This window comes from Paenalcaligenes sp. Me131 (assembly GCF_050487225.1).
Classification (GTDB): domain Bacteria; phylum Pseudomonadota; class Gammaproteobacteria; order Burkholderiales; family Burkholderiaceae_B; genus Paenalcaligenes.
In genome coordinates this window covers 1-455,889 of the sequence record NZ_JBKQGY010000003.1, presented here as the reverse complement: position 1 = coordinate 455,889, position 455,889 = coordinate 1, and the positions used below count along the sequence as shown (strand labels likewise).

Genomic DNA, 455,889 nt, shown 5'->3' with positions numbered 1-455,889 from the left:
CATCGCGTTTATAGGGGGTGGGATATTAGGGCTGGCCGTGGCGTTGGGTAGGGTGTCAGAGCGCTGTTGGCTGAGCCAATCCATGAGGGTATTTATCGAGTTTTTCCGCGGTACTCCTTTGCTGTTGCAGTTGTTCTTGGTGTTCTTTGGTTTACCGGTGCTTGGGTTGGAAATTGGGGTGTGGTATGCCGCAGCCATTGCGTTGATTTTGAATAGTGCCGCGTTTTTGGCAGAAATTTGGCGTGGTTGTATACAGGCTGTTCCGCAAGGGCAAAGCGAGGCGGCTGAAGCGCTGGGTTTAAGCTACGCCCAAAAGATGCGCGACGTGGTCTTACCGCAAGCGCTAAAAATTGCTATTCCACCTACTGTTGGCTACTTGGTGCAGATCATCAAGGCTACATCGTTGACGGCAATTATCGGGTTTACCGAGTTAACCCGTGCAGGACAAATTGTGAATAACGCGACCTTCCAGCCCATGATTGTGTTTGGTCTGGTTGCCTTGATTTACTTCATTCTGTGTTGGCCGTTATCACTGTATGCCAGCCGTTTGGAGCGCAAGCTGAAAGTCAGCTAAGCCTAGGGCCACGTCATTACGCCGTGCGTTGTTCTGATCATGAATATTGAGTAGAAGTGAGTCATGTCTAAACCTATTATTACCATGCGCAATGTCGACAAGTGGTATGGCGAGTACCATGCACTGGTAGACATTAATCTGGAAGTTCAGCCGGGTGAGAAAATCGTTATCTGTGGACCATCGGGATCGGGAAAGTCCACGTTGATACGTTGCATCAATGCGCTAGAACCCATTAAATCGGGTGAGATCGTTGTGGATGGTATGGTGTTAGACCAGAACCCAGCCCACGTGCAGGCGATTCGTCGTGAGGTGGGTATGGTGTTTCAGCAGTTCAACCTGTTCCCCCACAAAACGGTACTAGAAAACTGCATGTTGGCACCGATGCGGGCGCGCAAAATGTCTAAAACTGATGCTGAAGCCATTGCTTTGAAGTACTTAGATCGCGTGCGTATTAAAGCCCATGCGCATAAATACCCCAGCCAGCTATCGGGCGGTCAGCAACAGCGTGTAGCAATTGCCAGAGCACTGTGTATGAGCCCCAAAGTCATGTTGTTTGATGAGCCTACCTCTGCATTAGATCCAGAGATGGTGAAAGAGGTATTGGACACGATGATTGGTTTAGCCGAAGACGGCATGACCATGCTGTGTGTGACTCATGAAATGGGCTTTGCGCGCAGCGTTGCAGATAAAGTGATTTTTATGGCTGATGGGCAAATTCTGGAAGAAGCCGAGCCACAACGCTTTTTTGATAACCCACAGCACCCCAAAACCCAAACATTCCTCAGTCAGATTCTGTAAGAGGAATGGTGCGATAAATAAAAAACTAACCGCCTTGCTACCACTAGACCGGATCTTCTGTATGTTGGAGGATTCGGTCTAGTTTTTTATTCAACTGACGCATGTGCTTGCGTAGTTTCTTTTGCTCGCGGCGAATCTTTTTCAGCTTTTTGTGCAATGCCGATTTGGTGGTTTTAGGCTTGTCTTTAGGGTCGGGCAAAGCCAGCATCGTGCCCCGACAATTGGGGGCATTGCATAAGCACTGGTACTGTTTTCGCAGTGTAGGCGTGATGTCGTCGTCAATGACAAGGGCATAGTCATACAGCAGCTCTTCGTCTTTGGCGATGTCTCGCAAGGCGACGATAAACACACGGGTGCCCGCGCTGTTTTCGTGCCCTTCGCAGTTGGGGGCGCAGGAGTGATTGATGAAGCGCGACTCGTTACCTCCATCACCACCGTCTATGATCTTGCCGCAAGATAGCGAGAAGAAGAAGGTATGAAAGGGGTTGTTAGGGTCTGATGGCTCCATTTCATCAGCTTCTTGGCTACTAATGTGCTTGCCTTCGTATTCCATAATGCTGGTGCCAGCAGGAATATCACGCGCAGCAAAAACCCCCGTCCCGTGTAAGGACGAGGGCTTTACATAGTGCCAAGGCTCAAGGATCGACATGATCATTCGTTGGCGGCCACTTTCTTAGCGGCTTTTTTGGCGACTTTCTTCGCTGCTTTTTTGGCGGCCTTCTTGGCAGCCTTTTTAGCAGAGGATTTTTTCGCGGCGGTTTTACCAGGACGAGGCTCGAATTCAAAGCTCACGGCACCTTTGGCGTCGCGTGTCAGGAAGGCTTTGAACTTGCGGTTCGTGCGGTTGGACACAAAGCCATCCAGCAAATCAGTTTTGCCGTCTGTGAGCAGTTTGTGCATTTGTTCACGTGAGATTTCTTGCTGCAAAATGACTTTGTTGCTGCGGAAATCACATGTTTGTGAAGGGCCTACGGCTTTCTCGCACACAAAACGTATGCCGTGCTCAAACACGTTAGCTTGGCATTTAGGGCAAGCGCCTACCGGTGTTTGGTCAGAGAAGTCGACTTCTTCTTCGTCTTCCTCGTCGTTCTGGCCAAAGTCGAACTCTAGCTTGAACTCGTCGGTGATGCGCAGAATGGCGGCAAAAGGGCGACCCATTTTGCTGATGAAGCCAGTCAACGGGCCAATTTCACGTTTTTGTAGCAGTTCTTCTACTTCAGGCAACTCAAAGGTGCGTCCGCTAGGGTGCTTGCCGAACGAGAAGTCGCAACTGGTGCAAGCAAAACGGCGGTAGTTCTCTTTCACGACGCTGCCACATTTAGGGCAGGGGGTTTGCAAGGTGGCGTAATCACCTGGCACCGTATCGCGTTCGTATTCTTTGGCGCGCTTCACGATGATTTGTGTCATCTGCGCGATTTTGGTCAGGAAGGCCTCGGGGCCTTCTTGGCCTTGTTCTATTTGCTTGAGGCGGAATTCCCACTCACCCGTGAGCTCAGGTGAGGTCAATTCGCTGACATCCAGCCCGGATAACAGGGTCATCAACTGACGGGCTTTGGCGCTAGGCACCAGCTCGCGGCCTTCACGGCGCAAGTAACCTTCGTTCAGCAGGCCCTCAATAATCGAGGCGCGAGTGGCTGGCGTACCCAGACCACGCTCGGACATGGCATCGCGTAGGGACTCGTCGTCAATCAGCTTGCCTGCGCCTTCCATGGCGGACAGCAAGGTAGCCTCAGTAAAGCGTGCAGGCGGTTTAGTGGCCAAGCCGCGCGCTTCAATGTCTTCAGTGAGTACTTCTTCGTTAGGCTGTACAGCAACGAGGTTGTCGTCTTCGCCTTGTGCTTCACGACCGTAAATTGCCAACCAACCGGGGTTGATCAGTACCTTACCTTCGGTCTTGAAGTGGTTGCCAGAGACTTTAGTAATACGTGTGGTGACTCGGAACTCGGCTGCTGGGAAGAAAATCGCCAAGAAGCGTCGTGTGACCAGTTCGTAGATTTTGAACTCGGCATCGCTGAGCTCGCGTGGCACTTGTAACGTAGGAATGATCGCAAAGTGATCAGAAACCTTTTTGTTGTCAAAGACACGGCGGCTAGGTTTCACCCACTGCTGTTCTACCACTTGGCGCGCAAAAGGCTGCACCGAAGCGCTAGCAGAGCTTTGCGAGTCAGCCAACGCGCGCATGGTGTCTTTCACAGTGGCCACGTAGTCTTCAGGCAGATAGCGAGAGTCAGTACGTGGGTAGGTAAGCGCTTTATGGCGTTCGTACAGTGTTTGAGCTAGCGCCAGTGTGGTCTTTGCCGAGAAGCCAAAGCGAGAGTTAGCCTCACGTTGCAGTGTGGTCAAGTCAAACAGAGCAGGTGATTGCTGAGTAGAAGGTTTGGACTCTTCACTCACAATGCCGGGTTTGCCGTCGCAAGCCACTACGATCGTTTTGGCGGCTGTTTCAGACCAGAGACGTGAGTCACGCTTCTCTGGGTCTTTTTCGTCTTTCTTGAATTCGGGATCAAACCATCTACCGTTATACAGGCCAGCACCTGCCACAAACGTGGCGTGTACTTCCCAGTAGTCGCGGGAGACGAATTTGCGAATGGCTTCTTCACGTGCATGCACGATAGCCAACGTAGGGGTTTGCACACGGCCTACGGGTGTTTTAAAGAAGCCACCGTCTTTGCTGTTGAAGGCCGTCATGGCACGTGTGCCATTGATACCGACTAGCCAGTCTGCCTCGGCACGGGCACGGGCAGCGGCTTCAAGCGGTTTCATTTCGTCGTCGTCACGCAGATTCTCAAAGGCTTCGCGTATCGCGGCCTGAGTCATGGAGCGTAACCACAAACGTTGTATAGGTTTGTTTACTTTCGCGTATTGCACAATGTAGCGGAAGATCAGTTCACCCTCACGCCCCGCATCACAGGCATTGATAATGCGGTCTACATCTTTACGTTTTAGCAGTTTGACCAAGAGTTTGAGTCGTTCCGCCGAGCGCTTATCGGCTACATCCAACTCGAACTTTTCAGGAATAACTGGCAGATGAGTAAAACTCCATTTGCCACGTTTAGGGTCGTTGGGCGCGACTAAGCCCAGCAAGTGACCAATACTGGACGAGAGTACGTATTGTTCACTTTCGAAGTAGTCCCCTTCACGGGTAAACCCACCTAACGCTCTGGAAATATCCAAAGCAACAGAGGGTTTTTCAGCAATGATGAGTGTTTTATTCATGTATTTCCAATGACAGCGTGCCCGCAGCAATAGCGCGGATATTACGGGTTGAGCCCCGTATACGCAAGTTCCAGCCACAAGGCCTTACCATTTTTGTATGCGCAACATTGTTTGCTACTGTACGATAGCAGAAAAAAATTATCCACACTCGGAACTATGTCTAACACTAAATCCCCAGTATCTGCCACATTCGGTATGCCTGTTTGGCCTAGGTTTTTATTGCGGGCCTCACTGGCATTAGCCATCTTACTATTATGCAGTGCGCTGATCAGTGTGATTGCAGCGAACTGGTCAGAGTTAAGCAAAACCATACGCATTGCGTTGGTGCAAGGTGTTGTAGTGCTGACGGCCGGGTTGGCGTGGGTATTACACAAACGTGGCCACGGCTGGTGGCCCGAATACTCCCCTGTGCCACTTTTGATGGGGCTATCTGCTGTGGCCGTGGGTGGGCTATGGGCATTGTTAGGCCAAATCTATCAAACGGGTGCTGACCCATGGCAGCTTTTTGCCGTGTGGGCACTGACCATTACGCCATGGCTAGTGGGGCTGCGCTCTATTATCTTAGCTGTGCTGTGGATAGTGATTGTGAACGTAGCAGGCATACTGCTAGGGTTTAACGCACTGAACATGTGGAGCCGGATGTATTGGTGGGTAGAAGGCCCCTTGGCGGTGACGCTGATCGTTGTCGTGCTCAATTTGTGTTTATTAGTGTTGTCCGAGATGTGTCAGCACTATTTACGTGATCCGTTTAGGGTAGTGCCCCGCTTGTTGGCAGCGGTGAGCAGTGTTGCGCTGTTCTATTTGGTCATGGGTGGCCTAATAGAGTGGGAAGATGGCTTCTTACGCTATTGGTTAGGGGCATCAGTTGCGATGGTGGTAATGGCGTGGTACTACCGACAGCGTTGTCCTGATCAAGTCAGCCTGAGCTTTGTATACGGCGCTTTTTTGGCGGCGTTGATACTGTTCTTTATTCGTCTGGGTAGTGATGATGTTGCCGCATGGTTCTTCTTCACGATTGTAGAAATCGCTCTTGCCATTCTGCTGGCTAAAGACTTGTTTCAGCAGTGGCGTCAGCATACAGCGCGGGCGGTAGCGGCAACCGAACAACAAGGCGATGCCGTACCTGCGCATACCGATACAGCGTCACCGCCATGGTTTTTGCGTTTGTTGCGTTTGGGCGCCGTATTGTTGGGCAGTGCCCTAATACTGGTGACGTTAACGCTGCTTACTGACGCCGAAATTTTCAAATATTCTTTCTGGGTAATGCTGTGTTTCGTCGGGGGCGGCTTGTGGTTATCGCGCCAAGCCGGCGAAGAAGGTTTGCAAGACATTCCAGCCCTATTGGTGATCGTTGGCCTCGTGTTCAGCGGTGTGGAATGGGTGATGCAGGTAGAGCAAGAAAATACGATCTACCCCATGCTGCAAGTCGTCCTCGGTGTGGTGTTATATGCCTTATCACCGGTCTGGTTAGTGCGGTTGTTGGCAGCAGCGTGGACGATTATCAGCGCTTTCTTGTGGCTGAATTTTCATGGTTTGGTGACGAGCTACTATTACGAGTTCCCCTGGTTAACTCCCTTTATGCAATGGCAGGTGTTTGCCGTGGTGGTGTTGAGTTTGGTGATTGGCGTTAGAGCACACCAAACGCCAGAGCGCTATCGTTACTGGGCACCTGCGATGTGGGCAGGTTTGGTCGCTAGCTTGCTGGGCATAGGGTTGATGCCACCCGTGTTGATGTTTGGTGAAACCTTGTCAGAGTGGGCATTGGGGTCATGGATACCCAGTTGGTTACTCTTCCCCTTACCCGCTGTGGTGTTGGCTGTAGCGTTGCAACGCCAGAAGGGGTGGTCGGTGGTCACAGCGGTAGGTGTGGCAGTGTGTGTGTTGCTGTCTATCACGTGGGCGGGTGCACCGACTATCTCGTTGACCTTGGCGTGGTTGCTGGTGGCGTATGCATGGCGTAGTCGCCTGTTGTTTGTGGTGATGCTGCTCGCGCTCTTTGTTGCGCTAGGAAAACTGTATTACGACTTCGATATCAGTCTGAATCAAAAAGCGTTATTACTGGCGTGTAGCGCTGTGGTGCTATTGGTCTATACGTTGTTGTTCCGAGGGACGCTGAAGTCCTTAGCGGCCTTGACCGATACAGAGGCCACTACCCCCACGCCTAAAGGTATGAAGTACTTGCGTCCCGGCCCTGTGATTGCGGTGGGCTTGCTGTTGGTGCTGGGTTTAGCGAATTACAACATCTGGAACAAAGAGCGCATTTTGTCGGATGGCAAGGTGGTGGTGTTGGCATTGGCACCGGTAGACCCGCGCTCATTGATGCAAGGCGATTACATGTCACTGGATTTCCAAGTGACCCGAGAAGCCGATAGATTGAATCGTGGCATACAGCAAGGTGATATGGATGCCTACGAGAGTGATGGTTCTACCGTATGGGCGTGGTTGTCGCCACCGAAAACGGGTGAGATTGCGTGGGAGCTACAAGCATTGCAAAGCTCACGTGATGCAGACAAAGCCTATCAGCATCGTTACGTAGAACTAGAAGACGGTAGCAATCAAAGCCAGATCGTGGACGTAGCCGTGCAACCAGATTGGGTGCTGTTACGCTTAGTGCGTAAGAATGGCCAGTGGGCTCCCGGTACCGATGCCTGGTTCTTCAAAGAAGGCCAAGCTTCTGTCTTTGAGCCTGCGAAGTTTGCTGAATTCCGCGTAGAAAATGGTATTCCACTGCTCAAACATATGCTGGATGAGCAGGGGAAAGTCGTAGCGGCTGAGGATTAGTGGTAGAGGCGGTCGCCGTCGTCGGTGACCAACTCTTCAAAGATCAGGTGCTCGACTTCGGCGTCGTTGCTCCAGAGCACGATCAATGTGATGATTTTGATTTTTTCTAAGGCTATAGGTGATTCATCTATAGCCATAGCGCGCTCGATAATGATCTCGCGCAATGTAGGCGGCAACGCGCCGGATTGCTCTAAAAAGCTGATGAAGCCCAAAGCTTCCTGACCTAAAAACTCGTACTCTAAGTCAGTGTAGACGCGCAGGCTTTGCTGATGATGCAACGCCTGCACTGGCTGGTGCTGAGCAGAAGACTCGTGCAAACCGTGTAACCAGCTCAATGCATCGTTGATTTCATCGTCCTCAAACCCGATAGCGGCCAGCTTGTGTGCTAACACTTCAGCTTTAGGACAGGCCTGTGGGTTGTAATAGTTTTCAAACAGATAGACAAGAATATCGAACATAAAGCGTAGTGCCGTACAGAAATAGGAAGCGCTAAACGAAAGAAGCGAAAAACCTAGTAGCCACTTTACGCTGAATTTTGGGTGGGGGCAAATAGCATTAGGCGTGAAAAGTGGCGTTTAGCAGGCAGTACAGTTGGCTTTGGCCGCCGCATGTTGTTGTCTAGTGTGGTTAATCAGATAATCCAAGAAAACGAGGGAGCGTTGCGGTATGTGTTTACGGCTCGGCAACGCGGCATACATGTTGATCTCACCGGCGCTCCAAGGGTGCAGCACACGCACTAATTCGCCACGGTTTAAGTACGGCGCAGCCAAGCTCAATACCACTGAAGTAATGCCCACACCATTTAAAGTTGCCCTCAGTAGCGTGTCGGTGTGATTGGCAACAATCACAGGGTCTACGGGGAGGCTCAGTCGTTCATCGGGCTTTTCAGGATGACGGAAGATCCAGTTTTCCAAGCGATCAGAGTCGCGCAGACGCAAACAGCGATGTTGGGATAATTCTGTAGGGTGTTGCGGCAATGGGTGACGGGCGGCGTAGTCGGGTGAAGCCACCAAAATAACTTCCGATTGCACAATTTTTCGCGCCACGATGTTGGCGTTTTCTTGCACGCTATTGCCCAACAGGGTGATGTCAAAGTCTTCAATAGGCAGTGCGTATTCGGCGCCAACTTGGATTTCTACGCGTATGTCGGGGTAGGCCAAACAAAAGTCGCCCAAAACGGGGGCGATGACGTGATACGACAAGGCAGGGGGCGCATAGACACGTAGCCTGCCAGCCAGTGCATTGGTGTGGGCACTGACTTGGGCATCGGCTTCTTCAATGTCTTGCAGAATGTGCTGTATACGGGCGAGATACACCTCACCCGCATCGGTTAAGTGAACGCGGCGGGTAGTGCGTTGGAATAACCGTGTTCCTAGATGGCTTTCAAGCTCGGCCACATGACGGGTGACGGCCGAGGGGGACATATTGAGCGAGCGTGCTGCAGCAGCAAAACCACCCTCATTTGCCACGCGTTCGAACACGTGCATAGCGAGTAAACGGCTCATAAATTACCTGTAGCAAAAATTTATTATTTCGTTTTTTGAAATAGTGTATGTCTTTTTGTCTGGTTTATCTGTTTTTTTGGTTGACTTAAAGTGTAGCCATGGATGCAGCGATACAAAGCCAAAGAGCATTCATCCCGTGTGAAGTAGTAGGCTACACGCAAGAAAGGGTAGAGTGAAGTTCTGATTTCAGTCGTGCAAAAAAAGCATTGATGGATTCCGATAAACTCACTTTTCTGCACTTCATGCAAATTCTATAGTGATTCTTATTCTTGATTAGAAAGAACCTATTGAGTGTTCTGGGATGTATCGCACAGAGTCCCCTTAATTATTGGAAATGAAAGGAATCATTATTATGAAACGCACACTACCTGCTTTGAGTCTTGCTGTTGCTACCCTGTTTGCTGGCCAAGCGATGGCTTTGAATGTAAATACCACACCAACACGTGCCGATGTACAGGCTGAATTGGCTCAAGCAATCAATGCGGGCGACATGTTGTCTGGCGACTCTAGTCAAACACTGCGTGAGATGTACCCTGCTGTATACCCCGCTCAACCAGCAGCAGTAAAAACACGTGCTGAAGTACGTGCTGAACTGGAACAAGCGGTACGTGAAGGTAACGTAGTACCAGGCGAATCTAGCGCCCGCTTGAATGAAATGTACCCTGCGTTGTACCCAGCCGCTCATCAAGATGTCGCAGCGAAGTCCCGCACTCAAGTACAAGCGGAATTAGCAGAAGCAATTCGTGCTGGTGATATGGTGTCAGGCCAGTCCAGCCAAACACTGAACCAGATGTACCCACAGCAATACCCAACTAACTCCTAATGGTTAGGAAGTGGTGCCAGATTATAGCGAGCCTTTAAGGCTCGCTTTTTTGCGTGGGGGGTTCGGGCCTAGACCATAGCCATAGCAGCACGCATAACATGCAGCTTATGGCGATTAGGCTAATCCCCCAGTGGGGTGCTAGCCAGAGTAATAACACAGCACACACGCTCATGCTAACGAGTGCTGTCCACTTGGCTTTTCGAGTGACCAGCCTGCCGTTTTGCCAGTTGTGCAAGGAGGGACCAAAGAGGCGGTGATTCATGAGCCATTGATGAAAGCGAGGCGAGCTGCGTGCTGCCGCCCACGCCGAAATCAGCACAAACACCGTGGTAGGCATCCCCGGCACAATGACCCCAATGATCGCTAACGCAAAGCTGCACACTGCCAGAATGAACCAGCATGCACGCAAAAAAACGGATTGTGCACGCTGGTCAGAAGGCGGGGGCGCAGGGGGCTGAGTCATAAGTCATCAGGTGATACGTGTACCACCAGGCAGGGTTCGTAATAGGCGAGCCAATAACCACGACAGCATAAAAACCGCAAATGCCATCAAGGGTGTCTGCCAGACTATACCGGTTTGCGCTTGGTATAAACCAGTTTGTTGTGCCAGATCTAAAAAGATAGGATGCACCAGATAAATCCCGAAGGTGAAGGGCGCCAACATGCGCAGTTGTGGCAGGCGGGGGCGATCTAGTATGAGTTGAAATACAGCGAACGACATCACTGGCACGGTAAGGCTGAAGGTGTCGTAAAAGTAGGTGCTGAAATAGTCTTCCGAGGACAACAGCGTTGTACCGACTACCGTGGCAGCAATACTGGCCGCCAGCACCCAGCCGGGGTAGGGAATCACCACGCGACGCTCGAACATCATGCGTCCAGCCAAGAAGTAGCTAATGTAGGGCAGAAACCAGAGCAGGAAAAAGCCGTAGCTATTGTCTTGGGTCTCGCGGTACAGGCTTTGCAGCATGGCGAGCACCAGCATGAACAACAAAATATAGCGGCTTTGGCGTGGGGTGCAGTGTTGGTATAGCAAGCGCAGGTAGGGGGCGAACAAGTACAGCCCTACCAACATATATAAGTACCACAAATGATAGTAGGGCTCGCCGCTGGTGGCTTTGCGTAACCAGGCTTGGGCATCCATGGGCACACCTTGTTGGTGATACATCCATGCACCCCAAAACAGATAAAACACCGACCAAAACAGCAGCGCTGGCAAGATGCGGCGGCCGCGCTTTTTGTAGAACTCCCCAAAGCCTTCGCGTTTGGCAGGGTCTAGCAACAGCACGCCACTGACCATCACGAAAATAGGCACGCACCAGCGGGTAGCGGCATCGTATAGGTTGGCCCAGAACCAGTTTTGTGTGCCGTAATCGGTGGTAGTGGTTAGGGGGACGGCTGCACAGTGCAAGAGCACGACGGCCAAGGCGGCCATCCAGCGGGCAGTATCCAGTTTGGCGTAGTCAGCGTTGGAATAGGTCATAACGGCTAGGTGCAAACTCCATACCCATCACCTTAACAAAAAGGGTTGGACTACACAAAAGCCCGAAGGTTGCTGATCGTAGGTAGCCCTAGATGTTCATATGAACATTTTTACCGTCATAAAAGGTTCATATGGTAGTAATCCGAGCGTAATTTTCGTTTTTTACACTGCTGAGTATTCAAATGAAAGGCAATGCAGTGTTATGAATCTTTCGGTTCGACAAGGTGGGATTGTGGAGTTGTTACGCGTGCAGGGGGCGGTGTCCGTGGATGGACTCGCCACGCACTTTAGCGTGACGCCGCAAACCATCCGACGGGATCTGAATGCACTTTATGAAGCCAACTTAGTGCGTCGCCGTCATGGTGGTGCTGAGTTAGCAGGCCATGAACGCAACGTGTCGTTCCAGACGCGACGCATCACCCACTTTCAAGCCAAAGTACAAATAGGCCGAGCGGTGGCCGCGTTGATCCCGGACGGTGCTAGCGTGTTGCTGGGGTTTGGGACGACGCCTGAGCAAGTGGCCTTGGCCTTGGTGGAGCATCAAGAACTTACCGTAGTCACCAATAACCTTAGTGCAGCGATGCCACTAAGTCAGAATCCCAGCAACAGGGTGGTGGTTGCCGGTGGCGTATTGCGCCAGCCTAATCCAGAGATTCTGGGTCCAGAGGCTGAGCGTTTATTCAATAGTTTCAAGGCGGATTTTGGGGTATCAGGCGTAGGCGGTTTTGACCTAGAAGGGGCGCTGCTGGATTTTGATATTGCTGAGTCTGATTGCCATAAAGCCCTGCGCGGTAATTGTCGCACCCGTATCTTGGTGTTGGATCACTCCAAGTTTGGACGGTTGGCGGCGGTACGCAGCGGGTCCGTAGACGATATAGATGTGCTGGTGACAGACCTGCCTTTGCCCGAGGGTTACAGGCAGCGTATGCCAGCGCACGTACACATAGTAATAGCCAGTGAGGGTGCAGCATGAGTCAAGCCGCCATTCAATTGCAAGGTATAGGCAAATCGTGGGGGGATCATGCGGTACTTAAGCATATAGATCTTTCTATTCCAGAAGGGCAGTTCACCGCATTGTTGGGGCCATCAGGCTGCGGCAAGTCTACCTTGCTGCGCATTATCGCCGGATTAGAACAGCCCACTACAGGTAGGTTGCTGATTGATGGGCAAGATGCGACGTATCAAGAACCAGCTCAGCGCGGGCTGACTATGGTGTTTCAGTCGTACGCGCTGTTTCCGCATTTAAGTGTGGCGCACAACATTCTGTTTGGGTTGCAAGTGCGTCGTGTGAGCAAGGCTGATCAACACAAGCGCTTGCAAGAAGCCTTGGCACTGACGAATTTGGAAGGTTTAGAACATCGCCGACCCGCACAGTTATCGGGCGGACAGCGTCAGCGTGTGGCCTTGGCTCGCAGCATTGTGTCGGGTCACCGTATTTGTTTGATGGATGAGCCGCTGTCTAACTTGGATGCCAAATTACGCCACAGCGTGCGCCATGAAATCCGCGCATTACAGCAGCGGTTGGGTTTAACGGTGGTGTATGTCACGCACGATCAAACCGAAGCCATGGGTATGGCAGATCAGGTGGTGTTGCTGAATGCAGGCAGCATTGCCCAGCAAGGTTCTGCACAAGAACTCTACCAAGAACCTAACAGCATGTTCACAGCAGGTTTTATAGGTAGCCCACCCATGATGCTGATCCATAGCGACTTTGTGCCACTGTCATTGTGGCCCACACGCTATGGCTTTGATTTGCCTCATCGGGTGTCCATTGGGGTACGCCCCGAACAATTGCAGTTGCACGAACCCACCCCTGAAAGTGTGGGGGTTACGGTCGTGCACCACGAGTTTCAAGGTGCTGATGCCTATGTGTATGTACGTCTTAAAGATGGCAATACCTTGATTGTGCGCGCGCCGCACAGCCGACGCTTTATGGCAGGAGAGCGTTGTGGATTGAGTTGGAATCCTGCACATGCTTTTTACTTCAGTCAGGACACCGGGGCGCGTTTGCAGCTGGCCTCGCCCGTGCTGGCCGATTAACGTTTAAGAGAGATAGCTATGTTGAAAAAATTTGTGATGACTACCTCTAGTGCATTGTTGATGGGTCTAAGCGCCCAAGCGCTGAGTGCGGTAGAGCTGACCATGTACTACCCCATTTCGGTAGGTGGTCCGTTGACCGAAGTGGTGGATGGCATGATTAACGATTTCCAAGCCGAAAACCCAGACATCAAAGTGAAAGCGGTGTATTCCGGTAACTACGATGAAACGCGTGTGCGGGCGTTGTCAGCCTTGCGTGCGGGCGAGCCTGTGCAATTGTCGGTGTTGGGTGCGTTGGATACGCATGACTTGGTTGACCAAGGTTTGGTAGAGGCCTTTAGCGATGTAGCGCAAGGCGACCAAAACAAAGCCTGGTTGAGCAGTTTTTACCCTGCATTGATGGCAAACGGTACCTTGGATGGCAAGGTATGGGGCATTCCGTTCCAGCGTTCTACCATCGTGATGTTCTACAACAAAGACATGTTCCGCGAAGCAGGTCTGGACCCAGAACAGCCACCAAAAACACGCGCTGAAATGGTGGAAGCGGCTCAAAAACTGACTACCGACAAACGTTACGGTTTGATGATCCCGTCCACAGGTTACCCCTACTGGATGTTCCAAGCGCTGGCTTTGCAAAATGGCCATCAACTGATGAATGAAGACGGTACGGAAGTCTACTTCAATGACCCTAAAGCCGTAGAAGCGTTGCAGTTCTTCCAAGATTTGGCACAGAAGTACAAAGTCAGCCCAGCAGGCACCATTGAGTGGGGCACACTGCGCCAAGCCTTTGTACAAGGCCAAACAGCCATGATGTGGCACACCACGGGCAACCTGACAGCGGTGAAAAACGAAGCACCGTTTGAGTTTGGTGTAGCCATGTTGCCGGCTAACGAAACGGCAGGTTCACCAACAGGCGGCGGTAACTTCTACCTGTTTAAAGGTGCGAGCGACGAGCAGAAAGCAGCTGCTGTAGAGTTCGTGCGTTGGATGACAGCGCCTGAACGTGCAGCGAAATGGTCGATGGCAACGGGTTATGTGGGTGTGAGCCCAGCGGCCTACGAAACACAGGCGCTGCAAGACTACGCCAAGACTTTCCCACAAGCGACCGTGGCACGTGACCAATTGGCAGTAGCTTCCCCTGAGTTTGCTACCTACGAAACCGCCCGTGTGCGTGAGTTGTTGTCCAACGCTGTGCAGTCTGCGCTGACACAGAGCAAAACACCGCAAGCGGCTTTGGATGAAGCACAAACAGCGGCTGATCGCTTGCTGCGTCCATTTAACTAAGCTGGAACACAGATGAAACCATTGCGTGTGTTGCGAAAGGAATCGGTGTTTGCCTACTTGCTGCTTACACCCTTGTTGGTACTGTTAAGTGTGTTTGCCTTTATTCCTGCGCTGCACACGTTATGGGCAAGTCTGCAAAGTAAGGGGACGGCCCGCCGTGCCTCGCAGTTTGTGGGCATGGACAACTACGACGCCATGCTGGCAGACCCTACCTTCTGGTTGGTACTGAAAAATAACCTGTGGTACGCCGCTGTCACGATTCCAGTGTCTATCGCTTTGGCGTTATTGATGGCGTTGTGGGCAAACCGTGCCATGAGCATGCGGGCGTGGGTGCGCTGTGCGTACTTCACGCCCACCATGCTTCCCATGATTGCAGCCGCTAACTTGTGGTTGTTCTTCTATACCCCTGATCTGGGTTTGTTAGATCAGATCATGAAGTGGTTTGGCGGCGGTTCTACCAACTGGCTGGGTCAACCACAGACGGCGTTAGGCGCAGTGATGGTGGTGACCATCTGGAAAGAAGCTGGTTTTTTCATGATTTTCTATCTGGCAGCGTTGCAAACAGTGCCACCTGAACTGCGCGATGCTGCACGTTTGGAAGGCGCGAGCCGCTGGCAGTACGGCAGACGTGTGTTGTTGCCGTTGTTAGCACCCACGACGTTGTTCATTCTGATTAATGCGTTGATCAACTCGGTGAAGCTGGTGGATCACCTGTTCATTCTGACCAAGGGCGGCCCAAATAACGCGTCCAAATTACTGTTGTATTGGATATGGGAAACCGCATTTGCCTACATGGATACGCCTAGTGCGGCGGTGCTGACCGTGATTCTGTTAGGTGGTTTAGGGCTGATCGCCATTCTTCAATTCCGTTACGCTGAAAAGCGTGTGCACTACCAGTAACCATGATGACTACTGTGTACCCTATTCGTAGTACCCCCGCCTGGCGTCGCGCCATTACCGCTTTCCCGTTGGAAAATGTGGGGGCGTATTTGTTGGCCTTGTTGTGGATATCCCCCTTGTTGTACGCCTGCTGGGCAGCGTTTAGGGACCCTTCCGCGGCCTTGTCGTTAGACATGATGCAGGGCTGGACCTTAGAGAATTTCAGTGCAGCATGGGCGCGTGCGCCGTGGCTACGCTATGTGTTTAATACCACCTTGTTGGTGCTGACTATTTTGGTGGGGCAGTTGGTGATTTGTACCTTGGCTGCCTACGCCTTTGCTCGATTCAAGTTCTTTGGCAGCCAGTTCCTGTTTATGTTGTTGCTGTTGCAGCTGTTTATCTTGCCCGAAGTGCTGATTGTGGAGAATTTCCGTATGGTGTCGGTGTTGGGGTGGACAGACACTGTGTGGGGTATGGGTGTGCCCTATATGGCCAGTGCGTTTGGGGTGTTCTTGTTGCGTCAGGCGTTTAAGCAAGTACCACGCGAACTAGAAGACGCTGCACGCTTAGAAGGGTGTTCTAGATTGGGTGTGCTGTGGCGCGTGTATGTGCCGTTGGTCAAACCGGTGTACTTGGCCTATGCCTTGGTGTCGGTGTCGTCGCACTGGAATAACTTTTTGTGGCCGTTGGTGGTAAGCAGCTCAGAGCACACTCGCCCGTTAACGGTAGGGTTGTCGCTGTTCGGTGCGCCAGAAAGTGGGGTCAGCATCTCGTTGATTAGTGCTGCCACCCTGATGACTATTTTCCCGTTGTTAGTAGGCTTTTTACTGTTCCAAAAGCAATTTATGCAGGCGTTTCTGCGTGCTGGTATACGTTAAGGACGTGTTATGAAAATCATCCATCTCTCCGATCTGCACATTACGCCCGCAGGAAAAAGCTTATTTGGTGAAGACCCTAGCGAGCATTTGTCGCAGTGCATAGACCACATCAATAGACATCACGCCGATGCACAGTACTGTGTACTGACAGGGGATCTTACGCATGCGGGCCACCCTTTGGCCTACCAGCGTTTGGCAGAGTGCTTAACGGCCTTGAAGATGCCTGTGCGCTTTTTGATGGGCAATCACGATGATCGCGCCGCGTTTGCCGAGGTGTTTACCCAGCAGCCTTCAGAAGTGGCTGGTTTTGTGCAGCATGCTGAAGTGTTAGGCGACTACGAAGCCTTGTATTTGGACACGCTACAAGACGGTTATACCGATGGGTATTTGTGTGAGCAGCGTTTAATGTGGCTAGAGCAGAAGTTAGCTGCTGCTACTCGCCCTATCTTGCTGTTCTCGCACCATCCTATGCCTATGCTGCAGTACCCATCCATGGATTGGCTGCGTTTAAGCAATGCCGAGCAAGTCTTGCCGCTGTTAAAGCGCTGTACACAGCCGGTGCATTTGTTCTCTGGGCATGTGCATCGTTGTTCGGCTGGGATGTGGAACGGTATACCGTTCTTCACCGTAAACGGTACTAATCACCAACATGAGTTGGACCTAAACACGCCAGGGGCAGCAACGTCTACCTTTGAACCGGCAAGTTACGCTGTAATCTTGCCCCATGCTGAAGGCGTCACCGTGCACTTCCAGCCCTTTGGCTACGATGACTCCGTACGTTTTCCGTATACCGGCAGTTTAGATGCCTTGAAGTGCAGGCATGTTTAAGCGTGTGATGCAGCCTAGCCTTTACAGCTAGGCTGTTGTGTGTGGATGGCCCAAAACACTTAGGCGGCGTGGCGTTGTATCAGTTGCTGCAATTGTGTTTGGCTCGTCGCACCGATCATCTTATCGATGACCTGCCCATCTTTAAACAGCAGTACAGTGGGGATGCTTTGCACACGGAACTGGCTCGCCAATTCGGGCACGGCATCAATGTCCACTTCTGCAAAGCTTGCTTGCTCATGTAGTGCTGTTGCTGTCTGTTGGAAAATGGGGGCCATCATGCGACAAGGGCCGCACCACTCAGCCCAAAAACGTACAGCATGTAAGCCGGGCGCTTGGGTGATGAGTTGATCGAAATTGTGGGTGTTTACGTCTTGAACCATGATGGCCTACCTTACTCAACAAGAATGAAATTCGGACGCTAGCATTGCCGTGTCAGCAGAAGAGTCTGCATGTTTCATTCATTCAATAAATTAATTGAATGATAGTGAAAAGTACAATCTAGGTCAATTCAAGTAGGCATTGAGGTGTTCTATACGGCAATCTGTCGCATAATAGCTTTTGTACTAGGCGTAGCAGAATTTACCCATTTGCGAAGTGCTTGCAGGGCAGGCATGGCATAACAACTAGGAGCAGAATTATGATGTTCAGACGTGACCCTTTTCATATTCTAGAAGCGTATATTCAGTCTGTTGGGGATATGCAGCAAAACTATGCTCAGCTGAAAACTGCACTGCAAAACATCAACAACATCATTGATTTTGCCGAGCACAAAGTGGGTGCTGCGCTGGAGGCTGAACAGGCTGAGGAAATCAGTGAAGTAGGTTTGCAGTGGTTGGAAGGTGTACATCAGGGCGGCAATATGGATACGCTGCGCGACCAGGCCAAACAAGCGCTGGATTAATCAGACTGCGTACGGCTACACCAAGAATAACGCCCCTGACGGGGCGTTTTTTTATGGCATAACTAGCAGAGTGATATCTACATCCAGTTAAAAGCGATCCACCCTAAACGGATGTATATCCACAGGTAAATGCTCGCGGCAAATCAATCTGGCAATCAGTTCTCCGGTAATAGGGCCTGTGGAAAAACCAATGTGGCCATGTCCGAATGCACACAGCACGTGTTGATGGCGCGGAGCAAAGCCCAATACCGGCAAGCTGTCGGGGGTAGAGGGCCTATTGCCAGACCATAGTTGTGAGGTATCCATACTGGGGGCGAGCCCCAAGGCTTCGCGAGCAGCAGGGTATAGCCGCTCAAGTTGAATAGGGTTCGCACGACTTTGTGGGTGTGCGAGTTCAACGCCGCTTAGTAAGCGCAATTGATCTTGCATAGGGGCAGCCACGTAGCCTGCCGCCACGTCGTACACCGCACGCCGTAAGGCTGGGCCTTCGGGCATAGGTAGGCTGACGTGATAGCCACGTTCTGCCACCAGCGGAATACGGTAGCCCAGTTGTTGGCACAGATGCGCACTTAAGGCTCCCGCTGCAAGCACCACAGTTTGGCTCTTGTAATGCTGCTGTTTACCGTACAGCTGCACGTAGCCTTCGGCGGTATGTAGCTGTTGTATTTGATCGTTTACCCATCGGCCACCTTGTTGCTGGAATAGCTGTTGGTAGGCCAAGAGTAACTCACCAGGTGTGGCGACTGTAGCGGTTTCCGTTAGCCAAATAGCACGGTGAAACGGGTGTTGAATCGCAGGTTCTAGCTCACGTAAGGCATGCGTATCCAGCACGTCGAATTTCACGCCATGACGTTCAAACAGCAGGCGATCGGCCTCGCTACCGGCAAAGCCTTCTGCACTTCTATATAAGCGTAGCCAGCCTTCTTGGCGTATGAGGTGCTCGCTGCTGGTACGTTGCGCCCACTTTTGGTGGTAACTCAGTGCCGTGGCAGTAAAAGGGGCGAGTGCGGCTACGGTTTGTTCGCGTCGCGTCGTGTTGGCGTTCGCCATAAAGCGCAGCAGCCATGGCGTTAGAAAAGGTAGATTGCCATAGCGTATACGCAAGCCGTTATCGCGGTTCAGCGCGTAGCGTGGCAAATGCTTCCAGATACCCGCGCTGGCCATGGGAAAGATAGAGCCATTGCTGATGACGCCGGCGTTGCCAAAACTGGCTTTGTCGCGTTCGTCGCCCGCATCAATAATAGTGACAGATAGCCCACGCTCTTGCAGCGCCAAGCCGCAGGCAGTGCCAACCATGCCGCCACCAATAATGGTGACGGCAGGAGAAGATGAGTAGGGATCCATAGCGGGTGGCTTAGAACACGACGTCCGAAGGGATATCGCTAGGCTCAATGCCCGCTAACTTCAAGCTGTCTAGAATCCAGCCGCTGATTTGGCCCAGATCACGGTTGTAATCTACCCAAACGTTTAAGAAGTCACGCCAGTCGGTATTGGTCTCTTTGGCAAAGGCCAAGTTAGAGGTCAACCCTACGATAGGGTCAGTCAGCATAGAGAACTTGCCGATGCTAGGGTTCTTTTTCACGGCGGTCAGACCCAGCAGCACAGCGAACACAGCGCAGTCTACTTTCTTGCTTTGCAGCGCTAGCATCACTTCATCGCGTGTCGCGAAGGCGGTAATTTGGGCTTGTGGTGCATAGCGGCGTGCGGCCATTTCTTGTGTGGAACCCAAGTCTACGGCGATGCGCACTTCAGGCTTGTTTAGGTCTGCCCATTTACTGGCTTGAACACTTTCCTGCGCCACAATGCCGTAGGGGTGCAGATACGTGGGGTGCGAGAAACCAATGGATAACGCGCGTTGTGGGGTGGGGGTGAGCGCCATCGCCAAGTCCACTTTGCCGGTTTGCAGCTGTATCACCGAGTTGCCGTAGGTGGAATCCACATATTCCAGTTCCACATCCAGAATCTTGGCGATGTCTTTAGCCATTTCTACCGATGCACCCGACCACTCTTTGGTAAAGGGGTCACGGGTGAAGTACGGAGGCTCACCTACCAGCGCTGCAATGCGTAGTTTCTTGGTGCGACGAATACGCTCCAGTGTGGACTCGGTGCCTGAGGGGGCGGACTGAGCACTTGCACTGGCAATAGGTAGGCTCAGACCTAGAGCGGAAGCGGCGGCCAGCTTAGCAAGTTGGCGACGGGACATCTGATGGGGCGCATCGTTATTGTAGTGGTCCATGGTTGTCTCCTAGAGGACTGGTTACAGCGTGGTGTTGATCCCGTTGATGGGCAAAATCAAGAATGGTTTCTATGCGTTGAGCAATGTGTAGCAAAGCATGGTCTTGGTGGTGCTTACCCAGCAGTTGTATGCCCATAGGTAATCCTTCCTCGCTGATTGCACTAGGCAAAGCGATGGCAGGTTGTCCGCTTAAGTTGGCAATGGCATTGAGGTTGGGTTGGGTAAGAAAGTAGAAGGTGTCTACGTGATTCAACGGACCGGCTACCGCCGTGGCTCCCGGCAGTAGCAAAGCATCTACCGCTTGTAAGCTATGTTCTAAGGCTTGGGTCAGTCGTAACTTGTCTTGTGTGGCTTGTAGATAGGCACTGGCAGGGATGTTTTCCCCTACTAAAACTCGACCTCTGAAAATTTGACCGTATGCCTCAAAGTGTTGGCGTACTTTAGGGCCAAATACGTAAGCCACCTCGGCCATCATTAAGAGTGCGCTGCTGGTGTGCAGTGCTTCTAAACTAGGAAGGGACACCGGTACTATCTCTACACCTGCGCTTTGCAACTGTTGTTGTACCCCTTCCATCATGTTGTGTACTTCGGGCTGTAGTAAGGCTTTCAGCCCCCAGTGACTGGTAGGGATCCCTAACCGTATGGGGCGATTGGGCGCAGCAGAGCGTGTAGCCTGTGGGCACAATGCTGTGAAAATTCGCTCGCAGTCTTCCACGCTATGCGCCAAAGGCCCAGCATGGTCCAGACTCACGCTGAGCATACGTACACCGTCCAAGGGCACCGCACCATAGGTGGGTTTTAGTCCCACTAGGCCACAGTTTGTACTGGGTGATCGTATAGAGCCTGCCGTGTCTGTACCAATAGAGGCCAGACAGAGCTCGGCTGCTACGGTGGTGCCAGAACCGCTAGATGATCCACCCGGAAAGTAACCGGCTTTCCAAGGGTTGGTAGCAGGGGGAACTGGTAGGTCAAAGGAGGGGCCGCCAAACGCGAACTCATGGCAGTTGGCTTTGCCCAGAATGATGGCACCAGCAGCGCGTAACCGTGCCACAGCGGTTGCATCTTGCGTGGCTGCAGGTTGATGTTGCTGTGAGAATGAACCGCCACTGGTTTTCATCCCTGCTACATCCATGTTGTCTTTGATGGATAGGCTTACGCCAAACAGCGGGGGTAAGGCATTAGGGTGGGTGTCCAGCTGTTGCTGCTGTAGTGCCGCTTGTTTCAAGGCGCTGTCAGCATGCCAACTGATGTAGGCGTGCAAATGTGGCTGTTGCTCGGCAATGCGATCCAACTGTGTTTGCACCACATCGGTGATACGTAGTTGGCCACTGCGGTAGGCGTTCTGTAAGGCGGCAATATGGCGAGGAATCATGACGTAGACTCCAATACCGATTGCACAGCAATAGGGTTCGTAGGCGTGTGTGTTTGGTGTGCAATCAGTTGGGCAATGAGTTGCAGTCCGCGCTGGAACTCTAGCGTTTCTTCGGCACTAGCCGCATCCGGTAAAACAGTTTCTAGTACCGTGTGTGGAGGTGTTTCAGACATGAGCACCTCGCTGGCTAGCATGGTGGAAGTGGCTAAGAAACGCTTGGGTAGCGGGTTGCTGCGGGCTGTCTATCAGCTGTTTTGCAGGCCCTTCCTCTACCACCACACCGTCTTTCATGAATAGCACTCTATCGGCCATTTCACGGGCAAATTCTATTTCGTGCGTGACGATCACCATGGTCATTCCTTCTTGGGCCAAGGTACGCATCACATTAAGCACTTCACCTACTAGTTCAGGGTCTAGTGCCGAGGTGGCTTCGTCAAACAGCATCACGCTAGGTTGCATTGCCAAGGCACGTGCAATGGCAACACGCTGTTTTTCACCACCCGATAAACGGTTGGGAAAGAACTCAGCCTTGTGTAGTAGCCCCACTTTTTCTAGCAAAATTTTCGCTTGCTCAGCGGCTTGTGCGCGACTGTGTTTGCGCACGGTGATGGGGCCTTCCATCACGTTTTGCAGCACGTTCATGTGAGGGAACAGGTTGAAGTGCTGAAACACCATGCCGGTAGAGGTGCGAAAGCAGGCTTGTTCAGCATCGCTGGGTTGGCGCTTTTTTTGGCTGAAGTCAAAGTGTATGTCGCCTACTTGTACTGTCCCGCCATCGGGCTGTACCAGTAGGTTTAAACAGCGCAACAAAGTGGATTTCCCGGATCCTGATGGGCCTATCAGGGCCAGTACGGCTCCCTTAGGCACCTCTAAGGAAATATCCTTAAGCACCACGTTGTCACCATAGGCTTTACGCAGATTTCGTACATGAATCATGGTCGTGCTCCCTAGTTGCTGCGAGCCAAACGGTTTTCAATGTGCTGCACCAGCAGGGTGGCTGGGAACAGTACAACGAAATACGCCAAGGCCACCACGGTATAGACCTCTAGTGGGCGGTAGGTTTCGTGTGCAATAAGCTGCCCTTGATACACCAAGTCGGGTACAGCCAGCACCGACACCAACGAGGTGTTTTTCAGCTGCAAAATAGACTGGTTCATCAACGGTGGGATCATGCGTTTGAACGCTTGTGGCAAGATCACACGGCGTAAGGCTTGCCACTTTCGCATGCCTAGTGCTTTGGCAGCTTCGACTTGCCCGGGGTCAATAGACACAATCCCCGCACGGATGATCTCCGAGTAGAAGGCTGCGCCATACAACGACAGGGCGAGTAGCGCCGCCATAGGGGCTGACAGATTGATGTCAATCAGTACGGGTAGGGCGTAGTAGAACCAGATCAAGATGACCAGAAACGGGGTGCATCGAAATAGCTCTACGGCTCCGCGTAGCGGGATGCCCAAGGCACGTGGGCTGCTGATGCGACCTAGTGCGACAAACAAACCCAGCACTAGCCCGAAGGCAATGCTGAGCACGGTATAAAACAAGGTGTATTCCAAACCTGCCAGCAGGATTTCCTTGTAGCGCCAGACCTGGCTGAAGTCCCATTGATACATAGGCCTATAGCTCCGTATTACGGCAAACAGAACGGAAAAAAGCGGCGATTACCCTAGACGTAAACCGCCATCTATAGAAAGTTTCTGACCGGTCACATAGCGGGCGTGCGAACTCAGCAAATACGCTACTGCGCCAGCTACGTCATCAGGTTGGCCAAAACGTCCTAGAGGGGGCATGGGCAAGCGATTTTGCCAGTCTACCTGTGGATAACGTTGGCTGTCTTTGAGGGTATAGCCAGGTAATACACAGTTGACGGTCACGCCCGTAGCGGCTAGTTCGGCGGCAAGGCTCATGGCCAAGGCTTCAGCAGTGGCTTTGGCGGCAGCGGTGAGGGGGTAGAGTTCACCCGGTTTGAAGCGGTGCGCCACAAAGGAGCTAGTGAGCACGATGCTGCCACAGGAGGATTTTTCTAAATACGGTCTAGCGCTTTGTACTAGCTCAAGAAATGCCCCTGCCATGCTTTGTACGGCTTCGGCTAAGTCTAGAGACGACGCTTCTTGTAGGTTTTTCTTGCTGGCATGGCCGGCGTTACTGACCAGTTGATCTACGGTGCCAAAGGTTTGCACACAAAACTCGACGATGCGACGTGCTTGTTGGGGCTGGTTCAGGTCAGCAAAGTAGCATTCTGATTTAGCACCTAAGGCGCGTACGCTGTCTAGCACGTGTTGCATGGCTTGTTTGCTACTGTCATCAGCGCCACGCGAATGTAAGAGAAGGGAGGTGTGTTCAGAGGCGAGGGTACGAGCGATGGCCGCACCAATACCTGAACCAGCACCCGTAATGAGGATGACTCTATGTTGTTCCATGTTGCTCCACCGTTGTTATACCTGTATTCAGGTTTTCTTATATCTATGTCGATAAGAATTTTATTAGGGCAGCATAGCATGGAGCCTATGCTTGCAGAAGTGGTGGTGCGTAAATAAATGCTTCGAGTTTACGGCGTAAAAAAAGCCGGGAATCTGGTGGATTTCCCGGCTAGTTATCAGGCGTTTATTTCAGTAATCGCCACTGACCATCTTTCACGATGATCATCTCACGACCACGCTCATCAAAGCCGCTGTGATCTTCAGGCGTCATGTTGTACACACCCTGTGTGGCCACAAGCTCCGTGGTTTGTTCCAGAGCATCACGCAAGGCAGCGCGGAACTCAGGCGTACCGGGTTGCGCTTTTTGTGCGGCAACAGGGATCGCTTTTTCTAGCAACAAACCAGCATCAAATACGTTGGCACCAAACGTAGCTGGGGCTTCACCGTATTTGGCGGTGTAACGGTCAATGTAGTCTTGAGCAATTGCTTTAGACGGGTTGCTGTCGTCGATTTCAGGCAGCACCAACATCAAGCTAGCAGCCAACACTGTACCTTCTACTTCAGGGCCACCCAGCGACAAGAATGCAGGCAGTGCCGCACCGTGAGTTTGGTAGAACTGGCCTTCGTAGCCCAGTTTTGCCAAGGTTACTTGTGGCAGCACAGCGGCAGCGCCAGTACCTGCGATCAGCACGGCATCAGGCTTAGCGGAGAACACTTTCAGTGCTTGGCCAGTTACCGAGTTGTCTGAACGTACATAGCGTTCGGTAGCGACAATCTCAATACCGTTTTCAGCAGCCAGTTGGTTAAACACGTTCAACCAGCTTTCGCCGTAGGCATCGTTAAAGCCAATGAAACCTGCGGTTTTAACGCCGTTGTCCACCATGTGTTTAACCAATGCAGATCCGATGATGTCATCGTTTTGAGTGGTTTTGAAAATCCACTTTTTCTCTGGTGTCATGGGCAAGATCACGGCTGCAGCACCCACGGGTGACAAAATCGGTGTACCGGATTCTGCAGCAAAAGGGATCAAGCTAATCGCATGCGGTGAGCCAGTAGGCCCAATCAACGCATCGATTTGGTGCTCGGAGATCAGCTTGCGGAAAGCCGTCACCGTTTGGTTGGTGACGCTAGCATCGTCCAACGCAATGTATTCGATATCCAGATCGCCAGCTTTCTGAGGGAGCAGAGGAACCGTATTGTTTTGCGGAATGCCAACCATGGCGGTAGAGCCAGTGGAGGAGGTAATGACCCCTACCTTGACTTGGGCAGAGGCGATGGGTGATTGCAGAGCAAAAGCAGTAGCCAGAGTCACCAGCAAGGTACGCAGTAGCATGAGTTCCTCGTAGAGAAAGCGGGATAGATATGGGCAGTAGGAATGCGATTTCCCACTTCAAGCTAACGATTTTAACGCATAACCTGCGTTGCTTTGGTCTTTAGCGTAGTCTCGCTAGGGTTAGCACGGGATATAAGGTGTAGATGTTGCAGGAATGTGTGGAAATTTGGGTTTCTTAGGCCGATAGAGCTACATATATGCATGGTTACTACGTGCTCGCTAATGGAGTATTTCCGCAATCCCCAGCGAGTGCAATGAATACAGCGCTAAAACGAAAAAACCTCTGGCAAAACACCAGAGGTTTTCAGCTCTCTACGCCAGTGTTTTCACACTGGCGTGTAGGTAACAGCAGTGCCGTAAATTACAGCATTTCCACGGCGATAGCGACGGCTTCACCACCACCAATACACAGAGAAGCAATACCGCGTTTCAGGCCTTTGTGTTTCAACGCGCCTACCAGTGTTGCGATCAAGCGAGCGCCGGATGCACCAATAGGGTGACCCAATGCTGTCGCACCACCGTGAACGTTCACTTTGTCGTGAGGGATGTTCAGCTCTTTCATGGCAGCCATGGTGACTACGGCGAAAGCTTCGTTGATTTCAAACAGGTCTACGTCTTCAACTTTCCAGCCGGTTTTTTTCAGCAGTTTTTCAATCGCGCCTACAGGAGCGGTAGTGAACCATTCTGGTTCATGCGCAAACTGTGTGTGGCCTACGATTTTTGCCAAAGGTTTGACACCCAGCTCGCCAGCGGTAGACGAACGCATCAACACCATAGCAGCAGCACCATCCGAAATGGAGGATGAGGTAGCAGCAGTGATGGAACCGTCTTTTTTGAAGGCAGGACGCAGGGTTGGGATTTTTTCAGGCATAGCACGTTGAGGTGCTTCGTCTGTATCCACAACGGTGTCGCCTTTGCGGCCAGCAATGGTTACGGGTGTAATTTCAAACGCAAAGCTGCCATCTTTGCTGGCTTCTGTAGCACGGCGCAGAGATTCTAGGGTGAAGGCATCTTGTTCTTCACGGGTGAATTGGTATTTGTCTACGCAGCTTTCTGCAAAAACACCCATCGCTGTACCTTTTTGGTACGCGTCTTCTAGGCCGTCCAATGCCATGTGGTCATACACGGTGGAGTGACCATAACGGTAGCCTTGACGACCACGCAGCAACAGGTAAGGAGCATTGCTCATGCTTTCTTGACCGCCAGCAACGACGACGTCAGCACTGCCACCTACCAGCATATCGTGGCCAAACATGGCAGCACGCATACCGGAACCACACACTTTGTGGACGGTGGTTGCACCTACGCTTTTCGGCAGACCCGCACCAATAGCGGCTTGGCGTGCAGGCGCTTGGCCTTGGCCAGCTTGCAGTACGTTACCCATGATCACTTCGTCGATCAGGGCAGAATCAATACCAGCGCGCTCTACAGCGGCTTTAATGGCAGCCGCACCCAGTTCGTGAGCGGCTAGGGAAGAAAGACTACCCATCATGGCACCCATAGGGGTACGGGCAATCGAAGCAATCACAACAGGATCTGACATGGCAAGAGCTCCTCGGGTTGTTGTAGTCAGGTTGATGTCACACCATTATCCATTAAATTGCTGCACTGCGGCAATTATCTAATCGCTTAGTAAGGGGATAGGGATAAATATTCTCTAATCTGCCCTGTGCGACACGCTCGCGGCATTGATTCCACCAGTGCGCATCCAGCAATTCTGCATGGTACTTTTTGAAGGCTTCTTTGATACGCGGGTCGCCCAGCAAAAAGTATTCAAACTCTTCGGGAAATACGTCGTTCTTACCAATGGGATACCATGGCTCGCCGGACATTTCAGCCTCTTCGTTGGGCGCGGCTGGAATGGTGCGAAACTGCATTTCCGTCATACGTTGAATTTCATCGTAGTCATAGAAAACAAGGCGTCCTAAGCGGGTAAGGCCAAAGTTTTTGTACAGCATATCACCAGGGAAAATATTGTTTGCTGCCAGTTCGCGTATGGCGTCACCGTATTGTTTGATTGCGCCTTCAATGGCTGTTTCACTGGCACGAGATAAGAACAAGTTCAGTGGCAACATGCGGCGCTCAATGTACACATGACGCAAAACCAGTGAGCCGTCGCTTTCTTCTATTTGTGACGGTACTTCACGGCGTAGTTCTTCCAGTAATTCGGGGTCAAAGCGGTCTAACGGTAAGGCGACTTGTGAGTATTCCCAGGTATCGGCCATACGTCCTGCACGGTCGTGTTTTTTCACCAGTTGATAGCGTTCTTTGACGGTGGCGTGATCCATGCCGCTTTTGCGTATGCGGTCGCGTATAAGTTTGAAGACGTATGGGTATGAGGGCAACGTGAACACGCACATCACCATCCCTTTAATACCGGCTGATAAGGTGAATTGGTCTCTGGAATGCGCTAAATGGTAAAGAAAATCGCGGTAAAACAGTGTTTTCCCTTGTTTTTGCAAACCGATGGCGTTGTAGAACTCGGCCTTGGACTTGCGGGGCAGTAAGGTGACTAAAAAATTCACATAGGCGGAAGGGGTCTCCATATCCACCAAGAAATAGGCGCGGGTAAAGCTGAACAGCGTACTGATGTCGTCACTGGTGTCTAACAAGGCATCCAGCGAAATAGAGCCAGCCGGTGTGTGCGTCAGCGCAATCGCAAAGGGGTGAATGTTGCCGTGGTTAATAAAGCGCCCCACAATATATGCACCCTTGTTACGGAAGAACAGTGAGTTCAAGACTTGGAATTGGCAGTCTGGGCCTAGGCGGTGACCGGGATCATCAGGCAAGCGTTGGCGCAGTGTATGCACAATGCGGCGCGCCAAGATACGTACTTCGGCCGGCAAATCCGCGAAGGGTGCGGCCAAGCCGAAATCCTGAATCATGGTTTTTAGCGTAGCGACTAACCCTTGTTCTAACGGGTAATAGGCACGGTACGACGGGCGGCTACCATCCAGATATTCGGTAGCGATAGCAGGGCGTACAAAGAGAAAATCGTTGTTGAAATAGTTGCGGTGCAGTACGCGGCACGACACCGAGTTAAAAAACGTTTCTGCACATTCTGGCTGATGGTGACGTCGTAACAGCCCTACAAATTCCCGTTTTACCTGATGCCAAAATTGGTGCTGGGGTTCATCCAAATGGGTAAGTTGGCTATGCTCATCTGGTGTGGTGCGGTTTCCTTTAAGCGCTGAGCTAAGGATGGTGGCACATTCGCGTACGCGTATATCGTAATATTCGATACGCTCACGAGACAGATGTTGTATGGCATGCCACGCGGCAGACTCGAACAGCACTTTGGCACGCTGCGCACTGTAACGAAACAGCGCATAGTGGCGGTTAAAGCCATTCAGAATGGTCTGGGCAATATCCAGTGGAGAAGGGCCTTTAGGTGAAACTGGGGTGATGCTGGGACTATCTGACTCAAACATGGCTGCGTGTTACCAAGGTGAAAAGTTCCAGAAAGTGCGCTTCAGCAAACAAAGATTGGCTGAGGCAAGGGGCTGTCCTATTATGCCTGTTGCAAAGCACGAACGTAATGATTGGAGAAGACAGAATGCAAGATACCCAAGAAGCAGTGACCTATCCCTTTGGTGACACACTGCCTGAGCCTAGTCAGATCATGGAAGTTGCCCCTGGCGTTTTTTGGGCGAGATTACCGTTACCGTTTGCCTTAAATCACATCAACGTGTGGTTGCTGCGCGATGAGTATGAAGGGCAGCAAGGGTGGATGATTGTGGATTGCGGCGTGAACAAAGAGGTGATTCGCGAGCAATGGGAGCAGTTGTTTGCCACACAGTTGCAGGGCTTGCCGGTATTGCGCGTGCTGGTCACTCACATGCACCCTGATCACGTGGGCTTGGCAGGCTGGTTGTGTGAGCACTGGAAAGCGCCGTTGTACATGAGCATGACCGATTACACAGTGGCCTGTTTGTGGTCGCAGCGTCGTCATGATGCCAAAGCAGCGCAGCAAAGTGGTGAGAACGCGGCGGCGCACTTTGGGCGTAACGGTTTGAGCGACCCAGAGTCCCAACAAAAAATCAAAGAACGCGCTGGCTATTACCCTGGGTTGGTGTCCGATATGCCCAGCAGCTTCCACCGTTTGATGGCAGGCCACAGCATTACGATTGGTGCTAACCAGTGGGAAATTATTGTGGGTTACGGCCATGCGCCAGAGCATGTATCGCTGTACAGCCCAGCGTTGAATGTACTAATTTCTGGCGACATGATGCTGCCACGTATTTCTACCAACGTCAGCGTGTTTGACCACGAGCCTGAAGCAAATCCATTGCCCTGCTTTTTGACCTCGTTGGATGAATACCGTGTATTGCCGGAAGACGTGTTGATTTTGCCGTCGCATGGCAAAGTATTCCGAGGGTTACATGGGCGTATCGATGATTTGCAACAGCACCATAAAGATCGTTTGGTCGACACCTTAGAAGCCTGTGGTAGTGCTGGCCTGAATGCCGCCGGTTTGGTGCCCGTGTTATTTAAGCGCGAGTTGGATCTGCATCAACTCACCTTTGCGATGGGTGAAGCTTTGGCTCACTTGCATGCGCTGTGGTACGAGGGCAAGTTGCGCCGCGAAAAACGCGCAGATGGCATCTATTATTTCGTGTGTAGCTAATGCCATCGTGGCTGTACCGCCTCTGCAGACTTTATGCTAGCGTATACCTTTAGCTAATTTCTGCAGGGTACAGTCACTATGAGTCAGTCCTCTTACCGTCATCTGGATACGTTGCTTGCTCATTTAGGGTTAGCCGAGTTTGACCCACAAACAGGCGCAGCCCCAGTGGCGATTCCTTCCGTGCGTTCCAGTACGGTGCGATTCCGTTCCTTGGAAGACTTAGACGCTGCCCAAGCAGCCCAAGCGGCAGGCCAACGCAGACCGGCTTACGGCCGGGGCGGGCTAGATACACATGCCGCGTTAGAGCAGGTGTTTTGTGAGTTAGAACAAGGCCAGTACTGTGCGCTTGTGCCCTCTGGTATGGCCTCAATTGCTTTAAGCATTACCGCCTTGGCGCAGCACGGTGACCATGTGTTGGTGACTGACTCTGCCTACGCGCCTGTACGGCTTTATGATTCTGGTTTGGCTAAACGTTTGGGTATAGAGATCACGTATGTGAAACCAGATGCGGAGTCTGTGCGTGCTGCCATACGTCCTAATACCAAAATGCTGTATTTGGAGTCTCCCGGTTCGCTGTTGATGCAAATGCTGGATGTGCCCGCCTTAGTCGCTGTAGCCAAAGAGCATAATCTGGTGACTGTTGCTGATAACACATGGGGCTCTGGCTATGCCTACAGACCATTAGAGCTGGGCGTGGATGTATCGGTGATTGCCGCGACCAAATATGTGGCGGGCCACTCTGATTTGATGATGGGCGCAGTGGTGGTGGGCGATAACCCAGCCCTGATTTCTGCGGTGAAGAAAACGAATTACGCCTTGGGTTATTCGGTGAGTGCCGATGACGTGTGGCTAGCATTGCGCGGTGTGCGTACCTTGTCGGTGCGTATGCGTGAAAGTGCATCCAATGGCCTGAAACTGGCCGAATTCTTGAGTACCTTGCCCGAGGTAGAGCGTGTATTTCACCCCGCCTTGCCTAGCGACCCAGGTCATGCATTATGGAAACGTGATGCCACAGGCTCTAACGGTATGTTGGCCTTCAGTTTGAACCTGCAACCTGAACAGGCGCGTCGCTTTGTGAATGCGTTGACGCTGTTTGGTATTGGCTATTCATGGGGTGGTTTCGAGAGCCTAGTGCAGTATGTAGAGCCTGAACTGGTGACGCCGCACTCCTACTGGAATCGCAACACCAAACCACTGATACGTTTACATGCCGGCTTAGAAAATGCGCAAGATTTAATTGCGGATCTAACCCAAGCATTGGCAGCGGCTAAAGCAGCATGACGACGGTTGTACCAGTCACAGGGCCTGTGTTGATTTTGTACACCGGCGGCACGCTAGGTATGGAACTGGGTGCCGACGGGTGGGCACCTGCAGCCGGGTTTGAGCAACGTATTCAGCAAGCACAAACCGCATGGCCGCAGGCTCAGTCTCTGCCCACGTGGCGTTATGCAGCCATAGACCCGCCTATAGATAGTGCCAACATGACGCAGCAGTTGTGGCTACGCATGCGAGATGCGATTGTGCAGGCCGCCGAGCAGGGGTGTAGTGGTGTCGTGGTACTACATGGCACGGATACATTGGCCTATAGCGCGGCCGCATTAAGTTTTTTGCTGTGCGGTGTAGGTATGCCCGTTGTGTTAACGGGGTCGATGCGACCTGCGGTGCAACCTGATACCGATGCATGGGCCAATGTGTTTGGTGCGTTGTCGGCCATCACTAGCTGTGCAGCGGGTGTGTTTGTGTACTTTCACCAGCGTTTGTTACGTGGCACACAGGTAAGCAAATGGCACAGTGATGCGGATGACGCATTCAGAGCAGTACGCCATGAGGGTGCTGAGTCTATTACTGGTCATGTACCTGCCGCACTGAATTTTCAGGTGCAGCGTCAGCCGGTATCTTTAGCGGTGGTGCCGTTTTACCCCGGCTTTCAGGCTAATGCCTTGCAAAGCATTGTGGATACAGGTGTACAAGGGCTGATTTTGGAGTGCTACGGTACCGGCACTGGCCCAACAGAGGACGCTGAGCTCTTGGCTGTATTACACCGAGCCACCGCACAAGGAGTGGCTGTAGTGGGGATTAGCCAATGCCCAGTGGGTAGCGTGCTGCCAGGGCAATACGCAGCGGGCAGTTTGCTGGTACAGGCCGGCATGCTACCTAGCGGCAGCATGACGCGAGAAGCCGCCTTAGCCAAATTATTTGCCTTGTTGGGGGCGGGCATCACGGCCCGCCAACTGCCCGACTACTGGCTCACCGATTTTTGCGGCGAGTTGGCGTAACGCTTAATAGTCGTCGTGTTTTAAGCGATCAATATTACGTCTATCGCGCTTGGTAGGGCGACCAGTGTGAATGCTTAAGGCAGGCTCTGGCGCTAAGCGGCGCTGTTCAGCAGCGCTTTCGCGAGCATGAATGCTTTCAGGCGTTTCGGCATACAAGGTACGGGCAACGGTAGCCGGGCCACGCACAGCACTAATGGCTTGCACGATCACTACCGTAGCCGGAGGCTGCTTGGTGATGGAAATTTCATCACCCACCTGAATATCGCGTGCCGGTTTTGAGCTCTGGCCATTCACCAGCACTCGGCCTTTATTGATTTCATCTACGGCTAGGCTGCGAGTCTTGTAAAACCGCGCTGCCCATAACCATTTGTCTAAACGGGTCTTGTCCATATCACAAAGTAGGATAAAGATATGATAGAAATCACAGTATAGTAGTAATCACACGGCGCTGTTTCCGCTGTACATTCCGCTCTGCAGTATTCGAGCAATTCATGCGTGACCGAGGAGGTTGAAATGAGTTTTTCGGATTTAAAACAGTTTGGCATCGATCTGGAATTCCCCTATAAAAAACGATACGACAACTACATTGGGGGGCGTTGGGTACCTCCTGTAGCGGGGAATTATTTCGAGAATATCTCGCCCATTACGGGGCAAGTATTCTGCGAAGTCGCACGATCCGATGCAGATGATATTAATTTGGCCTTAGATGCAGCGCACGCGGCGCGCGAGGCGTGGGGTAAAACCTCTGTAGCCGAACGTTCCAATATCTTGTTGCGCATCGCAGATAGGATAGAGCAAAACCTAGAGAAATTAGCGGTGGCGGAGTCCATCGATAACGGTAAACCTGTACGTGAAACACGCGCGGCTGACTTGCCACTGGCAGTAGACCATTTCCGCTATTTTGCGGGCTGCATTCGCGCTCAAGAAGGCGCTATTTCCGACATAGACAGCACTACGGTGGCGTACCATTTCCACGAACCAGTGGGTGTGGTGGGGCAGATTATTCCGTGGAACTTCCCACTACTGATGGCAGCATGGAAACTGGCTCCAGCGTTGGCGGCAGGTTGTCCAATTGTGCTGAAACCAGCTGAGCAAACACCCGCATCCATCTTGGTATTGATGGAAGTTATTGGTGATTTGTTGCCTCCGGGTGTGCTGAACGTGGTGAACGGATTTGGTAAAGAAGCCGGTAACGCGTTGGCCAGCAGCCCACGCATCGCCAAAATTGCGTTCACAGGGTCTACGCCTGTGGGTAAAACCATTTTGCACCATGCGGCTGATTCGCTGATTCCCGCTACGGTAGAGCTGGGCGGTAAAAGTCCTAACATCTTCTTTGAAGACGTGATGCAAAACGACGATGCTTTCCTGAATAAAGCATTGGAAGGTGCCAGCATGTTTGCCCTGAACCAGGGCGAGGTATGTACCGCACCAACCCGTATGCTGGTGCAAGAATCCATTTACGAGCGCTTCATCGAGAAAGTGGTGGCTAGGGTAGAGCGCATTAAAAAAGGTAACCCGTTGGATGCTGCCACGATGGTGGGGGCGCAGGTATCTCAGGCTCAGATGGATCGTATTCTGGGGTACATCAACCTAGGGCGTGAAGAGGGGGCTACGTGCTTAACGGGTGGTGATAGAAACCGCATGCAAGGGCTGGACGCTGGTTTCTATGTGAGCCCCACTATGCTGCGTGGTGATAACTCCATGCGTGTGTTTCAAGAAGAAATCTTTGGCCCAGTTGTGGCCGTGACTACCTTTAAGGACGAAGAAGAAGCCATTGCCATTGCGAATGACACCTCCTATGGTTTGGGCGCAGGGGTATGGAGCCGTGATGGTTCACGCGCCTACCGCGTAGGGCGTGGCGTACAAGCTGGTCGTGTGTGGACCAACTGCTACCACTTATACCCAGCGCACGCCGCGTTTGGTGGGTATAAGCAGTCGGGTATTGGTAGAGAAACGCACAAAATGGCATTGAGTAACTACCAGCAAACCAAGTGTATGTTGGTGAGCTACAGCCCAGACGCGTTGGGCTTCTTCTAACCTTCTGATGAATCAGGCAGCGCAACAGCATTGGTGGTTGCGCTGTGCTCTAACAAACTGATCAATCTGCGAGTCAACAAGGGGTGCGTGAGCGTACCCCTTTCTGCTATCCCAATCTCTCTGGAAAACGCATGTTTGCCTAACGAGAGCATGCGCACGCCTTGAGGAAAGGGGTAATGCGCGGCGGTCACTGGCACAATGCCTACGCCTATACCTTTTTCTACTGCGTGTATTAACCCACCTATTTCATCCAATTCCACGGCGTCATGCACCGATAACTTATGCTGGCGTAAAAATTGTTCTATGCGTCGTCCACCAAAGGACGTGCGCACATAGCGCACAAACGGAGCGTGTTGCAGCAGATGCTGCCAATCGCTGCCGGGATGATGGTCCGAGGCAATCAAGACAAAGGGCTCATGCAGCAAGGTGTGCCATGTGATGTCGGGCGGCAGCGTGTACGGTGGGCGCACCATCACAGCCAAGTCCATATCGCCGGTGTCCACTTGGGCAATGATGTTTAACGAATCCCCGGGTATGACACGTAGCGAAATACCGGGGTATTCCTGCCTGAACGCTGCCATCGCATCAATTAACCACGACTGTTGAGCAGAGGTGATCGCACCCAACACCAAGGTACCTTGTGCGCCATCGCTATAGCTCATGTTCCCTAACTGCTGCATGGCGGTAACGATATGCTCGGCGCGTGAATGTACCTCACGGCCCTCTAAGGTTAGCGTGGCACGTCTGGCGCTGCGGTCAAATAAGCGTAGTCCTACGTGTTGTTCTAACCGTTGAATCTGCGCGCTTACCGCGCCTTGTGTGAGGCCTATGTGCTCACCAGCTTTGGCAAAGCTACCGTAACGCACTACCGCCTGAAAGGTACGTAATTCACTCAGCATAATTGATCAATTAAATTGATGGAAAACATAAAAAATTATAGCTTTCCATTAAAAATAATTGGTGAGAGACTAACTACGTCTACTTACTTTTTTGAAAGGCAGAATATGGCGTTGGATGCTGAAATTGTCAAAACTCTAGAAGGGGTCACTACGGCCACAATCACTACCGTTCTGTTGAAGTTAGGGCTACGTAATACGTGGATACGCGGCACCAAACCGCTGGCGGAAGGGCAGCCGCGCATAGTGGGGCCTGCTTTTACCCTACGTTTTATTCCGGCGCGTGAAGATTTAGCGACAACCGCATCGTGGAGTGCTCCTAACTCTACCCGTGCTGCGATTGAAGCCATGCCCGAAGGGTGTGTGGCGGTCGCGGATGCTTTTGGTGTGACCGATGCCGGTGTGTGGGGCGACATTTTGTGCGAGCGTATGGTGAAGCGCAACATCAAAGCGATGGTGACAGATGGCGTGATGCGGGATGGTGCTGGTGTGAAGGCCTCTGGCTTGCCGGTGTGGAGCCAAGGCCAAGCAGCGTCGCCGTCAGTGGCGAGTATGACGTTTATCGGTTGGGAAGAGCCCATAGGGTGCGGTGGCGTGGCGATTTTCCCCGGCGATATCATCGTGGCCGATCAAGATGGTGCGGTGGCTATCCCCGCTGCGTTCTTGGACAAGGTGTTGGAATTAGCACCTGAGCAAGAGCGTCTAGAAGGTTGGGTGGTAGAGCAAGTGCGGGCAGGGCATCCATTACCCGGCTTGTACCCGGCCAATGAAGAAAACATGGCGCGTTATAGAGCCTACCGTGCTGAGCAGGAAGCTAAAGAGGTAAAAAATGGATAAGTTAGACGAGAAATTCAGTCGCCTGGGTACAGACAATGCGCCAGGCCAAGAAGTACGGCAGCGTGAAGGCGCCGAGTTTCAAGCTTTGCTGCGTGGTGAAACCCTAGAAGGTCGCCCTGTGGATTTCTCACATGGCGATGTGGATGCCTTCCCGCCTGTGGATAACGCCTTGGCGGTGTTTTCCGAGGGCTATCATCAAGGGGGTGCGCAAGCCTATACCGAATATAGAGGCAAGGCAGCGATTCGTCATGAAGTCGCCAAACACCTAGGTACGTTCACGGGTAGTCCTGTTGATGCGGAAGAAGAACTCATCATCACTACAGGCACGCAAGGTGCATTGTTTTTAGCCATTGCGGCGTGTGTCACGCGTGGCACCAAAGTAGCCATCGTGCAGCCCGATTACTTCGCGAACCGCAAACTGGTCAGCTTTATGGAAGGCGAGTTAGTGCCAGTACAGTTGAATTATCATGCGACGCGTACGGCAGCGGGTTTAGATTTGGATCAGCTAGAAGCGGTATTCAAATCTGGTGTAGAAGTATTCTTGTTTTCTAACCCCAACAATCCTACCGGTGTGGTGTATTCACGCGAGGAAATCGTGCGCGTGGCGCAGCTAGCGGCACAGTACAACGTGACCGTCATTGTGGATCAGCTGTATTCCCGTTTGTTATATAGCGGGGAACAGTACACCCACCTGCGTGCGCAACCTGACATGAACAGCGATAACTTGCTGACCATTATGGGGCCATCTAAAACCGAATCGTTGAGCGGTTTCCGTCTAGGCGTTGCATTTGGGGCGGCTCGTTTAATACAGCGCATGGAGAAATTGCAGGCCATTATCGCTCTGCGTGCGGCGGGCTATAACCAAGCAGTGTTGCGTACGTGGTTCAATGAGCCGGATGGGTGGATGTCGCAGCGTATTATTGAGCACCAGCGTATTCGTGATGCTATTCTAGACATCCTGCATGCAGTAGATGGGGTGCAGGTACGGCCATCACAGGCTGGTAGTTATTTGTTTCCCCAGCTACCTGATCTGGTTGTGAAACCAGAAGAATTTGTGCGTATTTTGCGCGTGCAAGCAGGGGTGACAGTCACCCCGGGCAGTGAGTTCGGGCCCAACGTCACCCACAGTATACGTGTTAATTTTTCACAAGATTATGGGGCAACCGTGCAGGCAATGCAGCGTGTCGCCACCTTAATCCAGAGGTATAGAAAATGAGTAGTAACCAATCCGCCACTCCCGCTCCACAAGGTAATTATTCTCCCGCTACGCGCGAAGGGAATTTGATTTTTACAGCTGGCATGACACCACGTCGTGCTGGTGTGTTGATTCGTACTGGCGGTATTAGCAGCAGCGATCCCGTAGATGTACTGCGTGAATCTGCTGAGTTGGCCGTACAAAATGCACTGACAGCCGCTCGTAGCGTGCTGAACGAGTCTGAGCAACTGCGCAAAGTGGTGAGCATGACTGTTTATGTCGCCAGCACGGACCCTGAGTTCGATAAACACCCTAAAGTGGCTGATTTTGCGTCTGACTATTTGGCTGCTGAATTGGGTGCAGCCGGTATTAGTGCACGTGCTGCCGTGGGCGTATTCACTCTACCTAGCAAATCGCCGCTGGAAATTTCTCTGGTCGTCGCGGTTTAACGGTATGAGACTCTAGGCAGGATGTCTTCCTGTCTAGGGTAGAGAAACCGTGTAATCAAGGGTGATGGGCTGCCATCACCCTTGGCTTGTTTTGGTTATAGCAATAACTTCTAATAACTAGAAGATATTATGTTATGGCTAAATGTTCAGTTTTGAAATAAGCAATAGATGCGATAATGAATCGCTCTTTTCGACTGTTTGCTGGGTGGTAAGCAGTCTTGTTCTGAAGTAACCATGCAACCAAAAAATCAAACCAGTGCGTCAACCTTGATACGATTGGACGCCGTAAACAAGACTTTTCCCTTACCGGATGGTTCCACTTTTAATGCCATACGTTCCTTAACGCTAGATATTGCGGAAGGACAGATATTTGGTCTGATTGGTAAAAGTGGTGCGGGTAAATCAACGCTGCTGCGAATGATTAATTTGCTGGAACGCCCTGATAGCGGTCGAGTATTGCTGGCAGGACAAGATTTAACCACGCTGTCCAAGCGCGATTTGCGCATGGCCAGACAAGATTTGGGCATGATTTTTCAGCAGTTCAACTTGCTGCAAAACGCCACTGTCTTTGAGAACGTCGCCTTTCCTCTGACGCTGCACCGCAGAGTGAACAAGAAAGAAGTAGAAGCGCGAGTGCGTGAGTGTTTGGAATTGGTGGGCTTGAGTGACAAGATTCATCACTACCCCGCTCAATTGTCCGGTGGACAAAAGCAGCGTGTGGCGATTGCCCGTGCGTTAGCGCCGCGTCCCAAAGTGATGTTGTGTGACGAGCCTACGTCGGCACTGGATACCGAAACGACGCGCTCGGTGTTAGATACCTTACGTGATATTAATCACCAGTTGGGCGTAACGATTGTGATCGTGACGCATGAGTTGCCAGTGGTGTTGTCGTTGTGTACACGTGCCGCCATTCTGGAAGCTGGCCAGTTGGTAGAAGTCGTTGATGTAGCCGATCAAAACTCCCCACGAGTGAGTGCGTTAGGGCGTGAGTTAGCCGAAGAAGCACGACGTGCTGAGTTATTGCAGAAATTTTATGCCCAAGAAGGGCTAAGTGCCGCGTAAGGGTTGTAGAGTATGTTCGATAATATTATTCCCATTCTTCCTGACTTGTGGCTGGCGATAGGCCAAACCTTCTTAATGTTGGGCATAGGGGTGAGCGCCGCCATTGTCTTAGGTGGACCACTGGGCGTATTGCTGTTTTTGATGAGCCCAGGCCAATCACTGAGCAGTCCAAAAATCTATTTGGTAGTGAGTTGGGTAGTGAACACTATACGTTCTTTCCCGTTCATTATTTTGCTGGTGGTGTTGGCGCCGTTTACACTGAAAATTGTGGGTGAGCCTATTGGCCCCTTGGCAGCATCGGTGCCGTTGTCGGTGGCAGCGATTCCGTATTTAGCTCGTTTGGTAGAACAAAGCCTACGCGAAGTGCCGCGAGGTGTGATCGAAGCTGCTCAAGCTATGGGTGCGTCCGAGCTGCAAATTGTGTGGCGTGTGCTGGCGCGAGAAGCGCGCTCCGGGTTGATCCTAGCGCTCACCGTGCTGGCAGTCAGTTTTCTATCTTACTCCGCCGTTGCTGGCGTGGTGGGTGGCGGTGGTATTGGGGATTTGGCCATTCGTTACGGCTACTACCGCTTCCAAACCGATGTGATGTTGCTGACGGTAGCGATACTGATTGTGATCGTGCAGATCATACAGTTTGGCGGTAATGCCTTGGCACACCGACTGGATAAACGTTCGTAATTTTTGTTGTACTTTTCTCGTATTACTCAAGGGGTATTCTCATGTTGAAGCTACGCCGCCAGCTTATGCTTGGCACCATTGCCGCCATGCTAACTCTGGGCACTAGCGCTGCTCACGCAGCAGATCCCAACAAGCCAAGCTTGGTGTTTGGTGCGACGGCTGGCTATAACTATGATGTGCTGAAGTTGGCTATTGTTCCTCAGTTGGAAGAGCAAGGCTACAAGGTCAAACTGGTAGAGTTCAACGATTACGTGCAGCCAAATATTGCCTTGGCTCATGGTGCGTTGGATGCCAACCTGTTCCAGCACATTGCGTACCTGAACCGTTTTAAAACAGATCAAAACTTGCCGTTGAGCGATTTGGTACAGAGCACGACTGCCCCTATGGGTATTTACGCAACTGGCCGCGACAGCTTGGCTGATGTGCAAGACAAAGACCGCTTCACCGTACCTAACGACCCCAGTAACTTGGCACGTGCTTTGCAACTGCTGCAACAGCACCAAGTGATTGTGGTGAAACAAGACGTAGACCCACTGCGTGTGACCGAGCGTGATGTGGTTGAAAATCCTAAAAACATCCGTTTGCAGCCAGTAGAAGCAGCACAGTTGCCACGTACTATTGGCGGTGTTGAATACGCTGTTGTACCCGGTAACTTTGCGATTGCCTCTGGTTTGGATCTGACCAGCGCGGTAGCGTTGGAGCAGCCTCCAGTAGACTACCAACAGGTAGTGGCTGTACGTACAGAAGACTTGGACAAACCATGGGCTAAAGATTTGGCTGATGCGTTTAAATCCGATGCGTTCAAAGCAGCGTTGGATGAGCACTTCCCAGGCTACGTACGCCCAGCAGGTCTGTAAAAATAGCGATACGCTCACATGGGTTAACCATGTGAAAAGAAAATCCCCCTGATACCAATGGCATCAGGGGGATTTTTTATGAGTAGCGAAGCTAGCGAATCACTTGAAACGTTACAACGCTAGCTGCGCATACTCACTGTGTATTATTGCGCTAACAAACCGTTCGCCAGCTCCAGCATTTGTGGAATACCACGAGCCATGCTTGGGTTGGTGACGTATTTACCGCTCACCGCCAAGCTAGGCGTAGCCTCAATACGGTAGGCACGGGCTAAATCGTTAGCTTTGGAAATCTTGGTGTTCACGCCAAATGAGTTAAACGTATTGGTGAACTCGTCTTTATCAACGCCTTGGTCAACCGCCCATTGGGTCAGTGCTTTGGCATCAAACAGTGGTTTTCTTTCTTGGTGTAGGGCTTTGAACAGTGCTTCGTGCAAGTCCAAACGATCCAAGGCTTCCAAGGTGTAATACATGCGTTGTAGGTCTACCATGCCAGCATTAAAGGCGATAGGCACACGTTGTAGCACCGTGTCTTCAGGAAGTTTGGTGGCCCATTCTGCGACCAGTGGCTCGGCCGTTGCGCAGTGTGGGCAGCTATAGGAGAAAAACTCCAGTACTTCGGTTTTGTTAAGCGTATCCGAGGGCTGAGCCTGCTCCAACGTGACATACGTCTGCGCTTGCTGGGCCATGGAGGGAGCACTGAAAAGGGCGCTCAGTGTAAGTACACTGCTAGCCGCCAGACGAAGAACTGAAGTTTTGTTCATTATAGGATTTCCTTCCTGCTAGGTAATAGGGCTATAAGACAGTGAGGATCGCATAAAGTTCAAGGCTGACGCACGACAGAGGTAGCGATCTGTTCGTTACCCAGTGTGATGCGTGCTTGATTCATGGCATCCAAACCATTGAAAGGGCCTACACGTACACGATTCAATGTGGTGCCGTTCACTTCGGCAACCTGTACTTCGGCAGGTAAGCCCAACATCAAAATACGCGCCTTGGTAGCATCCGCATCGTTAGCAGAACGGAAGGCTCCGGCCTGCAAGAAGTAACGTTGCGACGCAGCCGCCTTAGGCGGTGCGGGTGGCGGTATCATGGCGAGTTGTTTAGGCTCGGCGTTGTTGTTTGCTGCGGGGGCCGCTGACGGCGTAGCAGCGGCAGTCGGTGCCGCTACTGCTGGAGGTTTAGCAGCCTCGGGCAGCGTTGCAATCAATTCACCTAGTACGTCTTTTTCAGGGCGTGTACCACCTGCAGGGGCAACAGGACTCAAGCTATCTGGCTGACCATTGGCAGTGGTGCTAGGGCGAGGATACAGACCTATATTTGGGTCGGGTGCATCACGTACTTCGGGAAGCAGCACATTGGGTGCAGCACGGCTTGCCTTGTCATTAAAAGGCATGGGCGCTTTAGTGATGTAAAACGCGACCAATGCTGCTGCCGCCAAACCCAGTATGAGGCCGATGATGACGCCAAATAGGGTACTGCCTCCGCCACTGGAGGATTTGCTAGATCGGGTATTCTTGCGTCGTGTTGCCATAGTTCCTACATTTTTTCAGGTGCAGACACACCCAGTACACTTAGGCCGTTAGCAATGACTTGCGCGCAAGCAATAGCCAAAGCCAGACGGGCACGTTTCAGCGGCAAGTCGTCTATATTTACGCGCTCGGCGTTATACCAAGCGTGGAAGTCTGCGGCACAATCACGCAACCAGAAGGTAATTTGGTGCGGAGCCAAGTCATTGGCTGCCAATTGCAGCATGGCTGGGTATTCAGCCAGACGTTGCAGCATGGTCAACTCGGTAGGTGCAACCAACAAGCTGATATCAGCTTGTTGAATCTGCTCTGGTGTTTCACCAGATTGGTTCACCATCGAGTGTATACGTGCGTGTGCGTACTGGATGTAGAACACGGGGTTTTCTTCACTGCGTGACAGAGCTAAATCTATATCAAACACGAACTCGGAGTCGGCACGGCGTTGTGCTAGGAAGAAGCGCACAGCGTCTTGGCCTACCCATTCGATCAGTTCGCGCATGGTGACGTAGCTACCTGCACGTTTGGAGATTTTAACTTCTGCGCCATTACGCATGACTTTCACCATGCTGTGCAGAATGTATGCGGGGTAATCTTTAGGGATGCCAATATCCAAGCCTTGCAGACCAGCGCGCACGCGAGCAATCGTGCCGTGGTGGTCTGTACCTTGAATGTTGATAGCGTGGTGGAAACCACGTTCCCATTTAGCGACGTGGTACGCCACATCGGGTACGAAGTAGGTGTAGCCGCCTTCACGCTTGCGCATCACGCGGTCTTTATCGTCGCCTGTGCCCAGTTCGGTAGTGCGCAGCCACAGCGCGCCTTCTTCTTCGTAGGTATGGCCGGCTTTCACCAGCGCATCTACTGTTTTTTCTACGCGGCCGCTGGTGTATAGCGAGCTTTCCAAGTAGTAGTTATCAAACTTCAGACCGAAAGCTTGTAGATCTAAGTCTTGTTCGCGACGCAGATAGGCAACCGCAAAACGGCGGATGTCGTCTAAGTTGTTCACATCGCCAGAGGCTACAACCGTTTCTACGTCAGCTGCGCCTACGCTTTTACCAGCGCAGAAGTCTTCAGCGATGTCTTGGATGTACGAACCACGGTAGCCATCTTTAGGAAATTCTTCGGACTCAGGGTCGATGCCGCGAGCACGGGCTTGCACACTGATCGCCAAATTGTCAATTTGGTTACCCGCATCGTTGTAGTAAAACTCGCGCGTGACATCAAAGCCTTGGGTGGCAAACAGGCGGCAAATGGCGTCACCCAAAGCAGCTTGACGAGCATGGCCTACGTGCAAGGGGCCTGTGGGGTTGGCAGAGACGAACTCCACTAATACTTTATCGGTACGCGCTGGTTGAAAACCATACTGTGTACCTTGTGCGGCGATGGTGTGCAGTACAGCTTGGTGTGCGGCAGTTGTCAGGCGGAAGTTAATAAAACCAGGGCCAGCGACTTCAGCGGAAGCGATAAGCTGTTGTGCATCAGGGTTGGCTGCTACGTGCGCCACGATTTCCTGTGCCAATTCACGAGGGTTTCGTTTTGCTGGACGAGCCAATTGCATAGCAATGTTTGAAGCAACATCACCGTGTGCAGCCACTTTTGGGCGCTCAAGGGTGATCGTAGGTGACGCGTCAGGAACGAGGGCGTGAACGGCGCTTTGAAGCAGCGCGATGAGCTGTTGTTGTTGCTCTGCAAGCATAGAAATCGTGTGTAGTATCAGGTTGCGTGATGGGGAAACGGAGGTTTACCGTGGCCCATACGTATAGAAAGTCCAAGAGTTACATGATAGCGTGATTTGCGCTAGATTTCCTCTTTGATTCAAGGTGCTTGGGCGTTTTGCTGCGCCAACCACTGGTAGTAGGCAGCCATATCGACTTCAGCTACTTGATTGTCGTCGCGTGTACGCCAATCTGAAAAACGTCGTAAGAAGGGCTCGACTTGATCGCGTATGTTTTTTCCCAATTCGGGATGGTCTTGTTGGTATTGATTATGAGCAGGGTGTGACGGAGACTGCACGCGTCGGTCACTGTTGAGCAGATAGCGTTCTATGGCGGAGCGTTCATCATGCAAGATGGGAGTGCTGACGTTAGCGTCATCGGTGTTTAGGTATTTGAAATTCAGACCTACCGCGCGTGCTTGCCAGAGCATCCACATCAGCGCGACGCGACTCAGATCGCCCGGTTCAGGTTCAAGCAGGTCATGGCCACCACCTATATCCGAGTGAGCACCTATAAATGCTTGTTCTAGTCGGTTCAGATTGCTGGGAACGTCTAGGCTGTACAAGGGGAACATCCAGCGGTGCTCGTTAAGGGCTACAGCATGGGCTACCCAACCCCAAACGGGCGATATAGACAAATCGTAGAGATGATTGGCTGATCCCGACAACCCAAACTGGGCAACCGTATCAAACAATCCCATAAAGCGTGTTTGTATGCACAGAGCGAGTAGGCCGCGTTGCGGGTGTTGGTACTGAAACCAGCCGTTTTGTGTGTGCTGCACAATCAGGTTGGCAAAGTGCCTAGCCAATGCAGCACCGCGAGAAAAACCCAGTATATCGATGGGGAGTACGGCTTGCCCCTGTCGCTGACCGCGTTCAATTAGATTGAGCAAATGTGCCCATTGGTTTTGGATGATCTGATGCGCTTGGCTGGCCGTGATGGCATCCCAATCTACGTAATATGGGTTGCCGGGGCCTGATTGATAGAAGCTTTCACCGTCATACAGCCTACTCAATAATTGCACGTTACTTTCGGTGTGCTGGTTTTGGCGTGTGCCGTCAAAGGCAAATAACACCAAACCTGTGGGATCAGCATAATGGCGAGGTTGCTGCTGTGCATAACCTAAGGCTTGTAGCCCAGCAACCGGGCCTAAAGGGTCTGGTTCTACGTAATAGCCTTGTTCCGGTAGATAGGTACGGTAGCCATTATGGTGCCAACCGGTGATCGGATCGGCATACTGCCCGGGTAGGCGTAAGGGTAGGTCAACACGGTTTACCAACACCTGTGCATGACCAAAAGGTGTCAACTGCGCCGCCCAGACTATCTCGCCATGTTGATCGGTCATACTGTGAGGGGCACCCAACCAGTCACTGTGTATGTGGTATAGCTCGGTGCTTTGATCGGGTAGATAGCGCAGCATGGCTATAGGCACATTGTGTGCATAGATATAACGGCGTGATTCATAGACCGGTGCGGTAGGGCTGATGCGGCGCTGCTCTATCTCTAATCGGGTGCCAGTGAAATAGAACGACCGGCTGTCATTGGGGTAGTGTGCGGCAATGAGCTGCCCAAATGCATTGTGCTCATAGGTGGCTAGCAGTTCGTGTTGGTTCCATACTTGTTGCAACTGTCGTTGTGGGCTGTAGCGTAATGACAGGGTTTTGTTGCCATACCGTACTGTGGTGGGTAAGCCAGAGGCATCACGCTCTATGTTAGGTAGAGCGATAGCATTGGTGCGCCAAAGCGCTCCTTCTTCTGACCAGGCATAGTACTTAGGAGAGTCTTGGTTTCGTTGCCAGACTACGGTTTGCTGCTGGTCGTTATACCCAAAGCCATAGCGTTCTTGTGACTGCAAAGTAGGTAAAAGGTGGTGTTCAGCCCGCAACATGCCAGAGGTGGCGTGGTAATAGCGAGTATTTAGGTAATAGAGCGTTTGATCCGAGTGCACCGACAATGTATAAGCTTGGCCAGCTGTGTTGTAGTCCAACTGGGTGATGAGGCCATTTGAGTAGGCATAACCCCCCGGTAAGCTACGCAGTAACGCGGTGTTTTGGCCTGTATTGTCTTGCCATGTGATGCCAAGTAGCTGCGGGGTGGAGTCGGCCCAGACATAGCGCAGGTGGCCTCCTTCAGGCAGTGTATGTGTTTGTAGTCTGCCTTGTGCATCGTAAACGTAGTTGTCTTCAAACGTAGGGAGTAGTGGACGAGTGATGGTACGGGTTAGCACGTTACCCGTTGCGCCTACATGTTGTTCTTGCGTTTCAGCAGGGTGCTCTACACGTAGCTGTGTGGGCTGTAGCCACGCTACGTTGGTTTGGCTACGGGCACGAGCAGAACGGTACTGTAATTGCCAGCGTAGTGGGCTAGTGTGGTGGGAAACCGTGAGCTGATCGCCATTAGCGTGAATTTGACGCAGCGGTAAGCCTGTTAAATCATAAAACCAGCGAGTGGTGCCACTCAGAGTGCTAGACCATTGCTGTAGTTTGCCCTCGGTGTCGTAGTCTAATTGCAGACCTGCCCAACCGGCGTGACGGGGAGTGAGCGTTATACCTTGTGCGTGTTGTTGCAGGTTAAGGGTATTGATCTGTAATTGCCCTTGCCGTGGTGATGACACCTGTAGATCAGGAGGAGGGCAACCTGGGCACGTAGTTCCCGTAGTGCGAATTAAGCGTCCAGAGTGGTTGAGGTATTGCTGCTGTTCTCCGGCTTCGCTTTGTATACGTATAGGTTGTTCAGCAGAGGCAGGGTAGTGGATAGTGACTGACTGCTGGCGATCTTCTTGTGCCGAACTGATGGCGCGCCCTTGCTGGTCATAGGCCCAATACCGTAAGCGGTAGAACTGACCCGTGGGGCTGTGTTGGATGCTAATGCCCGTTAGCGCGAAGGGGTGGCCGTTTTGATGCTCGGCTTCGTATAAATAATGCAGATTACGGCCATCGGGATAGTGCACGCGCTGTAACCGTAACAACTGAGACGAGGCGGGTTGATCATAATGGTAGGTGATGGTGCCTACAGGGCTATGTAGCTGTTGCAGGTAATAACGTGAGCCGTGTTGCAGATAACGTAGCTCCAACTGTGTGTGGGTGGTACGTATTCTGTATAGCTGCGCAGGCCATTGGCTGTTATCGGGGTAGTAGTCAAAATAGGTAGCCTGCTCACCCTGCTGTATATGATGTAGTTTGCCGTTTACAAAGGTATAGCTGTCGCCATTATGGCGGTGCCACGTATAGGTGTCTGGCTTCTGGTCTACCCGTATGAAACCAGAGGGCGATGGTTTTTCTGTCAGTGTGAGATCAGGTTCGCCTGGTAGTTTCACAACATAGCGCCCTGCAGACACAGTAAGACTGAGTTCATAGTTGTGCTGCCATTGGGCTCCTAGACTGCCCAAAATTACACCTTGCGCGCTGTAGTACCGGCTAAAGCCTAGGTTGTCTCTGTGCGGTAGTGCAAAGAGGTCCCAGTTATGGTGGGTTTTGTTGCCAGTGGCCGTATGTATAGGGTTACCTGCCGTGGGGTCAGGTAATTGATAAGGCTGGTTCGGGCTACCTAATCTGGCATTGCAGTGTTGGTCTGCCGTGGGGGCCTGACATTGTTGAGCATTCGCGGCCCCCAGCCAGAAAAGCAATAAGCTGTATAACAGTAGACGCAACATAAGGCTGTGCCCTCAGACATAAAAAAGCAGCTTCTATACTGCAATTTTTTGCCCTAAGCGCGTTACCATAGGAGCCATGATGATCTATTGGAGAAAGTGCTATGTTGCTGGTGTTTAGTTCTAAAGCTGCCCCCAACGTCATGATGTTTGCGGAGCATGCATTGCTGGTATTAAAAGCGGCTGGGCGTCCCTATCTTGATGCACTGCCAGAGCAGGGTGTTATCCCGCATGATCAATTGGCTGCAGCCATTACTGGTATAGAACGTGCTATGTCGTTGGACTCCTCCCATCAAGACTCCGATCAAGACGAGGAAGAAGAAAGCCACAAACACCCTATGCAGTTGCCAGTGAGTTTCAAACAACGTGCTTTCCCATTATTGGATATGATGCGTCGCTCGGCAGAAGCTGATGTGGACGTAATGTGGGAGCCTGCTCACACCGAGTGGTAAGCCAATACGCAAAAACGCCCCTGGTAGGGGCGTTGTAGCGGCACTGCCAGGGTGTCTGGCAGGCGCTTATAGGTAGCGTGCGCTAAACAGGATCACTGTATTAAGCGCATTCAGCTTCTGCACGTTTCGCCAGTTCGTGACGATTAACGGCACTCAAAATCGCTTTGAAGGTAGAGGTCAGGATGTCCTGATGAATACCTACGCCAAAGCCACTTTGGTTGTCTGCAATACGAGTTTCAATATAGGTTGCTGCTTTGGTATCAATACCGCTGCCAATCGCGTGCTCGGTGTAGTCCATGACCTTGATAGGCATATCCAACGCATTGATGAATGCGGCCAAGGCACCGTCGCCTGCGCCTTTCAACTGACGCTCTTCGCCATTTACCTTCACTGTCAGGTCGATGCTGACGCGCTGATTGCCGTCATCATCTTTAGGCGCGCTGCTGATGGTGTGGTTGATCAGTTTCCATGGGCCTTTGGTATCCAAGTACTCGCTTTCGAAAATGCTGTACACGGCTTCTGGTGTAACTTCTTTGCCTGTCTCTTCGGTCACGCGCTGAATGGCACGGCTAAATTCGATTTGCAAACGACGTGGCAATACCAAGCCATGCTCTTGTTCCAGCAAGTACGACACACCGCCTTTACCGGATTGGCTGTTGACGCGAATCACGGCGTCGTAGCTGCGGCCCAAGTCGGCAGGATCGATTGGCAAGTAAGGAATTTCCCAAGGCTCATCGGCTTTCTGTAACACAAAGCCTTTTTTGATGGCGTCTTGGTGGGAGCCAGAGAAGGCAGTAAAGACCAAATCACCAGCATAAGGGTGACGTGGGTGCACCGGAATCTGGTTGCATTCTTCTGCGCATAAGCGGATAGCATCGATATCAGAGAAGTCTAAGCCTGGGTGCACACCTTGGGTGTACAAGTTCAGTGCCAAAGTAACCAAACACACGTTACCAGTACGCTCACCGTTACCAAACAAGCAGCCTTCTACACGATCGGCGCCAGCCATCACGCCGAACTCAGCGGCAGCAACAGCGGTACCGCGGTCGTTGTGGGGGTGCAAACTGATCAAAATGCTGTCGCGACGTGCCAAATTGTTGTGCATCCATTCAATTTGGTCAGCGTACAAGTTAGGCGTAGTGGCTTCAACCGTTGCTGGCAAGTTCAGCACGATTGGATCTTCTGGGCTTGGATCCCACGCTTCTACGACGGCATTACATACGTCTAAGGCGACTTCTGGTTCGGTGGTACTGAATACTTCTGGGGAGTATTCATAGCGCCATTTGGTAGCAGGCTGAGCCTTAATGGCTTCTTTAATCATTTTTGTGCCATTGACTGCCAACTGACGCACTTCGTCTTTGCTCATTTTAAAGACGATTTTGCGGAATGCGGGGGCGCAGGCGTTGTACAGGTGGATCATGGCGGTTTTAGCGCCAGTCATGGCTTCTACGGTGCGCTCAATCAGATCTTGGCGAGATTGAGTCAAACAGATGATGGTGACATCGTCTGGAATGCGTTTTTCGTCTATCAGTGTACGTACAAAGTCGAAGTCAGTTTGTGAGGCAGAGGGAAAGCCTACTTCGATTTCTTTGAAGCCAATGTTGACCAGCATGTCGAAGTAACGCAATTTGCGCGCTACGCTCATGGGCTCAATCAAGGATTGGTTACCATCGCGCAAGTCAGTAGACATCCAAATAGGCGGAGTCTCGATGCGTTTGGATGGCCAAGTACGCTCGGAAAAATCGCGGGCGAAAGGTTTAAATGGAATGTATTTTGAAGCGGGATGGGTAATCATTGATGCACCTGTCAGGCGAAAAAAGTATATAAACTTTTTGCCGTCACCAGAACCACTACGTCATGCTAATGACGGCATATAAACACGTGGCTGAATATTGGCTGCCGAACTACCACTAGGCTCTAGGCCCGGCAACCGGGCGCTAGTAGTAGTGGTAGTAGGCTAATCTGGGACAGGGAAATAATTGCACGCACATCAGCACCGTTGCGACCAGATTGGTCGGCGGAAGCAATGCTGAGAGAAATAGTGCGTGCGTTATCCATAACTATTAGTCAAACATGAAATCCGGCTGATTGCAAGTCATTTTCGGGCACTGTGTCGACATTGCGATGCGTATTCAGCAAAGCGGCTTGTCGTTCTGCCATGCGAATTTTGTCGAACCGGTTGTTGCCCAGCTCTTGGGCAGCACGTTGTAAGTCGCCGATAGTAATGGGGTTACGGCGCTCGGACCATGTCCAATGTATGACCTCACAAGCATCGGGTGACAACTGAGGAACGAGTGTGTTCAGCGTGCTTTCACTCACGGCACGTTGTTGCCATAGCCCGTGTGTAAACACCACAAAGCTGTACAGCATATAGACGATCAATAGCGTGCACAGCAAACCAATGAACCACCATACATAAGTACCGTAGTGTTGAATGAACGATAAACCGTCTGAGCCCAGGGCATGCAGGCCGGAGTAGTCGATGGTGTCGCCAAAACGTACTAGACGTTGCACGAGGGGCCACCATATCAGCGCCACCACGATGACGACGATGAGGCTGAGTAATTTCTGAGGCATGGTCAGGCGCATCAGCGTAGTGCGTAGCAGAGCGCGATCGGAGCGTTGGGTAGCAGAAGCTGTTTTCATGGCAACCTAAATGTGAGAATCCGGGAAAGTCTGACAAGCTGGTATTGTTGCAGAAAGCCCGCCGTGCCCCCAGTTTTTGGCCTCCAGAATTGTTGGTTTTAGCCCACTGTGAAAAAGGGCAAATCGTGTCCAAATATTAGTAGTTGCGTTTTTTAGAACTGCGGATGATAATAGTTCTCATGTATATTTGTATATGTAACGCTATTACAGAGCGTCAGGTCAAAGAAGCTGTAGATAATGGTGTCTCCACCATGTCTGATCTACAAGCTCAACTTGGAGTAGCTACGTGCTGCGGAGCCTGCGCGGACACTGCCGTTGAGTATTTGCCCGGTGGGCAATATGCCAGCGAAGGTTCACTGTTCGCTACGCCAATTGCACGTCAGCCAGAAACTGTAGAAATGGCCGCAAACGAGTCACAATTGCGCCCAGCCCGTACGGTTTCGTACGCTACCTTGTCCTGATTCGACTTCGCTCGCTCTCACTCTCAAGCTAAGTGTTTGAGAATGCTTCTCTTTTTTGCCTTTTTTCGCGCTAATTATTCTGGCTTCAAGCCTCAAGTAATGATGTCCGGGCTGTTATAGTTAGGTCTGTTTGGCTTAACGTAGCTTTCCGGAGGTGAGAAGAATGAAAGGCGACACCAAAGTTATTTATTACCTGAACCAGCAGCTTAAAAATGAGCTGACGGCAATTAACCAGTACTTCTTGCATGCCCGCGTGATGAACCACTGGGGCTTTGGCAAACTGGGGAAGATAGAATACAAAGAGTCCATCGGCGAGATGAAGCATGCCGATTTGCTGATTGAACGTATCTTGTTGCTAGAAGGCCTGCCTAACCTGCAAGACCTGCATAAACTGCGCATTGGCGAAGATGTGCCCGAGATGCTGGCATGTGACCTGGCGCTAGAAAAAGCCGCTCACGTGACGGTAAAAGAAGGCATGGAGTACTGTGAGAGCGTGAGCGATTTCGTTTCTCGCGATTTGCTGCTGACTATTCTGGACGATACAGAAGAGCACATTGATTGGCTGGAAACTCAGCTGGAATTGATAGAAAAAGTCGGCGTACAGAACTACTTGCAATCACAAATGGGCGACGAATAACGCGCTTTTGTGCTGTCAATATAAAAAACGCTACGTAATGTACGTAGCGTTTTTTTGTGTATCCAGATCTTACAAAGCCGAATTATCGGCTTGGGCAGCCTTCCACTTGTCCCCATGCATTGTTGGGACCGCAGTATTTATTACGGGCATCCCATGAGCAACTTGGGCGTTCAAAGAAGCCTTTTTGCGAACATGCAGCGAGTTCACGCTGGAACTGAGGAATCCAACTGCTGTTGCGACCTACGTTAGGCACAGGGGCAGTAGGAGGCGGCGGAGGAATCGTTACATCCACAGGCTGTATGGCTTGCTGCCCAGAGCTGCGGTTGCTACCAGTTGAAGGGCCTATACGAGCGATACCTTGTAAACCGCCCGGTGAGGTGGCGCCTTGTTGCCGCAAATCAGAGAGCGCGCTTGCCGATAGCTTGGTATTGGCTAGCGCGATAGGCGGATTGTATTTGTCAGCAGTTTTTGCGACGATTTTCCATTCGAAACCCTCTAGCTCTTCCGGTATACCCAAACGGCCATTGACCAGTGGTTGGGGAGCAGGAGTGACATATGGCTTGCCATCAGCATCTAGCGTAGGCATGAGCTGAGCAGCCTCTTCAATCGCCACCATATTGGGAGCACGTAATGGGCCATTTTCTACTAGCCAGTTACCCATCTGGATACCGCCCCATACTGAGGCTCCCAAAGCTAGTAACACGATTGCAAGAATTAAACGCCAGGACATAGTAAGTGTTCGCTGTGATGATAGCGGCTGGCCCTTTCAGAGGAAAGGGCCAGAGCTTGAAGTTTACATTGTAGCGAAAACCTGTCCGCCATGTTCACGCATGGCATGGAATTCTATGCCGGGGTTAAGGTCTTGAGCCACACGTAACTGGGCTGGTGAAGAGGCTAAGAACGCGATGGCGTCTACGACATCGTAGGCAATATTGGCCGCGTTGGTCTCTAGAAACTTCTTCATTACTTTTTCGTCAGAAGCTGTAACCCAGCGTGCCAAGTTGTAGCGTGAGGGGGACAAACGGGCATCTACGTTGTATTCAGTGCGTAGTCGGTGAGCAACCACTTCAAACTGCAACTGACCTACCGCACCGAGCAGCAGTACACCACTAGTGAGATGTGGGCGGAATACCTGAATAGCACCTTCCTCGCCCAACTGTGTCAAACCTACGCGCAATTGTTTAGTACGTAGTGGATCTTTAACTTCTACCGCTTGGAATAGCTCGGGTGCGAAGAATGGCAAGCCTGTGAATTGCAGGTTTTCGCCTTCGGTCAGTACGTCACCCAATTGCAGTACGCCATGGTTAGGAATACCGATAATGTCGCCAGCGTAGGCTTCTTCCAGCAGGTCACGACGTTGTGACAGGAAAGACACCACGTTGTTCGGGCGTATTTCTTTGTTCGTACGAGCTACTTTTAAACGCATACCACGTTGGAAGTGGCCAGAGCTTACGCGCACGAACGCTACGCGGTCACGGTGAGCAGGGTCCATGTTGGCTTGGACTTTGAACACTACACCGCTGAATTTTTCTTCGTCGGGCTCAACAGTACGTTGCAACGCAACGCGCGGTCCGGGTGGCGGAGCCATGTCTACCAGAGCATCCAGCACTTCTTGAACACCAAAGTTGTTCAGTGCGGAGCCAAAAAATACAGGCGTTTGTTTACCCGCTAAGAAGGCTTCGTGATCAAAATCGCTAACCGCTTCTTTGATCAGGTGAATTTCATCGCGAGCTTTGCTGAAGTTCTCACCAAAGCGGCGTTCTGCTTCAGGGTTATCTAAACCGGGGAGCTTTTCATCGTTATCGCTGCGGTGTTCTTTGCCAGAGGTAAAGACGTGCAGGTGGTCGGCGCCCAGATTAAATACGCCACCAAAGGCGCGCCCCATCCCTACAGGCCAGGCAAAAGGAATCGCTTCCATGCCCAAGTGGTCTTCAATCTCGGACAGCAGGTTCAATGGTTCTTGAACTTCACGGTCCAACTTGTTGATGAAAGTGATAATGGGGGTGTTACGTGCTCTACAGACCTGCAACAAACGAATGGTTTGTGGCTCTACACCGTTCGCCGCATCAATGACCATCAGCGCCGCATCTACCGCCGTCAGTACGCGATACGTATCTTCGGAGAAGTCTTGGTGACCGGGGGTGTCCAACAGGTTGATCACACAGTCACGGTATTCCATTTGCATCACGGATGAGGCAACTGAAATACCACGTTGTTTTTCGATTTCCATCCAGTCGGATGCGGCATGCCGTTCCGCTTTACGCGATTTCACGCTACCTGCAATTTGGATGGCGCCTGCAAACAGCAGAAGCTTTTCCGTAAGGGTGGTCTTCCCCGCGTCAGGGTGAGAAATAATCGCAAAAGTTCGGCGGCGCGAAGCTTCTTGGGCAAGGGTGGACATCAGCAGATACGGTAAAAGAGGCTAAAGCCTGTAGAAAAAATCAGGCAAAACGTCTATTTTCGCTCAAATCTGCCAGACTCACAATTATCTTGCCGTATTAGACGGTATTTGTCAGGGTAGAAAAGGGAAAAACTATGCACATCATGGTGATAGGAGCCAGTAAAGGGCTAGGGCGAGCCTTGGTAGAAGGTGTGGGTACGGTAGGTGATACCGTGGTTGGTGTGTCACGACAACGGCCACATAGTGTGCAGTCGGCAAATGGGGCTACCGTGACATGGGTAGAGGCCGATATGAGCCATCCCGTAGCAGCAGCGGATGCATTATCTGCTGCCGCTCCACATGCGATTGATGTGCTGATTTATAACGTAGGTATCTGGGAAGCGAAGGCGTTTTCCGAGGACTACAACTTTTTAGACGATAGCGACGAGAGCATTCAACAATTGGTAGGGGTGAACATCACGGCTACCTTGTTGGTGTTGAAACGGTTGCTGCCGCATGTGTTGCGATCTGACAAAGCTCAAGTGATTTTGACCGGCTCTACCTCAGCATTGCGACAAAGCGGGCGGCCTGAAGTGGCATTTGGCGCGAGTAAGTTTGCGTTGAACGGCATTGCCGACTCATTGCGCGAAGGCTTTAGAGAGCAAGGCTTAAAAGTGAGTGTGCTGCAGTTGGGGTATTTAAATACCGAAGATGCTTTGTCGGTGCCTGTGGAAGATGCCGCCGCGCGTGATGAAGGCCATACGGTTCCGGTACACGATGTGGTGAGTGTGGTGCGTACGATGCTGACGTTGTCAGATGCCTCATTTATGCGTGAGGTACTGCTGCCAGCACGCTACGACGAACGCTTCTAAGTAACCATTACAGGCACACACACCATGTGTTCGGCATGTGTGCCTGCAGTGGATTACGAACCGCTGTCTAGGCGTACGGCACGTTTGGCATTGCGCCCACGTAGCCATTCCAATGTCAGCAGTAGAGCCGTTGAAAACACAATCAGAATCGTGGCGATAGCCGCAATAATGGGGCTGATGTTTTCACGAATACCTGTGAACATTTGACGTGGTAACGTGACCTGCTGAGGGCCTGCCAAGAACAAGGTGGTGATCACCTCATCAAAAGAAGTAATGAAGGCAAAGAGTGCACCTGCAATAACCCCAGGGGCAATGATGGGCAGCGTCACTGTGAAAAATGCGCGTAACGGGTTAGCACCCAAGCTGTAGGCAGCGCGCACCAAATTACTATCAAAACCCTGCAACGTGGCCAGTACCGTAGTGAGCACAAATGGCGACCCCAGTGCGGCGTGGGTCAGCACCAGCCCCATGTAGCTGTTGGTAAGGCCGTAAGGGGCAAAGAACAAATACACCCCCACACCCACGACCACTAGTGGCACGATCATGGGGGAAATCAGCATCCCCATTAATAGGCTTTTGCCGATGAAGCTGGCGCGTTGTAAGCCCATGGCTGCCATGGTGCCTAACACCGTGGCAATAATCGTAGACAGTGGCGCGACGATAAAGCTGTTGCGGGTGGCACGTATCCAGTCCTCAGAGTTGAACAACGCTTCATACCAGCGCAATGACAAACCTGGCATGGGGTACAGCAGTAGGCTACCTTCGCTGAACGACAAGGGGATGATCACCAGTATAGGAATCAACAGGAAGATCAAAATCAGCCAGCACAATAACCGCTGTACGATGCGCCAGACGCGTTCTGAGGTAGAAAGATAAGGATTGGGTGTCATAGTCGTTTCCTTTAGCCCAGTCCCAGTTCGCGACCAGATAGGCGACGATACAAGGTGTACAGCACCAAGGTGCCTGCCAACAGCAAGAAGCCCAGCGCACTGGCCATGCCCCAGTTAATGGTCTGGTTGGTAAAGTAGGCCACGTAGTAACTAATCATTTGGTCGTTAGCGCCACCTAGCAAAGCGGGGGTGATGTAATAACCAATGGAAATGATGAATACCAGCAAACAGCCAGCCGCTATACCGGGGTAGGTTTGCGGCACATACACTTTCCAAAATGCGGCAAACGGATGGCTACCTAGTGAAATGGCCGCGCGTTGATACGTAGGTGGAATAGAACGCATCACACTATATATAGGTAAGACCATGAAAGGCAGCATGATGTGAATCATGGCGATGTAGACCCCGATGCGATTGAACAGTAAATCCAAAGGCACATCGATAAGGCCTATTTCCATCAAGGTTTTGTTGATGAGCCCTTGGCGTTGCAGCAATACAATCCATGCGGCAATACGCACCAGCACCGACGTCCAAAAAGGGATCAGTACACAGATCATCACCAGATTGGCGCCACGCGCACTCATGCGGCTCATCCAGTAGGCAAGTGGGAAGCCTAATAGCAAGGCCATCACGGTTACGCCCAGACTGATTTCAAAAGTGCGAGCAAAAATATCTTGGAAAGCAGAACTGCCTTCGGGGACTTTGACGATGTCACCTTGGGTGTCGCGCTTCAAATCCAGCGAGGCTAGCAGGTAATAGTCTGAGTACGCGTTATCGTTGTTGGCAATGGCACGCCAGTAATCCACCTCGCCCCAGCGAGGATCTATCGCAATCAGCTCCTCGCGTATGACCTCAGGTGATTTGTTGTCTATGTCAGCCAATGGCATTTTGCGCACGGTTTTGAAGATCAAGGTGCGATAGCCAGCAATTTCGTAGTTCAAGCGGCGTGCTAATAGACCAGAACCAGTACCGTCTTTGGCGTGTTGCAAGTCTGTAGCTAAGGCAACGAAGCTTTCTGCCGGGGGGGCGCTTTGTTGATCCCAGGTTTTAAGCGCCAGTAACGTGCGTGGCATGTGCTCTATAACCTCTGGGTTATCCACAGCCCTAAATAGCAGCGCCGCAACCGGAATAACAAAAATCACCAATAGAAAGATGGCCAATGGAGCAAGTAAACCAGCCGCTTGCCAGCGCTGTTTGCGGTGTGCTTTGACCACGGCTTTTTTAATGTCCGCTGTGGACAGCGTCATGGAAGAATTCATTCAGATGTACCCGTAAAGGAAGCCGCGCTCTATGTAGAGTACGGCTTCATCACAGAAGGCTTATCGAGTAGACCAAGCAGTGAAACGTTGATCCAGTTCTTCACCGTGATCAGCCCAGTAGTCATAGCTGGACAACAGCGCGTGTTCGGCGTTTTGGGGTGAGTTAGGCATTTGTGCCAAAGTGGCCTCATCCAAGTTGTCTATGGCTGACTTATTGATCGCACCGTAGTTGATGTTCTGAGCATGTTTGATCTGTTGCTCAGGTTGTGCCGAGAAACTGATGAATTCTTCTGCCAGGGCTTTGTTGGGTGAGCCCATAGGGATCACGTAGTAGTCCAAATCGTAGATACTGCCGTTCCAGACGATACGCAGGTCTTGGCCTTCGGCGTTAGCGGCAGCAATACGGCCGTTATAGACTGTGGACATCACTACGTCGCCTGCAGCCAGCATTTGCAAGGGCTGGGCACCGGCTTCCCACCACTGAATATGGGGTTTGAGTTCGTTGAGTTTGTTAAAAGCGCGATCCACACCTTCAGGAGTGCTCAAGACTTGATAGACATCTTTAGGGGCGACGCCATCTGCCATCAACGCAAATTCTAAGTTGTAGCGAGCACCTTTGCGCAGCGCACGTTTACCTGGAAACTTTTCCACATCCCAAAAATCAGCCCAGCCGTTAGGCGCGTCTTTCAGGGATTTACCGTTATAGGCCATAACAGTGGACCAGACGAACACGCCCATGCCGCAGTCATGTACGGCTTCGGGGATCAGTTGATCCTTCGCGATGATGTTGTCCCAATCCAGTGGTTCAAATAAGCCCTCGTCACAGCCACGGCTAAGGTCAGCGGTCTCTACTTCCACCACGTCCCAGACGACGTTGTTGGTGTCTACCATGGCTTTGATTTTTGCCAGTTCACCGTTGTAAGGGACGTTCAGGATTTTGATGTTTTTTTGTTTTTGCAGCGGTTCAACAAAGGCGGTTTGTTGTGCTTCGCCGGCTGCGCCGCCAAAGTTCACAATGGTCAGATCACGCGCGAGGGCGGACTGAGCTCCAACTGCCAACATACTACTGATTACACCAATTGCTACCTTGTGGGATGTTTTCATGGTTGTCTCCGTTATATCTAGGTATAGGATGTACTGCTGCTACTGAGGGTGACTCAGGCGGTAAAAACGCGGGCAAAGGCTGAGGGTAGTTGTAGTGATAGCCATGCGCCCGGAGCAAGACTGGTATCTGAGGACAATTGACTGATCTGCTGTTTGATACTGATCTCTTGCTGATCATGGGTTTTGCAGATCAAGCGTACGTGGTCGCCCAAGTACACGGTGTTGGTGATTTGTGCCTGTAGGCAGTTGTGAGTGGGCTCGGCCATGATCTGAATGCGTTCAGGGCGTATGCTCAACACAGCGGCTTGTCCAGCAGAGGCGTGGTTAACGTTCAACCCGTGGATCACGCTATTGTTGCCCAGTGTGATCTGGCACATGTCGCCGTCGGCCTGCGATACCGTGCCGGTCAACAGGTTGTTATCACCCACAAAGCTTGCTACGAATGGGTTTTGTGGTGCTTCGTATAAGGTATTTACCGACGAAATCTGCTGGATAATGCCGTCGTTAAATACGGCGACGCGATCCGACATCGTTAGGGCTTCGCTTTGATCGTGGGTAACGTATACAAAGGTGATGCCCAGCGATTGATGCAGTGCTTTGAGTTCCAACTGCATGTGTTCGCGTAATTGCTTATCCAATGCGCCCAAGGGTTCATCCATCAATACCAGCTTAGGTTCAAACACCAGAGCACGCGCGAGTGCAATACGTTGTTGCTGACCGCCCGACATTTGAGCGGGATAACGTTTTGCAAACGCCTCCATTTGCACCATTTCCAGTGCTTTGCGTACTTTGGCTTTACGTTCAGATGCCGGTAAGCGGCGAACTTTGAGGGGGTACTCCAAGTTCTTTTCCACAGTCATGTGGGGGAACAGAGCGTAGTTCTGAAACACCATCCCTATATTGCGCTGGTGAGGCGGGACGCGGTTGATGTTTTGTTGGTCTAAATAGATGTTGCCCGTTGTGGGGTATTCAAACCCCGCCAACATCATTAAACAGGTGGTTTTACCAGACCCGGAAGGTCCAAGCAGGGAAAGGAACTCTCCTTGCTGAATATCCAGATTGAGATCTTTAACTACAAATGTCTCGCCGTCATAGGATTTTTGTACCTGCTCAAAGCGCACCAGTGGTCGTGTGGACACTGATTGGTCTCCTTATTTGTCTCGTTTTGATCTTTTAATAAGGGGCAATATAAGTGAAGCCAGTGGACATGACATAGAGCCATTTAGGCTCAAAAGCAGGGGTCCACTTTTGAGATAAAACTTTAGTCGCAGTGCAGTTTTTAGCGCTAAAGGCAGTGATGATGCGGCGCACAACGAAACACGCCCCAAAATGGGGCGTGTTAGCGTACTCATGCAGTAAAGGGTAAATCCCTAGGGTCAGGAAGCCGTGTTGGCGGGGCGTCGTGGACGACGCTGGCCTGCTGGTTTACCTTGGCCTTGAGGCTTGCCTTGACCTTGGCGCGGAGCCGATCGGCGTTGATTGCTACGGGGGCGATCACGTTCGCGCTCTGGGCGAGCAGGGCGGCTACGTTCTTCGGTTGCTGCACTGCGTACTGGAGGTTTGAAGTCAGGGAACTCAATACGAGGGATATCCTGATTGATCATCTTCTCGATGGTTTGCAACATGCGGCTTTCGGTACGATCTACCAAAGACAGTGCCAAGCCATCGCTGCCTGCACGGCCTGTACGGCCAATACGGTGTACGTAATCTTCAGGTACTTGTGGCAGCTCAAAGTTGATCACGTAGGGCAACTGGTCAATATCAATACCACGAGCAGCAATGTCGGTGGCAACTAGCACTACGACCTTACCGCTTTTGAACCCATCCAACGCACGGGTACGGGCAGATTGGCTCTTGTTGCCGTGTAGAGCGGCTGCATTGAGGCCATCTTTGCTCAGTTTCTCGGCCAGTCTATTGGCACCATGTTTAGTACGGCAGAACACCAAGACTTGGTGCCAACCGCTTTCACGGATGATGTGGCTGATCAGCTCACGTTTATGGCTTTGCTCAGTCAGCACCACGTTTTGTGTGATGCGTTCGGCGGTGGTGTTGCGCGGGGCAACCGAGACCTCGATAGGGTCTTTCAGAATTTGGTGTGCTAGCGCACGAATCTCAGACGAGAAGGTGGCCGAGAACAGCAGGTTTTGACGCTGTTTAGGCATCAAGGCGAGCACGCGACGAATATCGCGGATAAAGCCCATGTCTAGCATGCGGTCGGCTTCGTCTAGTACCAAGGTTTCAGTACGAGACAAATCGATGGTTTTTTGACCGCAGTGATCCAACAAGCGGCCAGGTGTGGCAACAACCAAGTCCACGGGTTTTTGCAGCGCACGGATTTGGGGGTTGATGTTCACACCACCAAACAGCACCAGTGAGCGAATGCGGCTATGCGCACCGTATAAACGTACGGATTCTTCTACCTGTGCCGCTAATTCGCGGGTAGGGGTCAGAATCACAACGCGGGGTGAGCCGGGTTGTAGTTTGGGCGCGGGTTGGGTCAACAAACGATGCAGAATAGGCAGCGTAAAACCGGCTGTTTTACCCGTACCCGTTTGCGCGGCGGCGAGCAAATCGCCACCTGTCATCACATGTGGAATAGCCTGGGCTTGAATGGGCGTAGGGTGGGTATAGCCTGCATCAGTGATAGCCTGCAACAAAGGGGCGGCCAATCCTAATGAGGCGAAAGTAGTGTCAGAATTCAAGAGAGTTTCCAGCAACCAACCTTATTGCTTTCAGGGCAATACCAATCCAGGTCAGTGACAAGCAGGTAGATAAACCAGGCGCACTAAATGGCCTGACAGTAGCGCGTTGTAATTGGTAAGAACGCGTAGAGAAGCATAAATTATAACGTGTTCAGTCCGCGGTGTGGAATTGCCGCAGTAGTACCTGTTTCAGGCTATTTGGCGCTGGCCGCATTCAACGGTAGTAATACTTCCAAACACGTATGACCGGGTCGTGACTGCACATGCAAGGTGGCGCCTATATGCTGCATACGATTGGCCATGCTGCGCATACCTATGCTAAGACCGGCTGTTTGCACGGCATCCACATCAAAGCCTATGCCATTATCTTCAATGATGAGCCGCAACGTGTGGTCATCGGGTTGTTGCAAGATAATGTTCAGGTGCGTGGCATGGCTGTGTTTGACGACGTTGGTGAGGGCTTCTTCCACCAGTCGGGTTAAAGCCAGAACCTGCAAGGGTGAGGGGCGTGGATCCCACTGTGGGCCAATGACCCAATCGGCCTTGATATCTAGGGAATCAAACAAATTCCCAAAGCGATAACGCAGGGGGGCAATCCATGTGGATGGTAATTCGGGTACATCCAGTTTGGCGCTGGCCCCTGCATCAATGAGCTGGCGTAAGTCATCCCGCAATAGTTTCAGAATAGAGAGAAACTGTTGGTTGGGTAGTGGCGTTTTCTGCTGCTCAATCATCGCCATAGAACGTATTAATGAACTGCCCAGCCCATCGTGTAAATCTTGGGCAATATGCAAGCGCTCTTGCAGCCTAGAGTTGTTCAGTGCCAGTTCATGCTTGCGTGCTAGTGTGTCTCGCAGTTCTTCTCTGGCTTCAGCGACGCTGTGGGTAAGCTCTTTATTGAACTGTTCAATACGACGCATGGTGTTCACCAAACGCCAGCTTAGCAACGCTGACATGAACAACATGGTGAGTAGGCTGGTGTAAGCGGAGTACAAATGTCCAGAGGAAGACAGCCCTAATATGGTCAGGGTGTCGTACACACTGGTTGCTAAATAAGCCAGTAAGCACAGTGATAGCCATCGTTGTTCAGCCTGTTTGTTACGCCATGCTCGTATGGGGAAAAGTACGCATGTGCCCCAAAAGACGATCAGGGCAATGAAAAATACGGCAAAGAGTACCAAGGGGGCAGTTGTAGGTGAGGCAAGCAGCACTACAGGGGTAGCAAGGCCAAACAGGGCTATGGCCGCAATGCTCAACTTTTTGATGTGTTTGTAATTGCCAAAGCTCCACACAAACAAAGCAAAACTCAGAATAAAACTGAAGAACAGTAAGATGTTTACTCTGGATAATTGCAGTGAATCGCTAAACAGAGGGCCCGTTTCGTGTCGCATCTGTAATGAACAATACAACACCCACAGCAGGCCTTGCAGTGCGTATAACCCATAGCTTTGTTCGTTGCGACGACGTAACCAGATAAAGAAGGCCAGTGTCCCTAATACGCCTGTGACGCCCAAGTTAAGTAACAGTAAGGCTTGGTTTTGCCACCATGAAGCGCGTTGTGTGGCTAGGACGGTAGGGAGAGTGCCTAGCTCTATGTACTGCAATCCTGTGAACTGTGTAGTCGCGCCGCTTACCCATATCCAGATGGTATTTAAGCCGGGTTTTAACAGGGCATCGGGTAGTACCCAATAACGTGGGATACCGATGCTGCGTGATAACGGTTCACTAAGGTTAGCGTCTCGCCAGAGCAAAGAGTGGTTTAAAAATACAGCGCCCGCCACACCCAGAGAGCTAATGTGTAAAGCGAGGGGGTGGTTATCGCAGTTGGGGTTTTGCCACTGCAGCTTGTACCAGGCATTACCTCGGTAGGCGGGCCAGCGGCTAGCCCAGTTTTTGTCGGGCAGAGTCGTTGCGTGCCAACCGTCTTCAGGCGGTGGTGATAAGGGCTCACCTACTGCCTGAGCGACTTCTACCGCGATGAGTCTAGGTTCACAGGTGTTATGGGGCTGAGTTTGCGCTTGCGCTGGAGCAATCAGTACACACAATCCTAGCCACAGAGTGATCACGCTGCAGCAGTGGCGAAGCAAGGTAGCGAGCATGCTGCGGTAGGTGAGACCCATACGTGAAAAGTCGGCGTGTTAGGAAAGCAGCCCCTGTGATCGTGCTTTAACGACAGCGCGGGTGCGGGAAGACACCGCTAGTTTACGGTAGATATGCTTCACGTGGCATTCTACGGTGAATCGGGATAACTCGAGTTTTTCAGCTATTTCGCGATTGGTCAGGCCGTCGGCTACCAACTGCAGTATTTCCTGTTCTCGTGCGGTGAGCGTGGAGTTCGCTGTTTGTGAAGGTTCTGGTGGGGTGGCGACCACTTGTGCGGGCGAGGGTTGTAGCTCGGCAATGATACGTCTGGCCATGAATGGATCAATGGGCGCACCGCCACGCAGCACGCTGCGTATGGACAAGGCCACCTCTACATCTTCACGCTCTTTCAGCACATACCCTGTAGCGCCAGCGCGTAATGCCGCCAAGATAGCGTCTTCGGTGCTCCATGCAGAAATCACCAAAATCCCTAAGGAAGGATCTGCGGCAGATAACTCAGCAATAAGATCTAGACCGTTCCCATCAGGCAATCCCAAATCAACCAACGCTAACGCCACCGGATGCTCAGCCAGTCTAGCGCGTGCTTCGGCTAGGCTAGCGGCAAAGATTAAGGCATCTGAGGTATAGCCCAGTTGTTGCAAGATAAGGTCTAGTCTGTGTTGGACTAAGTTATCGTCTTCCACAATCAGCACGGGGGCAGGTAGCGTGGATTCTGTGGCGATGGGAGCAGAAGGAGACATAAGAGCAGCTTTCAAGAAAATGTCTGGGAACAGCAAGTGACTTCACTATGGCCTAAAACAAGGCGCTCGGATATCCCTGAAAGCAGTGATAACCTGTAAAAATAACAAAAATACACAAAGCTGAAGCCAGCACCATACAGTACAGCGCTGGGTGGGTACAGCATGGCGCTATCTAGGGGGCCGTATGTATCTCTAGAAATGTGTTGACCTGAGTGTGGGTGCTGCGGCGGTCTGGCGATTGGCGACTGATTTGTACCGTATGCCAGCCGTCTTGGCGAGCCGCGTCTAGCTCTTGATGTACGGCAGACACATATAACAATTGTTCGGCTGGGATGCCTAAGGTTTCGCGAATGTTCCGATAGGAGTCGCTATCCCGTTTAGAGCCTACTGAACTATCAAAATGCCCATTGATGAGCGGCAGTACATTGCCATGGTCACTGTGGCCAAACAGTAGCTCTTGTGCGGCAATGGAGCTAGACGAGTACAGGTACACGGCTTTCCCTGCGTTGTGCCAGCGTTTGATTTGCTCATAGGCATCTTCGTAAATATGCCCCGTGAACTGCCCACTGATATAACCCTCTGCCCAAATCATGGCCTGTAGTTGTTTGAGTACAGGAGAGGGCTTATCTATATCTATATAGTGCAGCAGTTCGGCGATGAGCCTATCTAGTCCGGCTAACGGTAAATCAGCCTCGGTACGCAGCGCGAGTAGCGCGCTTTTCACGGCGGGTTGTGCGTGCTGCTGCCGCAGGAAATTGGCGATATGGCGTCTCGCATAGGGAGACAAGGTCTGATGCACAAAGGCAAGGTCTGTCGTGGTGCCTTCTACATCGCAGAGGATTGCAGAAATCATAAGGTGGCGCCAAACATTGGCGTAGTCGTTTACGGTGAAACAAGTACTGACAGCTTAAGGCAGAGAGCCTACGTCATAGTATCATCGAGTTTTATGCCTAGCCAATGTGTCGCTAAGCGATAACCAATGTAAAGAGCCCTTGTTCTGTACAGCGGCTCAAGATACTCTTTTCACTCTACTTTTTTTGCCGTGTGAGCATCATGAAAAACTCTTTACGACTATGGTTGATTTCCGCGATGGCATTGTTGCTAAGCGGTTGTGGGTACAACGAAATTCAGCGTTTGGATGAGCAGGTCAAGGCAGCGTGGTCGCAAACTCTGAATCAGTACGAGCGTAGGGCTGAGTTGGTGCCTAAATTGGTCAGCTCCGTGAATGCGTATATGGTGAATGAGCGTAGCGTGTTGGTGGAGGTCACCGAAGCACGAGCACGTGTAGGCAGCATTCACATTACGGCAGAGGATTTGGATAACCCAGCAGTGATGGAACGTTTCCAGCAAGCACAAGGGCAGTTGTCTTCTGCTTTGTCCCGTTTGTTGGCCGTATCTGAAAATTATCCACAGCTGAAAAGTGATGGTTTGTTCCGTGACTTAATGACGCAGTTGGAAGGCACAGAAAACCGCATTGCTACTGAACGCGGTCGTTATGTGGAAGCGGTACAGGCCTATAACGTGTATATACGTCAGTTCCCCGCTGTTGTAACAGCCAAACTGTTTGGCTACAAAGTGATGGAGAACTACGGAGTAGACCGCGAGTACGACATCCGCCGTGATCCAGAAGTGAAGTTTGATTTGCCTGCCTCGGCAACCGCTCAATAGTCACTGATAGGATATGACTATGCGTCGTAACCCCGCTGTTTTGCTGCGTTATTGGCGTAGCCTCTGGATGGCTTTGCTATTGGTGGTGTGCTTGCCGGTGCAAGCCGCCACCGTGCCTGTGCCTAAGCTGAATGATTGGGTCACCGATACCACGGGTACGTTGAGTAGTGCTCAGCAGCAAGCCATGAGCCAGCAATTACAAGCATTACAGCTGGAGAAGGGCGCGCAGCTTTTTGTGCTAGTCGTACCTACTACGGGTAATGACACCATTGAAAGCTATGCTAGGCGTGTGTTTGATGCCTGGAAAGTCGGGCGCAAAAAGGTAAACGATGGTGTACTGCTATTGGTCGCTAAAGATGATAGGCGTCTACGTATAGAAGTAGGTTATGGGCTAGAAGGTGCGATTACTGACCTGCAGTCCGGCCGTATTATTCGCGAGAACATCACACCTTACTTTGCGCAGGACGACTACGCCGCCGGTATACAGGCGGGGGTGGACAGTTTGGCGGGCCTAATTCGTGGCGAAAGTTTGCCACCGGTAGCGCAAAGCGATGATGACGATGAAAGCCCCGTGATTGTGCTCATCCCCTTGGCATTTTTTGCGTTGGTGATGCCTATGGCAGCAGCGGCGCTGATGTCGGGCGTGTTTGCGTTCATCGTATTTGAAAGCTTGCCATTGGCCATAGTCGGTGCCGTAGTGGGGTTGCTGATCTCGGTTATCGGCTACGTAATAGGCGCAGGTGGGCGTCGCTCCGGAGCAGGCAGAGCATCCAAATATGGCGGAGCCTTAGATGGGCTGGCCAGCCATGGTCGTAAACGCGGTCGCGGAAACTTCCCCGGAGGCGGTGGTGGTTTTGGGGGCGGTGGCTTCGGTGGTGGTGGAGGTTTTGGCGGCGGTGGCTTCGGTGGTGGTGGAGGTTTTGGCGGCGGAGGCGGTGGCGGCAGCGGGGGCGGTGGTGCTTCCGGCAGTTGGTAGGAGATACCCATGTCAAGAATCTTGAAAAATATGATGGGCGTGTCGCAAGTGCAAGGTCATTGGCTACGGCATAAGCACTTCACCGCTCAGGTGCTAGATCAGGTGGCACAACGTATACATGCCAGCGAGCAAGGGCACAGCGGTGAGTTAGTCTTGGCTGTAGAGGCGGTTATGCCTAGCCATGAGACGGATAGCCATTTACGTGCCTTAGAAGTGTTTGGCCGATTACGGGTATGGGATACGCCACTAAACAGTGGCGTGTTGTTGTATTTGGCGTTAGATCAGCGCTACATAGAAATCGTGGCTGATCGCGGCATTACAGCCAGCGCTGAACAGTGGCAAGCAGTGTGCACTAAATTACAGCAAGCATTTGGCCGTAAAGCCTATGTTGAGGGCTTGCTGCAAGCAGTAGAAGACATAGAAGCTATTTTGCGCCGTGCTGCACCACCACTGTCCGTATCGGACGAGCCCAATTATTTACCGGATGAACCTGTGCTGCTGTAAGCATCACGATGCGGTTTCGCCATGATTGGTGTGTTTTCCCCTGTTTTTAGGTTGACATGACTCACGCATTGATTTCACGTACCACGGGCTTCCAGGCGCATTGTCTGGCGGAGGCTGTGCGCTTGAAAGAAAGTGGCTGGGGGCCTTTGGAGGATGCCGCCGAGGTACGACGTGCCATTGCCCAAGGCGGTAGCCTAGAAGATAGGCTGGTGTTCAGAGCCACCTTATTGGCACAGCGGGAAGGTTGGGTAACGGCATATCAGCGGTTATGTCAGATAGGGCGTTGGTTGCTGCCTGCATGGTTGGTATTGGCAGTGGTAGCGGGTTTGAGTGCGGTATGGGGCGTATTGGGTGCTGGCGCCTACATTAATGTGATCACCGCCGTCGTGAGTTTGGTGGGGCTGAATGTCCTGACGCTAGTGCTGTGGTTAACTAGTTTTCTTTTTAAAAGCGATTCGGCACAGCAAGGCAGCGTGCTGGGGAAATTGAGCTTAAAACTATTGGGCCGTTTCGCGCGTGGCGAGGCGGCGACCTTAGTGCTGGGTGCAGGCGTAAACGTGATGGTGCGCCAAAAGTTAGGCCGTTGGGTGTCGGGGCTCATTAGCCACACGTTTTGGCTCTGGGCGACCTTGGTCGCTATTTTGGCATTGTTGTGGGCCTTATCCGCTAGGCGTTACGGTTTTGGTTGGGAAACGACGTTGCTATCGTCTGATAGTTTTGTAGCGTTGGTAGAAGGTTTGGGCCGTGTGCCGCGTTGGTTGGGTTTTGAGGTGCCTTCTGCTGCCTTGATACGCCTGAGTGATGGCTTAACCCCTCTGACACCGGATGATCAACGGGTGTGGTCCAGTTGGTTGTTGGGCTGCTTGGTGTGCTATGGCTTGTTGCCACGTTTGGTGGCGTGGGTATGTAGTGCAGGTGTAGTGCGTTTTCGCTTACGACATCTGTACATAGATAGACAGCTACCGGGCTGGATAGAGCAGCAAGAACGACTATTACCCGTGCATGTACGGGTGGGTATTGATGCCCAAGCCCCTACAGATCAGGTGGCAGTTGCTCAACCTACTCGCTTTGAATTTCCGCACACTACCGATACGGTGTGTGTGGCTGCGATAGAGTACCCACAAGACCGCCCTTGGCCGCCGTTACCGCTGCCAGAGGCGTGGATGAATGCGGGTGTGGTCGATACACGCGCGCAGCGAGAGCAGCTATTGCAACGTCTGCATCAACGTTCGCCCGATTATCTGCTGTTGGTGTGTGATGCGAGCCAGACTCCCGATCGCGGGATTGTGGCATGGTTAGGTGAACTCAGTAGTTATGGTCGTTATTGTGCGATTGTGCTGCAGGCGGCTTCTGAGGTTGCTGTGCTGCCAGAGCGCCTACAAGCATGGCGCGATAGATTGAGCGCGGCCGGTTTTAAACCTGAACAGCTACACATTAACCTGCAGTCCTTATTTCCCCCTTCTGAATGAGCTATGAATAACCAGTCTTCTCTTTTGCGTTTGGCGGTGGTTGGGCACACCAATACCGGTAAAACCTCGTTGTTGCGTACCTTGACGCGAGACACCGAGTTTGGGGAAGTGCGTAATAGCCCGGGGACGACGCGCCATGTAGAAGCAGTCAGGTTGACTAATGATGGCCACGCTGTGGTGGAGTTATTTGATACCCCCGGCATTGAAGACAGCATGGCATTGCGTGATTATTTGGAGCGATTGGTACAGCCAGGTGAGCGCTTAGACGGCCCCAGCGTATTAGAGCGTTTCTTGCAGATGCCAGAGGCCGTTGGCCGCTTCGAGCAAGAAGCTAGGGTGGTGAAGCAATTGTTGGCTTCGGATGCAGGGTTGTATGTGATCGACGTACGCGACCCCGTGCTAGCCAAACACCAAGATGAACTGCGTATTTTGGCGTGGGCAGGTAAACCATTGCTGCCAGTGCTAAATTTCACGCGTAGCGAAGAACAGCGTATTGATGAGTGGCGTGCTGCGCTGGCGAGTGTAGGCCTACATGCGATTAGCGAGTTTGATACTGTCGCACCGCCGTTAAATGGTGAAGAGCAACTGTATGAGCGTTTAGCGTTATTGGTGAAAGACACGCATGCCCAAACGTTGAAGGTATTGATTACGAATGTGCAGCAACAGCGTGTGCAACGTTTAGAAGATGCGTGGCGCTTGTTGGCGGACTTACTCATTGATGTAGCGGCGTGGCGCATGGTGAGCGAGCCAGATGAACGCTCAATGCAAGAAAGTACACGCACTATGCAAGAGCAAGTACGTAAGCGTGAAGAGCGCTGCGTGAAAGCGCTACTCAAACGTTTTAATTTCACCTCTAGAGACTATTTGCCGGATACCCTGTCGTTAGATGGCACGCGTTGGGAAATGGATTTGTTTAATCCTGATGCCTTAAAAGACTTGGGCGTACACATGGGTAAAGGTGTTGCTGCAGGTGCTCTGGCAGGCGCTACGGTGGATTTACTGACGCTAGGCTTTAGCCTAGGTAGTGGTACCGTGATTGGCGCAGCGGCTGGCGGAGTATGGCAGGGTTTGGATAAATGGGGTCAACGCTTGCTAGGGAAATGGCAAGGGAAAATGGAGCTCACGGTAGATGACAGCGTGGTACGCGTTTTGGCATTGCGCCAAACGGCATTGATTCATGCGTTAGAGCGCCGTGGTCATGCTGCACAAGTGCCCATCGCTATTGCACGCTCTGTGGTGGCCTTAGATACAGAAAGTGCGAGTGAGCCAGAGGTGGCGACTTCGGTAGCCGAAGCACCCCAAATATTGGATTGGCGTAAAGGTGGCTTGCCGGTCGAACTCACAGAAGCTAGGTTGCATACTGAATGGAGCACGATGCTGCACATGCAAAACGCATCAGGCCGTAGAGAGCAGGCTGTAGCTGCTCTGGCGGCCCGACTGCGTGTGTAAACGGTGCGTAATTAGCCTTTTTTGCTAATCAGACCATAGATAAAGAGTACAACGATAGCGCCGATGACGGAGCCTATCAGGCCTACTTGCGCGCCTTGCTGATACAAACCTAGGCTTTGGCCTAAAAAGCCACCTACCAGCGAACCTATAATCCCCAGCACGGTGGTCAGGATAATGCCCATGCTTTGGTTGCCAGGCATAATTGCGCGTGCCAGTAAACCTACGATGAAGCCTACGAGTAACATCCAAATAAAGCCCATCTTTTGCTCCTTGTTACATATCAAGAACACCCTATTCTAGGAAATACCGAGAATGTCTGTGTGTTAAATAAGTAATAAACTTTGTCAATTTCTGTTAACTAGATACTGGAGAAGTATTTAAATTACCCAGGTATTTGGTAATACAGATTGACCATAAATAATTATAAATAATGATTGAAAACAGAAATGAGAGCGTGAAGATAATGCGTGGTGGCGGTGGCTGTGCTGTTACGACTTCATAGCATTTATACGTTAGGTAACATGGCAGTGGATACTGCTCACATCTAGTAGGTGCTAAATCCTGCTAGGCTAGGCCACGCAAGGCATAGAGCACTCTTGATGAGTGTTGGTACAGTAGCGTTGTTGTTTTGAAGTGCTGCATTGTAAGGGCTTGTATCTATGCTTGAACGGGAAGGTTTTTTTGGTGGTTTATGTCTTTTCTCCAATAGGAGATGGCAGAAACATAACAATCATTAATTGTGAATAATAGTTAATATCTGGCCAATAAAAGAACTTAATATCTTCAAATATTGTAAATAAGTTTATTGTGTGACAATAAATTGCCATACTGTGATTATAATTTTCGAAAATATTTATCTGCTTCATTTTGTATGCGGCCGGAGACTGTAATGGGTGATATGCCTAATGGGGCGAAGCAAAGGGTAAGACTCTGGTATTGCGTGGGTATCTTTTTATTGATGCTCTTCAGCGCGGGGTTTTCTCAAGCGGAAGAAAATAGCGATGTAGTGCTGACTTTTGTGGGTCAGAAGGCGGGCGACGAAGGGGCCCGTGTTTATACAATGAGCTATGCTGAGCTATACGCTTTCCCCGAACAGAGAATACAAACATCTACACAGGTGACGTACGGTTCCCATATTTTCAGTGGGCCCTTAATACGTAACGTATTAGACAAATTCAACTTTGTGGGCGATACCGTCAGACTAGAAGCGCTAAACGGTTACATCATTGATGTGCCATTAAGTGATTTCAGACGTTTTGATGCTATTTTTGCGCATTCGATGAGCGGGTTGCGCTTATCGGTCAGGCATTTTGGCCCGGTATGGGTGGTGTATCCGCGCGACTCACTGAAAGAGCTGCAAGACATACGCTATGACATGCGTTGGGTATGGCAGCTACGCACTGTGGTGGTCTACGACAGTGCCAATAATCCTAGCCTCAGTAGCTGTTTTTACTGTGACGATGCGTCGCAGGGGTAAGGAATAGACAAGAGTGCAGGTAGCTCCTGCATATGATTGAAGGTGCGTTGTACTCCTAGCTCCAGCAACGGAGCTGGGTTGTGTTTGGGATCATAGGCCCACACGGTTGCACCAGAAGCTACACCAGCCGTAATGCCTGTCACACTATCCTCAATGATTAAGCACTGTTTGGGTGTGCAGCCCAGCACCGACATGGCTTTCAGATACACATCGGGGTAGGGTTTGTTGCGGGGTACATCGCCACCGCTAAAAATCCTATCCTCAAAATACGGCAATAGCCCAGTCATGTCTAATTGCAGATGCAGCTTGTGATATTCACTGGCTGAGGCGCAGGCCATGTTCTTGCCCCAGCGTGCTTGTACAGCTTGCAGCGTAGGAATGATGCCGGGTACAGGTACCAGTTTTTGACGTAGGGACTGCATCAGCCGCAGGTGGAATTCGTCTATCCAGTCTTGTTCTAATTTTTTGCCTGTGCGGGCTTGAATCAGCTGTAGCTCATCGCGGGTGGATTTGCCTACGAACAGTGTTTCACATTCGTCTGTACTCAAATGCCAGCCTAGGTCTGCCAGCATTTCTTGCAGCAGTCGTAAGGCTAGTGGTTCGCTGTCTACTAAGACGCCATCGCAGTCAAAAAGAATGGCCTCATATTGCATGATTCCTGCTACCCCAACAATGTATTACCCATGTGTATTGTTACACAGTACCGTGTAGTGCTGTAGAGCAATGCAAGGTCAGGCCCGTATGTAAACGGGTCTGATTCCTCGTAATGGGCTATAGCAAGATGGCGCGATTGCCTTTATCAAGCAGCACATACAGCACAGGCTGCACCCGCACAGTTATGCAGTACAGAATTGCGTGTGCCTGCTCGTGTGCCAGGGCCGCGTACATCAGGGCCGGCTAGCGCTTGTTGTGGAGTCAGGGCGCGACGTGGACCATCTTTGAATTGCAGGCTACGCGGTGCCGTAATTTTGAGGCTAAGCGTACCCGTTTCGCAATCTGGACAGGTGCTAGGGTCATGGCGACGTGCCATGGGACGTAAGGCGCTGACTATGCTGTCACAGTGGGAGCATTCGTAATCGTAAAGAGGCATTGTGATCTCACCAATCAGTCTGACCACCCTACAACATGACGCTGTAGGGTGGGTTGTAGCAATTACCCGCGAGTGGTTTTCACACCAGGACGGCCAAAACGAGCAGCTTCATTCAGTGCTCCTTTAGGCAGAATATCGGTATCGAAAATTCCGGTAGGAATGGATACCGATGCGGATGCGTTAGGCAGATCAACCACGCCGCCGTAACGGCCTTCAACAGGCGCTGCTGTCAGCAGCATGTAGGCTTGTGCTGGGCTCAGGTCGGTTACACGAGAGATGTAATCGATAGCAGCCAAACAGGCTTGTCGGTAGGCAACGGTGGCATCCAGATAGGTGTTCACACGGTTTTCTACGCTGATACCAGTGAAGCTCAGCCAGTCGTCGTAACGTACATCGTGTTTGCCTGGAACGTAGATAGGTGCAGTGATGCCGTATTTGGCCATTCCGCCTTTGATCAGATCAAAGCCCAGATGTGCTGCGCCATCCATTTCGATCGCACCACAGAAAGAGATCTCGCCGTCCCCTTGTGAGAAGTGCAAATCACCCATGGACAGACCGGCGCCTTTTACGTACACAGGGAAGTAAATGCGTGAACCGATGGTCAGGTTTTTGATGTCCAAGTTACCGCCGTGCTCGCGTGGAGGCACGGTACGAGCGGCTTCAGCGGCAATGCGATCAAACTCAGCGCCTTTCAGACCGCGCAGTACGGCTGTGTCGGCGTAAGGCATATTAGCTTGTTTCTTAGCGCCCAAAGGAGCTTCGCGACGGTTCCACTCACGCAGCAGGTCGTGAGAAGGTAATGTACCGATCAAGCCAGGGTGCATCATTGCGCCAATACGCACACCAGGAATGTGTCGTGATGTAGCGTACATGCCGTGCAAATCCCAAATGGCTTTGTCAGCATCAGGGAAGGTATCTACCAAGAAACCACCACCGTTTTCTTTGGCGAAAATGCCAGAGAAACCTACGGGAGTGATACAGCGAATATCTAGCAGGTCTACAACCAGAATATCGCCAGGTTCTGCGCCTTCTACGTGTACAGGACCAGTTAGTGGGTGAGCACGGGTTAGGTCTACATCGCGTACATCGTTCACGCTGTCGGTGTTTTTGATCTGGGCATCTAAGAAGTCCAGACATTCCAAGATGATTTCTTCACCAGGTTTAACGCTAGTGAGTTCTGGAATGTCGGGGTGCCAGCGGTTATGACCGATTTCTGCCTGTTCAGATAATGGAGCACCAGGTTTAATTTTAATGTGCTGCATAAGGTCTCCTTTTTAGAGCGAAGGACGCTTGCTTGTTTGTTTATAGAAATATATATGCCGCGTAATGTATTACGCTAGCTTCCGTAATAACAGCATGGTGTGATGGGCTTTGTCAAAGAGGGAAAATAGGTGTTGAGTTCTAAAATTTCACCCTCTGAACACATGGCTTATGCCGTCCAGTTTTTGGCATAAAAAAGGTATTACCTCTTATGTCGTTGTGTTTCATACGTTTGAGAGCGTGTTAACGACCGTTAGAGTTTTACATCACCGTGCCCTACGCGTCATTTGGGTGATTTTTGTAGTAGCGTCACCACGAGAATCTAAGGGTAAACACGAATTTCTGGTGCGTTTTTTTATTTGTGTTTATTTTAGTAAATAGGGCGTTTGGCGAGTCCGAGTATTCCTGGAAACAGGCCTCGTGATCGCAAGGTATTTTTTCTCTGGAGCTCTGGCACGCCTGGCGTGCCTGCACATCTTTTTAATGAGCAACAGAGGAAATAATCATGAAGTTGATTACTGCCATTATTAAGCCCTTCAAGTTAGACGATGTTCGAGAAGCATTGTCTATGCTTGGCGTTCAGGGCATGACCATCAGCGAAGCGCGAGGCTTCGGTCGACAAAAAGGGCACACCGAGCAGTACCGAGGTGCCGATTACATTGTCGATTTTCTTCCCAAACTACGAATTGAAATAGCCGTCAGTGACCACGACACCGATAGGGTGATCGAGGGCCTGTGCGCGGCTGCATTCACCGGCAATATTGGCGACGGCAAGGTGTTCGTGCTGCCTTTAGAGCAGGTGGTTCGTATTCGTACGCAAGAGGCAGGGGATGGGGCAATTTAGCGCCCCTCTCACACTAGTGATTTACCTTTCAAGGAATATGTATGAACTCCACAGATTTTGCATGGGTCAGTATGTCGACCCTGCTCGTACTGATGATGGTCGCGCCCGGCCTAGCGCTTTTTTATGGTGGGTTGGTGCGCGGTAAAAATGTACTGTCTATCTCCACGCAAGTATTGGCAACCTTTGGTTTGGCAATCGTGTTGTGGTTTACCTATGGCTACTCGTTAGCCTTTACCGATGGCAATGCCCTTATTGGAGGTTGGTCAAAACTATTTTTATCCGGTGTGTTTAACCTGCCTGAAAACACCTTCGAAGTCGCTGGTAGCATTCCCGAAATTAGCTTTGTGGCCTTCCAGGCTACCTTCGCCGGTATTACATGCGCACTGATTGTGGGTGGTTTTGCAGAACGTGTGCGTTTTGGCGCGGTGATGCTGTTCACAGCAATTTGGATGACTTTTTCCTACCTGCCTATTGCGCATATGGTGTGGTCACCGGGTGGCTGGTTGTTTGAACGCGGTGCGTTGGATTTTGCGGGCGGCACAGTCGTGCACATCAACGCGGGGATGGCTGCTTTAGTGGCGGCGTGGTACACCGGGCGTAGATTAGGCTATGGGCGTGGCGAGGCATTGCGTCCGCATAATCTGACGATGACCATGACTGGGGCGGCATTGCTGTGGGTAGGTTGGTTTGGCTTTAATGCGGGCTCTGCATTGGGTGCCAATACACTGGCAGCGTTGGCATTTTTTAATACGTTGATTGCAGCCGCAGGTGGGATTTTGGCGTGGTTGCTTGTAGAGCGTGTGGCCAAAGGCAAAGCCTCGTTATTGGGGGCGGCGTCAGGTGCTGTGGCTGGATTAGTAGGAATTACGCCGGCAGCGGGCTTCGTCGGGCCATTTGGTGCATTGCTGATTGGTGCGCTGACTGGCGCGGTATGTGTATGGGGTGTGAATGGCTTACGTCATGCGCTGAACGTTGACGATGCATTGGATGTTTTCGGCATTCATGGCGTAGGTGGCATTGTCGGTGCATTGTTGACCGGCGTGTTTAATGCCCAGCTATTGGGTGGCCCAGGTTTGGCGAGTTTTTCTGAAGTGCCTTACCAACTGTGGATACAGGCAGAAGGTGTATTGATCACCATGATCTGGTCTGGCGTGGTCACGTTAGCAGGATGCGTGATTGTGAATGCAGCAATTGGATGGAGAGTAACCCGAGATGAAGAACGCACAGGATTGGATATTTCCTCGCACGGGGAATCCGCATATTCCAGCTGATAGCAGTCGTATCAGTGAAGGAGCAAGGGCAGGCCATTTGGCCTGCCTTTCTCGTATCTGCATAGCTAAGTCTTGGTATCTTGCCCTTGCTTTAGCTATGGTGATCAGAGCAAACACGGCAGACGCAAAAAAGGCCTGAGTTCGGTGTGATACCAGAATCTCAGACCTTAGCTGCGTAGTGACTGACTGCCGATTAGGGGTGTCAGCTCACTATGCGGTCTTGTGTAACGTTAGCCAATAACGAATTATTGGGCTTTGCGTGGAGCAATCATGTTCTCTGGACGCATTACATCAGACAGTACATCTTCAGCCAGCAATTGCTCTTCCTGAACCAGTTCCAATACGCCACGGCCAGTATCCAACGCATGTTTAGCAATACGTGTGGAGTTTTCGTAGCCGATGTATGGGTTCAACGCAGTGATCAGACCAATAGACTGTTTAACCAGTGTTTCACAACGCTCTTGGTTAGCAGTGATATCGTCTATACACAGTGTGCGCATCATGTCGGCAGCGCGTGCCAGCATTTCGATGGAGCTGAACAGTTTGTAAGCAACCAGTGGTTCCATCGCGTTCAACTGCAACTGACCTGCTTCAGCAGCAAATGTCAGAGCTAAGTCATTGCCAATCACTTCGAAAGCTACTTGGCTTACGGCTTCAGGAATTACTGGGTTTACTTTACCTGGCATGATGGAGCTACCGGGCTGACGTGCTGGCAGGTTGATTTCGCCAAAGCCAGTGCGTGGGCCGCTAGACAACAAACGCAAGTCATTGCTGATTTTGGACAGCTTCACGGCTGTACGTTTCAGTTCGCCAGACAGGGAAACGAAGTCGCCCATGTCGGAAGTTGCTTCGATCAAGTCTGGAGCAGCTTTGATGTCAAAACCACTGACGTCAGCCAAGAATTTCACAGCCAACATTTGGTAGTCGGGGTCAGCGTTGATCCCTGTACCAATAGCAGTACCGCCTAGGTTCACGGCTTCCAACAGCTCAGGAGCTTGTTGGCGAATACGACGTGCATCTTCAGCAATGTTGTTCGCGAAAGCGCGGAACTCTTGGCCTACTGTCATAGGCACAGCGTCTTGCATTTGGGTACGGCCCATTTTCAGGATACCGTCAAACGCGTCAGCTTTGCTGTTGAAGGAGGCAACTAACTGATCCAAGCTTTGCGTCAAACGCTCAACGCTCAGCAACAAGCCTACGCGAATCGCGGTAGGGTAGGCATCGTTGGTGGACTGCGCCATGTTCACATCATTATTGGGGTGCAGATGTTTGTACTCCCCTTTTTGATGGCCCATGCTTTCCAGTGCCACGTTTGCAATCACTTCATTGGCATTCATGTTGGTGGATGTACCTGCACCACCCTGAATCATGTCCACAACGAACTGATCCAGATATTCGCCATTAATAATGCGGTTACACGCAGTGGTAATGGCTTGGAATTTTTCGTCACTCAGGCAGCCTAACTTATTGTTGGCTGATGCGGCGGCGTGTTTGACCATTGCCAAGGCGGCGACAAACCTAGGGAAGTTTGCCAGAGTAATACCGGTCAGATTGAAGTTCTCGGCTGCGCGCAGTGTCTGTACACCGTAGTAGGTGTCGGCAGGGATCTCTCGTGTTCCAAGAAGGTCTTTTTCTATACGTGAGAGTGAAGAAGTGCTCATAATTAAATGTTTTTAGACGTAGATGTCCGCGGTGATAAAAAACAAAAAATGAAGTGATCGCCCCTTACCAAACCAATCGATGATGGGCGATGCTTGTGATGAGCATGCAGGTTTTTACGAGTGATGGAGCCGCATTCACAAGATCCTGTGTAGGGAGTGAGCGTAGGACTTCAATGTTCGTCATCTATGTTTTTGGCAAGACGCCGCGATGCCCGCGACCCGTACTTAGTAGGGTAGTAACCATGACATGAACCCTACATACTAACAGGCACAGCTGGGAAGTGACACCGTTCTGTTCATTATAGGGTTCAGATGGAGCAATTGTTTCAGCTGATTTACAAAAAAAACTTCAATCGTTGCGTGAGATTCACTTTTTTGTAACCTAAAGGATTTCATCGTGTTCACCGCATGGACATAGACAAGACACCCGCCTTTTTAGGGGAGGGGCGCGGTGTAGAACAGCGGCAGTGGACGGCTGCATGTAGTAGCTGGGTTGCACTACATGCAGCGTACTGCGATCAGGCGCAACACGTGACACCTGCCGGTTTATGGAGCGAAAGGAGCTGGGTTTACCGACAAAGCGCTGCCGGTCAGCATTTCGCCTAGCAACTGAGCAGAGCCTGCGGCGAGCGTGAAGCCTAGTGCGCCGTGACCAATATTCATCCACACGTTCTGGGTGTTGGGGCAAGTACCGATAATAGGTTTACCGGTTGGTGTGGCTGGGCGCAGGCCAGCCCAAGGCTGTGCGTCACGTAGATTCAATTGTGGGAACGTGCCCTGAATCTGGTTTTTCAGGATGGCGATACGTTCAGGGTCTACAGCGTTGGAAAAGTTCTTGATATCCACCATCGCAGCAATACGCAGTTGTGTACCTATGGGGGCGTACACAATGCGGCGAGCGTAATCCGTCACGCTGATTTTAGGGAATAGCGCGGATTGGTTTTCTTGATCCAGCGTTAGGCTGTAGCCTTTAAGCGGGAAAAGCAGTGGGGAGTAGCCCAGCGGTTTCAACAAACTGCCACTTTGCACACCCGAAGACACCACAAAATGGTCGGCTTGGATTTCGCCAGCAGTGGTGTGTACCGCATTAACGGTAGAGCCTGATTTTTTGAAACCGTGAACTTTTACGCCTGTTAACAGCGTAAAGGTGCTGGTTTGCTGTAATTTCTCTAGCATGGATTTTGCCAATACGTGGCAATCACCCACCTCTTCGTCGGCGGTGTAGACCGCACCAATAGCACGGCCACGCATGCCTTCCATAGCGGGTTCTAACGCAAACAGTTCTTCGGCATTCAGCAGTTTTTGCGATGCACCCAGTTTGGCTTGTTTCTCTACTTGTGCTCGCGCACTGTCCCAGCCTTTTTGGCTCTCATGCACAATTAACTTGCCATTTACCTGATGGTGAAATGACAGCCCATCGTGCTCCAACCAGTGATGAATATTCTTACGGCTAAGGAAAGACAGCGATAGCAATGCCTGCGTAGAGGCACTCTGCACAGAGCTTCGGCACGCCATGAGGAAATGGCTAAGCCAGCGCCATTGCGTGAAGCTGAGTTGCGGGGTGAACTTCAGTGGGGAGTCTTTGCGGCCCAACCATTTAGGTAGGTCTACAAAAACGGAAGGATCCGCCAGCGGAGCGACGTAGCTGTAACTGAGCTGCCCGCCGTTGGCGAAGCTCGCTTTCATCGCAACATCGTGTTCAGCTTCAATCAGGGTGACGTTGATGCCCTGTTTGGTGAGTTGGTAGGCGGAGGCAACACCAATGATCCCGCCACCAATAATGCAGACATGCATGAATATAACCGTAACGTTAAATGGGTAACGCTACGATTCTGACAGTGAAGACTGGATTTTTCCAATAGCCAAGTAGGTATAAGGCATAACCTTAGGCTATGGATGATGGGAAAAGTAGGTTATCCGTATGACCGGGAAATACGTACTGCTTACAGACTTTCTGCAAGGTATCAATCAAGGTACGTTGCACGGCAGATAACGGGTCATTAGCGTGGGTCATCAGGGTAATGGGGATAGTAGTGTGTGGGTTCAAGCGACTAATCATCAACCCTGGGCGAAGCATGGCTTGGGCTGTAATCAGATCTATCACTGTTTCCCCTAAACCCACGGCGACCAGTGAGCAGGCTACATAATGGGTTTGCACTTGAGCGGTGATGGTGGTCTCTACGTTGTACTCATCTAAGACGTTTTGCAGGATACGGCCAGAAGGGTCTCTGGAATCCAATGCAATGTAATTTTTGTGATTCAAATCGGTAATATGCTTGGCGCCTGACTCCCCTTCGGGGCCTAGATGTACCAACTCAATTTGCCCTATATGAGTCAGTTGAATCCCAGGCGATTCTTCGCTAGAAAAAGAAATAATCATATCCAGATCGCGCGATAGCAGGGCTTCACGCAGCTCACCACTGTGATGTGCTCTGAGGTCAAAAGTGATGTGTGGTTGAGCCTTTTGGCTTTGACGCATCACTTCTGGCAGCAGACCCAAACCCATCGTTGGGTTGATGCCTATACGTAAATGTCCATGCTGGCTGTGACGCAAGTTGAAGGCCAAACGACGTACATGGGCTAACTCGTGCTGTAAGTGGGCAACGCGGGGTTCCAAAATGCCGGCTTCACGCGTGGGTTGTAGGCGGCCTTTGATGCGCTCAAACAGCTTAAAACCAAGTTGCTGTTCGGCATTGGCGAGCAGCTTACTGGCAGCAGGCTGTGAAATATGCAGCAGCTTGGCTGCATCGGTCAGCGAACCGGTACGGCAAATGGCATCGAAAATTTCTATATGACGTAAACGCATGGGGGCTGAAAATAGGACATTCAGAGTAGAGTGTTTTCATTATTACATGGCTTTAAGTTATAGGGTGAAGGGGCAAAAGCCTACCGCCGTAGAGACTACCTGTAGTCTGCGTTGCTATAGGAGAAACTAGACTAAATGGCGATTTCTTTTATGGGTAAAGTGAGTAGGATTCATGTGTCTCGCTGTATGAGACTTTCTTGATCTAACGCATTTGGTTTCCAATTTTTTGCCTTATTTAGAGCCTCACGGTTATGTGTACAAAGCATTCTGGTGTATAAGTTGGCTGTGTTCTTCTTAGATGGTTATAAAAAACAAGTCGTTGTTATTCATTGATTTTCCATCATGATTTCCTGATACGTATGTTTCTTATTGGTGTTTTTAAGATTCATTTGTTGTTGTAATCTGCATTGCACATCAGGGATTTCACTTGTTTTTTTCAGGCCAGAGATCTGTACCATCTAGTGGTCCACTCTGAATAAAACCAAGGGTTTGTAACGTCGCAAGACGCGTCAATAGAGGAGTCATATATGAATAAAAAGTTAAAAGTAAAAAGTTCTGCGCTGGCAGTGGGTGCGGCATTCTGCTCTTTGTTGTTGGCTCCTCTGCCAGCAACAGCACAAACAGATTTTGTGAGTATCGGTACAGGTGGCGTAACGGGGGTGTATTACGCGGCTGGTGGTGCGATTTGTCGTTTGGTGAATAAGGATCGCGACGCACACGGTGTACGTTGCTCTGTAGAGTCCACAGGTGGCTCGGTCTTTAACGTCAACACCATTAAAGCGGGTGAGTTGGATCTGGGCGTGGTGCAGTCTGACGTAGGCTATAACGCCTATAACGGTGAAGGTCAGTTCAAAGACGCTGGCGAGTACAAAAAATTGCGTTCTGTTTTCTCGTTGCACCCTGAGCCGTTCACGGTAGTGGCTAGCAAAGAAAGTGGCGTGAAAAATTTTGAAGAGCTTAAAGGTAAGCGCTTTAACGTAGGTAACCCAGGTTCTGGTACGCGTGCTTCGATGGAGCAGTTGCTAGAAAGAATGGGTACTACACCACAAGAGTACTTCGCGTTGGCTTCTGAGCTGCGTCCTGATGAGCACGGTCAAGCCTTATGTGATGGCAAAGTAGATGGCTTTTTCTACGGTGTAGGTCACCCTTCGGCCAATATTCAAGACCCTACCACTACATGCGGCGCGCAGTTGGTAGCCTTGACGGGTGAGGCGGTTGACTCCCTAGTAGAAGAGTTCCCGTACTACGCTAAAGTAGAAATCCCTGGTGGTGTGTATCAAAACAACCCGAATGACGTTCCTACTTACGGTGTATTAGCGACCTTTGTGACATCTGAAGATGTGCCTGACAACCGTGTGTATGAAGTCGTGAAAGCCGTATTTAACAACTTCGAAGACTTCAAACGTTTGCACCCTGCATTTGCTCACCTGAAGAAAGAAGACATGGTGAAAAATGGGCTGTCCGCGCCTTTGCACCCTGGTGCAGAGCGTTTCTATAAAGAGCAGGGCCTGCTGTAATCCTTTGTAGTAAAGAGGGGCGTGCGTCTATGTACCCTCTGTCGTGGGCTGCCCCAAAAGGGTGGCCCACGTTATCTAGATAATCAGAAAAAGGATGGATGATGAGTAGTGATTCCAATCAGCAAGCCTTGCAGCAGATGGTAGAAGAGGTAGATCGAGGGGGGCGTAATGTCAGTGGTGTTGTGGCGCTGATTATTGCGGTAGTAGCGTTGTGCTGGGCGTTTTTCCAGCTCTGGTATGCCTCTCCGCTACCTTTTACCTTTCACGTCGGCATTTTCAATGATACTGAGGCGCGTGCCTTGCACTTAGGCTTTGCCTTGTTTCTAGGTTATGTCTCGTTTCCTGCCAGTAAAAAATCAAAGCGCGATAGTGTCCCCCTAATCGATTGGGTGTTAGCGATTATTGCGGCTTTTTGTGGTGCGTATCTGTTCTTGTTTTACCGGGAACTGGCATTACGCCCCGGTATTCCTACCACCATGGACATTGTGGTGGCCAGTATTGGTTTGGTGTTGCTATTAGAAGCAACGCGCCGTGCGTTGGGCGCGCCAATGGCTGTGTTGGGAACGCTAGTTATTATTTACGTATTTTTAGGCCCGCACTTGCCTGATGTGTTGGCACACCGAGGCGCGTCGCTTGAGCGCTTGGTATCGCACATGTGGCTGACTACCGAAGGTGTGTTCGGTGTGGCGCTGGGTGTATCTGTATCGTATATCTTCATCTTCGTGATGCTGGGTTCTTTGCTAGACCGTTGTGGCGCAGGGAACTACATGATGCAGGTTTCCTTCTCGTTATTGGGCCACTTGCGTGGCGGCCCGGCCAAAGTGTCGGTGGTATCGTCGGCGGTGAACGGTATGGTGTCGGCATCATCCGTGGCGAACGTAGTGACTACGGGTATCTTTACTATCCCGTTGATGAAACGCGCCGGTTACGGCGGTGTACGTGCTGGGGCAATCGAGACGGCTGCGTCGGCAGACGGGCAAATCATGCCGCCCGTAATGGGGGCTGCGGCATTTTTGATGATTGAGTATGTGGGCATTCCCTACACAGAAATTATCAAACACGCACTGTTGCCAGCGATGTTGTCCTACATATCGCTGTTCTATATTGTGCATTTAGAGGCGTTGCGTCTGGGCTTGCAACCTATGCAAGCGGCTATACAAACACGCACTCCTATTCAGCGCATAGGGCGAATAGGGATGGGGATTTCTGCCACCATTATTGTGGTTGCTCTGATCTACTGGATAGGTGTGGGCACCCAGCAATTGTTCCCACAAAAAGCCTTTGGTATTTTGGTCTCCTTACTGGCCGTGCTTTATGTTGGGCTGGTGTGGGTAGCGTCTAAACATGACGATTTACCGGCTCTAGTGAAACAAGACGGTACGATGACGCAGCCTGAAGTATGGGCCACCGTGCGTACAGGTTTGTTTTTCCTAATCCCTATCGGGATTTTGGTATGGTGCTTGACCATAGAGCGTTTCTCGCCTGGTTTGTCAGCTTTCTGGGCAGTGACAACGATGTTGCTGCTGATGCTAACGCGCCGTCCTTTACAAGCATTCTTCCGCCGTCAACAAGTTGGTACGGCCTTAGCGGAAGGTGTTAAAGATACGTTGGTGGGGTTGCAAGAAGGTGCTCGCAACATGGTGGGCATTGCCTTGGCGTGTGGTACGGCAGGTTTGATTGTAGGTACCATCACGCTGACCGGTTTAGGGCTACGCATGACGTCCTTTGTGGAACTGGTGTCCATGGGGAACGTACTGTTGATGCTAGGCTTCACAGCGGTAGTGTGTTTGGTGTTGGGCTTGGGTATGCCAACTACGGCTAACTACATCTTGATGGCAACCTTGATGGCGCCTGTGGTGGTAGAGCTGGGCGCACAAAGCGGCCTGATTATTCCGCTAATAGCAGTGCACATGTTTGTGTTCTATTACGGATTAATGGCTGATATCACGCCACCTGTAGGGTTAGCGACCTTTGCCGCAGCAGCGATTGCGGGTGAGGACCCACTGAAAATCGGTATACAGGGCTTTAAGTATGCAATGCGTACGGCGGTATTGCCGTTCATGTTCGTGTTTAACCCGCTGCTCTTGCTGATTGGTATAGAAAGTTGGTACGAGTTTGTGTTTGTGGTGTTTGGTTCTATTCTGGGATCGCTGGCTTTTGCGGCTGCTACCATGGGTTGGATGCGTATCAAATCCAAATGGTGGGAAATCCTGCTGTGCTTGGTAGTGATGTTTGTTATGTTCCGCCCAGATTGGTTCATGAATCACATCCAAGAGCGTTACTTGAATGCCGAACCTGCACAAATCTACGCAGTGGCGGGCGACTTGCGTCCAGGCCAGCAACTGGTGGTAGAAATTGAAGGGATGACGCTAGAAGGCGATACCATCCGTAAAACCGTTACGGCAGAATTGCCTATGCTGGAAGAGGGTTCTACGCTCACCGGCGAAGCGGCTGGTCGTAAGCGTATGGCCGATGCGGGTATAGGTATCATGGCGTTTGGCGATATGGTACAGATTTCTAATATCGGTTTTGGTAGCCAGGCCAGACGTTCAGGCTGGGAGCAAGGTTGGGATGTGATGGTGGTAAAACAGCCTAATCCCAATGCGTTGATGGACTACTACATGTATTTGCCAGCCCTGCTGATTCTGGCGTTCTTGTGGTGGAACCAAGGCGTACGCATGCGAAAAACAGAGAATGCGTAATCGCAGCGAGTAGTTCAAGCGGTAATCACGATGGCCACCTACGTAGGGTGGCCATCGTGTTTTTAGGCTTGTACGCGCGTGGTCACGCGTTGGCCTAACGCAGGCAATTCAAAACAGCCTTCCACTTCTACGGTGATTTGCAATACGGCGGCACAGTCGCGGGCAATGACTTGAGTCAGCATTTCCACATCGCGCACTGTTTTGTGGCCTATAAAAGCCTGTATGTACGCGCTGAGCGAAAACACTTCCAAAAATCGTTGAGTGGCTTGGTAGCGTATGGCGAGAGTAGAACCGGCCCCAGGGTTACGTGATGCTGGGCATAGCTCAGGCAATGTCAGTACATGCTCTTGCCAGCTTTGAAAATGGGGGTGCGGGTTAGCAATGGTTTTCAACACAGCACCCGTATCCGGCGAAGTGTAGCTGTGAGCATCCGCCGGCACGTAGGTATGATCAGTGGGTGTAGTCATAAGTAAAGTTCGCGAAGAAAGTCAGGGCGACACGGTGCGGCGTTCACGCACAGAAATAAACGGTAAGTATGCGACTGCGGCAGCAATGATGTATTTACCCAGCACATCGGCATAGATAATTTGCACCATGTCATAGGTACTCATCAGGCCAGCAAAGGCCAGCAGAGTGAAGGCCAAGCTGTCCAAAGGGACGCTGACGGCATGGCTAGCGAGCACCCGTTTATGCCAACGATAATGGCGTAAACGCTGGAACATAGCGGTATCGGCGAGTTCGCTAATTAAGATCGCAACAAAGGAGGCGAACAAGAAACGGGGGCTGATTTGGGCAACAAATTGGCCGTATAGCGTTGTGATCAGCACGGCTGACGCTATAGCCAGATATACCGTAGGTAGTCCATACTGATGCAGGCGGTCACGTAGGGTGAAGACTGCTGCAAAAAAGATGGAACCGATACTGAATAACCCAAACCATGGCAGCTCAATAAAGCTGTCCAAGTAGACATTGGCTAAGAGAACGGCGCACGCATACGCCGCTAGCCATGTGGCGCGCAACATAGAAAAACTCCTGCTACCACCAGAAAAATAGTCCGGCGTAGCGTCATAGCGAAGGTCGCAACAGAGGGCAGTGAGCCCAAGCCACGAGTAACCACCAAGTTTAGCGTATTTTATTGAAAAATCACTAAAAAAAGGCGTATGTTATACTAGTAGTCTAATTTTTTAGGAGCAAACTATTGGCTAAAGAAGAAATCCTTGAAATGCGTGGCACTGTGAATGAAGTGCTGCCAGATTCACGCTTCCGTGTGACCTTAGAAAACGGTCACGAATTGATTGCCTACACAGGCGGCAAAATGCGTAAACACCACATTCGCATTTTGGCAGGTGATGATGTTTCATTAGAACTATCACCTTATGACCTGAGCAAAGGTCGTATTACTTTCCGTCACCTTAAAGATCGCGCCCCTCGTCAGCCGCAAAATCGCGCTGCACGTCGTTAATTGAACGCTGCAGGCTGCTGCACAGCAGTTTTGTAAACCTTTTTTATAGTCGTTGCATACGTTCACGTAACGTAGGCAGTGCTAGATCTTTGGTGGATAAAACAGGCTGCTGAATAGGCCAGGGGATGGCTAGATCTGGGTCATCCCAGCGCACACCATCCTCATCGTCTGGGTAATACACGTCCGTACACGAGTACTGTACGTCTGTGACCTCACTTAACACGCAAAAACCATGTGCATAGCCTGGCGGAATCCAGAGCTGGCGGTGGTTTTCGTCGTTGAGTTCCACCCCTATATGTTGTCCATAGGTGGGTGAGTCTGGATTGAGATCTACCGCTACATCAAAGGCTGCACCTCGGCTGACACGTACCAATTTCCCTTGCGGGTGGGTGCGTTGTTGATGCAGGCCACGCAACACACCACGGTGCGACCTGGAATGATTTTCCTGTACAAAAGGCAGCGTCATTCCAGCCTGCTTATAGCGCTCTAGCTGGAAGGTTTCCGTGAAGAAGCCGCGTTCATCACTATAAACCTTGGGTTCTATAATGAGTACGCCGGGTAGGGAAGTAGTAATGATTTTCATGGGTGTGCGTGCAAAGAGAAAGGTGATTTTACCGTATACGTAGGCGGAGCCAGACAGGCTCTGTGCCATAATTCGTATTCATTCATGCCTTGTGGGAAGCTTTACGTCATGCGTACTGGCCCGTCTTTCTTTTACCGTCCCAGTGTAGCAATCTTGATAGGTGTGCTGCTGTTGGTGCTGACTGTTATTGGGTTGGCAAGCTGGCGTTATCACACGCATATACAGGTATTGGAAAAAGAAAGTGTGTTGTTGCAGCGCTTGGCCTCTCAGCGAGCGGGTCAACACGATGCACACTTAACGGCATTGGCGGCGGTAGTACAGACAACGGCCGATCAGCGTGGGCATGAACTGTTTGAAGATGTGGCCCACAGCATCCTGAATTTCTATCCCAGTATTGATGCCATTGAATTGGTCACACAACCCGATGCTACCGAGTTACCCACAGGCGTGGGGGCTGTAGACCCTGATATCCAATCATGGATACAAGAACAAGCATGGACCGGCAATGAGCATATGAAGCTGTTGGTGCACCCCACGCACCCCGGCCATTATTTGCTGATTAAGCGTAATACTAATCTGGATGCATTAGGCTATGCCCTGATGCTAGATATAGATGCCGCGCGCTTGCTAGGCAATGGTGAAGCGTTATGGTCCAAACCAGACGTTATGCTGCGCTTGTCTTTACCTAATGGCACCCCTTTTTTGGGGGCGGCCACAGATGCTTCCACGACATTACATTTCTCTAAAGCACTTAGCAGTGTCACACAGCCTTTGTTACTCGAAACAGGTCTGCAGTTGAAATGGGATGACCTATTACCGCTCTGGCCTACCTTGGGCATGGTGTTGCTGGTAGGGGTAGCATACGCCGGAGTTTGTCTGGCGTGGCGTCAGCGTAGACGCGTTACTGCGGCGGTTGAGCAAGCACGCATCAGCGGTATAGAGTCCAGATTAGCCCACGCTTCCCGAGTAAACGCCTTGGGCGAGATGGCGAGTGGCCTAACCCATGAACTGACCCAACCCTTAACGGCCATCTTGGCGCAAAGCCAAGCAGGTAGGCGGCTGCTTCGCAAAGGCGACACCGAGCGGCTCGCTAAGTCGTTGGATGAAACCGTTATCCAAGCGCAGCGTGCCTCGGCGATTTTGGAACATTTCAGGCATTGGTCGCGTCCACAGCGTTTACCTACGGCAAGTTTTGATCTGCGGGATGCATTGCATAATGTACAGTCATTATTACGCCAAGAAGCACAGAATCAACAGGTACAGATCATTTTGAACGTGCCCGCTGCCCCCTTATTGGTAAAGGCGGACTCCATAGAAATGGAGCAAGTACTGTTTAATCTGCTACGTAACGCCATGGATGCATTGCAGCAGATTACAGGCGATAGACTCATTACGATTACCGCATCAGAACAGGGTAGTCAGGTACGGGTAGATGTGGCGGATAATGGTCCAGGCGTACCGACTCAGTTGCGTAGCGAGCTCTTCACGCCGTTTGTGACCGGAAAAGAAGGCGGCACAGGACTAGGATTGGCATTAAGCCAGCGCCTCGTAGAACGAGCGGGTGGAGAGCTACTGTTACAAGAAACCGCTGATAAAGGGGCGGTATTTAGCATACTCTTAGCCAGCCAACCCGCGACACCGGAGCCTAGTGAATGAGCCACCCTGTTTATTTAGTCGATGATGACCAAGCTGTACGTGACGCATTAGAGCTGCTTCTATCGACGGTAGACATAGCCGTACATAGTTTTGCTGATCCCCAACGATTCTTAGCGTCAGTGAGTCAGCTAGCTCCTGGGTGCATCATTATGGATATACGCATGCCGTGGGTGTCTGGGTTAAAAGTACAAGAAAAACTACTAGAGCAAGGCGTAGACTGGCCCGCCATAGTGATCTCTGGGCACGGTGATATAGAAGCCTGTAGACGTGCCTTCAGAAATGGCGCGATAGACTTCCTCTCTAAACCAGTAGACGAACAAGACTTGATTGATGCCATACAAAAAGGCCAAGAAATCCTAGAGAAACGCCTGCGAGTACAAGCAGAGAAAGAAGAAACCTTAGCCTTATTAGCCAGCCTGACCCCTAGAGAAAAAGAAGTGTTAGGTAGAGTGGCCGCTGGTTTCACATCCAAAGAAATCGCCGAGGGTTTGGGCCTGTCACCACGTACAGTAGAAAGTCATAGAGCGGCATTAGGAGCCAAGTTAGGCACTACCTCACAAGCCGAGATGACGCGCTTGTGGCTGGAAGGCAGAGAATATCCGTAGGACTACGTAGATAATCAGCAAGCACTACGCATAGTGCAAAGAAATGAGCCCGTTTACTCTGTTGTTATCTTTTACTCAGTGGAGACTCACCATGATTCGTACACTCGCGTTAACGTCTGTTTTATTGCTTCCTTTGGCTGCTGGTGCTCAAACCACCTTGCCCACCGCACCGTATTTGCCATTAGAACTCGCTACTCAAGCCGCACAAGCAGCCGTACAAGCATGTGCTACCGAAGGCTATGCAGTAAGCGTTGCGGTTGTGGCGCGAGATGGCGCAACCAAGGTGCTGCTTAAAGCCGATAACTCAGGCCCTCACACTGTAGGCAGTGCGACAGGTAAAGCATTTACCTCTGCCGCAATGGGGCGTGATACTGCTGGGCTGGCTGAGTTCATCGCCTCTAAGCCTGCTAACAATGGTATGCGCGACATGGACGACCGCATGGTGATACAAGGCGGTGGCTTACCTGTGAAGTTTGGTAATGCCTTAGTCGCGGGTATAGGGGTTGGCGGCGCACCGAATGGAGACCTTGATGCGCAATGTGCAGTAGCCGGCCTAAAAGCGATAGGTGCTGATGTATAAATAAGCTTGCAATTGTAACGTTTTGAAAAGCCTGCCTAGTTTTTGCTAGGCAGGCTTTTTAGTATCTAAAGAATGGTCCAGAATAACGCCGTCACTAGGCACAATATCTTTACAATATAACGTTACGACCTATTTATATTTTTAAGTAGGGCCATGTCATCGTACCTGAGTACCAGTAAACACATGAAAATCCTTGTTACCGGTGGGGCCGGCTTTATAGGCTCCGCACTTGTTCGCCACCTGATTCAGCATACAGACGATCAGGTGGTTGTGGTGGACAAGCTGAGTTATGCCAGTAGCTTGGAATCGTTAAGCAGCGTGAGTGGGCATGAACGCTTTGCCTTCGAGCAAGTTGATATTTGCGATCATCAGGCCATGAGCCGCGTCTTTCAGACCCATCAGCCTGATAGCGTGATGCATTTGGCGGCTGAATCCCACGTGGATCGTTCTATATCAGGCCCAGAGGCGTTCATACAGAGCAATATCGTCGGTACATACGTCTTGTTAGACGTTGCTAAGCATTATTGGGTGGCCTTACCAGAAGAAAAAAAATCACAATTTAGGCTGCTGCATGTATCCACGGATGAAGTGTACGGAGACCTAGGGCCAAACAGCAATCACTTAGCGGTAGAACAGAGCCCATATGCGCCTAGTTCACCGTATGCAGCGACTAAGGCCGGCTCAGACCATCTGGTGTGGGCGTGGTGGCGTACCTATGGGTTGCCTGTCATTCTTACCCATTGCTCCAACAACTTTGGCCCTTATCAGTACCCAGAAAAACTTATCCCATTGGTGATTTTGAATGCCCTGTCTGGGCAAACCATCCCTTTATACGGCGATGGTAAACAAGTACGCGACTGGCTATTTGTGGATGATCACGTCAAGGCGCTATGTAGCGTCTTGAAACAAGGGAAACTTGGGGAAAGCTACAATATCAGCGCGCAGACAGAAAAGCAGAATATAGAGATTGCTACCCGGATTTGTACGTTGCTGGACACCTTATATCCAGAATCAGCGTATACCCCTCATGCTCAATTGATTCACTATGTTCAGGATAGGCCTGGGCACGACGTACGTTATGCGCTGGATGCGGAAAAACTGAATACCGAAATAGGTTGGTTGGCCGAAGAAGGATTTGATGCGGGCTTAGCAAAGACCGTTAGTTGGTATGTAGAGAATTTGGCATGGTGCGAACATATACGTGTCGCGCACAATGCAGAGCCCAAGGACAAACATGACTAAGGTGCCGTTTAAAGTCTTGCTGTGTGGTGGTAGCGGCATGCTTGGTCAGGAATTGCTGCACAGCATACCGGATGGCATAGACGTGTGGGCGCCAAGTTCTACTGAGTTGGATATACGTCATAAAGATGTAGTACTGCAGAAGGCGGCTACATACCAACCCGACCTTATTATTAACGCGGCTGCTTATACCAATGTTGATGCAGCAGAAACTAATGAAGCACTAGCATTTGCTATTAACCGTGATGGCCCAGAAAATTTGGGCATCTATGCGGCACAAGCCAATATCCCTGTATTTCATATCTCTACCGACTATGTGTTTGATGGCACCAAAGGTGAGCCCTATACCGAAGAGGATGAGCCTAATCCTATTAATGTGTATGGGAAAAGTAAGTTAGCAGGAGAGCGGGCTTTACAGCAGGTTTGTGAGCGAAGTCTGATACTGCGTACTAGTTGGTTGGTTGGTGTGCATGGAGATTGCTTTATGCGTAGATTTATCAAACTCATGACGGAGAGAGAGCGCATTTTTGTAGTGGCTGATCAGTATTCAGCGCCTACGAGAGCAGACCTCTTCGCTGCATTTATCTGGTGCTTAGCAAGTCGTAGCAAAGAGGCACAGTTTATACCTAGGGGAGCCCTTCATTGTGCAGGCAAGCAGTGTAGTAGTAAGTATGAGTTGATCGAACATCTACGCATACTGCTACTTAAGAAAAAGAAACACCAAAAATGTATGAAGGTAGAGTCAGTTTCATATCGTTTTTTTGAAAATAGTGCAAAAAGGCCAGCTTTCTCTTTGCTAGGAACAACTATATCTAATAAGCGACTGACTGATTCTTACGATTTTCTGGGGGAGGGGCTAGATAAAATTATTGTGCGCTTATATGAGCAGACATACCCAGACCCATAACTCTTTTTAGCCTCTATAAACTGGATAAATTTTTATCGTGATCTAAATAGAGCGAAACTTGAGGGGAATCCTCATTTTTTCAATAAGTTGTAGTGAATTTTGTTATGTAAGGCAAATAGCAGAAGCATAATACCCTGCTTTAACAAGGGGCTTGGCTATAATGTCTGCAATGTAACAGTTGTATTAGTAAGGTCCCAATGAAACCTACCTCCCCTAGACGATTTAAACGTTTGCATGAGCAGATATTGCTTTCTAGAGCTTTTTCATTACTACTTAGCTGGTTGATTGCTGTAGTAGCTCCTTTTGTTATGTTCTGGTCGTGGCAGAGCCTCTTTAATCCGACGGGTGGACAACAGACTGCATTGATAACCACCAGCTTATCCTGTGTGCTATGTTACATCGGTCTTCAGCGTCTTCGACAAATTTACCCTGGTGGCCGGGCTGCTGCATTCATTATTCCGATAGTGCTGCTTATATACGGAGCTGCAACATTAGTTACTTTGTTATTGCGTGTAGAAGTATCGCGTTATTTATTACTCAGTAGCGCTGTCATATCTGTTTTATGGTTTCATATTGAATATACTCTGACCTATAAGTATATGCGCTTGAAGTTGGGAGTAGTGACTGGAGGTCTGTATACGGATGAAATTGTTCAATTGGATTTTATTGATGCTAGACCTCTACCTGAATTGTGCTTGGGTGATCGTCGATATGACGGAGTAGTAGCTGATTTTCGCAGTATTAATGATGATACTCAGCGCTTTTTGACACAGTGTGCGCTTAACCGTATACCTGTATACGACGCTAAACAGATTTATGAGTCACTTACAGGTAAAGTAAAAATAAATCGCATGTCGGAGAATAATATGGGGGCATTATTGCCCTCGCCGGTATACGAACGCATAAAAACCTGCATAGATATATTGCTGGTACTCATCACATTACCAATTGTATTACCCATTGCAGTGGTAACCGCTATTTTGGTACGTTTAGAAAGTCCTGGTCCGGTCATTTACACTCAAACACGTATTGGTCAAGGCAATAAGCCTTTTACTATCTATAAGTTTCGTAGCATGCGTTTTGATCGTGCTGCGCCCGAACAGTTTGCAGGCGAAAATGACCCACGTATCACCAGGGTAGGAAAGGTAATCCGTAAACTACGTATTGATGAGCTACCGCAATTCTTGAATGTGCTCAAAGGCGAAATGAGTTTAGTAGGGCCTAGGCCTGAACAGCCGTCTTTCGTTGCAGAGTATGACCAAAAAATTCCTTTCTATAGCTATAGACATATCGTTAAGCCTGGAATTAGTGGTTGGGCTCAAGTTAGGCATGGCTATACGGCAAGCATGGATGAGACACAAGTCAAAATTGAGCATGATTTTTATTATATTAAAAACTGTTCATTAGGCTTGGATCTAATTATTGCTATCTTAACTATTAAGATAATGCTGACGGGTTTTGGTGCTCGTTGAATCGGATCTGAATCATCTCTTAATACACACTATGTCTCAGTCAAAATCAGAAACAATTTGGTATATCCATCCCTATGCTGGAGGTCCTGGTGTGGGTAGGTATGATCGGCCATACCATCTTGCCAAGCATTGGAAAGAGAAAAATGTCGATTCCATAATTCTGACTCCTACTTTTCATCATCAGGCATCAAGAAAACGATCTGAGGGTGTCGAGGTTATTGATGGAGTCAAATATCATTTTATATATTCACCTGAATACAAAGGTAATGGTTTAGGTAGAATAATAAATATGTTCTACTTTTCTATACGGTTATGGTGGCTAAATAAAAAGTTAGAAAGATTATATGGAAAACCAGATGCAGTGGTTTTTTCTTCACCGCACCCGTACACTTATTTTTCTGCAAAAAAAATAGCAAAAAAGTATTCTTCCAAGTTGATTTTTGAAGTTCGGGACTTATGGCCACTTAGTCTGACAGAATTAGCAGGAGTGAGGGAAAGCCACCCATTGGTAGTCTTGACAAGTTATATAGAAAAACAAGCATATAAGCACTCTGACTATGTTGTTTCATTGTTGCCCTTAACTAAAGAGTATATGGTTAATAAGGGAATGAAAGAAAGTAAGTGGAGTTATATCCCTAATGGAATCAGCGTAAAAAATCATTTGCTTGTATCAGAGGAAGATACATCTCACACAAGCTTGTTACAGGTAAAAAAATGGAAAGAAGAAGGTAAAAGAGTAATTATTTATGCTGGAGCGTTAGGGATTCCAAATAATTTATCAACACTTTTGAAAGCGCTTCCTCAATTAAACCAAGATTCGTATGGAGTAATTATAATTGGTGGGGGGGTTTTAGAAGAAAAGTTAAAGATAGAATCCACTGGCTTGGGATTAAGCAGTAATGTAAAATTCTTCAGCCAAGTAGAGAAGAAAGTCATAAGTTTACTGCTGGAAAAATGTGATATAGCGTATATATCTTTACTTGAGGAATCTATATTTAGATTTGGCATAAGTCCAAATAAAATATTTGATTATATGTATGCTGGGATACCAATATTATCTGCAATAAATGCAGGTAATGATTTTATTACAGAAGCGTCATGCGGGATCAGCACTTCACCTACAGATCACAAGTCACTTAGCGAGGCAATTACTACCTTGTTGATGAAGTCTGATGCTGAGCTAAAGGCTCTTGGAGAAAATGGAAGAAATTATGTAATAGATTTTCATGATTATGAAAACCTTTCAAATAATTATCTTAAGCTTATTAACTGATCCTGTTGATGGAAAGGCTCACTCAAGACATATTCCGAGTGAGCTTCTTTCTTAAAAGTTTTGGATAATATTTGCGATTCGCTGTGCTGCTTTCCCACCGCCATATAGCTTCTGTTCGTCTATGACAACGCGATTCAAGTTATCAGCAACAGCATGTAGGATTCTTTGGGACTCTGCACCTACTAGTGTATTGGCCCCCACCTCTATTAACTCCACCCATTCTGTTTGATCTCTCATCGTGACGCATGCTTTTCCAAAGAAGAAGGCTTCTTTTTGTACACCACCACTATCAGTTAAGACAAGGCTAGAGTGATTGAGTAGCCAGAGCATTTCAAGATAACCAACGGGATCAATTGTATGTACTTTGAGTTCTATACCTTGCTGTTCTATTAGTTTTCGAGTACGTGGATGCAGAGGGAGGACTACAGGAGCTATCTCGTGGTGTGCTCGGTTAAGAGCATCAATTATGTTTTTTAACCTAGCTGGCGAGTCAGTATTTTCAGCGCGGTGCAGTGTGGTAAGTATAAAGTCTGTTTCTACCGCAAAGTCATCAGGTCTTACTGCTTTATTTGCGAATAAAATAGCAGCATCTTGCATAACATCACCAACTAACTCTATATGCTGAGTCAAACCATTTGCAGCAATAAATGGATATCCCTCTTTTTTTAAATTTTCAGTCGCGCTTACTGTAGGGCAGAATAATATATTACTGACTCTATCAGTCAGAATTCTATTAATCTCTTCGGGCATTTGCATGTTAAAACTGCGTAGCCCAGCTTCTATATGAGCAACGGGAATGTGTAGTTTTGCAGCAGCCAAAGCACCAGCTAAAGTAGAATTAGTATCACCATAAACGACTACACAATCAGGTCGTTCAGTAAGTAGTACTTCCTCAATAGCTGAGAGCATGCGACCAGTCATCTGACCATGGGTTCCGCCATGAATATCTAATAAGTAATTTGGCCGTGGAATCCGTAATTGATCAAAAAAAATTTCGCTCATATTGGCATCAAAGTGTTGGCCAGTGTGCAAAATAATCTCATTTATATTATTAGTTTCAGAAAATGCTCTAGAAACTACACTTGCCTTAATAAATTGTGGTCTAGCACCGATAATAGTAAGAATTTTTCTCATTACTGCTCCGAGTATTTTTCAATTGTATTTTGGTAGGTTTTTTCCATGCTTTCTAAGCAAACATGCCAGCTATAGTTTTCTTGTACATGATTTTTTGCTTTTATACCCATTTTTTGTCGTAGCTCTGGGTTCAGAACTAGTGTCTTTAGGGCTTCAGCTGCTGTTTTTTCGTCCTCACGAGGTACAACTAATCCTGTTTCATTGTTAATCGTTACTTCAGGTAGTCCTCCTACATCAGAGACAACTACAGGACGGCCTGCTGCCCCTGCTTCAATTATGGCAACACCAAAACTTTCACTGTCGAGACGACTCAGAGCAACATAAATGTCCATTTTTTCTAATTCGCTTGGGACATTGGCGTGTGGCACTCGCCCTATAAAATCTACCTGTTTAGTTAACTGTAACTGGTCAACTAATAGTGCCAGTTCTTCTTTTTGTGGACCCCCGCCGACCAATCGCAGGCGTAAAGTCTGGACTAGTTCAGGATGCGAGGAGAGTAGGTCTCGATGTAATAAAGCAAAAGCTCTTATCAACGTATCGATACCGTACTTTTTTGCCATTGTTTTGACTGTACCAATGACTAGTGGACTTGCATTGGTATTTCCTGTTAATGGAATAGATGCATAGGCACTCATGTCTACACCAAATGGCGTCACACTAATTTCTGCAATTTCAGGGGCGATTCTCTTGGTTTGTTTAGCCATGCAATAACTTGTAGAGGCAATAGCATCTGCTGCAAGTAGGTTTTTCCTGACTAAATACCGATGTAAGAAGGATATATAAGGAAAATCATAAATATCACTTCCCCAAACTGACAGCACCCATGGATGGTATCCAACAAGGCGTGCTGTCGTAGCGTAGCCACTTGCGTAGTGAGCATTCACGATATCTGGTTTAACTTTAGAAAGAATCCTCTTGGCTTTAGGCACCATAGTGAAATAGCCTAAGACGCCACGATTTGGAAAGGAGTAAACCTTAACGCCGTCATCAAAAGGGTCATTAGATTGATGCTGACTAATAACATGCACCTCATGACCTGCTGCATTCAATCCATTGGCCCACCGAATGGTATGTATAGATGATGCCGCAGAAAAAAGAACAACTTTCATAGTTTGAGGATTTCCTGATCTAGGGCTTGTGATATTAGCTTGCTTCGCAAAATTTCAGGTTTCTCTGTAGAGTTCTCAAAACTTAGATCTAAACAGGAGTCAAAGTAAGAAGTGAAGTTATTAGGTTCGTCAAAATAATTAATAACTGGAATATCTAAAGCTATATAGTCATAAATTTTAGTGCCTACATCGTACTCAGGATCTCTGATAATAGTTAACCCAAAATCTGAGTTTGAAATGGTCTTGTATAAATTTTTTCTATCCATACGTGGTAAGAAGATAACTTTTGCTCGATTCATAGATATCGTATACAGGTATTTTGATATCCATTCATTCTCTTCAAGACTTGATCCTATGAGTTGAATTGTTATTGTTTGTTGTGGGTATCTATTTATTATGACATTTAGTAGTTTTTTTACCTTTTCTTTACCGTATTCTGAAAATTTACCTGCGCATGTGAATGTTAGAGATTTGTTTTTTGTTTCTTTATTTTTGTTTTTTTCTTCATTAATTAAAGATGATAACTTATGATCGTCATCCAATATTCCATTTGGTATCAGAGTTATTTTTCTTTTTGATAAGTTTTCTAAATGTAATTTTAGTCCTAAAGTACAAGTAATTGCTATTTTAGATCTTCTGATAATTATTTTTTCAATTATTTTTGTGATCTTCGCCTTAAAAGGTTTTCTTTCTGTTGTTCCACCATACCCGGTTGCTTGAGCTATAGACCATCCATCCCTGATGTCTAATATAACTTTGACTCCTGGTATAAAGAAATAAAGAAAACCTCGGAATGAAGGCATGGAAATAAATATAAGGTCCTTTTTGTCTTTTTTTATTTTAAGGATTGTATTTATAGTGGTGAGAAAGTTTTTTGGTTTGTTAATAAATTCTACTGAATAGTCATTCTTATTAAAATAATCCTTAAAGGCAAGCATTCTAGAAACTACAGGCAGGCCTTCATTGCCATGCTCAAAAATAAAGGATATTTTATTTTTCATTTTTAAGCCTTTTTATATTAATAGAAAGTAATAATATTATAAAAAATGGAAATATATTATATGCTAATCCTATTGGCCAAACAAAACCAAAGAAACTTGATGCAACATAGTCATGGGAGAAATATAAACCATATACTCCAACAAAAATTATAGATAAGACAGGTGATTTTTTTGTGGATTCAAAAAAAGAATAAAAAATTGAAACTAGAATCCCACTAAGGAGAATACCAAATAAACCAAACAATCCATATGCTTCCCCAGTCACAAAAGACGAGAGAGAGCCAGATGTATCAGCGGATTCAGGCACATAGTATTTAATCAGGTCAGAGTATGGACTCGAGAATTTTTCTCCGAATATTTCCGCCCATAAACTAGAAACTCCGGACATTCCTTTTATATCATGCAAATTAAAATAATGATAAGCCATAACACTACCGACTGATTGAGTATTGATTCTATGTATTAAAATATCTCTAAGGTAGTAATAATCAATAATTCTATCGCCATATGTTATTAGATACATTGTAGAAACTATGGCTATAGATAATATGAAAAAGGCAGGTAGTAAATATTTTTTTAACCTTCTTCCAGAATAAATATAGATTCCTAGAAACCCTAAAAAGTAGAAAAATATAACGGCTTTTTCTAGAAAAAAGATTGAGGCTAATATTCCTGCTAATAAAGTTACTGAAAAAGCGAATTTATGAAAAAATTTGAATAAATTATGATGAGACAAATATAAGAAGAAGAATAGATAACCAAGCATTGGTATCCAGGATTTCATGAAAATTTTATTCAAGGCTAACCAGCCCCCACCTTGTGTTAAAAAGTGCCTTGTTTCAGCAACTTCTGATGGTTGGCTGTTATAAAGTATGAAGAATAATCCTGTCCTATATTTATGAGAGAATGTTATAACTAATATAAAGGAAATTAAACCTAATATAGATATTAGAAAAATTAATCTTTTATGGTTTATGTCGGCAACAATTCTCTTGGCTAATCCATTGAAGATTGGATAGAATATAGAATAAGACGTGATAAATAAAAAAATGAATACCGTGGCTGATATGGCTGCATAAATAAAATAGATATCCGAATCTAGCTGGCCTAATATGTAATGTTCTTTGTATGACCCTGTGTAATAGTAGTAAAGATAAGGGATCATTGTTAGAAATAAAAAATCCCTATAGAAGACCATGCCTTTGAGGTCAGGTGAACAAAGAAAAGAGTCGGTTTTTTTCTTGCATAAATAGTATGTGAGAAACGAGAAAGATATGAGTATTAGGATAAGCATATGTTTTAAATTCGATTGTTTCTCTTTTTTTGAAATTTAGAAATTTCTATTTTTTTATTTTTTTGAAAAAAGTGTATAGATAAGGGTGTATTTTTAGGTAATTTGATACGGGATAGTCTGTGTGCTGTTTTGATTCTGAGTTGATTATGGTATCTAATTCTTCTCTTGACATGTTTAATCTTTTAAGTACTGCAGATATGGTATTCTCCATATCTTCATCTTCATAAAGATCTATTGCATATTGTTTTAATGCATCCTCTCTTGTGATTTGTCCTGAAACAATCATGCTTGAAAGGTGAGATGTTCTTTTGTCAACATTAAATTTCTTGTAGAACCAATATTGCTGGATAAATTTTGTTAACTCATTTTCCAAATGCTTGCTGCCATAGTATTCAAACCCACAATAGTCAATTAAACTCTGCATTGCACTATTTTTATTATAATCTATTAGATCTAATGGTCTGATGGTTTTTATGTTTAGTAAATAAGAGTTTAGGTCTCGTGAAAAAGACGATATTAATGGAAGCTTGTCGATTTTTGCATGGCCAAATTTATTATTTATAGCCTTAAGATTGGTAAGATCATATGCTGTATGAGTATTTCCTCTTTGAAGAATGCATTCTAATGCGTAGTTTGCACCAGAGAGAAAAGTGTTTATCTTACTTTCCTTCATAAATTTATAAATGCAGGCAAATAGAACATTGTCTTGCGGAGCCGCAAGATTGGGAACACCTGCACGTATATAAGCTTTGATTAGCTCATTATATTGGTAAGGATCGGGTTTGATTATGTGTAAGTCAAAATTTGGAAATTGACCAATCCTATCAATATTACGTTCTGAAATCTCTGTATTAAATCCATCATCTACATGAACTGCAAGAATTCGTAGATTCCATTTTACGGAACCTAGATATGCTAAATATGAAGAGTCTAAGCCACCAGAGATTCCCATAATGCAATCATATTTATTATCTTTATTTTTTGTTTTAAGTGCAGATAATAATTTTTCTAATTTTTCTTGACCTATGGAATTGGGAAAGTATACTTTATTCTTAAGTTCTAAAGCGGTTGTACAATAATTGCAACAACCGCTATCATCAAACGTAATAGTGTTGTCTGACTGGTTGTCCATTATGCAGCGTGTGCATTGTTTATAAGAGTCTGGTTTCATGGGAGGCCTTTTTAATTCTTCAGTAATTTCAGGACAATGAAGAAATATAGTAAATAAAAAACAAATCCAGAAACGGCATAAAATTCCGGGATTAGTGATTTATTATAAATAACAGCTATAAATACAAACCCAACCCTAAGCACTAGCCCACCAATTTGTAAAAGCAAAGCGGCTAGCTGATTGTTAGTGATATAGAGTGAAGTAGAAACGGGGGATGTGATGAACTGCATGAAGAACCATGGAGTCATCCAGGTAATCAAAATACCCGTTTTGACCCATTCATTACCTAGAATTATTGGGGTGGCAAAGGGGGAGAATATAGCTAATAGTAATAGTGGTGGAGCAGAGATCTTTGCTAAATTTAGCATTGTTCTCTTAGTGAATTTTTCTAACTCCCCTTTATGGTATCTGTCTGAGCCCTCAGCTAGGTAAACCTGAGAAACTGAACGGCCTATCAAACTCATAGGAATGGAGAGAAGTTGGATAGCTATCATTAGATAGCCAACCTCAGGCCCTGCCGCATAGTAGGCAATAAGAATGATGGGGACTTGTATTCCCGCAGTGTTCGAGAAACTTTCTAACGTAACCAGTTTAGGAAATTTTGCATATCGTTTTGCAGCAAGCCTAAGATGCTTAAACTTTAAATTTTTGAAAATAGTCCAATCATTCTTGTATAGTGAATGACCTAGGCTCAAGAAACCAGATCCTTGTGAAATGAGCTGGCCTAGTATGAGGCCTGCTGTCCAACCATTCATAAGAAAACCGCATCCGAGCTTGATTGTCGTGCCTATTATTGATTGTGTAACACGTGTTTTTGCAATAAGTTTGATTTTCCTTTTTCGAGTAGACCAGTATTGTAAAGAGTTATAAATGCCAATACAGAATATACCGATTGGAAGTAGCCATAGGTAATCATGGATTTTATGATCAGTTAATGAGTTGATTGCTTCTGGTAAAACCCACACGAAAACTGAGCTTAATATGGTAAATAGTAAAACACTTATTACAGAAATAGAGCACAATGCAGCGGCTATCCGATCAGACTGAGGAAGAGGAATAGCATACTCAAAGCACATCCCTGCTATAACAGTTAGCAGAGATAGTGCTGAAACATACACAGCTAGGATTGCAAACGATTCAGGGCCATAAATACGGGTTAATACAGGCAAAGAGAGAACAGTGATAAGTTGACCTATCGCAGTACCACTGACGAGTAAACTCACTTGTCTGAAAAACTGGTTTCCTAGAATTCTTTCTCGGATGCTTTTTATCAATCTTTAATTTCTCAAATCTAATCTTGAAAATTTGTATGCATGAAACTCAATAAGCTATAAATATAAGAAATATTTACTGGTTTATTCCAAAGCATTCACTATTGCATCTGTTACCACTCTTATTGACTCATCATCCATGTAAGGATGCATGGGGAGGCTAATAACCCGTTCTGCAATGCTATCGCCTACTGGCAAGTGGATAGTAGTATCAGCAACAGCTGGCTGCTTATTTAAAGGAATAGGGTAATGAACCGCCGTTGGGATATTTTGTTGCTGTAGTTGTGCTTGTACGTGATCACGTCTATCTATCTGGATGGTGTACTGAGCCCAGGCACTGGTGTTATAGCTTTCAATGAACGGTGTGGTTGTAATACCAGCTTGCTTAAATAGTGAGGAGTAGCGCTTAGCTACCTTGTCTCTTAAGCTCATTTCTTCATCTAGAATGTCTAGCTTGGGCAGCATAATGGCTGCCTGGATCGTGTCTAGACGGCTATTAATGCCTATGCGTACGTGATGGTAGCGTCTATCTTGGCCGTGCCTAGCAACCTGGCGGATAATTTTGGCCAGTTCATCATCATTGGTGAAAATAGCGCCGCCATCACCATAACAACCCAGTGGTTTGCTTGGGAAAAAACTAGTGCAAGAAATGGTGCTCAAATTTCCAGATTTCTTACCTTTATAGGTGGCCCCAAAACTTTGTGCTGCATCCTCAATAACCGGAATTTTGTGTTTGGCAGCGATGGCATTAATAGCATCAAAGTCGGCACACTGCCCGTAGAGAGAAACCGGGATGATGGCTTTAGTGCGAGGGCTAATGGCTGCTTCTAGCTTAGTTGGGTCTAGATTGTAAGTCTGTGGGTCTACATCTACGTAAATAGGCTTAGCCCCTAGTAGAGCAACGGTTTCAGCGGTGGCGATATAGGTAAAACCGGGGGTGATAACCTCATCGTTTGGTCCTACGCCTAGAGCCATTAACGCAATTTGTAGCGCATCCGTACCGTTGGCACACGTAATGCAGTATTTTGAACCTGTATAAGCTACTAGTTTTTCTTCAAACTCTTGAACTTCTGGGCCAAGAATGTACTTGCCGTGCGCTAAGACGCGCTGTATGCCAGCATCAATTTTGTCTTTAATACGGGCTTGTTGAGCTGCCAAGTCAATAAATTGCATTTTGATAGACCAGTTTAGTATTGTATAAATAGCTGCTTAGGAGTTGATAACGTGAAGGACTTGGCCTTGCAGGGAATAGCGTGCACCGGTGTATTGGCAGATAGCTTCTGCTTCGCCACTTAAAGGCAAGTCTAGTTGTTCTCCAAATCGACTCATCCAACCAATTTGTTTAGCTGGTACGCCAACCATCAGCGCATAAGCAGGAACATTCTTGTTGACTACGGCGCCTGCCCCAATAAATGCAAATTCGCCTATAGTGACACCACATACTATGGTGCAGTTTGCGCCTAGCGTAGCCCCTTTCTTGACATGTGTGTCACGGTATTGATCTTTGCGCTCAATGAGGGAACGAGGGTTATACACATTGGTAAATACCATGCTTGGGCCGCAGAAAACCCCTTCCTCTAGATGGACGTTATCATAAACAGAAACGTTATTCTGTATTTTGCATTGGTCGCCAATCGTGACCTTGTTGCCTACAAAAACGTTCTGTCCTAAGGAGACGCCTTTACCTATACGAGCTCCTCCGCATACGTGCACAAAATGCCATACGCGTGAGCCTTCTCCTATTTGTGCGCCATCATCGACGATGGCGCTTTCGTGTTGGTAATAGCTCATTTTGCAAGAAATGGATGGTAGTCACCAGATAATGCAGTCAGTTGTGCATTACGGATATGTGCAACGGTACTGATAGCGACACGATTTTCTTCTAAGCCAAAGCCACGGCCAGCTAGGATCTCTTCATAGCTGCGAGTGTGTAGATCGGTAAAGCCGCCTGAGAACTCAATTTCTTCCCCATCTACGGTAATAGAACGGAAAGTACGTTGCCCTGCCTCACGTTGAGCTTGTGGAACATCTTCAACATCTACAGATAGGAACCAACGAACGCGAGCTTTTTCATACTCTAAATAACCAGCAGCTTTTGTATCGTCAGATCGGTGGACAATGTTGTCTTGTAGTTCGCCGAAGATGAAATGAAGCATGTCGAAGAAATGAACACCAATATTTGTAGCAATACCACCTGATTTTTTTACATCACCCTTCCATGACTGTAGATACCAGTGACCGCGAGAGGTAATGTATGTGAGGTCTACTTCGTGTTTGGTGTTTTTATCTAGTTTTTGGACTTTTTCTTTTAGTGCAATGATAGCGGGGTGAACACGTAATTGCAGAATTGTGTTTACTTTTTTACCTGTGTCTTTTTCAATCTCTTGCAAACCATCGATGTTCCAAGGATTTAGTACTAAAGGTTTTTCGCAAATAGCATCCGCACCTGAACGTAGCGCAAAGCGCATATGAGAATCATGTAGGTAGTTAGGGGAGCAGATAGCGATGTAATCGATTTTTCGGGTATCGCTAGAACGATTCAGTTTGTCGACATGACGGTCAAAACGTTCAAATTCAGTAAAAAAATTAGCCTCTGGAAAGTGGCTATCAATAATACCAACAGAATCATTTGGATCTAGCGCAGCAACTAGAAGATTACCGGTGTCTTTAATTGCTTTCATATGGCGTGGAGCAATGTAACCAGCGGCCCCTATCATGGCAAAATTTTTCATGCTTTACTCAATCTAGTGAAAAAATTAATTACAAACGTATTTCAACTTCATCGGGTTCAAACAAGGATTTAAGGTCATAAATCACATGTTCAGTTTTCCCAAAACGGCGTATGGCCTGAATTCCTAAATCTTTAAACTGTTGGTGAGCTACCGCTAAAACGATAGCATCATAGTTCTTCTCTACCATGTTTTGAGTAGGACGAATACCATATTCTGCTTCTGCTTCGTCTGCATCTGCCCATGGGTCGCATACATCCACTGTGACACCATAGCCTTGTAGTTCTTTGTAAATATCAATAATGCGCGTGTTGCGAAGATCAGGACAGTTTTCTTTGAATGTCAGCCCCATTATTAGTACTCGTGCGCCATCCACTTGGATGCGGCGTTTGACCATGTTTTTGACTAGTTGGGATGCTACATAGGCTCCCATGCCATCGTTCAACCGTCGGCCTGCCAAAATAATCTCAGGGTGATAGCCTATGGCTTGAGCTTTATGTGTTAAATAATAAGGATCTACACCTATGCAGTGGCCGCCTACGAGCCCAGGTTTGAATGGTAGAAAATTCCATTTAGTACCAGCAGCCTCTAGTACAGCTTGTGTATCTATATCTAATTTATTAAAAATAATGGCTAGCTCATTGATCAATGCAATATTGACATCACGCTGAGTGTTTTCAATGACCTTGGCTGCTTCAGCTACACGTATGCTAGGTGCTTTATGGGTACCCGCAACAATGATTTCCTGATAAAGAGAATCAACAACATCAGCTATTTCAGGCGAGGAGCCTGAGGTGACTTTTTTTATGGTGCTGACGCGATGCTCTTTGTCGCCGGGATTAATGCGTTCGGGGCTATATCCAGCATGGAAGTCAGTTTGGTATTTCAGACCAGAAATACGTTCTAGTACGGGAATGCATTCTTCTTCGGTTGCGCCAGGATAGACCGTAGACTCATAGATAACAATATCCCCTTTTTTTAGAACTTTCCCTATTGTTTCACTGGCTTTTATTAGGGGGGTTAAATCAGGTTGCTTGTGTTCGTTGATGGGCGTAGGAACAGTTACGATATAGACGTTAGCTTGTGCTAGCTGCATCAGGTCATCTGTATACTGCAGTCCTGTTGCTTGTTTTAGTTCGCTGTTAGTGAGTTCTAGAGTATGATCAGAGCCGTTCTTTAGTTCTTCAATTCGCTTCCTGTTGATATCAAAGCCTAAAACATTACGTTTCTTGCCAAATTCTACAGCCAAAGGGAGGCCAACATAGCCAAGGCCGATAACGGCTAAAGAAATTTCTTCTGCTCTCATGGTTTTTTATAAAGGTAATGTTTTATTTATTAAGTGGGATTTTTTCTAAATCTGCTTGTAAGGATTCTATTTCCGCTTTTAAAGTTTCATATTCGTTCATTTTTCTTTTTAGGAATTTTATGGTTAGCTCTGTTCTTTCGCTTATTCCTATTGGCGTCAGTAAATAAGCATAAACTAGTTTGTTTTTGTTGTTTCGGAAATTGTTGATTTTTACTAAACCTTTATCTACTAAGGCTTTAATACAGTAATTTGTTTTACCTACGCTAATGCCCAGGGCGTCTGCTAGCTCACGTTGGCTGAGAGTTGGGTTTTTTTCGAGTAAACGCAGTACCTTGAGGTGACTTTCTTCTTGGACTGCAGAGTTTTCAGTATTGAGCATGGTGCAAGGGCCTATGTGGTCCGATCTGCGTTCAAGTATTGAACGAACTATATCACGCACATTTGTGTCTTGGAATATTTCATTAAGAATTCTTTAGTGAAAGTGTCCAAGTGTGTGGGAGTGAGCTGGTTGTTATTGAATCGATACTACCTACATTTTTGATTCTCAAGAGCTGTATCTCTCGTACCCTACTTCACCACCAACATTCATACCATAGGGCTCTCATACACAGCCAGCCACTCGCATAAACATTCGCTGTGGGGATCTAATCCCTTCGTTTTTGTAAGGCTAGCGTATGGTTTGTAATGCGAAAGAAGGGTATTGAACAATAGGCTCAACCACATTGGGAAAACCATAGTCATACCGAATCGTCATGTCGCAATAGCCTTGCCCCTCAACATAACAAAAATAGGAAAAAGTGCGGGATGGCTGCTTTTCTGGTGCTACGATAAGATTTTTGTCAGATGACGGTAATGTGCCGTTATGGAGAAAGTTCTATGTGGAAGGCCATAGCTGCAGTAGCCATTGGGGCAGGTTGTGGCGGCGTTTTACGGTGGATGTTTAGCCTACGGTTAAATGCCTTATGGCCCAATATGCCATTAGGAACCTTAGTCTCCAATTTACTGGCAGGCTATATCGTGGGTGTAGCGGTGGCATGTTTTGCGCAGATGCCAAATTTATCCCCAGAGTGGCGGTTGGTCCTCATCACCGGTTTTTGTGGTGGGCTGTCTACTTTTTCTACGTTTTCCATCGAGGTTGTCACAGCCTTAGAGCGCGGTGCGTATAGCTGGGCGTTAGGGATGGTGACGGTGCACGTTTTGGGCTCTCTGCTGATGACTATCGCCGGGTTGGCGACGGTATGGTGGTTGAAGTCAGTTTGGTAAAGGATATATAAGCATGGGGCTGGTCCCTCTAGAAATCAGCGCCATGGGCAAAGCGCTACCCTCAGAGCCGGTGTTGTCATCGGATCTGGATTCTCAATTAGGCAAACCGACTGGATACGTGCAAAAACGTTCTGGTATTGTGTCCCGTTCGTTGGCGGATGCCTCGGTATTACAGGCGGATCTGGCTGCTCAGGCGCTGCATAATGCCTTAGAGAAAGCTGGTTGGAACATCAGTGAGGTGGACTTGCTGATCAGCGCATCCGCCATTCCCGTACAAGCTTTACCTTGCACGGCCACACACATACTACGTGCGGCACAAGCGCCAGATGGTATGCCAGGTTTTGATGTGAACCTGAGTTGCGGCAGTTTTGTGGCCGCGTTAGAGGTGGCTAGCGGTTTGCTGCAAGTGGGTCGTTACCGACGTATCGCCATTGTGAGTGCTGAGCTGGCCTCGCGCGGCCTGAATTGGGATGACGAGGAATCCTCATACTTGTTTGCGGATGGCGCAGCCTGTGCATTGGTGCAAAAAGGCGATGGTAGCCAAGGTATTCTTGCGACGCGTCTGGAAAACCATATCTTGGAAGGTGATTTTTGTGAAATCCGTGCAGGCGGCACACGCGCTAATCAGCGGGCCGGTATGCAGGAGCATGATTTTTATTTCAAGATGCAGGGGCGCAAGGTGTTTAAGATTGCCTCGCGTTTTATAGATGGCTACCAAGAGGCGTTACTGCAGCAAGCAGGTTTGGGCTTGGATAAGGTGGATTTAGTGATTCCGCACCAAGCTAGCCATTTAGCGATGCAGCATATTCATAAGCAGCTAGGCATTCCTACGCATAAGTTGATGGATATTTATGCGACGCATGGCAATCAGGTGGCCGCTTCTGTACCCACGGCGTTGTACGAGGCTTTTCGTCAGCAGCGCTGTAAGGCGGGTGATGTGGTGATGTTGATTGCGACGGCAGCCAGTGTGTCGTTTGCTGGCATGATTTTGCAACTGTGAACCGTTGATGACGCAACCTTCTTTATTTCCTATTGTATTGGTGACGGGCGCTACCAGTGGTTTGGGGCGAAATGCCGCATTGTGGTTGCAGCAGGCCGGATATACGGTCATAGGTTTAGGTAGAGACCAGCAAGCAGGTGCGGAGCTGGCCAAACAGGGTGTGAAGTTTGTGGCGTGTGACTTATCCACAGCGGAACCGGCAGCCTTACAAGCCTTAGTGCATCAGGTGGATTGGGTATGGCATTGTGCGGCGTTGTCTGCGCCGTGGGGCGATAAGCAAGCGTTTATGGCTGCCAATGTGGTGGCTACCCAGAAGTTAGCGCAGGCAGCGGGGCAAGCTGGGGTACAGCGTTTTGTGCATATCTCTACCCCATCCTTGTATTTCGACTTCCAAAATAGGCAGCAAATTCCAGAAAGCTTTGTAGCGCGCACGTTTGCGAATATGTATGCGCAGACCAAATTTATCGCTGAGGGCTGTATACAGCAGGCGCAGCAGCAGTATCCGAAAACGCGTTTTACGATGCTGCGTCCACGCGGTATTTTTGGGCCCTACGATAGGGTGATTGTGCCGCGTTTACAAGAACAGCTAGCGCGCTTTGATGGGGTGCTGAAACTACCGCGTGGCGGCGAAGCCTACGTGGATCTGACCTTTGCGCTGAATGTAGTGCATGCCATGCAGTTGGCCAGTACCCAGCCTAACTTGCCACCTGCGGCGGTGTACAACATTAGTAATCAAGAACCTATGGTGCTGCGTGACGTGATTGATACCTTGTTCAGGCAAGAACTGGGGCACGATATACGCATTCAGGCGGTGCCGTATCATGTGCTGTATGCGGTGGCTACGGGTATGGAAGCGGTAGCCAAGATCACGGGTAAAGAGCCTATGTTGACACGTTATAGTGTGGGGGCTCTCAGCTTTGATATGACCTTATGCCCGCGTAACGCACAGCAAGAGTTGGGCTATTACCCGTTGTATTCCATGCAGCAAAGTATTGCGTTGACAGCGCAATGGCTGCAACAGCAGCAAAGGTAACTCATGGCTATCTTGCATACGTATGAAGTGGGCTATTGCATGCACCCAGCCTGCGTAGCGTTGAAAGGTAGCGGTTTTAAGCTATGCCGTTTTCCTGCACGTGCCTATGTTATTGAGGTAGGGCGTGAACTATGGGTATGGGATACCGGTTATGCCAGCCATTTTCATACGCGTACAGCGAAAGGGATATATCGCTTATATCCAGCGGTTACTCCTGTGCACTTCCAAAATGAGGAAGCGCTGATTTTGCAGTTAGCTCAGCAAGGTATAACGGGCAAGGATATACGGGGTATGGTGCTGTCGCATTTTCATGGTGACCATATTGCCGGGCTACGAGATTTCCCCGGTGTAGAAATGTATGCCAGTAAGCCGGGCTGGGAGTATCACAAAACCTTGAAAGGCTTACGCGCCGTGCGCAAAGGCTTTGTACCAGGGCTTATTCCCGATGATTTTGAGTCACGCATACAGTTTGTGGAGCAGTGGGAGTCATGTGCGCTGCCACCTGAGTTGGCTCCGTTTGAGTCTGGCTGGGCACTGCCTGATAGTGATGGCGAGGTGTTTGTGGTGTCGTTGCCAGGGCATGCACGAGGGCATATAGGTGCTTTTATCCATACCGAAACAGGGTGGGTGTTATTGGCTGCAGATGCGGCATGGGCACCAGAAAATTACACCGAACTGCGCCAACCAGCGTGGATTGCTCGTTTGATCATGGATGATGCCAGCCAAATGCTGCAAACCTTGCAGAAGCTGCATGCGTTGCATCAGCGTGGCGTGGTAAAGATTTTATTGGCGCATGAGGGCGGTATTCCCTCTACGGTGGAGCCTACCTAATGGTGCAAGGCTTACAAACAGTGTGGCAGTACGCGAAGGCCAAGCGCTTGCAGCAGCGTGTACGGCGTTGGTCACGCGAACAACTGGAACAGTACCAGCAGCAGCAATTTCAGCGGTTTATGCAGCGAGTTCTAGTAAAAAGTCCGTACTTTAGTGCGTATGTAGGGCAGCCTTTATCGGCATGGCCGTTGATGAATAAAGCCAGCATGATGGCGCAATTCGATCAGATGAATACGGCGGGGCTAAGCAGGGATGTTCTGTTGGAAAACGCTTTGCAGGCCGAGCGCAGCCGTGATTTTTCTCAACTGGTGTCGAAGTACAGTGTGGGGTTGTCGTCTGGCACGTCGGGGACTCGTGGGCTGTTTGTGACTAGCCCTGCCGAGCGCGCTTTATGGTCAGCGACGATTCTGTCCAAGTTATTGCCTAAAGGTTTGTTCGCAGGTGAGCGCGTCGCCTTATTTTTACGTGCCGACAATGCGTTATACCAAAACGTTAACAGCCGTTTTCTGAGCTTTAGATTTTTCGATCTGTTGGCTAATTTTGATGAGCAGTGTGCGGCTTTACAGCAGTATCAGCCCACAATTCTGGTGGCTCCTGCCCAAGTGTTGGTGGCCTTGGCACAGAAGTGTCAGGATCGCAGCCTAACGATCAGCCCCGCACGCGTGATCTCCGCTGCCGAGGTGCTAAGCCCGCAAGATAAAAAGGTCTTGCAACAGCAGTTTGGGGATGTGGCCGAGGTGTATCAGGCTACCGAGGGTTTTCTGGGCTCTACGTGTGAGTTGGGGGCCATGCACCTAAATGAGGAATCGTTGGTGGTGGAAACAGAGTGGCTGGATCAGACCCGTTTTGTCCCCATCATTACTGATTTCCGCCGTTCTACACAGCCCGTTGTGCGCTACCGATTAGATGATGTGTTGCATGACGGGGGTTGTGCGTGCCCGTGCGGTAGGCCCACAAGAGTGGTGAGCCATATAGAGGGTAGAGCTGACGATCAACTGCGTTTACCGGGAGTGGGGCAGCCGTGGGTGACGATTTTTGCTGATGCATGCAATAGGGTGCTCGCCACGGTTTTACCGTGGGATGTCGATTACTGTTTAGCGCATACGGTGGCGGATGACACTGAGACCGTTTTGCTACGTTTGCAGGCTCCCTTATCAATCGCCCAACAGCAGCAGGTGCAGCAGGCGTTATGGCAATGGTTTGCGACACAGCAGGTCGATGTACAAAAACTGCGTTGGGAAGGGGTATCACAGGCTGTGGTACGTGATTTCTTACGTAAAAAACGGCGTATCGTCCGTATCAACGATGCAAAAAGGCCTTAACCATGTCGACTAGTAGTGCAAAATCTTTACCAGAATCGTGTTGGCAGTCGTTAGCCTATAGATTGTGGTGGATGGCATGGGGCTGGGGGACGGTAGGCGTGATTTATAGCCTGACGGACTACTGGCAAGGTGCAGGCCATGTGGTACCTGAAACTTGGTTGGATCAGGCTATTTCTTATGACCAAAGTGCGATTGTGGGGTACTTATCGTTCTTTGTATTGATACCTGCGGCCTACTTGTTTGCCGAGCTGCCCAGAGTACGGATGTTGGCACGACAAATGCAGTGGGGGGCATTGTTCTGTGGCGCAGTGTATTTACTGTATCCCACGACGATGGTGTATCCACCTGTAGAGTTGGAAACGTGGACAGGGCCGTGGGTGGCAGGGTTGTTACATATAGATTCCAGTCAAAACTGTGTGCCTTCACTGCATATCTTGTTATCGTTATTAGCGGTGCATGCCGTATGGCAAGGCAAGTGTTGGTGGGTGAAAATCGGGTATGTCGGTTGGTTGGTATGGATTAGTTATACCGTGCTGCAATTAAAACGGCACTTGCTCATCGATGTGATGGCGGCTGTGGTGGTAGCGGTTGTAGTGATTGTCTTAAGTGCGTATTGGCGGGCAAATAGAGCAGGGGTGCAGGGTGACGCAGATTAATCTGATGGTTTTCCCTCTGGCGTTTATGCTGTTTTTTATTGTGGCCGAGATGTTCGTGCTGCAATGGCAGGGTAGAGGATCAGAGTTCAGCTGGAAAGACACTATTTTGAACCTGAATTCCGGGCATGTGGTGTTGTGGCTGTTTAGAGGCTTTGAGGTCTTTGTGTTCGGGTGGGTGGCCAGTCACTGGAGCCTGGATGTGATCTCGCGCTGGCCTTTCGTGTGGCAGTGGGTGTTTGGTTTCATCGTGTGGGATCTGTGCTTTTATGTACTGCATTACACCCACCACAAAATCGGTTTGTTATGGGCCATTCACGAGGTGCACCACGAAGGGCGCTTCTTTAATGTGTCGTTGGGCGCACGTAACTCCTGGTATTCATCATTAAGCTCTATCCCTTTCTTTGTGTGGATGGCCTTTTTAGGACTGCCCGTAGAGATTTTCTTGGTGGTTTCTACCATTCATTATGGCGTACAGCTGTTTAACCATAATGCCGTGACGCCTCGATTACGATGGCTGGAATCCTTTATGGTCACACCTAATCATCATCGTGTGCATCATGGTGACCATCCGGTGTATCACGACACCAATTTTGGTGGCACGTTTCTGATCTGGGACAAGTTATTCGGCACCTATAAAACAGAGCAGCCTGAACACCCTTTGTGTTATGGGGTGACAGGGCACGATGCATCGACGAACCCCCTGCATACCAACCATGACCCGCTACGTAGGTGGCTACGTAAGCCGTTGCTAACACGCGCGGCGATTACAGCGCAATGGCCAGCATGGGTGATTGCGACGGCTGGTGTAGGTTTATTTGTGGTGGTGTTGCTGTACGTGGCGGGGGATGGGTATTGGGAAGTGTGGCAGCAATATTCTATTTTCACGTTATTGGTGCTGGGTACGGTCGCTATTGGGGGGTTATCTGAGGGTAGAAACTGGGCGCGCTGGGGCTGGATTGCGGTAGTAATGGGCCTCGCCGTGTGGGTGATAGGGGTGCTGGCATGGCATCAGTGGTACTGGTGGTTGTGCTTGGGGGCGTTGGGCATACATGCCTTGTGGGTGGCACTGCACCGCCCGTCGCCCGTGGCCTAAATCAGTAGTAGCGGCGCTACTCGCACAGCAGATGAATACCGTATTTCGTTTTCTCTATGTGTGTAGTGTGGTCAGTGCAGCAAGCCTGTTCACCAGTAGTAGCGTCTGCGCGCAACCTTTGCCTGATTGGATAGCCCAAGAAGTAGAGCAGCTAAACCAAGAAGATGTCATGGTGCCCGATGGGGGCGTGATTCCCGGCAGTTATGGCATGCACTTGTACGTGAACAACCGCCTAGTAGACGTACTAGAAATCCCATTTTCCCAAAAAGGCTCAGGTGCAAAACGCAAATTGCTACCTTGCCTATCCGAAGATAGCCTGCGCAATGCAGGCATCTGGCTCTTTAAGCCCTCTACTTTTCAAAGTGGCGAGCGCTCGTGTTTAGACTTAGACCAACTGCGCTACATCACGTATAAAGCGGACTGGGAAGATCGCTCGTTGCTGTTAACCGTGCCGCAAGCCTATTTGGATGTGCAGAAGTTGCAGCAAGTAGAAGAAGGTTTATGGGATGACGGCATAGATAACGTATTTTTGAACTATGCGTATTCAGCGTCCAGTAATGCAAACAAGCGTGAGCAATACCTGAACGTACGACCTGGTATCAATTTTGGGGCATGGCGCTACCGTAATTATTCGGTGTGGCATAAGGACGATGTTTCCCAAAGCTGGGAAAACTTGAATAACACGTTGTCGCGCAATATACGTTCGTTGCACAGTGAGCTGGTATTGGGCGATGTGTACTCGTCAGCGACGGTGTTTGACTCTATCCAGTTCAGGGGCGTGATGCTGCAAAGTAGTGAGCAGATGCGTCCTGTGGGGGAACGAAACTATGTGCCTGCGGTGAGCGGGGTGGCGAGTACGGATGCGCGTGTGACCATACGACAAAATGGCCAAGTGGTGTACCAAAGCTCGGTGCCAGCAGGGCACTTCACCATTACTGATTACTCACCTGCGAGTTATGGTGGCAATCTGCATGTGACGGTACAAGAGTCGGATGGCAGTACCAATGAGTTTATTGTGCCTTTTGCTTCTGTTCCTATCCTAGAGCGTAATGGCGGTGTGAAGTACAGCGTATCCGTAGGGCGCTATCTGGAAGACAGTTGGGATGGGACGCATCACAATGTGGGACAGGCGGAACTAGTCTATGGTTTGAGTGATTTCACCACGCTTTATGGTGGCACACAGGTGACGAACGACTACAAAGCTGCCGCACTGGGTATAGGGTTGAATTTGGGGCAGTTTGGCGCGTTGTCTGGCGGGGTGAAATACGCACGCTACGATACGCGGCATGAAGGCACACGCAGTGGCCGCGCTTTGGTCATGGACTATGCCAAAGGGGTGACGAGCACCAACACAAGGTTCTCGTTTAGTTTGCAGCAGCAGTTGGATAAAAACTATCTGAACTTTAAAGACGCGATTGCTTTTGATAGGCCTGCAGACCAAGAGAAAAACCGAGTGGGGGCGTCTATTGTGCAAGGCTTACCCGATAGCTTGGGGGCGTTGAATGCCGACATGGTGTATCAACGGTTTAGAAGTGGGCGCGACATACGTTCATTAAGTGTGGGCTACACCGGTACTTATAAAGGGATTAATTACGGCCTGTATTTCCGTCGTTATCAAGATACGGGCAGAGAGCGCAGTGCATTGGCCTCGGCAGAGCGTGGCCGTAATTCCAGTGAAGTGATGTTCACCGTAGGCATTCCGTTATCGCGTAAAGGGGAAAACAGTTTGCGGGCGGGCTACACCCTTAGTCATAACAACGATGGTGTGGTGGATCAGAGTGTACGGTTAGATGGCGATGCTTACGATAAACGGTTGAGCTGGGGTGTGCAGCAAGGTTATGGCACGCATGGCACGGCGAATTATGGTGGTGTGAACGCGGTGTATAGAGGTGGTTTTGGTGAAATGAATGCGGCGTTCTCGTACGCGCGGCATAACCACAGTACTGTGAGTTACGGGATGACGGGGGCAGTGACCGCATCGGAGTATGGCGTAGTCTTTTCTCATTCGTTGTCTGAGTCCAATGCGATGGTGGTTGCGCCAGATGCCGAGGGCATACGGGTACTAAATGGTGTGAATGTGCATACGGATACGGACGGCTTGGCTGTTGTGCCGGGCTTATCTGCCTACCGTAATAACACCATTAGGCTAGACAGCCGTAGCTTGCCGCTGAATGTGGATGTGGGTCGTTTATCGCAAACCGATTTGTATCCCACCAAGGGGGCATTGGTGTTGGCAGAGTTCCAAACCACCAAAGGCTACAAAATCATGCTGCTGTTTGGTAATCAGGATATTCCATCTGGTGCACGCGCCTATTTGGAAGATGAGTTGGGGCAGTATTTCACGGTAGGCGCGTTTAACCAGTTGTACATGGTGTCCCCCACTCCTGCTGGCAAGCTTGCTATTTTCTGGCCGGAAGGCGAAGCGTGGCAGCAGTGTTTTGTGGACTTCGACGTGTCCAATATCGAAACCCATAACGACATACATTTGATCACCGTGGATTGTCAGTCTGAGTAGGTGGTAGTTCTGCGAGTTGCCAGCCTATATCGGTGGCGCTGAGGGCATGCGTCAAGGCTAACTGGTCTAGGAAATGGCTATCGTGAGACACCACCATGAGGCTGCCTTGGTAGTGACGCAGCATATGTTCTAGCGCATGTAGGGCGGGCAAATCTAAGTGGTTACTGGGTTCGTCTAACAGCAGCAGTTGAGGTGGCTCATCGGCATACAGCAGGCAAGCCAATGCGGCAGCTCGATTTCTTCTAATATCACGACACGTTGTTGCGTGGGTGGTGCTCCATGCACCGCATGTATAGCTGTGATGCTTTCTTGGGTTAAGTGTTGCTGCGCCTGCTGCACGTGTTGACCAAGCTGCTGCAGCCGGGCGGCTTGTTGTTGGTGAATGCGGCCAGCCGAGCTTTCACTGCGTTCTTTTTGTCTATCCAGCAAAATCTTGGCTTGATTGGCCTCTTTGCCCTGTTTGGCGCCTTGGGCCTGCCTTTTGCTTTGGCGCTCTTGCAGCATTTGCAGACGTTTATGCTCTTGTTTCTGGGTGTGTTGCAGGTGTTCCAACGCCTGTGTGGCTGCGGCGTGAGCAATGGCTTTTTGTTCGCTGTAGAACTGGTAATTACCGCCGTAGCTCTGAATGCGGCTAGGAGTGAGTTCGATGATGTGGTCCACCGTATTTAGCAGAGTTCTATCGTGACTAATGAGCAGTAAGCCGTTGGGCCATTGTTGTAGCTGTCGTTGTAGAGCCGAGCGACTGAGGCTGTCCAAGTGATTAGTGGGTTCGTCCAGAATGAGCAGATCTACGTTGCTCATCAGGGCACCAGCCAGCGCTAAGCGCATACATTCACCGCCACTCAGTTGCTGCGCAGGTGTGTTAGCGTGCAGGTGGCTAAGTCCGGTGTTCTCTAGTGCTTGTTGCAACTGTTGGCGTACATCCCAACGGTCAGCCAGCACATCAAAGTGCAGGCTATCAGTACTGCCTGCCTCTATGTGCTGTAAGGCAGTCAGAGCATCATCTATACCGAGCAAGGATGCGACGGTGGTGCTGTTGTCGATGGGAATGTGTTGGGGTAAGTAGCTGACTGAACCCAAGCGGTGGCAGCGGCCATGACTAGGTGGTAGTTCGCCTGCCATGATACGGGCCAACATGCTTTTGCCCACACCATTACGGCCTACAAGACCGGTGCGGGTACTGTCTAGGCTTACGTTCAGATCAGAAAATAGAATACGTCCGTCGGGTAGGGAGTAGCCGACGTTATCAAGCAAGAGATAAGGAGGTGTCATGCGCGTAACCGTAGCGTAATGCTGTACATCCCCGCTAAGAAGGGGGGCGAAAACAGGCCGTCAATGTGTGAACGGCAGCATTACTGGCGCATGGGCGTAGTACCTCGATGGGGATAAGAGTTTTTAGTATAGAGCGATGAAAACGTCACTGTCTAGAAATGAGGTTTTTTTATAAGGTGGTAAGCCTTTTGTCGTGTATGCTTGGCGACAATCCCTCGTTAAGGACCTAGGGTACGGTAGTAGCCGTGGAATCAATCCCAATGTGGTGTTTGTATGTCATCGAACAATGATCAGAAAAAAAATTGGCAAAGTGATGTAGAGAAGGCCTTAAATGTGGTCACTATCATTTTGACCATCCTGTTGATTATCTGTATTTCCCTAGAAACATTTGAGGATAAGCTGTCTCAAGGGCGTTCTATTTACCTCACCATACAGTTTTGGATCTGCGGGTATTTCTTACTGGATTTTCTCATCCTTTTTTTGTTGGCGAAAAATAGACGGCGGTTCTTCTGGCGCTATTTTGTAGTGATTTTCCTCTCTATACCGTATCTGTATATTTTTGAGTATTTCTCTATAGATTTTTCGCACGAGGTGACGTATTTGCTGCGCTTTGTGCCCGTTTTGCGTGGGGGCGCTGCCTTAGTGGTACTGACGCGTATCGTGGTGCGCAATAGCATTACCAGCTTGTTCATTTCGTACATAGTGATTTTCTTTGCACTGATTTATTCACAGACACTGATCTTTTATATTTTCGAAGTAGGTGTGAATAAGCAGGTGAAAAATTATTACGACGTATTGTGGTGGGCGGCCATGATGGTCACTACTGTAGGTTCCGATATCATTGCGCAAACGCCTATAGGTAAAGTGTCGGCCACCACGTTAGCGGTTATTGGGATGACTACTTTTCCTATTTTCACGGTCTATATCACGTCGGTGATTCAGCGTATGAACCAGGCGGACGAGAAAGTACCCGTTGCCCAGGAAGATAATTAAAAACGGCAATTAGGTCGATTCTTTTTAAAGCTTTACGTTCTTTTACCGTATAGACGTAGTGTGTCCGTTACACTCGGGTGGTTGTTATTTCGCTCGAGGTGGAAAAACTGTTATGCGCCGGATTAAAAACGCCTGCGTAACACGTCAAACTACACGTGCCACATGGCTAGTTTTAGCCGGGTGGCTGCTGTCTGGGTGCAGTTCCATGTTGACCGAAGGTAGTAGTGCAGCCGCGGGTATAGCAGGGGTTGCCATTGCCGACAGAATCACGGATAACGCAGCGGCCGCAACAGGCATAGGTTTAGGGGTGCAAGCCGCAACGCGTGCGGGTGTGCAATACATGCAGCGTACTACCCGAGCAGAAGAGCAAGATGCGATTGCGCTGGCTGCCAGCACTTTGCAAGTAGGTGATGTAGCCGAATGGCAGGTCAGCCATAAAATCCCCATTGAAGAAGATGCTTACGGCCAAGTGACGGTCAGCAGACTCATGGGCGGTATGGGGCTGCAATGCAAAGAAGTGGTGTTCTCGGTGGTGTCGGTAGAGGCAGACGAGCCTGAGCGTGAACAAGAGTTTTATGTCAGCACCATTTGCCAAGACGGTCAGGTGTGGCGCTGGGCGAATGCTGAGCCGGCAACCTCGCGGTGGGGCTCATTGCAATGATGGGATGGCGTGGCCTAGTCGGTATAGGATCACTGGTAGTGGGTTTGTCGGGGTGTGCGTCGTCCAACATTGGTAGTGCTGTAGGGGCAATTACTGGGGTGGCCGGTAGCGCGATTACGGCCAACCCTGCCATCGGCTTTAGTATAGGGGTGACCTTTCAAGCCGCTACCGATGCATTAGTGAAATATGTGCTGCGCGAATGGCAAAACGATCAACAAAATTACATGGCTAACTTGGCCGGTAGCTTAGCTATTGGGCAGACGGTATCGTGGGAAGTGTCTAACACCATTCCCTATGGCAACGAGAAAGGCCAACTAGAAGTTGTGCGCGACATTGACAACGCACTCGCACGTTGCCGTGAAGTCTTATTTACGGTGGAAGGTGCAGAAGAGCAGGTGGTGCCCTACGTCACGTCTATTTGCCATTACCAAGGTGAATGGCATTGGGCGGTGGCTGAACCGTCCGTAGAGCGCTGGCAGGGCCTGCAGTAATTATTTATACGATTCCAAAAACAGCGTGCACAGTGCTTGCATGCCTGCTTCGTCTTCTGGGTTAAAGCGTGCTAACAAAGGGCTGTCTACATCCCAGACGCCTATCAACTCGCCATGGCGTACTAACGGCACCACGAGTTCAGAGTTGGACTCTGCATCACAGGCAATGTGCCCGTCGAAAGTATGTACATCGTCTACGCGTTGAATGCGACGAGTGGCTGCTGCGGTACCGCATACCCCTTTGTTAAGCGCAATGCGTATACAGGCGGGTTTGCCTTGGAAGGGCCCTAACACCAGTTCTTTGCCATCAAAGAAGTAAAAGCCTACCCAGTTCAGGCCGGGGATGGCGTTGTAGACCAGAGCGCTCAGGTTAGCAGCGTTGGCAATCTTGTCGTGCTCGCCTTCGAACAAGCCTTTGGCTTGGGCTAGCAACGAAGCGTAATCGGTGTCAGGCATCATGATGGTTTCCCATGCTGAAGTCAGAAAGCTTTATTGTAGCGTGTGGGGCAAAGAGAGCTAGCGTGCGAATGTATCAGGGATGAGCAACCGTTACAGCGCCCTTTCCAGAACAGAAAGGGCGTGGGTGTTGCGTATTACACTGCAGCAGAAACGATGATTTCTACCAGCAGTTCAGGCGCTGCCAATTTGGCTTCGCAGGTCGCACGTGTAGGCATGTTAGCTTTGTCGGCCCACTCGCCCCATACGGCGTTCATACCAGCGAAATCACGGTCAATGTCTTTCAACCAGATTTGTACGTTCAGTAGACGGGATTTGTCGGTACCTGCTTGTGCCAGGAAGCCGTCAATTTTTTGCAGTACTTCACGTGTTTGTGCACCAATGTCGCCACTGCGGTCAGAGGCGGTCACACCAGCTACGTGGGCTACACCGCCGTGAATCACAATGCGGCTCAGACGTTCGTTACTATCAATGCGTTGAATATCGCTCATGGGATTTCCTATAAATTAAGAAGAATGTTCCCCGTTTTCTTGGAAACGGGTGATGGAAAATGCACGCAGATCCAGCGAAGCGCGGCCATCACAGACCAGTTCGGACACTAAGCGTCCGATCGCGGGGCTTAGCTGGAAGCCGTGAGCAGAAAAACCGAAAGCATGGGTGACGCCTTCTACCGTAGAGCTGGGGCTAATAACGGGGATACTGTCAGGCATAAATGCCTCTACCCCTGCCCAGACGCGGTTAATGGCGACATGCTGTAAATGCGGAAATAAGTCGGTGACGGTTTGTGCGCTTTTATAGAGGGCAGCGGCGTTAGCATCTGCACAGCGTGCGACTTCATCAGCGTCACACATTAAGCTGCCGCCAATGACTACCGTGCCGTTATCAAATTGCTTAAAAGATAATGGTCGGCCTAAAGCCCCTAGAGTGGGGCGTACAAAAGGCGCCACGCGCTGGGTTACCATCAGCATCAACCCGTTGGTTTTGGCGGGTGTTTCTTCGCCTAGTTGGCGAGCAAAACCATTGGCCCACGCACCTGCTGTGTTCACGATATGACCGCAGCGAAATTCTTGGTTGGCTGTGTGTACGACCCAATCTGCGCCATGGGATTCCACCTTCAGCGCAGGGGACTTTTCGTGGATACGAGCACCTAGCTGGCTCGCACTGTGCTTAAAGGCAACCACGGTTTGGAAAGGTAAGGCATAGCCGTCACGCTTTGCCCAGATACCACCGTGTACATGGGGGCTGATGCTGGGCACCAACTTGCGTACATAGGCGGCATCAATCACTTCTTCGTGGTGAAAACCTAAGCTGTTGAGCAAAGCGACGCGCTCAGCCGCCACCTGCATTTCTGCGTCGTTTTCAGCCAGTTGTAATTGGCCGCTGCCTACAAAACCGCAGTCGTGTCCTACTACGTCTGGCATACGATGCCAGTAGTCGTCTAACGCCATCAGCGAAATGGGGATTTCAGCAACGTGTCTACCTAGACTGCGCACGCCACCAGCGTTGACACCAGAGGCGTGGCGGCCACAGTATTCTGCTTCCAGCAGTGTGACGGATAACCCGCGTTTGGCTAAGTGATAGGCGGAAGACAAGCCTTGCAGGCCACCACCTATCACCACGACATCGCAGCGCGTGTGGTCAGAGTTACTCATTGCCCGCTAACTCAGCCAGAGTAATGGGCTTGATAGGTGGGCGTATGCGGTAGTAGCCCACCTCACCGGCTTTACGTTGCAGCTTGTCGGCAATGAGCTCCGTTACGGTAGTACCGCATTGGCGGCCTTGGCAGGGGCCCATGCCACAACGGCCAAAGGCTTTAGCTTGGTTGGGGCCTACACAACCATGTTCTACGTACGAGCTGATGTCGGCCGCTGTGACAGCTTCGCAACGACAGACCACGGTGTCGCCAGTAGGGATGCGGTTGGCTTTTTTAGGCTCGTACAGTGCATCAATAAAGGGACGAATAGCCAGATTACGGTTGAGGTCGTTACGTAACGGTGCCGCTAGGGCGTCGCGTTTGGCGTTGTCCAGTTTGCCCAGTTGTTGGCAGACTTCTAGTGCTGTGATTCTGCCTTGTAGAGCCGCAACGACGGCACCACCAATGCCTGCGCCATCACCAGCAGTATACATACCGGGTACATCGAGGGCACCCCAATCAGAGGTCACAGGTATCCAGCACAACTGCTCGCTATTCCACTCGTGTTCAGCACGTAGTGACCAACTGATTTGGGTGTTGGGAATCACGCCTTGGTGCAGCAACACGACATCGGTTTTCAGGGTGTGCGAACGACCTTGGCTGTTAAAGCGGATGCTGTTGACAGTATCGTCACCGTGAATCGCGATATCAGTACTGCCTTTGTAGACTGGAATATTGGCCTTTTTTATAGCATTAATCATGCTCAAGCCTTTGCGCAGGTAATTGAATGCACGCAAGGCAGGAAACAAATGTGGCAAGGCGGATTTGATGTCGGCGCGACTGCTGGTATCTACGATGGCGGTAATGGCGACATTCGCTTGCAAGTATTGGTAGGCCAATAAGTACAGCAATGGGCCGCAACCAGCCAGAACGACAGAACCGTTAGGCACTACACCGGCGCTTTTTAACAGAATCTGGGCACCGCCACCGCTGAGCACACCGGGGGTAGTCCAACCCGACACTGGGAAAGGGCGTTCCATGGCGCCAGTTGCCAAGATGATGTGGTCAGCCTGTACGGTGACGCTTTTACCGTCTTTTTTATAGCTGACTTGGCGGTCACGGTTAACCTGCCAAACTGTGCTGTTGGGCGAATAGTCTATCAGTGGGTTTTTAGCCGCTTCGGCGATTTTCTCGCCAGCAACGTAGTCTGGCCCCAAGATTGCTTTGCGCTCGGCATTGGTGCGCGTAATGGACCGGTAAATCTGCCCGCCCATGCTGTTTTGCTCATCCAGCAACAGTGTTTTGATGCCGTGTTGTGCGCATTCGCTTGCTGCCGACAAACCGGCTGGGCCAGCTCCAATAATCACCACAGGCACGTGGCGAGAGGGCGCTTTAGCGTGTTGTGGGTTAGCGGTCAGTTCAGTCATGACAGGGTTCCGTCGCATTTACAGTGTTGATACGCATTCCCTCAGTCACCTGGACCATACAGGACTGCACATTAGGTACATCATCAATCTCAACCAGACATTCAAAGCAAACGCCCATCATGCAGTAGGGGCCGCGTGCGCTGTTGTCTGCGAGGTTACGTCGAATGGCAGCGGGGCCTAGGGTGAGCAGTGCAGCGGCAACGGATAGGTCGTTGGTTACACGGTGTGAGGCACCATTCACCACAATGGTGACCGTAGGAGCGTTGTTATCTGTGGCAAGGGGTAGTTTTCTAAATAAAGCTTTAGTGAGCATGTTCTTCTCCCAGCGGGCTGGTGCGTGCTGCGTTGAAACGGTTGGCCGTGAAGGCCTGAATAGCTTCAGGTTTTTGATCGCCTGCAATCCACGGTGCGATAGTGAGTGCGTGATTGGCAGCCAGCGTGACACCGCTATGACAGGTGACCAAGAATGCGCCGGGCATACTGCTGGATTCTTGATAAATAGGGAAACCATCTGGGCTCATAATGCGCAGCGCCGCCCACGATCGCACCACGCGGGTATGAGCAAGCACAGGGAAGCAGCGCACGGCACGTTGCGCAATGTTTTCCAGTACAGGAGTGGTGGTGATGTCGTTGTAGCCTACGTCTTCTAGCGAGTCGCCCAACTGCACCGTGCCTTCATCTGTCTGGCGTACATAGTTAGTGGGGAAGTTCAAGAAGGCAGGCAGACGTTCGGTAATTAATACTTGGCCACGGTTAGGCTCTACCGGAGCATGAATGTCCACCTGTGGCGCTAGTTTCTTGTTAGCTAAGCCGGCTGCTAACACGACTTTTTTAGCGGCAAATTTGCCCGCAGCAGTATGGCAGATGAATAAACCGTCTTTGCGTTCAATACGCTCTACCGCAGCGTTGCTGTGCAAAGATACGCCTTGGTGATGCATACCACGATGTAGCGCCAAGAACAGTTTCAAGGGGTTTACATGCCCATCCATAGGGGAGTAGGTAGCCCCCGGAATGGTGGGGCCAATGCTGGGCACGAGTTCTTTAAGGGCTTTGTTATCCAGCACCTCAAAGTCATAGGGAGCACCCACCTCACCACGTAACCACTCTAGGTTTTTTACCTTGCTTTGCAGGTCGTCTTCGCTCAGGGCAAGGCTCAAGCCGCCCTTTTGTTGCAGGGCGACGTCCACACCAGTCTGTGCTGTCAGTGCGCTGGCGAGCTCAGGCCATTGCGTGGCAGAGCGTAAACTCCAGCGTGCATAGTCTGCCAAACCAGTGCCTTTTCCTTGTACCCATACCAGGCCAAAGTTGCCTCTAGAGGCTCTGAATGTTTGGTCACCCTCGTCCAGAATAGTGACTTTTTGGTCTAGCCGGGACAATCCCCAAGCTAGGGCGCTACCTACCAGTCCGGCGCCTACAACTACGATATCGGATGTGTGCACGTTTGCTTACCTGCTAGAATTTTTACCAATGAGTACGTGGTCCAGACCAACGATCCTATCCAGCAGAACCATCAGGATTAATGTGCCCACAATGAGTACGGTGGATACAGAGGTCACCAGTGGATCAATGGTGTGAGTAATCTGGTTGTACATGGCTACAGGCAAGGTGGTGGTGCCCGGTGTAGCCACGAAGATAGTCATGGTTAACTCATCAAAACTTTGAATGAAGGCCAACATCCAACCACCGACTACGCCTGGCAAAATCAGGGGGATGGTGATGCGTCTGAAGGTAGTCCAGCGCGAAGCACCTAGCGACATGGCGGCGTTTTCAGCGTCGTTACCCATACCGGTGGCAGCCGACAGCACCAAACGCAGGGCATAAGGCATGACCACAATGACGTGGGTGAAGGCCAGCCAGATAAACGAGCCACTGATGCCCACAACGTTGAAAAAGCGTAGAAACGCGACCCCTAATACCACTTGGGGAATCATCAACGGGGACATGAAAAATGCGGTGACTACACCACGGCCAGTAAAGTTGTAGCGCACTAAAGCCAAGGCAGCCGGAATCGCTAACACAATGGCAATGGTGGCTGACACCAAACCAATACCTAGTGATAGCCAGAACGCTGACACGATCTCACGGGCCTCAAAAATGGCGTAGAACCAGCGCAGTGACAAACCGTCCGTAGGCAGCGAGATATAGCCTTTGTCGGTAAAAGAAACCGCGATAACAATCAGTAGCGGAGCTAGGATAAACAGCGTGAACAACGCGTGATAGGTCAGAGCGAGCCAAGAGTTTTTTCTCATGATTCTTCCTTAGGAGCTAAAGACTTGTTTGAAACGGCGTTCAATCAAGCGGTTGGCGCCCAGAATAATGATGATGTTGGCAATCAGCAGAACGATGGCGATGGTGGCGCCCAACGGCCAGTTCAAGGTGCTGAGGAATTCATCGTAGGCAGCGGTAGCAACGACTTTAAGGCGGCGTCCACCCAACAAAGCAGGGGTCGCAAACGCAGAAGCCGACATGGCGAACACGATGATGCTGCCCGATAAAATGCCCGGCAAAATTTGCGGCAAGATAATGCGACGGGTCACGGTAGCGTTAGACGCGCCCAGCGACAATCCTGCGTTTTCGACTTGAGGGTCTAGCTTTTGCAGTGATGCCCAAATAGAAATCACCATAAAAGGCACCATCACATGGGTCATGGCAATGACGACGCCACTCATGGTAAAGACCAAGCGTAGAGGTTCATCCACAATGCCCAGCGCCAGTAGGATTTGGTTAATCAGGCCATTATTGCCGAGCAAGATAGACCAACCTAAGGTACGCACCACGACGGAAATCAACAGTGGAGCCAGAATTAGTACGAGAAACAGCCCACGCCATGGTCGGCGCATGCGGGACAAAATCAGGGTTTCTGGAACCCCAATCAAAATACAGATGAAGGTTACGCCCAACGACATCAGCCCTGTACGTAGGAAGATCTCGTGATAGTAGGGGTCGCCAAAGACGTCCAGATAGTTGGCTAGCGTCAGAGTGTCTTGCACCCCAAACATGCCGTCAAACACCCTAAACGACAATACGGCTGTCAGGCCCAGCGGGACTAGCAGCATGGTCAGAAAAACAGCTAGACCCGGAGCAGATAACAGCCAAGGCGCGCTACGAGATTGCGATGCCGTGGTCATGCCTCGTCTCCTGCTTCTACCAGACGCAGGTCGCTGTCTTCCCACAGTACAGATACTTGGGTACCTTCTTCGGGGGCATAGGCATTTTTGTTAGGAACACTGACGCGTAGTGTGCCCAGCGTGGTGTCTACATCTAGCATCCAGTTTGCACCCAAGAACAAGCGGGTGGTTACCGTACCGGCCAAGCCCTGACCTAGTGTGCTGTCCAGACGAATTTTTTCTGGACGAATATTCACCTGTACCTTCTTACAGGTGAAGTCACGAGTACGTGCAATAGCGACGGTGTAGTCAGGGTGAATTTGTACGTGATGGTGTGAGTCGTCTTGGTTGACGATTTGGCCATCAAACGAATTGGTTTTGCCCAAGAAACCAGAGGCAAAACGGGAAATTGGGTGTTCGTACGCTTCGTAAGGGGTAGCCAACTGCACAATGCGACCACCGTGCATGACGGCGATACGGTCACTCATGGTCATCGCTTCTACCTGATCGTGGGTCACCAAAATGGTGGTGATACCCAGACGACGTTGGATCATGCGCAGCTCTACGTGCATTTCTTCACGCAGTTTGGCATCTAGGTTGGACATGGGTTCGTCCAACAGCAGTACTTCAGGCTTAATGGCCAAGGCCCGAGCAATAGCCACACGTTGGCGTTGCCCACCCGACATTTCTGCTGGGTAGCGTTTACCTAGTCCATCGAGCCGCACCAGTGACAAGGTTTCTTCAATACGTGATTGGCGCTCAGACTTAGGCACGCCGCGCATTTCTAAACCAAAGCCCACGTTCTCGGCCACCGTCATGTGGGGGAATAGGGCGTAGCTTTGAAACACAATCCCCATGCCGCGAGCTTCTGGACGCATACCAGTGATGTCTTTGCCGTTGACGCTGACACTGCCTGAGGTGGGGGAAAGAAAACCAGCGATCATTTGTAGGGTCGTGGTTTTGCCGCAGCCAGAGGGGCCAAGCAAAGAAATGAATTCACCCTTTTCAATGCTCAGGCTTAAATCTTTTACGGCCTGAAAATCGCCAAAGGTCTTTCTAAGGTTTTGGATGGTGATGAAGCTCATGGTGTACCGGAACTGTGCAAAGAAGACAAAAGTGCCGACTTGGGAGTCAAGCCGGCACGTAACTCAAAATTAACGCTCTACTGTACGGTTCCAGCGGTTAGTCCACTGGGCGCGTTCTTTATTGATGATGGTCCAATCTACGGTTTCCAGAGCAGCAATCTGCTCTTCACCGTACGGCACTTTGGCAGCCACTTCCGGACTCAACTCAGTTTTGCTGTTCACAGGACCCCATGCTTGGCCGTCAGCTAGCAATGCTTGGATTTCTGGACTGACCAAGTATTGGATAAAGGCTTGTGCAGTAGGGTTGTTTTCAGCGCGGCCAGCAACAGGACATACGCCGGTCAGCAATACCATCGTGCCTTCTTGTGGGTAAACGAACTCAACTGGAAAACCGGTTTCTTTTAGGGCTTCCACACGACCGCTACCCCATACGCCAAGGATGGCGTCGCCGTTTTGGAACAGCTCTGTCATCTTGCCTGGTGAGGGTTCCCATGCCAGTACATTAGGGCCAACTTGGTCGATGATGGCTTCAAAGCCAGGGTCAATATTGCTTTCGCCACCGCCACGCAGTTTGGCGAACTTGATCAGTGTTTGTAGACCGTAGCCGTTAGAAATAGGTGGGATGACGACTTTGTCTTTGAACTCAGTCTTGGTGAGGTCTTCCCACGACGTAGGAGCAGGCAGCCCGGCTTTGGCAAAGGCTTCTGTGTTGTAGAACAAACCGGTTGCGACTACACCAATCGCGATGCTGGTGTCAGAAATTTTGGCCAGTGGGTACAAATCGTCGTACACCGGAGAGGGCTCAATGCTGCTACAGAGTCCAAACTGATTCGCTTGGGCTAATGGGCCATCATCCAATAGGGCTACGTCAAACTCAGGACGGTTCTTTTGTGCAACCAGTTTGGCCAGTGTGTCGGTGGAGTTGCCCGCGACGTACATGACCTTAACGTTATGTTCTTTTTCAAAGTTTGGAATGATTTTTTCTTTGAACAACGTTTCAGTGGAGCCACCGTAGGCGCCAACGTTAAGAACTTCTTGTGCGGCAAGGTTGGTTGAAAAAGCGGTTAATACAGCAGCAAAGAGAACGGAGGTTCTAAGCATGGTATCTCCTATAGGATAATGTCATGAGTCTGGAAATGGGCCGGGTGCTATGTATAGCTATATATTTCATTGTTTTAATTTATAGTATTAATGAAATTTTAGTGTGACCAATGCTTATTTATAGACCTTGTATGTCTTTTTGCTATGACTGGAAAAATAACCTTACGATTACTAGAGGGTTTTAGGGCGGTAATGCAGGCCAAAACCGTGACTGCTGCGGCTTTGGTGCTAAATGTCTCGCAACCCGTGGTTACGCGCTTGATTCGGGATTTAGAAGAAAATATAGGGTTTTCACTGTTCGTTAGAGAACAGGGAAGACTGAAACCAACAGCCGAAGCGGTGATTTTGTATGAGGAAGTACAACGTTCTTTGATAAGTGTGGACCGCATACTACAAAGCGTGGAGATGTTGCGTGACGGTCACCAAGGCTATTTGCAGATTGCTGCAGCGCCGGCTTTGGCACTGTCTTTTCTGCCCAAAATGATGGCAGGTTTTAGTGCTCAATACCCCGGTGCGCGTCTAACTCTGCACATGCACGGCTCAGAAACCGCCTTGAATATGGTGCTGAGCGGTATGTGTGATATTGCGGTGGTGATGCTATCAATGCGTCAGTCGGGTACCTATGGTGAGCGTATTTTGTCAGGGCGCATGGTGTGTGCGCTACCGGTGGGGCATAGGCTGATACAACAGGCATCGGTGGGGCCGTGGGATTTAAAAGGTGAGACCTTCTTATCGCACCCACACGTATTGGATACGAGGTTGCAGATTGATGGCTTGTTTGCGGCACATGGTATTCAACGTGAAATGCGGTTAGAGTCGCAAATTTCGTATTCGTTGATAGAGTTGGTGGCGGCGGGGGCAGGAGTGGCCTTGGTAGACCCATTAACGGCAACGCTTTACCGGGGCGATGGGGTAGTGTTTGTGCCCTTTGATCCTATAGTCGTGAATCACTACTCGGTGGTCACCAGTTCAGAGCGCCCACCTTCAGTATTGCAAGAGCGCTTTATTGAGCAGTTAAAGACATCACTGTATGACACCTTGGCACCAGAGTATAGGGTAGTAGGTGGCTAGGCTGTGATGCTCAGTAGCCCCCAAGCAGGTTAGGCAACCTTGCTTGGGGCTACTGCTTATTTCACTCTATGCTGTAAAACTGATCAGGCTTAGAAGTTCATCGTGGCCGATAGTAATACCGTACGTGGTGAGCCTTGACCTTGGCTGAGAGGGGCGACCCAATAGGCTTTGTTGGTCAGGTTTTCAATGCTCAGACGCAAGGTGAGCGGGTTACCAGCTAAGGATGTGCGGTAGCGAGCACCTACGTCGTAAGTGGTTACTCCAGGCACATAGTAGCTGTTGGATTTGTCCAGATACTGTTTGGATTGTGACGACAAGTGTGCGCTTAGAGTGAAGCCCTCAAAGAAGGATGGCTCCCATTCTGCGCCCAGCTTGACGCTCCAGCGCGATAGGTTGGTCACGTACTTGTTGTACGAGGCCTCATCACTGGTTTTGTGATAGCGCGGATCCAAATACGCGACACCACCTGTCAGACGCCACTCAGGTGTTACTTGGCCTACTACCTGAATTTCCGCACCACGGTTACGCTGTTCACCGCCATAGCTAAGTGACGGTTTCTCGCCTGCAGGGCCTGGCACTTCATAGGTGTTGGGTTGAGTGATCTGGAACAACGCAGCTGTAATGGCGTAGTCACCAGAGTCGTACTTCAAACCAATTTCATGTTGTTTAGTACGCTGTGGGGGGAAGATCTCACCATCGTTGGAGTAGTCGTCACCCACTTGTGTGCCTTTGGTGAGGCCCTCAATGTAGTTGGCGTAAACCATCCAGTCTTCATCTAAGCGCCATACGCCAGCAACTGCAGGGGTAAGCGCACTTTTATCGTAGCGTACGCCAGAGGATCGGTTATGGGTTTTGACGGTCTGGTGACGTAAACCCAAAATCAATCTAAAGCGGTCGTCGGCAAAAGAGAGCGTATCGGCCAACCCAAAGCTGTACAGTTCGGTGATCGTGGCAGGGCCTAAAGGTGCTTGCGCAAAGTTAGGACGCTCTGGATACACGGGATCGTAGATGTTGATGTCTGCCGTCCAGCCTTTTAGGGCAGTATTCGATATACGGCTGTTTTGGCGATACCAATCTACGCCCATGCTGAGGTTGTGTTTTATCCCACCTGTATCAAACTCATAGAACAACCCCGTATTGGCCGCTACGTTACGACTTTGGTTGTGACGGCGAGTCACTTTAAGGCGTAAGTCGCCTTGGTCGTTCAGCAGCGTACTGCCTTTGGTGTTGTAGTTGTGCATGCTGGATTCGCTATACCCCACCGAGGCATAGGCACTGACTTGCTCGTTGAAGTCATATTCAGCACGCGCCATGGCGGTGTTCTCGCGTATTTGTGCGGACGCCCATGGTGCACTCAGCAACACATCCCCTTTAGGTGCTGTGGGTAGTGGGTTTTTCTGCAACTCTTTAGCCAGACCTATACCGCGGTTTACCCCGCTAATGTACTCGTCCAAGTGATAAAAGTCGGTTTTTAAACGGAAGGCACCACCGTTGTAATCTGCCCCTAGTGAAACAAACTTATCGCGGTTTTTGCGGTGGTCTACCATGCCTTCACCGTCTTTAAATACGGTGTTTAGACGTAGGCCAAGCTCATTGTTCTCACCAAAACGTCGGCCTAAATCCAGATGGCCACCAAACTGTGAAGGGGCCATGTAGGTAGCGGTAAAGTTGGTGATGGGGTCTACGGTGGCACGTTTGGTCACCATGTTGATAGAACCGCCCACATCGCCACTGGCATTCATGCCGTAGAGTAGGGCCGAGGGCCCTTTGAGCACTTCTAAACGTTCGGCCATGGCCATCACGCGTCTGCCGCTGGTTAAGCCTTGCATGCCATTAAGGTATACATCGCCTGCCGAGAAACCACGAATGTAGATGGTGTCTTTACCTGCTGTGCCGCCTGAGCCTGGGGTCTGGACGGATGGATCATTCTTACTGATCAGAATGCGCAGTTCTTGACCTTGCTGGTCTTCAATGTAGGCGCTGGTGTAGTTCACCGTGCTGAACGGTGTTTCCATATTATCCAGATTGCCTAGCAAACCGATGGAGCCGCCTGTGGCCAGATGGTTGCCGCCATAAGCAGGTGCTAACTCTAAAAAATGGTTTGCTTTGACTTCAATGGCTTCTAAGCTACGTACCGATTTATCCTCTTCGGCATGTAGTAGTGGTGCGCAGCCCAAGCCCGCGATCCCCAGCCAGATGGCGTAGCATTGACGTGATGCCACTTTCTTCCCCTTGTTCTCTGAATTGAAATGATAATGATTTTCATTAATTATATTGAAATACGATAATTAATAACCATGCGTTATTTAGGGCTATGAGAGGCAGAGGAGGGGCGATACAAATCTGAATGAATGTGAAGAGTGCACGGCAAACCTATGCACAGCGCCGTATAGCGGTATAGTGTGGTTTGTGCGCACGCCTCAATAATTGCGCCATTTGTTGCAGGTAGGATTTCACCCTCGTAAACAAGGTGCTGTTCTGACGCTACACATCGTAGCTGCTCAGGCGGCTGCTCCGCTTTTATCCTGAGAACTAAGGCCGACATTACTCCATATGGCTACGCAATCTACAGCTACTTCCACGCAAAAAGAGACCTTGGCGTATTACTTCGTCGCCGTACTGATTGGCGTTTTAACGGGCTTGTTGGGCTCGGTGTTTCACATGTTGGTAGGGCATTCACAACAACGTGTGCATCTACTACCTGAGTGGTTAGGGCTAGAAGGTATATGGCAGTACGTGGGTATGGCGGTGTTTTGTGCAGTCATGTTCTGTGGGGCTGTGGCCTTGGTACGTAAATTTGCACCGGAAGCCAGCGGTTCAGGGGTACAAGAAGTAGAAGGCGCTATGGCGGGGCTGCGTACCGTACGCTGGCAACGAGTGTTGCCAGTTAAGTTTGTGGGCGGTTTGATGGCGCTGGGAGCGGGTTTGGTTGGTGGGCGAGAAGGGCCTACTATCCACATGGGAGCATCCATTGCACAAGTGCTGGGGCAACGATTTAAAGAGGCCAGAGCATTGCTGGGAGCCGGTGCAGCAGCGGGTCTAACGGCTGCCTTTAATGCGCCTTTGGCGTCAGCTTTATTTGTGATCGAGGAAGCACGCAATGTGTTTCCTTATAGTGTGCGTGCCTACTGTGCAGTATTGATTGCGTGTGGCTCCAGTGCGGTCATGACCATGTTGGTATCAGGCTCTACCCCGTTTATGCAAATGGCTAGCGTCGCTATGCCCATGTATATGTTGCCTGTCTTTGTCGTGTTAGGCATGATTCTGGGGTGCGCTGGGGTGGTGTTTAACCGCACTATTTTGATGGGGTTGGACCTCTCTCGCCGTATCAGTCTATCGGTGTCGCCGTACCTATTACCCGCATTGATGGGTTTGCTGATTGGGCCACTGGTACTAAGTTTTCCACAGGCCACAGGCGGTGGTGAGAACCTGGCCGTATTTATTGCTAATCACTCTATTAGCATAGGCTTGCTGGGTTTGTTGGTATTGGTACGATTCTTTATGACAACGGCCAGTTACTCCCTCGGTGCACCAGCCGGTATTTTTGCGCCCATTCTGGCCTTGTCTGCGACCTTAAGTGTATTTCTTGGCACGTTATTAGGCGAAGTGATGACCTTGCCGCCTGATGCGACTATTGCTTTTGCGGTGGCAGGGATGGCGGGTATGTTTGCCAGTACCATTCGTGCACCCTTGGTGGGGGTGGTGCTGGTGATAGAACTAACGGGTACATACAGTTTGGCTTTGCCTAGTTTATTGGCAGCGTTAAGTGCATCCGTGGTTGCCGCAAGTTTGGGCGGTAGACCTATTTATGAGCAGTTGCTTGAGCGCACCTTAACCTTGGCTGGCCAGCCGCTGCCTGTACGTAAAGAAGATATGTAAGTCTGAAGGCACAGAGTGTCTGTGCTTTTTTATACGTCATGATCAAAACAGCCCAAAAGCCTATTGGCCTTTGGGCTGTTTTGTTACGTGCTGCTCGTACCGGTAGGTATTAGTTGCCTTGCTTGCGCATGGTTTTTTCTACGGTATCAATGATTTCGCTCAGCACGTGCAGATTGTGGCTATGACCTTTGCTTTGTTCTTCGCTAGGCACTTTACGTAGTTCAACGAGTTTGCGTTTCAGCAGTTCAACAACATGGTTACCGTTGCGTGCAATACCTTCTTCGCTAGACAGTTCAGCGATAACGGAAGTCAGACCTAGTTCTGTGAGTGTGCTTGTCCAATCTGCGTGGAAATTCATAACCTGCTCTCCTTAACGACATAAAGTGACTTGATTAGGTAGATGGTAACGTAAACCGACGTAAGTAAAAGCAAGTAAGCGTAAAGAAGAGGGTTATGGAGTAGGCATATCCATAACGGCATCGCGTTTATCTAATAAATGTTGGCGCAAGATGGCAGCAAGCCGTTTGCCGTCTCTAGCTTCCAGAGCTTTGATCATTTCATCGTGGTCGTGTGCAGCGCTTTCCCATTTGTCATGTTTAAAGTTGGACTTGAACCGCAGTGCTTGTAAGCGTCGGTTCATACTCAAGTACGTATGTTGCAGTACAGAGTTGCGCGATGCTTCACTGATTTTGTTGTGAATGATTTGGTTGCGGCTGTAGTAGCCGGGTAAGTCGCCTTGTGCCTTACAGGCTAGCATGGCGTAATGTAATGCCTTGATTTCAGCAACTTCAACAGCGGTAATGCGCTCGCATGCTAGCTCTCCGGCCAGCGCCTCCAAGCCACTCATCAGTTCAAACGTTTCCCAAATTTCGGTTTCTGTCATTTTGTACACAGAAGCGCCACGGTTGGGGGAGATCTCAATGAGTCCTTCAACGGCTAGTACCTTTAATGCTTCACGTAGAGGGGTACGCGAAATACCCATGGTTTCGCATAGCTCGCGCTCATTGAGTTTGGTGCCAGGAGGCAATACGCCTTCTACGACCAGATTACGCAAGTGTTCAACCACGGTGTCGTGTAAGTGCTGACGTTCTAGCTTAGGAACGTTAGGGCTGACTGCTTGAGTGATAGCCGTGTCGGTCTCTTGATTTTGCATTAAAAATCCTTTTCGTACTGTTTCTTGTCTAAGTTTACCACCTCGCTATACGACTTAGCTAAATGAGAAATGCTACGGTTTGCATGTTTTATTTATCAATTACTTTCAATTATTCAATGGATTACAGAATTTTTTAGGCCTCCTCTGTACCAAAGGTATCGGGTGTCATGTCAAAAAAGTTCTTTACGCTTGTGTATTCGACTGTTAGATTAATTTTGTATGCAAAATACATAATTAATAATCCAGATCTTATGGAGGCAATAATGCTAAAACTGGATTTTCATCCTGCAGGTCGACACTTTTTGCAAATTCCTGGTCCTAGCCCAGTGCCAGACCGCATTTTGCGTGCAGTCAGTTATCCCACTATTGATCACCGGGGCCCCGAGTTTGGCGCTTTAGGTCTTCAGGTGTTGTCTGGAATTAAGAAGATTTTTAAAACAGAGCAGCCAGTCGTGATTTATCCAGCCTCAGGTACAGGGGCTTGGGAGGCTGCGCTGACGAATACGTTGAGCCCTGGTGATCATGTGGTGATGTACGAAACGGGTCATTTTGCGACGCTGTGGAAAAAAATGGCGGAAGCATTAGGGTTAAAAACAGAGTTTTTAGGGCTGCCGGGTATAGAGGGGTGGCGGCGTGGTGTGCAAGCCCAGATGATTGAAGAGCGCTTGCGGCAGGACACCACTCATCAAATCAAAGCAGTGTGCGTGGTGCATAACGAAACCTCTACCGGCGTGACCTCCAATATTGCAGCGGTACGTCAAGCCATAGACGCAGCGGGCCACCCGGCTTTACTGATGGTAGACACCATTTCGGGTTTGGCATCCGCAGACTATAGGCACGATGAATGGGGGGTGGATGTCACGGTTTCAGGCTCTCAAAAGGGGCTGATGCTGCCACCAGGCATTAGTTTTAATGCGGTTTCTCAAAAAGCGATAGCCGCTAGCAAAACCGCAAAACTTCCCAAAGCGTTTTGGGGTTGGGAAGACATCATCGCTATGAATGCCACGGGGTATTGGCCTTACACGCCTAGCACCAACTTGCTTTTTGGTTTGGCCGAAGCATTGGACATGATCATGGGCGAAGGCTTAGACAACACCTTTGCGCGCCATCAGCGTTTAGCGGATGCCTGCCGCCAAGCAGTGAAAGCGTGGGGGCTAGAAATTCAATGTGTGGATACAGAAGCGTACTCACCTGTGCTGACAGGGGTAATGATGCCTGAAGGCATAGATGCGGATGCTGTACGCAAGATTATTTACCAGAATTTCGACATGTCGCTGGGAGCGGGTCTAGGGAAAATGAAAGGCAAGATGTTCCGTATTGGTCATTTGGGGGAGGCAAATGATCTGACGCTCATGGCGACCTTAACAGGGTGCGAAATGGGCTTGCAGTTAGCTGGTGTGAAATTGGCTGGCAGCGGTGTTCAGGCGGCAATGACAGCATTAATGCGTAATAAAAGCCCTGAACGGATGGTGGCTTAATTCATGCGTTTCATAAGTAGTTAATAGCAGTGAGAGCCGACGCAGCGATACGTCTGCGTCGGAACGATATACATGCCATAACCCGTGCTGAAGTCCCATAGAGGACGGATGCTAGATATCCAAATCACGGGTGATACAGGAGACAAAAATGAAGTTTTTACGCATGCGGGCGACTACTGTCGTCCTAATGATGCTGTGCCTGATGTATTTCATTACGTATTTAGACCGCGTTAACGTGAGTACAGCGGCAGCGGGTTTTGGGGAAGAGTTTAATCTCAGTAAAACAGAAATTGGTTTGGTGTTCTCTGCTTTCGCGTATCCCTATTTGGTGTTTCAAATCATAGGAGGATGGGTAAGCGATAAGTTTGGTGCACGTAGAACTTTGATCTGGTGCGGGGTAATTTGGGCTGTTGCCACCATTTTGACGGGCTTCGCTGGCGGATTGGTTTCGCTATTGGTAGCCCGTTTGCTATTGGGGCTAGGTGAAGGGGCGACGTTCCCTGCCGCTACGTCAGCCATGTCCCGCTGGGTCTCTAAGGAAAACCGTGGTTTTGCTCAGGGTATTACCCATGCGTTTGCACGTATAGGGAATGCGGTAGCACCAGCCGCCGTGGTGTACATCATGGCGGTATACGGGTGGCGTGAGTCTTTTTATATTTTTGGGGTGATTAGCTTGCTGTGGGTGGTGGTGTGGGCCTTCGTGTTTACGGAAGACCCTGCAAAACACCCGCGCATTACGGCTCAAGAACTGGCGGAATTGCCACCACCTAAGAAGAAAAACACCCAAGTGCCCTGGGGGCCGCTGTTTCGCCGTATGTTGCCAGTCAGTATTGTGTACTTCTGCTATGGCTGGACACTATGGCTCTTTTTGTCATGGATTCCCCAATACTTCTTACACAGCTACGACTTAGATATCAAAAAATCAGCGCTTTTTGCTTCCAGTGTTTTCTTTGCCGGGGTTGTGGGTGATACGTTGGGCGGCATCGTCAGTGACCGTATCTTGAAGAAATCCGGAAACCTCAAAAAAGCACGTAGCTACATGGTATCGGTGTGCATGTTGTTAACGCTACTGTCGTTGTTGCCTTTGCTGTTTACCCATAATTTGTATGTCTCCATTTTATGTTTGGGAGCCGGTTTTTTCTTTGCCGAAATGACCATTGGGCCTATGTGGGCCATTCCTATGGATATTGCACCGGAACATTCGGGTACGGCGAGCGGGATGATGAACTCTGGCTCGGCGTTGGCCGCGATTATCTCCCCAGTGTTGTCTGGCTACCTGATCGATATTACGGGTAACTGGGAATTGCCTTTCGTGGGCAGCATGGTGTTGATGGGTATAGGGGTGTTCTTAGCTGCCCGACTACAGCCCGACAATAAATTCCACGCCGCCTCTGCAGATATAGAGCATCCAACAGCCACTAAAGTGGGTAGCTAACAGCGCGTATCGTTTTAAGGAAAAGAGATGAAGAACCTATCTACTACGTCAGAGCAACTGGCATCGCTATTAGGTGCTGTGCATGAAGATCCCACACACACAATTGCGGTGCCGCTATTGCTTGAGCCTATTGATGCAGAGCAGGCGTATGCCACCCAGCGACAAGTGCTGGCCTTAGCTAAAGAGCAAGTGGGAGGGTGGAAGGTAGGGGCTAAATCTGCAACAGGTGTTATTCAAGGAGCCCCCCTGCCTAGGCGGGGGGTGTTTCCTAGTGCAGCCGTGTTGCCGCGTAATCGTTTTTCCGCCTTTGGTGTAGAGCTAGAACTACTGTTTACCTTGGGGCGCGATTTTTTGCCTACCGATAGCATGGCTACAGAGCATGAGGTCTTGGCTGCTATTGATGCGATGGGGGTATCGGTAGAGATAGTGTCTAGCCGATTAGCAGGATGGCCGGATGTACCCAAGCTCATGCAGCTCGCCGACTTCCAAAATCATGGCGCGCTTATTGTGGGTGACTTGGTGGCCTACGACCCGGACTTTGACTTCCTTCAGCCCATGGCGTCGTTAACCTTCAACGGTACAGAAGTTTTTAACAGTACAGGAGTTAACCCTGCGGGTGACCCGCGGCGGTTATTGCATTGGGTGGTGAGGCATAGCCAAGAACAAGGTATGCCGTTGCGAGCAGGCACCGTGATTACTACGGGTTCTTATACCGGCATGTTTTTCCCAGAAGCCAAAGGGGTGCTGAGAGGGCAAATTCAACACTTGCCGCCCATTACGTTTGAAATTATTTAACCCCCTCTTTATTTACAACAGGAATACCTATGCAAGAGCAGGCTGTTCATTTGGTGCCATCTGGTGGGCGCATTGGGTCTAGCGTTGAGGCTCAGTTGAGCAAAGAATTACGTGGGGACGTTTTATTTAGTCGCGCAGATAGGGGCAGGTACGCCACGGATGCGTCTATTTATCAGATTATGCCTCTAGGGGTAGTGGTGCCACGGGATCAAGATGATTTGAGTATGGCGTTGGCTATAGCACGGCATCACAACCTGCCCGTCTTGGCGCGTGGTGCGGGGACCAGTCAATGTGGTCAGACCGTTGGTGAGGCTCTGATCATTGATAACACCAAATATCTCAATCAGGTGGTGGCGTTTGATGCAGAGGCCAGAACCATTGTGGTTGAGCCTGGCATGGTGTTAGACCATTTAAATGCGTGGTTGAAACCGCATGGGTTATGGTTTCCGGTGGATGTGTCAACCGCTGCGCAATGCACCATAGGTGGGATGACAGGGAATAACTCGTGTGGATCGCGCTCTATTGAGTACGGCAACATGGTGCATAACGTAATGGGTATAGAGGCTGAATTAGCCGATGGCACTTTAGGGAATTTTACGCGGTTGCCCGAGATGGTAACGCAGGGGCGCATAGGCGATATCGTCGCGGGTTTACAGGCTATTGCCAGACGTGAGCGCACAGAAATTATAGAGCGTGTGCCCAAGGTGCTACGTAGGGTTGCGGGCTACAACATTGATATTTTTGATTGTCAGAACCCTCGTGCTTACACCGACGATGGGGTCGCGAACTTAGCGCATATATTGGTGGGCTCAGAAGGAACATTGGCGTATAGCCGGTATATTACGTTGCAGTTGCAGCCGTTGCCTGTGCATAAAGTATTGGGGGTGGTGAATTTTCCTACCTTCTATCAAGCCATGGACATGACGCAGCACATTGTGAAGTTAGGGCCAGTAGCCGTAGAGTTGGTGGACAGCACCATGATTGGTTTGGCCATGAGCAATCCGGCGTTTAAACCTGTGATAGAAAAAGCCTTGGTGGACCAGCCTGACGCCATTTTATTGGTAGAGTTCGCAGGGGAAGAAAAGGCTGCTCAGTTACAAAAATTAGCGAAATTAGTTGAGCTGATGGCAGATCTGGGATTGCCGGGTTCTGTGGTGGAAATGCCCAGTGCTGCCGAACAAAAGGCGTTGTGGGATGTGCGCAAAGCGGGCCTGAACATCATGATGAGTATGAAAGGGGATGGTAAGCCCGTTTCATTTATCGAAGATTGTGCCGTGCCCCTAGAACATTTGGCCGAGTACACCAGCCAGCTCACGGAAGTGTTTCATGAGTACGGTACAGAAGGTACGTGGTATGCACACGCGAGTGTGGGGACATTGCATGTACGGCCCATTTTGGATATGCGCCATGGCGGGGCAAAAGACATGCGCAAAATTGCCGAGGCGGCAGCGGAATTAGTACGTAAATACAAAGGTGCTTACTCTGGAGAGCATGGGGATGGGCTGTGTCGTGGAGAATGGGTGGCTTGGCAATATGGTCCTACACTGAATGCCGCATTTGGTGAGATTAAGCAGTTATTTGACCCGGATAATCGCTTTAATCCCGAGAAGATAGTGCGACCTCCCAAAATGGATGATGAGCGAAACTTCAGATTTCCTCAGACCTACCGGGAATTGCCTTATCAAGCCGCGTTGGATTGGTCTACGTGGAATGTAACGCGTGACCCACTGACTGGTGTAGAAGGCGAGGTAGGTAGCGGGAGAGATCAAACAGGAGGGTTGGCCAAGCTGGTGGAAATGTGTAATAACAATGGCCATTGCCGTAAATTTGATGCGGGTACTATGTGCCCTAGCTACCGTATTACACGCGACGAAAAACACGTGACGCGGGGGCGTGCTAATACTTTACGACTTGCTATTTCAGGCCAACTGGGCGATGAGGGGTTAGCAAGCCCTGAGGTAAAAGAGGCCTTGGATTTGTGTGTATCTTGCAAAGGGTGCAAGCGCGATTGCCCTACGGGTGTGGATATGGCAAAGATCAAGATTGAAGCGCGTGCGGCATGGTCTAAACGGCACGGCACCCGTTTACGTGAGCGATTAATTGCCCGGTTGCCTGCGTATGCTCCATGGGCCAGTAAGTGGGGCGGTGTGTTGGCAGCGGCAGAGCGTATTCCGGTGTTGTCTGGTTGGGTAAAAAATCGCTTGGGGCTGTCCACACAGCGATCATTACCGCGCTTTCACAGTTCGTTCTTGTCTCAGGCCCAAGCAACCTCAGCGGCCACCACCAAAGAAGTGCTGCTATTTGTGGATACGTTTAATAATTACATGGAGCCAGACAATGCCCGGGCAGCGCAGCGTGTATTAGAGGCCAGTGGTTACCAGGTGCATTTCAGCCAGCCACCCGGCGAACGACCCCTGTGTTGTGGCCGTACGTACTTGGCTGCTGGGATGGTAGATGAAGCTAAAGCAGAAGCGACTCGTACTCTCGAAGCATTGTTACCCTTTGTGGAGCGTGGTGTAGCGTTGGTTGGGTTAGAACCATCGTGTTTGTTGTCACTGCGAGATGAGTTTCTGAATTATGGTTATGGTGAGGCGGCACAAAAACTAGCATCGGCGTCATTTTTGTTAGAGGAGTTCTTAGTTGCAGAGCACAAGGCTGGACGTTTGGCTTTGGATTTGAAACCGTTGCAACACGAGAAAATTCTTGTGCATGGCCATTGCCATCAAAAAGCGTTTGATGCGTTTACGCCAGTGCAGACGGTGTTGAGGTGGATCCCCGATGCGCAGGTAGAGGTGGTGGAGTCATCGTGCTGTGGGATGGCGGGTAGCTTTGGCTATGAGGCAGAGCATTACGAGGCATCGATGGCAATGGCTGAGCTATCGTTGTTGCCTGCTGTACGTAAAGCAGACGACGCCACATTGATTGTGGCAGATGGCACCAGTTGTCGTCACCAAATCCAAGATGGCGCGCAACGCGCTGTGGTACACGTAGCCAGAGTGCTGGAGGCTGCGTTGGACGGTGGGGCAGTGAGATGATCAGTGCGTGATAAAGAAATGCAAAAAGCCCAATCCGAAGATTGGGCTTTTTTAATTCGTGGTGGCCTTGGGCGGAATCGAACCACCGACACAAGGATTTTCAATCCTCTGCTCTACCGACTGAGCTACAAGGCCACGAAGAAAATAATTATAGCACGCAGTTTGGGTTTGTAAACCCCCTGCAACAAAAATTTTACTGGAGACCTGATTTGCCTCAGGGAAGCGGCATTTACAAAGCCCTGGTTTGGGTTCTAGGCTGCGGGCGCTTATAATATGCTCCATACCTAAATTATCCTTATTGGCTCAAGTCAGTGGACGTTCTTACTTTCGGTCTGAATTACGTCTCCGCACCTGTTGCTGTGCGTGAGCGAGTGACGTTTCCTATGGACGTGCTTCGGCCCGCCCTGGAAGGCCTGCGCTCGGCCTTTGGAAAGAGCGTTAGCGAAGCTGCCATTCTGTCTACCTGTAATAGAACAGAGATCTACTGTGCAGCTGAGCCACACGTGGCTGAGCGTTTGCCTGAGTGGATGGCTGAATTTAACAGCCTGAAATCCAGCGAGCTGGTTCCTCATCTTTATCGTTATCAACAAAATGGTGCCGTGCGTCACGCCTTCCGTGTGGCCAGTGGTTTAGATTCCATGGTGTTGGGCGAACCCCAAATTCTGGGGCAGATGAAAGACGCAGTGAAAGCCGCCGAAGAAGCAGGCGCACTGGGCACGTTGTTGCACCAGTTGTTCCAGCGCACATTTTCTGTTGCTAAAGAAGTACGTTCGCAAACCGCGATTGGTGCGCATTCGGTTTCTATGGCCGCTGCAGCGGTGCGGTTGGCTGAGCGTGTGTTTGGTAATTTGGGCGATAGCAAAGTACTGTTTATCGGTGCTGGCGAAATGATTGAACTCTGTGCCACACACTTTGCGGCGGCTAGCCCCAAATCCATGTGTGTAGCTAACCGTAGTTTGGATCGAGCAGAATCCCTAGCAAATCGCTTTTCAGCTCAAACCATGAAGCTGTCCGATTTGCCCGACCATATAGATCAATACGACGTTATTGTGTCCTGTACGGCCAGTTCCTTGCCCATCCTGGGGTTGGGGATGGTAGAGCGGGCGATTCGTGCACGTAAACACCGTCCTATGGTGATGGTGGATTTAGCCGTACCTCGCGATATAGAACCTGAAGTGGCACGCCTGTCTGATGTGTACTTGTACTCAGTGGACGATCTAGGCCGTGTCGTGCAGCAAGGTACTGATGCGCGTAAAGCGGCTGTCGTTCAAGCCGAAGCAATTATTGATACCCAAGTGCAAAACTTTATGCACTGGTTATATAACCGCGAAATTGTGCCTACGCTGATTGATGTACAGCGTAATGCTGATCAGTTACGCCAGCTTGAGCTGGATCGTGCTCGTCGTATGTTGGCACGCGGTGAATCACCTGAAGAGGTGATGGAGTGGCTGGCTCATAGCCTGACACAGAAGTACCTGCACGGCCCCATGGCCGAATTGAACCGCAGCGAAGGCCCGCAACGTGACCAGTTGTTGGATATGCTGCCGCGTTTATTGCCTGATTCGCACCGTCGCCGGTAGCGACGCTCTATTGCGTTCATTCTTGGGCTGTGAGCAGGCAACTCTGCACGGGCCCGTACTTTGGTCCCTACCGTTTTCACACACTATCCCTGCCTTATGAAAGATTCTATGCGTACCCGGTTGGAGCAGTTGGCTCACCGGTTGATTGAAGTGGATGCCCTGTTATCTGAGCCTGAAACGGCTTCAGATATGGACAGCTTCCGTAAATTGTCGCGAGAGCGCTCCGAGTTGGAGCCCGTGGTGGAAGCCTTTAATCGCTATGTAGCCACCGAGGGCGATCTGGAAACCGCACAAGAAATGATGCGTGACCCTGAAATGCGTGAAATGGGTGAAGAAGAGTTCCGTATTGCGCGCGATGGCATTGCTGCGCTCGAAGACGAGCTGCAGTTGTTGTTGCTGCCTAAAGATCCGGATGATGGTCGTGGTATTTATCTAGAGATTCGCGCCGGTGCGGGTGGTGATGAAAGTGCCATTTTTGCGGGCGACTTGTTGCGTATGTACAGCCGCTTTGCTGAACAAAAAGGCTGGCGCGTGGAAATGATTTCTGCACACGATGCGGAAATGGGTGGCTATAAAGAGGTGATCGCACGTATTGAAGGCGATGGCGTGTATGGTCAGTTGAAGTTTGAGTCTGGCGCTCACCGAGTACAACGTGTGCCGGAGACAGAAGCCCAAGGCCGTGTGCATACCTCTACTGCAACCGTTGCGATCATGCCCGAAGCCGATGAGGCCTCTGACATTGTGATCAACAGTAATGACCTGCGTATTGATACCTTCCGCGCCAGTGGTGCGGGTGGTCAGCACGTGAACAAAACCGACTCTGCTGTGCGTATTACTCACTTGCCTACAGGCGTAGTGGTGGAATGTCAGGATGACCGTTCCCAGCACCGTAACCGCGATAAAGCGATGCAGGTTTTGGCGGCAAGGTTGAAAGATCAGCAATTGCGCGAGCAACAACAGAAAGAATCTGATCAGCGTCGTTCGCTGGTGGGTACAGGGGATAGGTCCGAACGTATTCGTACCTATAACTATCCACAGGGCCGCGTGACCGATCACCGTATCAACCTGACGCTGTACAAGCTGGGCTACATCATGGAAGGCGATATGGAAGAAGTGATCAACGCCTTGTTGGCAGAGCACCAAGCTGAACAGCTGGCGGCCTTGGCCAACGCATAATGAATACAGTACGTGCTTGGCAGCGCGCATCACAGCTTCCCCGTTTGGAGCAACAAATGCTCTGGGAGCATGTGTTGGGCGTGAGCCGCGCATGGTTGATTGCGCATGATACCGACGAGCTACCAGACGCCGCTGTGCAAGCGTATGCGCAGCTAGAACAAGAGCGCTTAGCTGGCACGCCAATGGCGTATTTGGTGGGCTGGCGTGAGTTTATGGGCCACAGATTTAGTGTGTCGCCGCATGTGTTGATTCCGCGCCCCGATACCGAAACCTTGGTAGAACACGCGTTGAGTTGCCTAGCAGGCAAGTCGCAACCACGTGTGTTAGATTTAGGTACAGGCAGTGGCGTTGTGGCTATTTCTATTGCATTGGCACGCCCCGATGCTCAGGTGATAGCCACCGATTTCAGTGCTGATGCCTTACTGATGGCGACTAAAAACTCCCACGATTTGTGTGCAAAAGTCGAATTTTTTGCAGGGAGTTGGTACGATGCACTGCAAGGCGTTGAAGGTTTTGATTTAATTGTCTCCAACCCCCCTTACATTGCGGCAAATGATCCCCATCTATCAGAGGGTGACGTGCGCTTTGAGCCAGATATGGCGCTAAGTGATGGGGCAGATGGTTTGACTGATTTGCAGACTATTATTAACGGTGCTTCGCGATTTTTGTTGCCTTCAGGGCAGCTTTGGATGGAGCATGGTTGGGATCAAGCTGTACAGGTACGTCACATGTTGCAGCAGGCCGGTTTCAAGGCGGTGCACAGCAAACAGGATCTAGCCGGAATTGAACGTATATCCGGTGGGTGCATTAACGATTTTTAAGGTGGTATAGACCATGAGCGAAGTTCAAGATTTTATCCGTGAAACCGTGACCGAAAACCCAGTTGTGCTGTTTATGAAAGGTACAGCACAAGCTCCTCAGTGCGGTTTCTCTGCGCGTACTGTGCAAATCTTGCGTGCAGTAGGTTTGAACCAAGTAGTGACCGTAAACGTGCTGGACGACGAAGAAGTACGTCAAGGCATTAAAGATTTCTCTAGCTGGCCTACTATTCCTCAACTGTACATCGGCGGTGAGTTTGTGGGTGGTTCCGATATCGTTTCCGAAATGTTCGAAAATGGCGAACTGGAAACTATGTTGCGTGAGGCTGGGGCTCTGGAATGAGTTCAAGCGTAAGGCAACGCATTATTGTTGCCATGACAGGCGCAACGGGGGCACTGTATACGGTGCGCCTGTTGCAAATGTTACAGCGCTGCGAGGGGGTGGAAAGCCATTTGGTGGTTTCACCCGCCGCAGTACTGAATCTAGATCACGAGTTAGGCATGACACGCCAGCAGTTGTATGATCTGGCCGACGTTGTGCATAGTCATAAAGAAGTGGGCGCAAGCATTGCGAGTGGCAGCTTCAAAACGGCCGGTATGATCATCGTGCCGTGCTCTATGCGTACACTGGGTTCTGTTGCGCATGGGCTAGCTGATAACCTGATTACTCGCGCTGCCGATGTGGTGCTGAAAGAGCGCCGTCGCTTAGTGCTGATGGTCAGGGAAACGCCGTTTAACTTGGCGCACTTGCGCAATATGACAGCGGTGACGGAAATGGGGGCTGTTATTTTCCCACCCTTACCGGCGTTTTATTTCAAACCACAGAATATAGCTGAGCTAGTAGATCACTCGTTGCAACGCGTGTTAGCCATGCTAGATATAGATGTCCCTGGGCCAGAGTGGCAGGGGCTAAAAGAAGAACGGTAAGCCGTTGCGCTTACCGTATATTTTTCAGACCTTCCAAAATCAACGTGGTGGCAAGATCAGCGTATTCTTCGCGACTGATAGGGCCATCTGGTCTAAACCACATATAGACCCAGTTCAACATCCCAAACAGCGACATGGTGACCGGCTTCAGTAGCGGGCGCTCGGCGTTGATATCGGGGTTGATTGCACGGATTGTATCGGCGATCTGCACCACAATCTTGCGTTCCAGCATGTTGATTTCGTGCGTTTCTTCTTCAGGAAGCGAACGCTGGCAATTCAGCTGTACCAAGTGTTTATCATCGGCGTCACGATAACATTCTAGAATTTGGCGCACCAATTTACGCAGGCGTACTTCAGCAGGATCATTCTTGCTTTCTTCGGCAACAATTTCTAGCGCGTCATCCAGTTCTTCGAGGTGACTACGGATGATGTCAAAAATTAAGGCAGTTTTGCTGGGGTAGTAGTGGTACAGCAAAGCCTTGGAAACCTGACTGCGGGCAGCAACTTGCGACATGGAGGCTTTTTCCATGCCCAGCTCTGCAAAAACGGCAGCAGCATTGGTTAAGATGTGCAACTGCTTTTCTTCAAAGTCAGCTGCGCGTGAGCGAGCCATATTTTTCCTATGTAAGTAAAACTATCAGTGTAGCGTATTCTTGTACATCAGCCTGTAACAGGCTGATGTACAAGGGGTAATTATTGCTTGGGTCGGTTATCCACAATGCGCTGCGCTTTGCCTTCGGAACGCAAGGTACCGGGTTGGGCAACGTTGATGTGTGTACTGATCCCGATGATGCTCTTGATGTGGTGTGCCAGTTCTTTGGCAGCACGCTGACGAGAGGCGTCATCTGTGGCTTGAGGCTGGCACTCAACGTGAACGGTCATGTTGTCCATACGACCAGACTTGTTCAGTTCGATTTTGAAGTGGGCAGCCAAACCGTCACATTTCAAAATTTGCTCTTCAATTTGTGTGGGGAATACGTTTACGCCACGCAAAATGATCATGTCATCACTGCGACCGGTGACTTTGGCCATGCGACGCATACTGCGAGCAGTACCTGGCAGCAAACGGGTCAAATCACGAGTGCGGTAACGAATGATAGGCAAGCCTTCTTTGGTCAGAGTGGTGAACACCAGTTCGCCTTCTTCGCCATCAGGCAGTACTTCACCTGTTTCGGGGTCGATAATTTCTGGGTAGAAGTGATCTTCCCAGATGTGCAGACCGTCTTTGGTTTCCACACACTCGTTCGCCACACCTGGGCCCATCACTTCAGACAAGCCATAGATATCCACAGCATGCATATCAAATGCTTGTTCGATTTCCAAACGCATGGCGTTAGTCCATGGCTCAGCGCCGAAAATACCGACTTCCAGTGAGCACTTACGTGGGTCCAAACCTTGGCGGTGGAACTCATCCAAAATAGACAGCATGTAGGATGGGGTCACCATGATGATACGAGGTTTAAAGTCGTTAATCAGGGATACCTGACGTTCGGTCATACCGCCAGAAATAGGTACTACCGTACACCCCAATTTTTCCGCGCCATAGTGAGCACCCAAACCGCCGGTAAACAAACCGTAACCGTAGGCGTTGTGCATGATGTCACCAGGTCTACCGCCAGCGGCCTGAATGCATCGGGCAACCAATGTGGCCCATGTGTCGATGTCATTGCGGGTGTAGCCTACAACGGTAGGTTTGCCCGTGGTGCCAGAAGAGGCGTGAATACGTGCCAGCTTTTCGCGTGGTACTGCAAACATCCCGAAAGGGTACGACTTGCGCAGGTCATCCTTGCAGGTGAAGGGGAACTTGGCCAAGTCAGCCAAGGTTTTTAGATCAGACGGGTGTACGCCGGCTTCGTCAAAACGCGCCTTATAGAAAGGGGAGTTTTCGTAGGCGTGTGTGAGCGACCATTTCATGCGCTCTAATTGCAGTGCGGAAATTTCATCACGCGAAGCCAGTACGATGGGGTCCAGATCAGCTTTGTTAGGAATGATAGGTTCCATGGTTTTGTGTCCTCTACTTCTCTATTTCTTTGTGTAAGCCGTGCCTCTTAGGGCTGGCTATCAGGCAATAATGAACCTTTGATGGTGCGCGAAAGGCCACGGAATTCTGCGATGTGTTCGCCACGTTGATTGTGGAGACTAATGTCGTAGATACCGCTGCGACCAATTCGGCTGACTTCACGTGCCGTAGCCGTGAGTTCGTCGTGTTCGAATGCAGGAGCCAAGTAGCTAATAGAGCATTGTTGGGCCACTGTTCGTTGGTTATAGGTATTGCAGGCGAATGCAAAGCAGGAATCGGCCAGCGTAAACATGTAGCCGCCGTGGCATGTGCCGTGGCCGTTTAGCATGTGCTGAGCAATACGCATGCGGATGGAGGCGGTGCCAGCATCCACAGAGAGCAATTCCATATTCAGATGTTTGGTGGCGTGATCGTCCGCCCACATGGCATCTGCACAGGCTTGTGCTAAAGCCTGAGGGGAGAGAGTCGCTGTGCTCATCTTATTTCCCCTTGAATTCAGGTGCGCGTTTTTCCAAGAAAGCCGTCACGCCTTCTGCGTAATCGTGACTACGTCCTGCACGGCGCTGTAAGTCACGCTCTAAATCAAGCTGTTGATCCAGACTGTTTTCAGAGGCGGCTTGAATGGCTTGTTTGATTAAGCCTAGGCCAAACGTTGGGCCCTGAGCCAGTTGACGTGCCAGTGTCGTGGCGGTGTCTTGCAGTTCGTCATCTTCTACGGCTTGCCAGATCATGCCCCATTCAGCAGCTGTGGTGGCTGTCACCGGGGCTGCAGTCAGTGCCAAGGCTTTGGCACGAGCCTCACCAATGAGGTTAGGCAAGCTCCATGTGCCGCCCGAATCTGGCACCAAACCAATTTTAGAAAACGCCTGGATGAACTTGGCCGAACGTGCGGCCAAAACGATGTCACATACCAGTGCAATATTGGCACCAGCGCCTGCGGCTACACCGTTTACTGCGCAAATGACGGGTTTTTCCAGTGCGCGAATTTGACGAATGAGCGGGTTGTAGAACTGTTCAATCGTCAGCCCTAGATCAGGTGCTGCTTCGGCTTTACGGGGATCCCTATCACCCAAATCTTGCCCGGCACAAAACCCGCGGCCCGCACCCGTCAGCAACACAGCACGTACGTCAGGATCTTGGCTGGCGCGTTCTAATTCGGCGCGCAAGGCCAAATGCATATCGGTGTTAAAGGAATTTAGCTTTTCCGGCCTGTTTAAGGTCAGGTGTAGTACGCCTTGGTCAAGACGACTCAGCACGCAATCGTGTGCAGGGTTCATTGCATGTCTCCTATTGCTTTAGAACCAGTGGTGCCGAACCTTGCTTTGGTAGGCTTTGATTTTTTTGCTTATTTTCTCAAAGTTCGGGTATTCGGGTTGTTACTATTGCATAAACCGTCCGGTCGGTCAATAATATTTGCCAAATGTAGACATAGGAAAAACCAGTATGCAGAGTTTATTTGAACAGCACCGCGCCACCTTAGAAGCGGCGTTAACAGCCCTGCAAAAACGCGGGTTCTGGACAGCATATCCAGAAGTCCCTAGCGGCAAATTTTATGGTGAAACGGCCAAAGATGATGGCTTGGCAGCGTATAACGCTACGCTAAATAGTCACTTCGAATTGCCGGCTCATCCAGGCGCTTATACGGTAGGTCAAGAGCAGTCACCGTATGGTCCGGTGCTGGGCATTACCTACCCTGCTGTCGATGCACAAGCGCTGGTTACTCATTCACAAGCGGCCGCTAAAGCATGGGCTGCAGCGTCGCACGAAGCACGTGCTGGCGTGTGTTTGGAAATTCTGGATCGCCTCAATAAACGTAGTTTCGAAATGGCTCATGCGGTGATGCATACCTCGGGCCAAGCATTTCCTATGGCGTTCCAAGCGGGTGGCCCACATGCACAAGATCGTGGTCTGGAAGCGTTGGCCTATGCGTGGGCAGAAATGGCTCGTATTCCTGCCGAAGCTCAGTGGGTTAAGCCACAAGGCAAAGCCGGTGACTTGGTACTGGAAAAACACTGGCAGATTATTCCGCGCGGTGTGTCGGTACTGATTGGTTGCCAAACTTTCCCTACATGGAACAGCTATTCTGGCCTGTTTGCTAACTTGATGACTGGTAATACGGTTATTGCCAAACCGCACCCCGCAGCCATTTTGCCTATGGCGATTACGGTGCAAGTGGCGCGTGCGGTACTGACAGAGCAAGGTTTCCCTGCAGATGTGGTGCTGTTAGCAGCAGAAGACGCCGGTACTGGGTTGGCCAAGGACTTGGCTGAACACCCCGACGTAGCGCAAATTGATTACACCGGTTCGCATACGTTTGGTAAATGGTTGCGCACCAATGCCGTTACACCGCTGGTCTATACCGAAGAGGCTGGTGTCAACAGCATCGTCGTCTCGGCAACAGATGATTTCAAAGGCATGTGCCAGAACATTGCGTTCTCGTTGGCACTGTACAGCGGCCAGATGTGTACTGCTCCGCAGAATATTTTCATCCCCAAAACCGGTATACGTGCTGGCGACGGCCATAAAACCTTGGAAGAAGTGCAGCAAGGTATTGCCGCCGCGATTGATGGTTTGTTAGCAGACCCAGCACGGGCCGCTATGGTGGCGGGTGCATTGGCAAATACCGACACATTGGAGCGCGTGCAATCCATGCGCAACGTGGCCCCAATTGTGCGTGACTCCGCTCCTATAGAGGGCTTGGAAGGTGCACGTACGGCCACACCATTGCTGTTGTCGGTACAGGCTGAAGATGAAACCTTGTACGGTGCCGAATGCTTTGGCCCCATCGTATTTTTAGTGGCGGTAGACAGTGCAGAAGAGGGTGTACGTCGCGCTGCCTCCTTGGCCAGAACCAAAGGAGCGATTACCGCTGCCTTGTACGAAACCGATGCTGACGCAACTCAAGTGGCTATTCAGGCATTTGCGGCAGCGGGTGTGAACCTGTCTATCAACTTGATGGGCGGTATTTATGTAAACCAGAGCGCTGCATTCAGTGATTTCCACGTCACAGGGGCTAACCCGGCTGGAAACGCATGCGTGGCGGATGCTGCTTTTGTAGCAAACCGCTTCCGTGTGGTGATGTGGCGTAGACCGGTGACACAGTAAGAACAAAGAAATCAGGGAGTGGCCAGCAAGGCCACCCCAATAACAAGTAGTTCACTTCAACAAGCTAGGAGACATGAGATGACTCAATACGCGTCAAAGAAAAACGTGTGCAAACTTGCTGTGGCCGCTGTGCTGTCTTGCATGGCAGTGAGCAGTCAAGCTGAAATCCTGATCGGTTCTTCCGTATCTTCCACGGGTTTTGCATCGTTTTTAGGCGAGCCTGAAGAACAGACACTGAAAATCCTTGTAGAGGATATCAATGCCAGAGGAGGTGTTGGTGTTAAGGGCGAAAAAATCCGTTTGATCTCGTATGACGATGCGAGTGATGCCAACAAAGCGCGTACGTTTGCAACGCGTTTGGTGGAAGATGACGAAGTGGTAGCCATCATCGGCGGTTCTACAACGGGTGCCACAATGGCGATCATGCCTGTAGTAGAAGAGGCTGGTGTGCCATTCATCTCGTTGGCTGGTGCCATTGAAATTACTCAGCCAGTACGTAAACACACGTTCAAAACCCCTCACACTGATCGCATGGCTTGTGCCAAGATCTTTGAGGACATGAAAAAACGTGATCTGCACAACGTAGGCTTGTTGTCCGGTTCGGATAGCTTTGGTTCTTCCATGCGCAAACAGTGCTTGGATATCGTGGATGAGTACGGCATCACTGTTGTGGGCGATGAGGTGTTTGGCCCTACCGATGCGGACATGACTCCACAGCTGACCAACCTGAAAAACAAAGACGGTATCCAAACCATCATGGTGATGGGTTTGGGTTCAGGTCCAGCCATCGTGACACGTAACTACTCACAATTGGCGATTGATCTGCCTTTGTACCAATCTCACGGTGTAGCGTCTGACGCGTTCATCGAGTTGGCTGGTGCTAAAGAAGCTGAAGGCATCCGTTTGCCAGGTACACCGTTGTTGGTAGCAAGTTTGTTGGCTGCTGATGATCCACAACGTCCTGCTGTGCAAGCTTACAAAGAGCGCTACGAAAGCAAAACAGGTAAACCTGTTTCCACATTCGGTGGTTATGCTCATGACGCGCTGTACCTGATTGTTGATGCGATTGAGCGTGCTGGCTCTACTGACCCAGCAGCTATCCGTGATGCCTTGGAAGCCACTCAAGGTTTGGTAGGTACAACAGGTATCTACACCATGACTCCTGAAGACCACTTGGGTCTGGATTTGACAGCATTCCGCATGCTGGAAATCCGCGATGGGAAATGGAAAATCATTGAGTAATACAGTCATCCGTGGGGTGTGGTAGTAGCCACCACCTCACGGTGGGCACGCTGAACGTCTGGAGACAGATATGTCCGAATTTATGCAGTTCCTGTTATCGGGACTGACGGTAGGTGCCGTCTACGCTCTGGTGGCACTGGGCTTTACCATCATTTATAACGCCTCCGATGTGGCGAACTTTGCGCAAGGTGAGTTCGTGATGTTGGGGGGCATGATTACAGCTGCAGCGTATACCGCTGGCGCACCGCTGCCATTGGCTGCTGCGCTGGCCATTGTGGTGACTGCAGCGATTGGGGTGTTGCTGAACAAGTTGGCTATTGAGCCCGCTCGCGGCGCACCGGTAGTAAGCCTGATCATTATTACGATCGGGGCATCCATTTTCGTACGTGGGGTGGTGCAACTGGTTTTTGATAAACAGTTGCATAGATTCCCTGCGTTTTCAGGTGATGATCCCATTAGGCTGCTGGGGGCAACAATTTTGCCGCAGAGTTTGTGGGTGATTGCTGGTGCGTTTGTGGTGTTCTTTGGGTTGTGGCTGTTCTTTACGCGCACCCTGACTGGCCGTGCGGTACTGGCAACGGCAAACAACCGTATTGCAGCGGTGCTGGTGGGAATCAACACTAAATACGTGATGACCTTGTCGTTCGCTCTGTCGGCAGCGATTGGTGCCTTGGCAGGTGTGTTGGTGACTCCTATTACGCTGACCAGCTACGACATTGGTATGACCATGGCGCTTAAAGGGTTTGCCGCTGCGATGTTGGGCGGTATGGGTAACCCTAAAGGTGCGTTAGTGGGCGGTATTTTGCTAGGCGTGTTGGAAGCCATGACGGCTGGCTACATTAGCTCGCAATACAAAGATGCTGCTGCTTTTGTGGTGATTTTGGCGGTGCTGTTCCTGATGCCTCAGGGGCTGTTTGGGCGTAAATCCATGGAGAGGGTGTAAACCATGAAACGATTGTCTCCTAAACATGCCACCCTGTTAATTCTGATCGCGTTGATTGCCATTGCACCGTGGTTCTTCCCTTCCTCTTACTACTTACGCGTGGGTTCACTGGTGTTTGTGAACAGCTTGGCGGTAGTGGGTATTGTGATCCTTACGGGGTTTGTAGGGCAGATCAGTTTGGGACATGCCGGTTTTATCGGTATTGGTGCGTATGCCTGCGCCTTAGCGCCTAAACACTTAGGGATTTCAGTGTTGTCCGCAGCAGTGCTGGGTGCTGTGATTTCCGGCGTGTTAGCGTGGTTGGTAGGGCGTCCTATTTTGCGTCTCAAAGGCTATTACTTGTCTGTCGCTACCTTGGGTTTTGGTGTGCTGATTTCCATGATTCTGACGAACGAGGCATGGTTAACAGGTGGCCCAGATGGCATTGTCGTGGCAGATCCTGGTTTGCGTGCATTGCTGAAAGGGTGGGGCTTGAATCTGAGCAATGCCGAGTTCTGGTACGCCTTTAGCGGTATTGCCTTGGTGATTGGTGCTGCGATTGCATTGAACTTGCAATACAGCGCAACAGGCCGTGCTTTGCGTGCGTTGCATGGTTCAGAAGTGGCTGCACGCACCGTAGGTGTGGACGTCGCGCGCTTCAAATTGCGTGGCTTTGTGATCTCTGCCATTTATGCCTCGTTTGCGGGTTCCATTTTGGCGATGCAAAACCGTTTCGTGACACCTGATGTCGCCGGCTTCATGCACTCTATTGAAATTGTGACCATGGCAGTGCTGGGCGGTGCAGCGTCTGTGTTGGGGGCCGTATTTGGTGCCACATTGCTGACAGCGTTGCCGCAAGTACTGACCTTCTTGCAAGAGTACGAGCAAATTGTGTTGGGCTTGATCATGATGCTGGTCATGATTTTTATGCGCGAAGGCGTGTTGCCTAGCTTGTCACAGAAACTACGTGGGAGAGGCTAATGAGTTTATTAGACGTTAAAAACGTAGGCATCTCTTTCGGTGGTTTGCGTGCCGTGCATGATGTGAGCTTTGCAGTGCGTGAAGGCGAAATCGTCTCGGTGATTGGGCCTAACGGTGCCGGTAAGACCACCCTTTTCAATATGTTGTCGGGGGTGTATCAACCGCAGCAAGGCGAGGTATTACTGAATAACGAGCCTGTTACCGGCATGGCGCCACATTTGTTAGCTCGCCGTGGCATGTCACGTACCTTCCAGAACTTGCAGATTTTTCCTGCTATGACAGCTTTGGAAAACGTGGCGACGGGTTTTCATCTGCAAGAAAATGGTTCGCTATTAGCTGATCTGTTGGGTTTGCCTTCAGCACGTAGACGTACCAAACGTTCCGAAGACCAAGCCCGTGAGCTGCTAGAGCGTGTGGGGCTAGGGCGTGCGGCAGAGTTTGAAGCCGGTTCGCTGTCCTATGGTTCGTTAAAACGCTTGGAAATTGCGCGGGCGTTGGCGTTAGAGCCCAAGCTGTTGTTGCTGGATGAGCCTGCAGCAGGGTGTAACGCCGTAGAAACGGAAGAAATTGAAAAGCTGGTGGCAGAAGTCGCTAGCAGTGGCATTGCGATTTTGCTGGTTGAGCATGACATGAAAATGGTGATGCGTATTTCCAATCAAATTGTAGTGTTGGATCACGGTGAAAAAATTGCCGAAGGTGTGCCTGCAGAGATCGCTAGCCATCCGCGCGTGATCGAAGCGTATCTGGGCGCAGGGGCCAAAGAGGAGGCAGCCAAATATGCTGAGTGTTAATCAATTACGTTCCAGCTATGGCCGCATCGAAGTGCTGCATGGCATAGATCTTGAAATTAGTGCCGGTGAGATTGTCGTTGTGGTCGGTGCTAACGGTGCTGGTAAAACTACCTTGCTACGTTGCTTGTCTGGCATTCAGCCGGTACAAGATGGCACTATTGTGTTTAGGGGTGAAAACCTCAACACCATGCCAGCGTACCAACGTGTAAAACGTGGCTTGGCGCAGTCACCCGAAGGGCGTCAGATTTTTACTAGCTTAACGGTAGAAGAAAATCTGCGATTAGGTGCTTATCTGTACACCGACGACAAAGTAGAACGGGACATGGAAGACGCCTTCAACATGTTCCCTATTTTGCGTGAAAAACGTAATTTGGCGGCGGGTGGTTTATCGGGTGGGCAGCAGCAAATGTTGGCCATTGCCCGTGCATTGCTTAGCCGGCCATCGTGCTTGTTGTTAGATGAGCCCAGTATGGGGTTGGCCCCCATTTTGGTGGCTCAGATTTTTGATGTGGTGAAAAGTCTGAAAGAGTTGGACGTCACCGTATTGTTGGTAGAGCAAAATGCGTTTGGCGCATTGTCAGTTGCAGACAGGGGCTATGTGATGGAAACAGGGCACATCACTTTGTCTGGCCCGGCCCAGCAATTGATTGAAGACCCACGCATACGCTCAGCCTATCTGGGGATGTAAACGATGAATATTTCTATTGAACGTAGTGGGGCTGTTGCGATTGTGCAGGTGGATAATCCACCGGTAAATGCACTGTCCAGAGATGTACGTAGTGGCTTGATTGCTGCCGTACAAACTTTGGATGCAGACCCCTCTGTGCAGGCGGTATTGCTCACTTGCGCAGGGCGTACCTTTATTGCTGGGGCAGATGTAAACGAGTTTGGTAAACCGCCTCAAGCCCCGCACTTGCCTGATGTGATTGCGGCCATTGAGCAAGCCACTAAACCGTGGCTAGCAGCGATTCATGGTAGCGCCTTAGGCGGTGGCTTAGAAGTAGCGTTGGCATGCAGATTCCGTGTGGCGTTGGCGAATGCGCAATTGGGTGTGCCTGAAGTGAATCTGGGTCTGGTACCTGGTGCCGGTGGTTGTGTACGTTTGCCTCGTTTGGTAGGCGCACGCAAGGCGGCCGAAATGGTGGTTAAAGGTGCTCCTATTAAAGCGCCTGCAGCATTGCAAGCAGGTTTGGTCGATGCGGTGTTTGAAAACGATCTACAGCAAAATGCGTTGACGTGGTTGGGTCAGGTATTGGCTCAACCCTTACCTGAGCCTGTGTTACAGCGCCCTGTTTCTGGCGTTGCATTATCGACTGACGAGTGGGAGCAAGTCGCTAAAGAGCTGCTGCCACGTGACAAACGTTTGCAAGCGCCAGCCATGGCGTTGGCGTGCGTGAAGCGTGCGTGTGAGGCACCGGTCGCCGAGGCACAAGCGTTTGAACGCGAAACCTTTTTGACCTTACGTGGTTCAGCACAAGCACGCGCTTTGCGTCATGTGTTCTTTGCCGAACGTGGTGCAACACGTCCACCTGAGATTAAAGGTGTAGAGGTTAAAGAAATACAGCTAGCTGGCGTGGTAGGTGGCGGCACAATGGGTGCAGGCATTGCCATGGCTTTGCGTGATGCGGGCATTAACGTGGTGTTGATGGAGCGTGATACGGAGTCGTTGCAACGTGGTTTGGACCGTATACGTTCCACCTATGAAAGCAGCGTGAAACGTGGCCGTATTAGTGCAGAAACCGCCGAGGCCCGTATAGCAGGTGTGCGCGGTGTAACGGATTACACCGGTTTGGCCGACGTGGATTTGGTCATCGAAGCGGTATTTGAAGATTTGCAGGTCAAGCGTGATGTGTTCGCCCAGTTGTCTGCGGTATGCCGTTTAGACGCCATCTTGGCCACTAACACTTCGTATCTGGATCCCGCTGCCATTGCAGACGGTGTAGTAGCGCCCGAGCGCTTCATTGGCTTGCACTTCTTTAGCCCAGCACAAATCATGAAGCTGCTGGAAATCGTGCCTACTGAGCAAACCTCTATGCAAACGCTGGCGACCAGTTTTGCGTTGGCGGCTAAGCTGCGCAAAATTCCGGTACGTGCTGGCATTTGTGATGGTTTTATTGGTAATCGTATTTTGCGTGTGCTGCGTGCACAGGCAGAGCGCTTGCTGTTGGCAGGGGCTACACCTAGCCAAGTAGACGCTGCAATGCGTGCTTACGGTATGCCTATGGGCCCATTTGAAGCCCAAGATTTGGGTGGTTTGGATATTGCGGCATTCCAGCGCAAAGCAGCGAAGGAACGTGGCGAGGCCGTCTTTGCACCGGTGGCAGAACAACTGTGCGAAATGGGTAGACTGGGTCAAAAAACCAATGGTGGCTGGTACGACTACGTACCCGGTGAGCGTAAGGCTATAGATTCACCAGTAGTGGCTGATGTGATTGCTAAGGTGTCTGCAGGTACTGCCAAACAAGCATGGACTGAGCAAGATATTGCAGATTGCTTGGTATTGCCGATGGTGAATGAAGCTGCCTTGATTTTGCAAGAAGGCATTGCACAGCGTTCTGCGGATGTGGATTTGGTAGAAATTCATGGCTATGGCTTCCCGCGCTGGCGCGGCGGCTTGCTGCAAGACGCTCAAGAGCGTGGTGTGGCCGAGGTAGTGCAACGTTTGCGTCATTTTGCAGCATTGGATATGACACCTGAACCTTGCCAAAAGCTGCTAGCGGTAGCAGAAACTGGTACATTTTGAGGGTTGTAGTCCACTTAATGTCTTTTGAAGCTTATGCCTCTCCTGTCTACCTCTACACAGAACACCAGCAGTAACGCGGGTCTGCAGTTAGTTGATACCTTGCTGCAGAGTTGTCAGCTTAAGGCAGCCGCCTTCATCGTCACCTTATATGGTGATGTGGTGGAGCCTCGGGGTGGTGTAGTGTGGATGGGAAATATCATCGAGTGTTGCGCAGCCGTAGGTATTAGTGAAAATCTGGTACGTACCGCTGTGTCACGCTTGATGGCGGCAGGGCAGTTGCAAGGTGAACGGGCAGGGCGTCGTAGCTTTTACCGTTTAACCAATGCGGCTCGTACAGAGTTCTCGTATGCCACAAAAGTGCTGTATGACTACCAAGCCACCCAACAGTGGCGCTTAGTCTATATAGAAGGCGATGATGCCGACGCCATCATGCGTACGCTGAAACGTTTGGGCTATGCCGCCGTCAGCCCGCGCTTAGCGATGGGGCCAGACGATGTGCCTTTACCCAAGCAAGTACTGGTGTGGCAGGCCGAGGTACTACAGGGGCGCGATAACATGCGCACCTTTGTGGCAGAGCATTGGGATCTACCGCGTTACGCCGAAGCGTACCAAGGTTTTATCTCGCATTTTCAACCGGTGGAAGCGTTGCTGTCGCAGTTAGAGCCAGCCACTGCGCTGACGTTACGGTTGTTGATGGTGCATGAGTTTAGGCATGTGGCCTTACGTGCGCCGCATCTGCCAGTAGAAGCCTTACCGGAAAATTGGGAAGGCCATGCGGCGCGTCAGTTGTTTGCGCGCTTATATTTGGCACTATCGAAAATGGCTGACGCTAAAGTGGTGGCAGACTTTGTCAGTATTGATGGTGAACTGCCAGCGAAGAGTCAGCAAATCAGCCAACGCCTAGAGCGTTTGGCGACAGTGTTGTAGTACGTAGCAAAAAAAATTTAGCCTGAAACATTACAGATTAAGAGAAAACCCTCATTGATCTGTAATGTATTAAATGGCTAAATACTCATATGTTTATATATAACCGTCCGGTCGGTCATTGAATTAGCCGGGGCGGATCCAACAGGAGAAACAGACCTATGTCCGAGGCTTTTATCTGTGACGCTGTACGTACACCCATAGGCAGATATGGTGGCGCTTTGTCGTCAGTACGAGCAGATGATTTGGCGGCAATGCCGTTGGCTGCGTTGATGCAGCGTAATCCTAATGCGGACTGGTCGCTGGTGGACGATCTGATTTTTGGCTGTGCGAACCAAGCGGGTGAAGACAACCGCAACGTGGCGCGTATGGCTGTACTGCTGTCTGGTATGCCCGTGAATGTACCGGCCACTACCATTAATAGACTGTGTGGTTCGGGTTTGGATGCCGTCGGTATGGCAGCCCGTTCTATTAAAGCAGGCGATTGCGATTTCATCGTGGCAGGCGGTGTGGAAAGCATGAGCCGTGCGCCTTTTGTGATGCCCAAAGCAACCAGCGCGTTTTCACGCAGCAATGCGGTGTACGACACCACCATTGGCTGGCGCTTTGTGAACCCCAAATTGGCTGCGGCCTTTGGTGTAGATACGATGCCGCAAACGGCGGACAACGTAGCGGCAGATTTCAATATCAGCCGTGAAGACCAAGACTTGTTTGCAGCGCGCAGCCAAGCACGGTGGGCCGCGGCGCAAGCAGCTGGTGTGTTTAACGACGAACTGATGTCCGTTAGCATCCCTCAGCGTAAAGGCGACCCCATCGTCGTGACAGAAGACGAGCACCCACGTCCTGGTACTGGCGTTGAGCAATTAGCCAAATTGAAAGGCGTAAACGGTGCTGACCTGAGCGTGACAGCCGGTAATGCATCGGGCGTGAACGATGGCGCATGTGCGCTGGTAGTGGCTTCCGAAGCCATGGCTGCACAACAAGGTTTCAAACCGTTGGCTCGCGTCGTAGCTATGGCTGCTGCAGGTGTAGAGCCGCGCGTTATGGGTATTGGCCCAGTAGAAGCCACACGCCGTGTACTGAAACGTGCCGGTTTGCGCTTGGAAGACATGGACCTAATCGAATTGAATGAGGCGTTTGCTGCCCAAGCCCTGGCCGTCACACGCCAACTGGGGCTGGCAGATGATGCGCCACATGTGAATCCCAACGGGGGCGCTATTGCTATAGGTCACCCACTGGGTATGAGTGGTGCTCGTCTGGCAGCGACGGCAGCGTATCAGCTGCATCGCCAAGGCGGCCGCTATGCGCTGTGCACGATGTGCATTGGCGTAGGGCAAGGTATCGCACTGATTATTGAACGAGTATAGAACGCAAGGTGACATCCTATGTATGCACAGGTAATTAATACGGGCAGTGATCGCGTACGCCGCATTGATGAAATGTCGGCAGAAGAACAGGCCTTCATGGAGCGTATAGAACGCGGCGAGAAAATTGAACCCAAAGAGTGGATGCCAGAAGGCTACCGCAAGACCCTGATTCGTCAGATTGGTCAGCACGCGCACTCTGAGGTAGTAGGTCAGTTGCCAGAAGGTAACTGGATTACGCGCGCTCCTACGCTAGAACGCAAAGCAATTTTGTTGGCGAAGGTACAAGATGAGGCCGGTCACGGTTTGTACTTGTACTGTGCGGCCGAAACGTTGGGTGTGAGCCGTGATGAGCTGATGGAATTGCTGAACTCCGGCAAGATGAAGTATTCCTCCATCTTTAACTACCCAACGTTGAACTGGGCAGATATTGGCGCAGTGGGTTGGTTGGTGGATGGTGCTGCCATCATGAACCAAGTGCCACTGCAACGTACCTCGTACGGCCCTTACAGCCGCGCCATGATCCGTATCTGTAAGGAAGAGAGCTTCCACCAACGCCAAGGCTACGACATCATGATGAAGATGTGTTCGGGTAGCCCTGAGCAAAAAGCCATGGCTCAAGATGCGCTGAACCGTTTCTGGTATCCCGCCTTGATGATGTTTGGCCCTTCCGACAAAGACTCCGTGCACTCGGCACAGTCCATGGCATGGAAAATCAAAATCAACACGAACGACGAGCTGCGTCAGAAGTTTGTGGACCAAACCGTGCCACAAGCTAAGTACCTGGGTTTGACCGTGCCAGACGAAAACCTAGTGTGGAACGAAGAGCGTGGTGCACACGATTTCTCTGAACCCGACTGGAACGAATTCTTTGATGTGATTGCGGGCAATGGCCCTTGCAACAAAGAGCGTTTGGGCGCACGAGTTAAAGCGTGGGATGACGGTGCCTGGTTCCGTGAAGGGTTGGCTGTAAACGCCCAGAAAAAACAAAGCAAACAGCGCAAGCAAGCGTAAACACTCTACACGCCGATGGTGACTTTCCCATCGGCACGTACATCTACAACTGTAGCAATAACAAGCGAGATAAGGAGGACTACACCATGTCTCAAGAATGGCCTCTGTGGGAAATTTTTATCCGTGGTCAACACGGTTTGAATCATAGACACGTAGGTAGCTTGCATGCACCTGACGCGGAAATGGCAATTAATAATGCACGTGATGTGTACACCCGTCGTAACGAAGGGGTGAGCATCTGGGCAGTGAAATCTGAAGATGTAGTGGCGAGTGCGCCTTCTAAGCGTGGTCCGTTGTTCGAGCCAGCTAACTCCAAAGTGTACCGTCACCCTACATTTTTCAAGATTCCTGACGAAGTGGGGCACATGTAATGACGACTACCCAGTTAGACACAACGACGGCTTTGCAGCAGCTGTTGCTGCGCATGGGTGATGGCACTTTGATTCTGGGGCATAGGATTTCAGAATGGTGTGGCCATTCACCTATCTTGGAAGAAGATATCGCCATGGCTAACGTGGCACTGGACTTGATTGGCCAGACGCAGTTCTGGTTGGGCTTGGCCGCTGAGTTGCAAGGCGACGGTAAAACGGCAGATCACCTCGCGTATCTGCGCGATGCTATAGATTTCCGCAATGTGTTGTTAGTAGAGCAGCCTAATGGCGACTACGCACACACCTTGATGCGTCAGTTCTTGTTTGATGCTTGGCACTTGTTGCAGTTGCAAGCACTAGAGCAATCGTCCGATAGCCGAGTGGCGGACATCGCCGCCAAAGCACTGAAAGAAGTGAGCTACCACCTAGAGCGCAGTAGCGATTTGTTGGTACGTTTGGGCGATGGCACAGACGAAAGCAACCGACGCATGCAAGAAGCCTTAGACAACTTGTGGGCCTATACCGGTGAGCTGTTTATGGGTGACGAGCACGATGCTGTATTGGCAGAGGCTGGTATTGCACCACACCCTGAAAGTCTGCGTGACGCGTGGTTGGCTTGTGTGCAAGAAGTGATGGCACACGCTACCTTGAAACTGCCTGAGAACCCCTTTATGCACAAGGGTGGCAAGCAAGGCCGTCACACTGAGCACTTGGGTTATATCCTTGCGCAAATGCAATTCTTGCAGCGCGCCTACCCCGGCTGTACGTGGTAAGCATCATGAACACGCTATCTCGTCCCGAACTGGATCAGGTATGGCAATGGCTAGACGCCGTGCCTGATCCTGAAATTCCAGTGATCTCATTAGTGGACCTCGGCATTATCCGTGAGGTGTATTACGAGGAAGACACGCTGGTTGTGGTGGTTACACCTACCTACTCCGGCTGTCCTGCCACAACGGTGATCAACGAGGATATAGAGGCAGCCCTGCGTGCGCAGGGCATAGAACATATACGTCTGGAGCGCCAGCTTTCGCCACCGTGGAGTACTGACTGGATGAGCGAGCGCGGTAAAGAGCGCCTGCGGGGTTACGGCATAGCGCCGCCGGTAGAGCAAAGCACCGATGGCAAGCCTGCCCGCATTTGGTTGCGTGCTGAGGGTGCGCCTACTGTGCCCTGTCCTCGTTGTCAGTCCACACGTACAGAACGGGTTAGTCAATTTGGCTCTACACCCTGTAAGGCTAATTATCGCTGCCAGGATTGTCTGGAACCGTTTGATTATTTCAAATGTATTTAAGCCTAGCCATTGGAGGAAATCATGGCACGCTTTCACCCCCTGCAAGTTGTTGATGTGCGTCGCGAAACACGCGATGCCGTAGTTGTTACGTTAAAGCCGAGTCCCGAAGACGACGCATTGTTTACGTTTATTCCCGGTCAGTACCTCACTTTCCGTCGTGAGTTTGAGGGCGATGAATTGCGCCGTTCCTACTCTATTTGCTCCGGTCTGGAAGAGGGTGTGTTGCGCGTTGGGATTAAACGTGTGGATGGTGGTGCTTTTTCTTCGTGGGCGAACGAAGAGTTAGCCAAAGGTGCGGTGCTGGAAGCGATGCCTCCAATGGGCAATTTCCATATTCCTATGGAGCCAGACAGCAGCCGTCATTACCTGGGTTTTGCGGGTGGTAGTGGGATTACGCCATTGCTATCCATTATCAAAAGCACCTTGTCACGTGAGCCACAAGCCACGTTCACGCTGGTGTACGCCAACCGTCAGATCAGTTCCATGATGTTCCGCGAAGAGTTGGAAGATCTGAAAAACCAGTACATGGAACGCCTATCTATCATTCATATCTTTGATAGAGAAGGCCAAGAAATTGAGTTGTTCACAGGTCGTATTGATCGTGAAAAATGCGATGGTTTGTTTGGTGGCTGGATCAATCTGCCATCCGTTCATACAGCCTTCATTTGTGGCCCAGAGCCCATGATGCTGACTATCGCCGATGCCTTAAAAGATCATGGTTTGGCTAAAGAGCGCATCAAGTTTGAGCTGTTTGCTTCGGCGCAGCCCGGCCGTGCGCGTAAGCAAACCACCAGTTCTGAGGCAGGTAGCGCAGCGAGAACGTGTGCTGCAACCGTGACCTTGGATGGCGTGGCCCGCAGTTTTGACTTCCCCAAAGAGGGTCAGAGCTTGCTGGATGCCGCCTTGGCAAACGACTTGGATGCCCCATATGCCTGTAAAGCTGGCGTGTGCTCTACCTGCAAGGCCAAAGTGCTAGAAGGTGAAGTGGAAATGGCCGTCAACCATGCGTTGGAAGATTACGAAGTTGAGCAGGGTTATGTGCTGAGTTGCCAGTGCTACCCCTTGAGTGACAAGGTGGTAGTGAGTTTTGATGAGTAAGGGGAGTCGCTATGTCCGATACCATGAAAATTGAAGAGTACCTAGAACAAGGCGGTGTGCTGAGCTCACCCGAAAATGCGCCAGCCCGTTACCGTGGCGAATTGATGCGCATGATGTCATCGTTTGTGGACAGCGAATTGGCCGCATCGGCGGGTTTTGCCTCATCCATTAACTACGCACCAAATATTAAAGCTCGCATTGCGGCGAGTCGCATTACGCTTGAAAAAGCCGATCACGCTCAACGTGTGCTGGAAATCATGGGTAGCTTTGGTACCGACGTAGAGCGTTATGAGCAGCACGATTGGGCAGCACGTTTGCCTCGTGATAGTGCGTTGCCTACGGCTAGACAAGGGTCGGACATGCGCTTGTCGGTGTTTTACTTCCCCCTCATTAACTGGACTGATGCCGTGGTGATGAACGTATTGCAAGGTTTGGCTGCTGAAGTGCAGCTAGAAAGCCTAAGCAAGGTGTCATATGGTCCATTGGCTGAAGTGTTTAGAGACATTGCTCCCCGTGAGCAGCGTCACGCCGAACTGGGGCAAGAGGGCTTGGCTGTGCTGGTAAAAGCAGGCCAAGACACCCAACAAATTAAAGAGAGCTTGGCGTACTGGCGACCACGCGTGGCAGCAGGGTTTGGTCAACAAGACTCAGCCCGCTACCCCATGCTCTGTCGTCTGGGCTTACGCCATGACAGCAATAGTGATCAGTTACAGCGTTGGGAGAAGCGCGTGGACGATCATTTGCAGGCCCTTGGACTGACGGCCTGATCAAACTCTATAAAGTAAGGAAAGTTTCATGACCATTTCATCGTCAACGCCTACGCGCCTAGAAAGCTATGTCTGCGGTAGTTGGACCGCAGGCACAGGAAAAGGGCAGACGTTGTTGGATGCGGTTACAGGCGAGGCGGTAGCTGTAGTGGATTCCACCGGTTTGGATTTTGCCGCCATACGTGAGTATGGCCGCCAAACAGGTGGCAAAGCATTGCGTGCCATGACCTTTCATGAGCGTGCAGGCATGCTCAAAGCATTGGGCTTGGCATTGTTAGAGTGCAAAGACGAGCTGTACGCGTTATCTACCCGCACCGGTGCAACACGCCGTGATAGCTGGATTGATATTGAGGGCGGTATTGGAACACTGCTGACCTATTCCTCTAAGGGCAGACGCGAACTGCCTAATACCTCGGTATTGTTGGATGGCGGCATAGAGCGCTTATCCAAAGATAACAGTTTTAGCGCCCAGCACATTTTGACACCGCTGCAAGGCGTGGCTATTCACATTAATGCGTTCAACTTCCCCTGCTGGGGCATGTTGGAAAAACTGGCCCCTACCTGGTTGGCCGGTATGCCTGCCATTGTGAAACCTGCCAGCCAAACTTCGTACCTGACCGAATTGATGGTGCGTCGTATGTTGGATACCGGTGTACTGCCTGAAGGGGCATTGCAGTTGGTATGTGGTTCAGTTGGTGACTTGTTGAGCCATGTAGATGGTCAAGATGTAGTGACTTTTACCGGTTCTGCTTCTACAGGTCGTATGCTACGTAGCAGCCGTGCCATTGTCGAAAATTCCGTACGCTTCACCATGGAAGCCGATAGTCTGAACGCCACTGTGTTAGGCACAGACGTCACACCAGAAAGCCCAGAGTTCACGTTATTTGTGCGTGAAGTCGTGAATGAAATGACGGTGAAAGCAGGTCAGAAATGTACCGCTATACGTCGTGTCATGGTGCCTCGTGCCTTGGTACCTGCGGTGCAAACGGCGCTGTCGGAAGCATTGGGTAAAGTCGTAGTGGGTGATCCTGCTGCTGAAAGCACCAAAATGGGGCCATTGGCTAGCCAAGATCAGCGCAAAGAAGTGCAAGAGCGTGTGCAAGAGTTACTGACAGAAACCCAAGTGTGGTTTGGTCAGCCTGAGCAAAGCGACGCTGGCGCATCGGGTGCATTCTATAACCCGGTATTGCTGTATTGCGATCAGCCTATGAGCGCTAAAAAAGTACACGATGTAGAGGCATTTGGCCCCGTTAGCACGGTGATGCCTTACGACTCTTTGGATGAAGCTGTAGCGTTGGTACGTAAAGGGCAGGGTAGTCTGGTGACGTCCGTGTTCAGCTACGATCCAAGCGTTGTGCAACATGTAGTGCTGGGCATGGCGGCATTCAATGGTCGTATTTTGGTCTCTAACCGCGATAGCGCGAAAAGCTCCACAGGGCACGGTTCACCCGTTCCCGGCGTTGTGCACGGTGGGCCAGGTAGAGCCGGTGGTGGTGAAGAGCTAGGCGGCTTGCGTAGCGTATTCCATTACATGCAGCGTACAGGTGTGCAAGGTCCACCCACCATGTTGTCCGCCGTGACTGGCCGTTGGGTAGCCGGCGCACCTGCACAAACAGAAGGGCCGCACCCTTTCCGTAAATCGTTGGCAGAGCTAAAAATCGGCGATCAGCTGATTACTGCCAAACGTACGGTGAGCTTGGATGATATTGAGCACTTTGCGCATTTCACAGGCGATACCTTCTACGCTCACATGGACGAAGAAGCTGCTAAAGCTAACCCCTTCTTTGATGGTCGTGTTGCGCACGGTTATCTGGTGGTGTCGTTTGCGGCTGGCTTGTTTGTGGAATCGGCACCCGGCCCAGTGTTGGCCAACTACGGTGTGGATAACCTGCGTTTCTTAACACCGGTATACGCTGGCGACACCTTGGGTGTGCAGCTTACATGTAAAGAAATTAATCCACGTAGCAGTGCTGAGCATGGTGAAGTACGTTGGGATTGCGAGGTCACCAATCAAAATGGTGATGTAGTCGCGCTATACGATGTGCTGACCATGGTAGCCAAAAGCTGGGAGAACTAACCTAATGGCTCAAATCTTCTCTTTCGATGGTGTGATCCCCGTTGTAGACCCTTCCGCGTATGTGCACCCGTCGGCAACGCTAATCGGTGATGTCATTATCGGGCCTGCCTGCTATGTGGGGCCGGGCGCGGTATTGCGCGGCGATTTTGGTCGCATACAACTGATGACAGGGGCAAACATCCAAGATAATTGTGTAGCACACAGTTTTCCGGATGCTGACGCCATCGTAGAAGAAGATGGGCACATAGGTCATGGCGCGATTTTGCATGGTTGCCGAGTAGGCAAAAATGCCATGGTAGGGATGAATGCCGTCATCATGGATCGCGCCGTGATTGGTGAGGACTCTATTGTGGGGGCAATGGCTTTTGTTAAAGCCTCTATGGAGATCCCACCGGGGCAGTTAGTGATGGGGGCACCAGCACGCGTTGTGCGCCCGCTTAAGCCTGAAGAAATTGCGTGGAAAAGTGAAGGTACAGCGTTGTACCAGCGCTTGGCATTGGAAGCGGGTCAGACCATGCGTCAAGAAGATGCGCCGTTGGCTGCACCCGAACCGGACAGGCGTAGGGTGCAAGGCCCTGAGTATGATCCGTTGTTGATCACACGTTTAAAACGGGCTGCTGGGATAGAACCCAGCTAACCCTCACCCGACTTATTTGTCTAAACGGGCCACCACAGCAGGACGCTTGGTGGCTTCGTCGTCTTCGTCTTGCCCAAACGCATGGGTAAGAGGCTGATTGAAGTCCTCAGCGTCAAAGGCCATATCGCCCTCAGCATCAGGTTGATTGCTGATGGTTAAGCCTTCAAAGTCGAACAGTTCTTTGTCCATCAAGTGGGATGGCACTACTTTGTTCAGTGCACCAAACATGTTCCATGTACGGCCAGGGAATTTCTTATCCCACTCGGCAATCATACGGTTGGCTTCTTGGCGCTTCAGGTTGACCTGAGAGCCACACAAGTTACAGGGGATGATGGGGAATTCACGTACCTGAGCGTATTCAATAATGTCTTTTTCGGCCACGTACGCCAAGGGGCGGATCACAATGTGTTTGCCGTTATCAGACATCAGTTTGGGTGGCATGGCTTTAAGGCGACCACCGTAAAACAGGTTCAACATGAATGTCGCCAGAATGTCGTCACGGTGGTGGCCCAAGGCAACCTTAGTCGCACCCAGCTCTTCGGCTACACGGTACAAAATACCGCGACGTAGACGAGAACACAGCGAGCAGGTGGTTTTACCTTCGGGGATCACACGTTTCACAATGGAGTACGTGTCTTGCGTTTCGATGTGGTAATCCACACCAATGCTTTCCAAATACTCAGGCAATACGTGCTCAGGAAAACCGGGTTGTTTCTGATCCAGGTTCACTGCCACGATATCAAAGTGAATGGGCGCACGGGCTTTAAGCTTAATCAACAAGTCCAGCAGGGTGTAGGAATCCTTACCACCCGACAAACAGACCATGATTTTGTCGCCGTCTTCAATCATGTTGAAGTCGCCAATCGCACGTCCGGCTTCACGCAGCAGGCGTTTTTCCAGTTGTAGGAAGTTGTGACGTTGTTTTTTTTCTTCGCGGGTCAGGGCAGACGTTTCTTCGCTGACGGCGGCTTCAGAGGAGTGGAGGGTCATGGTGTAACGGTACGGCTTTGTTCAAGTTCAATGCCAACGGCATCGCAATCGGTGAATGCCTGAGGTTTGCTGATGCGCAAGCGTAGGCGCATAAGGTCTGGGAAGTCAGTAAATAGCCGGCGGGCTACTTGTTCAACCAGAGTTTCGAGCAAGTTTACGTGTGCTTGTGTGCACTCTTCAATGATGGCGTTACGCAATTGGCGGTAATCCAACACCGTAGCAATATTGTGATCATCCACCACGTGGTGCGTGAGCACATCGAACTCGGCATCAATATTGATGGGCTGTGTAGCACGTAGCTCATGCTCCAGTATGCCGATGCGGGCACCCAATTCTAGATTGGTAAAGAAAACGCGGCGAACGGAGGGTGGCGGAGGTATGGCCGAAGCGAGTGTCATAACAAAAAGAAGAGTATTTAGAGCAAACTAAAATCGCGTTGTAGGCCCATGAGGTGTTGACCACCATCTACAACGAGAGACGAGCCGGTGATGCTGGTGTTTTCTGCCAGCATTAAGGCGGCGTTGGCGATGTCATCTGGCGTGCTGGCGCGACCCAAAGGAGCTAGAGCATGCGTACGGGCGAAATCGTCTTCGCTTTGCATGTGGCTAGGCATGGTCAGGCCAGGGGCTAATCCTACCACGCGAACAAAGGGAGCTAAGCCTTGTGCCAGCATGGTGGTGGCAGATTGCAACGCTGCTTTGCACAGCGTGTAGGAGAAAAAGTCGGGGTTGTAGCCCCACAGCTTTTGATCCAGTAAGTTGATCACCACACCCTGACGCGCAGGGTGGTGGGGTTGTATATGTTGGTGTAACTGCTGCGCCAACTCTATAGGGGCTACTAAGTTAGGCCCCAAATGTTGGTTTAACAGTGCCGCTGAAAATTCGCTGGCATTGTCATATTCGAACAGCGAGGCATTGTTGATCACTGCATCAACACGGCCTAAAGCTTCAACGCTGCGGGCGAAAATGTCTTTTGGGGCGTGGGCGTCTGAGAGGTCACCTTGTATCAACGCGCACCGTTGCCCCAGAGCTTCTATTTCTGCTTTGCTTGCTAAGGCCTGTTCATGTGAACGATGGTAATGCAGGGCGATATCCCAGCCTTGGCTGGCAAAGCGCAGCGCCATGGCTTTGCCTAAGCGCTGGGCTCCGCCCGTAATCAGTACACATTTACCAGCAGATGAAGCGTGTGTCATGTCAGGAAGTAAGACGTTTAAGCGAGCAAGTCTGTTGTGGGGCCGGGCCTAGTTTGGCGCGGAAGCTGCGTAATTCATCGCGGCGGAATACGTGCAGTTCTACTTTGTCTCCGGCCTGATAGGCAGCAAGTAGTTTGTTTAGTGATGCTTGATCACTGACACGTAAGCCATCCAAAGCCACGATTATATCGTTTGCAGACATTCCTGCGTGGTGTGCCGCACCATCTTCATATGCGGTAGCCACTTGCAGCCCCTGTGGGCTGTTTTTAAGCCGTACGCCTAATGAGGGTAGGGTGCTATCAGCTTGCCACGATAGCGTAATGCCTTGAGCCTCTAGTAGTGCTTGCAATGGCACATCTTCACGCCCATGGGCATAACGCTGTATGAAATCACGCACGTCTACACCAGTGGCTTCTTGTATGAGAGCGGGCATGGCCTCTTCGGGGATGCCTACACCTTGTCCCTGATAGAAGTCACGGCCATAACGTTGCCACATTAAACGTATGACGTCGTCTAGGCTGCGTTCGTCATTGGTGCTTTGGCGCAGTAGCAAGTCTAGGCCCAGTGCCACTAATGCGCCTTTGCTGTAATAGCTCACCAGCGCGTTGGGCGAGTTTTCATCTTGCTTGTAGAAGCGTGTCCACGTATCAAAAGAGCTTTCTGCTACAGATTGTTTGAAACGACCACCAGTGCGGTGCACCACATCAATATTTTTGGCCAACAGGCTGAGGTATTGCTCTTCATTGACGACATTTGCGCGCAGTAGCATCAAATCATCGTAGTACGAGGTAAAGCCCTCAAACACCCACAGCAGTTCGGTGTAGTTGGGTTGCAGATATTGATAAGGGGCAAACGCGGCGGGTTTAATGCGTTTCACATTCCACGTATGGAAGTACTCATGGCTGACCAAACCTAAAAAGGTTTGATAGCCGGCTGTTTTAGGCTGGTCGCGTTGGCTAAGCGTGGGTAAGTCACTACGTGACGCCATCAGCGCCGTAGAGCTGCGGTGTTCCAAGCCGCCATAGTCGTCACCCGTCACCATGGTCATGAAAACATAGCGGTCTGAACTATCTAGGAAAGGAACGCGGTTATCTTCAGGCTCAAATAGACTGATTTGGGCTTCACAAATGGCTTTGGCATCGGCGGCAATACGCTCCAAATCCAGATTAGGAATAACGCCTGTAAACACCATTTCGTGCAGTGCACCATGGGCATGAAAACTGATATGCTGTGGTGTACCTATCTCGACGGGATGATCCAGCAGAGCATCGTAGTCAGGGGCCATGTACACGCCGAACTCATGGTGTTTAGCTGCGCCTTTGATGCGTTTTGGAGCCAGCGGCAAACTGGTATAAACACGCCAGTCTTTTTGTTTTTTGGGTGCTTGTAAATCGACGAAGCAGGGTTGATCCTCTTGGCCGTGTACGCCTAAAAATACGCTGGTGCCATTAAAGAATGCATGGCTTTCATCGACGTGAGCACTACGTACAGAAAGGTCCCACGCGTAAATGGTGTATTCGATATGCAAAGGGCCTTTGGTTGGCGCGCAGCGCCAGCGGTGGCTATCTAATTTGTGTACGGCTATAGGTTTTTTGTCGGCCGTGGCGCTTAAGCTCTCGATTTGGCGGGCAAAGTCCCGAATCAGGTAGCTACCAGGAATCCACGCGGGCAAAAATAGTACTTGTCCCTCGGGATCAGGTTTGGGAATATGCAGGGATACCTGTATACGGTGTCCGGCAAGATCAGGAAAACAAACGCGATACAGTATATTTTTGGCAGTCATCTTTTACTTTCAAGAATGCTTAACGGAGGCAATGTGAGCGAAACATCTTTAATTCTGATCGAAACCCGCGGACGCGTGGGTGTCGTACAGATCAATAGGCCTAAGGCACTGAATGCATTAAATAATGAATTGATTGGCGAGTTAGCGCAAGCCATGCGATCGCTGGATGCGAATCCAGATATTGGTGTGATCGTGTTGGCAGGCAGCCCTAAAGCCTTTGCTGCAGGGGTGGATATTGCAGGGATGAAAGACTGGTTCTTTCACGATGTGTACAGCGCTGACTTCTTGGGTGGTGACTGGGAAGACTTGCGCCGTATACGTAAACCCGTGATTGCTGCCGTATCCGGTTATGCCTTAGGTGGTGGTTGTGAGCTGGCCTTGCAGTGCGACATGATTATTGCTGGTGATAATGCCCAGTTTGGTCAACCCGAAATCAAAATTGGTGTGATCCCCGGTTACGGCGGCACACAACGTTTGCCACGCGCTATTGGTAAAGCCAAAGCCATGGACATGATCCTCACCGCACGCATGATGAAAGCCGACGAAGCCGAGGCATCAGGCTTGGTGTCGCGCGTCGTGCCTGCTGATGCGCTCATGGACGAAGTTATGAAAGTGGCGGAAACCATAGCTAGCATGCCACTGCAGTGTTTGATTATGGCTAAAGAAAACGTCAACCGTGCCTATGAGAGCCCCTTGGCAGAAGGGCTACTCTTTGAGCGTCGAAGTTTCCAGACTTTGTTTGGTACACACGACCAAAAAGAAGGCATGAACGCATTTGTGGAAAAACGACCACCAAAATTCCAACACCGCTAATAGTGTCTTTGCTATTCAGCAAGCTATACGGGGCGCGGCTTTGCGCCCCGTTACCATATATCGTCGCCGTATTATGACTAAAAGAAGGTAACGATTTGTGGCGTGAATGCCTTTGTTAATTTGCGTGAAGCAAAAAAAAGACGCTATACTTTACGGGTTTGGCACCAAGCAACTTAGAGATGAATTGCCATATTTACGCGATTTTTCGCAGGTAAAGTGTTGTCTTGCAAGGAAATCGACCCCATGCAAGATATTCAATCAGGAAGGCTAAGTTATGCAGCGGGCCAACAACACCGATAGCAGTCAGTTACAGGCTGTCGGGCCAGAAACCAACGAAGTACAAGATCACAACAAGCTGGTTCTGACACCAGAACAACGTAGCCGATTGGCAAAGCGTTCTGGAGCAGGGATAGTTCGAGTGCTCATGGCTCAGGCAGTCATGGCAATAGTTGTAATTTTGATTTCGTGGATGGTCGCAGGAGGCAATGCAGCACTCTCAGCTTTGCTAGGGGCAGCAGCCTACTTGATACCGAATGCACTTTTTGCCATGCGGCTATTGCTGAATTTATTCAGCGGTAAGGCAGCAACAGTACAAGCCTTCTTTGTGGGCGAACTGTTCAAGCTTGGTTCTGCGTTAGGTATTTTGGCGCTAGTGGTCTGGTCTGATACAGGTTGGCTGGTATGGCCGGCATTATTGTTCGGGCTATTGGGTGTATTAAAGGGATATGTGCTGCTGCTTGTCGCAGGCAAGTTGCCATAAACGATTAACGGGTCTCGTACCCATAATGTATACGTCACAGGGTAATTCAGATGGCTGCTAGTGGTATTTCGCCTCAGTCTGACTACATTCAGCACCACCTTGTTCACATGAACAGCGTGGGTGAAAAGCAGAGTGTTATAGCCGATTTCAGCATCATCAACTATGACTCGATCTTCTGGTCGTTGTTCATGGGTTTGCTGGTCGTGTTTTTCTTGTACCGCGCAGCGCGCTCTGCCACAGCAGGCGTACCAGGTCGTTTCCAAACTGCCGCTGAAATGCTGGTTGACTGGGTTGCCGATCAGGCTAAATCCATCGTTCACAATGAAGAATCCCGCCGTTTTGTGGCACCAATGGCACTGACAGTGTTCTTGTGGATCATTCTGATGAACGTACTGGACTTGATCCCCGTTGACTTCCTTGGCTGGGTTTTCATCCAGACAGGTCTAGCAAGTGAGCACGGCGATCCTCTGTACTACCACCGTATTTTGCCAACCGCTGACTTGAACATCCCTATGGGTATGTCTCTTGGCGTGTTGCTGATGACACTGTACTACAGCGTCAAAATGCATAAGCCTACTGGCTTTGTGAAATCATTATTTACAGCCCCCTTTACCTTCGGTGGTATTGCTGGTGTGCTGCTGGCTCCGTTCAACTTCTTGCTGAACCTTATCGAGTACGGGGCCAAAACGGTTTCTCTCGGTATGCGACTGTTCGGTAACATGTTCGCGGGTGAGCTGGTTTTCATGTTGATCGCGTTGTTAGGCGGGGCATGGACAGGGTTTAATGGCTCAAGCATTGGCTTGGGTGTGGGTCACGTATTGGCCGGTTCTATATGGGCTATCTTCCATATTCTGATCGTGCTGCTGCAGGCGTTTATTTTCATGATGCTGACACTCGTTTATGTGGGTCAGGCTCACGAAGGCCATTAAACATATTCCGGGTTTGGCGCGGTGTCTGACCCGGGGCTGATCAGTTTTTCTGCTACGCCGTTCCGTTTTTTATTTGTTTTTTTGAACACAAGATTTTTAACCAAGGAGTTGTCATGACCAACGTTGCTTTTGTTGCACTGGCTTGCGGTATTATCGTCGGTCTGGGTGCATTTGGTGCCAGTATCGGTATTGCCCTGATGGGTGGTAAATACTTGGAAGCTTCTGCTCGTCAACCAGAGCTGATGAACGCTTTGCAAACCAAAATGTTCCTGTTGGCTGGTCTGATCGATGCGGCCTTCCTGATTGGCGTTGGTATTGCCATGTTGTTTGCGTTTGCTAACCCATTCGTTGGTTAATAGCGGCGCGTCCGCTGGCCCTACGGCGGACAGGCAGTTGAGGTTGGCGGTGCTGTACATTGCGCCGCTCTCGACTTGAACATAGGGTGTCGGTACATTTTTAGCCCGGCACAAGAGGTATTTAAGGGATACGACCGTGAATTTAAACGCGACTCTCTTTTTCCAGATGATCGTGTTTTTCGTCTTGGCTTGGTTTACGATGAAATTCGTATGGCCACCACTGACGAGAGCAATCGATGATCGTCGCCAAAAGATTGCCGATGGTCTAGCTGCTGCCGATAAAGGCAAAGCTGATCTGGCACAAGCCCAGGCACGTATCAGTCTGATGGAAGCATCCGCGAAGTCCGATAACCATGCACGTTTGGCTGAAGCTGAAAAGCAAGCTGCTGCACTTATCGAACAAGCACGCGCTGAAGCTGAACATGAGAAAGCCCGTATCATCGCCCAGGCTCACCTGGACGCGGTACAGGAAGTGCAGCGTTTGCGTGATCAACTGCGTGGCGATGTGGCCAAATTGGCCGTAATTGGTGCCGAGCAGATTCTGCGACGCGAAGTTGATTCTTCTGTGCATGCCGAGCTGTTGAATCAGCTTGAAGCAGAACTTTAATCTGAAGGTAGGCCATGGCTGAACTATCGACTATTGCCAGACCTTACGCTGAGGCGCTGTTCGAGGCTGTACGCCAAGAACAGGGTGCACTTGAGCAATGGGCGGCCCTCTTGTCCGAAATGGCTCAGGTGGCTGATCTTCCCGACGTTCGTGAAGCACTGGCTACGCCCACGCTGAACAATACGCAGCGTTTTGAGATTTTTTCAGGTCTGCTGAAAACCCCACTGAATGACAAGGCAAGCAATCTGCTGAATTTGCTGATTGCTAACGGACGCCTGCTGCTGTTGCCGCAGGTGGCTGAACAGTTTGACCTTCTGAGACATAAACAAGAAGGTAGTGCTGTAGCTCACATCAGCAGTGCGTTCCCCTTGCAAGGTGATGAGCTGAACAAGCTTGTTGCCGCACTTGAAAAAAAATTCGGTTTGAAGCTAGAGCCTGAAGTAACCGTTGATGCTGATTTGATCGGCGGCGTTCGCGTAGTGGTAGGCGATCAGGTACTTGATACTTCCGTGCAGGCCCGTCTGGCCCGCATGCGCGACACATTGGCAGCTTGATGGCAGGCCAGAATACAGGATTCCAGGAGTCTGAACATGCAACTTAATCCGTCTGAGATCAGCGAACTGCTCAAGAGCCGAATTGAAGGCCTTGGCGCGTCTGCAGACATTCGCACGCAGGGCACGGTAGTTTCCGTGACTGACGGTATTACACGTATCCACGGCTTGTCCGATGTGATGCAAGGGGAAATGCTAGAGTTCCCTAACAACGTATACGGCTTGGCGCTGAACTTGGAGCGTGACTCCGTTGGTGCCGTTATTCTGGGTGAGTACACAGGCGTGTCGGAAGGCGACCCTGTTAAAGCCACAGGTCGTATTCTTGAGGTTCCTGTGGGTCCTGAACTGCGCGGTCGCGTAGTAGACACACTGGGTAACCCAATTGATGGCAAAGGCCCAATCAATGCTAAAGCTACGGACGTAATCGAAAAGGTTGCTCCTGGCGTGATTGCTCGTCAATCCGTTGATCAGCCTCTGCAAACTGGTATTAAAGCGATTGACTCCATGGTGCCAATTGGCCGTGGTCAGCGTGAATTGATTATTGGTGACCGTCAGACTGGTAAAACAGCTGTGGCAGTTGACACCATCATCAACCAGAAAGGCAAAAACGTTACGTGTGTATACGTAGCTGTTGGTCAGAAAGCTTCTACCATCAACAACGTAGTACGCAAATTGGAAGAGCACGGTGCTCTGGAATACACAATCGTGGTTGCAGCGTCGGCTTCCGAGTCCGCAGCGATGCAATACTTGGCTCCTTACGCCGGTTGCACGATGGGTGAATACTTCCGTGACCGTGGTGAAGATGCTCTGATCGTTTACGATGACTTGACCAAACAAGCGTGGGCGTACCGTCAGGTTTCCCTGTTGTTGCGTCGTCCTCCAGGTCGTGAAGCTTACCCAGGTGACGTGTTCTACCTGCACTCACGTTTGCTGGAGCGTGCTGCTCGTGTAAACGCTGAGTACGTAGAGCGTCTGACTAACGGTGAAGTAAAAGGCAAAACAGGTTCTTTGACTGCGCTGCCAATTATTGAAACCCAAGCTGGTGACGTTTCCGCTTTCGTTCCAACCAACGTAATTTCTATTACTGACGGTCAGATCTTCTTGGAAACAGACTTGTTCCACTCCGGTGTACGTCCTGCGATTAACGCTGGTATTTCCGTATCCCGCGTGGGTGGTGCAGCTCAGACCAAAGTGATCAAGAAAATGTCCGGTGGTATTCGTACTAACCTGGCTCAGTACCGTGAATTGGCTGCGTTTGCGCAGTTCTCTTCTGATCTGGATGAAGCTACACGTCGTCAGTTAGAGCGTGGCCGTCGTGCTGTTGAGTTGTTGAAACAGCCTCAGTACGTAACATTGGAAGTGTGGGAAATGGCTGTTAGCTTGTTCTCCATTAACAATGGCTACTTGGATGACCTCGAAGTTGCGCAGATTCTGCCATTCGAAAAAGCTTTGAAAGATTCGCTGCGTAACAAGCATGCTGATCTGGTGAACCGTATCCAAGATACGGCCAACCTGAGCAAAGAAGATGAAGCTGAATTGGCTGCTGCTATTCAGGACTTCAAAAAGCACGGCTCTTTCTAAGTCTGGAGCTAAGGCAGGGGCAGGCTAGTTCTGCCCCATATAGCGGGGCAGGTGCCCTGTCCCGATAACGCCTTTACAGGAAAGTGTGATGGCTGGAATTAAAGAAATTCGTACAAAGATCAAGAGCGTGCAAAACACGAGCAAGATCACCAAAGCCATGGAGATGGTGGCGGCATCCAAAATGCGCAAAGCGCAGGAACGGATGCGTGCAGGCCGTCCTTATGCGACCAAGGTACGCGAAATTGCAGCGCACCTGATGCAGGCACACCCAGACTACGCACACCCATATTTGCTTGAGCGTGAAAAGCTAAACGCAGTTGGGGTGGTTGTAGTTAGTACGGATAAAGGCCTGTGTGGTGGTTTGAATACCAACATTTTGCGTTTGGTACTGGCTCGTCTGCGCGATTTTGAAAATCAAGGTATTAAGGTACAAACCACAGCGCTGGGTAGCAAAGCTGCTTCTACGCTGGCTCGTGTTGGTGCCAACCTGGTGTCTCAAGAAGTGCAGTTGGGTGATGAACCTAACCTTGAGCGTTTGATCGGTGCTGTTAAAGTGCAGATGGACGATTTCGTTGCTGGCAAGATTGATGCAGTCTACCTAGCGACAAGCCGTTTCGTTAACACCATGACGCAAGATCCTACGTTTATTCGTTTATTGCCACTGCCTAGCGGTTTGGCAGATCCTTTCCAGCAAGTGAGTGAGAGTGCCGCCGCTTCTACAGCACTCAAATCTGAGTACGGTTGGGATTACATCTACGAACCCGATTCGAAAACTGTTATTGATGAACTGTTGTTGCGCTATGTAGAAGGTCTGGTATATCAGGCTGTAGCGGAAAACATGGCTTCTGAGCAATCCGCCCGTATGGTGGCGATGAAGGCCGCATCCGATAACGCCAAAAAAGTAATTGGTGAGCTACAGCTGGTTTACAACAAAACCCGTCAAGCTGCTATTACTAAAGAAATTTCTGAAATCGTGGGGGGTGCTGCAGCCGTGTAATCGGTGTGTGGCTAACCATTAAGTTATTATGCAAGGACTAAACATGAGCAACGGTACCATCGTTCAGTGCATCGGCGCCGTGGTGGATATTCAGTTCCCCCGCGACAGCATTCCTAAGGTTTATGACGCCTTGAAGCTTGTCGATACAAGCTCCAAATTCGCCGAAGAAGGTTTGACCTTCGAAGTTCAGCAGCAATTGGGTGACGGCGTTGTCCGTACGATTGCTATGGGTTCCAGCGACGGTTTGCGCCGTGGCATGGAAGTAGGCAACACCAACGCTCCTATCTCCGTTCCAGTTGGCTCCGCCACTCTGGGTCGTATTATGGACGTGCTGGGTCGCCCAATCGACGAAGCTGGCCCAATCCCTACTGAAGAGCGTCGCGCTATTCACCAGGATGCCCCTAAATTTGACGAGCTGTCTCCATCCGTGGAACTGCTTGAAACCGGTATCAAAGTGATTGACTTGGTTTGCCCCTTTGCTAAAGGCGGTAAAGTAGGTCTGTTCGGTGGTGCGGGTGTGGGTAAAACCGTGAACATGCTTGAGCTGATCAACAACATCGCTAAGCAACACAGTGGTTTGTCCGTGTTCGCTGGTGTAGGTGAGCGTACTCGTGAAGGTAACGACTTCTACCACGAAATGGCAGAAGCTGGCGTTATTCAACTGGACAACATCGGCGAATCCAAAGTAGCCATGGTGTTCGGTCAGATGAACGAGCCTCCAGGTAACCGTCTGCGCGTGGCATTGTCCGGTCTGACTATGGCGGAAAAATTCCGTGACGAAGGTCGTGACATCCTGTTCTTCGTAGATAACATCTACCGCTACACCTTGGCCGGTACTGAAGTATCCGCGCTGTTGGGTCGTATGCCTTCCGCCGTGGGTTACCAACCTACACTGGCTGAAGAGATGGGTAAACTGCAAGAGCGTATTACTTCCACTAAAACTGGTTCTATTACCTCTATTCAGGCCGTTTACGTTCCTGCGGATGACTTGACTGACCCATCCCCAGCAACAACCTTCTTGCACTTGGACTCTACAGTTGTGTTGTCTCGCGACATTGCTGCTTTGGGTATCTACCCTGCGGTTGACCCACTGGGTTCTACAAGCCGTCAGTTGGATCCTCAAGTGGTTGGTGAAGAGCACTATGCAATCGCTCGTGGCGTACAGCAAACTCTGCAACGCTACAACGAATTGCGTGACATTATCGCGATTCTGGGTATGGATGAGCTGTCTCCAGAAGACAAACAGATCGTAGCTCGTGCACGTAAGATCCAGCGTTTCCTGTCTCAGCCTTTCCACGTGGCAGAGGTGTTTACAGGTGCTCCTGGTAAATTCGTTACATTGAGCGAAACACTGCGCGGTTTCAAAATGATCGTTGATGGTGAGTGTGATGCACTGCCAGAGCAAGCCTTCTACATGGTTGGCGGCATCGACGAAGCATTCGAAAAAGCGAAAACACTGTAAGGATTACTCATGGCTACACTTCAAGTTGATGTGGTCAGTGCGGAAAAATCGCTGTTCTCCGGTGAAGCCAACTTTGTTGTGCTTCCTGGCGAATCCGGCGAGCTGGGTATTTTGCCCGGCCACACCCCACTGATTTCTCGGATTCGTCCGGGTATGCTGAAGATCGTTATGGCCGACAACAGTGAAGAAGTGATTTTCGTTGCTGGCGGTATTCTCGAGGTTCAGCCTTCCAAAGTAACGGTTCTGTCTGACACAGCGATTCGTGCTGCTGATTTGGATGAAGCCAAAGCTCTGGAAGCCCGCGAGCGCGCCGAAGAAGCTCTGCGCAATACCAAAGATCAAGCGGATATGGCTGTAGTAGAAGCTGAGTTGGCCATGTTGGCTGCTCAAGCAGCTGCAGCACGTCGTTTCAAGCAAAACCCAGGTCACTAAGTAGTGCGTGGGCGATAGCCTGAGCGGTGTATGGTCTACGGATCATAGCGCGATCAACAAAAACCCCTGCTAATGCAAATTAGCGGGGGTTTTTGTTTGTCCCCTTACAAGAAGCATTCGGGGTGATTCTCTGTGCGACAAGGGAAGTGCGTGCGTATAGGTGCGTATCTCTTGTGCGTATTATGTGTTTAGCTTGTTATTTTGTAGGGATACGAGGCGTGACGGATAACGTTGTGACGTAGGAGCTAGGCTAGTTTCGACTTTGAATCCAACCAGAAGCGAAGCCAACCCAACCCAACCCAACCCAACCCAACCCAACTCAACTCAATCCCAGCCCAACACAACCCAACTCAACTCAATCCCAGCCCAACACAACCCAACTCAACACAATACAACTCAGCCAAACCAAACCAAACCAAACCAAACCAAACCAAACCCCAACCCCAAACCCAAACCCCAACATCCACCCTTAACTCGCTCGTCAGCATAGTTAAATGCATTCAGACCTAGAGTAGGTCAGGTATAAGTCGTGCTTACAGATTTGCTTTATGGGTTGTGTTGAGTGGCACGGCTCCGTTGTGCTTGTGTAGCCGGTATCAGCATTTTCACTGCCGTTGATAGTGCTAGTAGCCATGCTGCGTCTCGGCAGAGTATGACGTGTCAAAGAAGCCTGTTTTACGCTTTGCTCATGTGGGTTGTCCACAGATAGTTAGGCCTTTAATAAGGTGCTGTGTATAAGGCTTTTTAGCCTGTTTGAGACGTCTAGACTGATTGTGTGTAGGTAAGGGCTACTTTTACCTATAAAGAGCTTGTAGAGCGTTGTGGCGTGTGCGCGATATTGACTGTCATAAAGCTAGGGATAGTCATAACAATATAACCAGTATGAAGCGGCGTAACGGCAGCGTGTATGCGTGTTTCAGGCGTAATGAGGGTAATGAGCGAATTAATACGCTATGCATAAAAAATGCCCAGCGCATGATGGGCTGGGCATAGTTATCTGGCAAGTTCTAAAAATACGTATTTGTGCTCTAGCAAAGAGAAAGTAGCCGTATTTTTGGTGCGGTATCTGGGGCGCTTGTTTTTTACTTCCCGTCTATCAGCAGCTGTATGTCATCAACAATGTTATCCACAGGCGTGCCGTAGTTAATATACAAGCGTAATTTGCCTTTAGGATCGTACACGTAGGCACCTGCAGAGTGGTCCATAGTGTAGCTATCAGGAGTAGGGCCGGGAACGCGCTGGTAGAACACCTTGAAGTCTTTGGCCATATTTTCTACTTCGTCTGGGCTACCAATCAACGCTTGAGCACTAGGGTCAAAGCTGTCTAAGTAAGCGCGCATGACTTCAGGGGTATCACGCTCTGGGTCTACGGTCACAAAGAGTATTTGTAGCTTGTCGAAGTCTTCACCCAGTTTTTCTTTGACTTCGGCCATTTCTACCATAGTGGTGGGGCAGACGTCAGGGCAGTGGGCAAACCCGAAAAATACGTATACAACTTTGCCTGCGTAGTCGGCAACGCTTTTGTAGTCGCCGTTTTCGTCAGGCATATTCCAGTCTTGGGCGTACTCTACTTGACTGAAATCCATGGCGTGAAAAGTAGGCTTGTCGTCAGAGCAAGCACTCAGCCACAACAAAGGTAAGCACAGCAGTAGGGTACGAATCCAAGGCATAACGCGCAACTTTTATAGCAAGTAGTGATCCAGCAGCAGGGCAAGGAAAATGCCGCTTAGATGCCAGAGAGACCAACGGAAGGTTCTTTTCGCCAAATCGTCGGAATAGTTTTTGTACAGTGCATAGCCGTAGGCACAAAAGATGCCGCTCAGCACAATGGCAGTGAGTAGGTACAGCCATGAACTCATGCCATAGAAAACAGGCAATAAGGTCGTGATAAAGAGCGCAATGGTGTAAAGGAATATGTGGCGCGCAGTATAGTCCATGCCGTGTGTAACAGGCAGCATAGGCAGGCCAGAGCGCTTGTAATCCTCAACTCTATACATCGCCAGCGCCCAGAAATGCGGCGGTGTCCAGACGAAGATAATCAAGAACAGGATGATGGCTTCCATATGCACTTCACCGCGTATGGCTGCCCAGCCTAAGAGGGGAGGCATCGCACCTGAGGCACCACCAATCACAATGTTTTGGGATGTCAGGGGCTTCAGAATAATGGTGTAGATAATGGAGTAGCCAACAAAGGTTGCCAGAGTCAGCCACATGGTGAGCATATTGGCATATGTCACCAGAATAAAGCAGCCCAGCGAACACAGAACGGCAGTGAACAGCAGTGCCTGGCGATCAGAGAGTTCGCCACGAGCAGTAGGACGCCACGCTGTACGTTTCATACGGGCGTCGATGGATTTCTCTACGAAGCAATTCACAACGGCGGCAGCCGACGCTACCAGCCAAATGCCAAAGCAAGACAGCAGAATTCGTACCCATTCAGCGCGGTCAGGCCAATGGGGAAGTGCCAGCATCATTCCGATGAAGGCGCAGAAAGCAATGAGTTGTACCACCTTAGGCTTGGTTAGTACCCAAAATTGGGACCAACGTGAAGCGGTGACGGCAGTGAGGGTCGCATGATTCATAGTGCGCTCCAGTAGCAGGAAGCATCCGGCCAGCCGTAGGGCCGGCCGGGTGCGAAGAGCGAACGGACTAATAGTTCAGGGCTGAACTTATCCGTTGATCATCATGTGGTAATGCATGCTCCAGATGATCCAGATCGACAATGCAATAACGATGAACAAAATAACTAAGGTGAAAACGAAACTGGCCAAATTCCAGCCGTTTTCAGACGAACGGTTCATGTGCAAGAAGAACACCAACTGAACGATTACCTGAATTACCGCAAAGGCAACCACGATCAACAACGTGGCTGGTTTGCTGAGAACAGGGTTCATCACCAAAGCAAAAGGAATAACAGTCAGAATCACGCACAGAACAAACCCAATGCCGTATGACTTGAAGCTGCCGTGGCTTTCTCCTGCGCGGCTTGTGGAGGAATGTGACATGTTAAAGAGCTCCAAACAGGTACACGACGGTGAACACGCAGATCCAAACCAGATCCAGGAAGTGCCAGAAAATGCTCAGGCACGACAGGCGTGTGATGTTGGTCGGTGTCAGGCCGCGTGTAGTCAGTTGATGGATAACCACAGCCATCCAGATCAAACCGGCAGTAACGTGAATACCGTGTGTGCCAACCAATGTGAAGAAGGCACTCCAGTATGCGCTACGGGTAGGACCAGCGCCTTCAGCAATCAGGTGCTGGAACTCGTAGAGCTCCATGCCAATAAAGGAAGCACCCAATAAAAAGGTTACGCATAACCAGCGCAGTGCGGCGGCTTTATCTTGGCGATGTACAGCCAGCATGACAAAGCCGTAAGTAATACTGGAGAACAGCAGAACAAAGGTCTCAACCAGCACGAAAGGCAGTGAGATCAGTTCCTTGCCGGTGGGGCCACCGGCAAACGCATTACTTAATACCGCATAAGAGGCGAACAACGTACCAAACAGCACGAGGTCGGACATGAGGTAAATCCACATGCCCAGGACTTTTGTGGAGCCCTGGTCGTGTGAGTGATCGTCTGCATGGGCGTGGTCGCCGTGTGCAGCCGAATGAGCGGATTGTTGAGTCATAGTCGACATGTTGCTATCAACCTTTCTGTGCAAGCGCAGCTTGATGATGCGCATTCTCTATACGTTCAATTTCATCGGGCTGGACGTAGTAGTCCACATCATCGTTGTAAGAACGAACGATGAAGGTGATGATAGTTGCCGCGAAACTGCCTGCAGCCAACCACCAAATGTGCCAGATAAGCGCGAAACACATCAACAGCAGGAACCCGTTAACAATCATCGGTACACCGGTGTTGCGTGGCATATGAATAGGTTCGTAATGCTTAGGAGGCGGTGGTAAACCACGCTCTTTAGCTTCATGGAACGCATCCAGACCATCAACCACAGGGGTAACAGCGAAGTTGTAGAACGCTGGTGGAGAAGCAGTTGCCCACTCCAATGTACGGCCATCCCATGGGTCGCCAGTAACATCCAGGTTTTTGTTGCGGTCGCGGAAGCTGACGTACAACTGCAGCAGCATAAAGCCAATACCTGCCAACACAAACAATGCACCTACAAAGGCTACGTATAGGTACGGTTGCCATGCAGGGTTGTCGTATTGGTTCAGCCTACGTGTCATGCCCATGAAGCCCAGCATGTACAGTGGCATGAACGCCAAGTAGAAGCCGATGACCCAGCACCAGAAGGAGTAACGACCCAGACGCTCATTGAGCTTGAAGCCGAACATTTTCGGGAACCAGAAGTAGAAACCAGCAAAGTAACCAAACAGCGCACCACCAATAATCGTGTTATGGAAGTGAGCGATCAGGAACAAGCTGTTGTGCAGAACAAAGTCAGCACCAGGAATAGCCAACAACACGCCTGTCATACCGCCGATAGTGAATGTCACCAAGAAAGCGATAGTCCACATCATAGGTACGGAGAACTCTACGCGGCCACGGTACATCGTGAACAGCCATGTAAAGATCTTCACCCCAGTTGGGACGGCGATAATCATGGTCATAATGCCGAAGAACGAGTTAACGCTGGCACCAGAGCCCATGGTGAAGAAGTGGTGTAGCCAAACCACGAAGGACAGCAGACCAATAGCAATGGTCGCACCTACCATGGATTTGTAGCCAAACAGTTTCTTACGTGCAAAGGTAGCGGTCACTTCGGAGAAGATACCGAAAGCTGGCAGCACCAAAATGTACACTTCAGGGTGACCCCATGCCCACACCAAGTTCACGTACATCATGGGGTTGCCGCCCAAGGTGTTGGTGTAGAAGTTGAAGTCAAGGTAACGGTCTAGTGTCAGAGCGCCCAGAGCTACAGTCAGAATTGGGAACGCCGCAATAATAATCGCGCATGTGACAAAAGAGGTCCATGTAAACACGGGCATTTTCATCAGGCTCATGCCTGGTGCGCGCATTTTCAGGATAGTTACAAACAGGTTAACCCCGGTCAGTAATGTACCTAGACCGGATGCCTGTAAGGCCCATATGTAGTAATCCACCCCCACTCCAGGGCTGTATTCAATCCCAGACAATGGTGGATAGGCTACCCAACCAGTTTGCGCAAATTCACCTACACCCAAGGACAACATAACCAGCACAGCGCCGACTACGAAAATCCAGAAGCTGAACGCGTTCAAGAATGGGTAAGCCATATCTCGAGCACCGATCTGCAGAGGCACTACTACGTTCATCAGACCCACAACAAATGGTGTAGCGACGAAGAAGATCATGATTACGCCGTGGGCGGTAAAGATCTGGTCGTAGTGCTCAGGGGGCAGGAAGCCTTCACTACCGGGGCCGGCAGCGGCTAACTGTGCACGCATCATCAGCGCATCGGCAAAACCGCGCACCAGCATGACGATAGCAACCACGATATACATGATACCGATGCGTTTGTGGTCTACAGTCGTGAACCAGTCACGCCAGAGTACGCCCCACTGCTTAAAGTAGGTGATCGCACCTAGTAGGGCGACACCGCCCAACACGATACCGATCAGGGTCACCACGACGATGGGTTCGTGCAGGGGTATGGCGTCCCATGTCAGTTTTCCAAACATGACCTTTACTCCTTGGTTGTATTGGATGGCTCGGCATCCAATGCCGGCGCCGGTGTGGTGTTAGCACCTACACCAATGAACTGGTCTATTACTTTCTTAAACAGTTGAGGTTCAACTGAGCCGAAGTAAGTAATAGGGTAGTAATGACGAGTAGGCTGAGCTAATTGTGCAAAACTGGTCATGTCCAGTGTTTTGTCGGACTCATGTACTTCGTCTACCCATGCATCAAACTCAGCATCCGTCAAAGCGGTTGCCATGAAGTGCATTTGGGAGAAACCGTTACCACTGTAGTTGCCAGACATGCCGCGGAATTCGCCAGTCTCGTCAGCAATCAGGTGCAATTGTGTGCGCATACCCGCCATGGCATAAATCTGACCACCCAACTGAGGGATGAAGAAAGTATTCATGGTGGAGTTAGAAGTGATGCTGAATGCCAAGGGGCGATTCGCAGGGAACTTCAACTGGTTAACGGTAGCAATGCCTTGGTCTGGGTAAACAAAGACCCATTTCCAGTCGGTAGCAATGACTTCCACGTTTAGTGGTGCTACATCAGACTCTAGAGGCTTGTAAGGATCCAATTCGTGGGTGGATTTCCACACAATGAATGCCAGAATGCAAACAATGATGAAGGGAATCCCCCAAACCACAACTTCAATTTTTGTGGAATGAGTCCAGTTTGGTGTGTATTTCGCTTTGTGATTAGATGCCCGGAAACGCCATGCAAAGACAATTGACATGACGATGGCGGGGATCACCACGATAAGCATGAGCGCGACGCAAATAATAATGAGGTCGCGTTGGGCAATGCCTACAGCTCCTTTAGAGTTGAACAGCACCCAGTCGCATCCGCTAAGACCCAGAAGCATAAAAGCCATGAGTGCATAACGGGTACGGTTCCAGCAAGTTTTCATCATGCCTAGACCTTGTGTAATGGTTTTTCCAAGAAGATGAGCGTGTATTGACGCAACAACAGGGACGTTGCACTTACTCTTGGTATGATGGCTATGTAAGAAGAAGAGTCAGCACCATACAAGTGTAAAGAATGTTCCATGCAAGTTCGCTATTGTATGGTAATTTTATGGGGTTTTGTATAGAGGAGGTGACTTTCCGTTATGGAAGTGCCAACCACAATCCGTAAATTAAAAAAACCAAACTCCTCTTGGGTCAGGCCTTTCCAAGACGGAGAAGGATCCCTTTATCAACAGATTTCCAACCAAATCATCAATGCAGTGCAGGATGGCGTATTGCGCCCAGGGGACCGTTTGCCGCCTCAGCGAGAGCTGGCGCAAGCGATGGGTGTAGATCTTACAACGGTTACACGAGCGTATGCAGAGGTGCGCGCGGCCGGTTTAATGGATGCCTACGGAGCAGGGGGCTCCTATATTTCCTGTACGCACGCTGAGGATCACGGGACCGTGGACCTCAGCATGAATACGCCTCCTTTATTGGGCAGTGCGTTGTTTAGTCGCATGATGTTGTCAGCCATGAGCCATGTGCAAAAGCTTATGTCTAATGCTGATTTCATGAGTTACCGCATTGGTGCGGGCCTAAGCCAAGATCGCCAAGCGGCGGCGGCATGGCTAAAACCTATGCTGAGTAACGTGGATGGTGATCGTATTGTGATTTGCTCAGGGGCTCAAGCCGCACTGAGCGCATTGTTATTGGCGCGTACCCAACCCAATGATGTGGTGGTGGTAGACAGTTTGACGCATCCCGGCTTCTTGGCCGCTATACGTGTATTACAGCGCAGAGTGGTCACGGTGCCTGCCGATGCGGATGGTATGTTGCCGGATGAGCTAGAAAAAGTATGCCGGGAGAACAAACCTTCCCTACTGTATTTAGTCCCTACCATTCATAACCCTACTACAGCGACCATGCCGCAATCGCGGCGTGAGGCTATCTATAACGTGATCATGCGCCATGACGTGGCGGTGATTGAAGACGACCCCTATTGGTTATTGGCGGGCGATGCGGCACCACCTATTGCGGCGTTGGGGCTGTCGTCTACATCGGGGCCGCCGGTGTTTTATGTCTCCACGTTGTCCAAGTGTTTGGCGCCTGGGCTGCGTACTGCATACTTAGTAGTGCCACCCTCAGAGCCTATAGAGCCCATTTTGGATGCGTTGCGTTCATTGAGCTTGATGCCTGCGCAAACCATGGTGTCTAGTGTCACGCACTGGATTCAAGAAGGAGCAGCGCAAGAGTGGATGCGCCAAATACGCCAAGATGCAGGCCAGCGACAGAAAATTGCTGCTCGTATTTTGCCAGGTACACCCATTGCTCACCCCTACGGTCTGCACCTGTGGTTAGAGCTATCGCCTAAGTTGGATCAATATAGGCTGATACAAACGGCACAAGAGCAAGGTTTGGGTGTGACCAGCTCGGATGTGTTTTGTCCTTATGAGTCGTCACCAGGAGCTATACGTATCGCTTTAGGTGGAGCGCCAGATCATGCGCGTTTGCAAGTAGCCCTAGAGAAATTGGCAGATATATTGCTATCTGCTGACAAACCGCAGCGAATTGCAGCTATCGTGTAGTCATTTTCGTCCTACATGTTTTTTGTAAATGCATACAAGAATGTCTTGTATGCAGTAAAATAAAAGGCATGTAGGGTTTAAAAAATGGATGAAGTATGTCGTCTCAGCAAGGCCAAGGGCCAAGACGTTCGCGTTTGCACTTTCACATCATTATGGCGGGAAGTGGTCTTTTTATTATTGCGATGTTGGCCGTCTTGGCCTATGTCATGTCTAGGCCACAAACGCCGGCAGTGCAGGCAGCTGAGCAGCAGGCCATACTGAAATGCCGCGAGCGTAGCGTAGACCCTAGCCGTTCCTTGATTGCGCAACAGGAACTGGCGAAGTCCTGCCAAGAAATGACTAAGCAATATGTACGTAAATTTGGGCAGCAGCCGTAAGTAGTGGGTTGGAGTCAGAATGAAAACAACGCCATCGTCTACGGCTGAGCGCCCCAGCTTCGTGCGTCGCAATGCCTTACGTATCTTTGTGAGCGTGTGCTTACTGATTTTGTTTGGTATGGGGGCCGCATTGTGGCGGTACTTCGGAATCAGTGGCTTAAGTTCGTATTCCGAGCAAGCCATCGTGTTTGAAGACACGGCATTGCAACTGCCTATTGAGCTTGCTGGTGCAACAGGGCGTATTCGGATGGTGCATTTCTGGGACCCAGAGTGTACCTATTGCAATAGAGAAACCGGTGCGCACTTGAGCTATTTGATTAGCATGTATAAGCGCTCCAACATCGATTTCTATAGCGTGCAAAAGCCCGGATCTACCGGCGAGTTACCAACGTTTTTGCAAGGTAAGCTCAAGCCGCTGGATTACATTCCTGGTATGGAAAACATTCCGGCCAGCCCTGCAGTAGGCATTTGGGATGAATCTGGGCGCTTGGTATATGCCGGGCCGTATAGCTTGGGTATGGTGTGTACATCGGCCAATAGTTTTGTAGAGCCTATATTAGATAGGTTGGTCGCTGGTGAAACCGTGAACCAACGCGCAGGCTTTTTGGCAGTGGGCTGTTATTGCCCGTGGACTGAACCTGCCAAGCCTTAATTAACGTACGCTAAAGTTCGCAAATAGCCCTGATAAATGTTCTAGTGTGTTGGGGGCTGGAAAGTGTGACTGGCTGACTTGGTTCAGCGTCTGATGATTACAGCCCTCACTACGGAAACGCTGCAAACTCAAGGCAGACACGCCTAGCGATGCCAGTTCATCTGCCATCTCGCACAACTGCTCATCACTATGCAAACTGGCATGTATGGTGGTGCGGCACTCGTAACTGACCCCACTTTTGAGCAAAATCTCCAAGCTACGTTTAGCGGGTTCACCGCTGCGAGGTAGTGTGGTGATGGCTGGATAGTCTGCAAAACGAGTTTTGATGTCCAAGCCTACCCAATCCACCAAGGGCAACACACCCTGCAATGCGTCAGGGTAGGCGCCGCCAGTGTGTAAGCCTATTTTGAAACCACGCTCACGCACTTGTGCCATCGCTACGGGTAATACAGGGTCAAGCAGGGCTTCGCCACCGCTAAATACCACGGCATCCAACAAACCTTGGCGTGTGTCTAGCCATGCCAAGACCTTATCCCACTCCACAGGGCTTTTGGCAGTACGTTCTAGTAAATGCGGGTTATGACAATAATGACAGCGCCACGGGCAGCCTTGGATAAAGATCACCGCTGCCAATTGGCCTGGGTAGTCGGCGGCGCTGAAGGGCGTGAGCCCTCCTATTTTTATCTTGCGCCCAGGTCGTATGGGCCAAGGCGTAACCGTGGCTGTGGTCATCGTGATTAGGCTCGTTTGCGTAGAGATTCAGCTTTCTGCTGTGGATGCTCGGCAAAGTGCAGGCGCTCGTGAAACTCCCCTTGCTTGCCAATATTGAAGGAGGACACCGGGCGGTGATAGCCCATTACCCGCGTCCATACTTCGCACGCTTGTCGGTCTTCGTTACGTAACACAGGATGTTGGTTAGTAGTCATTGTCAGAACTCCAATAGCTTAATGGTGAGTGGTGTGTTGCTGGGCGAACAGTTCGTCATCGCATTTGGGGCAGAACTCATGCCGCCCAGACAGGTAACCATGCTTAGGGCAAATGGAAAAGGTAGGGGTGATGGTGATGTAAGGTAGGCGGAAGTTTTCCAAACTACGTTTAACCAGCGTGCGGCAGGCATCCACCGATGAAACCGCTTCGTTCATATACAGGTGCAGCACGGTGCCGCCGGTGTACTTACATTGCAAGTTGTCTTGGTGCAGCAAGGCCTCAAAGGGATCATCACTAAAACCAACGGGTAATTGCGACGAGTTGGTGTAGTAAGGCATGTCTGCTGTGCCAGCTTGCAGAATGTCGGCATAGAGTTTTTTGTCTTCTTTGGCAAAACGGTACGTGGTACCTTCGGCTGGGGTGGCTTCTAGGTTGTACAAGTGGCCAGTTTCTTCTTGGAATGCCACCATGCGCTCACGTACGTGATCTAACAAACGCAGTGCAAAATCGTGCCCCCATGGGGTGGTGATATCGTGCTTATCTAGTGTGAAGTTACGGATCATCTCGTTAATGCCGTTCACGCCCAAGGTGGAAAAGTGATTACGCAGCGTGCCTAAATACCGTTTGGTGTAAGGGAATAGCCCGTCATCCATATGTTGCTGTATGACCTGACGTTTGATTTCCAGACTTGTTTTACCCAGTTCTAACAGCGCATCTAAACGATTGAAAAGAGCCTGTTCATCACCCGCGTACACATAGCCTAAACGGGCGCAATTAATGGTGACTACACCTACCGAACCCGTTTGTTCGGCTGAACCAAATAATCCATTGCCACGTTTTAGTAGTTCACGCAGATCCAACTGCAACCGGCAACACATGGAGCGCACCATATTGGGTTCTAGTTCTGAATTGAGGAAGTTCTGAAAATAAGGCAGTCCGTAGCGCGCAGTCATGGCAAACAGGCGATCCGCATTGTCGCTGTGCCAATCAAAGTCTTTGGTGATGTTGTAGGTGGGGATGGGGAACGTGAACACGCGGCCTTTGGCATCACCTTGGGTCATGATTTCCATATAGGCGCGGTTGATCATGTCCATTTCGGCTTGCAGATCACCGTAATTAAACGGCATTTCCGTTCCGCCAATCACAGGCGTTTGGTCGCGTAGGTCTTCGGGGCATACCCAATCGAACGTGAGATTGGTAAAGGGAGTTTGCGTCCCCCAACGTGATGGCACGTTGAGGTTGTAGATGAGCTCTTGTATGCACTGCTTTACCTCGTCATAAGGCAAAGCGTCTTTGCGTATGAACGGTGCCATGTAGGTGTCAAAAGAGCTAAAGGCCTGAGCGCCAGCCCATTCATTTTGCAACGTACCCAAGAAGTTCACAATTTGGCCCACAGCACTAGATAAGTGTTTGGGTGGTGCAGACTCTACTTTTCCCGGTACGCCATTGAGTCCCTCATGCAGCAAAGTACGCAGTGACCAGCCCGCACAATAACCAGAAAACACATCCAAGTCGTGTATGTGCAGATCGGCATTGCGGTGAGCCTGACCCACTTCTTGTGGATAAATATGGCTTAGCCAATAATTGGCGACTACCTTGCCTGCGACATTGAGGATTAGTCCTCCCAGTGAGTACCCTTGGTTAGCGTTGGCATTGATACGCCAGTCACGCCTGTGTAGGTATTCCTCCATGGTGTTGCCTACCTCTACAACAGGGGCTAGTGAGGGGTGATGGCCATCATCCAGCGCGTGACCAGGTAGCAGTGTCATAAGGCTCTCCATCTACATATTGTGTTTAAAAGTATTTTTGAAACTATATATAGTGGTTTAGAGCATAGGTGCTAGCGTGATAACAAACCTTGATCTGGATTAAAAACTTGTGGGATTGTGTTTTGTACAGAGGGCGTGAGTAGGGGGATAGGTACGCTCTTTGGGCTCAGTGGTGTGGGAGTCTGACGGTGGCATTCATCGCACGCGCTGGGAACTGCAGGAATACTTTTTGTGATTTGTACACCAAATCAAAAAAGTTTCCTCTCCGTCCCCCGGGTGTTCTGAATGTGGAGAGGTTTACAGCCCTTTATTGTGTGGAGCTTTACTCAAGACTCGTAGCGGCAAGATCTACGTCCTTATCTTGTATGCCTACCTTTGCTAAAACAGGATTGGTACTAAGCAAAGAGTGATGAAACAAACCCTCCCCATTTATCTGCCACAGAAGTAGTAATGTCTAACAGCTACCGTCAATGCAAAAAACGTTGCAAGCGATGAAGGAAAGGCGGAGGGAAGTGTTTTTTTATTTGGTGTACAAATTAAAAAATACTTTCGCAGCCGTAGGCTACGGCAGGCAGTGATTGATCCGTGGGTTTTGACACTCTAGGTATGCAAAGCACACGTCACCAGTTAAATCATGAAAGCTGCATTCATTGCCCATGTTAGAGGACTACGGCAATACAAACAGGGGAGAGTTATCACCCACCCCTGAGTGCTATTTAGCCGTTAACCGAATTACGCAGTGTTTTGCCTGCTTGCCAATCCAGTAAGTTATCCACAGCCAAATCCACCATGCCCAAACGAGTACGTTTGGTGGCGCTGCCTATGTGGGGGGTCAGTACGGCATTGGGGGCGTTGAGTAGTTCTTTGGCAATGTTGGGTTCGTTTTCAAATACATCTATGCCTGCAGCTCCAAGTTTGCCACTTTGCAGCGCATGGGCTAACGCAACATCGTCCACCACACCGCCACGAGCAATGTTGACCAACACCGCTGTAGGTTTCATCAGTGCTAGTTCGTTTGCGCCGATAAGATGATGTGTAGCAGGGGAGTACGGCACGACCAAAATCACATGATCTGCTTCTTTCAGCAGGGTGTCTTTCTCTACCCAAGTCACGCCGGGGGTTTCATCCGCAGGTAGGGCTGTACGGTTGTGATACAGCACACGCATACCAAAACCTATGGCGCGACGGGCAACTGCACCACCTATACGTCCCATGCCGATGATGCCCAATGTACTACCTTGAATATCCACACCTAGCCAGCCATCTAAGGCCATGGATTTCCACTGACCATCGCGTAACCAGCGTTCAGATTCGCTGATGCGACGGGCTGCTGCAAACATCAATGCCCACGCTAAGTCGGCCGTGGTTTCAGTTAATACATCCGGTGTGTTACTGACAGGAATGCCACGGGCGGTAGCGGCGGCTACATCAATGTTGTTATAGCCTACGCCTATGTTGGCGATGACTTTTAGGTTGGGGAGTTGATCCAATATGGAAGCATCTACACGGCTACTAGCAGAAACCAGTAAAGCCTCTGAGTCCTTAGCCCAGGCAACCAATTGCTCACCTTGCAACGCGTTGTCACCTTGGTGGGCGTGTACAGAAAAACCAGCCGCTTCCAGTTTGGCCAGTGACTCAGGAAAAACGCGTGCGCATACAGCAACACGGGGAGAAGAAACACTCATAAGGGCTCCAACAAGCAATTAGCCTAAATAGCGAGGTAAATACAGCGACAGTACAGGGAAGGCGATCAGGATGGCCAAACGGATGATGTCCGCAAACACAAAAGGCATCACACCACGGTACATAGTCGCTAAGGGAACCTCGGGTAATAGGCTGCGTAAAACGATGACGTTCATCCCGAAAGGGGGCGTGATAAAGCTGATTTCGGTGACTACCACCACGATAATGCCAAACCAAATCAGATCAAAACCTAGATACTGCACCAAAGGGTAGAACACCGGTACGGTCAGCAAAATCATGGACATGCTTTCCAGTACAGCACCCAGCACAATATAAAGTAGGCTGATCAGAATAATGACGGTGTAAGGGCTAAGGTCAAACTGCATGACCATAGCTTTTAGGTCGTCAGGCAATGAGGTGAAGTTGATGAAATTGGCGAATAGCAATGCGCCAATAATCACCATAAACAACATACCAGTGGTTTGGGTGGATTCTATTAATACTTCGGACAGGCTGCGCCATGTTAAGGTGCCGCGTAGTAGTGAGAACAGCATGGCTCCGAAAGCGCCAATACCAGCGGCTTCGGTAGAGGTGAAGATACCGCCATAAATGCCGCCCATCACAATGCCGAATAGTACCAGCAAGCCCCATACTTTTTTGATGGCTTGCCAGCGTGCAGGCCACCCTTGGCGTTCGCCTGCTGCGGGGCCAGCATTAGGGTTGCGCCATGTCACCCAGGCCGATGCCAGCAGATACAGCAAGATGGCTAAGGCACCGGGAATCAAGCCTGCTGCAAACATTTTGCCAATGCTTTGCTCGGTCAAAATGCAGTACACCACCATCACAATGGAAGGTGGCAGCAAAATCCCCAACGTACCGCCCGCTGCAATAGAGCCGGTGGCCAGAGCGGGGTCATAACCAAAGCGGCGCATTTCTGGGTAGGCCACTTTGGACATGGTAGCTGCCGTTGCTAAGCTAGAACCACACACAGCACTAAACCCACCACAGGCCAAAATGGTAGAGAGCGACAACCCGCCGCGTCGGTGGCCTAAAAAGGCGTGCGCCGCGTTATACAGCTCTTTGGAAAGTCTGGCCTGAGTGATGAAGTTGCCCATCAAAATGAACAACGGCAACACAGACAAGGTGTATTGGAAACCGCTTTCATACACCATGGAACCCGCCATCGCATAGGCGGAAGACCAGTTACGTATCAGTGCGGTACCCACCAAACCTACCAGTGCCATGGCAAACGCCACGGGTACTTGCAGCATGATGAGGGCAAGCATGGCGGCAAAGCCTAACAGCGCTTCAGTCATGATGGGGCCCTTGGGTAATGGAGTGTAGAAGTTGCAGCAGGTGATACAGTGTTGTCACGCTTAGCATCACCGCCATGAAGTACGCGATAGGGGCAATGGGCAACAGCAATACCGCTGTTTTGTCACCGTAATCGGCGATCTCAGCAGCTTTGCCCCAGCTCACAACGGCGAGCAAACCTATGATGCCTAACGAAATCAGGTCACCCAGAATGCGTTGCAGCCAGCGAGTGCGCCCATGTAGCGCCATGGCCATCAAATCAACCGTGATATGGCCTTTGGAGGCTGATGATAGGGCGATGCCTGAGAAGATCACGCCCACCATCAGCAGTTCGGTGAGTTCTACCGAGCCAATCACCGGGAAATTGAAGAAATAGCGTCCCGCCACGTCCAGCATGGTGAGGCACATCATCAGAAAGAGTGTCACTTCGGCGATGCGTCGCATGACGCATAGCACAGGACGAAGCAGAGCATTCATCATGATTTCCTGATTGAGTCGCAGGGATTAAGGGCGGCTGTCTATTTCCGCATCCAGCTGTTGCAGTTGCTCGCGGAACTCGGCAAGTACTGCTGGGCCATCAATGTTCTTGGCCGCTGCGGCGTCTAACCAGGCTTGTTCAAAGCGTTGCGTGCGCTCGCGTACAGCGGCGACCAGCGCTTCGTCAGCATCGATGATTTCTACGCCTTTTTCTTGACCCGCTTTCAATGAGCCAGCATCTGCACCACCCCATGCCGCACCCGCCATGCGTGCCGCATACTCACCGCTGAGCCTATCCAGAATTTCACGGTCTTGTGGGTCTAGGTTGTCGTAGGCATTTTGGTTCATGATCAGGCCGTGTGAATCGCCATACAGCCCACCGGGGAAGCGAGTGATGTAACGCACCACGTCGTCTAGCTTGAAGGCTGCTAAAGATTCGCCGGGGAAGAACAAGCCATCTACTACACCGGTGCTCAGCAGCTCATAGGAATCGGGAGCGGGTTTGACCACAGGGTTCACATTTAGCGCTTGGGCGACGTCAGCCGCCATACCGCCACCTACGCGTATTTTTAGGCCGTCAAAATCTTCAATGGTGCGGATGGGTTTGCTACCGGTCATCACTAAGCCCGGGCCGTGGCCATACATGCTGAGTAGTTTGACGCCACGGTGTTCACCAGCGTCTTTCAGGTATTGGTCATAAATGCGCCATGCCGCAACGGAGCGGGCTTCACCGTGGTCACCCGTTAAAGGCAACGAAGCCAGCTTGGTCAGCTCAAAGCGACCGGGGTAGTAAGCGTGCGAGATAAAGGTGATGTCTACCAGACCATTACGAGCAGCATCGTAGTGGCCTGCAGGGTTGGTGACTGGTTTGGGGAGCAGACGAGGTTTGATGCGGCCTTCGGTTTGCTCTTCGATTTCGGCTAACCACGGCACGATAAAGCCTGCCACCAGCGAGTGGGTAGGCGGCAGCCAGACAGATACGGTTAATTCGGTGGGGGCGGCATGCGCAACCTGAGCGCTGCTTAGCGAGAGTGCCAAGCCTGAGCAGTACAGAAGTTTTTTACAGAGTTTCAGCATAATAAGTCTCCTTGTGGTCTCTATGTTTTATATGTATCAAGCTGATGGGGTGGTAAGCAGGGCTCTGTGTATCAAGTTTTCAATGTTGTGGTCATGGGTGAAACCAAGCTGATTAGCGAGGGTGGTGTCCAAGGTGGGCCAGCGGCCAAATTGGGCTTCTATGTCGGCGTTAGGTTGCCAGCTCACCAAGTTGTTGCGATCAGTGCCATAACGTTGTGCTAACCCTTGCACCAACTCACCAGTCAGTACGCGTAGCGCAGGTAAGGTCACCACTCTGCTGGGAGGCCATGCTGTGGCAGGGGAGGTGGCTGCATGCACCAGTTGCTCCAAACAGCAGGGTAAGGAGATCAACCAGTTCGAGGCATCCGCAGACACAGGGCAGGTATAGGCCGTGCCAGCCGCCATGTGCTGTACAACGTCGCTGGAAAAGCTGGATAGGGCCGCAATGGCTTGTAGGGGTCTGGCGATAATGCCGGGCAAGCGCACCGAACGACCATCTATATGGCCAAGACGGCTGTAATCAGCAATCAGTAGCTCAACCATGCGCTTATGTGTGCCATAGCTTAAGGTGGGCTGTATGGGGGTTTGGTCATCAATGTGGCTAGGCAGTGGAGTGCCAAACACGCCTATAGAGCTGGTGAATACCACCGTGGCTTTACGTGCTTGATGACGTAGGTCTTCCAGCAAGGCCATCGAGGCCTGTAAATTCACTTCCAAACTTAAACGCAGGTTTTCTTCGGCGCGTTTGCTGGTGATGCCAGCCAGATGAAAGACGTAATCAGCGGGTTCAGCCAATACTTGTTCGCGTACTGTGGCTTGGCAGAAGTCACCCTCTACATCGTGTAGAAGTGCGGGGGCTTGCTCTATGGGTTGTAGGGCCAGATCAGTACGGCTTAAACGTGTGATGGGCTGGCCTGCAAAATGGCTTTGTGTGCATAGCCAACGGGTAAGCGCATGGCCTATATAACCGGCTGCACCGGTGATAACTATGTGCATGAGGTGTGCTCCGGTGTGGTGCATAAGCCTGCTTGCTGCAAAATCACGAGAAACTTCAACCCTTGCTCAAATTTAGCAGCGGGTTTGTATTCGCACCCTATGCTGCCTAGGTAGTGTGTGTTCAACAGGTAGAGCAGGGCTTGCAGCATTTCTGGATGCTGTTGCAGGTTAGGCTCATGGCGTTGAGCCGGATCAGCAATTTGTACATGCGACACCACCTCGCGGCATGACTGCAGGGTTTCAAGCAGCGGTAAGCCTTCGACTAAGCTGTGATAGAAGTCGAATTGCAGCTTTAGTTGCGGGGAGTTCATCGCCTGCACGATGGTCAGTACATCAGCGGGGTTCCAGTAGGCATAGCCAGGTAAATCACGACGGTTGAGTGCCTCCAGTTGCAAGGTGATGCCGGTGCCAGCCGCTTGGTTTAGGGCATAACACAGGTTTTCTTGTAACGTGTCTTGCCAGTGTTGGGCTTCAAGATGCTGGGTAATGCCAGCCATGACGTGGATAGCGGGTACGCCTAGGCTGTGAGCGGTGTGCAAGGCGCGATCAAAATCGGCTTTGAAACGTTCTTTGGCCTCGGGTAGCGCTGCCAGCCCGAAGTGGTCGGCATCAATGGGCGTATTAATCAACAGAGGTTGTAGCCCGTGGTCTTCTAAGGGCAGTAAGTATTCTTGCGGGTGTAAATCGTAGGGAAACAGCATTTCCACATAGCTAAAGCCTTGGGCGGCAACGCGTGCGCAGCGTTCCGCAAAGCTCACATGTTCTGGAAATAACAGGCTGAGATTGGCAGCAAAACGCATGGTAGCTGACTCCTGTGGCTACGCTTGCGCCTGAAATGCAGGCAAGCTGTCAGGGTGGCTCAGGCAAACCAGCGCTGAAATCTCAGCGGCTCCTAACCCTAAGGCACTGGCTAGTCGCAGGTTTTGCTGCACGGTAGCCGCTAACGCGGTAGGGGTACGGGTTTGCTTGGCTAACTCCACAGCGCTGTCTATGTCTTTCAGCATGGTGTCTAAGGCACCCACACTATGGTGTTGTGCTTGCAGCATGCGGGGCGTAAATAAGGGCAGCAATTTGGAGTCGGCCCAGCCACCTTGTAGCGCTTCGGGTAGTTTGGCAGCATCCATACCAGCAGCGCGGGCTAAGCTTAAGGCTTCGGCGATGGCGTTTAGTGTCGCGGCCACAATGGTTTGGTTGCACAGTTTGGCCGTTTGCCCGGTGCCAGAATCACCCATGTGGGTGATGCGAGCGGCATAGGCCAAGATAGCGGGTGATGCCTGCTGTAACGCTGTTGCCTCACCGCCTACCATCACGGTTAATGTGCCTTGCTCGGTGCCTGCCACACCGCCTGATACGGGGGCGTCTAGCCAGTTAGCCTGACACTGTTGTTGTAGCTGTTTCGCCAGTTGTTGAGTGATGGCTGGGGCGATGCTGGAATGGTCTACCACCCATGACAGGGCAGGGGCGTGGGCTACGCCATGTTCACCAAAGACCACCTCCTGTACTGCAGCGGCGTCCAGCAAACACAGTAAGACGCCGTCTACACCTGTAGCAGCCTCTTGAGGTGTACTACATGCCGTAGCACCTAGCGCAACCATTGCCTGGGCTTTAGCCGGGGAGCGATTCCACACATTTACCTGATGACCTGCGGCGAGTAACCGCTTTACCATGGCTGTGCCCATTAAGCCTAAACCGCAGAAAGCGAGTTTCATTCTTCGCCCTCCGCTGGGTCATAAGGCCAATCCAGATTGCCAGAGTGTGTGGTGGCCCCTTCGTTGGCCGGGCCTACCAATTTGGCATATTTTTCCAGCACGCCCGCTAAGGGGGCACGATCTAGAGCGGGCTTGTTGGCGCGACGAAAAGCGAGTTCTTCATCGCTGATCTGCAGGTTTAGGCTGCGGGTAGCGGCATCAATGTGAATGGTGTCGCCGTTTTGAATTAAGCCTATGGCACCACCCATAGCGGCTTCGGGGCTGGCGTAACCAATACACATGCCACGGGTAGCGCCCGAGAAACGGCCGTCTGTGAGTAAGGCTACTTTTTCGCCTTTGCCTTGGCCGTAGATAGCGGCCGTCACGCTCAACATCTCACGCATGCCGGGGCCGCCCATAGGGCCTTCGTTACGTATCACCAGCACATCGCCATCTTGGTAGGCTTGCGTGGAGACCGCTTTCATACAGGATTCTTCGTTTTCAAAAACGCGGGCGGTACCCGTGAACTGTAGCGATTTCAGGCCTGCAATTTTTAGCAGCGCGCCATCGGGGCACAGATTGCCTTTGAGTACGACCACGCCACCAGTGGGGTGCAATGCCTGTGAACAAGGAAAGACGATTTTATTATCAGGGTCGGGGAAGTGTTCCAGTGCTTCAGCCAGTGTGTTGCCCTCTATAGTGAGGGTGTCGCCGTGTAAAAAACCGCCTTGTAACAAGGATTTCAGCACTACTGGTGTGCCGCCGATGCGATCCAGATCACGCGCTAGATACAGGCCACCGGGCTGCAGGTTAGCAATGAGTGGCGTGCGTTCAAACACACGGCCTACATCTTCTAGCGTGAAGCGAATACCGGCTTCGTTGGCAATGGCAGGGATGTGTAGGGCTGCGTTGGTAGAGCCACCAGTCGCGGCGACGACAGCACAGGCATTTTCCAAACTTTTTCTAGTGACTAAATCGCGAGGTAGTGGGCCGCCAGTGGACAAGATAGACATCACTTGTCGGCCAGCACGGCGTGCTAAAGCCAAGCGACTGCTGTACACCGCGGGTGTCATGGAAGAGCCTAGCAATGACAGGCCCAAGGTTTCGCCTACCATCGCCATGGTGTTGGCGGTAAATTGGCCCGGACAGGCACCGGCGGTAGGCGATGAGCTGCATTCAATGCCGCGTAACTGGTCCAAGCTAATGGTGCCACTTTGGTAACGGCCTACTGCTTCGATAGTGGTCAAAATGGTGCTGTCTTGGCCGGTGTCGGCATCAAAGCCGGGCAGCATCGAACCGCCATACACAAATACCGACGGCACATTGGTACGCACCATGCCCATCATGATGCCGGGCAAGGTTTTATCGCATCCCGCAAAGCCCACTAAACCATCGTAGGCATGGCCTCGCACCATCAGTTCTACGCTGTCGGCGATAGTCTCGCGCGACACTAAGCTCATGCGCATACCGGCATGATTCATCGACGTACCATCAGATACCGAAATGGTAGAAAAACTGATGGGTACACCGCCACCTTCGGCCACACCTAAACGGGCGTGGTCAGCTTGCGGGGCTAAAGACATAGAACAGGGCGTGTTGTCGCCTGTGGTGCTCACAATGCCGACAAAAGATTGCTCCAGCGAATGGTCGTCCATCCCAGTGGCGCGTAAGAAAGCACGGTGTGGCGCGCGGGTGGGGCCGCTGGTCACGACGCGGGAACGGTGTTTGTGCAACATGGAATGTCTCCTCCGATGAGGCTTAGGCTGTAGGTTGTTGTAATTGCAGCAACTGTTCAAAAGGCCAACTGATGTCGGCTTGCAAGGCTTCTTGGGCGGCCTTGGCGTCTTTGTTGCGCAGTGCGTTCACGATAGTTTCGTGATGATCATCGATAGGGGTGCGCTCAGGCCCGCAGTGCTCTCGCACTTCACGTAGGTAGGGCCCAGATTGCAGCCATAGGCTTTCAATCATGCCCAACATGACGGGTGATTGCGCATAGCGATAAATGCAGAAGTGGAACTGCCTATTTAGCTCCAAGCTGGTGGTCATGCCATCAGGCTGGCTACGGCTATGGTGTATATCTTTGGCGAGTTGGGTGAGCAGTGCTAAGTCTGCTTCGCTGACATTGCCAGTGGCCCATTGTGTGACAGCGCCTTCAATTAGCACACGTGAGCGGCGTAAATCTTCGAGGCGCTCAAGCGTAATCAGCGGCACACGCGAAGAACGGCTGCGCATGGGTTCCAGTGCTTGTTGAGCCACCAGTCGGCGTAAGGCCTCGCGCACGGGCATGGTGCTGGTATCTAAATTGTCGGCCAACTCTTGTATGCCCAATACCTGCCCCGCGCGGTATACACCATGCATGATGCGGTTGCGCAGCACCTGATACACCGCGTCGTGAACAGAAGTGCGAACAATAGGCCCTGTTGTGCCGGGAAGATGTGCGTCCATATGTACCCACAAAAAAGAATGTGATTTTTGATCTTTGATCAAAGATATAGGGAGACAAAAAAAACCAACACCCGGGATTTCCCTTGATGTTGGTTTTGATGGGGTGCTGTTAAGGCGTTACGCGGCAGGATCGCTTTGCTTGTTTACGTATAGTGTTTGTGTAGGGTAAGCAAAATCGGCACCGTGTTTTTGTACGATATCGATGATCTTCAGATACACATCTTGTTGTATGCCCAACCATTCTGCCCAAGCGGTAGTTTTGGTGAAACAGTAAATCATGATGTTTAACGACGAATCAGCAAAGGCATCGAAATACACCAAAATGGTTTGCGTTTGGTCTATGTCGGTATTGCTTTTTAAATAGGCGTTAATGTCATCCACAATGACGCGAATTTTGCTGGAGTCTTCGTAGCGTAGACCAATTTGCGTATTGATACGGCGATTTGTCATGCGCCCAGGGTTTTGCACGCTAATAGACGAAAACAGTGAATTCGGTACATACAAGGGGCGGTTATCAAAGGTTTTGATTTTGGTGATACGCCAGCCAATTTCTAACACCGTACCTTCGATATTGCGATCAGGCGAGCTAATCCAGTCCCCAATATTGAAGGGCCTATCGTAGTACAGCATGACGCCCGAGAAGAAGTTGCTCAGAATATCTTTACCGGCCATACCGATGGCAATACCACCAATACCCCCGAAGGCCATCAAGCCCGACAAACTTAGCCCGAAGTGCTCCCCAAACATCAACAGCAGCACCACAAACACAGCAATCTTTAGCATTCGGGCAATGACGCGTGTAGAGGTAGGGTCACTACCTTTGCTGATTTGGTGTTTCTCAAAGAGCGTAATCAGCAGTGATATTTGCCGCAAAACAATCAGGGCGATCACCAAAACGGTGAGAAAGTCGACGACACCAGAGCTGGCTGCACGCAGCTTATAGTCAATGATGGCGTATTCAGCGTACTGGTTTACCGTTAAAGCAAGCGAACACAAGAATGCGCTTTGTATAACGTGAAAGGTGATTTTTCGTGTGAGGCTTTGTTTGCGGCGCAATCGCACATCAGCCCAGAACGCACCGGCTAAGCAAAAGATAGCGATACCAAGACCAACAGAGTACTTAATGAGTAAGTCACTGGATACGGGAAGTAAGTCTTCTGGCATGAGCTGCGTATAACCCAAAATAAAAAAAGGAGAATACCACGGCTATGTGCATGCTTAGGTGTCAAAAAGTGTGCAGAAGCAGCCGTCATAGGCGGCATTGTGGGAGTTTGGCTGCGTTATCTCAGGAAGCGCTTGATTTGATGAATGTCGTTCTATATTATGAACTTTATGTTCTATATATAGAACATCGTTCGTTTTACTGAATTGTTAGTGCTTGAGGGGCATGACATCATGGATATTCTTTTTCTAGGTTCTGATTTGGAAGCCTTTAGTGCGTCTTCCTGTCATACGCGCCATTTGGGTGGGTTATTACGACCTGCCAATCTGCATCGTGTTAAACAATGTTCGTCTTCGGATTTGCATACATTGAAAGAACACAGCATTGATGTGATTATTTTGGACGCTACCGTACCCACGATGGAAAAGAATCAGAAAAACGAAGACATGTTGGGCGCGGTATTGCGTGTCGCCAAGCGCGGTTATATCTTCAACACGCCTGTACCAGCTAGCCATGCAAGGCTTAGCAAAGCGGCCTAACGTCGTATAGATTCCACCACTAGCCACGCGGTGGCGGTGGTGTCTCCAACATTACTAATGGTGTGCGGCTGATCCGCTGGATAGCGGGCGGTATCGCCTGTTTGCAGTTGCTGTTCGCTATTGCCTGACTGTACTTTCCAGTGCCCAGAGAGCACGGTTAAGTGTTCTCTGGTGCCAGTTTCATGCGGGTCAGAGGCCAGCACACCGCCGGGTTCTACCGTTAAGGCATACCATTCTGTAGTACCTGCCAAATCGATGGGGCCTAAAATACGCAGCTCACAGGTACCGTCTTTATTTTTGATGACCGGCGTTGCATGTGCAGGTTGCAAGGTAATGCTAGGCTCAGCCGCCGAGACGGCTTCCATGCCTAAACCCAATATATCCCCTACACTGATGTCTAATGCTTGCGCTAATTTCCACAGTACAGCAATCGTAGGGTTGGTGAGATTGCGTTCAATCTGCGAAAGCATAGACTTGGAGACCCCAGAACGTTTAGATAGGGCATCCAAAGAAAGCTTCTGCTGGCTACGAATGGCTTGAATAGCCTGGCCTACAGGAGGCGGATCGTGCGGAAGGGAGGTCAGGTCCCGTGCCATATCTCTACCTTTATATGGGGTGATTCGGTGGGCTGATTTTACTACGGGCTACAAATTAAATTCTGTGACAATGCACACTGCCCCCATTTTGCTTCTTACCGTTAAAATAGCGTGGGCCAAAATACAGGATAGAGTGATATATGGGGCTTACTCAGGATGCCGTCATCGTAACTGAAACCTCTGGGCAAACGACCATCGTGCGTTTGCAAGGCCAGTGGGAGACCGGCGTATTAAGTGACGAGAAGCACGGCAAACGATTGCTGCCCGAATTACGCAAAGTGGCGGGCAGTACAGCGGTTTCCTGGGATCTTACCCAAGCTCAGGGGCTAGACTACGTGGCTGCCCAAATACTATGGGATTGCTGGGGACGGCAATGGCCAGAACAATTACAGACCACCGATATTCAGCAGGCTATTCTGGAACGCGTGGCAGAGTTCACTGTAGAGCCCGTTACTGAGCCTCAATGTTCATTCTTACAGCGTTCGTTTGTTGGACTGGGGAAAATGACGTTTAACGGTCTGAATCACGCTAAAGGCATGATCAGATTGTTGGGGCAGTTATTGTTGGATGTGCTGACGTTGATTCGTCGGCCCTCACGCGGCCCTTGGCACGACTTCTCGGCCCACTTGTTCAGAATGGGGGCGCAGGCCTTACCCATTACCGCGTTGGTAGGTTTCTTGATTGGTGTGGTGGTGGCCTACTTACTGGCACTGCAATTACGCCAGTTTGGGGCAGACGCGTTTATCGTCAATATCTTGGGTATTTCATTAATTCGTGAGCTAGGCCCGTTGTTGGCCGCCATTTTGGTGGCGGGTAGATCGGGTTCTGCCATCACTGCCCAGATAGGGGTGATGCGTGTTAACGAAGAATTAGACGCCATGCAGGTAATGGGCATTTCGCATGGTTATAGGCTAGTGATGCCTAGAGTTTTAGCGCTGGCGGTGGCAATGCCATTGGTCAGTGTATGGACTACCTTGGCGGCATTATTAGGCGGGATGTGGGCATCAGAAGCCAGTTTGGGTTTGTCACCAGCGTATTTTATACAAGCATTACCGAATGCTGTGCAGGTGGCTAACGTGTGGTTAGCCACGGCCAAGTCAGCCGTGTTTGGTGGCGCTATTGCATTAATAGGGTGTTACTGGGGGTTGTGGGTAAAACCCAATACAGAAAGCTTGGGTGCGGGCACGACCGCGTCGGTGGTGACGTCCATTACGGCGGTCATCTTGCTGGATGCCGTGTTTGCCATCTTGTTTAAAAGCGTGGGGTTCTAAGTCATGCAGCCAACACAGGCCCAAGCCGCAGGCAACGCTAGCGATATCTTGGTAGATATTAAAAAGCTGTGGACCGTTTTTGGCACGGGCGACAAAGCCTTTGCCGTGCACCAAGATCTAGATTTACAAATACGTCGCGGTGAAATACTCACGATTGTGGGGGGCTCAGGTACCGGTAAAACCGTGTTGCTGCGCCATATTTTGGGGTTAACACGTCCTACCAAAGGCACGGTACGCATTGATGGACAAGACCCTGCCTCCTTACCCCCAGAAGGCGCATCAGCACGTATAGGGATGCTATTTCAGCGCGGGGCACTGTACTCGGCATTTAATGTGCTGGATAACGTCGCCTTTGCATTGCGTGAGCAACAAAGCTTGCCAGAGCGAGTCATACGCGATGCCGCGATGGTGAAGCTGCAGATGGTGGGGCTAAAACCCGAACACGCCTCACGTATGCCTTCGGATTTATCGGGCGGGATGATCAAGCGTGTGGCATTGGCGCGTTCTTTGATTATGGACCCGCCGTTATTACTGCTGGATGAGCCTACTGCAGGCTTAGACCCGCGTGGGTCAGATGAGTTTTGTGAATTGCTGTTAGCCATGCACAAAGAGTTGGGCTTTACCGTGGTGATGGTGACGCACGATTTGGACACCTTGTATGCATTGAGTGACAGAGTGGCCGTGTTGGCAGAAAAGAAAGTGATTGTGGAAGGTACGGTAGAAGAAGTCGTGCAGTTCAAACATCCTTTTATAGAACAATTTTTTCTGGGTGAACGAGGCCGTCGCGCACGCGAACCCATGCAATCTTCAGCGGCGGCACAGACCGTCTCGACGCAGCATCTGGAGTCGAAGTAAATGGAAAATAAATCACATGCCATGGCAGCTGGCGTTTTTGTGCTGGTTGTTGCAGCACTCTTGAGCTTGCTAGCCTATTGGCTGACCCGTGATCAGGGTACGTACGTGGATTACGAGCTTTCCAGCCCTCAGGCTGTGACAGGCTTACAGCCGCAAGCAGCCGTACGCTACAAAGGCGTAACGGTGGGTCGAGTGGCCTCTATAGGCTTTAATGACGAGCAGCCAGGTCTGGTCATCATCCATATTAAAGTAGAAGAATCCACCCCTATTTCGGCCAAAACCTATGCCACTCTAGGCTACCAAGGCGTGACCGGTTTGGCGTATATAGAGCTGGATGATGACGCCGTGGCGCAGCCGGTATTAGGAACGACGGAAAGCGGGTATAGGCGTTTAGAAATGCGCCCATCGCACTTGAGCCGTTTGGTGGAAATGGGGCCAGAGTTCTTGGGGGAAATCCAAGAAACAGTGATGAGCCTGAACACCTTACTGAGCAAAGAAAATCAGCAAGTATTAATGAAGTCCATCGCCGGGATGGGGGAGGCCGCACAAAATGCTGCTGACGTCATGGAAGGGTTGAAGCCGGTAGTGGCGACCATTGCTAAAGACATTGAAACAGACATGCAGGTCATACGTCAGGCAGCGGGCAATCTGGCCAAAATGGGCCAAGACGTCAGTGGCATTGTGCAAAGTATGCGTGCGCCTGGTGGCGTCATCCCGAATTTGCAGCAAGCAGCGCAGTCGTTGTCAGTCGTAGGTTCAGAGTTGGGTAATGCCACACTGCCAGGCTTGCAGCGCATGATGGAAGAAGTCAGCGGTGCAGTACAAGAAGTCAAAGTATTGATCCATCAAGTGTCCAGCAACCCGCAACGCTTCCTGTATGGCCCAGATAGTAGTCAGCCAGGGCCTGGCGAGCGTGGCTTTAGAACGCCTGCTGCGAACTGATAGGGGGATCACAACATGGTTGCGATACAAGGAAAACTACATTCCATGAAGAAAAGCATAGCTCTCAAGGCAGGCTTGGTAGCAGGGGCAGTATTGCTGTCTGCTTGCTCTGTTTTGCCTAAACCACCTGCCACGGCAACGTTATACGATTTGGGGCCAGCCATTAGCAAACCAGTAGACTTGCCTGTGGGCAAGCGTCCTGTGATGGTGGCTGCGATTACTGGTCAGGGCTTGATCCCCGGTAGCACGGCGATGCTGTACCGCTTTGCCAATGTGGATCAACAGTTGCGTGCGTATCAAGAGGCGCGTTGGAGCCGACCTATTGAACAACTGTTTGGTTTGCAGTTGCGCCAACAGTTAGAGCAAGGTCGCCCTGTTTTGGATACCGAATTCAGCGTGACGCGTATGCGAGCAGGCGATCAGTATCCGCTGGTGCTGCGTGTAGACATAGAAAACTTTGAGCAAATCTTCCAAGATGATCAACACAGCAAAGCCGTTGTGCAATTGCGTGCCACTTTGGTTGAGCCCGGTGCTACGGGCGACAAACTCTTGGCACAGCGTACGTTCGTGAGCACCATTGATGCGCCTGAAGCGAATGCTGCAGGCGGGGCGCAAGCTTTGGCTAATGCTAGCCGTACGTTGGCGGGTGAAATTGATCGTTGGTTACGCAATTACGAGTAATGTAACACACATTCATTGGGTGGGAGCAGCATGAAGTTCGGCTACACGATTATTTATGTGCCTGATGTGGATGCATCTTTGAGCTTTTTTACACAGGCTTTCGGCTTTAAACGCAGGTTTTTGCATGAGTCGGGTGAGTATGGCGAGTTAGAAACCGGCCAAACTACACTGGCTTTCGCCGCGCATTCCTTGGGCGAAACCAATTTCTCAACTGGGCACGTAGAGGCCCATACTTCAGAAAAACCGCTGGGTGTAGAAGTCGCGTTTGTGACCGAAAATGTGCTGAAAGCCCACCGAAAGGCTTTGAAAGCGGGGGCAATAGAGCTTGAGGCGCCTATTATCAAACAGTGGGGGCAGGCGGTATCGTATGTACGCTGCCCCGACGGGACGTTAGTAGAATTGTGTAGCCCTGTTGGCGGCTAAGTCAGTATAGAAAGGGCTAAATCGGTAGCCCTTTTTCTTCTTTTACCCATTCCAACACAAAGCTGGTACGACAATCACGCACGATCTCGTGGCGTAGTAATTTGTCGGATAAAAAGCGTGAAAAATGCGCCATGTCGCGCACCACTACACGCAACATGTAGTCCATTTCGCCTGCTAACGAGACACAGCTCACCACTTCAGACCATGACTGCACCAGTGATCTAAACATTTCACGTGGGCTGTTCTTGGCGTGTGAGCTTTGTTTTTCTAACCGCACACTAATATAAGCCGTAAGCCCTATATCAATGGCTTCGGGCAGAATGGTGGTGCGGTAGTCCAGAATTATCCCTTCGGTTTCTAACCGTTTCACACGACGTAATACGGCAGACGAGGACAGCCCTACTTGCGAAGCTAGCTCGTCAAACGAGGCACGCGCTTGTAGTTGCAGTAGGCGCAATATTTGTATGTCGGTCTTATCAAGCTTAAATTCATTCATTTCTTTAACTAAATGCCTAATTTATGCAGGAATCCTGCATATTATAGGGTTTAACTGAGCTGTTTTTGCATTTTTAGTGCGGTGGTTGAGTCTTAAAATAAAACTATCTAAAAGTCTGTTTTTCAGGAGAAGGTTATGGCGGATTTGTTTGAAAACCCAATGGGTCTGGATGGTTTTGAATTTGTGGAATTTGCGTCCCCAGAACCCGGTCTGCTGGAACGCACTTTTGAATTGATGGGCTTTACCGAGGTGGCTAAGCACCGTTCAAAAGACGTATCGCTGTACCGTCAAGGCGACATTAATTTCATCGTTAACCGTGAGCCCAATAGCGAAGCAGCGTACTTTGCCGCCGAACATGGCCCTAGCGCCTGTGGTATGGCCTTTCGTGTGCGTGATGCACATCATGCGTACAACCGTGCTTTAGAGCTGGGTGCAAGGCCCATTGAGATTGACACCGGCCCTATGGAGCTGCGTTTGCCTGCTATACGCGGTATTGGTGGTGCGCCGTTATACCTGATTGACCGCTACGCCGATGGCCAGTCTATCTATGACATTGACTTTGAGTTTATCGAAGGCGTTGACCGTCACCCTGTTGGTTATGGTTTTAAATTTATCGATCACCTGACGCACAACGTGTACCGTGGTCGCATGTCGTTCTGGGCTGATTTCTACGAGAAACTGTTTAACTTCCGTGAAATCCGCTATTTCGATATCAAAGGTGAGTATACCGGTCTGGTTTCCAAAGCCATGACAGCGCCAGATGGTAGAATTCGTATTCCTCTTAATGAAGAATCGGCTCAAGGGTCAGGGCAGATCGAAGAGTTTTTGCTGCAGTTCAACGGGGAAGGCATACAGCATATTGCGCTGCTGTGTGATGACATCTTCCACGGTGTGGATCAGTTGATTAAAGCCGGTGTGCCGCTGATGAAAGCGCCGCCAGCCACCTACTATCAAATGCTAGAGTCGCGAATTCCCGGGCATGGTGAAAACGCTGACGAATTGAAAGCACGTGGCATCTTGTTGGATGGTACGGCTGAAGGTGGTCAACGACGTCTGTTGCTGCAAATTTTCTCTGGTACGTTACTAGGCCCTGTGTTCTTTGAATTTATCCAACGTAAAGGCGATGAAGGCTTTGGCGAAGGAAACTTTAAAGCACTATTTGAGTCCATTGAGCGTGACCAAATTGAACGCGGTGTGCTGGGCACAGCAACAGCTGAATAAGCCACATCGCATGTAACCATCAAGGAACGATGATCATGTTGAAATTGGATGACCAGGAAAGACAAATAGCATTAGAACAATTGCCTTCCTGGCAGTATGAAGCACAACGTGGCGGGTTGATCCGACGCACGTTTGTGCTGCATGACTTTACTGAAGCTTTTGCATTCATGACGCAAGTGGCTTTGCATGCCGAAAAACATGATCATCACCCCGAGTGGAGCAATGTCTATAACCGAGTAGAGATTGTGTTGACCACACACGATGCCGATGGGTTGAGCCAGCGCGACATTGCACTGGCCCATATTATTGACTCTGTGTTTGCTCGATGCGCGGCATCAGCAGATCAGGCCTGATGCAGGTTTGATAGCAGGAGGATACCCACATGGTAGAAGCACAAAGCAGTACGTTGGATAGCGCCAAGCATGGCTTGGCAGCGGGCGATAACTTTCAGCCAGAACGCGCCGATTGGACCATTGATCAAGGGTGGGATCGCTATACGGCCGACGAGCATGGCGTATGGAAAACACTGTTTGAGCGACAAACCAAATTGTTGCCACAGCGCGCCTGCAAAGAGTTTGTAGAAGGCATGAAAAAGCTGCCTATTTCTGCTGACAAAATCCCGCACTTCGAGCAGTTGAGCGAGGTGCTGATGAAGCACACGGGTTGGCAAGTGGTCGCCGTGCCGGGGTTGGTGCCTGATGATGTGTTTTTTGAGCACTTGGCCAATAGGCGCTTTCCTGCTGGGCAATTTATACGCAAGCCGCATGAACTGGATTACCTAGAAGAACCCGACGTGTTTCACGACGTGTTCGGCCACGTGCCCATGTTGATGAACCCGGCCATTGCCGATTACATTCAAGCCTACGGCAAAGGTGGTTTGCGCGCTAAAGAATTAGGGGTATTGCACCGTTTGGCTCGCGTGTACTGGTACACCGTTGAGTTCGGCTTAGTGCTAGAAGATGGTGCACCACGCATTTACGGTGCGGGTATTGCCTCGTCCCGCACAGAAAGCGTCTTTAGCTTAGAAGACGATTCGCCTAACCGTATAGCGTTTGAGTTAGATAGGGTGATGTGTACCAATTACCGTATCGATGATTTCCAAGAAAGCTATTTTGTGATCAAGGATCTGGATGCGTTGCTGGAATTAGCAGCCATTGATTTCCAGCCGGTCTATGACCGTATTGCAACGCGCCCTGATTTAGACCCCGGTACTATTTTGGCTGAGGATACGGTGTATCACCGTGGCTCTGGCCGTTACCATGCAAACAAAAAGTCTGTGGCGAAATAAGCGTCAGGCTGAATTCTTAACGTAGTCAGGAAGTGAACATGCAAAATACGCACTCACCGGTGGTGATGATTAGTGGCGCTGGTGGTAATTTGGGGCAGGCGGTAGCGCAGCACTTTGCGAAAAAAGGCGCGCGCTTAGTACTGGTGGCACGTAACCGCAAAGCGTTGGAAGCCGTGGCGCCAGAAGGCGATAACGTGTATTACCTGCAGGCTGATTTGATGCAGCCTGAAGCCTTGCAGCAAGGTGTGGCAGACGCTGTGAAGCAGTTTGGCCGCATTGATGTATTGTGCAACGTGGCGGGTGGTTTTCACATGGGTGAACCCGTGCATGCCACGCCATTGGCAGCTTGGCAGCAGCAATACGATATGAACGTTATGACGGTATTGCACACAGTACAGGCTGTGGTACCGCACATGCTGCAACAAGGTAGTGGCAAGGTGGTAAACGTAGGGGCTTTTGCATCACGCCAAGGTTTGGCTGATATGGGCGCCTACATTGCAGCAAAAAGTGCGGTAAGTCGTATCACAGAAAGCATGGCAGCCGAGCTACGTGAGCAGGGCATTAATGTAAATTGTGTATTGCCTACTATCATTGATACGCCACAAAACCGTGACGCTATGCCGGATGCAGACCCAGCTCGTTGGGTCAGTCCAGAGAAGCTGGCGGCAGTCATTGGCTTTTTGGCATCAGAGGATGCCAGTGCTATTCACGGTGCCTGCGTGCCGGTAACTGGGCTGAGCTAATCTACCCTTGGTCCGTAGCGTTTGGGATTGCTAAGTAGAAAGCAAAGACGCTGAAACCTACGGATCAACCACTGTATGCAATAGCCTTTCCTTCATTGCTTGCAACGAGCTTTACGATGGTCGCTGTTGAGATAATAAGTACTTCTGCGACAAGATAAGGGGCATTTTATTCTGCCCCTTTTTGCATCGTGCAAACACGAAGCTAGTATTGCTTCAGAAAGGGCAGTAAACCTATCCACAGTCAGAACAACCGGGGGACGGAGAGGAAACTTTTTTGATTTGGTGTACAAATCACAAAAAGTATTCCGCAGTCCCCAGCGTGTGCGATGAATACGATTTTATGCCTCAGCGTCGGGTTGCTGCGCTGGTGCAGCTTGATGAAACGCGGGTAGCGCTTCGCAAGCGTCTACGATACGGCTAATCGTAGGGTAGTCTTCCATAGGTAGCTTGAAACGCTTAGCGTTGAATACCTGAGGTATCAAGCAGCAGTCGGCAAGTCCGGGTGTATCGCCGTGGCAGAAGGTGCCCGTATGAGGGTCGTTTGCCAGCATGGTTTCTACAGCTGCCAAGCCTTGTTTCAGCCAGTGCAAATACCACTCGGTTTTCTGATCGTTATCCACACCCAAGGTGTTCTGCAAATACTTCAAGATGCGCAGATTGTTGATGGGGTGAATATCGCAGGCAATGGTTAACGCCAAAGCTCGTACACGCGCACGCTCAGCAGGCGTAGCAGGCAGTAAAGCGACGTCTGGGTGGGTCTCATCCAGATACTCGATAATCGCTAACGACTGCGTCAATGTTAGGCCATCATCGGTTTCCAGACTGGGGACTATGCCCATAGGGTTTTTTGCCAAATACGCAGGCTGATATTGCTGTCCGCCATCCCGCAATAGGTGCACAGGGATGATCTCAAAAGGCAGTTTTTTCAATGCGAGGGCAATACGAACCCTATATGCCGCAGAACTGCGGAAATAACTATATAGTTTCATGGGATCTAGGCCGGTGAGGGCTACCCGCCTGCGTCACGCAGACGGGCACACCTAGTGGATTAGGAGTTTGGTACTACGCGTTGTTCAATAGAGCCAAAAATGCTTTGGCCTTGCGCATCCAGCATCTCAATTTTCACAGTGTCGCCGTACTTCAAGAACGGTGTTTGTGGCGCACCGGTTTCAATGGTTTCGTACATACGTACTTCCGCCAAGCAGCAGTAACCTACGCCACCGTTCTCAATGGAAGAACCGTGCAGGTTGCCCTGTTTGTTGGATACCGTACCCGAACCAATGATAGAACCTGCTTCTACTTCGCGTGACTTAGTGACGTGTGCGACCAATTGTGCAAAGTTGAAGGTCATGTCGGTGCCAGCATCTGGGTTACCAAACAGTTTGCCATTCAGGTGCACAGTCAAAGGACGGTGTACTTTGGTGTCTTGCCATGCATCGCCCAGTTCGTCTGGTGTCACCGCTACTGGCGAGAAAGCCGAAGCGGGTTTGGATTGGAAGAAACCAAAACCTTTGGCCAATTCACCTGGAATCAGGTTACGCAGCGATACGTCATTCACCAGCATCAGCAAACGGATAGCACCGGCAGTTTGTTCTGGTGTAGCGCCAATAGGCAAATCGCCAGTGATCACAGCGATCTCGGCTTCCAGATCAATACCCCATTCTTCAGAGGGAACAGGAATATCGTCACGTGGGCCGATGAAAGAGTCGGAACCGCCTTGGTACATCAAGGGGTCAGTCCAGAACGAGGCTGGAAGTTCAGCGCCACGAGCACGACGTACCAATTCAACGTGGTTCACGTAAGCAGAGCCATCTGCCCATTGGTAAGCACGTGGCAGTGGAGAATGTACGGCTTGGCTATCAAAGGGTTTTGCATCAGCCACTTCGTTACGGTTCAATGCGTCGTAAACGGTTTGCAGCTGAGGTGCAACCTGCTCCCAGTTATCCAGGGCAGCTTGCAGGGTGGCAGCGATCTGGGGCACGGGCGTGTAGCGTGTCAATGTCCGGTCTACAACGATCAGGGTACCATCACGGCCACCTTGTTTCAGGGTAGCAAGTTTCATAATGACTTTTCCTTATTCGGAATTGGTGGGGCAGGGCTACGCGGTAGCCCCAGCTGTATTAGTTAGCAGGAGCAGCGCGCAGCTTCTCGATTTCGGAGAAGGTCTCAGCAGCGAACTCAGGGCCGATTTCTGCGTTAAAGCTTTCCCATACAGGCTGCATTTTTTCGCGGAATCGAACCATTTCGGCGTCGCTTACTTCGTTAACTTCTAAACCTTGAGCGGCCAAAGCGGCTTGGGCGTCAGCGGCTTGCTGGCGAGCAATTTCGCGCTGGTAAATACGGGTTTCTTCAGCAGCTTCTTTGATGATCTGTTGATCTGCTTCAGACAGTTTGTCCCAGAATTTTTTGGATGCCAGAGGCAAGAATGCGCCGTAGGAGTGTTTAGTCAACGACAGGTATTTCTGCACTTCACCCAGTTTCAAGGATGACGTTACAGCAGTAGGTGTACCTTGGCCGTCGATGGTGCGAGTTTCCAATGCGGTGTAGATCTCAGGCACAGCTAAGGACACAGGGTTTGCGCCCAGTGCTTTCAGAGTTTCTTGAGAAATCTTGGCTTGTACGGCACGGAATTTCAGGCCTTCGAAGTCTTCAGGCTTAGTAATAGGGTGCTTGCTGTTGGTCGCGTTGAAGAAACCGTTTTCCCAGTACGCCAAACCTACTAAGCCTTTTTCTGGCAATTGATCCAGCAAACGCTGACCAATAGCGCCATCCAAAATGGTGTCAGCTTCTTGTTCGTTAGCGAACAAGAATGGGTAATCCAGAATCTCAAACTCACGCACCATACCGGTCAGGGTAGAGGTTTGTGGCACGGTAAATTCAATGGTGCCGCCTTGCAAAGCCGAGGTTACTTGTACGTCGTTACCCAACGCTGCGTTGTAGTAAGGGCGGATTTTGATGCGGCCATCACTTTTCTCTTTGACCAGATCAATAAACTTCGCCACACCCAAACCTTGGTGTGAAGTTTTAGGCAGTGTTACCGCAAATTTTGCATCAATAGTCTGAGCAACAGCGGCGCTGGACAGCAGGCCGGTAGCCAGTAATACACCCAATTTTTTTAGTAGCGTAGTGCGCATAGGGATATCTCCAGAATAATAAGTATTGTGTTTACCGCCACCACGAAGCAGGTGTGATAACCAGCTGTGGGAACAAAATAAGCAGTATCAAAATCAGTAGCTCAGCGATCAAGAAAGGCATCACACCACGTGTTGCGCGTTCAATGCTGATCTTGCCCAGCGAGCTTACGACGTTCAGTACCACCCCAATTGGGGGCACGATCATGCCAATCGCGCAGTTCATCACAAACAGCACGCCTAGGTACACAGGGTCTACACCAGCATCTACAGCGATAGGCACGAACACGGGTGCAAAAATCAGCACCAATGGGATCATGTCCAACACCATACCTGCGGTGAAGACCACAGCCATCATCACAGCAACCAACAAGATAGGATTGTCGGTAAAGACATCCATCCACTCACCAACTTGGTAAGGAATGTCGGCGATGGTGATCATGTAAGAGGCCACCATAGCCAATGCAGCCAAAATCAATACCACGGCCGATGAACGGGCTGACATCAGCAAGCAGTGATAAATGCGGCTCCAGGTGAGTTCGCGGTAAATCACCGTACCTACAAACAGCGCGTACGCCGCAGCCACTACAGCGGCTTCTGTAGGGGTGAAAATACCAAAGCGCAAACCACCAATAATGATCACGGGCATCAGTAGAGCCCAGAAGCTTTGGTACATCACTTTCAAACGCTCACGCATAGGAACGCGAGGGTTGATAGTGACCGTAGTATCTTTGCGGGACACTAAGTACCACGCTACGATCAGCGATACGGCCATCAAAATACCGGGCACAATACCAGCCATAAACAGGCGGGTAATGGACACGTTGGTCACTACACCAAACAGCAGCAAACCGATGGAAGGTGGCAATACGGGGGCAATAATCCCGCCAGCCGCCATCAAACCACCTGCACGTGCAGGGTCGTAACCAGCTTGGCGCATCATAGGCATCAAGATCGCTGCTAACGCAGCCGTATCTGCCACGGCAGAACCGGACAAACTGGCTAACAGTAGAGCAGCAAAAATCGTGACGTAACCTAGACCACCACGTAGGTGACCAAAGAAGGCGCTAGCCAAATTCACAACACGTTTAGACAAACCGCCGGCGTTCATAAACTCGCCAGCCAGAATGAAAAACGGCACTGCCATCAGAATGAAGTTATCTGCGCCGCCAATAGCGTTCTGTACCACGATTTGGGTATCGAACGAGTCGGTGGCCATCATGATGCTGATGGCAGAAAACAGCAGGGCAAAGGCGATGGGCATGCCGATAAAAATCAGCCCAACCAAAATGCCAAGAAACAATAATACGGCGGTCATGTTATTCGTCTCCGCCTGGGAAGCCTGTGGGGCTAGTAATGCTTTCCCACATATTCAAAATGGTACTCAAAGCTAAACCCACACCAAAAACAATAGCCGTGCCGTACAACCAAGCATAAGAAATGCCCAGCACAGGGTAGCTATTGTCCATATTGATCACGGTTTGCTTCCAACCGCCAATAACGAAAATAATGCCGCCAACCAGCATGAATAAACTGCTGATAGCTACCAAAATCTTGCGGGAGGTAGGCGAGCGTTTGGCCAGAAAGGAATTAAAAGCAATGTGGGCGTGCTGACGAGTTGCCAGCACCGCGCCAAGGAAGATCAGCCAGACAAACAGCAGTCTTGCTAATTCTTCCGAAACAGCAATACCCGAGTCGAAGCCATAGCGCAGAATGACATTACCGAATACCAGTACGGCCATGATGGCAAGGCAAACGACTAGAAACAGCTCTAGCCCCTTGTTGATCCAATGTGTCAGGGATTTAAGAAACATGCGTGATCCAGAGGTTTAGTTGGCCTGATAGCTGCCGTCATGCATCCACTGTGCATGTTGTGGGGCTTTTTTGGTGCGATCCCACTCTTCCAACATTGCCCATTTCACGTCGTCCAGTTTCTTGCTCATGTCTGGGGTCGCAGTGTTTGCAGCCAATTCCAGACGGTGGCCGTTAGGATCAAAGAAATAGATGGATTTGAAAATGGTGTGATCAGTAGGGCCAACCACGGAAATGCCATCGGCTTCCAAAGTGGCTTTAGTGCGCATCAAGTCGTCTACGGAATCTACTTCTAGCGCCAAGTGCTGCACCCAGGTAGGTGTGTTCGTGTCACGACCCATTTCTGGTCGGGTAGGCAGCTCAAAAAACGCCAATACGTTACCGTTACCTGCATCCAAGAATACGTGCATGTAAGGATCGGGTTCTTTAGTGGAAGGCACTTCATTTTCAGCAATAGCTAGGATGAAACGCATGTTCAGGTACTTGCCGTACCACTCCACAGTTTCCTTAGCGTTTTTACAGCGGTAAGCAACGTGGTGAATTTTTTTGATTTGCATGGATGTCCCCTTAAAGGTAGAGCTGTGACCATGTGGGCCTTGTAGCCACATAAGGAGCCAGAAGTGGCCCAGATCACACAGTGACGAACCTATTACAAGGCATAATTACTTATAAAACAAATGATATTTATGGATTGTTATATCAATTTACCTTATAAATTAGGGGTAACCATTAGATAAGGAAAACGTTGTGTCTGCTGATCAATTACAGCTTTTGCGTAGTAAGCGTAACGTGACCTTACGGCAGTTGCGCGCCTTTGTGGCGGTGGCACGCACGGGGAGCTTTTCGTTGGCGGCTGAGAGCTTGTTTGTAAGTCAGTCTGCTGTCAGTGCGCTGATCAAAGAATTAGAGACGGCTTTAGGCTTAGTGCTGATTGATAGAAGCACGCGTAGGCTGCAGTTATCCGAGGTGGGGGAAGATTTATTACCCATTATTGGAAAGGTGCTGAACGATCTAGACCATGCGCTGGATGAGTCGGCTAACTTAAAAGACCTCAAAAGTGGGTTGGTGCGTATTGCCGCTCCACAGTTGATGTCGTCCACCTTATTGCCAGGCATTATCGCGGCTTACACGCAGCGTTACCCCGGCATACGGGTGAAGCTGGTGGATTGCGCCGTAGAAAGCGTGGTGTCGCGGGTGTTTTCGGGTGAAGTAGACATAGGCTTAGGGCCAGAGCGAGACAACAATTCTGATATTCATGCTCAAGCACTCTTTAAAGGGCCGTTTATGGCAGTGTTCCCACCGGGGCACCCATTAGAAAAACTGCGTAGGGTGTGCTGGTCAGATTTGACGCAATACCCGCTGATCTCGTTGCAGGGGCAGTTTATTGAGCGTTTGTCTGAGGATCTGTACGGCGCCATTCGTGGCATGGTGTTAGAGCCAGCCAATGAAGTCACCTTTATGTCTACCGCCTTGGCGATGGTGAATGCCGGTTTGGGTGTGACCATTTGCGTGGCTTATGCCACCCCATTAGTCAAACTGTACCAATTAGAAATGCGGGCCTTATATCGCCCCGTGATCACGCGTAGTTTTTATTTGTTTACCCGACAAGGGCGGGCGTTATCACCAGCGGCGACTAGCTTTATACACTTCTTGCACGAATACATGGGGCAGCACCCTATGTTGAAAGCAACGGGGCGTGGTAAAGCAGCGAAAACGTATGAGCAAGATTAAACGCTAAGCATTTTTTGTATGAGGTCAGCCGTAGAACTGGCCCCAAATTTTTGCATTAGGCGCGAGCGATGGATTTCCACGGTACGGTGGCTAATGCCTAGTTCTTTGCCTATGACTTTGGCGCTTTTACCTTCTAGTACACGGGCGGCCACTTCGCGTTCGCGTGGTGTTAATTGGTGTTCTGAAATAGGGCGTTGCTCGCTGATGTCCTCAAAGCTCCAAATGCCAGCATCGTGCGGTTTTTCACGGTCAAACGAGCGACCTGTTACATGGCACCAGAAGAACTGCCCACATGCACGCTTCATGATGCGGCTGTCTGAATACAGGCCTGTGGCATTCATGATCGGGGGGATACGTAGCCCTAGGCGTTCAAACTCATCTGCCGTGGGGTACAGCGTGAGAAAAGACTGCCCCACTAGTGCCTCACGGGTAGTCTGGAAAATCTCACAGACCCGCTGATTGCACTCCACAATGGTGCGATGACGCGAGATAACGAGACCGATTGGGGCCATTTCAAAGGCCAACCGGTAATCCTCCAGCATTGACAAAGCCTCTCCTGTACGAAAAACTACGTATGCGCTTACGTAGTGCATCTTGGTAAATTATCATAGCAAGCACCTTAAGCTGCCAAGTCTACCTACCATTATCTGTAAAGTGTGGCAGGATAGACTTGATGAATAATTATTGACGGAGGACTTACCTTGAACAAACTCTATCCTTCGGCGGCGGAAGCTCTGAAAGGCGTAGTAGCTGATGGCCAGACTCTGGCTGTAGGCGGCTTTGGCCTATGTGGCATTCCTGAAGCATTGATTGATGCGCTGCGTGACTCTGGTGTGAAAAACCTGACTGCCATTTCCAATAATGCAGGTGTGGATGGCTTCGGTCTAGGCAAACTATTAGAGACCCGACAAATCAAGAAGATGATTTCTTCTTACGTAGGTGAAAACAAGGAGTTCGAACGCCAGTACTTGTCCGGCGAACTGGAACTAGAATTTACCCCCCAAGGTACGTTGGCTGAAAAGCTGCGTGCTGGTGGCGCAGGTATTCCTGCATTCTTCACTAAAACTGGCGTAGGTACCTTGGTAGCAGAAGGTAAAGAGCTGCGTGAGTTCAACGGTGAAACCTACGTAATGGAAGAAGCTCTGGTTGCGGATGTGGCGCTGATTAAAGCCCATAAAGCGGACAAATCCGGAAACCTGCGTTTCCGTTACACCGCACGTAACTTCAACCCAGCGGCAGCTACCGCAGGCAAAATTACCATTGTAGAAGTGGAAGAAATCGTGGAAGTGGGCGAGTTGGCTCCTGACGATGTGCATTTGCCCGGCATTTATGTACATCGCATTGTGCATAACCCCAATCCCGAGAAGCGCATCGAACAGCGCACCATTTCCACCAAGGCAGGAGCTTGATAGTCATGGCATGGACCAAAGATCAAATGGCGGCTCGCGCGGCCAAAGAATTGCAAGATGGTTTCTATGTGAACCTAGGGATTGGTATTCCTACGCTGGTGGCTAACCATGTACCTGAAGGCATTGAGGTTTGGCTGCAAAGCGAAAACGGTATGTTGGGTATTGGCCCATTCCCTACCGAAGACGAAGTGGATGCTGACCTGATCAACGCGGGTAAACAAACCGTGACCACACTGCCAGGTTCGTCTATTTTCGGTAGTGATCAGAGCTTTGCCATGATTCGTGGCGGCAAAGTGAACTTGTCTATTTTGGGCGCTATGCAAGTCACTGCAGCGGGTGACTTAGCTAACTGGATGATTCCAGGCAAAATGGTGAAAGGCATGGGCGGCGCGATGGACTTGGTGGCCGGTGTGAAACGTGTGATTGTGCTGATGGAGCACGTTGCCCGTAAAAAAGATGGCACTACCGACCTTAAAATCCTGCCAGAGTGCACATTGCCTTTGACAGGTGTAGGTGTAGTAGACCGCATCATCACCGACTTGGGTGTGATGGATGTCACGCCAGATGGCCTGAAATTGGTTGAGTTGGCTGAAGGCGTAAGCTTCGACGAAATCCAGTCTCAAACAGGTGTTCCTCTGTTGAGGTAGAATCGCGGCATCCGATGGTGACGGCCACGGGCCGCACAGCGGAATTTATAAGCCATAGCACCAATAAATGGCTGGCCCTCATAAGGGGTCAGCCATTTTTTTGTGCAGTGATGTAATGGTTCTGATCTGTATACACAATAAAATATTCGGAGAAGTTGCATGTCTACATTACAAGAGAGCCGATCGGCTCGTTTTGCCATGCGTTGTGCCAGTTGGGCAGAACGTTGGTTTCCAGACTCATGGGTGTTCGCAACCTTGGCAGTGCTGATCGTAGCAGTGGCGGCATTAGCCATTGGTGCGCCAGTAGGGGCAACCGCTAAAGCATTTGGGGATGGTTTTTGGAGCTTAATACCCTTCACCATGCAGATGGCTTTTGTGGTGATTGGTGGTTATGTGGTGGCCAGTTCAGGGCCTGCTTCTAAGTTAATTGACCTGTGTGCCAGAGTGCCTAAAAATGGTCGCTCAGCGGTGGCATGGGTAGCCATTGTTTCTATGTTGGCATCGCTGCTGAACTGGGGTCTGAGTTTAGTGTTTGGTGGTTTGTTGGTGAAAGCCTTGGCGCGCCGTACAGACATTAAAATGGATTACCGTGCAGCAGGTGCGGCAGCATATTTGGGGTTAGGTGCAGTATGGGCATTGGGCTTGTCATCATCGGCAGCGCAGTTGCAAGCTAACCCAGCTAGTTTGCCACCATCCATTTTGGCTATTACAGGTGTAATTCCGTTTACAGAAACGATTTTCTTGTGGCAATCCGGCGTGATGCTACTGACATTGATCGTGGTATCGGTAATCGTGGCCTACATGACGGCTCCTAGCGATGGTGCTGCTAAAGATGCAGAAGCGTGCGGTGTAGACCCTACGGTTGAAGTGCCTAAAGCCTTTAAACCTACACGCCCAGGTGAGTGGTTAGAGCACAGCCCACTGCTGATCATTGTGTTGGTATTGTTGGCTGGTGGTTGGTTATGGCAAGAGTTCGCCACTAAGCCTGCGATTTTGGCAATTTCTGGTTTGAATACCTATAACCTGTTGTTCTTGATGGCAGGGGCGTTGTTGCACTGGCGTCCACGTAGTTTCTTGGAAGCTGTGGCCAAAGCGGTGCCTACAACTACAGGTGTGTTGATCCAGTTCCCGCTGTATGGCTCTATTGCTGCCATCATGACCACGGTTCAGGGCTCTGGTGATCACACTATTGCGCATTACATTTCCGAGTTCTTTGTGAGCATTGCCTCACACGATACCTATGCATTGTTGATGAGTGTGTACTCGGCAGTACTGGGCTTCTTCATCCCGTCGGGCGGTGGCAAATGGATTATTGAAGCACCGTACGTGATGCTGGTGGCTAACCAATTGGAATACCACTTGGGTTGGGCAGTACAGATCTACAACGCTGCGGAAGCCTTGCCTAACTTAATTAACCCCTTCTATATGTTGCCATTACTAGGGGTATTGGGTGTGAAAGCACGGGATCTGATTGGGTTTACCTTTGTGCAGTTGTTAGTGCATATCCCAGTAGTCTTGCTGTTGCTGTGGGGGCTTGGACAAACGCTGGTTTACTTTGCACCAATACAGCCTTAGTAGGTAGCGCGTGTTTTAACCCGTTGCAATGTTGAATCAAAAAAGGCCAACCCTAATCATGGTTGGCCTTTTTGCTGCGATGTGTGGTGGGGTACTTAGTTAGCATTAACCGCAGCACCGATGTTGGAGACGGCTGGTGTGGTAGCACACAACTCAACGAAATCATGCAGAATTTTCCGCGCGACAGGTGTAGAGCCTAAGGCTGCACACATAGCCGGAATATCGTAGCCTTCAGTGCTAAACAGCGCCTCACGTCGGCTTAAAAAGTAGCTCATCACCTCGGTAGAAAATTCAGGGTGAAATTGCAGCGATAAAGCGTAAGGGCTGTAGCGCAAAATCTGATGGGCATCGTGCTCAGACGATGCCAGTATCGTGGCTTGCTCGGGTGGTTGCAAAACACTTTGTTCATGCGTGAGGTTAGCCATAAAGGTGGGCGGCAAACCAGCCAGCAGAGGGTCGTTTTGAGCTCCGTCATGCAACTGTATGGGCAATTGCCCTATTTCACGCCCAGCAGGGTGGTAATCCACCACGCCACCCAGGGCGTGAGCAATCAATTGATGACCATAGCAAATGCCCAGTAAGGGGAGTTGCTGCTCTATTGCTAGTCGTATCCAGTCGGCGGTGTACTCACTCCATGGCTCACGGTCTGTCACCATCGACGTAGAACCCGTCAAAATAGCACCCGCGAGCAGGTGGGGTTCTGGCAAGGTATCGCCCGAGGCGGGATACAGTACTTTTACGGTAATGGAAGTCTCGGGTAGTGCGGCAATCACCCAATCCGATTGCACGCCCAGTTTTTGCTGTATATCCAGCGGTGGGTCGCCCATTTGTAAAATAGCCAAGACCTTATGTTGCATGATGTGGTGTGTATAAAACGCAAAAAGAAAGGAGTGATCATTGTTATCGGACTACGTAGTGCGCAGTCAGCAATGAATACTATAAGATAGCAGCTTATAGTGTTATGTACATTTTTCTTCTTTCTATAAGTCCCCAACATGTTTTCGATGAGTAAGCAGGAATTAGCTCTGGTCGCAGTGACCATGTTGTGGGGAACTACCTTTCTGATCATACACACAGCCATGCAATACAGCGGTCCGCTGTTTTTTGTGGGGCTGCGCTTTGTGACGGCAGGACTTATAGGGTGGGTAGTATTCAGGCACGCCATGCGTGGCATAACACGCACAGAATTGTTGGCTGGCACGGTCATAGGCGCGAGTATCTTTGCAGGCTATGGCTTGCAAACCTATGGGCTGCAAACCGTCAGCAGCAGCATGTCGGGTTTTATCACCGCGCTTTACGTGCCCATCGTGCCCTTGTTGCAATGGATGGTATGGCGTAAAGCACCTAGCCTCATGACTTTAATAGGGGTCACGTTAGCGTTTGTGGGGTTAGTGTTATTGGCGGGACCAACGACGGCAGGTTTCAGTTTGAGCGCGGGTGAAATTGCGACGCTGATAGGAGCTTTTGCCATTGCGGTAGAAGTGATATTGATCGGTTATTTTGCCGGTAAAGTGAATGTGCAACGCATTACGGTGGTGCAAACAGGGACAGCAGGCGTGTTGTCATTTCTCTGTATGCCCATAGCAGGTGAGTCCATTCCCGAATTTTCGTGGGTGTGGTTGGTGGCAGCGGTAGGGTTGGGCTTAAGTAGTATGGTGATTCAGTTCACCATGAACTGGGCGCAGCGTACGGTGACGCCCACACGGGCCACTCTGATCTATGCCAGCGAACCGGTATGGGCTGGCATAGTAGGGCGAATGGCGGGTGATAGATTGCCTGCTGTTGCCATTATCGGTGGCGCACTGATCGTATTGGGCGTATTGGTCAGTGAATTCAAGTTGCCACGACGAAAAAAACGCGCTCGAACCGAAGCGACCTAGTCGCTGTTGTTTATCTGGAGAAGTCTTTGTCACACGTGACAAATAATCGCTGGCTGGTATTGCTAGCGGTAATGCTGCTGTTCTTTCCTATCGTGCTGGATTTTACGATCCTGCATATTGCTATCCCTTCACTCACCTTGGCGTTGCAAGCCAGTGGCACCGAAGTGTTGTGGATTATTGATCTCTACTCACTGGTGATGGTGAGTATGTTGATTCCTATGGGAACGCTGGCTGACCGTATAGGCCATAGGCTGTTGCTGCTATGGGGTGTGGTGGTGTTTACCGCTATGTCCATCTTGGCGGCCTACGCTTGGTCATCGGTAGTGTTGATTCTGGCGCGTGCCTTAATGGCATGTGGTGCCGCCATGGTGATCCCTTCTTTGTTGGCTATCATCCGACAAAGCTTTGATGACCCCAAAGAGCGTGCCTTAGCATTAGGGCTGTGGAGCGCCGTAGGGTCTGCGGGGGCGGCATTGGGCCCGTTAGTGGGCGGTGCGCTGCTGGAGCATTTCTGGTGGGGCTCGGTGTTTTTAGTGAATGTACCCATTATGCTCGTTGTGGGGCCTATGGCGTATGTACTGATTCCACGTCATTTTGTGACGGGCAAAGGGGACTGGACTATAGGCCAGGCGCTGATCCTCATGGTGGGCCTATTAGCCGCCGTATATGGTGTGAAATCAGGCTTTAAACCGGATGGTGACTGGGGCTACAGTTTGTTGTTCTGCGCCATAGGTGTGGGGCTATTAGCCTGGTTTGTGCAAAAGCAGCGCCATTCTGATGCTCCGATGTTGGACATGGGCTTGTTTGCGCTGCCTGCGCTGCGCACAGGGGTGCTAATGGCCACTGTCGTGATGGGGGCGTTGGCAGGTGTAGAGCTCACCATCGCACAAGAGCTGCAGTTTGTATTGGGTAAAAGTCCGCTTACCGCAGCCTTGGTGATGTTGCCCTTGATGGTGTCCTCGGCTGTAGGTGGGCCGTTGGGAAGTATGCTCTTGGCGCGCGTGGGGCTGCGACCTATTGCTACCTTATCGTTGTTGGTGTCGGCCTTGAGCTTATTCGGTTTGGGGGCCAGCGACTTCAGTCAGGTAGGTCTAGGTATCAATATCATGCTGATCGGTTTGGGGTTGTCGCTAAGCGTGGGTTTAACGGCTTCCTCAGTGGCGATCATGGGTAGCACGCCAGAAGAAAAAGCCGGTGCCGCTGGGGCCCTCAGCGCCAGCAGCTATGATTTGGGTTCCGCGTTGGGGATTGCTGGGTTTGGCTTGGTGTTAACCGCGAATTACGCCAACCACATCCAACTACCCGCAGGGTTGCCGCCCGAGGTAGCCAGCAAAGCTGGTTTGTCTATTGGCGAAACGATGCTGATGGCCCAGCAGTTGGGGGCAGAGCAAGGCCATGCCTTGGTTCTCGCTGCACAAAATGCGTATTCCAGTGCGCATAGCATGGTGCTGTTTTCTGCGGCGGCATTGGTGGCGTTGCTAACGGGTGTGGTGTGGCGTGTATTACGTCATTACCAATCGCCTGAAGATGCCAGCGCCTCTGCTGAGCAGGGCGCTTAAATACAGCACCTTCTTACACAGGGCGTTTTAGCAGTTCGGCAAAGCGTTTCTCAACCCAGCGAGCCGTTGGGTTGAGGGCTTGACCTTGTAACCACAGCATACGCACTGACAAAAGAGGCAAGACCAATGATGGGCAATGCACTTGCTTGAGCGGTTTGGGATAGCTGTCGTCAGTCGCAACGTTTAACGGCAAGATTGCCCAGCCCACATCATCAGCCACCATCTCGGCAATACTGTAGAAACTATCGGAATGCCACAGTCGTGTGCTGTAGGTGGGTTCTTCGTCGCCGTCGGTGTGCATCACCAGTTGCCGATATTGCATCAGGTCTTTGCGGCTAACGGGTTGCTCTTGTAGTAAAGGGTGGCCACTGGCGACGAAAATCCCTTGAGGCACTGTACTGATATGGCGCTGATCAAAGTAGTCGTGCACCGTTTCACGGTCGTAGTGAAAGGCAATTTCGGCGCGTTGCTGTTCTACGTATCCGGCGACTTCGGCGGCTGTGCCATTTAACAACGTCAGTTCAAGCTGCGGAAATCGATCGGAAATTTCGCGTATTAAGGTGCGTATGGCGGTGTAGGGTAGGGCTTCGTCTAACGCCAGAGATAACGAGGCGTCATCCCCTGCTGCCAGTGACTGCGCACGCTGCTCAAGCTCTTGCGCTTGGCGTAGCAATTCGCGGGCTTCCATCAGTAGTACACGCCCCGCTTCGGTCAGTTGGGCGCTGCGTCCGCTGCGTGTAAACAACTCTACGCCAAGGTCTGCTTCCAGCATGGAAATAGCTGTGCTGACCGCCGACTGGGCCTTACCCAAATGTCGTGCCGCAGCACTGATAGACCCCTGCTCGGCAGTGATCACAAATTGTCGAAGTTGCTCTAGGCTCCATTGCATAACGCCATCCTATCTCAAATTCAGATGGGAGTCATCTTTGGGTTTTTGATGAGTGGGAGGAGAATAGCTCCGTGTTCCGCGTTATATGAGGATTATCGTGTTAGTCAAACCTTGGCTGTTCCTGTTGGCAGCCATAGCAGCAGAGATAAGTGGTGTGACCACCATGAAGTTAGTTTCCGACTCTGGATCTTGGGAAGCTCTGTTGTTCATGTATGCCATGATTGGCTTGTCTTTTTATTTCTTAGCAACGACGATGCAGTATTTACCAATGGCTCTGGCTTATGCCACCTGGGAGACTATTGGATTGATCGCCATTGCTTTTATCGGATTCCGATTTTTTGGTGAACAAGTTGGTACGCTAAAGCTGGTTGGTATGGGCGTGCTGATGGTAGGCGTAATGCTGGTAAATCTCGGTGTTCCACATCAGGTGGAGGAGTCATAAACCATGCAAAACGCAGAATGGATTCACTATTTTTTTATGTTGGCCGCTATCCTGTTGGAAGTGACCGCTAACATATTCATCAAATATTCAGATGGTTTCAAGAAGCGCTGGGCTGGGTTTCTTGGCATCGGTAGTATTCTTCTTTCGTTCACTGCACTTTCACAGGCTGTACAGGGCATAGATTTATCTATTGCGTATGCGTTGTGGGGTGGTACCGGTATATTCTTGACCACGATGGCAGGGCGCGTGTTCTTCCAACAACGTTTGAACCGCTCTGGGTATGTGGGTATAGGCTTTATTGTGTTGGGTGCTTCAATCTTGAAACTCGCGTAATTGTTGAGTAAGGCGTCATACGTTAGCAGTAGATGACGGTTGTGCGCTGAGTAAAGTGGGTATTCACACTATATATCTTTGATGCCAAATCGCTACTATGAAACATTACATAGTCAGCAAGGTATGGCATCAAAATGAGAAAAGCGGTTGATGGTTCAGCAGTATCCATCATGGTGGTGTTGTGCCTGATTTGGGCAATGCAACAAATTGCACTAAAAGGTGCTGCAGATTACATGGCACCGGCATTGCAAGTAGCACTGCGCTCTGGCGTGGTAGCCGTTTTAATCTTTGTGATACATCGATGTTGGCTGCACGATGCATGGTTACCCGGTATTTTGGGGCGTTCAGGGCTAGTGGTGGGTTCGCTATTTGGCCTAGAGTTTTTGCTCATTGCTGAAGCGCTGCGTTATACCAGCACGTCTCACGTCGTGGTGTTCTTGTATACAGCCCCCATTTTTGTGGCCATTGGCTTGCATGGTTTCTTGCCGGACGAGCGCTTAAATCGCCTGCAATGGATAGGCATAGCGTTAGCATTTTTAGGGATAGCGTTGGCCTTTTTGTGGCCCACCTTAAGTGGTGCTGCCCCCTCTGATAATGCGCATCCGCTTAGTTGGTTAGGGGATGTCTTGGCGCTGGGTGCTGGTGCATTGTGGGGTGGTACTACCATTGTGTTGCGCACCACCAAACTTAAAACAGCGCCGGTGACACAGGTGTTGTTCTGTCAGATGTGGCTAACCTTTGCCGTTGTTTCGGTCTTTGTGCTGTTCACAGGGCAAACAGACATCACGCTGAGCACAACCTTAGGGGTGAGCCTGATCTTTCAAATTTTGCTGGTGTCCTTGCTTAGCTATTTTGTTTGGTTTTGGTTGCTAGAGCGCTATCTGGCGGCACGATTAGGGGTGTTGACCTTCATGACACCTATATTTGGCCTGATCCTAGGTGCATGGTTATTGGATGAGCGTGTAGAAAAATCATTCTTAGTAGGGGCGTGCTTGGTGTTAGTGGGTGTGTTCCTAGTGAATGGGCAGGCTTGGTTACAGAAAAAAGTGTGGGCAAAAAGCCAGCGTAACTTGTAGCTGTACACCCCTACAGATAAAATTTTCTCAGAGGACGACCTCTCACCATCTAGCGTGTCATGTTTTCCGGGACGGCCCGGCTTTTTAGGAGAAAGCCAAATGGCCTGGTTCTTGTTAATTCTTGCGGGTGCGTTCGAGGTAGTCTGGGCATATTCAATGAAGCTATCCAATGGTTTTACGCGTATAGGTCCTTCAGTCGTGACCATCGTGACCATGATTATTAGCTTCGGGTTACTTGCCGTAGCCATGCGTACACTGCCTTTGGGTACGGCATACACCATTTGGACTGGTATAGGCGCAGTAGGGGCCTTTGTTTTGGGTCTGACTTTACTGGGTGAGCCTGCCTCCGCGATGCGTATTATTGCTGCCATACTGATCGTGTCTGGTCTGGTATTAATGAAATTGTCTTCCTAAGGCTACAGGCGACGAACCTGTAGCGCACTCCTTGTGTAGCAAGGGTTGCATGGTCGTATAGCGACTGTCACAAAGCAGCAGAAGGTAAAGCTTCTGCTGCTTTTTTGTGCGCGTTGGCTGAGCAATAGCGACACGTCCATCACTGCTACTGCGCTCCCTTTACCGCTACCCATTTTCTGTCGTTGTTGGTACAGAGCAGATTTCTATCCGCTGCGTTTTCCTGACTGTTGCACCATGTATATAGGATTACCCTAAGGTGGGTTGTGTTGTTGAAATTTTGTTATTAGTATTAATTAACGAAAAATAAACCACACAATCAATAAATATTAGTAAATTATTCTACGAAGTGAATTTTCACAAGAATTGTTTTCTGGAGAAAAAAGTGGGTGAATCAGGAAGTTCAACGCAGACTATGCTGACGCAGGTAGGCCGGGGAGGGGAATCCTCGTTGCAGTACGTCAACCCACCTATAGTGCGTGGCACGACTGTATTGGCACAAACCTTAGAGCAGTGGCGTCAACGCGCCAAGCTGCCGTTTAATGCAAAGCCGCAAGCTAACTATGGGCGTTTTGGCACATTGACGACGGCCGCATTTGAGTCTGCCATGGCAGAGCTGGAAGGGGCATATCGTTCGTTTTGTTTCCCGTCAGGGCTGGCGGCCTGCACGCATTCATTGTTGGCAGTATGTAAACCAGGCAGTCATGTGTTGCTGACGGATTTTGTGTACTGGCCGCTACGTGAGTTTGCTGAAAACGTACTTACCCAGCTGGGGGTAGAAGTAGAGTTTTTTACTAGCTTGAAGACTGAAGATGTAGTCAGCCGTTTTAAAGAAAACACCTGCGCGTTATACCTAGAAGCACCGGGCTCTATTTCGTTTGAACTGTGTGACGTAGATGAGCTGGCTCGGGCCGCACACCAGCGTGGCGCCATTGTGTTGATGGATAACACATGGGCGACTCCCTTGCTGTTTAAACCCTTAGAGCATGGTGTGGATATCTCTATACAGTCCGTCAGCAAATACATAGGTGGGCATTCAGATTGCATCATGGGGGTAGCGTCGTGTACCGAACAAGCGTGGGATGTGTTGTCTAACTCGGTCACCCGCTTCGGGCAAACGGCTTCGCCTGATGATTTGTACCAGGCACTGCGCGGCTTACGTACCTTAGATGTGCGGTTACGCCAGCATGGGCAGTCGGCATTAAGTGTGGCGCACTGGTTAGAAGCACAACCTGAAGTGCAGCGCGTGTGTTGCCCAGGCTTAGCGTCGCACCCCGGTCATGCCACGTTTAAACGGTTATTTCGTGATGTTTCTGGGCTGTTCTCGTTTGTGTTTGAGCCTATGCCCGAAGAGAAGCTGGCCGTGTTTTTTGATTCTCTGCGCATTGTAGGCATAGGCCTATCGTGGGGAGGTTTTGAGAGTTTAGTGGTGCCATTGGTCGCCAGACCCGCTTCACAAATTCATGATGACTACCGCAAAGAAGGGCAGCTAGTCAGGATTCATGTGGGGCTGGAAAACATCGAAGATCTCACCAACGATCTACAACAAGCCTTTATGCAGATGCGTCGTTACGCGGCTTAATGCGCATAACGGCATGGTTTAGGTTTAGGCGAAACTGGTAAGTCGATATAAGCATATACATAATTCCTCGTTCGGGACTTACCTGTAGGCGTGATAAATTTTTGTAATACCTTTGAGGGTTCTTAGAACTTTTAGATGTATTGGTGATGTTTATTAGCAGTAGGCAGGGGGAAGCAGCATGCTCGACTATTACTCTCAGAGTTATGACGAGGCAAGGTCCGCATTTTTGGCAGCAGCAAAAAATGTGGCACAAACCAGGGTGTTAAGCCAAGAGCTACCAGGTTATCAAGGGGCGATGGGTGAAGCACTAACGCAGGACGCTGTGTATATCGGTGATCCAGACGCGAAGCAGGTACTGGTAATGTTGTGCGGAACCCATGGTTTAGAAGGCTATGCGTCGTCGGCTTTGCTTACTGCTTTTATAGAGGCTGTGCACCAAAGAAGCATTGTGCTGCCTACCGGTGTGGCGGTATTGCTGGTGCATGCTGTGAACCCGTACGGTTTCTCGTACATGTTGCGTACCAACGAGCGCAACGTAGACCTCAATCGTAATTTCATCGACTTTTCTACCGCGACGCCAGTCAATCCGCTGTATGCGCAGATACATCCGTTGTTGTGTGGGGCTACCTCTGCACAACAACAGCAGGATAACGCGCAAGCTTTGCAGCAATGGATAGCAGAACACGGCAAAAACAATTTTTTCCGTGCCTTGTTTGATGGTCAGTACGACATTGAAGAAGGGCTGATTTATGGTGGTCAGGCCCGCCAATGGTCCAATTTGGCCTTGGAAAACGTGGTACACGAATTTCTACAAGATAAAGAAAAGGTGGTGTTCATAGACTGGCACACTGGTCTAGGCGAATACGGCCATGCTTTCTACCTCTGCTTTAATGAGCCCGGCAGCAGCGAGTGGCAAGAATGCTGCGAGATGTGGGGCCAAGACAATATAGAAACCAAAGCAGGCTTTGATGGTAGCGAGCGCCCCAAATACTCTGGTTTGGTTTTTAACGGGGTACGTGGTTTTGTGGGGAAAACACGCTTTGTAGGGGCGGTGATAGAGTTTGGTACTACACCGCCGGAATACACCATCAGTGGTCTACAAGCGGATAACCGTTTGCGTTTTGATAGCACCTTAAGTGACTCGGAACGTGAACAACTCAAGGCCGATGCCTTTGATGCTTTTTGCCCGTTAGCGCCTGAATGGCGATTGGATGTGCTGAAAGAAGGCCTACGTATCAGTGAGCGTGCACTGCACAGTATGAGCAAGTAAAACACCATGCAAACAATTGATCATTTTATGTTTGGCGCCAAGCAATTGCCGCCTCTAGTGGAAGCTTTCGCCTTGAAAACGGGAATGGTGGCTGAAACCGGTGGAAAACACCGTTTATTCGGCACACATAACCAATTAATAGGCGGTGGTTCTAGCCCCTACCTAGAGCTGATTGCGATCGATGAGTCATCGGATGCGAAAAGCGTCTTGCGACACGAGTTGCAAGCGTTAGAGCAGCCTACGTTGCACCGCTTCATCATGCGTAGCTCGTTGGCAAATTTTGATGCGTTAACGGCTGCTTACGCGGCGGTAGGCATTGAAAGCGATGTGGTGCCCCTGTCCAGAGAAAACCAAAGCGGCGAGATGTTGCATTGGCATTTGCTGATACCTAGACCCAATGCATTGGGTGTGTTGGCCCCTTATTTCATTGACTGGGGTGATGCTCAGCATCCTTCAGAACGCTTGGCTGAGCAATTTAGTTTGGTGGCATGCCAAGCAGGGCATCCAGAGCCCGCTGTAGTACAGAGACTGTGGGAGGCATTGGGCGTAAATATTCCCGTTTCCCACGCACAACAACCAGAACTGAACATCACGATTCAGTCGGCAAAGGGCGTGTTTCAGCTCCCTTAACTCATCACAGTAAACAATATTCCTCCAAAGAGGCGGTGTTAGCCATGAAGAAAATCGCATTGAGTGTGGCCTTATTGGCCAGTAGTAACCTGTACGCAGCGGATGGTTTGGAAAAAGTCCGTATAGGCTTTCCTCCAGCGTGGTCAGCCGTAGAAGCGGCCATTCCGTTTGGGGATGCGTTGGGCTTCTTTAAAGAAGAAGGCTTAGAGCTGGAGTACGTATCGGTGCAAGGTACGGCCGTACTGTTGCCACAGGTAGCGAACGGTTCGGTGGAGTTCGGCATTATGAGCCCCGACTTATCTGTGATTGCCGCCGCCAAAGATGAGAAATTCCCTATTCAGTTTTTCTACAACTTTTACCCACGCAATATTTTTGAAATCACGGTCTTGGAAGACAGCGATATCAAAACTTTGTCGGATCTTAAAGGCAAGAAAATGGGTGTGGGCGCATTGAGCTGGGGCAACCTGCCTATGAGCCGCCTGATGCTGGGTGATGCGGGTGTGACCTGGATGAAAGATGTGCAAGTGATGCCTGTGGGTGTAGGCCCTGCGGCATGGCAACGCATGAAATCCGGCAGTGTGGATGCCTTGAATTTGCCTGCGCCGCAAAACGTGATGATGGAAAAAGACGGCACTGCCATTCGTCGCCTGCCTATTCCTGAAGAGTTTGCCAATTTGTTTGCAAACGGCGTAGCGACGAGCGAGCAACTTATTCAATCCAACCCTGAGCTGGTGGAACGCATGGGACGCGCGATTGCCAAGTCGTTTGTGGCGTGCGCAACGGACACCGAAAAGTGCGTGAAAGCGTACTGGCAAATCGACCCAAGCTCTAGACCTGATACAGCCAACGAGGCGAAGTGGGTAGATACCTTCTCGGCGGTGAACGACGGTACGTACAACATTATTGGTTTGTACGACATCAAAGAAAACTTCGGCCAATACAACAAGGCGGATTGGGAAAAATTCGTGCAGAAACTGTACGAAGGTGAGCAGATCTCTACCACAGACGTTGATGTAGAAACCCTCTACACCAACCAGTTCATACCTGGGATCAACAACTTTGATGCAGAAGCCGTACGTAAAACGGTGCAGCAGCTACCCAACTAAGCGCAATAGCCAGGATTGAGTCATGTCGTTAACGTTGAAAGATATTGTGGTCAGCTATCCCAGTAAACGTGGTGAAGTGCTGGCTCTGGATAAGCTGGATCTATCGGTAGAGTCCTCCTCCTTCGTTTCGGTACTGGGCCCATCGGGCTGCGGTAAATCCACGCTGGTGCGTTTGGTCTCGGGGTTGTTAAAGCCTACAGCCGGTCAGGTGGAATTTAACGGTCAGGTCATCAAAGGCGCACGTGACGACGTAGGTGTGGCATTCCAGCAGGCGGCTTTGCTGCCTTGGAAAACCGCACTGGATAACGTCTTGCTGCCGATGAGCTTGACTGGAAAGTCACCACGTCAGCACCAAGAGCAAGCCCGTGATTTGCTGGATTTGGTAGGGCTAAAAGGCTTTCACGACCGTTACCCCTTTGAGCTGTCTGGCGGTATGCAGCAACGGGTATCGCTTGCCCGCTCGCTGATACGCAATCCGTCGGTATTGGTGATGGATGAGCCGTTTTCAGCGTTAGATGCCATGACTAGAGAAAACATGATGGTAGAGCTGCAGCGTATTTGGCTGGAGAAAAAACCATCAGTACTGTTCATTACGCACTCCATACAAGAAGCGGTGTTTTTGTCTGATCGCGTGGTGGTGATGAGTGGTAGACCCGGCAAGATCGTGGCTGACGTGAAGATAGATATTCCCCGACCGCGCAGCATTGATACTTTGTACAGCCCGGAGTTCATCGAGATGTCCAACTATCTGCGATCAATTTTTGATGATCACGAATGAGCTAGGGAGTAGTGATCATGAACCAAGTGTTGAAAAGAGTGCTATTGCCCATAGCGCCAGTGATCGCATTTTTTGTGATCTGGTACTGCGTGATTACGGTGTTTCATATCCCCAATCGTGTGTTCCCAGGGCCTGAAGCTGTCTTAGAGCGTATCTATAACGGGTTGTTTAAAGATGCCGATTTATGGCCGCATTTATCACAGACCTTGCAGAGCACCGTCTTGGGCTTCTTATTGGGCACGCTGCTTGCCGTAGCGTTTGGCAGTGTGTTGGCCATGTACAAGCGGGTAGAGCTGTTTTTGTATCCCGTGGTTGTGGTCTTGCAAGCTGTACCCAAAGTGGCGATTGCCCCGTTGATCTTGCTGTGGCTGGGCTATGAAACTAAAAGCACTGTGGTGCTGGTGGCCTTGATTTGTTTCTTCCCTATTTTTGTAGGCACTTTCGTAGGCATACGGGCAACGTCACCAGTGTTGCTAGATCTATTCAAAAGCCTGAATGCCAACACCTTGAAGCTGTACTGGCATTGCTGCTTGCCTAATGCGGCAGGCTCCATTTTGTCGGGCTTGCAAGTAGGGTGGGGCTTTGCCTTGGTGGGGTGTGTGGTGATGGAGTTTATTGTGGGGATGGGCGGTGCTGGTTTCTTGATTGATAACTCAGCCAACTCATTGGATACCACAACCGCCGTAACCGCGATGGTGCTGCTAGGGGTATTGGGCTATGTAGGTGGCGCATTGCTGACCTATGCCAAAGACAAATTGGTGTTCTGGGAAGGGAGTAAGCGCTCATGAGTGGTAACTATTTTTCCGCACCTAGATGGCAGCGTGTGGTGTTGCCGGTGTTGGGTGTGATCGTCTTGATTGCAGGCTGGTACTACCTAGCGACATACGTAGTGGCGAACCCTGCATTGATGCCTGATCCCATTAGCGTCTTTAAAAACGTAGCAGCGTGGGGAGGCCAAGGGTGGTTTGAAACCCATTTTGTGGCCACAGTGATTGCCACGTTAGTGGGCTTGTTCATCGGTGCTAGTTTGGGTTTTTTGTTTGGCATTGTGGTCAGCGAGGTTGAGGCCTTGTACTGCGTGTTTCATCCCATTGTGCAGGCACTACAAGCTATGCCAGTCGTGGCCATCGCCCCATTGGTGATTGTGTGGTTTGGTATTGGCTTGGCATCCAAGATTGCCTTGGTCGCCATTGGCACATTTTTTGTCATGTTTATTCATACGGTGGCCGGTATGCGATCGGTGTCGTCTGAGTTGGTAGACATGGCTAAAGCCTTTGGCGGTGGACGTTGGCGCATTGTGTTTTTAGTGAAAATTAAGTCGGCGTTGGACTATGTGTTCAGTGGCCTAGAGGTTTGCGCAGCCTTGAGCTTCATTTTGTGTGTAGTAGGCGAGTTTTTGGCCGCCAAAGCAGGGATTGGATATTACCTGCGGGCTGCTTCCTACGATATTGATGCAACAGCCATGTTTTCAGCTGTGTTTGTGCTGGCGCTTTTAGCAACCTTGCTGGCGTTTGCCGTCAGGGTTTTGCATCACCGTTTGGTTTTTTGGAAATACAGCAAATAGTAAGTACAGGAGAGCACTATGAGTCAAGAATTGCGTCAACTTTTTGAGAACCTCATTGAGGAATCCCCCTTCATCCAAAGTTGTGGCATGGAGCTGGTAGATCTTGATGTAGAAGCCGCCACCGTAGACATGAAAATGCCGTTGTTGCCTAATTTGGCCAGAGATCGCGCTGCCACCCAGTTTCACGGCGGGGCGATTGCCTCGCTGATTGATACCGCAGGTGATTTGGCGGTGGCACTCAGCGTAGGTGGTGCTGTACCTACCATCAACTTCCGTGTGGATTTCATTCGTCCTTCCAGTGGGCCATACCTGATTGCTAAGGCTGTAGCACGTCGTGTAGGTCGTTCGGTAGGGGTGGCTGATGTGGATGTGTATGACGAGCAGGGCAGGCTAACGGCGATTGGTCGTGGCTGCTACAGCGCGCAAAAGGGCTAAGCCATGTCTACAGAGCAATTTCCACAAAGCAGTAATCTGGGTGGAGCCATTGCTGAGCAGGTGAGCCCGCAGCAAGCCTGGTTGATAGAGGTGGATGAACGCGGGCAAGAGCGCGTGTTCAGCTACCATGATCTGCACGATCAGGCCGCACGCATTGCGGGTTTTTTGCAGCAGCAAGGCTTGGACAAAGGTTCACGTATTGGCCTGATGGGGCTAAATAGCGCGGAGTATCTGCTGGCGTATTACGGCATTATGCAAGCCGGCTATTGCGCAGTACCCATAGGCTTCAAATTAGCTTCAGACACCATTCACTACATTGTGAGTGATGCACAGGTGCAGACGGTATTTTGCGATAGCGAATTTGAGCATTTACTGCCCAAGGGTACGCCGCACATCAATTTGGCTACGCTGTTGAACACGGTAAGCGGTGCCAGCAACACGACTGAAATCGTCGTGCCACAACCTAGTGATGCCGCAACCATCCTGTATACCTCAGGCTCTACAGGAGTACCTAAGGGCGTGCCGCTTACCCACGGTGGTTATGTGTGGGCACTGCAAAAAATGCGTGTAAATGGGGGCGAGTTTTTCCAGACCCATCAAGCCAACGTATTGTGCGCGGCACCGTTGTCACACATGAATGCGTTGTTCTTGTCTAAGTTGGTCACAGCGTATGGCGGCACCTTGGTGCTGTTGACGAAGTTCACCGCACATAGCTTCTTACAGGCGTGCCAAGACCATCGCTGCCAAGTGGTAACAGCGGTACCAACCATGCTGGCCATGGCCTTGCGTGCGTTGGAAGCAGACCCTGCTACGTATGACTTTAGTGCGGTGCTAAGTGTGGCAATGGGTTCGTCTCCCATTACTGAGGAGTTACATCGCAGTGTCAGTGCGTTGTTCCCTAATGCTACGGTGAACAATAACTGGGGCACCACTGAAACAGGTCCAGCTGTGTTCGGGCCACATCCTGCTGGCCTGACACGCCCAGCGTTGTCATTGGGGCACCCCATTGCCGACGTAGAGGTGCGTTTGGGGCCAGACAACGCCGAGGAAGGTGAGTTGTGGGTACGCAGCAGGGCTGTGATGCCGGGCTATCTAAACCGTGATGATGAAACGGCCAAAGCCTTGCATGACGGCTGGTACAAAACTGGCGATGTCATGCGCAGGGACGCCGATGGCTTTTTCTATTTCGTCGGTAGGGTAGACGACATGTTTGTTTGCGGTGGGGAAAATATTTACCCCAGTGACGTAGAGAAACTGCTGATGAAACACCCTGATGTGGTGCAAGTCGCGGTAGTCGCCGTGGCGGATCCGATTAAAGGTCAGGTGCCTGCTGCATTTGTAGTGAAGCGCCAAGCCTCGCACATCAACGAGGACGACATCAAGCAATTTGCCTTGCAAAACGGACCTGTTTATCAGTACCCGCGTCATGTGCGCTTTATTGATGACATGCCGTTGCTAGCCAATAACAAGCTAGACAAGTTGAGCATCAAAAAAATGGCCGCTGGCTATGCCAAATAATATTTCTCTAGTGAGTGAGGGAACGATGAAAGCACAAGTTATACAGTCCCATGGGGGCATTGAACAAATAACCTTTGAAGCCAATTGGCCTACCCCAACTGCGGATGCAGGTCATGTCATCATCAAAGTGGGGGCATGTTCGCTGAACTACCACGATCTGTTTACGCTGCGTGGTATGCCGGGTATTACCGTGCCTATGCCCATCATCATGGGTATTGATATGGCTGGTAGCATCGCAGAAATTGGCCCGGATGTAGAAGGCTGGAAAGTAGGCGATAGAGTGTTGGTAGACCCGCTGGTATTGAATCCGTACCAGTTGTTAGGCGAAACCGTCAATGGCGGCTTGGCAGAGTACTGCAAAGTGCCAGTCACTCAACTGATTCCTTTGCCTGATAGTGTCAGTTACGAACAAGCGGCAGCCTTGCCAGTTGCTTACGGTACGGCATACCGCATGATGGTGACCCGTGGTGGTTTGCCCTTGGATGGCAGCGCTAAAGGCAAAAAAGTCTTTGTGCTGGGGGCGTCGGGTGGTGTGGGTACATGCTGCGTACAGTTGGCCAAACTTAGCGGTGCCGAAGTGATTGTGGCGGCGTCCAGTGATGACAAGCTAGAAAAACTACGCGAGCTAGGGGCTGATCATGGCATCAACTACAAAGAGCAAGACTTCATCAAAGGGTTGCACGAGCACGTAGGTAAGCCACGTATTAGTGGCACAGGTGGCGTGGACATGATTGTGAACTTCACCGGTGGTGACACCTGGGTGTCGTCCATCAAATCATTGAAAAAAGGCGGCAAGTTACTGACGTGTGGTGCTACGGCTGGTTTTGATCCTAAAACGGATCTGCGCTACATCTGGACGTTTGAGCTGACAGTCTTGGGTTCCAATGGCTGGATGCGTGAAGATTTGCATGCCTTGTTGGCATTGGTAGAAAAAGGCGATTTGAATCCGCCTGTGGACATGCGCTATCCCTTAGAAGACACGGCTCAAGCCTTTGCAGCGCTGGAAAACCGTTCTGCTTTTGGCAAAGTGATTGTTCAACCCTAACGACTACAGGACTACGCACATGGCGCAGCTACACGGAAAAGTGGCTCTAGTTACCGGAGCCAGCCAAGGAATAGGCTATCAAATTGCATTGCGGTTGGCGCGATTAGGCGCTTTTGTGTGTGTGCATGCACACCGATCCAAAGAATCGTTAATGCAGTTGGTGGCGACTATTGAGGCCGAAGGCGGAAAAGCTGCGCCTATTTTTGCAGATTTATCCGATGCAAAAGGGCCATACGAGATTCAAGCACAATTTGATAAAATTGTGACTGACGCCTTTGGCGAAACAAAAGTAGATATATTGGTCAATAATGCGGGTGTATTGAAACGTGAGCCAATTGAAAGTGTGACGTCAGAACAGTTTGACCTGACACTAATGGTGAATTTAAAAGCCCCATTTTTTCTGACACAATGCATGTTGCACCGTTTGCGAGATCACGGGCGGATCATCAATATTTCTTCCATGGGCACGCGCATGGCCTTCCCGGAAATGGCCGTGTATGCGCCGGCTAAAGCGGGGCTAGAAGCATTAACGCGTTTGTTGGCGGCACAGTTAGGGCCACGAGGCATTACCGTCAATACTGTCGCACCGGGCCTGACAGAAACGGCAATGAGCCCTATTGATGAGCAAACGGCAGCACGCGCCATTAGCAGCATCGCCTTAGGGCGCATTGGGGCTCCCGGTGATATTGCCGATGTGGTCGCTTTCTTGGCCAGTGACGAAGCCAAGTGGGTTACCGCGCAGCGCATTGAAGTAAGTGGTGGGCAAAAAATTTGAGTTAAACCATACTTTGCCAATCATTAATATTGATTATTTTAAGGAAAGAAAATTGGATATTATTGATAGGCAAATTCTGCAAATGCTACAAGAAGATGCGGATGTGGCTATTAGCGAAATCGCAGCACGCGTTGGTTTATCCAGCACGCCATGTTGGAAACGAATACAGAAATTAAAAGAAGAAGGGGTAATTCAGAAACGCGTTGTACTGTGTGACCCTGAAAAGCTAGGATTAAATACGACGGTATTTGTGAAAGTATCCACGAATCATCATAATGAAGAATGGATTAAAAAATTTGCCTTATCAGTTCAGGATATTCCTGAAATCGTTGAGGCATATAGAATGAGTGGTGATGTAGATTACTTACTGCGTGTGATCGTGAATGATATTCAAGGCTATGACGCGGTGTATAAAAAACTGATTCAAGCCTGTGACTTACACGATGTAAGTTCCAGCTTTGCGATGGAAGTGATCAAGTATTCCACCGCATTGCCGGTGCAGGATGAGCCTCGCAAAGCCTAAGCAGGCTTTGCTGCCTCTTATGCAGGTTCTATGTCTGTACCGCTTTCTACGATGGCGTGGTTCTCGGTAGAAAGATAATGGCAGATACGCCATACGTGATAAGCGATGCGCTCTAGCCAGCGCATGGAGTCCAGAATATGCAGGGCTTGGGCAGAGTCCCTGTAACCGTTAGCCGTTTCAGTCATGATTTGCGTACGCGCTTGTTGGCGTAACAAGCCCAGCGCTTCATTTTGATGAGCCAATACCTGCAACCAACCGGCTTCTGCTTGCCCAGATACTCCCTCAATGGCCAGTTTCAGTAGATGGTCTGTACTGTTTAAGGCTGCTTGAAGAATGGCCGGCACATTTTCTATGGGCGTCAGGCGTACGTTAACTGTGCGGCCGTATAGACGTAGCAGGTGATCCAGAACATGCATTTGGGCTAAGTGGGTAGGCACTAACGCATCATGTTCGTCGGTCAAGCGTATATCCGCAAAGAACTCCTGCGAGTCGTCTAACGCCTTGTGTAAGCGTTGGCGTTCTGTGGGGCTTAAGGGGGATTCCGTGGGCATCGTGCAGAGCTGGCGGCCTACGGTAAACAGCTCGTTGGAGAGCAAAACCAACGTCTTATGCATAGACCCCAAGGCCAACTCTGGGACTTGCAACTGCGAGTCATCCAGTTGGCTGGTCAGGGTGTTTTCACGCTCTGGCAGTATGCGTTCTATTAACCGCGCAAAGCGTGCAGCATTGGGCAAGAAAATCGCCACACCCACTGAAATAAACAAAGTGTTGAAGGCTGCTAGCGCCACTGCACCCGCTTGCAGATGCATGTAGGTTTGCATGGCATCAATCAGCCAAAGCAGCAGGGGTAGAATCAGCAGCGCAATCAAGCCGCTAGAGAGGTTAAAGAGCACGTGAGTCAGTGCCGTACGGCGGGCCAAAATAGACCCACCAATAGCAGCCAATACCCCTGTCATCGTCGTACCAATGGCCGCACCAATCACCAGAATGGCGGCTTGCTCAAAGCTAATGGCTCCTACGTCTAGGGCGGTTAGCGTGGCGGCAACCATGGCGGCGGACGATTGCAGAATCACGGTCATCACCGTACCGATCAGCATGATAAGAATGCGGTGCCACCAGCTATCGGGTTGCAACGATTCTAGATTCAGCATGCTGCTTAAACCGGTCATACCGGATTGCAGGGTATCAATCCCCACAAACAACATGCCAAAGCCTGCCATCGCTATACCCAAAGCAGGCCAGCGGCCACGACCTAGTAGCTTGATAAAAGCCCCTATGCCGATGAGCGGCAACATGTAGAGCCCTAGGCTGACCTTCAACCCCAATGTGGCGATAATCCAACCTGTACCCGTAGTCCCTAAACTTGCCCCCATGACCACGCCAATGGCTTGTGTGAAGCTAATCAATCCTGCACTGACAAACCCAATCAAGGTGACTGTTGTGGCGGTAGAAGACTGCAGTAAGATGGTAATTAACGCACCTGATGTAAAGGCACGAAACGGCGTTCCGGTAAAACGAGCTAGGGCTTGACGTAAAGAATTACCGGCAAATGTCGTCAGACCGTCGGTAAGCATAGACATACCGATCAGGAACAGGCCTATACCGCCTAATAGCTGGAAAAGGGTGCTAGTCATGAAAAAGAGAAGGGCAAAAATAAGAAACGGTATGTGGTGATCACTATACCGAATGCGCTCTCACATGGTACGTAGAAAGCCGTGCCGCCGCAAGGAGACAGGATCAATGACTGATATAAATAGTAGCGATTAAATTCGCAAAAAACGGGAAAAGAAAGGTAGTCTGGATTGCGGCTTGTTGCGCAATGAGCGTGCGCACTTTTTTCAGCTCAGATTTCTTTTTGTTTTTATATTTTTCTATTTTGGGATTCCGGTATGCATCGTTATAAAGCGGCGCTGATCAGGATGACCATGCTTGGCTTGGGCGCCATAGTTCCTTCTTTGCTCTTTGCCACCGTGTCATGGCAATTCAGTCTATACAGTGAAGAACAGAGGTTACGCAGTGTCGATCACCTTATTGTGATGCGCACAGAAGATACCCTACGTGCAGCCGAAGATGCATTAAAAGCATTGTCAGCGTATCAGGTAGAAGCCTGTTCGCCACTGCATTTGGAGAGGATGCGGCAAGTGGCGGTCAACTCTCCTGCCATTCAAGAACTAGCTTACACCATGCCTGACGGGAAAAAATGTGTCTTGTGGGGGCAAGTAAATGTTTTCATGGGGATACAAGATGTTAGTTTTGGTACGCCTGGCGGACTGGAAGTAACAGCCGGTATAGAGCTCAGTGAGCTGGAAGCAGAGCGAGTATTGCTGCTGCGCTATGGTAATTACGAGGCTATGGTGCGCGAATGGCGATTTATGGATATGTATCTAACTCGCCCTGCATTGTTAGCATTAGCTACCCTAGATGGCACCTTGGTTGCTGCCTCTGCCGCGTTCCCTCAGGAGCTGCTCACCCAGGTGTTCAGCGTTGAAAATGGCGAGGAGTGGCAAGACAAGCGTTACATCACAGTGATGGAGCGCTATGGTAATTGGTTAGCGGTGTCAATGGTGCCTAGGCAGGGCTTTCTGGGTTACTTGAAAGAAAACCGCGAAAGCATGATGCCCACCATATTCATGCTGACGATGCTGAGTCTGCTGTTGACCTTGTATCTGATGTTAAAGCCACGCTCCTTAACAGCCGCATTACGGCTTGCGTTACGACGACGTGAGATGGAAGTGCACTATCAACCTATCATGCACTTAGAAAGTGGCACATGCGTAGGGGCTGAAGCGTTGATGCGCTGGAAGCGGGGTGATGGCTCATGGATCAGTCCGGAAGAGTTTGTGCCTGCCGCAGAAAAAAGCGGCCAAATTGTTGAGCTGACCAACTTATTGGTTGATCGTGTGGTGGTTGAGATGGGCGACGCTTTGGTGATAGACCGAAATCTACACATTAGCTTGAATTTGAGTTCGCACGATGTACGTAGTGGGCGTATCTTGCCCGTGCTACGTGAGAGCTTCCTTGAGCAAGGGGTGAAAGCCGAGCAATTGTGGCTAGAGATCACCGAACGGGTGAGTATGGATATAGAGGCGGCCAGAGACACCTTGAATGCGGCCCGTGATGATGGTTTTGTGGTGGCGATTGATGATTTTGGTACGGGTTATTCCAGCCTGCAATATTTGCAGAGTTTGCCTGTGGATGTGCTCAAAATAGATAAAGCTTTTATTCACTCTATTGGTACGGGCGCGGCCTCTAGTGCGGTGGTGCTGCACATCATCAAAATGGCGCAAAGCCTAGGTTTAGTGATGGTGGCGGAAGGGGTGGAAACTCAAGAGCAAGCGGATTACTTGCGAGCACATGGCGTGGATTTTGTGCAGGGGTGGCTGTACTCCAAGGCACTGAGCTGGTCAGATTTTGTGATGTTCTATAAACGGCATCAACCTGTTAATGGCGCTACCCCTTGGTCTAAGGCGAGTGACGATTCACCTGCAAAGCCAAAGCGTCCTGAGGTGTCAGCAGGGCATATGTTAGAGACTGCCGGAGAGTAGGCCTGTAGATAGGCAATAAAAAAGGGGCATAAAGCCCCTTTTTTATGTGTTGCTGTTCTGGCTAAACACCATGTTGTCACGGTGAATCAGCTCAGAGGCCGACATACTACCCAATATCTCAGCGATTTTATGACTGGGGGTACGCAGGATGCGTCGGGTGTCAGAGCTGGAGTAGTTGATTAGCCCGCGTCCGTACTCCACGCCATGCTCGTCCACGCAGGCTACAACGTCGCCACGCTCGAAGTCGCCCTCAGCATGTATCACGCCTATAGGCAGCAAGCTCTTGTGGCCGTTGGTCAGCGCTTTGATAGCGCCTTCGTCTAGGGTGACGCGACCACGCACACGCAGATGGTTCGCTAACCAGCGTTGACGCGCCGATTTCACCGGTAAGGTGGCTCGCAACTCGGTGCCTATGCACTCGCCTTGAGCTAAGCGGTGTAAGACGTTTTCTTCTCTACCTGAGGCAATCACAGTATGGCCACCGCTGTTGGCAGCGCGTTTAGCAGCCAAGATTTTGGTCAACATGCCGCCTGTGCCAACAGAGCTGCCGGCGCCACCTGCCATTTTCTCCAGTGCAGGATCACCAGCCTGAGCCACCGAAATAAATTCGGCGTCTGGGTTGCTGCGTGGGTCGGCACTGTATAGCCCTTTTTGATCAGTCAAGATGATCAAGGATTCAGCTTCGATTAGGTTAGTAACCAGAGCGCCTAAGGTGTCGTTATCACCCAGACGAATTTCGTCGGTGACTACGGTATCGTTTTCGTTCACGATAGGCACTACACCCAGCGCTAACAGTGTGTAGAGCGTGCTGCGTGCATTCAAATAGCGGTGTCTATCTGCCAAGTCTTCGTGCGTCAGCAGAATTTGTGCAGTACGGATGCCATGTTTAGCAAATGCCACTTCATAGGCTTGAATCAGCCCCATTTGCCCGACGGCCGCTGCGGCTTGCAGTTCGTGCATCACACTAGGTCGGCGTGTCCAGCCCAGTCGAGCAATACCTTCGGCAATCGCGCCACTGGAAACCAGTACAACTTGCTTACCTTGGCGGTGCAGTTCAGCAATTTGTGCCGACCATTGAGCAACGGCATTGCTATCAATACCGCGACCATTATTGGTCACTAGCGACGAGCCTACTTTCACAACCAAGCGCTTGGCCTGGGCAATAACAGAGGTGTTATTAGACGATACAGACATGGGGACGCAGCAAATAAAGAAGTGATACTACAGTCTAGACTAAAACAGGTACCCGAGTAGGTACCTGTGGATTTTAGCGCTGAATGACGCGAGAGCGTCGCCTTTGCTATTCGTTGTCTGCTGCCGGCGGAGGTACATCAATGTTTTGTCGTTTTTCGTCAAACCTAGGGTCGACCTGAACAAACGTACCCGCTGCTTTTTCTTCCGCTTCTTGCTGTTGACGACGTTGCTCGTCTAGCCAGTTTTGGATGTCGCGAACAAGCTCTTCAGTGCCTTGACCTGTTAGCGCAGACATACCATAGATAGGTGCTTTCCAATCTAAGCGTTTCACCAACTCTGCACGTAAGGCTTCGGGGTCATCCACCATGTCGAGTTTGTTTAGCGCTAACCAGCGAGGTTTGTCGCCCAGTTCTTCACTGTACAAGCCCAGTTCAGCCGTAATCACGTTGATTTGCTCTAACGCTGCTTCTACAGGGTCTACGTCTTGGTCTAAGGTGCTAACGTCCACAATGTGTAGCAACAAACGTGTGCGTGACAGGTGACGCAAGAACAAATGACCTAAACCTGCACCTTCGGATGCGCCTTCAATCAGACCAGGAAGGTCGGCAATCACAAAGCTGTGCGAGGCCGAGGTACGTACCACGCCTAAATTAGGGTGCAGTGTCGTAAAGGGGTAATCAGCAATACGTGGGCGAGCATTCGACACTTTACTGATAAAGGTGGATTTCCCTGCATTAGGTAAACCTAACAGACCTACATCAGCCAACACTTTTAGCTCTAAGCGCAGTTTGCGCTGATGACCCATTTCGCCTGGTGTGCATTGACGGGGAGCGCGGTTGATACTGCTTTTAAAGTGCAAGTTACCCAGACCACCTTGACCGCCAGCGGCCAAGATAACTTCTTGATCGTGGTGATCCAGATCGAACAGCAGTTCGCCTGTTTCGGCATCCATAATGGTGGTGCCTACAGGCATACGCAACACAATATCTGTGCCTGCTGCGCCGTACTGGTCTGAACCTCTACCGTTTTCACCGTTACGTGCGCGGTGCAGTCGAGAAAAACGGTAATCAATGAGGGTGTTGACGTTACGGTCGGCAATAGCATACACGTTGCCGCCACGGCCGCCATCACCGCCATCAGGTCCACCTTTAGGGATGAACTTTTCGCGGCGAAAGCTTGCAGCGCCATTGCCGCCGCGACCGCCTATAACCTCAATGGTTGCTTCGTCTACGAATTTCATAAAGTGATTTGACCTGATGTGTAATGTACTAATGTAAAGATAGATAGTGTAAAGCAAAAAGCCCTGCCGGTTTGGGGCAGGGCTTTGATACTGTCAGTAATGATGCTTATTCAGCAGCGATTACGGAAACAGTACGTTTGTTCAGAGCACCAGAGATGCTGAACTTAACATGACCATTCACCAAGGAGTACAGGGTGTGGTCTTTGCCCATGCCGACGTTTACGCCGGGGTGGAATTCAGTACCGCGCTGGCGAACGATGATAGAACCAGCATTGATGGCTTGGCCACCGTAGATTTTGACGCCCAGTCGTTTCGATTGTGAGTCGCGTCCGTTCCGCGTAGAGCCGCCGCCTTTCTTCTGTGCCATTTTTTAAACTCCAGTTATGCCGGAAGTTCCAAAACTGTACGCTACTTAAGCGTTAACAGCTTCGATACGAACTTCGGTGTAATTTTGACGGTGACCTTGTGTTTTGCGATAGCCCTTGCGACGGCGCATTTTGAAGATCTTGATTTTTGGGTGACGGCCTTGTGCAAGAACAGTAGCTTTAACCACGGCACCATTAACAAAAGGAGTACCCACTTGCAGGGACTCACCTTCACCAACGGACAAAACCTGGTCTAGCGAGATTTCTTGCCCAATGTCTGCCGGTATCTGTTCTATTTTCAATTTTTGGCCAGTAGTAACACGATACTGTTTACCACCGGTTTTTATAACCGCGTACATAGGGAAAATCCTAAAAATCTGGCGAAAATCGCCAAAATCATAAAAATAAAATTATTAGCCTTTTAAGCTAAGCCTTTTATTGTAGGGGAAAAACTTAAAATCCGCAATAAAACAAGCACCTGTAAGGCAGCCTTGAGGGCTGCCCTAGGTGGATCAAGAGCGGTAGTCCGCGTTGATCGTCACGTAATCGTGCGAGAAGTCGCAGGTGTAAACCGTTTCATTGTGCGTGCCGCGATTTAAGTCAATGCGCATCACGATTTCAGCTTCTTGCATCACGCGTTGGCCATCTTCCTCTAGGTAGCTGGCGGCGCGACCACCTTCTTCAGCCACCAATACATCGCCCAACCACAGGCGCAGTTTGCTGACATCTAAGTCTTTAATGCCGGCGTAACCAATGGCACACAGAATACGACCCAAGTTTGGATCGGAGGCGTAGAAAGCGGTTTTAACCAGTGGTGACTGAGCAACAGCGTAAGCCACTTTCAGAGCTTCGGCTTCGTTCGCAGCGTTTTCAACCTGAATGGTCATGAACTTAGTCGCGCCCTCGGCATCGCGTACGATCTTTTGCGCCAATTCGGCAGCAGCGGCCGTCAATGCTTGGTACAGCACAGCGTAGTGAGGGCTGGCAACGGAATCCACCATCACGCCATTTTGGCCAGTAGCCATAATGATGAAGGAATCGTTGGTGGAGGTGTCGCCATCAATGGTGATGCGGTTGAAAGAGCGGTTCGCAATAGAGCGAGTCATCTCTTTTAGCAATTCAGGGGCAATACCGGCATCGGTAGCCAAGAAGCCCAGCATGGTTGCCATGTTGGGTTTGATCATGCCTGCACCTTTGCTGATACCAGTAATGGTGGTCAGGGTGTCGCCCAGTGTGATCTGGCTGGAATGAATTTTAGGCTGGGTGTCAGTGGTCATGATGCTGTGTGCTGCATCAAACCAGCGGTTAGCACCAAAGCTGCCTACAGCAGCTGGCAACGCCGCAACCAATTTTTCCACCGGCAGGGGCTCTAGAATCACACCAGTAGAAAAAGGCAGTACTTGTGATGGACGCAAATCCAGCAGTTCAGCCAACTCTGCACATGTGGTACGCGCATTTTGCAAACCACTTTCGCCAGTAGCGGCATTAGCGTTTCCGGTGTTGATCACCAATGCACGTGTGTCGGCATCGGAGTGCAGGTGAGCTTCACTGACCTGCACGGGTGCCGCACGAAAACGGTTGGTGGTAAAGACACCTGCAACCGCACTGTTGGGAGCAAGTTTAAATACAGTCAGGTCAGGGCGACCCGATTTATGAATACCAGCAGCAGTAATACCAATTTCAACGCCAGCAACAGCGTGAATCTCGGATTCAGCGGGAATTTGCAGATTGACAGCCATAACACACCTGTAGGTGAGAGAGATCAAAAATAGGCTTTAATCATACCCGTTTTGCTGAGCGCAGTGCAGCTACTGATAGGGCTTCGTCGGTATGGCGAAGGGGCGATCAGAGTAAACGGCTAGGGTTAAGAGGCCATCTCAGGAATGTGACTGAACAGACGCGCCATCGTTTTAAGTTCGCCCAGCTGTTCATAGAGTTTCTGGTGACTGTTCTTAGACAACGATGCGAACAGTGTGCGAATCCATGACTCGTGTGCTTGGGATATCTTCTGATACAGCTTGCGGCCTTTGGGCGTTAAGCGAATCAACGAGCTACGGCGGTCAGTATCCAGCTTGGTACGCTCTACCAGCCCATCTTTTTCTAGCTGGTCAGCAATGCCCGTAATGTTGCCGTTCGTGACCATCATGCGTCTAGAAAGATCACTCATTTTCATGCCGCCTGCTTCATGCTGCAGTTGAGCCATGAGATCAAAGCGGGGCAATGTGGTTTGAAACTCGCTACGCAGACGGCTACGGATTTCGTTTTCTATAAAAGTGGTGCAGCTGAGCAGTCGTAGCCATAGGCGTATGTCCTGATGGTCACTAGACACCACACGGCTTTCTAGGTCAGGAGCATCAGCTAAGGTCGCAGTAAAGGGTACATCATGCATATTCATGGCGGTATTCCATAAAGAAGCGCTATATGAATTCAAACCCCGTTAAGGGCTCAGACGATGCATTCAATTCTATTAGTGGGGGGTATCTTTGCCTTGCGAATAATCAAGCTTTTAACATTCGACTGTTCACGAAAAAGCCACTGCCCCATGATACGGCAGTGGCTTGAAGCCCGCTAAATACGCCTTTTACAGCGAAACAACTTCAGCATTAAAGTTGTTTAAATACGTGCTCGGCGGCGTTCAGGGTTTGTGCAACGATGGCGTCATCGTGAGTCAACGACACGAAGCTTGCCTCATACGCTGATGGAGCCAAGTACACACCTGCATCCAGCATGCCATGGAAGAAGCGATTAAATTTCTGTGTATCGCTTTTTGATACTTCGGCAAACGATGTAGGTACTGTGTCAGTGAAATACAGGCCCAACATACCGCCCACGTAATCACTAGAAAACGCGTGGCCAGCAGCACGTGCGCGTTCAGCCAAGCCTTCGGCCAGCACGCGAGTTTGTTTTTCCAGCTGATCGTAGACGCCAGGCGCTTGCAGCAGTTTCAGTGTGGCCAGACCTGCTGCAACGGCAACAGGGTTACCGGACAATGTACCAGCTTGGTACACAGAACCTAGTGGTGCAATGCAATCCATGATTTCGGCTTTACCACCAAACGCACCCACGGGCATACCACCACCAATGACTTTAGCCAGTGTGGTCATGTCAGGACGAATGCCGCTAATGCCTTGTACGCCTTTAGCGCCAGCACGGAAGCCTGTCATCACTTCATCAAAAATCAGCACGGCGCCGTGTTCGGTACATTGCTCGCGCAGGGTTTCTAAGAAGCCAGGAATAGGCTTGATCAGGTTCATGTTGCCAGCAACGGGTTCAACAATAATGCAAGCGATGTCGTCAGCGTGTTGAGCAAAGGCTGCTTTAACGCCTTCGATGTCGTTGAAGTTCAGTACCAGTGTGTGTTGGATGAACTCAGCCGGTACGCCAGCAGATGTGGGGTTGCCGAACGTCAGCAGGCCAGAACCCGCTTTCACCAGCAAGCTGTCAGCATGACCGTGGTAGCAGCCTTCAAATTTGATGATTTTGTTGCGGCCAGTGTAGCCACGAGCCAAACGAATAGCACTCATGGTGGCTTCGGTGCCGGAACTGACCAAACGTACTTTTTCAATGGATGGCAGCAATTGGCAAATCAAGTCAGCCAGTTCTACTTCACCTGCTGTAGGTGCGCCAAAGGACAAGCCGTGTGCAGCGCTTTCTTGAACCGCTTTGATCACTTCAGGGTGTGCGTGACCAAGAATAGCAGGGCCCCAAGAGCCTACGTAATCAATGTACTGGGTGCCTTCTGCATCCCATACCCACGGGCCTTGTGCGCGTTGGATAAAGCGTGGGGTACCACCTACCGAGCCAAAAGCTCGCACGGGGGAGTTAACACCACCAGGAATATGGTGGCAGGCACGTTCGAACAAATCTGCATTGCTAGTCATGTGAAGTATCCGGTAAAGATGAGCGTGTTAAGCGAATTTGGCAAAAAGATCCGTAAAAGCTTGAGCTCGCTGGTAAACGTTGGGAGCCTCAAACAGGCTACTAATAACGGCTATTGTATCGGCTCCGGCCTGAATTACGCTGGCAGCATTGTCCAGTGTGATTCCACCAATGGCGACCACTGTGGGTCTGCCTGAGGCTGTCGCATGTGCGCGGCAGTGGGCCAAGCCTTGTTGTAGGTGTTCGGGTAATGCACGAGGGGCGTTAGGTTTGACGCTAGAGGGGAACATGGCACCAAAAGCCACGTAATCCACGCCAGCTTGTATGGCTTGTAATGCCAAACCAGGCTGGTTGTAGCAGGAGGCTCCCACAAATTTGGGGCTAGGCAGTGCGGCTCTGGCCATGCTCAGTGAGCCGTCATCTTTACCCAAATGTGCACCGTCAGCGTGGCATTGCAGTGCCAACTCCCAGTCGTCATTAATGAGCAAGGGTAAGGTGAGTTCGCGGCAACGTGCGAGCAAAGCCTCTAGTTGCTGACTGGCCAACTCAGGCGTAGCCAATTTGCGCCGCCATTGCAGCACAGTCATGCCACCACGGTGCGCGTCAGAGACTGCATCAAGTAATTTAGCGGTGTCATCCCACTCAGGGGTGACACCATACAAGCCACGAGGAAAACGTAATGTTTGGGTCATAGCGTTTGGTTCAAGATGAGTTTGCCCATGCCGGCTTGAAAATGTCGTTCTGCGCTGCTTTCGGTAAAGCGTATAGCGTCAGTGATGGCCCGATTCATGGGTTTGGCTTGTGCTAGCCCTGCAGCAATCGCAACGCTAAGCGTGGAGTCGGTGTCATGCAGACGATGTGGCGTGGCTTGCAATGGCCAGTGCTGGCGTGTGCCGTCTTGGCCTAGCAACTGGTAGCGAGCTGGGTCTGCACCGTTAGCGGTGGTAGCGCTTAGTAATTGGTTAGCGCCTAAATCCAGCACGGCTTGGAACACATCATCTTGCTCAGGCAAATGACCTGAGTTTTGCAACTGTTCCAATAAGGTACTATCGGCCACGACCAAATCGGTTTGTGGCAGTACCAGTTGAAAAATCGCGTCCATGACATCATCTGTATCTATGTCATGATCGGCCAGCATGTGATCCTGCAATGACTGCAACTGCAGCACCAGCGGAATGGCTGTGTAGTCTGCAGCGACTTGAGCCAGTACACTAGCGGCCTCTGCGCTGTATAGCGGGCCAGCCTTGATGGCGCTGATGGGCATATCTTCCAGCAAACAGCGCATCTGGTCATACAGGTGCTCGGGCGGCACAAGTTGCAATTGTTCGCAGGAAATGGTGTCTTGTACGTGCAAACTGGTGACTACACTGAGCGCGTGGCAACCCAAGCGGGCACAGCTGATGCTGTCCGCCATAAGGTGGGCTGCGCCAGTGGGATCCAGAGGGCCAAACAACAACACCAAAGGTGGTGAGGAAGGCGGTAAATCAGTAGCCATGATGTGAAAAATCAATGAAACTTGAGCAAAGTACGCCAGATTGGCGCAGGGTTTAGTATTATGAAGCCCATTTTAATGGATTGCCTGCTTGCGGGGGGTCCAGAGTTTTTTGAAGAGAGAATTTGAGTTATGCGTACCTGGATGTGTTTGATTTGTGGGTGGATCTATGATGAAGAAGCAGGCCTGCCTGAAGAAGGGATTGCGCCTGGTACTCTATGGGAGGATGTGCCGCCAAACTGGGTTTGTCCAGAGTGTGGTGCACGTAAAGAGGATTTTGAGCTGATTGAAGTCTAATTTCAGTCGTGACGCTACGACATTTAGTATTGGGGGGTTCAACATGAGTACAGCGGAGCAGGCGGTGGAAACACCTGAGCGTATTGATCTCTCCAAACAATTGCTGGTGGCGATGCCTGGGATGGTGACCGGTAGCTTAGCAGGCACGGTGATCTATGTGTGTGAACACAATGAAAACGGTGCACTAGGCGTAGTGATCAATAGACCTACCGATATGACCATCGGAGATCTGCTGCAACGTATAGAGTTAGAACTGACTTTAGACTTAGAAGAGCAGCAGCGTGCCGTCTTTTTTGGTGGCCCGGTGCAAACAGACCGAGGGTTTGTCTTGCATGCTCCAGCAGGTAGTTATAACTCTAGCATCGCATTGGGCGACATGGCATTGACCACATCGCGTGATGTATTGCAGGACGTAGCGGGCGGTAAAGGGCCTGAACAAGTTCTGATTGCCTTAGGGTACGCAGGATGGAGCGCAGGGCAGCTAGAGGACGAAATGTCCCAGAATGCATGGTTAAACGTAGACGCAGACGCCAAAATTTTGTTTGAGCTGCCTGCCGGTGAGCGTTACCATGCGGCGCTAGCACAGTTGGGTATAGACCCGGCCATGTTGAGTATGGCTGCTGGTCATGCCTGAGTTAACCGTGCTGGCCTTTGATTACGGCCTGAAGAAAATTGGCGTGGCGCTAGGCAATACGTTGACCTGGCACGCCCGCCCCTTAACTATTTTGCGGCCAGTCACTAAAATTCAACGTTTTGCAGCGATAGAGGCGCTACTCAAAGAGTGGCAGCCGGATCAGTTGGTGGTGGGTTTGCCGCTTACTACCTCTGGCGAGGAGCAATATGCATCCTTGCGTTGCCGACGTTTTGCCAACCAGTTACAAGGACGGTACGGGCTACCTGTAGTTCTGGTGGATGAACGAGGGTCTAGCATGGAAGCTCAGCAAATACTGGGCAATCATGACGATGATGATGCGGTGGCCGCAGCTGTGATTTTGCAGCGTTGGTTGGACGCTGCCCAAGAAGGGCAGCCTATTTCTACACAAGCAGGAATTGAATCTTGAGTGTATTGCGATTTGTCTGGCGCGCTGCCGGGCTACTGTTGTGGTTGATAGGTGGACTGTTGTCCACACTGTTACTTTTCCCCGTTATTGGTTTTTCACGCCGATTATGGATGATTCAGAACTGGTCTAAAGGTTTGCTGGCCATTTGCGGCGTCAAAGTCGTCGTGCAAGGCAAGCCAGTATTAAACGGTTCAGTCTTATGGGTATCCAATCATTGTTCATGGTTGGATATTTTTGTATTAGATAAGGTGCGCGCTACCTGTTTCGTGGCGAAGAGCGAAATTCGTAAATGGCCAGTGATAGGCTGGTTGGTATCTGGTGCGGGTACGGTGTACATAGATCGTACACACCGACATGCCATCAAAGGCGTGAGCGAGCAGATGAATCAACGCTTCGTTCGCTCTGAAGCCGTGGGCTTGTTTCCTGAAGGCACAACGTCTGCGGGTAACGAGGTCAAACCCTTTCACGCCAGCTTGTTTGAAGCCGCCATACGCGTGAAAGTGGATATTCAACCTGTGGCACTGCGCTATTACCAGCATGGCGAGCGTAGTGCTCGTTTTGCGTTCATTGGCGATCAAAGCCTGATGGCCAATATTTGGATCTTACTGTGCTCACGCGGTGCTATGGTGGAGTGCGAGTTCTTAGACGTGTTGCCTGCAGAACATTGCGTTGAAGTAGGTAGGGCAGTCGTTGCGACAGAAACGTGGCAGCAAGTACATGCTGCCGTCGTAGAAAAAACCTAAGTTAAAACGCCAGCGGGTTTAGCGTTTGAGTCTCTTGGTGCGCTACCTGCACAACTTTTCTATCTGGTAAGCGTATGGCGGTCAGTGATTCGCCCCATACGCAGCCGGTATCCAAACACACGGCATCAGGCCGTTGCATCAAGCCCAACGTAGACCAGTGACCAAAGATCACAGGTACTTCTAGTGCGCGATTAGGTAAATCAAACCATGCTGTGTGGCCCTCTTGTAGATCAGGCGGGCCTTTGTGCTTGGTGTTTAATCGTCCGTCTGGGTAGCAGGTACGCATACGGGTCAGAATGTTGATGATCAAGCGTAGTCGGTCTTGCCCTTGCAGCGAGTCGCTCCATACATCGGGGTGATTGCCAAATAAGCCCTCTAACAGGCTTTTCCAGTTAGGTGCTTGCAGGCATTGCTCTACCTCACGCGCATAGGCTAAGGTTTGTGCCAAGGTCCAGCTAGGGGCTACGCCGGCATGTATGATTAAGTGCTCGTGAACCTGTAAGGCTAGGGGGCAATGGCGCAACCAATCTACGAGTTGCTCGGCATCAGGCGCTGCCAAAATCTCTTGGGCTGTATCTGACTTACCTACCTTACGTACGCCCGCAGCAACACCCAACAAATGTATATCGTGATTGCCCAATAAGGTGATGGCTTTATCGCCCATGGACTGTGCTAGTCGCACACAGTCCAAAGATTGTGGACCACGGTTAATGAGATCACCCGCAAAGCAGAATAGGGCGTCGTGATCGGCTTGTATAGTGGGGTGTGCTAACAAGGCCTCTAAGCTTTGGTAGCAACCTTGTACATCGCCAATCACCCAGACTGGTTTGGAGGTTTCAAGAATCATATCAGTCAGTCGACGCGAGCAAGGAGCGACGACGCGCGAAACGGTTACGGTTTTCCATTAACAGCAAGGCTATCAGTGCGCTACCTAGTGCGATGATATTGGGGCCTAACGCCGTAATCCACGGAGCCCATTTGCTAAGCGTACCAATGTTCAGTGCCATTTGGTTGGCCATGAAAAAGCCTACACCAATCAATATCCCTGCAAACACTTTAGTGCCTACACCACCGCGACGGGTTTGCATGAAGCTAATGGGGGCGGCAATGGTAATCATGACTAACAAGGTGAAGGGGTAGGCAATCTTGCGCCACAACGCCACCATCTGTCGGTCAGTCTGCAACTCATTGGCTTGTAGGTAAGCGATGTAGTCCATCAGGTCGCTGGCAGACATCATCTCGGGTGTTAGGATACGAGCGATTAACCGATCCGCCGTTAACGAAGTGCGAATCTCTAGCGTGGGCTCGGTAGCCAGTGTGCTAAGTGGTTTTTCAGGGGCTTGTTCGCCGTGCAATGCCTGTGACGATGCCGGGTCTATAGTGATCACTGTAGCCTGATCTAAGCGCAGGCCTTCACTGTGGAACTGGCCAGTAGGGGCTTGGGTTAAGGTGTCTAAGCTTTGTTCTGGCAGCATTTCCAGTACGGTGACGTTGTCCACTTTGCCGCTGGCTTGAATGCGTTGAATATTGATGATGCGTGAGCCGCCACCCTCAATGTTTTCCTTAAACCAATAGCCACTGCTTAAGCGACCGCCACCGGATCGTCCCAATAACTGTAGTTGTACTTCGCTGGATTTAATCTGTACGGCAGGGGTGATGTATTCGGAAAGCAAGAATGCACCAACCATCAACGGTATGGTGATGACCCATAACATCCCTAGCATCCCTAAGCCGCTCACCCCCGATACGCGCAAGATCACCAACTCGTTACGCTGTGCTAGGCTGGCTAACGCCAATACCGCACCGATGAGTAACCCGATGGGTAACAGCTCGTATAGCCTAGTAGGAAGTTGCAGGCTTTCTAGATAGAACAGGTTCAACAACGTGAAGCTTTTATTCACTTTGTCTAATTCGTCTATCAGAGCAAAAAAGGTGAAGAGTCCCAGTAGGGCGAGAAGCACTACAGCACAGGATCGGTAGATTTCAGAGGCCAAATAGCGGCGAGCAGTGCGCATTGCAGGGACTTACTAAAGGTCAAAATGCTAAAGGGTAAAGCTTAACAAAATTGCTGCGTGACTGCTTAAGGAATCTGCACCAAACGCATACGTTGCTGGATGGTGTTGGTGCGACTGTTTAAGTAGCGAGTATTACGGTGAGTGTCGTAATAAATAGGATTAGGCAGCATGGCAGCCAAGTTGGCCGCTTGTCGGGGGGTAAGCTGATTTGCACCTACACGGAAGTAGTGTCTGGCAGCGGCTTCCGCCCCAAAGGTGGTTGTCCCCCACTGAGCAATATTAAGGTAGATTTCCAAAATACGCTCTTTGCTCATGACGGTTTCAATCATGTAGCTAAGCACCAGCTCTTGGCCTTTACGCCAATAGCTGCGAGAGTTAGATAAAAAGAGGTTTTTGGCGACTTGTTGGGTAATCGTAGAGCCGCCTCTGCGTAAGGCAGAGCCCTTTTCAGCTTGCGAGCGGTTGTAGGCTAAGGCGCGGCGTATAGCTTCCCACTCAATGCCTTCGTGATTGATGAAGTTGGAGTCTTCTGACGCAATCACAGCACGCTTTAAGTTATTGCTGATATCGGCATAAGCCACCCATTGGTGGGTAATGGCAGCCGCTGGGTCGTGGCTGCGCAATTCTTCTATGGTTTGGCGCATCACAGCGCTAGCCGTAGGGTTTTGCACGCTATACCAACACACCATCAGAAACAAATACACCTGATAGAGCAACAACAACGCAATAGGTAGCAGCACAATAAGGCTGACTACCTTGAGCTTGTTCATTCTGCGCGGTGGCAGCGGAGCAGTGTCGTCTAGCATGAAAAAAGGAGGCTTAGAGCGCTTGGCGCAATTGATCCAGTACGTTTTCGGTACGCGGTAGCATACCATGCCAGATTTCAAAACTAACGGCTGCTTGGCCTACTAACATCCCTAAACCGTCTGCTTGCTGCGATGCACCTTGTTGTGCAGCCTCTTGTATGAACAGTGTGGGTTCGGCGCCGTACATCATGTCGTACGCTAACGAATGTGCGCTAAAGCGCAAGGCGGGCAGTGCAATACGCTGTGCTCCTAGGCTGGCCGAGGTGGCATTAATCACAATGTCCCATTCGCTGGTGGCACTGTCTAAACCGCCAGCGCGTAAATGGTTTTGGTAGTCGGGGCAGTGTTGTAGAAATTCGTCTACCAAACTGTGGGCTCGGCTAGCGGTGCGGTTGACCACCTGTACAGTATGGCAACCAGCCTCTAATAACGGCAATAAACAACCGCGCGCAGCACCACCAGCACCAATCATGAGTACACGTTTATCTTTAGGGTCAAAGCCCAAGCGGATAATGTCGTTTAACAAACCTAGTCCATCGGTGTTGCAGCCATGTAAACCATCGTCTTTCATCCACAGCGTGTTGACGGCACCGGCGATGCGAGCGCGTAACGATAGCCGGGATTGGCACTGCGCAAAGGCTTCTTCTTTGAAGGGTACGGTAACGTTTAAGCCCTTGCCACCTTCGGCAAAGAATTGCTGGATGGTGGCATTGAAACCATCCAACGGTGCTAGCAGACGCTCATACACCAAAGAAATGCCACATTGTTCGGCAAATGCGTGATGGATAAAAGGTGAACGGCTGTGGGCAATAGGGTTGCCTATAACCGCATAGCGAGCAGTGTTGGTCATGGTCGTGTGGTCAGTTGATGCTGAGAAAAATGCCAAGTACGTGTGATAGCCAGCCCGTCTGTCTCGTTGCTGAGCTCAGGAGGAAAGGGTGGGAAGGGTGCTGCCAAGCGCACAATGCGCTGTGCCGCTAACGTAAAGAGGGGGTTAGGGTCAGGTTTGTTGATGGCAATGCGTTCTACGCTACCATCTTTGCGTATGAATACCGTCAGTTGCACTGAACCGGATAAACGGCCACGCGCTTCGTCGGGGTAGTGCTCTGCACCCAGTGTTTCAATTTTGTGGCGCCAGTCTTCTAAATACTCGGCTTGAGCCGACTGTCGGGCAGAAGGCGCATCGTATTGATAGCGCGGTTTGCTGTTGTAGAGTTCAACATCATCACGCAAACGTTGCAGTCGTTGAGCCAAGGCTTGTAGGCGCGGGTCTTGGTCAGCCGTGTCAAAGCGCACACTGTCACCGGTGTAGTCCTGCGCGTAACGCGCTTGGGCAACTTCCCACTCTGCCTCTAGTGTGCTGAGTAGTTGTAATTGCTCTTGTTCTAACTGCTGTTGACGGCGCTTAAAGGCTTGTAAAACTAAATCGTCAGGGGTGGGCATAGCCTGAGACTCAGTTGGCGCAGAGGCGCTCACGTCCAGCTCGCTTGAACCACCACCATCAGCTTGCCACTGAGCAAGCAGTTTTGCTTGTAGCGGGGCAGACTCTGTACTGAAGTTGACCAGAGTGACATCTAGCTCTGAAGGTAGTGGGGGCGTAGACACAGGAGTGCGTTGCCACCACCAAATCAAGCCTACATGTATGAGTACAGAAGCCAGAACCGCCCACCACAAAAAGTCTCGGTAGGGTTGTGCCGCAGTAGAGGTGGGCAGGCGGTTCATGGGGGTTAGGCGGCCGCAGGCGGATCCAGCACATCCAACAGACGGCAGGAAACGTCTAGCTGCAGTTCATCAATCTGGCAAATTTCTAGGCGCAGTTGTTGGCCACGCTCCAGTGTGCCCAAACCGCCCACTCGGGTGGTGAAGGGGCAGTTGTTGAACCGGACCAAGTCTTCTTTGATGAAGGTGGCCTCTACCTGATGTATGTCTTGTTGCTGCAGCCAGCGCAAAACCCAGTAGCGTTCAATGGTGTGCTGGAAATCGCCCCATGCAGTGTATTGGGAGTCAAACGCACCAATGATGGCGTATAGATCAGCATCTTTAGGTTTGAACGGGGCAACCAAGCGTGCGGATACGCCGTGTTGGGCAGCAGCCAGAATTTGCCATTGGTTGACCAAGTCAACATAACGGCGCAGTGGTGAGGTAGACCAAATGTATTGGGGTACACCAATACTTTCATGGGGTGCTGCATGGGTAGACATGCGGGTACGCATCGCTTGCTGGGAGCGATAAATTCCCGGTAAACCTAACTGCACCAATAAACCGCCCCACAGGCTATTGGCCATGATCATGTATTCTGCTGTGAGCAACCCTAATGGGGCGTTGCGCACGCGCGGAATCAAATTGATAGGGCTATCGGGGTCATCGGGTGGGCCTTGCAGGTCGAAGGTGTATTCCACGCGATTATTGTTTTCGGGTTTGCCACGCACTTCGTCACGTTTGGCTGATAACTGGCGAGAAAACTGCCACAAAGGGCGTAGCCAATCGCCGTAGGGCAAGTCTACCTCTGGGTTTTCTAGGGCTTCTAGCGTGACGTGGGGGTCTAGATCGCTTTGAACCAGGTTTTCTTGTACGACGATTTTTTCCAGCTTGGTTTCACTATGGAAAATCTCGCCAGTGCTCAGGCTGCCTTCTACATAGAGCGACAGTGTTGGGCGCTCTGCACCCGCTTGCAAAGAAAAGTGCTCAACGAACTCGTGTGGCAGCATGGGGATTTTCTGTCCCGGCATGTACACAGTGGACATGCGCTTGCGTGCCATCTGGTCGAATTCGTTATCACGCAAAATAGCCAAGCCGGGGGTGGCGATGTGCACACCAATGCGTACACGATCATCATCCAGTTGGGTTACAGATAGCGCATCATCAATTTCTATAGTGCCAGCGTCATCAACGGAGTAGGCCTTGGCATCCGTAAGTGGCAAACCTTCTAAGAAGTCGCCGAGTGTCACTGGAGGCAGATCTATGCCGCGTGGGAAATGCTGGGAGAAAAAGCGATAACGGTGCAGCGCCAAGGCACTGGGCCACGCATCCAGTTTCAGCAGCAGCTTTTCAGCGCTAAGGCCAGATTGCGTCACAGCCGCATCAAAAGCTTTCCACTCTTGGGTGTTTTTATCCGGGCTGATCAGTAATGAGCCAGCGACTGCAGCGATTTCAGGAGGCAGCTCGCCATTTAGCATGGCGTCAGTCCATGCTTTTTGTTGAATTTCTTGCAGACGTTTGCGCTCTATGGCTGCCAATGCCGCATTCAGAATTTCAGGTGGAGCGGGTCGGTATAGGCCGCGACCTTTGCGGTGAAAATACGCCGGGGCACTATGTAATGCCAGAATCAGTGCGGTTTTTTCAATGGCGTTCGGTTCATGGCCGAAATAGTCAGCGGCAAACTCGGTGGCTTGAAACTCTTCTTGGGGCGCGCATTCCCACAAAAATTGGATATCCAAGGTTTGAGACAGTGTTTCTGCCTGCTCAAGCAGTGTGCCGGGTTCGGGCTGTTCAAACTCAAAAAAGACAGTGTTTTTTTTGATTTTGCTGCGTTTTCCGCTAGCAGACTCTACTTGCAGAGTGCTGTCTGCATCGGAAAAGATTTTTTCAGCTTTGAACTTACCGCTGTCTTCAAAAAGGACGTACATAAATCGGGTGTAACTTGGAAAACTAGGGGAGGGTAGTAGTGCGGAGTTTCTCGAGAATAAAGGCGAGAATGTCGTCCTCGTACTCTGCGAAATCAGAAATGCCGTGATCACTACCTTGTATGATTTTGCCTTGGCTACCAGCGTAATGGTCAGCCATTTCGTGCCAGTTTAGGACCTCGTCGCCCGTGCAGGCTAATAAATAGTAGCGCTGCGGATCTTTAGGTGGTTGTTCGGCTAATGCTTCAAGCTCAGCGACGTATTGCTCTAGAAAATGAAAGGGTTCGTCGCTATGAAATAAGGTGTGTGAACCCACATGTTTTCGTAGGTCGCGTGCGGCATGTACTACTGGGTTCAATAATACAGCTGGCGCGCGATAATGTTCAGCTAAATGTGCAGCGTAATACCCGCCTAGCGATGAACCCACCACAACCAGAGGTTGTTCTGGCGTGGTGGCTTGGTGTTGTTCAATGAGCTGATGGCACAGAGCGATGGTTTCTGCTGGGCTGGCTGGTAATTGCGGGCATACCCAGGCATCTTCTAGCCCTAATGTTCGTAGCCGTGCCGCCAAGCGCTGAGCCTTGAACGATGAGGGGGAAGAGCGAAATCCATGCAGATAAAGAATCATGATGTGTGCTTTAGGCTGTAGTGGACAACGCGTTCAGTAGTTTTTGGTGTATACCGCCAAAACCACCGTTACTCATCACCACAATATGATCGCCGGGCTGTGCCTGACTGACTATGGCCTGGATCATGCTATCTAAATCATGCCATACCGAGGCTTTGTCACCCAGTGGGGACAGTACGGAGGCCGCATCCCAACCCAACATGTGTTTACCTTGGGCTTCGCCGTAGCAGAAGCTAAGATCGGCCTCTTGTAATGCAGTCGGGAGCCTAGCCGCCATCGCGCCGAGTTTCATGGTGTTAGAGCGTGGTTCTAGCACCGCCAAGATACGGGCTTTGCCCACTTTGGCACGTACGCCTTCTAACGTTAGGGCAATAGCAGTGGGGTGGTGAGCAAAATCGTCGTATACCTTGATACGGTTTACTTCACCACGCAACTCCATGCGACGTTTTACGCCTTTAAAGTTAGACAGGGCCTCACACGCGGCTTCTGCAGAAACGCCCGCGCTTTGTGCCGCAGCAATCGCCGCTAGCGCATTGAGCACGTTATAAGAGCCAGTTAGTTCCCATTGGATACGGCCACACAGTGCTTGTTGGTGGTAGACCAATAGGTCGTCGCCCTCTACTTCTGCATGCCATTCGCCACCGTCACCAAAGCGAGTAACGGGTGTCCAGCAACCGCGTTGCAATACGTGATCTATATTAGAGTCTTGTGCCGGCGCAATGATCAGCCCTTCTGCCGGGATAGTGCGCACCAAATGATGGAATTGGGTTTCGATGGCAGACAAATCCGGGAAAATGTCGGCGTGATCGTATTCCAAGTTGTTCAAAATGGCGGTGCGTGGACGGTAGTGCACGAACTTGGAGCGCTTATCGAAGAATGCCGTATCGTATTCATCAGCTTCAATCACGAAGTAGCGTTGTTCAGGTTGGTAGCGTGCCGATAAGCCCAGATCGGGGGCAACACCACCAATCAAGAAGTTAGGCTGCAAACCTGCGTGTTCAAGAATCCACGCCAACATGGAACTGGTAGTGGTCTTACCGTGTGTGCCAGCTACCGCGAGTACATGTTGGTTGCGCAGTATGTGCTCACCTAGCCATTGAGGGCCAGAGATATAAGGTAGTCCTTGGTTGAGGATAGCCTCCATCAGCGGGTTACCGCGTGACACTACGTTACCAACTATATATAGATCAGGATTAAGTTGTGTCTGGCTAGCATCAAAACCTTCAATCAGTTCTATGCCTTGCTCTTCCAGCTGGGTACTCATGGGGGGATAAACGCCTGCATCACAACCAGTGACGGTCATGCCAGCCGAACGGGCGATCAGGGCCAAACCGCCCATGAATGTGCCGCAAATGCCTAAAATATGTACGTGCATGGGAAACCTCCGGCATTCATTGTAGTCAGTTATGTATTGGCTTGGGTAGAGTGTGTACAGTAGTATTTAGGCAGTTCAAATTGAGTGGAAACATGGATAGACGCAATTTTATGAAAGCCTGTGCGGCAGCCGGGCTCTATGGGTCAACCGTATCATCAGTGTGGGCCACTGATGTGACAGTAAATGATCTCTATCAGCAGTCTTTTACTACGCTAGATGGCGAAAGCCGTGGCATGGAAGATTATCTGGGGAAACCGCTGCTCGTGAATTTCTGGGCAACATGGTGTCCGCCTTGCGTCAAAGAAATGCCAGACCTGGATGCGCTGAGCAAAGAGTTTCCTGATGTGTGTTTTCTAGGAGTTGCCGTCGATACCACGGCAAATGTGAACAAATTCTTGCTAAAAACCCCAGTCAGTTATGACATTTTGGTGGCAGGTCATCGAGGCATACAGATCATGCGCGATTTGGGTAACCGACAAGGTGGTTTACCGTACACGATGCTGTTTGATGCTGCAGGTAGTGAGCAACATCGCGTATTAGGGCAAATTAGTAAGGCATCCTTAGCACTAGAATTGGCAAGCCTCGCCGGGTAGGCGTAGAATTGTGTGGATGCTATGATGCGGTATTTATAGACATTTAGCGCATTTTGGCGTAAAAAGTCGAACTGTCTCCACGAAAAGATAAAGCATGGCGCAAAACATTCTGGTTCTGCATGGGCCCAATCTGAATCTGCTCGGTATGCGTGAACCCGATATTTACGGGCGACAAACCCTGGCTGATATCAATACACATCTGCTGGATGTGGCTACTGGTATGGGAGCTCAATGCCATGTTTTTCAGAGCAATCACGAAGGTGCTCTGGTAGACCGCATTCAAGCGGCTGCTGGTGAACGCATCGATTACATCATCATCAATGCTGGTGCCTACACTCACACCAGTGTGGCGATTCGTGATGCTCTGGCTGCAGTATCCATTCCTTTCGTGGAGGTTCATCTTTCAAACGTATATCAGCGGGAAACCTTTCGCCATCATTCGTATCTGTCTGCGATGGCTAAAGGTGTTATTGTGGGGCTGGGTGCATATGGCTATGAAGCTGCATTGCGCTTTGCTTTGGCACAGTAAGTTTCGCTAATGGATATGTCCGATTTGACCAATTTTTTCCGCACCGTATCAGCTTTGGCCTGAGGCGGTGTAGCAGGAAGCACGCATGGATCTTAGAAAACTCAAAACCCTGATTGACCTGGTAGCAGAATCCGATATTTCTGAGCTGGAAGTAACTGAAGGTGATGGCAAAGTACGCATCGTTAAAGCGTCTGCCGCTGCCCAGCAAGTAGTGTACGCAGCACCTCAAGCTGTTGCTCCTGCTGCTGCACCAGTTGCTCCCGTTGCTGCTGCGCCTGCCGCAGAAGCTGCACCTGCAGCGCCAGCTGGCCATGTGGTGCCTGCACCTATGGTTGGTACTTTCTACCGCGCGCCTAACCCAGGTGCTGCACCGTTTGTAGAAGTAGGTCAGTCCGTGAAAGAGGGTGATGCTCTGTGTATCATCGAAGCCATGAAACTGCTGAACGAAATCGAAGCAGACAAGAGCGGTGTGATTAAAGAAATCCTTATTGAAAACGGTGAGCCCGTTGAATTTGGTCAACCTTTGTTCGTGATCGGCTAAGTCCATGTTTGACAAGATCCTCATTGCCAACCGGGGCGAAATCGCCCTACGTATCCAGCGCGCATGTCGTGAAATGGGCATCAAAACGGTGGTGGTGCACTCGGATGTTGACCGTGAAGCCAAGTATGTACGATTGGCTGACGAGTCCGTGTGTATTGGTCCAGCGCAGGCTCGTGATAGCTACTTGAGCATGCCCGCCATTATTTCTGCCGCCGAAGTTACTGATGCCGAAGCCATTCACCCCGGCTACGGTTTTTTGGCTGAAAATGCCGACTTCGCCGAGCGTGTAGAAAAATCTGGGTTTGTTTTCATCGGTCCACGTCCTGAAACCATTCGCCTGATGGGCGATAAGGTGACTGCCAAGAAAACCATGATCGAAGCAGGTGTACCGGTAGTACCGGGCTCTGCGGGTGCATTGCCGGATGACCCTCAAGAAATTATCCGTATTGCTCGTGATATTGGGTATCCCGTGATTGTTAAAGCCTCTGGTGGTGGTGGTGGCCGCGGTATGCGCGTGGTCTTCACCGAAGGTTCATTGCTGACAGCCGTCGCGACAACGCGTACTGAAGCTGCAGCAGCATTTAACAATCCCGAGGTATACATGGAAAAATACCTCGAGAACCCACGTCACATTGAAATTCAAGTGATGGCTGACGGCGGCCGTAATGCGGTTTGGCTGGGCGAGCGTGATTGCTCCATGCAGCGTCGTCACCAGAAAGTGATTGAAGAAGCACCCGCTCCCGGTATTCCACGCAAACTCATCGAACGTATTGGCGATCGTTGTGTAGAGGCATGTAAAAAACTGGGCTATCGTGGTGCAGGTACATTTGAGTTTTTGTACGAAAACGGCGAGTTCTACTTTATCGAGATGAACACCCGTATTCAGGTTGAGCACACAGTGACAGAAATGATCACAGGCATAGACTTGATTCAAGAGCAAATCAAAATTGCCGCAGGCGAGAAATTCACACTGCGTCAACGCGATATCGTGTTTGAAGGCCACTCTATCGAGTGCCGTATCAACGCTGAAGATCCATTCAAGTTCATTCCTAGCCCAGGGAAAATCACCAACTGGCACACACCAGGTGGCCCAGGCGTGCGTATGGATTCACACGTGTACTCTGGTTACACAGTTCCGCCTAATTATGACTCCATGATTGCGAAGCTGATTACCTACGGTGCAACACGTGAACAGGCTATTGCGCGTATGTCTATCGCGCTGTCTGAAATGGTGGTGGAAGGTATCAAAACCAATATTCCACTGCATCGCGAACTGATGCAAGATGGTGCGTTCTGCGAAGGCGGAGCCAGCATCCACTATTTAGAGCAAAAACTTGCCCAACGCCCATAAGGCAAACGGTAAAATAAGAACAGGGGTTTAGTACCCCTGTTTTCTTTTGGTGGAATAAATTATGCGAGAACTGATACTGCATTGCAGCGAGCAACAGGCTGAGAGCTTGTCCGATGCCTTGCTGGAGCTGGGCGTGCTTTCAGTGTCGGTTGAAGATGCTGATGAGCACACCGATCAAGAAAAGCCGTTGTTTGGTGAGCCAGGCCTAGAGCCTGAGGTATTGGCATGGCAGCGTAACCGCGTGGTAGCGCTATTGCCAGAAGATGTAGAGCCCGAAGATATGGTGGCTCAGTTGCAAGAGCATGTGGACATCTCTGTACCGGCCAATGCATGGTCGGTGCGTGATGTGCCAGATAGCGATTGGGTACGCATTACGCAAGCGCAGTTCGGCCCCATTCGTGTGGGCGAGAAAGTATTGATTGTGCCCAGCTGGCACCGTGATGATCCTGACTTGGTTATGCCAGATCAAGGTGATGAAAGCGGTGTGCGTATAGAGTTGGATCCAGGCTTGGCCTTTGGTACAGGCAGTCACCCCACCACGCACTTGTGCCTACACTGGTTGTCGGATGCCGACTTGGCAGATCAACGCGTTCTGGATTACGGGTGTGGTTCAGGCATTTTGGCCATTGCGGCTAAAAAGCTGGGTGCTAGTTCCGTCGATGCGGTAGACATTGATGAGCAAGCGGTGAGCTCCACCATCTACAACGCGGAAGTGAATCAGGTCGCTGTGAATGCAAGCTTGCCTGACGCCTTGGAAGATGGGCAGTATGATGTGGTTGTGGCCAATATTTTGTCTGGCCCGCTGAAAGTGATGGCATCTATGCTGTGCGGACGTGTACGTCCGGGTGGCTACTTGGCATTGTCCGGTATTTTGGATTGGCAAGCCGAAGACTTGATTAAAACCTATGGGCAGTGGATTCCCATGGAAGTATGGCAAGAGCGCGAAGGCTGGGTATGTTTGGCAGGTCGCCGACCCGCTTGATTAGGTAGTGATGGCTATGGAACTGGTTACGCTTTGCCCACATTGTCAGACACGTTTTACGGTAAACGTTGAGCAGTTGCAACGCCGTAAAGGGTATATACGTTGTCCACAGTGCGCAGCCATCTTTGATGGTTTTGAGCAGGTAGTTCCTGAAGGGCCTCAACCGCAAACGCCACGTTCTGTGACGCAAGCGGATGGCCTGCAACAGTGGCAACCTGCGCCTACTCCAGTTTCTGTTAGCCACACACCTACAGTAGAACGAGCGCAGCCGTTTGTCCCCGCAGTAGACGAAACGCCTGAGTACGATGAAGCAGACTATGTTGATGATCAAGATGATTACGACGACGAGGATGCTCACAACGATACAGACGATCAAGATGCAGAACCAATCGTAGACAGTGTAGAGTGGATTTCTGCGCGCTACGAACCGCCTGCAGACGATGCGCCTCATCAACCTATCTATGAAGATCCTGACGAGCACCGTGAGGATGACGACCCATTTTTTGTATCGCCACGCGCGGGTGCTGCGGCAAGCCGTGAACCAGCATGGCGTATAGGGGTAGAGCAAGACGATACATCACCAGTGTTTATTGCCAGTGGCCGAGATCGTGATGAAGAGCGCCCCTACCACCGCTATGATGAACCCCACGACTTACCGCGCAGCGTTAGATTGGCTAGACTGTTCTGGATGCTCGTCGCGTTGATCTTGGTGGGTGTGTTGGCGGTGCAGGCGTTATACGTGTTTCGCCTGCAGATTGCCAGTGCCGTGCCGATGACACGCCCTGTGCTAGAAGCGTTATGCACCAAACTGGGTTGTACAGTCCCATACGTACGCAATATTGCCGATATTAAAGTGGTGTCGTCGGCGTTGCAGGTGCAGCAAGCCGGTTCAGGTAGTAGTGTGAAGCAGTATCAACTGCGTGTGCGTCTGCGTAATGCGGATAGCCAAGCCCAAGAGTGGCCCAGTTTGGTAGTAACCTTTACTGATGTGGCGGCGGCAGTCGTGGCACGTGTGGAAGTATTACCCGAACAATATTTGACTGTGCAACAGCTGAAACAGCCTTTTGCCGCGCAGTCAGAAATTGAGTTTGTGTTGCCGGTGCAGTCAGCAACGCGTATCAACGGTTATAAAATCGATAAATATTTTAGGTAGGCTTATGTCTGAGCGAATTCTGGTATGTGGGTCGTTGGCTTTTGATACCATCACGGTATTTGAAGGGCACTTTAAAGATCACATTCTGCCTGATAGTGTGAAATCACTGAGTGTGTCTTTCCTGGTTCCTAGCATGCGTAAAGAATACGGCGGTTGTGCAGGGAATATTTCCTATAACCTGAACTTGCTGGGTGCTCAGGCAGTACCGGTGGGCACAATTGGTATAGATGCTCAAGATTACCTGCAATACCTGAACAATTTGGGTATTGATACCAGCATGATTCAGATGCGCCCAGAGACATTCTCGGCGCAGTGTCATATCACTACCGACTTGGATGGCAACCAGATTGCAGCTTTCCACCCCGGTGCGATGCAGTACTCTAGCGAAAACGACTTGTCTGGCCAAGAAGCTGGCTGGGCTATTGTGGCTCCCGACTCCAAAGAGGGCATGTTTGCCAACGCAGAGCGTTTGCACCGTCAAGGCACACCGTTTATTTTTGACTTAGGCCAAGCAATGCCTTTGTTTGATGGTGAAGACCTGAAACGCATGATCAGCATGGCCAGCATTCTGACGGCAAACGACTACGAAGCGGAAGTCATTGAGCAACGCACACAGCGTTCTATTGCAGACATCGCCAAGGAGTTACAAGCGGTAATCATTACGCGTGGTGCCGAAGGTGCTAGCCTGTATACTGACGGGCAGGAAATCACCATTGCTCCTATCGCTGTGAGCGATTTGGCTGATCCTACGGGATGTGGTGATGCTCATCGCGGTGGCTTGCTGTACGGTTTGGCTAAAGGTTGGAGTCTTTACGATTCTTGTTGCTTGGGTAATGTGATGGGTGGGATTAAAATTGCATCCCAAGGTCCTCAGAATCACCAGCCTTCGCGTGTAGAGATCAGTGCATTACTGAAGCAACATTACGACCTGGATGTGACATTCTAAGGCGTAGCGCCTTAAGGGCATCGTTTCCGTATTTAATAATGGAGTACCTATGATTAGTCTAGCAACAAAACAAGGTGCAGCACGACGTTTTGCTGCGGTTGCCTTGGCCGTATCTCCTTTGGTGTTCTTGGCTGGTTGTGCTAACAAATCTGCATCCAGCAATGTGTATACCTATGGGCAAGCCCAACGCGAACAAATTGTACGTATGGGTACAGTCGTCTCTAGCCGTCCTATCGTCATTCAAGATGATCAGAGCTCAGGCGTGGGCATGGGGGCTGGCGCTGCGATTGGTGGCGTTGCTGCGAGCACAATTGGTGGTGGTCGTGGGAAAACGTTAGCAACGATTGGCGGTGCATTGCTGGGTGGCTTGCTAGGTAATGCCGTAGAAAACCGTGTGGGAAAAACCGATGGTTTGGAAATTACCGTACGTTTGGATAACGGTGAGACTCGCGTTATCGCCCAAGAGGCTGATATTCAGTTTGTACCAGGCCAACGCGTACAGTTGCTGAGCGGCACAGGTCCAACTCGCGTGGTACCTGCTCCTGCACAGTACTAATACTGCAGCAGTCACAAAAAACGGGACACTATATAGTGTCCCGTTTTTTTATTCCCGACTGGAAATGGCACGCCCGGCTTCTATCAGTAACGAGGCGATGCGTAGCTCGTCGTCTGCGCCTTTCCAGCGCGATAGTGCCACAGCGATATTGATCGCACCCACAGGCCTATTGTCAGAATTCACAATTGCCACAGCCGTGGAAATATCACCCAGATACAGTTCGTTTTCTGCATGCGCATAACCCTTCATGCGTATGTCTTCTAAACGTTTCAGAATGCTGGGTTTGTCGTAGATGGTGTGCTGTGTATAGGGCACCAGCTCAGAGGCATCCAAAATGGCTCCCGCTTCAGAGGTAGGTAGGGCGGCCAGCATAGCCAACCCTGAGGACGTACAGTAAGCCGGTAGACGTGTACCTACGATTACCTCAGGCGTCAGCACGTGACGGCTCACAATACGCTGCAAATACACAATTTCAGTGTTATCTAACGTGGAAAAGTTGACGGTTTCTTCTGTTTCTATGGCCAGTTGCTGCAAAAACGGCGTGGCGCGGCTCACTGAGTCATTAGAAGAAATGTACTGATGCGATAAGTCCAGCATACGAGGGGACAACTCATAGAGCTTGGACTCCTCATCTTTCATCAAAAAGCCTAAATGCTGCAGCGTAAAGGTAAAGCGCTGTGTAGCACTGAGATCTAGTTTAGACAGTTGCGCAATCTGCGATAAAGACAGCTTGCGATGTTTATGGTTGAACACCGCTAGTACACGAAATGCTTTTTCTACCGAGTTCACGAACAGTGATGACTCGGTAGGGGCTTTGACGGCACGACGACGTTTCGGGGACTGAGTAGCAGTTTGAGAAGAGTTCACAGTCATGTTTGAGTGTTTGTAAATGTTTATCGCATAACAATAACATGTGGTTTTTTCGTTTTCAACGAAAACCATTGTCTACCTTCTTATGTGATTGTTATAGAAGATGTTTTGCTTGTTGTTGAGGTTTTTCCTTTTGTGCATCAGGGAAAGCATATGTCTCTGTTAATGGATTTCCCTAGTTTTTTTACTTTTACTAAGAAAATATCATTGTTTTCACTAATAATTAATCGCTATGCAATAAAAGGTTATTTTATGAGCAATAAGTTTATCGAGACAGAAAAAGTTGGCAACGTTGCAGTGATCCGTTTGAACCGACCAGAGAAGCTAAACGCATGGCATGGCGCGATGCGCGAAGAAATTATGCAGGCGCTAAAAACCTTTGATCACGATGACAGCGTTCGCTCACTGATCATGACGGGCGCAGGTAATCGTGCTTTTAGCGCGGGCCAAGATTTGGAAGAAGCGCAAAACTTTGACGTCAGTGATTCAGGGGTATGGATTCAGTCTTGGGAACGTTTTTACGATGTGCTGCGTAATCTGCAAAAACCATTAGTGATGGCGTTGAACGGTACTGCTGCAGGTTCCGCCTTCCAAGTCACCTTGCTGGGTGACGTACGTGTTGCACACGCAGGCGTGAAAATGGGGCAGCCTGAAATTAACTCTGGGATTGCGAGCGTGACCGGGCCGTGGATCATGAACCTGATGTTGGGTATGTCTAGAACCATTGAGCTCACTTTGACTGGCCGCATGATGGAAGCCGATGAAAGCCATCGTATTGGTCTGATTCATCACTTGGTGGCAGAAGACCAAGTGTTTGCTAAAGCGATGGAAGTAGCACAAGAGTTGGGCGCTAAGCCGCCTGTAGCAATGCGTTTGAACAAGCAGCGCTTTAGAGAAATGTCTGCAGCCAGTTTTGCAGAAACAATGGATGCCGCCACACGCCTACATGCCGAATCGTATGCCAGTGGTGAGCCTGTACGCATGATGGAAGAGTTCTTCAAAGTGCGTAGAGATCGTAAAGCCGCACACTAATCTACATACCTAAAAATCAGTTGTGGCTGTGCTGTGAAGAACCACTAAACGAGTGCACTGGAGAGAGACATGGATACACCTAAAAGTATGATGCGCCGCCGAATACTACAAGCCACAGGCGGTTTGGCATTGGCGGGGACTGGCTTAGGCGCGGCGTGGGCCAAAGACCAAAAACTTATCGTTGCTGACCCGGGTGGTCCGTACTCTGCAGCGTACCGTAAAGCCTTTTACGATCCGTTTGAAAAAGAAACGGGTATACGTGTGGTAAACGTGGCGCGTGAGGCGCAGCCAGTGGCTCAAATTAACGCCATCGTGCAGACCAAAAACTATATTTGGGATGTGACCACGCTAACCTTGTCGGCAGACATCCCTTATTTGGAATCACAGAACTTGCTGGAGCCTTTGGACTTTACGTTAGCTGACGTGCCTGGTCTGATTCCAGAGGCCCTAACGTCTACATGGATGGGGGTGGATATTTACTCCACGGTATTGGCCTATAGAACCGACAAGTACGGTGAGCAAGGTCCGCAGACATGGGCTGATTTCTGGAACGTAGAGAAGTTTCCAGGGCGTCGCTCGCTGCGTCGCAATCCGCTCGACACCTTAGAGCAAGCGCTCATGGCGGATGGCGTGCCGATGGATCAACTCTATCCTCTGGACGTAGACCGTGCTTTCCGTAGCCTAGATAAGATCAAACCGCATATCGCTATTTGGTGGACGTCTGGCGCACAAGCCATGCAAGCCATCCAAAACGGTGATGTAGATATGATTTCTACATGGAATGGTAGGGCTCAAGCAGCTATAGATAATGAGGCACCGGTCAAAATCGTGTGGAATGAAGGGTTGTACTCCATCGAAGGGTGGGGGATTCCTCGCGGCACACCACGCGCTGACATAGCCAAAGAGTTTGTACGTTTTTGTGCCGACAAACAGCGCCAAGCCTTGTTCACCGATGAACTGGCATACGGGCCTACCAACCAAGAAGCGTTTGAGTTTATTTCGCCAGAACGGGCAGAAATTCTTCCTAGCGCACCACAGAACTTTACCAACATGGCATTGCCAAGCCCTGAGTGGTGGGCAGCGAACCGTCAGGAAGTGACGGAGCGCTTTAACAACTGGATTATTTCTTAAGAGTCTCTGGTATGTACAAGTTGGAAACTAAAGGTCTCGCCAAACGTTATGGCGAGACGGACGCTCTGTTGCCTACAGATTTACAAGTGAAGGCGGGTGAGTTCCTGACCTTGCTAGGGCCATCAGGTTCAGGCAAGACTACGTTGCTGATGATGATCGCCGGTTTGGTAGATCCTAGTGGTGGTCAGTTGTTAATCGATGGAAAAGATGCCACTCATGCCGCAGCAGGTCAGCGCGGCATAGGGATGGTGTTCCAAAGCTATGCTTTATTCCCGCATATGAATGTGTGGGAAAACGTCGCCTATGGCTTGCGTATGCGGCAAATCAAAGGTGCTGCATTGAACTCGGCTGTGGAAGATGCCTTGGCCATGGTCAAGATGAGTGACTATGCCAAGCGCTTACCTAAAGAGTTGTCGGGTGGACAGCAACAGAGGGTAGCGTTGGCACGGTGCTTTGCGTATCGCCCATCTGTGGTGTTGTTAGATGAACCCTTAGGAGCATTGGATAAAAAACTGCGGGAACACATGCAGTTAGAAATCCGCCGTTTACACGACGATTTGGGAGCCACTTTTATTTATGTGACTCATGATCAAGACGAAGCGCTGACCATGAGCGATCGCGTGTGCTTGATGAACCAAGCTCGTATTGAACAGTTGGGCACACCACAAGAGCTGTATGACCGTCCTTGCTCACGTTTCGCTGCTGACTTTATTGGACAGTCCAATCTGTTAGATGGGCGTATGACAGCCACGCAAACTTTTGCGGCGGGTGCATACAACCTGTCAGTAGAGTCGGCGTATGTGCCCACTAACCATCATCAAGAGGCTTCTACGTTATTAGTACGTCCAGAAATGGCAGAGCTAGTGACACCAGCAGACGGTTTTGTGCAGGGCACGGTAACAGAAATGGTGTTTCTGGGTTCAGAGATACGCGCACGCGTGAAGTTGGATGGGATGAAGGATTCTGACGAGCTGTTTAGTGTGCGTTGTCATAGACGTCATGCCGCCAGTTTGGGTGACAAGGTGGGCATTCGTTGGGATGTGGCCTCTACCAGTGTGCTGATGCAGTAGGAGCAAGTCATGAACAATAGGGCTGCGACGCTCTCGTTAAGTGAGCCTAGACCATCCAAACTGCGAAAAAACTTACGGGCTTGGTTACCTGCTTTGCCTGCCATCGTTTTTTTGGGTGTGTTTTTTCTATTACCCGTACTGCAAATCTTGCAGGGTGGGTTTATGTCAGCCGAGGACGAGTTCAGCGTTAAACAGTTTGCACGACTGTTTGAAACGCCGGTATACGTCAAAGTGCTGTGGACAACCTTTGGTATTTCCATCCTCACAGCTGTGTTTTCAGTGGTGTTTGGCTATCCCATTGCGTTACTACTGAGTAGCTTCAACGAGCGCCGCAGGAATCGTTGGTTGCTGTGGATTATGCTGCCGTTTTGGACCAGCTATCTGGTGAAAACCTACGCATGGATGCTGTTGCTGTCACGTAGTGGGGTATTGACCAGCGTGGCCGAAGCCTTGGGGCTGATTGATGGCAATGCATCATTGATGCCTTCGTTGTCAGGCGTGCTAGTGGGTATGGTGCATGCCATGTTGCCCTTAGCCGTATTGACCATGCTACCGATTATGCAAGGCATTAGTAGGCAGTTAGGCCAAGCTGCTGAAACGCTGGGAGCCGGTAGGGCAACGGGTTTTCTGACCATCTTCTTGCCGCTTTCTATGCCAGGTGTGGCCGCTGCCGGGTTGTTGGTATTCATTACTAGCTTGGGCTTCTTTATTGTGCCTGCTTTGCTGGGTACGCCACGCGAAACCATGATTGCCCAGTTGGTGATTTCTTCCGTGTTGGAGCTGTTTGACCTGAAGTTTGCCGGGGCGTTATCAACGGTGCTGCTGTTGTGTTCCATTGTGGTGTTCTACGTGTATGACCGAATGGTGGGGCTGACATCGTTGGCAGGTGCCGAGGCTAAACGTAGTAGCAAATCTGGCTCAGGAGTGATGCTGAAGATGTTGCTGTTTATAGGCCAGCGGTTGGATAGATTCTTACCGCTTGCTTCGCCAGCATCCTCCTCATCAAATCGGGCTCTTAGCGGTTATACCTGGTTGATTCTGCTGTTTTTAGTGCTGCCCGTCATTATCGTGGTGCCCATTGCATTTACGAAGAATGCTGTCGTGGCGTTCCCACCTGAACTATTCAGCCTGCGGTGGTTTAAAGAATTCTTTAACTCTTCTGTGTGGCAAGCCGCGGTAATTCGTTCTTTTGGCATAGGGCTGACGACGGCATTTTTGGCGGTGGTATTGGGTTTTGGGGCCACCTTTGCGTTGACTAAATTGCCTTCCAAATGGACCAAGTTGTTATTTGGGGTGTTTGTCGCACCGTTAATCGTGCCACGTATCGTGATTGCTATCGGGTTGCTGTACCTGTTTGCCAGCACTGGCTTAGTGGGCACTGATCTGGGGATGGTGATTGGTCATACCGTGTTGGCACTGCCTTATGCCGTGGTCACGTTATCGGCGGGGTTGCGACTGTTTGATTGGCGCTTGGATGATGCTGCTCGTATTTTGGGTGCGTCGGTGATGGCGCGTCTACGTACGGTGATCTTGCCTTTATTGGCCGGCAGTTTAGCGTCAGCATTTTTGTTTGCGTTCATCGTTTCTTTTGATGACCTGACCATCGCCATTTTTGTCAGTGGCGGTATCAACACCACGTTGCCTAAACAAATGTGGGATGACATTCAGTTGGCCGTAACGCCTACGTTGGCAGCGGTATCGACGGTATTGCTGATTGTGGTAACCGCAGTGATTTCAATTTCTTCCTATTTCAAAAACAGGCGTAGTGGACTATGAACGGTTTTGAGCAGTATTTTGCACAACGTATAGAAAATGATCAGTGGGATGTGGTGCCACTCTTGTACCGAGGGCTGACGCAAACTGCTGAACAAGATGTGATTGAGTTTGAGTCTGTGCCGCTTTCTAGAAAACAGTTGGGGCAACAGGTAGCGGGATTCCAGCAATGGTTGGCGGCGCGTGGCATCAAAAAAGGGGATAGCGTTGCGGTCATGCTGAGCAACACAGCCGAGCATATAGCGTTGCTGTATGCGCTGATGTTGTCTGGGGTGATCTGGATTCCCGTGAATACCAAGGTGAAGGGGCCGGGCGTACGTTACATCGTAGAGCACGCCGTGCCATCCTTAATTATTGCGGAAGCTGAGTTTGCTGAGGTGTTGGCTGATGCCGGAGTCAGTGCAGAGAATTGGGTGGAACTGCAGCAGATACAGATAGCGAGTGATGCAGTGTTACAGAACCCGGTTATAGCGCCATCGGACACTTTATGCATCATCTACACATCGGGCACCACCGGCGCGCCTAAAGGTGTGGTGTTCACCCATAGAATGATGCGCGTCGCCAGTGAGGCAGCTATTCAGGTGGCGGGTGTCAAAGAAGGTGCACGCTTGTTTTTGTGGGAACCCTTATGTCACATAGGGGGCGCACAGATGCTACTGGTACCGTTCTTAGAGTGTGTTTGCCTGCTGATTGTGAAGCGTTTTTCAGCCAGTCGTTTTTGGTCGCAATGGCAAGCAGCCAGAGCTACTCACTTGCACTATCTGGGCGGTATTTTGGATATTCTGGTGCGTTTGCCGCAAGACGAAGTACCAGAGGGCGCGAGCATTCAAACGGCATGGGGTGCTGGTGTATCTAAAAACGCATGGCAAAGTGTGCAAGAGCAGTTAGGCTGCGAGTTACGCGAGTGTTATGGCATGACAGAGTGCTCCAGTTTTGCCACCTTCAATGCGACTGGAAAGCCGGGGTCTATAGGTACAGCATTGCCATGGATTCAGGTAGAACTACTGAATGACGAGGGGCTAGCTGTAGGTGAAGGCGAAATTGGTCAGATAGTGCTGTCCAGCCCGTTAGAGGGCGTGTTTTTACCTGCGTATTTGCATAATCCAGAAGCCACACAAAAAGCGTTAATACAGGGCAAGCTTTATACCGGCGATGCCGCATGGCGTGATACGGATGGTGATCTGTTTTTCGTAGGTAGAAAAACAGATAGCATGCGTGTACGCGGTGAGAACGTCTCGGCATGGGAAATTGAGCGAGTTTTTGCTGAGCACGATGCGGTAGAAGCCTCTGCAGCGGTAGGGGTGGCCAGCGAAATCGGTGAACAAGAAATCTTGTTGTACGTGAAATTCAGACCAGGCAGTGAGGTAGAGTGGGGTACTCTGATAGAGTGGGCAACTAATAAGCTAGCGTCCTACCAAATGCCGCGTTTTTACCGTGCCGTAGATCGTTTCGAGCTAACACCTAGTGAACGTATCAAAAAGCATTGTTTGGACAAAAATAGTGCTCTGGCCTGGGATAGATACGCCACTGTATCTTGAGAGCTGTAACCTAGGCATCAAAAAAGCCCGCAGAAGCGGGCTTTTTTGATGCCTAGGTTACAGCGGGCTAAGCACTTAGAAGACGCCAGCAAAAACACCGAGTTTCAGTCTACCCAAAATAAAGATGCAGATTTGGGCCAGTACCAGCAACGCCAATGGCGAGAAGTCAAAAGCGCCGGTGCGTGGCAATAGTCTGCGTATGGGGTTTAGCAAGGGTGCAGTCAGCGTATTGAGTATAGGCATCACAGGAGCCATTGGATTGATCCAAGACAGCAGAGCTTGAATCAATGTGACCCACAACACCATGTTGGCAATCCAACCCGCTACGGTGAACACGGCAGATAACAACGCACGTAGCCAGAAGTCGCCGGGCACAAACAAACCTGCATCGGTGAGCAGCAGCAACGTCAGGGCGACGTGTACGTAGGCCACGATGTAGGCGGCAGCAAGGCTTGGCCAGTCTACGTATTGCTGATTGGGGATGAGTTTGTGTAAAGGCAGTACCGCCCAGTCAGTCACTTTGAAAATGGCTTGAGAGTACGGGTTAAATGGGTGCAGGCGTATGGCATACAACCATGCACGCAGCACAAAAGCTATGCCCAGTAAGCTGAGGGCAATATTCGCAATAAAGTACAAAATATCAGTGAACATGGCAGAAGGCGAAGAAAAAGCAGAAAGGGTAGATCCGTAAGCTTAAAAAACACGGGCCAGTCTTAATGGCCTGGCCCAGATGTTTTGTGCGCTTACCTTATGGGCGGTTACCAGTAGGAAACGGCCAAGAACCTGCAGGATTCACATCACGCTTTGCTGCGGGTGCTTTCTCGGCAGATTTGGCAGGTTTTTTGGTAGCCGCTGCTTTGCTAGCGGTGGTACTGCTGGCTTTTTTTGCTGTGGCCATAGTGAGGCTACTCCTTGCATGTAAGTCATAGGCAGTGGCGAGGTGGCGAATGCCAGCACACTGGCTATAAAGATTCAATCATGCCTATTTTACAGGCATGAGTCTGCTTTCTAGTGTCCTATTTTAGCCCCCTCTGTGGCGAATGTTTTAGCTACCTACAGAGAAATACCTAGGGCCTCTCTAGGGTAACAAAATGTAGGAGCCTACAGAGTGTAGAGAAATTCTCATAGAGGGCAGGCAAAGCCTATGAGCTGAGGTAGAATATTTTGCTAGGACACAGAGATAGTGCTCTGTTCAACACAGTATTCGCAAAGGTGACTTATGCGTGCAGGCGCACAGATGAAGCGAAAAGGGATGAATTACCTAGCAGGTTTGGCAACACTGGCTTTGGCCGGTTGTGTGACTATGCCTACTGAAACGCCAACAGCTCAACCCAATACAGCCGTGGAAACGCGCCCTGCTGCGTGTACTCCGGCAAGTCCAGAAGATCCTGTGATCGGGAACTGGCTGAGTAAGCGTAATGAAAAAGGTATTCAAGGCGAGCTGCGTACCTTGGTGACGCTGCAGGCAAATGGCCAAATGCAATACACCGAGCAAGTGAAACGCCCACGTCAACCATCCCAAGGTTTATCCGAAGCGGGATGTTGGGTGCGTGATGGCCAAGCTGTGGTGCTGCAAACCTTAGAATCTAATGGTTTGGCAGTAGAGCCAGATGATCCATTGTTCACCAACCGATTCGTCATCGAACGCCAACAGGGTAAGCGATTGGTGGTACGTTCTGAAACCGGTACACGGTACAACCTAGAGCAAGTGTCTCCAGGATACCGACTGCCGTTCTAAGTCAGTCAGTAAGCTGTTTTCATCAAGCCCCTGTTAGCCTATGGTTAACAGGGGTTTTTCTTGGTCATTACACAACACTTTAGTGGTAGATATGTGCTGTTATAGGGGGGATGTTCGTATCGCACAGCAAAAGACTTTATCGCGCACAAAAAATCGTTAATTATTTTAATAGCCTAATCAATAGGTATAGCGCACCGCATAAGGATGATAACGATGAGAATAGGGATACCCAGGGAGACAATACCCGGTGAAACTCGTGTAGCGGCTACACCAAAGAGTGTGGAGCAACTACAGAAGCTGGGCTTTGATGTAGTGATAGAAACTGGCGCAGGAAAAGCCTCCAGTTTTGACGACGCGCTGTACAGCGCTACTGGCGCAACGGTAGCGGATGCAAGCAGCGTATGGGAGTGCGAATTGATTTATAAGGTCAATGCGCCTACTTCCCACGAAATACAGCTTATACAGCCCGGCACTATGCTGGTGTGCTTTATTTGGCCAGCCCAAAACCCCGAGTTGCTGCAGAGCCTGCAAGAAAAGCAGGTTACTGTGTTGGCCATGGATATGGTGCCGCGTATTTCTCGCGCACAAGCGATGGATGCCTTGTCTTCCATGGCGAATATCAGTGGTTATAGAGCCGTAGTAGAAGCTGCTAGTGCATTTGGGCGCTTTTTTACGGGGCAGATTACTGCTGCTGGGAAAATGCCTCCTGCCGAGGTGTTGGTGATTGGCGCGGGCGTAGCAGGGTTAGCTGCCATAGGAGCGGCACGTCAGCTAGGCGCAATTGTGAAAGCCTTCGACACGCGTTTGGAAGTGGCGGAGCAAATCACCTCCATGGGTGGCCAGTTCTTGAAGCTGGATATTCCTGTAGAAAATACGGGCAGTGGTGATGGCTACGCCAAAACCATGAGCGATGAATTTATCGCCGCAGAGATGAAACTGTTTGCCGAGCAGGCCAAACAGGTAGATATCATCATTACGACGGCAGCGATTCCGGGTAAGCCAGCCCCTAAACTGATTACCCGCGAGATGGTAGACAGCATGAAAGCGGGTTCGGTGATTGTGGATTTGGCTGCGCTAACGGGTGGCAACTGTGAGTACACCGTGCCAGGTGAAGCCATTACTACCGCCAATGGCGTGACGGTGATTGGTTATACCGATTTGGCCAACCGTTTAGCAGGCCAAGCATCGCAGTTGTATTCCACTAACTTAGTGAACTTGGCGAAGTTACTCGCACCCGCTAAAGATGGTGTGGCGGTGCTAAACCAAGAAGACGTAGTGCTGCGTAATATGCTGGTCTGTCACCAAGGCGAGCTGCTGTACCCACCGCCACCTATTCAAGTGTCGGCAGCACCCACGCAAGCGAAAGTGGCTAAACCAACTGAGCCTATTGCCGCACCGCCTATGGCGCTGTGGAAGAAATTACTGGCAGTGGGCGTAGGCGGTCTGTGCTTCCTATGGTTGGGGGCGAATGCACCCGCCGCATTCTTGAATCACTTGATTGTGTTTGTGCTGTCGTGCGTGGTGGGCTACTACGTAGTCTGGAATGTCACACACTCGCTGCATACGCCTTTGATGTCAGTGACCAATGCGATCTCCGGCATTATTGTGGTGGGAGCCTTATTGCAGATAGGACAAGGCAATGGTTGGGTGTCGTTTCTTGCTTTTATTGCCATCTTGATTGCGAGCATCAATATTTTCGGCGGGTTTTTTGTGACCCACCGCATGCTCAAGATGTTCCGTAAAGACAAATAAAAGGAAAAGAAATGTCTCAAGGTCTAGTAACAGCTGCTTATATCATCGCAGCCTTGATGTTCATCCTAAGTTTGGCGCGTTTGTCCAAACAGGAAACTGCACGTAGCGGTAATTACTTTGGTGTGGCTGGCATGACGCTGGCGTTGATCGCGACCATTTTTAGCGATCAAGCGTCTGGTTTTGGCTGGATTATTCTGGCCATGCTAATTGGTGCAGCTATTGGTCTGGTTCGTGCGCAGCGTGTAGAAATGACCCAGATGCCCGAGCTGATTGCATTACTGCACAGCTTTGTGGGTTTGGCCGCCGTTTTGGTGGGCTATAACAGCTACGCCAATGCGGGTAGCGTGTCCCCAGATATGCACACTATTCATTTAGTAGAAGTGTTTGTGGGTGTGTTTATCGGTGCTGTGACATGTACCGGTTCGTTGGTAGCGTTTGGCAAATTAAATGGCCGTATTTCCAGCAAACCCTTGGTGCTGCCGCACAAACATAAGCTGAATTTAGCGGCTTTGGTAGTCGCTTTCTTGCTGCTATTGGCGTTTGTGAGTGCCGATGGTTCTACCATTGCTTTACTGTTGATGACGCTGATTGCGCTGGCGTTTGGCTGGCACTTGGTAGCTTCCATTGGTGGTGCGGATATGCCAGTGGTGGTGTCCATGTTGAACTCCTACTCAGGGTGGGCAGCAGCGGCAGCGGGCTTTATGCTAGAAAACGATCTGCTGATCGTGACAGGTGCGTTGGTAGGGTCATCGGGTGCGATTTTGTCGTACATCATGTGTAAAGCCATGAATCGCTCATTCTTGTCGGTGATTGCGGGTGGTTTCGGCACGGAGAGTGGGGTGTCAGATAGTGCAGAGCAAACCGGTGAGCACCGTGAGATTCAGCCTGCCGATGTGGCCGATATGCTGAAAAATGCACGTTCTGTCATCATCACACCCGGCTACGGTATGGCCGTGGCACACGCACAAAATGCCGTGTCAGAAATCACCGAGTTTCTGCGCCAAAAAGGGATCACCGTGCGCTTTGGTATACACCCTGTAGCGGGGCGTTTGCCGGGGCATATGAACGTGTTGTTAGCCGAGGCGCGTGTGCCTTACGACATCGTGTTGGAAATGGACGAGATCAACGACGACTTCGCGAGTACCGACGTGGTGTTGGTGATCGGTGCGAACGATACGGTAAACCCTGCCGCCGCGACGGACCCGCACAGTCCTATTGCTGGCATGCCGGTATTGCATGTGTGGGAGGCGCAGAACGTGATTGTGTTCAAACGTTCGATGAACTCTGGCTATGCCGGCGTACCTAATCCGCTGTTCTATAACGAGAACTCGTTTATGTGCTTTGGGGATGCCAAAGCAACGGTAGAGCAGATATTAAAAGCGCTATAACTGCCTAAATCAGCAACTCACCAAGGCCTGTTTAACAACAGGCCTTTGAGCCTTGTGGGCTGGTCTCTGCATAGTGTATGTAGACGCAATGGCCATGGGCGTCGTGCTGTATGTGTAAAGTCCAGCCTAGTTTTTCACACAATAACGTCACGATATATAGCCCTAGGCCACTACTGCCTTTTTGGAGGGATGACGTAGACAGACTCTGCACAGGCAGCCCAGAGCCTTGGTCGCAAATGCCAATATGCGAGGGTTCTAGGGTGATGGTGATAGGGCCGCTAGTGTGTTGCAACGCATTGTGTATGACATTGCGCAGCAAAATTCTGACCAGCACAGGGTTGCTAACCAGGTGTATCTCCGAGGATGGCGCTAGTACAGTAACGCGCTGGTGGGTATCGTAAAAGTGCGAGGTATCCTGAATGATGGTGTGTATGGCTTCTGCGAGGTTGATCGTCTCTATGGGGATATTGTGTGCGTCTTGACGCGACAATTTCAGCAGTGCATCCACGTTATCGGCCATTTCCACTGAGGCACGGCGAATACGTAATAACGTTTGGCGATCATTGGCTTGTTGTTGGTTGCGTCGCTCAATCACATCGAGCGCACCCGAGATCACGGCAATAGGCGTGCGCAGTTCATGGCTGGCAAGGCTGAGCAGTTGCTGCTCACGCGCAATGAATGCTTCCATCTCGCTTAAAAACAAGTTCATGGTCATAGCAATGTGATGCAACTCACGATCTTGATAGTTAAGGTCTAGTGGCTGTATTTTTTTCCCTGGGCATAGTGCAGCCACTTGCTCGCTAAGAGCCGACAGTGGGGCAATCAGTTTACGACTACTCCAGTAGGCTAAGAGCAAACTCAGTACCACCATGCCCACCATGATCAGGGTGACAGAGATTAATAAGGTGGTCTCTCGTTCTTCAAAGGCCGTGATATTACGTGCCCAATATAACGTCCCTTGGTCCGTTTGCTCGATGTTGATGAGGTATGTTTGATCCCCTAACTCGATTTCCGCTTTTGTATGCTCTAGCGTGGGAGAGAAAGGAACTGGCAACTCATCAGGCACAGTAGCGCCAGTAGGAATAAACGCAATTTTATTGAGTGCACCATCCCAAATAAAAATATGTTGTTGATGCTGCGCACTCAGTAATTCAGGAGGGATGTGATCGGCCTGAGAACCCAATAACACGTCCTCTAGATGCTCATTGGTCAGTAGCACCGTAATGATGGTGACGAGCATGCTGATCAGCGAGAGGGCAAAGAGTGCTTTGTAAACTCTAGAGGCTATGCTTTTCATAGGTTATTCAGCGTTGTGCAAAATATAACCACGGCCATGCAGGGTTTTAACCAAAGGCAGTTGTGTGAATTCGGTGAGCTGCTTACGTAAGGCATACACATGGGTGCGTACGGTGTGATGTTCGGTGGGGCGTCCGTCCCAAACCTGCTCCACCAGTTGTTCATGATTGACGGGTCTGGGGCATGCTCGTAATAGCAACTCAAAAATCTTTGCGCTATAGCCAGTCAGTGTCCCGACTGGCTGCTGCTTCACATATACCGTGTAGGTGTCTGGATCAAAACTCACGTCTTGGAAATGCAGCAGTGGATCGGACGAAACGGTATTACGACGCGCTAACGCTTGCACACGTAGGCTTAGCTCTTTAAGGTCAAAGGGTTTAACCAAATAATCGTCTACGCCCGCATTAAAGCCCTGCGTTTTGTCATCAATATGATCTTTAGCCGTAATCAAGATGATGGGCGTATTACGACGCAAATCGTGGCGTATGCGGTGGCTGATTTCAAAGCCGTTAATACCAGGCAGCATGACATCCAGCACAATGACGTCATACTGGTTGGTGGCCAGCAGGTGTAACGCCGTGAGCCCATCTGAGGCAAAGTCAGGAGAGTACTGGGATTCATCATTAAAGTACTCAAACAGGTTCTCGGCCAGAGAAACATTATCCTCAACGATCAACAAGCGAATTTTGCCAAAATTTTGTGTCATATCAAGGTTGTGAACGCATAAATAACTGATAGCGCTTGGAGTGTGCGATAGCGGTGTAGCGCAGGTCAGTGATAGTTTTCAACATTTGGGTATTGTCGTTCGCAATCACAACAAATGCAGGGGCAGCAGTGGCGTGGTTACTGTTGAATACTGCCGGATCAATTGATGCGGTGCGTTCCTGAGTGTAAAACCTGGCAGAAAAGCTAGGTTTGTCTACGAAGTATAAGGTATCACTAGGGGCGGCTCGTGTTAAAAATTCTTGAGCAATGGGCCGATCAGTCTTGGTCAGGGTGACATCATGTAAGCTCAGGCCGGCCAGCACCAGTCCGGCCACAGGAACTAGGGCTGTAAGGGCGAGCACCATACGTTGTATAGGACGGTTAAGAGGCGGGAAGTAGTATGCCGTCACTATCGCCAAGGGCGCTAAGCCGGGTAACAAATAGGTCCACAGGATATTGCCAGCGGCAGTAAAAAATATCGCGGGGAACAGCGCCAGAATGAGTAGGTATAGGCGGTTGCTAGGGAGCGCCTTGAGGGCGCGCAATCCCTGTTTGCGCCATGCCGTAATCAGCAAGAAAATGCTGAGCAATCCCCACGGGAAGGTGGCGGGGAGCAACGACAGCCAGATACTCCCTAGTGGGGCTTGATGTGCTGTGCCGTATAGGTCGCCTTGCCAGCCAGGTACTAGGAAACGGCTGATATGCTCACCAATCAAGAAGTAATTCAAAAAGCCGGGTGTTTTGAGCTCTGCCAAGATATACCACGGTAGGGAGAGCGCACAAAACAGTAAAATACCGCTCACCCACGGTAGGTGGCCAAGTAAATTCAAGACAAAACGACGTCTGAAAAAAGCCAGCAATACTAAGGGGGCAAAGCAAAATACCAGCGCTAACGGGCCTTTAGAGAGCATACCTATGCTCAGCCCCACAAAAAATGCCCAGCCCCATGCTGTAGACGGCTGAGCCGCTTGCTGTAGCAACGCCACCATGCTGAGGCTTAGCCCCAGATTCAAATAAGGGTCGGTCAGTACGGCACCAGCATTGCTGAATGCTAAACACATGGTGTTGTAGATCACCGCAGCCAGTAGCGGGGTGTAAGACTCAGTGCGGGTAGCGTGTGGTGGCACTGGCATGATGCAGCGTGTGCCATGCATAACCAGTGCGGTAATGGCGATATTGACCAACCACGAAGGCAGCCTACCGGTAAATTCATGGATGCCAAACACCTTGAACGACAAGGCTTGCGCCCAGAATGATAAGGGTGGTTTGCCCCAGAAGGGAACATCAGGGGAAAACCATGGTGTGATCCAGTCATTGCTTTGCACCATGATTTGGGCAATAGCCGCATAACGAGGTTCTGAGCTATCTGCGTACGGCAATGCCCACATGATCAGTAACTGACTACACAGCGTTAACAGCAGAAGCGACCACAGAGTACGCGGCACGCCGTTAGATCTGTGAGGCATGTTTGTAGTCTTGTTGGTAAGACGATAGCAGTGAGCTGTCCGCGCCAATGATGCTTTTAATCAAAAATACAGGGCGTTGTTTGGTTTCTAAATAGGCTTTACCTACATAGTCGCCCACTAACCCTAGTGCGCTCAGTTGCAAGCCACTGAACGTGCCCAACAGCAAAATGCCTAGCGTCAGTGTGGTGATAGGAGTGCCCATGTATAAATGCTCTACCAGCAGCCATAACCCTGTGAGCATGCTGCCGATGAAAATGAGCAAACCACTGAACAAAATCAGCCGTAAGGGTGCGGATGAGAATGAGGTAATGCCATCTAAGGCCAAGTTGCAAAGGTGCAGATAGTTCCATTTGCTGTGGCCTGCAGGGCGCGGCGCACGGTCATACTCAATCACGTGTGTGGTAAAGCCTACCCACGCGAACAACCCTTTGTTGTAGCGGTTGCGCTCTGGCAATTGCAGTATGGCGTTAACGACTTGCCTAGACATTAACCGGAAATCGCCCGTATCTGCAGGAATGCGAATACTGCTCATGCGGTTGAGTAGGCGGTAGTACAGGTGCGCGGTGCTGCGTTTTAGCCAAGAGTCGCCCTGGCGAGTGCGGCGTTTCATCGTGACTACGTCAGCACCTGCTGCCCATGCTAATACCATGTCAGGAATAAGCTCAGGCGGGTCTTGTAAGTCGGCATCCATCACAATGACTGCATCGCCTCTGCAATGCTCTAAACCTGCACTTACGGCAGCTTCTTTACCAAAGTTTCGGCTCAAGACAACGATGCGCAAGGGCAGATCTTGGGCTATAGCTTGTCGTAGTAGGGCAAGGCTATTGTCTTGGCTACCATCGTCTACGAACACGATTTCGTGGGGTAAACCGGTGGTTTGCAAAATGGCTAATAAACGAGGGATCAACAGTGGCAGTACAGCGGCTTCGTTGTACAGTGGGATCACTACGCTCAGCATTTTTGCTGATGAGGTATGTAGTGTTCTCCAGGGTTCAGCAGGAGCGTTCATGAAAGATGATCCTCTGATAAGCAAATAAATTAAGTGTGGCAAGGCTGGCGCTAGTAAGCGCTTGTAGTAATAACGGTTGGAGCGTGGGTAGCACGGCGGTTAGCCCCTGAAAAATAAGCGAGTTCAATCCAATGTTGGTACACACCAGCATCAGGTATCGCAGTACCGCTGAGCGGTGAGCTCGTGTGCTGCGATACACCAAATGGTATTGACACATATAGTTCAGAACCGCACCGCTAATCGCTCCAATAAAGGTTGCCGTTTGAGCGGGAACCGAGTGCTGCAGCAAACCGTAAAACACACAGATATGCAGCAGCGTGGCGGTCACACTACTCAGCAGCGATGCTGAGAGCGTGGGAATACGTGTTTTGGACATCGTGAGTAGTAGCGATGGTATAGCTACGAGAGTCATACATATAGGTAGGCCAGAGCGCATACGCTTTGGCGGTTTCCAGCGCTTGCGGGTGTGTTTCTACTACCTGATAGTCAGCTGGAGCGGTATAGGTAAATTGGCGATGTTTTTTACCTGGTTCCAATACCGTCAACAGGTCTTGCTGCAAGTAGCCAAAGTTCTCGCCATATTGCATGATGGCGCGCTCTACTGTTTGACGTTTGGTTAAGTCTTGACCAATCATCGGGTGCACAATCGAGGCGTCGGCTAATGACAATAAGGTCACAGGCAAATCGATTTGGCTGATGATACGGTCGTCTTGTCTAGCAGCAACAGTACCGCCCAAAATCAAAGCCGGAATATGGAAGTGACGCAGTGGAACCGCATCGGCACCGCCTACACGGGCGTCATGGTCGGCCGCCACCAAGAATACGGTGTTTTCCCAGTAGCTTTCTTGTTTGGCGCGATCAAAGAACTGGCCTATAGCCCAATCAGCATAACGAACGGTGTTTTGTACGCTGGCAGTTTCTCCCTCTGGGGTGATGCGGCCGCTAGGGTATTCCCAAGGCGAGTGATTGCTAACCGAAAACGCCAAGCATAGGGTAGGCGTGTCGTGAGCGTCGCTCAGAATCTCATGCACTTTATTGAACATGTCTTCGTCGCTAGCCCCCCAGGTGCCGACAAAGGCGGGGTCTTTGAACTGCGCACGCTCATGCAATTCGTCAAAGCCGTTGCCCATGAAAAAGCCTTTCATGTTGTCAAAATGGGCTTCGCCGCCATACACAAAGTGTGAACGGTATCCCAAGGGTTTCAAGCCTTGGGCCAAGGTAAAGAAATTCTGTTGAGCACCAGAAAGACGCAGCACAGCATCCGAGGCCGAGGGAGGGAAACCACATACCAGCGCTTCCAAACCGCGTACTGAGCGTGTGCCGGTGGCATAGGCTTTGCGGAAGTTCCACCCTTCGGTAGACAGCTTGTCCAAATTTGGAGTGAGGTCTTGCCCGCCTAAGTTACCCACAAACTGAGCACCTAAGCTTTCTTCCACAATAATGACGATATTCAATGGTCTTGCATGTGAGTGGTTGGCAATGTGTTGATGCAAGCTAGGTAATTCAGGGTGCGTGCTTTGTATGCCAGCGTGATCCAGCACCAAGCGCTGCATGTCTGCCGTGGGCAGGTCGCCATACAGGTCTGCTGCCGAGCGCTCATTTTTTAAGCTGTACAGGGCGTAGGCCACGTTATACGTGGAATTTAAGGCCAAGCTGTTCAATAAGCAGTCACCGCAGTACGCAACGGTAGAAGGGTTCAGGGGGCGATGACGCAGCGTGCCGCGAATGGCTAAGAATGACACCGCAGCACTCGCTAGGCTTAAGCCCAAGGCGGCTGGCCAGCTAAACGATTGTGCGAAGGGGAATGTACGGCCAAATACGGCACTACCGGCATAGCACAGCAGCGCTAACAAGACTAAGGCGCCAAACACAGGCAGCTTATAGCCTTGCCATAACATGCCAGCTACTTCTTTAGGGTGTTTCAGGTAGTCGGTGTACAGACGGTTAGGGCGTACATCGTATTCCATGATGAATTGCACGCTGGATAACTCCGGTAAGAGTATCAACAGCCACATTGCGCTTAAGTACACAGCGGTGATTTGTTGAGCCCACAGAGCATCGTTAAACCAAGGGGCAAGCAGCAAAGGTAGGGCAAGCGCAAAACCAACCGTGGTGGTATCAACGCGCAAACCGCCGAACATAATTGGACGTAAGCCGCCAGCGTTATGAACTCGTTTGTATTGCCAAAGACTTAGCAGTAGTCTGGATAGGCTTAAGCATAGGAATGTGCTGATGCTGAAAAAAAGAATTTGCCAATACATAGTGAGTAACTCGTTTGGTGAGCTAAAAAGCCCAACCTAATCAGGAGAATGTAGGCAAATTGTAGAAAAGCGTTTGGTTGGTATTTATCAAGCAAATATCAAGATTTCATCAAGTTGAAGGTTGAAGTAATCTTTCTGCGTAACAAAACGTGTCATTAAGTGGCTCTGTTTGAGGTGGTAATAGCGCTATGTGTGGCATACCACAACAAAAAAACACCGTGCCTAACGAGAATATGAATACTGGCTTAAAATACGATGTAGTCAGACGCCACAGCGTCTGTATTTATTTGGAATTACGTTGAAATCGCTATGACCACCTCCACTGTTAGAACACGTTTTGCTCCGTCACCAACCGGCTTTTTGCACTTGGGCGGGGCGAGGACTGCTTTGTTTTCCTGGGCATTTGCACGCCATCACAAAGGTACTTTTGTGCTGCGTATTGAAGATACGGATCTGGAGCGTTCTACACCCGAGGCGGTGCAAGCCATTATTGATGGTATGAGCTGGCTGGGCATGCATGCTGATGAAGGCCCGTTCTACCAAATGCAGCGTATTGAGCGTTACCAAGAAATCATCGCTCAGATGCTGGAAAACGGCACAGCTTACTACTGCTACAGCACACCAGAAGAAGTAGAAGCAATGCGCGAGAAAGCACGTGCATTGGGTATGAAACCCCGCTACGACGGCACATGGCGTCCTGAGGCGGGCAAAACATTGCCCGCTATTCCGGCTGACCGCAAACCTGTGGTGCGTTTCAAATGCCCACAAGAAGGCGTGACATCATGGGATGACATGGTGAAAGGCCGTATCAGCTTCAGCAACTCTGAGCTGGATGATCTGATCATTGCGCGCCCAGATGGCACCCCTACCTACAACTTTTGCGTAGTAGTAGATGATTGGGATATGAACATTACCCACGTGATTCGCGGTGACGATCACGTAAATAACACCCCACGTCAGATCACTATTTTGCAAGCGCTGGGTGCAACCGTGCCTGAGTACGGTCACGTGCCGATGATTTTGGGCCCAGACGGCGAGAAATTGTCCAAACGTCACGGCGCAGTGAACATCATGGATTACGACACCCAAGGTTACTTGCCTGACGCTATGGTGAACTACCTAGCTCGTTTGGGCTGGAGCCACGGTGATAACGAGCTGTTCAGCCGCGAGCAGTTGATTGAGTGGTTTGATACACGTAGCTTGAGCCGTTCAGCCTCCCAGTGGGATCCTAAAAAACTGAACTGGGTAAATGCGCATTACATCAAGCAAACCGATAACGACGCACTGGCGGCGGTAGTAGCTCCACGTGTGTTGAAGCTAGATCCAGCGGCTAACGTTAGCCAATTGCCCGAGGTATTAGCGCTGATTAAAGACCGCGCTGAGACCCTGAACGATTTGGCCGAAGGCGCATTGTTGTTCTGCAGCGCGTTTGTTCCAGCACCTGCCGAGTTGCAAGCCGAAGCGCTGACCGAAGAGTCTCGCGCTGTCTTGGCGACCTTTGCTGAAAAAGCCACTGCGCTGACCGAGTGGAACACCGAAGCTTTGGCGCAGGTTATCAAAGACACGTTGGAAGCCCATGGCATCAAAATGCCTAAATTAGGTATTCCGCTGCGCGTGGCTGTAACAGGTCGCAAACAAACCCCAGCGATTGATGCTGTATTGGCGTTGTTAGGTCGAGAGCAAGTGTTGGCTCGTTTGGCACAAGCGGTATAAAACGTCGCTTTTTTGCCTGTTGAGGCAGAAAATAAAACCCCATCTTTATCAACAAAGATGGGGTTTTTGTTTGTAGGACAGACAAAGATTGTTAGCAGCAAATAATCAGCAGATTGAAAGCAATGACTTGGTGGTAGCATAGCGCGACCTAAATTAACTGCCTGTTATCACCAAGGAGCTTCGTGCAATGCAGGTTGATTCTTTTCACAGCTTTACGCTGACAATTTTGTTGCTGTTTATTGGTAAGGGATTAGTAGCTCGCATCAATTTTTTGCGTGCTTATAGTATTCCTGAGTCCTTGGTGGGTGGGTTGATTTGTGCGGTGGGCACGTGCGTCATTTTTTATGGTTTGGGGCTCACAATTGATTTTGACTTGCATCTGCGTGATGTGTTGTTGCTGTATTTCTTTGCCGGTATAGGTCTCAATACCGATATACGTTCGCTGGCCAGTGGCGGTAGGCCGTTAGTGATACTAACGGGGCTATCGGTGTGCTTCATGGTGCTGCAGAACATGACCGGCATGGGGTTGGCGCAAGTCTTTGGTTTGGACCCGCGCGCAGGGCTGATGCTGGGCTCTATATCGTTGACGGGTGGGGTAGGGACTACCTTATCGTGGACTGAGTTCTTTACTGATAAGTTAGGTATTGCCAATGCTAAAGAGCTGGGTTTGGCGGCTAATACTATAGGTTTGATTGCTGCGTGTGTGATTGGTGGGCCTATTGCGGCGGCCCTGATTGGCAAATATAAACTCACTCCTTCCGAAAACGTAGAGTTGGAAGTAGGGAGTATGCACAAAGAAGAAAAAATCGCTCGTATCGACTATTACGGCGTATTGATGGCGCTGTTCTGGCTGAACATGGCGTTGATTTTGGGTAGCTTCATCAACCAAGGCTTAGCGCAAAGCCCTGTGGTGTTGCCAGAGTTTGTAGGGTGTTTGGTGGCCGGGATTGTGATTCGTGCCATAGGCACATTAAGTACCTTACAGCGTCAAGGCAGAATGTGGCAGTGGCCCATTATGCAGCCAGGTTTAGCGCTGATTTCCGATATCTGCTTGGGTGGTTTTATCACCATGGCATTGATGGGGCTACAGTTGTGGACGTTGCAGCCAGTACTGGGTTTCATGCTGGTGTGTATGTTGATTCAAGTCGCCTTGGTGGTACTGTTTATCTTCGTAGTGGTCTTTCGTGTCATGGGTAAAGACTACGAGTCTGCGGTGATGTGTGCTGGTTTTGGTGGTATTACGTTGGGCTCTACTGCCACGGCAATTGCCAACATGACCGCGGTGACACAGCAGTATGGGGCTGCGCACAAAGCCTTTGTCGTTGTGCCCTTGGTATGTGGGTTTTTCATCGACTTAGCAAATGCCTTGGTTATTGGAGTGATGGTGAACATCACTCCGTAATGGTAATGAGAACTGTTGCGTTTACCCGCCAGATGACAGATTGTAGAGCGTTATAGCCTTCATATCTTCCGTAATAGGAATTACTATCATTAACAATCTTGTTGGTGTGCTGTGGTTCTTATACGGAAAATATCGTGACGTTCAAATTAAATCAGACGGTAAGTGGGGTGCTAGCAGCGTTATTTTGCGTAGGCGTGGCAGCCCCTGTGTTAGCTCAGCCTGTACAACAGTTAGAAAGTATTAAGGTGCTGAGCACTGCCGAAGAAGAATTAAAAGAGTCTCTAGGCGTCTCTATCATTACCTCTGCAGATATAGAGAAAAACCCCTCTGTCACTGACCTAACCGATATTCTGCGTAAAGAGCCAGGCGTGAACCTCACGGGTAGTGCCAACTCTGGTATGCGTGGTAATCGCCGACAAATCGATATACGTGGCATGGGGCCAGACAACACCATGGTGTTGATCGATGGTAAACCCGCTACCTCACGCAATGCCTCACGCCAAGGGTGGACGGGCGAGCGCGATACGGATGGCGATACAGGTTGGGTACCGCCTGAAGCCATTGAGCGTGTAGAGGTTTTGCGTGGGCCAGCGGCAGCACGTTATGGCTCTGGTGCTATGGGTGGTGTGGTGAATATTATTACCAAACGCCCTACGGACTCATTCCATGGTTCGGTGACAGCATTTAGACAGATACAAGAAGATGGTAAAGAGGGTGACAACTGGCGCACTAACTTCAATTTATCAGGCCCCATTAGCGACCGCCTTGGCTTTAGGGTATATGGGGGCTATAGCAAAACACAACCTGACGCCATAGACATTAATAAAGGACGTGCGCCCGAGAAAAACGGTTTCGTGGATGCTTCCGGAAAAACGGGTGTACGTGATAAATACATTAATGGTTTATTGGCGTTAGACCTTACACCAGAGCAGCGCCTAGAGCTGAGCTTTGGTAGCAGCAGAAAAAGTGATCTGTATTCGGGTGATACCCAAAACACCATCGGTAGCAGTACCGAAAATGGTGGAAACTTTATTCCCGTTTCAGAGCTTTTTAACTCCGAAACTACCATTGTCTACCGCAATACGGTGGGTTTAAGCCATCACGGTGACTGGTCATGGGGTACCTCTCGCTTAGACGCTAGCTATAGTTACACGCGTAATAATCGTGGTACTGAAGGTTTGTTTGGTGGGCCTGAAGGCGCCTTCTTGTCGGGGCAAGGGACATCTGGCCAGGACTTGCGCTACAACAGCGTACTCAAAGAGTCACGACTAGACGGTGAGGTGAATATCCCGTTCATGGCGGGTGGCATGGACCAAATGCTAACAGTGGGTGGCGAGCTTTTGCATGAGTCACTGAATGACCCAGGTAGCTTGCGTACGCTGATGGTGGGCGGCAATAGCTGGGAGCCAGCAAGTATTGCTGGGCGTGACGGTAAAACCAAAACCTCGTACACCAGTGGTGCGCTGTACCTAGAGAACAATATGCGGATCAGCCCTGATTTCACACTGATTCCTACTATTCGTTTTAACCAACACGAAGAGTTCGGCTTCAACGTTAGCCCAGGTTTAACGGCTTCGTATGCACTGGGTGATTTCTGGTCAGTCAAAGGGGGTATTGCTAGGGCCTATAAAGCGCCTAGCATGTACCAGTCTAATCCTAACTACTTGTTGTACAGCCAAGGTATTGGGTGCAGACCAGGTTACTCTACTGGCGGTTGCTACTTGCAGGGTAATGATGATCTGAAAAGCGAAACCAGTATCAACAAAGAAATTGGTATTGCTTATGACGATGGTGAGTTAAGCACTAGCCTGACGTACTTCCGCAATGATTACAAAAACAAAATCATGGCTGGGGTAGAGTCTTACGGTGTGGTGACCAACGGCCGTGGCCCTGCAGATATCTTGAAATGGGAAAATACCCCTAAGGCGGTAGTGTCTGGCTTGGAAGGTAATTTGTTCATGCCGTTAAGTGAGACGGTAGATTGGAACACCAACTTTACGTATATGTTGGAATCCAAAGACAAAACCTACAACCAACCGTTAAGCATTATTCCTAAGTACACCGTGAACAGCTATGTACGTTGGATGCCTACTGAAAAACTCACCTTGCAAGCTAACGTGACATGGTACGGCAAACAAGAAGCTGCCGACTTTGATATTCGTAAGGGTACAGACGTGTCTGGTCCATCGCTGAACCCTTACGCGTTGGTAGGTTTTAGCGCTGGTTACGAGATCAGCAAAAACGTGTACGTGAAAGCCGGTGTGAACAACTTCTTTGATAAGAAACTGTACCGTTATGGCTTAAGTAATGGTAACCAAGCGTCGGTAACTAACAGTGCGGGCGCTCGTACCTATAACGAACATGGTCGTTCATTGTTTATAGATGTACGAGCCTCGTTCTAAGTAAACAGCAGGTAGACCAAAAATGCCCAGAAGACGTTACTGTCATCTGGGCATTTTTTGCTCAACCCTGCCGTGAGCTAAGGGCTAAAAGGCATAGCGCAGTGCATTCACGCGTTGTCCTCAAACTTATGCACAGCCTCGGTGGACAAGATCTCTGTATTAACAGTGATTTCCTCAGGGCTGAGTACCGCAATTAACACCTGTGCCAGTGCTTTGATCATGGGGTCGGTATTAGGGCGGTGCAAAATTGCCAATTCGAAGGCATCAATACTGGGTAGCCCTTGTGCAGAACCCAGCTCTATATGCTGACTGGTGACTGCCCTACGCGGCAATAAGCTGATGCCCATGCCATGCGCTACCGCGCCTTGAATGCCGCTTAAGCTAGAGCTGGTGAAGCTGATACGCCACCGACGGCCTAAGGACTCTACAGCATTGATGATTTCTTCTCGGTACACCCCTCGATGTGGAAAGGTGACGAGTGGAATAGGGTCTAGGTGAAAGACGGGGTGAGTAGCGCTGTCTACCCATGCTGTATGCTCAGGCAATAGCGCGACTGCAGCGCGATTATGGTGGCGTTGTTTGATTAGAATAAGGTCTAAATCACCTTGGTCGTAATCTAAAAGCAAGTCACGGCTAAGCCCACTGGTGACCTCTAAACGTACCTGCGGATAACGTCGATTAAATGAGGCTAACGCTTGCATAGTGCGGCCACTAGCAAAATCCTCGGGCACCCCTAAACGGGCTGTAACCGTAATTTGTGCCCCTGATAGAGCTTCCGACATCTGGTCATTGAGCATCAGCATTTGCCGCGCATAGCCTAGCAATGTTTGCCCCATTTCAGTGGTAGCAATGCCTTGGTTATTACGTTCTAGTAGGCGATGCCCTGTGTGTTCTTCTAAGCGCCTAATTTTTTGACTAACCGTAGATTGGGTAGAGTGCAGGCGGGTGGCCGCACTGGTAAAGCTGCCACACTCTACGACGGCGAGCAGGGCACGCAATAAATCTAGGTCGTACAACAGTCTATTTGTTTTATCACTGCTGATCATCGTTGTAGTGGAATTCTAAATTGATAGGTGTACAGCGTAATTGAATAAGAGTGGCCAGGCCTGGCCTGGTTTTTAGCGTGAGCAGACTACATAAAGTCATGTAATAACAGTAAGATGCCGAATTTTTGAGCACCGTTTTTTTATCTGTTCTGTGCAAATAATAGCCTACTATCATTCATTCAATAAGTGAATTTACTGAATTAAAACATTTAATTTGCTAATGAATGGGTCTGCCAGTAAGGTATAAGAGTCCCCCGCGCATTGCAGCGACGGCGTGAAAAATGCCGCTACGGCAGGCTTTCCTCGTCCTACACAACGCGACAGGCGTTTCTACTGAATCTCTATCGGAATCGTTATGTCCAAAGTTAATTACTATGCCCCAGCTGGTGGTCATCCACCTCAGACACAGCTGCTGACTGACCGTGCCATGTTCACGGAAGCGTATGCCATCTTGCCTAAAGGTGTGCTGCAAGATATCGTGACCAGCTACTTGCCTTCATGGGAAAAAACCCGTTTGTGGGTGCTGGCTCGCCCATTGTCCGGCTTTGCTGAAACTTTCTCGCAATACATTGTGGAAGTTAGCCCAGGTGGTGGCAGTAACGATCCTGAATCCAATCCAGAAGCCGAAGGCGTGGTGTTCGTCGTTGCAGGTCAGTTAGAACTGGAACTGAATGGCGAAAAACACACCATGGATGAAGGTGGTTACGCTTTTATTCCTCCAGCAAGCAAATGGAAACTGCACAACCGCACCAATGCATTGGCAAGCTTCCATTGGATTCGCAAGCGCTACCAAGAGGTAGAGGGCGTGCCACATCCAAAAGCCTTTGTGACCAACGAGAAAGACATAGAGCCTATCGTGATGCCTCACACCGAAGGCCGTTGGAGCACCACACGCTTTGCAGACATGTCTGACATGAGTCACGACATGCACGTGAACATCGTGAACTTTGAACCCGGTGGCGTGATTCCGTTTGCGGAAACGCACGTGATGGAACACGGCTTGTACGTGTTGGAAGGTAAAGCGGTGTACCGCTTGAACCAAGACTGGGTAGAAGTAGAAGCGGGCGACTTTATGTGGTTGCGCGCATTCTGCCCCCAAGCATGTTATGCCGGTGGCCCTGGCCGCTTCCGCTACTTGCTGTACAAAGATGTGAACCGTCATGCCAACCTCACCATTGGTGGCACACGTTAAGCAGCAGTACTGATTCTCCGTGTCAAAAAAGCCTGAGTTCTGTGTATGCAGACTCAGGCTTTTTTGCAATGTATGGCGTTAATGATGTGGGGCGTTCTCAGACAGTTGGGCGTGATAGGGCTCTAGTTGCATGCCTATGGTTTTGGCCCAGTCATTCAGTGGCAAGGGCGGTGTTGAATGCAGTACGCGATTCATGCCAGCTTTGATCAGCCCGAAATTATGCCAACCTCCAAACTTGTAAGGGGTGACTTCGCGCCAGTTTTGTTGATCATCTTGTTCACCCACCACAAAGCGGAATGAATAGATGCCAGCGCCTGCGCCCATACGTAGATCGCTGACGATCAAGAGATCATCTTGCACATCAAAACGTACCCAGTCACCACTGAACCAGCGTAGACGCTGCAATGACGTGGCGGCAGGAAGATTATCCGCTAAGTGATGGTTATTGGCCGCGCAGAGGTATTCTGATTCAGTGTTATCCAGCAACCCAGTGATCACCTCGCAGTCTATGCCTGAGTCCGTACGCACGATAGAGCGCCACAGCAAGGTGGTGAAAAGCTCTGGTGTCGTGAAGCTGGCTATAGGCGTGTAGCCTAGCTGTTGTACCCGTGCTTGGGCTTGGGTATCCACATGGTGCTGTATGGCTACGGTGAGGGCCAAATAGGCCGTACTTAGCCCTAAGGCCCAGTGGCAGGTCTTGATCACGCCACTACGTCCCCCCCAGCCTAACAACAAAATCGTGGCGACCAATAATGGTAGGGTATAGACCGGATCAACAATAAAAATGCTGGCCCACGATTGCGGTATGGGTTCGAGTGGCCATAGCAGTTGCGTGCCGTAACTGGTGAAAGCATCCAGTAAGGGGTGCGTAATGAGCGTGAGCCACAGCGCTAAAAAGAGGCGGCTGGCACCATAGCGTGGGTCTGGGCGCATCAGTCGCCACAAGCAGGTCAGTAGCAGTGCTAGCCCTGTGAGCACGAACAGCGAGTGGGAGAACCCGCGATGGCTAGTCATAGCCAAAATGGGGTCCTGATAACGCATGACTACGTCCAGATCAGGCAGTGTGGCCAATACGGCACCGGCAATAGCGGCTTTACGACCGTGGTAACGGCCAATGAAACTGCCACAAATGCTGGCACCCAGAACGGCTTGGGTAAGAGAATCCATAAACAACGCGGGGTATAATAGACAACAATGAGTGAGTATCCACCTTGGTCTATTGTACGGACCTTTTCTTGCGCTAACGCAAAGAGCCTGCAGTTTTACTGACATTGGCGGGGTGGATAACGTTATGATTCTAATTTCTTCTTCCTGCCGAGTACCATGGCCAAATATCTTGTTGCTGCCCTCTACCATTTTGCTGAACTAGACGACTACGTCAGTTTGCGTCAGCCGCTCTACGATTTCTGTGCCGAGCGTCAGATCATTGGTACGCTGTTGCTAGCCCGAGAAGGGATCAACGGCACTATTGCTGGTCCTGAGCAAGGCGTGAAGGAAGTGCTGGCGTATTTGCGCTCCGACCCACGTTTGGCCAAATTAGTGCACAAAGAGTCGTGGGCGGACAGCATGCCGTTTTACCGTTTGAAGGTAAAACTGAAAAAAGAAATCGTGACCCTAGGTGTGCCTGATCTGAAAACCGCTGAAATGGTGGGTCAGTATGTGGCGCCAGAAGATTGGAATGCACTGATCGAATCCCCAGATGTGGTGTTAATCGATACCCGTAACGACTACGAAGTGGGTATAGGTACGTTCAAACACGCGATCAACCCCAAGACTGATAGTTTCTCAGAGTTTCCTGAATGGGTAGCGGAGCAACGTAAAGAAGGCGGTGTGTTGGCTGGTAACCCTCGTGTGGCCATGTTCTGCACAGGCGGTATTCGCTGCGAAAAATCCACTGCCTTCATGCGTTCCCAAGGTTTTGAAGACGTCTATCACCTGCAGGGCGGTATTCTGAAATACCTAGAAGACATCACCGAAGACAAAAGCTTGTGGGATGGTGAGTGCTTTGTGTTCGACGAGCGAGTCTCGGTTGGTCATGGCTTGCGCCAAGGTGATTACACCTTCTGCCGTGCATGCCGCATGCCGTTGAACGAAGCAGATCGTCACGATGAACGCTACGAAGAGGGTGTGAGCTGCCGTCATTGTCATGACAGCTTAGACCCAGAAAAAGTTGAACGTTTACGCGAACGTCAGAAACAAGCGCAATTGGCGCAAGAAAGACGTTCTCGTCACATCGGCGCTCCGTTAAGTGAGCTGCGCGAGAAAAAGCATGCGTGGAGACAAGAACTGGCTGAGCGTTCGCGTTTGGCTCAAGAAAAAGCTGAGGCAGAGCGTAATAAGTAAAACACGTATTCACCTACAGCTATAGGCGCTGCGCAGGCGCTATGGTAAAACCGGATGAGCATATCTATGCCATCCGGTTTTCTTTTGCGGGTAGGTTTCTACGACGATGAGTATCGTTGGTGGCGCTTATGTCACACGCCGCACTAGCTGTTTTTGGAGTAATTGTGAGTTTACCGATTTTGTATTCTTTCAGACGCTGCCCGTATGCCATGCGTGCGCGTTTGGCGTGGGCTGCCAGTGGTTTGCAATGTGAGCTACGTGAAGTGGTGCTGCGTGACAAACCGCAGGCATTACGTGATGCATCTCCCAAAGCGACAGTGCCTGTGCTGGTGTTACCCACAGGGAAAATCATCGATGAAAGCATTGATGTGATGTATTGGGCGCTGGGACAACAAGATCCTGAGGGTTTATTGCAGCCAGAACACGAAAACATCATTAAAGAGCTCGTACGTGCTAACGATGGCCCCTTTAAAAAAGCGCTAGACCGCTATAAATATCCACAGCGTCACGAGGCGGAGCACGGTGAGCGTAGTGCAGAAAGTTATGCACAAGAGCAACGTGAGCTCGCCATGCAGCACATTGCCAATTTAGAAGACCGCCTGCAATCTCATACCTACTTATTGGGTGAGAACATCAGCCTAGCAGATCTGGCCTTAGCGCCTTTTGTACGCCAGTTTGCACATACTGATGAGGAATGGTTTGCCGCGCAGCCCGTACCCGCAGTACAGCGTTGGCTGGCCGCATTTATTGCATCGCCTAGGTTAGAGCGAGTGATGAATAAGTATGCGCAGTGGCAAGAAGGGCAAGAGCCGGTGATATTTCCACCGGCTTAAGGAGGGGGTAAGCCTTACATGTGCGATGAATGCAGCACCAACACCTTCACCATTGGCTGCAGTAGCTAGCACTGCGAAAAGTATTTTTTAATTTGACCACCAAATAAAAAAATACTTTCCTCCGTTTTCCCTCCGTCGCTTGCCACGGTTTTTAGTTCGGTAGCAGTTGAGGGTGCGTGGGTTCTTCTGCTGTAGTCTCGTCTGTGCAATATCTGTCGCAGTTACAGACCGACGAGTAGCAAAATGGCTGCTGAAGAAGGGGCAGTAAACCTACCGGCATTCAGACCAACCAGGGGGACGGAGAGGAAACTTTTTTGATTTGGTGTACAAATCACAAAAAGTATGCCTGCAGTTCCCCGGCATGTACGATGAATGCAGCATCAACACGCTCACCACGGTTTTTAGTTTGGTAGCCGTTGAGGGTGCGTGGGTTCTTCTGCAGTAGTCCAGCAAGTGGAATATCTGTAGCAGTTACAGACCGACAAGTAGCAAAATTGGCTGCTAAAGAATGGGCAGTAAACCTACCGGCACTCAGACCAATCGGGGGGACGGAGAGGAAACTTTTTTGATTTGGTGTACAAATCACAAAAAGTATTCCTGCAGTTCCCCGGCGCGTGCGATGAACACAGCCGTCAAGTTGCTAACCCAAATAACTAAAACCGCCACAAACAACAAACCCCCAGCAAAAGCCAGGGGTTTATCAGTGGTCTTCACCTAAGCCTGCATCAGGCAGTAAGTGAGGAATAGGCTAGTAACCTTATTCCACCATACCTGCAGCTACACACGAGAAACCACCATCAACGTGAGTGATCTCGCCAGTAATACCAGCAGCTAGGTCAGACAACATAAACGCAGCTACGTTACCAACGTCTTCGATGGTTACGTTACGGCGAATAGGTGTCACGCTTTCTACGTATTTCAACAACATAGAGAAGTCTTTGATACCGCTTGCTGCCAATGTTTTGATTGGACCAGCAGAAATACCGTTAGCACGAATACCACGTGGGCCCAATGCCGCCGCCAAGTAACGTACGCTAGCTTCCAAAGAAGCTTTAGCCAGACCCATGGTGTTGTAGTTAGGTACAGCACGTTCAGCGCCCAAGTAGGTCAGCGTCAGTACGGAACCTTGTCTACCTTCCATCAAAGGCAAAGCAGCTTTGGCCAATGCAGGGAAGCTGTAGGAGGAAATATCGTGAGCAATTTTGAATGCTTCACGAGACAAACCTTCTAAGAAGTCACCTGCAATGGCTTCGCGTGGAGCAAAACCAATAGAGTGCACCAGACCATCCAAACCGTCCCAGTGGGTACCCAGAGTGGCGATGGCATCGTCAATTTGCTGATCTTCAGCCACATCCAGAGGGATAACGATGTTGCTGCCTAATTCGCTGGCGAATTCTTCCACACGCTCTTTAAAACGCTCGCCCACATAAGTAAGAGCAATTTCTGCACCTTGCTGATGACAGGCCTGGGCGATGCCATAAGCAATGGAGCGATTGGAAATTACGCCGGTGATAAGAATGCGTTTGCCGGTGAGGAAACCCATGCTGAATAGTCCTTTCTTCTCTAAAAAATAACGTGCCAATTTACCAGAACGCGACTCAAGACGGTACGCGTAGCTGTGTACCTGGCTGTATATTGTTGTTGCGTAGTTTATTCAGTTTTTTCAGCTCTGAAACAGAAGTGTTGTATTTACGAGCAATGGCGAAGAGTGTATCGCCTTTTCGTACGCGGTAGTTACGAGCCACTGCACGGCTTGCTGCGGCACGGGGTTGTTGAGCCTGTGCTGCCAAGGTAGCTTGGGCAGTGACAGGTGCGCCTTGAGCCGTCATGGTGATACGCGCATCAGCGGCATCAATAGGCAGTAATAACTGGCTGTTAGCAACGGTTTGTTTGGCATTGAGGCCATTCAAAGAGCGTAGTTCGGCCACTGAAATACCGTGATTCTTGGCAATGGAAGCAAACGATTCGCCACGTTGAGGTTGGTATACCTTCCAGTTACTGAGTTTGCCAGTATATGACGCTAAGTTGCGTTTGAAGGTTTCTACTTTCTCGGTGGGCAGCAGCAATGTTGTGTTGGTCGCTGGGATGACTGGGCGATTATGCGCAGGATTCAGCATGCGTAGTTCATCTACGCTCATCTCTGCCAATTGTGCGGCAACCGTCATGTCTATATCACCGTTACGTGGCACCGAGGTGAAATAGGGTTCATTGCTGATGGGGGGAAGCGTAATACCGTAACGCTTAGGATCAGTGATGATGTTTTTCAGCGCTTGCAACTTAGGTAAGTAGTTGCGCGTTTCTTCTGGCATGGTGAGTGATTGGTAGTCACCCGGTAGGTTTTGGCCTTCATTGCGAGCGATTGCACGTTTTACAGAGCCTTCACCCCAGTTATAAGACGCCAAAGCCAAATACCAGTCGCCTTGGAATTCGTACAGATAGCTAAGATAGGTCAGCGCGGCATCGGTAGAAGCAATAGGATCACGACGTTGATCCATCCACCAGTTTTGCTCTAGGTTGTAGTACTTGCCTGTGCTAGGAATGAACTGCCACAAGCCCGAGGCATGCGCGCGCGAGTAAGCGTCCGGGTTATAGGCACTTTCTACAAACGGTAGCAGCGCTAATTCTGTAGGCAGGCCACGCGCTTCAATTTCATCCACAATGTGGAAGAGGTATTTGCTGGCGCGTTGGCTCATCACCAATAACGATTGTGGACGAGACGCGTAGTAGTCAGTCCAGTAATCCACTAGATCGCTGTTTAGGTTGGGGATGGAGTAGCCCCTACGAATGCGATCCCACATGTCGCGTGGTGGGTGGGTGAGGTCAATAGTGCGCGATGTATCAGCGGCAATGATTGGACCATCATTTGTTTGCACGTGTCGTTGCTGTTGGCTTGCGCAACCAGCAAGCACCATCAGCATACATACGGTAAATAGACGAATTATTCTCATGGGCAGAGTCAGGCTTGATTTTTCCATTCGCGTAAACAGGCAAAAACATCTACAGATGTAGCCAGTGGGGTTTGAGCGCGAGCGGTGGCAGCATGTACAACGTCTGGTTCGCGAATGCGCAGAAACGGATTAGTGGCTAGTTCTGTTTGCAACGAGGTGGGAACGGTAGGCAAGTTGTCTGCGCGTTGCTGCAGAGCCTCTTCGTACCGTGCCAATAAAGCCGGATTATCAGGTTCAACGGTTAAGGCCCATCTAGCGTTAGATAAGGTGTACTCATGTGCACAGCAAATTAACGTATCGGGCGGTAAAGACGTAAGTTTACCCAGAGATGACACCATTTGGGCAGGGGTTCCCTCAAACAATCGTCCACAACCCATGGAAAAAATTGTATCTCCGCAAAAAAGCAGAGGGGGACAGCCTTCGGGTATGCTGTAATACGCCACATGGCCTGCCGTATGACCGGGTATATCTACCACAGTACAGGTAAGCTTTAGATCGGGGATGTGTAGTTGGTCGTCTTGTTTGACGGCTACGTTGCGGGAAGGAATGCGCTCACTGGCGGGGCCATAGACCACTGCATCGGGCGCATAACGTAATAAGTCATTGATGCCACCCGTGTGATCACCATGATGATGTGTGATCAAAATAGCGCTAAGCACTAGATTGCGTTGTTGCAAGGCGAGCAACACTGGCTCAGCCTCACCCGGATCTACAGCTAGAGCATGTCCGGCATATTCAAGTAACCATATATAGTTATCATTGAAGGCAGGAAGTGGCGTGAGCGAATAGCCGGTAGTAGCAAAGGAAGCTAGCACATTCATCATAGTCTAGGACGATCAAAACAATGGAACAGGCCCGAACCGAACAACTGATGCAGTGGCAGCATACGGTACCAGGACGTCATGCTCGAGCCTGGATGCATAGGCAAGTCAATGCACTGGTAGGCAACACATTCGGGTATCATGCCATACAAATTGGTTTGCCTCATTGGGACTTACTACGAGCGAATCGTATCGCTAACAAATTTTGTACGGTGGACTCTCAGGACGTGGACATTGTACGCAAAGGTTTAGTGATCTGTGTGCCAGAACAGTTACCCTTTGAATCAGAGAGTGTGGATCTGATGGTGCTGCCCCATGTGTTGGAGTGTTCGTATCAGCCACACCAGATTTTGCGAGAGGTAGAGCGGGTCTTGCGCCCAGAGGGCAAAGCGGTATTTGCAGGGCTGAACCCCTATAGTTTGTGGGGGTTGCGCGACCGTATCCCCGGTTTAGAATCACAGTTGCCAGTGGCTCCCGCACAGTATGTGTCGCAGGCTCGTCTAGAAGATTGGCTAGAGTTGCTGTCGTTTGACGTGACGCAGGCGAGTCAGGGTGTATATATGCCGTATTGCCAAAGCAAGCAGTGGTTACGCCGCTGGGCATTTATGGATAAATTAGCATTGCGTGGTTGGCCGCTTAGTGGTGCTGTCTATGTGGTAGAGGCGATTAAGCGTGTGAATGCCGCCAAGTTGGTGGGGCTGAAATGGACTCAGGTGCCCCCTAAATTTAAATCCCGTGCAGTCGCTGCTGCGCGCCGGGATGCCAATATGTGAAGTAGTAGCTCATGGAACGAAAAGTGGTCAATATCTGGACAGACGGTGCATGCAAAGGAAACCCCGGGTTAGGTGGGTGGGGCGCATTGCTACGTTATGGCCCTCACCAAAAAGAAATTTTTGGTGGTGAAGAAGATACCACCAACAACCGTATGGAACTTCTGGCCGTGATACGGGCCTTAGAGTTGTTGAAGCGCCCCTGTAATGTGACAGTACATACTGATTCGCAGTATGTACAAAAAGGCATGCTGGAATGGATGTCAGGATGGAAAGCTCGCGGGTGGCGTACAGCGGACAAAAAACCTGTTAAAAATGCAGACTTGTGGCAGGAACTAGATAGCTTGGCGCAGCAACACACCTTGCAATGGCAGTGGGTGCGTGGGCACGCTGGTGATGCAGGTAACGAGCGAGCAGACGTGTTGGCAAACATGGGGGTAGACAGCATGCGACAGCATAATGAGGCGTAAATGAAAAAAAAGTGGGTGATCTGGGGAATTCTTGCCATCCTGATAGTAGGGGTTGGATTGGTGTACGGCGGTGCCAAACTATTGGTTAAAGATGCCAACATCAGGCAACCCAGTAATGCCAAGTTGGTAGAAGCTACCGAAATGGTGGTCACTGAACGGGTAGGCGTACAAGTGGCAGATGCCCAGTTCCACGAGTTACAGCGCTCGCTGAGTGCTGTGGGCTCGTTGAAGGCACGCGATTCGGTAGCGTTGCGGGCCGAAATCACCGGCACGATTAAAGACATCGCTTTTGAAGAAGGCCAGCCTATAGAGCGCGGCCAAATCTTAGTGCGTTTAGATGACAGCATTGCGCAAGCGCAGTTGTCGGAAGCTAAAGCCAAACTGAGTTTAGCCAGTAGCCAATATCAGCGCTCCAGACGCTTAAGTGAACAAGGTTTTATCAGTTCGCAAGCGCGTGATGAGTCGTCCAGTCAGTTGCAGGTTGCCCAAGCAGCAGTCGCCTTGGCCCAAGCGCAATTGGATAAAACGGTCATTTTGGCGCCGTTTTCGGGTTTAGCAGGATTAAAGAATATTTCGGTAGGTGACTACGTAAGCCCTGGCAGCGAATTGCTGTTGCTAGAAGCTGTAGATATGCTGGAAATTGATTTCCGTATTCCAGAGCAATATTTGTCGCGTGTGGTTCCTGGTACGTTAGTGACGGCACGCGTGGATGCTTTCCCTAAAGAAGAATATGACGGCCAAGTCACAGCGATTAACCCAGTGGTAGACGCCGCAGGGCGTTCTATCTGGTTACGCGCCCGTTTGCCTAACGAGTCTTTATTGTTGCGTCCTGGGCTGTTTGCGCGCGTGACCTTGCAATTGGGCACAGATTCGGTGGTGATGGTGCCTGAAAGCGCTATTCAGCCAGCAGGTGAAGCACAGTATGTATTTCTGGTGGTAGAGGGTATTGCTCAGCGTACCGAAGTGAAAGTAGGGTCGCGTGAAGCCGGATGGGTAGAGGTACAAGGCGTTGCGCCTGGTGAAGTCGTGGTGGTGTCCGGCGTGCAAAAGCTCGTTGATGGCACTTCCGTTCTGATTCAACAGCCTTAAGAACGCTTCCAGGAAACCGCTACCATGTTGCTTTCTGATGTTTGTATACGCAGGCCAGTTTTTGCTACGGTTTTATCGCTGTTGATCATTTTAGTAGGCTTGATTTCCTACGATAGGTTGACCGTACGTGAGTACCCCGCGATTGATGAGCCTGTGGTGTCTGTATCCACCACGTATAAAGGGGCATCGCCCGAGGTTATAGAATCACAGATTACTAAGCCGCTAGAAGATCAGTTATCGGGTATTGAGGGGGTAGACGTGATGACCTCACGTAGCCGCTCTGAACGCAGCCACATCAACATTAAGTTTGATTTGAACCGCGACCCTGATGCGGCAGCGGCTGATGTGCGCGATAAGGTGTCACGCGCTCGCCGTTTCTTACCCGATGAGGCCGATGAGCCCATCATTAATAAAGTTGAGGCCGACTCCACCCCTATTGTGTATGTGGGTGTGGATATGGGTACGTTATCACCCATTGAAGCCTCGGATTACATCAACCGTTTTATTAAACCTCGTTTGTCCGTGTTGCCGGGCGCTGCCGAAGTGCGTGTGTTTGGTGAGCGCTTGCCATCCATGCGTATTTTTGTGGATAGAGCACGGTTAGCGGGTTATGGGCTAACGGTACAAGATATAGAAGATGCATTGCGCAGCCAGAACGTGTTGATTCCTGCTGGGCGTATTGAGTCCAACGACAGAGAGTTCACGGTGGTGTCGTCTACGGACTTACAGACCGTAGACGAGTTTAAGCAGATTATCGTGTCGCGCGCCCAAGGCTTCCCTATTCGATTGGGGGATATGGCCGAGGTGCGTATTGCCCCTGCAGAAGAACGCGTATTGGCACGTTTTAACGGTCAGAATAGTTTGACCATTGGTGTGACCAAGCAATCCACGGCTAACCCGTTGGATTTGTCACGTGCTGTGCAGTCAGAACTGGAAGTTATCAATACCAACTTGCCTGGTGAAATGCAGTTGCTGGTGTCTTACGACAGCTCTATTTTCATTGAGCGCTCTATCGCTTCGGTGTACAGCACCATTTTGGAAGCGATCGCCCTCGTGGTGTTGGTGATCTTCTTCTTCCTGCGTAACGTGCGCGCTAGTTTGATTCCTATTGTGACCATTCCTGTGTCGCTGATTGGTGCGCTGGGCCTGATGTACGCCTTTGGTTTTTCCATCAATACGTTGACCTTACTGGCGATGGTGCTGGCGATTGGTCTGGTGGTGGATGATGCGATTGTGGTGCTAGAAAACGTCTATAGGCACATAGAAGAAGGCAAATCCAGCATAGAGGCTTCGTTTATTGGTATTAAGGAAATTGGCGGTGCGGTGATTGCCATGACCTTAACGCTGGTAGCGGTGTTTGCGCCGTTAGCGTTTGCAACCGGTCGTACTGGGCGATTATTTATTGAGTTTGCCTTAACCCTAGCCGGGGGTGTCGGGGTGTCGGGGTTTGTGGCACTGACCTTAACGCCCATGATGTGTTCTCGCCTGCTGAAAGCGCCTACAGGCAACCCTGGTCGTTTATACCAACTGATTGAGGATTGGTTAAATGGCTTAACCCGCCGCTATCGCAAGCTGCTGCTGAAAGCGCTGCGTTATCGCACGGGAGTGATTGTGATGGGCTTGGTGGTAGCACTGTCTAGTGGCTGGTTATTTACCATCATTAAAAGTGAATTGGCCCCTATTGAGGACCGAGGCGTCATCTTTGGCATGGTGACCTCCCCAGATGGGGCGACGTTGGACTACACGCTACGCAACGTATTGGCAGTAGAAGGCATGTACCGTGAGTTGCCAGAAATGCAGGGTATTCAAACCATTATTGGCTTCCCCACGGTAACAGATTCGTTTGCTATTTTGCGTTTGGCTCCATGGGAAGAACGTGATCGTAGTCAGCAACAAATCACCAATCAATTGCACCCCAAGTTCAAGGCCTTAAGTGGTGCGCGTGCTTTTCCAAGTAACCCAGCATCATTGGGGCAGCGTGCTACGTCTAAGCCTGTGCAGTTTGTGATCATGGGGCAAGCACCGTATGTAGAGTTGGATGCGATTGCCAGAGACTTCATGAAAGCGCTAGAGAGCTATCCGGGTTTGCAGAACTTGGATCTAGACTTGCGCTTGAATACACCAGAGCTTCGTGTAGAACTGGATCGTGACAAACTGTCTGACAGTGGTGTGAAAGTGGATGTGGTAGGTCGTACGCTAGAAAGCCTAATTGGCGGGCGACAGGTCACGCGGTATGAAACCGATGGCGAGCAGTACGATGTCATCGTGCAGGTAGATAAGCCAGATCGCACACGTCCTAATGATATTTTGGATATTTATGTGCGCGCTGAAGATGGCAGTATGGCACCGCTGGATAGCTTTTTAAGCATACGAGAAAGCGTATCGCCGCAGTCGCTGAATCACTTTAACCGTTTGCGTGCTGTGATTATTGAGGCAGGTGTGGCACCAGGCTATGCACTGGGCGAGGTGTTAGATCACATGCAGAAGGTAGCGGCAGAGGTATTGCCAGATAGCGTACAAACCGACTTGGACGGGCAGTCACGCGAGTTCAGGGATTCGTCTGGCAGCATGTACTTTATTTTTGCGATGGCATTGATGTTCATCTATTTGGTGATGGCCGCGCAGTTTGAAAGTTGGCGTAACCCGTTTGTGATCATGTTGTCGGTGCCCTTGTCCATGACAGGGGCATTATTGGCACTATGGCTAAGTGGTGGAACCTTATCTATCTATAGCCAGATTGGCCTCATTACCCTAGTGGGATTGATTACCAAACATGGTATTTTGATAGTAGAGTTTGCTACCCAGTTACGGGTACAAGGCGTAGGGCTATACGCAGCCGTGGTGAGAGCCTCTGAGTTGCGCTTGCGTCCTATTCTGATGACCACCGGCGCGATGGTGCTAGGCGTGCTTCCGCTGGCATTTGCGACAGGCGCGGGTGCAGAAAGTAGACACCAGATTGGTTGGGTGTTGGTAGGCGGGTTAACATTCGGTACGTTATTGACGCTTTTCGTGGTGCCAGTTGCGTATACGTTTGTAGCAAAAAAAATGTTGAAGAATTAAGGCCTAGATCGAATACTAGGTAGTCAGGGCAAAACAAAGGATCATCTGGACAATGCGACAAATAGTTTTTGATACGGAAACCACAGGTTTGGACCCCGCAGAGGGGCATAGACTGGTGGAGCTGGCTGGGGTAGAGGTCATTAACCGTACGCTGACTGGTCGACATTTGCATCTGTATGTGAATCCAGGTCGAGACAGTGACCCGGAAGCCCTGGCAGTACACGGACTGACTACTGAGTTTTTATCTGATTATCCGGCGTTTGAACAGGTAGCACCTCAGGTGTTGGAGTTCATCAAAGGGGCTGAAGTCATTATCCATAATGCCCCGTTTGACTTGAAATTCATGGATGCTGAGTTCGCGCGTTGTGGGTTGCAGAAGTTCACGAGCTATTGTGAGCAAGTGACCGACTCCTTGGTGTTTGCGCGTGAGCTGCACCCAGGTAAGCGCAACAACTTGGATGCCCTGTGTGAGCGTTATGGCATTTCGAATGCGCACCGTACCTTGCACGGCGCGCTGCTGGACTCGGAGTTGCTGGCAGATGTCTGGCTAGCCATGACGCGAGGCCAAGAAAGCCTGATGATGAACGCCTATGACGACGGTAGTGGTAATGATGATCAAGCCGCTCGTTTTGGTTCAGTAGACGTTTCAGTATTGCCTATTGTGCGAGCCACGGAACAGGAACTGCAAGAGCATCAGCAGTATCTGGAAGCGTTGGCAAAGGCGAATGGTGAGCCGGCTCTGTGGAGTAGGCTTGCCGATTAATAATGGTTTCATGTGTTGCAGTGGCTGTAGTGCTGCCGTAGTTGAATATTTCCCCTTGTGATGAATTAGGTCGTTTGCGGTAGCTACTACGACAAGGGGGAGTTCATACGTGCTATACGCACTGCTACACCGTGGAGAAGCACGCTTCAATGTTTAGTCGTCAAACTCAGAGCCCCAAAAAAACAGTGTACGGGTATACATTGTTGGTGATGGTGATCTTCCTGGCGCTGGTCTCTTATGCTGTGGTGCAATTGGTCAACCAGCAAAAGAATGTACGCACAGATATGGCTGGTCATATGTTGTGGGCGAGCACCCAGGCTCAACAAGAGGGCTTGCGTCTGATGACTCAGATCGCCATGGTGCGCACGGATAACGGTGCTTCCTACGATAGCCTATTCAATCAGTACGAAATCTTCCTTAGTCGTTTGACGTTGCTGCTGACTGGGCCGCAGAAACGGAATTTGATGCATTCTGGCGAGTTGAATTCTTTGCTGAGTGTGGTGGGAGAATTCGAAGGTAGTGTGATCTGGAGTGATGGCCGAAAGCTGTCTTCAGAAGAGCTGTCTAGCTTAGAGAACAGCCTAAAACCTTTGCTGTCGCAGCTTCAAGTCTCCAGTAATAGGGTATTGCTGTTTGAGCGCGAAAATACCAGTCGCACACGTGAGGTGCAGATCAAGGCTGTGTGGCAACTCGTGATTGGGGTGCTGGGCTTATTGATTAGTGGCGGCTACTTGTTCTTCTGTCAATTGATGGAAGTGCAGCGTGCCCAAAATGCAGAGCGTATGACCATACGCGCCAAAGAGTTCTCAGAGCTTCTTCTGGGTGCTTCGGATGAGGGCGTGTTGGTGCTGGATGAGCGCTTTGTATGCTTGTCCTGTAACCGGGCAGCGCAAAGCATGCTGAACCTAAACCCTGAGCGGGTAGTGGGTAAGAGTGTGCTCTCTATACGCCTGTTCCCGCAGTTAGAGCCTGCGGTGATTGAGGCATTGAATGGTCATAAGGCTGAGTTGAACAACATTGAGTTGATTGATGCCTCTGGCGAGATTCGCTACTTAGACTTTGCGGTATTTCCTTTGCACCTAAAGAACGGCCCGGATGGCGTCGTGGTGTTCGTGCGTGATAATACCGAGCGTTACTCTTCCACATTAGCGATGGAGCGTCAGTGGGATGAGAAGGCCACACGCGCCTGGCGACGCAGTCAAGAGTTGGAAACCGTACAGCGCCAGTTGGTGCGTGTGTTTGATGCAGCGCCAGTTGGGCTGTGTGTATTTGCGTCTACGGGCGAATGTTTGTATTCCAACGTCACCAGCCAAAAAAGGTTGATAGAAGAACTGGGTGGGCAGCAACAGCACGTGACAGTAGGGTTACAAGGGGCATTGGATAGACTGAATTACTTGCTAGAGCAGCAAGGACAGTTAGTGCCCGGGCAAGGGCCATGGTTTGAGGAAGGTAAACGCGCCGACGCCGATGTGCATATGCCGGATGGTACATGGCAGCGTGTGAGTTACGACATGCTAGAAGGGGGCGTGCACTTGTTCTGCCAGACAGATATCAGTGCGTATAAACAAACCTTGTGGTTGCAGCAACAACTGGGCTTGCATACTCAACACCTCAGTACTTTGAGTACGAAATTTGCTGAACAGTTAGGCAGTTTGCTGTCTAGCAGTGAATCTATACGCGGTGATAATAAAACCAGCACGATGCTGCAAACGCAGCGTGAAAATGTGCTGGATATGCAGCACAACGTGCAATGGGTGAATCACCAAATTAATACAGCGCTTGAAACCTTACGCTTTATGAGTGGCGAGGTGCGCGCTATTCCTGCGCCTTATGCTTTATTCGATATGTTAGATCAGGTGTTGGCGCAGTCTAAAAGGCTAGCTCCTGATATATGGATCAATCTGCATACCGATGTGTATAGCGGCTTGATGATCGAGGGTGACGAGCGTTTGATACAAAAAGCGTTACTGGGCTTGTTGCTGCAATATGCAGATAGCTTGGGCAGGCAGCATGCGATTTCACTGCAGGTAGAAGAGCATGCGTTTCAGATCGGCATCGTGTTGCGTCCATTGATGGCCAATGAGCAAGTAGAAGCCTTGCTAGATCTGGGCATGGACAAACTGCAAGACACTAGCCCCGATGTCATGGGTATGGGTATTTACTTGGCGCGCCAAGTCGCCCGCATGCATGGCGGAGATGTGTATTGGGGGCATGACGACGAAGGGTCGCTGTGCCGCTTTACCTTTGATAAGAGCTTTAAAACAATAACGATCTAGGTTATAGCGGCAGGTGGTAGCGACGTTTGTGTCGTTCGCCCATGGCATACATGGGACTGTTGGGTGGCACATCTACGGTATCTACGTAGGTGGCACCCAAGTTTTCACAGGTGCGACGTGATGGTGTGTTGTCAGGGTTGCAGGTGATCCAAATTTCTTCTAACCCGTTTAGCTTGGCCAGTGGCAACAGCAACTGGCAGGCTCGGCGTGCATAGGCCCGGCCGCGAAAGCGCGGGAACACCTCATAGCCTATGTGACCCAGGTGATGCAGTAGATCAGCATGGGTACCAATGCGTAGATGAATCACACCCGCGATTTCTTGCCCGGTTTGCATACTGAATTGATAAAACGGCGCCCAGCCTTTTACAGGGTTGTGGTGGCAGATAATATCAAGTCGCAACTGGAGATCGCGGTCTACAAACTTCAGATGTTCAGGATTGGCCAGCAAGGTGAGGAATCAGGCAAAGTTTTAGAAGAGGGCTACGGCGCAGCGGCCTATAGCGTGGGTTCTAACCAGTATATATCAGCTTGCTAAGATTTTTTTGGTTGTGCTCTTGAATATCGCTATATACATGATAATATAACGGTGCTTGTAGCAATTTTTTTGCTGTACTCTAGTCATGCTCAGCTGTCCCTGTGCAAACATCTGACAGAGTATTCGCCGCAACTCTGTGTATGCAGAGTGCGGCATTTTTTTTCTTAACCTATTGTGAAGCGCTGTAACAATATGGTTAGAAAGTAGAAAATGTATCTACGCGTGGTTTTTTTGTCTGCGTGCCATGACCTGATAAGGCTGACGGCGTAAAATACGCTTCCGTGTTTTTATGCATCACAATCTGTGTAGCGCAGATTTTATTAGGAAGAATTATTTTGGCTACTCGACGGACAGCGCGTTGGAACGGCGAGCTGGAATCGCTTTCCCCAGAGTTTTTGAAAGACGTGATTGAGCGTATGGAGTCTTACGGCGATCGCGTACAGTTTGAATTCCCCGGGCATGCAAAGCGCCCCAATTATCAGGTCATCAACAGTCGTGGTTTCAAGATGGCATTTGACAGCAAAAACCTGTTGATGCAATTGAACGAGAACGGCGAAGTGAGTGATAACCTGTCTGATGTATTCAGTTTGGAGCAGGTTAAACAGGCATTGGTGGCACCTGCAGCACCGGCACGCCGCAGTAGCAGCAGTGGCACACGCAGTAGCTCCGGCACATCTCGTGCTCGTGTAGCGTCTCGTGCCGAGCCGGATCCTGTAGAAGTGGAAAAATACAATTATTTCCGTACACACCGTGAGTTCCTCCCTGACGGCATACAGCAATATTCTGCAGACATTACTCGCCTGATGCGTACTGGGCTGAGTGCAGAAGATGCGTTTAACCAGATCGTAGACGAGCACTTCTAACGTTACGAGTTGATAAAAGCAGGCATGGCATCGCCTTAATGGCGGCCATGTCTGCGACTGATATGCATCAAATACTCACAAAAAAAGCATGTCAGTATCGGGAAATCCCTCTTGTCGCGATAGCCTGAAATGGGCATTGTTATACGGTTATTGGTCATGGGTGTACAACACCTGACCACGTCATATCAACAATACATTCAGGAGGTAGGCGTATGCGTTTTATCAAAACGCTGATGGGGACAGCCTTGGTGGCAACAACACTGGTAGGCGGAGCAGCAACAGCACAAAAGGCAGAGTTCATCAATATCCTCACTGGTGGACAAAGTGGGGTGTATTACCCTATTGGGGTAGCACTTTCGCAGATTTATGCGCAGACCATTCCTAACGTTAAAGCCACAGCACAAGTCACTAAAGCGTCAGCTGAAAACATGAACTTGCTGCAAGCTGGGCGTGGTGAGCTCGCTATGGCGTTGGCTGACTCGGTATCAGATGCATGGGAAGGTAACGAAGAAGCAGGCTTTACCCGTAAATTAGACAAATTGCGCGGTCTATCCGGTACCTACAACAACTACATCCAGATCGTAGCCAATGCTGGCTCTGGCATTAATAGCCTAGAAGATTTGCGCGGCAAGCGTATTTCTGTAGGGGCTGCTCGTTCCGGTACAGAGCTTAATGCTCGCGCTATCTTTAAAGCCGCCGGTATGAGTTACGACGACTTCAGCAAGGTAGAGTATCTGCCGTTTGGTGAGTCCGTAGAACTGATGAAAAACCGTCAGTTGGATGCCACTCTGCAATCTGCTGGGCTGGGCGTATCGTCCATTCGTGACTTGGCAACATCGGTAGATATCGTTGTGGTACCCGTGCCAGTGGAAGTGGTAGAAGCTGTAGGCAGTGAAGCCTACCAGCCTGCTGTGATTCCTGCTGGTACGTATGCGGGTCAAGAGGGCGATGTGGCGACTGCTGCTATTCCTAACTTCTTAGTGACACACTCAGGGGTCTCCGACGACTTGGCCTACGAAATGACCAAGCAGTTATACGAAAACATCGATTCGCTGTATGCCGCACACAATGCAGTGAAGAACATGAAACTGGAAAACGCGGTTAAAGGCATGCCAGTGCCTATACACCCTGGCGCTGAGCGCTATTACCGTGAAAAAGGTGTGATCCAGTAATGTGCTACTGACCTAATAGGTTAGGTAGTGCGTATAGGCAGTGATTCTGATCACTATCAGGAGTCACTGCTTTTTTTGATGTGAGTAATGGGCAATATGAGCATGGATCACGATCAATCCGCGGGGGCGCTCCCACGGTCTATCTTTTGGGTAGCGGTACTGTTTTCTGTTTTCCAGATCTATACCGCTGCATTCAGTCCTATTTCCAGCCAAGTGGTACGTGCCATACACGTGGGCTTTGTGCTGTTGATGATTTTCACCTTGATGCCTACATTTTTTGGCAGAAAAATTCCCGTATTGGGGTGGATTCTGGGCTTAACAGGTTTTGTATTCAGTTTCTATCACTGGGTATTCGAGTCTGATTTGACGGCCAGAGCCGGCGAGATGACGACCGAAGACATGGTGGTGGGGATTGTGATCATTGCGTTGGTGTTTGAAGCAACACGCCGCATGATGGGGATTGCACTGCCTATCATTTGTGGTTTGTTCTTGCTATACGGTTTGTATGGTGAATTTCTACCAGGCAGTTTTGCACACCGAGGCTATGGCTTTGACCAAATCATCAGTACCTTGAGTTTTGGTACTGAAGGTATTTATGGCACGCCTACCTATGTGTCCTCTACCTATATCTTCTTATTCATCTTGTTTGGCTCGTTCTTAGAACGCGCGGGGATGATTACGCTGTTTAGCGATTTGGCTATGGGTACAGTAGGTCACACACGTGGTGGCCCGGCTAAAGTGTCAGTCGTCAGTTCAGGTTTGATGGGTACGATTAACGGTTCTGGTGTGGCCAACGTAGTGACTACGGGGCAGTTCACGATTCCGTTGATGAAACGTTTTGGGTATTCATCGGCCTTTGCGGGCGGTGTGGAGGCCACGTCTAGTATGGGCGGGCAGATCATGCCACCGGTGATGGGGGCTGTGGCCTTTATTATGGCCGAAACCATTAACGTGCCTTATGTGGATATCGTCAAAGCGGCTATTATTCCGGCCATTTTGTACTTCTTCACCGCGTTCTGGACCGTGCACTTGGTGGCCGGTAGAGAAGGGCTGTTTGGTTTACCCAAAGAAGAATGTCCAAACCCCTGGAAAGCCATTCGTACTCACTGGTATTTGCTGATCCCATTGATTGGCCTGGTGTTCTTATTGTTCTCAGGCTATACGCCACTATTTTCGGGAACAGTGGGCTTGGGTTTAACCGTTATCCTGATTTATGGTGCGGCGGCAATTAGTGGTTGTAGCCAAAAGATGATGCGCTATGTCTTTTGGATACTGCTGGGATTGGCGTGTACAGGTTTTGTGAAGTTTGGCGTGATCACTTTCTTTGCGATCATTGCTTTGCTCGCCGCCTTCTTGCTGATACAGCGCCATAGCAAAGACGTATTGCGAGACTCCATACAGTCATTGGCAGATGGTGCTCGTCATGCGTTGCCAGTCGCGATCGCGTGTGCATTGGTAGGGGTGATTATCGGCATTATCAACCTAACCGGTGTGGCGGCAGAGTTTGGTGGTCAAGTGATTGCCATTGGTAAAGACAACCTACTGTTAGCCTTGTTCTTGACCATGATTACGTGCTTGGTATTAGGCATGGGTATTCCTACCATTCCTAACTACATTATTACCAGCTCGTTGGCAGCACCTATCTTGCTGCAATTGGGTGTGCCACTGATCGTCTCGCACATGTTTGTGTTTTATTTCGGGATCATGGCCGATCTGACACCACCGGTAGCGTTGGCGGCTTTTGCAGCAGCGCCTATAGCTAAAACCTCAGGGTTGAAAATCAGTATACAAGCGCTGCGAGTGGCGATTGCTGGCTTCATCGTGCCGTACATGGCGGTGTATAGCCCAGCGTTGATGCTGCAAGATTACACTAGCCCTATCGAGGTGATTTATGTGGTGGCTAAAGCCATATTTGCCATCGTGTTGTGGGGTGTGGCGACAACAGGTTTCATGAAAACCAAAGTGCAAATTTGGGAGCGCATCTATGTGTTTGTCGCTGCAGCCATGTTGGTCTGGGCAGATCCTATTTCTGACCAAATCGGCTGGGGTATGACAGCGCTGTTCTTTGTATGGCACTACATGCGTAGTCGTGGTGTAACGCACAAGGCAGCCTAATGCCCTTAAGTGCAGTAGTAGGCATTTGTTTGCAACTAGCTGGGGCACCGGAAGCGGTGCCCCGCTATGTTCCTACCCAACGCTTTACGTTGGCGTGGGAGCATTCCATTGAAAAAGTACGCTGGGAAGAAGACTACGTGCTGATTCCTGCGGATTCTACCGAAGACATTGCAGACATCACGTTAGTAGAAGCTAGAGTCAAAGGTTCAGCGGCTGGCATGGAGCCGCCTGAAGATGCATATCTGAAAGATGGCTGGTATCACTACACACCTGCCTCTGCCCCCGTGCAAGCGTTGCGGCTTACCCGTTCGGGCTACACCGCTGATTACGATCTGTGCATAGATCAACAGTGCCAACGCTTAGAACATTACTTGGAAACCGATGGCGGCATCACGCTGCTACGGGCGTGTGTGCCCCCGGTTACTGCAGACCGCGTTCCTTCGCAATAAGCTGGCGTTCTAAACGACTGGTGTAGTTTTGTACTAGGTTTTGGGCTGCGCCTTGCAAATTCACAAATGCAGCGCCTATATGATGTATAGGTGTGCCACTAGGCAACAGCAATTCGCGCTCACGAGTGACCTGCAAAGTCGCTGTGACGGTGCCTACGTCGGGTAGATGCAGGGTACAGTCATGCAGCATCATGCCTACACGGAAATTCACGCGTCGGTGTTTGTCCAGTAAGGCCACGCCACCCACACTAATATCGTACAAATCGAACACCACGGGTGGTTGGGTGAGCATGAGCGCGCAGGTGGCGGGGTTAGATACGGGCACAGGCACACGGAAGAATTCACGGCGTTGAATACGGCGCATGAATTCCGGTAGTGCTAAGCACAGCGCCGGTTTTCCCTCAAAATAGGTGGGGGTGATGTGATCGGTGGAGAACTGTACTTTGACGTGATCGATGCTGGTTTCAAAGTCAGCAACACCCGCTTCCAGAAACTGTTGATTGATGGCATCGTGTGACGCGCAGTCAATGAGTAAATGCTCAGCATCCAGATCAATGTCCAGCAGGGTGGTTACCACGGAGACATGAGGGTGTGGCCCCTGCATTTGAATGAGCAAACCATCATCGAGCATGCGTCGTAGCAGACGCAACATTTCATAACGGGAGCTGATCCGATGCGGATCGTGCTCAGTAGCAGGGGAAGTAGACATAGCTGGTTAGTATTCAGCAGAAAGTAAATAAAAGCGCTAAGTGGAGGAGCTTAACACTAACCAGGGGGCTTTAAGGCTTGAACAAGCCGCTACTTGCAGGGCAATAGGCTAGTTTAGGTGCTGACGTGCGCAACGAGCAGCAGCTAAATCCCAAGCGGCGCAACCTATGCTTTTATAAAACAAAGGGCGTGAGGCATGTGGGGCCTGTTGTTGAGCAAGGGCGATAGGTTGTACCTGATCCCAATCTACTTGCGCTTGTATCAGATCCCCCGCCTCATGTGGGCCAGAGGTCTTGTCGTCTATATAGTGTGCGCTCGCACGTACGGTGTCAGCGGCAAACTCAGCCATATCATGACGATAAGCGCCCATCCCTATGAGTAAGCGGTCGGCTCTGGCAGGGTGGTGGTACACCGGGGTTGAGCTGCTGGTGGTGCCAATAACTACATCGGCATCATCCGGTACATGGCTAGCAACATGCAGGGGAATATGCGGTAGAGCTTGTTCCAGTGCTCGTGCTTTCTGGGTGTTGCGAGCAACGATGCTGATACGGCAGTTTGGGTAGAGTGCATGCAGAGCTTGAGCATGACCTTGAGCTTGCACGCCAGAACCCAAAATGGCGACATGCCGGCATTGGTTTTGCCACAGCAGTCGTATGCCCAACATGGAGACGGCGGCAGTACGTCTAGCCGTAACGGTTGGGCCATCCAAGACAAACAGAGGCAGGCCATTTACCCCATCGTAAGCACATACCAACCCTTGAATCACGGCCAAATTGACGGTTGCATTGTCGGGCATGATGTTGACCAGTTTATGTATGCCTATGTCGCGTGCAGTTGCTGGCATGGAGAGCAAGGTAGCCCCATTGGGGTAGTCCACACTTTGGCGAGTAGGGGCATGAATGCGGCCTAGGTGATAGTCCTGTGCAGCGTGTGCCAGTGCGTCTGTGAGTGCGGGGTAAGGCAATGCGCGGGCAGTGGCCTCTGCATCCAGAACAGCAATAGGGTGATGCATAGTCTCCTCCGTGTAGGGGTAGGGCTTGTCTCGTGGACAAACGTTATAGTTCTGCTTTAGTGCTGATCCACATCACCTCTGCATCACCTTCGTTACCGTGGTTGATGACGCGGTGTAGCATGCGGCTATCTATATAAAAACAGTCGCCCTGATGCAGGGTGACTGGTTGGTAAAACTCGGTGTGCAGCTCTATGCTGCCGCTAAGCACGTACACAAATTCCTCGCCTTCGTGTCGGCTCCACCCTTCTTGTGGATCAATATCGTGTGCTTTGATGCGCGAGATAAACGGCATGATGAGTTTATTCGCGAGTTGTGAGCACAGTACGCGGTGTTCGTACATGGGGGTGTCATGCCGTTCGCCATTGCCCGCTCGTTCTATAGTGCGTCGCCCTGCCCCCATATGCTCTTGAGGCGGGGCGAAGAGCTCCGCTATATCAACCTGAAAGCCCCGCGCTAGACGTAGTAGTACATCGTAGGTGGGTGAGCTTAAGCCGTTTTCTATCTTCGACAAACTGGACGAGGCTACACCGGTAGCGCGGCTGGCTTGCTCCAGTGTCCAGCCGTGGTGCTGGCGCAAAGAGCGTATGCGTTCCGCTAACGCAGAGACCGAAGCTTGGACATCTGAATACGTCACGATAGTTTTCCTTATAGGATGCCAGTCAGGCAAAAAACATTAGCGTTTTTTACCGCCTCCCAAGTACGCATCACGCACTTGAGGGTTGGCTAGCAGCTCATCGCCAGAGCCTGTCAGCGTGATTTGTCCATTGGTCATCACGTAACCACGGCGAGACAGCTTGAGCGCGTGGTAGGCATTTTGCTCGACCAGGAAAATCGTTTTCCCCAGCGAGGTGATGTCTTTCAGTATGTCGAAAATTTGCGCCACGATCAGTGGGGCCAACCCCAGACTAGGTTCATCCAGCAGAATCATGTCTGGTCTACCCATTAACGAGCGTGCCATGGCTAGCATTTGTTGCTCACCACCAGACAGCGTGCCAGCACGTTGGTTGCGTCGTTCTTTTAAGCGCGGGAAAAAAGCAAACATATCCGCTTTGTCGGAATCGGCGTGCTCCATGCCTATAGGTAGTGTGCCTATGAGCAGGTTTTCTTCCACCGTCATTGACGGGAAGATGCGACGTCCTTCAGGGACTTGCGACAGCCCTTGGCGTGCAATATGGTGCGGCGGTAGTGCCGCGAGATTGGTACCGTTGAAAATAATCTCGCCTTTGCGAATTTTGGGTAGCCCAAAAATACTCATCAGTAGTGTGCTTTTACCAGCACCGTTAGCACCAATCAAACACACGATTTCGCCACGGTTCACATGCAGCGATACGTCGTGCAGTACTTGAATCGCACCGTAGCCATTACATACGTTTCTAATATCCAATAGGGGTGAGCTCATACTTGCTCCTCTGTGGCCGTGCCTAAGTAAGCGGCAATCACTTTTGGGTTGTTACGTATGTCGTCTGGGCAACCTTGGGCGATAACCTCGCCGTGGTCCAGCACCACAATATGATTGGAAATATCCATCACCAACCCCATGTCGTGCTCAATCAGCAGTACGGTAACGCCGAACTCATCGCGAAGCAGGTGTATCAACGAGGCAAGGTGATCGGTCTCGGAAGGGTTCAAGCCCGCAGCAGGCTCATCCAAGCAGATCAACAACGGTTCGGTGCACATGGCGCGGGCGATTTCTAAAATGCGCTGCGAGCCATAAGGCAGTTCACCGGCCAAACGGTTAGCTTGGTTCGCCATGTTTAAGCGTTCCAGCCATTGCATAGCGGTTTCTACGCCTTGGCGTTCGCGTTCTTCAAAACGATTGGACGCCCACATGCCGCGCCACAAGTTACCGTCTAAGTGGCGGTGTTGAGCAACCAGCAGGTTTTCCAAAACTGTCATGTCTTGGAATAAGCGGATGTTCTGAAAGGTACGGGCGATACCAGCGCGAGTGACTTGGTGTGATCCACCTACTAGGGGGCGGGTCAGCAGTTTGGCCACTTGTGCGCTGCGGCCATCTTCTCTGTGCAAGGTGATGGTGCCTTCGCTAGCACGGTAAAAACCCGTGACGCAGTTAAATACCGTGGTTTTACCCGCGCCATTGGGGCCGATCAGGGCAGTAATAGAATGGCGCTGCACATCAAAGTTCACGTTGTTGTTGGCAATAATGCCGCCAAAACGTTGGGTCAGTTGACGTACTGTCAGGATGGGATCGTTGGCATTAGTCATGTTTGCCTCCGGCAAAAGCGGGGCGTTTGGCACGAATTAATCCATGTGGACGCCAGATCATCATCAGAATCATCAGTACACCAAACATCAAAATACGGTAGTCAGCGAGGTCACGTAGCAGCTCAGGTAATAAGGTCAGAGCCAGCGCAGCAATTACCACACCCAACATAGAGCCCATGCCTCCCAACACCACGATGGACAAAATCAGCACCGACTCAAAGAAGTTAAAGGAAGTAGGGTTGATAAAGCCTTGGTAGGTGGCAAAGAACACCCCCGCAATACCGCCAGCAATGGCGCCAATGGTAAAGGCCGACAGTTTGATGGTGACGTGGTTAATACCCAGTGAGCGGCAGGCAATCTCGTCTTCGCGCAGTGCTTCCCACGATCTGCCCAACGGCATGTAGCGCAAGCGGTTGAAAAAGCGCAGGGTGATGGCGACGACTATAAACAGGACTACGTAAATAAAGAGGAACTTGTAATCGCCGTTGTAGGACAGTCCAAAAAACTCATGGAAAGGCGTATTGCCATTGCTACTGCGACGTGCAAACTCCATGCCAAAGAAGGTGGGCGATGGTGCAGCGGCACCGTTAGGGCCACCAGTGACATCGGCCCAGTTGGTTAATACCAAACGGATGATTTCACCAAAGCCTAGCGTCACGATCGCCAGATAGTCACCGTGCATACGCAAGACGGGAAAGCCCAGCAGCGCGCCGCATGTACCTGCCACGATGGGTACCAGTAACAGTGCAGTCCAAAAACCGAAATCAAAGTACTGTGCACCCAAGGCCAGTAGGTATGCCCCGACGGCATAAAACCCCACAAAACCTAAATCCAGCAAACCAGCCATACCCACAACGATGTTCAGGCCCAGCCCCAGCAGCACGTAAATCAGAGCCAGCGTCAGGTTACTGATCCATACCTTAGGCAGCAGGCCAGTGAGGTTCAACAGTATAGGTAAGCTCAAGCCCGCCAGAAACAGCAGAGGCACGTAGATTTTCCAGGCGTTTTTCTGGCCGCGAGGTTTAGGCAAACTGACGCCAAACACGAACAGCACAAATAAGCTGATCAATACCAATGCGGAGCTCGCGCCTACAGCAATCACTTTTTGCCAACCTAAAAAGCAAGCAAACAGTGCAAACAGCACGCAACTGCCAAACACGCGCAAGTTTTTAATGGCAGAGGGGGCGGAGGTAGACTCTACCGTGATCTCATCTGAGGCATTTTTTTGCTGTAAGCGTTGTAGCAGGCGATTACCTGCAGGCAGTTGTGCTAAGACCGACACGCCAAAGCGCACTACGGTGACTAACAGTGCCAAGTAAATGCCGTTTAGCAGTAGCGGTGTGCGTTCGGGCAGAAACTTGAAGTCGTACTGATTCAACACCAAGTTGGTAATGGGGCCCAGCAGAATCAAGGTCACCACGCCGGCGATGACCGCGTCCTTGATAGAGTGTCCCCAAGAAATGGGAGCATGGGAAGTCGTATGCATGGGTTACACCTTTTCCACAGCAGGGCGTCCCAGCAGGCCACTGGGTTTGAAAATCAACACCAGCACCAATACGCTAAACGCAAACACATCTTTGTAGTCACTGTTGACGAAGCCAGCAAAAATGGACTCCAGCACGCCCAGCAATAACCCGCCCAGCATGGCGCCAGGTAATGAGCCAATTCCGCCCAGCACCGCCGCACTAAATGCTTTTAAGCCAATAATAAATCCCACATAGAAGTCAAAAGAGCCATAACTCAACGTCACCAGCACACCCGCAATTGCGGCCATGACGGAGCCTATGACAAACACCATGGAGACGATGCGAGCACTGTTAATGCCCAAAATCGTGGCCATTTTGCGGTCTTGTTGCACAGCGCGGCACTGGCGACCCAGGCTGGTGCCATGAATCATCCATGTCAGGATAGCCATCGCTGCTACGCTCACCCCGATGATGATCAAGTTCATCAAGCGAATTTGAATGAAGTTGTCGTCGTCGCCCAAACGGAAGCTGCCAGAAATCAAAATAGGCACGCCTTGTACATTAGGGCCTTGGGCAAGTTGCACGTAGTTTTGCAGTACCAGAGACACCCCAATGGCAGTAATCAACGGCGCTAGTCTGGTGGTTCCTGTCAGTGGACGATAAACGGTACGTTCAATAGACCAGCCGTACAACCCCGTGATGGCCATGGTCACAATCAAGGTAGTGAGTAGGGCGAACGGTACAGATTGAATACCGAAAAAAGAAATGACGGCCAAGGTAATGGCGGAGATATAGGCGCTCACCATATAGATGTCACCATGGGCAAAGTTAATCATGCCGATGATGCCGTACACCATGGTGTAGCCGACTGCGATAAGACCATACACCGAGCCCAAGGTCAGGCCGTTGATGATCTGTTGACCAAAGATATAGATGTCCATGGACACAAACTCCAGGTTGGCGGGTAGCGGTTGCTACCCGCCGGGATAAGCGAAATCGGTTTACTTCAGTTCGGCATATCCACCGTTGTCATCCCACTGGTACATGACATAGTTGGCAACTTGTAAGTCACCTTTGCTATCCCATGCCTTAGGGCCCAATACGGTTTGCACCTGATTGGCTTTCATCCAGTCAGCCAACTCTGTACCGCTGGTGGAGTTGGTTCCGGCCAATGCGGCGGCCAAGGCTTGTACGCCAGCGTAGGCATAGAGCGTGAAACCATCGGATTTTTTACCCTCTGCGGTCAGTTTGGCGACCACATCTTTACTGCTATCCATGTTGCGAGGGTCTTGAGGGAAGGTCATGTAGACACCAGTGGCGTACTGTGGGCCGCCCGCAGCGGTTACGAAGGCTGGGTCCACAATACCGTCATCCGAAATGAAGGGTTGTTTCATGCCCTGCTCACGCATTTGGCGTACCAACGTACCGGCTTCACCGTGTAAACCACCGAAAAATACGGCGTCTACATCAGCACTGCGCATACGTGTGACCAGCGCGTTGTAGTCACGCTCACCACGGTTCACACCGTCAAACACAGCAACTTCTACACCCGAGGCTTCTACTGCTTTACGCGTGGCGTCAGCGAGGCCGCGACCATAAGTGTCTTTATCGTGAATCACCGCAATGCGCTTGGCTTTGAGGTCGTTCACAATGAAGTCACCGATCACCAGTGCTTGTTGATCGTCTCTACCCACAATGCGGGTGACGGTAGGCATATCGCGTTCGGTGATGACAGGGTTGGTCGCACCGCATGCCATAGAAAGCACGTCGGCTTCGTCGTAGATTTCAGTGGCGGGAATATGGCTAGACGAGCAGAAGTGGCCTACTACACCGGCCACTTTTTCTTGGTCAACCAAGCGGTTGGCAACGGCGACGGCTTGCTTAGGTTCGCAAGCATCGTCACCTTTTATTAGCTCTAATTGTTTACCGTTAACCCCGCCGTTGGCGTTGATTTGCTCAACAGCAGCCACAGCACCAATCCAAAGCTGATCACCAAATGCAGCGTTTGCCCCGGTGAAGGGGCCTGCAATGGCGATTTTTACGGTTTCGGCGGCAGATGCGGCGAAGGGAAGCGCCAAGCAAAGCGTGGCGGCCATCATGGAAAAAGCAAACTTCCTTTTCATTTCATTGTCTCCTGATTATTGGAATAGTTGTGCTGCGTTATGCCTGGTGGCAAAAAGGAGTGTTAGACGACGTTTTTCTCAATCAATGGCTGATTTTCTAAAATGCGTTGCCAGCCTAAGCGAGTGAGATCTAAAGAGCGGAATTGGCCATAAATAATCAATTCACTAAGCGCTCTACCTACAGCAGGGGCTTGTTGCATGCCGTGCCCGCTTAAGCCATTGGCAAAAAGCAGGTGCTGCATGTGGGGGTGTGGGCCAAGAATCAAGTTCTGGTCCAACAAGTTCATGTCGTAATGACCAGCCCAGCTACGTACCAAACGCAGCGCCTCAAAGCCGGGCACACGTTCAGCCAACAGCGGCCATAACAGGTCATCAAATAATTCGTGCTGCACATCAAAGTCGGTGCAAGGCGGGTCTTGATCGGCGGCGGGCGCAATACCTGCAATAAAACCTTCGCCTTCAGGGCGGAAGTACGCACCAGTAGGATCAATCACCATCGGGCAGCCTGGTACGGCAGCAGGGGACGTGAAGTAAAACACGCTGCGTTTGTGGGATTGCACCGGCAAATCAATGCCCGCTGTCAGAGCCAAACGGGTAGCGTCTGTGCCGGCGGCGTTAATCACAAATTTGGCATGAATCTGCTCGCCGTTATCCAGTTCTACGCCCGTGATATGGCCATTTTGGTGCAGCAGTTTTTGTACACGCGCCGAGCGATAGGTGGCACCTAGCGAGATGGCTTTGCGGCGCATGCCTTGCATCATGCCGTAGGCGTCTAGCCAGCCCTCGCCGCTAAGGCCTAACGAGCCAGCGGCTAAATCACTGGTGTTCATCCACGGGTATTTGGCCGCTAGGTCTGGTGCGTCATACAGGTGAATGTTGGCGCCTTCAGCTTGCTGAACTTGCAGGTTGGAGCGCAGTGTTTCCACACCATCATTGGTGGCCAGAAACAGGTAACCGCCTTCGACGAATGCGGGGTCGGCAGCATCGCCATCCACATCCATGTTGCGTTTGAACTGGCGTAAAAACTCCGTACCAAACATGGACATACGGATGTTTTCCGGGGTGGAGAACTGATGTCGTATAGAGGCTGCGGACAAGGTGGTAGCGCAGTGTTGGTAGCTAGGGTCTTGCTCCAGCACCAGCACCTTACCCTGAAAATCGGGGTTGGAGAGTAGGAAATAGGCGGCTGAACTGCCGGTAGCAGCGCCTCCTACGATCACGACATCAAACAGCTGGGTTTCCATGATGAACAATTCTCCGGTATCGGATACGAGTGGTTGTGCTATGTGATGCTATTATTTTCATAATTGTGAAAATATTTTATTAGTGTTTTCCCTTTGAGTATAAATTTTCCTATACGAAAAATGATATTCTGATTAGAAATACGGTGACCTGCTCGTTGCCGGAACTTTGTCCCCTGTTCATTGGATGGAAATTGCTATGCAAACTGCAGAATTATTAGAAAAGCTGGGTGTGGACGCAGCGAGTATCCGTGGTGGATCGCTGTCGGTTTCTTCACCTGTGGATGGGCAAGAAATTGCTCGTGTCGCGCAGCAAAGCGTGGCCGATGTTGCTGTAGCAGTACGCAAAGCCAAGCAGGCTTACACCGCATGGCGCGCTGTACCCGCACCGCGTCGAGGAGAGCTGGTGCGTTTGTTTGGTGAGGTACTGCGCGAGGAAAAAGAAACCTTGGGCAAGCTGGTGTCCATTGAAGCCGGGAAGATCTTGGCCGAAGGCGCTGGTGAAGTGCAGGAAATGATTGATATCTGCGACTTCGCCGTAGGGTTGTCGCGTCAACTGTATGGTCTGACTATCGCGTCTGAGCGTCCTGGTCACCGCATGATGGAAACGTGGCATCCGCTGGGCGTAGTAGGCGTGATTTCTGCCTTTAACTTCCCCGTTGCTGTGTGGTCATGGAATACCACCTTGGCATTGGTGTGTGGTAATGCCGTGATCTGGAAACCATCCGAGAAAACACCGCTAACCGCCTTGGCTTGCCAAGCGTTGTTTGAGCGTGCGTTGAAACGCTTTGGTGATGCACCAGAAGGCTTGAGCCAAGTGCTGATTGGCGAACGCGATGTAGGCGAAGCCTTGGTAGACAACCACGATGTGGCACTGGTATCGGCAACAGGTTCTACACGTATGGGCCGTGAAGTTGGTCCACGCGTAGCGGCTCGTTTTGGTCGTTCTTTGCTGGAGTTGGGTGGCAATAACGCCATTATCGTGAGCGAATCCGCAGACTTGAATTTGGCCATGCGCGGCATTTTATTTGGCGCTATTGGTACAGCCGGTCAGCGTTGCACCACCACTCGTCGAGTGATCGTGCACGAAAGCGTGGCCGATGATCTGCTGAAACGTTTGCGTAAAGCATACGACAGTGCGGTTATTGGTAGCCCATTGGAAACAGGCACATTGGTAGGCCCATTGATCGATAAAGACTCATTTGATGCCATGCAAACCGCACTGAAAAATGCGCGTGAGCAGGGCGGTACCGTACACGGTGGTGAACGTGTGCTGCAAGACAAATATCCTAATGGCTACTATGTGAAACCTGCCATTGTGGAAATGCCAGAGCAAAGTAGCGTGGTGAAACACGAAACATTCGCTCCTATTCTGTATGTCATGCGTTATACCGATTTCCAAACAGCGGTAGACATGCAAAACGATGTGCCACAAGGCTTGTCATCGGCTATCTTCAGTAACGACCTGCGCGAAGCCGAATACTTCTTGTCCGCTAATGGTTCGGACTGCGGTATTGCTAACGTGAATATCGGTACATCGGGCGCAGAAATTGGTGGCGCATTCGGTGGTGAAAAAGAGACTGGTGGTGGCAGAGAATCTGGCTCCGATGCATGGAAAGTCTATATGCGTCGTGCCACAAACACCATCAACTACTCCCGTGAATTGCCGCTGGCACAGGGTATTCAGTTTGGTGATTAGTCCTAGTGAATGAGTAGGATGAAGGGGTAAAAAAGCGCTGCTTAGGCAGCGCTTTTTTGTGCACGAGCGTGCTATGTAGTGATGTGGCGAGGGCGTTTTGGAGGTCACGAAATCATTCCAAGGCCGGAGGTTTGTTGTCGTTCAGAGCCTTGTTGTAGCCGTGTGACATGTGGATATTTTTAAGTCGCTAGGTCACCACAAAGCCGTCAAGCTCCCTCGGGGAGTAGCGTTTTGTGTAGCAAGATAGCGTGGCGGCATTGAAGGTCGCCGGACTGTCCCAAGACCGTAAAGTTCCCTCGGGGAGTAGCGTCTTGTATAGCAAGAAAGGGTGGGGGCATTGAAGGTCGCCGGGCTGTCCCAAGACCGTCAAGCTCCCTCGGGGAGTAGCGTCTTGTATAGCAAGAAAGGGTGGGGGCATTGAAGGTCGCCGGGCTGTCCCAAGACCGTCAAGCTCCCTCGGGGAGTAGCGTTTTGTGTAGCAAGATAGTGTGGGGGTATTGAAGGTCGCAGGGCCGCCCCAAGACCGTAAAGCCCCCTCGGGGGGCAGCGCCTTGCATAGCAAGGCAGCGTGGGGGTATTTTTTGTTTGCATTTGTTTTTTCTCTAGCGTCTGAAAGCGCGGCACAATGGAGAATCCTTACGTAAAAGAAGCAAATAACGAGGTGTAAACCGTGAGCTTTCTAAACTCTTTGATGTCCGTTGCATCCGCAGCATTAAATCCCGCACAACAAGAACGTGCCAGCTTGATTCCAGCCTTGGTGTCGTTGGTAAATAAGTTTCCTGGTGGCTTGAATGGTTTGATTCAAACATTCAAACAGGGCGGATTAGCCAAGGTAGTGGCATCGTGGATGAGTAGCGGTGAAAAGTTGCCGGTAAGCATGGGACAGCTAGAGCAAGTATTAGGCAATAAAGCCGTAGCGACGATGGCAGATGACAGCGGCTTAAGCGAAAGCAAAGTGCTGTCGCATTTAACTGAACTGCTGCCTACATTGATTGGTGCATTTTCCAGTTCAGGAAATGGTTCAGAGCCCTCTGGATCGTTGGATGTGCAAAGCGTTATCGCGATGCTGATGAAAGATCGTTAAGAAGAAAAGCAGTGCTTTCAACCCTGCGCACAAAGTAGGGTTGAAAGAGGGCGGTTTGCTAAGTGGATCATTCTGTCATATTGTAACTAAACATAAATATAGATAATATTTGTTACATTAAATTAAAGCGGAACAGCTTTTTAGGCAGCAGTTTTACTGCTGTCACACATTGGAGGCTTTGTGATGCAGACACCACTACAAGAAACCGCTACATGGCTTAATCAGCGCTTAACGGCGCGTGAGCTTCAAGTCATGAAATTGGTCATACAGGGATTGCCGAGCAAGTCTATTGCAGCAAAACTAGGAATTTCGCAGCGTACTGTCGATGCTCATCGAGGTAGTATGTACAGCAAATTAAATGTGCGCGGTGCAATGGAGCTAGCACATTTGGTCTTTACGCGGGGGATGCGTAGTCGTTATAGCTTGGCCGAACCGGATGCTGACGCCTACAACGGTTCAGGCCAAACTCAAACCAGCTCGCTTATTGAGCGCGATTACATTGCGGAGCAGGACGATCATCCAGTTCGCTGATTGGATCAATATCAGCTTGGCGGCTCAGTAACGTTTCTAGCGTTGGGCGTTGTTGGTTAAACGTCTGAACTTTCATCTGGTTATTGTTCAAGAAACTGAGCTCAGCCAACGTCGCCTCATTACTTAACTGCAAAATAATTCGATTAGGCTGGCTGCCTACCTGATACCAGCAACCACTGGTGGCATGTGTTGGGGCAGAGCGGTCAGCCGCTTCAATACGCATACGCCATACACCTGAAGGGGCGGTTGTTAACGTGGTACGCAACGGTACGCATAGCGTATCGGTAGGGGAGCACGAAATCGTACCCAAGAATGTGCGTGGCTCTACCAACTCACGTACCTGACGGCTTTCAATCAATTGTTGGTCAGCAGTACGAGGTTGCTCTGCCACGGCATCTTTACCAAAACCAAACTGCAACTGAGACGCTGCGTGGGTATGTTGTGCCCGGGCAGAGTTTTGCGCGTCATTTTCAGTATCAGCGCGACCACTTTGATAGGAAGGGGGCGTGGACTGGCTGGCACAGCCTGCCAATAACGCGCACAGCGCTAGGCCAGTAAGTAGGGAACGGCTTGGGAAAGCAGATGTAGTAGAAGCACGCATAATGCCATCCTGTGCAGGTAAGTGAGCGGATTAAAGAATCATTATAAAGCGGTTCACGATTAAGGAATCCAACAATGCTGTATTTGCTGTGTAGCATCGTGGCGGTAGTTTTGACGGCGTTTGCGCAGGGTTGGGCAACATCGTATGCCCTTATCTTGCAACAGGGTGCAACACCAAATTGCCGCAGTTTATCTAGAGCCGCACAAAAAACGCTAATGAACCCATGGGGGTGGTGGCGTATACCGCGTTGGCCACACTCGTATTGGCATAGAGGTTGTGCTGTGTTTTTTATAGGGTTGGCCGTTTTTCTCTCTATGGCTTATCTACATGCTGTAGCGCAGCGCATGATGCTTGGGCAGCTTTCGTGGGGAATGGGGGTTTGGTACGGCGGCCTGACGTTAGCATTATTATTTCTAGCGTGGTGCGATCTGTATACGCGGTTATTGCCGGATGCTGTAACGATCACACTCATCGTGTTACCGTGGTTGATACAAGGGTGGTTTACGGTAGCTCTGACTACAGCAAGTACAGTGTGGTGGTTAGTGGTAGCACTGTATATAGGCTATAGATGTTGCCTCCCTTTTATACATAAGCCACCTATTGGGGCAGGTGATATCAAGCTGTATTTGGGGTTATGGGCCATAAGCCCGCACTACCATGCTGGTTTTTTACTGATTTTGATTGCTGCGGTGGCGTGTTGGTTCATACAAGCCTGCTGGCAGAAACGCTGTTTACCTCGCGGAGCATGTGCATTTGGGCCATACTTATGCCTAGCGTATAGTGTGATCAATGTATGGGAGTCCGGCCTGCATGTGGGTTTTCCCCCGTACGGGTTTTAAGGATGCAAAGCCTATGCTAAAAATTGGGTTAACAGGTGGAATTGGGTCAGGCAAAAGCCAGGTGGCAACACTGCTGGAAGAGTGGGGTGCCACCATTGTGGATACTGACTTGGTTGCCCATCAACTGTGTCAGCCAGGTGGCTCAGCCATCGCAGCAATTGCTGAACAATTTGGTTCTGCGTTTATCACGGCAGAACAAGGCATGGATAGACAACGCATGCGCGAGCATGTGTTTGCCAACCCGGCAGAGCGTCAACGATTAGAGGCGCTGCTGCACCCATTGATTTGGGATGAAGCACGAAGACAGGTCATGTCTGCTGGCGGTTTGTATGTAGTGGTGGTGGTTCCGCTGTTAATAGAGCGTGGCCGTTGGCGTAATCATGTAGACAGAATTTGTGTAGTGGACTGCGATGAGCTCACCCAGAAACAGCGGGTGCGTGAGCGTAGTGGGCTGACGGATGAAGTCATTGAGCGTATCATGGGTGCGCAGGCAACCAGAGAGCAGCGATTGGCTGTAGCCGACGATGTAATTGTGAACGATGGCAAGACCACTCTCAGCACACTTCGTCAGCAGGCCGAGCAGTTGCACCAACAGTGGTTGCAACAGCGTTGACACATAAAAGTACGTTTTATTTAGCTATTTAAGGGTTTTTTTCACGTGATTCTTTACGAGTATCCCTGTAATGAACGTGTACGGGCCTTCCTGCGGGTCGAATATCTGTTTGATCGTCTCCATTACTTTATGGCGGGCGACGATCCCCATTTGCACCAGATAGCCGTTACTACACTGTTCGAAATACTGGATGTTTGTGAGCGTTCAGATTTACGTGGAATGATTCTGCAGGATATTGAGCGCCAGCGTCTGGCCTTATCCGCGTTGCGTGAGCATCCGGGTGTGTCCAGCAAACTGCTGGACACCATGTTAAATGAATTACAAGAAGTCACAGCGCCGTTGGCGGCCCAAGGGCGTTTAGGGCAAAACCTGAAAGAGAATGATTGGCTAGGCAGTTTGCGTGGTCGATTGTCGGTGCCCGGTGGTTGCTCGCAGGTAGATATTCCCTCTTATTACGCGTGGCAGTCTAGGCCCGTGGCGCAACGCCGCGCCGATCTGCAATCGTGGTCGGAAGCCTTTCAACCCATGCATGCTGCCTTGATGCTGGTATTGCGCTTGTTGCGTGATGCAGGCGATGTGCTTGAACATACGGCCCACGAAGGAAACTATCAGGAAATGTTGGGTGGCAAATCGTTCCAGTTGTTACGCGTCTGGGTGGATGAAGCTGCGGGAGTGTTTCCTGAAATGAGTGCCAATAAGTATGTGCTGTGGGTGCGTTTTGCCTTGCAAGACACCACAAATAAGCCCGTTCCATTAACGCGCGACATACATTTCAAACTGGCTCGCTGCAATATAGGTTAACAATCTGGCACTTTCTCTACTGAGAATGGAACTTATTTCGTTACAGTGAGTCACAAGGTGGGCTAGGGCTTGTTGCAATAGTGACATCAGGCTCCTGCACACGCTACACAATAACTTGGGGCGCATAGCCCCTTACTTAAATAAAAATAGCTTTGCTTGTTGGAGAGCAGTGAATGACCAATTCTGCATCCCGCTCAAAATCCCGTGCACGGGTGATATGGTGGTGCTTGCTGATTCTGATTGTGATAGGGGCCGTTTATTGGTGGCAATCTAGTCGAACAGCGGGTGGGCAGAATGCCCCTAAAGGCCGTCCAGGCATGATGGGCATGATGATGGGGGCAAAAGTACCGGTGCGTGCGGCACAAGCACATTTTGGACAGCTTCCGGTACTCGTTCCAGCTATAGGTACAGTACAAGCCTTTAACGTGGTGACGGTACGTAGCCGTGTAGAGGGCGAGCTGATAGACATCGCCTTTGAAGATGGTCAGTGGATAAAAGAAGGTGAGCTGTTGGCACAAATAGATCCACGAGCCTATCAAATACGTTTAGACCAAGCCAAAGCACAACTGGTGCAAAATGAAGCGCAATTGCGTTTGGCTAGGTTAGATTTGGACCGTTACAAACGCTTGTCCAAGCAAGACTCTATTTCATTACAGCAACTGCAAAATCAAGAAGCGTCGGTTCAGCAATTACAAGGTGCTGTACAAGCAGCCAAAGCAGGTGTGGATGAAGCTCAACTGCAATTGGATTACACCCGCATCACTGCACCGTTAAGTGGCCGTTTGGGCTTGCGTACGGTGGATAAAGGTAACTTGATCTCAGCAGGCAGCACAGAGGGGTTGGTGGTGATTACCCAAACCCAACCTATTGCGACGCATTTTTCATTGCCTCAACAAGACTTGCAGCGTGTACAGGAAGCCGTACACGAGCATGAGTTACTTGCCAATACCGTGTTAGAAAACGGTGAGAAAATCGTTACCGCTACGCGTGCGTCTTACCCCAGTATGGTGTCGGTGACGGTCAGTAACCGTAATGGCGAGTTGCTGGCCTCTGGCGAGTTGATGGCGATTGATAACCAGATAGATGTCAATACGGGTACAGTGCGCATCAAAGCCCGGTTTGATAACGAAGACCATAAGCTTTTCCCCAATCAGTTCGTGAATGTGAATGTGTTGCTGGGTCAGGAAGATGGCGTGATTGTTCCTGCGCGTGCTGTGCAGACCGGTTCTATCGGTGACTACGTATACGTTGTTAATGCCGAGAACAAAGTGGCTGTTCGCGCCGTGCAAACGGGGGTGAGCAACGATGTAGATACCGTCATCCTTAATGGGCTGGAAATAGGCGAGCAAGTGGTCACCGAAGGGATGGACCGTTTGCGAGAAGGTTCTGAAGTGGAATTGATTGCGCCAGAGGGCAAGATACAGTGAACTTCTCACGCCAGTTCATCTTAAGGCCAGTGGCAACCACACTGGCGATGTTGGCCTTGTTAGGGGCTGGGCTGTTAGGCTACCGGTGGTTGCCGGTGGCAGCACTGCCGCAGGTAGATTACCCCACCATTCAGGTGGTGACCTTATACCCCGGTGCTAGCCCTGATGTGATGACGGCATTGGTGACGTCACCCTTAGAGCGGCAGTTTGGACAAATGTCGGGGTTGTCGCAAATGACCTCGTCCAGCTCGGGCGGTGCGTCACGTATTACTTTGCAGTTTGATTTGGGTTTGTCGTTGGACGTGGCCGAGCAAGAGGTGCAAGCGGCGATTAATGCGGCTTCTAATACCTTACCGTCCGACTTGCCTTCGCCACCTATCTATAACAAGGTGAACCCGGCCGATACCCCCGTGATTAGCTTGGCAATTATGTCGCCTACGCTGCCACTCACGGACGTGCGAGATCTGATTGATCTGCGTGTGGCACAGAGGCTTTCGCAAATTACGGGTGTGGGCTTGGTGAGTATTGCGGGTGGTCAACGCCCCGCTGTACGCATACAAGTGAACCCCGAAGCCTTGGCAGCACAGCAATTAACGTTAAGTAATGTGCGTCAAACGGTGGTGGCTGCCAACGTAAATCAGCCTAAAGGGACCTTAAATGGCCCTGTGCGCTCTACCTCTATTAGTGCCAATGAGCAATTACAGTCCGTAGAGGATTACGAGAACCTCATCCTGCGTTATGAAAATGGCTCAGCCCTACGCTTAGGCGATGTGGCGACCGTGGTGCATGCGGCTGAAGATGCGCGCCAATCAGCATGGTTTGGTAGCACTCCTGCTATTTTGCTGAATGTGCAGCGTCAGCCTGGCGCAAACGTAATTGAAGTGGTAGATAAAATCACCGAACTATTACCCAGTTTGCAGCAGGCGATGCCTGCAGGTGTAGACGTAGTGGTTGCGGCGGATCGTACTCGCACTATTCGTGACTCGGTGTCACATGTGCAGCAAGAGATGTTGCTGGCGATTGTGCTGGTGGTGTTGGTGACCTTTGTGTTTTTACGTACATGGACGGCGACCTTTATCCCCGGTGTGGTGGTGCCTTTGTCGCTGGCAGGTACGTTTGGCATCATGTTCTTGATGGGGTTCAGTGTGAATAACCTGACCCTGATGGCACTGACCATCGCCACGGGTTTTGTGGTGGACGATGCCATCGTCATGATCGAAAACATCGCCCGCTACATAGAGCAGGGAGAAAAGCCGTTGGCGGCGGCATTAAAAGGCGCGAAACAAATTGGTTTCACACTGTTATCGTTAACCTTCTCGTTGATTGCCGTGTTGATCCCATTACTGTTTATGAGTGATGTGATTGGACGTTTGTTCCGCGAGTTTGCGCTCACGTTAGCTGTAGCGATTTTGTTGTCTCTTGTGATTTCGCTCACGCTGACTCCCATGATGTGTGCCCGTTTGTTGCGTGCGCATAGTGATGAGCCTGCTAATCCATCGGATGCAGAGAAACCTCAGCGGTTTTACCAGCGCATCGTAGCGTGGTTGGGTCATAAAACCGATGTGATGATTCAGCGCTATGACGATGGCTTGAAATGGGTATTGCGCCACCAAGTGCTCACATTATGGGTAGCTGTGGGCACCATGGTATTAACCGCCTTACTGTATATGGTTGTGCCTAAGGGCTTTTTCCCTGCGCAAGATACTGGCATGTTGCAGGCCATTACCGAAGGGCCACAGCGTGCATCCTTCCAAGCAATGTCTAGCCTGCAAACACAGGCGGCCGAAGAAATTTTGCGTCACCCAGACGTAGAAAGCGTGACTACCTTCATCGGGGTGGACGGCAACAATGCAACGCTGAACACAGGGCGTATGCAGATCAGTTTGCTGCCTCAAAGTGAGCGTTCGCAAGATGCCATCACCATCGGTAAACAGCTGGAAGAGGCGGTGGCACAACTACCTGGTTTGCAGGTGTACATACAAACGGTGCAAGAGTTAACGGTAGACGATCAGGTGGCTCGTAATCCGTATCAGATGGCCTTGTCTGACCCCGATAAACGGGTCTTGGAAACGTGGTTGCCGTTGTGGGAAGACGCATTAGCGGCATTGCCAGCCATTGCGTCGGTGGCCACCGACCAGCAGCCAGGCGGCCAGCAGTTGATGCTGGATGTAGACCGAGACACAGCAGCCCGGCTAGGGGTGACAAAATCCACGTTGGATGATGTGTTGTACGACGCTTTTGGGCAGCGACAAATTTCTACCATTTACACGCAGTCTGCACAGTACCGTGTCGTGTTGGAAGTGGCTGAAGGCTTCAGAGAGTACCCCGAAAACGTCGCCAATTTGCATATACCTACCAGCAGCGGCACGACCGTACCGTTAAGTACCGTGGCCAGTTGGCGTATTGCTCCCATGATGCTGAGTATAGAAAGGCTGGATCAGTTCCCATCAGCCAACGTGTCTTTTAGTTTGGCTGACGGTGCGTCGTTATCAGAGGCAGTGGCCGAGATCCAAGCAACCCGTTCAGACATAGGTTTACCTGACTCTGTAGAACTGCGCTTCTTGGGGGCCGCCAGAGCTTTTGAAGCCTCCTTGTCCAGTACCTTGTGGTTGATGCTGGCGGCAGTGGTCACCATGTACATCGTGCTGGGTATTTTGTACGAAAGTTACATACACCCCATCACCATTCTGTCTACCTTGCCGTCTGCCACGATTGGTGCGTTGGCAGCCTTGTTGTTGGCAGGACGTGATCTAGACATGATAGGGGTGATTGGCATTATTTTGCTGATCGGTATCGTGAAGAAAAACGCCATCATGATGATCGACTTTGCCTTGGTCGCACAGCGCGAAGAGGGCTTGTCGGCACAAGAGGCCATTCACCAAGCCGCCTTACTGCGTTTCCGTCCTATCTTGATGACTACCTTGGCAGCGCTGTTTGGTGCCTTGCCTCTGATGTTCGCATCCGGTTCGGGGGCAGAGATGCGTCAACCTTTAGGGCTGGTGATGGTAGGGGGCTTGTTGTGCAGCCAAGTGCTTACGCTCTTCACCACACCGGTGATTTATCTGTTTTTCGATAGATTATCCACGCGCTGGAAAGCGGCACGAGCGACAGGGAGCGAGGTTAGCGCATGAGGTGGCTAACCCTCTTTATTGTGCGCCCGGTCGCCACCACCTTGGTGTGTTTGGCCATGGTAGGGGCTGGGGTGTTATCGCTCTTGATGCTGCCGGTTGCACCGTTGCCTGAGATGGATTTCCCCATGATCTCGGTAGAGGCACGGTTGTCTGGCGCTAGCCCTGAAACCATGTCCTCCAGTGTGGCAATGCCATTAGAGCAATCCTTGGGTGCGATTTCAGGGCTGGTGGAAATGACATCACGCAGCTCAGAGGGTTCTACGCGTATCACCTTAATGTTCGATCTCAACCAAGATGTGAACAACGCAGCACGTGAGGTGCAGGCAGCGATTAACCAAGCCCGACCAATGCTGCCATCGGGTATGCGTGATCCTCCGTCGTATTACAAGGTGAACCCGTCGTCTATGCCGGTGATGGTGTTAGCGATGACCTCTCCTATTGCGACCCCGGCTGAACTGTACGACTTAGCCACGACTATCGTGGCGCAAAAGCTTGCGCAGGTAAAAGGGGTGGGCGAGGTATCGGTAGGCGGTGCGTCATTGCCTGCTGTGCGCATTAGTTTGAACCCACGTTTGCTCAGCAGCATGGGGGTGTCGCTGGATGAAATACGCAGTGCGTTATCACGAGAAAATGCTATTGGCCCTAACGGCTATTTAGAAAATAGCGAACACCAGTGGTATGTGAACTCGGGCGCGCAGATGAACCGTGCCAAGCAGTTTAGACCTCTGATCGTGGCATGGCGCGATGGTACACCCATACGTTTAAGCGATGTAGCGCTAGTAGAAGACAGCACTGAAACCTTATACAGCGCGGGTTTCTCTAACGATAAGCCTGCGGTGTTGCTGGTGGTTCGACGACAAGCGGATGCCAATATCATTGAAACGGTAGATGCCATTCGAGATAAGTTGCCTGACTTTGAAGCCATGATGCCTGCTGACGTGCATTTGTCAGTGGCACAAGATCGTACGCCAAGTATTCGTGCCTCATTAGACGAAGCGCGTAAAACCTTGATCATTGCCATGGTGTTGGTGGTACTGGTGGTGCTGGCGTTTTTACGAGATTGGCGTGCAGCCTTAATCCCAGCTATTGCTGTACCAGCGTCGCTATTGAGCGCGTTTTCACTGGTGTACTTTTTTGGCTTCTCGCTAAACACCATTTCGTTGATGGCATTGATTATTTCCACGGGTTTTGTGGTGGACGATGCCATCGTGGTACTAGAAAGTGTGATGCGTCATGTGGAGCGCGGTGTCAAACCGTTTAGGGCGGCCATACGTGGCGTACGCGAAGTCGGGTTTACCGTGCTGGCCATGAGTATTTCTTTGGTGGCGGTGTTTATTCCCTTGTGGTTGGTAGGTGGGTTGGTGGGGCAGCTCTTTAAAGAGTTTGCTGTGACCTTATCGGTGGCCATCTTTTTCTCGTTGCTGATTTCGCTCATGTTAACGCCCATGATGGCGGCGAGATTGTTGCCAGAAACCCCTAAGTCCAAACCGATGTTCCAAGGTGTGAGCCGATTATTGGGGCACATAGGCCATGTATTTGCGGTGGGGTATCAACGTAGTTTGGCATGGGCGTTACGGCATAAGCGTTTGACACTGCTGTCATTGTTTTTGGCTATTATGCTGAATGGTTATTTGTTTGCGGTGATCCCCAAAGGCTTGTTCCCACAGCAAGATACCGGCCAGTTAATGGGCTTTTTTAGGGTAGACAAAGGCACGTCATTCCAAGGCATGCTGCCCAAGCTGAACAAATTTAGAACAGTCTTGATGGATGACCCCGCTGTGCAAAGTGTAGCGGTATTTGCGGGTGGCCAAGGGGCCAGCACCAGCTCTACGATTCTGATAGAACTTAAACCATTAGGTGAGCGTGATGCCAACGCGAATACGGTAGTAGCCCGATTACGTGAGCAATTACAGTCTGAGCCCGGTGCGCGTATGTTCTTGACCCCTCAGCAAGACATCTTTGTAGGGGGCGCAGGGCGTGCTGGTGCGTACCAGTACAGTTTACTTGGCAGTGATTTGACGCTGCTTAAAGAGTGGATGCCCAAAGTACGGCGCGCAATGGCAGCTTTGCCAGAGCTTACCGATGTAGAGGCAGACTCTGAAGAGCCTGGCTGGCGCGTGGAAATGCAAATTGACCGCGAGAAAGCCACAAGTCTAGGTATAGACATGGCGTTAGTGGCCGCCACCTTAAATAACTCGTTTAGCCAACGGCAAGTGTCGGTGGTGTATGGTCGCTTGAATCAGTACAACATCGTCTTGGGCGTAGAAGAACGTTTTGCTCAAGATGTAGAGTCGCTGAAGCAGGTAGAGGTCATCAGCAAAGACGGTAGTCGTGTACCGCTCTCCACCTTTACGGATTTTGTGCCAAGCTCTGCGCCGTTAAGTGTGAATCACGAAGGTTTGTTTGTTTCTGAGAGTATTTCTTTTGCCTTATCCGATGGGGTGTCGTTGGAACAAGGGGTGAATGCGATAGAAAAAGCCTTGGCTGAAATCAGTTTGCCTACCAATCAAATTCAAACGGGGTTTGGCGGTACAGCGAAGTTGATGCAAGACTCGCTGGCGCAGCAACCATGGCTAATCCTCGCTGCGCTGGCCACCATGTACATCGTGTTGGGCATGCTGTACGAAAGTTATATTCATCCCATCACCATTCTGTCTACCTTACCGTCAGCAGGGATTGGGGCGTTGTTGGCCTTGATGGTGATGAAAGAAGACTTCTCGGTGATTGCCTTAATTGGGGTGTTTTTGCTGATCGGTATTGTGAAGAAAAACGCCATTATGATGGTGGACTATGCGCTGATTGCCGAGCGTCGTGATGGCCTACCGCCTGAGGAGGCTATTTACCAAGCCTGCTTGATACGTTTCAGGCCCATCATGATGACCACCATTTCTGCTATTTTGGGTGCTGTACCGCTTATTGTTGCTACCGGGGCAGGTGTGGAAATGCGTCAACCGTTGGGTTTGACTATTGTAGGTGGGCTGTTATTAAGCCAAGTGCTCACCCTCTATACTACGCCGGTGGTGTACTTGTATTTGGATCGTTTCCGTCAACGTTATCTTGCTAAGCGTCGTGAACGCTTGTCTAACCATGCTGCCTAATTTTTCTCGATTCTTGATGAGCTCAGCCGGATCCTTGCTATGGAGCAAGCGGACTGTGGGCGTGGCATGTAGTGCGTTGATTGCGGGGTGTGCTATTGGGCCAGATTACCAACGTCCAGAGTTGGATGTGGGTGTGAATTTCAAGAATGAAGCTACCCAAACCGCACAAGCTACCGATAATCCGGGCTGGTTATTGGCGCAACCTGCAGATGAACAAATTGGGGTGGTGAAATGGTGGGCGGCATTTAATGACCCACTACTGTCAGAGCTTATGGAAAAAATGCTGGCACATAACGCAAGCTTGGAGCAGTCCGAGGCGCGCTATAGGCAAGCACTGGCCGCATTAGGGAGTGCACGCGCCGAGTTCTACCCCACCTTAAACAGCTCAGGCAGTTACACACGCAGTGGCTCAGGTTCCAGCACACCTAGTGCGAGCGACAGTTATTCCATGAGCCTTACTGCCGGGTGGGAGCCCGATATATGGGGTAAAGTGCGCCGCTCTAATGAAGCCGCCGAAGCATCGTTGCAAGCCAGTCAGGCAGATATTGCCGCCACACAATTAAGTTTGGCTTCGACGTTGGCGCAAAGTTATTTCCAAGCCAAAAATGTGTGGGTATCGCAGCAGTTGCTAGACCAAACGATTGCGGCGTATGAGCGGGTTTTGCAAATTACCCAAAACCGCTACGAAGCCGGTATGTCATCGCGTAGTGACGTGGCTTCGGCACAAGCGCAATTAGAAAATGCACGCACCCAGCGTTTATCGCTAAATAGGCAGCAAGGGCAGTTGCACAACGCCATGGCAGTCTTGCTGGGGGTAACGCCTGCGGCGATGCAAACCTTAACGTTGGAAGGCTGGCCAACGTTGCCTAGCATGCCTGCCGCAGTGCCTGTGCAGTTGTTAGAGCGTAGGCCCGATGTGGCATCAGCAGAACGGCAAATGATGGCGGCAAATGCCAAAATTGGCGTGGCACAAGCAGCGTGGTTGCCCGATTTAACCTTGAGCGCTCAAGGGGGCTCGCGAGCCAGTGAGTGGTCGGATTGGTTCACTGCGCCCGCTAGGTTTTGGAGTTTAGGTCCGGCCTTGGCCCTGCAGATCTTTGATGGTGGTGCGCGTTCGGCACGCGTAGACGATGCGCGTGCAGCTTATGATGCACAAGCGGCGTCGTACCGGCAAACGATTCTGGATGCCATCAAAGAGGTAGAAGATGGCTTGGTGCAATGGCAAGGCTTGTCAGCAGAAATGCAGACACAGCAACGTGCTCTGGATGCCGCACGAGAATCCCTGACCTTAATGCGTAATCAGTATGCGGCGGGCATGGTGGACTTCTTGAGTTTGGCGCAAGTAGAAACCAGTACGTTAAGCACTGAACGCAGCACCATCTCTATGCAAGCCGATCATTACATCGCTGCGGTGCAGTTGATTGCCGCGTTGGGTGGAGGCTGGGATGCGACTAGTCTAAACCAGCCTCCGGTATTGCAGCAGTCACCGGTGCAAGACTAATCGCCCTGCATCCAGTCCACTAAGTCATCTACCCAGTCGCCTGCAGGTAGGCCCAAACGGGCTTCCAGTATGGCGGCTTTTTGGTAGAGCTGTTCAAACTCTATTTGTGGTGCGTTTTTGAATGCAATGGCAATCAAATTGCCATCATGCGATTCGGGTAGCCATGCTACGGCAGCAAAGGTGTCTTGCAGTTGCTGTATGTGGCGGCCATGAACAGAAGCGTTACCCAAAATATTCACAGTGAGTATGCCGTCATCACGCAGGCTGCGTGCACAGTTGGCGTAGAAGTCCTCACCTTCGCAGGCAGGCTCTTGCGCGTCAGCACTGTACAAGTCTACTTGCAGCACATCGATGCTGTGGTCGGGGGCTTCTTCTACGTAGCGGTACGCGCAGCGTTGCAGCACCGTCAAGTTGGGGCCGTCTTCGGGCAGGTCGAACAGCAGTCTGCAGGTGTGTATTACCTCGGCATTGAGTTCTACTGCCGTCACATGGGCGGATGAATAATGCTGATGACAAAAACGGGTCAAACTGGCTGCGCCTAACCCCAACTGCACAATATGTGTGGGGTGGTCTTGAAATAACGCCCACATCATCATTTGCTGGATATAGGTAAGTTCCAGCTGATCGGGTTTTTCCAAGCGCATAACGCCCTGCACCCAGGGGCTACCTAGGTGCAGGTAACGTAGACCATCACGTTCTGAAATGGTTACCTGATCGGTCATGCGTTGTGCCCGATGTGGCGTATGCCGGCAATGCCGTGTGCACCATGTTCAGTCGCCTCTGCCAACGTCGCGTTGGATTGGCCACCTATAGCAAATACTGGTCTACCCGCTTGCCATGCTAACTCTTGGAAGGCAGCCCAGCCCAAGCCTTCTTCACCGGGGTGAGAGGGGGTAGGTAGCACATGGCCAACGACGATAAAGCTGGCGTTTAGCTGTATGGCGGCTTCTAGGTCAGCACTGTTATGCGCTGAAACTCCTACCAGAGCTTTCTCGGGTAGACCCAGTACAGGGTCAGCATGCGCGGTATCGGCTTTAAGCCCCGCCTGTGCTTGTGTTGCCCAGTGCTGTGCATCGCTGGCGCGCAGTTGTACGCCATCGCCTTCCGACCACCAGTCTTTAGGATGCACGCTATTGATCAAACAGCGGGCACCGTATTTCCAGCACAGTTCGCGGGTCGCTAACCACGCTTGATGCAACATGTCGCGCTGCTCAGCATCGTTAGCAGCGAGTTGTTCCCATGCGGGTTCACGGAATTGCACCAGTTGAATGCCGTCTTCCAGAGATGTTTCCAAACGCTCTAGCCAAGCATCAGTGTGTGCAGCATCGCCTATGTGGCTGAGCAAATAGCGGTTAGGCAGGCTTAGCCAGCGCATAGGCGGCTCTGCTGCAGGCAGCACAGGGTCTACCGACAAGGGCCAGTTTGGTGTGAGCCACGTGAGCTCTTGGCCTTCCACTCCTTTTTCTTCGCCATCCCACGCATCTACTTTGTAAAAAGAGAGGCGGACGATGTTTTTGGGATATTCATGTACGTACTCTATCCAAGGTGTGGAATGCGTTACATTAATATCCAGCTCTTCTTTGAGCTCACGGCGTAGTGCTTGTGACACGGTTTCGCCGGCTTCTACTTTGCCACCGGGCAGTTCCCAATAACCGGGCCACGGTTTGTCTTCGGGGCGTTTACCAAACAGTACTTTACCGTCCTCACGCAAAATAAGGCCTACTGCTGCGTGAATACGAGGCTTAGACATAGCGCGCTGCCCAATCACGTGCGAATTGACGTGCAACACGACCGGAGCGTGAGCCACGGTGCAACGCCCATTGCAAAGCTTCAGTACGGGATTCTTCAATTTGCTCTGGTGTGCAGCCAGCTTGCTGTAGCCAGTGGTTCACGATATCCAGATATTTGTCTTGGCTAAAGGGGTAGAACGACAGCCACAGACCAAAACGCTCAGAGAGGGAGATTTTCTCTTCTACCGCTTCACCAGGGTGGATCTCACCATCAGAGTGTGGTTTGGCTTGTAGGTTTTCGCTCATGTACTCAGGAATCAGGTGACGGCGATTCGAGGTGGCGTAAATCAGCACGTTGTCACCAGGTGAGGCAACAGAGCCATCCAATACGGATTTCAATACTTTGTAGCCAGGTTCGCCATCTTCAAACGACAAGTCATCGCAGAAAATAATGAAGCGTTCTGGGCGATTGCTAATCAGGTCGATGATATCGCCCAAGTCAGCCATGTCGTCGCGGTCTACTTCGATCAGGCGCAGACCTTTGTCGGCCAAGCTGCATAGCATGGCTTTAACCAGTGAGCTTTTACCCGTACCACGCGCACCAGTCATCAATACGTTGTTAGCAGGTTTGCCAGCCAAGAAGTGCAGAGTATTGCGTTCTAAGGCTTCTTTTTGGCGCTCGATGTGGTGCAGGTTATCGGGTTGGATTGCCGCAATGTTGTGTACAGAATCTAACCACCCTCTAGAGCCTTGTTTGCGCCAGCGAAATGCGTAGGCATTCCAGTCAGTTTCGGGGGGAGCCGGAGGCAGCCAGGCTTCAAGTTGGGCCAGGACGCGTTCGGCACGTTGGATCAGGTTGCTCAGGTCGGGCGTACTCAAAAGAAGTCTCCAAAAGTACGTAGTAAAAGATCTATTATCGCTAAAAAAATGAGTATGACTAAAAGGTGCTGTTCTTTCCCTACACACCCTGCGCTCAGGTAGCGATGGCGTGCTGTAGCGAGACATCTATCTTCGTAAAAAACGGTTAGAAGTCAGAAAGATAGTAAGTAGACGCTGCGAAATATAGACAAACCCGTATAATTAGGTGTTTTGCGCAAGCTGTTGCGCGATGTGTATCAACTTTTTACCATTCGGAAATTTGTCTTGAGTCTCCCAGATCTGATGAGCCCTATAGCCGATGATATGCGCGAACTGGACGCAGTCATTCGCGGGCGTCTTAATTCGGAAGTTGTCCTTATTCGCACTATAGGGGAATACATCGTCGGTGCTGGTGGCAAGCGTATGCGTCCGGCAATGTTGTTGCTGGTGGCTAAAGCGTTGGGCTACGAAGGCAGATTTCACCATGTGTTAGCGGCGGTGGTTGAGTTCATCCACACAGCGACCTTGTTGCATGATGATGTGGTTGATGAGTCCGATATGCGTCGTGGTCGTAGCACTGCGAATGCCGTATTCGGTAATGCTGCCAGCGTCTTGGTGGGTGACTATTTATACTCGCGTTCATTTGAAATGATGGTGGAATGCGGCTCTATGCGCGCCATGTCGGTGCTGTCTGGGGCCACCACAATCATTGCCGAAGGCGAAGTTCTGCAACTGCTGAACGTGCACGATCCCGATGTGTCTCGCGAACGTTACCTGCAAGTTGTGCGCTACAAAACAGCGAAGCTTTTCGAAGCGGCTGCTCAAGTAGGCGCTATTTTGGCTGGTGCTAGCGATGAGCTAGAAGAAGCCGCTGCAGCCTATGGTCGTCACATTGGTACGGCTTTCCAGTTAATTGATGACGTACTGGATTACAGCGGTGATGTGGCTGCGTTGGGTAAAAACGTGGGCGATGATTTGCGCGAAGGTAAGCCTACGTTGCCATTGATTCGTGTGATGGAAGTGGGCACGGCCGAAGAGCAACAGCTCATCAAGCAAGCCATTGAAAATGGTGATGGCGACTTTGAAGCGGTGGCACGTGCTATTCACAACACCGATGCATTGGCCTACACACGTGATGCGGCAGATGCAGAAGTACAGCTGGCGTTGAATGCGATTCAAACCTTCCCAGCGTCTGACTTTAAGCAAACCTTAATTGATTTTTGCGCATTCGCGGTCAAACGCGATCGTTAAGCTCTATGACAGGACTGAGCCGGGTATTTGGCATTATCGGTCGCTCGGGGAGTGGTAAAACCACCCTGGTCGAAGCGATGCTACCTTGGTTCGTAGAGCGCAGCATAGAGGTGGCTGTGATCAAACACAGCCACCATCAATTAAGTTTTGAACCCCCTCATAAAGATAGCGCCAGGTTTCGCACGGCTGGCGCCAGAGAGGTGATCGTGGCATCACCTTATCAGTACGCGCTGTTTCACTCGTTACATGGGCAAGACGAGCCAACGTTACAGCAACTCGTAGAATGTTTGGGACCAGTAGATCTGGTGTTGGTAGAGGGCTACAGGCAAGCCGATATCCCCCGTTTAGAAGTACACCGTCCGTCTAGGGGCATTGCTCCTGTCTATGCTGAGAATCAAGGTGTGGTAGCTGTAGCAACCGATGTAGCAGAGTTGACGCAGTGTCCGTTACCCTTGTTAGACTTAAATCAGCCTGAGAAAATTGCTGCATTCATTGCTCGCACATCAGGCGTGTTGTAACGCAGATTGCGTGGCGCTACAGCCCATCATCGCCCTGAAAAAACGAGCACGATTTTTCAAGTAGGGAACACCTATGGACCTAACCGCTATTCAGTTGAATATCCCCCAAACCGTTGGCTTGGCCGCTGTGTTTTTGGTGTTGGGAGAGCTAATCAAAAGCCGTGTGGCTGTATTAGGCAAATATTTCATCCCCAGCCCCATTATTGGTGGCTTACTGTTTTCGGTGCTGATCTTGATCGGCCACCAAACTGGGGCATTTGAAATTACGCTTTCCAAAGATATACGCGAATTCTTTATGGTGGTGTTCTTCACCACGATTGGGTTTTCGGCCAGTTTAGAACTACTGAAAAAAGGTGGTTTGGCAGTACTAATTTTCTTGGCGGTAGTTGTGGTGCTGGTTGTGCTGCAAAATATCGTTGGCGTAGGCTTGGCCGGCGCGATGGGTGCTAACCCCTTGCTGGGTTTGGCCGCCGGTTCTATTTCCATGACAGGTGGGCACGGTACATCCGGTGCGTTTGGTCCTATTTTGGAAGGTTTGGGTGTCACAGGCGCATTGCCAGCCGCGATGGCAGCATCCACATGGGGCTTGGTATTTGGCTGTTTAATTGGCGGACCATTGGGTCGTCGCTTGATGCAGCGCTACAAAATCAAAGGGCGTGCACACACAGAGGTGTCCGAGTTTGAAACGGATGACACCCAAGATGCCACCACTCAGAAAGGCAAAAAAGACAGCAAACAGTACTTGATGGGCACCATCATGCACACCGTTGTGTTGTTGGCGATTGCTATGGGCGTTGGGGTGACGCTTACCAATTACTTGGCGACTAAAGACATCGTGCTGCCTGGCTATTTGGGGGGTATGTTGGTGGCGGCAGTAATGCGTAACATCATTGACCTGCGCAAGTTGCGTTGCCCAGAACACGAAGTCAGTGTGATTGGCGAAGTATCGCTAGCATTCTTCCTGACCATGGCGTTGATGGATATGAAGCTGTGGGAATTGGTAGACGTAGCCGGCCCATTGTTGGTGATTCTGGTCGCGCAAACTATTTTGATGGGGCTGTTTGCGTACTACGTGACTTTCCGCATCATGGGACGTGACTACGATGCAGTGACCATTTCTGTAGGTCATTGTGGTTTTGGTATGGGTGCTACGCCTAATGCGGTGGCTAACATGCAGGCCTTCACCAGCAAAAATGGCCCATCGCCTAAAGCCTTCTTTGTGATTCCGTTAGTAGGTTCATTGTTTGTAGACTTTGTGAATGCCATAGTGATCACGGGCTTCATCAAGATGTTTTCCTAAGCATAGACGCGTAGTAGGCCGTTAAACAGCTAGCAGCATAATGTGGACTGCCATAATGAGTACAACACAGACAATACGAGTACACACACGCTGCGGCTGGGCCGAAGGCGATGCCTTGATGGAGCAGTATCACGATGAAGAATGGGGTGTTCTCATGCGTGATTCCCGCGAGTTGTGGGAATGCTTAATGTTGGAAGGCTTTCAGGCCGGCTTAGCATGGATCACCGTACTGCGTAAGCGCGAAGCCTTCAGGCTGGCTTTTGATAATTTCGATCCAGCCAAAGTGGCGCGTTATACCGAGTCGGATATAGAGCGCTTAATGGCTAACCCCGGTATCATTCGCGCCAGAGCCAAAATTATTGCCACCATTAAAGGTGCGCAAATTTACGAAGACATGAAAAGTAAGGGCGAAAGTTTCAGTGACTTTTGTTGGTCATTTACTAACGGCAAAGCACTGTTGAATGATGGTGTGACGAGGCTAGCAAGTAGCCCCTTATCAGAGCAAATCTCCAAGGCGTTAAAGGCCAAAGGCTTTAAGTTCGTCGGCCCTACCATTACCTATGCATGGATGCAGGCCATAGGGATGGTGAATGACCATGACGTTAATTGCTTCAGACGCAGCCTCTGCATGCTGTAGCCCTTTGGCATTGGTGGCATTGAGCTGACCAACGGCTGGTTGTTGCTCAACTCAGTTCAACGACTGCTTGCATTAGCTAGCACTGCGAAAAGTATTTTTTAATTTGACCACCAAATAAAAAAATACTTTCCTCCGTTTTCCCTTCATCGCTTGCCACGGTTTCAGTGTGGTAGCCGTTGAGATGAATGCGTACTTTTGTGACAGATAAAAGGGGCGTGCTCACCCATTTCTGAAGATGTCGGCTTATTCTGTGGGCTGATCATTTCGGCACTTGCTGCTCTCATCAAAAAACTAAGCGGCATTTTCTGATGCTACAACTGACATATAGACGTATCTAACACCTGCGCCCCAATTGGATCAAGGTGTGCAATAACCCAAAAGAAAGGGCTGTAAACCTACCCACACTCAGACCAACCAGAGGGACGGAGAGGAAACTTTTTTGATTTGGTGTACAAATCACAAAAAGTATTCCTGCAGTTCCTCAGCGTGTGCGATGAATACGATCGTCAACAGTGAACGCCCAGAGATATAAAAAATGACTGCAGTTCTTAGCATAGACGATGAACCTAGCCATTTACTGCAGTCATTAGCACTTCTATCAACCGCCTACGTTTACAGCGTCCACTCGTACTGAATCGTCAGCGGAGCATGATCACTAAAACGCTCTTCTTTATACACCTCAGCATGACGCGCCGTGGCCGCAATACCAGATGTAGCGATTTGATAATCAATCCTCCACCCCACGTTATTGGCCCACGCTTGTCCACGGTTGCTCCACCAGGTGTAGCACTCGGCAGTGGTATCGGGATGCAGACTGCGGTACACATCTACCCAACCCATCTCGGTCAGTACCTTGGTCATCCACGCACGTTCTTCAGGCAAAAAGCCAGAATTCTTCTGGTTACCCTTCCAGTTTTTCAAGTCTATTTCTTGATGCGCAATATTCCAGTCGCCGCAAATAATGAACTCACGGCCTGTTTCGGTGCGTTCCTTCATCAAGGCATTCATCCATGCCTCAAACGTCTCTAGGAAGCGGTATTTGGCGTCTTGGCGAATATCACCGCTGGTACCAGAAGGTAGGTAAGCACTGACCAAACTCATGTTGCTGAAGTCTGCGCGAATCACACGGCCCTCAGGGTCGAACTCATCACAGCCCATGCCTTCGTATACCTTCTCGGCGGGGCTGTTGAGGTAAAAGCCCACACCACTATAGCCTTTGCGCTCAGCTAAGTTGAAATGGCCGGTATAGCCCTCAGGATGGCGCATGGCGGCGGTGAGATCTTGATCTTGGATGCGTACTTCTTGCATCGCTACCATGTCGGGAGCATGGTTCTTTAACCAGATGGGTAGCTCTTTACGGAAGGCGGCACGGATGCCGTTTAGGTTGAGACTAGTGATTTTCAGCAACGAAGCTTCTCCATTGTTAGTGTGTGGCGACGGGCGCAGCATAGGGAAGTGTAGGCGTAGGCATATGCTTACGTACAAATTCGGCGCGCTCAATCGCTTTTGCAGAGGACATCGTTAAATGTTGAATCAATGCCTCTTTAGCGGCAGCGAGATCGCCATTAGCTACGTATTGTATAACCTGTAGATGGTCTGAGAGAAAGGGGTCACGTGTGGGCATAGGTGCAGCAGCGCCTAATACGTGTTTGCTTAGTGTCAGAATACTGCGCGTACGTTTAAGGCTGTCTAGCAAGGGTTGGTTTGGACAGTACGACAGCAAGGTCACGTGCAGGTCAATCTCTAGGTTATCCATGGTTTTTCTATTCAGTTTTGGATAGCGCTTCATGGCTTGTTCCAAACGTTGATTCATTTTTTGTAATAGCTCGTTGGGGGCATGCAGAGCGGCTGATTCCAGCGCTGCAGGTTCCAACAATATACGTAGCTCATACAAGTGTGTCATGCGCTCGCGGTTCAGGGGGATGACATTCCAACGTTGACGCTCGTCCTTAGTAATTAACCCCAGACTTTCCAGCCGCTGTAAGGCTTCACGCGCAGCCATACGGCCTACGCCAAAATGGCGTGCCAGCTCCAATTCGTTTAACCGAAATACATCAAAAATGGATAGATGCACCACGTCTTGCTCAACTTCGTTATAGATGGTTTCCCAGCTACGGGCTTTTCGCACGGATGGGTCTAGCTCGTGCAGCCCCAGCATTTCGGCAGTGAGATTAAGACGTTTAGGAGTGCTAGCTGCAGGCCCTGCTAGCACACCACGCCCCTCAAATTTACTGACTAATCCTTGCTGCAGTAGAGCCTGTAAGGCTTGTCGTACTGGGGTGCGAGTAATGCGCATCAGGTCTGCAATATGACCTTCGAGTAAAACAGTGCCAACAGGAATGCTTTCCTGCTTGAGGGCAAGAGTAAGCAATTGCGTTACACGCACATATAAAGGGGTGTCTTGTTCTGCGTCAGTTACAGAGGTCATGTCGATGAGCATAGCAACGAGTGGTAAGGGGAATGTAGCAGAAGAATGCCAGTTCACAAATTCCTAGGGAAAACCATGCATGATTCATGTTAACAATAGTCATTATAATGGCTATCGTCAGCATTGGTCATTATGTTGATGATTGGTCTCCACGTAATAAAAAACTTAACGAAAAAATTAGTTGGTAATTATGGGTTACGAATTTGATTTTAGTTTTTTGAGTAGTTACTGGTCAGAATTGGTGCACGGCGCATTATTAACTTTGCGCATGTCTATTTCTACAATTGTGTTGGGTTTTTTTGTGGGGATAATGATTGCTGTTGCTAGGGTGTACGGAACAACACTGCTGAAATTTATAGTTGGTTTTTATATAGATGTTATCCGAAATACACCATTGGTAATTCAAGCATTTTGGTTGTTTTTTGGTTTGGCATCATTGCAAATAAGAGTACCTGCTTTAACTGCTGCAATTATAGCGTTGGTGATTAATGTTTCGGCTTATACATCAGAAATTATTCGTGCCGGAATAGAGTCTATCCCAAAGGGGCAGGTAGAGGCGGCTTCTTGTTTGGGGATGTCGCGTTGGAAGGTTTTACGTTTAATCATCCTTCCGCAAGCAATAGAGCGCATGTATCCCGCATTAATTAGTCAGTTTGTCTTGATGATGTTAGCTACATCCATCATGTCGCAAATCTCTGTAGAAGAACTCACAGCAGCTGGGTATGGGATTCAATCTACGACTTTTCGTGGCTTTGAAATCTACATCGTGATTGCGGTGATTTATCTCGTCATGTCATGGCTGCTGCGTATCTGTATGGAAGGCATAGCGAATTTGTCGTTTACGCGACGCCGTAAGCTAAAGACCACCTTATGAGTGCAGGAGAACACCATGATTTTTGGCATTACCACAGCACAACTGCTCTTCATTCTTAAAGGTGCTGGCTGGACCTTAGTGTTGTCAATGATGGGGTTTATAGGAGGGTTTGTAGTAGGTTTGCCCGCAGCGCTGATGCTTAGCCGAGGACGCTGGTGGATGCGTAAAGTGGCTGGCCTATATGTGAAATTGATCCAAGGTATACCGCTGCCAGTAGTAATGTTCCTTTGTTATTTTGGTATCAGCATTGCAGGCTTCAATATGTCCTCGTTGGTGGCGGCTGCAATGGCAATGACGTTGTATTCCAGTGCTTACTTAGGTGAAATATGGAGAGGATGCATAGAATCCGTTCCCCGTACACAGTGGGAGGCAGCAGAGTGTTTAGCGCTGAATTCACGACAACGAGTGCTGCATATTGTTCTGCCGCAGGCTGTCAAAATTGCTATTGCACCAACGGTAGGGTTTATGGTGCAGATTATTAAGAATTCCTCTTATGCCGTAGTAATTGGTTTTTTTGATTTAACCTATTCTGCAAAAGTTGTTAATAACTCTACTTTTGAGCCATTTGTGGTTTTTTCTATAGCAGCTTTTTTGTATTTTTCAATTTGCTTTCCATTATCGGTTTTTTCATATCGATTAGAAAAGAAGTTATCACGAAAAAAGTAATTTTTATTAAAAGAGATAATTATGAATGCAATTGTAGATTTTAATAAGGTGTGTAAGTCATTTGGTGATGTTGAAATACTTAAAGGAGTGAGTTTTCAAGTCCCCAAAGGTAATGTGGTGGCCTTAATTGGTCGCAGTGGCTCGGGAAAAACCACAGCACTACGTTGTGTGAACGGATTAGAAAATATCCAAGCAGGTGAACTGCAAGTGTGTGGTTACGCCATGCATGCAGGCAATATCGATTTGCTGCAATTGCGCCAAGAAGTAGGCATTGTGTTTCAGAGCTATAACTTGTTCCCTCATTTGACTGTGCTGGAAAACATTATGTTGGCTCCCTGTAAGGTCAAAAATATGCCTAAGCCAGAGGCTGAAAAACTAGCACGTCAGATGTTGGATAAGGTGGGTTTGGCTGAGCGTGCTGACTACTATCCAGAGCAGTTATCAGGAGGGCAACAACAACGAGTTGCTATTGCGAGATCGCTAGCGATGGAGCCAAAACTCATGCTTTTTGATGAGGTTACGTCTGCATTAGACCCAGAGCTAACCGGAGAGGTGCTGAGGGTTATAGAGTCTTTGGCGCAAGAAGGAATGACCATGGTGTTGGTGACTCATGAAATGAGCTTCGCTCGTTCCGTGGCGGATCAAATTATCTTTATGCATCATGGCGTGGTGTGGGAGTCGGGCGGGCCTGAAATACTGAGCCAGCCTAGCACTCCTGAGTTACAGCAGTTTCTATCTAATGGCTTGTAAAAAGCCTAATGACAATAATGTTGGAGACAAAACATGAAACATATAGCTGGAGCTGTAGGGGCGTTAGTTGTATCACTATTTGGGTTCACGGGTACTGTACAAGCTGATGCACTGGAAACCATTAAAGAGCGTGGAAAAGTATTGGTGGCCGTGGATATAGGAGCACCACCTTTTGGCATGATAGATGGCAATGCACAACCGGCGGGGTCAGATGTAGAGGCCGCTCGTTTATTAGCTGAAGACTTGGGTGTAGAGCTAGAAATTGTGCCGGTTAATGGCCCAAACCGCGTTCCTTATTTGTTAAGTGGTAAAGCAGATATTGTGTTAGCGTCATTTTCTATTACTGACGAGCGTAAGAAGGTCATCGACTACTCAGAACCTTATGGAGTAGTGCCAGCTGTGATTGGTGGGCCTGTCTCGGAAAACATAACGTCGTTTCAAGACTTAATAGGTAAAACGGTTGCCGTTACCCGTGGTACCACCAGTGATCAAGAACTCACTAAAGGAGTGCGTGAAACAGGGGGAATTACGGTTGTACGGTATGAGGATGACGCCACCACTAATACAGCGGTAGCCACTGGCCAGCAGGATTACATTGCAGCGGCGGGTAGCGTGATTCCTGCAGTGAAAGCAAGCAACCCTAATCGTGATATTGAGGTGAAGTTTTTGATGTATGCCTTTCCCTACGGTGTAGGGTTACGCAAGAATGAACCAGAGCTCAAAACATGGTTGGATGGATGGGTAGAGACCAACTTGAAAAACGGCAAATTAAATGAAATTTATGTACGCCATTTTGGTATTTCCTTACCAGAGGAAATGTTGAAGTAAGAAAAAAGCTTTGCACCATTAAAAAGGTGCAAAGCTTTTAAAGGGGGCTAGTATGTGCTGTTACTTAAGTGCATCAAAGCGGTAGCTGGATACCGTAATGCCCCCAAAGGCATCTTGTTGGTAGTGGAATCGATGCACACTGTCGTGTTCGGTAGCACCAACGGCAACAAACAACGGTACCAAGTGATCTTCGCGTGCATGAGCAATACGCGCAGCGGGTGCGATTTCCCAATTCAGCATGGCGGGAATGCGTTGCTCAGGCGTGTCGTGCAGCAGCGTTTTTTCTAACCACGCATCAAACTGGGCAGAAGGCTCACGGCCGCTAGGGCCTAGATGACGCAGGTTGTGATAGCTCAAGCCACTACAGATAATCAGTACATTTTCGTCACGCAGGCGCTCAATCGCTTTGCCCAACTGTATGTGCAGGGCAGGATCATAGTGCTGGTGAATAGATAATTGCACCATGGGTACCGACGCATCAGGATAAATACAGTAGGCGGGTACGAAGGCACCGTGATCAAAGCCGCGCTCAGCGTCTATGTGTGCTTCTAGCTGATGCTCTGCCAGCAGTTCTTTGACGCGCTCAGCAAGCTCCGGTTTACCGGGGGCGGCGTAGCGCACATCGTAGGTGTGTGCTGGAAAACCGTAATAGTCGTACAGCATGCTGGGGTTGGGATGGCCTTGTACCGTAAAGCCGTGGGCACTTTCCCAGTGTGCTGACACCATCAAAATAGCACTGGGTTTTTGATTCCCAAGTTGGCGGGGGATATCTGCTAGCGCAGTGCGCAGGGGAGCATACGAGGCTTCAACCTCACGTATCCAAGGCCAAGGGCCACCACCATGGGAAATGTAATAAACGGGCAGACGCATGAAATACTCACCAGAAACAGAAAAACAATGTGTGGGATTCAAGCTGAATGGACTACGCCAAACAGGAAGTTCAACACATAGTATGAAATAATAGGACTTTTTACGCGCTAAAAGGTTCGTTTTATGGTTGACGCAGTGTCACAACGTCGAGAGTTTGTTCAGTTTGCTCTGGAACAGGGCGTTTTGCGCTTTGGCGAATTCAAAGTGAAGTCCGGCCGTTTGAGCCCCTACTTTTTTAATGCAGGGCTGTTCAATACCGGCGCTTCTGTAGCGAAATTGGCGCAGTTCTATGCACAGGCTTTGGTAGATTCCGGTTTGTCTTTCGACATGCTGTTTGGGCCGGCTTACAAAGGTATTCCGTTGGCAACAGCTACTACCTGCGCGTTGGCCGCACATCCTGCTTTGCAAGGCCGTGATATTCCCTTTGCGTTCAACCGCAAAGAAGCGAAAGACCACGGTGAAGGCGGTACCTTGGTCGGTGCACCGTTGCAAGGCAAGGTGGTAATTATTGATGATGTGATCACAGCCGGTACATCGGTACGTGAATCGGTAGACATCATCCGCGCGGCGGGTGCAGAACCAGCAGCCGTGTTGATCGCTTTGGACCGCATGGAACGTGCCGGTGCGGATGACGCTTTGTCTGCACATTCTGCTGTGCAAGAAGTAGAACAACGCTACGGTATTCCAGTAGTAAGCATTGCGTCATTAAGCGACATTATGTCTTTCTTGGATGGCAATGCGGAATTGGCTGCACATCGTGAATCAGTAGCAGCATACCGTGCTCGTTACGGTGTGAGTGCTTAAGGTCGCGAAAGTATTTCTGCAGTTCCCCGGCGAGTGCGATGAATACAGTCGTTAGACATCAATAAAAAATGGCCGGATAATCCGGCCATTTTTGTGTTCAGAAAGAACAGAACTCTTAGCCTAGTTTGGCTTTAAGAATACTGGACACCTGACCTGGGTTGGCTTTGCCTTTGGCAACTTTCATGACTTGGCCAATCAACGAGTTGAAGGCTTTGTCTTTACCGGCGCGGAATTGCTCCACGATATCTGGATTAGCCGCAATCACTTCGTCAATCATGGCTTCAATCGCGCCAGAATCATTGATCTGTTTCAAACCTTTGGCATCAATGATGGCATCAGCGTCAGCACCGTGATCACCTTCCCACATTGCTTGGAATACATCGCGCGCAATTTTGTTGGAAATAGTGCTGTCAGCAATGCGCAGCAACAGTTTAGACAACTGTTCAGGCGTGACTTTTGCGTTGCTGATATCCAGTTCTTCACGGTTCAGCGCCGCCGCCAATTCACCACTGATCCAGTTTGCTGCCAACTTAGCATTCGCAGCACCAACCAGTGCAGCAACCGCTTCAAAGTAATCGGCTGTACTACGGCTGGCTGTTAATTGTGCAGCATCGTAGGCGCTCAATTGCAGTTCAGCTTCGTAGCGAGCACGTTTAGTGGCGGGCAGTTCTGGCATCTGTTGACGCACGGCTTCGATTTTCTCAGCCGAGATGAACAGTGGTGGCAGATCTGGGTCAGGGAAGTAACGGTAGTCGTTAGCGTTCTCTTTAGAGCGCATGCTACGTGTTTCATCACGGTCTGCATCGTATAGACGTGTTTCTTGAATCACTTTGCCGCCGTCTTCAATCAGTTCGATTTGTCGACGTACTTCGTAGTGAATCGCACGTTCCATGAAGCGGAAGGAGTTGATGTTTTTCAACTCACAACGTGTGCCGAATTCTTCTTGGCCTTTAGGACGCACAGAAACGTTCACGTCTACACGGAAAGAGCCTTCCTGCATGTTGCCATCACAAATCCCCAACCACACGACCAAGCTGTGCATGGCGCGGGCGTAGGCCACGGCTTCAGCGGCAGAGCGCATTTCTGGTTCGGACACGATTTCCAGCAGCGGTGTACCAGCACGGTTCAAGTCGATGCCGGTGGAGGATTCACCGTATGGGCCTGTGAAGTTCTCGTGCAGTGATTTACCAGCGTCTTCTTCCAAGTGAGCACGGGTCAGGTTAATGGTGTGCTCTTTTTCGCCTACAAAGAAGCTCAGCGTACCGCCTTGCACGATTGGCAGACCAAATTGGCTGATCTGGTAGTTTTTAGGCAAGTCGGGGTAGAAGTAGTTTTTGCGGTCAAAAACAGACTTAGGAGCAATGTGTGCGCCTACTGCCAAGCCGAAGCAAATTGCTTTGTCGGCGGCCGCTGCGTTAAACACTGGCAGCGTACCAGGCAAAGCCATGTCTACAGCGCTGGCTTGCGTGTTAGGGGCCGCGCCAAAGCGTGTGCTGCTGGACGAAAAGATTTTTGACTCAGTCGAAAGCTGGGTATGGATTTCCAGCCCTATAACAATTTCCCATTCCATTATTCTGCTTCCGGTTGTCGTTGGTGCCAGTCAGTATCTTGCTGATACAGCGAAGCGAGAGCCAGAATTTGGCCTTCGTTGAAGTAGTTACCCACAATTTGTAGGCCTACTGGCAGTGGGCGGGCATCGTTGCTGAAGCCGCAAGGGATGGACATGGCAGGCAAACCAGCCAAGCTAATACCCAGCGTGTAAATGTCAGCCAACCAGTTGGCGGTAGGATCAGCACTGGTGCTGTCCAACGACGTTGCCAAGGTAGGGGAAACAGGGCCCATGATCACATCGCAGCTAGCGAAGGCTTTTTGCAAGTCGTCCGCAATCATGCGACGTACACGTTGTGCTTGCAGGTAGTACGCATCGTAGTAACCTTCGGACAGTACGTAAGTACCTACCAAGATACGACGAATCACTTCACCACCGAATGCTTCAGCACGTGAGCGGCTGATCATTTCTTCTAGGTTGCTGTACGACGCGCTGCGGTGGCCAAAACGTACGCCATCAAAGCGAGACAGGTTGCTGGAGGCTTCTGCGGGGCTAATGATGTAGTACGCAGGGATAGCTTCGCGTGTCAGTGGCAGCGAGATATCTACACGGGTAGCGCCCAGTTTTTCAAAATGCTGAATAGCCGCGTCAATGTGACGTGCGATTTCAGGATTCAGCTCGCTAGTGAAGTATTCACGAGGCAAACCAATACGTAGGCCAGCTAATGGTTTGGTGCCTTGTTCAGCAAAGCGCTCATTCCATTGTTTGTAGTCGTCGCGTACGCGTTCGCCAGTGTTGGCTTTGCCGTGGCAGTCTTGCAGGCTAGTCGGGTCGCGTTCGTCGAAACCACTCATGGTGCACAGCAGTTCAACCAAGTCGCTAGCGTGGCGAGCGATAGGGCCTGCTTGGTCCAAGCTGGAGCCGTACGCAATCATACCGAAGCGGGATACGGTGCCGTAGGTAGGCTTGATACCGCTTACCCCGCACCATGCGGAAGGTTGGCGAATAGAACCGCCAGTGTCAGAGCCCGTAGCGGCTAATGCCAAACCAGCGGCTACAACGGCAGCAGATGCGCCAGAAGAACCACCAGGAGAGTGCAGTTTATTCCATGGATTTTGGATAGCGCCGAATGCGGAGTTGCGGCTATCAGAGCCCATAGCAAACTCGTCACAGTTCAGCTTACCTAAGTTTACTGTACCAGCGTGCTGGATTTTTTCTACGATAGTGGCATCAAAGGGGCTGACGTAATTCGCCAGCATTTTGCTACCTGCTGTAGTGCGCCAGTGACGTGTCACGAACACGTCTTTGTGCGCAATAGGAATACCAGTCAGCGCAGTTGCATTGCCACGTGCCAACAAGACATCAGCGGCATCAGCCTGCTGCAATGTCAGGTCTGCATCTACATGCAGGAATGCATTGAGTTCGGGTTGTTGAGCAATACGTTGCAACGTATCTTGGGCCAACTCGCGTGCGCTAAATGTTTTGTCACGCAACGCCGTGCCCAGACGTTGTAGGGAAGTATATTGGGTGAGTAGGGACATGATGGATTACTCGATGACAGTGGGCACGAGGAACAGGCCGTTATCTTGCGCGGGCGCATTAACCATGAGGTCAGCGCGTTCTGTTTCAGTGGCAGTGGGCGCGGCCTGATCGGGGCGCAGACGCAGGGCGATTTCTTGGATGGCTTCAAGCGGGTGGGCCATAGGCTCTACACCTGTGGTATCAACAGCTTTCAAGCTGCCGATAAGTCCAATAATCTGTTCGAAGTCCTGAGTAGCCTGGTTTGTCTGCTCCGGCGAGAGTTCAATGTGCGCCAGTTGTGCAATGCGAGCGACATCCTGCTGAGAGATTGCCATAGTGATTCCGGAGTATGGATGATATCTGCCCGGCAGTTGCAACGTTCACGCAACCAGCCAAGCAGTCAAATGACGGGAATTCCGTATTTTAGCGCGGCTGATGCTAATACGCACGGCCGCACTGCTAGCCCCATTATAAGGGGCTGAGTTTGAGCGATCCAGCAGAGGCTGTGTTGCCAGATGAAAAAGGTGTTTTACAGTATTTGCTGCAGGAAGTTGCGGGCACGTTCTGTTTTAGGGGCTGCAAAGAATTCTGCAGGGCTGCAGTTTTCCAAAATACTGCCTTGATCCATAAATAGCACGCGCTCAGCCATCTGCTTAGCAAAGCCCATTTCGTGCGTGACGCACAGCATGGTGATGCCGCTGCTGGCAAGTTTGACCATCACATCCAGCACTTCTTTGACCATTTCAGGGTCCAGTGCGGCGGTGGGCTCATCAAACAAAATGATTTTCGGGTCCATGCACAGCGTACGAGCGATAGCAACGCGCTGTTGCTGCCCACCGGACAATTGTGTGGGGTATTTCTCAGCGTGACTGGACATGCCTACTTTTTCCAGCAGCTTACGTGCTTCGGCCTCGGCTTGAGCACGACTTAAACCTTTAACGCTCATGGGTGCCAAGGTGCAGTTTTCCAGTACCGACATATGCGGAAACAGGTTGAAGTGCTGAAACACCATCCCTACGTTACGCAGTGTTTGTACGCTTTGCGCGTTTTGCTGTATCACGTTGACGCCATCAATCAAAATGCTGCCTTTTTCGGCGGCTTCTAACTGGTTAATACAACGTATTAATGTGGATTTTCCTGAACCTGATGGGCCGCACAACACAATACGCTCACCTTGGCGTACTTCCAGATTGATATCTCGTAGAGCATGGTATTCGCCATACCATTTGTTCAGCCCTTGTATCTGTATCACCGTCGGATTATTGCTGATCGAGGCTGGAGCGTTATCCGTAGGCTGGGCGTCAAGAAGTTGCGACATGAGTATCAGTTCCGGGGAGAGATAAAACGTTGGGCGGAATAGGGGGTAGGGTCTGTGAAGGGTATGTCGCCCATCATCATTTCAGTCAGCAGGCGACCAGAAACTGGGCCTAGAGTAAGGCCGTGATGGGCGTGACCGAAGTTAAACCACAAACCGCTGTGATGCGGGGCAGGGCCGATAATGGGGCGCATGTCAGGCGTGCAAGGGCGTCGGCCCATCCACGGCTCGGCTTCCACAGCCGCCCCTAAGGGCCAATATTGGCGAGCAATACGTTCAGCTTCGCGCAATTGCGCAGGGTTTGGTGCGGCATCAGGGCTGGCCAGTTCTACACCGGTGGTCAGACGCACACCTTGTTCCATAGAGGCCAGTACAAAACCCGCTTGGGAGTCGCATAATGGGTGTTCTGGTGCAGGCGTGTCATCACTAGGCGTGAAGTGCAGGTGATAGCCACGCTTTTGCACTAAAGGAATACGGTAGCCTAATGACTGGCATAGTGGTGTGGCATCAGGGCCCAGCGCAATCACAACTTGTTTGGCGCTAATGGCACCTTGGGTAGTGGTTGCTGTCCAGACTGAATCTTGTTGTGCTAAGGCATGCACGTGGTCTTGTATGAAACTGCCACCACGTTGGGTGAACAGTTCGGCATAGCCTTGTACCAATGCGCCAGGCGCGGAAACCGTCCACGGGTCTAACCAATGTATGCCGCCTACCAAGTTATGTGTGGTGGCCAAGGCAGGCTCGCTGATGCGCAGCGCTGTAGCGTTCAATATTTGGACTTGCAGACCATATTGTTGGCTTAGGTGTTTGGCTTGTACCGCGGCACTCGCAAAGGCTTGTTGGTCACGGTAAATATCAATCCAGCCTTTCTCGCTAATGCGATGCTGCTGGTTAGAGTCACGAATAAACGGTGCGTGTTCGGTAATGCAGCGCTCAATCAGAGGCAGCATGTCGTTGGCCGCAAAGGCGAGACGTTTTGGCGACGATTCTTTCCAGTAGCGGTACAGCCAAGGGGCCAGCGCAGGCAAGGCTTTCCATTGAAAACGCACATCTGGTTGGCGATTGCCAGCATAGCGCAGCAGTGACGCTGGGCTATGTGGGAATGCATAAGGGATGACGCTTGCACGCTCAATTAACCCAGCATTACCAAAGCTCGTGCCTTGGCCTGGTGCGTGTTTATCGATCAAACCTACACGCAAGCCACGTTGTTGTAGATGCAGTGCGGTGCTTACGCCCAGAATACCGGCGCCCAGCACCAGCACATCTAGCGCTGAGGTAGAGGAAGTATTGCTCATGATTCGTGCAGGATGTGGCGTGACAAACGAGACTCTATACGACGCAGGAGCCTACGGATGATTTCCACAATAATTAAGTACAGTACGGCAGCCCAGAGGTACACCTCGAAGTTAAAGCTGCGCGAGAACGCGAGTTTGGCTACACCCATCACATCATAAACGGTCACCAAGGAGGCAATCGCACTGGCTTTAATCATGAGGATGAGCTCGTTCCCCAGAGGGCCAATGGCTACCAAGGTAGATTGCGGCAAAATCACTTTGCGCATGGCTGTCCAGCGTTTCAGGCCCAACGCACGGCAGGCTTCGTATTGGCCTTTAGGTATAGCTTGCAAACTGCCACGGAAGATTTCTGCTTGATAGGCGGCCGTGTTTAGCGTGAATGCCAAGAGGGCACAATACCAAGCATCGCGGAAGAACCACCACAAGCCCACGTCTTTCCAGAAACCAGTCAGCGAGCCCAAGCCGTAGTACAGCAAAAATAGCTGTGCCAACAGGGGGGAGCCCCTGAAGAAATAAATATAGCCACGACAACTGTATTGCAGCAGTGGATTCTTATTGAGGCGACCCAAGGCTAGCAGCAACCCCAGAATCATGCCCAATGTATACGAGAAAGCGACCAGCTTGATGGTTACCCATAGACCGTCTAGCATGCGCATGCCATAACGCTCTAACAGGCTCGCATCTAAAAAAGTAGAGAGTATGTTGAGGACCGTTTCGTTCATGACCGTGCCTCTTGATGGTGGCGGCCGAAATAGCGCTCGGCACGGTTAAACACAACGCCAGATAAGGCGGACAAGATTAGGTACAGAACGCAGGCGGTGCTGTAGAACAAAATAGGTTCTTTGGTGGCAGTGACAGCCAAGTTGGTTTGACGCATAAGATCAACCAAGGCAATGCTGGATACCAATGAGGAATCTTTAAGCAGGGTGAGCCAGTTATTGGATAAGCCTGGCAGTGCAACGCGCATCAACTGCGGCAGCGTAATGCGCAAGAAAGTAGTGCGTTTAGATAAACCTAATGCACGAGCAGCTTCTAGCTGGCCTTTGGGAATGGTTTTAAATGCACCACGCCAGACCTCACTGGAAAACGCCGCTAACACTAAACTGAACGCAAACACCGCTGCAGCGAAGGCATTGATGTGAAATTCAGTTTCGTATCCCAAGCGTTTGAGAATGTTTTGAATCCCCATTTGCGCACCGTAGTACACCAGTAATAGGGTCAACAACTCTGGCAAGCCGCGAAATACGGTAGAGAAAACGGTAGCCGCCGCACGCGGTAGGCGTCGGCGGGAGCGGGTGCCAACCGCAACCAGCAGCCCTAAGGGCAGGCCAAAAGGGATACAGCATAGAGTCAGGGAAATGGTTACCAGTGCACCCATTAAGAGTGCACCGCCCCAGCCCCCCTGCCCAAAGGAAAGCAGGCTTAGCAGATCAAGCATGTGAAAAGTCCGTCTGGCTTATTGAACGCGGAAAATGTCCATGCCGAAGTAACGCTGGGAAATATCCTGGTACGTACCGTCTGCGCGGATTTCATCAATCGCTTTGTTAAAGCGCTCGCGCAGTTCGTCTTCGCCTTTACGCAGTGCTACGCTGGTTTTGCCTTCTGTGCCAGGCAAGTCACCCAACAGTTTGCAGCAGCCTTCGCTGTTTTTCTCTAGCCACTCTAGCAGTGGGAATTTGTCGTGTACGATCGCATCCAAACGGCCACTGATCAGGTCAGCACCAGCTTCGTCAGGAGTAGGGTACAAGCGCACGTCAGAACCAGCTTTGCCATATACGTCTTCGGCGTACATGCCTTGCGTGGAGGCAGATTGCGCACCAACAATGCTGTCTTTCATGGCATCAGTAGAGGTATCTTTAATGTCAGAGTCTACAGGCACAGCTACTGACAATACGGTGTAGTAGTAGGGCTCGCTAAAGGCGACGTGCTGTGAGCGCTCTTCGGTTTCCACCATGGAGGACACCACGGCATCAAATTTTTTGGCCAGCAGCGCAGGGATAATGCCATCCCAGTCTTGGGCAACCAGTTCACACTTCACCTGCATTTTGTCGCACATGGCATTGGCAATATCCACGTCAAAACCGTACAACTTGCCGGAAGCATCGACGGCGTTAAAAGGAGGGTAAGCACCTTCAATACCAATACGAATCGTTTCTTGAGCCTGAGCAGAAAACGCTGTGAGTGCGCCAGCAAGGCAAAGAGCTTTGAGCGAGAGTTTCATGATGAAGGACTCCAGTGTGTAAGTGGGTGCGTCTGGCGCACGGGAGTTAGTTAGGCGAGGAGTTCAGGTCGAATGATGTGTAACCAACGAACTCATGATTCAGGCTGGCAATCTGATTCAGACGTTGCTCCGCCTGGCTCTCCAGCAGTACAAAAACCTCATTGACCAACAAATGGGCCAGCACCAACATGGGTGCTGTGCACTCCCAGAAGAGGTCTATTTCGGTAGGAACACGCAGAACCTCGTCAGCATTGGCATCGGCCCAATCGCAAAAAGGGTCAGTGATTAGCGTGACAGGAAGGCCTCTTTCACGTGCTTTTTGGCATAGCAATAACGCATGGGAAGAGTAACGGCGTGCGTCAAAAACAATAAGTGTTGCATTGTCTGGATTCGTGAGCAAGGCTTCACTAAAGTGACCTGCAGCATTATCCACGATTTGTACGCCTGGGCGTATATATTGCAACAAATGCGCCATACTTGCGGCCACACCGCGTTCAGTTTGAAAACCCGCAATGAGTACGTCTGGTTTATGAGCCAGTCGTTGCGTGATGGTGCTCCACGATGGCGTGCGGGTGAGTTCATAGACCCGAACTTGGGCGGCAATGCTGAGTTCTAGGCTGCGAGCATAATCGTGGGGGGCAGCATCGGTGCGGCGCGCAAGAAAGCTTTGCATGCGTTCGCCTTCTAACCACGGGCTATTACCCAAGTCATCACGCAGATTTTGTTTCAAATCTTTAAGATGCTTGAACCCTAGCTGTCTACAGAAACGCCCGACCGTGATTTCGCTTAGACCTAGCTTTTTAGCCAGGCTAGCAGAGGTTTCAAAAGGTAAGGTTCCCAGATTGTTCAGCATATGCCCTGCAATACGACGCTCGGAAGCCGTTCCCTCTAGATGGGACTCTTCTAAGCGCTGTAGTAGATGAGAGCGGGGGCGTGCTGAATTCATGTGCAATCTGATAGTTTTCTAACATTTTGCGTATTATGACAGGATTCTATCCTCAAGGATCTGGGGGAATCCCTAAGCTGTGTACGAAAAAAAAACATTTAGTAATGAATATGGGCGTATCAGCCCCTAATTCTGTCAAATGGGCAGGCGATAATACGTTATCATTAATCCTTTAGGGTATTTTGTGTGTTCGTCACGGTGCCTTGGGCTGATAGCGCTGGCATACGCGACGAATGGCGCGGTACATACCTACTAGTTTCCCACTCTCAACTTATAGCGCGCCCATGTTCGGATTCCTACGCAGTTACTTTTCTAGCGATATGGCAATCGATCTCGGCACGGCCAACACCCTTATTTACGTAAGGGGCAAAGGGATCGTGCTGGACGAGCCTTCCGTCGTCGCAATTCGCCATGACGGCGGACCTAACGGTAAAAAAATTATTCAAGCTGTTGGTCACGAGGCTAAACAGATGCTGGGTCGAGTACCTGGCAACATTGAAGCCATACGTCCCATGAAAGACGGCGTTATTGCCGATTTCACGGTGACCGAACAAATGCTTAAGCAGTTCATTCGCATGGTGCACCCCCGCAGCATGTTCGCGCCTAGCCCACGTATCATCGTGTGTGTGCCTTGCGGCTCTACACAGGTTGAGCGTCGCGCGATCCGCGAGTCAGCATTAGGTGCTGGTGCTAGTCAGGTGTACTTAATCGAAGAACCCATGGCAGCTGCTATCGGGGCTGGTTTAGCCGTATCCGATGCAAGTGGCTCCATGGTGGTGGACATCGGTGGTGGTACTACCGAAGTCGCGGTGATCTCTCTAGGCGGCATGGTGTACAAAGGTTCTGTACGCGTAGGTGGCGATAAGTTTGATGAAGCTATCATCAACTACATTCGTCGCAACTACGGCATGCTGATTGGTGAGCCTACTGCTGAACGTATCAAGAAAGAAATTGGTTCGGCTTTCCCAGGTACCGAGGTTCGTGAAATCGAGGTTAAAGGGCGCAACCTGTCCGAAGGCGTGCCACGTAGTTTTACTGTGTCTTCCAACGAAATTTTGGAAGCGCTAACCGATCCTTTGAATCAAATTGTTTCGGCAGTCAAAATTGGTCTGGAACAAACTCCACCAGAATTGGGTGCTGACATTACCGAGAAAGGCATTGCCCTGACTGGTGGTGGCGCTTTGGTGCATGATTTGGATCGTTTACTGCAAGAAGAAACAGGCTTGCCTGTTGTGGTAGCAGACGACCCGCTGACATGTGTGGTACGTGGATGTGGGGAAGCACTGGAACACCTAGAAAAACTAGGTGCGGTGTTTATTTACGATTAATGATCGTCTTATCCGGCAGGTGGTCTGCTTGCCGGGTTTCTGTTCGGTTCATGCATGCAAGAACAAAGCTCGATTCGGCTTTTTAGGCGTGGGCCCTCTGCAGAGGTACGAGTAGCAATTTTTGTGATTCTGGCATTGGCGCTGATGATAGTAGACGCGCGCAGTTCATTGCTGGAACCCGCTCGTCGGGCGTTGTCCGTGATTGTGTACCCCTTCCAGCGGGCTGCGATGGCGCCCGGTGACTTGGCTTCCTATCTGAGTAGTTGGCGAGACTCAGCCGCCTTGGTGCGCACAGAAAAAGAAGCTCTACAACGTCAGCGTGTAGAGCTGGCACAGTTGTCCACGCATGCGGCGCAACTTTCTGTAGAAAATGAACAATTACGTCGTTTGCTGCAAGTAGCAAACGCGGTAACACAGCCGTCGGTAGCGGTAGAGGTTCTTTACGAACCCCCTAACGCGTTCAACAGGCGTCTGGTCTTCAACAAAGGTTCTTCCCACGGTATTCAAGCGGGCATGCCCGTCATTGATGATGGCGGCGTAGTCGGCCAGATTGTGCGTGTTACACCGTATACGGCAGAAGCCGCCCTCATTACCGATGACAAACTGTCTATACCGGTACAGATCCTGCGTAGTGGTCTGCGGTTGATTGCTTTTGGTGGTGGGGTAGGGTCACGTATCGAAGTACGGTATCTAAGTTCTGATGTAGACATTGAAGTAGGCGACGTACTGGTTACCAGTGGTATTGGTGGCTTGTTCCCGGCAGGTTTGCCAGTGGCACGCGTAGATAGTGTAGACCGCGATGTGGCAACTGGTTTTGCCGTAGCCGTAGGTACACCCTTGTCTTACCCCGAGCGTTACCGACACTTTTTGGTGCTGTTGGTAGAAGAATCCGAACGAAAATCGTTAGAGCAGGAGGACGTGGATGAATAAGCCAGCAGGGCGCGATTCACGCCAAGGTTCGTCTCTTAGCTCCTTACGGCCTATAGACTCCTCACCCTTCAAAAATGAATCCAGCGGTTGGGTGGTATGGGGATCCGTATTTTTGGTGTGGGTGCTGTCCATGTTGCCATGGCGACACTGGGAGTACGCACCCGATTTCCTGATGCTGGTCATCGCCTTTTGGACGCTGCACGAGCCACGCAAGGTCAATATGTTGATGGCCTTTGTGCTGGGCTTGTTGATGGATGCCCATGACTCCAGCTTTTTAGGTGAACATGCTATGGCCTATGTACTGGCATGTTATGGCGTAATTGCATTGTCCAGACGCCTGCTGTTGTTTGGCGCGTTTGCGCAGATGGTGTATTTACTGCCAGTGTTCTTTATGGCTAGTGCCATACCTCAGTTCTTGCACGCCTGGTTCGCGGGTGAATGGGCAGGTTGGTCTTGGGGGCTGGCTGCACTCTTAACGGGTGTGTTGTGGCCGTTAGCTGATTTCCTATTGTTATTGCCACATCGCAGGTTGGATGAGGCGGATGATGGTTCGGCGTAACGGTAGAGCCTGCCATGTTCGAGTTTAAAAAAACCTCTAGACTCCATAAACAACGTACCTTAATACGTGCTTGGGTTGCCGGCATCATAGGGATAGGGCTATTGGCGTTGTTGGGCGCGCGTCTCTGGTATTTGCAAGTGGACCGCTATGAAGGGTTAGCGGCTAGAGCAGACCGTAACCGTATTGCGGTGGTACCCATCGCCCCTAGGCGCGGTGAAATTACCGATAGAAATGGCGTGGTACTGGCACGTAATTACCGTGATTACACCTTAAGCGTAGTCCCTGCCCAGATTGAGGGTACGGTAGATGAGTTGCTGGATAATCTGGGTGAAATTGTTTATCTCAGCGAACGTGATCGCCGCCGCTTTAAACAAGCCTTAGTACAGAACAACCGTTATAGCGAAATTTTGCTGCGCAATAGTATCAACGAGGTAGAAGCCTCGTGGTTTGCGTCGCACTCGTTCCGGTTTCCGGGTGTAAGCCTTCAAGCACGTTGGGTGCGTGAGTACCCTCAGGGCGAATCTGCTGCTCACGTTATTGGTTATGTAGGCCGTATTTCTGAAGCCGATGAACAGCGTTTAGACGAGTCAGGCGACTTGGGTAACTACCGTGGCACGCTGAACATCGGTAAGAAAGGCATAGAAAAGTCGTGGGAAAAAGAGTTACACGGCAGAACAGGCTTGGAAGAAGTTGAAGTCACGGCGTCGGGTAGGCCCGTGCGTGTGCTGAATCGCGTGGATCCGGTACCTGGCCAAAACCTACAACTGTCTATCGATATTGGCTTGCAGCGTGAGGCTGAGAAACTCTTTGAAGGGCGTCGCGGTGCGTTGGTGGCCATCGAGCCCAAAACGGGCGAAGTGCTGGCTTTTGTGTCGGCCCCCTCGTTTGATCCGAATCTGTTTGTAGACGGTATTGACGTAGAAAGCTGGCGCAAACTGAATGAGTCGCCTGATCACCCCTTAATTAACCGCCCGTTGTTTGGTACGTACCCCATTGGTTCTACCTATAAACCGTTTGTGGCGCTAGCGGCGCTAGCGTTGAATAAGCGCGGTGCTAACGAGCGTATCTCTGACCCCGGTTATTACGAGTTTGGTGGTCAGCGCTTCCGTAACGCGGGTAATGCCGCCTATGGCCCCACCAATATGCACCGAGCACTGGTGGTGTCGTCAGACACGTATTTCTACTCGCTAGGCCCAGAAATTGGCGTAGATGCGCTACACGATTTCAGCAAACAGTTTGGGTTTGGCCAAATTACCGGTATTGATTTAGACGGTGAGCGTCGCGGTATTTTGCCGTCGCGTGAATGGAAGCGCCAAGCCTACAAAAAACCAGCTGATCAGCGTTGGTATGCTGGGGAAACGATTTCAGTTGCCGTGGGGCAAGGGTATAACTCGTTCACCTTGTTGCAGCTAGCACAGGCCACCTCCACCTTGGCTAACGATGGGTTGTACATCAAGCCGCACTTAGTACGGCAAACCGTTGATACCGAAACCGGCGAAAGCAGTTTGGCTGTGAGTGAGCCTTCCTACCAGATTCCTATAGATCCCGCGCACATCAAAGTGGTGAAAGATGCATTGGCGGATGTAATTAAATCCGGTACGGCGCGTCGCGCCTTTGCGGGTGCTAAGTATGCTGCGGCGGGTAAAACCGGTACGGCACAGGTGTTTAGCTTGCGTGGCAGTAAATATAGGGCCTCGGCCATTGATGAACGCTTGCGAGATCATGCGCTCTTCATGTCCTATGCTCCCGCGAATGACCCTGAAATCGCTATCGCTTTGATTGTGGAAAATGCAGGATGGGGGGCTACCCAAGCAGCTCCTATTGCCAGACGTCTTTATGACTACTGGTTAGAGGAGCGTAAAAAGTCATGAAGCGTTTGATGCAATGGGGGTTGAGGGCAATCACCATATTTGACTGGCCACTACTGTGCCTGTTGCTGCTATTGGGCACACTGGGTTTGGTGGTTATGCACTCAGCCGTAGGCAGTACCGATTGGCGTTTTGCTGACCAGTCTAGGCACTTTGTGGTGGCCTTTTTTGTGATGTGGATAGTGGCATTAGTGCCATTGCCATGGATTATCCGTATTACGCCGTATGTGTACGCGTTTTCTATTGTGCTGCTGCTGGGCGTGGAGTTTCACGGAGAGGCCAGTAAAGGCGCTAAACGCTGGTTAGATTTAGGTGTGGCGCGTATTCAGCCTTCCGAAATGTTGAAAATTACCGTGCCGTTGATGCTGGCTTGGTATTTTCATCATTACCAAGGGGCCAAGATGAAGCTGATGGATCTGCTGATCGCTGGCGTTCTATTGGCTATCCCGTTTTTGTTGATTGTTCGTCAGCCCGACTTGGGTACAGCCTTACTGGTGTTTGCGGTAGGGTTTAGCGTGATGTATTTTGCGGGCTTATCCTTCTGGTTGCTGGTGCCTGTAGCCGTAGTGCTTTCGGTAGGCTTGGGGGTGGTACTGTATTACGAAGACACCTTATGCGCACCCGGTTTCGATTGGGTGGTGCTGCACGAGTACCAAAAAGGGCGGGTGTGTACGTTGCTGAACCCGGGGATGGACCCGTTAGGAAAAGGCTTTCACACCATACAGTCCATGATTGCAGTAGGGTCGGGTGGCGTCTATGGCAAAGGCTACATGATGGGTACGCAAACCCATTTGGACTTTATTCCTGAGCGTACTACCGACTTTGTGTTTGCGGTGTTTGCCGAAGAATTTGGCTTATATGGTGGCATTATGCTGCTGGTGCTGTATGCCTTGGTGATTATCCGTGGGCTAAGTATTGCCGCACATGCCAATAATACCTTTGGGCGCTTGGTGGCCGGTTCGCTTGCCATGATGATGTTCGTTTATGTGTTTGTGAACATCGGTATGGTCACAGGTGTGTTGCCTGTCGTAGGGGTACCGCTGCCATTCATGAGCTATGGCGGTACTGCGCTGCTGACCTTGGGTGTGGCATGCGGCTTGTTGATGAACATCTACCGATACAAGCCGCCTAGCCTTAACCCCTAAGCTTAGAACAGTGTAGCTGCTTCGGTTTCGGGGTTAGGGTACAAGCCATCCAACAGTTTACGTATGGGCGCAGGAAGCGCTGCCTCGGGCAGGCTTTCCAGAGGTACCCAGTGTTGGTTAGGGCTACGCTTAATCGTGTCTGTGCTTTGTACAAACCAAGGGTTGATGTGTAGCTTGAAGTGGCTAAACACATGCAGCATCGCCGCCATTCTTGAGCCTTTAGCTAACGTTATCCCCAACGATTGGCTAAAGTCTTGCAGGCTCTCTACGGTTTCAAACTGTGGGAGTGTCCACAAACCACCCCAAATACCATGATCAGGGCGCTGCTCAAGCAAGACGTGTCCGTCTGACTCCACAATTACTACATGGCATTCGCGCTCAGGTTGCACAGCACGTGGTTTGCGTGTGGGCAACTCGGCTGTTTGCTGGTTTGCATGGGCATAGCAGTCTGACACTAACGGGCATTGCTGGCAGTTAGGCTTGCTGCGCGTACAGAGCATAGAACCTAAGTCCATCAACCCTTGAGTATAGGCAGCCATGTCCAGATCAGCAGGGCTACGTTCTACCGTTTCCTCTGCCAAAGCCCACAGTTTTAACTCTATCTGACGCTGCTGCGGATGGCCGTGAATACCAAAATAACGTGTAAAAACACGTTTCACGTTGCCATCCATGATGGGGCTACGCTCGCCAAAACAGAAGGATGCTATGGCGGCAGCGGTAGAGCGGCCTATGCCCGGTAGTGTGGCCAGTTGTTGACTACAGGGGGGGAATTCGCCGCCGTGATCGTTCATGACTTGCTGTGCACAGCGGTGCAGATTTCGAGCACGGGCGTAGTAACCCAAGCCAGCCCAATAGGGCATCACGTCATCTTGGGTGGCGCTGGCGAGGTCAGTTACGGTAGGAAAGCGTTCTAGAAAACGCAGGTAGTAATCAATGACCGTAGTGACTTGAGTTTGTTGCAGCATGATTTCCGACAGCCACACGCGGTATGGTGTGCGTTGTTGCTGCCAAGGAAGGTGGTGACGGCCATGCTGAGTTTGCCACGCGACAACGCGCGCGGCTAGATGTTCTGTACTGCTCATAACTTAAAACTGGGTACTGCGGGTAACGGACCATCTGGCTGCCAAGGCGGCAATCAGGGCGATGAGCACGGTAGCTTCTAGTAGGTTTACGCTATCAGGCAAGTGCAGTTGCACATGCTGCTGGTAGCTAGCGGCTAGGCGATTCAACGCATCACTTAGTAGTGGCAAGGCCAACCATGCTAACAGCACAGCAACTAAGCTAGATGCCACGCCGGTGATAGCGCCTTGGTATAAAAAAGGTCTGCGTACAAAACTTTCGGTAGCCCCCACTAAGCGGGCGACGGCAATTTCTTCACGCTGGTTGAGTGCTTGCAGACGCACGGTATTAAATACCGTAGCAATCATAATCACAGCCACGCAAAGGCTAAGCAAACTGAGCGCTACACGCACAAACTGCAGTAGTGAGTCCAAGCGTTTTAACCAATCGCTATCTAACTGTACGCGCTCAATGCGTTCTGTGGTGGCAAGCTCAGAGGCCAGACGCTCTGCCACACCGGTTTGATCTGGTGCATCTTTAAGGCTTAGTACCACGCTGTGAGGCAGTGGGTTTTCACCCAAGGTGCTGAGTGCATCCGCCCACAGAGGGTTCTTTTTTAACTCGTTATAGGCTTGGTCGCGCGAGATTAAGGTGCTGGAAAGCACATCGTCAGCATATTTCTGACGTAAATCGCCGGTGAGTTTTTGGGCCTGTTCTAACGATGTGTCTAGTTTCAGGTACAACGTGATTTCGGGGTTGACAGGAAGGTCCTTCACTAACGGTTGTGCAGACACCAACAAGGCCCAGCCTATTAATGGTGCAGCCAACGTCAGGGCAATCACCAGAATGTTGGCGAGAGACGAGAAGGGTTGATGGATCAGTCGGCCAAAAGCTGTGCTTGCCGCATAGCGGTGTTGACGTAACCAGCGGTTCATAGTGGTACACCTGCGAAATCAGAAAAACGGCCCTCTTCAATGAGCAGGGTACGGCGGGCGTATTGAGCCATCAGTGCACGGTCGTGCGAGGCAATTAACGTCGTGACACCTACACGGTTGAAATCCAGAAATACATCCATGATGCGTTTGGCACTGGCGGCATCTAAGTTGGCCGTAGGTTCATCGGCAATCACGATGGCAGGGCGATTCACAATGGCTCTGGCAATGGCCAAGCGCTGTTGCTCACCCCCTGACATTTCTATAGGCGTAAAACCCTCTTTACCGGCTAAACCTACTTTTTCCATGGCGGCACGGGCACGTTTCAGTGCTACCGATCGCTCTACGCCTTGTACTTCTAAGGGCAGCAGTACGTTATTGATGGCGCTGCGGTCATACAGCAAATGCGTATCTTGCAGAATCACACCTACCGCACGGCGCAAATAGGGGCGCGCACGCGCAGCAAGTTGGTCTACGCGTTGCTCCTTCAGGTAGATGCTGCCACGGCTAGGGGCTTCTAAGCCGCCAATAAGTTTCAGTAACGTGGACTTACCCGCACCAGACGGGCCTGAAACAAAAATAAAGTCACCACCTGCAATTTCAAAGTTGATGTCCGCAAGAATGTTTTTTCCGCGGCCGTAAGATTTGAAAACGTGTTGAAACCGGATCATGGCATGAGACTGGCAGGAAACGATGAAGGGAAGCGGAGTTAACTCCGAGCGCAGATCTATTTTATCGCTAAAGGGAAAGTGCGGATGTTTTAATCTGTGTGCAATGAGTAGGATGGATAAAACTTGACCAAAGTTAGCAGTAGGATCAGCTGTATTTACCACAAGTAAATCCCTAGAGGAGACATTCATGAAAATCGTTAAAACGATTCTGTTGGGCTCTGTGGCAGTATTGATGAGTTCTGGTGTGACATATGCGGCAGAAACCTTGGATAAGGTGAAACAACAAGGTTTTGTGCAATGTGGTGTGCACGTAGGTTTGCCGGGTTTTTCCATTGCCGACAGTAAAGGGCAATGGGGCGGTATAGATGTGGACTTATGTAAGGGCATAGCCGCGGCTATTTTTGGTGATGCCACTAAATTCAAAGTAACCCCGCTGACAACTCAGCAGCGCTTTACCGCATTGCAGTCTGGGGAAATCGACGTACTCACACGAAACAGTACGGCCACGATGGCACGTGATACCACGCTTGGGTTGATCAGCGCAGGTATTAACTACTATGACAGTCAGGGCGTCATGGTGAAAAAAAGCTTAGGTATTGATAGTGCGACCGAGCTAGATGGGGCCGCAATTTGTGTGCAGCCAGGCACGACCACGGAACTTAACTTGGCTGACTGGTTCCGCTCTAATAACTTGAACTTCAACCCGGTCGTCATTAACAACCCAGACGAAGCTATGCGTTCTTTCTTGGCAGATCGTTGTGATGGCTTTACCACCGACAAATCAGGCTTGGCAGCGATGCGCGCCGCGCAAGCTAACCCTGATGACTTCATGATCTTGCCTGAAGACTTCTCCAAAGAGCCTCTGGGCCCAATGGTTCGCCAAGGCGATGAAGAATGGTTCTTGTTGGTGCGTTGGGTGCTAAACGCCATGAATGAAGCTGAAGAATATGGCGTGACCTCCAAAAACGTCGATGATCAACTGAAAAGCGATAATCCAAACATTCAACGTATCTTGGGTGTGTCTGGCGAAATGGGCAAAGGCCTGAAGCTGGATGACAAATGGGCTTACAACATCATCAAGCAAGTTGGTAATTACGGAGAGGTATTTGATCGTAACCTAGGGGAGCCCACACCGCTGAAATTGGAACGCGGTTTGAACGCGACATGGAAAAATGGTGGTTTAATGTATGGCTGGCCAGTTCGTTAAGCAGTAGCTAAATTCGGAGGCCAGATCAGACCGGAAGGGGTTCTTCCGGTCTGCCACTACTTGGCTGTTTGAAGAGACAGACGGAATATGGCAAAGCATAAAAACAACCATACCCCTACTAGAATTCGTTTTTCCTGGAATGATCCTTTCACAAGAGGGGTTATTTATCAGGTCGTGATTATTGGTTTGTTGGCCTTTGGCGTGTGGTACTTGGTCAGCAACACCTTGCATAACCTTGCTGTGCGCAATATCTCTACCGGTTTTGATTTTCTAAATCGTGAAGCAGGTTTTGCCATTGGCGAGATGAGTATTGATTACAAGCCCTCCGACACCTATGGCCGAGCTATTGTGGTGGGGTTGATCAATACGTTGAAAGTCTCCGTTATAGGTATAGTGCTGGCCACTATCTTGGGTACGTTGCTAGGTATTGCGCGGCTTTCCACTAACTGGTTAGTGAAAAAAGTCGCTTCCGTGTATGTGGAAGTGATGCGTAACGTTCCTCTCTTGTTGCAACTGTTTTTCTGGTACGCCTTGATTACCGAAACGTTGCCGCGTCCCAAAGATGCCTACTCGCCGTTGCCAGGAGTGTTCATGTCCAATCGTGGGCTGAAAGTGCCTACGTTGGAAGGCAACGCCTGGAGTTGGATACTGGGCGGGGTCGCCATCGCTATCGTCATAAGCGTGTTGTTTGCACACTGGGCCAGAAAGCGCCAAGAGCAAACAGGTCGCATGCCACCCGTATTGCGGGTGAGTGGCCTGTTAATTGTGATCGTGCCTGCATTACTGCTGTGGATAAGTGGCGAAGGTGTGCACCTAAGCTTTCCAGAGTTGCGTGGGTTCAACTTTCAGGGTGGCACGACCTTAACCCCTGAGTTCGCCGCATTATTGCTAGGCTTAGTGGTGTATACCTCGGCCTTTATCGCTGAAGTGGTGCGTTCTGGTATTCAAGCTGTGAGCAAAGGGCAGTGGGAAGCGGCTGAGTCTATAGGTTTGCCGCGTAGCCTAACCTTAAGGTTAGTAATTTTGCCGCAGTCATTACGGGTCATCATTCCACCTATGACTAGTCAGTATCTGAACTTAACGAAAAACAGTTCACTGGCGGTGGCGATTGGTTATCCGGATATTGTTTCGGTGGTCAACACCACCTTGAACCAAACAGGGCAAGCCATTGAAGGTATCTTGATTATTATGGCGGCCTATCTCACCGTGAGCTTGTCCATTTCTGTATTCATGAACTGGTATAACCGGCGTCTAGCCTTGGTGGAGCGCTAATCATGAGTACTAAACCTATGTCACCCGTACTGGCTCCTCCGCGCCAACAAGTTGGCGTGTCGGGGTGGTTGCGCCAAAACCTGTTCTCCACACCACTGAACACCTTATTGACGGTGTTGGTGGCATGGCTGTTATTGATGGCTATTCCTGCTCTAGTAGAGTGGGGGTTAATTAATGCCGACTTCACAGCAACATCTGCACAAGAATGTAGAGAAGTCACCGGTGCCTGTTGGGCATTCATCGTAGAAAAACACCGTTTAATCCTGTTTGGTGTGTACCCCTTTGATGAGCAGTGGCGTCCTTTATTGGCATCGCTAGTGCTGATAATCATGCTGGTGTTGAGTTGCTTACGCCGTTTCTGGAATGCCTGGATGGCCGTGATTTGGACCATAGGTCTAACAGGCTTTGGTGTACTCATGTGGGGCGGTATCTTTGGTTTAAGTTATGTGGATAACAGCCGCTGGGGTGGTTTGCCTTTGACACTGATGTTATCCACCTTCGGTATCGCCTTTGCATTCCCGCTAGGTGTGTTGCTGGCGCTAGGCAGACGCTCCCATTTGCCCGCAGTCAAAGCAGTGTCGGTGATCTATATTGAGTTGATTCGTGGCGTGCCGCTGATCAGCCTGCTGTTTATGTCATCGGTGATGTTGCCGCTGTTCTTGCCAGAAGGCTTCAGCATCGATAAGTTATTGCGTGCGCAAATTGCCATTATCTTATTTGCTGCGGCGTATATTGCTGAAACCGTGCGTGGTGGCTTGCAAGCTGTACCCAAAGGTCAGTACGAGGGGGCGGAGTCCATTGGTTTGAACTACTGGCAAACCATGCGCAAAATTGTGCTGCCACAAGCATTGAAAATCGTTATTCCACCCTTGGTGAGTATCTTTATTTCCTTGTTTAAAGATACGTCGTTGGTGGTGATTATTGGTATTTTCGATCTTACACAAGCAGCGAAAGCCGCCTTGGCCGATGCGGCATGGCGAGGCTACAGCACCGAGGCGTATCTGTTTATCGCTGCAATTTATTTTGTGTTCTGCTACAGCATTTCCCGCTATAGTCAGTCACTAGAAAAAAGTCTGAATCGTGGACAGCGCTCCTAAGCAAAACGTCCAGTCCCCACGTTGATCTTGGGTTGAGAAGGAGTTCTATATGGCAGAGCAAGCCATCATTCGTCTGGAAAACGTACACAAGTGGTACGGTGAGTTTCATGTGTTGCGGGACATTAATCTGCAAGTGGCCAAGGGTGAACGTATTGTGATCTGTGGCCCGTCGGGTTCGGGCAAATCCACCTTGATCCGCTGCATTAACCGTTTGGAAGAGCACCAACGTGGGCATATTTACGTTGATAACATGGAGCTCACCAATAACTTAAAGCAGATAGATGCTGTACGACGCGAGGTAGGGATGGTGTTTCAACACTTCAACCTATTCCCGCACTTAACCGTCTTGGAAAATCTAACGCTAGGCCCTGTCTGGGTGTTGAAGCAGCCCAAAGCTGAAGCCGAAGCCAAAGCATTAGAGTACTTGGATAGGGTACGCATTCTGGAACAAGCCAACAAATACCCTGGGCAATTATCGGGTGGTCAGCAGCAGCGTGTGGCCATTGCTAGATCGCTATGTATGAACCCCAAAATCATGCTTTTTGATGAGCCCACCTCGGCACTGGATCCAGAAATGGTGAAAGAGGTGCTGGACGTGATGACAGGTTTGGCCGAGTCAGGCATGACCATGCTGTGCGTAACTCACGAAATGGGGTTTGCGCGCAAAGTAGCTGACCGTGTGATTTTTATGGATCAAGGTGAGATTATCGAGGCTAATACGCCAGATCGTTTCTTTGATCACCCAGATAACCCACGCACACAAGAATTCCTAAGCCAAATCCTGCACTAAATTGAGCGGACTTCACTAATTTGTCAAAATTGGTGAATCAACTGGTATGTGCCGCACAACTTACCAGATAATACATAACTGTTAGATACCGTTACAGCATGTCCGTACTCTATACCGGGAACCGGTAGTTTTTCTAGGAATAATACTTATGAAAACCTCTTTAAAACTCAACAGGCTGGTGGCATGCATAGGTGCAGCAGCAGTGATGACTGGCTGCGCAAGTATGGAAGGTGGTAAAGGCGGCGATACCGCAATGGGTTCAGGTATTGGTGCTGCGATTGGCGCTGGGTTAGGGGTATTAATTGGCGACAGCACTGAAGGTGCCTTGATTGGTGCAGGTATTGGCGCGGTCGCTGGCGGTATCGTAGGTTACAACTGGTCCGCTATTAAAAACGACGTAGAAAAATCCGGTGCTAGCGACCTGGGCGTAGCCGTCACAGAAATGCCTGATGGTACCTTGCGAGTACACATTCCTAGCAACGTGTCTTTTGAATCCGGACAGTACCAGTTGAAGCCGGCGTTGTTACCGGTGTTGGATAGTGTGGCGCGTGCGTTGATTCAGCACCCAGAGTTGCGTGCCAAAGCGATTGGTTACACTGATAACACAGGTTCACTACAACTGAACCAAACCTTGTCGCTGGAACGCGCACAAGCAGTGACTGGCTACATGGCTAACCAAGGCGTACCGCCATCACACATGATGGATGAAGGTCGTGGCCCTAACGACCCTATTGCTAGCAACGACACACCTGAAGGCCGTTCGTTGAACCGTCGCGTAGAGTTGTTCTTGTATGCAGTGAAGCCATAACGATTGTAGAGCAGCGAGCAGCAATGAAGCCTCGGGAAACCGGGGCTTTGTTGTGTGTGGCAGAGTTTTCTCGGTGTGGACGGGGAATACCACATAGAACTGCTGGGCGACTGCATGTATTAGCTAGCACTGCGAAAAGTATTTTTTAATTTGTGCACCAAATAAAAAATACTTTCCTCCGTTTTCCCTTCATCGCTTGCCACGGTTTTTATATGGCAGCTATTGGTAGAACGAGGCACGAATGTAATGGCTCACGTCCTAGCCTAAGGAAAGGCGGTAAGCCCGCCACCACCTAGCAACTTTTGGGTAAGGTAGTAGTGAAGTAAGAACCTCAGTGAATGCTGAGATTCAAACTCTAGCTCGTCACGCTGTGATTAACGCCCCAAGATGCTGAGCAAAATCTCCTTCTGCTCCTGCTGCATTGATGTGATCAAAATACGCATACCAGCCACTGGCTTTAATTCCTGCCAATAAAGCATCACGCGTTTGTGCATTTGGAAAACGCCAGATGCCTAGAAAACGGTGCTGACTATTTTGGTCTATGCCGGGCTCAATCTCAGCCAGCGTTAGCACTTCCACACCCATGCTGGATAACCCGCCCATCGCGCTGCCTATGTTGCCTAGAAAGTCTTGGCGCTGTTCTGACGTTAACGCCTTCCAGCTTGCGTTAGGCGTGTAAAGCTCTACAAGATAGTGGTGTGACATGTGATCTCCTTTACGTGAAATTTGGTGCTGTGAGTAGCTGGGGGCGACTAATAACGAGACAGTGAACTCATAGTCGTGATGTGTTTTGTCGCCATATAATATGGTGGCTAATTAATAAATTATGATTCTAATCTCTACATAAAGCAATATACACACGCAGTACTGGCAGCAGCGAATGGGTACGCTTTAAGCGATATGGTTAGCTTTTTTCCATTTGCGCAGTCTGCCCCGGGCATTAGCGTAAGGGGATGACGTGTTGAACTGAATCATTCTTCCCTGTGTGTATTTTTCGTACCAAGCAGCACCGTATAACGAAGCATCTGTTTCTTGTTCAACCATTGCCACGATACGAGCATGTACGGCAGCCATTTGTTGTAGCAATTCTGCGTAAGAAAGATGAGCATGATCTGTGTAGAATTTTTGCGCTAAACGGCCTAGCTGGTTCCACTTATAACCCGACTCAGGGAAATCAACAGTTACTCCCCTGGCCTTAGCGTCGCACCATTTGAGTACCAGCAGATTCCACCCCAGCAAGTAAGCCACCACGTTGTGTACGGTCATGAGCGTACCCTGTACATGACCAGGTAAGGTGCTTTCATGTACGAGTTCTGTCGGTACGGTGGTCAGATCGGCTTCCAGTTTTTGGTAGGTGGTACGAATAGCATCTAGTAATTCTTGTTTGTTCTGTGGCACGGCCATGGCTATTCCTTGAGTGTGGCGGCTTAACACGACGTCAGTAGGTATTATCGTGTGGTATCGGTGTGGTGAGTACATAAAAAAAGGGGATGAACAGAAACTACACGTTCATCCCCAGCACCAACGTAGTTATCGCAACGTATTACGCTTTACCGAAACCACCACCACCTGGGGTTTGGATTACGAATACATCACCGGGTTGCATCTCTGCCGATCCCGTTGCACCAATTTCTTCTTGACTGCCATCGGTACGAATCACGTAGCTGCGACCTACCTCACCTGACTCACCGCCTTCCAGACCAAACGGCGCGACACGGCGACGGTTAGACAGAATCGAAGCCGTCATGTTTTCTAGGAAGCGTACGCGACGCGTACCACCGTTACCGCCAGACGCAGCACCTTTACCGCCGCTATTAGGACGGATGGTGAAGCTTTCCAAGAGCACAGGGAAGCGCCATTCCAGTACCTCAGGGTCAGTCAGTCTGGAGTTGGTCATGTGGGTTTGCACCACGTCTGTACCATCAAAGAACTGACGCTCACCGGTTTCTGGGTGATAACGGAAGCCCGCACCTGAACCACCCGAGATAGTCTCGTAGTATTGGTGGGTGTTATTACCAAAGGTGAAGTTGTTCATCGTGCCTTGTGCGCCCGACATCACACCCAATGCACCGTACAGCGCATCGGTAATCACTTGTGAGGTTTCCACGTTACCGGCCACTGTCGCGGCTGGTGGGTTCGGGTTCAACATGCACCCTTGTGGGATTTTCACAGTAATGGGTTTCAAGCAACCCGCATTCATCGGGATGTCATCATCCACCAGTGTGCGGAATACGTACAACACCGCCGCCATACACACAGCAGAGGGGGCATTGAAGTTGTTTTCCAACTGTTCAGACGTACCGGTGAAATCAATCACTGCACTGCGAGTAGCAGCATCAACTTCTACGTTCACGTTAATGACGGCACCGCTGTCCATTTCGTAGCGGAACTGACCGTTTTTCAGTACCCCGATCACACGACGAACGGCCTCTTCGGCATTATCTTGTACGTGCTGCATGTAGGCTTGGACAACGTCCAGACCAAAGGTACTCACCATGCGGCGCAGTTCTTGCACGCCTTTTTCATTGGCGGCGATTTGAGCACGCAAGTCAGCAATGTTCTGTTCTACGTTACGGGCAGGGTGTGGACCACTGCCCAGCAATTCACGTAGGGCTGCTTCACGCATCAAACCGTTTTCTACCAGTTTGAAGTTGTCGATCAGCACGCCTTCATCAATCACGGTACGGCTATTTGGTGGCATGGAGCCTGGGGTGATACCACCCACGTCCGCATGGTGACCACGTGAGGCCACGAAGAACAGAATGTCTTTGCCTGCGGTATCAAATACAGGGGTGACCACGGTGATGTCGGGTAGGTGAGTACCGCCGTTATACGGGTCGTTCAGTACGTAACTGTCGCCAGGGCGCATTTTGCCACTGTTACGACGAATCACGGTTTTGATACTTTCGCCCATGGAGCCTAAGTGCACAGGCATGTGCGGTGCGTTAGCAATCAGGTTGCCGTCTTCATCGAACAGCGCGCACGAGAAGTCCAGACGCTCTTTGATGTTGACCGAGAACGCTGTGTTCGCTAGGGTTGCCCCCATCTGTTCAGCAATAGACATGAACAGGTTATTGAAGATCTCCAGCATTACTGGGTCTACATCGGTACCAATAGCATTCTCACGGCGTTGCGCTACAGCGCGAGTCATCAGAATTTCGCCACCACCTAAGATTTCCAGCTGCCAATCGGGTTCCACAATCGTGGTACCGCTGGCATCACAAATGATTGCTGGGCCTAGTAGGTGAGAACCGGGTTGCAGGTCGGCGCGCTGGTAAATCGGGCACTGGTGCTGCTGATCGTGTGAGAACAGGGCGGCAGTGCTAGCGGCATTCGCCGTGTGAGTGTTGGTGGTAGCTGGGGCGGCCACTACAGGGCTTTGCTCGGAGCTGGCACCAATAGCTTCTACGGATACGGCTTCAACGATAAGTTTTTTATCTGGCATCAAGAAGCTGTAGCGCTGCAGGTAGCTGGCCTCAAACTCAGCTTGCATCGCTGCCAAGTCGCCATAGTTCACCAGCAAGGCAGAGTCTGTGCCTTCGTAGCGCAGGTGGGCACGTTGCAGTATGTTGATGCGTTGGGCGGGTACACCTTGTGCCAAAACTTCGGCGCTGGCTTGTTCAGCCAATAGTGCGAGCTGCTCTTCGTACAGTGGAATATTAGCGTCGTTCAGTTCGGCCTCTACGCTGATCTCACGCATGGCAGTAATATCCGCCAAGCCCATACCGTAGGCTGACAACACACCAGCAAAGGGGTGAATCAAGACGCGGCTAATACCCAAGGAGTCGGCCACCAAGCACGCATGCTGACCACCCGCACCACCAAAAGATACCAGCGTATAGCGGCTGACATCGTAACCACGCTCAATGGAAATTTTCTTCACAGCGTTAGCCATGTTGGCCACAGCAATGTTCAAGAAGCCTTCAGCCACTTGTTCTGGTGTGTGATCACGACCTGTGCTGGCTTTGATTTCAGCCGCCAACTCGGTGAACTTCTGGCGCACGATATCGCGGTCCAGCGGCTGGTTGGCTTTAGGGCCGAAAATGCTTGGGAAGAATTCAGGTTGGATTTTGCCCAACATAACGTTGCAGTCGGTCACGGTCAGCGGGCCGCCGTTACGGTAAGCAGCAGGGCCAGGGAAGGCTCCAGCAGAGTCTGGGCCCACACGCATACGAGCACCGTCAAAGTGCACAATAGAACCACCACCCGCAGCTACGGTGTGGATGTTCATCATCGGCGCACGCAAACGCACACCAGCCACAATGGTTTCAAAGGTGCGCTCGAACTCGCCATCGTAGTGAGACACGTCAGTAGACGTACCGCCCATATCAAAGCCGATCAGTTGCGATGCACCCGTTGCTGCTGCTGTGCGTGCCATGCCGACGATACCGCCTGCAGGGCCAGACAATACAGAGTCTTTACCTTGGAAGGAGTGTGCCGAGGTTAAACCACCGTTGGACTGCATGAACATCAGGCGTACGCCATCTAATTCGCTAGCAACACGGTTCACGTAACGACGCAAGATGGGGGAGAGGTACGCATCCACTACGGTGGTGTCGCCCCTACCTACCAGCTTCATCAAGGGGCTAACTTCGTGAGAAACTGAAACCTGACCAAAGCCCATTTCACGCGCCAACTCAGCAATAATTTGCTCGTGTTGGGTGTAGCGGTAGCCGTGCATCAGCACAATAGCCAGTGCGCGGTAACCGGCATCGTAGGCTTCTTGCAGCTGTGCACGTACAACGTCTTTATCTAGTGCTTTTTCAACCGTACCGTCCGCGTGAATACGCTCGTCCACTTCTACTACGTGTTGGTACAGCAGTTCAGGCAAGTGGATTTGACGATCAAAAATACGTGGACGGGCTTGGTAACCAATACGCAGCGCATCTTTAAAACCGCGCGTCGTAAACAGTACAGTAGGTTCGCCCTTACGCTCTAACAGGGCATTGGTAGCGACCGTTGTACCCATCTTCACGGCTTCGATCAGCTCGCTAGGGATAGGGGCATCCACAGCCAAGCCCAACAGGTGACGAATACCAGCCAATGCGGCATCTGGGTATTGGGCTGGGTTGTCAGAAAGCAATTTGTGCGTAAGCAAATGACCGTCTGGGTGGCGAGCCACGATGTCCGTAAAGGTGCCTCCACGGTCTACCCAAAATTGCCATTTAGAAGTTGGGAGCGTTGTATCTTGTGTCATACCAAGTCCTTCGTTGTAGCGTCGTAGGAATAATTCAGCGTAAGGGAGCCCGGACCCCTGCCAACAGGGGCCTAAGCATTATCAGTCAGTTAAGGTGGCTGCCTGCAGTGCGCTGCAGGCAGCGGTGTTACATCGCGTTAGGCATCCACATGACAATTTCCGGGAAAATAGTGACCAGTGCGGTGGCCAAGACCAGTATCCAGAAAAATGGCAGTGCCATCTTCACCAGCTCAAACAAGTTTTTACCGGTGATGTTTTGAATAACGAAAAGGTTAAAACCAATAGGTGGCGTAATTTGTGCCATTTCTACGGTCAGGATTAGGTAAATACCAAACCAGATAGGATCAATACCTGCTGCCAAAATGGTAGGCATCAATACTGATGTGGTCAGTACGATCAGCGAAATACCATCCAAGAAAGCGCCTAGCAAGATGAAGAACACGGTTAGCGCGGCGATCAAGGCGTAAGGGCTAAGGTTCAGCGAGGCAATCCATGATGCTAGGTTGCTAGGCATGCCGGTGAAGCTCATGGCACTGGTTAAAAAGCTGGCCCCAATCAAGATGAACGAAATCATGCACGAGGTACGTACGGCACCCATTAAGCTGGCAGAAAATGATTTCCAGTTCAGCGAGCGGCCTACGCCAGCGATAATCAGAGAGCCAATTACACCAATGACAGCCGCTTCGGTAGCTGTGGCTATACCTGCATAAATGGAGCCGATCACACCCGCGATCAGCAGTACTACAGGTAGCAACAAACGCAAGCGATACAGCTTTTCACGCAGGGTGATTTCTTCTATCTCTTTGGGGATGCCGCCAGGGTTACGCAGTGACCACAGTGCGATGTAACCAGAGAACAGGAATATCATCATGATGCCGGGCAAAATACCGGCAATAAATAGCTTAATGATAGAAACCTGTGCCGCTACGGCGTACACAATCATCACGATAGAAGGTGGAATCAGCAGACCTAAGGTACCGGCACCGGCTAACGAACCAATGCTAATGCCTTCATCGTAGCCACGGGACTTCAGTTCAGGCAGGGAAATACGGCCGATGGTGGCGGCTGTGGCAGCAGAAGAACCACTCACCGCAGCAAAAATACCGCAACCCACTGTGTTCACGTGTACTAAGCGACCGGGCAAGCGTTGCAGCCATGGGCCTAAGCCTTTGAACATGTCTTCCGCAAGGCGGGTGCGATACAGAATCTCGCCCATCCAGATGAACAGCGGTAAGGCCGTTAACGACCAACTGGCAGCAGAGTCCCAGGCTTTAGTGGCAAAAATAATACCGGCAGGGCTATCAGCAAACAGCATCAAGCTGATCATGCCGCAGGCGACCAAAACGATGGCAACCCATACACCCATGCTCAATAACAAGAGCAGGGAAACAATGAGGATTATGGCTTGAGTTAAATCACCCATGATCAGTTATCCTCCAGTGGCTGGTTACGCAGACAGCAAATAAGTCGACGGAGCAGCATGAGTGTGAAAATACAGAGGCCTATGGGCATACCAAATTGTGGAATCCACATCGGTACGGTCACGATGCCTGATGACACATCGTTAAATTGGTAGGATTCGTACACGAACTCGATTACGTAGTACGACATCCAGATGCTGAAACCCAATGCCAGCAGTGTTGCCAATAGTTCGTAAGACTTGTGCAGACCTTTAGGTAAAAATTGCAGGATCAGGGTTACGCGAATGTGTTCACCGCGCAGCATGGTGTAAGGCAGTGCCAAGAAAATCGAGGAAGCCATGGCCCACGCCGCGAACTCGTCTGAGCTGGGGATCATTTTTCCCATCATGCGACTAACGATTTGGGCCGTGACCAAAATTCCAATGAGGCAGAGAAAGCAAGCGGCGACCGCGCCGCATGCTTTGGCCAAGTGTTCTAGCCATTTCATAAACAATCAGCCTGTTTAGTTACCGCGGTAGGCATCAAGGATCTTTTGCCCGTCAGGACCGGCTTTAGCCAACCATTCGTCCGCCATGGTTGTGCCGATTTTTTGCATATCAGCACGTACAGCATCTGGTGGAGGCAATACAGTCATGCCGTGGTCGCTCAGTGTTTTGGTCAGTTCTTCAGTGCGCTCACGACCCATCTGCCAGCCACGTGTTTCAGCACGCTCAGATGCTGCCAACAAGGCCGTTTGCTCGGCTTCGCTTAGGCGAGAGAAGGCGCGCTTGTTCACGATAACGAAGTTCAGTGGGATGAAGGCTTGTACATCGTAGTAGTGCGACACGTAATCCCACGCTTGAGTATCTACACCAGTGGAGGGTGAGGTGATCATGGAGTCAATCACACCGGTAGAAAACGCTTGTGGCACTTCTTGGGAGTTCACGGTTGTGGGTGTTGCACCCATCAGTGTGGCCAAACGGCTAGTGGCTGCGCTGTAAGAGCGGAAGCGTGAACCGTTCAGGTCATCCAAAGAGCTAATTTCTTTTTTAGTGTAGAAGCCTTGTGATGGCCAAGGAGCTGCGTACAGTAGCATCAAGCCTTGTTTGTCCAAACGCTCGGTAATGGCTGGTCTGGCCAGATTCCATAGTTTTTGGGCATCATCAAAGGAGGTAGCCAGAAACGGTACGCTATCTACTTCATACATCGCGTCTTCGTTACCGTTAATGGACATTAGCGCTTCACCAATTTGGATCACGCCTTGTTGTACGCCACGTTTTACCTCAGGACGTTTCAACAAAATACTGTTGGACTGCACATTGATTTTCAAGGAGCCGTTAGTGGCTTCTTCAACGTCTTTTGCAAACTCACGTACGTTAATAGTTAGGTAGTTGTTATCAGGCTGTTCGGCGCTCATGGTCCAGGTGGTAGCAGCTTGGGCTGTACCAGCCAAGGCCAACATACAAGACACGGTTAACAGTTTTTTTATCATTTTAGTAACTCCTCCAACGAGTGAAAAAAGTGCTACGGGATAGGATATGACGTTAGCGAGGTTGTAGATCTCTGGAACGCAAATCCCACAGCAAGGAGAAGGTGGTGGCACAGGTGCCATCCAACTTGAACTCCTCAATAATCCAACGAGACGCGGCAGCAGCTACCGGTTCGGTGGTTGTGTCGATAATCAACACGGGTTCCAGTATACGGTTGGATGTGTCTTCCGATGGTAACGGTGTAGACAGTTCCGTATCAGGCGTAAGTAGACGTAATGCCAGCACACCATCCATTTGTTTTTGGATTTGCTCGGCAATACGACTCACTTGTTCGGCGGTAGCCTGATCACCTAAGGTAATCAACGCAATAGCAGCACCTGTACCAAAGCCAGCCAATGGCTGTACTTTCATAACGCGACGTTGGCTGTTTTGCATGCGGCTAAAGTTACTCAGCGACCAGGCGGTTTGGTGCTGGAACGCTTGTTGGTACGTAGGGCTATGAAATACCGAAATATCGTCAGTACGGTATAGCGCGAGGTAGCGGCGTTCGTTTTGTGGGTTCTTGTAGCGTCTGGCCCAACAGAAACCTGGGATGGCAGCGCGTTCTTCCATGTGTTCGCGGTCATACCATTGGTTAAAGTCGTCCTCGTAAGTAGGGTCAACGTTCGTCCAGATGAACAGTTCACCTGGTGTGCGCTGGGCAGATGTCATACAAAAGTCCCCAATATAGTAGGTATAGGTTCAGGCTATTGTGTGCAGACTCGGCTTTATGCTCAATCAGTTTATTTTGGTGTTGAGTGATAAGAAATATTTATAGGCCCCGCAACGCCAGTGTTTAAAGGCGATTGTGGTGTATTGAGAGGTTGGGCGACAGGCTCCAATAGGGGGAAAACCCGATACTGGTGAGCAGCTCCAAAGCTAAAGCCTGCCCGGAGGGTGTGATTTTTTTGTAATTAATGGTGGTGCAAAAGGGCGGCTTTATGCTAATGTTCAGCTTCTAGTAAGCTATTTGTCAGTCTGTGTCTGACAAAGCCCTCATAAGACACACGACACATGATGTAGTCGTGAGCAAGGAGTCATAGATGATTTCGCAACGAATTTCCCGTGTGCTGGCAACAATGCTGATCGCGGTATCAGCCGTCGGCATGCTGGCCGTTTCCTTTGATGCAGAAGCCCGCCGTATGGGTGGTGGCAAAAGTTTTGGTCGCCAGTCCTCTAACGTGACTCAGCAACGTCAAGCGGTCACTCCACCTGCAGCAGCTAACACGGCTCAACGCAGCGCAGCACCTGCTGCTGGCGCAGCGGCAGCAGGCACAGCAGCTAAGTCTGGTATGTCCCGTTTCTTAGGCCCTCTGGCCGGTATTGCTGCGGGTCTGGGTATTGCCGCATTGTTGTCCAGCCTGGGTCTGGGCGGTGCAATGCTGGAATTCCTGTCTAGCGCAGTGTTGATCGGTATCGTGGTCTTTGGTGTGATGTTCTTGATCCGTCGTTTGCGTGGAGCAGGGTCTCGCACCGCCACTCAAGGTGCCGGTAACGTGAATAATCAATACCGTCAGTCTAACAACCCAGGTATGCAGCCTCAGTACCCCCGAGCAGCGCAACAGCCTGCGCCTGCTCCAGTGTCTGCTGCACCCGCAGCGGCTGCTTACGCAGCACCAGAGCAAACTGAAGTGGATTCTAGCTGGTTTATTCCTGCTGACTTTGACATCACGTCTTTCTTGGCAAACTCCAAACAGCGCTTTGTAGAAATTCAAGCGTTGTGGGACAAAGGTGATGTAAACGCGCTGCGCGAATACTTGACCGACGATTTGCTGATTGAAGCTACACCACAAATTCAACAACGCGAAAGCGACGACAGCTCTACAGAAGTAGTGCTGCTGAATGCTGAATTGTTGGGTATAGAAAAAGTGGCTGGTGGTCACCTAGCTAGCATCCGTTACTCCGGTATGCTGCGTGAAGGTCAGGGTACAGAAGCGTTCCGCTTTGAAGAAGTATGGAACCTGTACAAAGAAGATAACGCTGGCTGGCTGGTGGCTGGTATTCAGCAACTGACCGCTAACGACTGATAGTAGGTCGTTGGATCATCCTAGCGACAAACGCTATACCTATACCGTGGTGTAGCGTTTGTTTTTATCCTTGTTGTATGCGTGAGAAACAAGGCAACAGGTTACACTAGGGCATTTCCTATGTTACCTGCAGGGTGATCGTGTCAGAGGCAAATTTCATGTCAGTAGTTCCGGATTTCTTGCATCCTGCTCGTATGGGGGTGCGCTTGATCAACCGATTGTTAGTGCGCGATGAGTGGGCACAGGCACGGTTGGCGGCGTTTTCCGGGCATAGCGTGCGTGTAGAAGCAGGGCTGTTGCGGTTTCAGTGCAGTATCACCGCCAATGGTCAACTACAGCATTGCGACTCTTCTGTCTTGCCAGACGTGACACTAACGTTACCGGCAGAACGGCTTTCGCAAATTCCCTCCGTACTACAAGGTGGCGATCCCTCTGCGCTCACACAGTTGATGCGCATCGAAGGTGAGGCCGCATTGGCCAATGTCGTGGCCGACTTAGCGCAGTCACTACGCCCTGATCTAGAAGGTGAGTTAGCCGCTGTGGTAGGGGATATACCGGCTGTGCGTTTGCTGTCAGGGGCTAAAAGCTTGTTTGATGGCAGCCGTAAAACAGTACGAAATGCCGCAGAAAACCTAGGTGAATATCTGGGTGAAGAAAGTGACCTGTTGGTGTCACACAGTCGTTATCAGATGTGGAAAGCGCGCTTCCAACAAGTGGAGCAAGCCCTAGAGCGCACCGAGCAAGCTGTACAACGTCTTGAGCAGAAAAAGAGGTTGTCATGCTGATGAGCTTTTGTCGTTTCTTCTACATTCTTTACATCGCTTTTAAGTACCGTTTAGATGAGCTAGTGCTGTCCAGTATTCGCCATCCGTGGGCGGTGCGTTTGCTGCGTATTGTGCGGTTTGGGCGTGCGCCTAAGCTGCCGCGTGGTGAGCGTTTGCGTTTGGCACTAGAGTCATTAGGGCCGGTGTTCGTGAAATTTGGGCAGGTGCTGTCCACACGACGTGATTTGATTCCCTTGGATGTGGCTGAAGAGCTTGCCTTGCTGCAAGACCGCGTGCCACCGTTTGATTCTCAAGTTTCAGCCAAAATCGTAGAGCAGGCACTGGGTGCGCCTACCAACAAACTGTTTAAGCATTTTGAGGTAGACCCTGTTGCGTCTGCGTCTATTGCACAAGTGCACTTCGCTGTACTGCATAATGGCCGTGAAGTTGCTGTCAAGGTACTGCGTCCAGGGATGCGCGAGGTCATCGACAAAGACTTGGCGTTGATGCGCACCATGGCACGATTGGTAGAAAAAACGGGGCCGGATGGCCGACGTTTGCGTCCACGTGAAGTGGTGGCCGAGTTCGAAAAATACCTGCACGATGAGCTAGACCTCATTCGTGAAGCCTCGAACTGCAGCCAACTGCGCCGCAACTTTGTGGAAACTCCTGAGCGTGTAGATTTGCTGATGGTGCCTGAGGTGCATTGGGATTACTGCGCACACAATGTATTTACCATGGATAGAATGCGCGGCATTCCCGTGAATCAGATACAGCGTTTGCGTGATGCAGGGGTAGACCTAAAGCAGGTGGCGCGTAAAGGGGTAGAAATTTTCTTTACTCAGGTGTTTGCGGATGGTTTTTTCCATGCTGACATGCACCCGGGTAATATTCGTATTTCTGACGATCCAGATACGTTCGGGCGCTACATTGCGCTTGATTTCGGTATTGTGGGGTCATTGTCAGAGTTCGATAAGAACTATCTGGCACAGAATTTCTTGGCTTTTTTCCGTCGTGATTATCGCCGTGTAGCACAACTGCACATTGAGTCAGGTTGGGTACCGGCAGATACACGCGAAGAAGAATTGGAGGGGGCCGTGCGGGCTGTATGTGAGCCGCACTTTGACCGTCCCTTGTCACAAATATCGTTAGGGCAGGTGTTGTTACGCCTGTTCCAAACATCGCGGCGCTTTAATGTGGAGATTCAGCCGCAATTGGTGTTGCTGCAAAAAACCTTGTTGAACGTCGAAGGTATGGGGCGTGATCTAGATCCTGAGCTGGATCTCTGGGATACCGCTAAACCGTATCTAGAAAAATGGATGTATCAACGTATAGGGCCACAGGGCCTGAAGCAGCAACTCAAAAAAGAAGCCGGTCAGTGGGCACAGATCATGCCACAGTTGCCACGTCTGGTCTTCGATAATCTGAGCCGGCCAGATACGACGCCGGTGGTCCTGCAGGAGTTACGCCAGCTACGTGTGGCCCAAGAACAGAACAATAGGTTAATGACCGTATTGTGTGCGTTATTGGCCGTGGTCGTGGGTTTGGTGCTGTGGGCTGTAAAAGTATTGTAGTGTCGCGTTAACGATCGCGGTGCTGACATAATTCTGAGAACTGCACACTATACGATAAGTGTGTCGATTTACCCCCGAGGATGAGAGATGTTATATCCCGAGTTGTTCAAATCCATGGAAGCTGTACGCTGGAACCTGTCGCATGACATTCCCTGGGATGACTATGATGCGTCCAAGCTGACTGATGAACAGGCTTATACCATCAAGATGAATGCCATTACTGAGTGGGCTGCTTTGCCTGCTACAGAAATGTTCTTACGTGATTTTCGCAATGACAGTGACTTTTCGTCCTTCATGTCGATTTGGTTCTTTGAAGAGCAGAAGCACTCGCTGGTGTTGATGGAGTATCTGCGTAGATTCCGCCCTGAGTTGGTGCCTACCGAAGAAGAGCTGCATAACGTACGTTTTGAGTTTGATCCTGCCCCTGCCATGGAAACCATGATGCTGCACTTCTGCGGCGAGGTGCGGTTGAATCACTGGTATAGACGCGCGGCTGACTGGCACACTGAGCCCGTTATCCAAGCGATTTACAAAATTGTGGCGCAAGATGAAGCCCGTCACGCTGGTGCTTATTTGCGCTACATGCGTCGTGCTTTGGCGACCCCTAATGATGCAACCAAATTAGAAACACGCTTGGCGTTTTCTAAAATTGGTGTATTGATGGCGTCTGCACACCGTACGGCTCAGGCCTTGCACCCCACCAACTTGCACGTCAACAAAGACATGTACCCAGACGACACAGTGCAGTCCAAACTGCCGTCTCCAGGTTGGTTGGAGCACTGGTTGGATGACCAAATCCGCTTTGATAAAGAGTGGGAAGGTAAAGTGTCCACCCGTATTCTGCACAACATGTCGTTGTTGATGGGCGAAGACTTTAAGTCGGTACAAGAGCTAAACCGTTACCGTAAAGACTTGAGCAAACAACAGCAATTGATCGTACCGGCCTAATTACTATGGCAATCACCTTTGAGCAAAAAATCTATACGCCAGATGCGTTGGCAGCAGCCGTAGAACGCGGTGATTTACCGCGCCCGTTGGTGTTTACCAATGGCGTATTCGATATTTTGCACCGTGGGCACGTAAGCTATTTGGATGCGGCAGCGCAGTTGGGCGTAAGCCTAGTCGTTGCCATTAATACCGATGCGTCAGTACGTCGCTTAGGCAAAGGTGATGATAGACCGTTAAATGCTGAGCAAGATCGCGCTGCGTTATTGGCAGCGCTTTCTTCAACCACTGCAGTGACTTTCTTTGCTGAAGACACACCAGAAGCCATTATTGCAGCCTTGAAACCCGATCTAATCGTCAAAGGTGGCGATTACGATATGGAAAAGCTGCCTGAAACAGCGTTGGTGCGCAGTTGGGGCGGCGATGCAGTAGCCATAGACTTTGAGTTCGACAGGTCTACTACGGCGCTGGTACGCAAAATTCGCCAATAAACCATGGAACAGGCTTTCTTACAGGGCGCAGTCTTAGGCCTAGGCCTGATCGTGGCTATTGGAGCCCAAAACATCTTTGTGTTAAAGCAAGGCTTATTACGCCAGCATGTATTCTGGGTGGCATTGATTTGCACGGTATGCGATATCATTTTGATGGGCGCTGGCGTCTTTGGGGTAGGGACGCTGCTAAGCCAAAACGCCACATTGACACGCGTGCTCGCCTTTTTGGGGGCAGCGTTTGTGGCGTATTACGGTCTTAGGGCGTGGCGTAGTGCTTGGTTAGGCAGCAGCGGCATGCATCTGGATGGTACCGCCGCGAAAGTCAGCTTAAAACGCGTAGTACTCATCACGCTGGCCATTACCTTGTTGAACCCGCATGTGTATGTGGATACCTTGCTCTTGGTGGGCGGTATTGCTGCTACCTACGAAGAACAGCATAAGCTGGGCTTTTGGTTAGGCACTAGCGTGGCATCTATCGTGTGGTTCTTCTCTATTGCCTATGGTGCGGTGCTGCTATCGCCATGGCTACGTAGTCGTTTGGTATGGCGCGTGATAGATACGCTGATAGGCGTGTTTATGATGTGGATTGCTTGGTATCTAATCCAATATGGCATAGCTAGCGCGTAGCTGGCTCAGGCGGCTAAAACCTGCTGGCCAAAACTGACTGCATGAGCCTTAGGCTGCGAAAGTATTTCCTTCATTGCTTGCTACGGTTTTTATTTTGGTAGTTGCTGGCAGTGAGCCGTCTTTCTGTAGTAGCTCACGGGAAATGTTAGCGGTGCTGTAGCTCTACTCATGTTTGGAAAGTGTAGAAACATGGAGTGATGCCTTAGTAGTGCGCTCTGATCGGATTCGCCCTTAAGGCCAGTAGGCAGATGCCTGCTACAACAGGCAGAACTGTACACAAGAAAGGGCAGTCAGCCTAACCTCATTCTCCCCGTCCCCAGCGTGTGCGATGAGATGAGGACTGTGCTGTGGGATATGCTTAAGCAATATAGCGGTATAGACCTACTAGGGTACTAGCAATTGGCTGCTGCAGCCCCCTCGTCATTGCTTGCCACGAGTTTGAGATAGGTCGCCGTTGAAGCTGTGTGTTTTTGCAGCAGGAAATATTATGACTAGAGAAAGGGCTGTAAACCTACCCTCATTCAAACCCATCGAGGGACGGAGAGGAAACTTTTTTGATTTGGTGTTTCAAATCACAAAAAGTATTCCTGCAGTCCCTAGCGCGTGCGATGAATGCTGTGCTTCCCGGTATATACGATAAACACCGCCATCCATACATAAAGGGGAGTGTTTACGCCGCCGGCTGTGGTTGATCCAGCAGGGCATCTAACGCCTGCAGATCAGCATCATTCAGTGTGCCGGCCGCCTCTTTCAAGCGCAGACTATTTAACAGCGTGTCATAACGTGCTTTGGATAATGCACGTTGTGTTTCATACAGTTGTTGCTGCGCATTCAACACATCAATATTGATACGCACGCCGACTTCATACGCCAGTTCGTTAGCGTCTAGCGAAGCTTGGCTAGAGCGCTCTGCCGCCTGTAATGCACGTACCTGTAGTAGCCCCATATTCACGTCAGTGAAGTATTGGCGTGCGGCGGTAATCGCATTGCGTTTAGCGTCTTCTTTCTCGAAATTCTGTTGCTGCAACCTAGCGGTTTGCTCACGCACGCGCGAGGAAATCGCACCACCGGAATACAAAGGAATATTGAGCTCTAACCCAATGCTGCTGTCCAGTGCGCGGGGCGAGCGACTATCTTGGTACACGCCCTGTTGGTTCGTACTGCCAGTGCGGGCTTGCAACGATAACGTAGGCGCGTGTTCGCGCTTGGCGGCGTCTAAGGCAGCTTGTGTGCTTAACCAACTGAGTTCAGCCTTCAGCACGCTTAAGTTGTTTTGTGCTGCTTGCGATGCCCAGGTTTCGGGTTGAGCCGGTTCAGGGGTGGGCAAATCGTTAGTGGATAGCCCATTTAACACCGGAGCAGGCTCAGCAATCAGGGCCTCTAAGGCCTGTTGTTGCACTTGCAGTTGGCTTTCCGCCGCCACAATAGAACTGTTCACAAGGTCTAACCTTGCTTTGGCTTCGTAGGCATCCGTAATGGATGTACCACCCAAATCAAAGGATGCTTCGGCCGATTTCAGCTGGTGTGTGACCGCTTGGCGTTGGGCATACAGGGAGCGTAGGGTGTCTTGTGCGGTCAGTACGTTGAAGTAGGCTTGCGCCACACGCACCATCAATTGTTGACGGGCTTGTTCTTCATTGAGTACAGCAACAGCAGCTAAGTGTTTGGAGCGCTCGTACAGGCTATAGGCTTGCAAATCAATAATCGCCTGACTGAGTGTCAGGTTCCATTGATTCATGTTGCTATGGCCATGTTGTTTAAGCGTGCTGGCCCTACGTCGGTCAGTGGTGCCAGCTTGAGCATTACCCGCGAGGTGGGGGAGTAGCTGTGCTCTAGCTTGATGTATTTGCTCTTGATCAGCCGTGCTGGCATAGCGTGTGGCGGCATAAGCCGGGTCACGCGCTAAAGCCAGCTCCCAGATATCAAGCAAACCTGCCGCAGAGGCAGGCAGTGCCATGTAGAGGGAGCTGAACAGTAGGGTGCTCAGCGTGCGTCGCCAAGGGCGACGACGGGCGTGATTAGAATTTGAAATGCGAAATAGCCGTACCATGCAAAGCTTTGATGTTGGTATCAAAAAGAAGTTCCACGTCAAAACTTGCGGCACTAGTACGCGTGATACGAGTCACGGTCATTACAGGTTGCTGACCAACGACGGCTACCAAACGGCCACCAATCGCCAACTGATATTTCAGTGCATCCGGTACAGTAGGAACCGAGCCAGTCAGCAAAATTGCATCATATTCGGTAGTACCCCAGCCTGCGTGAGCATCGCCAGTTTCAACGGTAACATTCGTGATTTTGTTACGTTGCAGATTGTTTTTTGCAAAGCCAGCAAGCGTACTGTTGATTTCAATCGAGGTCACTTGCTGGCACAAACAGGCCAGCAAAGCGGCTTGGAAACCCGAGCCAGTACCGATTTCAAGCACACCATCAGACGGTTTGAGTTGCAGTTCTTGGGCGAGACGGGCTTCCAAGCTGGGGAACAGCATGGTTTCACCGGTGTCTATGCCGTCAACAATCAGTGGCAGTTCGGTATCAGAAAAGGCCGCACCTTCCATAGCTGGAGGTACAAAGCGCTCACGCTTGACCTCTAGTAGGGCAGCAAGCACGTTTTCATCAGACAGATGCCAAGGGCGGATTTGTTGCTCGATCATGTAATAGCGTGCACGTTCGAGCTCAGACAGCGCGTGAATGTTCATAACGTCCAATAAGCGTTTGGTTAGTCGTACAGAAATCTGATTATAGGACAGGATGCCAGATACTGCTTTGTTCAAAAACAGGCATTTCTGTCCAGATCGTTACTTCATGGGCAAGCAGGAAGCATCTGTTGCAGAAGAATACTCGCATTCTGCACAGCGATGCTCATAAATTGCTCAAAATCCATGTTGGCGCCGTCATTGGCATTGTCGGAAATAGACCGAATGCAAATCACAGGCACCTTATTCAGGTAGCACACTTGCGCAATACTAGCACTTTCCATCTCGCAGGCAAGTGCATTGAACTGCTGGTGTATCCAGCGGCTTTTTTCTGGGCAAGCAATAAATTGATCCCCGCTGGCAATGCAGCCAGTGCTGACCTGATGCCCTGTAATGTGGCTGGCAGCAGCCTGAGCCAATTTACGTAGCGTGGGGTCAGTAGGGAAGTACAGCGTATCCATACGGAAGATCTGTCCTGGTGGCAAACCTAGGGCAGCGATATCCATATCGTGCTGTACCAAGCAATCCGCAATCACCACATCACCGGGGGAAATGCCTGGGCCTATGCCCCCTGCAATCCCAATATTGATGACACGGCTTACCGCGAATTCAGAAATCAGTATTTGTGTGCACGTGGCAGCATTCACCTTACCTACACCACAAATTACCGCAACCACAGGTTTACCTGCGAACAGGCCTTGGTGAAACTGCATGCCAGCACGTTCGTGAGTACTGGCATGATCTAAATGCTGCAGGACGATTTCTAACTCTTCCTGCATGGCCACAATAATGGCGGTGCTATGCGTCATAACTACAGTGGTGACTCAGACCAAATCAAGAATTAACAGGTGGCCACCAGTGGTGGAAGTGATGTACTGGGCCATGGCCTGAACCAATGTTCATTTCATGAGAACGTGCAATCGCTTTAAACAAATATTGTTTGGCGAGCTTGGCTGCTTCAACCGCATTAGGGGTTTGGGGCAACAAGGCAGCTAATGCAGCTGACAAGGTGCAGCCTGTGCCATGTGTGTTTTTAGTTTGGATACGCAAAGCCGGCATTTCTACCATTTGATCGCCATTAAACAGCAGATCAGGGCAGTCATCACCAGGTAGGTGCCCACCCTTTAAAAATACCCAGCGTTCTTTGCCATCATCAATCAGCTTATGCAGTTTCTCGGCTACGCCATACATCTCTTTGAGTGTTTCGGCGGGGCGAGCTTCCAGCAGTACTCCGGCTTCGGGCAGGTTAGGCGTAATCATGGTGGATTGTGGTAGTAGCTGTTCACGCAGGGCGTTTACAGCGGGTTTTTCCAAAAGCAAATTACCGCTTTTAGCCACCATGACGGGGTCTAGTACCAGATGTTTGGGCTTCCAGTGTGCCAAGCGCTCAGCAACCACTTCAGTCACAGGCTGTTGTCCCAACATGCCCAGCTTCACCGCATCAATACGCACGTCGTCAAACAGCGTATCAATCTGCAAGGCCACAAAAGCGGGGTCCACAGGCAATATGCCCGTTACACCTTGGGTGTTTTGTGCGGTCAGTGCGGCAATCACACCGTTAGCATAGGCGCCAAGAGCGCTCATGGCCTTTACATCGGCCAAGACACCAGCACCCCCAGAGGGGTCTACGCCGGCGATGGTCAGAGTACTGGGAATCATAGACTTTACTTAGAACGAGAATGAATCATGCCCTCAACAGGCGAGCTAGGGTCTGCATCGTAATATTTGCGAGGTACGCGACCAGCAAGGTATGCATTACGACCAGCTTGTACAGCTTCTTTCATGGCCAATGCCATGCGAATTGGGTCACGAGCACCGGCAATCGCGGTATTCATCAATACGCCATCACACCCTAATTCCATACCAATTGCGGCATCCGAGGCTGTGCCTACGCCAGCGTCTACCAGTACAGGTACGGAGGATTGATCGATAATCAGGCGCAGGTTCCATGGGTTAATAATGCCCATGCCGGAGCCAATCAGTGATGCCAATGGCATGATGGCCACACAACCAATGTCTTCCAGCATCTTGCACTGAATAGGATCGTCAGAGCAGTACACCATCACGTCAAAACCTTCGCTCACCAGTGTTTTGGCGGCGATTAGGGTTTCGGGCATGTTGGGGAATAGGTTTTGGGCGCTGCCCAGCACTTCCAGTTTCACCAACGAGTGGCCATCCAGCAATTCACGCGCTAGGCGCAAAGTGCGCACGGCATCGTCTGCGGTAAAGCAGCCGGCGGTATTAGGCAAAATGGTGTAGCGGGAAGGTGGAACGTAGTCCAGCAGGCTAGGCGCGTTAACGTCTTGGCCGATGTTGGTGCGACGGATGGCGACAGTAACAATTTCTGTACCACTGGCTTCAATCGCTAGCTTGGTTTCTTCGAAATCCTTGTATTTCCCTGTGCCTACAAGTAGACGGGATTGATAGGATTTACCCGCAATAACAAATGGATCGGCAGGAGTAGTAATGCTCATGGTGGTGATGCTCTAGTGGTATGACAGAAATGCTAGGGTTATCCGTAGCGTCAAAACCTTAAAGGATAATGCATTTATCAGGGTTTGGCAGGGCTTTTGCCATGCTGCGCCGCAGCATGTCGATCTGCCCGTACACGATCCACATAGCCACACAGTTGCTCCGTGGCATCAATGAGGCGCGGGCCGGGTCTATACAGCAGGTCGGGCGAAATTCCGTATACACGATTATCTAAGGCGGCAGGCAATTGGTGCTGCTGCCCGTAATGTAGGCGTTCTTGCTGTGTCAGCGGTGATGATTGCGACAAAATGACTACATCTGGGTTACGGCGTAGCAGTTCTTCGGGCAAGACTTGCGGAGCGGCAACCATACTATGAGCATAGCTGTTTTGTGCGTGGCAGGTGGCCAGCACGTCATGGATCAACGGGTCGTTGCCGATGGTGTAAATAGGATCGTGCCCTAGCTCTAAATAAATAGAGACAGGGGTGTTATCTGTAGGAGCACGTTGTGCCAGAGCATCTAAGCGATCATCTAACTGTTGGGCAACAGGGCAGGCGATATCACGGGTATTAAACAACCAGCCCAATCGGCGGATTTCTTGTGGAATATCACGCAACCGTAATGGTTTAGAGTACAGCAGCGCAATATCCAGTCTGGTTAAGGTGGGCTGTAATGCATTCAGAGTGCTGCCGGGTAACCAGGCCAGAATGCTGTCAGGTTGATAGTGCAGCAGTCTTTCTGGGTGCAGGGTAATGCCGTCCCCAATGCGAGCAATGGTTTTGGCGGGTTCGGGGTAATCGCTGCTGCTAACCGTAGCCACTATATAGTGGCCTGCACCGGCGGCATAAATAAGCTCGGTCAGGTGGGGCGACAAGCTGATGGCGCGGTGTAGCGCGGGCGAGGGCTGCTCGCTGCTGCACGGGTCATCGGGAATGGTAATACTGGACTCTGCATGGGCAGGCGCTAGCGTTGCTGCCAATAGTAAGGCTGTAGTCCAGCTAAGCAGGGTAGTACGTAGCGCGCCCATGAGTGTGGTTGTTCTTAAAAGTGCTTTCCCCCTGCGGCGATAGCCAGACAGGGGGAGAGGGCGATTACATGCGCCAGCTTAGGTTCACGAATACGTTAGAGCCGGGCGTGTTGTAGCCGTAGGCGTACTCATAGCGTTTGTTGAAGACGTTATCCCAACGCACGGTAGCGGTAACGGATTTACTGAAATCGTATTTGGCGGTCAAGTTAACCAGACTAAAGCTGCCCAGTGTCACATCTGTGGCCGGGATGCTGCGGAAGTCTTGATCAGAGCGTTTTGCCGTCCACGAATACTCAGCACCAACTTGCAGATTGGTAAAACGGTAGTCAGCACCGAAACGATACACTTGTGCGGCACGACGAATCAGGCGATTGCCTGTTTCTTTGTCGCGAGGGTTGGTTAAGTCTAGGCTGCCCCACAACGATAAGTCGTCGAACTGTTGATCAACCATCAACGAGTAACCTTTGATCTTGGCGCGATTGGTGTTGAAGTACTCGCCGTTAGGGCCGCCAGCAAAGCGCCAGTTAATCAGGTTATTGATGCGGTTCTGGTAGGCGACCAGTTTTACAGAGCCAGTGTCATGGGTGTAGGCAATACGCGCTTCCACGTTTTTGGATGTTTCAGGCGACACGGTAGAAATCTGTGCGCTTTGGTTCACGTAGTCTTCGTACAACGTAGGCATTTTGAAGCCTGTGTTGTAGGAAGCTCCTACCGTCCAACGGTTGGTGATGTCGAAGTCATAGGCCACAGCGCCCGTAGTACGGCTGGTATGGCCAGCAATACGGTCATGGCGCAGGCTTGCTTGCGCATGGTGTCGGCCGTAGTTCAGGCTGTAAATCAGCGCACCAGCATTGCTGTGACGTTTAGCGTTTAAGCTGCTGTAGCCTGCTTGTTTACCACGTTCGTCATTGTGCTCCAGCAGAGCAGTCAGTGTTTGGTATTGACCTAGTGTGACGTCGTTTTGCCATGCGTAGTTACGCAAGGTGGTTTGGTAGGACGAGGTCTCTACGTTAAAGCTGCTATACCCCTGGCGTGTTTCACGCGTTTCGTTAACGCTCAGCTTGCTAGTCCAGTTACCGAAGAGTTTATTGGTAGAGCTTAAGCCATACGCTTGTTGGCGTGTCGCACTGGATTCTTGGCCGGTGTAGCCGGTAAATTCACCATTAATGTATGACGAGAATAGGTGAGCATCCAGACGGTGTTGATCTGAAAATGCATAACCTAGGTCGGCTTTGACACTATTGCTTTCGTAACCGTCTGCGCGTTTAGATGCCCCCACATCAGAATGGGCATTGGTAGAGCGGAAGCCGTCGCTATTGGCCATAGAGCCAATCAGGTTATACGACAAACCATTGCTTTGGCCTGAAAAGCCTACGCTGCTTTTGAACAAGCTATGTGTACCAATACCCATCTCTCCCCAGAAAGCCATAGGAGTATCGGTTTGGCCTTTTTTGGTGATGATGTTGATCACACCACCAATGGCTTCTGAACCGTACAAGCTACTACCTGCACCACGCAAAATTTCGATGCGTTCAATTTGAGCAGGGTTAATCGCATTGAAATTGACGCTGTTGGAGATGCTGCTGTTAATACGTACGCCATCAATTAGCACTAATACGTGACGGCTATCCGTACCACGCATGAAAATCGACGTAGGGGTTTGTGGACCGCCGTTAGTGCTGATTTGAATGCCGTGTTCACGAGACAGCAATTCAGCCACGCTACTTTGGCCGGCTTTTTCTAAGGTTGCTCTATCGATAACACTGACGTCGCCCACGACTTCGCTCTCCAACTGGGCGATGCGGCTGGCGGTAACGACGACGTTATCGAGTTCAGAAATGGGTTCAGCGTGTTGTGCTACGGTACAAATAGGGAAGGCACAGGCTAGCAGTGCAGCCAGACTCGTTGTTTTCATGATGAATCCTGTAAGGTGCGCGACCCCGCACACCACACTAAAAACAGGCTATGCCTAGACTGCGGGCTAGCCACACATATTCAGGGATATCAGGGCTCGGTATCGGGCTGACATGCAAAAAGCATGAGTACCGTTGCGGGGGCAGCGCTGTTTATTCTATGAAATAGGGCCAGGCTTCCCGATGAACAGAAGGGTTTTCTGCTCAGTTACATAAGAAAATGAAATCTTAGTATGTACCTTGATATGCAAGGAGAATTTAGCATAGCAGCCCTGCGGGGGTACAATACATCTCTTTGGTTGTGGTGTAAGCGAGTCGATTTTTACGCTCCCTATGCTGCGCTTGACGATTTTCAGGATTTTGCTCGTGACCGTGTCATATCCCGCTATCCCATACCCCGTATCTTCGTACACCCGTGCAGGTGATTTTGTACAGTTGTTGGCTGATCGCATTGTGATTCTGGATGGCGCGATGGGCACCATGATCCAGCGCTACAAATTAAGCGAATCGGATTTTCGCGGTGAGCGATTTAAAGATCATCACAAAGATGTACGTGGTGATAACGAGCTGCTATCGTTGGTGCGACCAGACGTTATTGAGGCCATACACCGCCAGTATTTGGAAGCGGGTGCAGATGTGATCTGTACCAACACCTTTGGGGCGACAGAGGTAGCACAGAGCGATTACGCATTGCACGGTATCGCCTACGAGCTGAACGTCGCATCAGCGCAAATCGCACGTAAAGTCTGTGACGAATTTATCGCTAAAGGTCAGCGTCGCTACGTGGCAGGGGTGTTGGGGCCACAACCCAAGACAGCCTCTATTTCGCCTGACGTGAATGACCCGTCCGTACGTAACGTCACCTTTGAAGAACTGCGTGATGCCTACACCGAACAGCTCAATGGCTTGATTGATGGTGGCGCCGATATCGTACTGATAGAAACCATCTTCGATACCTTGAACGCTAAGGCCGCAATTTTTGCTGTCGAATCCGTCTTTGATGAACGCAACATTCGCTTGCCAGTGATGGTGTCTGGGACGGTGACGGATGCCTCGGGCCGCATTTTGTCAGGCCAAACCGTAGAGGCATTCTGGAACTCTGTACGCCATGCACGACCTGTCACCATCGGTTTGAACTGTGCGTTGGGTGCCGCGTTGATGCGCCCCTATATCGCCGAGCTGTCCAAGATTTGTGACACCTATATCTGTGTGTACCCCAATGCTGGTTTGCCAAACCCGATGGCAGAAACAGGCTTTGATGAAACCCCTAAAGACACCTCTGGCTTGTTGCACGAGTTTGCTGAGGCCGGTTTGGTGAATATGGTGGGCGGTTGCTGTGGTACGACGCCAGAACACATCCGTGCGATTGTGCAGCAAGTGCAAAACTTGCCACGTCGCCAAGTGCCTGAAATCCCTGTACGCACCCGTTTGTCAGGCTTAGAAGCCTTGAACTTTGATGAGCAAAGTTTGTTCATTAACGTAGGGGAACGTACCAACGTCACAGGTAGTAAAGCCTTCTTGCGCTTAATTCGCGAAGAACGCTTTGAAGAAGCCTTGTCGGTGGCGCGCCAGCAGGTAGAGAACGGTGCGCAGATTATCGATATCAATATGGATGAAGCCATGTTGGACTCAGTTGCCAACATGCGTAAATTCTTGAACTTGATTGCTTCTGAACCCGATATTTCTCGCGTTCCCATCATGGTAGATAGCTCCAAGTGGGAAGTGATTGAAACAGGTTTGCGCTGCATTCAAGGTAAAGCAGTGGTGAACTCCATCTCGCTGAAAGAGGGCGAAGAGTCTTTCTTGGCGCATGCGCGTTTGTGCCGTAAGTACGGTGCGGCGGCGGTGGTGATGGCCTTTGATGAGCAAGGGCAGGCCGACAGTCTAGAGCGACGCAAAGAAATTTGTGCGCGTGCGTACTGGATGCTGGTGAACGAAGTAGGTTTTCCACCTGAAGACATTATTTTTGACCCCAACGTGTTCGCAGTCGCTACTGGTATTGATGAGCACAACAATTACGCACGAGACTTCATCGAAGGCGTGAAATGGATTCGTCAGAATCTGCCGCATGCTCGTATGTCGGGGGGTATTTCTAACGTGAGTTTCTCGTTCCGTGGCAATGAAGCCATGCGTGAAGCCATTCACACCGTATTCCTGTACTACAGCATCCGTGAGGGGCTGACCATGGGGATTGTGAACGCCGGTCAGTTGGGCGTCTATGCTGATCTGGATGAAAAAGTACGCAATATGGTGGAAGACGTCATATTGAACCGTGAGGATCCCGTCGCTAAAGAAGGCCCTGATGACGAGCGTAGTTCAACGGAACGCTTAGTGGAGCTAGCCGAGAACATCAAAGGTTCTGGTGCGAAACGCGAAGAAGATCTCACATGGCGTGAGCAGCCAGTACGTGCGCGTTTGGTGCATGCGCTGGTAAACGGTATTACGAGCTTTATTGTGGAAGATACCGAAGAAGTACGCCAAGAAATTGCCAATGCTGGGGGGCGCCCTATTGAGGTTATTGAAGGGCCGTTGATGGACGGTATGAACGTGGTGGGCGACCTGTTTGGTGAGGGCAAAATGTTCTTGCCGCAGGTGGTGAAGTCCGCCCGCGTGATGAAGCAAGCCGTATCGCACTTAGTACCTTTTATCGAAGAAGAAAAACGTCAAATTGCCTTGGCTGGGGGCGATGTGCGCTCTAAGGGCAAAATCGTCATGGCAACGGTGAAAGGTGATGTGCACGATATCGGTAAGAACATTGTGACTGTAGTGCTGCAATGTAATAACTTCGAAGTGGAAAACATGGGCGTCATGGTGCCATGTGCCCAGATCCTAGAAAAAGCCAAAGAAGTTAATGCCGATATGGTGGGCTTGTCGGGGTTGATTACGCCTAGCTTAGAAGAAATGAGCTATGTGGCCTCTGAGATGCAGCGTGATCCTTATTTCCGCGATAAAAAAATCCCGTTGTTAATTGGTGGGGCAACCACTAGTCGTGTGCACACCGCCGTAAAAATTGCACCTCACTATGAGGGTCCTGTGATTTATGTGCCGGATGCCAGTCGTTCGGTAGGGGTGGCAACCAACTTGATGTCGGACAGCCGTGATAACTACGTGCAAGAAATTGCCGAAGAATATGACATGGTGCGTACGCGTCACGCGAATCGTAAAGAAACACCGCTGATCAGTTTAGAAGAAGCGCGTGCGGATGCACCGCCTATAGATTGGGCTAATTACACGCCACCTCGCCCCAAATTTATTGGTAGACGTACCTTTATTAACTACGATCTGGCTGACATCGCACGTTTCATAGACTGGACGCCATTTTTCCAAACGTGGAGTCTTTTTGGGCGTTTCCCGCGTATTTTGGAGGACGAGGTAGTAGGCGAGCACGCTAAACAGCTGTACGCCGAAGGCCAAGCGATGTTGAAAAAAATCATCGAAGGTCGCTGGTTGCAAGCCAATGGTGTGGTGGCCTTTTACCCTGCCAATAGTGTGAATGGTGATGACATCGAGGTGTACAGCGATGAGACGCGTTCCGAAGTGTTATTCACCTGGCGTAATCTGCGTCAACAAACAGTGAAGCGCTCAGGTGTACACAGTAAATGTTTGGCGGATTACATTGCTCCCAAAGAAAGTGGCATCATCGATTACATAGGTATGTTTGCGGTGACTGGTGGTTTGGGCATAGAAAAGCATTCCGAGCGCTTCCAAGCAGAGGGCGATGACTATTCTGACATCATGCTCAAAGCCTTGGCTGACCGTTTTGCTGAAGGCTTTGCGGAGTGCCTACATGCACGGGTGCGTACCGACTTATGGGGCTATGTGTCTGAGGAAGACTTGGATAACGAAGCACTGATTGACGAGCGTTACCAAGGCATTAGACCTGCGCCGGGTTACCCGTCTTGCCCTGAGCACGTAGTAAAAGCAGATATGAACCGTGTGATGCAGTGGGAAGATATCAACATGCAGTTGACGGAAAGTTTGGCGATGCTCCCGGCATCCAGTGTGTCGGGGTTCTACTTTAGCCATCCAGACTCACAGTATTTCAACGTGGGTAATATTGGTGAAGACCAGTTGCAAGACTACATACAGCGCTCCGGCAGAGACGAAGACGATGTACGTAGATCGTTAGCTTCAGTATTGCGTGGGTAACACATGGGACGCACTGAAACCATCACCTCCTCAGATCACGCGGCGAGTACACGGCGTAAAGCGTTAGGCGAATTCTTGCGTAGCGTGCGTGAACGCACACGTCCGGAAGCGTTGGGGCTACCAGCGGGCAGCCGACGACGCACACCGGGTTTGCGGCGCGAAGAGGTGGCTCAACTGTGTGATATCAGTGTGACTTGGTACACCTGGATGGAGCAGGGGCGAGAAATTGCTATTTCTCCTACCGTGTGCGCACGCTTAGCCAGCGAGTTACGTCTAGGGCGAGCCGAGCGTCAGTATTTGTTTGAGTTGGCAGAATGCGCTGACCCTGAGCATGGCGAATTACAGACGCAACTACCTGATGGCTTAGAGGACTGCGTACGTAGCATTGCGGCCCCAGCCTATATTTTGGATAGATGCTGGAACGTACTGGCACGTAACGACGCCTTATTGCGACTGTTTGACGGTTGGCCGGATCGAAACCCTGCACCGAATTTATTGCACTACATATTTTTAGACCCAGCCGCCCGTAGTTTGGTGGTGGATTGGGAGCAGCGTGCAACGCGAGTGGTGAGTGAGTTTAGGGGCGATGTGGGGGCGCATGTGGATGAGCCTGAACTACATTCCCTATTGCAGTCGTTGATCTCTACCAGCCCTGTGTTTGCGCAATGGTGGGGCAGGCAAACAGTGGTAGAGCGAGAGGGTGGTTTACGCAGCTTTTCCCATCCAGAGGATGGGGTGCTGCATTTTAGACAATACACCTTCAGGCTGGCCATACGGCCAGACTGTAAGTTGGTGATGCTGATTCCTCAAAAAGACGAGTAATTACGCTTTTTTCAAGAACTCGGCTTTAAGTTCGTAGCTGACGCCATCAATTTTGCAACTGACCTCATGGTCGCCAGCGACGATACGAATGCCACGGGCTTTAGCGCCTTTCTTTAGGGTAGTGGACGAGCCTTTTACTTTAAGGTCTTTAATTAGGTGTACATCGTCACCGTCTTGCAGTGGTGTACCGTGCGCATCTTTGATTTGGCGCTCGTCGGATTCGGCGGCGTTCTCTTCAGCATGAATGGACCACTCATGCGCGCACTCTGGGCAAATGTAGAACTCACCATCTTGATAGGTGTGTTCGCCAGAGCAAGATGGGCAAGAAGAGGGTTGTGTCATGAAAACTCCAGTCTACGAGAATTAAGCGTTAGTTCTATAATTTTGACAGCAGATGTTAGCACAAAGCGGTTTTTGGCTGGTTTGTGAAAAAAAGAGCAGTGCGTAGAAACACGTAACTGTAGCCGGGTTTACACGGCACGCTCTGTTTATGAGCGGGTTTGCAGTAAACTCGAGTTTTGGTGAATGCAATTTGTTAAGTGTGCGGTGAATATGGCCAAGAATTACGAATCTGAAATTACACAATTCCTGAAAGGCTTCAAACAGGAACATCCAGAGACCGACAATCGTCAACGCGAAGGTCGCGGCCGTTTGTGGGACAAACAGCTGGATGCTGAGCTGCAGGAAGGCTACCGTGCCGGACGTGTGGCACAACCAGCCTATGTGTACTACTCCAACGACTAATGTCGTGTGATGGCTGAGTCAGCCGATTCACAGATCACATCAACGGATGGAGGGGCTGTCGCCCCTTCATTACTTGATGCGGAGATATTTGCGCGTTTGTATGGGGAACCTTTATTTAAGGTTCCCCAGGATCTTTATATCCCTCCAGATGCCCTCAAGGTGTTCTTAGAAGCCTTTGAAGGCCCATTGGACTTGCTGTTGTACTTGATACGTAAACAGAACTTCAATGTGCTGGATATTCCCATGGCGCAGGTAACAGATCAGTATCTGGCCTACGTAGAGGAAATTCGTCGTACCAACCTAGAGTTGGCGGGTGAGTACCTGCTGATGGCCGCATTGCTAATCGAGATTAAGTCTCGCATGCTGCTTCCAGTTAAAAAATCTGATAGCGACGAAGAAGTAGAGGATCCACGAGCCGAGCTGGTGCGACGCTTGCTCGAATACGAACGCATGAAAATGGCAGCGCAAAAATTAGACGCGTTGCCACAGTTGGGGCGTGATTTTGAGCGTGCCCACGCACATCTGGATTTACATGTAGAGCAGGTACTGCCGGATATCAGTCCCGAGGATCTTAAAGATGCTTGGCGCGACATCATGCGTAGGGCACAGCTAAACCGTAGCCATACCATCACCCGTGAGCAGTTATCCGTACGCGATCACATGAGCCAAATATTGCGTCGTTTAAACGATGCACAGTTTTTAGAGTTTACGGCCCTATTCATAGAGCGAATCGAGGAAGGCGATGCAGTGCCTGTCCTTGTTGTGCATTTCTTAGCCATGTTAGAGCTGGTGCGCGAATCGCTGGTGGAAGTAACTCAAACCGAACCTTATGCCCCCATTTATGTGCGCCTAGCCTTTGTGCGTACCGAGGGCTCGTCTATTCAATAATGCCGTTCTGGTATTGGAGTTTTCAGTGAAAGTTGTACACACCATTCAGGAGCTACGCGACCATCTGCATGGACAGACTCGGGTTGCATTTGTGCCTACCATGGGCAACCTGCATGAAGGGCATTTAGCATTGATGCGGTTGGCGCGTCAGCACGGTGACCCAGTAGTGGCCAGTATTTTTGTGAACCCACTGCAGTTTGGTCCCAACGAGGATTTCAATCAGTACCCACGTACCTTGCAGCAAGATATAGACAAACTGGAAGCCGCGCGTGATGTGTACGTGCTGTTTGCTCCGTCTGAAAAAGAAATGTACCCAGAGCCACAAAGCTTTCGCATTGATACGCCTAAAGGTTTGGGCGATATCTTGGAAGGTGAGTGCCGTCCGGGGTTCTTTGAGGGCGTGAGTACAGTCGTGATGAAGCTGTTCTCCTGCGTGCAGCCACGTGTAGCCGTATTCGGTAAAAAAGACTACCAGCAGCTAATGGTAGTACGTAGCATGTGCCGTCAGTTTCAATTGCCTGTAGAAGTGATGGCGCATGAAACAGTGCGTGAGAAAAGCGGTTTGGCATTGTCCTCGCGTAATCGCTACCTGAGTGATCACGAAAAAGCTAAAGCCCCTCAGTTGTATGCCTGTTTACAAGCTGTGCGTGCGCAAATCCAGTCTGGTTGTACTGATGTGGCTCAAATTGAGCACGATGCAGCACAGCGCTTGGCATTGGAAGGCTGGGATGTGGATTACCTGACGTTGCGTCGTCAGCGTGACTTGCTCACACCAGCAGCAGACGAGATCAAGGCCGGTGAAGCATTGGTCGCGTTAGGTGCTGCCAAACTGGGTAGCACACGATTGATCGATAACTTGGAAATCTAAAAAGGGCAGGCCTTGGGTATGCCTTCAGCAAAGAAAGCCACGCTTATAGGTTTGCTTGCCGTAGTGTTGTGGAGCCTGATCGTAGGCTTAATACGCGGGGTGAGCGAAAGCTTTGGTGCGGTAGGTGGTGCGGCGCTGATTTACAGTGTGGCATCGCTGATTTTGTGGGCAACAGTAGGGTTTCCTAAGGTGCGAGAATTCCCACGCCGTTATCTGGTGTGGGGCAGCGTGCTATTTGTGTTGTACGAGCTGTGTTTAGCCTTATCCATAGGCTATGCCAGCCACGCTAAGCAGGCCATAGAGGTGGGGATGGTGAACTACCTATGGCCTACGCTGACCATAGTCTTTGCCATCTTATTTAATCAACAACGGACTACGTGGCTAATCGCGCCAGGCTTTGTGCTGTCTATGTTGGGTGTGGTGTGGGTGTTGGGCTCAGATCAAGGCGTAGACGTAGCGGGCATGCTGGTAAATATCCAAGAAAATCCGCTCAGTTATGGTTTGGCCCTGTTAGGGGCATTGATCTGGGCGGCTTATTGCACCGTTACGACGCGTATTGCTCAGGGTAAAAACGGGATCACTCTGTTTTTTATGTTGGTGGCTGTCGCGCTATGGGGCATGTATTTTGCAGGTGAACAGCCAGCGATGCAGTTTAGCGTAGGCTCATTGGTGTACTTACTGCTAGCAGCCATTGCCATGGGCTTTGGTTATGCGGCGTGGAATGTGGGGATTTTGTACGGAAATGTGACGCTGCTTGCGGGGGCGTCGTACTTTATCCCAGTATTTTCGGCAGCCTTTGCGGCATTGCTGTTGCGTACACCGTTGTCATGGTCATTCTGGCAAGGTGCGGCAATGGTGTGTGTGGGGTCTATCTTGTGTTGGCAGGCTACCCGTCAAAGGTAGCCTCCGCCAACCAACGCTCGCTTATTTAGCAGCGTCCAATGCTTGGGTTAAGTCAGCCAAGATATCATCAATGTGCTCAATCCCGATGGACAAGCGCACCATATCCAAACTTACACCCGCAGTTTCCAGCTCTTGTTCGTTTAACTGACGGTGAGTAGTGGTGGCTGGGTGGCACGCCAAGGATTTGGTGTCACCGATGTTAACCAAGCGAGTGATCAGTTTCAGTGCATCAATAAAGCGTGCACCGGCTTCACGACCACCTTCAATGCCGAAGCTCAAAATCGCAGCAGGTTTGCCGCCCATGTAACGTACTGCCAAATCGTGCTCAGGGTGCTCTGGTAGACCCGCGTAGTTCACCCATTTTACTTGTGGGTGTTTCTGCAGGAATTGAGCGGCTTTGAGAGCATTTTCGGTGTGACGTTCCATGCGCAGAGGCAGAGTCTCAATACCTTGCAAGATTTGGAATGCATTGAATGGCGACAATGCTGCACCAGTGTTACGCAGCGGTACTACACGGCAGCGGCCAATAAATGCAGCGGCGCCAAAGGCTTCGGTGTACACCACGCCGTGGTAAGACGGGTCAGGTGTATTCAGAATCGCAAAGCGCTCTTTGTGCTCAGCCCAAGGGAATTTACCAGAATCCACTACTGCACCGGCAATAGTCGTGCCGTGTCCGCCCATGTATTTGGTCAGGGAGTGCACCACGATATCCGCACCATGCTCAAATGGACGGCACAGCGCTGGAGAGGCCACTGTGTTATCTACAATCAGCGGTACGCCGTGACGGTGAGCCAAATCTGCCAACGCTTGGATGTCTACGATGTTCGCGCCTGGGTTGCCGATGGTTTCGCAAAATACGGCTTTAGTGCGGGCATCAATCAGGGCTTCTAACTTAGCTAATTCGTTGTGCGCAGCAAAACGAACCTCAATACCTTGACGTGGAAATGTGTGTGCAAACAGGTTGTAGGTGCCGCCATAAAGCTTACTCACCGAAACAATATTGTCACCCGCCTCGGCGATGGTTTGTATAGCATAACTAATGGCCGCCATACCGGATGCTACAGCTAGGGCTGCTACACCACCTTCTAGGGCCGCAACGCGCTCTTCTAACACCGCATTGGTTGGGTTCATAATGCGAGTGTAGATATTACCGGGTACTTTTAGGTCAAACAGATCTGCGCCGTGTTGAGTATTATCAAAGGCGTAAGAAGTGGTTTGGTAAATAGGTACGGCAACAGCTTTCGTGGTTGGATCCGGGCTGTAACCAGCATGAACGGCAAGTGTTTCCAGTTTCATAATGGGGGCGGGCAAAAGAAGGTAAGTGAAATAATCGCAGGTAATATGTGCATCGTACCGGTGGCTGACTGGCTATAGTTAGACAGAAAGCCGATTTCTATATTTCTTTTGGTAATGAATGACCGGCTGATAGTACGATTGTAGGCTTATTGCTGGAAAAACACACTTTTTTACAGTGTGATGCGTAGTACCAGTGGTTGCGGTAGCATGCAGGCTGGAAGCGTGAAAGCTCAGCACAAATGGATGGAACGGTGGTTTGAGGACTAAATGAAAGTGTGGTTCAAGCGTAGCCTATTAGGCTTGGTAGTGATTTTCATCGTGGCATTAGTAGGTGCCGCCATTTTCTTGCTGACTTTTGATCCAAATGCCTACAAACGTAAGCTAGAAGAGATCGTCTACGAGCGCTACCAACGTACCCTTGCGATAGAGGGTGAGATAGAACTGTCCTTATTTCCCCGTATAGGTTTGTCTGTCAACGGCGTGTCGTTGTCTGAGCGTAATAGCGACCAAACCTTTATGTCGGTAGACAGTGCCCGTTTTGCCGTTGCCATCTGGCCATTGATGTCTAATCAGTTCGTGGTGGATCACGTCTCGCTCAATGGCTTTAAAGTGTGGCTTGAGCGTGAGAAAGACGGCAGCTTCAATTTCTCCGACTTACTGGATGACACTGCGCTGGAAAATGTGCCGGCAACCACCGCTAATTCAGGCGGTTGGATCATGGGCTCCGCACATGCCGCCGAGGTAGAAGACCCGGCAGAAGGCACGGTCTCTACCGAACCTGTACCCGCTGAAATTCCTAAAGAGGAAGAGCCTGGCTCTGAGCTCAGCAAAGTCTTGGCGAGCTTAAAAGAGGCGGTGAGCCCAGATACAGGTAAAACACAATTCCAAATTGATATTGCCGGCCTAGATTTTCGTGAAGGCGAAGTGCACTACTACGACCACATTTTAGGTGGTGGTGGGCAAATCGTAGGCTTAGATATGAATACCGGGCGCATGACCTTCGGTCAGCCGTTTGACTTGAAGTTCAAAGGCCGCTTGCAAGGGACTAAACCGCACATGGAAGCCGCTCTGGATGGGCAGGCTTTACTGCGTCTGGACCCGTACAGTCATATCTATGCTGCGCAACGTATTAATGTGCAAGTGCAAGGGGATGTAGGTAGCTACAAAACCGAGCAGTTGCAGCTTAAAGGCGGTGTGGAGTACCAATCCCTAGTGGGAGTAGTGCGCGTGCAGGGCATGGAGCTTACCACCCAAGGTGAACTGGCTAGCCGTACTATGCCGTTATCTGACGTGCAGGCAAGCCTGAGTATCCCCGACCTCATTTATGCAGGTCAGCATTCGCTATTACGCATTCAGCGTATGGCGCTGCGCACCAAAGGTAACTACGAGCATGATGCAGTAGAGTTGGCCTTAGATGTACCGGATGTGTATACAGACAGCAATTCTGCCGAGATGAAGTCCCCCATCGTGGGTAGCTTTATCCGCTCAGGTGTGGACTCTACGGGTGTTAAATTACGCATAGAAAAACTTAGCGGTACGGACCAACTGCTACGAGCCGAACGCTTTAGCGTAGATGCTGTCTTGAAACAGCCTTTACAGGCGTGGGTGCTCAAAGTAGCTAGCCCCTTGGTATGGCAGCGCGAGCAGAAAGAGCTGTCTTGGGAAGCGCTTAAAGGGGTATTTAGCCTTGAAGACGAGGGCTTACCTAATCAGCGCGTAGAGGCCGATGTGGCAGGCTCGTTAACATGGGCCACCCCTGTGAATCAGTGGGATACTCATCTGGATATCGGTGAAAGCACTGGGCGTATTGAGGTCGATGCACGTTATCAACCTCAAACAGCGCCAAATCTGGATTTCACCATGCAGGTGCAAGACACCAATTTTGCTAATTGGATTCCATCAGCCGAAGTGCGTAAGCAGCGTGGCCGAGTGGTGTCGGGCGAGCAGCAAGATGCGGAAGAAAAGTTTGTAGGGCCAGTAGCTGGTACGGTGATGGATTTAAGTTTCTTGAACACCTATACCGTACAAGGCAAGGCACAGCTGCAAAATGTGAAAGTAGGTAAGTTGACGCTGGATCAGCTCAAAGCAGACGTAGGCATAGGCCAAGGCGAATTGCTGTTGAAGTTAAACAGTACTGAGTTCTACCAAGGTAGCTTGTTAAGCGAATTACGTTTGAAGGCAGATAGTAGCTTACGGGCTTCGGTAGATGCTTATGGCATTGAATCAGGCGCTATCTTGGAGGATGCGTTTGGGCAAACGCGTATGAGTGGCAAGAGCGATATCAGCGCCCGCGTCAGCGCATCGGGGCATACGCCTGCAGCATGGCTGCGTAGCCTAAGCGGTACGTTCAATATGGATACGGTAGATGGGCGAGTGTATGGCCTAGATGCATTTGAAACATTGGCAAGCGTAGTGGATGTGGCTAAAAATGCATTTAGCTCACAGCTACCGCCGTTGGCATTAGGCTTTGATTTGAGCCGCAGCACCAGTTTCTCGGCCTTGAGTTTGCAATCTACCTTGCGTGATGGTGTGCTGAGCTTTAATTCTATGCTGGCTAACTCACCAGACTTACGCATCAGTATGCGTAAACCGTCATCCATCAACTTGGTGGATCAAACGCTGGACTTGATACTAGAGTTCCGTCTGCAAAGCCAAATGCGTAACAACGCCAATGCTAGCTTGCTGAAAGAATTGTTCAGAGTAACTGTTCCTGTGCAATTGGTAGGCTCACTCTCGCATCCAGAGCATAGAATTCTATGGAATGAGATTAGCAGCAAACTGGTGCAACAGGCGTTGGAAAACGGTTTGGTAGAAAAACTAGTGGGTCAGCCATTGTTGGATACGCTGATGGATGTACGCGAAACCGGTACTGCACTGACTAAACGCGTGGAGCAAGCCGCACCAAGCCGTAGCTTGGGGGTGTTGTTTAGGGATTTGGTAGGTGGGATGTAAACCCACATAAAAAAACGGGGCTGATAACCCCGTTTTTTTTATGCCTGTTTAGGCTTCGGTAAGCCCAGCAAGTTTCTGAAATTTTTTCAGCAAAATCTCTTGGCTTTCTTGATGCTCAGGGTGCACCTCAATGCACTCAACAGGGCAAAACACCACGCACTGTGGTTCGTCAAAGTGCCCCACGCATTCAGTACATAGCGATGGATTGATCTCATAGATCTCCTCGCCCATGTAAATGGCGGTATTGGGACACTGCGGTTCACAGACGTCGCAGTTAATGCATTCTTCGGTAATAGTAAGGGCCATGGCTCTAGCAGCTAAAGCAATACAATAGGTTCAGTGTATAACGTCTGGCCCTTCTTTGCCGCCTTAACCCTTTTTGGCAAGCAGTTCTTGTTGTTCGCGAGCGATACGCGCTTTGCTGACCAACCAGCGCTCTACCGAGGGGAACACAAATTTGCTGACATCACCACCCAAAATAGCAATCTCACGCACAATAGTGCCCGAGATGAACTGGTATTGGTCGGAAGGTGTCATGAACAGTGTTTCTACTTCGGGCAACAGGTGGCGGTTCATACCAGCCATCTGGAACTCGTATTCGAAGTCGGACACAGCACGCAGACCACGTACGATGACTCGGCCATCTTGTTCACGTACAAAGTCTTTGAGCAAGCCGGCAAAGCTTTTGACTTCTACGTTGGGGTAATGGCCTAGTACTTCTCGGGCAATCTCCACGCGCTCCTCTACGCTGAAGAATGGCCGTTTAGCTTGGCTATGAGCAATACCCACCACCACGTGATCAAACAAGTTCGCCGCACGGCGTACTAGGTCTTCGTGGCCACGGGTAAAAGGGTCAAAGGTACCTGGGTAAACAGCTGTAATCATAAGATATTATTAATTATCGATGAAAGTGGTAGCAAATGTTGCGCAGAACAATACTGTCACGATGTATATGTAGTTATGGCGTTAGGCATTATTATCTGTTTTTTGCGCTGCAGCAAACATGAACAACGAATAATACACATTTCCTGCTCGCTGTTCCCGTAATGGCGTAAGAAAAGCAGGGGTAGTAATCGTATTTTCGGACTCTACGTATACCAAAGCATCCGGCGCTAAAATACGAGGCAGTAAAGGCCAAACCTTCTCCAGCCATTGCTGGTTGAATGGGGGGTCCAGAAAAACCAGATCATAAGGCATTTCAGTACGCTCCAACACATGCAGCGCGTCGCCGGCATGGATGCGTACAGACATGGCATCAAGCTTGTTGCGTATTGCCCTCAGCGATGCAAGGACATTTGGGTTGTTTTCCACCATTTGTACATGCGCGACGCCGTGCGAAGCTGCCTCAAAACCCAAGGCGCCAGAGCCGGCAAACAAGTCCAGCACGCGTTTTTGTTGAAAATCATCCTGCCAGAAATGGCGTAACCAATTAAAGAGAGTTTCACGTACACGATCAGGAGTAGGACGTAGCCCTGTCGCTTCCGGTACAGTGATGGGTGTGCGGCGGTATTCCCCGCCTACAATACGGATTGTGTGTTTTTTCATGGGCGCGTAGTATCGCCAGTGGCGTGATCCAGAATTTTGCTTAAGTGTAGATTGTATGTTCAGTTTTTTTAAAAGAAAGAAAGCCGCAAAAGAAGAGGTTGTTGTCAGTACGACGCACGAACCGCTTCAGCCCACTGTGGCAGAAAACCCTGTGCCAGAGGAGCCCAAGGCTGATGCCGTTGTGCGCGCACCCGCACAGGTAGAAGTATTAGCACCTGATGACGGCATTTTTAAAGAGCATGCGCGGGAAGTGGCTGCTGTGTCAACGGCAGATGAGCCAGTGGTGGAAGCACAACCGGTAGCCCAGACCATTGTTGAGCCAGAGCCAGAGCCAGAGCCAGAAGTTGTAGTGGTTGCGGAAGTAGAGCCAAGCGCTAGCATGATTGCCGAACCCGAACCCGAACCCGAACCCGAACCCGAACCCGAACCCGAACCTCAGCCTGCGTCGCAAGCCGAGCCAGTGAAAGGGTCTTGGTTGTCGCGTTTGCGACAAGGTTTGTCCCGTACAGGCCAAGCCATTGGCGGTATTTTCGTTGGCGTTAAGGTTGACGAAAATCTGTTCGAAGAGTTAGAAACCGCCTTGATCATGGCAGACGCTGGTATGGAGGCAACCGAGAAGTTGCTGACCGAACTACGCGCTAAGGTGAAAAAAGACCGTATTGCTCAAGCCGAAGACGTGAAAGTGGCTTTGCGCGAAATTCTGACCAATCACTTGAAAGTATTGGAAAAGCAGTTTGATCTTAATGCGGCCAAACCTTTGGTAGTGATGATCGCTGGCGTGAATGGTGCGGGTAAAACGACGTCCATCGGCAAGTTGGCCAACGACTTTCAGGCAAAAGGTGCATCCGTTCTGTTGGCAGCAGGCGATACATTTAGGGCGGCCGCTCGTGAGCAATTGATCGAATGGGGCGCACGTAACAATGTGGCGGTGATTGCTCAAGACGGTGGTGACCCTGCCGCAGTGGCTTTTGATGCCGTTAATGCCGGTAAAGCACGCGAGACAGGCGTTGTAATGGTAGATACGGCAGGTCGTTTGCCTACTCAGCTGCACTTGATGGAAGAGTTGAAAAAAATCCGTCGTGTCGTGGCTAAAGCCGATGGTAGTGCGCCGCACGAAGTGTTGCTGGTAGTGGATGGCAACACGGGCCAAAATGCGCTGTCGCAGATCAAAGCCTTTGATGCTGCCATTAACCTCACCGGTTTGGTCGTGACGAAGCTAGACGGTACAGCCAAAGGCGGTATTTTGGCTGCTGTGGCCGCTGGTGGCCAAGGCGTACGTCCTGTGCCTGTGTATTGGATTGGTGTGGGAGAAGGCATTCACGATTTGCAGCCATTTGTGGCCAGTGAATTTGCGTCGGCGCTACTGGGCGATAAAGCCTAAGCCTCCCTTGCAAAGAAAAATGCCACCTGCATCCTACAGGTGGCATTTTTTATGTCATCACACTTTCACGTGAGCCACCACACTCGTTATCGCTATCAGCGAACCCCAGAAGGCAGGTAGCCAAAACGAGCACGGAATCGTTCAGAGAAGCGTGCGGGGGACTGGTAGCCGCACGCTTGGGCAACGTGCGGAATGCTCCATGATGTGGTTTGTAGCAGCATCAGGGCATGGTGCATACGAGTATCTATCAGCAGGTTTTCGAAACGCACGCTTTCACTGGCAAGGCGTCGCCGTAGCGTGGCTTCGCTCATCGCCAAGGCTCGTCCAGCCTCGTGTGCGGTCCAGCCCCGATCTGGTGCTTCGCTAATCAACGTGCGTAAGCGCCCAGCCGTTCCGCTTTGTTTGGGCCCACGGAAGACATGCCCTCGTTCAGCAAGCGCAAAGAGTAAATCCATGAGCCTGCACTGTAGTCGTTCGTCGCTTACCCGTTTGATGTCTACGCTGTCTAGTACCAACTGAAACGTAGCGGCTAGGTCGTCGTCCAGCGCGGTTAACGTATAAGGAGCCTGTTTGGCTTCATCAGAAAGATGAGCGTGGCTCGTGCGCTGAAATGTTTCTAGTAAGGTTGCCGAAAGAGTCAGAAAAATAGAGCGGAAACACTTCTCGTGATCATCTGGCGTTTTTACTAGATCGACGCATGTGCCCGGTTCGACGAGCAGCAACGATGCCTGTGCGTCAATCGCAAGTGGATGTGTGTCATCATCCAAATCTAACCGACCTGCTGCGATCAGCAGTACGGTAGCGTCATGGAATAAAAAAACCGGAGTATGTTGAACTCGTGTCAGAACTGGCTGTGCCAGTGCGCACAAACCGCGCCGTAGCACGGGGGTACCCGATGGCAGCTCCCAGTGCTTGTGAGCCTCAACGTGTGCGGTCAGTGAGGCAGTTTGCCGTGGCTCTACGAGGCGCAGTGTGTGCTGATTCACAGGTCAGTTAAGCGGTACGGATGGGTTGAGACTGTATAAACCGGTGAGGCTGGCTTGTCCCAGTACAGGGGCAGCTTTCAATGCGGCGAGCACGTTGGCGCCTGTGAGTGGCCCATTTACCGTCAGGGTAGGGGTAGCCAACGCATAGAGCGTGAAGATGTAGTGGTGAACGAGAGTGTCATTCCAGGGTGGACATGGGCCATCGTAGCCATGGTAGTCACCCTTCATTTGATCGTCACCGGCGAACCACGCTGTGTAGTCGTTGATGCCGTGGCGCATGCCGCCCATCGTAGTGGGACCGGGTTTGCCGCGAGGGGTGATGCCGTCCGAGTGCGAACCAGCGGCGATTTCTGTTGTGCTGGCGGGAATGTCTAGTAACAGCCAGTGAAAGAAGTCAATTCTTGGCAGGTCGGCAGTAACCTCACGACCTTCCTGATTCACGTCATCACCGCGACTAGGCACGTCAGGGTCGTGGCAGACGAGAACAAAGGATTGTGTGCCAGCGGGAACATCACTCCAAGCAAGGTGTGGATTGCGGTTTGATGACAAAGCAACGTGCTGGGCAGCATCTGGCACGGCGAAAGCAAATTCGCCAGGAATGGCCTGACCGTCCTTGAAACTGTGACTGATGAGTTGCATGTGAGGTGTGGTCCTGTGGATAGTTAAAAGGCATGCTGTGCTACGTGGTGCACAACTGATGGCCATTCTACGGGCGCAGGTATTCCTCTAAAGCACCATATCCAATCAATTATTTCACATTGCCAATCAAATTGATCTCTTTTGATGGGTTTGAGCTGTTCTTATTCTGGATAGGCGGCGTGTACCAACTGCTTCAGCACTTTTTTAGCTTGCTTCACGTAATGTTGTCGTGTGGCAGTTAGCCAACCTAGCGCCCAATAGCGTTGTTCAGGGTCATCCAAATGCTGTTGGCACCATTCGTGGGTGACATCGCAATCGGTGATTTTCCCCAAAAAATGCTGGGTATTACGCAGTGCATCGTATAGGGGTCTATGCGATGAAGTGCCTAGAAACTCTAAGCAATAACGCAGAGTTTTAATGCGGTTACGCAGTCTGTGCTGCTGACGCTGACTTAGCTCGGCAAAGTTTTGGCTACGCAGTTGAATGGACTGTAGCTGAGCTCGCAATACCGCATGTAAGGCCAAATAGGGTTTGGGTTGTGTATTGTGGTTTTCTTCTTCAACTAGGCTTTGACCACTCAGCAGTTGGGCTAGGTTGTTTAATAGGCTGCGTTGAAAAAGGCTGCTAGCGGCTAATTGTTGTATCTCTGCGCTGGTGCTTGCAGTGGTAGGTAGCACCAGAGCAGGGCCAGGTAAGCCGGCTAACATCAGGCGAGGTAGGGTTTCTAAGCTCAGTAAGTCAGAGTCTCTGGCCTCGCCAAACATGGCAAAAAATGGGCGCATTTCACGGGTGGCAGCTTGTTCTGCTGTGCTCATCCATGGGCTGAATAAGCGTCGGCAGGAACGCAGTCTGCGCATCCCCACACGCATCAAGGCTAAATAAGTGGCTTGCTGTTCCTCATCTGCGTCATGACCATCAATGCCTGCTAATAGGGATGCATTACGGATGATTTGTCCCAAGTACAGCAGAGCGCTGTCTACATAACCTTGTTGCAGGTTATGAATGGTGGGAAAAGCGTGTGTATGTAGTCTATAAGCTTGATACAGTGCATCATGTACGGCTTCGCTGCTGGTCGCGCCGCAGTTTACAACCTGTGCCAAGATATCGCCGCGTTCTGATTTGCTGCGTAAGTCGATGATGAGACCGAATTGCTCCATCCATTGAGCACCTAGTTGGAAAATGCTGGCGACATCACCCTCAATCAGCTCAAACTCAATTTCATTAACAGGCAGTTCTACGTGGCCGGATTGGATAACACCATTGTCCAAGGCAATTTCTACGATAGAGCCTGCACAATCCATGCGTACGTGGTGACGCTCTATGCGTGTCTCATAGCGTGGGGCCAACTGCGCAGCATGCTGTTGTACTACGGCTGCGGCAGGCAGGTTGTCGTAGAGTGTGAGATCCAGTGTGGGCGTGGGGCGCACATGGTTGTATTCCAGCTTTGACAGCTCATCAGGGCCGGCTGCTTTGAGGGTCTGAATCCATTGCTCGCCTTCTAGTCGTAAACGCAGGGCGACACGCGTTTTAGCCAGCGTGCGCGAGGGCGTGTCAAAGTAAATAGCATGCAGAGGTTGGATGGAAGGGTTTAATGCTGCAATCTGATCCAGCAGCCCCTTCCGGCTCTGTTCAGGTACATACAGTTTCAGCTCGCGTTCTAGCACAGGGATGACAAAAGTGTTGGGTTGATGAGTGATATTGGCACACGCCATCAGCGTATTGTACGAATTTGCCGTGCAAGCGCTAAAATGGAGCTATCTACTATAAAGCAGGAACGTCATGAGTCATACAGTACAGACAGAGCTTTCCGAAGCGGATATGCAACAGGCAATTTCATCCGTGACCGAGATCGTGGCTGAGCTACGGGCTGGTCGGATGGTGATCCTGGTCGATGAAGAAGACCGAGAGAATGAAGGCGACTTGGTAATGGCGGCAGAGTTTGTCACGCCAGAAGCCATTAACTTCATGGTTACCCATGCACGCGGACTGGTGTGCCTGACCCTGACCGAAGAACGCTGTGTACAGCTGGACTTGCCCTTGATGGCGTCCCGCAATGGCACACGCTTTGGTACAAATTTTACGGTATCCATTGAGGCCGCTGAAGGCGTGGCTACCGGTATTTCAGCCGCAGACCGCGCTCGCACCATTAAGGCTGCCGTAGCACACGATGCTAAACCTGCTGATTTGGTGCAGCCTGGTCACATTTTCCCCGTAAAAGCGGTGAATGGTGGTGTGTTGGTACGTGCAGGTCATACTGAAGCGGGTTGCGACCTAACACGCATGGCAGGGCTGACTCCTGCTGCCGCTATCTGTGAAATTTTGAAGCCCGATGGCAGCATGGCGCGTTTGCCTGACCTCATCGTGTTTGCACGTGAGCATGGTCTGAAAATCGGTACGATTGCCGATTTGATCCAATACCGTAGCGAACACGAATCCATGGTTGAGCGTTTGTTTGATAACGAACTGGCTACACCTTGGGGCAAGTTTCAAGCGATTGGTTACCGTGATTTGGCATCAGGTGCTTTGCACTTGGCGTTACAACATGGCACGATTTCGCCAGAGACCGAAACGTTGGTGCGTGTACACGAGCCAACAACGGTGCTTGATTTACTGTGCTCAGAAGGTAAAGAGCACAGCTGGACAGTTGCGGGTGCATTGGATGTCATTAAACAGTCCGAGGCCGGTGTTGTGGTATTAATGAATTGCCAAGGCGAGGCTGATACCTTGTTTGAACAGTTCTCCGCACGCCAAGCCGAGGGATCCTCTGCTGCTGGTGAACAACGTCAACACCGCTATGATTTACGCACTTACGGTATTGGTGCACAAATCTTGCGTGATTTGAATGTGGGCAAAGCGCGATTACTGGCCCGTCCACGTAAAATGCCAAGTATGGCAGGCTTTGCCCTGACCATTACAGGTTACTATAGCGAACCAACTCATTCTGCTTGATCGGAGCCGCCACTATGAATCCTTATATCGTAAATCCAGACTTTAACGGCGAAGGCCTGCACGTAGGTATTGTTCGTGCACGTTTCAACGAAGAAATCGGTACAGCGCAGCTGGAAGCTTGCGTGGCAGAACTGGTAGCGTTGGGTGTAGATGCACGTGATATTACTGTGCTGTCTATTCCTGGTGCGTTGGAAGCGGGTTTGATTTTGGCTCAAATGGCTGAAACAGGCGAGTTCGATGCATTGGTTGCATTGGGTGCCGTAATCCGTGGTGAAACCTACCACTTCGAGATTGTCAGTAACGAAAGCGCTGCGGCCATCAGCCGTGTGTCGCTGGAAATGGGCATGCCTATTGCCAACGGTATTCTGACTACCGAAAATGATGAACAAGCGCAGGTGCGCGCCGCTGAGAAAGGCCGTGATTGTGCCCGTACAGCGGTAGAAATGGCCAACTTGATGGCATTGCTAGAACCCGACTTCGATGAAGAAGACGAGTTCGAAGAGGAAGAAGATTTTGACAACGACGACGAATAAAACGCCGGGTAGTAACGGTCGCCAGAACCCCACTCGCAGTGCCCGTAGACGGGCACGCGAGTTTGCGTTGCAGGGGGTTTATGCCTGGTTGATCCGTGGTGTTGATGGTACGCGCGAGGCGGGTGCTATTGATGCACACATACGCGGTGAAGAATACTTTAACGACGCCGATGCACAGTGGTATCACACGCTGTTTTATGGGGTAATCCAAGAGGCACCAGAATTGCGTGAGCAGTTCATGCCACACGTGGATCGTCCCTTAGAAGAGCTGTCTCCTATTGAGCACGGCATCTTGTTGCTGGGCAGCTATGAGTTGGCCCATCACGTAGAAGTGCCTTACCGTGTTGCCATCAACGAGGCTGTTGAGTTGGCAAAAGAATTTGGTGGCACTGACGGCTTCAAGTTCGTGAATGGTGTTCTAGACCGAGTGGCAGCGGCAGTACGTCCTGCTGAAGTGAAGAAATACCAGAATCGCAGCTGAGTTGCCTAAAGAATTTGATCTAATCGCACAGTATTTCACCCGTCCTGCCCCTGAAAAGATGGTAGGAGTTGGTGACGACTGTGCGATTTTTTCATTACGCTCAGGCCATGACTTGGCCACCAGCACCGACCTGTTGCTGGAAGGGCGACACTTTTTTTCTGATGTAGATCCCTATTTGCTGGGCCGCAAAGCGTTGGCAGTGAATCTGTCCGACCTTGCGGCGGCTGGTGCTTCGGCGCGTGCGTGCCTGCTCAGTTTGGCATTGCCCTCGGTAGACGAAGCATGGCTGGCTGGCTTTAGCCGTGGCTTTCTGGAAATGGCGGATGCTCATCATTGCCCCTTAATTGGTGGCGATACGACCCGCTCACTGGATCACATTACGATTGGCGTGACGGTAATGGGTGAAGTGCCTAGAGGCAAAGCGTTATTGCGTAGCGATGCGCAAGAAGGCGATGACATTTGGGTCACCGGGTATCTGGGGGCTGCAGACTTAGCATTACGCTATTTAAGCGGCAGCCTAGCGCTAGATTCTGAGCGATTGCAGGCTTCTAGAGCGGCCTTGGAAAACCCAGCACCGCCAGTGTCGTTTGCGACCCATCTACCCGGTATGGCACACGCTGCTATCGATATCTCTGATGGTCTAGCACAAGATTTAGGCCATATTCTAAAAGCCAGCCAATGCGGTGCTGAACTGCTGCTGGCAGATCTTCCTATGCATGATGCTTTACGTGGCTTACCTGCTAATTTGCAGAACGAAGCCATGTTGGCAGGCGGGGATGTGTTCCAGTTGTGTTTTACTGCTGCTTCAACACAGCGCGACGCGCTACAAGCGTTGGCTGAGCAGCATGATATTGTGGTGCATCGTATTGGCCGCATCGTTAACGGTTCGGGTCTACGCGTAGTGGATCAGAACGGACAACCTCTTTTCTTAGCTCATCAAGGTTTTGATCATTTCGCCTGATGACGCCTGTGCGACAGGAAACAAGCATGGTTAAAGATTACTCTCAACAGTCTCGCCCTTCCTTGCGTTGGGTATTTGAGCGCCCTGAGCGCATTGTGGCTTTTGGCTTTGGAAGCGGGGTGATTTATCCCGGCCCAGGCACTTGGGGAACCGTACTGGGTTGGGCGCTGTGGTTGGTGCTTGGGCAATTTATGCCGCTGTGGTTGGCCCTAACCGTAGGGGGCGTGGGCTTCTTGGTAGGGTGTTGGGTTAGCCAAAAAGTAGGCGATGAGTTGGGCGAGCCAGATCACAGTGGTATGAACTGGGATGAAGCCGTTGCCATGTGGTTGGTGCTGTGCTTTACACCGGCCTCGTTATGGGCGCAGCTCTGCGCATTTATTCTGTTTCGCTTTTTTGATATTGTTAAGCCGGAACCTATTCGCTTCTTAGACCGTCGTTTTAAAGGCGGTTTTGGGGTGATGCTGGACGATTTACTTGCTGCGCTTTACGTGGCGATCATCATGGCGCTATTGGTACGTTTCGAGGTGTTCTAAATGCTGAATACATCCATTATTGAGTTGGCTGCTGCATTAGGTGACAAACTGACGCGAGAAAAGCTTTTTCTGGCGACAGCAGAGTCTTGCACAGGTGGTTTGGTAGCAGGTGCTTGCACGGCTATTGCAGGTTCCAGTAATTGGTTCGAGCGTGGGTACATCACCTACAGCAATGAAGCCAAGCAAGAAGAGTTGGGTGTGAATACCGATACGCTAGAGCGTTTTGGTGCAGTAAGCGAAGAAACAGCCATGGAAATGGCGGCAGGGGTATTGGCGGTAGTGCCTAAGGCTGATTTGGCGGTGTCGACGACAGGCATTGCTGGGCCAGGCGGTGCTACAGCCGGTAAACCTGTAGGCATGGTGTGCTTTGCCGTGGCTAGACGCACCGAAGAGGGCGTTACGGCGCGTGCTTATACACAGCTTTTTGAGGGTGATAGAGCGCACGTACGCGAACAGGCTGTGCAATTTATTTTGCACAGTGCATTCACGTCATTGTAGAACTTAACGACCGCGCGCTTGATTGATAGCGTCGCGAGTGTGGCGAGCCGCTTGTGCAGCGGCTTCGCGCCAGTCTTCACCTTGGCTCGCATACAGAATAGCGCGTGATGAGTTGATCATCATGCCATTGCCTGTACTGCTCGCACCGGCTGCAACTGTGGCAGGGATATCACCGCCTTGAGCACCAATGCCTGGAATCAATAAAGGCATATCGCCTACGTGTTGACGGACAGCGGCGATTTCCTCAGGGAAGGTAGCGCCTACCACCAAACCACATTGGCCATTTTTGTTCCATTTGTTTGCGACGAGTTCGGCCACATGCAGGTACAAGGGCTGACCATTTTCCAATTTCAGGAATTGCAGGTCAGAGCCGCCAGCGTTAGAGGTGCGGCACAGAACAATCACGCCTTTGTCATCCCATGCCAAATACGGTTCTACCGAGTCAAAGCCCATGTATGGGTTCACGGTAACAGCGTCGGCTTGGTAACGGCCAAAAGCTTCTAAGGCGTAGTGATTGGCGGTAGAGCCAATGTCACCACGTTTGGCATCTAATACGATGGGCAGCCAAGGGTAGTGTTCACGTACGTATTGGCATAAAGCTTCCAACTGTTCTTCAGCAGCACCGGACGCAAAGTAAGCGATTTGGGGTTTGATTCCGCAGGCGTATTCGGCTGTAGCATCTACGATTTGGCGGCAAAACTCGAAAATAGCATTAGGGCGATCACGCAACTCGGCAGGAAAGCGGTTGGGATCGGGGTCCAAGCCCACCATCAAAAGTGAGTTGGTTTGATTCCAGGCGTGTTCTAGTTTGGAGTTGAAGGTGTTCATGTGCGTGCGTGATGGGGGCTAAAGAAAGGCATCAACACTAGGTTGATGCCTGTTGGGACGGACTACATTATATGACAAAGCCCTGTGCATGGCATGGCCGTGCATCAGGGCGGTCATTACAGGCTGTGCTTTGTGGTAGGTTAGGTCACACTACTATCATCACGCCTAGTACCAGACAAAGCAGAAAAATGTAGATTTTGGCGTGTATGCGATCAGGGATACGGCCAATCCAACGTGCGGCTACTCGTATGCCTACCCACGACCCAACAACCAGAATTAAGCAGGCTGCTAAATCCACATAACCAATGTGCCAAGCACCTAGCGATACGGCATCGCGGGATGCCAGCAGCATGTAAGTTAAGGTGCCAGATATAGCCATAGGCAGTGACAGAGGGTTAGCCATGGCTGTGGCGCTGGTCATGCTGGCCCCACGCCTACGCATTAATGGCACGGTCATCACACTACCGCCTACGCCCAACAATGCCGCAAAACCACCAATCGTAATACCTAATGATGCCAATTGCAGCGGTGGCATAGGGCGTATGTTGTTTTGGCTTTCGTGTAAGAAACCGGGTCTAAACAAGCTATCTAGAATGGTGAGTATCAGGTAAATAATGAATGCCCAGCGTAGCCAGGTGGCATTCAAATTCAATGCGGCTGTTGCGCCAATCACAGCACCAATCGCAATGTAAATCAGGAAAGGGCGTATTAAGTCCCAACGTAATGTGCCAGCGATAAGGTGGCGTCGCGTGGCTAAGGCCGTGCCAAAGATCATCACGCAGGTAGAAGTGGCCACGGCAATATGCATGGCCGCTTGGCCTATTTCGCTTTGCGTACCATGTAGCGCTAGCAACAGGGTATAGAGCAGTGGAACCACAATAAAACCACCGCCAAAACCGAATAACACCGTGGTGACACCAGTCAGCACACCAAAGCCTAAGAGTAGCCAGTACATGATCAATCTCTTGAATGAAAACTGTACTATAGGTGCGTGAGGTCTGGCCTGCTTTAGCTTATTGGTCAATAATGAGTGAGTTTAGGCCAATCAGAGAAAGTTATGCACAATGTACGACTGAGTGAAGTGGATGCGGTTGACCGTCCTGTGCTGGCCATAGGTACGGATTACACGCCTGGTACGCTACTGGATACGCACAGTCATAGACGCGCACAAATGCTGTATGGCATGAGTGGGTTGATGGAAGTGGATACTGCTGCTGGCGCATGGGTGATCCCACCGTATAGTGGTGTGTGGATTCCTGCAGGGCAGCCACATCGCGTGCGTATGCAAGGGGTAAGCACGCGCAGTTTATACATAGAGCCGCAGGCTGCTCCTAGGGCTACAGAGCAATGCGAAGCGTTAATTATTTCGCCCTTATTGCATCATTTGCTCTTGGCCTCGCTAGAGGTCCCCGCGTTGTATGACGAAGCGGGGCGCGATGGCGCATTGATGCAGTTATTGCTATATGAAGTGGGGCGTGCTCCTACCATGCCTCTGTTTGCACCATTGCCGCATGATGCGTCGTTAGCAGAACATTGCAAAGCTTTTTTATTGCAACCTAGTATTCAATCCACGCCGGACGAATGGGCGCAATCGTTGCATAAAAGCTTACGTACGTTTACGCGGTTTTTTAGGCAGCAGACGGGCATGTCGTTTGGTGAGTGGCGTCAGCAAGCCTGCTTGATGGCTGCCTTAACAAGATTGTCCACAGGGCAGTCGGTGACACAAGTGGCGTTGGACTTGGGGTATGAAAGCCCTGCTGCATTTTCAGCGATGTTTAGAAAACAGCTAGGGCGGTCACCGTCAGCATTTAGGCAGTCAGACTGGTTAGCTTAAGCAAATGCTGACGGTGACGACAGAGGACGCAGGCGGTTATTTCTCTTCGTCGCGTAATGTGAGTACTTTGACGCCAGTACGTGTGACAGCGACGGTGTGCTCAAATTGTGCAGATAGTTTCCCGTCATCAGTTACTACTGTCCAGCCGTCGTGCTCGGTGTGCACGTAATAGCTGCCTTGATTCAGCATGGGTTCAATGGTGAATACCATGCCTTCTTTTAACGTTTGCCCCGTTTTGGGTTTGCCCCAATGCAGCACATCAGGCGGTTCGTGCATTTCTCTACCAATACCGTGGCCGCAGTAGTCTCTAACAACCGAGTAACCGTGCAGGCGTGCGTGGCGTTCAATCGCATGACCTACATCGCCAAGTCGTGCCCCAGGGCGCACAGCGCGAATGCCTTTCCACATGGCTTCATAGGTGATCTGCACGAGTTTCTTGGCCGCAGGGGATACCTCACCCACCATATAGGTTTTGCTAGAGTCAGCAATAAACCCATTTTTCTCTAACGTAATATCGAAGTTCACAATATCGCCGTTTTGGAGAATGTCGGTGTGTGAGGGCATGCCATGACACACCACGTTGTTAGGTGAGGCATTGAGTGCAAAAGCGTAGCCATATTGGCCTTTGCTGGCAGGGCGAGCGTGTAGGTTATGCACAATGAAGTGATCAACAATGTCGTTGATTTGCATGGTAGACATGCCTATCAAGTTGTAGGTGTCGATGTGTGCAAAAACCGAGGCCAGCAGTTTTCCTGATTCGGCCATTAACGAGATTTCTTCGGGGCTTTTAATCATAAGGATGTGCTACTTGCCGATTGAGGGTCTACGCCTGCGGCTTGCAGTTCACGAGCAACCAACTCATTAAATGGCACGGTGGGATTCATTTCGCACAACATACCCATTTTGATCCAGAAAGCGGCTTGTGCATTGATGGACCTGCAGGTGACGGCGCTAGCTTTGCGTAGTTGGTCGTGCAGTTCATCGTCGATATTTACTATACCCATATACCACCTATATACGAAACGTATATGAATCATAGCATGATCATCACGGCTGTTTGTGAGAAAAATAGACTGGGTTTTCTATATTGTGTTGTGCGGTGAGCAGAGGAATGGTGCAGGTGGCTGGGTGAGGTGAGTGAATGCGAACAGCCATCTGGTGAGAGGTGGGCGTGACGGGTAATCACGACGGTGAGCACAACGAAAAAACCCTGCAGCAATGCTGCAGGGTTTTTAGAAGGGTTTCGTACCTTGCTAAGCAAGGCACGAAGGAGGATGGGTGCTTAGAAGCCGCCCATGCCGCCCATACCACCCATACCGCCCATGCCGCCCATGTCAGGCATACCGCCATCGGCTTTGTCGTCAGCGATTTCAGCAACAGCAACTTCTGTTGTCAGCAACAAGCTGGCAACGGATGCAGCGTTTTGCAGAGCTGTACGTGTTACTTTGGTTGGATCCAGAACACCAGCCGCTACCAAGTCTGTGTACTCGCCTGTGGAAGCGTTGTAACCGTAGTTACCTTCGCCAGCAGCAACAGCGTTTACTACTACGCTTGGCTCGTCGCCAGCGTTAGCAACGATAGTGCGCAGAGGTGCTTCGATAGCGCGCAGTACCAGTTTGATACCAGCGTCTTGATCCAGGTTGTCGCCTGTCAGTGCAGCAACAGCAGCGCGTGCACGAATCAGAGCAACACCACCGCCAGGAACAATACCTTCTTCTACAGCAGCGCGAGTGGCGTGCAGAGCATCTTCCACGCGAGCTTTTTTCTCTTTCATTTCAACTTCAGTTGCAGCACCAACGCGGATCACAGCAACACCGCCAGCCAGTTTGGCTACGCGTTCTTGCAGTTTTTCACGATCGTAGTCGGAAGTTGCTTCTTCGATCTGAACACGGATTTGTTTTACACGTGCTTCGATGGATGGGCTGTCGCCTGCGCCATCAATGATCGTTGTGTTTTCTTTACCTACTTCGATGCGTTTGGCTTGACCCAGGTGCTCAAGAGTAGTTGTTTCCAGAGACATACCGGTTTCTTCGGAAATCACGGTACCGCCAGTCAGGATAGCGATGTCTTCCAGCATAGCTTTACGACGGTCGCCGAAGCCTGGAGCTTTAACAGCAACAGTTTTCAGGATACCGCGGATGTTGTTCACAACCAGAGTAGCCAGTGCTTCGCCTTCTACGTCTTCAGCAATGATCAGCAGAGGACGGCTGGATTTTGCAACTTGCTCCAGAACTGGCAGCAGGTCACGGATGTTGCTGATTTTCTTGTCGAAGATCAGGATGAAAGGCTCATCCATTGCAGCAACTTGTTTGTCTGCGTTGGTGATGAAGTAAGGAGACAGGTAGCCACGGTCGAACTGCATACCTTCTACTACGTCCAGTTCGTTTTCCAGGGATTTACCGTCTTCAACAGTAATCACACCTTCTTTACCCACTTTGTCCATGGCGTTAGCAATGATTTCGCCGATGGATGTATCGCTGTTTGCAGAGATAGAACCAACTTGAGCGATTTCTTTGCTTGTAGCGCAAGGACGGGACAGTTTGCGCAGTTCTTCAACTGTTACAGCAACAGCTTTATCGATACCGCGTTTCAGGTCCATTGGGTTGATGCCAGCGGCAACGTATTTCAGACCTTCTTCAACGATGGCTTGAGCCAATACAGTAGCGGTAGTAGTACCGTCACCAGCGTTGTCGGAAGTTTTGGAAGCAACTTCTTTCACCAGTTGAGCGCCGATGTTTTCGAATTTGTCTTTCAGTTCGATTTCTTTAGCAACGGAGACACCGTCTTTAGTAACGGTAGGAGCGCCGAAAGAGCGGTCCAGAACAACGTTACGGCCTTTAGGGCCCATCGTTGTTTTTACAGCGTTAGCCAATGTGTTTACGCCGCGTACGATACGTGAGCGGGCGTCATCACCAAAAAATACTTGTTTAGCAGCCATTGTATATTCTTCCTAGAATTTGGTACGTGAGACGTAGGGTTACTCGATGATCGCGAGAACTTCTTCTTCGCGGATAACCAGCAGCTCTTCGCCGTCTACTTTGACAGCCTGGCCAGCGTATTTGCCGAACAAAATTTTATCGCCGACTTTCAGGTCCAGGGGCTGAACCTTGCCGTCATCTGTGCGTTTGCCGGGGCCTACTGCCACTACTTCACCTTGATCAGGTTTTTCAGCAGCGCTCTCAGGGATAACAATACCGGAGGCAGTGGTGCGCTCGTTGTCCAGACGCTTTACGATCACGCGATCGTTCAGAGGACGTAATGCCATGGTTGAACTCCTGTTCAAAAAAAGCAAATAAATTGGATAAAAATGGTTCGGGAGAGGCATTAGCACTCAACCCGAGGGAGTGCTAATAATTATAAGGGCGAAAATTTGTATTTCAAGAGCCTATATACCTAGGGGATGTAAGTGTTTCTCCTAGGCATTAGTAGACTGGGAAATCTCACCTAAGCTGCATCAATCCATGCGAATCAGGGTTTTGCCCTCTACCCCTAACCACCTATTATTTCTACATGGGGGTGGTGAGCGTGCTTTCAAGGTGCTGTTACATTTCTAGTGTGCGTAACAGGTGGTAGTGCTTGCGCTGTCACAAGGCAAACAAAGCCCAAGTATGATGTACTAATGATATGTTTTTATGTGATTGCTGTTCTGTTTAGGGAGAGTGCAAAGCATGTCCGGGTCCAGTCTTTATGACCAATTTATAACGTTGGCGAAAAATCAGGAAAAACGTGTATGCGCCGTGGCGCATCCCTGCGATGAAGTCTCTCTGAGCGCCGCTTTGGAAGCGCGCGAGCAAGGTTTTTTTGATTTAGTGTTGGTGGGGCCGGAATCCCGCATCAAAGCAGTAGCCAGTGCGCATCAGTTAGATATTGCTAACGTGCGCATCGTCAATGCAGCACATAGCCACGAGTCGGCTGAAATGGCGGTACGCGAAGTGATGGCAGGGCGTGCCGATCTACTGATGAAAGGCAGCTTGCATACTGATGAGTTGATGCACGCGGTATTGGCTACGGATGGCAAAGGGTTACGTACTGAGCGCAGACTCAGCCATGTGTTTTTAATGGATGTGCCGCGCTATTCCGATTTGCTGTTCATCACTGATGCGGCAATTAATATTCACCCTGATCTCACCACCAAAGCGGATATCGTTCAAAACGCCATTGATCTGCACTACGGTTTAGGGCTGGGTCAGCCTCGTGTGGCCCTACTATCCGCGGTAGAGCAAGTGACAGCCAAAATCCCTAGCACTTTAGAAGCCGCAGCGCTGTGCAAAATGGCCGATAGAGGGCAAATTACGGGTGGATTGGTAGACGGCCCGTTGGCGTTGGATAATGCGATTAGCGTGGCGGCCGCTGAAATCAAAGGCATACATTCTCCTGTCGCAGGCAGAGCGCAGATTCTGGTCGTACCTGATCTAGAGGCCGGTAATATGTTGGCGAAAAATCTAAGCTTTATGTCGGGTGCGAAAGCGGCCGGTATTGTGTTGGGTGGGCGTGTGCCTATTATCTTGACCAGTAGGGCAGATAGCGGTGAAACCCGTTTAGCATCGTGCGCGGTAGCGTCGGTTTACGCGGCTTATCAACAAGCACAGCGTGCTGCCGCATTGTTGGCTCAGCAGGAGTCATAGTATGAGCATTGATACCTTGTTGGTGGTGAACGCGGGTAGTTCCAGCTTGAAGTTTCACGTGTATGCACTAGATCAAGAGCAAGCAGAAGGGCTTCGTTTTTGGTTTGGTGGTCAGGTATCCGGTATTGGTACGTCACGCGCAGTGCTGAAGGTCAAAGACTCTGATGGCAAAGAGCTGATCAATCAGAAGCTCAGCGAAGAAGACGCCAGTAATTTGCGCCAAGCACAGGATTTGTTGGCGACCTGGTTAGCCACCCAATTAGACAAAGCGCCTGTGGCGGTAGGTCACCGTATCGTGCACGGCGGCGTCAAAATGACAGGCAGCCGAGTCATTGATGAAGACGTATTGTGGTACTTGGATAGCCTGGCACCATTGGCGCCTTTGCATCAGCACAATAACTTGGCACCCGTGTCTGTGATTAAAGAGCGTTGGCCAGAAATGCTGCAAGTGGCGTGCGTGGATACGGCGTTTCATTGCTGCCAAAGCACCATGGTGAACCACTACGCATTGCCTGAAAAATATTACGAGCAAGGTGTACGTCGGTACGGTTTTCATGGCTTGTCGTACCAATATATTAGTGAGTACTTGGCTGAAAATATGCCTAGACTGCATCAAGGGCGGGTGCTGGTTGCGCACTTAGGCTCAGGTGCTTCGGCAACGATGGTGGTAAACGGGCTAAGTCGTGAAAGCACGATGGGCTTTACGGCGTTAGATGGCTTACCTATGGCCACGCGTCCTGGGCGTTTGGATGCCGGTGTGGTGCTGTGGTGGATGCAGCAGCAAGATATGACTGCCGCCCAGATTCAAAACCTGTTGTATAACGAGTCAGGCCTTAAAGGTATGTCAGGTATCAGTGGGGATATGCGTGAACTGCTGGCGAGTGATGCGCCGTCCGCAAAGTTAGCGGTAGATTATTACGCCTATCGAGTGGCAGAAAGTTTGGCTGGCCTGTGTGTCTCAGCCCAAGGTGTGGATGCTTTAGTGTTCACAGCGGGTGTGGGTGAGCACAGCCCAGAGATACGTGCTCGTATCGTGGCGCATTTGGGCTGGTTGGGGCTAGAGTTGGATGCGGAAGCAAATGCTACCAATCAGCCGCTGATTTCCACCCCGCATAGCAAGGTGGAAATCCGTGTGATACCTACGAACGAAGAGCTGGTCATCGCTCGCGAAACCTTGCGCCACTATAAAGAGCAATAGTACTAGCGCAACATGCCGGCCGCTGCCGTTTGGTGAGTGGCCGGATCAATCAAAATAAACGCGCCTGTAGCGGGTTGCGTTTGATAGGCCTCATTCACCAAGGGGTCACGTACTGTCAGACTAATAGCAGCCAGATCATTCATGTGCAAACTTTGCGAGCCAGAAATAGGCTCTAAGGTTTCAATGTCTCGCACATGATGAATGGCGGTTAATTTGGCTTGTGTGAGGCGTGTACCTTGTTTAAGCAAGTAGTGGCGAGCAGGGTTTAATGCGGTGGTGTCCAGCCAGCATAGGTCTGCTTCTAAGGTGCGCGAGAGCGGAAGCGCCTCGGTGGCGAGGCTGAGTAAATCACCACGAGAAATATCCAACTCTTTATCTAGCGTAAGTGTCACGGCGTCGCCAGCTTGCACGCTATTAACGGCTTGGCCTGAGCGTAATAGCGATGTGATGCGGGCCGTGGTTTGGCTGGGCCACACGCGTACGCTGTCACCTATGCTTAAGGTGCCACGTTGCAACTGCCCAGCATAACCACGAAATGCCTGTGCGCTATGTCCGTCATGGCGTATTACCCACTGTACGAATAGGCGGGCCTCCGACTGCGGCGCAGGGGCTTCGGTGGGCAACTGCTCTAATCGTTGCAGTAGCGGCAGGTCTGTAAACCACGGGGTGTGCTCAGAGCGTTGGCTGATGTTGTCGCCTTGCAATGCCGATACTGGAATTGCATGAAAGCTCTTGATGCCTACTTGAGCAGCAAGTTTGGCATACGACGCTTTGATGGTATTGAAGATGTTTTCATCCCAATCCACCAAATCCATTTTGTTGATCGCCACGATAATGTGCGGAATATTCAACAGATGGGCAATAGTAGAGTGGCGACGAGTTTGAGTCAGCAGTTGGCCGTCACGCGCTTTGCTAGCATCAATCAAAATGATGGCGGCTTGTGCGGTGGAAGCACCGGTAATCATGTTGCGTGTGTACTGCTCATGTCCCGGCGCGTCAGCCACAATAAATTTGCGTTTGGGTGTGGCAAAGTATCTATAGGCAATATCTATGGTGATGCCTTGTTCGCGCTCTGCTTCTAAGCCATCCGTTAACAACGCTAAATCCGGTTCGCTAGCCGTGGTACGACGATACTTGGATTTATTGATGGCGGTCAGCTGATCGGCAAAGACGCCTCGGGTGTCTAACAGTAGACGGCCAATTAATGTGGATTTCCCATCGTCTACCGAGCCAGCAGTGATGAAACGTAGTACGTCGGTGGTGTTGGCGTTCACCCAAGATTCATTGACAGTATTCATTAGAAGTATCCTTGTCGTTTGCGATGTTCCATAGAGGCTTCAGAACTTTGGTCGTCCATACGCGTAGCCCCGCGTTCAGTCAGAGTGGCTAAGGCAGTCTCACGAATAATGTCTTCGGGTGAGGCGGCGCTAGACTCCACAGGGCAGGTGCAAGAAATGTCACCGACGGTTCGAAAACGTACTTGTACGCGCTCTATGGTTTCGCCCTCTTGAGGCGGTGTAAGGTCGGTATTGGGGATCAATAAACCATTACGACGCACTACCTCACGTTCATGAGCGTAATAAATGGGGGGCAAGGCAATGTCTTCACGCAAGATGTATTGCCACACATCCAGTTCAGTCCAGTTTGAAATAGGGAAGGCGCGCAGGTTTTCACCGGGGTGTATATGGGTGTTAAACAGATGCCAAAGTTCGGGGCGCTGGTTTTTAGGATCCCATTGACCAAACTCATCTCTAAACGACACAAAGCGTTCTTTGGCACGGGCTTTTTCTTCGTCACGTCTGGCACCGCCTATGCAGGCATCAAAGCCGAATTCGGCGATAGCTTCTAGCAAAGTGACGGCTTGCGCGCCATTGCGTGACGAATTTGCGTGACGCAACACCACTGTGCCGCGAGCAATAGAGTCTTCAACGGAACGCACAATTAAGGTTTCGCCAAGCTCGGCGGCACGTTGATCCCTAAAGGCAATGACTTCGGGATAGTTATGGCCAGTATCTATATGCAGTAAGGGGAAAGGCAGTTTGCCGGGTCTAAAGGCTTTTTCAGCCAGTTTCAGCAATACGGCAGAATCCTTACCGCCAGAAAACAGCAGTGCAGGGCGTTCACATTCGGCAGCGACCTCCCGCAACACGTAAATGGCTTCGGCTTCTAGCCAGTCCAGATGGGTACGAGACGAGGGAAGGGCACTCATGACAGCTCCTGTGTAGTAGAAGATTGAGACAAGGGGGAGGCGTGTAAACCGCACTCCACGCTATGGCGTTGCTCCCACCACCAGCGGCCTGCGCGCAGGTCTTCGCCTGGGCGTATGGCGCGGGTACAGGGATCGCAGCCTATAGAGGGGTAGCCTTGGTCGTGCATGGGGTTATAGGGAATCGCTAAAGCACGAATAATTTCCCATACCTGATCGGTGTTCCAGTCACGCAAAGGGTTAAATTTTTGTAGACCAAATTGCGCGTCATACTCGTGCGCTTGTAGCTCGGTACGCGTTTGTGATTGCTCGCGACGCTGCCCAGTAATCCAGGCTGATTTGCCTTGTAGATAGCGCTGCAAGGGCTGCACTTTACGTAGCTGGCAACAGGCTTGGCGTAAGGCCAAGCTTTCGTAAAAGGCGTAGGCACCGTGCTCAGACACATGGGCGGCCACGGCATTGGCATCGGGCTGTAAAACTGTAATAGCGCTTTGGTAATGTGCTTCTACCCGCTTGGCTAACTCTAAGGTTTGCGTAGGCAAACGGCCGGTATCTAACATGAAGCTAGTAATAGGTAGCTGTTGCTGACGTATGGCGTGTTCTATCACCATATCTTCAGCCGCCAAGGAGTTGGCAAAGACAGCATCTGGATGTTGTTGTGAAATCAGTTGTAGCTGATCCAGTAATTGAGTCCAGAGAGTCTGGGTGACTGTTGATATTTGTTGTACAGCAGAAGAAGTCATGGCGCTATAGTCAGTTTGGAACAGAAGATGGCGTCAGGTTTGGAGAGCCTGGCAATGGGTATGTCAATAGGCCATTGTCAGTGTGTGGGGCAATGAAAGGAACGAACTAAAAGTAGGTTTCTTATGGCGGTTGTCTATATGGAGCAGCAAGCGGGTAGCGTTGGCAGTACTTTGCGTAAGTGGGATAGGCCTGTTACCATGGAGTTAGTGAGATTATTACTACTTCGATATGGTGATAGGTAAAATCAATCAACAGTATTGTATTAATCAATTTCACAAATCAAATAGTGCTTCCTATAATGGAATCACTAACTAATTGCTAATCACTGAATGGAGATACCTAGCATGTCTTTAATCAACACACAGATTCTTCCTTTCAAGTCTCAGGCTTATGTGAACGGTGAGTTCAAAGAGTACACAAACGAAAGCATCGCCGGTAAATGGGCTGTATTCGTTTTCTACCCAGCTGACTTCACTTTCGTGTGCCCAACAGAGTTGGAAGATCTGGCTAACCACTACGATGAGTTCAAGAAAATGGGCGTGGAAGTGTTCTCCGTTTCCACAGACACTCATTTCACACACAAAGCATGGCACGACACTTCCGAAGCTATCGGTAAAGTTCAGTACCCAATGCTAGCTGACCCTACACAGCAATTGGCTCGCAACTTCCAAGTGCTGATCGAAGAAGAAGGCATGGCATTGCGCGGTACATTCGTTGTGAACCCAGATGGCGTGATCAAAGCCATGGAAGTGCACGACAACGGTATCGGCCGTGACGCTAAAGAATTGCTGCGTAAAGTTAAAGCCGCTCAGTACATCGCTAAAAACCCAGGTGAAGTATGCCCAGCTAAATGGGAAGAAGGTGCTAAAACACTGACTCCTTCCCTGGATCTGGTTGGCAAAATCTAAGGATTGATGCCTAGGTTTATTGGGTAGATTGCTACTCGATAAATCGGTTATCCGGCCCTGGTGGGCCGGATAATAGGACACTAGTCCGATTACTATTGTAACTAAATATTTCAGAGGAGCCCTTCATGCTGGATGCCAACTTAGTCACTCAACTTAACGCGTACTTAGAAAAAATCACGCAACCAATTGAGCTGGTTGCGTCACTGGACGACGGGGCCAAATCTCTGGAACTGCGTCAGTTACTGGAACAAATTGCCGGTCTGTCCGACAAAATCACGTACCGTGAAGATGCCGACAGCGCCGAGCGTAAACCATCCTTCAAAATTAACCGTGTAGGCTCTGACATTAGTGTCGCCTTCGCCGGTATCCCTCTGGGTCACGAGTTCGCCTCCTTGGTGTTGGCGCTCTTGCAAGTGGGTGGGCACACTGTTCGTTTGGAAGATGATGTTGCGGAACGAATCCGTAATTTAGAGGGTGACTTCAATTTTGAGGTGTACTACTCATTGAGCTGCCAGAACTGCCCTGATGTAGTGCAGGCGTTGAATGCAATGGCGGTGATTAACCCCCGCATCCGCCCAGTCGCTATTGATGGTGCGATTAATCAGGCAGAAGTCGAAAAACGTCAGATTATGTCCGTACCTACCGTGTTCTTAAACGGTGAGGTATTCCACCATGGTCGTGCTAGCGCTGAAGAGCTGTTGGCCAAAATGGGTGGTAATGATAGCGAAGCGCAAGCTGAAGCGATTAACAAACGTGAAACCTTTGATGTGTTGGTGGTGGGTGGTGGCCCTGCAGGTGCAGCCGCTGCGGTATACGCTGCACGTAAAGGTATTCGTACAGGGGTAGTGGCTGAGCGCTTTGGTGGTCAGGTGATGGATACCATGTCCATCGAGAACTACATTTCTGTGCTGGAAACAGAAGGGCCTAAGTTGGCAGCCGCCATGGAAGAGCATGTGAAAGTCTACGGTGTAGATATCATGAACATGCAACGTGCTGAACAATTGATCCCTGGCAAAGAGATTCAGGTGAAACTGGAAAACGGTGGTGTGCTACAAGCTAAAACCGTAATCTTGTCCACAGGCGCTAGATGGCGTCAGTTGGGAGTGCCTGGTGAAGAAGAGTACCGTAACAAAGGCGTAGCCTACTGCCCGCACTGCGATGGCCCATTGTTTAAAGGCAAAGATGTAGCCGTAGTTGGTGGTGGTAACTCAGGTGTAGAAGCAGCAATTGACTTGGCTGGTTTGGTTAAACATGTCACGTTGCTTGAGTTTGGTGAAAGCCTGCGTGCTGATGAGGTATTGCAACGTAAATTGCGTAGCTTGCCTAACGTTACGATCTTGACCCAAGCACAAACTACAGAAGTGCATGGCGATGGTGCCAAAGTAACGGGCTTGCAGTACACCAACCGTGCTACAGGTGAAAGCCATCAAGTGACATTGGATGGCGTGTTTGTACAGATTGGTTTGGTACCTAACACCGAGTGGTTGAAAGGTGCTGTAGAGCTGTCCAAACACGGTGAGATCGAAGTCGATAGCCGTGGTCAAACATCCGTACCTGGTGTGTTTGCCGCTGGTGATGCTACTACGGTTCCGTACAAACAAATCATTATTGCTGCAGGTCAAGGTGCTACTGCTGCGCTGTCAGCCTTTGATCACCTGATCCGTACATCGGTAGAATAAAACGTAGCGATCGCTATGTAGTACATGCCCGTCTGGTTACGATCAGACGGGCATTTTTTATTCGCTGTCTTGTAGGTTATCGGGGACCCATTGTCCGCCCAGTATTTCTTCACAGCATTGCAGCCATGCGCGGGCCGCTAATGATAAATAGTGCCCATTCCATACCGATGCTACTTCCCAGCGCAATTGCTCGGGAGCTAAGGGTAGGGCTTTAAGGTGAGTGTGCGGAAAACGGGCTAAAAAAGGTTCGGGCAGTATGGCTACACCAAGGCCAGAGTTCGCAAGTGATGCCACCCAGTCCCATTGGCTGCTTTGCGCCACGATATGGGGGCGTAGTCCCTCCTTGGCGAATGCCTGTCGTAATAGCCGTGTAAGACCGAACTCATTGCCCATCCATATTTGGGGGATATTCTCTAGGTCTTGAATCTGCAAGGTCTTACTTTTAGACGAAAAAAAGGCGGTATTGCCTAAGGCCCAGACGTGGTGGGAGACCACAGCCTGACTTTGCAGTGCTAAATCCGAAGCCACCGGCAAAATACTAAAGCCCAGCTCTAAGTCTTGCGAGGCCACTTGTTGCTCTATAGCGGGGCCGGGCAATTCTTTGATGTGCAGTTGTATCTCAGGGTAGCGCTTGGCGAAGGTGGTCAGCACATCGGTAAACAGCAGGTTGATCATGGGCGGAATGCCCAACGCTAATCTGCCTTGTTGCAACGCTTGAGTCTGTCTGACATCTGTTTCTAGCCGCTGTATAGCCGCTAATACCTCTTGGCCACGTTCCCACACAATACGGCCACTATCACTTAATAAGAACTGCTTGGCCTCCCGGATGATAAGCGTATCGCCAAAGTCATCTTCCAGTTGCCGCACCATTTTGCTCACCGTGGATTGGGTGACTCCCATATGCTGCGCTGCAACGGTAAAGCTGCGCTGGCGCACGGTTTCAATGAAATATTGCAGGGCTCTAACGTTCATAAATTTGGCATGGATAAAAGGAATGTTAGCCAATCATTTTATTCATAATATCAATGATATTCTGCCTCCACAATCACTAGAATCAGGAGATTAGAATGTTCAAAGACCGCATACGATTAGCATCGCTAGAGCAAAAGGTTATGACTGCTGGGCAGGCGGCACGCTTATTCAGCGATGGTATGACAGTGGGTATGAGTGGTTTTACCCGTGCGGGCGACTGTAAAGCGATGCCAGTAGCTCTGGCAGAACGTGCTAAACAGGAAACTTTGCGTATTAATTTGCTGACTGGTGCTTCACTGGGTAATGGCAGCGATGGTTTGATGGCCGAAGCAGGGTTGTTGGCCAAGCGCTCGCCTTTCCAAGTGGATTCCACACTGCGTAAGAAAATCAATGCTGGTGAAGTGTTGTTCTGTGACTATCACCTGTCGCAGCCTGCTGAGCAGTTGCGTGCTCAAGGCGGTCGTCCTGTAGATATCGCCGTGATTGAAGCAGTAGCCATTACCGAAGATGGTGGCATTGTGCCCACCACCTCGGTAGGTAATTCCGCTAACTTTGTGGCCCAAGCGAAGCAAGTGATTGTGGAAATCAATTTGAGCATGCCTGTAGCACTGGAAGGCTTGCACGATATCTATATCCCAGAAGACAGACCTAATCGTCAGCCTATCCCTATTACTGAAGTCTCTGAGCGCATCGGTCACACTACTATTAAGGTAGATCCAGAGCGTATCGCCGCTATCGTGATTACCGATGCACCGGATAGCCCGTCTACAGCAACCCCTCCTGATGCTGAAACCAATGCAATTGCGGCACACGTTGTGCAGTTCCTGCAAGGCGAAGTAGAAGCTGGTCGATTGACAGAGGAATTGTTGCCATTGCAGGTAGGTATTGGCTCTATTGCCAATGCGGTGACCTACGGTTTGGCTGAGTCGTCTTTCAAAAACATGACGATGTACTCCGAGGTGCTGCAAGATAGCGCTGTGGCATTGCTGGATTCTGGTCATTTGCGCTTTGCATCAGCATCATCGGTGACATTGACTGCGCCAGTCATGAACAAGTTCATGGATAACCTAGAGCGTTACCGTCATCAGGTCGTGCTGCGCCCACAAGAAATCAGTAACCACCCTGAGCTTGTGCGTAGATTAGGCATTATTGCTATTAATGCTGCATTGGAATTTGATATTTACGGGAACGTGAACTCCACACACGTCAGTGGCACACACATGATGAACGGTATTGGTGGCTCGGGTGACTTTGCCCGTAATGCTCATCTGTCTATCTTTGTGACGAAGTCTCTGGCTAAAGGCAGTGACATTAGCCGCGTAGTGCCTATGGTCTCGCACGTGGATCATTGTGAGCATGATGTGGATGTATTGGTCACGGAGTGTGGTTTGGCTGACCTACGCGGTTTGGCACCACGTGAACGTGCCGTCAAAATTATTGAAAATTGTGTACACCCCGATTTTCGCGAAACAATGGCTTCTTACTTTGAGCGCGCCTGTCAGCGTGGCGGTCACACACCCCACCTCTTAGAAGAGGCATTGTCCTGGCATTTGCGTTACGAGCAAACAGGGTCTATGCGTGAAACAGCAGATGTTGCTGTGTAACGTGTTTTGAAAAAACCATACTTGTGGGTTTTTACCGGCGTAGAGCCGGTTTTTTTTTGCCGCGTATTATGCGTTGCCGCAGGTTAGAGTAATATGGTTTTTTAAAAACTCCAGTTAGGTGACGCAGGTGTTCGAGAGTATAGGGGTAATCAATTTAGGAACCTATCTAGCAGGTGCGCTCCTGATTATTCTTTTGCCTGGTCCCAACTCACTGTACGTCTTGGCCACAGCTGCCACACATGGTGTACGTGATGGGTATAAAGCGGCTGTAGGCATTTTTGTCGGCGATAGTATTTTGCTGTTTCTGACCGCCGCAGGCGCAGCCTCTTTGCTGCAAACTTTACCTGCCTTGTTCTACACCATTCGCCTAGTCGGAGCGGTGTATCTCGCCTATTTAGGCATCCGCATTCTATGGTCTTTACTGCACCCTCAACCCACTGTTGAGGTGCGTACTATCAGTACTGAAAAAGGGCATGGCGAAAGCCGGTTCTTCAAAGCGCTTACGCTCAGTCTGTTAAACCCTAAAGCCATTTTGTTCTTGGTTTCCTTTTTTGTTCAGTTTGTCGATCCCAGCAAAGGGCATCCTTGGCTCGCATTTTTAGTGCTGGGGGTGTTTTTACAAGTATTCAGTATGGTGTATTTGTCCGCACTGATCTTTGGTGGAGCGCGTTTGGCCAGCGCGTTCAGGCGTCGCCGCCGTTTGGCTAGCGGTGCGAGTGCGGCTGTAGGGCTGTTGTTTATTGGCTTTGCAGTGCGTATGGCACTCGCCCGTTAATGTGTTTATTGATAAAGGAAAAATGATGAGTTCTCCTGTTCGAGTAGGGATTGCCGGTTATGGCAATCTGGGGCGTGGTGTAGAACTAGCCCTACGACAGAACCCTGACATGCAACTGGTAGCGGTGTTTACACGTCGTAATCCTGCGGATGTGAAACCGCTGACAGCGGGTGTGTCGGTATACAGCTTGGATGATGCCGAGCAGCACAAAGACAACGTGGATGTCATGATTCTGTGCGGTGGCTCCAAAAACGACCTGCCACAGCAAGGCCCACAATTGGCTGAGTGGTTCAACACTATTGATAGTTTTGATACCCACGCCAAGATTCCTGAGTACTTTGCTGCTGTGGATGCTGTAGCTAGCCGTACCAAAAAAGTATCCATCATTTCCGTAGGTTGGGATCCAGGTCTGTTCTCGTTGAACCGTTTGGCTGGTGAAGTTGTTCTGCCAGAAGGCAACACCTACACATTCTGGGGCAAAGGCTTAAGCCAAGGTCACTCTGATGCGATTCGTCGTGTAGATGGCGTAAAAGCTGGCGTACAGTACACCTTGCCAATCGAAGACGCTGTAAATCGCGTACGTAGCGGTGAAAACCCAGAATTGAGCACACGTGAAAAACACCGTCGTGAGTGTTTTGTTGTGTTGGAAAATGGTGCAGATGAAGCTCGCGTGCGTAACGAAATCGTGACCATGCCTGATTACTTTGCTGATTACGACACGACTGTTAACTTCATCACTGAAGCAGAGTTGAAAGCTAACCATTCAGCGATGCCACACGGTGGTTTTGTTATTCGTAGTGGTGTGTCAGGTGCTGGTACATCGCAAATCGTAGAGTACTCGCTGACCTTGGGTAGCAATCCAGAGTTCACCTCTAGCGTATTGGTCGCCTATGCTCGTGCGGCACATCGTTTGGCTCAAGCTGGTGATGCAGGTGCGAAAACAGTATTTGATGTGGCTCCAGGCTTGTTGTCACCCAAATCTGCTGCGCAATTGCGTAAGGAACTTCTATGATACCTGCCGCCTCGCTCGGAAACGGGCTTGTATTAGGCAGCACCCGAACCTGGCAGATTTTTCTGCCAGGTTTTCTTTATGGGTTATTGCACGTGTTCGCGCTCTAGCAAGCGTAGGCTGTATCGGTACCAGCGCATCGTCATCAGGATCGCGACAACAGTTAGACCGCATACCAATCCAATCCATATACCCACGCCTTCCATATCTAGACCGAAGGCCAGCCAAGCGCCAATAGGCACACCAATTAACCAATAGCCAATTAATGCCAAGAACATGGGGGTACGTGTGTCGTACAAACCCCGTAGCATCCCTGCTGCTACCGCTTGTGCGCCATCGGTTAATTGGAAGAGGGCAGCAAAGAAAATAAAGTGCGTAGCCGTGATAATCACAGCGCGGTTTTCGGGGGCATGAATATTGATGAAGAAGCGAATAAGCTGTTCAGGCATGCCCCACATCAGTATCGCGGCAATTGCCATGCAGCTTACCCCTAAGGCATAGGCCGCCCAACCTGCGCGTACCGCTGCTCTAGGGTCAGCTCTACCGTTAGCTAAGCCCACTCGTATCGTAGCTACCTGCCCAAACCCCAGTGGGAACATATAGGTGATAGTGCAGATTTGCATGGTGATGGCATGTGCTGCCAACGAAGTAGAGCCTATTAACCCCATCATGATCACGGCAGCATAAAACACCATGGTTTCCAGCGTGAAGGTGATGGCAATAGGAAAACCCAGCTTCAGAATTTCCCACTGTAAAGCGGGTTGGAAGGTCCAACGGTGTGCGCGTAACTGTAAAAATGAAAATTCAGGGTGTTTATGTGCAACGACTAACATGCCCACAAACATGAAGACGCTAGACAGCACACTGGAAATCCCTGCGCCAGCGATGCCCAATGCAGGTAGCCCAAAGTTCCCGAAGATTAATAGCCAGCCCAAAACAGCATTGAGCAAAATTGCTAACGTTGCGATGAGTAGTGTCCACAGTGGACGCTCATAGGCAGCCAGCAGTGAACGTAGCACTAGATAGAATAAGTAGGGTAGCAGCGCCCATTGCAGGCTATGCATGTAATGCCCTGCCAATGCGGCGGCTTCGGGCGTTTGGCCCAACATTAACAGTATGCTTTCGCTATTCCACAGCAGTATCCAAAATGGCAAACACACCAGCATGGCGGTATAAAACCCGTGGTGGATGATGGTGCGTATAGCGTGTTTGTTTTGCCTATCTTTCCCTAAGGTTGTGGCCAGCATGGGAATGATGGCAGACAGTAATCCCAAGCTGAAAATCATGCACGCTTGGTACATACCCCCCGCCAAGGTCGCCGAGGCCAGTTGTTCCTTACCTAAGTGGCCGATGTAAATCACATTGGTAGTCAGCAATGCGATTTGCGCCAAGTTAGTTAGAATCAGCGGGGATCCTAATCGTACGGAGGCTTGGAGTTCCTGCAGCCAACTAGTTTGCGTTGCGTTCGTTGTCATACCGGTTACAAGAGAAGATAAAACCCCCCCCCCAGAATTACATTTGGCAGGGGGCTGCCATAGTACACTTGCACTTATGCGTCACTGGAATAGAGCTTACTCGCGTTTAATGTCAATCTCGCTAACAGCATGCTTGCTGATAGCGGTGTTGGTGCGTGGTGTTATTCCGGTGGGATTTATGCCTGCACCCTTGGGTGCAGAGGCCATGTCTGCCCTGACATTCTGTGTCAATGGCCTGTCAAACCAGAATATAGCTTTCTTGCACTTGGCGCAATCGTCCCCCATGGACGATGACAGTCACCCTGTTCACGATTGTGTGTTTGGGGCCGGGCATGGCAAAGAATATCTTCCTTCCCTGATACTGCCTCTGATAGCCAGTGTTTTGTTGTTGGGGTTGGCGTTAATGCCGCCACAACCACGAAGACAGCTGTGCTCACGGCGATTTGGGCCGCCTTTAGGGGCAAGGGCTCCACCTGTTTGCTGATGTGTTACCACCGCACCATGTGCGATGAATGCTTCATGCTCGATTGAAACGAGCACATCTCTCTAGATCAAACAGGAAATCTCATGAAAAAAACAGTAACTATTTTGAGCGCGCTGGGCGCATTGGGTGTGGCAATGAGTGTACAAGCACAAGGCCACGGCGGTCATGCCATGATGGATCATGGTTCTGCTTGGCAACAAGCACATGCCGCTACCTCTGTGGAAGTGCAGCATTGCTGGATCCGTAACATTCCTACACCAGCCCCATCTGCAGGGTATTTTGAAGTGCTGAACAAAGGCACCGAGGCGGTGCAATTGTTGGCAGCTGAATCAGATCGTTATGGTGACATTATGCTGCACCAAACAGTGACTGAAGATGGTCTAGCCAAAATGCGTATGGCTGACAAAATTGAGATTGCAGCAGGTGATCAACTGGATTTCGTACCGGGTGGCTACCATGCAATGCTAGAGAAACCCACCAGCCCAGTGCAGGTGGGTGAGCACGTGACGATGCGTTTCTTATTTAGCAATCAGCAAGTAGCTACTGCACAATGTGAAGTACGTGCAGCCGGTGCCAGAAACGAGCACGCTCACTAAGCAAGTAATATAGTGTGCCAATGAAAACAGGGCCTTTGAAGGCCCTGTTTCTTATTCAGCGATTGCTGTTCTGGCTGTTTGGTTATCCACAGCCTGCAGAAAGCGCAATAAGCTTTGATTGAATGCTTTGGGGTTCGCTAAGTTCATACCATGGGCCGCATGGGCAATGGTGACTTCATATGCATGAGGAAAGAACAGCAAGAGCTGCTGTATGCATTCAGCATAGCGTGTGGGGCTATGTTGCCCGCCCATAAACAATACGGGGCAGCGCAGCGCTTTGGTCAGCATAGGCAAATCTACCAGATAACGTTGTTCAGTAGATTGCGGCAGTAACGTGGGGGCATTGTCGTGCACCATTTCTCTGAACCAACGTACCATTTGACGCCACGTTCCTTCGCCATTGACGGCATCCACAAAGAGAGCAAGCCCTGCGTCGGTTTGGCCTTGTTCTATTAAGCTACAGGCATCGCGCAAATACGAGGCAGCAGGGGCGTCTTCGGCTTGTACTAAGCCTGGGTCGGCTAAGGTGAGGGAGAGCAACCGCTGCGGGGCCAGTTCGGCAAGCAGTAGGGTGACGACAGCACCGCGTGAGTGGCCAACAATATGGAACATGCTCTCTGTGCCTAACAACGTATCCAATTGCTGTAACAGTTGTTCTGCTTGTAGGCGAGCATCAAATTTGGAAAGTTCTAGCGTAGGCCAGTAACCCGTTAAGCTAGGCGCAATAACGCGATGCGTACGTGAGAGATCACTGGATTGCCAGCGCCAATACCGGTAATCACATAACGAGCCGTGTACGAGTACGACTGGTGAGCCTGAGCCCTGATCTAGGTAAAGAGGGGAAGAGGCGGTAGGTTCCAGCATGATGAACTACTACAGATGAGAAAAAGCGCTCCACGAGGGTGGAGCGCTTGGAGGCTTAACACGATTAACGCAGCAGTTCCAGTCGGCTTTTTGCGGTGTCGGCCGCTGCTGTACCTGGGTAGTCTTTGACGATGCGTTGTAGGGTTTTTTGTGCAGAAGCGAGGTCGTTTTGTTCTACTTCGCTAGATGCCACCACCATCAGGGCATCGGCAGCACGTGAGCTACCTGGGTGGTCTTTAACCAGTGCTTGCAGCTTTTGGATAGCAGCTCGGAAGTTACGTGAGGCATACAAGGCGCTACCTTCGTAGAAACGTACTTCGTCTAGTTGAGGGCTATTTGGATAGGCATCAATGAAAGCAGAGAATCCGCTGGCCGCTTGTGGATATTGTCCACTACGGTATAAGTCCATGGCGCCTTCGTAAGCAGCTTGCTCTTGAGGGTCATCAAATAGGGTCTGATCAGCGTTGTCACCACCTTGAGCTTGTGAATTCTGCCAGCTGAGTTGCTCTACTTTACCGCGTAGTGTAGCAACCTCTTGGCGCAGCATATCCACTTCGTCTGCCAAACGTAGGCGGGCTTGTTGGTTTTGCTCATTCATTTGACGAATTTGCTGGCGAAGCTCAAGAATAGCGCGTCTCGCTTCGTCATCGGCAAAAGCTTGGGCAGGCACTGCTGTAAACAGAAACAGCGAGGCGAGGGAGGGCAATAACAGTCGGCGTAAAGGCAAGTTCTTCATGTCAGTGTCTCGAGTCAATAAAAACGCCGTGATGGGCAAACTTGCCACCACGGCGTTTAGTGTAAACCAGCTTTTAAAAATTAACGCTGGTAAACGATGTCTGCACGACGGTTTTCAGCGTAGTCGGCTTCGGTGTTACCGTGAGCACGAGGACGCTCTTTACCGAAGCTGATGGCTTCGATTTGGTTGGCGTTTACACCCAGCAGGCTCATCATGCGAGCAACTGCGTCGGAACGGCGTTGACCCAGAGCCAAGTTGTACTCGGAACCACCACGCTCATCTGCGTTACCTTCGATACGGATGTGTTGCTGTGGGTGGCTAGTCAGGTAGGTGGAGTGCATCTCTACCAGACCACGGTACTGCTCAGGAACAACGTAGCTGTCAAATTCGAAGTAGACAGAGCGCTGTTGTGCCAGAGGGCTTTGTGGGTTGAACGGATCCATAATTTGGCCAGAGGATGGGCCGCCGGTAGAACCGCCGCCTGTACCACTGCCATTGTCGTCCAAAGCAACAGAACTACATGCTGCTAATACCATGGACATTGAAGCTAATAAAAAACCTTTAAAAATGCGCGAGCTCATTTGAGTTCCTTTAAAAAAGAGTCACACAGAAAACGAGTTAATTAGTAAATGGACCCCAGGTTGGTTCACGTACTTTTCCGTTCAATGATGACAGGGTTTGCCGCACGCGTCCGTCAACAGATGTTACAGCCAGTACGCTACGTCCGCCTTGATTCGAGCTGTAAAGCACTTGCATGCCATTAGGCGCAAAACTTGGAGACTGGTCGTCAGAACCATTTGTCAGTAGTTGTTCAGAGCCTGTTGCCATGTCTTGAATAGCAACGCGGTATGCACCATTCCTGCGTGTAATATAAACAAGGTTATTGCCGTCGGGAGAAACCTCAGGCGATATATTGTAGCTCCCATTGTAGGTAATGCGACGAGCATCACCACCATTTACGGGGACTTCGTAAATTTGTGGGTTACCACCACGGTCACTTGTGAACACTAACGAGCTGCCATCAGGCGAGAAAGTAGGTTCAGTATCAATCAATGGAGAACGCATGATACGGCGTAATCCGGAACCATCTGCGTTAATGGTATAAATTTGAGAGATACCATCGCGGGACAAAACTACCGCCAATTGCTGGCCATCAGGAGCCCAAGCAGGGGCGCTGTTATTGCCTTTGAAGTTAGCAACAGGTTCGCGTTTACCCGTAGCTAAAGTTTGCACGTAAACCACAGGCTTTTCAGTCTCAAAGCTTACGTAGGCAATTTTGCTACCATCTGGCGACCAAGCTGGCGAGATGATGGGTTGCTGGGAGCGCAGCATGACCTGTGGGTTTTGGCCATCGGCGTCTGCAATTTGCAGTTCGTAGTTGTTGCCATTCTGTAACACATAGGCAATGCGTGTGGAAAACACGCCACGAACACCCGTGATTTTTTCGTAAATACGGTCTGCAATTTGGTGCGAAACACGTCTTAACTCTTTTTCAGAGCCTGCAAAAGCGATCGCATCCATTTCATTTTTATTAACGGTGTCGATCAGACGGTATTGCACGGTGTACTGGCCACCGTCTTGGGTAACAGAACCATATGCCAAATAATCGGCGCCACGATTGCGCCAATCGTTAGGCTCTACGGTGCTGTTTACGTCCAAGGTGCTGCCATTGGTGTTGATCAGTTGAAACTGACCAGAACGGCTAAGGTCGGCACGTATGATTTCGGCCACGGACTGGGCTGCCTGGTTGTTGGCAAAGTCAGCCACGGCGATGGGGTACTGTGTAGCCCCTACACCGGAAATATCCACCCTAAGCTGAGCTTGGGCCGGGCTGGTGCTCAACAGTCCTGCCGCCAGAGCGACAAGCCCGGCGAACATGGAGCGCCAACGGCGGCGGCCCTGGATGTTAGCGGAGTATGCTGCGGTCATGTTCGGTATTCTCCTGATTACTCGTACATACGATATTCGCCATCAATATACGAAGGATAGCGGCCATTAGGCGGTTTGGGGAAGGGCGAGCACTTGGCTATCCCTTTTTGTACTGCATCATCGAACAGGGCAATACCCGATGATCTCAGTATTCGTACACTACGTACCGTACCATCACTATTCAGATCGGCACGATAACTGAGTGTTGGGTTGTTACCTCCACTGCGTGCAGGTGTATTGTAAATGACCTTAGGACGAACGCAGGCACGAACCTGAGCGCCGTAACCGTCATTACCACCGCCACCACCTACTTGGTTGCGGTTAGATGTACCACCTGCAGCACCAGCAATCTGCTGTCCGTCGCCCAACATAGCGGCACGGAAGGCGTCTTCTCTGGCTTTGCGTTCAGCTTCTTCGCGAGCACGGCGTTGTGTTTCAGCACGAACTCGTTGTTCGGCTTCAGCACGCGTTTTACGCTCTGCTTCCTCACGGGCTTTGCGATCTGCCTCTGCTTTGGCACGTTGCTCGGCTTCTTCTCGGGCCTTACGGTCAGCTTCAGCTTTAGCGCGTTGATCCGCTTCTTCACGAGCTTTGCGATCCGCTTCGGCTTTAGCACGTTGCTCTGCTTCTTCGCGCGCTTTACGGTCAGCTTCGGTTCGTGCGCGTTGCTCTGCATCAGCCCGTGCTTTACGGTCGGCTTCCTCGCGGGCTTTACGATCTGCTTCTTCTCGAGCCTTACGGTCTGCCTCTGCTTTTCTGCGGTCTTCCTCGTCTTTCTTGCGTTTGGCTTCGGCCAAAGCAATGTCAGGGTCAACTTCAGGCGGTGCGCTTTGAGCAGGGGTTGGCGTAGGTTCGGGTGTTACTTCCGGTGGTTTAGGTGCCACGGGAGTAGGATCTGGTTCAGGTTGTGGTTCTGGCTCGTCGGGTTCTGCGATGGGCTCGTCTTGGTTTTCGGCAATCGCCACATCGCCCTCGGCCCACAGTTCTATCTGTACAGGGTTAGGAGAGCGAGGTGTGGCAAAGAGACTGATGACCAAAGCAAGCAACAGCAGACCGTGCAGAATCAACGCATACATCAGCCCACGACGCTGGTCTTGGGCTTCTGGTGTGCGTGAATTGTTCTGACGTAATGCGTGCTTGAATACTTTCATACCTACTCGTCTTTATTGACTAGCAGACCCAAGCGGGTAAAGCCCTGACTGCGCAGTTGGTCCATAAGCTCCATAACGGTTTCATAAGGGACTTTGCCATCCGCAGCAATCACGATGGGGTTTTCATTTTGCATCAGCGCTTGAATTTCAGTGATCAGGTTAGCTTTGTCCACGTCTTGGAACTCAGAGCCACCTTCACGTAAACGCAAAGACACTTGTCCTTCTTTGTCTATCTGTACCTCAATAGGCACTGCTGGCACTTCAGATGCCTGACCTACTGTAGGTAAATCGATAATTCCGGGCGTGATCATGGGCGCTGTCACCATGAAAATCACCAGCAGTACCAACATGACATCAATGTAGGGGACCACATTAATGTCATTTTTCAGCCGGCGGCGACCGCGTCCTGTACTGTTACGTATGGATGGCATGCTTATTGCACCTGGCGTTGCAGAATATTCAGGAATTCGTCGATGAAGCCGTCAAAGCGAATAGACAGTCTATCGATCTCTGTGGTGTAACGGTTGTACGCTACTACAGCAGGAATCGCGGCAAACAGACCAATAGCGGTGGCAATCAGTGCCTCAGCAATACCAGGGGCAACAGAAGCCAGCGTAGCGGACTGTGCACCGGATAAACCGATAAACGCATGCATAATCCCCCAGACAGTACCAAGCAAACCAATGTAGGGACTAACGGAACCAGCGGAAGCCAAGAAACTTAAGTTGGTTTCTAGGCTATCTAGTTCACGTTGATACGCTGCACGCATGGCGCGGCGAGGGCCGTCCAGCAATGCTTCACCACGTTGGGATGTGCGGCGGGCTTTTAAGAACTCAGCCATACCTGCTTCAAAAATACGTGCTAATGCACCATGTTCATCACGGCGCGAGCCAATAGATTGTTGCAGGGCGCTTAGATCACCACCTGCCCAGAAATCGTCTTCAAAGTCTCGGGTTTGCTCTGTGGCGCGTTTCAGCGTAGCACGCTTACTGAAAATATACGCCCAAGACAAAATCGAGATACCGAGCAAAATCAGCATAACGAGCTGAACGGGGATGCTGGCATCGAGTAGTAGAGTCAGTAGCGACAGATCGCCTGTGGGTTGCATGGTTAGTCTAATGCCTTTTCCAGAGTAGAACGTAATTCGGGGTTGAACTTAGCTGGTCGCAGATTTTGAGCGTCCACGCAAACCACTTGGACACTACTTTCGCATAACAGTTCAGTATCACGCCAAGCGCTTTGCTGAAAAGTTATAGAGGCAGAGCCAAGGTGTTGGATGGTGCTTTGAATGGTTAGCAGATCGTCTAAACCAGCTGGTTTGCGATATTGTATTTCAACATTCTTGACAACAAATATTTGCCCAGTAGTTGCTGCCATGGAGGACTGGTTGATGCCCAGTCCTCGTAACCATTCAGTGCGCGCACGTTCAAAGAACTTCAGATAGTTGGCATAGAATACAATGCCTCCCGCATCCGTGTCTTCGTAATATACGCGAATCTGTATCATAGTGTTTCCAGTAGGCGCAGAGCCTCTTCTACCACGGTGTCAGGTGCTACTTTTTGTACTACGCCGTCACGTCTTGCTTGCAGTTCTACAATGTTTTCTTGCAGACCACGCTCGCCTACGGTGATGCGTACAGGTACGCCAATAAGTTCCCAATCGGCAAACATCACACCGGGACGAATATCTCTATCGTCAAAAATCACATCCACGCCTTTGGCTTTAAGGGCTTGGTAGATTTTTTCGGCCTCGGCACGAGCGATTTCGCTCTTGTTGAGACCCAAGCCACAAACCACTACCTCAAAAGGTGCAATGGCGCGTGGCCAGATCATACCTTTTTCGTCGTGGTTTTGCTCAATTGCTGCAGCAGCAATACGGCTCACACCAATGCCGTAGCAACCCATTTGCATGATGCTAGGTTTGCCGTCTTTATCTAAGAACGTAGCGTTCAGTTTTTTGGAGTAGGTATCGCCCAAGAAGAACACGTGACCTACTTCAATACCGCGTTGAATAGCCAAGGTGCCGCCACGAGGGTCTGGGTCGCCATGCACGACATTACGCAAGTCAGCAACGGTAGGCTCAGGCAGATCACGGCCCCAGTTCACGCCATCGTAGTGGAAGTCTTCTTCGTTTGCGCCGCAGATGAAGTCGTGCATGTTGGCAACGGTACTATCTACGACCAAGCCTACTGGTTGTTTTGTATTGATTGGGCCCAAGAAGCCAGGCTTGCAGCCAAAAGCTTCAATGATTTCTGCTTCAGAAGCTAAACGGTGGCCTTGTTCAAAGCCTGGTAGTTTGGAAACTTTGACTTCGTTCAGTTCGTGATCGCCACGGATCAACAGCAGCCAGATTTTTGTTGTGGTGGCTTTGGTTTTTTCATCAAGGATGTCTGTAGCCAAAACCACTGATTTCACAGTGTCGGTCAATGGGCGGCCCAACAACTCAGCAACAGCTTCGCATTTGGCGGCGGCAGGGGTGGCGACTTTAGTCAGCTCACGGCTAGGCGCAGCACGCTCAGCAATCAAACATGCAGCTTCGGCCAGTTCCATGTTGGCGGCGTAGTCAGTTTCTGGGTTGTAGACCAGAGCGTCTTCGCCAGTATCTGCAATCACTTGGAATTCGTGACTACGTGAACCACCAATAGAACCGGTGTCGGCAGCAACAGCGCGGAACTCCAAGCCTAGGCGAGAAAAGATTTGCATGTAGGCATTGAACATGTTGTCGTAGCTCGCTTGTGCTGACTCAACATCACGGTCAAAAGAGTAGGCATCTTTCATGGTGAACTCACGGCCACGCATCAAACCAAAGCGAGGGCGGCGCTCATCACGGAATTTTGTTTGGATGTGATAAAAATTCACAGGCAACTGACGCCAGCTGTGAATTTCATTGCGGGCAATATCAGTCACCAGCTCTTCAGAGGTGGGCTGCAGGATGAAGTCACGATTGTGTCTATCCTTGATTCTCAACAGTTCGGCGCCATATTTATCCCAACGGCCAGACTCTTGCCACAGCTCGGCGGGCTGTACTACAGGCATGAGCAATTCCAGTGCGCCGGCGCGGTCCATTTCTTCGCGCACAATTTTCTCAATCTTGCGCAATACTTTCAGGCCCAATGGCATGTAGGAGTAGACGCCGCCAGCAGCGCGGCGAATCATACCTGCTCGAGTCATTAGCTGATGGCTAGCAACTTCGGCTTCTGTAGGGGCTTCTTTTAAGGTATTAATGTGATACTGGCTTGCATGCATGGTAGTGAACTCAAGTGATACGTATAATTAAAGTAATTGTATTGAATTTTGCATAGAGGTGGCCCATGTTAGACCGTGAAGGCTACCGTCCCAATGTTGGCATCATTCTGGCAAATCGCAAGAATGAAGTGTTCTGGGGGAAACGAATCCGGGAACATGCCTGGCAGTTTCCTCAAGGAGGCATCAACTACGGTGAAAGTCCGGTGCAAGCTATGTACCGGGAGCTTTACGAGGAAGTTGGTTTGCTTCCCGAACACGTGCGTATTTTGGGGCGGACCCGCGATTGGTTACGGTATAACGTTCCCAATCACTATATACGTCGTGAATCACGCGGCCACTATAAAGGGCAAAAACAAATTTGGTTTTTGCTGCGTATGGTGGGACGTGATAGCGATGTTAGCTTGCGTACCTCCTCTACACCTGAATTCGATGCATGGCGTTGGAGCCAGTATTGGGTTCCTATGGATGCCGTCATCGACTTCAAACGTGAGGTGTACCTGCAGGCACTTAACGAGCTATCAAGTCTGTTGTTCAAACACAGGCAAGAATCCCGTTATTTGAGGCAACGTCTACATCCCAGCGGTAAGGTAAAGACAGCAGCTAAAAGTCTAATTTTACCGTCTGAATGACAAAGCATGGCGACACACCTCGTGGTGTGTCGCTTTTTTTTATTTAGGATTGCAGTGGTTGTGATTTCCCGAGCAGGGTAATCAGACTAGAGCTATCTAGTCGACCACCGCCTTGCTCTTGCACTTGTGCGTACAGTTGATCAATTAGCGCTGTGATGGGCAGGCGGGCACCATTGTTGCGGGCTTCGTTAAGTATCAAGCCCAAGTCTTTGCGTACCCAGTCAACGGCGAATCCAAAATCAAACTCACGATCTAGCATGGTTTGGCTGCGGTTGTGCATTTGCCAGCTAGAGGCTGCACCACCACCAATCACTTTAACGACGCGCTGCATATCCAAACCGGCGTTTTCACCAAATGCTAAGGCTTCGGCCAAGCCTTGAATCACGCTGACTACGCAAATTTGGTTCACCATTTTGCATAGCTGACCAGAACCAGTGTCACCCAACAGTTCGATGATAGTGCCGTAGTGCTCCAGATAAGGCAGGGCTTTTTTGAAGTTACTCTCAGAGCCGCCGCACATAATGCTGAGCTTACCGGCTTCGGCACCGCTTTGGCCTCCCGAGATAGGCGCATCCATAAAACCTACTGACTTTTCTGCGCAGACGCTGGCCATTTCACGGGCCACATTAGCAGAGGCAGTGGTGTGATCAATAAATAAGCTACCGGCTTTGGCGTGTAGCAAAGCACCATTTTCGCCTTGAATAACCTCGCGCAGGTCATCGTCATTACCCACACAGAACATCACAAAATCAGCATCACGTGCTGCTTCGGCTGGCGTAGTAGCGACATGATTGCCGAACTCAGCTTGCCATGCCAGCGCTTTGCTGTGCGTGCGGTTGTACACGGTGACATGGTGGCCCGCTTGTGCAAGGTGGCCAGCCATCGGGAACCCCATTACCCCTAAACCTATAAAGGCTACTTTTGCGGAGGTTAGCGGGGCATACATTTTTTTCTGTATAGAAGGCATGGAGTTCTCCTAGTGAAGCTGCGATGCTAGGGATTTACGAGTGAAAAGGTTAAGGGTTACGATCATGCCTGTGTGAAGGCATTCCTGTCCAGTTTAGAATAATTGTAAGGTGTGGCATCAGGGCGATTTTTGCGCTGTACTGTCTTTTTTACCATTAGCTAGGCTGTTCAGGGTTATGATGTGCACATGTTTTGAATGGTTCTGACTACTCGTCTACTACATAACTATGCTCCAGGATCTTAACCATCTAGCCGATAGACTTAGTGCGTTGGCCGCGTACGCCACCCAACTCAAGTCTGAGCGGTCCGCTCTATTGTCACGCATCAAAACCCTAGAAGGGGAGTGCGCGTCATTACGAGAACAGTTAGACAAGCAGCAAGCCGACTATGCGTCCATGGCGGAAATATCGGTGCGACACCAAGCAGACGTTGATGCTGCACGCAAACAGGCCGAACAGGTGCAGGAGGCTCTGTTTGTAGAGCTGGTTCAGCACCAAGATGAAGCCCAAAAGCTTAGAGACCAGCTGGAACTTAGCTTAGGTCATAATCACGAGTTGCGTCAGGTTGCTGAACAAGCGCGTGATCAAGTCACCGCTGTATTGCAGCGTTTGCCAGGCCATATCGAGCAGGAATAAGACATGGAACGTATTAATATCACTCTGTTAGGGCGCGAATACACCTTGGCGTGCGCACCTTCTGAGAAGGCCGATTTGCTGTCTGCGGTAGCGCACGTAGAAAAACGTATGAAGCGCGTGCAAGATAGCGGTAAAATAGTGGGTAACGAACGCATCGCTACCATGGTTGCTATACAGTTGGCTTTAGAATTCCTGACATTGCGCGCTCCGGATGGCCCACTGAGTAACCTTGCATTAGGCGATTTCAAGCGTAAAATAGAAGACATGCATCAGTTGATTGATCAAGTTGTTGGTCCAGAGGCTGTAGCTCGTTAAAGATTCGATCCATGCTTATGGCGATGGATCACCCAGTAAGTCCCTGCCGTGTTCGTGACGTGGCTATATATTCCTTGAACCAATGCTTATGGCATTCAGGTCGCTGGATTTATAAGCAGGAGCGATCGCTACAAGATAGCGAACCCGAAACTTATATGATGGCGGCCAATCTTTGGACCCTCGGTTCCCAGGATGCCAGCCTTGACGGCACAGGTGGGGCAATTTTCAAAGCTCGTTGCATTTTGCAACGGGCTTTTTTTGTTAAGGAGTTTCTATGCGGACTAAACGAACCCTTTCTCCCAAAAAAGCGGCAGCAGCAATCCTCGCTGCATATGGGATGTTGGCCCTGCCATTAAGTGCAATGGCAAACGAAGAGGAAACCTCTAAAGCGCTACAGCGTCCGCCCGTCATTAGTCTGCAGTCCGAAGCGTTTGCTGAGGTAGAGCAAGATACAGTGACGATTTATCTAGCGGCAGAGTTCGATGATGCTCAGCAAGCAAACGTAGATAAAAAATTACGTGAAGCGCTAGAGGCCGTATTGGCCGAGGGGCGTAAGCAAGATGTGGTGAAGGTGAGTAGCGGTAACTACCGTGTTTATCCAAATAGCGATAGAAAGGGCGTTATTACCGGATGGAGAGGCCGTGCAGAGGTGCAGTTGGAGTCCACCAACGTACCAGCAGCAAGTGAGCTAGCGGCTAAACTGTCTAAAGATATGCCCATTGCTGGCCTGAGTTTCTCGGTCTCCCCAGAAACACGTGCCAAACATGAAGAAACCCTAACAGAAGACGCAATCAAACGTTTCCAAAGCCGTGCCAAGCAAATTGCATCCAGCATGGGGTATACGGATTTTCGTTTGAATGAGGTGAATGTAGGTGGTTCAGGTGGTTATTTCCGTCCACCTGTGATGCGTGCAATGGCGGCAGACGCTGGCTCATTCAAAGCAATGGGCTCAGAGAGCATGCCGCTAGAAAGTGGTACAGAGCAAGTTAGTGTGTCGGTGAATGGTTCTGTTTACCTGCTCGGAGGAAAATAAACAGGCCTACCAGTACCATAGGTAACGACAACAGCTGGCCCATAGAAAGGCCAGCTGTGAGTAAGCCCAAGAAACTATCTGGTTCGCGGGTGTACTCAACAATAAAGCGGAAAAAACCATATCCCATTAAAAATAGGCCGCTAGTTTTGCCCGTCGCGCGTGGCTTGCTGCTGTATAGCCAAAGAATAATAAACAGCAATATGCCTTCCAGCGCCATTTGGTATAGCTGAGATGGATGTCGTGCAATACCGTCTTGTGCTTGTGGAAATACCATTGCCCATGGCATAGAGCTAGCTCTTCCCCATAGTTCGCCGTTGATAAAATTTCCTAATCGACCAGCGGCTAAACCTAGCGGAACCAAGGGGGCAAGAAAATCACTTACTGTGAAAAAGCTGATTTTTCGCTTATAGGCAAATAGTGCCATAGCTGCTAGTACGCCTAACAGACCACCGTGAAAGGCCATGCCGCCTTGCCAAATGTAGAAGACCTCTAGTGGGTGCTGTAAGTAATAGGCGGGTTTATAGAACAACACATAGCCTAAACGCCCACCCAAAATCACGCCTGCTACGCAATAGAAAATCAGGTCTTCTAAGCCTTGGCGGTTGACGGGGGCTAAACCTTTGCGTATTCGCGCTGTGCCCAGCATCCATACCAATGCAAAGCCAATTAAGTACATCAAACCATACCAATGAATGGCAATGGGGCCAAGTTGTAGGGCAATGGGGTTGAACTGTGGGTGTACAAGCATAGTTATGTAGGTCAGTGTCATGCAAAAGCCATGTTTGAGATGGCTGTTCAGAGAGGCGGTAACCATTATGACAGATGTTGATTGCACTCGTTCCCTGCTATAGCGCGTAGTGGCTTTCTGCAATGGCCAGAACGATGGTGTATGGATCAAAAGTTCTATGGGTAATGTTGCTTATGGTTTTCAAGGGTTCAGTGAGCGCGAAATCTGTAGAAAAAGCGGGATGATGAGGCGGTGTGAAGGGCGGGAGTGGAGGTATCTGTCAGAGTTATCTGATAGGGATACGAGAAATATCTATTGCCTAATTGATGCAGGTTCTGATTTTGTTTTTATAAAACTTATGGAAATAAAAAAGAAAATAAGAAAATATATTCTTGGATATATGTTGATGGGGTTTAAGGTATGAAATCGTAGTGTTTCGTCTGGCGATACTTTATATGTATTTGTTTTGACAGGCGAAACAGAATGGAGTTTTTATTGACTGCAAATTTATTTGGGTGAAAGAATGAGTTGATAATAATTAAAGGATCATCCATATGAAGAGGGGCTATAAAAATAACGATTTCATTAGGCTGGCTGATAGTCCCAAAGAGCGTAGTTTCGTATATGCCTTAGGGCGAGGCTTTGAGTTACTAAGGTGCTTTGGTGCAGATGAGCGTTTCGTGGGGGTGGCAGAGCTCTCCAGACGATCAGGCATTCCCAAGCCTTCGGTAGCGAGATTGGCTGGTACGTTGGTCAAGCTGGGGTACTTGGACTTCTCACCAAAACTCTCCAAGTACTCATTAGGTATAGGCGTGGTGTCTTTGGGGCATGTGTTTTTGTCTAGCTTATCCGTGCGCGATAAGCTGAGGCCCTTGTTGCAGCGTTTGGCTGAGTATGCGCAAATCACCGTATCTCTAGGAATGGGAGATAGGCAGAGCATAGTATGCATAGATAGCATACGAGGTAGTTCTGTCTTGGATACGCGTAGTAGTGATATTGGAGTGCGGTTGCCGTTGGCAAGTACGTCTATGGGTAGGGCGTATGTGGCGGGTTTGCCAGAAGCCCAGCGTCATGTGTTGCTAGAGCAATTACGTGATGTGGATTTACATGCCTGGGCAAAAACAGAGGCAGGAATTACTCAAGCCTTGTACGACTATAGGCTACGGGGTTTTTGCGTGTCTTTAGGAGAATGGAAAAAAGGAATTAATGGTGTGGCCGTTCCATTTTTTGATGCTGATGGGAATTACATGGTTGTAGACTGTAGTGCTGCAGATTTTGTATTAAGTAAAGATAAAATAGAAAATGATATAGGGCCAAGGGTGATTAATATTATAAAAAGTATATCTGCTAATAAATATAATAAGTTTTATAGGTTGTGATTGGTGCGGTGCTTTTGTAGATATAGGTAATAGGAAGGCGAGTCTAAAAAATAATGTTATGCGGTGGTTCTATAAGTGACTGAAAAGTAGAGGTGTAGGCTCTGTGTAATTTCATCACCTTGTTATTTGTCATGGTACTGGCAAGAATGTAGTCTGATAGAGCTAGCTGGGCTTTAATGCCTCGGCAGATTAGGTATCATAAGAGGGAAGCTGATGCTTTGGCTTTATCGGTAAGCTCTATTATCTGTGCGTGGCTCACGTGTATAGGGTGATGATTAGTACAGGAGACGAGTTATGGACAAGCATGAAGACAGACAAATAGAGACCGCTCTTTTGGGTGGCGGGTGCTTTTGGTGTCTGGAGCCGGCATTCGCGCAATTGGATGGTGTGGAGCAAGTGTTACCAGGATACGCCGGAGGCAAACTGGAAAATCCTAGTTATGAAGAGGTCTGCGCTGGGCATACCGGTCATATTGAGGTGGTGCAAATCCGCTTTGACCCACTACGTATAGATTTTGAGGAGTTGTTGGCGGTATTTTTCGCCATACACGATCCCACTACCTTAGATAGGCAGGGTAATGATGTGGGGGCGCAATATGCATCGGTAATTTTTTACCAATCCCAGCAGCAGCGTCATCAGGCTGAAGCAATGATTCAGAAGGTGACACAGCTATTATCTAAACCTGTGGTCACGCAATTGCGTCCTGCTAGCCGTTTTTGGTCAGCGGAAATGGTGCACCACGAATATTACGAACGTAACCCACAACAAGGCTACTGCCGGGTCATCATCGAGCCTAAGTTGCGAAAGTTTCGAGAGCAGTTCCGCGGGCGATTGAAAAAGGCCTAGTGCTAACAAGTGTATATGTGTAGTACCGCTGATATCTTCGTGATGCACGCAGTCAGTATGTACAAACAGCTGCAGTGTTTAAAAAGAGCTCTATATATAGAGCCCTTTTTATATAGATAGGGTAAGGCGTGAAGTTTCAGTCTTGATTTCAGAGAAAGGGCGCTGGGGACGGCGCGTGTCCATATGCTCGGAGGACAATGACGCATCATTGTTCTATCTATATAGAGAACAGTGCTGAAAAGCTCCTTCAGTCACAGGTGAGTATGGCGAAGGTTTCCATTACATACACATAGGCTCTATATATAGTAGGTTGGTGTTTTGCTAGCGACAGATTTGTAGACGCATAAGTACGTTGGTGGTTTTTGTTGGTCTAGCGTTCGACTACCACTACCACTACCACTACCACTACCACTACCACTACCACTACCACTACCACTACCACTACCACTACCACTACCACTACCACTACCACTACCACTACCACTACCACTACCACTACCACTACCA

At 50.5% G+C, this 455,889-nt stretch carries 438 protein-coding genes, 1 tRNA gene, 1 other RNA gene and 4 pseudogenes (1 of these 444 only partly in view); 229 read left to right on the top strand and 215 right to left on the bottom strand.

Annotation, left to right across the window (positions count from 1 at the left end):
* Both ACLPHM_RS13820 and ACLPHM_RS13815 read left to right on the top strand, forming a co-directional pair.
* Nucleotides 1-574 carry the 3' portion of an amino acid ABC transporter permease gene (locus ACLPHM_RS13820; protein ID WP_430221805.1) on the top strand. The gene continues 71 nt to the left of window position 1, outside the view, so 574 of the gene's 645 nt are visible here — the last part of the coding sequence; its start codon lies beyond the left edge, outside the window; its stop codon occupies nt 572-574.
* Nucleotides 575-637: 63 nt separating this feature from the next.
* The gene (locus tag ACLPHM_RS13815; protein ID WP_430221804.1) at nt 638-1,372 is read left to right on the top strand and encodes an amino acid ABC transporter ATP-binding protein; all 735 of its coding nucleotides are present in this window, start codon (nt 638-640) and stop codon (nt 1,370-1,372) included.
* Nucleotides 1,373-1,529: 157 nt separating this feature from the next.
* On the opposite strand, the pseudogene ACLPHM_RS13810 reads toward ACLPHM_RS13815, so the two are convergent.
* Both ACLPHM_RS13810 and ACLPHM_RS13805 read right to left on the bottom strand, forming a co-directional pair.
* Nucleotides 1,530-2,027: pseudogene (locus ACLPHM_RS13810) on the bottom strand (SET domain-containing protein); the annotation flags it as partial.
* Nucleotides 2,024-4,588 carry a DNA topoisomerase III gene (locus tag ACLPHM_RS13805; protein ID WP_430221803.1) on the bottom strand — a complete coding sequence of 855 codons (2,565 nt, stop codon included), beginning with the start codon at nt 4,586-4,588 and terminating at the stop codon, nt 2,024-2,026. The pseudogene ACLPHM_RS13810 and the gene ACLPHM_RS13805, both read right to left, overlap by 4 nt.
* Before the next feature lie 156 nt (nt 4,589-4,744).
* Here ACLPHM_RS13805 and ACLPHM_RS13800 point away from each other — a divergent pair, with 156 nt between their 5' ends.
* On the top strand, nt 4,745-7,369 hold the full coding sequence (locus ACLPHM_RS13800; protein ID WP_430221802.1) for a GDYXXLXY domain-containing protein: 2,625 nt from the start codon (nt 4,745-4,747) through the stop codon (nt 7,367-7,369).
* Here ACLPHM_RS13800 and ACLPHM_RS13795 read toward each other — a convergent pair.
* Both ACLPHM_RS13795 and ACLPHM_RS13790 read right to left on the bottom strand, forming a co-directional pair.
* Nucleotides 7,366-7,827, bottom strand: coding sequence for a Smg family protein (locus ACLPHM_RS13795; protein WP_430221801.1), 462 nt, complete (start codon nt 7,825-7,827; stop codon nt 7,366-7,368). The genes ACLPHM_RS13800 and ACLPHM_RS13795 overlap by 4 nt on opposite strands.
* Before the next feature lie 117 nt (nt 7,828-7,944).
* Entirely contained in the window at nt 7,945-8,874 is a 930-nt protein-coding gene (locus tag ACLPHM_RS13790) for a LysR family transcriptional regulator (protein WP_430221800.1), read from the bottom strand.
* Nucleotides 8,875-9,226: 352 nt separating this feature from the next.
* Between ACLPHM_RS13790 and ACLPHM_RS13785 the strand changes: the two genes are divergently transcribed.
* Entirely contained in the window at nt 9,227-9,697 is a 471-nt protein-coding gene (locus tag ACLPHM_RS13785) for a DUF4148 domain-containing protein (RefSeq protein WP_430221799.1), read from the top strand.
* A gap of 34 nt (nt 9,698-9,731) precedes the next feature.
* Here the strand turns inward: ACLPHM_RS13785 and ACLPHM_RS13780 are convergent, their stop codons facing one another.
* Both ACLPHM_RS13780 and ACLPHM_RS13775 read right to left on the bottom strand, forming a co-directional pair.
* On the bottom strand, nt 9,732-10,160 hold the full coding sequence (locus ACLPHM_RS13780) for a YbaN family protein (RefSeq protein ID WP_430221798.1): 429 nt from the start codon (nt 10,158-10,160) through the stop codon (nt 9,732-9,734).
* 6 nt (nt 10,161-10,166) lie between these two features.
* Nucleotides 10,167-11,177, bottom strand: coding sequence for an acyltransferase (locus ACLPHM_RS13775; protein ID WP_430221797.1), 1,011 nt, complete (start codon nt 11,175-11,177; stop codon nt 10,167-10,169).
* Nucleotides 11,178-11,379: 202 nt separating this feature from the next.
* Here ACLPHM_RS13775 and ACLPHM_RS13770 point away from each other — a divergent pair, with 202 nt between their 5' ends.
* From ACLPHM_RS13770 to ACLPHM_RS13745, 6 genes are read left to right on the top strand one after another with little or no spacing between them, the layout of a single operon-like run.
* Nucleotides 11,380-12,150, top strand: a complete 771-nt coding sequence (locus tag ACLPHM_RS13770) for a DeoR/GlpR family DNA-binding transcription regulator (protein ID WP_430221796.1) — start codon at nt 11,380-11,382, stop codon at nt 12,148-12,150.
* Complete coding sequence (locus ACLPHM_RS13765; protein WP_135865374.1) at nt 12,147-13,217, top strand: ABC transporter ATP-binding protein; 1,071 nt, start codon at nt 12,147-12,149, stop codon at nt 13,215-13,217. Before ACLPHM_RS13770 ends, ACLPHM_RS13765 begins: the two co-directional genes overlap by 4 nt.
* 18 nt (nt 13,218-13,235) lie before the next feature.
* A complete protein-coding gene (locus ACLPHM_RS13760; RefSeq protein ID WP_430221795.1) occupies nt 13,236-14,498 on the top strand; it encodes an ABC transporter substrate-binding protein in 1,263 nt (420 codons plus the stop codon).
* A 12-nt stretch (nt 14,499-14,510) separates the two neighbouring features.
* Nucleotides 14,511-15,398 (top strand): carbohydrate ABC transporter permease, encoded by an 888-nt coding sequence (locus tag ACLPHM_RS13755; protein WP_430221794.1) that lies wholly within the window; start codon nt 14,511-14,513, stop codon nt 15,396-15,398.
* Between the two features lie 5 nt (nt 15,399-15,403).
* Nucleotides 15,404-16,255, top strand: coding sequence for a carbohydrate ABC transporter permease (locus ACLPHM_RS13750; protein WP_430222022.1), 852 nt, complete (start codon nt 15,404-15,406; stop codon nt 16,253-16,255).
* Nucleotides 16,256-16,264: 9 nt separating this feature from the next.
* On the top strand, nt 16,265-17,083 hold the full coding sequence (locus ACLPHM_RS13745) for a phosphodiesterase (protein WP_430221793.1): 819 nt from the start codon (nt 16,265-16,267) through the stop codon (nt 17,081-17,083).
* A gap of 59 nt (nt 17,084-17,142) precedes the next feature.
* Here ACLPHM_RS13745 and trxA read toward each other — a convergent pair whose 3' ends face one another.
* On the bottom strand, nt 17,143-17,463 hold the full coding sequence (gene trxA, locus ACLPHM_RS13740; protein WP_430221792.1) for a thioredoxin: 321 nt from the start codon (nt 17,461-17,463) through the stop codon (nt 17,143-17,145).
* Between the two features lie 257 nt (nt 17,464-17,720).
* On the opposite strand from trxA, the gene ACLPHM_RS13735 reads away from it, so the two are divergent.
* Nucleotides 17,721-17,984 (top strand): hypothetical protein, encoded by a 264-nt coding sequence (locus ACLPHM_RS13735; protein WP_430221791.1) that lies wholly within the window; start codon nt 17,721-17,723, stop codon nt 17,982-17,984.
* Between the two features lie 87 nt (nt 17,985-18,071).
* Here ACLPHM_RS13735 and ACLPHM_RS13730 read toward each other — a convergent pair whose 3' ends face one another.
* The 10 genes from ACLPHM_RS13730 to aceK all read right to left on the bottom strand — a co-directional run bounded on the left by ACLPHM_RS13730 (nt 18,072) and on the right by aceK (nt 28,773).
* Nucleotides 18,072-19,328: an NAD(P)/FAD-dependent oxidoreductase gene (locus ACLPHM_RS13730; protein WP_430221790.1), complete on the bottom strand. Its 1,257-nt coding sequence runs from the start codon at nt 19,326-19,328 to the stop codon at nt 18,072-18,074.
* 10 nt (nt 19,329-19,338) lie between these two features.
* The gene (locus tag ACLPHM_RS13725; protein WP_430221789.1) at nt 19,339-20,220 is read right to left on the bottom strand and encodes a transporter substrate-binding domain-containing protein; all 882 of its coding nucleotides are present in this window, start codon (nt 20,218-20,220) and stop codon (nt 19,339-19,341) included.
* Nucleotides 20,204-21,592 carry an amidase gene (locus tag ACLPHM_RS13720; RefSeq protein WP_430221788.1) on the bottom strand — a complete coding sequence of 463 codons (1,389 nt, stop codon included), beginning with the start codon at nt 21,590-21,592 and terminating at the stop codon, nt 20,204-20,206. Before ACLPHM_RS13720 ends, ACLPHM_RS13725 begins: the two co-directional genes overlap by 17 nt.
* Nucleotides 21,589-21,765, bottom strand: coding sequence for a hypothetical protein (locus ACLPHM_RS13715; RefSeq protein WP_430221787.1), 177 nt, complete (start codon nt 21,763-21,765; stop codon nt 21,589-21,591). The genes ACLPHM_RS13720 and ACLPHM_RS13715 overlap by 4 nt, the downstream gene beginning before the upstream one ends.
* Entirely contained in the window at nt 21,758-22,528 is a 771-nt protein-coding gene (locus tag ACLPHM_RS13710; protein WP_430221786.1) for an amino acid ABC transporter ATP-binding protein, read from the bottom strand. Before ACLPHM_RS13710 ends, ACLPHM_RS13715 begins: the two co-directional genes overlap by 8 nt.
* Before the next feature lie 11 nt (nt 22,529-22,539).
* Nucleotides 22,540-23,202, bottom strand: a complete 663-nt coding sequence (locus tag ACLPHM_RS13705; RefSeq protein WP_430221785.1) for an amino acid ABC transporter permease — start codon at nt 23,200-23,202, stop codon at nt 22,540-22,542.
* A gap of 48 nt (nt 23,203-23,250) precedes the next feature.
* Complete coding sequence (locus tag ACLPHM_RS13700; RefSeq protein WP_430221784.1) at nt 23,251-24,009, bottom strand: SDR family NAD(P)-dependent oxidoreductase; 759 nt, start codon at nt 24,007-24,009, stop codon at nt 23,251-23,253.
* Between the two features lie 184 nt (nt 24,010-24,193).
* Nucleotides 24,194-25,342, bottom strand: a complete 1,149-nt coding sequence (locus ACLPHM_RS13695; protein WP_430221783.1) for an ABC transporter substrate-binding protein — start codon at nt 25,340-25,342, stop codon at nt 24,194-24,196.
* 361 nt (nt 25,343-25,703) lie between these two features.
* A complete protein-coding gene (locus ACLPHM_RS13690; RefSeq protein WP_430221782.1) occupies nt 25,704-26,885 on the bottom strand; it encodes an acetyl-CoA C-acyltransferase in 1,182 nt (393 codons plus the stop codon).
* A 52-nt stretch (nt 26,886-26,937) separates the two neighbouring features.
* Nucleotides 26,938-28,773, bottom strand: a complete 1,836-nt coding sequence (gene aceK, locus ACLPHM_RS13685) for a bifunctional isocitrate dehydrogenase kinase/phosphatase (RefSeq protein WP_430221781.1) — start codon at nt 28,771-28,773, stop codon at nt 26,938-26,940.
* Nucleotides 28,774-28,880: 107 nt separating this feature from the next.
* Here aceK and ACLPHM_RS13680 point away from each other — a divergent pair.
* Nucleotides 28,881-29,909, top strand: a pseudogene (locus ACLPHM_RS13680) (MBL fold metallo-hydrolase); the annotation flags it as partial.
* Between the two features lie 6 nt (nt 29,910-29,915).
* Here ACLPHM_RS13680 and ACLPHM_RS13675 read toward each other — a convergent pair.
* Nucleotides 29,916-29,975: pseudogene (locus ACLPHM_RS13675) on the bottom strand (hypothetical protein); the annotation flags it as partial.
* 72 nt (nt 29,976-30,047) lie between these two features.
* Here ACLPHM_RS13675 and metC (ACLPHM_RS13670) point away from each other — a divergent pair.
* A complete protein-coding gene (gene metC, locus ACLPHM_RS13670; RefSeq protein WP_430221780.1) occupies nt 30,048-31,250 on the top strand; it encodes a cystathionine beta-lyase in 1,203 nt (400 codons plus the stop codon).
* The gene (locus ACLPHM_RS13665; protein ID WP_430221779.1) at nt 31,247-32,245 is read left to right on the top strand and encodes an asparaginase; all 999 of its coding nucleotides are present in this window, start codon (nt 31,247-31,249) and stop codon (nt 32,243-32,245) included. The genes metC (ACLPHM_RS13670) and ACLPHM_RS13665 overlap by 4 nt, the downstream gene beginning before the upstream one ends.
* A 3-nt stretch (nt 32,246-32,248) precedes the next feature.
* On the opposite strand, the gene ACLPHM_RS13660 is transcribed toward ACLPHM_RS13665, so the two are convergent.
* Complete coding sequence (locus ACLPHM_RS13660; protein WP_430221778.1) at nt 32,249-32,635, bottom strand: RNA-binding S4 domain-containing protein; 387 nt, start codon at nt 32,633-32,635, stop codon at nt 32,249-32,251.
* 123 nt (nt 32,636-32,758) lie between these two features.
* On the opposite strand from ACLPHM_RS13660, the gene exaC reads away from it, so the two are divergent.
* Nucleotides 32,759-34,282 (top strand): acetaldehyde dehydrogenase ExaC, encoded by a 1,524-nt coding sequence (gene exaC, locus ACLPHM_RS13655; RefSeq protein ID WP_430221777.1) that lies wholly within the window; start codon nt 32,759-32,761, stop codon nt 34,280-34,282.
* Here exaC and ACLPHM_RS13650 read toward each other — a convergent pair.
* A complete protein-coding gene (locus ACLPHM_RS13650) occupies nt 34,279-35,181 on the bottom strand; it encodes a LysR substrate-binding domain-containing protein (protein ID WP_430221776.1) in 903 nt (300 codons plus the stop codon). The two genes, exaC and ACLPHM_RS13650, sit on opposite strands and share 4 nt — an antisense overlap.
* A 105-nt stretch (nt 35,182-35,286) precedes the next feature.
* Here ACLPHM_RS13650 and ACLPHM_RS13645 point away from each other — a divergent pair, with 105 nt between their 5' ends.
* The 6 genes from ACLPHM_RS13645 to ACLPHM_RS13620 all read left to right on the top strand — a co-directional run bounded on the left by ACLPHM_RS13645 (nt 35,287) and on the right by ACLPHM_RS13620 (nt 40,256).
* On the top strand, nt 35,287-36,015 hold the full coding sequence (locus ACLPHM_RS13645) for a ribonuclease activity regulator RraA (RefSeq protein WP_430221775.1): 729 nt from the start codon (nt 35,287-35,289) through the stop codon (nt 36,013-36,015).
* Entirely contained in the window at nt 36,008-37,231 is a 1,224-nt protein-coding gene (locus ACLPHM_RS13640; RefSeq protein WP_430221774.1) for a pyridoxal phosphate-dependent aminotransferase, read from the top strand. Before ACLPHM_RS13645 ends, ACLPHM_RS13640 begins: the two co-directional genes overlap by 8 nt.
* Complete coding sequence (locus ACLPHM_RS13635; protein ID WP_135861728.1) at nt 37,228-37,659, top strand: RidA family protein; 432 nt, start codon at nt 37,228-37,230, stop codon at nt 37,657-37,659. Before ACLPHM_RS13640 ends, ACLPHM_RS13635 begins: the two co-directional genes overlap by 4 nt.
* A 234-nt stretch (nt 37,660-37,893) precedes the next feature.
* Nucleotides 37,894-38,721, top strand: coding sequence for a methionine ABC transporter ATP-binding protein (locus ACLPHM_RS13630; RefSeq protein WP_430221773.1), 828 nt, complete (start codon nt 37,894-37,896; stop codon nt 38,719-38,721).
* Between the two features lie 12 nt (nt 38,722-38,733).
* Nucleotides 38,734-39,399 (top strand): methionine ABC transporter permease, encoded by a 666-nt coding sequence (locus tag ACLPHM_RS13625; RefSeq protein WP_430221772.1) that lies wholly within the window; start codon nt 38,734-38,736, stop codon nt 39,397-39,399.
* Between the two features lie 41 nt (nt 39,400-39,440).
* Nucleotides 39,441-40,256 (top strand): MetQ/NlpA family ABC transporter substrate-binding protein, encoded by an 816-nt coding sequence (locus ACLPHM_RS13620; RefSeq protein ID WP_135861733.1) that lies wholly within the window; start codon nt 39,441-39,443, stop codon nt 40,254-40,256.
* A gap of 143 nt (nt 40,257-40,399) precedes the next feature.
* On the opposite strand, the gene ACLPHM_RS13615 is transcribed toward ACLPHM_RS13620, so the two are convergent.
* The 4 genes from ACLPHM_RS13615 to ACLPHM_RS13600 all read right to left on the bottom strand — a co-directional run bounded on the left by ACLPHM_RS13615 (nt 40,400) and on the right by ACLPHM_RS13600 (nt 47,149).
* Complete coding sequence (locus ACLPHM_RS13615; protein ID WP_430221771.1) at nt 40,400-41,017, bottom strand: thiol:disulfide interchange protein DsbA/DsbL; 618 nt, start codon at nt 41,015-41,017, stop codon at nt 40,400-40,402.
* 59 nt (nt 41,018-41,076) lie between these two features.
* Nucleotides 41,077-41,787, bottom strand: a complete 711-nt coding sequence (locus tag ACLPHM_RS13610) for an SPOR domain-containing protein (protein ID WP_430221770.1) — start codon at nt 41,785-41,787, stop codon at nt 41,077-41,079.
* Between the two features lie 5 nt (nt 41,788-41,792).
* A complete protein-coding gene (gene argS, locus ACLPHM_RS13605) occupies nt 41,793-43,478 on the bottom strand; it encodes an arginine--tRNA ligase (RefSeq protein ID WP_430221769.1) in 1,686 nt (561 codons plus the stop codon).
* A gap of 119 nt (nt 43,479-43,597) precedes the next feature.
* Nucleotides 43,598-47,149 (bottom strand): phospholipase effector Tle1 domain-containing protein, encoded by a 3,552-nt coding sequence (locus ACLPHM_RS13600; protein ID WP_430221768.1) that lies wholly within the window; start codon nt 47,147-47,149, stop codon nt 43,598-43,600.
* 101 nt (nt 47,150-47,250) lie between these two features.
* Between ACLPHM_RS13600 and ACLPHM_RS13595 the strand changes: the two genes are divergently transcribed.
* Nucleotides 47,251-47,598 (top strand): DUF1840 domain-containing protein, encoded by a 348-nt coding sequence (locus ACLPHM_RS13595; RefSeq protein WP_430221767.1) that lies wholly within the window; start codon nt 47,251-47,253, stop codon nt 47,596-47,598.
* Between the two features lie 100 nt (nt 47,599-47,698).
* Here ACLPHM_RS13595 and leuA read toward each other — a convergent pair whose 3' ends face one another.
* A complete protein-coding gene (gene leuA, locus ACLPHM_RS13590; protein ID WP_430221766.1) occupies nt 47,699-49,393 on the bottom strand; it encodes a 2-isopropylmalate synthase in 1,695 nt (564 codons plus the stop codon).
* 272 nt (nt 49,394-49,665) lie between these two features.
* Nucleotides 49,666-50,244 (bottom strand): hypothetical protein, encoded by a 579-nt coding sequence (locus ACLPHM_RS13585; RefSeq protein ID WP_430221765.1) that lies wholly within the window; start codon nt 50,242-50,244, stop codon nt 49,666-49,668.
* Nucleotides 50,245-50,423: 179 nt separating this feature from the next.
* Here ACLPHM_RS13585 and ACLPHM_RS13580 point away from each other — a divergent pair, with 179 nt between their 5' ends.
* A complete protein-coding gene (locus ACLPHM_RS13580; protein WP_430221764.1) occupies nt 50,424-50,705 on the top strand; it encodes a (2Fe-2S)-binding protein in 282 nt (93 codons plus the stop codon).
* A gap of 163 nt (nt 50,706-50,868) precedes the next feature.
* On the top strand, nt 50,869-51,342 hold the full coding sequence (gene bfr, locus ACLPHM_RS13575; protein WP_430221763.1) for a bacterioferritin: 474 nt from the start codon (nt 50,869-50,871) through the stop codon (nt 51,340-51,342).
* Between the two features lie 82 nt (nt 51,343-51,424).
* Here bfr and ACLPHM_RS13570 read toward each other — a convergent pair whose 3' ends face one another.
* A complete protein-coding gene (locus ACLPHM_RS13570; protein ID WP_430221762.1) occupies nt 51,425-52,072 on the bottom strand; it encodes a hypothetical protein in 648 nt (215 codons plus the stop codon).
* 63 nt (nt 52,073-52,135) lie between these two features.
* Nucleotides 52,136-53,743, bottom strand: a complete 1,608-nt coding sequence (locus ACLPHM_RS13565) for a peptide chain release factor 3 (protein ID WP_430221761.1) — start codon at nt 53,741-53,743, stop codon at nt 52,136-52,138.
* Nucleotides 53,744-53,877: 134 nt separating this feature from the next.
* On the opposite strand from ACLPHM_RS13565, the gene ACLPHM_RS13560 reads away from it, so the two are divergent.
* Nucleotides 53,878-54,594 (top strand): SDR family NAD(P)-dependent oxidoreductase, encoded by a 717-nt coding sequence (locus tag ACLPHM_RS13560; RefSeq protein WP_430221760.1) that lies wholly within the window; start codon nt 53,878-53,880, stop codon nt 54,592-54,594.
* A 53-nt stretch (nt 54,595-54,647) separates the two neighbouring features.
* On the opposite strand, the gene ACLPHM_RS13555 is transcribed toward ACLPHM_RS13560, so the two are convergent.
* From ACLPHM_RS13555 to mtnC, 8 genes are all read right to left on the bottom strand, one after another.
* Nucleotides 54,648-55,484, bottom strand: a complete 837-nt coding sequence (locus tag ACLPHM_RS13555; protein WP_430221759.1) for an ABC transporter permease — start codon at nt 55,482-55,484, stop codon at nt 54,648-54,650.
* An 11-nt stretch (nt 55,485-55,495) separates the two neighbouring features.
* Nucleotides 55,496-56,731, bottom strand: a complete 1,236-nt coding sequence (locus ACLPHM_RS13550; RefSeq protein ID WP_430221758.1) for an ABC transporter permease — start codon at nt 56,729-56,731, stop codon at nt 55,496-55,498.
* A 72-nt stretch (nt 56,732-56,803) separates the two neighbouring features.
* A complete protein-coding gene (locus ACLPHM_RS13545; protein WP_430221757.1) occupies nt 56,804-57,847 on the bottom strand; it encodes an ABC transporter substrate-binding protein in 1,044 nt (347 codons plus the stop codon).
* A gap of 53 nt (nt 57,848-57,900) precedes the next feature.
* On the bottom strand, nt 57,901-58,986 hold the full coding sequence (locus ACLPHM_RS13540) for an ABC transporter ATP-binding protein (RefSeq protein ID WP_430221756.1): 1,086 nt from the start codon (nt 58,984-58,986) through the stop codon (nt 57,901-57,903).
* Between the two features lie 237 nt (nt 58,987-59,223).
* Nucleotides 59,224-60,549 (bottom strand): DEAD/DEAH box helicase, encoded by a 1,326-nt coding sequence (locus ACLPHM_RS13535; protein WP_430221755.1) that lies wholly within the window; start codon nt 60,547-60,549, stop codon nt 59,224-59,226.
* 194 nt (nt 60,550-60,743) lie between these two features.
* Complete coding sequence (locus tag ACLPHM_RS13530; RefSeq protein WP_430221754.1) at nt 60,744-62,669, bottom strand: sensor histidine kinase; 1,926 nt, start codon at nt 62,667-62,669, stop codon at nt 60,744-60,746.
* Nucleotides 62,670-62,687: 18 nt separating this feature from the next.
* Nucleotides 62,688-63,392: a LuxR C-terminal-related transcriptional regulator gene (locus ACLPHM_RS13525; protein WP_430221753.1), complete on the bottom strand. Its 705-nt coding sequence runs from the start codon at nt 63,390-63,392 to the stop codon at nt 62,688-62,690.
* Nucleotides 63,393-63,564: 172 nt separating this feature from the next.
* Nucleotides 63,565-64,245 (bottom strand): acireductone synthase, encoded by a 681-nt coding sequence (mtnC, locus tag ACLPHM_RS13520; protein ID WP_430221752.1) that lies wholly within the window; start codon nt 64,243-64,245, stop codon nt 63,565-63,567.
* Between the two features lie 200 nt (nt 64,246-64,445).
* Here mtnC and ACLPHM_RS13515 point away from each other — a divergent pair, with 200 nt between their 5' ends.
* Genes ACLPHM_RS13515 through ACLPHM_RS13495 form a run of 5 tightly spaced genes read left to right on the top strand, consistent with a single transcriptional unit; the run spans nt 64,446 to nt 69,458 of the window.
* Complete coding sequence (locus ACLPHM_RS13515; RefSeq protein WP_430221751.1) at nt 64,446-65,060, top strand: LemA family protein; 615 nt, start codon at nt 64,446-64,448, stop codon at nt 65,058-65,060.
* Nucleotides 65,061-65,079: 19 nt separating this feature from the next.
* Entirely contained in the window at nt 65,080-66,036 is a 957-nt protein-coding gene (locus ACLPHM_RS13510; RefSeq protein ID WP_430221750.1) for a TPM domain-containing protein, read from the top strand.
* A gap of 9 nt (nt 66,037-66,045) precedes the next feature.
* Nucleotides 66,046-66,540 (top strand): TPM domain-containing protein, encoded by a 495-nt coding sequence (locus ACLPHM_RS13505; RefSeq protein WP_430221749.1) that lies wholly within the window; start codon nt 66,046-66,048, stop codon nt 66,538-66,540.
* 56 nt (nt 66,541-66,596) lie between these two features.
* Nucleotides 66,597-68,009, top strand: a complete 1,413-nt coding sequence (locus ACLPHM_RS13500; RefSeq protein ID WP_430221748.1) for a DUF2868 domain-containing protein — start codon at nt 66,597-66,599, stop codon at nt 68,007-68,009.
* A 3-nt stretch (nt 68,010-68,012) separates the two neighbouring features.
* Nucleotides 68,013-69,458 (top strand): DUF3482 domain-containing protein, encoded by a 1,446-nt coding sequence (locus ACLPHM_RS13495; protein ID WP_430221747.1) that lies wholly within the window; start codon nt 68,013-68,015, stop codon nt 69,456-69,458.
* A gap of 11 nt (nt 69,459-69,469) precedes the next feature.
* Here the strand turns inward: ACLPHM_RS13495 and ACLPHM_RS13490 are convergent, their stop codons facing one another.
* Nucleotides 69,470-69,718, bottom strand: a complete 249-nt coding sequence (locus tag ACLPHM_RS13490) for a GlsB/YeaQ/YmgE family stress response membrane protein (protein WP_135861771.1) — start codon at nt 69,716-69,718, stop codon at nt 69,470-69,472.
* A 698-nt stretch (nt 69,719-70,416) separates the two neighbouring features.
* Here ACLPHM_RS13490 and ACLPHM_RS13485 point away from each other — a divergent pair.
* Nucleotides 70,417-70,935, top strand: coding sequence for a putative pterin-binding protein (locus ACLPHM_RS13485; RefSeq protein ID WP_430221746.1), 519 nt, complete (start codon nt 70,417-70,419; stop codon nt 70,933-70,935).
* On the opposite strand, the gene ACLPHM_RS13480 is transcribed toward ACLPHM_RS13485, so the two are convergent.
* The 3 genes from ACLPHM_RS13480 to fmdA form a co-directional block, all read right to left on the bottom strand.
* Entirely contained in the window at nt 70,908-71,588 is a 681-nt protein-coding gene (locus tag ACLPHM_RS13480) for an HAD family hydrolase (protein ID WP_430221745.1), read from the bottom strand. The two genes, ACLPHM_RS13485 and ACLPHM_RS13480, sit on opposite strands and share 28 nt — an antisense overlap.
* Nucleotides 71,589-71,734: 146 nt before the next feature.
* Nucleotides 71,735-72,025 (bottom strand): FmdB family zinc ribbon protein, encoded by a 291-nt coding sequence (locus tag ACLPHM_RS13475; protein ID WP_135865904.1) that lies wholly within the window; start codon nt 72,023-72,025, stop codon nt 71,735-71,737.
* Nucleotides 72,026-72,087: 62 nt separating this feature from the next.
* Entirely contained in the window at nt 72,088-73,287 is a 1,200-nt protein-coding gene (gene fmdA, locus ACLPHM_RS13470; protein ID WP_135865906.1) for a formamidase, read from the bottom strand.
* A 503-nt stretch (nt 73,288-73,790) separates the two neighbouring features.
* Between fmdA and ACLPHM_RS13465 the strand changes: the two genes are divergently transcribed.
* A complete protein-coding gene (locus ACLPHM_RS13465; protein ID WP_135865908.1) occupies nt 73,791-74,129 on the top strand; it encodes a P-II family nitrogen regulator in 339 nt (112 codons plus the stop codon).
* Between the two features lie 41 nt (nt 74,130-74,170).
* A complete protein-coding gene (locus ACLPHM_RS13460; protein WP_430221744.1) occupies nt 74,171-75,400 on the top strand; it encodes an ammonium transporter in 1,230 nt (409 codons plus the stop codon).
* Nucleotides 75,401-75,645: 245 nt separating this feature from the next.
* Here ACLPHM_RS13460 and ACLPHM_RS13455 read toward each other — a convergent pair whose 3' ends face one another.
* From ACLPHM_RS13455 to ACLPHM_RS13445, 3 genes are all read right to left on the bottom strand, one after another.
* Nucleotides 75,646-77,061 (bottom strand): aspartate ammonia-lyase, encoded by a 1,416-nt coding sequence (locus ACLPHM_RS13455; RefSeq protein WP_430221743.1) that lies wholly within the window; start codon nt 77,059-77,061, stop codon nt 75,646-75,648.
* 546 nt (nt 77,062-77,607) lie between these two features.
* Nucleotides 77,608-78,855, bottom strand: a complete 1,248-nt coding sequence (locus ACLPHM_RS13450) for a D-amino acid dehydrogenase (protein ID WP_430221742.1) — start codon at nt 78,853-78,855, stop codon at nt 77,608-77,610.
* A 91-nt stretch (nt 78,856-78,946) separates the two neighbouring features.
* A complete protein-coding gene (locus ACLPHM_RS13445; RefSeq protein WP_430221741.1) occupies nt 78,947-79,867 on the bottom strand; it encodes a LysR family transcriptional regulator in 921 nt (306 codons plus the stop codon).
* Nucleotides 79,868-80,394: 527 nt separating this feature from the next.
* On the opposite strand from ACLPHM_RS13445, the gene ACLPHM_RS13440 reads away from it, so the two are divergent.
* Together ACLPHM_RS13440 and ACLPHM_RS13435 are read left to right on the top strand one after the other, a co-directional pair.
* Nucleotides 80,395-81,384, top strand: a complete 990-nt coding sequence (locus tag ACLPHM_RS13440; RefSeq protein WP_430221740.1) for a TAXI family TRAP transporter solute-binding subunit — start codon at nt 80,395-80,397, stop codon at nt 81,382-81,384.
* 98 nt (nt 81,385-81,482) lie between these two features.
* Nucleotides 81,483-84,086, top strand: coding sequence for a TRAP transporter permease (locus ACLPHM_RS13435; protein ID WP_430221739.1), 2,604 nt, complete (start codon nt 81,483-81,485; stop codon nt 84,084-84,086).
* Between the two features lie 62 nt (nt 84,087-84,148).
* On the opposite strand, the gene ACLPHM_RS13430 is transcribed toward ACLPHM_RS13435, so the two are convergent.
* Both ACLPHM_RS13430 and ACLPHM_RS13425 read right to left on the bottom strand, forming a co-directional pair.
* Nucleotides 84,149-84,553: a hypothetical protein gene (locus ACLPHM_RS13430; RefSeq protein WP_430221738.1), complete on the bottom strand. Its 405-nt coding sequence runs from the start codon at nt 84,551-84,553 to the stop codon at nt 84,149-84,151.
* Nucleotides 84,554-84,574: 21 nt separating this feature from the next.
* Nucleotides 84,575-85,108 carry a VUT family protein gene (locus ACLPHM_RS13425; RefSeq protein WP_430221737.1) on the bottom strand — a complete coding sequence of 178 codons (534 nt, stop codon included), beginning with the start codon at nt 85,106-85,108 and terminating at the stop codon, nt 84,575-84,577.
* Between the two features lie 176 nt (nt 85,109-85,284).
* Between ACLPHM_RS13425 and infA the strand changes: the two genes are divergently transcribed.
* A complete protein-coding gene (gene infA / locus ACLPHM_RS13420; protein WP_135864739.1) occupies nt 85,285-85,548 on the top strand; it encodes a translation initiation factor IF-1 in 264 nt (87 codons plus the stop codon).
* A 43-nt stretch (nt 85,549-85,591) separates the two neighbouring features.
* Here the strand turns inward: infA and rfbC are convergent, their stop codons facing one another.
* Nucleotides 85,592-86,131, bottom strand: a complete 540-nt coding sequence (gene rfbC, locus ACLPHM_RS13415) for a dTDP-4-dehydrorhamnose 3,5-epimerase (protein WP_430222021.1) — start codon at nt 86,129-86,131, stop codon at nt 85,592-85,594.
* Nucleotides 86,132-86,239: 108 nt separating this feature from the next.
* Here rfbC and ACLPHM_RS13410 point away from each other — a divergent pair, with 108 nt between their 5' ends.
* The 7 genes from ACLPHM_RS13410 (at nt 86,240) to ACLPHM_RS13380 (ending at nt 93,863) form a co-directional block, all read left to right on the top strand.
* On the top strand, nt 86,240-87,787 hold the full coding sequence (locus ACLPHM_RS13410; protein WP_430221736.1) for a sensor histidine kinase: 1,548 nt from the start codon (nt 86,240-86,242) through the stop codon (nt 87,785-87,787).
* Nucleotides 87,784-88,392, top strand: coding sequence for a response regulator transcription factor (locus ACLPHM_RS13405; RefSeq protein WP_430221735.1), 609 nt, complete (start codon nt 87,784-87,786; stop codon nt 88,390-88,392). The genes ACLPHM_RS13410 and ACLPHM_RS13405 overlap by 4 nt, the downstream gene beginning before the upstream one ends.
* Before the next feature lie 91 nt (nt 88,393-88,483).
* Entirely contained in the window at nt 88,484-88,972 is a 489-nt protein-coding gene (locus ACLPHM_RS13400; RefSeq protein ID WP_430221734.1) for a GlcG/HbpS family heme-binding protein, read from the top strand.
* A gap of 183 nt (nt 88,973-89,155) precedes the next feature.
* Nucleotides 89,156-90,214: a dTDP-glucose 4,6-dehydratase gene (rfbB, locus tag ACLPHM_RS13395; protein ID WP_430221733.1), complete on the top strand. Its 1,059-nt coding sequence runs from the start codon at nt 89,156-89,158 to the stop codon at nt 90,212-90,214.
* Nucleotides 90,186-91,118: a dTDP-4-dehydrorhamnose reductase gene (gene rfbD / locus ACLPHM_RS13390; RefSeq protein WP_430221732.1), complete on the top strand. Its 933-nt coding sequence runs from the start codon at nt 90,186-90,188 to the stop codon at nt 91,116-91,118. The genes rfbB and rfbD overlap by 29 nt, the downstream gene beginning before the upstream one ends.
* Nucleotides 91,119-91,315: 197 nt before the next feature.
* A complete protein-coding gene (locus ACLPHM_RS13385; protein WP_430221731.1) occupies nt 91,316-92,590 on the top strand; it encodes a sugar transferase in 1,275 nt (424 codons plus the stop codon).
* 31 nt (nt 92,591-92,621) lie between these two features.
* Nucleotides 92,622-93,863, top strand: coding sequence for a glycosyltransferase family 4 protein (locus ACLPHM_RS13380; protein WP_430221730.1), 1,242 nt, complete (start codon nt 92,622-92,624; stop codon nt 93,861-93,863).
* 51 nt (nt 93,864-93,914) lie between these two features.
* Here ACLPHM_RS13380 and wecB read toward each other — a convergent pair whose 3' ends face one another.
* The 11 genes from wecB to ACLPHM_RS13325 all read right to left on the bottom strand — a co-directional run bounded on the left by wecB (nt 93,915) and on the right by ACLPHM_RS13325 (nt 105,257).
* Nucleotides 93,915-94,997: a non-hydrolyzing UDP-N-acetylglucosamine 2-epimerase gene (wecB, locus tag ACLPHM_RS13375; RefSeq protein ID WP_430221729.1), complete on the bottom strand. Its 1,083-nt coding sequence runs from the start codon at nt 94,995-94,997 to the stop codon at nt 93,915-93,917.
* Entirely contained in the window at nt 94,997-96,106 is a 1,110-nt protein-coding gene (locus ACLPHM_RS13370; protein ID WP_430221728.1) for a glycosyltransferase, read from the bottom strand. Before ACLPHM_RS13370 ends, wecB begins: the two co-directional genes overlap by 1 nt.
* Nucleotides 96,103-97,107, bottom strand: coding sequence for a glycosyltransferase family protein (locus tag ACLPHM_RS13365; protein WP_430221727.1), 1,005 nt, complete (start codon nt 97,105-97,107; stop codon nt 96,103-96,105). Before ACLPHM_RS13365 ends, ACLPHM_RS13370 begins: the two co-directional genes overlap by 4 nt.
* Nucleotides 97,097-97,891, bottom strand: coding sequence for a hypothetical protein (locus ACLPHM_RS13360; RefSeq protein ID WP_430221726.1), 795 nt, complete (start codon nt 97,889-97,891; stop codon nt 97,097-97,099). The genes ACLPHM_RS13365 and ACLPHM_RS13360 overlap by 11 nt, the downstream gene beginning before the upstream one ends.
* Nucleotides 97,892-98,447: 556 nt before the next feature.
* Nucleotides 98,448-99,572, bottom strand: a complete 1,125-nt coding sequence (locus ACLPHM_RS13355) for an N-acetyl sugar amidotransferase (protein ID WP_430221725.1) — start codon at nt 99,570-99,572, stop codon at nt 98,448-98,450.
* 11 nt (nt 99,573-99,583) lie between these two features.
* Nucleotides 99,584-100,795: a lipopolysaccharide biosynthesis protein gene (locus ACLPHM_RS13350; protein ID WP_430221724.1), complete on the bottom strand. Its 1,212-nt coding sequence runs from the start codon at nt 100,793-100,795 to the stop codon at nt 99,584-99,586.
* Nucleotides 100,796-100,927: 132 nt separating this feature from the next.
* Nucleotides 100,928-102,016: a DegT/DnrJ/EryC1/StrS family aminotransferase gene (locus ACLPHM_RS13345; RefSeq protein WP_430221723.1), complete on the bottom strand. Its 1,089-nt coding sequence runs from the start codon at nt 102,014-102,016 to the stop codon at nt 100,928-100,930.
* A gap of 36 nt (nt 102,017-102,052) precedes the next feature.
* Nucleotides 102,053-102,634, bottom strand: a complete 582-nt coding sequence (gene wbpD, locus ACLPHM_RS13340) for a UDP-2-acetamido-3-amino-2,3-dideoxy-D-glucuronate N-acetyltransferase (RefSeq protein WP_430221722.1) — start codon at nt 102,632-102,634, stop codon at nt 102,053-102,055.
* Nucleotides 102,631-103,575, bottom strand: a complete 945-nt coding sequence (locus tag ACLPHM_RS13335; protein WP_430221721.1) for a Gfo/Idh/MocA family oxidoreductase — start codon at nt 103,573-103,575, stop codon at nt 102,631-102,633. Before ACLPHM_RS13335 ends, wbpD begins: the two co-directional genes overlap by 4 nt.
* Nucleotides 103,576-103,603: 28 nt before the next feature.
* Complete coding sequence (tviB, locus tag ACLPHM_RS13330; RefSeq protein WP_430221720.1) at nt 103,604-104,878, bottom strand: Vi polysaccharide biosynthesis UDP-N-acetylglucosamine C-6 dehydrogenase TviB; 1,275 nt, start codon at nt 104,876-104,878, stop codon at nt 103,604-103,606.
* A 22-nt stretch (nt 104,879-104,900) separates the two neighbouring features.
* Complete coding sequence (locus ACLPHM_RS13325; protein WP_430221719.1) at nt 104,901-105,257, bottom strand: MarR family EPS-associated transcriptional regulator; 357 nt, start codon at nt 105,255-105,257, stop codon at nt 104,901-104,903.
* A gap of 497 nt (nt 105,258-105,754) precedes the next feature.
* Here ACLPHM_RS13325 and crcB point away from each other — a divergent pair, with 497 nt between their 5' ends.
* The 8 genes from crcB to ACLPHM_RS13285 are packed head-to-tail and all read left to right on the top strand — an operon-like array spanning nt 105,755 to nt 114,591.
* A complete protein-coding gene (gene crcB / locus ACLPHM_RS13320) occupies nt 105,755-106,141 on the top strand; it encodes a fluoride efflux transporter CrcB (RefSeq protein WP_430221718.1) in 387 nt (128 codons plus the stop codon).
* 13 nt (nt 106,142-106,154) lie between these two features.
* Complete coding sequence (locus ACLPHM_RS13315; protein ID WP_430221717.1) at nt 106,155-107,141, top strand: 3-oxoacyl-[acyl-carrier-protein] synthase III C-terminal domain-containing protein; 987 nt, start codon at nt 106,155-106,157, stop codon at nt 107,139-107,141.
* 7 nt (nt 107,142-107,148) lie between these two features.
* Nucleotides 107,149-108,174: an NAD-dependent epimerase/dehydratase family protein gene (locus ACLPHM_RS13310; protein WP_430221716.1), complete on the top strand. Its 1,026-nt coding sequence runs from the start codon at nt 107,149-107,151 to the stop codon at nt 108,172-108,174.
* Nucleotides 108,175-108,177: 3 nt separating this feature from the next.
* Nucleotides 108,178-109,005: an MBL fold metallo-hydrolase gene (locus tag ACLPHM_RS13305; protein ID WP_430221715.1), complete on the top strand. Its 828-nt coding sequence runs from the start codon at nt 108,178-108,180 to the stop codon at nt 109,003-109,005.
* Entirely contained in the window at nt 109,005-110,327 is a 1,323-nt protein-coding gene (locus ACLPHM_RS13300; RefSeq protein WP_430221714.1) for a F390 synthetase-related protein, read from the top strand. Before ACLPHM_RS13305 ends, ACLPHM_RS13300 begins: the two co-directional genes overlap by 1 nt.
* Before the next feature lie 2 nt (nt 110,328-110,329).
* A complete protein-coding gene (locus ACLPHM_RS13295) occupies nt 110,330-110,983 on the top strand; it encodes a phosphatase PAP2 family protein (protein ID WP_430221713.1) in 654 nt (217 codons plus the stop codon).
* Complete coding sequence (locus tag ACLPHM_RS13290) at nt 110,970-112,076, top strand: sterol desaturase family protein (protein WP_430221712.1); 1,107 nt, start codon at nt 110,970-110,972, stop codon at nt 112,074-112,076. The genes ACLPHM_RS13295 and ACLPHM_RS13290 overlap by 14 nt, the downstream gene beginning before the upstream one ends.
* Before the next feature lie 31 nt (nt 112,077-112,107).
* A complete protein-coding gene (locus ACLPHM_RS13285) occupies nt 112,108-114,591 on the top strand; it encodes a fimbria/pilus outer membrane usher protein (RefSeq protein WP_430221711.1) in 2,484 nt (827 codons plus the stop codon).
* Here ACLPHM_RS13285 and ACLPHM_RS13280 read toward each other — a convergent pair.
* Nucleotides 114,566-114,814 carry a hypothetical protein gene (locus ACLPHM_RS13280; RefSeq protein WP_430221710.1) on the bottom strand — a complete coding sequence of 83 codons (249 nt, stop codon included), beginning with the start codon at nt 114,812-114,814 and terminating at the stop codon, nt 114,566-114,568. The two genes, ACLPHM_RS13285 and ACLPHM_RS13280, sit on opposite strands and share 26 nt — an antisense overlap.
* The gene (locus ACLPHM_RS13275; protein ID WP_430221709.1) at nt 114,766-115,863 is read right to left on the bottom strand and encodes an ATP-binding cassette domain-containing protein; all 1,098 of its coding nucleotides are present in this window, start codon (nt 115,861-115,863) and stop codon (nt 114,766-114,768) included. Before ACLPHM_RS13275 ends, ACLPHM_RS13280 begins: the two co-directional genes overlap by 49 nt.
* A 273-nt stretch (nt 115,864-116,136) precedes the next feature.
* Between ACLPHM_RS13275 and ACLPHM_RS13270 the strand changes: the two genes are divergently transcribed.
* The 3 genes from ACLPHM_RS13270 to ACLPHM_RS13260 all read left to right on the top strand — a co-directional run bounded on the left by ACLPHM_RS13270 (nt 116,137) and on the right by ACLPHM_RS13260 (nt 118,008).
* Entirely contained in the window at nt 116,137-116,856 is a 720-nt protein-coding gene (locus ACLPHM_RS13270; protein WP_430221708.1) for an ion channel, read from the top strand.
* A 112-nt stretch (nt 116,857-116,968) separates the two neighbouring features.
* Nucleotides 116,969-117,517: a hypothetical protein gene (locus tag ACLPHM_RS13265; protein ID WP_430221707.1), complete on the top strand. Its 549-nt coding sequence runs from the start codon at nt 116,969-116,971 to the stop codon at nt 117,515-117,517.
* Nucleotides 117,514-118,008 carry a hypothetical protein gene (locus tag ACLPHM_RS13260; protein ID WP_430221706.1) on the top strand — a complete coding sequence of 165 codons (495 nt, stop codon included), beginning with the start codon at nt 117,514-117,516 and terminating at the stop codon, nt 118,006-118,008. Before ACLPHM_RS13265 ends, ACLPHM_RS13260 begins: the two co-directional genes overlap by 4 nt.
* Here ACLPHM_RS13260 and ACLPHM_RS13255 read toward each other — a convergent pair whose 3' ends face one another.
* The 10 genes from ACLPHM_RS13255 to ACLPHM_RS13210 form a co-directional block, all read right to left on the bottom strand.
* Nucleotides 118,009-118,467, bottom strand: a complete 459-nt coding sequence (locus tag ACLPHM_RS13255; protein WP_430221705.1) for a GAF domain-containing protein — start codon at nt 118,465-118,467, stop codon at nt 118,009-118,011.
* A gap of 134 nt (nt 118,468-118,601) precedes the next feature.
* A complete protein-coding gene (locus ACLPHM_RS13250) occupies nt 118,602-118,955 on the bottom strand; it encodes a RidA family protein (RefSeq protein WP_430221704.1) in 354 nt (117 codons plus the stop codon).
* Between the two features lie 15 nt (nt 118,956-118,970).
* On the bottom strand, nt 118,971-120,116 hold the full coding sequence (locus ACLPHM_RS13245; RefSeq protein ID WP_430221703.1) for an NAD(P)/FAD-dependent oxidoreductase: 1,146 nt from the start codon (nt 120,114-120,116) through the stop codon (nt 118,971-118,973).
* A complete protein-coding gene (locus tag ACLPHM_RS13240; RefSeq protein WP_430221702.1) occupies nt 120,109-121,524 on the bottom strand; it encodes an FAD-dependent oxidoreductase in 1,416 nt (471 codons plus the stop codon). Before ACLPHM_RS13240 ends, ACLPHM_RS13245 begins: the two co-directional genes overlap by 8 nt.
* Entirely contained in the window at nt 121,517-121,837 is a 321-nt protein-coding gene (locus tag ACLPHM_RS13235; protein WP_430221701.1) for a (2Fe-2S)-binding protein, read from the bottom strand. Before ACLPHM_RS13235 ends, ACLPHM_RS13240 begins: the two co-directional genes overlap by 8 nt.
* Nucleotides 121,827-122,963 carry an NAD(P)/FAD-dependent oxidoreductase gene (locus tag ACLPHM_RS13230; RefSeq protein ID WP_430221700.1) on the bottom strand — a complete coding sequence of 379 codons (1,137 nt, stop codon included), beginning with the start codon at nt 122,961-122,963 and terminating at the stop codon, nt 121,827-121,829. The genes ACLPHM_RS13235 and ACLPHM_RS13230 overlap by 11 nt, the downstream gene beginning before the upstream one ends.
* 6 nt (nt 122,964-122,969) lie before the next feature.
* Nucleotides 122,970-123,773 carry an ABC transporter permease gene (locus ACLPHM_RS13225; RefSeq protein ID WP_430221699.1) on the bottom strand — a complete coding sequence of 268 codons (804 nt, stop codon included), beginning with the start codon at nt 123,771-123,773 and terminating at the stop codon, nt 122,970-122,972.
* A gap of 9 nt (nt 123,774-123,782) precedes the next feature.
* Nucleotides 123,783-124,652 (bottom strand): ABC transporter permease, encoded by an 870-nt coding sequence (locus ACLPHM_RS13220; RefSeq protein ID WP_430221698.1) that lies wholly within the window; start codon nt 124,650-124,652, stop codon nt 123,783-123,785.
* Complete coding sequence (locus ACLPHM_RS13215; RefSeq protein ID WP_430221697.1) at nt 124,649-125,716, bottom strand: ABC transporter ATP-binding protein; 1,068 nt, start codon at nt 125,714-125,716, stop codon at nt 124,649-124,651. The genes ACLPHM_RS13220 and ACLPHM_RS13215 overlap by 4 nt, the downstream gene beginning before the upstream one ends.
* 69 nt (nt 125,717-125,785) lie before the next feature.
* Complete coding sequence (locus tag ACLPHM_RS13210) at nt 125,786-126,817, bottom strand: ABC transporter substrate-binding protein (RefSeq protein WP_430221696.1); 1,032 nt, start codon at nt 126,815-126,817, stop codon at nt 125,786-125,788.
* Nucleotides 126,818-126,961: 144 nt separating this feature from the next.
* Between ACLPHM_RS13210 and ACLPHM_RS13205 the strand changes: the two genes are divergently transcribed.
* Nucleotides 126,962-127,888: a LysR substrate-binding domain-containing protein gene (locus tag ACLPHM_RS13205; protein ID WP_430221695.1), complete on the top strand. Its 927-nt coding sequence runs from the start codon at nt 126,962-126,964 to the stop codon at nt 127,886-127,888.
* Nucleotides 127,889-127,977: 89 nt separating this feature from the next.
* Here ACLPHM_RS13205 and ACLPHM_RS13200 read toward each other — a convergent pair whose 3' ends face one another.
* On the bottom strand, nt 127,978-130,110 hold the full coding sequence (locus ACLPHM_RS13200) for a TonB-dependent receptor (protein WP_430221694.1): 2,133 nt from the start codon (nt 130,108-130,110) through the stop codon (nt 127,978-127,980).
* A 331-nt stretch (nt 130,111-130,441) separates the two neighbouring features.
* Here ACLPHM_RS13200 and clcA point away from each other — a divergent pair, with 331 nt between their 5' ends.
* Complete coding sequence (gene clcA / locus ACLPHM_RS13195) at nt 130,442-131,767, top strand: H(+)/Cl(-) exchange transporter ClcA (RefSeq protein WP_430221693.1); 1,326 nt, start codon at nt 130,442-130,444, stop codon at nt 131,765-131,767.
* 109 nt (nt 131,768-131,876) lie between these two features.
* Here clcA and ACLPHM_RS13190 read toward each other — a convergent pair whose 3' ends face one another.
* Nucleotides 131,877-132,125: a hypothetical protein gene (locus ACLPHM_RS13190; protein WP_430221692.1), complete on the bottom strand. Its 249-nt coding sequence runs from the start codon at nt 132,123-132,125 to the stop codon at nt 131,877-131,879.
* Between the two features lie 93 nt (nt 132,126-132,218).
* Complete coding sequence (locus ACLPHM_RS13185) at nt 132,219-132,920, bottom strand: GntR family transcriptional regulator (protein WP_430221691.1); 702 nt, start codon at nt 132,918-132,920, stop codon at nt 132,219-132,221.
* 263 nt (nt 132,921-133,183) lie between these two features.
* Between ACLPHM_RS13185 and ACLPHM_RS13180 the strand changes: the two genes are divergently transcribed.
* The 4 genes from ACLPHM_RS13180 to ACLPHM_RS13165 all read left to right on the top strand — a co-directional run bounded on the left by ACLPHM_RS13180 (nt 133,184) and on the right by ACLPHM_RS13165 (nt 139,663).
* Complete coding sequence (locus ACLPHM_RS13180; RefSeq protein ID WP_430221690.1) at nt 133,184-134,398, top strand: pyridoxal-phosphate-dependent aminotransferase family protein; 1,215 nt, start codon at nt 133,184-133,186, stop codon at nt 134,396-134,398.
* 148 nt (nt 134,399-134,546) lie between these two features.
* Nucleotides 134,547-135,833: an MFS transporter gene (locus tag ACLPHM_RS13175; RefSeq protein ID WP_430221689.1), complete on the top strand. Its 1,287-nt coding sequence runs from the start codon at nt 134,547-134,549 to the stop codon at nt 135,831-135,833.
* A gap of 27 nt (nt 135,834-135,860) precedes the next feature.
* Entirely contained in the window at nt 135,861-136,628 is a 768-nt protein-coding gene (locus ACLPHM_RS13170) for a 2-keto-4-pentenoate hydratase (RefSeq protein WP_430221688.1), read from the top strand.
* 29 nt (nt 136,629-136,657) lie between these two features.
* Nucleotides 136,658-139,663 (top strand): FAD-binding and (Fe-S)-binding domain-containing protein, encoded by a 3,006-nt coding sequence (locus ACLPHM_RS13165; protein ID WP_430221687.1) that lies wholly within the window; start codon nt 136,658-136,660, stop codon nt 139,661-139,663.
* A 59-nt stretch (nt 139,664-139,722) separates the two neighbouring features.
* Here the strand turns inward: ACLPHM_RS13165 and ACLPHM_RS13160 are convergent.
* A tRNA-Phe gene (locus ACLPHM_RS13160) sits at nt 139,723-139,798 on the bottom strand.
* A 176-nt stretch (nt 139,799-139,974) separates the two neighbouring features.
* Between ACLPHM_RS13160 and hemA the strand changes: the two genes are divergently transcribed.
* From hemA to ACLPHM_RS13135, 5 genes are all read left to right on the top strand, one after another.
* A complete protein-coding gene (hemA, locus tag ACLPHM_RS13155; RefSeq protein ID WP_430221686.1) occupies nt 139,975-141,243 on the top strand; it encodes a glutamyl-tRNA reductase in 1,269 nt (422 codons plus the stop codon).
* A 96-nt stretch (nt 141,244-141,339) separates the two neighbouring features.
* Nucleotides 141,340-142,419, top strand: a complete 1,080-nt coding sequence (gene prfA, locus ACLPHM_RS13150; RefSeq protein WP_430221685.1) for a peptide chain release factor 1 — start codon at nt 141,340-141,342, stop codon at nt 142,417-142,419.
* A complete protein-coding gene (gene prmC, locus ACLPHM_RS13145) occupies nt 142,419-143,240 on the top strand; it encodes a peptide chain release factor N(5)-glutamine methyltransferase (protein WP_430221684.1) in 822 nt (273 codons plus the stop codon). Before prfA ends, prmC begins: the two co-directional genes overlap by 1 nt.
* Before the next feature lie 13 nt (nt 143,241-143,253).
* Nucleotides 143,254-143,580, top strand: coding sequence for a Grx4 family monothiol glutaredoxin (gene grxD / locus ACLPHM_RS13140; RefSeq protein ID WP_135864391.1), 327 nt, complete (start codon nt 143,254-143,256; stop codon nt 143,578-143,580).
* Nucleotides 143,577-144,164: a UbiX family flavin prenyltransferase gene (locus tag ACLPHM_RS13135; RefSeq protein ID WP_430221683.1), complete on the top strand. Its 588-nt coding sequence runs from the start codon at nt 143,577-143,579 to the stop codon at nt 144,162-144,164. The genes grxD and ACLPHM_RS13135 overlap by 4 nt, the downstream gene beginning before the upstream one ends.
* Before the next feature lie 10 nt (nt 144,165-144,174).
* Here the strand turns inward: ACLPHM_RS13135 and ACLPHM_RS13130 are convergent, their stop codons facing one another.
* The 4 genes from ACLPHM_RS13130 to paaG all read right to left on the bottom strand — a co-directional run bounded on the left by ACLPHM_RS13130 (nt 144,175) and on the right by paaG (nt 147,461).
* A complete protein-coding gene (locus ACLPHM_RS13130; RefSeq protein ID WP_135864387.1) occupies nt 144,175-144,777 on the bottom strand; it encodes a TetR/AcrR family transcriptional regulator in 603 nt (200 codons plus the stop codon).
* Nucleotides 144,778-144,857: 80 nt separating this feature from the next.
* The gene (gene paaK / locus ACLPHM_RS13125; protein ID WP_430221682.1) at nt 144,858-146,165 is read right to left on the bottom strand and encodes a phenylacetate--CoA ligase PaaK; all 1,308 of its coding nucleotides are present in this window, start codon (nt 146,163-146,165) and stop codon (nt 144,858-144,860) included.
* A 47-nt stretch (nt 146,166-146,212) separates the two neighbouring features.
* Complete coding sequence (paaI, locus tag ACLPHM_RS13120) at nt 146,213-146,662, bottom strand: hydroxyphenylacetyl-CoA thioesterase PaaI (protein WP_430221681.1); 450 nt, start codon at nt 146,660-146,662, stop codon at nt 146,213-146,215.
* Between the two features lies 1 nt (nt 146,663).
* Nucleotides 146,664-147,461, bottom strand: a complete 798-nt coding sequence (gene paaG, locus ACLPHM_RS13115) for a 2-(1,2-epoxy-1,2-dihydrophenyl)acetyl-CoA isomerase PaaG (RefSeq protein WP_430221680.1) — start codon at nt 147,459-147,461, stop codon at nt 146,664-146,666.
* Between the two features lie 166 nt (nt 147,462-147,627).
* Here paaG and paaN point away from each other — a divergent pair, with 166 nt between their 5' ends.
* The 17 genes from paaN to ACLPHM_RS13030 all read left to right on the top strand — a co-directional run bounded on the left by paaN (nt 147,628) and on the right by ACLPHM_RS13030 (nt 165,514).
* Nucleotides 147,628-149,289 (top strand): phenylacetic acid degradation protein PaaN, encoded by a 1,662-nt coding sequence (gene paaN / locus ACLPHM_RS13110; protein WP_430221679.1) that lies wholly within the window; start codon nt 147,628-147,630, stop codon nt 149,287-149,289.
* A 78-nt stretch (nt 149,290-149,367) separates the two neighbouring features.
* Nucleotides 149,368-150,531, top strand: a complete 1,164-nt coding sequence (locus ACLPHM_RS13105; protein ID WP_430221678.1) for an ABC transporter substrate-binding protein — start codon at nt 149,368-149,370, stop codon at nt 150,529-150,531.
* A gap of 70 nt (nt 150,532-150,601) precedes the next feature.
* Nucleotides 150,602-151,474 (top strand): branched-chain amino acid ABC transporter permease, encoded by an 873-nt coding sequence (locus tag ACLPHM_RS13100; RefSeq protein ID WP_430221677.1) that lies wholly within the window; start codon nt 150,602-150,604, stop codon nt 151,472-151,474.
* 3 nt (nt 151,475-151,477) lie between these two features.
* Nucleotides 151,478-152,434, top strand: coding sequence for a branched-chain amino acid ABC transporter permease (locus tag ACLPHM_RS13095; RefSeq protein ID WP_430221676.1), 957 nt, complete (start codon nt 151,478-151,480; stop codon nt 152,432-152,434).
* Entirely contained in the window at nt 152,434-153,225 is a 792-nt protein-coding gene (locus ACLPHM_RS13090; RefSeq protein WP_430221675.1) for an ABC transporter ATP-binding protein, read from the top strand. Before ACLPHM_RS13095 ends, ACLPHM_RS13090 begins: the two co-directional genes overlap by 1 nt.
* Nucleotides 153,212-153,913, top strand: a complete 702-nt coding sequence (locus ACLPHM_RS13085) for an ABC transporter ATP-binding protein (protein WP_430221674.1) — start codon at nt 153,212-153,214, stop codon at nt 153,911-153,913. The genes ACLPHM_RS13090 and ACLPHM_RS13085 overlap by 14 nt, the downstream gene beginning before the upstream one ends.
* A 3-nt stretch (nt 153,914-153,916) precedes the next feature.
* On the top strand, nt 153,917-155,968 hold the full coding sequence (locus ACLPHM_RS13080) for a 3-hydroxyacyl-CoA dehydrogenase NAD-binding domain-containing protein (protein ID WP_430221673.1): 2,052 nt from the start codon (nt 153,917-153,919) through the stop codon (nt 155,966-155,968).
* Nucleotides 155,969-156,001: 33 nt separating this feature from the next.
* Complete coding sequence (locus ACLPHM_RS13075) at nt 156,002-156,895, top strand: PaaX family transcriptional regulator C-terminal domain-containing protein (protein WP_430221672.1); 894 nt, start codon at nt 156,002-156,004, stop codon at nt 156,893-156,895.
* Between the two features lie 158 nt (nt 156,896-157,053).
* Complete coding sequence (gene pcaF / locus ACLPHM_RS13070; protein WP_430221671.1) at nt 157,054-158,259, top strand: 3-oxoadipyl-CoA thiolase; 1,206 nt, start codon at nt 157,054-157,056, stop codon at nt 158,257-158,259.
* An 18-nt stretch (nt 158,260-158,277) separates the two neighbouring features.
* Nucleotides 158,278-159,270 carry a 1,2-phenylacetyl-CoA epoxidase subunit PaaA gene (paaA, locus tag ACLPHM_RS13065; RefSeq protein ID WP_430221670.1) on the top strand — a complete coding sequence of 331 codons (993 nt, stop codon included), beginning with the start codon at nt 158,278-158,280 and terminating at the stop codon, nt 159,268-159,270.
* A gap of 86 nt (nt 159,271-159,356) precedes the next feature.
* Nucleotides 159,357-159,641 carry a 1,2-phenylacetyl-CoA epoxidase subunit PaaB gene (gene paaB / locus ACLPHM_RS13060; RefSeq protein WP_430221669.1) on the top strand — a complete coding sequence of 95 codons (285 nt, stop codon included), beginning with the start codon at nt 159,357-159,359 and terminating at the stop codon, nt 159,639-159,641.
* Nucleotides 159,641-160,414 (top strand): 1,2-phenylacetyl-CoA epoxidase subunit PaaC, encoded by a 774-nt coding sequence (gene paaC, locus ACLPHM_RS13055; protein WP_430221668.1) that lies wholly within the window; start codon nt 159,641-159,643, stop codon nt 160,412-160,414. Before paaB ends, paaC begins: the two co-directional genes overlap by 1 nt.
* Nucleotides 160,415-160,419: 5 nt before the next feature.
* Nucleotides 160,420-160,935 carry a 1,2-phenylacetyl-CoA epoxidase subunit PaaD gene (paaD, locus tag ACLPHM_RS13050; protein WP_430221667.1) on the top strand — a complete coding sequence of 172 codons (516 nt, stop codon included), beginning with the start codon at nt 160,420-160,422 and terminating at the stop codon, nt 160,933-160,935.
* A 21-nt stretch (nt 160,936-160,956) separates the two neighbouring features.
* The gene (paaE, locus tag ACLPHM_RS13045) at nt 160,957-162,033 is read left to right on the top strand and encodes a 1,2-phenylacetyl-CoA epoxidase subunit PaaE (protein WP_430221666.1); all 1,077 of its coding nucleotides are present in this window, start codon (nt 160,957-160,959) and stop codon (nt 162,031-162,033) included.
* 11 nt (nt 162,034-162,044) lie between these two features.
* Nucleotides 162,045-162,800 (top strand): Phenylacetic acid catabolic protein, encoded by a 756-nt coding sequence (locus ACLPHM_RS13040; RefSeq protein ID WP_430221665.1) that lies wholly within the window; start codon nt 162,045-162,047, stop codon nt 162,798-162,800.
* Nucleotides 162,801-162,828: 28 nt separating this feature from the next.
* Nucleotides 162,829-164,877 (top strand): phenylacetic acid degradation bifunctional protein PaaZ, encoded by a 2,049-nt coding sequence (paaZ, locus tag ACLPHM_RS13035; RefSeq protein ID WP_430221664.1) that lies wholly within the window; start codon nt 162,829-162,831, stop codon nt 164,875-164,877.
* 4 nt (nt 164,878-164,881) lie between these two features.
* Nucleotides 164,882-165,514 carry an acyltransferase gene (locus ACLPHM_RS13030; protein WP_430221663.1) on the top strand — a complete coding sequence of 211 codons (633 nt, stop codon included), beginning with the start codon at nt 164,882-164,884 and terminating at the stop codon, nt 165,512-165,514.
* A 12-nt stretch (nt 165,515-165,526) separates the two neighbouring features.
* On the opposite strand, the gene ttcA is transcribed toward ACLPHM_RS13030, so the two are convergent.
* The 4 genes from ttcA to ACLPHM_RS13010 are packed head-to-tail and all read right to left on the bottom strand — an operon-like array spanning nt 165,527 to nt 169,479.
* A complete protein-coding gene (gene ttcA, locus ACLPHM_RS13025; RefSeq protein ID WP_430221662.1) occupies nt 165,527-166,504 on the bottom strand; it encodes a tRNA 2-thiocytidine(32) synthetase TtcA in 978 nt (325 codons plus the stop codon).
* Nucleotides 166,501-166,902, bottom strand: coding sequence for a dihydroneopterin aldolase (locus ACLPHM_RS13020; RefSeq protein WP_430221661.1), 402 nt, complete (start codon nt 166,900-166,902; stop codon nt 166,501-166,503). The genes ttcA and ACLPHM_RS13020 overlap by 4 nt, the downstream gene beginning before the upstream one ends.
* A gap of 17 nt (nt 166,903-166,919) precedes the next feature.
* On the bottom strand, nt 166,920-167,696 hold the full coding sequence (locus ACLPHM_RS13015) for an SDR family oxidoreductase (RefSeq protein WP_430221660.1): 777 nt from the start codon (nt 167,694-167,696) through the stop codon (nt 166,920-166,922).
* 1 nt (nt 167,697) lies between these two features.
* Complete coding sequence (locus ACLPHM_RS13010) at nt 167,698-169,479, bottom strand: M61 family metallopeptidase (RefSeq protein ID WP_430221659.1); 1,782 nt, start codon at nt 169,477-169,479, stop codon at nt 167,698-167,700.
* A gap of 33 nt (nt 169,480-169,512) precedes the next feature.
* On the opposite strand from ACLPHM_RS13010, the gene ACLPHM_RS13005 reads away from it, so the two are divergent.
* From ACLPHM_RS13005 to ACLPHM_RS12960, 10 genes are all read left to right on the top strand, one after another.
* A complete protein-coding gene (locus tag ACLPHM_RS13005) occupies nt 169,513-170,292 on the top strand; it encodes an enoyl-CoA hydratase (protein ID WP_430221658.1) in 780 nt (259 codons plus the stop codon).
* A gap of 274 nt (nt 170,293-170,566) precedes the next feature.
* Entirely contained in the window at nt 170,567-171,052 is a 486-nt protein-coding gene (locus ACLPHM_RS13000) for an ATP synthase subunit I (RefSeq protein WP_430221657.1), read from the top strand.
* A 50-nt stretch (nt 171,053-171,102) separates the two neighbouring features.
* A complete protein-coding gene (atpB, locus tag ACLPHM_RS12995) occupies nt 171,103-171,981 on the top strand; it encodes a F0F1 ATP synthase subunit A (RefSeq protein ID WP_430221656.1) in 879 nt (292 codons plus the stop codon).
* 113 nt (nt 171,982-172,094) lie between these two features.
* Nucleotides 172,095-172,337 (top strand): F0F1 ATP synthase subunit C, encoded by a 243-nt coding sequence (gene atpE / locus ACLPHM_RS12990; RefSeq protein ID WP_077734422.1) that lies wholly within the window; start codon nt 172,095-172,097, stop codon nt 172,335-172,337.
* A 136-nt stretch (nt 172,338-172,473) separates the two neighbouring features.
* On the top strand, nt 172,474-172,944 hold the full coding sequence (locus ACLPHM_RS12985) for a F0F1 ATP synthase subunit B (RefSeq protein WP_135863682.1): 471 nt from the start codon (nt 172,474-172,476) through the stop codon (nt 172,942-172,944).
* 14 nt (nt 172,945-172,958) lie between these two features.
* On the top strand, nt 172,959-173,498 hold the full coding sequence (locus ACLPHM_RS12980; protein WP_430221655.1) for a F0F1 ATP synthase subunit delta: 540 nt from the start codon (nt 172,959-172,961) through the stop codon (nt 173,496-173,498).
* A 36-nt stretch (nt 173,499-173,534) separates the two neighbouring features.
* Nucleotides 173,535-175,076: a F0F1 ATP synthase subunit alpha gene (gene atpA, locus ACLPHM_RS12975; RefSeq protein ID WP_166406868.1), complete on the top strand. Its 1,542-nt coding sequence runs from the start codon at nt 173,535-173,537 to the stop codon at nt 175,074-175,076.
* An 88-nt stretch (nt 175,077-175,164) separates the two neighbouring features.
* A complete protein-coding gene (atpG, locus tag ACLPHM_RS12970; RefSeq protein ID WP_430221654.1) occupies nt 175,165-176,073 on the top strand; it encodes a F0F1 ATP synthase subunit gamma in 909 nt (302 codons plus the stop codon).
* Between the two features lie 43 nt (nt 176,074-176,116).
* Nucleotides 176,117-177,535 carry a F0F1 ATP synthase subunit beta gene (gene atpD, locus ACLPHM_RS12965; RefSeq protein WP_166406870.1) on the top strand — a complete coding sequence of 473 codons (1,419 nt, stop codon included), beginning with the start codon at nt 176,117-176,119 and terminating at the stop codon, nt 177,533-177,535.
* A 9-nt stretch (nt 177,536-177,544) separates the two neighbouring features.
* A complete protein-coding gene (locus ACLPHM_RS12960) occupies nt 177,545-177,967 on the top strand; it encodes a F0F1 ATP synthase subunit epsilon (RefSeq protein ID WP_430221653.1) in 423 nt (140 codons plus the stop codon).
* Between the two features lie 1,082 nt (nt 177,968-179,049).
* Here ACLPHM_RS12960 and ACLPHM_RS12955 read toward each other — a convergent pair.
* The 6 genes from ACLPHM_RS12955 to cyoA all read right to left on the bottom strand — a co-directional run bounded on the left by ACLPHM_RS12955 (nt 179,050) and on the right by cyoA (nt 184,504).
* Complete coding sequence (locus ACLPHM_RS12955) at nt 179,050-179,637, bottom strand: SCO family protein (RefSeq protein WP_430221652.1); 588 nt, start codon at nt 179,635-179,637, stop codon at nt 179,050-179,052.
* A 12-nt stretch (nt 179,638-179,649) separates the two neighbouring features.
* Complete coding sequence (gene cyoE / locus ACLPHM_RS12950; RefSeq protein WP_430221651.1) at nt 179,650-180,549, bottom strand: heme o synthase; 900 nt, start codon at nt 180,547-180,549, stop codon at nt 179,650-179,652.
* Between the two features lie 87 nt (nt 180,550-180,636).
* On the bottom strand, nt 180,637-180,972 hold the full coding sequence (cyoD, locus tag ACLPHM_RS12945) for a cytochrome o ubiquinol oxidase subunit IV (RefSeq protein WP_430221650.1): 336 nt from the start codon (nt 180,970-180,972) through the stop codon (nt 180,637-180,639).
* 1 nt (nt 180,973) lies between these two features.
* Nucleotides 180,974-181,606 carry a cytochrome o ubiquinol oxidase subunit III gene (gene cyoC, locus ACLPHM_RS12940; RefSeq protein ID WP_430221649.1) on the bottom strand — a complete coding sequence of 211 codons (633 nt, stop codon included), beginning with the start codon at nt 181,604-181,606 and terminating at the stop codon, nt 180,974-180,976.
* Nucleotides 181,607-181,613: 7 nt separating this feature from the next.
* Nucleotides 181,614-183,590: a cytochrome o ubiquinol oxidase subunit I gene (gene cyoB, locus ACLPHM_RS12935; RefSeq protein ID WP_430221648.1), complete on the bottom strand. Its 1,977-nt coding sequence runs from the start codon at nt 183,588-183,590 to the stop codon at nt 181,614-181,616.
* A gap of 5 nt (nt 183,591-183,595) precedes the next feature.
* Entirely contained in the window at nt 183,596-184,504 is a 909-nt protein-coding gene (gene cyoA, locus ACLPHM_RS12930; protein WP_430221647.1) for a ubiquinol oxidase subunit II, read from the bottom strand.
* A 198-nt stretch (nt 184,505-184,702) separates the two neighbouring features.
* Here cyoA and ACLPHM_RS12925 point away from each other — a divergent pair, with 198 nt between their 5' ends.
* The 3 genes from ACLPHM_RS12925 (at nt 184,703) to ACLPHM_RS12915 (ending at nt 187,156) form a co-directional block, all read left to right on the top strand.
* Nucleotides 184,703-186,127, top strand: a complete 1,425-nt coding sequence (locus ACLPHM_RS12925; protein WP_430221646.1) for an aminotransferase-like domain-containing protein — start codon at nt 184,703-184,705, stop codon at nt 186,125-186,127.
* A 95-nt stretch (nt 186,128-186,222) separates the two neighbouring features.
* Nucleotides 186,223-186,504 (top strand): hypothetical protein, encoded by a 282-nt coding sequence (locus ACLPHM_RS12920; protein WP_166406877.1) that lies wholly within the window; start codon nt 186,223-186,225, stop codon nt 186,502-186,504.
* A 19-nt stretch (nt 186,505-186,523) separates the two neighbouring features.
* A complete protein-coding gene (locus tag ACLPHM_RS12915; protein ID WP_430221645.1) occupies nt 186,524-187,156 on the top strand; it encodes a DUF6436 domain-containing protein in 633 nt (210 codons plus the stop codon).
* On the opposite strand, the gene ACLPHM_RS12910 is transcribed toward ACLPHM_RS12915, so the two are convergent.
* From ACLPHM_RS12910 to ACLPHM_RS12855, 12 genes and pseudogenes are all read right to left on the bottom strand, one after another.
* Nucleotides 187,157-187,888: an anaerobic ribonucleoside-triphosphate reductase activating protein gene (locus tag ACLPHM_RS12910; protein WP_430221644.1), complete on the bottom strand. Its 732-nt coding sequence runs from the start codon at nt 187,886-187,888 to the stop codon at nt 187,157-187,159. It lies immediately after the preceding gene.
* An 8-nt stretch (nt 187,889-187,896) separates the two neighbouring features.
* A pseudogene (locus ACLPHM_RS12905) lies at nt 187,897-189,852 on the bottom strand (ribonucleoside triphosphate reductase); the annotation flags it as partial.
* Between the two features lie 716 nt (nt 189,853-190,568).
* Nucleotides 190,569-191,537, bottom strand: a complete 969-nt coding sequence (locus tag ACLPHM_RS12900) for a 2-hydroxyacid dehydrogenase (RefSeq protein WP_430221643.1) — start codon at nt 191,535-191,537, stop codon at nt 190,569-190,571.
* Between the two features lie 18 nt (nt 191,538-191,555).
* On the bottom strand, nt 191,556-192,851 hold the full coding sequence (locus ACLPHM_RS12895) for a TRAP transporter large permease (protein WP_430221642.1): 1,296 nt from the start codon (nt 192,849-192,851) through the stop codon (nt 191,556-191,558).
* The gene (locus tag ACLPHM_RS12890; protein WP_430221641.1) at nt 192,844-193,329 is read right to left on the bottom strand and encodes a TRAP transporter small permease; all 486 of its coding nucleotides are present in this window, start codon (nt 193,327-193,329) and stop codon (nt 192,844-192,846) included. Before ACLPHM_RS12890 ends, ACLPHM_RS12895 begins: the two co-directional genes overlap by 8 nt.
* A gap of 24 nt (nt 193,330-193,353) precedes the next feature.
* Nucleotides 193,354-194,403: a TRAP transporter substrate-binding protein gene (locus ACLPHM_RS12885; RefSeq protein WP_430221640.1), complete on the bottom strand. Its 1,050-nt coding sequence runs from the start codon at nt 194,401-194,403 to the stop codon at nt 193,354-193,356.
* Between the two features lie 36 nt (nt 194,404-194,439).
* The gene (locus ACLPHM_RS12880) at nt 194,440-195,399 is read right to left on the bottom strand and encodes an NAD-dependent epimerase/dehydratase family protein (RefSeq protein WP_430221639.1); all 960 of its coding nucleotides are present in this window, start codon (nt 195,397-195,399) and stop codon (nt 194,440-194,442) included.
* Nucleotides 195,390-196,199: a hydroxypyruvate isomerase family protein gene (locus tag ACLPHM_RS12875; protein WP_430221638.1), complete on the bottom strand. Its 810-nt coding sequence runs from the start codon at nt 196,197-196,199 to the stop codon at nt 195,390-195,392. The genes ACLPHM_RS12880 and ACLPHM_RS12875 overlap by 10 nt, the downstream gene beginning before the upstream one ends.
* An 18-nt stretch (nt 196,200-196,217) precedes the next feature.
* Complete coding sequence (locus tag ACLPHM_RS12870) at nt 196,218-197,108, bottom strand: NAD(P)-dependent oxidoreductase (RefSeq protein WP_430221637.1); 891 nt, start codon at nt 197,106-197,108, stop codon at nt 196,218-196,220.
* Nucleotides 197,105-198,823: a dihydroxy-acid dehydratase gene (gene ilvD / locus ACLPHM_RS12865; protein ID WP_430221636.1), complete on the bottom strand. Its 1,719-nt coding sequence runs from the start codon at nt 198,821-198,823 to the stop codon at nt 197,105-197,107. The genes ACLPHM_RS12870 and ilvD overlap by 4 nt, the downstream gene beginning before the upstream one ends.
* A 22-nt stretch (nt 198,824-198,845) precedes the next feature.
* Nucleotides 198,846-199,532: a GntR family transcriptional regulator gene (locus ACLPHM_RS12860; protein ID WP_135862265.1), complete on the bottom strand. Its 687-nt coding sequence runs from the start codon at nt 199,530-199,532 to the stop codon at nt 198,846-198,848.
* A 117-nt stretch (nt 199,533-199,649) separates the two neighbouring features.
* Nucleotides 199,650-200,696: a mechanosensitive ion channel family protein gene (locus tag ACLPHM_RS12855; RefSeq protein WP_430221634.1), complete on the bottom strand. Its 1,047-nt coding sequence runs from the start codon at nt 200,694-200,696 to the stop codon at nt 199,650-199,652.
* A 231-nt stretch (nt 200,697-200,927) separates the two neighbouring features.
* On the opposite strand from ACLPHM_RS12855, the gene ACLPHM_RS12850 reads away from it, so the two are divergent.
* The gene (locus tag ACLPHM_RS12850; RefSeq protein ID WP_430221633.1) at nt 200,928-201,233 is read left to right on the top strand and encodes a hypothetical protein; all 306 of its coding nucleotides are present in this window, start codon (nt 200,928-200,930) and stop codon (nt 201,231-201,233) included.
* On the opposite strand, the gene ACLPHM_RS12845 is transcribed toward ACLPHM_RS12850, so the two are convergent.
* Entirely contained in the window at nt 201,230-201,829 is a 600-nt protein-coding gene (locus ACLPHM_RS12845; RefSeq protein ID WP_430221632.1) for a helix-turn-helix domain-containing protein, read from the bottom strand. The two genes, ACLPHM_RS12850 and ACLPHM_RS12845, sit on opposite strands and share 4 nt — an antisense overlap.
* Before the next feature lie 140 nt (nt 201,830-201,969).
* Here ACLPHM_RS12845 and ACLPHM_RS12840 point away from each other — a divergent pair, with 140 nt between their 5' ends.
* Genes ACLPHM_RS12840 through ACLPHM_RS12820 form a run of 5 tightly spaced genes read left to right on the top strand, consistent with a single transcriptional unit; the run spans nt 201,970 to nt 206,001 of the window.
* The gene (locus ACLPHM_RS12840; protein ID WP_430221631.1) at nt 201,970-203,100 is read left to right on the top strand and encodes an MlaE family ABC transporter permease; all 1,131 of its coding nucleotides are present in this window, start codon (nt 201,970-201,972) and stop codon (nt 203,098-203,100) included.
* Between the two features lie 3 nt (nt 203,101-203,103).
* A complete protein-coding gene (locus ACLPHM_RS12835; RefSeq protein WP_430221630.1) occupies nt 203,104-203,955 on the top strand; it encodes an ABC transporter ATP-binding protein in 852 nt (283 codons plus the stop codon).
* Nucleotides 203,956-204,897: an MlaD family protein gene (locus ACLPHM_RS12830; protein WP_430221629.1), complete on the top strand. Its 942-nt coding sequence runs from the start codon at nt 203,956-203,958 to the stop codon at nt 204,895-204,897.
* A 45-nt stretch (nt 204,898-204,942) separates the two neighbouring features.
* Entirely contained in the window at nt 204,943-205,578 is a 636-nt protein-coding gene (locus tag ACLPHM_RS12825; protein ID WP_430221628.1) for an ABC-type transport auxiliary lipoprotein family protein, read from the top strand.
* 30 nt (nt 205,579-205,608) lie between these two features.
* Nucleotides 205,609-206,001: a VOC family protein gene (locus ACLPHM_RS12820; protein WP_430221627.1), complete on the top strand. Its 393-nt coding sequence runs from the start codon at nt 205,609-205,611 to the stop codon at nt 205,999-206,001.
* 16 nt (nt 206,002-206,017) lie between these two features.
* Here ACLPHM_RS12820 and ACLPHM_RS12815 read toward each other — a convergent pair whose 3' ends face one another.
* On the bottom strand, nt 206,018-206,497 hold the full coding sequence (locus ACLPHM_RS12815; protein ID WP_430221626.1) for an Lrp/AsnC family transcriptional regulator: 480 nt from the start codon (nt 206,495-206,497) through the stop codon (nt 206,018-206,020).
* Between the two features lie 135 nt (nt 206,498-206,632).
* On the opposite strand from ACLPHM_RS12815, the gene hppD reads away from it, so the two are divergent.
* The 4 genes from hppD to ACLPHM_RS12795 are packed head-to-tail and all read left to right on the top strand — an operon-like array spanning nt 206,633 to nt 209,749.
* Nucleotides 206,633-207,718 carry a 4-hydroxyphenylpyruvate dioxygenase gene (gene hppD, locus ACLPHM_RS12810; RefSeq protein ID WP_430221625.1) on the top strand — a complete coding sequence of 362 codons (1,086 nt, stop codon included), beginning with the start codon at nt 206,633-206,635 and terminating at the stop codon, nt 207,716-207,718.
* 35 nt (nt 207,719-207,753) lie between these two features.
* Nucleotides 207,754-208,071 (top strand): 4a-hydroxytetrahydrobiopterin dehydratase, encoded by a 318-nt coding sequence (locus ACLPHM_RS12805; RefSeq protein WP_430221624.1) that lies wholly within the window; start codon nt 207,754-207,756, stop codon nt 208,069-208,071.
* Nucleotides 208,072-208,100: 29 nt separating this feature from the next.
* Nucleotides 208,101-209,006, top strand: a complete 906-nt coding sequence (gene phhA / locus ACLPHM_RS12800; protein ID WP_430221623.1) for a phenylalanine 4-monooxygenase — start codon at nt 208,101-208,103, stop codon at nt 209,004-209,006.
* Between the two features lie 38 nt (nt 209,007-209,044).
* The gene (locus ACLPHM_RS12795) at nt 209,045-209,749 is read left to right on the top strand and encodes an SDR family NAD(P)-dependent oxidoreductase (protein WP_430221622.1); all 705 of its coding nucleotides are present in this window, start codon (nt 209,045-209,047) and stop codon (nt 209,747-209,749) included.
* A gap of 338 nt (nt 209,750-210,087) precedes the next feature.
* Here ACLPHM_RS12795 and maiA read toward each other — a convergent pair whose 3' ends face one another.
* The 6 genes from maiA to ACLPHM_RS12765 are packed head-to-tail and all read right to left on the bottom strand — an operon-like array spanning nt 210,088 to nt 215,249.
* Nucleotides 210,088-210,738, bottom strand: coding sequence for a maleylacetoacetate isomerase (maiA, locus tag ACLPHM_RS12790; protein ID WP_430221621.1), 651 nt, complete (start codon nt 210,736-210,738; stop codon nt 210,088-210,090).
* Between the two features lie 59 nt (nt 210,739-210,797).
* Entirely contained in the window at nt 210,798-211,811 is a 1,014-nt protein-coding gene (locus ACLPHM_RS12785; RefSeq protein WP_430221620.1) for a fumarylacetoacetate hydrolase family protein, read from the bottom strand.
* A gap of 58 nt (nt 211,812-211,869) precedes the next feature.
* Nucleotides 211,870-212,883 carry a DctP family TRAP transporter solute-binding subunit gene (locus tag ACLPHM_RS12780; protein WP_430221619.1) on the bottom strand — a complete coding sequence of 338 codons (1,014 nt, stop codon included), beginning with the start codon at nt 212,881-212,883 and terminating at the stop codon, nt 211,870-211,872.
* Nucleotides 212,884-212,914: 31 nt separating this feature from the next.
* Entirely contained in the window at nt 212,915-214,198 is a 1,284-nt protein-coding gene (locus ACLPHM_RS12775) for a TRAP transporter large permease (protein ID WP_430221618.1), read from the bottom strand.
* A gap of 1 nt (nt 214,199) precedes the next feature.
* Nucleotides 214,200-214,694 (bottom strand): TRAP transporter small permease, encoded by a 495-nt coding sequence (locus ACLPHM_RS12770; RefSeq protein WP_430221617.1) that lies wholly within the window; start codon nt 214,692-214,694, stop codon nt 214,200-214,202.
* 15 nt (nt 214,695-214,709) lie between these two features.
* Entirely contained in the window at nt 214,710-215,249 is a 540-nt protein-coding gene (locus ACLPHM_RS12765) for a VOC family protein (protein WP_430221616.1), read from the bottom strand.
* A gap of 190 nt (nt 215,250-215,439) precedes the next feature.
* Between ACLPHM_RS12765 and ACLPHM_RS12760 the strand changes: the two genes are divergently transcribed.
* Nucleotides 215,440-216,423, top strand: a complete 984-nt coding sequence (locus ACLPHM_RS12760; protein WP_430221615.1) for a LysR family transcriptional regulator — start codon at nt 215,440-215,442, stop codon at nt 216,421-216,423.
* On the opposite strand, the gene ACLPHM_RS12755 is transcribed toward ACLPHM_RS12760, so the two are convergent.
* The gene (locus ACLPHM_RS12755; protein WP_430221614.1) at nt 216,420-216,965 is read right to left on the bottom strand and encodes a LuxR C-terminal-related transcriptional regulator; all 546 of its coding nucleotides are present in this window, start codon (nt 216,963-216,965) and stop codon (nt 216,420-216,422) included. The two genes, ACLPHM_RS12760 and ACLPHM_RS12755, sit on opposite strands and share 4 nt — an antisense overlap.
* Nucleotides 216,966-217,124: 159 nt before the next feature.
* Here ACLPHM_RS12755 and ACLPHM_RS12750 point away from each other — a divergent pair, with 159 nt between their 5' ends.
* The 3 genes from ACLPHM_RS12750 to ACLPHM_RS12740 all read left to right on the top strand — a co-directional run bounded on the left by ACLPHM_RS12750 (nt 217,125) and on the right by ACLPHM_RS12740 (nt 220,054).
* Nucleotides 217,125-217,832, top strand: coding sequence for a CoA transferase subunit A (locus tag ACLPHM_RS12750; protein WP_430221613.1), 708 nt, complete (start codon nt 217,125-217,127; stop codon nt 217,830-217,832).
* Between the two features lie 5 nt (nt 217,833-217,837).
* Nucleotides 217,838-218,479 (top strand): CoA transferase subunit B, encoded by a 642-nt coding sequence (locus ACLPHM_RS12745; protein WP_430221611.1) that lies wholly within the window; start codon nt 217,838-217,840, stop codon nt 218,477-218,479.
* 159 nt (nt 218,480-218,638) lie between these two features.
* Nucleotides 218,639-220,054, top strand: a complete 1,416-nt coding sequence (locus ACLPHM_RS12740; RefSeq protein ID WP_430221610.1) for a short-chain fatty acid transporter — start codon at nt 218,639-218,641, stop codon at nt 220,052-220,054.
* A gap of 95 nt (nt 220,055-220,149) precedes the next feature.
* Here the strand turns inward: ACLPHM_RS12740 and ACLPHM_RS12735 are convergent, their stop codons facing one another.
* Nucleotides 220,150-220,911: a glutamine amidotransferase gene (locus ACLPHM_RS12735; RefSeq protein ID WP_430221609.1), complete on the bottom strand. Its 762-nt coding sequence runs from the start codon at nt 220,909-220,911 to the stop codon at nt 220,150-220,152.
* 138 nt (nt 220,912-221,049) lie between these two features.
* Here ACLPHM_RS12735 and ACLPHM_RS12730 point away from each other — a divergent pair, with 138 nt between their 5' ends.
* Complete coding sequence (locus ACLPHM_RS12730) at nt 221,050-221,934, top strand: DMT family transporter (RefSeq protein WP_430221608.1); 885 nt, start codon at nt 221,050-221,052, stop codon at nt 221,932-221,934.
* Nucleotides 221,886-223,493: an MFS transporter gene (locus ACLPHM_RS12725; protein ID WP_430222020.1), complete on the top strand. Its 1,608-nt coding sequence runs from the start codon at nt 221,886-221,888 to the stop codon at nt 223,491-223,493. The genes ACLPHM_RS12730 and ACLPHM_RS12725 overlap by 49 nt, the downstream gene beginning before the upstream one ends.
* Nucleotides 223,494-223,506: 13 nt before the next feature.
* On the opposite strand, the gene ACLPHM_RS12720 is transcribed toward ACLPHM_RS12725, so the two are convergent.
* The gene (locus ACLPHM_RS12720; protein WP_430221607.1) at nt 223,507-224,382 is read right to left on the bottom strand and encodes a LysR family transcriptional regulator; all 876 of its coding nucleotides are present in this window, start codon (nt 224,380-224,382) and stop codon (nt 223,507-223,509) included.
* Nucleotides 224,383-224,479: 97 nt separating this feature from the next.
* On the opposite strand from ACLPHM_RS12720, the gene ACLPHM_RS12715 reads away from it, so the two are divergent.
* The 16 genes from ACLPHM_RS12715 (at nt 224,480) to ACLPHM_RS12640 (ending at nt 237,870) form a co-directional block, all read left to right on the top strand.
* Entirely contained in the window at nt 224,480-224,824 is a 345-nt protein-coding gene (locus ACLPHM_RS12715; RefSeq protein WP_430221606.1) for a DMT family transporter, read from the top strand.
* A gap of 3 nt (nt 224,825-224,827) precedes the next feature.
* A complete protein-coding gene (gene mdtI / locus ACLPHM_RS12710) occupies nt 224,828-225,157 on the top strand; it encodes a multidrug/spermidine efflux SMR transporter subunit MdtI (RefSeq protein ID WP_430221605.1) in 330 nt (109 codons plus the stop codon).
* 134 nt (nt 225,158-225,291) lie between these two features.
* Nucleotides 225,292-226,233, top strand: coding sequence for a DMT family transporter (locus ACLPHM_RS12705; protein ID WP_430221604.1), 942 nt, complete (start codon nt 225,292-225,294; stop codon nt 226,231-226,233).
* Nucleotides 226,234-226,332: 99 nt separating this feature from the next.
* Nucleotides 226,333-226,647 (top strand): DMT family transporter, encoded by a 315-nt coding sequence (locus tag ACLPHM_RS12700; RefSeq protein ID WP_430221603.1) that lies wholly within the window; start codon nt 226,333-226,335, stop codon nt 226,645-226,647.
* Nucleotides 226,648-227,059: 412 nt separating this feature from the next.
* The gene (metC, locus tag ACLPHM_RS12695) at nt 227,060-228,226 is read left to right on the top strand and encodes a cystathionine beta-lyase (RefSeq protein ID WP_430221602.1); all 1,167 of its coding nucleotides are present in this window, start codon (nt 227,060-227,062) and stop codon (nt 228,224-228,226) included.
* Nucleotides 228,227-228,404: 178 nt separating this feature from the next.
* Nucleotides 228,405-229,496 (top strand): DUF2817 domain-containing protein, encoded by a 1,092-nt coding sequence (locus tag ACLPHM_RS12690; RefSeq protein ID WP_430221601.1) that lies wholly within the window; start codon nt 228,405-228,407, stop codon nt 229,494-229,496.
* A 6-nt stretch (nt 229,497-229,502) separates the two neighbouring features.
* Complete coding sequence (locus ACLPHM_RS12685; RefSeq protein WP_430221600.1) at nt 229,503-230,126, top strand: VOC family protein; 624 nt, start codon at nt 229,503-229,505, stop codon at nt 230,124-230,126.
* 44 nt (nt 230,127-230,170) lie between these two features.
* Nucleotides 230,171-231,232, top strand: a complete 1,062-nt coding sequence (locus ACLPHM_RS12680; RefSeq protein WP_430221599.1) for an ABC transporter substrate-binding protein — start codon at nt 230,171-230,173, stop codon at nt 231,230-231,232.
* A 22-nt stretch (nt 231,233-231,254) separates the two neighbouring features.
* Nucleotides 231,255-232,010: an ABC transporter ATP-binding protein gene (locus tag ACLPHM_RS12675; RefSeq protein WP_430221598.1), complete on the top strand. Its 756-nt coding sequence runs from the start codon at nt 231,255-231,257 to the stop codon at nt 232,008-232,010.
* Between the two features lie 17 nt (nt 232,011-232,027).
* The gene (locus ACLPHM_RS12670) at nt 232,028-232,798 is read left to right on the top strand and encodes an ABC transporter permease (RefSeq protein WP_430221597.1); all 771 of its coding nucleotides are present in this window, start codon (nt 232,028-232,030) and stop codon (nt 232,796-232,798) included.
* The gene (locus ACLPHM_RS12665) at nt 232,795-233,574 is read left to right on the top strand and encodes an ABC transporter permease (protein WP_430221595.1); all 780 of its coding nucleotides are present in this window, start codon (nt 232,795-232,797) and stop codon (nt 233,572-233,574) included. Before ACLPHM_RS12670 ends, ACLPHM_RS12665 begins: the two co-directional genes overlap by 4 nt.
* An 18-nt stretch (nt 233,575-233,592) precedes the next feature.
* Entirely contained in the window at nt 233,593-234,009 is a 417-nt protein-coding gene (locus tag ACLPHM_RS12660; protein WP_135865800.1) for a PaaI family thioesterase, read from the top strand.
* A gap of 3 nt (nt 234,010-234,012) precedes the next feature.
* A complete protein-coding gene (locus ACLPHM_RS12655; RefSeq protein ID WP_430221594.1) occupies nt 234,013-235,527 on the top strand; it encodes a class I adenylate-forming enzyme family protein in 1,515 nt (504 codons plus the stop codon).
* Between the two features lie 25 nt (nt 235,528-235,552).
* Nucleotides 235,553-236,572 (top strand): zinc-binding dehydrogenase, encoded by a 1,020-nt coding sequence (locus ACLPHM_RS12650; protein ID WP_430221593.1) that lies wholly within the window; start codon nt 235,553-235,555, stop codon nt 236,570-236,572.
* Nucleotides 236,573-236,591: 19 nt separating this feature from the next.
* A complete protein-coding gene (locus ACLPHM_RS12645; RefSeq protein WP_430221592.1) occupies nt 236,592-237,347 on the top strand; it encodes an SDR family NAD(P)-dependent oxidoreductase in 756 nt (251 codons plus the stop codon).
* A 52-nt stretch (nt 237,348-237,399) separates the two neighbouring features.
* Nucleotides 237,400-237,870 carry an Lrp/AsnC family transcriptional regulator gene (locus ACLPHM_RS12640; RefSeq protein ID WP_430221591.1) on the top strand — a complete coding sequence of 157 codons (471 nt, stop codon included), beginning with the start codon at nt 237,400-237,402 and terminating at the stop codon, nt 237,868-237,870.
* A gap of 17 nt (nt 237,871-237,887) precedes the next feature.
* Here ACLPHM_RS12640 and ACLPHM_RS12635 read toward each other — a convergent pair whose 3' ends face one another.
* Nucleotides 237,888-239,504: a Na/Pi cotransporter family protein gene (locus ACLPHM_RS12635; protein ID WP_430221589.1), complete on the bottom strand. Its 1,617-nt coding sequence runs from the start codon at nt 239,502-239,504 to the stop codon at nt 237,888-237,890.
* A 255-nt stretch (nt 239,505-239,759) separates the two neighbouring features.
* On the opposite strand from ACLPHM_RS12635, the gene ACLPHM_RS12630 reads away from it, so the two are divergent.
* The gene (locus ACLPHM_RS12630; protein ID WP_430221588.1) at nt 239,760-241,415 is read left to right on the top strand and encodes an EAL domain-containing protein; all 1,656 of its coding nucleotides are present in this window, start codon (nt 239,760-239,762) and stop codon (nt 241,413-241,415) included.
* Between the two features lie 42 nt (nt 241,416-241,457).
* On the opposite strand, the gene proB is transcribed toward ACLPHM_RS12630, so the two are convergent.
* The 9 genes from proB to thiD (ACLPHM_RS12585) form a co-directional block, all read right to left on the bottom strand.
* Nucleotides 241,458-242,609, bottom strand: coding sequence for a glutamate 5-kinase (gene proB, locus ACLPHM_RS12625; protein WP_430221587.1), 1,152 nt, complete (start codon nt 242,607-242,609; stop codon nt 241,458-241,460).
* A 106-nt stretch (nt 242,610-242,715) separates the two neighbouring features.
* Nucleotides 242,716-243,849 (bottom strand): GTPase ObgE, encoded by a 1,134-nt coding sequence (gene obgE, locus ACLPHM_RS12620; protein WP_430221586.1) that lies wholly within the window; start codon nt 243,847-243,849, stop codon nt 242,716-242,718.
* A gap of 106 nt (nt 243,850-243,955) precedes the next feature.
* A complete protein-coding gene (rpmA, locus tag ACLPHM_RS12615; RefSeq protein WP_135866024.1) occupies nt 243,956-244,216 on the bottom strand; it encodes a 50S ribosomal protein L27 in 261 nt (86 codons plus the stop codon).
* Between the two features lie 45 nt (nt 244,217-244,261).
* On the bottom strand, nt 244,262-244,573 hold the full coding sequence (gene rplU / locus ACLPHM_RS12610) for a 50S ribosomal protein L21 (protein ID WP_135866025.1): 312 nt from the start codon (nt 244,571-244,573) through the stop codon (nt 244,262-244,264).
* Between the two features lie 153 nt (nt 244,574-244,726).
* Nucleotides 244,727-245,953: a bifunctional glutamate N-acetyltransferase/amino-acid acetyltransferase ArgJ gene (gene argJ / locus ACLPHM_RS12605; RefSeq protein WP_430221585.1), complete on the bottom strand. Its 1,227-nt coding sequence runs from the start codon at nt 245,951-245,953 to the stop codon at nt 244,727-244,729.
* 125 nt (nt 245,954-246,078) lie between these two features.
* Nucleotides 246,079-246,609, bottom strand: a complete 531-nt coding sequence (locus ACLPHM_RS12600; RefSeq protein ID WP_430221584.1) for a MarR family winged helix-turn-helix transcriptional regulator — start codon at nt 246,607-246,609, stop codon at nt 246,079-246,081.
* Nucleotides 246,610-246,817: 208 nt separating this feature from the next.
* Nucleotides 246,818-248,095, bottom strand: coding sequence for a glutamate-1-semialdehyde 2,1-aminomutase (hemL, locus tag ACLPHM_RS12595; protein WP_430221583.1), 1,278 nt, complete (start codon nt 248,093-248,095; stop codon nt 246,818-246,820).
* A 27-nt stretch (nt 248,096-248,122) separates the two neighbouring features.
* On the bottom strand, nt 248,123-248,785 hold the full coding sequence (gene thiE, locus ACLPHM_RS12590; RefSeq protein ID WP_430221581.1) for a thiamine phosphate synthase: 663 nt from the start codon (nt 248,783-248,785) through the stop codon (nt 248,123-248,125).
* Nucleotides 248,782-249,588, bottom strand: a complete 807-nt coding sequence (gene thiD, locus ACLPHM_RS12585; protein WP_430221580.1) for a bifunctional hydroxymethylpyrimidine kinase/phosphomethylpyrimidine kinase — start codon at nt 249,586-249,588, stop codon at nt 248,782-248,784. Before thiD (ACLPHM_RS12585) ends, thiE begins: the two co-directional genes overlap by 4 nt.
* Nucleotides 249,589-249,717: 129 nt before the next feature.
* On the opposite strand from thiD (ACLPHM_RS12585), the gene ACLPHM_RS12580 reads away from it, so the two are divergent.
* The 4 genes from ACLPHM_RS12580 to ACLPHM_RS12565 are packed head-to-tail and all read left to right on the top strand — an operon-like array spanning nt 249,718 to nt 251,686.
* Nucleotides 249,718-249,882, top strand: a complete 165-nt coding sequence (locus tag ACLPHM_RS12580) for a rubredoxin (RefSeq protein ID WP_073102607.1) — start codon at nt 249,718-249,720, stop codon at nt 249,880-249,882.
* Between the two features lie 43 nt (nt 249,883-249,925).
* Complete coding sequence (locus tag ACLPHM_RS12575; RefSeq protein ID WP_430221579.1) at nt 249,926-250,516, top strand: YqgE/AlgH family protein; 591 nt, start codon at nt 249,926-249,928, stop codon at nt 250,514-250,516.
* Nucleotides 250,509-250,943 (top strand): Holliday junction resolvase RuvX, encoded by a 435-nt coding sequence (ruvX, locus tag ACLPHM_RS12570; RefSeq protein WP_430221578.1) that lies wholly within the window; start codon nt 250,509-250,511, stop codon nt 250,941-250,943. The genes ACLPHM_RS12575 and ruvX overlap by 8 nt, the downstream gene beginning before the upstream one ends.
* Complete coding sequence (locus ACLPHM_RS12565; protein WP_430221576.1) at nt 250,940-251,686, top strand: lysophospholipid acyltransferase family protein; 747 nt, start codon at nt 250,940-250,942, stop codon at nt 251,684-251,686. Before ruvX ends, ACLPHM_RS12565 begins: the two co-directional genes overlap by 4 nt.
* 1 nt (nt 251,687) lies before the next feature.
* Here ACLPHM_RS12565 and ACLPHM_RS12560 read toward each other — a convergent pair whose 3' ends face one another.
* From ACLPHM_RS12560 to mpl, 8 genes are all read right to left on the bottom strand, one after another.
* Nucleotides 251,688-252,533: a symmetrical bis(5'-nucleosyl)-tetraphosphatase gene (locus tag ACLPHM_RS12560; protein ID WP_430221574.1), complete on the bottom strand. Its 846-nt coding sequence runs from the start codon at nt 252,531-252,533 to the stop codon at nt 251,688-251,690.
* A 1-nt stretch (nt 252,534) separates the two neighbouring features.
* Nucleotides 252,535-253,701, bottom strand: coding sequence for an LPS export ABC transporter permease LptG (gene lptG / locus ACLPHM_RS12555; RefSeq protein ID WP_430221572.1), 1,167 nt, complete (start codon nt 253,699-253,701; stop codon nt 252,535-252,537).
* A gap of 65 nt (nt 253,702-253,766) precedes the next feature.
* Nucleotides 253,767-254,507: a monofunctional biosynthetic peptidoglycan transglycosylase gene (gene mtgA, locus ACLPHM_RS12550; RefSeq protein ID WP_430221571.1), complete on the bottom strand. Its 741-nt coding sequence runs from the start codon at nt 254,505-254,507 to the stop codon at nt 253,767-253,769.
* 13 nt (nt 254,508-254,520) lie between these two features.
* Entirely contained in the window at nt 254,521-255,357 is an 837-nt protein-coding gene (aroE, locus tag ACLPHM_RS12545; RefSeq protein ID WP_430221570.1) for a shikimate dehydrogenase, read from the bottom strand.
* Nucleotides 255,354-256,229, bottom strand: coding sequence for a TonB family protein (locus tag ACLPHM_RS12540; RefSeq protein ID WP_430221569.1), 876 nt, complete (start codon nt 256,227-256,229; stop codon nt 255,354-255,356). The genes aroE and ACLPHM_RS12540 overlap by 4 nt, the downstream gene beginning before the upstream one ends.
* 5 nt (nt 256,230-256,234) lie before the next feature.
* Nucleotides 256,235-258,133 carry a ribonuclease catalytic domain-containing protein gene (locus tag ACLPHM_RS12535; RefSeq protein ID WP_430221568.1) on the bottom strand — a complete coding sequence of 633 codons (1,899 nt, stop codon included), beginning with the start codon at nt 258,131-258,133 and terminating at the stop codon, nt 256,235-256,237.
* 22 nt (nt 258,134-258,155) lie between these two features.
* A complete protein-coding gene (locus tag ACLPHM_RS12530; RefSeq protein ID WP_430221567.1) occupies nt 258,156-258,758 on the bottom strand; it encodes a YqiA/YcfP family alpha/beta fold hydrolase in 603 nt (200 codons plus the stop codon).
* Between the two features lie 10 nt (nt 258,759-258,768).
* Nucleotides 258,769-260,133, bottom strand: a complete 1,365-nt coding sequence (mpl, locus tag ACLPHM_RS12525; RefSeq protein WP_430221566.1) for a UDP-N-acetylmuramate:L-alanyl-gamma-D-glutamyl-meso-diaminopimelate ligase — start codon at nt 260,131-260,133, stop codon at nt 258,769-258,771.
* 92 nt (nt 260,134-260,225) lie between these two features.
* Between mpl and ACLPHM_RS12520 the strand changes: the two genes are divergently transcribed.
* The 8 genes from ACLPHM_RS12520 to ACLPHM_RS12485 all read left to right on the top strand — a co-directional run bounded on the left by ACLPHM_RS12520 (nt 260,226) and on the right by ACLPHM_RS12485 (nt 266,784).
* Nucleotides 260,226-260,726 carry a TlpA family protein disulfide reductase gene (locus tag ACLPHM_RS12520; protein WP_430221565.1) on the top strand — a complete coding sequence of 167 codons (501 nt, stop codon included), beginning with the start codon at nt 260,226-260,228 and terminating at the stop codon, nt 260,724-260,726.
* Between the two features lie 94 nt (nt 260,727-260,820).
* Nucleotides 260,821-261,255, top strand: coding sequence for a type II 3-dehydroquinate dehydratase (aroQ, locus tag ACLPHM_RS12515; protein WP_135864296.1), 435 nt, complete (start codon nt 260,821-260,823; stop codon nt 261,253-261,255).
* Nucleotides 261,256-261,340: 85 nt separating this feature from the next.
* Complete coding sequence (gene accB, locus ACLPHM_RS12510) at nt 261,341-261,796, top strand: acetyl-CoA carboxylase biotin carboxyl carrier protein (protein WP_430221564.1); 456 nt, start codon at nt 261,341-261,343, stop codon at nt 261,794-261,796.
* A gap of 4 nt (nt 261,797-261,800) precedes the next feature.
* Complete coding sequence (gene accC, locus ACLPHM_RS12505; protein WP_430221563.1) at nt 261,801-263,147, top strand: acetyl-CoA carboxylase biotin carboxylase subunit; 1,347 nt, start codon at nt 261,801-261,803, stop codon at nt 263,145-263,147.
* 61 nt (nt 263,148-263,208) lie between these two features.
* On the top strand, nt 263,209-264,129 hold the full coding sequence (gene prmA / locus ACLPHM_RS12500; RefSeq protein WP_430221562.1) for a 50S ribosomal protein L11 methyltransferase: 921 nt from the start codon (nt 263,209-263,211) through the stop codon (nt 264,127-264,129).
* A 16-nt stretch (nt 264,130-264,145) separates the two neighbouring features.
* A complete protein-coding gene (locus ACLPHM_RS12495) occupies nt 264,146-265,282 on the top strand; it encodes a zinc-ribbon and DUF3426 domain-containing protein (protein ID WP_430221561.1) in 1,137 nt (378 codons plus the stop codon).
* A 4-nt stretch (nt 265,283-265,286) separates the two neighbouring features.
* The gene (locus tag ACLPHM_RS12490) at nt 265,287-266,228 is read left to right on the top strand and encodes a carbohydrate kinase family protein (protein ID WP_430221560.1); all 942 of its coding nucleotides are present in this window, start codon (nt 265,287-265,289) and stop codon (nt 266,226-266,228) included.
* A 49-nt stretch (nt 266,229-266,277) separates the two neighbouring features.
* On the top strand, nt 266,278-266,784 hold the full coding sequence (locus ACLPHM_RS12485; RefSeq protein WP_430221558.1) for an outer membrane lipoprotein: 507 nt from the start codon (nt 266,278-266,280) through the stop codon (nt 266,782-266,784).
* Between the two features lie 48 nt (nt 266,785-266,832).
* Here the strand turns inward: ACLPHM_RS12485 and ACLPHM_RS12480 are convergent, their stop codons facing one another.
* Complete coding sequence (locus tag ACLPHM_RS12480) at nt 266,833-267,657, bottom strand: IclR family transcriptional regulator (RefSeq protein WP_430221557.1); 825 nt, start codon at nt 267,655-267,657, stop codon at nt 266,833-266,835.
* A 249-nt stretch (nt 267,658-267,906) separates the two neighbouring features.
* On the opposite strand from ACLPHM_RS12480, the gene ACLPHM_RS12475 reads away from it, so the two are divergent.
* From ACLPHM_RS12475 to ACLPHM_RS12455, 5 genes are all read left to right on the top strand, one after another.
* The gene (locus tag ACLPHM_RS12475; protein WP_135863032.1) at nt 267,907-268,686 is read left to right on the top strand and encodes an enoyl-CoA hydratase/isomerase family protein; all 780 of its coding nucleotides are present in this window, start codon (nt 267,907-267,909) and stop codon (nt 268,684-268,686) included.
* A 69-nt stretch (nt 268,687-268,755) separates the two neighbouring features.
* The gene (locus tag ACLPHM_RS12470; RefSeq protein WP_430221556.1) at nt 268,756-269,817 is read left to right on the top strand and encodes an ABC transporter substrate-binding protein; all 1,062 of its coding nucleotides are present in this window, start codon (nt 268,756-268,758) and stop codon (nt 269,815-269,817) included.
* An 11-nt stretch (nt 269,818-269,828) separates the two neighbouring features.
* Nucleotides 269,829-270,887 (top strand): ABC transporter ATP-binding protein, encoded by a 1,059-nt coding sequence (locus ACLPHM_RS12465; protein WP_430221555.1) that lies wholly within the window; start codon nt 269,829-269,831, stop codon nt 270,885-270,887.
* 9 nt (nt 270,888-270,896) lie between these two features.
* On the top strand, nt 270,897-272,663 hold the full coding sequence (locus ACLPHM_RS12460; protein WP_430221554.1) for an ABC transporter permease subunit: 1,767 nt from the start codon (nt 270,897-270,899) through the stop codon (nt 272,661-272,663).
* On the top strand, nt 272,660-274,198 hold the full coding sequence (locus tag ACLPHM_RS12455; protein ID WP_430221553.1) for a class I adenylate-forming enzyme family protein: 1,539 nt from the start codon (nt 272,660-272,662) through the stop codon (nt 274,196-274,198). The genes ACLPHM_RS12460 and ACLPHM_RS12455 overlap by 4 nt, the downstream gene beginning before the upstream one ends.
* Before the next feature lie 75 nt (nt 274,199-274,273).
* Here ACLPHM_RS12455 and ACLPHM_RS12450 read toward each other — a convergent pair whose 3' ends face one another.
* Both ACLPHM_RS12450 and ACLPHM_RS12445 read right to left on the bottom strand, forming a co-directional pair.
* Nucleotides 274,274-274,849, bottom strand: coding sequence for a YggT family protein (locus tag ACLPHM_RS12450; RefSeq protein ID WP_430221552.1), 576 nt, complete (start codon nt 274,847-274,849; stop codon nt 274,274-274,276).
* 97 nt (nt 274,850-274,946) lie between these two features.
* Nucleotides 274,947-275,096: a hypothetical protein gene (locus tag ACLPHM_RS12445; protein WP_430221551.1), complete on the bottom strand. Its 150-nt coding sequence runs from the start codon at nt 275,094-275,096 to the stop codon at nt 274,947-274,949.
* 321 nt (nt 275,097-275,417) lie between these two features.
* Here ACLPHM_RS12445 and ACLPHM_RS12440 point away from each other — a divergent pair, with 321 nt between their 5' ends.
* From ACLPHM_RS12440 to pntB, 3 genes are all read left to right on the top strand, one after another.
* Nucleotides 275,418-275,936, top strand: a complete 519-nt coding sequence (locus ACLPHM_RS12440; RefSeq protein ID WP_430221550.1) for a hypothetical protein — start codon at nt 275,418-275,420, stop codon at nt 275,934-275,936.
* Between the two features lie 213 nt (nt 275,937-276,149).
* Nucleotides 276,150-277,688, top strand: a complete 1,539-nt coding sequence (locus tag ACLPHM_RS12435) for a Re/Si-specific NAD(P)(+) transhydrogenase subunit alpha (protein ID WP_430221549.1) — start codon at nt 276,150-276,152, stop codon at nt 277,686-277,688.
* 11 nt (nt 277,689-277,699) lie between these two features.
* A complete protein-coding gene (pntB, locus tag ACLPHM_RS12430; RefSeq protein ID WP_430221548.1) occupies nt 277,700-279,076 on the top strand; it encodes a Re/Si-specific NAD(P)(+) transhydrogenase subunit beta in 1,377 nt (458 codons plus the stop codon).
* A gap of 31 nt (nt 279,077-279,107) precedes the next feature.
* Here the strand turns inward: pntB and ACLPHM_RS12425 are convergent, their stop codons facing one another.
* Genes ACLPHM_RS12425 through ACLPHM_RS12400 form a run of 6 tightly spaced genes read right to left on the bottom strand, consistent with a single transcriptional unit; the run spans nt 279,108 to nt 285,813 of the window.
* Complete coding sequence (locus ACLPHM_RS12425; RefSeq protein WP_430221547.1) at nt 279,108-280,373, bottom strand: HAMP domain-containing sensor histidine kinase; 1,266 nt, start codon at nt 280,371-280,373, stop codon at nt 279,108-279,110.
* A gap of 3 nt (nt 280,374-280,376) precedes the next feature.
* Nucleotides 280,377-281,078 carry a response regulator transcription factor gene (locus ACLPHM_RS12420; protein WP_430221546.1) on the bottom strand — a complete coding sequence of 234 codons (702 nt, stop codon included), beginning with the start codon at nt 281,076-281,078 and terminating at the stop codon, nt 280,377-280,379.
* A 1-nt stretch (nt 281,079) separates the two neighbouring features.
* Complete coding sequence (locus ACLPHM_RS12415; RefSeq protein WP_430221545.1) at nt 281,080-282,543, bottom strand: ArnT family glycosyltransferase; 1,464 nt, start codon at nt 282,541-282,543, stop codon at nt 281,080-281,082.
* A complete protein-coding gene (locus tag ACLPHM_RS12410) occupies nt 282,527-283,552 on the bottom strand; it encodes a glycosyltransferase family 2 protein (RefSeq protein ID WP_430221544.1) in 1,026 nt (341 codons plus the stop codon). Before ACLPHM_RS12410 ends, ACLPHM_RS12415 begins: the two co-directional genes overlap by 17 nt.
* Nucleotides 283,536-283,928 (bottom strand): GtrA family protein, encoded by a 393-nt coding sequence (locus ACLPHM_RS12405; RefSeq protein ID WP_430221543.1) that lies wholly within the window; start codon nt 283,926-283,928, stop codon nt 283,536-283,538. Before ACLPHM_RS12405 ends, ACLPHM_RS12410 begins: the two co-directional genes overlap by 17 nt.
* Entirely contained in the window at nt 283,882-285,813 is a 1,932-nt protein-coding gene (locus ACLPHM_RS12400) for an LTA synthase family protein (protein ID WP_430221542.1), read from the bottom strand. Before ACLPHM_RS12400 ends, ACLPHM_RS12405 begins: the two co-directional genes overlap by 47 nt.
* A gap of 309 nt (nt 285,814-286,122) precedes the next feature.
* Here ACLPHM_RS12400 and gltX point away from each other — a divergent pair, with 309 nt between their 5' ends.
* The 3 genes from gltX to ACLPHM_RS12385 all read left to right on the top strand — a co-directional run bounded on the left by gltX (nt 286,123) and on the right by ACLPHM_RS12385 (nt 291,330).
* Nucleotides 286,123-287,526, top strand: a complete 1,404-nt coding sequence (gene gltX, locus ACLPHM_RS12395) for a glutamate--tRNA ligase (RefSeq protein WP_430221541.1) — start codon at nt 286,123-286,125, stop codon at nt 287,524-287,526.
* A 187-nt stretch (nt 287,527-287,713) separates the two neighbouring features.
* Nucleotides 287,714-288,928: a sodium/glutamate symporter gene (gene gltS / locus ACLPHM_RS12390; protein WP_430221540.1), complete on the top strand. Its 1,215-nt coding sequence runs from the start codon at nt 287,714-287,716 to the stop codon at nt 288,926-288,928.
* A 134-nt stretch (nt 288,929-289,062) separates the two neighbouring features.
* Complete coding sequence (locus ACLPHM_RS12385) at nt 289,063-291,330, top strand: FepA family TonB-dependent siderophore receptor (RefSeq protein WP_430221539.1); 2,268 nt, start codon at nt 289,063-289,065, stop codon at nt 291,328-291,330.
* A gap of 107 nt (nt 291,331-291,437) precedes the next feature.
* Here the strand turns inward: ACLPHM_RS12385 and ACLPHM_RS12380 are convergent, their stop codons facing one another.
* Entirely contained in the window at nt 291,438-292,376 is a 939-nt protein-coding gene (locus tag ACLPHM_RS12380; protein ID WP_430221538.1) for a LysR family transcriptional regulator, read from the bottom strand.
* A 355-nt stretch (nt 292,377-292,731) separates the two neighbouring features.
* On the opposite strand from ACLPHM_RS12380, the gene ACLPHM_RS12375 reads away from it, so the two are divergent.
* Nucleotides 292,732-293,568: a bifunctional allantoicase/(S)-ureidoglycine aminohydrolase gene (locus tag ACLPHM_RS12375; protein WP_430221537.1), complete on the top strand. Its 837-nt coding sequence runs from the start codon at nt 292,732-292,734 to the stop codon at nt 293,566-293,568.
* Nucleotides 293,569-293,646: 78 nt separating this feature from the next.
* On the opposite strand, the gene ACLPHM_RS12370 is transcribed toward ACLPHM_RS12375, so the two are convergent.
* Nucleotides 293,647-294,735 (bottom strand): metal-dependent hydrolase, encoded by a 1,089-nt coding sequence (locus tag ACLPHM_RS12370; RefSeq protein WP_430221536.1) that lies wholly within the window; start codon nt 294,733-294,735, stop codon nt 293,647-293,649.
* 156 nt (nt 294,736-294,891) lie between these two features.
* Here ACLPHM_RS12370 and trhO point away from each other — a divergent pair, with 156 nt between their 5' ends.
* Entirely contained in the window at nt 294,892-295,911 is a 1,020-nt protein-coding gene (gene trhO, locus ACLPHM_RS12365; RefSeq protein ID WP_430221535.1) for an oxygen-dependent tRNA uridine(34) hydroxylase TrhO, read from the top strand.
* Nucleotides 295,912-296,075: 164 nt separating this feature from the next.
* The gene (locus ACLPHM_RS12360; RefSeq protein ID WP_430221534.1) at nt 296,076-296,744 is read left to right on the top strand and encodes a glutathione S-transferase; all 669 of its coding nucleotides are present in this window, start codon (nt 296,076-296,078) and stop codon (nt 296,742-296,744) included.
* Between the two features lie 757 nt (nt 296,745-297,501).
* Here ACLPHM_RS12360 and fabI read toward each other — a convergent pair.
* From fabI to gloB, 3 genes are read right to left on the bottom strand one after another with little or no spacing between them, the layout of a single operon-like run.
* On the bottom strand, nt 297,502-298,287 hold the full coding sequence (gene fabI / locus ACLPHM_RS12355) for an enoyl-ACP reductase FabI (protein WP_135862707.1): 786 nt from the start codon (nt 298,285-298,287) through the stop codon (nt 297,502-297,504).
* Between the two features lie 55 nt (nt 298,288-298,342).
* Nucleotides 298,343-299,692, bottom strand: a complete 1,350-nt coding sequence (locus ACLPHM_RS12350) for a transglycosylase SLT domain-containing protein (RefSeq protein WP_430221533.1) — start codon at nt 299,690-299,692, stop codon at nt 298,343-298,345.
* An 8-nt stretch (nt 299,693-299,700) separates the two neighbouring features.
* Nucleotides 299,701-300,516 (bottom strand): hydroxyacylglutathione hydrolase, encoded by an 816-nt coding sequence (gloB, locus tag ACLPHM_RS12345; RefSeq protein WP_430221532.1) that lies wholly within the window; start codon nt 300,514-300,516, stop codon nt 299,701-299,703.
* A gap of 20 nt (nt 300,517-300,536) precedes the next feature.
* Between gloB and ACLPHM_RS12340 the strand changes: the two genes are divergently transcribed.
* The 6 genes from ACLPHM_RS12340 (at nt 300,537) to ACLPHM_RS12315 (ending at nt 308,941) form a co-directional block, all read left to right on the top strand.
* Entirely contained in the window at nt 300,537-301,286 is a 750-nt protein-coding gene (locus ACLPHM_RS12340) for a class I SAM-dependent methyltransferase (protein ID WP_430221531.1), read from the top strand.
* An 11-nt stretch (nt 301,287-301,297) separates the two neighbouring features.
* Nucleotides 301,298-301,753, top strand: coding sequence for a ribonuclease HI (gene rnhA / locus ACLPHM_RS12335; RefSeq protein WP_430221530.1), 456 nt, complete (start codon nt 301,298-301,300; stop codon nt 301,751-301,753).
* The gene (locus ACLPHM_RS12330; RefSeq protein ID WP_430221529.1) at nt 301,754-302,842 is read left to right on the top strand and encodes an efflux RND transporter periplasmic adaptor subunit; all 1,089 of its coding nucleotides are present in this window, start codon (nt 301,754-301,756) and stop codon (nt 302,840-302,842) included.
* A gap of 24 nt (nt 302,843-302,866) precedes the next feature.
* Nucleotides 302,867-305,902: an efflux RND transporter permease subunit gene (locus tag ACLPHM_RS12325; RefSeq protein WP_430221528.1), complete on the top strand. Its 3,036-nt coding sequence runs from the start codon at nt 302,867-302,869 to the stop codon at nt 305,900-305,902.
* Between the two features lie 40 nt (nt 305,903-305,942).
* Nucleotides 305,943-306,665 carry a DNA polymerase III subunit epsilon gene (gene dnaQ / locus ACLPHM_RS12320; protein ID WP_430222019.1) on the top strand — a complete coding sequence of 241 codons (723 nt, stop codon included), beginning with the start codon at nt 305,943-305,945 and terminating at the stop codon, nt 306,663-306,665.
* A 149-nt stretch (nt 306,666-306,814) separates the two neighbouring features.
* Nucleotides 306,815-308,941 (top strand): PAS domain-containing protein, encoded by a 2,127-nt coding sequence (locus ACLPHM_RS12315; RefSeq protein ID WP_430221527.1) that lies wholly within the window; start codon nt 306,815-306,817, stop codon nt 308,939-308,941.
* Nucleotide 308,942: 1 nt separating this feature from the next.
* Here ACLPHM_RS12315 and ACLPHM_RS12310 read toward each other — a convergent pair whose 3' ends face one another.
* Nucleotides 308,943-309,389 carry a GNAT family N-acetyltransferase gene (locus ACLPHM_RS12310; protein WP_135862691.1) on the bottom strand — a complete coding sequence of 149 codons (447 nt, stop codon included), beginning with the start codon at nt 309,387-309,389 and terminating at the stop codon, nt 308,943-308,945.
* 422 nt (nt 309,390-309,811) lie between these two features.
* Between ACLPHM_RS12310 and ACLPHM_RS12305 the strand changes: the two genes are divergently transcribed.
* The 4 genes from ACLPHM_RS12305 (at nt 309,812) to ACLPHM_RS12290 (ending at nt 314,075) form a co-directional block, all read left to right on the top strand.
* Entirely contained in the window at nt 309,812-310,339 is a 528-nt protein-coding gene (locus tag ACLPHM_RS12305) for a hypothetical protein (protein ID WP_430221526.1), read from the top strand.
* 212 nt (nt 310,340-310,551) lie between these two features.
* Nucleotides 310,552-311,511 (top strand): TAXI family TRAP transporter solute-binding subunit, encoded by a 960-nt coding sequence (locus ACLPHM_RS12300; RefSeq protein ID WP_430221525.1) that lies wholly within the window; start codon nt 310,552-310,554, stop codon nt 311,509-311,511.
* A 102-nt stretch (nt 311,512-311,613) separates the two neighbouring features.
* Nucleotides 311,614-313,626, top strand: coding sequence for a TRAP transporter permease (locus ACLPHM_RS12295; protein WP_430221524.1), 2,013 nt, complete (start codon nt 311,614-311,616; stop codon nt 313,624-313,626).
* Nucleotides 313,626-314,075 (top strand): DUF1850 domain-containing protein, encoded by a 450-nt coding sequence (locus ACLPHM_RS12290; RefSeq protein WP_430221523.1) that lies wholly within the window; start codon nt 313,626-313,628, stop codon nt 314,073-314,075. The genes ACLPHM_RS12295 and ACLPHM_RS12290 overlap by 1 nt, the downstream gene beginning before the upstream one ends.
* On the opposite strand, the gene ACLPHM_RS12285 is transcribed toward ACLPHM_RS12290, so the two are convergent.
* From ACLPHM_RS12285 to ACLPHM_RS12245, 9 genes are all read right to left on the bottom strand, one after another.
* Nucleotides 314,047-314,784: a flagellar brake protein gene (locus ACLPHM_RS12285; protein WP_430221522.1), complete on the bottom strand. Its 738-nt coding sequence runs from the start codon at nt 314,782-314,784 to the stop codon at nt 314,047-314,049. The two genes, ACLPHM_RS12290 and ACLPHM_RS12285, sit on opposite strands and share 29 nt — an antisense overlap.
* 108 nt (nt 314,785-314,892) lie before the next feature.
* On the bottom strand, nt 314,893-315,795 hold the full coding sequence (locus tag ACLPHM_RS12280) for a delta(1)-pyrroline-2-carboxylate reductase family protein (protein WP_430221521.1): 903 nt from the start codon (nt 315,793-315,795) through the stop codon (nt 314,893-314,895).
* 43 nt (nt 315,796-315,838) lie between these two features.
* Nucleotides 315,839-316,429 (bottom strand): helix-turn-helix domain-containing protein, encoded by a 591-nt coding sequence (locus tag ACLPHM_RS12275; RefSeq protein WP_430221520.1) that lies wholly within the window; start codon nt 316,427-316,429, stop codon nt 315,839-315,841.
* A 39-nt stretch (nt 316,430-316,468) separates the two neighbouring features.
* Nucleotides 316,469-317,194 (bottom strand): ABC transporter ATP-binding protein, encoded by a 726-nt coding sequence (locus ACLPHM_RS12270; RefSeq protein WP_430221519.1) that lies wholly within the window; start codon nt 317,192-317,194, stop codon nt 316,469-316,471.
* The gene (locus tag ACLPHM_RS12265; RefSeq protein WP_430221518.1) at nt 317,191-318,018 is read right to left on the bottom strand and encodes an ABC transporter ATP-binding protein; all 828 of its coding nucleotides are present in this window, start codon (nt 318,016-318,018) and stop codon (nt 317,191-317,193) included. Before ACLPHM_RS12265 ends, ACLPHM_RS12270 begins: the two co-directional genes overlap by 4 nt.
* Entirely contained in the window at nt 318,011-319,192 is a 1,182-nt protein-coding gene (gene livM, locus ACLPHM_RS12260) for a high-affinity branched-chain amino acid ABC transporter permease LivM (protein ID WP_430222018.1), read from the bottom strand. The genes ACLPHM_RS12265 and livM overlap by 8 nt, the downstream gene beginning before the upstream one ends.
* 315 nt (nt 319,193-319,507) lie before the next feature.
* Nucleotides 319,508-320,425, bottom strand: coding sequence for an ABC transporter permease subunit (locus tag ACLPHM_RS12255; RefSeq protein ID WP_430221517.1), 918 nt, complete (start codon nt 320,423-320,425; stop codon nt 319,508-319,510).
* Nucleotides 320,426-320,485: 60 nt separating this feature from the next.
* Entirely contained in the window at nt 320,486-321,607 is a 1,122-nt protein-coding gene (locus tag ACLPHM_RS12250) for a branched-chain amino acid ABC transporter substrate-binding protein (protein ID WP_430221516.1), read from the bottom strand.
* Between the two features lie 62 nt (nt 321,608-321,669).
* Nucleotides 321,670-322,851: an NAD(P)/FAD-dependent oxidoreductase gene (locus tag ACLPHM_RS12245; protein WP_430221515.1), complete on the bottom strand. Its 1,182-nt coding sequence runs from the start codon at nt 322,849-322,851 to the stop codon at nt 321,670-321,672.
* Nucleotides 322,852-323,047: 196 nt separating this feature from the next.
* Between ACLPHM_RS12245 and amaB the strand changes: the two genes are divergently transcribed.
* The 3 genes from amaB (at nt 323,048) to ACLPHM_RS12230 (ending at nt 326,162) form a co-directional block, all read left to right on the top strand.
* Entirely contained in the window at nt 323,048-324,547 is a 1,500-nt protein-coding gene (gene amaB / locus ACLPHM_RS12240) for an L-piperidine-6-carboxylate dehydrogenase (protein ID WP_430221514.1), read from the top strand.
* 670 nt (nt 324,548-325,217) lie between these two features.
* Entirely contained in the window at nt 325,218-325,631 is a 414-nt protein-coding gene (locus ACLPHM_RS12235; RefSeq protein ID WP_430221513.1) for a YidB family protein, read from the top strand.
* A 183-nt stretch (nt 325,632-325,814) separates the two neighbouring features.
* Nucleotides 325,815-326,162: a response regulator transcription factor gene (locus ACLPHM_RS12230; protein ID WP_430221512.1), complete on the top strand. Its 348-nt coding sequence runs from the start codon at nt 325,815-325,817 to the stop codon at nt 326,160-326,162.
* Here ACLPHM_RS12230 and ACLPHM_RS12225 read toward each other — a convergent pair.
* Nucleotides 326,113-326,763, bottom strand: a complete 651-nt coding sequence (locus tag ACLPHM_RS12225) for a hypothetical protein (RefSeq protein WP_430221511.1) — start codon at nt 326,761-326,763, stop codon at nt 326,113-326,115. The genes ACLPHM_RS12230 and ACLPHM_RS12225 overlap by 50 nt on opposite strands.
* A gap of 74 nt (nt 326,764-326,837) precedes the next feature.
* On the opposite strand from ACLPHM_RS12225, the gene ACLPHM_RS12220 reads away from it, so the two are divergent.
* The 7 genes from ACLPHM_RS12220 to ACLPHM_RS12190 all read left to right on the top strand — a co-directional run bounded on the left by ACLPHM_RS12220 (nt 326,838) and on the right by ACLPHM_RS12190 (nt 338,173).
* The gene (locus ACLPHM_RS12220; protein WP_430221510.1) at nt 326,838-327,602 is read left to right on the top strand and encodes a prepilin peptidase; all 765 of its coding nucleotides are present in this window, start codon (nt 326,838-326,840) and stop codon (nt 327,600-327,602) included.
* A 13-nt stretch (nt 327,603-327,615) separates the two neighbouring features.
* Nucleotides 327,616-328,215: a dephospho-CoA kinase gene (gene coaE / locus ACLPHM_RS12215; protein WP_430221509.1), complete on the top strand. Its 600-nt coding sequence runs from the start codon at nt 327,616-327,618 to the stop codon at nt 328,213-328,215.
* Nucleotides 328,216-328,260: 45 nt separating this feature from the next.
* Nucleotides 328,261-329,016 carry a cell division protein ZapD gene (gene zapD / locus ACLPHM_RS12210; protein WP_430221508.1) on the top strand — a complete coding sequence of 252 codons (756 nt, stop codon included), beginning with the start codon at nt 328,261-328,263 and terminating at the stop codon, nt 329,014-329,016.
* Nucleotides 329,017-329,189: 173 nt separating this feature from the next.
* Nucleotides 329,190-330,443 (top strand): efflux RND transporter periplasmic adaptor subunit, encoded by a 1,254-nt coding sequence (locus ACLPHM_RS12205; protein ID WP_430221507.1) that lies wholly within the window; start codon nt 329,190-329,192, stop codon nt 330,441-330,443.
* Complete coding sequence (locus ACLPHM_RS12200) at nt 330,440-333,574, top strand: multidrug efflux RND transporter permease subunit (protein ID WP_430221506.1); 3,135 nt, start codon at nt 330,440-330,442, stop codon at nt 333,572-333,574. The genes ACLPHM_RS12205 and ACLPHM_RS12200 overlap by 4 nt, the downstream gene beginning before the upstream one ends.
* Complete coding sequence (locus ACLPHM_RS12195) at nt 333,571-336,672, top strand: efflux RND transporter permease subunit (RefSeq protein WP_430221505.1); 3,102 nt, start codon at nt 333,571-333,573, stop codon at nt 336,670-336,672. The genes ACLPHM_RS12200 and ACLPHM_RS12195 overlap by 4 nt, the downstream gene beginning before the upstream one ends.
* A gap of 16 nt (nt 336,673-336,688) precedes the next feature.
* Nucleotides 336,689-338,173 carry an efflux transporter outer membrane subunit gene (locus ACLPHM_RS12190; protein WP_430221504.1) on the top strand — a complete coding sequence of 495 codons (1,485 nt, stop codon included), beginning with the start codon at nt 336,689-336,691 and terminating at the stop codon, nt 338,171-338,173.
* Here the strand turns inward: ACLPHM_RS12190 and ACLPHM_RS12185 are convergent.
* Genes ACLPHM_RS12185 through ACLPHM_RS12175 form a run of 3 tightly spaced genes read right to left on the bottom strand, consistent with a single transcriptional unit; the run spans nt 338,170 to nt 340,782 of the window.
* Entirely contained in the window at nt 338,170-338,895 is a 726-nt protein-coding gene (locus ACLPHM_RS12185; RefSeq protein ID WP_430221503.1) for a spermine/spermidine synthase domain-containing protein, read from the bottom strand. The two genes, ACLPHM_RS12190 and ACLPHM_RS12185, sit on opposite strands and share 4 nt — an antisense overlap.
* A complete protein-coding gene (locus ACLPHM_RS12180; protein ID WP_430221502.1) occupies nt 338,892-339,923 on the bottom strand; it encodes a Nudix family hydrolase in 1,032 nt (343 codons plus the stop codon). Before ACLPHM_RS12180 ends, ACLPHM_RS12185 begins: the two co-directional genes overlap by 4 nt.
* A complete protein-coding gene (locus ACLPHM_RS12175; protein WP_430221501.1) occupies nt 339,916-340,782 on the bottom strand; it encodes an ATP-binding protein in 867 nt (288 codons plus the stop codon). The genes ACLPHM_RS12180 and ACLPHM_RS12175 overlap by 8 nt, the downstream gene beginning before the upstream one ends.
* Before the next feature lie 264 nt (nt 340,783-341,046).
* On the opposite strand from ACLPHM_RS12175, the gene ispB reads away from it, so the two are divergent.
* From ispB to ACLPHM_RS12155, 4 genes are all read left to right on the top strand, one after another.
* Nucleotides 341,047-342,012, top strand: a complete 966-nt coding sequence (gene ispB, locus ACLPHM_RS12170) for an octaprenyl diphosphate synthase (protein ID WP_430221500.1) — start codon at nt 341,047-341,049, stop codon at nt 342,010-342,012.
* 5 nt (nt 342,013-342,017) lie between these two features.
* Complete coding sequence (mobB, locus tag ACLPHM_RS12165) at nt 342,018-342,530, top strand: molybdopterin-guanine dinucleotide biosynthesis protein B (RefSeq protein WP_430221499.1); 513 nt, start codon at nt 342,018-342,020, stop codon at nt 342,528-342,530.
* 73 nt (nt 342,531-342,603) lie between these two features.
* Nucleotides 342,604-343,830 carry a sodium/glutamate symporter gene (gene gltS / locus ACLPHM_RS12160; RefSeq protein ID WP_430221498.1) on the top strand — a complete coding sequence of 409 codons (1,227 nt, stop codon included), beginning with the start codon at nt 342,604-342,606 and terminating at the stop codon, nt 343,828-343,830.
* Nucleotides 343,831-343,885: 55 nt separating this feature from the next.
* On the top strand, nt 343,886-344,467 hold the full coding sequence (locus ACLPHM_RS12155; protein WP_430221497.1) for a DNA-3-methyladenine glycosylase I: 582 nt from the start codon (nt 343,886-343,888) through the stop codon (nt 344,465-344,467).
* Between the two features lie 612 nt (nt 344,468-345,079).
* On the opposite strand, the gene ACLPHM_RS12150 is transcribed toward ACLPHM_RS12155, so the two are convergent.
* Nucleotides 345,080-345,874, bottom strand: coding sequence for an exodeoxyribonuclease III (locus tag ACLPHM_RS12150; protein WP_430221496.1), 795 nt, complete (start codon nt 345,872-345,874; stop codon nt 345,080-345,082).
* 16 nt (nt 345,875-345,890) lie between these two features.
* The gene (locus ACLPHM_RS12145; RefSeq protein WP_430221495.1) at nt 345,891-346,895 is read right to left on the bottom strand and encodes a GntR family transcriptional regulator; all 1,005 of its coding nucleotides are present in this window, start codon (nt 346,893-346,895) and stop codon (nt 345,891-345,893) included.
* A gap of 190 nt (nt 346,896-347,085) precedes the next feature.
* Between ACLPHM_RS12145 and ACLPHM_RS12140 the strand changes: the two genes are divergently transcribed.
* Genes ACLPHM_RS12140 through ACLPHM_RS12125 form a run of 4 tightly spaced genes read left to right on the top strand, consistent with a single transcriptional unit; the run spans nt 347,086 to nt 350,013 of the window.
* Complete coding sequence (locus tag ACLPHM_RS12140) at nt 347,086-347,769, top strand: amino acid ABC transporter permease (protein WP_430221494.1); 684 nt, start codon at nt 347,086-347,088, stop codon at nt 347,767-347,769.
* 15 nt (nt 347,770-347,784) lie between these two features.
* Nucleotides 347,785-348,435 carry an amino acid ABC transporter permease gene (locus tag ACLPHM_RS12135; protein WP_430221493.1) on the top strand — a complete coding sequence of 217 codons (651 nt, stop codon included), beginning with the start codon at nt 347,785-347,787 and terminating at the stop codon, nt 348,433-348,435.
* Between the two features lie 21 nt (nt 348,436-348,456).
* Nucleotides 348,457-349,185 (top strand): amino acid ABC transporter ATP-binding protein, encoded by a 729-nt coding sequence (locus ACLPHM_RS12130; RefSeq protein ID WP_430221492.1) that lies wholly within the window; start codon nt 348,457-348,459, stop codon nt 349,183-349,185.
* A gap of 33 nt (nt 349,186-349,218) precedes the next feature.
* Nucleotides 349,219-350,013: a transporter substrate-binding domain-containing protein gene (locus tag ACLPHM_RS12125; protein ID WP_430221491.1), complete on the top strand. Its 795-nt coding sequence runs from the start codon at nt 349,219-349,221 to the stop codon at nt 350,011-350,013.
* Nucleotides 350,014-350,073: 60 nt separating this feature from the next.
* Here the strand turns inward: ACLPHM_RS12125 and ACLPHM_RS12120 are convergent, their stop codons facing one another.
* A complete protein-coding gene (locus ACLPHM_RS12120; RefSeq protein WP_430221490.1) occupies nt 350,074-350,883 on the bottom strand; it encodes a DODA-type extradiol aromatic ring-opening family dioxygenase in 810 nt (269 codons plus the stop codon).
* A 123-nt stretch (nt 350,884-351,006) separates the two neighbouring features.
* On the opposite strand from ACLPHM_RS12120, the gene pyrE reads away from it, so the two are divergent.
* Nucleotides 351,007-351,687, top strand: a complete 681-nt coding sequence (pyrE, locus tag ACLPHM_RS12115; protein ID WP_430221489.1) for an orotate phosphoribosyltransferase — start codon at nt 351,007-351,009, stop codon at nt 351,685-351,687.
* Between the two features lie 115 nt (nt 351,688-351,802).
* On the opposite strand, the gene gatB is transcribed toward pyrE, so the two are convergent.
* The 9 genes from gatB to ACLPHM_RS12070 all read right to left on the bottom strand — a co-directional run bounded on the left by gatB (nt 351,803) and on the right by ACLPHM_RS12070 (nt 360,534).
* Complete coding sequence (gene gatB, locus ACLPHM_RS12110; protein ID WP_430221488.1) at nt 351,803-353,257, bottom strand: Asp-tRNA(Asn)/Glu-tRNA(Gln) amidotransferase subunit GatB; 1,455 nt, start codon at nt 353,255-353,257, stop codon at nt 351,803-351,805.
* Entirely contained in the window at nt 353,257-354,777 is a 1,521-nt protein-coding gene (gene gatA, locus ACLPHM_RS12105) for an Asp-tRNA(Asn)/Glu-tRNA(Gln) amidotransferase subunit GatA (protein WP_430221487.1), read from the bottom strand. The genes gatB and gatA overlap by 1 nt, the downstream gene beginning before the upstream one ends.
* Before the next feature lie 6 nt (nt 354,778-354,783).
* Entirely contained in the window at nt 354,784-355,092 is a 309-nt protein-coding gene (gene gatC, locus ACLPHM_RS12100) for an Asp-tRNA(Asn)/Glu-tRNA(Gln) amidotransferase subunit GatC (RefSeq protein WP_135863806.1), read from the bottom strand.
* Between the two features lie 194 nt (nt 355,093-355,286).
* Nucleotides 355,287-356,075 (bottom strand): amino acid ABC transporter ATP-binding protein, encoded by a 789-nt coding sequence (locus tag ACLPHM_RS12095; RefSeq protein ID WP_430221486.1) that lies wholly within the window; start codon nt 356,073-356,075, stop codon nt 355,287-355,289.
* Between the two features lie 5 nt (nt 356,076-356,080).
* The gene (locus tag ACLPHM_RS12090) at nt 356,081-357,367 is read right to left on the bottom strand and encodes an NAD(P)/FAD-dependent oxidoreductase (RefSeq protein WP_430221485.1); all 1,287 of its coding nucleotides are present in this window, start codon (nt 357,365-357,367) and stop codon (nt 356,081-356,083) included.
* A complete protein-coding gene (locus ACLPHM_RS12085) occupies nt 357,364-358,089 on the bottom strand; it encodes an ABC transporter permease (RefSeq protein ID WP_430221484.1) in 726 nt (241 codons plus the stop codon). The genes ACLPHM_RS12090 and ACLPHM_RS12085 overlap by 4 nt, the downstream gene beginning before the upstream one ends.
* Nucleotides 358,086-358,805 carry an ABC transporter permease gene (locus ACLPHM_RS12080; RefSeq protein WP_430221483.1) on the bottom strand — a complete coding sequence of 240 codons (720 nt, stop codon included), beginning with the start codon at nt 358,803-358,805 and terminating at the stop codon, nt 358,086-358,088. Before ACLPHM_RS12080 ends, ACLPHM_RS12085 begins: the two co-directional genes overlap by 4 nt.
* 18 nt (nt 358,806-358,823) lie before the next feature.
* Nucleotides 358,824-359,588, bottom strand: coding sequence for a transporter substrate-binding domain-containing protein (locus tag ACLPHM_RS12075; RefSeq protein ID WP_430221482.1), 765 nt, complete (start codon nt 359,586-359,588; stop codon nt 358,824-358,826).
* A gap of 46 nt (nt 359,589-359,634) precedes the next feature.
* Nucleotides 359,635-360,534 carry a MurR/RpiR family transcriptional regulator gene (locus ACLPHM_RS12070; RefSeq protein ID WP_430221481.1) on the bottom strand — a complete coding sequence of 300 codons (900 nt, stop codon included), beginning with the start codon at nt 360,532-360,534 and terminating at the stop codon, nt 359,635-359,637.
* 284 nt (nt 360,535-360,818) lie between these two features.
* On the opposite strand from ACLPHM_RS12070, the gene ACLPHM_RS12065 reads away from it, so the two are divergent.
* The 5 genes from ACLPHM_RS12065 to rodA are packed head-to-tail and all read left to right on the top strand — an operon-like array spanning nt 360,819 to nt 366,364.
* The gene (locus ACLPHM_RS12065) at nt 360,819-361,862 is read left to right on the top strand and encodes a rod shape-determining protein (protein WP_135863817.1); all 1,044 of its coding nucleotides are present in this window, start codon (nt 360,819-360,821) and stop codon (nt 361,860-361,862) included.
* A gap of 54 nt (nt 361,863-361,916) precedes the next feature.
* Entirely contained in the window at nt 361,917-362,792 is an 876-nt protein-coding gene (gene mreC / locus ACLPHM_RS12060; protein ID WP_430221480.1) for a rod shape-determining protein MreC, read from the top strand.
* A complete protein-coding gene (gene mreD, locus ACLPHM_RS12055; protein ID WP_430221479.1) occupies nt 362,785-363,351 on the top strand; it encodes a rod shape-determining protein MreD in 567 nt (188 codons plus the stop codon). The genes mreC and mreD overlap by 8 nt, the downstream gene beginning before the upstream one ends.
* A 14-nt stretch (nt 363,352-363,365) precedes the next feature.
* Nucleotides 363,366-365,222 (top strand): penicillin-binding protein 2, encoded by a 1,857-nt coding sequence (gene mrdA, locus ACLPHM_RS12050; protein WP_430221478.1) that lies wholly within the window; start codon nt 363,366-363,368, stop codon nt 365,220-365,222.
* The gene (gene rodA / locus ACLPHM_RS12045; protein WP_430221477.1) at nt 365,219-366,364 is read left to right on the top strand and encodes a rod shape-determining protein RodA; all 1,146 of its coding nucleotides are present in this window, start codon (nt 365,219-365,221) and stop codon (nt 366,362-366,364) included. The genes mrdA and rodA overlap by 4 nt, the downstream gene beginning before the upstream one ends.
* 2 nt (nt 366,365-366,366) lie before the next feature.
* Here the strand turns inward: rodA and mutY are convergent, their stop codons facing one another.
* From mutY to ACLPHM_RS12030, 3 genes are read right to left on the bottom strand one after another with little or no spacing between them, the layout of a single operon-like run.
* Nucleotides 366,367-367,446: an A/G-specific adenine glycosylase gene (gene mutY / locus ACLPHM_RS12040; protein WP_430221476.1), complete on the bottom strand. Its 1,080-nt coding sequence runs from the start codon at nt 367,444-367,446 to the stop codon at nt 366,367-366,369.
* Nucleotides 367,447-367,449: 3 nt separating this feature from the next.
* Nucleotides 367,450-368,358 carry a cell division protein FtsX gene (locus ACLPHM_RS12035; protein WP_430221475.1) on the bottom strand — a complete coding sequence of 303 codons (909 nt, stop codon included), beginning with the start codon at nt 368,356-368,358 and terminating at the stop codon, nt 367,450-367,452.
* On the bottom strand, nt 368,355-369,026 hold the full coding sequence (locus ACLPHM_RS12030) for a cell division ATP-binding protein FtsE (RefSeq protein WP_135863831.1): 672 nt from the start codon (nt 369,024-369,026) through the stop codon (nt 368,355-368,357). The genes ACLPHM_RS12035 and ACLPHM_RS12030 overlap by 4 nt, the downstream gene beginning before the upstream one ends.
* 187 nt (nt 369,027-369,213) lie before the next feature.
* Here ACLPHM_RS12030 and ACLPHM_RS12025 point away from each other — a divergent pair, with 187 nt between their 5' ends.
* The 5 genes from ACLPHM_RS12025 to ACLPHM_RS12005 all read left to right on the top strand — a co-directional run bounded on the left by ACLPHM_RS12025 (nt 369,214) and on the right by ACLPHM_RS12005 (nt 374,200).
* Nucleotides 369,214-370,233 (top strand): amino acid ABC transporter substrate-binding protein, encoded by a 1,020-nt coding sequence (locus tag ACLPHM_RS12025; protein WP_430221474.1) that lies wholly within the window; start codon nt 369,214-369,216, stop codon nt 370,231-370,233.
* A gap of 87 nt (nt 370,234-370,320) precedes the next feature.
* Nucleotides 370,321-371,505, top strand: coding sequence for an amino acid ABC transporter permease (locus ACLPHM_RS12020; RefSeq protein ID WP_430221473.1), 1,185 nt, complete (start codon nt 370,321-370,323; stop codon nt 371,503-371,505).
* 2 nt (nt 371,506-371,507) lie between these two features.
* Nucleotides 371,508-372,602, top strand: coding sequence for an amino acid ABC transporter permease (locus tag ACLPHM_RS12015; RefSeq protein WP_430221472.1), 1,095 nt, complete (start codon nt 371,508-371,510; stop codon nt 372,600-372,602).
* A 49-nt stretch (nt 372,603-372,651) separates the two neighbouring features.
* Nucleotides 372,652-373,392: an amino acid ABC transporter ATP-binding protein gene (locus ACLPHM_RS12010; protein ID WP_430221471.1), complete on the top strand. Its 741-nt coding sequence runs from the start codon at nt 372,652-372,654 to the stop codon at nt 373,390-373,392.
* 148 nt (nt 373,393-373,540) lie between these two features.
* Complete coding sequence (locus ACLPHM_RS12005) at nt 373,541-374,200, top strand: OmpA family protein (protein ID WP_430221470.1); 660 nt, start codon at nt 373,541-373,543, stop codon at nt 374,198-374,200.
* Nucleotides 374,201-374,563: 363 nt separating this feature from the next.
* Here the strand turns inward: ACLPHM_RS12005 and ACLPHM_RS12000 are convergent, their stop codons facing one another.
* From ACLPHM_RS12000 to ACLPHM_RS11970, 7 genes are all read right to left on the bottom strand, one after another.
* Nucleotides 374,564-374,905, bottom strand: coding sequence for a DUF6616 family protein (locus ACLPHM_RS12000; RefSeq protein ID WP_430221469.1), 342 nt, complete (start codon nt 374,903-374,905; stop codon nt 374,564-374,566).
* 186 nt (nt 374,906-375,091) lie between these two features.
* Nucleotides 375,092-375,604, bottom strand: a complete 513-nt coding sequence (locus ACLPHM_RS11995; protein WP_430221468.1) for a ClbS/DfsB family four-helix bundle protein — start codon at nt 375,602-375,604, stop codon at nt 375,092-375,094.
* 139 nt (nt 375,605-375,743) lie between these two features.
* Nucleotides 375,744-379,397: a hydantoinase B/oxoprolinase family protein gene (locus ACLPHM_RS11990; RefSeq protein ID WP_430221467.1), complete on the bottom strand. Its 3,654-nt coding sequence runs from the start codon at nt 379,395-379,397 to the stop codon at nt 375,744-375,746.
* Between the two features lie 127 nt (nt 379,398-379,524).
* Nucleotides 379,525-380,820 (bottom strand): TRAP transporter large permease, encoded by a 1,296-nt coding sequence (locus tag ACLPHM_RS11985; protein ID WP_430221466.1) that lies wholly within the window; start codon nt 380,818-380,820, stop codon nt 379,525-379,527.
* Between the two features lie 2 nt (nt 380,821-380,822).
* Nucleotides 380,823-381,305 (bottom strand): TRAP transporter small permease, encoded by a 483-nt coding sequence (locus ACLPHM_RS11980; RefSeq protein WP_430221465.1) that lies wholly within the window; start codon nt 381,303-381,305, stop codon nt 380,823-380,825.
* 15 nt (nt 381,306-381,320) lie between these two features.
* Nucleotides 381,321-382,289 carry a TRAP transporter substrate-binding protein gene (locus ACLPHM_RS11975; RefSeq protein ID WP_430221464.1) on the bottom strand — a complete coding sequence of 323 codons (969 nt, stop codon included), beginning with the start codon at nt 382,287-382,289 and terminating at the stop codon, nt 381,321-381,323.
* Nucleotides 382,290-382,341: 52 nt separating this feature from the next.
* Nucleotides 382,342-382,998, bottom strand: a complete 657-nt coding sequence (locus tag ACLPHM_RS11970) for a hypothetical protein (protein WP_430221463.1) — start codon at nt 382,996-382,998, stop codon at nt 382,342-382,344.
* Between the two features lie 371 nt (nt 382,999-383,369).
* Between ACLPHM_RS11970 and ACLPHM_RS11965 the strand changes: the two genes are divergently transcribed.
* From ACLPHM_RS11965 to ACLPHM_RS11940, 6 genes are all read left to right on the top strand, one after another.
* Complete coding sequence (locus tag ACLPHM_RS11965; protein ID WP_430221462.1) at nt 383,370-384,353, top strand: Tim44 domain-containing protein; 984 nt, start codon at nt 383,370-383,372, stop codon at nt 384,351-384,353.
* Nucleotides 384,354-384,511: 158 nt separating this feature from the next.
* A complete protein-coding gene (locus ACLPHM_RS11960; protein ID WP_430221461.1) occupies nt 384,512-385,138 on the top strand; it encodes a ubiquinone biosynthesis accessory factor UbiJ in 627 nt (208 codons plus the stop codon).
* Nucleotides 385,132-386,691 (top strand): ubiquinone biosynthesis regulatory protein kinase UbiB, encoded by a 1,560-nt coding sequence (gene ubiB / locus ACLPHM_RS11955; protein ID WP_430221460.1) that lies wholly within the window; start codon nt 385,132-385,134, stop codon nt 386,689-386,691. Before ACLPHM_RS11960 ends, ubiB begins: the two co-directional genes overlap by 7 nt.
* 87 nt (nt 386,692-386,778) lie before the next feature.
* Nucleotides 386,779-387,639, top strand: coding sequence for a ferritin family protein (locus ACLPHM_RS11950; RefSeq protein ID WP_430221459.1), 861 nt, complete (start codon nt 386,779-386,781; stop codon nt 387,637-387,639).
* A gap of 5 nt (nt 387,640-387,644) precedes the next feature.
* Nucleotides 387,645-388,127 carry an adenylyltransferase/cytidyltransferase family protein gene (locus ACLPHM_RS11945; protein WP_430221458.1) on the top strand — a complete coding sequence of 161 codons (483 nt, stop codon included), beginning with the start codon at nt 387,645-387,647 and terminating at the stop codon, nt 388,125-388,127.
* A gap of 3 nt (nt 388,128-388,130) precedes the next feature.
* The gene (locus ACLPHM_RS11940) at nt 388,131-388,754 is read left to right on the top strand and encodes a LysE/ArgO family amino acid transporter (RefSeq protein WP_430221457.1); all 624 of its coding nucleotides are present in this window, start codon (nt 388,131-388,133) and stop codon (nt 388,752-388,754) included.
* A 670-nt stretch (nt 388,755-389,424) separates the two neighbouring features.
* Here the strand turns inward: ACLPHM_RS11940 and ACLPHM_RS11935 are convergent.
* The 7 genes from ACLPHM_RS11935 to ACLPHM_RS11905 form a co-directional block, all read right to left on the bottom strand.
* Nucleotides 389,425-390,711, bottom strand: coding sequence for a TolC family outer membrane protein (locus ACLPHM_RS11935; RefSeq protein WP_430221456.1), 1,287 nt, complete (start codon nt 390,709-390,711; stop codon nt 389,425-389,427).
* Between the two features lie 61 nt (nt 390,712-390,772).
* On the bottom strand, nt 390,773-391,453 hold the full coding sequence (locus tag ACLPHM_RS11930; RefSeq protein WP_430221455.1) for a protein-L-isoaspartate O-methyltransferase family protein: 681 nt from the start codon (nt 391,451-391,453) through the stop codon (nt 390,773-390,775).
* Between the two features lie 104 nt (nt 391,454-391,557).
* Nucleotides 391,558-392,259 (bottom strand): 5'-methylthioadenosine/adenosylhomocysteine nucleosidase, encoded by a 702-nt coding sequence (locus ACLPHM_RS11925; RefSeq protein ID WP_430221454.1) that lies wholly within the window; start codon nt 392,257-392,259, stop codon nt 391,558-391,560.
* A gap of 25 nt (nt 392,260-392,284) precedes the next feature.
* Nucleotides 392,285-393,109: a bifunctional hydroxymethylpyrimidine kinase/phosphomethylpyrimidine kinase gene (gene thiD / locus ACLPHM_RS11920; RefSeq protein WP_430221453.1), complete on the bottom strand. Its 825-nt coding sequence runs from the start codon at nt 393,107-393,109 to the stop codon at nt 392,285-392,287.
* Between the two features lie 5 nt (nt 393,110-393,114).
* The gene (locus ACLPHM_RS11915; RefSeq protein WP_135861874.1) at nt 393,115-393,924 is read right to left on the bottom strand and encodes a thiazole synthase; all 810 of its coding nucleotides are present in this window, start codon (nt 393,922-393,924) and stop codon (nt 393,115-393,117) included.
* Between the two features lie 77 nt (nt 393,925-394,001).
* Nucleotides 394,002-394,949 (bottom strand): ABC transporter substrate-binding protein, encoded by a 948-nt coding sequence (locus tag ACLPHM_RS11910; protein ID WP_430221452.1) that lies wholly within the window; start codon nt 394,947-394,949, stop codon nt 394,002-394,004.
* A gap of 64 nt (nt 394,950-395,013) precedes the next feature.
* On the bottom strand, nt 395,014-396,864 hold the full coding sequence (locus ACLPHM_RS11905; protein ID WP_430221451.1) for a TonB-dependent receptor domain-containing protein: 1,851 nt from the start codon (nt 396,862-396,864) through the stop codon (nt 395,014-395,016).
* A gap of 370 nt (nt 396,865-397,234) precedes the next feature.
* Between ACLPHM_RS11905 and metH the strand changes: the two genes are divergently transcribed.
* Nucleotides 397,235-401,011, top strand: a complete 3,777-nt coding sequence (metH, locus tag ACLPHM_RS11900; RefSeq protein ID WP_430222017.1) for a methionine synthase — start codon at nt 397,235-397,237, stop codon at nt 401,009-401,011.
* 3 nt (nt 401,012-401,014) lie between these two features.
* A complete protein-coding gene (locus ACLPHM_RS11895) occupies nt 401,015-401,833 on the top strand; it encodes a helix-turn-helix transcriptional regulator (protein ID WP_430221450.1) in 819 nt (272 codons plus the stop codon).
* Here ACLPHM_RS11895 and ACLPHM_RS11890 read toward each other — a convergent pair whose 3' ends face one another.
* Complete coding sequence (locus ACLPHM_RS11890) at nt 401,834-402,175, bottom strand: zinc ribbon domain-containing protein YjdM (RefSeq protein WP_430221449.1); 342 nt, start codon at nt 402,173-402,175, stop codon at nt 401,834-401,836.
* A 210-nt stretch (nt 402,176-402,385) separates the two neighbouring features.
* Between ACLPHM_RS11890 and ACLPHM_RS11885 the strand changes: the two genes are divergently transcribed.
* The 4 genes from ACLPHM_RS11885 to yddG are packed head-to-tail and all read left to right on the top strand — an operon-like array spanning nt 402,386 to nt 405,236.
* Nucleotides 402,386-402,577, top strand: a complete 192-nt coding sequence (locus ACLPHM_RS11885; protein ID WP_135861886.1) for a DUF3460 family protein — start codon at nt 402,386-402,388, stop codon at nt 402,575-402,577.
* Between the two features lie 9 nt (nt 402,578-402,586).
* A complete protein-coding gene (locus ACLPHM_RS11880; protein WP_430221448.1) occupies nt 402,587-403,465 on the top strand; it encodes a segregation and condensation protein A in 879 nt (292 codons plus the stop codon).
* 25 nt (nt 403,466-403,490) lie between these two features.
* The gene (gene panC, locus ACLPHM_RS11875) at nt 403,491-404,333 is read left to right on the top strand and encodes a pantoate--beta-alanine ligase (protein ID WP_430221447.1); all 843 of its coding nucleotides are present in this window, start codon (nt 403,491-403,493) and stop codon (nt 404,331-404,333) included.
* Nucleotides 404,334-404,351: 18 nt separating this feature from the next.
* Entirely contained in the window at nt 404,352-405,236 is an 885-nt protein-coding gene (gene yddG / locus ACLPHM_RS11870; RefSeq protein WP_430221446.1) for an aromatic amino acid DMT transporter YddG, read from the top strand.
* Nucleotides 405,237-405,257: 21 nt separating this feature from the next.
* Here yddG and ACLPHM_RS11865 read toward each other — a convergent pair whose 3' ends face one another.
* Complete coding sequence (locus tag ACLPHM_RS11865; RefSeq protein WP_430221445.1) at nt 405,258-406,532, bottom strand: bifunctional O-acetylhomoserine aminocarboxypropyltransferase/cysteine synthase; 1,275 nt, start codon at nt 406,530-406,532, stop codon at nt 405,258-405,260.
* Nucleotides 406,533-406,799: 267 nt separating this feature from the next.
* Here ACLPHM_RS11865 and ACLPHM_RS11860 point away from each other — a divergent pair, with 267 nt between their 5' ends.
* Entirely contained in the window at nt 406,800-409,484 is a 2,685-nt protein-coding gene (locus ACLPHM_RS11860; RefSeq protein ID WP_430221444.1) for an AsmA family protein, read from the top strand.
* A gap of 48 nt (nt 409,485-409,532) precedes the next feature.
* Here the strand turns inward: ACLPHM_RS11860 and ACLPHM_RS11855 are convergent, their stop codons facing one another.
* The 3 genes from ACLPHM_RS11855 to rsmD form a co-directional block, all read right to left on the bottom strand.
* Nucleotides 409,533-409,790, bottom strand: coding sequence for a YfhL family 4Fe-4S dicluster ferredoxin (locus ACLPHM_RS11855; RefSeq protein ID WP_135861854.1), 258 nt, complete (start codon nt 409,788-409,790; stop codon nt 409,533-409,535).
* 63 nt (nt 409,791-409,853) lie between these two features.
* Nucleotides 409,854-410,369, bottom strand: a complete 516-nt coding sequence (gene coaD / locus ACLPHM_RS11850; protein ID WP_135861852.1) for a pantetheine-phosphate adenylyltransferase — start codon at nt 410,367-410,369, stop codon at nt 409,854-409,856.
* Between the two features lie 81 nt (nt 410,370-410,450).
* Nucleotides 410,451-411,029, bottom strand: coding sequence for a 16S rRNA (guanine(966)-N(2))-methyltransferase RsmD (gene rsmD, locus ACLPHM_RS11845; protein WP_430221443.1), 579 nt, complete (start codon nt 411,027-411,029; stop codon nt 410,451-410,453).
* A gap of 55 nt (nt 411,030-411,084) precedes the next feature.
* Here rsmD and ftsY point away from each other — a divergent pair, with 55 nt between their 5' ends.
* A complete protein-coding gene (gene ftsY, locus ACLPHM_RS11840; protein ID WP_430221442.1) occupies nt 411,085-412,410 on the top strand; it encodes a signal recognition particle-docking protein FtsY in 1,326 nt (441 codons plus the stop codon).
* A gap of 95 nt (nt 412,411-412,505) precedes the next feature.
* Here ftsY and ACLPHM_RS11835 read toward each other — a convergent pair whose 3' ends face one another.
* From ACLPHM_RS11835 to ACLPHM_RS11825, 3 genes are all read right to left on the bottom strand, one after another.
* A complete protein-coding gene (locus tag ACLPHM_RS11835; protein WP_430221441.1) occupies nt 412,506-413,396 on the bottom strand; it encodes a helix-turn-helix transcriptional regulator in 891 nt (296 codons plus the stop codon).
* A gap of 3 nt (nt 413,397-413,399) precedes the next feature.
* Nucleotides 413,400-414,035, bottom strand: a complete 636-nt coding sequence (locus tag ACLPHM_RS11830; protein ID WP_430221440.1) for a YbhB/YbcL family Raf kinase inhibitor-like protein — start codon at nt 414,033-414,035, stop codon at nt 413,400-413,402.
* Between the two features lie 161 nt (nt 414,036-414,196).
* On the bottom strand, nt 414,197-415,747 hold the full coding sequence (locus ACLPHM_RS11825) for a CYTH and CHAD domain-containing protein (RefSeq protein ID WP_430221439.1): 1,551 nt from the start codon (nt 415,745-415,747) through the stop codon (nt 414,197-414,199).
* Nucleotides 415,748-415,814: 67 nt separating this feature from the next.
* Between ACLPHM_RS11825 and ribBA the strand changes: the two genes are divergently transcribed.
* The 6 genes from ribBA to ACLPHM_RS11795 are packed head-to-tail and all read left to right on the top strand — an operon-like array spanning nt 415,815 to nt 419,990.
* Entirely contained in the window at nt 415,815-416,984 is a 1,170-nt protein-coding gene (ribBA, locus tag ACLPHM_RS11820) for a bifunctional 3,4-dihydroxy-2-butanone-4-phosphate synthase/GTP cyclohydrolase II (RefSeq protein WP_430221438.1), read from the top strand.
* 14 nt (nt 416,985-416,998) lie between these two features.
* Nucleotides 416,999-417,517 (top strand): 6,7-dimethyl-8-ribityllumazine synthase, encoded by a 519-nt coding sequence (gene ribH / locus ACLPHM_RS11815; protein ID WP_135861841.1) that lies wholly within the window; start codon nt 416,999-417,001, stop codon nt 417,515-417,517.
* Nucleotides 417,465-417,998 (top strand): transcription antitermination factor NusB, encoded by a 534-nt coding sequence (nusB, locus tag ACLPHM_RS11810; protein ID WP_135861839.1) that lies wholly within the window; start codon nt 417,465-417,467, stop codon nt 417,996-417,998. The genes ribH and nusB overlap by 53 nt, the downstream gene beginning before the upstream one ends.
* Nucleotide 417,999: 1 nt before the next feature.
* Nucleotides 418,000-418,959: a thiamine-phosphate kinase gene (thiL, locus tag ACLPHM_RS11805; RefSeq protein WP_430221437.1), complete on the top strand. Its 960-nt coding sequence runs from the start codon at nt 418,000-418,002 to the stop codon at nt 418,957-418,959.
* 26 nt (nt 418,960-418,985) lie between these two features.
* Nucleotides 418,986-419,492, top strand: a complete 507-nt coding sequence (locus ACLPHM_RS11800; protein WP_430221436.1) for a phosphatidylglycerophosphatase A family protein — start codon at nt 418,986-418,988, stop codon at nt 419,490-419,492.
* Nucleotides 419,493-419,990, top strand: a complete 498-nt coding sequence (locus tag ACLPHM_RS11795) for a CinA family protein (protein WP_430221435.1) — start codon at nt 419,493-419,495, stop codon at nt 419,988-419,990.
* A 3-nt stretch (nt 419,991-419,993) separates the two neighbouring features.
* Here ACLPHM_RS11795 and pyrF read toward each other — a convergent pair whose 3' ends face one another.
* Nucleotides 419,994-420,818: an orotidine-5'-phosphate decarboxylase gene (gene pyrF / locus ACLPHM_RS11790; RefSeq protein WP_430221434.1), complete on the bottom strand. Its 825-nt coding sequence runs from the start codon at nt 420,816-420,818 to the stop codon at nt 419,994-419,996.
* 145 nt (nt 420,819-420,963) lie between these two features.
* The gene (locus ACLPHM_RS11785) at nt 420,964-421,773 is read right to left on the bottom strand and encodes a sulfite exporter TauE/SafE family protein (RefSeq protein ID WP_430221433.1); all 810 of its coding nucleotides are present in this window, start codon (nt 421,771-421,773) and stop codon (nt 420,964-420,966) included.
* Nucleotides 421,774-421,875: 102 nt separating this feature from the next.
* Here ACLPHM_RS11785 and ACLPHM_RS11780 point away from each other — a divergent pair, with 102 nt between their 5' ends.
* Complete coding sequence (locus ACLPHM_RS11780; protein ID WP_430221432.1) at nt 421,876-422,652, top strand: AraC family transcriptional regulator; 777 nt, start codon at nt 421,876-421,878, stop codon at nt 422,650-422,652.
* A gap of 36 nt (nt 422,653-422,688) precedes the next feature.
* Here the strand turns inward: ACLPHM_RS11780 and map are convergent, their stop codons facing one another.
* The 4 genes from map to ACLPHM_RS11760 form a co-directional block, all read right to left on the bottom strand.
* Nucleotides 422,689-423,447, bottom strand: coding sequence for a type I methionyl aminopeptidase (gene map / locus ACLPHM_RS11775; protein ID WP_430221431.1), 759 nt, complete (start codon nt 423,445-423,447; stop codon nt 422,689-422,691).
* Entirely contained in the window at nt 423,444-423,656 is a 213-nt protein-coding gene (locus ACLPHM_RS11770; protein ID WP_430221430.1) for a ParD-like family protein, read from the bottom strand. Before ACLPHM_RS11770 ends, map begins: the two co-directional genes overlap by 4 nt.
* 278 nt (nt 423,657-423,934) lie before the next feature.
* Complete coding sequence (groL, locus tag ACLPHM_RS11765) at nt 423,935-425,590, bottom strand: chaperonin GroEL (RefSeq protein WP_430221429.1); 1,656 nt, start codon at nt 425,588-425,590, stop codon at nt 423,935-423,937.
* A gap of 39 nt (nt 425,591-425,629) precedes the next feature.
* Nucleotides 425,630-425,917, bottom strand: coding sequence for a co-chaperone GroES (locus ACLPHM_RS11760; RefSeq protein ID WP_135865183.1), 288 nt, complete (start codon nt 425,915-425,917; stop codon nt 425,630-425,632).
* A gap of 403 nt (nt 425,918-426,320) precedes the next feature.
* On the opposite strand from ACLPHM_RS11760, the gene ACLPHM_RS11755 reads away from it, so the two are divergent.
* Together ACLPHM_RS11755 and ACLPHM_RS11750 are read left to right on the top strand one after the other, a co-directional pair.
* On the top strand, nt 426,321-427,277 hold the full coding sequence (locus tag ACLPHM_RS11755; RefSeq protein ID WP_430221428.1) for a phosphate acetyltransferase: 957 nt from the start codon (nt 426,321-426,323) through the stop codon (nt 427,275-427,277).
* A gap of 1 nt (nt 427,278) precedes the next feature.
* Complete coding sequence (locus ACLPHM_RS11750) at nt 427,279-428,475, top strand: acetate/propionate family kinase (protein ID WP_430221427.1); 1,197 nt, start codon at nt 427,279-427,281, stop codon at nt 428,473-428,475.
* A gap of 2 nt (nt 428,476-428,477) precedes the next feature.
* On the opposite strand, the gene ACLPHM_RS11745 is transcribed toward ACLPHM_RS11750, so the two are convergent.
* The 3 genes from ACLPHM_RS11745 to ACLPHM_RS11735 are packed head-to-tail and all read right to left on the bottom strand — an operon-like array spanning nt 428,478 to nt 431,424.
* Nucleotides 428,478-429,773, bottom strand: coding sequence for a sulfate adenylyltransferase subunit 1 (locus ACLPHM_RS11745; protein WP_430221426.1), 1,296 nt, complete (start codon nt 429,771-429,773; stop codon nt 428,478-428,480).
* A complete protein-coding gene (cysD, locus tag ACLPHM_RS11740) occupies nt 429,773-430,684 on the bottom strand; it encodes a sulfate adenylyltransferase subunit CysD (RefSeq protein ID WP_430221425.1) in 912 nt (303 codons plus the stop codon). Before cysD ends, ACLPHM_RS11745 begins: the two co-directional genes overlap by 1 nt.
* Entirely contained in the window at nt 430,681-431,424 is a 744-nt protein-coding gene (locus ACLPHM_RS11735) for a phosphoadenylyl-sulfate reductase (RefSeq protein ID WP_430221424.1), read from the bottom strand. Before ACLPHM_RS11735 ends, cysD begins: the two co-directional genes overlap by 4 nt.
* A gap of 345 nt (nt 431,425-431,769) precedes the next feature.
* Here ACLPHM_RS11735 and ahpC point away from each other — a divergent pair, with 345 nt between their 5' ends.
* Both ahpC and ahpF read left to right on the top strand, forming a co-directional pair.
* The gene (gene ahpC, locus ACLPHM_RS11730; protein WP_135865194.1) at nt 431,770-432,333 is read left to right on the top strand and encodes an alkyl hydroperoxide reductase subunit C; all 564 of its coding nucleotides are present in this window, start codon (nt 431,770-431,772) and stop codon (nt 432,331-432,333) included.
* A gap of 125 nt (nt 432,334-432,458) precedes the next feature.
* Nucleotides 432,459-434,012: an alkyl hydroperoxide reductase subunit F gene (ahpF, locus tag ACLPHM_RS11725; protein WP_430221423.1), complete on the top strand. Its 1,554-nt coding sequence runs from the start codon at nt 432,459-432,461 to the stop codon at nt 434,010-434,012.
* Between the two features lie 57 nt (nt 434,013-434,069).
* Here the strand turns inward: ahpF and ACLPHM_RS11720 are convergent, their stop codons facing one another.
* Nucleotides 434,070-434,984, bottom strand: coding sequence for a LysR family transcriptional regulator (locus ACLPHM_RS11720; protein WP_430221422.1), 915 nt, complete (start codon nt 434,982-434,984; stop codon nt 434,070-434,072).
* A gap of 95 nt (nt 434,985-435,079) precedes the next feature.
* Between ACLPHM_RS11720 and ACLPHM_RS11715 the strand changes: the two genes are divergently transcribed.
* From ACLPHM_RS11715 to ACLPHM_RS11705, 3 genes are all read left to right on the top strand, one after another.
* Entirely contained in the window at nt 435,080-436,588 is a 1,509-nt protein-coding gene (locus ACLPHM_RS11715; protein WP_430221421.1) for an acetyl-CoA hydrolase/transferase family protein, read from the top strand.
* A 127-nt stretch (nt 436,589-436,715) separates the two neighbouring features.
* Nucleotides 436,716-437,363 (top strand): leucine efflux protein LeuE, encoded by a 648-nt coding sequence (gene leuE, locus ACLPHM_RS11710; RefSeq protein WP_430221420.1) that lies wholly within the window; start codon nt 436,716-436,718, stop codon nt 437,361-437,363.
* A gap of 25 nt (nt 437,364-437,388) precedes the next feature.
* A complete protein-coding gene (locus ACLPHM_RS11705; protein WP_430222016.1) occupies nt 437,389-438,375 on the top strand; it encodes a diaminopimelate dehydrogenase in 987 nt (328 codons plus the stop codon).
* An 83-nt stretch (nt 438,376-438,458) separates the two neighbouring features.
* On the opposite strand, the gene ACLPHM_RS11700 is transcribed toward ACLPHM_RS11705, so the two are convergent.
* Nucleotides 438,459-439,847 carry an MATE family efflux transporter gene (locus ACLPHM_RS11700; RefSeq protein WP_430221419.1) on the bottom strand — a complete coding sequence of 463 codons (1,389 nt, stop codon included), beginning with the start codon at nt 439,845-439,847 and terminating at the stop codon, nt 438,459-438,461.
* A 567-nt stretch (nt 439,848-440,414) separates the two neighbouring features.
* On the opposite strand from ACLPHM_RS11700, the gene ACLPHM_RS11695 reads away from it, so the two are divergent.
* Nucleotides 440,415-440,927 (top strand): copper chaperone PCu(A)C, encoded by a 513-nt coding sequence (locus tag ACLPHM_RS11695; protein ID WP_430221418.1) that lies wholly within the window; start codon nt 440,415-440,417, stop codon nt 440,925-440,927.
* A gap of 51 nt (nt 440,928-440,978) precedes the next feature.
* On the opposite strand, the gene ACLPHM_RS11690 is transcribed toward ACLPHM_RS11695, so the two are convergent.
* The 9 genes from ACLPHM_RS11690 to ACLPHM_RS11650 all read right to left on the bottom strand — a co-directional run bounded on the left by ACLPHM_RS11690 (nt 440,979) and on the right by ACLPHM_RS11650 (nt 448,852).
* Entirely contained in the window at nt 440,979-441,791 is an 813-nt protein-coding gene (locus ACLPHM_RS11690) for an alpha/beta fold hydrolase (RefSeq protein WP_430221417.1), read from the bottom strand.
* A gap of 64 nt (nt 441,792-441,855) precedes the next feature.
* Nucleotides 441,856-442,527 carry a tol-pal system protein YbgF gene (ybgF, locus tag ACLPHM_RS11685; protein ID WP_430221416.1) on the bottom strand — a complete coding sequence of 224 codons (672 nt, stop codon included), beginning with the start codon at nt 442,525-442,527 and terminating at the stop codon, nt 441,856-441,858.
* 80 nt (nt 442,528-442,607) lie between these two features.
* Complete coding sequence (pal, locus tag ACLPHM_RS11680) at nt 442,608-443,108, bottom strand: peptidoglycan-associated lipoprotein Pal (protein WP_430221415.1); 501 nt, start codon at nt 443,106-443,108, stop codon at nt 442,608-442,610.
* Nucleotides 443,109-443,145: 37 nt separating this feature from the next.
* A complete protein-coding gene (tolB, locus tag ACLPHM_RS11675) occupies nt 443,146-444,456 on the bottom strand; it encodes a Tol-Pal system beta propeller repeat protein TolB (RefSeq protein ID WP_430221414.1) in 1,311 nt (436 codons plus the stop codon).
* Between the two features lie 17 nt (nt 444,457-444,473).
* Nucleotides 444,474-445,607, bottom strand: a complete 1,134-nt coding sequence (gene tolA, locus ACLPHM_RS11670; protein WP_430221413.1) for a cell envelope integrity protein TolA — start codon at nt 445,605-445,607, stop codon at nt 444,474-444,476.
* Between the two features lie 2 nt (nt 445,608-445,609).
* Nucleotides 445,610-446,038, bottom strand: coding sequence for a protein TolR (gene tolR, locus ACLPHM_RS11665; RefSeq protein ID WP_430221412.1), 429 nt, complete (start codon nt 446,036-446,038; stop codon nt 445,610-445,612).
* Nucleotides 446,039-446,040: 2 nt separating this feature from the next.
* Complete coding sequence (gene tolQ, locus ACLPHM_RS11660; RefSeq protein WP_430221411.1) at nt 446,041-446,715, bottom strand: protein TolQ; 675 nt, start codon at nt 446,713-446,715, stop codon at nt 446,041-446,043.
* A 2-nt stretch (nt 446,716-446,717) separates the two neighbouring features.
* Nucleotides 446,718-447,113 (bottom strand): tol-pal system-associated acyl-CoA thioesterase, encoded by a 396-nt coding sequence (ybgC, locus tag ACLPHM_RS11655; protein WP_430221410.1) that lies wholly within the window; start codon nt 447,111-447,113, stop codon nt 446,718-446,720.
* Nucleotides 447,110-448,852, bottom strand: coding sequence for a proline--tRNA ligase (locus tag ACLPHM_RS11650; RefSeq protein WP_430221409.1), 1,743 nt, complete (start codon nt 448,850-448,852; stop codon nt 447,110-447,112). The genes ybgC and ACLPHM_RS11650 overlap by 4 nt, the downstream gene beginning before the upstream one ends.
* 65 nt (nt 448,853-448,917) lie before the next feature.
* Between ACLPHM_RS11650 and ACLPHM_RS11645 the strand changes: the two genes are divergently transcribed.
* The gene (locus ACLPHM_RS11645) at nt 448,918-449,481 is read left to right on the top strand and encodes an RNA pyrophosphohydrolase (RefSeq protein WP_135863546.1); all 564 of its coding nucleotides are present in this window, start codon (nt 448,918-448,920) and stop codon (nt 449,479-449,481) included.
* Between the two features lie 43 nt (nt 449,482-449,524).
* Here ACLPHM_RS11645 and ACLPHM_RS11640 read toward each other — a convergent pair whose 3' ends face one another.
* Nucleotides 449,525-450,448, bottom strand: a complete 924-nt coding sequence (locus tag ACLPHM_RS11640) for an NAD(P)-dependent oxidoreductase (RefSeq protein ID WP_430221408.1) — start codon at nt 450,446-450,448, stop codon at nt 449,525-449,527.
* 226 nt (nt 450,449-450,674) lie between these two features.
* On the opposite strand from ACLPHM_RS11640, the gene ACLPHM_RS11635 reads away from it, so the two are divergent.
* The 4 genes from ACLPHM_RS11635 to ACLPHM_RS11620 all read left to right on the top strand — a co-directional run bounded on the left by ACLPHM_RS11635 (nt 450,675) and on the right by ACLPHM_RS11620 (nt 452,430).
* Nucleotides 450,675-451,082, top strand: coding sequence for a hypothetical protein (locus ACLPHM_RS11635; RefSeq protein WP_430221407.1), 408 nt, complete (start codon nt 450,675-450,677; stop codon nt 451,080-451,082).
* A 3-nt stretch (nt 451,083-451,085) separates the two neighbouring features.
* Nucleotides 451,086-451,397 (top strand): cell division protein ZapA, encoded by a 312-nt coding sequence (locus ACLPHM_RS11630; RefSeq protein ID WP_135863549.1) that lies wholly within the window; start codon nt 451,086-451,088, stop codon nt 451,395-451,397.
* A gap of 37 nt (nt 451,398-451,434) precedes the next feature.
* A non-coding RNA gene (ssrS, locus tag ACLPHM_RS11625) (6S RNA) lies at nt 451,435-451,621 on the top strand.
* Between the two features lie 50 nt (nt 451,622-451,671).
* Nucleotides 451,672-452,430 carry an SIMPL domain-containing protein gene (locus ACLPHM_RS11620; RefSeq protein ID WP_430221406.1) on the top strand — a complete coding sequence of 253 codons (759 nt, stop codon included), beginning with the start codon at nt 451,672-451,674 and terminating at the stop codon, nt 452,428-452,430.
* Here the strand turns inward: ACLPHM_RS11620 and lgt are convergent.
* Nucleotides 452,384-453,178, bottom strand: a complete 795-nt coding sequence (gene lgt / locus ACLPHM_RS11615) for a prolipoprotein diacylglyceryl transferase (RefSeq protein WP_430221405.1) — start codon at nt 453,176-453,178, stop codon at nt 452,384-452,386. The genes ACLPHM_RS11620 and lgt overlap by 47 nt on opposite strands.
* Nucleotides 453,179-453,711: 533 nt before the next feature.
* Between lgt and ACLPHM_RS11610 the strand changes: the two genes are divergently transcribed.
* A complete protein-coding gene (locus tag ACLPHM_RS11610; RefSeq protein WP_430221404.1) occupies nt 453,712-454,536 on the top strand; it encodes an IclR family transcriptional regulator in 825 nt (274 codons plus the stop codon).
* 294 nt (nt 454,537-454,830) lie between these two features.
* Entirely contained in the window at nt 454,831-455,382 is a 552-nt protein-coding gene (gene msrA / locus ACLPHM_RS11605) for a peptide-methionine (S)-S-oxide reductase MsrA (protein WP_430221403.1), read from the top strand.
* Nucleotides 455,383-455,889: the final 507 nt, after the last annotated feature.

What these genes read in the sequence shown, in the direction of transcription:
- ACLPHM_RS13715 (WP_430221787.1), bottom strand. Translation starts at nt 21,765, where the DNA reads ATGTCTGAAACACCTCCACACACGGTACTAGAAACTGTTTTACCGGAT.
- ACLPHM_RS13770 (WP_430221796.1), top strand. Translation starts at nt 11,380, where the DNA reads ATGAATCTTTCGGTTCGACAAGGTGGGATTGTGGAGTTGTTACGCGTG.
- ACLPHM_RS12655 (WP_430221594.1), top strand. Translation starts at nt 234,013, where the DNA reads ATGTCTACAGAGCAATTTCCACAAAGCAGTAATCTGGGTGGAGCCATT.
- ACLPHM_RS13405 (WP_430221735.1), top strand. Translation starts at nt 87,784, where the DNA reads ATGAGCCACCCTGTTTATTTAGTCGATGATGACCAAGCTGTACGTGAC.
- ACLPHM_RS12850 (WP_430221633.1), top strand. Translation starts at nt 200,928, where the DNA reads ATGGATATTCTTTTTCTAGGTTCTGATTTGGAAGCCTTTAGTGCGTCT.
- ACLPHM_RS11940 (WP_430221457.1), top strand. Translation starts at nt 388,131, where the DNA reads ATGGAACAGGCTTTCTTACAGGGCGCAGTCTTAGGCCTAGGCCTGATC.
- rfbB (WP_430221733.1), top strand. Translation starts at nt 89,156, where the DNA reads ATGAAAATCCTTGTTACCGGTGGGGCCGGCTTTATAGGCTCCGCACTT.
- lgt (WP_430221405.1), bottom strand. Translation starts at nt 453,178, where the DNA reads ATGCTTGTACACCCACAGTTCAACCCCATTGCCCTACAACTTGGCCCC.
- rplU (WP_135866025.1), bottom strand. Translation starts at nt 244,573, where the DNA reads ATGTACGCGGTTATAAAAACCGGTGGTAAACAGTATCGTGTTACTACT.
- ACLPHM_RS12845 (WP_430221632.1), bottom strand. Translation starts at nt 201,829, where the DNA reads ATGGCACGGGACCTGACCTCCCTTCCGCACGATCCGCCTCCTGTAGGC.
- ACLPHM_RS13000 (WP_430221657.1), top strand. Translation starts at nt 170,567, where the DNA reads ATGCAGCGGGCCAACAACACCGATAGCAGTCAGTTACAGGCTGTCGGG.
- ACLPHM_RS13040 (WP_430221665.1), top strand. Translation starts at nt 162,045, where the DNA reads ATGTCCGATACCATGAAAATTGAAGAGTACCTAGAACAAGGCGGTGTG.
- ACLPHM_RS13525 (WP_430221753.1), bottom strand. Translation starts at nt 63,392, where the DNA reads ATGTCTCCTTCTGCTCCCATCGCCACAGAATCCACGCTACCTGCCCCC.
- ACLPHM_RS12005 (WP_430221470.1), top strand. Translation starts at nt 373,541, where the DNA reads ATGAAAACCTCTTTAAAACTCAACAGGCTGGTGGCATGCATAGGTGCA.
- ACLPHM_RS11930 (WP_430221455.1), bottom strand. Translation starts at nt 391,453, where the DNA reads ATGAACATTCACGCGCTGTCTGAGCTCGAACGTGCACGCTATTACATG.
- rodA (WP_430221477.1), top strand. Translation starts at nt 365,219, where the DNA reads ATGAAGCGTTTGATGCAATGGGGGTTGAGGGCAATCACCATATTTGAC.
- ACLPHM_RS12125 (WP_430221491.1), top strand. Translation starts at nt 349,219, where the DNA reads ATGAAACATATAGCTGGAGCTGTAGGGGCGTTAGTTGTATCACTATTT.
- tolR (WP_430221412.1), bottom strand. Translation starts at nt 446,038, where the DNA reads ATGCCATCCATACGTAACAGTACAGGACGCGGTCGCCGCCGGCTGAAA.
- map (WP_430221431.1), bottom strand. Translation starts at nt 423,447, where the DNA reads ATGATTAAAAGCCCCGAAGAAATCTCGTTAATGGCCGAATCAGGAAAA.
- ACLPHM_RS12815 (WP_430221626.1), bottom strand. Translation starts at nt 206,497, where the DNA reads ATGAATGAATTTAAGCTTGATAAGACCGACATACAAATATTGCGCCTA.
- accC (WP_430221563.1), top strand. Translation starts at nt 261,801, where the DNA reads ATGTTTGACAAGATCCTCATTGCCAACCGGGGCGAAATCGCCCTACGT.
- ACLPHM_RS13560 (WP_430221760.1), top strand. Translation starts at nt 53,878, where the DNA reads ATGCACATCATGGTGATAGGAGCCAGTAAAGGGCTAGGGCGAGCCTTG.
- ACLPHM_RS12960 (WP_430221653.1), top strand. Translation starts at nt 177,545, where the DNA reads ATGGCTACACTTCAAGTTGATGTGGTCAGTGCGGAAAAATCGCTGTTC.
- ACLPHM_RS12415 (WP_430221545.1), bottom strand. Translation starts at nt 282,543, where the DNA reads ATGCCTCACAGATCTAACGGCGTGCCGCGTACTCTGTGGTCGCTTCTG.
- ACLPHM_RS13795 (WP_430221801.1), bottom strand. Translation starts at nt 7,827, where the DNA reads ATGTTCGATATTCTTGTCTATCTGTTTGAAAACTATTACAACCCACAG.
- ACLPHM_RS13750 (WP_430222022.1), top strand. Translation starts at nt 15,404, where the DNA reads ATGACTACTGTGTACCCTATTCGTAGTACCCCCGCCTGGCGTCGCGCC.
- ACLPHM_RS13095 (WP_430221676.1), top strand. Translation starts at nt 151,478, where the DNA reads ATGAAACGATTGTCTCCTAAACATGCCACCCTGTTAATTCTGATCGCG.
- ACLPHM_RS13500 (WP_430221748.1), top strand. Translation starts at nt 66,597, where the DNA reads ATGACTCACGCATTGATTTCACGTACCACGGGCTTCCAGGCGCATTGT.
- ACLPHM_RS13765 (WP_135865374.1), top strand. Translation starts at nt 12,147, where the DNA reads ATGAGTCAAGCCGCCATTCAATTGCAAGGTATAGGCAAATCGTGGGGG.
- ACLPHM_RS12925 (WP_430221646.1), top strand. Translation starts at nt 184,703, where the DNA reads ATGGAAGTGCCAACCACAATCCGTAAATTAAAAAAACCAAACTCCTCT.
- ACLPHM_RS11860 (WP_430221444.1), top strand. Translation starts at nt 406,800, where the DNA reads ATGAAAGTGTGGTTCAAGCGTAGCCTATTAGGCTTGGTAGTGATTTTC.
- ACLPHM_RS12780 (WP_430221619.1), bottom strand. Translation starts at nt 212,883, where the DNA reads ATGCGCACTACGCTACTAAAAAAATTGGGTGTATTACTGGCTACCGGC.
- ACLPHM_RS12155 (WP_430221497.1), top strand. Translation starts at nt 343,886, where the DNA reads ATGAGTACAACACAGACAATACGAGTACACACACGCTGCGGCTGGGCC.
- ACLPHM_RS12300 (WP_430221525.1), top strand. Translation starts at nt 310,552, where the DNA reads ATGCGTTTTATCAAAACGCTGATGGGGACAGCCTTGGTGGCAACAACA.
- ACLPHM_RS11855 (WP_135861854.1), bottom strand. Translation starts at nt 409,790, where the DNA reads ATGGCCCTTACTATTACCGAAGAATGCATTAACTGCGACGTCTGTGAA.
- maiA (WP_430221621.1), bottom strand. Translation starts at nt 210,738, where the DNA reads ATGAAACTATATAGTTATTTCCGCAGTTCTGCGGCATATAGGGTTCGT.
- ACLPHM_RS12445 (WP_430221551.1), bottom strand. Translation starts at nt 275,096, where the DNA reads ATGGCCACAGCAAAAAAAGCCAGCAGTACCACCGCTAGCAAAGCAGCG.
- mreD (WP_430221479.1), top strand. Translation starts at nt 362,785, where the DNA reads ATGAATAAGCCAGCAGGGCGCGATTCACGCCAAGGTTCGTCTCTTAGC.
- ACLPHM_RS12025 (WP_430221474.1), top strand. Translation starts at nt 369,214, where the DNA reads ATGAAAATCGTTAAAACGATTCTGTTGGGCTCTGTGGCAGTATTGATG.
- ACLPHM_RS11905 (WP_430221451.1), bottom strand. Translation starts at nt 396,864, where the DNA reads ATGAAAACAACGAGTCTGGCTGCACTGCTAGCCTGTGCCTTCCCTATT.
- ACLPHM_RS12520 (WP_430221565.1), top strand. Translation starts at nt 260,226, where the DNA reads ATGGATAGACGCAATTTTATGAAAGCCTGTGCGGCAGCCGGGCTCTAT.
- ACLPHM_RS13185 (WP_430221691.1), bottom strand. Translation starts at nt 132,920, where the DNA reads ATGCAAAATCAAGAGACCGACACGGCTATCACTCAAGCAGTCAGCCCT.
- pal (WP_430221415.1), bottom strand. Translation starts at nt 443,108, where the DNA reads ATGAGCTCGCGCATTTTTAAAGGTTTTTTATTAGCTTCAATGTCCATG.
- ACLPHM_RS13285 (WP_430221711.1), top strand. Translation starts at nt 112,108, where the DNA reads ATGAATACCGTATTTCGTTTTCTCTATGTGTGTAGTGTGGTCAGTGCA.
- ACLPHM_RS12900 (WP_430221643.1), bottom strand. Translation starts at nt 191,537, where the DNA reads ATGAGTGTTTCTTCTCCCCGTGTTGCTGTATGCGCACGCGTTTTTCCT.
- ACLPHM_RS12720 (WP_430221607.1), bottom strand. Translation starts at nt 224,382, where the DNA reads ATGCAATGGAGCCTAGAGCAACTTCGACAATTTGTGATCACTGCCGAG.
- ACLPHM_RS12855 (WP_430221634.1), bottom strand. Translation starts at nt 200,696, where the DNA reads ATGCCAGAAGACTTACTTCCCGTATCCAGTGACTTACTCATTAAGTAC.
- ACLPHM_RS12140 (WP_430221494.1), top strand. Translation starts at nt 347,086, where the DNA reads ATGGGTTACGAATTTGATTTTAGTTTTTTGAGTAGTTACTGGTCAGAA.
- exaC (WP_430221777.1), top strand. Translation starts at nt 32,759, where the DNA reads ATGAGTTTTTCGGATTTAAAACAGTTTGGCATCGATCTGGAATTCCCC.
- paaG (WP_430221680.1), bottom strand. Translation starts at nt 147,461, where the DNA reads ATGAACCCTGCACACGATTGCGTGCTGAGTCGTCTTGACCAAGGCGTA.
- ACLPHM_RS13775 (WP_430221797.1), bottom strand. Translation starts at nt 11,177, where the DNA reads ATGACCTATTCCAACGCTGACTACGCCAAACTGGATACTGCCCGCTGG.
- mpl (WP_430221566.1), bottom strand. Translation starts at nt 260,133, where the DNA reads ATGCACGTACATATTTTAGGCATTTGCGGCACATTCATGGGCGGTTTG.
- ACLPHM_RS12825 (WP_430221628.1), top strand. Translation starts at nt 204,943, where the DNA reads ATGAAGAAAAGCATAGCTCTCAAGGCAGGCTTGGTAGCAGGGGCAGTA.
- ACLPHM_RS11800 (WP_430221436.1), top strand. Translation starts at nt 418,986, where the DNA reads ATGGTTAAAGATTACTCTCAACAGTCTCGCCCTTCCTTGCGTTGGGTA.
- gloB (WP_430221532.1), bottom strand. Translation starts at nt 300,516, where the DNA reads ATGATGAATGTGCTAGCTTCCTTTGCTACTACCGGCTATTCGCTCACG.
- ACLPHM_RS12705 (WP_430221604.1), top strand. Translation starts at nt 225,292, where the DNA reads ATGAGAAAAGCGGTTGATGGTTCAGCAGTATCCATCATGGTGGTGTTG.
- ACLPHM_RS11950 (WP_430221459.1), top strand. Translation starts at nt 386,779, where the DNA reads ATGTTATATCCCGAGTTGTTCAAATCCATGGAAGCTGTACGCTGGAAC.
- paaK (WP_430221682.1), bottom strand. Translation starts at nt 146,165, where the DNA reads ATGGAACCTATCATTCCTAACAAAGCTGATCTGGACCCCATCGTACTG.
- ACLPHM_RS13660 (WP_430221778.1), bottom strand. Translation starts at nt 32,635, where the DNA reads ATGGACAAGACCCGTTTAGACAAATGGTTATGGGCAGCGCGGTTTTAC.
- ACLPHM_RS12980 (WP_430221655.1), top strand. Translation starts at nt 172,959, where the DNA reads ATGGCTGAACTATCGACTATTGCCAGACCTTACGCTGAGGCGCTGTTC.
- ACLPHM_RS11610 (WP_430221404.1), top strand. Translation starts at nt 453,712, where the DNA reads ATGAAGAGGGGCTATAAAAATAACGATTTCATTAGGCTGGCTGATAGT.
- ACLPHM_RS11970 (WP_430221463.1), bottom strand. Translation starts at nt 382,998, where the DNA reads ATGACATCTGCCCAGCGCACACCAGGTGAACTGTTCATCTGGACGAAC.
- ACLPHM_RS13370 (WP_430221728.1), bottom strand. Translation starts at nt 96,106, where the DNA reads ATGAAAGTTGTTCTTTTTTCTGCGGCATCATCTATACATACCATTCGG.
- ACLPHM_RS13475 (WP_135865904.1), bottom strand. Translation starts at nt 72,025, where the DNA reads ATGCCTCTTTACGATTACGAATGCTCCCACTGTGACAGCATAGTCAGC.
- mobB (WP_430221499.1), top strand. Translation starts at nt 342,018, where the DNA reads ATGACAGGACTGAGCCGGGTATTTGGCATTATCGGTCGCTCGGGGAGT.
- cyoA (WP_430221647.1), bottom strand. Translation starts at nt 184,504, where the DNA reads ATGATGAAAACTTGCTGGAACCGTACCCGTTATGCACTCATGGCTTTT.
- ACLPHM_RS13495 (WP_430221747.1), top strand. Translation starts at nt 68,013, where the DNA reads ATGAATAACCAGTCTTCTCTTTTGCGTTTGGCGGTGGTTGGGCACACC.
- ACLPHM_RS12250 (WP_430221516.1), bottom strand. Translation starts at nt 321,607, where the DNA reads ATGAAAAGGAAGTTTGCTTTTTCCATGATGGCCGCCACGCTTTGCTTG.
- ACLPHM_RS12635 (WP_430221589.1), bottom strand. Translation starts at nt 239,504, where the DNA reads ATGACTAGCACCCTTTTCCAGCTATTAGGCGGTATAGGCCTGTTCCTG.
- ACLPHM_RS12530 (WP_430221567.1), bottom strand. Translation starts at nt 258,758, where the DNA reads ATGATTCTTTATCTGCATGGATTTCGCTCTTCCCCCTCATCGTTCAAG.
- ACLPHM_RS12785 (WP_430221620.1), bottom strand. Translation starts at nt 211,811, where the DNA reads ATGAAACTTGCTACCCTGAAACAAGGTGGCCGTGATGGTACCCTGATC.
- ACLPHM_RS12135 (WP_430221493.1), top strand. Translation starts at nt 347,785, where the DNA reads ATGATTTTTGGCATTACCACAGCACAACTGCTCTTCATTCTTAAAGGT.
- ACLPHM_RS13010 (WP_430221659.1), bottom strand. Translation starts at nt 169,479, where the DNA reads ATGACTGCCAAAAATATACTGTATCGCGTTTGTTTTCCTGATCTTGCC.
- ribBA (WP_430221438.1), top strand. Translation starts at nt 415,815, where the DNA reads ATGAGTCATACAGTACAGACAGAGCTTTCCGAAGCGGATATGCAACAG.
- ACLPHM_RS12740 (WP_430221610.1), top strand. Translation starts at nt 218,639, where the DNA reads ATGTCTACATTACAAGAGAGCCGATCGGCTCGTTTTGCCATGCGTTGT.
- ACLPHM_RS11620 (WP_430221406.1), top strand. Translation starts at nt 451,672, where the DNA reads ATGCGGACTAAACGAACCCTTTCTCCCAAAAAAGCGGCAGCAGCAATC.
- ACLPHM_RS11960 (WP_430221461.1), top strand. Translation starts at nt 384,512, where the DNA reads ATGTCAGTAGTTCCGGATTTCTTGCATCCTGCTCGTATGGGGGTGCGC.
- ACLPHM_RS13530 (WP_430221754.1), bottom strand. Translation starts at nt 62,669, where the DNA reads ATGGGTCTCACCTACCGCAGCATGCTCGCTACCTTGCTTCGCCACTGC.
- ACLPHM_RS13220 (WP_430221698.1), bottom strand. Translation starts at nt 124,652, where the DNA reads ATGACCACGGCATCGCAATCTCGTAGCGCGCCTTGGCTGTTATCTGCT.
- ACLPHM_RS12765 (WP_430221616.1), bottom strand. Translation starts at nt 215,249, where the DNA reads ATGCAAATCAAAAAAATTCACCACGTTGCTTACCGCTGTAAAAACGCT.
- ACLPHM_RS13695 (WP_430221783.1), bottom strand. Translation starts at nt 25,342, where the DNA reads ATGCTACTGCGTACCTTGCTGGTGACTCTGGCTACTGCTTTTGCTCTG.
- ACLPHM_RS13790 (WP_430221800.1), bottom strand. Translation starts at nt 8,874, where the DNA reads ATGAGCCGTTTACTCGCTATGCACGTGTTCGAACGCGTGGCAAATGAG.
- ACLPHM_RS12280 (WP_430221521.1), bottom strand. Translation starts at nt 315,795, where the DNA reads ATGCATCACCCTATTGCTGTTCTGGATGCAGAGGCCACTGCCCGCGCA.
- ACLPHM_RS12880 (WP_430221639.1), bottom strand. Translation starts at nt 195,399, where the DNA reads ATGCACATAGTTATCACCGGTGCAGCCGGTTATATAGGCCATGCGCTT.
- ACLPHM_RS11825 (WP_430221439.1), bottom strand. Translation starts at nt 415,747, where the DNA reads ATGGCGTGTGCCAATATCACTCATCAACCCAACACTTTTGTCATCCCT.
- ACLPHM_RS12480 (WP_430221557.1), bottom strand. Translation starts at nt 267,657, where the DNA reads ATGACTGTGAACTCTTCTCAAACTGCTACTCAGTCCCCGAAACGTCGT.
- ACLPHM_RS13725 (WP_430221789.1), bottom strand. Translation starts at nt 20,220, where the DNA reads ATGGACCACTACAATAACGATGCGCCCCATCAGATGTCCCGTCGCCAA.
- ACLPHM_RS12730 (WP_430221608.1), top strand. Translation starts at nt 221,050, where the DNA reads ATGTTTTCGATGAGTAAGCAGGAATTAGCTCTGGTCGCAGTGACCATG.
- ACLPHM_RS12190 (WP_430221504.1), top strand. Translation starts at nt 336,689, where the DNA reads ATGAGCTCAGCCGGATCCTTGCTATGGAGCAAGCGGACTGTGGGCGTG.
- ACLPHM_RS13165 (WP_430221687.1), top strand. Translation starts at nt 136,658, where the DNA reads ATGCAAGAGCAGGCTGTTCATTTGGTGCCATCTGGTGGGCGCATTGGG.
- ACLPHM_RS11890 (WP_430221449.1), bottom strand. Translation starts at nt 402,175, where the DNA reads ATGACACAACCCTCTTCTTGCCCATCTTGCTCTGGCGAACACACCTAT.
- ACLPHM_RS12890 (WP_430221641.1), bottom strand. Translation starts at nt 193,329, where the DNA reads ATGATGAATGCTCTGCTTCGTCCTGTGCTATGCGTCATGCGACGCATC.
- ACLPHM_RS12180 (WP_430221502.1), bottom strand. Translation starts at nt 339,923, where the DNA reads ATGTCTAAGCCTCGTATTCACGCAGCAGTAGGCCTTATTTTGCGTGAG.
- ACLPHM_RS11785 (WP_430221433.1), bottom strand. Translation starts at nt 421,773, where the DNA reads ATGTACTGGCTACTCTTAGGCTTTGGTGTGCTGACTGGTGTCACCACG.
- ACLPHM_RS11965 (WP_430221462.1), top strand. Translation starts at nt 383,370, where the DNA reads ATGATTTCGCAACGAATTTCCCGTGTGCTGGCAACAATGCTGATCGCG.
- argS (WP_430221769.1), bottom strand. Translation starts at nt 43,478, where the DNA reads ATGCTTGCAGAGCAACAACAACAGCTCATCGCGCTGCTTCAAAGCGCC.
- mrdA (WP_430221478.1), top strand. Translation starts at nt 363,366, where the DNA reads ATGTTCGAGTTTAAAAAAACCTCTAGACTCCATAAACAACGTACCTTA.
- hemL (WP_430221583.1), bottom strand. Translation starts at nt 248,095, where the DNA reads ATGACTAGCAATGCAGATTTGTTCGAACGTGCCTGCCACCATATTCCT.
- ACLPHM_RS12465 (WP_430221555.1), top strand. Translation starts at nt 269,829, where the DNA reads ATGTACAAGTTGGAAACTAAAGGTCTCGCCAAACGTTATGGCGAGACG.
- ACLPHM_RS12285 (WP_430221522.1), bottom strand. Translation starts at nt 314,784, where the DNA reads ATGTCTACTTCCCCTGCTACTGAGCACGATCCGCATCGGATCAGCTCC.
- ACLPHM_RS13550 (WP_430221758.1), bottom strand. Translation starts at nt 56,731, where the DNA reads ATGACGCTGTCCACAGCGGACATTAAAAAAGCCGTGGTCAAAGCACAC.
- mtnC (WP_430221752.1), bottom strand. Translation starts at nt 64,245, where the DNA reads ATGATTTCTGCAATCCTCTGCGATGTAGAAGGCACCACGACAGACCTT.
- ACLPHM_RS13480 (WP_430221745.1), bottom strand. Translation starts at nt 71,588, where the DNA reads ATGCAATATGAGGCCATTCTTTTTGACTGCGATGGCGTCTTAGTAGAC.
- msrA (WP_430221403.1), top strand. Translation starts at nt 454,831, where the DNA reads ATGGACAAGCATGAAGACAGACAAATAGAGACCGCTCTTTTGGGTGGC.
- ACLPHM_RS11760 (WP_135865183.1), bottom strand. Translation starts at nt 425,917, where the DNA reads ATGGCATTACGTCCTCTGAACGATCGCGTGATCGTAAAGCGTCTGGAC.
- atpE (WP_077734422.1), top strand. Translation starts at nt 172,095, where the DNA reads ATGACCAACGTTGCTTTTGTTGCACTGGCTTGCGGTATTATCGTCGGT.
- ACLPHM_RS13430 (WP_430221738.1), bottom strand. Translation starts at nt 84,553, where the DNA reads ATGACTACACCCACTGATCATACCTACGTGCCGGCGGATGCTCACAGC.
- ilvD (WP_430221636.1), bottom strand. Translation starts at nt 198,823, where the DNA reads ATGTTGCACAAACACCGTTCCCGCGTCGTGACCAGCGGCCCCACCCGC.
- ACLPHM_RS13245 (WP_430221703.1), bottom strand. Translation starts at nt 120,116, where the DNA reads ATGAGTAACTCTGACCACACGCGCTGCGATGTCGTGGTGATAGGTGGT.
- ACLPHM_RS12460 (WP_430221554.1), top strand. Translation starts at nt 270,897, where the DNA reads ATGAACAATAGGGCTGCGACGCTCTCGTTAAGTGAGCCTAGACCATCC.
- ACLPHM_RS12645 (WP_430221592.1), top strand. Translation starts at nt 236,592, where the DNA reads ATGGCGCAGCTACACGGAAAAGTGGCTCTAGTTACCGGAGCCAGCCAA.
- ACLPHM_RS12035 (WP_430221475.1), bottom strand. Translation starts at nt 368,358, where the DNA reads ATGAACCGCTGGTTACGTCAACACCGCTATGCGGCAAGCACAGCTTTT.
- ACLPHM_RS12470 (WP_430221556.1), top strand. Translation starts at nt 268,756, where the DNA reads ATGGATACACCTAAAAGTATGATGCGCCGCCGAATACTACAAGCCACA.
- ACLPHM_RS12350 (WP_430221533.1), bottom strand. Translation starts at nt 299,692, where the DNA reads ATGAGAATAATTCGTCTATTTACCGTATGTATGCTGATGGTGCTTGCT.
- ACLPHM_RS12195 (WP_430221505.1), top strand. Translation starts at nt 333,571, where the DNA reads ATGAGGTGGCTAACCCTCTTTATTGTGCGCCCGGTCGCCACCACCTTG.
- ahpC (WP_135865194.1), top strand. Translation starts at nt 431,770, where the DNA reads ATGTCTTTAATCAACACACAGATTCTTCCTTTCAAGTCTCAGGCTTAT.
- ACLPHM_RS12840 (WP_430221631.1), top strand. Translation starts at nt 201,970, where the DNA reads ATGGGGCTTACTCAGGATGCCGTCATCGTAACTGAAACCTCTGGGCAA.
- amaB (WP_430221514.1), top strand. Translation starts at nt 323,048, where the DNA reads ATGCAAACTGCAGAATTATTAGAAAAGCTGGGTGTGGACGCAGCGAGT.
- ACLPHM_RS11750 (WP_430221427.1), top strand. Translation starts at nt 427,279, where the DNA reads ATGAGCATTGATACCTTGTTGGTGGTGAACGCGGGTAGTTCCAGCTTG.
- ACLPHM_RS12685 (WP_430221600.1), top strand. Translation starts at nt 229,503, where the DNA reads ATGCAAACAATTGATCATTTTATGTTTGGCGCCAAGCAATTGCCGCCT.
- ACLPHM_RS12895 (WP_430221642.1), bottom strand. Translation starts at nt 192,851, where the DNA reads ATGACTGAAGCGCTGTTAGGCTTTGCCGCCATGCTTGCCCTCATCATG.
- ACLPHM_RS13700 (WP_430221784.1), bottom strand. Translation starts at nt 24,009, where the DNA reads ATGGAACAACATAGAGTCATCCTCATTACGGGTGCTGGTTCAGGTATT.
- ACLPHM_RS11635 (WP_430221407.1), top strand. Translation starts at nt 450,675, where the DNA reads ATGCTCCAGGATCTTAACCATCTAGCCGATAGACTTAGTGCGTTGGCC.
- ACLPHM_RS11915 (WP_135861874.1), bottom strand. Translation starts at nt 393,924, where the DNA reads ATGAGCATTACTACTCCTGCCGATCCATTTGTTATTGCGGGTAAATCC.
- wecB (WP_430221729.1), bottom strand. Translation starts at nt 94,997, where the DNA reads ATGAGAAAAATTCTTACTATTATCGGTGCTAGACCACAATTTATTAAG.
- proB (WP_430221587.1), bottom strand. Translation starts at nt 242,609, where the DNA reads ATGTCTGTATCGTCTAATAACACCTCTGTTATTGCCCAGGCCAAGCGC.
- ACLPHM_RS11770 (WP_430221430.1), bottom strand. Translation starts at nt 423,656, where the DNA reads ATGGGTATAGTAAATATCGACGATGAACTGCACGACCAACTACGCAAA.
- aroQ (WP_135864296.1), top strand. Translation starts at nt 260,821, where the DNA reads ATGGCGCAAAACATTCTGGTTCTGCATGGGCCCAATCTGAATCTGCTC.
- ACLPHM_RS11925 (WP_430221454.1), bottom strand. Translation starts at nt 392,259, where the DNA reads ATGACGCATAGCACCGCCATTATTGTGGCCATGCAGGAAGAGTTAGAA.
- ACLPHM_RS13085 (WP_430221674.1), top strand. Translation starts at nt 153,212, where the DNA reads ATGCTGAGTGTTAATCAATTACGTTCCAGCTATGGCCGCATCGAAGTG.
- ACLPHM_RS12770 (WP_430221617.1), bottom strand. Translation starts at nt 214,694, where the DNA reads ATGTTTCTTAAATCCCTGACACATTGGATCAACAAGGGGCTAGAGCTG.
- tviB (WP_430221720.1), bottom strand. Translation starts at nt 104,878, where the DNA reads ATGAGAGCAGAAGAAATTTCTTTAGCCGTTATCGGCCTTGGCTATGTT.
- ACLPHM_RS11975 (WP_430221464.1), bottom strand. Translation starts at nt 382,289, where the DNA reads ATGATAAAAAAACTGTTAACCGTGTCTTGTATGTTGGCCTTGGCTGGT.
- ACLPHM_RS13720 (WP_430221788.1), bottom strand. Translation starts at nt 21,592, where the DNA reads ATGATTCCTCGCCATATTGCCGCCTTACAGAACGCCTACCGCAGTGGC.
- gltS (WP_430221540.1), top strand. Translation starts at nt 287,714, where the DNA reads ATGCAGGTTGATTCTTTTCACAGCTTTACGCTGACAATTTTGTTGCTG.
- gatA (WP_430221487.1), bottom strand. Translation starts at nt 354,777, where the DNA reads ATGTCCCTACTCACCCAATATACTTCCCTACAACGTCTGGGCACGGCG.
- ACLPHM_RS12540 (WP_430221569.1), bottom strand. Translation starts at nt 256,229, where the DNA reads ATGAACCGCCTGCCCACCTCTACTGCGGCACAACCCTACCGAGACTTT.
- ACLPHM_RS12820 (WP_430221627.1), top strand. Translation starts at nt 205,609, where the DNA reads ATGAAGTTCGGCTACACGATTATTTATGTGCCTGATGTGGATGCATCT.
- paaB (WP_430221669.1), top strand. Translation starts at nt 159,357, where the DNA reads ATGTCTCAAGAATGGCCTCTGTGGGAAATTTTTATCCGTGGTCAACAC.
- accB (WP_430221564.1), top strand. Translation starts at nt 261,341, where the DNA reads ATGGATCTTAGAAAACTCAAAACCCTGATTGACCTGGTAGCAGAATCC.
- crcB (WP_430221718.1), top strand. Translation starts at nt 105,755, where the DNA reads ATGTGGAAGGCCATAGCTGCAGTAGCCATTGGGGCAGGTTGTGGCGGC.
- ACLPHM_RS11695 (WP_430221418.1), top strand. Translation starts at nt 440,415, where the DNA reads ATGAAAAAAACAGTAACTATTTTGAGCGCGCTGGGCGCATTGGGTGTG.
- ybgC (WP_430221410.1), bottom strand. Translation starts at nt 447,113, where the DNA reads ATGATACAGATTCGCGTATATTACGAAGACACGGATGCGGGAGGCATT.
- ACLPHM_RS13030 (WP_430221663.1), top strand. Translation starts at nt 164,882, where the DNA reads ATGGCTCAAATCTTCTCTTTCGATGGTGTGATCCCCGTTGTAGACCCT.
- ACLPHM_RS12560 (WP_430221574.1), bottom strand. Translation starts at nt 252,533, where the DNA reads ATGATTCTTGAAACCTCCAAACCAGTCTGGGTGATTGGCGATGTACAA.
- wbpD (WP_430221722.1), bottom strand. Translation starts at nt 102,634, where the DNA reads ATGAGCTATTACCAACACGAAAGCGCCATCGTCGATGATGGCGCACAA.
- ACLPHM_RS13270 (WP_430221708.1), top strand. Translation starts at nt 116,137, where the DNA reads ATGTCATCGAACAATGATCAGAAAAAAAATTGGCAAAGTGATGTAGAG.
- rnhA (WP_430221530.1), top strand. Translation starts at nt 301,298, where the DNA reads ATGGAACGAAAAGTGGTCAATATCTGGACAGACGGTGCATGCAAAGGA.
- ACLPHM_RS12835 (WP_430221630.1), top strand. Translation starts at nt 203,104, where the DNA reads ATGCAGCCAACACAGGCCCAAGCCGCAGGCAACGCTAGCGATATCTTG.
- aceK (WP_430221781.1), bottom strand. Translation starts at nt 28,773, where the DNA reads ATGTTTGAGTCAGATAGTCCCAGCATCACCCCAGTTTCACCTAAAGGC.
- cysD (WP_430221425.1), bottom strand. Translation starts at nt 430,684, where the DNA reads ATGAGTGCCCTTCCCTCGTCTCGTACCCATCTGGACTGGCTAGAAGCC.
- ACLPHM_RS12375 (WP_430221537.1), top strand. Translation starts at nt 292,732, where the DNA reads ATGTCCAAAGTTAATTACTATGCCCCAGCTGGTGGTCATCCACCTCAG.
- ACLPHM_RS12330 (WP_430221529.1), top strand. Translation starts at nt 301,754, where the DNA reads ATGAAAAAAAAGTGGGTGATCTGGGGAATTCTTGCCATCCTGATAGTA.
- ACLPHM_RS13610 (WP_430221770.1), bottom strand. Translation starts at nt 41,787, where the DNA reads ATGGCAACACGACGCAAGAATACCCGATCTAGCAAATCCTCCAGTGGC.
- tolB (WP_430221414.1), bottom strand. Translation starts at nt 444,456, where the DNA reads ATGACCGCAGCATACTCCGCTAACATCCAGGGCCGCCGCCGTTGGCGC.
- ACLPHM_RS13400 (WP_430221734.1), top strand. Translation starts at nt 88,484, where the DNA reads ATGATTCGTACACTCGCGTTAACGTCTGTTTTATTGCTTCCTTTGGCT.
- ACLPHM_RS12660 (WP_135865800.1), top strand. Translation starts at nt 233,593, where the DNA reads ATGAGTCAAGAATTGCGTCAACTTTTTGAGAACCTCATTGAGGAATCC.
- ACLPHM_RS11980 (WP_430221465.1), bottom strand. Translation starts at nt 381,305, where the DNA reads ATGAAATGGCTAGAACACTTGGCCAAAGCATGCGGCGCGGTCGCCGCT.
- ACLPHM_RS13410 (WP_430221736.1), top strand. Translation starts at nt 86,240, where the DNA reads ATGCGTACTGGCCCGTCTTTCTTTTACCGTCCCAGTGTAGCAATCTTG.
- mutY (WP_430221476.1), bottom strand. Translation starts at nt 367,446, where the DNA reads ATGAGCAGTACAGAACATCTAGCCGCGCGCGTTGTCGCGTGGCAAACT.
- ACLPHM_RS12475 (WP_135863032.1), top strand. Translation starts at nt 267,907, where the DNA reads ATGAGCAATAAGTTTATCGAGACAGAAAAAGTTGGCAACGTTGCAGTG.
- ACLPHM_RS13760 (WP_430221795.1), top strand. Translation starts at nt 13,236, where the DNA reads ATGTTGAAAAAATTTGTGATGACTACCTCTAGTGCATTGTTGATGGGT.
- ACLPHM_RS13425 (WP_430221737.1), bottom strand. Translation starts at nt 85,108, where the DNA reads ATGTTGCGCGCCACATGGCTAGCGGCGTATGCGTGCGCCGTTCTCTTA.
- cyoB (WP_430221648.1), bottom strand. Translation starts at nt 183,590, where the DNA reads ATGTTTGGAAAACTGACATGGGACGCCATACCCCTGCACGAACCCATC.
- ACLPHM_RS13380 (WP_430221730.1), top strand. Translation starts at nt 92,622, where the DNA reads ATGTCTCAGTCAAAATCAGAAACAATTTGGTATATCCATCCCTATGCT.
- ACLPHM_RS13235 (WP_430221701.1), bottom strand. Translation starts at nt 121,837, where the DNA reads ATGCTCACTAAAGCTTTATTTAGAAAACTACCCCTTGCCACAGATAAC.
- ACLPHM_RS13505 (WP_430221749.1), top strand. Translation starts at nt 66,046, where the DNA reads ATGTCAAGAATCTTGAAAAATATGATGGGCGTGTCGCAAGTGCAAGGT.
- atpG (WP_430221654.1), top strand. Translation starts at nt 175,165, where the DNA reads ATGGCTGGAATTAAAGAAATTCGTACAAAGATCAAGAGCGTGCAAAAC.
- pyrF (WP_430221434.1), bottom strand. Translation starts at nt 420,818, where the DNA reads ATGAACACCTTCAACTCCAAACTAGAACACGCCTGGAATCAAACCAAC.
- ACLPHM_RS13255 (WP_430221705.1), bottom strand. Translation starts at nt 118,467, where the DNA reads ATGATGCCTGACACCGATTACGCTTCGTTGCTAGCCCAAGCCAAAGGC.
- ACLPHM_RS13355 (WP_430221725.1), bottom strand. Translation starts at nt 99,572, where the DNA reads ATGAAACCAGACTCTTATAAACAATGCACACGCTGCATAATGGACAAC.
- ACLPHM_RS13265 (WP_430221707.1), top strand. Translation starts at nt 116,969, where the DNA reads ATGCGCCGGATTAAAAACGCCTGCGTAACACGTCAAACTACACGTGCC.
- prmC (WP_430221684.1), top strand. Translation starts at nt 142,419, where the DNA reads ATGAATACAGTACGTGCTTGGCAGCGCGCATCACAGCTTCCCCGTTTG.
- mdtI (WP_430221605.1), top strand. Translation starts at nt 224,828, where the DNA reads ATGCAAAACGCAGAATGGATTCACTATTTTTTTATGTTGGCCGCTATC.
- grxD (WP_135864391.1), top strand. Translation starts at nt 143,254, where the DNA reads ATGAGCGAAGTTCAAGATTTTATCCGTGAAACCGTGACCGAAAACCCA.
- ACLPHM_RS12295 (WP_430221524.1), top strand. Translation starts at nt 311,614, where the DNA reads ATGGATCACGATCAATCCGCGGGGGCGCTCCCACGGTCTATCTTTTGG.
- cyoE (WP_430221651.1), bottom strand. Translation starts at nt 180,549, where the DNA reads ATGAATCATGCGACCCTCACTGCCGTCACCGCTTCACGTTGGTCCCAA.
- ACLPHM_RS12380 (WP_430221538.1), bottom strand. Translation starts at nt 292,376, where the DNA reads ATGATCAGCAGTGATAAAACAAATAGACTGTTGTACGACCTAGATTTA.
- ACLPHM_RS12495 (WP_430221561.1), top strand. Translation starts at nt 264,146, where the DNA reads ATGGAACTGGTTACGCTTTGCCCACATTGTCAGACACGTTTTACGGTA.
- ACLPHM_RS11995 (WP_430221468.1), bottom strand. Translation starts at nt 375,604, where the DNA reads ATGGCCGTGCCACAGAACAAACAAGAATTACTAGATGCTATTCGTACC.
- ACLPHM_RS11700 (WP_430221419.1), bottom strand. Translation starts at nt 439,847, where the DNA reads ATGACAACGAACGCAACGCAAACTAGTTGGCTGCAGGAACTCCAAGCC.
- coaD (WP_135861852.1), bottom strand. Translation starts at nt 410,369, where the DNA reads ATGATTACAGCTGTTTACCCAGGTACCTTTGACCCTTTTACCCGTGGC.
- ACLPHM_RS12870 (WP_430221637.1), bottom strand. Translation starts at nt 197,108, where the DNA reads ATGAAACTCGCTTTCTGCGGTTTAGGCTTAATGGGCACAGCCATGGTA.
- ACLPHM_RS12095 (WP_430221486.1), bottom strand. Translation starts at nt 356,075, where the DNA reads ATGTCGCAACTTCTTGACGCCCAGCCTACGGATAACGCTCCAGCCTCG.
- rfbC (WP_430222021.1), bottom strand. Translation starts at nt 86,131, where the DNA reads ATGAAAATCATTACTACTTCCCTACCCGGCGTACTCATTATAGAACCC.
- ACLPHM_RS12435 (WP_430221549.1), top strand. Translation starts at nt 276,150, where the DNA reads ATGAGAATAGGGATACCCAGGGAGACAATACCCGGTGAAACTCGTGTA.
- ACLPHM_RS11745 (WP_430221426.1), bottom strand. Translation starts at nt 429,773, where the DNA reads ATGAATACTGTCAATGAATCTTGGGTGAACGCCAACACCACCGACGTA.
- ACLPHM_RS13225 (WP_430221699.1), bottom strand. Translation starts at nt 123,773, where the DNA reads ATGAGAAAAAACTCTTGGCTCGCTCTGACCTATCACGCGTTGTTCACG.
- pcaF (WP_430221671.1), top strand. Translation starts at nt 157,054, where the DNA reads ATGTCCGAGGCTTTTATCTGTGACGCTGTACGTACACCCATAGGCAGA.
- ACLPHM_RS12065 (WP_135863817.1), top strand. Translation starts at nt 360,819, where the DNA reads ATGTTCGGATTCCTACGCAGTTACTTTTCTAGCGATATGGCAATCGAT.
- ACLPHM_RS12405 (WP_430221543.1), bottom strand. Translation starts at nt 283,928, where the DNA reads ATGTCCAAAACACGTATTCCCACGCTCTCAGCATCGCTGCTGAGTAGT.
- atpB (WP_430221656.1), top strand. Translation starts at nt 171,103, where the DNA reads ATGGCTGCTAGTGGTATTTCGCCTCAGTCTGACTACATTCAGCACCAC.
- ACLPHM_RS12580 (WP_073102607.1), top strand. Translation starts at nt 249,718, where the DNA reads ATGCGTACCTGGATGTGTTTGATTTGTGGGTGGATCTATGATGAAGAA.
- argJ (WP_430221585.1), bottom strand. Translation starts at nt 245,953, where the DNA reads ATGGCTGTCAATCTGCAAATTCCCGCTGAATCCGAGATTCACGCTGTT.
- thiD (WP_430221580.1), bottom strand. Translation starts at nt 249,588, where the DNA reads ATGGCTACTGATTTACCGCCTTCCTCACCACCTTTGGTGTTGTTGTTT.
- ACLPHM_RS12795 (WP_430221622.1), top strand. Translation starts at nt 209,045, where the DNA reads ATGCAAAATACGCACTCACCGGTGGTGATGATTAGTGGCGCTGGTGGT.
- ACLPHM_RS12400 (WP_430221542.1), bottom strand. Translation starts at nt 285,813, where the DNA reads ATGTATTGGCAAATTCTTTTTTTCAGCATCAGCACATTCCTATGCTTA.
- ACLPHM_RS13075 (WP_430221672.1), top strand. Translation starts at nt 156,002, where the DNA reads ATGCCTCTCCTGTCTACCTCTACACAGAACACCAGCAGTAACGCGGGT.
- ACLPHM_RS13295 (WP_430221713.1), top strand. Translation starts at nt 110,330, where the DNA reads ATGTCGACTAGTAGTGCAAAATCTTTACCAGAATCGTGTTGGCAGTCG.
- ACLPHM_RS11630 (WP_135863549.1), top strand. Translation starts at nt 451,086, where the DNA reads ATGGAACGTATTAATATCACTCTGTTAGGGCGCGAATACACCTTGGCG.
- ACLPHM_RS13325 (WP_430221719.1), bottom strand. Translation starts at nt 105,257, where the DNA reads ATGCTCAATACTGAAAACTCTGCAGTCCAAGAAGAAAGTCACCTCAAG.
- ACLPHM_RS13645 (WP_430221775.1), top strand. Translation starts at nt 35,287, where the DNA reads ATGGCGTTGGATGCTGAAATTGTCAAAACTCTAGAAGGGGTCACTACG.
- gltS (WP_430221498.1), top strand. Translation starts at nt 342,604, where the DNA reads ATGGACCTAACCGCTATTCAGTTGAATATCCCCCAAACCGTTGGCTTG.
- ACLPHM_RS11645 (WP_135863546.1), top strand. Translation starts at nt 448,918, where the DNA reads ATGTTAGACCGTGAAGGCTACCGTCCCAATGTTGGCATCATTCTGGCA.
- ACLPHM_RS13755 (WP_430221794.1), top strand. Translation starts at nt 14,511, where the DNA reads ATGAAACCATTGCGTGTGTTGCGAAAGGAATCGGTGTTTGCCTACTTG.
- paaZ (WP_430221664.1), top strand. Translation starts at nt 162,829, where the DNA reads ATGACCATTTCATCGTCAACGCCTACGCGCCTAGAAAGCTATGTCTGC.
- ACLPHM_RS13455 (WP_430221743.1), bottom strand. Translation starts at nt 77,061, where the DNA reads ATGAGCACTTCTTCACTCTCACGTATAGAAAAAGACCTTCTTGGAACA.
- ACLPHM_RS13020 (WP_430221661.1), bottom strand. Translation starts at nt 166,902, where the DNA reads ATGACACTCGCTTCGGCCATACCTCCGCCACCCTCCGTTCGCCGCGTT.
- ACLPHM_RS13215 (WP_430221697.1), bottom strand. Translation starts at nt 125,716, where the DNA reads ATGAGCTTCATCACCATCCAAAACCTTAGAAAGACCTTTGGCGATTTT.
- ACLPHM_RS12805 (WP_430221624.1), top strand. Translation starts at nt 207,754, where the DNA reads ATGTTGAAATTGGATGACCAGGAAAGACAAATAGCATTAGAACAATTG.
- ACLPHM_RS12665 (WP_430221595.1), top strand. Translation starts at nt 232,795, where the DNA reads ATGAGTGGTAACTATTTTTCCGCACCTAGATGGCAGCGTGTGGTGTTG.
- ACLPHM_RS13385 (WP_430221731.1), top strand. Translation starts at nt 91,316, where the DNA reads ATGAAACCTACCTCCCCTAGACGATTTAAACGTTTGCATGAGCAGATA.
- ACLPHM_RS11690 (WP_430221417.1), bottom strand. Translation starts at nt 441,791, where the DNA reads ATGCTGGAACCTACCGCCTCTTCCCCTCTTTACCTAGATCAGGGCTCA.
- ACLPHM_RS13570 (WP_430221762.1), bottom strand. Translation starts at nt 52,072, where the DNA reads ATGTCCTGGCGTTTAATTCTTGCAATCGTGTTACTAGCTTTGGGAGCC.
- ACLPHM_RS11795 (WP_430221435.1), top strand. Translation starts at nt 419,493, where the DNA reads ATGCTGAATACATCCATTATTGAGTTGGCTGCTGCATTAGGTGACAAA.
- ACLPHM_RS12650 (WP_430221593.1), top strand. Translation starts at nt 235,553, where the DNA reads ATGAAAGCACAAGTTATACAGTCCCATGGGGGCATTGAACAAATAACC.
- ACLPHM_RS13445 (WP_430221741.1), bottom strand. Translation starts at nt 79,867, where the DNA reads ATGCGTTTACGTCATATAGAAATTTTCGATGCCATTTGCCGTACCGGT.
- ACLPHM_RS12265 (WP_430221518.1), bottom strand. Translation starts at nt 318,018, where the DNA reads ATGACTAATGCCAACGATCCCATCCTGACAGTACGTCAACTGACCCAA.
- ACLPHM_RS12630 (WP_430221588.1), top strand. Translation starts at nt 239,760, where the DNA reads ATGCATCGTTATAAAGCGGCGCTGATCAGGATGACCATGCTTGGCTTG.
- ACLPHM_RS12830 (WP_430221629.1), top strand. Translation starts at nt 203,956, where the DNA reads ATGGAAAATAAATCACATGCCATGGCAGCTGGCGTTTTTGTGCTGGTT.
- ACLPHM_RS12910 (WP_430221644.1), bottom strand. Translation starts at nt 187,888, where the DNA reads ATGACCACAGCCACGGTTACGCCTTGGCCCATACGACCTGGGCGCAAG.
- coaE (WP_430221509.1), top strand. Translation starts at nt 327,616, where the DNA reads ATGCTAAAAATTGGGTTAACAGGTGGAATTGGGTCAGGCAAAAGCCAG.
- ACLPHM_RS13275 (WP_430221709.1), bottom strand. Translation starts at nt 115,863, where the DNA reads ATGACACCTCCTTATCTCTTGCTTGATAACGTCGGCTACTCCCTACCC.
- paaE (WP_430221666.1), top strand. Translation starts at nt 160,957, where the DNA reads ATGGCACGCTTTCACCCCCTGCAAGTTGTTGATGTGCGTCGCGAAACA.
- ACLPHM_RS11945 (WP_430221458.1), top strand. Translation starts at nt 387,645, where the DNA reads ATGGCAATCACCTTTGAGCAAAAAATCTATACGCCAGATGCGTTGGCA.
- ACLPHM_RS13450 (WP_430221742.1), bottom strand. Translation starts at nt 78,855, where the DNA reads ATGCATGTCTGCATTATTGGTGGCGGGATCATTGGTGTTGCCTCCGCC.
- gatC (WP_135863806.1), bottom strand. Translation starts at nt 355,092, where the DNA reads ATGGCAATCTCTCAGCAGGATGTCGCTCGCATTGCACAACTGGCGCAC.
- ACLPHM_RS13300 (WP_430221714.1), top strand. Translation starts at nt 109,005, where the DNA reads ATGGTGCAAGGCTTACAAACAGTGTGGCAGTACGCGAAGGCCAAGCGC.
- ACLPHM_RS12860 (WP_135862265.1), bottom strand. Translation starts at nt 199,532, where the DNA reads ATGGACGCACATCTTCCCGGCACAACAGGGCCTATTGTTCGCACTTCT.
- ACLPHM_RS13730 (WP_430221790.1), bottom strand. Translation starts at nt 19,328, where the DNA reads ATGGATCCCTACTCATCTTCTCCTGCCGTCACCATTATTGGTGGCGGC.
- ACLPHM_RS13615 (WP_430221771.1), bottom strand. Translation starts at nt 41,017, where the DNA reads ATGAACAAAACTTCAGTTCTTCGTCTGGCGGCTAGCAGTGTACTTACA.
- rfbD (WP_430221732.1), top strand. Translation starts at nt 90,186, where the DNA reads ATGCAGAGCCCAAGGACAAACATGACTAAGGTGCCGTTTAAAGTCTTG.
- ACLPHM_RS11985 (WP_430221466.1), bottom strand. Translation starts at nt 380,820, where the DNA reads ATGGGTGATTTAACTCAAGCCATAATCCTCATTGTTTCCCTGCTCTTG.
- groL (WP_430221429.1), bottom strand. Translation starts at nt 425,590, where the DNA reads ATGGCTGCTAAACAAGTATTTTTTGGTGATGACGCCCGCTCACGTATC.
- ACLPHM_RS13100 (WP_430221677.1), top strand. Translation starts at nt 150,602, where the DNA reads ATGTCCGAATTTATGCAGTTCCTGTTATCGGGACTGACGGTAGGTGCC.
- hppD (WP_430221625.1), top strand. Translation starts at nt 206,633, where the DNA reads ATGGCGGATTTGTTTGAAAACCCAATGGGTCTGGATGGTTTTGAATTT.
- tolA (WP_430221413.1), bottom strand. Translation starts at nt 445,607, where the DNA reads ATGAAAGTATTCAAGCACGCATTACGTCAGAACAATTCACGCACACCA.
- ACLPHM_RS12130 (WP_430221492.1), top strand. Translation starts at nt 348,457, where the DNA reads ATGAATGCAATTGTAGATTTTAATAAGGTGTGTAAGTCATTTGGTGAT.
- ACLPHM_RS12315 (WP_430221527.1), top strand. Translation starts at nt 306,815, where the DNA reads ATGTTTAGTCGTCAAACTCAGAGCCCCAAAAAAACAGTGTACGGGTAT.
- ACLPHM_RS11715 (WP_430221421.1), top strand. Translation starts at nt 435,080, where the DNA reads ATGTTCAAAGACCGCATACGATTAGCATCGCTAGAGCAAAAGGTTATG.
- ACLPHM_RS12920 (WP_166406877.1), top strand. Translation starts at nt 186,223, where the DNA reads ATGTCGTCTCAGCAAGGCCAAGGGCCAAGACGTTCGCGTTTGCACTTT.
- ACLPHM_RS13710 (WP_430221786.1), bottom strand. Translation starts at nt 22,528, where the DNA reads ATGATTCATGTACGAAATCTGCGTAAAGCCTATGGTGACAACGTGGTG.
- thiD (WP_430221453.1), bottom strand. Translation starts at nt 393,109, where the DNA reads ATGATTCCCAGTACTCTGACCATCGCCGGCGTAGACCCCTCTGGGGGT.
- paaN (WP_430221679.1), top strand. Translation starts at nt 147,628, where the DNA reads ATGCAGAGTTTATTTGAACAGCACCGCGCCACCTTAGAAGCGGCGTTA.
- ACLPHM_RS12010 (WP_430221471.1), top strand. Translation starts at nt 372,652, where the DNA reads ATGGCAGAGCAAGCCATCATTCGTCTGGAAAACGTACACAAGTGGTAC.
- ACLPHM_RS11830 (WP_430221440.1), bottom strand. Translation starts at nt 414,035, where the DNA reads ATGCAACTCATCAGTCACAGTTTCAAGGACGGTCAGGCCATTCCTGGC.
- ACLPHM_RS13460 (WP_430221744.1), top strand. Translation starts at nt 74,171, where the DNA reads ATGAACTCCACAGATTTTGCATGGGTCAGTATGTCGACCCTGCTCGTA.
- ACLPHM_RS13510 (WP_430221750.1), top strand. Translation starts at nt 65,080, where the DNA reads ATGCGTCGTAACCCCGCTGTTTTGCTGCGTTATTGGCGTAGCCTCTGG.
- ACLPHM_RS12455 (WP_430221553.1), top strand. Translation starts at nt 272,660, where the DNA reads ATGAACGGTTTTGAGCAGTATTTTGCACAACGTATAGAAAATGATCAG.
- ACLPHM_RS13365 (WP_430221727.1), bottom strand. Translation starts at nt 97,107, where the DNA reads ATGAAAAATAAAATATCCTTTATTTTTGAGCATGGCAATGAAGGCCTG.
- thiE (WP_430221581.1), bottom strand. Translation starts at nt 248,785, where the DNA reads ATGACCCAAACATTACGTTTTCCTCGTGGCTTGTATGGTGTCACCCCT.
- ACLPHM_RS13815 (WP_430221804.1), top strand. Translation starts at nt 638, where the DNA reads ATGTCTAAACCTATTATTACCATGCGCAATGTCGACAAGTGGTATGGC.
- atpD (WP_166406870.1), top strand. Translation starts at nt 176,117, where the DNA reads ATGAGCAACGGTACCATCGTTCAGTGCATCGGCGCCGTGGTGGATATT.
- ahpF (WP_430221423.1), top strand. Translation starts at nt 432,459, where the DNA reads ATGCTGGATGCCAACTTAGTCACTCAACTTAACGCGTACTTAGAAAAA.
- ACLPHM_RS13780 (WP_430221798.1), bottom strand. Translation starts at nt 10,160, where the DNA reads ATGACTCAGCCCCCTGCGCCCCCGCCTTCTGACCAGCGTGCACAATCC.
- ACLPHM_RS12070 (WP_430221481.1), bottom strand. Translation starts at nt 360,534, where the DNA reads ATGAATTCAGCACGCCCCCGCTCTCATCTACTACAGCGCTTAGAAGAG.
- ACLPHM_RS12745 (WP_430221611.1), top strand. Translation starts at nt 217,838, where the DNA reads ATGGCATGGACCAAAGATCAAATGGCGGCTCGCGCGGCCAAAGAATTG.
- ACLPHM_RS13305 (WP_430221715.1), top strand. Translation starts at nt 108,178, where the DNA reads ATGGCTATCTTGCATACGTATGAAGTGGGCTATTGCATGCACCCAGCC.
- leuA (WP_430221766.1), bottom strand. Translation starts at nt 49,393, where the DNA reads ATGATTACCCATCCCGCTTCAAAATACATTCCATTTAAACCTTTCGCC.
- tolQ (WP_430221411.1), bottom strand. Translation starts at nt 446,715, where the DNA reads ATGCAACCCACAGGCGATCTGTCGCTACTGACTCTACTACTCGATGCC.
- ACLPHM_RS12425 (WP_430221547.1), bottom strand. Translation starts at nt 280,373, where the DNA reads ATGAAAAGCATAGCCTCTAGAGTTTACAAAGCACTCTTTGCCCTCTCG.
- ACLPHM_RS12000 (WP_430221469.1), bottom strand. Translation starts at nt 374,905, where the DNA reads ATGTCACACCACTATCTTGTAGAGCTTTACACGCCTAACGCAAGCTGG.
- ACLPHM_RS12090 (WP_430221485.1), bottom strand. Translation starts at nt 357,367, where the DNA reads ATGAGCAATACTTCCTCTACCTCAGCGCTAGATGTGCTGGTGCTGGGC.
- ACLPHM_RS13210 (WP_430221696.1), bottom strand. Translation starts at nt 126,817, where the DNA reads ATGCTTAGAACCTCCGTTCTCTTTGCTGCTGTATTAACCGCTTTTTCA.
- ACLPHM_RS12675 (WP_430221598.1), top strand. Translation starts at nt 231,255, where the DNA reads ATGTCGTTAACGTTGAAAGATATTGTGGTCAGCTATCCCAGTAAACGT.
- ACLPHM_RS13690 (WP_430221782.1), bottom strand. Translation starts at nt 26,885, where the DNA reads ATGTCAGATCCTGTTGTGATTGCTTCGATTGCCCGTACCCCTATGGGT.
- ACLPHM_RS13565 (WP_430221761.1), bottom strand. Translation starts at nt 53,743, where the DNA reads ATGTCCACCCTTGCCCAAGAAGCTTCGCGCCGCCGAACTTTTGCGATT.
- ACLPHM_RS13435 (WP_430221739.1), top strand. Translation starts at nt 81,483, where the DNA reads ATGATGAGTAGTGATTCCAATCAGCAAGCCTTGCAGCAGATGGTAGAA.
- gatB (WP_430221488.1), bottom strand. Translation starts at nt 353,257, where the DNA reads ATGGAATGGGAAATTGTTATAGGGCTGGAAATCCATACCCAGCTTTCG.
- ACLPHM_RS13105 (WP_430221678.1), top strand. Translation starts at nt 149,368, where the DNA reads ATGACTCAATACGCGTCAAAGAAAAACGTGTGCAAACTTGCTGTGGCC.
- metC (WP_430221602.1), top strand. Translation starts at nt 227,060, where the DNA reads ATGCTGACGCAGGTAGGCCGGGGAGGGGAATCCTCGTTGCAGTACGTC.
- ACLPHM_RS12775 (WP_430221618.1), bottom strand. Translation starts at nt 214,198, where the DNA reads ATGACCGCCGTATTATTGTTTCTTGGCATTTTGGTTGGGCTGATTTTT.
- cyoD (WP_430221650.1), bottom strand. Translation starts at nt 180,972, where the DNA reads ATGTCACATTCCTCCACAAGCCGCGCAGGAGAAAGCCACGGCAGCTTC.
- ACLPHM_RS13315 (WP_430221717.1), top strand. Translation starts at nt 106,155, where the DNA reads ATGGGGCTGGTCCCTCTAGAAATCAGCGCCATGGGCAAAGCGCTACCC.
- ACLPHM_RS12325 (WP_430221528.1), top strand. Translation starts at nt 302,867, where the DNA reads ATGTTGCTTTCTGATGTTTGTATACGCAGGCCAGTTTTTGCTACGGTT.
- ACLPHM_RS13640 (WP_430221774.1), top strand. Translation starts at nt 36,008, where the DNA reads ATGGATAAGTTAGACGAGAAATTCAGTCGCCTGGGTACAGACAATGCG.
- ACLPHM_RS12735 (WP_430221609.1), bottom strand. Translation starts at nt 220,911, where the DNA reads ATGCAACATAAGGTCTTGGCTATTTTACAAATGGGCGACCCACCGCTG.
- ACLPHM_RS13175 (WP_430221689.1), top strand. Translation starts at nt 134,547, where the DNA reads ATGAAGTTTTTACGCATGCGGGCGACTACTGTCGTCCTAATGATGCTG.
- clcA (WP_430221693.1), top strand. Translation starts at nt 130,442, where the DNA reads ATGGCTACGCAATCTACAGCTACTTCCACGCAAAAAGAGACCTTGGCG.
- ACLPHM_RS13490 (WP_135861771.1), bottom strand. Translation starts at nt 69,718, where the DNA reads ATGGGCTTTATTTGGATGTTACTCGTAGGCTTCATCGTAGGTTTACTG.
- ACLPHM_RS11755 (WP_430221428.1), top strand. Translation starts at nt 426,321, where the DNA reads ATGTCCGGGTCCAGTCTTTATGACCAATTTATAACGTTGGCGAAAAAT.
- ACLPHM_RS12290 (WP_430221523.1), top strand. Translation starts at nt 313,626, where the DNA reads ATGCCCTTAAGTGCAGTAGTAGGCATTTGTTTGCAACTAGCTGGGGCA.
- ACLPHM_RS13650 (WP_430221776.1), bottom strand. Translation starts at nt 35,181, where the DNA reads ATGCTGAGTGAATTACGTACCTTTCAGGCGGTAGTGCGTTACGGTAGC.
- ACLPHM_RS13600 (WP_430221768.1), bottom strand. Translation starts at nt 47,149, where the DNA reads ATGTTGCGTCTACTGTTATACAGCTTATTGCTTTTCTGGCTGGGGGCC.
- ACLPHM_RS13090 (WP_430221675.1), top strand. Translation starts at nt 152,434, where the DNA reads ATGAGTTTATTAGACGTTAAAAACGTAGGCATCTCTTTCGGTGGTTTG.
- ACLPHM_RS12440 (WP_430221550.1), top strand. Translation starts at nt 275,418, where the DNA reads ATGCGTGCAGGCGCACAGATGAAGCGAAAAGGGATGAATTACCTAGCA.
- ACLPHM_RS12030 (WP_135863831.1), bottom strand. Translation starts at nt 369,026, where the DNA reads ATGATCCGGTTTCAACACGTTTTCAAATCTTACGGCCGCGGAAAAAAC.
- ACLPHM_RS13485 (WP_430221746.1), top strand. Translation starts at nt 70,417, where the DNA reads ATGCTCTTCAGCGCGGGGTTTTCTCAAGCGGAAGAAAATAGCGATGTA.
- ACLPHM_RS13465 (WP_135865908.1), top strand. Translation starts at nt 73,791, where the DNA reads ATGAAGTTGATTACTGCCATTATTAAGCCCTTCAAGTTAGACGATGTT.
- prmA (WP_430221562.1), top strand. Translation starts at nt 263,209, where the DNA reads ATGCGAGAACTGATACTGCATTGCAGCGAGCAACAGGCTGAGAGCTTG.
- ACLPHM_RS12255 (WP_430221517.1), bottom strand. Translation starts at nt 320,425, where the DNA reads ATGGACATCTATATCTTTGGTCAACAGATCATCAACGGCCTGACCTTG.
- paaA (WP_430221670.1), top strand. Translation starts at nt 158,278, where the DNA reads ATGTATGCACAGGTAATTAATACGGGCAGTGATCGCGTACGCCGCATT.
- rsmD (WP_430221443.1), bottom strand. Translation starts at nt 411,029, where the DNA reads ATGAAAAAACACACAATCCGTATTGTAGGCGGGGAATACCGCCGCACA.
- ACLPHM_RS13205 (WP_430221695.1), top strand. Translation starts at nt 126,962, where the DNA reads ATGACTGGAAAAATAACCTTACGATTACTAGAGGGTTTTAGGGCGGTA.
- ACLPHM_RS13595 (WP_430221767.1), top strand. Translation starts at nt 47,251, where the DNA reads ATGTTGCTGGTGTTTAGTTCTAAAGCTGCCCCCAACGTCATGATGTTT.
- ACLPHM_RS13335 (WP_430221721.1), bottom strand. Translation starts at nt 103,575, where the DNA reads ATGAAAAATTTTGCCATGATAGGGGCCGCTGGTTACATTGCTCCACGC.
- ftsY (WP_430221442.1), top strand. Translation starts at nt 411,085, where the DNA reads ATGTTCAGTTTTTTTAAAAGAAAGAAAGCCGCAAAAGAAGAGGTTGTT.
- ACLPHM_RS11780 (WP_430221432.1), top strand. Translation starts at nt 421,876, where the DNA reads ATGCACAATGTACGACTGAGTGAAGTGGATGCGGTTGACCGTCCTGTG.
- obgE (WP_430221586.1), bottom strand. Translation starts at nt 243,849, where the DNA reads ATGAAATTCGTAGACGAAGCAACCATTGAGGTTATAGGCGGTCGCGGC.
- ACLPHM_RS13260 (WP_430221706.1), top strand. Translation starts at nt 117,514, where the DNA reads ATGATGGGATGGCGTGGCCTAGTCGGTATAGGATCACTGGTAGTGGGT.
- ACLPHM_RS13135 (WP_430221683.1), top strand. Translation starts at nt 143,577, where the DNA reads ATGAGTTCAAGCGTAAGGCAACGCATTATTGTTGCCATGACAGGCGCA.
- ACLPHM_RS12245 (WP_430221515.1), bottom strand. Translation starts at nt 322,851, where the DNA reads ATGGAAACCCAGCTGTTTGATGTCGTGATCGTAGGAGGCGCTGCTACC.
- ACLPHM_RS12015 (WP_430221472.1), top strand. Translation starts at nt 371,508, where the DNA reads ATGAGTACTAAACCTATGTCACCCGTACTGGCTCCTCCGCGCCAACAA.
- ACLPHM_RS13620 (WP_135861733.1), top strand. Translation starts at nt 39,441, where the DNA reads ATGTTGAAGCTACGCCGCCAGCTTATGCTTGGCACCATTGCCGCCATG.
- ACLPHM_RS13580 (WP_430221764.1), top strand. Translation starts at nt 50,424, where the DNA reads ATGTATATTTGTATATGTAACGCTATTACAGAGCGTCAGGTCAAAGAA.
- ACLPHM_RS13130 (WP_135864387.1), bottom strand. Translation starts at nt 144,777, where the DNA reads ATGGCTCGCTCACGCGCAGCTGACTTTGAAGAAAAGCAGTTGCACATC.
- ACLPHM_RS12340 (WP_430221531.1), top strand. Translation starts at nt 300,537, where the DNA reads ATGGAACAGGCCCGAACCGAACAACTGATGCAGTGGCAGCATACGGTA.
- ACLPHM_RS12955 (WP_430221652.1), bottom strand. Translation starts at nt 179,637, where the DNA reads ATGCCTTGGATTCGTACCCTACTGCTGTGCTTACCTTTGTTGTGGCTG.
- lptG (WP_430221572.1), bottom strand. Translation starts at nt 253,701, where the DNA reads ATGCGCACTGCTCGCCGCTATTTGGCCTCTGAAATCTACCGATCCTGT.
- ACLPHM_RS12490 (WP_430221560.1), top strand. Translation starts at nt 265,287, where the DNA reads ATGTCTGAGCGAATTCTGGTATGTGGGTCGTTGGCTTTTGATACCATC.
- ACLPHM_RS13190 (WP_430221692.1), bottom strand. Translation starts at nt 132,125, where the DNA reads ATGAATTTCCACGCAGATTGGACAAGCACACTCACAGAACTAGGTCTG.
- ACLPHM_RS12680 (WP_430221599.1), top strand. Translation starts at nt 230,171, where the DNA reads ATGAAGAAAATCGCATTGAGTGTGGCCTTATTGGCCAGTAGTAACCTG.
- fmdA (WP_135865906.1), bottom strand. Translation starts at nt 73,287, where the DNA reads ATGCAGCACATTAAAATTAAACCTGGTGCTCCATTATCTGAACAGGCA.
- ubiB (WP_430221460.1), top strand. Translation starts at nt 385,132, where the DNA reads ATGCTGATGAGCTTTTGTCGTTTCTTCTACATTCTTTACATCGCTTTT.
- ACLPHM_RS13630 (WP_430221773.1), top strand. Translation starts at nt 37,894, where the DNA reads ATGCAACCAAAAAATCAAACCAGTGCGTCAACCTTGATACGATTGGAC.
- ACLPHM_RS13585 (WP_430221765.1), bottom strand. Translation starts at nt 50,244, where the DNA reads ATGAAAACAGCTTCTGCTACCCAACGCTCCGATCGCGCTCTGCTACGC.
- ACLPHM_RS11705 (WP_430222016.1), top strand. Translation starts at nt 437,389, where the DNA reads ATGAGTTCTCCTGTTCGAGTAGGGATTGCCGGTTATGGCAATCTGGGG.
- ACLPHM_RS13805 (WP_430221803.1), bottom strand. Translation starts at nt 4,588, where the DNA reads ATGAATAAAACACTCATCATTGCTGAAAAACCCTCTGTTGCTTTGGAT.
- ACLPHM_RS13310 (WP_430221716.1), top strand. Translation starts at nt 107,149, where the DNA reads ATGACGCAACCTTCTTTATTTCCTATTGTATTGGTGACGGGCGCTACC.
- rpmA (WP_135866024.1), bottom strand. Translation starts at nt 244,216, where the DNA reads ATGGCACAGAAGAAAGGCGGCGGCTCTACGCGGAACGGACGCGACTCA.
- gltX (WP_430221541.1), top strand. Translation starts at nt 286,123, where the DNA reads ATGACCACCTCCACTGTTAGAACACGTTTTGCTCCGTCACCAACCGGC.
- pntB (WP_430221548.1), top strand. Translation starts at nt 277,700, where the DNA reads ATGTCTCAAGGTCTAGTAACAGCTGCTTATATCATCGCAGCCTTGATG.
- ACLPHM_RS13800 (WP_430221802.1), top strand. Translation starts at nt 4,745, where the DNA reads ATGTCTAACACTAAATCCCCAGTATCTGCCACATTCGGTATGCCTGTT.
- atpA (WP_166406868.1), top strand. Translation starts at nt 173,535, where the DNA reads ATGCAACTTAATCCGTCTGAGATCAGCGAACTGCTCAAGAGCCGAATT.
- ACLPHM_RS13015 (WP_430221660.1), bottom strand. Translation starts at nt 167,696, where the DNA reads ATGACACACGCTTCATCTGCTGGTAAATGTGTACTGATTACGGGCGGA.
- pyrE (WP_430221489.1), top strand. Translation starts at nt 351,007, where the DNA reads ATGGTTGACGCAGTGTCACAACGTCGAGAGTTTGTTCAGTTTGCTCTG.
- ACLPHM_RS12915 (WP_430221645.1), top strand. Translation starts at nt 186,524, where the DNA reads ATGAAAACAACGCCATCGTCTACGGCTGAGCGCCCCAGCTTCGTGCGT.
- nusB (WP_135861839.1), top strand. Translation starts at nt 417,465, where the DNA reads ATGAAGAAGACGAGTTCGAAGAGGAAGAAGATTTTGACAACGACGACG.
- ACLPHM_RS13745 (WP_430221793.1), top strand. Translation starts at nt 16,265, where the DNA reads ATGAAAATCATCCATCTCTCCGATCTGCACATTACGCCCGCAGGAAAA.
- ACLPHM_RS13785 (WP_430221799.1), top strand. Translation starts at nt 9,227, where the DNA reads ATGAAACGCACACTACCTGCTTTGAGTCTTGCTGTTGCTACCCTGTTT.
- ACLPHM_RS12225 (WP_430221511.1), bottom strand. Translation starts at nt 326,763, where the DNA reads ATGCGTGCTTCTACTACATCTGCTTTCCCAAGCCGTTCCCTACTTACT.
- ACLPHM_RS13635 (WP_135861728.1), top strand. Translation starts at nt 37,228, where the DNA reads ATGAGTAGTAACCAATCCGCCACTCCCGCTCCACAAGGTAATTATTCT.
- trhO (WP_430221535.1), top strand. Translation starts at nt 294,892, where the DNA reads ATGGCCAAATATCTTGTTGCTGCCCTCTACCATTTTGCTGAACTAGAC.
- ACLPHM_RS11720 (WP_430221422.1), bottom strand. Translation starts at nt 434,984, where the DNA reads ATGAACGTTAGAGCCCTGCAATATTTCATTGAAACCGTGCGCCAGCGC.
- ACLPHM_RS12700 (WP_430221603.1), top strand. Translation starts at nt 226,333, where the DNA reads ATGGCCTGGTTCTTGTTAATTCTTGCGGGTGCGTTCGAGGTAGTCTGG.
- ACLPHM_RS11865 (WP_430221445.1), bottom strand. Translation starts at nt 406,532, where the DNA reads ATGAAACTGGAAACACTTGCCGTTCATGCTGGTTACAGCCCGGATCCA.
- ACLPHM_RS11990 (WP_430221467.1), bottom strand. Translation starts at nt 379,397, where the DNA reads ATGACACAAGATACAACGCTCCCAACTTCTAAATGGCAATTTTGGGTA.
- ACLPHM_RS12420 (WP_430221546.1), bottom strand. Translation starts at nt 281,078, where the DNA reads ATGACACAAAATTTTGGCAAAATTCGCTTGTTGATCGTTGAGGATAAT.
- ACLPHM_RS11895 (WP_430221450.1), top strand. Translation starts at nt 401,015, where the DNA reads ATGGGACGCACTGAAACCATCACCTCCTCAGATCACGCGGCGAGTACA.
- ACLPHM_RS13250 (WP_430221704.1), bottom strand. Translation starts at nt 118,955, where the DNA reads ATGAGCGATATTCAACGCATTGATAGTAACGAACGTCTGAGCCGCATT.
- ACLPHM_RS13170 (WP_430221688.1), top strand. Translation starts at nt 135,861, where the DNA reads ATGAAGAACCTATCTACTACGTCAGAGCAACTGGCATCGCTATTAGGT.
- ACLPHM_RS12755 (WP_430221614.1), bottom strand. Translation starts at nt 216,965, where the DNA reads ATGCTGGAGGATTACCGGTTGGCCTTTGAAATGGCCCCAATCGGTCTC.
- ACLPHM_RS12485 (WP_430221558.1), top strand. Translation starts at nt 266,278, where the DNA reads ATGATTAGTCTAGCAACAAAACAAGGTGCAGCACGACGTTTTGCTGCG.
- ACLPHM_RS11885 (WP_135861886.1), top strand. Translation starts at nt 402,386, where the DNA reads ATGGCCAAGAATTACGAATCTGAAATTACACAATTCCTGAAAGGCTTC.
- ACLPHM_RS13440 (WP_430221740.1), top strand. Translation starts at nt 80,395, where the DNA reads ATGAATAAAAAGTTAAAAGTAAAAAGTTCTGCGCTGGCAGTGGGTGCG.
- prfA (WP_430221685.1), top strand. Translation starts at nt 141,340, where the DNA reads ATGAAAGATTCTATGCGTACCCGGTTGGAGCAGTTGGCTCACCGGTTG.
- ACLPHM_RS11910 (WP_430221452.1), bottom strand. Translation starts at nt 394,949, where the DNA reads ATGGGCGCGCTACGTACTACCCTGCTTAGCTGGACTACAGCCTTACTA.
- bfr (WP_430221763.1), top strand. Translation starts at nt 50,869, where the DNA reads ATGAAAGGCGACACCAAAGTTATTTATTACCTGAACCAGCAGCTTAAA.
- ACLPHM_RS12230 (WP_430221512.1), top strand. Translation starts at nt 325,815, where the DNA reads ATGCAGACACCACTACAAGAAACCGCTACATGGCTTAATCAGCGCTTA.
- ACLPHM_RS12220 (WP_430221510.1), top strand. Translation starts at nt 326,838, where the DNA reads ATGCTGTATTTGCTGTGTAGCATCGTGGCGGTAGTTTTGACGGCGTTT.
- ACLPHM_RS12690 (WP_430221601.1), top strand. Translation starts at nt 228,405, where the DNA reads ATGCTCGACTATTACTCTCAGAGTTATGACGAGGCAAGGTCCGCATTT.
- ACLPHM_RS12535 (WP_430221568.1), bottom strand. Translation starts at nt 258,133, where the DNA reads ATGTACGTCCTTTTTGAAGACAGCGGTAAGTTCAAAGCTGAAAAAATC.
- ACLPHM_RS12075 (WP_430221482.1), bottom strand. Translation starts at nt 359,588, where the DNA reads ATGAAACTCTCGCTCAAAGCTCTTTGCCTTGCTGGCGCACTCACAGCG.
- ACLPHM_RS13735 (WP_430221791.1), top strand. Translation starts at nt 17,721, where the DNA reads ATGATGTTCAGACGTGACCCTTTTCATATTCTAGAAGCGTATATTCAG.
- ACLPHM_RS13665 (WP_430221779.1), top strand. Translation starts at nt 31,247, where the DNA reads ATGACGACGGTTGTACCAGTCACAGGGCCTGTGTTGATTTTGTACACC.
- ACLPHM_RS11640 (WP_430221408.1), bottom strand. Translation starts at nt 450,448, where the DNA reads ATGCCTTCTATACAGAAAAAAATGTATGCCCCGCTAACCTCCGCAAAA.
- ACLPHM_RS13625 (WP_430221772.1), top strand. Translation starts at nt 38,734, where the DNA reads ATGTTCGATAATATTATTCCCATTCTTCCTGACTTGTGGCTGGCGATA.
- ACLPHM_RS12670 (WP_430221597.1), top strand. Translation starts at nt 232,028, where the DNA reads ATGAACCAAGTGTTGAAAAGAGTGCTATTGCCCATAGCGCCAGTGATC.
- phhA (WP_430221623.1), top strand. Translation starts at nt 208,101, where the DNA reads ATGGTAGAAGCACAAAGCAGTACGTTGGATAGCGCCAAGCATGGCTTG.
- ribH (WP_135861841.1), top strand. Translation starts at nt 416,999, where the DNA reads ATGAATCCTTATATCGTAAATCCAGACTTTAACGGCGAAGGCCTGCAC.
- ACLPHM_RS12370 (WP_430221536.1), bottom strand. Translation starts at nt 294,735, where the DNA reads ATGGATTCTCTTACCCAAGCCGTTCTGGGTGCCAGCATTTGTGGCAGT.
- ACLPHM_RS13545 (WP_430221757.1), bottom strand. Translation starts at nt 57,847, where the DNA reads ATGAAAACATCCCACAAGGTAGCAATTGGTGTAATCAGTAGTATGTTG.
- ACLPHM_RS13180 (WP_430221690.1), top strand. Translation starts at nt 133,184, where the DNA reads ATGCTAAAACTGGATTTTCATCCTGCAGGTCGACACTTTTTGCAAATT.
- ACLPHM_RS12450 (WP_430221552.1), bottom strand. Translation starts at nt 274,849, where the DNA reads ATGTTCACTGATATTTTGTACTTTATTGCGAATATTGCCCTCAGCTTA.
- ACLPHM_RS12885 (WP_430221640.1), bottom strand. Translation starts at nt 194,403, where the DNA reads ATGCTGAAACTCTGTAAAAAACTTCTGTACTGCTCAGGCTTGGCACTC.
- ACLPHM_RS11935 (WP_430221456.1), bottom strand. Translation starts at nt 390,711, where the DNA reads ATGGCACTGCCTGCCTCTGCGGCAGGTTTGCTTGATATCTGGGAGCTG.
- fabI (WP_135862707.1), bottom strand. Translation starts at nt 298,287, where the DNA reads ATGGGTTTCCTCACCGGCAAACGCATTCTTATCACCGGCGTAATTTCC.
- ACLPHM_RS12205 (WP_430221507.1), top strand. Translation starts at nt 329,190, where the DNA reads ATGACCAATTCTGCATCCCGCTCAAAATCCCGTGCACGGGTGATATGG.
- ACLPHM_RS12600 (WP_430221584.1), bottom strand. Translation starts at nt 246,609, where the DNA reads ATGAATATGCATGATGTACCCTTTACTGCGACCTTAGCTGATGCTCCT.
- paaD (WP_430221667.1), top strand. Translation starts at nt 160,420, where the DNA reads ATGAACACGCTATCTCGTCCCGAACTGGATCAGGTATGGCAATGGCTA.
- ttcA (WP_430221662.1), bottom strand. Translation starts at nt 166,504, where the DNA reads ATGACCCTCCACTCCTCTGAAGCCGCCGTCAGCGAAGAAACGTCTGCC.
- ACLPHM_RS13360 (WP_430221726.1), bottom strand. Translation starts at nt 97,891, where the DNA reads ATGAAATCCTGGATACCAATGCTTGGTTATCTATTCTTCTTCTTATAT.
- ACLPHM_RS13515 (WP_430221751.1), top strand. Translation starts at nt 64,446, where the DNA reads ATGAAAAACTCTTTACGACTATGGTTGATTTCCGCGATGGCATTGTTG.
- ACLPHM_RS12270 (WP_430221519.1), bottom strand. Translation starts at nt 317,194, where the DNA reads ATGAGCTCACCCCTATTGGATATTAGAAACGTATGTAATGGCTACGGT.
- ruvX (WP_430221578.1), top strand. Translation starts at nt 250,509, where the DNA reads ATGCCTGAGTTAACCGTGCTGGCCTTTGATTACGGCCTGAAGAAAATT.
- ACLPHM_RS13345 (WP_430221723.1), bottom strand. Translation starts at nt 102,016, where the DNA reads ATGCAATTTATTGACTTGGCAGCTCAACAAGCCCGTATTAAAGACAAA.
- paaI (WP_430221681.1), bottom strand. Translation starts at nt 146,662, where the DNA reads ATGAGCACAGCGACTCTCTCCCCTCAGGCTTTAGCACAAGCCTGTGCA.
- trxA (WP_430221792.1), bottom strand. Translation starts at nt 17,463, where the DNA reads ATGGTTCAAGACGTAAACACCCACAATTTCGATCAACTCATCACCCAA.
- cyoC (WP_430221649.1), bottom strand. Translation starts at nt 181,606, where the DNA reads ATGTCGACTATGACTCAACAATCCGCTCATTCGGCTGCACACGGCGAC.
- ACLPHM_RS12410 (WP_430221544.1), bottom strand. Translation starts at nt 283,552, where the DNA reads ATGAACGCTCCTGCTGAACCCTGGAGAACACTACATACCTCATCAGCA.
- ACLPHM_RS12185 (WP_430221503.1), bottom strand. Translation starts at nt 338,895, where the DNA reads ATGACCGATCAGGTAACCATTTCAGAACGTGATGGTCTACGTTACCTG.
- ACLPHM_RS12875 (WP_430221638.1), bottom strand. Translation starts at nt 196,199, where the DNA reads ATGCGTTTTGCTGCCAATCTCAGCCTGTTATTTCCAGAACATGTGAGC.
- mreC (WP_430221480.1), top strand. Translation starts at nt 361,917, where the DNA reads ATGCAAGAACAAAGCTCGATTCGGCTTTTTAGGCGTGGGCCCTCTGCA.
- ACLPHM_RS11735 (WP_430221424.1), bottom strand. Translation starts at nt 431,424, where the DNA reads ATGACTTCTTCTGCTGTACAACAAATATCAACAGTCACCCAGACTCTC.
- ACLPHM_RS12085 (WP_430221484.1), bottom strand. Translation starts at nt 358,089, where the DNA reads ATGAACGAAACGGTCCTCAACATACTCTCTACTTTTTTAGATGCGAGC.
- metC (WP_430221780.1), top strand. Translation starts at nt 30,048, where the DNA reads ATGAGTCAGTCCTCTTACCGTCATCTGGATACGTTGCTTGCTCATTTA.
- aroE (WP_430221570.1), bottom strand. Translation starts at nt 255,357, where the DNA reads ATGACCAACACTGCTCGCTATGCGGTTATAGGCAACCCTATTGCCCAC.
- ACLPHM_RS12080 (WP_430221483.1), bottom strand. Translation starts at nt 358,805, where the DNA reads ATGCTTGATCTGCTAAGCCTGCTTTCCTTTGGGCAGGGGGGCTGGGGC.
- yddG (WP_430221446.1), top strand. Translation starts at nt 404,352, where the DNA reads ATGCCTTCAGCAAAGAAAGCCACGCTTATAGGTTTGCTTGCCGTAGTG.
- ACLPHM_RS12575 (WP_430221579.1), top strand. Translation starts at nt 249,926, where the DNA reads ATGAGTACAGCGGAGCAGGCGGTGGAAACACCTGAGCGTATTGATCTC.
- ACLPHM_RS12020 (WP_430221473.1), top strand. Translation starts at nt 370,321, where the DNA reads ATGGCAAAGCATAAAAACAACCATACCCCTACTAGAATTCGTTTTTCC.
- ACLPHM_RS12120 (WP_430221490.1), bottom strand. Translation starts at nt 350,883, where the DNA reads ATGCGTCTGCCCGTTTATTACATTTCCCATGGTGGTGGCCCTTGGCCT.
- ACLPHM_RS13080 (WP_430221673.1), top strand. Translation starts at nt 153,917, where the DNA reads ATGAATATTTCTATTGAACGTAGTGGGGCTGTTGCGATTGTGCAGGTG.
- ACLPHM_RS11650 (WP_430221409.1), bottom strand. Translation starts at nt 448,852, where the DNA reads ATGCATGCAAGCCAGTATCACATTAATACCTTAAAAGAAGCCCCTACA.
- mtgA (WP_430221571.1), bottom strand. Translation starts at nt 254,507, where the DNA reads ATGCTAGACGACACTGCTCCGCTGCCACCGCGCAGAATGAACAAGCTC.
- ACLPHM_RS12145 (WP_430221495.1), bottom strand. Translation starts at nt 346,895, where the DNA reads ATGACCTCTGTAACTGACGCAGAACAAGACACCCCTTTATATGTGCGT.
- ACLPHM_RS11880 (WP_430221448.1), top strand. Translation starts at nt 402,587, where the DNA reads ATGGCTGAGTCAGCCGATTCACAGATCACATCAACGGATGGAGGGGCT.
- ACLPHM_RS13705 (WP_430221785.1), bottom strand. Translation starts at nt 23,202, where the DNA reads ATGTATCAATGGGACTTCAGCCAGGTCTGGCGCTACAAGGAAATCCTG.
- ybgF (WP_430221416.1), bottom strand. Translation starts at nt 442,527, where the DNA reads ATGAAGAACTTGCCTTTACGCCGACTGTTATTGCCCTCCCTCGCCTCG.
- ACLPHM_RS13240 (WP_430221702.1), bottom strand. Translation starts at nt 121,524, where the DNA reads ATGACTGAACTGACCGCTAACCCACAACACGCTAAAGCGCCCTCTCGC.
- ACLPHM_RS13555 (WP_430221759.1), bottom strand. Translation starts at nt 55,484, where the DNA reads ATGACACCCAATCCTTATCTTTCTACCTCAGAACGCGTCTGGCGCATC.
- paaC (WP_430221668.1), top strand. Translation starts at nt 159,641, where the DNA reads ATGACGACTACCCAGTTAGACACAACGACGGCTTTGCAGCAGCTGTTG.